408 protein-coding genes, 4 tRNA genes and 1 other RNA gene (1 of these 413 running past the window's edge) are annotated in these 461,373 nt (G+C 32.7%); 188 read left to right on the top strand and 225 right to left on the bottom strand.

All coding sequences use genetic code 11. The features are described 5' to 3' along the window. Nucleotides 1-869: the 5' portion of a proline dehydrogenase family protein gene (locus tag FUA24_RS20260; protein ID WP_148544871.1), read on the bottom strand. 310 nt of this gene lie to the left of the window's left edge; only the first 869 of its 1,179 coding nucleotides appear in the window; the start codon lies at nt 867-869; its stop codon lies beyond the left edge, outside the window. Nucleotides 870-965: 96 nt separating this feature from the next. On the opposite strand from FUA24_RS20260, the gene aroB reads away from it, so the two are divergent. Next, a complete protein-coding gene (gene aroB / locus FUA24_RS20255) occupies nt 966-2,033 on the top strand; it encodes a 3-dehydroquinate synthase (RefSeq protein WP_148544870.1) in 1,068 nt (355 codons plus the stop codon). 29 nt (nt 2,034-2,062) lie between these two features. Beyond that, a complete protein-coding gene (locus FUA24_RS20250) occupies nt 2,063-2,815 on the top strand; it encodes a tyrosine-protein phosphatase (protein ID WP_148544869.1) in 753 nt (250 codons plus the stop codon). A 10-nt stretch (nt 2,816-2,825) separates the two neighbouring features. Here FUA24_RS20250 and FUA24_RS20245 read toward each other — a convergent pair whose 3' ends face one another. The 6 genes from FUA24_RS20245 to FUA24_RS20220 form a co-directional block, all read right to left on the bottom strand. Further along, a complete protein-coding gene (locus FUA24_RS20245; protein ID WP_148544868.1) occupies nt 2,826-5,195 on the bottom strand; it encodes a GumC family protein in 2,370 nt (789 codons plus the stop codon). A gap of 12 nt (nt 5,196-5,207) precedes the next feature. Continuing rightward, a complete protein-coding gene (locus FUA24_RS20240; protein ID WP_394344234.1) occupies nt 5,208-5,855 on the bottom strand; it encodes a polysaccharide biosynthesis/export family protein in 648 nt (215 codons plus the stop codon). A 194-nt stretch (nt 5,856-6,049) separates the two neighbouring features. Continuing rightward, nucleotides 6,050-8,005, bottom strand: coding sequence for a polysaccharide biosynthesis protein (locus FUA24_RS20235; RefSeq protein WP_148544866.1), 1,956 nt, complete (start codon nt 8,003-8,005; stop codon nt 6,050-6,052). 2 nt (nt 8,006-8,007) lie between these two features. Beyond that, complete coding sequence (locus FUA24_RS20230; protein WP_148544865.1) at nt 8,008-9,138, bottom strand: DegT/DnrJ/EryC1/StrS family aminotransferase; 1,131 nt, start codon at nt 9,136-9,138, stop codon at nt 8,008-8,010. A gap of 427 nt (nt 9,139-9,565) precedes the next feature. Continuing rightward, nucleotides 9,566-10,360, bottom strand: coding sequence for a hypothetical protein (locus tag FUA24_RS20225; protein ID WP_187388339.1), 795 nt, complete (start codon nt 10,358-10,360; stop codon nt 9,566-9,568). Nucleotides 10,361-10,501: 141 nt separating this feature from the next. Next, complete coding sequence (locus FUA24_RS20220) at nt 10,502-11,503, bottom strand: MBOAT family O-acyltransferase (RefSeq protein WP_394344233.1); 1,002 nt, start codon at nt 11,501-11,503, stop codon at nt 10,502-10,504. A 587-nt stretch (nt 11,504-12,090) separates the two neighbouring features. On the opposite strand from FUA24_RS20220, the gene FUA24_RS20215 reads away from it, so the two are divergent. The 4 genes from FUA24_RS20215 (at nt 12,091) to FUA24_RS20200 (ending at nt 16,906) form a co-directional block, all read left to right on the top strand. After that, a complete protein-coding gene (locus FUA24_RS20215) occupies nt 12,091-13,119 on the top strand; it encodes an NAD-dependent epimerase (protein ID WP_148544862.1) in 1,029 nt (342 codons plus the stop codon). Nucleotides 13,120-13,224: 105 nt separating this feature from the next. Then, nucleotides 13,225-14,208, top strand: coding sequence for an SDR family oxidoreductase (locus FUA24_RS20210; RefSeq protein ID WP_148544861.1), 984 nt, complete (start codon nt 13,225-13,227; stop codon nt 14,206-14,208). Between the two features lie 23 nt (nt 14,209-14,231). After that, a complete protein-coding gene (locus FUA24_RS20205) occupies nt 14,232-15,611 on the top strand; it encodes a nucleotide sugar dehydrogenase (RefSeq protein ID WP_148544860.1) in 1,380 nt (459 codons plus the stop codon). An 8-nt stretch (nt 15,612-15,619) separates the two neighbouring features. After that, a complete protein-coding gene (locus tag FUA24_RS20200) occupies nt 15,620-16,906 on the top strand; it encodes a nucleotide sugar dehydrogenase (protein ID WP_148544859.1) in 1,287 nt (428 codons plus the stop codon). A gap of 57 nt (nt 16,907-16,963) precedes the next feature. Here FUA24_RS20200 and FUA24_RS20195 read toward each other — a convergent pair whose 3' ends face one another. Further along, nucleotides 16,964-18,022: a hypothetical protein gene (locus tag FUA24_RS20195; RefSeq protein ID WP_148544858.1), complete on the bottom strand. Its 1,059-nt coding sequence runs from the start codon at nt 18,020-18,022 to the stop codon at nt 16,964-16,966. A 74-nt stretch (nt 18,023-18,096) separates the two neighbouring features. Then, nucleotides 18,097-19,668: a hypothetical protein gene (locus tag FUA24_RS20190; protein ID WP_148544857.1), complete on the bottom strand. Its 1,572-nt coding sequence runs from the start codon at nt 19,666-19,668 to the stop codon at nt 18,097-18,099. A 595-nt stretch (nt 19,669-20,263) separates the two neighbouring features. Here FUA24_RS20190 and FUA24_RS20185 point away from each other — a divergent pair. From FUA24_RS20185 to FUA24_RS20125, 13 genes are all read left to right on the top strand, one after another. Then, nucleotides 20,264-21,796 (top strand): lipopolysaccharide biosynthesis protein, encoded by a 1,533-nt coding sequence (locus FUA24_RS20185; RefSeq protein WP_187388338.1) that lies wholly within the window; start codon nt 20,264-20,266, stop codon nt 21,794-21,796. Then, nucleotides 21,784-22,734, top strand: a complete 951-nt coding sequence (locus FUA24_RS20180) for a glycosyltransferase (RefSeq protein WP_148544855.1) — start codon at nt 21,784-21,786, stop codon at nt 22,732-22,734. The genes FUA24_RS20185 and FUA24_RS20180 overlap by 13 nt, the downstream gene beginning before the upstream one ends. Beyond that, nucleotides 22,727-23,827 carry a glycosyltransferase family 4 protein gene (locus FUA24_RS20175; RefSeq protein WP_148544854.1) on the top strand — a complete coding sequence of 367 codons (1,101 nt, stop codon included), beginning with the start codon at nt 22,727-22,729 and terminating at the stop codon, nt 23,825-23,827. Before FUA24_RS20180 ends, FUA24_RS20175 begins: the two co-directional genes overlap by 8 nt. Nucleotides 23,828-23,832: 5 nt before the next feature. Next, nucleotides 23,833-24,963, top strand: a complete 1,131-nt coding sequence (locus FUA24_RS20170; protein WP_148544853.1) for an O-antigen ligase family protein — start codon at nt 23,833-23,835, stop codon at nt 24,961-24,963. Between the two features lie 12 nt (nt 24,964-24,975). Then, a complete protein-coding gene (gene asnB, locus FUA24_RS20165) occupies nt 24,976-26,811 on the top strand; it encodes an asparagine synthase (glutamine-hydrolyzing) (RefSeq protein WP_148544852.1) in 1,836 nt (611 codons plus the stop codon). Further along, entirely contained in the window at nt 26,804-27,868 is a 1,065-nt protein-coding gene (locus FUA24_RS20160) for a glycosyltransferase (RefSeq protein WP_148544851.1), read from the top strand. The genes asnB (FUA24_RS20165) and FUA24_RS20160 overlap by 8 nt, the downstream gene beginning before the upstream one ends. Nucleotides 27,869-27,875: 7 nt before the next feature. Next, entirely contained in the window at nt 27,876-29,027 is a 1,152-nt protein-coding gene (locus tag FUA24_RS20155; protein ID WP_187388337.1) for a glycosyltransferase family 1 protein, read from the top strand. Next, on the top strand, nt 29,027-30,934 hold the full coding sequence (gene asnB, locus FUA24_RS20150; protein WP_148544850.1) for an asparagine synthase (glutamine-hydrolyzing): 1,908 nt from the start codon (nt 29,027-29,029) through the stop codon (nt 30,932-30,934). Before FUA24_RS20155 ends, asnB (FUA24_RS20150) begins: the two co-directional genes overlap by 1 nt. Before the next feature lies 1 nt (nt 30,935). Next, a complete protein-coding gene (locus FUA24_RS20145; RefSeq protein ID WP_148544849.1) occupies nt 30,936-32,090 on the top strand; it encodes a glycosyltransferase family 4 protein in 1,155 nt (384 codons plus the stop codon). 47 nt (nt 32,091-32,137) lie between these two features. Next, nucleotides 32,138-32,752: a sugar transferase gene (locus FUA24_RS20140; protein ID WP_148544848.1), complete on the top strand. Its 615-nt coding sequence runs from the start codon at nt 32,138-32,140 to the stop codon at nt 32,750-32,752. After that, a complete protein-coding gene (locus FUA24_RS20135) occupies nt 32,730-33,332 on the top strand; it encodes a formyltransferase family protein (protein ID WP_148544847.1) in 603 nt (200 codons plus the stop codon). Before FUA24_RS20140 ends, FUA24_RS20135 begins: the two co-directional genes overlap by 23 nt. A gap of 98 nt (nt 33,333-33,430) precedes the next feature. Next, nucleotides 33,431-34,036, top strand: a complete 606-nt coding sequence (locus FUA24_RS20130; protein WP_148545034.1) for a sugar transferase — start codon at nt 33,431-33,433, stop codon at nt 34,034-34,036. A 70-nt stretch (nt 34,037-34,106) separates the two neighbouring features. After that, nucleotides 34,107-36,260 (top strand): GNAT family N-acetyltransferase, encoded by a 2,154-nt coding sequence (locus FUA24_RS20125; protein WP_148544846.1) that lies wholly within the window; start codon nt 34,107-34,109, stop codon nt 36,258-36,260. An 18-nt stretch (nt 36,261-36,278) separates the two neighbouring features. On the opposite strand, the gene FUA24_RS20120 is transcribed toward FUA24_RS20125, so the two are convergent. The 7 genes from FUA24_RS20120 to FUA24_RS20090 form a co-directional block, all read right to left on the bottom strand. Continuing rightward, on the bottom strand, nt 36,279-37,226 hold the full coding sequence (locus FUA24_RS20120; protein ID WP_148544845.1) for a hypothetical protein: 948 nt from the start codon (nt 37,224-37,226) through the stop codon (nt 36,279-36,281). 12 nt (nt 37,227-37,238) lie between these two features. Then, nucleotides 37,239-38,930, bottom strand: coding sequence for a carbamoyltransferase family protein (locus FUA24_RS20115; RefSeq protein ID WP_148544844.1), 1,692 nt, complete (start codon nt 38,928-38,930; stop codon nt 37,239-37,241). A gap of 29 nt (nt 38,931-38,959) precedes the next feature. Continuing rightward, nucleotides 38,960-40,411 carry an MBOAT family O-acyltransferase gene (locus FUA24_RS20110; RefSeq protein WP_148544843.1) on the bottom strand — a complete coding sequence of 484 codons (1,452 nt, stop codon included), beginning with the start codon at nt 40,409-40,411 and terminating at the stop codon, nt 38,960-38,962. Nucleotides 40,412-40,423: 12 nt separating this feature from the next. Beyond that, complete coding sequence (locus FUA24_RS20105) at nt 40,424-41,362, bottom strand: P-loop NTPase family protein (RefSeq protein ID WP_148544842.1); 939 nt, start codon at nt 41,360-41,362, stop codon at nt 40,424-40,426. 3 nt (nt 41,363-41,365) lie between these two features. Continuing rightward, on the bottom strand, nt 41,366-42,799 hold the full coding sequence (locus FUA24_RS20100) for an MBOAT family O-acyltransferase (protein WP_148544841.1): 1,434 nt from the start codon (nt 42,797-42,799) through the stop codon (nt 41,366-41,368). Between the two features lie 203 nt (nt 42,800-43,002). Continuing rightward, nucleotides 43,003-43,488 (bottom strand): Lrp/AsnC family transcriptional regulator, encoded by a 486-nt coding sequence (locus FUA24_RS20095; protein ID WP_148544840.1) that lies wholly within the window; start codon nt 43,486-43,488, stop codon nt 43,003-43,005. Nucleotides 43,489-43,558: 70 nt separating this feature from the next. After that, the gene (locus tag FUA24_RS20090) at nt 43,559-44,704 is read right to left on the bottom strand and encodes a M14 family zinc carboxypeptidase (protein ID WP_148544839.1); all 1,146 of its coding nucleotides are present in this window, start codon (nt 44,702-44,704) and stop codon (nt 43,559-43,561) included. Between the two features lie 293 nt (nt 44,705-44,997). Between FUA24_RS20090 and FUA24_RS20085 the strand changes: the two genes are divergently transcribed. Both FUA24_RS20085 and FUA24_RS20080 read left to right on the top strand, forming a co-directional pair. Further along, nucleotides 44,998-45,402, top strand: a complete 405-nt coding sequence (locus FUA24_RS20085; RefSeq protein ID WP_148544838.1) for a helix-turn-helix domain-containing protein — start codon at nt 44,998-45,000, stop codon at nt 45,400-45,402. A gap of 37 nt (nt 45,403-45,439) precedes the next feature. Continuing rightward, entirely contained in the window at nt 45,440-45,811 is a 372-nt protein-coding gene (locus FUA24_RS20080) for a DNA topoisomerase IV (RefSeq protein ID WP_148544837.1), read from the top strand. Here the strand turns inward: FUA24_RS20080 and FUA24_RS20075 are convergent. Together FUA24_RS20075 and FUA24_RS20070 are read right to left on the bottom strand one after the other, a co-directional pair. Further along, nucleotides 45,808-46,308 carry a hydrolase gene (locus tag FUA24_RS20075; protein ID WP_148544836.1) on the bottom strand — a complete coding sequence of 167 codons (501 nt, stop codon included), beginning with the start codon at nt 46,306-46,308 and terminating at the stop codon, nt 45,808-45,810. The two genes, FUA24_RS20080 and FUA24_RS20075, sit on opposite strands and share 4 nt — an antisense overlap. A 6-nt stretch (nt 46,309-46,314) precedes the next feature. Continuing rightward, entirely contained in the window at nt 46,315-47,076 is a 762-nt protein-coding gene (locus FUA24_RS20070) for an MBL fold metallo-hydrolase (RefSeq protein WP_148544835.1), read from the bottom strand. A 93-nt stretch (nt 47,077-47,169) separates the two neighbouring features. Here FUA24_RS20070 and FUA24_RS20065 point away from each other — a divergent pair, with 93 nt between their 5' ends. Then, complete coding sequence (locus FUA24_RS20065; protein ID WP_148544834.1) at nt 47,170-48,648, top strand: TonB-dependent receptor; 1,479 nt, start codon at nt 47,170-47,172, stop codon at nt 48,646-48,648. A 35-nt stretch (nt 48,649-48,683) separates the two neighbouring features. Here the strand turns inward: FUA24_RS20065 and bcp are convergent, their stop codons facing one another. Beyond that, nucleotides 48,684-49,136, bottom strand: a complete 453-nt coding sequence (gene bcp / locus FUA24_RS20060) for a thioredoxin-dependent thiol peroxidase (protein WP_148544833.1) — start codon at nt 49,134-49,136, stop codon at nt 48,684-48,686. A gap of 54 nt (nt 49,137-49,190) precedes the next feature. Here bcp and FUA24_RS20055 point away from each other — a divergent pair, with 54 nt between their 5' ends. Next, nucleotides 49,191-49,850, top strand: coding sequence for an endonuclease III domain-containing protein (locus FUA24_RS20055; protein ID WP_148544832.1), 660 nt, complete (start codon nt 49,191-49,193; stop codon nt 49,848-49,850). Between the two features lie 18 nt (nt 49,851-49,868). Here the strand turns inward: FUA24_RS20055 and FUA24_RS25280 are convergent, their stop codons facing one another. Further along, nucleotides 49,869-50,012: a hypothetical protein gene (locus FUA24_RS25280; RefSeq protein ID WP_187388335.1), complete on the bottom strand. Its 144-nt coding sequence runs from the start codon at nt 50,010-50,012 to the stop codon at nt 49,869-49,871. Nucleotides 50,013-50,070: 58 nt separating this feature from the next. Continuing rightward, nucleotides 50,071-50,655, bottom strand: coding sequence for an RNA polymerase sigma factor (locus FUA24_RS20050; protein WP_148544831.1), 585 nt, complete (start codon nt 50,653-50,655; stop codon nt 50,071-50,073). A gap of 240 nt (nt 50,656-50,895) precedes the next feature. Here FUA24_RS20050 and uvrA point away from each other — a divergent pair, with 240 nt between their 5' ends. Next, nucleotides 50,896-53,679: an excinuclease ABC subunit UvrA gene (gene uvrA, locus FUA24_RS20045; RefSeq protein WP_148544830.1), complete on the top strand. Its 2,784-nt coding sequence runs from the start codon at nt 50,896-50,898 to the stop codon at nt 53,677-53,679. A gap of 60 nt (nt 53,680-53,739) precedes the next feature. Here uvrA and FUA24_RS20040 read toward each other — a convergent pair whose 3' ends face one another. Together FUA24_RS20040 and FUA24_RS20035 are read right to left on the bottom strand one after the other, a co-directional pair. Next, nucleotides 53,740-54,318, bottom strand: a complete 579-nt coding sequence (locus tag FUA24_RS20040) for an outer membrane beta-barrel protein (RefSeq protein ID WP_148544829.1) — start codon at nt 54,316-54,318, stop codon at nt 53,740-53,742. 81 nt (nt 54,319-54,399) lie between these two features. Next, nucleotides 54,400-55,479 (bottom strand): DUF3667 domain-containing protein, encoded by a 1,080-nt coding sequence (locus FUA24_RS20035; RefSeq protein WP_148544828.1) that lies wholly within the window; start codon nt 55,477-55,479, stop codon nt 54,400-54,402. A gap of 166 nt (nt 55,480-55,645) precedes the next feature. On the opposite strand from FUA24_RS20035, the gene FUA24_RS20030 reads away from it, so the two are divergent. Then, the gene (locus FUA24_RS20030; protein ID WP_148544827.1) at nt 55,646-56,269 is read left to right on the top strand and encodes a hypothetical protein; all 624 of its coding nucleotides are present in this window, start codon (nt 55,646-55,648) and stop codon (nt 56,267-56,269) included. Between the two features lie 55 nt (nt 56,270-56,324). Here the strand turns inward: FUA24_RS20030 and FUA24_RS20025 are convergent, their stop codons facing one another. Next, complete coding sequence (locus FUA24_RS20025; protein ID WP_148544826.1) at nt 56,325-57,017, bottom strand: T9SS type A sorting domain-containing protein; 693 nt, start codon at nt 57,015-57,017, stop codon at nt 56,325-56,327. Between the two features lie 258 nt (nt 57,018-57,275). Beyond that, nucleotides 57,276-58,097, bottom strand: coding sequence for a T9SS type A sorting domain-containing protein (locus FUA24_RS20020; RefSeq protein WP_148544825.1), 822 nt, complete (start codon nt 58,095-58,097; stop codon nt 57,276-57,278). Nucleotides 58,098-58,348: 251 nt separating this feature from the next. On the opposite strand from FUA24_RS20020, the gene FUA24_RS20015 reads away from it, so the two are divergent. After that, entirely contained in the window at nt 58,349-59,572 is a 1,224-nt protein-coding gene (locus FUA24_RS20015; RefSeq protein WP_148544824.1) for a hypothetical protein, read from the top strand. 71 nt (nt 59,573-59,643) lie between these two features. Here the strand turns inward: FUA24_RS20015 and FUA24_RS20010 are convergent, their stop codons facing one another. Genes FUA24_RS20010 through FUA24_RS19995 form a run of 4 tightly spaced genes read right to left on the bottom strand, consistent with a single transcriptional unit; the run spans nt 59,644 to nt 65,113 of the window. Beyond that, nucleotides 59,644-61,107 (bottom strand): lipopolysaccharide biosynthesis protein, encoded by a 1,464-nt coding sequence (locus FUA24_RS20010; protein WP_148544823.1) that lies wholly within the window; start codon nt 61,105-61,107, stop codon nt 59,644-59,646. Beyond that, on the bottom strand, nt 61,108-62,385 hold the full coding sequence (locus tag FUA24_RS20005) for a glycosyltransferase family 4 protein (RefSeq protein WP_246147118.1): 1,278 nt from the start codon (nt 62,383-62,385) through the stop codon (nt 61,108-61,110). Continuing rightward, nucleotides 62,378-64,801, bottom strand: a complete 2,424-nt coding sequence (locus FUA24_RS20000) for a YfhO family protein (protein ID WP_148544821.1) — start codon at nt 64,799-64,801, stop codon at nt 62,378-62,380. Before FUA24_RS20000 ends, FUA24_RS20005 begins: the two co-directional genes overlap by 8 nt. A gap of 30 nt (nt 64,802-64,831) precedes the next feature. Next, nucleotides 64,832-65,113, bottom strand: a complete 282-nt coding sequence (locus tag FUA24_RS19995; RefSeq protein WP_148544820.1) for a DUF4834 family protein — start codon at nt 65,111-65,113, stop codon at nt 64,832-64,834. Between the two features lie 159 nt (nt 65,114-65,272). Here FUA24_RS19995 and FUA24_RS19990 point away from each other — a divergent pair, with 159 nt between their 5' ends. Beyond that, on the top strand, nt 65,273-66,310 hold the full coding sequence (locus FUA24_RS19990) for a transporter (RefSeq protein WP_148544819.1): 1,038 nt from the start codon (nt 65,273-65,275) through the stop codon (nt 66,308-66,310). A gap of 36 nt (nt 66,311-66,346) precedes the next feature. Then, the gene (locus FUA24_RS19985; protein ID WP_148544818.1) at nt 66,347-67,465 is read left to right on the top strand and encodes a GTP cyclohydrolase; all 1,119 of its coding nucleotides are present in this window, start codon (nt 66,347-66,349) and stop codon (nt 67,463-67,465) included. Between the two features lie 52 nt (nt 67,466-67,517). Here the strand turns inward: FUA24_RS19985 and FUA24_RS19980 are convergent, their stop codons facing one another. From FUA24_RS19980 to FUA24_RS19970, 3 genes are all read right to left on the bottom strand, one after another. Further along, nucleotides 67,518-68,777 (bottom strand): aminotransferase class I/II-fold pyridoxal phosphate-dependent enzyme, encoded by a 1,260-nt coding sequence (locus FUA24_RS19980; RefSeq protein WP_148544817.1) that lies wholly within the window; start codon nt 68,775-68,777, stop codon nt 67,518-67,520. 243 nt (nt 68,778-69,020) lie between these two features. After that, complete coding sequence (locus tag FUA24_RS19975) at nt 69,021-70,061, bottom strand: PLP-dependent cysteine synthase family protein (RefSeq protein ID WP_148544816.1); 1,041 nt, start codon at nt 70,059-70,061, stop codon at nt 69,021-69,023. Nucleotides 70,062-70,136: 75 nt separating this feature from the next. Further along, the gene (locus FUA24_RS19970) at nt 70,137-72,197 is read right to left on the bottom strand and encodes a S9 family peptidase (protein ID WP_246147117.1); all 2,061 of its coding nucleotides are present in this window, start codon (nt 72,195-72,197) and stop codon (nt 70,137-70,139) included. An 84-nt stretch (nt 72,198-72,281) separates the two neighbouring features. Between FUA24_RS19970 and FUA24_RS19965 the strand changes: the two genes are divergently transcribed. Continuing rightward, on the top strand, nt 72,282-72,605 hold the full coding sequence (locus tag FUA24_RS19965; protein ID WP_148544815.1) for a YbaB/EbfC family nucleoid-associated protein: 324 nt from the start codon (nt 72,282-72,284) through the stop codon (nt 72,603-72,605). An 8-nt stretch (nt 72,606-72,613) separates the two neighbouring features. Here the strand turns inward: FUA24_RS19965 and FUA24_RS19960 are convergent, their stop codons facing one another. Beyond that, nucleotides 72,614-73,630, bottom strand: a complete 1,017-nt coding sequence (locus FUA24_RS19960; protein ID WP_148544814.1) for a threonine aldolase family protein — start codon at nt 73,628-73,630, stop codon at nt 72,614-72,616. 129 nt (nt 73,631-73,759) lie between these two features. On the opposite strand from FUA24_RS19960, the gene FUA24_RS19955 reads away from it, so the two are divergent. Next, the gene (locus FUA24_RS19955) at nt 73,760-74,875 is read left to right on the top strand and encodes a hypothetical protein (RefSeq protein WP_148544813.1); all 1,116 of its coding nucleotides are present in this window, start codon (nt 73,760-73,762) and stop codon (nt 74,873-74,875) included. A gap of 246 nt (nt 74,876-75,121) precedes the next feature. Further along, nucleotides 75,122-76,348, top strand: a complete 1,227-nt coding sequence (locus tag FUA24_RS19950) for a hypothetical protein (RefSeq protein WP_148544812.1) — start codon at nt 75,122-75,124, stop codon at nt 76,346-76,348. Between the two features lie 75 nt (nt 76,349-76,423). Here FUA24_RS19950 and FUA24_RS19945 read toward each other — a convergent pair whose 3' ends face one another. From FUA24_RS19945 to FUA24_RS19930, 4 genes are read right to left on the bottom strand one after another with little or no spacing between them, the layout of a single operon-like run. Continuing rightward, entirely contained in the window at nt 76,424-77,551 is a 1,128-nt protein-coding gene (locus tag FUA24_RS19945) for an ATP-grasp domain-containing protein (protein ID WP_148544811.1), read from the bottom strand. A gap of 1 nt (nt 77,552) precedes the next feature. Next, nucleotides 77,553-78,878 carry a phenylacetate--CoA ligase family protein gene (locus FUA24_RS19940; protein WP_148544810.1) on the bottom strand — a complete coding sequence of 442 codons (1,326 nt, stop codon included), beginning with the start codon at nt 78,876-78,878 and terminating at the stop codon, nt 77,553-77,555. A 33-nt stretch (nt 78,879-78,911) separates the two neighbouring features. Further along, entirely contained in the window at nt 78,912-79,946 is a 1,035-nt protein-coding gene (locus FUA24_RS19935; RefSeq protein WP_148544809.1) for an ATP-grasp domain-containing protein, read from the bottom strand. Between the two features lie 14 nt (nt 79,947-79,960). Next, nucleotides 79,961-80,581 carry a sugar transferase gene (locus tag FUA24_RS19930; RefSeq protein ID WP_148544808.1) on the bottom strand — a complete coding sequence of 207 codons (621 nt, stop codon included), beginning with the start codon at nt 80,579-80,581 and terminating at the stop codon, nt 79,961-79,963. A gap of 287 nt (nt 80,582-80,868) precedes the next feature. Between FUA24_RS19930 and prfB the strand changes: the two genes are divergently transcribed. The 4 genes from prfB to FUA24_RS19910 all read left to right on the top strand — a co-directional run bounded on the left by prfB (nt 80,869) and on the right by FUA24_RS19910 (nt 85,482). Continuing rightward, a protein-coding gene (gene prfB, locus FUA24_RS19925; protein WP_148544807.1) for a peptide chain release factor 2 occupies nt 80,869-81,979 on the top strand; the annotation gives its coding sequence in 2 pieces (ribosomal slippage) (nt 80,869-80,931 and nt 80,933-81,979; 1,110 coding nt in all). 2 nt (nt 81,980-81,981) lie between these two features. Continuing rightward, nucleotides 81,982-82,599, top strand: a complete 618-nt coding sequence (locus FUA24_RS19920; protein WP_148544806.1) for an HAD family hydrolase — start codon at nt 81,982-81,984, stop codon at nt 82,597-82,599. Beyond that, a complete protein-coding gene (gene arsC / locus FUA24_RS19915; protein WP_148544805.1) occupies nt 82,599-82,940 on the top strand; it encodes an arsenate reductase (glutaredoxin) in 342 nt (113 codons plus the stop codon). Before FUA24_RS19920 ends, arsC begins: the two co-directional genes overlap by 1 nt. Nucleotides 82,941-83,025: 85 nt before the next feature. Next, a complete protein-coding gene (locus FUA24_RS19910) occupies nt 83,026-85,482 on the top strand; it encodes an outer membrane beta-barrel family protein (RefSeq protein WP_148544804.1) in 2,457 nt (818 codons plus the stop codon). A 56-nt stretch (nt 85,483-85,538) separates the two neighbouring features. Here FUA24_RS19910 and FUA24_RS25275 read toward each other — a convergent pair whose 3' ends face one another. Next, entirely contained in the window at nt 85,539-85,715 is a 177-nt protein-coding gene (locus FUA24_RS25275; RefSeq protein ID WP_187388334.1) for a hypothetical protein, read from the bottom strand. A gap of 196 nt (nt 85,716-85,911) precedes the next feature. On the opposite strand from FUA24_RS25275, the gene fumC reads away from it, so the two are divergent. Then, entirely contained in the window at nt 85,912-87,309 is a 1,398-nt protein-coding gene (fumC, locus tag FUA24_RS19905) for a class II fumarate hydratase (RefSeq protein ID WP_148544803.1), read from the top strand. A 152-nt stretch (nt 87,310-87,461) separates the two neighbouring features. Here the strand turns inward: fumC and FUA24_RS19900 are convergent, their stop codons facing one another. Then, on the bottom strand, nt 87,462-88,037 hold the full coding sequence (locus FUA24_RS19900; protein WP_148544802.1) for a Crp/Fnr family transcriptional regulator: 576 nt from the start codon (nt 88,035-88,037) through the stop codon (nt 87,462-87,464). 174 nt (nt 88,038-88,211) lie between these two features. Then, nucleotides 88,212-89,096, bottom strand: a complete 885-nt coding sequence (locus tag FUA24_RS19895; RefSeq protein WP_148544801.1) for a chromosome partitioning protein ParA — start codon at nt 89,094-89,096, stop codon at nt 88,212-88,214. A gap of 108 nt (nt 89,097-89,204) precedes the next feature. Between FUA24_RS19895 and FUA24_RS19890 the strand changes: the two genes are divergently transcribed. Further along, nucleotides 89,205-90,215 carry a formimidoylglutamase gene (locus FUA24_RS19890; protein WP_148544800.1) on the top strand — a complete coding sequence of 337 codons (1,011 nt, stop codon included), beginning with the start codon at nt 89,205-89,207 and terminating at the stop codon, nt 90,213-90,215. 70 nt (nt 90,216-90,285) lie between these two features. Next, the gene (locus tag FUA24_RS19885; protein WP_148544799.1) at nt 90,286-91,245 is read left to right on the top strand and encodes a bifunctional helix-turn-helix transcriptional regulator/GNAT family N-acetyltransferase; all 960 of its coding nucleotides are present in this window, start codon (nt 90,286-90,288) and stop codon (nt 91,243-91,245) included. Here the strand turns inward: FUA24_RS19885 and FUA24_RS19880 are convergent. From FUA24_RS19880 to FUA24_RS19835, 10 genes are all read right to left on the bottom strand, one after another. Continuing rightward, nucleotides 91,242-91,736, bottom strand: coding sequence for a hypothetical protein (locus FUA24_RS19880; RefSeq protein WP_148544798.1), 495 nt, complete (start codon nt 91,734-91,736; stop codon nt 91,242-91,244). The two genes, FUA24_RS19885 and FUA24_RS19880, sit on opposite strands and share 4 nt — an antisense overlap. A 110-nt stretch (nt 91,737-91,846) precedes the next feature. Then, the gene (locus FUA24_RS25270) at nt 91,847-93,139 is read right to left on the bottom strand and encodes an Ig-like domain-containing protein (RefSeq protein ID WP_187388333.1); all 1,293 of its coding nucleotides are present in this window, start codon (nt 93,137-93,139) and stop codon (nt 91,847-91,849) included. Between the two features lie 137 nt (nt 93,140-93,276). Then, nucleotides 93,277-94,962 carry a prefoldin domain-containing protein gene (locus tag FUA24_RS19870; RefSeq protein ID WP_148544797.1) on the bottom strand — a complete coding sequence of 562 codons (1,686 nt, stop codon included), beginning with the start codon at nt 94,960-94,962 and terminating at the stop codon, nt 93,277-93,279. 10 nt (nt 94,963-94,972) lie between these two features. Further along, on the bottom strand, nt 94,973-95,518 hold the full coding sequence (locus FUA24_RS19865) for a hypothetical protein (RefSeq protein ID WP_148544796.1): 546 nt from the start codon (nt 95,516-95,518) through the stop codon (nt 94,973-94,975). A gap of 44 nt (nt 95,519-95,562) precedes the next feature. Further along, the gene (locus FUA24_RS19860; RefSeq protein ID WP_148544795.1) at nt 95,563-95,919 is read right to left on the bottom strand and encodes a four helix bundle protein; all 357 of its coding nucleotides are present in this window, start codon (nt 95,917-95,919) and stop codon (nt 95,563-95,565) included. Nucleotides 95,920-95,986: 67 nt separating this feature from the next. Beyond that, nucleotides 95,987-97,222: a DUF6638 family protein gene (locus FUA24_RS19855; RefSeq protein WP_148544794.1), complete on the bottom strand. Its 1,236-nt coding sequence runs from the start codon at nt 97,220-97,222 to the stop codon at nt 95,987-95,989. A gap of 135 nt (nt 97,223-97,357) precedes the next feature. Then, nucleotides 97,358-97,939 carry an NUDIX domain-containing protein gene (locus tag FUA24_RS19850; RefSeq protein ID WP_148544793.1) on the bottom strand — a complete coding sequence of 194 codons (582 nt, stop codon included), beginning with the start codon at nt 97,937-97,939 and terminating at the stop codon, nt 97,358-97,360. Next, the gene (locus FUA24_RS19845) at nt 97,932-99,890 is read right to left on the bottom strand and encodes an AAA family ATPase (RefSeq protein WP_148544792.1); all 1,959 of its coding nucleotides are present in this window, start codon (nt 99,888-99,890) and stop codon (nt 97,932-97,934) included. Before FUA24_RS19845 ends, FUA24_RS19850 begins: the two co-directional genes overlap by 8 nt. A gap of 68 nt (nt 99,891-99,958) precedes the next feature. Further along, nucleotides 99,959-101,026 carry a hypothetical protein gene (locus tag FUA24_RS19840; protein ID WP_148544791.1) on the bottom strand — a complete coding sequence of 356 codons (1,068 nt, stop codon included), beginning with the start codon at nt 101,024-101,026 and terminating at the stop codon, nt 99,959-99,961. 179 nt (nt 101,027-101,205) lie between these two features. Further along, the gene (locus FUA24_RS19835; protein ID WP_148544790.1) at nt 101,206-102,546 is read right to left on the bottom strand and encodes a microtubule-binding protein; all 1,341 of its coding nucleotides are present in this window, start codon (nt 102,544-102,546) and stop codon (nt 101,206-101,208) included. A 325-nt stretch (nt 102,547-102,871) separates the two neighbouring features. Between FUA24_RS19835 and FUA24_RS19830 the strand changes: the two genes are divergently transcribed. Both FUA24_RS19830 and FUA24_RS25265 read left to right on the top strand, forming a co-directional pair. Beyond that, on the top strand, nt 102,872-103,108 hold the full coding sequence (locus FUA24_RS19830) for a hypothetical protein (RefSeq protein ID WP_148544789.1): 237 nt from the start codon (nt 102,872-102,874) through the stop codon (nt 103,106-103,108). 11 nt (nt 103,109-103,119) lie between these two features. After that, complete coding sequence (locus FUA24_RS25265) at nt 103,120-103,290, top strand: hypothetical protein (RefSeq protein ID WP_187388332.1); 171 nt, start codon at nt 103,120-103,122, stop codon at nt 103,288-103,290. A gap of 60 nt (nt 103,291-103,350) precedes the next feature. Here the strand turns inward: FUA24_RS25265 and ettA are convergent, their stop codons facing one another. The 7 genes from ettA to FUA24_RS19795 form a co-directional block, all read right to left on the bottom strand. Continuing rightward, a complete protein-coding gene (gene ettA, locus FUA24_RS19825; protein WP_148544788.1) occupies nt 103,351-105,042 on the bottom strand; it encodes an energy-dependent translational throttle protein EttA in 1,692 nt (563 codons plus the stop codon). A 42-nt stretch (nt 105,043-105,084) separates the two neighbouring features. Next, nucleotides 105,085-105,267 carry a CAL67264 family membrane protein gene (locus FUA24_RS19820; protein ID WP_148544787.1) on the bottom strand — a complete coding sequence of 61 codons (183 nt, stop codon included), beginning with the start codon at nt 105,265-105,267 and terminating at the stop codon, nt 105,085-105,087. 102 nt (nt 105,268-105,369) lie between these two features. After that, nucleotides 105,370-106,092: a pirin family protein gene (locus FUA24_RS19815; RefSeq protein WP_148544786.1), complete on the bottom strand. Its 723-nt coding sequence runs from the start codon at nt 106,090-106,092 to the stop codon at nt 105,370-105,372. A 75-nt stretch (nt 106,093-106,167) separates the two neighbouring features. Beyond that, on the bottom strand, nt 106,168-107,040 hold the full coding sequence (locus FUA24_RS19810; protein ID WP_148544785.1) for a pirin family protein: 873 nt from the start codon (nt 107,038-107,040) through the stop codon (nt 106,168-106,170). A gap of 64 nt (nt 107,041-107,104) precedes the next feature. Continuing rightward, nucleotides 107,105-107,542: a MarR family winged helix-turn-helix transcriptional regulator gene (locus FUA24_RS19805; RefSeq protein ID WP_148544784.1), complete on the bottom strand. Its 438-nt coding sequence runs from the start codon at nt 107,540-107,542 to the stop codon at nt 107,105-107,107. A 23-nt stretch (nt 107,543-107,565) separates the two neighbouring features. Further along, on the bottom strand, nt 107,566-108,096 hold the full coding sequence (locus FUA24_RS19800) for an NADPH-dependent FMN reductase (protein WP_148544783.1): 531 nt from the start codon (nt 108,094-108,096) through the stop codon (nt 107,566-107,568). A 4-nt stretch (nt 108,097-108,100) separates the two neighbouring features. After that, a complete protein-coding gene (locus FUA24_RS19795) occupies nt 108,101-108,457 on the bottom strand; it encodes a DoxX family protein (protein WP_148544782.1) in 357 nt (118 codons plus the stop codon). Nucleotides 108,458-108,599: 142 nt separating this feature from the next. Between FUA24_RS19795 and FUA24_RS19790 the strand changes: the two genes are divergently transcribed. From FUA24_RS19790 to FUA24_RS19770, 5 genes are all read left to right on the top strand, one after another. Then, the gene (locus tag FUA24_RS19790; RefSeq protein WP_148544781.1) at nt 108,600-110,228 is read left to right on the top strand and encodes an acyl-CoA carboxylase subunit beta; all 1,629 of its coding nucleotides are present in this window, start codon (nt 108,600-108,602) and stop codon (nt 110,226-110,228) included. 3 nt (nt 110,229-110,231) lie between these two features. Then, a complete protein-coding gene (locus FUA24_RS19785; RefSeq protein ID WP_148544780.1) occupies nt 110,232-112,235 on the top strand; it encodes a DUF3352 domain-containing protein in 2,004 nt (667 codons plus the stop codon). A 67-nt stretch (nt 112,236-112,302) separates the two neighbouring features. Continuing rightward, nucleotides 112,303-112,725, top strand: a complete 423-nt coding sequence (locus FUA24_RS19780; protein ID WP_148544779.1) for a DoxX family protein — start codon at nt 112,303-112,305, stop codon at nt 112,723-112,725. Nucleotides 112,726-112,805: 80 nt separating this feature from the next. Then, nucleotides 112,806-114,113 carry a cytochrome ubiquinol oxidase subunit I gene (locus tag FUA24_RS19775; RefSeq protein WP_148544778.1) on the top strand — a complete coding sequence of 436 codons (1,308 nt, stop codon included), beginning with the start codon at nt 112,806-112,808 and terminating at the stop codon, nt 114,111-114,113. A gap of 1 nt (nt 114,114) precedes the next feature. Next, the gene (locus FUA24_RS19770) at nt 114,115-115,134 is read left to right on the top strand and encodes a cytochrome d ubiquinol oxidase subunit II (RefSeq protein WP_148544777.1); all 1,020 of its coding nucleotides are present in this window, start codon (nt 114,115-114,117) and stop codon (nt 115,132-115,134) included. Nucleotides 115,135-115,197: 63 nt separating this feature from the next. On the opposite strand, the gene FUA24_RS19765 is transcribed toward FUA24_RS19770, so the two are convergent. Beyond that, entirely contained in the window at nt 115,198-115,728 is a 531-nt protein-coding gene (locus FUA24_RS19765) for a hypothetical protein (protein ID WP_148544776.1), read from the bottom strand. 150 nt (nt 115,729-115,878) lie between these two features. Then, nucleotides 115,879-117,786, bottom strand: coding sequence for a molecular chaperone DnaK (gene dnaK, locus FUA24_RS19760; RefSeq protein ID WP_148544775.1), 1,908 nt, complete (start codon nt 117,784-117,786; stop codon nt 115,879-115,881). A 287-nt stretch (nt 117,787-118,073) separates the two neighbouring features. On the opposite strand from dnaK, the gene FUA24_RS19755 reads away from it, so the two are divergent. Then, the gene (locus tag FUA24_RS19755) at nt 118,074-119,495 is read left to right on the top strand and encodes an L-serine ammonia-lyase (protein WP_148544774.1); all 1,422 of its coding nucleotides are present in this window, start codon (nt 118,074-118,076) and stop codon (nt 119,493-119,495) included. A 39-nt stretch (nt 119,496-119,534) separates the two neighbouring features. Continuing rightward, the gene (locus FUA24_RS19750) at nt 119,535-120,068 is read left to right on the top strand and encodes a hypothetical protein (RefSeq protein WP_148544773.1); all 534 of its coding nucleotides are present in this window, start codon (nt 119,535-119,537) and stop codon (nt 120,066-120,068) included. Nucleotides 120,069-120,077: 9 nt separating this feature from the next. Here the strand turns inward: FUA24_RS19750 and FUA24_RS19745 are convergent, their stop codons facing one another. Then, the gene (locus FUA24_RS19745; RefSeq protein WP_148544772.1) at nt 120,078-120,539 is read right to left on the bottom strand and encodes a nuclear transport factor 2 family protein; all 462 of its coding nucleotides are present in this window, start codon (nt 120,537-120,539) and stop codon (nt 120,078-120,080) included. Nucleotides 120,540-120,653: 114 nt separating this feature from the next. On the opposite strand from FUA24_RS19745, the gene panB reads away from it, so the two are divergent. Genes panB through FUA24_RS19730 form a run of 3 tightly spaced genes read left to right on the top strand, consistent with a single transcriptional unit; the run spans nt 120,654 to nt 123,616 of the window. Next, complete coding sequence (panB, locus tag FUA24_RS19740) at nt 120,654-121,472, top strand: 3-methyl-2-oxobutanoate hydroxymethyltransferase (RefSeq protein ID WP_148544771.1); 819 nt, start codon at nt 120,654-120,656, stop codon at nt 121,470-121,472. Nucleotides 121,473-121,509: 37 nt separating this feature from the next. Next, on the top strand, nt 121,510-122,211 hold the full coding sequence (locus FUA24_RS19735) for an RluA family pseudouridine synthase (RefSeq protein ID WP_148544770.1): 702 nt from the start codon (nt 121,510-121,512) through the stop codon (nt 122,209-122,211). A gap of 22 nt (nt 122,212-122,233) precedes the next feature. Beyond that, nucleotides 122,234-123,616: an aldehyde dehydrogenase gene (locus FUA24_RS19730; RefSeq protein WP_394344232.1), complete on the top strand. Its 1,383-nt coding sequence runs from the start codon at nt 122,234-122,236 to the stop codon at nt 123,614-123,616. Here FUA24_RS19730 and FUA24_RS19725 read toward each other — a convergent pair. The 6 genes from FUA24_RS19725 to FUA24_RS19700 form a co-directional block, all read right to left on the bottom strand. Beyond that, the gene (locus tag FUA24_RS19725; protein WP_148544768.1) at nt 123,600-124,409 is read right to left on the bottom strand and encodes a sensor histidine kinase; all 810 of its coding nucleotides are present in this window, start codon (nt 124,407-124,409) and stop codon (nt 123,600-123,602) included. The two genes, FUA24_RS19730 and FUA24_RS19725, sit on opposite strands and share 17 nt — an antisense overlap. Further along, nucleotides 124,385-125,128: a hypothetical protein gene (locus tag FUA24_RS19720; protein ID WP_148544767.1), complete on the bottom strand. Its 744-nt coding sequence runs from the start codon at nt 125,126-125,128 to the stop codon at nt 124,385-124,387. Before FUA24_RS19720 ends, FUA24_RS19725 begins: the two co-directional genes overlap by 25 nt. A 14-nt stretch (nt 125,129-125,142) precedes the next feature. Continuing rightward, nucleotides 125,143-125,871, bottom strand: coding sequence for a hypothetical protein (locus FUA24_RS19715; RefSeq protein ID WP_246147115.1), 729 nt, complete (start codon nt 125,869-125,871; stop codon nt 125,143-125,145). A 5-nt stretch (nt 125,872-125,876) separates the two neighbouring features. Next, a complete protein-coding gene (locus FUA24_RS19710) occupies nt 125,877-126,404 on the bottom strand; it encodes a hypothetical protein (protein WP_148544766.1) in 528 nt (175 codons plus the stop codon). Between the two features lie 107 nt (nt 126,405-126,511). Continuing rightward, complete coding sequence (locus FUA24_RS19705; protein WP_148544765.1) at nt 126,512-127,138, bottom strand: CPBP family intramembrane glutamic endopeptidase; 627 nt, start codon at nt 127,136-127,138, stop codon at nt 126,512-126,514. Next, on the bottom strand, nt 127,128-127,598 hold the full coding sequence (locus FUA24_RS19700; protein ID WP_148544764.1) for an Lrp/AsnC family transcriptional regulator: 471 nt from the start codon (nt 127,596-127,598) through the stop codon (nt 127,128-127,130). The genes FUA24_RS19705 and FUA24_RS19700 overlap by 11 nt, the downstream gene beginning before the upstream one ends. Nucleotides 127,599-127,756: 158 nt before the next feature. Here FUA24_RS19700 and FUA24_RS19695 point away from each other — a divergent pair, with 158 nt between their 5' ends. Next, nucleotides 127,757-128,983, top strand: coding sequence for an aminotransferase class I/II-fold pyridoxal phosphate-dependent enzyme (locus FUA24_RS19695; protein ID WP_148544763.1), 1,227 nt, complete (start codon nt 127,757-127,759; stop codon nt 128,981-128,983). Here the strand turns inward: FUA24_RS19695 and FUA24_RS19690 are convergent. Further along, nucleotides 128,980-130,002, bottom strand: coding sequence for a metal-dependent hydrolase (locus FUA24_RS19690; RefSeq protein ID WP_148544762.1), 1,023 nt, complete (start codon nt 130,000-130,002; stop codon nt 128,980-128,982). The two genes, FUA24_RS19695 and FUA24_RS19690, sit on opposite strands and share 4 nt — an antisense overlap. A gap of 581 nt (nt 130,003-130,583) precedes the next feature. On the opposite strand from FUA24_RS19690, the gene nhaC reads away from it, so the two are divergent. From nhaC to ribB, 12 genes are all read left to right on the top strand, one after another. Next, on the top strand, nt 130,584-132,068 hold the full coding sequence (nhaC, locus tag FUA24_RS19680; RefSeq protein WP_148544760.1) for a Na+/H+ antiporter NhaC: 1,485 nt from the start codon (nt 130,584-130,586) through the stop codon (nt 132,066-132,068). Nucleotides 132,069-132,210: 142 nt separating this feature from the next. After that, a complete protein-coding gene (locus FUA24_RS19675; protein WP_148544759.1) occupies nt 132,211-132,849 on the top strand; it encodes a peroxiredoxin in 639 nt (212 codons plus the stop codon). Nucleotides 132,850-132,861: 12 nt separating this feature from the next. After that, a complete protein-coding gene (locus FUA24_RS19670; RefSeq protein ID WP_148544758.1) occupies nt 132,862-133,176 on the top strand; it encodes a thioredoxin family protein in 315 nt (104 codons plus the stop codon). Further along, nucleotides 133,157-133,414, top strand: coding sequence for a DUF6952 family protein (locus FUA24_RS19665; RefSeq protein ID WP_148544757.1), 258 nt, complete (start codon nt 133,157-133,159; stop codon nt 133,412-133,414). Before FUA24_RS19670 ends, FUA24_RS19665 begins: the two co-directional genes overlap by 20 nt. A 172-nt stretch (nt 133,415-133,586) precedes the next feature. Continuing rightward, nucleotides 133,587-134,681 carry a helix-turn-helix domain-containing protein gene (locus FUA24_RS19660; protein ID WP_148544756.1) on the top strand — a complete coding sequence of 365 codons (1,095 nt, stop codon included), beginning with the start codon at nt 133,587-133,589 and terminating at the stop codon, nt 134,679-134,681. A 119-nt stretch (nt 134,682-134,800) separates the two neighbouring features. Beyond that, the gene (locus tag FUA24_RS19655) at nt 134,801-136,288 is read left to right on the top strand and encodes a serine hydrolase (protein WP_148544755.1); all 1,488 of its coding nucleotides are present in this window, start codon (nt 134,801-134,803) and stop codon (nt 136,286-136,288) included. A 132-nt stretch (nt 136,289-136,420) separates the two neighbouring features. Then, nucleotides 136,421-136,924, top strand: coding sequence for a thiol peroxidase (tpx, locus tag FUA24_RS19650; RefSeq protein WP_148544754.1), 504 nt, complete (start codon nt 136,421-136,423; stop codon nt 136,922-136,924). A gap of 5 nt (nt 136,925-136,929) precedes the next feature. Then, nucleotides 136,930-137,298: a diacylglycerol kinase gene (locus tag FUA24_RS19645; protein ID WP_148544753.1), complete on the top strand. Its 369-nt coding sequence runs from the start codon at nt 136,930-136,932 to the stop codon at nt 137,296-137,298. 233 nt (nt 137,299-137,531) lie between these two features. Further along, a complete protein-coding gene (locus tag FUA24_RS19640; protein WP_148544752.1) occupies nt 137,532-139,925 on the top strand; it encodes a DNA translocase FtsK in 2,394 nt (797 codons plus the stop codon). A gap of 41 nt (nt 139,926-139,966) precedes the next feature. Next, nucleotides 139,967-140,602: a LolA family protein gene (locus FUA24_RS19635; RefSeq protein ID WP_394344235.1), complete on the top strand. Its 636-nt coding sequence runs from the start codon at nt 139,967-139,969 to the stop codon at nt 140,600-140,602. Between the two features lie 9 nt (nt 140,603-140,611). Beyond that, entirely contained in the window at nt 140,612-142,981 is a 2,370-nt protein-coding gene (locus FUA24_RS19630; RefSeq protein WP_148544750.1) for an LptF/LptG family permease, read from the top strand. Between the two features lie 53 nt (nt 142,982-143,034). Beyond that, nucleotides 143,035-144,177: a 3,4-dihydroxy-2-butanone-4-phosphate synthase gene (gene ribB, locus FUA24_RS19625; protein WP_148544749.1), complete on the top strand. Its 1,143-nt coding sequence runs from the start codon at nt 143,035-143,037 to the stop codon at nt 144,175-144,177. Nucleotides 144,178-144,203: 26 nt separating this feature from the next. Here ribB and FUA24_RS19620 read toward each other — a convergent pair whose 3' ends face one another. Both FUA24_RS19620 and FUA24_RS19615 read right to left on the bottom strand, forming a co-directional pair. Next, entirely contained in the window at nt 144,204-145,397 is a 1,194-nt protein-coding gene (locus FUA24_RS19620) for a DegT/DnrJ/EryC1/StrS family aminotransferase (RefSeq protein WP_148544748.1), read from the bottom strand. 108 nt (nt 145,398-145,505) lie between these two features. Next, entirely contained in the window at nt 145,506-146,135 is a 630-nt protein-coding gene (locus FUA24_RS19615) for an NAD(P)H-dependent oxidoreductase (protein ID WP_148544747.1), read from the bottom strand. A gap of 187 nt (nt 146,136-146,322) precedes the next feature. On the opposite strand from FUA24_RS19615, the gene FUA24_RS19610 reads away from it, so the two are divergent. Continuing rightward, nucleotides 146,323-146,407 (top strand) — tRNA-Ser (locus FUA24_RS19610). Nucleotides 146,408-146,494: 87 nt separating this feature from the next. Here FUA24_RS19610 and FUA24_RS19605 read toward each other — a convergent pair. From FUA24_RS19605 to FUA24_RS19590, 4 genes are all read right to left on the bottom strand, one after another. Beyond that, nucleotides 146,495-147,508, bottom strand: a complete 1,014-nt coding sequence (locus FUA24_RS19605) for an esterase-like activity of phytase family protein (RefSeq protein ID WP_148544746.1) — start codon at nt 147,506-147,508, stop codon at nt 146,495-146,497. 19 nt (nt 147,509-147,527) lie between these two features. After that, entirely contained in the window at nt 147,528-149,153 is a 1,626-nt protein-coding gene (locus FUA24_RS19600) for a hypothetical protein (RefSeq protein ID WP_148544745.1), read from the bottom strand. 23 nt (nt 149,154-149,176) lie between these two features. Then, the gene (locus tag FUA24_RS19595; RefSeq protein ID WP_148544744.1) at nt 149,177-150,901 is read right to left on the bottom strand and encodes a hypothetical protein; all 1,725 of its coding nucleotides are present in this window, start codon (nt 150,899-150,901) and stop codon (nt 149,177-149,179) included. A 234-nt stretch (nt 150,902-151,135) separates the two neighbouring features. Then, a complete protein-coding gene (locus tag FUA24_RS19590) occupies nt 151,136-152,689 on the bottom strand; it encodes a sulfatase family protein (protein ID WP_148544743.1) in 1,554 nt (517 codons plus the stop codon). A gap of 395 nt (nt 152,690-153,084) precedes the next feature. Between FUA24_RS19590 and FUA24_RS19585 the strand changes: the two genes are divergently transcribed. After that, the gene (locus FUA24_RS19585; protein ID WP_148544742.1) at nt 153,085-154,647 is read left to right on the top strand and encodes a carboxypeptidase-like regulatory domain-containing protein; all 1,563 of its coding nucleotides are present in this window, start codon (nt 153,085-153,087) and stop codon (nt 154,645-154,647) included. A 51-nt stretch (nt 154,648-154,698) separates the two neighbouring features. After that, nucleotides 154,699-155,814, top strand: a complete 1,116-nt coding sequence (locus FUA24_RS19580; protein WP_317131965.1) for an outer membrane beta-barrel protein — start codon at nt 154,699-154,701, stop codon at nt 155,812-155,814. On the opposite strand, the gene FUA24_RS19575 is transcribed toward FUA24_RS19580, so the two are convergent. The 21 genes from FUA24_RS19575 to FUA24_RS19475 form a co-directional block, all read right to left on the bottom strand. Further along, nucleotides 155,815-157,638: an arylsulfatase gene (locus FUA24_RS19575; RefSeq protein ID WP_246147112.1), complete on the bottom strand. Its 1,824-nt coding sequence runs from the start codon at nt 157,636-157,638 to the stop codon at nt 155,815-155,817. A gap of 5 nt (nt 157,639-157,643) precedes the next feature. Beyond that, entirely contained in the window at nt 157,644-158,795 is a 1,152-nt protein-coding gene (locus FUA24_RS19570) for a glycoside hydrolase family protein (RefSeq protein ID WP_148544740.1), read from the bottom strand. A 10-nt stretch (nt 158,796-158,805) separates the two neighbouring features. Beyond that, nucleotides 158,806-160,437, bottom strand: coding sequence for a glycoside hydrolase family 43 protein (locus FUA24_RS19565; protein WP_148544739.1), 1,632 nt, complete (start codon nt 160,435-160,437; stop codon nt 158,806-158,808). Nucleotides 160,438-160,448: 11 nt separating this feature from the next. Beyond that, nucleotides 160,449-162,086, bottom strand: coding sequence for a glycoside hydrolase family 43 protein (locus FUA24_RS19560; protein WP_148544738.1), 1,638 nt, complete (start codon nt 162,084-162,086; stop codon nt 160,449-160,451). A 3-nt stretch (nt 162,087-162,089) separates the two neighbouring features. Continuing rightward, entirely contained in the window at nt 162,090-163,322 is a 1,233-nt protein-coding gene (locus tag FUA24_RS19555; RefSeq protein WP_148544737.1) for a glycoside hydrolase family 117 protein, read from the bottom strand. Nucleotides 163,323-163,423: 101 nt separating this feature from the next. After that, the gene (locus FUA24_RS19550; RefSeq protein ID WP_148544736.1) at nt 163,424-165,019 is read right to left on the bottom strand and encodes a sulfatase family protein; all 1,596 of its coding nucleotides are present in this window, start codon (nt 165,017-165,019) and stop codon (nt 163,424-163,426) included. A 57-nt stretch (nt 165,020-165,076) separates the two neighbouring features. Continuing rightward, nucleotides 165,077-168,271 carry a glycoside hydrolase family 2 TIM barrel-domain containing protein gene (locus FUA24_RS19545; RefSeq protein WP_148544735.1) on the bottom strand — a complete coding sequence of 1,065 codons (3,195 nt, stop codon included), beginning with the start codon at nt 168,269-168,271 and terminating at the stop codon, nt 165,077-165,079. A gap of 4 nt (nt 168,272-168,275) precedes the next feature. Further along, nucleotides 168,276-169,388: a glycoside hydrolase family protein gene (locus FUA24_RS19540; RefSeq protein WP_246147110.1), complete on the bottom strand. Its 1,113-nt coding sequence runs from the start codon at nt 169,386-169,388 to the stop codon at nt 168,276-168,278. Between the two features lie 27 nt (nt 169,389-169,415). Beyond that, a complete protein-coding gene (locus FUA24_RS19535) occupies nt 169,416-171,020 on the bottom strand; it encodes a sulfatase family protein (protein WP_148544734.1) in 1,605 nt (534 codons plus the stop codon). Nucleotides 171,021-171,036: 16 nt separating this feature from the next. Beyond that, complete coding sequence (locus FUA24_RS19530) at nt 171,037-171,918, bottom strand: LamG domain-containing protein (protein ID WP_148544733.1); 882 nt, start codon at nt 171,916-171,918, stop codon at nt 171,037-171,039. Between the two features lie 11 nt (nt 171,919-171,929). Further along, entirely contained in the window at nt 171,930-174,461 is a 2,532-nt protein-coding gene (locus tag FUA24_RS19525; protein WP_148544732.1) for a glycoside hydrolase family 2 TIM barrel-domain containing protein, read from the bottom strand. 3 nt (nt 174,462-174,464) lie between these two features. Continuing rightward, on the bottom strand, nt 174,465-175,988 hold the full coding sequence (locus tag FUA24_RS19520; RefSeq protein WP_148544731.1) for an alpha-L-fucosidase: 1,524 nt from the start codon (nt 175,986-175,988) through the stop codon (nt 174,465-174,467). A gap of 22 nt (nt 175,989-176,010) precedes the next feature. Next, nucleotides 176,011-176,514 carry a MaoC family dehydratase gene (locus FUA24_RS19515; RefSeq protein ID WP_148544730.1) on the bottom strand — a complete coding sequence of 168 codons (504 nt, stop codon included), beginning with the start codon at nt 176,512-176,514 and terminating at the stop codon, nt 176,011-176,013. An 11-nt stretch (nt 176,515-176,525) separates the two neighbouring features. After that, complete coding sequence (locus FUA24_RS19510; protein WP_148544729.1) at nt 176,526-178,037, bottom strand: alpha-L-fucosidase; 1,512 nt, start codon at nt 178,035-178,037, stop codon at nt 176,526-176,528. A gap of 33 nt (nt 178,038-178,070) precedes the next feature. Further along, on the bottom strand, nt 178,071-179,609 hold the full coding sequence (locus FUA24_RS19505; protein ID WP_148544728.1) for an alpha-L-fucosidase: 1,539 nt from the start codon (nt 179,607-179,609) through the stop codon (nt 178,071-178,073). Between the two features lie 25 nt (nt 179,610-179,634). Continuing rightward, on the bottom strand, nt 179,635-180,279 hold the full coding sequence (locus FUA24_RS19500) for an L-rhamnose mutarotase (protein ID WP_148544727.1): 645 nt from the start codon (nt 180,277-180,279) through the stop codon (nt 179,635-179,637). Between the two features lie 4 nt (nt 180,280-180,283). Further along, on the bottom strand, nt 180,284-181,543 hold the full coding sequence (gene fucP / locus FUA24_RS19495; RefSeq protein WP_148544726.1) for an L-fucose:H+ symporter permease: 1,260 nt from the start codon (nt 181,541-181,543) through the stop codon (nt 180,284-180,286). A 123-nt stretch (nt 181,544-181,666) separates the two neighbouring features. Continuing rightward, on the bottom strand, nt 181,667-182,683 hold the full coding sequence (locus FUA24_RS19490; RefSeq protein WP_148544725.1) for a zinc-binding alcohol dehydrogenase family protein: 1,017 nt from the start codon (nt 182,681-182,683) through the stop codon (nt 181,667-181,669). A gap of 1 nt (nt 182,684) precedes the next feature. Beyond that, nucleotides 182,685-183,623 carry an aldo/keto reductase gene (locus tag FUA24_RS19485; RefSeq protein ID WP_148544724.1) on the bottom strand — a complete coding sequence of 313 codons (939 nt, stop codon included), beginning with the start codon at nt 183,621-183,623 and terminating at the stop codon, nt 182,685-182,687. A gap of 96 nt (nt 183,624-183,719) precedes the next feature. Next, on the bottom strand, nt 183,720-184,481 hold the full coding sequence (locus FUA24_RS19480; RefSeq protein WP_148544723.1) for an SDR family NAD(P)-dependent oxidoreductase: 762 nt from the start codon (nt 184,479-184,481) through the stop codon (nt 183,720-183,722). Further along, the gene (locus FUA24_RS19475) at nt 184,481-185,569 is read right to left on the bottom strand and encodes a mandelate racemase/muconate lactonizing enzyme family protein (protein WP_148544722.1); all 1,089 of its coding nucleotides are present in this window, start codon (nt 185,567-185,569) and stop codon (nt 184,481-184,483) included. Before FUA24_RS19475 ends, FUA24_RS19480 begins: the two co-directional genes overlap by 1 nt. A 175-nt stretch (nt 185,570-185,744) precedes the next feature. On the opposite strand from FUA24_RS19475, the gene FUA24_RS19470 reads away from it, so the two are divergent. After that, complete coding sequence (locus FUA24_RS19470) at nt 185,745-186,602, top strand: AraC family transcriptional regulator (RefSeq protein ID WP_148544721.1); 858 nt, start codon at nt 185,745-185,747, stop codon at nt 186,600-186,602. An 18-nt stretch (nt 186,603-186,620) separates the two neighbouring features. Here the strand turns inward: FUA24_RS19470 and FUA24_RS19465 are convergent, their stop codons facing one another. From FUA24_RS19465 to FUA24_RS19405, 13 genes are all read right to left on the bottom strand, one after another. Further along, nucleotides 186,621-188,126: a sulfatase family protein gene (locus FUA24_RS19465; RefSeq protein WP_148544720.1), complete on the bottom strand. Its 1,506-nt coding sequence runs from the start codon at nt 188,124-188,126 to the stop codon at nt 186,621-186,623. Nucleotides 188,127-188,132: 6 nt separating this feature from the next. Continuing rightward, nucleotides 188,133-189,092 carry a ThuA domain-containing protein gene (locus tag FUA24_RS19460; protein WP_148544719.1) on the bottom strand — a complete coding sequence of 320 codons (960 nt, stop codon included), beginning with the start codon at nt 189,090-189,092 and terminating at the stop codon, nt 188,133-188,135. Nucleotides 189,093-189,272: 180 nt separating this feature from the next. Further along, the gene (locus FUA24_RS19455) at nt 189,273-189,740 is read right to left on the bottom strand and encodes a hypothetical protein (RefSeq protein WP_148544718.1); all 468 of its coding nucleotides are present in this window, start codon (nt 189,738-189,740) and stop codon (nt 189,273-189,275) included. A 12-nt stretch (nt 189,741-189,752) separates the two neighbouring features. Beyond that, nucleotides 189,753-191,483 carry a RagB/SusD family nutrient uptake outer membrane protein gene (locus tag FUA24_RS19450; protein ID WP_148544717.1) on the bottom strand — a complete coding sequence of 577 codons (1,731 nt, stop codon included), beginning with the start codon at nt 191,481-191,483 and terminating at the stop codon, nt 189,753-189,755. Between the two features lie 13 nt (nt 191,484-191,496). Further along, nucleotides 191,497-194,610, bottom strand: a complete 3,114-nt coding sequence (locus FUA24_RS19445; protein WP_148544716.1) for a SusC/RagA family TonB-linked outer membrane protein — start codon at nt 194,608-194,610, stop codon at nt 191,497-191,499. Nucleotides 194,611-194,726: 116 nt separating this feature from the next. Beyond that, nucleotides 194,727-196,634, bottom strand: a complete 1,908-nt coding sequence (locus FUA24_RS19440) for a right-handed parallel beta-helix repeat-containing protein (RefSeq protein ID WP_246147109.1) — start codon at nt 196,632-196,634, stop codon at nt 194,727-194,729. A 148-nt stretch (nt 196,635-196,782) separates the two neighbouring features. Next, nucleotides 196,783-199,137 carry a glycoside hydrolase family 2 TIM barrel-domain containing protein gene (locus FUA24_RS19435; RefSeq protein ID WP_148544715.1) on the bottom strand — a complete coding sequence of 785 codons (2,355 nt, stop codon included), beginning with the start codon at nt 199,135-199,137 and terminating at the stop codon, nt 196,783-196,785. Nucleotides 199,138-199,151: 14 nt separating this feature from the next. After that, nucleotides 199,152-201,575, bottom strand: a complete 2,424-nt coding sequence (locus FUA24_RS19430) for a glycoside hydrolase family 2 TIM barrel-domain containing protein (protein ID WP_148544714.1) — start codon at nt 201,573-201,575, stop codon at nt 199,152-199,154. 2 nt (nt 201,576-201,577) lie between these two features. Beyond that, nucleotides 201,578-203,086: a sulfatase family protein gene (locus FUA24_RS19425; RefSeq protein ID WP_148544713.1), complete on the bottom strand. Its 1,509-nt coding sequence runs from the start codon at nt 203,084-203,086 to the stop codon at nt 201,578-201,580. 6 nt (nt 203,087-203,092) lie between these two features. Beyond that, nucleotides 203,093-204,532, bottom strand: coding sequence for an arylsulfatase (locus FUA24_RS19420; protein ID WP_148544712.1), 1,440 nt, complete (start codon nt 204,530-204,532; stop codon nt 203,093-203,095). An 11-nt stretch (nt 204,533-204,543) separates the two neighbouring features. Beyond that, nucleotides 204,544-205,926, bottom strand: a complete 1,383-nt coding sequence (locus tag FUA24_RS19415; RefSeq protein ID WP_246147108.1) for a sulfatase — start codon at nt 205,924-205,926, stop codon at nt 204,544-204,546. Between the two features lie 92 nt (nt 205,927-206,018). Next, nucleotides 206,019-208,838 (bottom strand): hypothetical protein, encoded by a 2,820-nt coding sequence (locus FUA24_RS19410; RefSeq protein WP_148544711.1) that lies wholly within the window; start codon nt 208,836-208,838, stop codon nt 206,019-206,021. A 2-nt stretch (nt 208,839-208,840) separates the two neighbouring features. Next, nucleotides 208,841-210,241 carry a sulfatase gene (locus FUA24_RS19405; RefSeq protein WP_148544710.1) on the bottom strand — a complete coding sequence of 467 codons (1,401 nt, stop codon included), beginning with the start codon at nt 210,239-210,241 and terminating at the stop codon, nt 208,841-208,843. A 183-nt stretch (nt 210,242-210,424) separates the two neighbouring features. On the opposite strand from FUA24_RS19405, the gene FUA24_RS19400 reads away from it, so the two are divergent. Next, a complete protein-coding gene (locus FUA24_RS19400) occupies nt 210,425-210,709 on the top strand; it encodes an EF-hand domain-containing protein (protein ID WP_148544709.1) in 285 nt (94 codons plus the stop codon). Between the two features lie 65 nt (nt 210,710-210,774). On the opposite strand, the gene FUA24_RS19395 is transcribed toward FUA24_RS19400, so the two are convergent. The 29 genes from FUA24_RS19395 to FUA24_RS19250 form a co-directional block, all read right to left on the bottom strand. Then, complete coding sequence (locus FUA24_RS19395) at nt 210,775-213,441, bottom strand: hypothetical protein (protein WP_148544708.1); 2,667 nt, start codon at nt 213,439-213,441, stop codon at nt 210,775-210,777. Nucleotides 213,442-213,457: 16 nt separating this feature from the next. Next, nucleotides 213,458-214,357: a sialate O-acetylesterase gene (locus FUA24_RS19390; protein WP_187388331.1), complete on the bottom strand. Its 900-nt coding sequence runs from the start codon at nt 214,355-214,357 to the stop codon at nt 213,458-213,460. Further along, nucleotides 214,344-215,897 (bottom strand): sulfatase family protein, encoded by a 1,554-nt coding sequence (locus FUA24_RS19385; RefSeq protein WP_222861377.1) that lies wholly within the window; start codon nt 215,895-215,897, stop codon nt 214,344-214,346. The genes FUA24_RS19390 and FUA24_RS19385 overlap by 14 nt, the downstream gene beginning before the upstream one ends. A 7-nt stretch (nt 215,898-215,904) precedes the next feature. Next, nucleotides 215,905-217,398 (bottom strand): sulfatase family protein, encoded by a 1,494-nt coding sequence (locus FUA24_RS19380; RefSeq protein ID WP_148544706.1) that lies wholly within the window; start codon nt 217,396-217,398, stop codon nt 215,905-215,907. 23 nt (nt 217,399-217,421) lie between these two features. Continuing rightward, entirely contained in the window at nt 217,422-219,347 is a 1,926-nt protein-coding gene (locus FUA24_RS19375) for an FAD-dependent oxidoreductase (protein ID WP_148544705.1), read from the bottom strand. 25 nt (nt 219,348-219,372) lie between these two features. Then, on the bottom strand, nt 219,373-220,866 hold the full coding sequence (locus FUA24_RS19370) for an arylsulfatase (protein WP_222861376.1): 1,494 nt from the start codon (nt 220,864-220,866) through the stop codon (nt 219,373-219,375). Between the two features lie 177 nt (nt 220,867-221,043). Beyond that, complete coding sequence (locus FUA24_RS19365) at nt 221,044-222,516, bottom strand: sulfatase family protein (protein ID WP_246147106.1); 1,473 nt, start codon at nt 222,514-222,516, stop codon at nt 221,044-221,046. Between the two features lie 12 nt (nt 222,517-222,528). Next, entirely contained in the window at nt 222,529-223,779 is a 1,251-nt protein-coding gene (locus tag FUA24_RS19360; RefSeq protein WP_148544704.1) for a glycoside hydrolase family 27 protein, read from the bottom strand. A gap of 20 nt (nt 223,780-223,799) precedes the next feature. Next, complete coding sequence (locus FUA24_RS19355; protein ID WP_262713611.1) at nt 223,800-224,021, bottom strand: T9SS type A sorting domain-containing protein; 222 nt, start codon at nt 224,019-224,021, stop codon at nt 223,800-223,802. Nucleotides 224,022-224,026: 5 nt separating this feature from the next. Next, nucleotides 224,027-225,325, bottom strand: coding sequence for an Iota-carrageenase A2 (locus FUA24_RS19350; RefSeq protein ID WP_148544702.1), 1,299 nt, complete (start codon nt 225,323-225,325; stop codon nt 224,027-224,029). Nucleotides 225,326-225,480: 155 nt separating this feature from the next. Next, on the bottom strand, nt 225,481-226,776 hold the full coding sequence (locus FUA24_RS19345; RefSeq protein WP_148544701.1) for a T9SS type A sorting domain-containing protein: 1,296 nt from the start codon (nt 226,774-226,776) through the stop codon (nt 225,481-225,483). A 306-nt stretch (nt 226,777-227,082) separates the two neighbouring features. After that, nucleotides 227,083-231,225 carry a hybrid sensor histidine kinase/response regulator transcription factor gene (locus FUA24_RS19340; RefSeq protein ID WP_148544700.1) on the bottom strand — a complete coding sequence of 1,381 codons (4,143 nt, stop codon included), beginning with the start codon at nt 231,223-231,225 and terminating at the stop codon, nt 227,083-227,085. A 140-nt stretch (nt 231,226-231,365) separates the two neighbouring features. Beyond that, nucleotides 231,366-234,869, bottom strand: a complete 3,504-nt coding sequence (locus FUA24_RS19335) for an ABC transporter permease/M1 family aminopeptidase (RefSeq protein ID WP_148544699.1) — start codon at nt 234,867-234,869, stop codon at nt 231,366-231,368. Continuing rightward, entirely contained in the window at nt 234,869-235,732 is an 864-nt protein-coding gene (locus FUA24_RS19330) for an ABC transporter ATP-binding protein (protein WP_148544698.1), read from the bottom strand. The genes FUA24_RS19335 and FUA24_RS19330 overlap by 1 nt, the downstream gene beginning before the upstream one ends. Before the next feature lie 16 nt (nt 235,733-235,748). After that, the gene (locus FUA24_RS19325) at nt 235,749-235,955 is read right to left on the bottom strand and encodes a helix-turn-helix domain-containing protein (RefSeq protein WP_148544697.1); all 207 of its coding nucleotides are present in this window, start codon (nt 235,953-235,955) and stop codon (nt 235,749-235,751) included. A 12-nt stretch (nt 235,956-235,967) separates the two neighbouring features. Further along, on the bottom strand, nt 235,968-236,603 hold the full coding sequence (locus FUA24_RS19320) for a DUF2975 domain-containing protein (protein WP_148544696.1): 636 nt from the start codon (nt 236,601-236,603) through the stop codon (nt 235,968-235,970). Between the two features lie 212 nt (nt 236,604-236,815). After that, nucleotides 236,816-237,388, bottom strand: coding sequence for a carboxymuconolactone decarboxylase family protein (locus tag FUA24_RS19315; RefSeq protein ID WP_148544695.1), 573 nt, complete (start codon nt 237,386-237,388; stop codon nt 236,816-236,818). 23 nt (nt 237,389-237,411) lie between these two features. Beyond that, nucleotides 237,412-238,143, bottom strand: a complete 732-nt coding sequence (locus FUA24_RS19310) for an SDR family oxidoreductase (protein WP_148544694.1) — start codon at nt 238,141-238,143, stop codon at nt 237,412-237,414. A 26-nt stretch (nt 238,144-238,169) separates the two neighbouring features. Next, a complete protein-coding gene (locus tag FUA24_RS19305) occupies nt 238,170-239,141 on the bottom strand; it encodes an alpha/beta fold hydrolase (RefSeq protein ID WP_148544693.1) in 972 nt (323 codons plus the stop codon). Nucleotides 239,142-239,147: 6 nt separating this feature from the next. Then, entirely contained in the window at nt 239,148-239,933 is a 786-nt protein-coding gene (locus FUA24_RS19300) for a DUF6503 family protein (RefSeq protein ID WP_148544692.1), read from the bottom strand. Nucleotides 239,934-239,955: 22 nt separating this feature from the next. Beyond that, complete coding sequence (locus tag FUA24_RS19295; RefSeq protein WP_148544691.1) at nt 239,956-240,618, bottom strand: peroxiredoxin-like family protein; 663 nt, start codon at nt 240,616-240,618, stop codon at nt 239,956-239,958. Between the two features lie 276 nt (nt 240,619-240,894). After that, nucleotides 240,895-241,488 (bottom strand): Crp/Fnr family transcriptional regulator, encoded by a 594-nt coding sequence (locus tag FUA24_RS19290; protein WP_148544690.1) that lies wholly within the window; start codon nt 241,486-241,488, stop codon nt 240,895-240,897. A 161-nt stretch (nt 241,489-241,649) separates the two neighbouring features. Continuing rightward, entirely contained in the window at nt 241,650-242,201 is a 552-nt protein-coding gene (locus FUA24_RS19285; RefSeq protein ID WP_148544689.1) for a carboxymuconolactone decarboxylase family protein, read from the bottom strand. Between the two features lie 452 nt (nt 242,202-242,653). Then, nucleotides 242,654-243,832, bottom strand: coding sequence for a DUF5050 domain-containing protein (locus FUA24_RS19275; RefSeq protein WP_148544687.1), 1,179 nt, complete (start codon nt 243,830-243,832; stop codon nt 242,654-242,656). A gap of 125 nt (nt 243,833-243,957) precedes the next feature. Beyond that, nucleotides 243,958-244,647 (bottom strand): LytR/AlgR family response regulator transcription factor, encoded by a 690-nt coding sequence (locus tag FUA24_RS19270; RefSeq protein ID WP_148544686.1) that lies wholly within the window; start codon nt 244,645-244,647, stop codon nt 243,958-243,960. A gap of 32 nt (nt 244,648-244,679) precedes the next feature. Continuing rightward, nucleotides 244,680-246,359: a sensor histidine kinase gene (locus FUA24_RS19265; RefSeq protein ID WP_148544685.1), complete on the bottom strand. Its 1,680-nt coding sequence runs from the start codon at nt 246,357-246,359 to the stop codon at nt 244,680-244,682. A 209-nt stretch (nt 246,360-246,568) separates the two neighbouring features. Beyond that, a tRNA-Pro gene (locus FUA24_RS19260) sits at nt 246,569-246,643 on the bottom strand. 20 nt (nt 246,644-246,663) lie between these two features. Next, a tRNA-Ser gene (locus FUA24_RS19255) sits at nt 246,664-246,747 on the bottom strand. 96 nt (nt 246,748-246,843) lie between these two features. Beyond that, nucleotides 246,844-248,892, bottom strand: coding sequence for an HD family phosphohydrolase (locus FUA24_RS19250; RefSeq protein WP_148544684.1), 2,049 nt, complete (start codon nt 248,890-248,892; stop codon nt 246,844-246,846). A gap of 217 nt (nt 248,893-249,109) precedes the next feature. Here FUA24_RS19250 and FUA24_RS19245 point away from each other — a divergent pair, with 217 nt between their 5' ends. Beyond that, a complete protein-coding gene (locus FUA24_RS19245; protein ID WP_148544683.1) occupies nt 249,110-250,288 on the top strand; it encodes an acetyl-CoA C-acyltransferase in 1,179 nt (392 codons plus the stop codon). A 9-nt stretch (nt 250,289-250,297) separates the two neighbouring features. Next, on the top strand, nt 250,298-251,047 hold the full coding sequence (locus FUA24_RS19240) for a C40 family peptidase (RefSeq protein ID WP_148544682.1): 750 nt from the start codon (nt 250,298-250,300) through the stop codon (nt 251,045-251,047). A 51-nt stretch (nt 251,048-251,098) separates the two neighbouring features. Here FUA24_RS19240 and FUA24_RS19235 read toward each other — a convergent pair whose 3' ends face one another. Together FUA24_RS19235 and gyrA are read right to left on the bottom strand one after the other, a co-directional pair. Continuing rightward, nucleotides 251,099-252,352, bottom strand: a complete 1,254-nt coding sequence (locus tag FUA24_RS19235) for a tetratricopeptide repeat protein (RefSeq protein ID WP_148544681.1) — start codon at nt 252,350-252,352, stop codon at nt 251,099-251,101. A gap of 16 nt (nt 252,353-252,368) precedes the next feature. Continuing rightward, nucleotides 252,369-254,939: a DNA gyrase subunit A gene (gene gyrA, locus FUA24_RS19230; protein ID WP_148544680.1), complete on the bottom strand. Its 2,571-nt coding sequence runs from the start codon at nt 254,937-254,939 to the stop codon at nt 252,369-252,371. 260 nt (nt 254,940-255,199) lie between these two features. Between gyrA and FUA24_RS19225 the strand changes: the two genes are divergently transcribed. The 5 genes from FUA24_RS19225 (at nt 255,200) to FUA24_RS19205 (ending at nt 260,833) form a co-directional block, all read left to right on the top strand. Beyond that, a complete protein-coding gene (locus tag FUA24_RS19225; RefSeq protein WP_148544679.1) occupies nt 255,200-257,746 on the top strand; it encodes an ATP-dependent Clp protease ATP-binding subunit in 2,547 nt (848 codons plus the stop codon). A gap of 117 nt (nt 257,747-257,863) precedes the next feature. Beyond that, nucleotides 257,864-258,427: an RNA polymerase sigma factor gene (locus FUA24_RS19220; protein WP_148544678.1), complete on the top strand. Its 564-nt coding sequence runs from the start codon at nt 257,864-257,866 to the stop codon at nt 258,425-258,427. Between the two features lie 10 nt (nt 258,428-258,437). Beyond that, complete coding sequence (locus FUA24_RS19215) at nt 258,438-259,004, top strand: hypothetical protein (RefSeq protein WP_148544677.1); 567 nt, start codon at nt 258,438-258,440, stop codon at nt 259,002-259,004. Beyond that, the gene (locus tag FUA24_RS19210; RefSeq protein ID WP_187388329.1) at nt 258,982-260,067 is read left to right on the top strand and encodes a hypothetical protein; all 1,086 of its coding nucleotides are present in this window, start codon (nt 258,982-258,984) and stop codon (nt 260,065-260,067) included. Before FUA24_RS19215 ends, FUA24_RS19210 begins: the two co-directional genes overlap by 23 nt. 31 nt (nt 260,068-260,098) lie before the next feature. Continuing rightward, nucleotides 260,099-260,833 (top strand): head GIN domain-containing protein, encoded by a 735-nt coding sequence (locus FUA24_RS19205; RefSeq protein WP_148544676.1) that lies wholly within the window; start codon nt 260,099-260,101, stop codon nt 260,831-260,833. A 48-nt stretch (nt 260,834-260,881) separates the two neighbouring features. Here FUA24_RS19205 and FUA24_RS19200 read toward each other — a convergent pair whose 3' ends face one another. Then, nucleotides 260,882-262,210, bottom strand: a complete 1,329-nt coding sequence (locus FUA24_RS19200) for an MFS transporter (protein ID WP_148544675.1) — start codon at nt 262,208-262,210, stop codon at nt 260,882-260,884. Between the two features lie 155 nt (nt 262,211-262,365). Further along, nucleotides 262,366-263,184 carry a M48 family metallopeptidase gene (locus FUA24_RS19195; RefSeq protein WP_148544674.1) on the bottom strand — a complete coding sequence of 273 codons (819 nt, stop codon included), beginning with the start codon at nt 263,182-263,184 and terminating at the stop codon, nt 262,366-262,368. 146 nt (nt 263,185-263,330) lie between these two features. Between FUA24_RS19195 and msrB the strand changes: the two genes are divergently transcribed. Continuing rightward, nucleotides 263,331-263,810, top strand: a complete 480-nt coding sequence (msrB, locus tag FUA24_RS19190) for a peptide-methionine (R)-S-oxide reductase MsrB (protein WP_148544673.1) — start codon at nt 263,331-263,333, stop codon at nt 263,808-263,810. A 13-nt stretch (nt 263,811-263,823) separates the two neighbouring features. Next, nucleotides 263,824-264,375, top strand: a complete 552-nt coding sequence (locus tag FUA24_RS19185) for a DUF1572 family protein (protein ID WP_148544672.1) — start codon at nt 263,824-263,826, stop codon at nt 264,373-264,375. A 1-nt stretch (nt 264,376) separates the two neighbouring features. Here FUA24_RS19185 and FUA24_RS19180 read toward each other — a convergent pair whose 3' ends face one another. Further along, entirely contained in the window at nt 264,377-265,660 is a 1,284-nt protein-coding gene (locus tag FUA24_RS19180; RefSeq protein ID WP_148544671.1) for an NAD(P)/FAD-dependent oxidoreductase, read from the bottom strand. 105 nt (nt 265,661-265,765) lie between these two features. On the opposite strand from FUA24_RS19180, the gene lpdA (FUA24_RS19175) reads away from it, so the two are divergent. Next, on the top strand, nt 265,766-267,142 hold the full coding sequence (gene lpdA, locus FUA24_RS19175) for a dihydrolipoyl dehydrogenase (protein ID WP_148544670.1): 1,377 nt from the start codon (nt 265,766-265,768) through the stop codon (nt 267,140-267,142). Between the two features lie 173 nt (nt 267,143-267,315). Here lpdA (FUA24_RS19175) and aroQ read toward each other — a convergent pair whose 3' ends face one another. Continuing rightward, complete coding sequence (gene aroQ / locus FUA24_RS19170) at nt 267,316-267,732, bottom strand: type II 3-dehydroquinate dehydratase (RefSeq protein WP_148544669.1); 417 nt, start codon at nt 267,730-267,732, stop codon at nt 267,316-267,318. A 46-nt stretch (nt 267,733-267,778) separates the two neighbouring features. Here aroQ and xerD point away from each other — a divergent pair, with 46 nt between their 5' ends. Next, the gene (xerD, locus tag FUA24_RS19165) at nt 267,779-268,675 is read left to right on the top strand and encodes a site-specific tyrosine recombinase XerD (protein ID WP_148544668.1); all 897 of its coding nucleotides are present in this window, start codon (nt 267,779-267,781) and stop codon (nt 268,673-268,675) included. Nucleotides 268,676-268,722: 47 nt separating this feature from the next. Here xerD and rny read toward each other — a convergent pair whose 3' ends face one another. The 4 genes from rny to FUA24_RS19145 form a co-directional block, all read right to left on the bottom strand. Beyond that, complete coding sequence (rny, locus tag FUA24_RS19160; RefSeq protein WP_148544667.1) at nt 268,723-270,297, bottom strand: ribonuclease Y; 1,575 nt, start codon at nt 270,295-270,297, stop codon at nt 268,723-268,725. Between the two features lie 57 nt (nt 270,298-270,354). Continuing rightward, nucleotides 270,355-270,463: non-coding RNA, 6S RNA (gene ssrS, locus FUA24_RS19155), on the bottom strand. Nucleotides 270,464-270,519: 56 nt separating this feature from the next. Continuing rightward, nucleotides 270,520-270,813, bottom strand: coding sequence for a cell division protein ZapA (locus FUA24_RS19150; protein ID WP_148544666.1), 294 nt, complete (start codon nt 270,811-270,813; stop codon nt 270,520-270,522). A 15-nt stretch (nt 270,814-270,828) separates the two neighbouring features. Beyond that, nucleotides 270,829-271,119 (bottom strand): hypothetical protein, encoded by a 291-nt coding sequence (locus FUA24_RS19145; RefSeq protein ID WP_148544665.1) that lies wholly within the window; start codon nt 271,117-271,119, stop codon nt 270,829-270,831. A 179-nt stretch (nt 271,120-271,298) separates the two neighbouring features. On the opposite strand from FUA24_RS19145, the gene FUA24_RS19140 reads away from it, so the two are divergent. Together FUA24_RS19140 and FUA24_RS19135 are read left to right on the top strand one after the other, a co-directional pair. After that, a complete protein-coding gene (locus FUA24_RS19140) occupies nt 271,299-272,981 on the top strand; it encodes a M23 family metallopeptidase (RefSeq protein ID WP_148544664.1) in 1,683 nt (560 codons plus the stop codon). 13 nt (nt 272,982-272,994) lie between these two features. Beyond that, nucleotides 272,995-275,457 (top strand): TonB-dependent receptor, encoded by a 2,463-nt coding sequence (locus FUA24_RS19135; protein ID WP_246147103.1) that lies wholly within the window; start codon nt 272,995-272,997, stop codon nt 275,455-275,457. Between the two features lie 2 nt (nt 275,458-275,459). Here FUA24_RS19135 and FUA24_RS19130 read toward each other — a convergent pair whose 3' ends face one another. Together FUA24_RS19130 and FUA24_RS19125 are read right to left on the bottom strand one after the other, a co-directional pair. Next, nucleotides 275,460-276,080 (bottom strand): CHAP domain-containing protein, encoded by a 621-nt coding sequence (locus FUA24_RS19130; protein ID WP_246147101.1) that lies wholly within the window; start codon nt 276,078-276,080, stop codon nt 275,460-275,462. Beyond that, complete coding sequence (locus FUA24_RS19125) at nt 276,077-277,216, bottom strand: cysteine desulfurase family protein (RefSeq protein ID WP_148544663.1); 1,140 nt, start codon at nt 277,214-277,216, stop codon at nt 276,077-276,079. The genes FUA24_RS19130 and FUA24_RS19125 overlap by 4 nt, the downstream gene beginning before the upstream one ends. Before the next feature lie 120 nt (nt 277,217-277,336). Here FUA24_RS19125 and FUA24_RS19120 point away from each other — a divergent pair, with 120 nt between their 5' ends. Then, a complete protein-coding gene (locus FUA24_RS19120) occupies nt 277,337-278,260 on the top strand; it encodes a hypothetical protein (RefSeq protein ID WP_148544662.1) in 924 nt (307 codons plus the stop codon). On the opposite strand, the gene FUA24_RS19115 is transcribed toward FUA24_RS19120, so the two are convergent. Both FUA24_RS19115 and FUA24_RS19110 read right to left on the bottom strand, forming a co-directional pair. Further along, the gene (locus FUA24_RS19115; protein ID WP_148544661.1) at nt 278,253-278,810 is read right to left on the bottom strand and encodes a Smr/MutS family protein; all 558 of its coding nucleotides are present in this window, start codon (nt 278,808-278,810) and stop codon (nt 278,253-278,255) included. The two genes, FUA24_RS19120 and FUA24_RS19115, sit on opposite strands and share 8 nt — an antisense overlap. After that, nucleotides 278,800-279,003, bottom strand: a complete 204-nt coding sequence (locus FUA24_RS19110) for a hypothetical protein (protein WP_148544660.1) — start codon at nt 279,001-279,003, stop codon at nt 278,800-278,802. The genes FUA24_RS19115 and FUA24_RS19110 overlap by 11 nt, the downstream gene beginning before the upstream one ends. A gap of 86 nt (nt 279,004-279,089) precedes the next feature. Between FUA24_RS19110 and FUA24_RS19105 the strand changes: the two genes are divergently transcribed. Both FUA24_RS19105 and FUA24_RS19100 read left to right on the top strand, forming a co-directional pair. Then, complete coding sequence (locus FUA24_RS19105; protein ID WP_148544659.1) at nt 279,090-279,374, top strand: DUF2752 domain-containing protein; 285 nt, start codon at nt 279,090-279,092, stop codon at nt 279,372-279,374. Nucleotides 279,375-279,383: 9 nt separating this feature from the next. Beyond that, nucleotides 279,384-279,716, top strand: coding sequence for a CCC motif membrane protein (locus FUA24_RS19100; protein ID WP_148544658.1), 333 nt, complete (start codon nt 279,384-279,386; stop codon nt 279,714-279,716). Between the two features lie 58 nt (nt 279,717-279,774). Here the strand turns inward: FUA24_RS19100 and FUA24_RS19095 are convergent, their stop codons facing one another. The 4 genes from FUA24_RS19095 to FUA24_RS19080 all read right to left on the bottom strand — a co-directional run bounded on the left by FUA24_RS19095 (nt 279,775) and on the right by FUA24_RS19080 (nt 282,552). Next, a complete protein-coding gene (locus FUA24_RS19095) occupies nt 279,775-280,224 on the bottom strand; it encodes a DUF5362 family protein (RefSeq protein ID WP_148544657.1) in 450 nt (149 codons plus the stop codon). A gap of 3 nt (nt 280,225-280,227) precedes the next feature. Further along, entirely contained in the window at nt 280,228-281,472 is a 1,245-nt protein-coding gene (gene rocD, locus FUA24_RS19090) for an ornithine--oxo-acid transaminase (protein WP_148544656.1), read from the bottom strand. Nucleotides 281,473-281,618: 146 nt separating this feature from the next. Then, nucleotides 281,619-282,005, bottom strand: a complete 387-nt coding sequence (locus FUA24_RS19085) for a DUF6768 family protein (RefSeq protein WP_148544655.1) — start codon at nt 282,003-282,005, stop codon at nt 281,619-281,621. Next, nucleotides 281,995-282,552 (bottom strand): RNA polymerase sigma factor, encoded by a 558-nt coding sequence (locus FUA24_RS19080; protein WP_148544654.1) that lies wholly within the window; start codon nt 282,550-282,552, stop codon nt 281,995-281,997. Before FUA24_RS19080 ends, FUA24_RS19085 begins: the two co-directional genes overlap by 11 nt. A 136-nt stretch (nt 282,553-282,688) precedes the next feature. Between FUA24_RS19080 and rlmD the strand changes: the two genes are divergently transcribed. The 5 genes from rlmD (at nt 282,689) to FUA24_RS19055 (ending at nt 286,346) form a co-directional block, all read left to right on the top strand. Beyond that, entirely contained in the window at nt 282,689-284,143 is a 1,455-nt protein-coding gene (rlmD, locus tag FUA24_RS19075; protein WP_148544653.1) for a 23S rRNA (uracil(1939)-C(5))-methyltransferase RlmD, read from the top strand. Between the two features lie 26 nt (nt 284,144-284,169). Beyond that, on the top strand, nt 284,170-284,712 hold the full coding sequence (locus FUA24_RS19070) for a DUF6452 family protein (RefSeq protein WP_148544652.1): 543 nt from the start codon (nt 284,170-284,172) through the stop codon (nt 284,710-284,712). Beyond that, nucleotides 284,678-285,403, top strand: coding sequence for a DUF6048 family protein (locus FUA24_RS19065; RefSeq protein WP_148544651.1), 726 nt, complete (start codon nt 284,678-284,680; stop codon nt 285,401-285,403). Before FUA24_RS19070 ends, FUA24_RS19065 begins: the two co-directional genes overlap by 35 nt. A 143-nt stretch (nt 285,404-285,546) precedes the next feature. Beyond that, nucleotides 285,547-285,996: a hypothetical protein gene (locus FUA24_RS19060; protein WP_148544650.1), complete on the top strand. Its 450-nt coding sequence runs from the start codon at nt 285,547-285,549 to the stop codon at nt 285,994-285,996. Nucleotides 285,997-286,115: 119 nt separating this feature from the next. Further along, a complete protein-coding gene (locus tag FUA24_RS19055; protein ID WP_148544649.1) occupies nt 286,116-286,346 on the top strand; it encodes a hypothetical protein in 231 nt (76 codons plus the stop codon). Nucleotides 286,347-286,348: 2 nt separating this feature from the next. On the opposite strand, the gene FUA24_RS19050 is transcribed toward FUA24_RS19055, so the two are convergent. Next, nucleotides 286,349-287,506, bottom strand: a complete 1,158-nt coding sequence (locus FUA24_RS19050) for a THUMP domain-containing class I SAM-dependent RNA methyltransferase (protein ID WP_148544648.1) — start codon at nt 287,504-287,506, stop codon at nt 286,349-286,351. Between the two features lie 244 nt (nt 287,507-287,750). Between FUA24_RS19050 and FUA24_RS19045 the strand changes: the two genes are divergently transcribed. From FUA24_RS19045 to FUA24_RS19035, 3 genes are read left to right on the top strand one after another with little or no spacing between them, the layout of a single operon-like run. Further along, entirely contained in the window at nt 287,751-288,482 is a 732-nt protein-coding gene (locus FUA24_RS19045) for a class I SAM-dependent methyltransferase (protein ID WP_148544647.1), read from the top strand. A 53-nt stretch (nt 288,483-288,535) separates the two neighbouring features. Next, nucleotides 288,536-289,213 (top strand): ZIP family metal transporter, encoded by a 678-nt coding sequence (locus tag FUA24_RS19040; protein ID WP_148544646.1) that lies wholly within the window; start codon nt 288,536-288,538, stop codon nt 289,211-289,213. A gap of 28 nt (nt 289,214-289,241) precedes the next feature. Continuing rightward, complete coding sequence (locus FUA24_RS19035; protein ID WP_148544645.1) at nt 289,242-289,670, top strand: DUF4268 domain-containing protein; 429 nt, start codon at nt 289,242-289,244, stop codon at nt 289,668-289,670. 6 nt (nt 289,671-289,676) lie between these two features. Here FUA24_RS19035 and FUA24_RS19030 read toward each other — a convergent pair whose 3' ends face one another. Continuing rightward, nucleotides 289,677-290,693: an SMP-30/gluconolactonase/LRE family protein gene (locus FUA24_RS19030; RefSeq protein ID WP_246147100.1), complete on the bottom strand. Its 1,017-nt coding sequence runs from the start codon at nt 290,691-290,693 to the stop codon at nt 289,677-289,679. A 362-nt stretch (nt 290,694-291,055) separates the two neighbouring features. Here FUA24_RS19030 and FUA24_RS19025 point away from each other — a divergent pair, with 362 nt between their 5' ends. From FUA24_RS19025 to FUA24_RS18980, 9 genes are all read left to right on the top strand, one after another. Further along, nucleotides 291,056-291,769, top strand: a complete 714-nt coding sequence (locus FUA24_RS19025) for a hypothetical protein (protein ID WP_148544644.1) — start codon at nt 291,056-291,058, stop codon at nt 291,767-291,769. 76 nt (nt 291,770-291,845) lie between these two features. Next, on the top strand, nt 291,846-292,346 hold the full coding sequence (locus tag FUA24_RS19020; protein WP_148544643.1) for a hypothetical protein: 501 nt from the start codon (nt 291,846-291,848) through the stop codon (nt 292,344-292,346). 136 nt (nt 292,347-292,482) lie between these two features. Further along, a complete protein-coding gene (locus FUA24_RS19015; RefSeq protein WP_148544642.1) occupies nt 292,483-294,159 on the top strand; it encodes a PhoX family protein in 1,677 nt (558 codons plus the stop codon). Nucleotides 294,160-294,182: 23 nt separating this feature from the next. Continuing rightward, complete coding sequence (locus FUA24_RS19010) at nt 294,183-295,382, top strand: GTP-binding protein (RefSeq protein ID WP_148544641.1); 1,200 nt, start codon at nt 294,183-294,185, stop codon at nt 295,380-295,382. Nucleotides 295,383-295,416: 34 nt separating this feature from the next. Further along, the gene (gene mog, locus FUA24_RS19005; protein WP_148544640.1) at nt 295,417-295,950 is read left to right on the top strand and encodes a molybdopterin adenylyltransferase; all 534 of its coding nucleotides are present in this window, start codon (nt 295,417-295,419) and stop codon (nt 295,948-295,950) included. Between the two features lie 25 nt (nt 295,951-295,975). Further along, complete coding sequence (locus FUA24_RS19000) at nt 295,976-296,908, top strand: GTP-binding protein (protein ID WP_148544639.1); 933 nt, start codon at nt 295,976-295,978, stop codon at nt 296,906-296,908. 1 nt (nt 296,909) lies between these two features. Continuing rightward, nucleotides 296,910-297,539: an ABC transporter ATP-binding protein gene (locus FUA24_RS18995; protein ID WP_148544638.1), complete on the top strand. Its 630-nt coding sequence runs from the start codon at nt 296,910-296,912 to the stop codon at nt 297,537-297,539. Next, nucleotides 297,536-299,020 carry an FtsX-like permease family protein gene (locus FUA24_RS25890; protein ID WP_246147099.1) on the top strand — a complete coding sequence of 495 codons (1,485 nt, stop codon included), beginning with the start codon at nt 297,536-297,538 and terminating at the stop codon, nt 299,018-299,020. The genes FUA24_RS18995 and FUA24_RS25890 overlap by 4 nt, the downstream gene beginning before the upstream one ends. Beyond that, complete coding sequence (locus tag FUA24_RS18980) at nt 299,010-299,447, top strand: hypothetical protein (RefSeq protein WP_148544637.1); 438 nt, start codon at nt 299,010-299,012, stop codon at nt 299,445-299,447. Before FUA24_RS25890 ends, FUA24_RS18980 begins: the two co-directional genes overlap by 11 nt. Here FUA24_RS18980 and FUA24_RS18975 read toward each other — a convergent pair. From FUA24_RS18975 to FUA24_RS18965, 3 genes are read right to left on the bottom strand one after another with little or no spacing between them, the layout of a single operon-like run. Then, on the bottom strand, nt 299,436-299,942 hold the full coding sequence (locus FUA24_RS18975; RefSeq protein ID WP_148544636.1) for a GNAT family N-acetyltransferase: 507 nt from the start codon (nt 299,940-299,942) through the stop codon (nt 299,436-299,438). The genes FUA24_RS18980 and FUA24_RS18975 overlap by 12 nt on opposite strands. A 4-nt stretch (nt 299,943-299,946) precedes the next feature. Next, nucleotides 299,947-300,573 carry a PAQR family membrane homeostasis protein TrhA gene (gene trhA / locus FUA24_RS18970; protein ID WP_148544635.1) on the bottom strand — a complete coding sequence of 209 codons (627 nt, stop codon included), beginning with the start codon at nt 300,571-300,573 and terminating at the stop codon, nt 299,947-299,949. 2 nt (nt 300,574-300,575) lie between these two features. Further along, a complete protein-coding gene (locus tag FUA24_RS18965) occupies nt 300,576-301,262 on the bottom strand; it encodes a DUF4294 domain-containing protein (protein WP_148544634.1) in 687 nt (228 codons plus the stop codon). A gap of 134 nt (nt 301,263-301,396) precedes the next feature. Here FUA24_RS18965 and FUA24_RS18960 point away from each other — a divergent pair, with 134 nt between their 5' ends. From FUA24_RS18960 to FUA24_RS18950, 3 genes are all read left to right on the top strand, one after another. Continuing rightward, entirely contained in the window at nt 301,397-302,485 is a 1,089-nt protein-coding gene (locus FUA24_RS18960; protein ID WP_148544633.1) for a M42 family metallopeptidase, read from the top strand. 101 nt (nt 302,486-302,586) lie between these two features. Beyond that, the gene (locus FUA24_RS18955) at nt 302,587-303,141 is read left to right on the top strand and encodes an NUDIX hydrolase (protein ID WP_148544632.1); all 555 of its coding nucleotides are present in this window, start codon (nt 302,587-302,589) and stop codon (nt 303,139-303,141) included. After that, the gene (locus FUA24_RS18950; RefSeq protein WP_148544631.1) at nt 303,141-303,812 is read left to right on the top strand and encodes a PrsW family intramembrane metalloprotease; all 672 of its coding nucleotides are present in this window, start codon (nt 303,141-303,143) and stop codon (nt 303,810-303,812) included. Before FUA24_RS18955 ends, FUA24_RS18950 begins: the two co-directional genes overlap by 1 nt. Before the next feature lie 101 nt (nt 303,813-303,913). On the opposite strand, the gene FUA24_RS18945 is transcribed toward FUA24_RS18950, so the two are convergent. Then, complete coding sequence (locus FUA24_RS18945; protein WP_148544630.1) at nt 303,914-304,510, bottom strand: YceI family protein; 597 nt, start codon at nt 304,508-304,510, stop codon at nt 303,914-303,916. A 370-nt stretch (nt 304,511-304,880) separates the two neighbouring features. On the opposite strand from FUA24_RS18945, the gene FUA24_RS18940 reads away from it, so the two are divergent. The 3 genes from FUA24_RS18940 to FUA24_RS18930 are packed head-to-tail and all read left to right on the top strand — an operon-like array spanning nt 304,881 to nt 308,387. Continuing rightward, complete coding sequence (locus tag FUA24_RS18940; RefSeq protein WP_148544629.1) at nt 304,881-305,369, top strand: acetyl-CoA carboxylase biotin carboxyl carrier protein subunit; 489 nt, start codon at nt 304,881-304,883, stop codon at nt 305,367-305,369. A gap of 31 nt (nt 305,370-305,400) precedes the next feature. Then, nucleotides 305,401-306,840: an acetyl-CoA carboxylase biotin carboxylase subunit gene (accC, locus tag FUA24_RS18935; RefSeq protein ID WP_148544628.1), complete on the top strand. Its 1,440-nt coding sequence runs from the start codon at nt 305,401-305,403 to the stop codon at nt 306,838-306,840. 5 nt (nt 306,841-306,845) lie between these two features. Next, nucleotides 306,846-308,387 carry an acyl-CoA carboxylase subunit beta gene (locus FUA24_RS18930; RefSeq protein ID WP_148544627.1) on the top strand — a complete coding sequence of 514 codons (1,542 nt, stop codon included), beginning with the start codon at nt 306,846-306,848 and terminating at the stop codon, nt 308,385-308,387. 370 nt (nt 308,388-308,757) lie between these two features. Here the strand turns inward: FUA24_RS18930 and FUA24_RS18925 are convergent, their stop codons facing one another. From FUA24_RS18925 to FUA24_RS18905, 5 genes are all read right to left on the bottom strand, one after another. Continuing rightward, entirely contained in the window at nt 308,758-310,344 is a 1,587-nt protein-coding gene (locus tag FUA24_RS18925; protein WP_148544626.1) for a hypothetical protein, read from the bottom strand. A 91-nt stretch (nt 310,345-310,435) separates the two neighbouring features. Continuing rightward, on the bottom strand, nt 310,436-311,083 hold the full coding sequence (locus FUA24_RS18920; RefSeq protein ID WP_187388328.1) for an acyloxyacyl hydrolase: 648 nt from the start codon (nt 311,081-311,083) through the stop codon (nt 310,436-310,438). 88 nt (nt 311,084-311,171) lie between these two features. Continuing rightward, a complete protein-coding gene (locus tag FUA24_RS18915) occupies nt 311,172-311,750 on the bottom strand; it encodes a YceI family protein (protein ID WP_148544624.1) in 579 nt (192 codons plus the stop codon). Between the two features lie 103 nt (nt 311,751-311,853). Then, nucleotides 311,854-312,444: a Crp/Fnr family transcriptional regulator gene (locus tag FUA24_RS18910; protein ID WP_148544623.1), complete on the bottom strand. Its 591-nt coding sequence runs from the start codon at nt 312,442-312,444 to the stop codon at nt 311,854-311,856. Continuing rightward, nucleotides 312,445-312,891 carry a DUF1572 family protein gene (locus FUA24_RS18905; RefSeq protein ID WP_148544622.1) on the bottom strand — a complete coding sequence of 149 codons (447 nt, stop codon included), beginning with the start codon at nt 312,889-312,891 and terminating at the stop codon, nt 312,445-312,447. A gap of 119 nt (nt 312,892-313,010) precedes the next feature. Here FUA24_RS18905 and FUA24_RS18900 point away from each other — a divergent pair, with 119 nt between their 5' ends. Next, nucleotides 313,011-314,225, top strand: a complete 1,215-nt coding sequence (locus FUA24_RS18900; RefSeq protein WP_187388352.1) for a multidrug effflux MFS transporter — start codon at nt 313,011-313,013, stop codon at nt 314,223-314,225. Here the strand turns inward: FUA24_RS18900 and FUA24_RS18895 are convergent. The 4 genes from FUA24_RS18895 to FUA24_RS18880 form a co-directional block, all read right to left on the bottom strand. After that, nucleotides 314,206-314,724 (bottom strand): DinB family protein, encoded by a 519-nt coding sequence (locus tag FUA24_RS18895; protein ID WP_148544621.1) that lies wholly within the window; start codon nt 314,722-314,724, stop codon nt 314,206-314,208. The two genes, FUA24_RS18900 and FUA24_RS18895, sit on opposite strands and share 20 nt — an antisense overlap. Before the next feature lie 145 nt (nt 314,725-314,869). Further along, complete coding sequence (locus FUA24_RS18890) at nt 314,870-316,144, bottom strand: TRAP transporter large permease (RefSeq protein ID WP_148544620.1); 1,275 nt, start codon at nt 316,142-316,144, stop codon at nt 314,870-314,872. A gap of 2 nt (nt 316,145-316,146) precedes the next feature. After that, nucleotides 316,147-316,614: a TRAP transporter small permease gene (locus FUA24_RS18885; RefSeq protein WP_148544619.1), complete on the bottom strand. Its 468-nt coding sequence runs from the start codon at nt 316,612-316,614 to the stop codon at nt 316,147-316,149. Beyond that, nucleotides 316,611-317,627 carry a TRAP transporter substrate-binding protein gene (locus FUA24_RS18880; RefSeq protein WP_222861375.1) on the bottom strand — a complete coding sequence of 339 codons (1,017 nt, stop codon included), beginning with the start codon at nt 317,625-317,627 and terminating at the stop codon, nt 316,611-316,613. Before FUA24_RS18880 ends, FUA24_RS18885 begins: the two co-directional genes overlap by 4 nt. A 141-nt stretch (nt 317,628-317,768) precedes the next feature. On the opposite strand from FUA24_RS18880, the gene FUA24_RS18875 reads away from it, so the two are divergent. From FUA24_RS18875 to FUA24_RS18865, 3 genes are read left to right on the top strand one after another with little or no spacing between them, the layout of a single operon-like run. Continuing rightward, nucleotides 317,769-318,386: a fumarylacetoacetate hydrolase family protein gene (locus FUA24_RS18875; RefSeq protein WP_148544618.1), complete on the top strand. Its 618-nt coding sequence runs from the start codon at nt 317,769-317,771 to the stop codon at nt 318,384-318,386. A gap of 12 nt (nt 318,387-318,398) precedes the next feature. Further along, the gene (locus tag FUA24_RS18870; protein ID WP_148544617.1) at nt 318,399-320,315 is read left to right on the top strand and encodes a DUF294 nucleotidyltransferase-like domain-containing protein; all 1,917 of its coding nucleotides are present in this window, start codon (nt 318,399-318,401) and stop codon (nt 320,313-320,315) included. 2 nt (nt 320,316-320,317) lie between these two features. After that, a complete protein-coding gene (locus tag FUA24_RS18865; protein WP_148544616.1) occupies nt 320,318-320,980 on the top strand; it encodes a 3'-5' exonuclease in 663 nt (220 codons plus the stop codon). 24 nt (nt 320,981-321,004) lie between these two features. Here the strand turns inward: FUA24_RS18865 and FUA24_RS18860 are convergent, their stop codons facing one another. The 7 genes from FUA24_RS18860 to FUA24_RS18830 all read right to left on the bottom strand — a co-directional run bounded on the left by FUA24_RS18860 (nt 321,005) and on the right by FUA24_RS18830 (nt 328,603). Further along, the gene (locus tag FUA24_RS18860; protein WP_246147098.1) at nt 321,005-322,129 is read right to left on the bottom strand and encodes an MBL fold metallo-hydrolase; all 1,125 of its coding nucleotides are present in this window, start codon (nt 322,127-322,129) and stop codon (nt 321,005-321,007) included. Between the two features lie 8 nt (nt 322,130-322,137). Beyond that, nucleotides 322,138-322,917, bottom strand: a complete 780-nt coding sequence (locus FUA24_RS18855; RefSeq protein WP_148544615.1) for an SDR family NAD(P)-dependent oxidoreductase — start codon at nt 322,915-322,917, stop codon at nt 322,138-322,140. Between the two features lie 57 nt (nt 322,918-322,974). Beyond that, on the bottom strand, nt 322,975-323,538 hold the full coding sequence (locus FUA24_RS18850; RefSeq protein WP_148544614.1) for a TetR/AcrR family transcriptional regulator: 564 nt from the start codon (nt 323,536-323,538) through the stop codon (nt 322,975-322,977). A 70-nt stretch (nt 323,539-323,608) separates the two neighbouring features. Continuing rightward, entirely contained in the window at nt 323,609-324,535 is a 927-nt protein-coding gene (locus FUA24_RS18845) for a TIGR01212 family radical SAM protein (RefSeq protein ID WP_222861374.1), read from the bottom strand. A gap of 76 nt (nt 324,536-324,611) precedes the next feature. Continuing rightward, nucleotides 324,612-326,519 (bottom strand): acetate--CoA ligase, encoded by a 1,908-nt coding sequence (gene acs / locus FUA24_RS18840; RefSeq protein ID WP_148544613.1) that lies wholly within the window; start codon nt 326,517-326,519, stop codon nt 324,612-324,614. A gap of 112 nt (nt 326,520-326,631) precedes the next feature. Next, entirely contained in the window at nt 326,632-328,329 is a 1,698-nt protein-coding gene (locus FUA24_RS18835) for a sodium:solute symporter family protein (protein ID WP_148545014.1), read from the bottom strand. A 16-nt stretch (nt 328,330-328,345) separates the two neighbouring features. Continuing rightward, entirely contained in the window at nt 328,346-328,603 is a 258-nt protein-coding gene (locus FUA24_RS18830) for a DUF4212 domain-containing protein (protein WP_187388327.1), read from the bottom strand. 147 nt (nt 328,604-328,750) lie between these two features. On the opposite strand from FUA24_RS18830, the gene FUA24_RS18825 reads away from it, so the two are divergent. The 10 genes from FUA24_RS18825 to FUA24_RS18780 all read left to right on the top strand — a co-directional run bounded on the left by FUA24_RS18825 (nt 328,751) and on the right by FUA24_RS18780 (nt 339,988). Next, entirely contained in the window at nt 328,751-329,122 is a 372-nt protein-coding gene (locus FUA24_RS18825; RefSeq protein WP_148544611.1) for a TfoX/Sxy family protein, read from the top strand. A gap of 2 nt (nt 329,123-329,124) precedes the next feature. After that, entirely contained in the window at nt 329,125-329,703 is a 579-nt protein-coding gene (locus FUA24_RS18820; protein ID WP_148544610.1) for a Crp/Fnr family transcriptional regulator, read from the top strand. A gap of 74 nt (nt 329,704-329,777) precedes the next feature. Continuing rightward, entirely contained in the window at nt 329,778-330,143 is a 366-nt protein-coding gene (locus tag FUA24_RS18815; RefSeq protein ID WP_148544609.1) for a hypothetical protein, read from the top strand. 239 nt (nt 330,144-330,382) lie between these two features. After that, on the top strand, nt 330,383-330,991 hold the full coding sequence (gene nrfH / locus FUA24_RS18810) for a cytochrome c nitrite reductase small subunit (protein WP_148544608.1): 609 nt from the start codon (nt 330,383-330,385) through the stop codon (nt 330,989-330,991). A gap of 24 nt (nt 330,992-331,015) precedes the next feature. Beyond that, nucleotides 331,016-332,512, top strand: a complete 1,497-nt coding sequence (gene nrfA / locus FUA24_RS18805; RefSeq protein ID WP_148544607.1) for an ammonia-forming cytochrome c nitrite reductase — start codon at nt 331,016-331,018, stop codon at nt 332,510-332,512. Nucleotides 332,513-332,624: 112 nt separating this feature from the next. Beyond that, the gene (gene ccsA / locus FUA24_RS18800) at nt 332,625-335,783 is read left to right on the top strand and encodes a cytochrome c biogenesis protein CcsA (RefSeq protein WP_246147097.1); all 3,159 of its coding nucleotides are present in this window, start codon (nt 332,625-332,627) and stop codon (nt 335,781-335,783) included. Further along, on the top strand, nt 335,780-337,009 hold the full coding sequence (locus FUA24_RS18795) for a hypothetical protein (protein WP_148544606.1): 1,230 nt from the start codon (nt 335,780-335,782) through the stop codon (nt 337,007-337,009). The genes ccsA and FUA24_RS18795 overlap by 4 nt, the downstream gene beginning before the upstream one ends. A gap of 98 nt (nt 337,010-337,107) precedes the next feature. Beyond that, a complete protein-coding gene (locus FUA24_RS18790; RefSeq protein WP_148544605.1) occupies nt 337,108-337,890 on the top strand; it encodes a carbonic anhydrase in 783 nt (260 codons plus the stop codon). A 235-nt stretch (nt 337,891-338,125) separates the two neighbouring features. Then, a complete protein-coding gene (locus FUA24_RS18785; RefSeq protein ID WP_148544604.1) occupies nt 338,126-339,259 on the top strand; it encodes a LamG domain-containing protein in 1,134 nt (377 codons plus the stop codon). A gap of 93 nt (nt 339,260-339,352) precedes the next feature. Next, entirely contained in the window at nt 339,353-339,988 is a 636-nt protein-coding gene (locus FUA24_RS18780) for a hypothetical protein (RefSeq protein WP_148544603.1), read from the top strand. Between the two features lie 119 nt (nt 339,989-340,107). On the opposite strand, the gene FUA24_RS18775 is transcribed toward FUA24_RS18780, so the two are convergent. Further along, nucleotides 340,108-340,563, bottom strand: a complete 456-nt coding sequence (locus tag FUA24_RS18775; RefSeq protein ID WP_246147096.1) for a cupin domain-containing protein — start codon at nt 340,561-340,563, stop codon at nt 340,108-340,110. A 51-nt stretch (nt 340,564-340,614) separates the two neighbouring features. Here FUA24_RS18775 and FUA24_RS18770 point away from each other — a divergent pair, with 51 nt between their 5' ends. Continuing rightward, on the top strand, nt 340,615-341,205 hold the full coding sequence (locus tag FUA24_RS18770; RefSeq protein ID WP_148544602.1) for a TetR/AcrR family transcriptional regulator: 591 nt from the start codon (nt 340,615-340,617) through the stop codon (nt 341,203-341,205). 93 nt (nt 341,206-341,298) lie between these two features. Next, nucleotides 341,299-342,285 carry an aldo/keto reductase gene (locus tag FUA24_RS18765; protein ID WP_148544601.1) on the top strand — a complete coding sequence of 329 codons (987 nt, stop codon included), beginning with the start codon at nt 341,299-341,301 and terminating at the stop codon, nt 342,283-342,285. 279 nt (nt 342,286-342,564) lie between these two features. On the opposite strand, the gene ppgK is transcribed toward FUA24_RS18765, so the two are convergent. Then, nucleotides 342,565-343,299, bottom strand: a complete 735-nt coding sequence (ppgK, locus tag FUA24_RS18760; RefSeq protein WP_148544600.1) for a polyphosphate--glucose phosphotransferase — start codon at nt 343,297-343,299, stop codon at nt 342,565-342,567. A gap of 199 nt (nt 343,300-343,498) precedes the next feature. Here ppgK and FUA24_RS18755 point away from each other — a divergent pair, with 199 nt between their 5' ends. Further along, a complete protein-coding gene (locus FUA24_RS18755; RefSeq protein WP_148544599.1) occupies nt 343,499-343,759 on the top strand; it encodes a hypothetical protein in 261 nt (86 codons plus the stop codon). A gap of 560 nt (nt 343,760-344,319) precedes the next feature. Beyond that, nucleotides 344,320-345,345, top strand: coding sequence for a serine hydrolase domain-containing protein (locus FUA24_RS18750; RefSeq protein ID WP_148544598.1), 1,026 nt, complete (start codon nt 344,320-344,322; stop codon nt 345,343-345,345). A gap of 289 nt (nt 345,346-345,634) precedes the next feature. Here the strand turns inward: FUA24_RS18750 and FUA24_RS18745 are convergent, their stop codons facing one another. Together FUA24_RS18745 and FUA24_RS18740 are read right to left on the bottom strand one after the other, a co-directional pair. Then, nucleotides 345,635-346,582 (bottom strand): phosphoribosylaminoimidazolesuccinocarboxamide synthase, encoded by a 948-nt coding sequence (locus FUA24_RS18745; RefSeq protein ID WP_148544597.1) that lies wholly within the window; start codon nt 346,580-346,582, stop codon nt 345,635-345,637. A 495-nt stretch (nt 346,583-347,077) separates the two neighbouring features. After that, on the bottom strand, nt 347,078-348,031 hold the full coding sequence (locus FUA24_RS18740) for a PhoH family protein (protein WP_148544596.1): 954 nt from the start codon (nt 348,029-348,031) through the stop codon (nt 347,078-347,080). A gap of 134 nt (nt 348,032-348,165) precedes the next feature. Here FUA24_RS18740 and FUA24_RS18735 point away from each other — a divergent pair, with 134 nt between their 5' ends. The 8 genes from FUA24_RS18735 (at nt 348,166) to rsgA (ending at nt 356,232) form a co-directional block, all read left to right on the top strand. Further along, nucleotides 348,166-349,002 (top strand): SAM hydrolase/SAM-dependent halogenase family protein, encoded by an 837-nt coding sequence (locus FUA24_RS18735; RefSeq protein WP_148544595.1) that lies wholly within the window; start codon nt 348,166-348,168, stop codon nt 349,000-349,002. 2 nt (nt 349,003-349,004) lie between these two features. Beyond that, on the top strand, nt 349,005-349,301 hold the full coding sequence (locus tag FUA24_RS18730; protein ID WP_148544594.1) for a putative quinol monooxygenase: 297 nt from the start codon (nt 349,005-349,007) through the stop codon (nt 349,299-349,301). Nucleotides 349,302-349,464: 163 nt separating this feature from the next. Next, complete coding sequence (gene gldF / locus FUA24_RS18725; RefSeq protein WP_148544593.1) at nt 349,465-350,178, top strand: gliding motility-associated ABC transporter permease subunit GldF; 714 nt, start codon at nt 349,465-349,467, stop codon at nt 350,176-350,178. Continuing rightward, nucleotides 350,178-350,672, top strand: a complete 495-nt coding sequence (locus FUA24_RS18720; RefSeq protein ID WP_148544592.1) for a hypothetical protein — start codon at nt 350,178-350,180, stop codon at nt 350,670-350,672. The genes gldF and FUA24_RS18720 overlap by 1 nt, the downstream gene beginning before the upstream one ends. Continuing rightward, nucleotides 350,656-352,323, top strand: coding sequence for a gliding motility-associated ABC transporter substrate-binding protein GldG (gene gldG, locus FUA24_RS18715; RefSeq protein ID WP_148544591.1), 1,668 nt, complete (start codon nt 350,656-350,658; stop codon nt 352,321-352,323). Before FUA24_RS18720 ends, gldG begins: the two co-directional genes overlap by 17 nt. 87 nt (nt 352,324-352,410) lie before the next feature. Continuing rightward, nucleotides 352,411-353,529 carry a DNA polymerase III subunit beta gene (dnaN, locus tag FUA24_RS18710; protein ID WP_148544590.1) on the top strand — a complete coding sequence of 373 codons (1,119 nt, stop codon included), beginning with the start codon at nt 352,411-352,413 and terminating at the stop codon, nt 353,527-353,529. Between the two features lie 176 nt (nt 353,530-353,705). After that, complete coding sequence (locus FUA24_RS18705; RefSeq protein ID WP_148544589.1) at nt 353,706-354,809, top strand: glycoside hydrolase family protein; 1,104 nt, start codon at nt 353,706-353,708, stop codon at nt 354,807-354,809. A 367-nt stretch (nt 354,810-355,176) separates the two neighbouring features. Then, complete coding sequence (gene rsgA, locus FUA24_RS18700; RefSeq protein ID WP_148544588.1) at nt 355,177-356,232, top strand: ribosome small subunit-dependent GTPase A; 1,056 nt, start codon at nt 355,177-355,179, stop codon at nt 356,230-356,232. A gap of 104 nt (nt 356,233-356,336) precedes the next feature. Here the strand turns inward: rsgA and FUA24_RS18695 are convergent, their stop codons facing one another. The 3 genes from FUA24_RS18695 to FUA24_RS18685 all read right to left on the bottom strand — a co-directional run bounded on the left by FUA24_RS18695 (nt 356,337) and on the right by FUA24_RS18685 (nt 358,040). Beyond that, entirely contained in the window at nt 356,337-356,537 is a 201-nt protein-coding gene (locus FUA24_RS18695) for a hypothetical protein (RefSeq protein ID WP_148544587.1), read from the bottom strand. A gap of 1 nt (nt 356,538) precedes the next feature. Continuing rightward, on the bottom strand, nt 356,539-356,877 hold the full coding sequence (locus tag FUA24_RS18690) for a DUF4870 domain-containing protein (protein WP_148545011.1): 339 nt from the start codon (nt 356,875-356,877) through the stop codon (nt 356,539-356,541). 320 nt (nt 356,878-357,197) lie between these two features. After that, complete coding sequence (locus FUA24_RS18685) at nt 357,198-358,040, bottom strand: universal stress protein (protein ID WP_148544586.1); 843 nt, start codon at nt 358,038-358,040, stop codon at nt 357,198-357,200. A gap of 179 nt (nt 358,041-358,219) precedes the next feature. Between FUA24_RS18685 and FUA24_RS18680 the strand changes: the two genes are divergently transcribed. From FUA24_RS18680 to FUA24_RS18665, 4 genes are all read left to right on the top strand, one after another. Continuing rightward, nucleotides 358,220-358,987 carry a DUF3108 domain-containing protein gene (locus FUA24_RS18680; RefSeq protein WP_148544585.1) on the top strand — a complete coding sequence of 256 codons (768 nt, stop codon included), beginning with the start codon at nt 358,220-358,222 and terminating at the stop codon, nt 358,985-358,987. Nucleotides 358,988-358,992: 5 nt separating this feature from the next. After that, nucleotides 358,993-359,346, top strand: coding sequence for an FUSC family protein (locus FUA24_RS18675; protein ID WP_148544584.1), 354 nt, complete (start codon nt 358,993-358,995; stop codon nt 359,344-359,346). A 126-nt stretch (nt 359,347-359,472) separates the two neighbouring features. Continuing rightward, nucleotides 359,473-360,525 carry a M28 family peptidase gene (locus FUA24_RS18670; RefSeq protein WP_148544583.1) on the top strand — a complete coding sequence of 351 codons (1,053 nt, stop codon included), beginning with the start codon at nt 359,473-359,475 and terminating at the stop codon, nt 360,523-360,525. Between the two features lie 62 nt (nt 360,526-360,587). Further along, on the top strand, nt 360,588-361,595 hold the full coding sequence (locus FUA24_RS18665) for a M28 family metallopeptidase (RefSeq protein ID WP_148544582.1): 1,008 nt from the start codon (nt 360,588-360,590) through the stop codon (nt 361,593-361,595). A 76-nt stretch (nt 361,596-361,671) separates the two neighbouring features. Here the strand turns inward: FUA24_RS18665 and FUA24_RS18660 are convergent, their stop codons facing one another. Together FUA24_RS18660 and FUA24_RS18655 are read right to left on the bottom strand one after the other, a co-directional pair. Then, nucleotides 361,672-362,385, bottom strand: a complete 714-nt coding sequence (locus tag FUA24_RS18660) for a LytR/AlgR family response regulator transcription factor (protein ID WP_148544581.1) — start codon at nt 362,383-362,385, stop codon at nt 361,672-361,674. An 18-nt stretch (nt 362,386-362,403) separates the two neighbouring features. Next, the gene (locus FUA24_RS18655; RefSeq protein ID WP_187388326.1) at nt 362,404-363,447 is read right to left on the bottom strand and encodes a sensor histidine kinase; all 1,044 of its coding nucleotides are present in this window, start codon (nt 363,445-363,447) and stop codon (nt 362,404-362,406) included. A 259-nt stretch (nt 363,448-363,706) separates the two neighbouring features. Here FUA24_RS18655 and FUA24_RS18650 point away from each other — a divergent pair, with 259 nt between their 5' ends. Continuing rightward, nucleotides 363,707-364,669: a hypothetical protein gene (locus FUA24_RS18650; RefSeq protein ID WP_246147095.1), complete on the top strand. Its 963-nt coding sequence runs from the start codon at nt 363,707-363,709 to the stop codon at nt 364,667-364,669. Nucleotides 364,670-364,730: 61 nt separating this feature from the next. Here the strand turns inward: FUA24_RS18650 and FUA24_RS18645 are convergent. Together FUA24_RS18645 and bshB1 are read right to left on the bottom strand one after the other, a co-directional pair. After that, a tRNA-His gene (locus tag FUA24_RS18645) sits at nt 364,731-364,806 on the bottom strand. A 95-nt stretch (nt 364,807-364,901) separates the two neighbouring features. Beyond that, nucleotides 364,902-365,618 (bottom strand): bacillithiol biosynthesis deacetylase BshB1, encoded by a 717-nt coding sequence (gene bshB1, locus FUA24_RS18640; protein ID WP_148544579.1) that lies wholly within the window; start codon nt 365,616-365,618, stop codon nt 364,902-364,904. 200 nt (nt 365,619-365,818) lie between these two features. On the opposite strand from bshB1, the gene FUA24_RS18635 reads away from it, so the two are divergent. Both FUA24_RS18635 and FUA24_RS18630 read left to right on the top strand, forming a co-directional pair. Continuing rightward, a complete protein-coding gene (locus tag FUA24_RS18635; RefSeq protein WP_246147093.1) occupies nt 365,819-367,756 on the top strand; it encodes an SLC13 family permease in 1,938 nt (645 codons plus the stop codon). Between the two features lie 13 nt (nt 367,757-367,769). After that, nucleotides 367,770-368,495, top strand: a complete 726-nt coding sequence (locus FUA24_RS18630; protein WP_148544578.1) for a DUF2490 domain-containing protein — start codon at nt 367,770-367,772, stop codon at nt 368,493-368,495. On the opposite strand, the gene rlmF is transcribed toward FUA24_RS18630, so the two are convergent. Both rlmF and FUA24_RS18620 read right to left on the bottom strand, forming a co-directional pair. Beyond that, nucleotides 368,473-369,345, bottom strand: a complete 873-nt coding sequence (rlmF, locus tag FUA24_RS18625; RefSeq protein WP_148544577.1) for a 23S rRNA (adenine(1618)-N(6))-methyltransferase RlmF — start codon at nt 369,343-369,345, stop codon at nt 368,473-368,475. The two genes, FUA24_RS18630 and rlmF, sit on opposite strands and share 23 nt — an antisense overlap. Before the next feature lies 1 nt (nt 369,346). Beyond that, on the bottom strand, nt 369,347-370,753 hold the full coding sequence (locus FUA24_RS18620; protein WP_148544576.1) for an MATE family efflux transporter: 1,407 nt from the start codon (nt 370,751-370,753) through the stop codon (nt 369,347-369,349). A 191-nt stretch (nt 370,754-370,944) separates the two neighbouring features. On the opposite strand from FUA24_RS18620, the gene FUA24_RS18615 reads away from it, so the two are divergent. Further along, nucleotides 370,945-371,619, top strand: a complete 675-nt coding sequence (locus tag FUA24_RS18615; RefSeq protein WP_148544575.1) for an HAD family hydrolase — start codon at nt 370,945-370,947, stop codon at nt 371,617-371,619. A gap of 88 nt (nt 371,620-371,707) precedes the next feature. Here FUA24_RS18615 and lpdA (FUA24_RS18610) read toward each other — a convergent pair whose 3' ends face one another. The 3 genes from lpdA (FUA24_RS18610) to FUA24_RS18600 form a co-directional block, all read right to left on the bottom strand. After that, complete coding sequence (gene lpdA, locus FUA24_RS18610) at nt 371,708-373,108, bottom strand: dihydrolipoyl dehydrogenase (RefSeq protein ID WP_148544574.1); 1,401 nt, start codon at nt 373,106-373,108, stop codon at nt 371,708-371,710. A gap of 134 nt (nt 373,109-373,242) precedes the next feature. Then, nucleotides 373,243-373,746: an ankyrin repeat domain-containing protein gene (locus FUA24_RS18605; RefSeq protein ID WP_187388325.1), complete on the bottom strand. Its 504-nt coding sequence runs from the start codon at nt 373,744-373,746 to the stop codon at nt 373,243-373,245. Between the two features lie 82 nt (nt 373,747-373,828). Continuing rightward, the gene (locus tag FUA24_RS18600; protein WP_148544573.1) at nt 373,829-375,415 is read right to left on the bottom strand and encodes a S41 family peptidase; all 1,587 of its coding nucleotides are present in this window, start codon (nt 375,413-375,415) and stop codon (nt 373,829-373,831) included. Nucleotides 375,416-375,543: 128 nt separating this feature from the next. On the opposite strand from FUA24_RS18600, the gene smpB reads away from it, so the two are divergent. From smpB to FUA24_RS18580, 4 genes are all read left to right on the top strand, one after another. After that, nucleotides 375,544-376,002, top strand: a complete 459-nt coding sequence (gene smpB, locus FUA24_RS18595; RefSeq protein ID WP_148544572.1) for an SsrA-binding protein SmpB — start codon at nt 375,544-375,546, stop codon at nt 376,000-376,002. Between the two features lie 116 nt (nt 376,003-376,118). Then, nucleotides 376,119-376,685 carry a hypothetical protein gene (locus FUA24_RS18590; protein ID WP_148544571.1) on the top strand — a complete coding sequence of 189 codons (567 nt, stop codon included), beginning with the start codon at nt 376,119-376,121 and terminating at the stop codon, nt 376,683-376,685. Next, on the top strand, nt 376,678-377,103 hold the full coding sequence (locus tag FUA24_RS18585; protein ID WP_148544570.1) for a DUF1330 domain-containing protein: 426 nt from the start codon (nt 376,678-376,680) through the stop codon (nt 377,101-377,103). Before FUA24_RS18590 ends, FUA24_RS18585 begins: the two co-directional genes overlap by 8 nt. A gap of 5 nt (nt 377,104-377,108) precedes the next feature. Continuing rightward, nucleotides 377,109-377,648 carry a pyridoxamine 5'-phosphate oxidase family protein gene (locus tag FUA24_RS18580; RefSeq protein WP_148544569.1) on the top strand — a complete coding sequence of 180 codons (540 nt, stop codon included), beginning with the start codon at nt 377,109-377,111 and terminating at the stop codon, nt 377,646-377,648. Here the strand turns inward: FUA24_RS18580 and FUA24_RS18575 are convergent. From FUA24_RS18575 to FUA24_RS18560, 4 genes are all read right to left on the bottom strand, one after another. Then, nucleotides 377,641-378,147 carry a DUF2391 family protein gene (locus FUA24_RS18575; protein WP_148544568.1) on the bottom strand — a complete coding sequence of 169 codons (507 nt, stop codon included), beginning with the start codon at nt 378,145-378,147 and terminating at the stop codon, nt 377,641-377,643. The two genes, FUA24_RS18580 and FUA24_RS18575, sit on opposite strands and share 8 nt — an antisense overlap. 12 nt (nt 378,148-378,159) lie before the next feature. Beyond that, entirely contained in the window at nt 378,160-378,768 is a 609-nt protein-coding gene (locus FUA24_RS18570) for a MarC family protein (RefSeq protein ID WP_148544567.1), read from the bottom strand. A 1-nt stretch (nt 378,769) separates the two neighbouring features. Then, nucleotides 378,770-379,270, bottom strand: a complete 501-nt coding sequence (locus FUA24_RS18565; RefSeq protein ID WP_148544566.1) for a DUF3124 domain-containing protein — start codon at nt 379,268-379,270, stop codon at nt 378,770-378,772. Nucleotides 379,271-379,343: 73 nt separating this feature from the next. Next, nucleotides 379,344-379,985, bottom strand: coding sequence for a protein-L-isoaspartate(D-aspartate) O-methyltransferase (locus tag FUA24_RS18560; protein ID WP_148544565.1), 642 nt, complete (start codon nt 379,983-379,985; stop codon nt 379,344-379,346). 169 nt (nt 379,986-380,154) lie between these two features. Between FUA24_RS18560 and FUA24_RS18555 the strand changes: the two genes are divergently transcribed. From FUA24_RS18555 to FUA24_RS18510, 10 genes are all read left to right on the top strand, one after another. Further along, nucleotides 380,155-381,114 carry a Gfo/Idh/MocA family protein gene (locus FUA24_RS18555; RefSeq protein ID WP_148544564.1) on the top strand — a complete coding sequence of 320 codons (960 nt, stop codon included), beginning with the start codon at nt 380,155-380,157 and terminating at the stop codon, nt 381,112-381,114. A gap of 96 nt (nt 381,115-381,210) precedes the next feature. Then, nucleotides 381,211-382,098: a 3-hydroxybutyryl-CoA dehydrogenase gene (locus FUA24_RS18550; RefSeq protein ID WP_148544563.1), complete on the top strand. Its 888-nt coding sequence runs from the start codon at nt 381,211-381,213 to the stop codon at nt 382,096-382,098. A gap of 5 nt (nt 382,099-382,103) precedes the next feature. Next, nucleotides 382,104-382,574: a DinB family protein gene (locus FUA24_RS18545; RefSeq protein WP_148544562.1), complete on the top strand. Its 471-nt coding sequence runs from the start codon at nt 382,104-382,106 to the stop codon at nt 382,572-382,574. 10 nt (nt 382,575-382,584) lie between these two features. Continuing rightward, on the top strand, nt 382,585-383,253 hold the full coding sequence (locus FUA24_RS18540) for a YggS family pyridoxal phosphate-dependent enzyme (protein WP_148544561.1): 669 nt from the start codon (nt 382,585-382,587) through the stop codon (nt 383,251-383,253). 31 nt (nt 383,254-383,284) lie between these two features. Beyond that, the gene (locus FUA24_RS18535) at nt 383,285-384,655 is read left to right on the top strand and encodes an exonuclease domain-containing protein (protein ID WP_148544560.1); all 1,371 of its coding nucleotides are present in this window, start codon (nt 383,285-383,287) and stop codon (nt 384,653-384,655) included. Beyond that, on the top strand, nt 384,652-386,622 hold the full coding sequence (locus tag FUA24_RS18530; protein WP_148544559.1) for a DUF3857 domain-containing protein: 1,971 nt from the start codon (nt 384,652-384,654) through the stop codon (nt 386,620-386,622). The genes FUA24_RS18535 and FUA24_RS18530 overlap by 4 nt, the downstream gene beginning before the upstream one ends. A 22-nt stretch (nt 386,623-386,644) precedes the next feature. Further along, nucleotides 386,645-387,469, top strand: coding sequence for an ion transporter (locus FUA24_RS18525; protein WP_148544558.1), 825 nt, complete (start codon nt 386,645-386,647; stop codon nt 387,467-387,469). Further along, entirely contained in the window at nt 387,469-388,380 is a 912-nt protein-coding gene (miaA, locus tag FUA24_RS18520; protein WP_148544557.1) for a tRNA (adenosine(37)-N6)-dimethylallyltransferase MiaA, read from the top strand. The genes FUA24_RS18525 and miaA overlap by 1 nt, the downstream gene beginning before the upstream one ends. Next, complete coding sequence (locus FUA24_RS18515) at nt 388,373-388,651, top strand: pyrimidine/purine nucleoside phosphorylase (protein ID WP_148544556.1); 279 nt, start codon at nt 388,373-388,375, stop codon at nt 388,649-388,651. The genes miaA and FUA24_RS18515 overlap by 8 nt, the downstream gene beginning before the upstream one ends. A 179-nt stretch (nt 388,652-388,830) precedes the next feature. After that, a complete protein-coding gene (locus tag FUA24_RS18510) occupies nt 388,831-389,511 on the top strand; it encodes a GNAT family N-acetyltransferase (protein WP_148544555.1) in 681 nt (226 codons plus the stop codon). Nucleotides 389,512-389,522: 11 nt separating this feature from the next. Here FUA24_RS18510 and FUA24_RS18505 read toward each other — a convergent pair whose 3' ends face one another. Genes FUA24_RS18505 through FUA24_RS18495 form a run of 3 tightly spaced genes read right to left on the bottom strand, consistent with a single transcriptional unit; the run spans nt 389,523 to nt 392,202 of the window. Next, a complete protein-coding gene (locus tag FUA24_RS18505) occupies nt 389,523-391,061 on the bottom strand; it encodes a hypothetical protein (RefSeq protein ID WP_148544554.1) in 1,539 nt (512 codons plus the stop codon). Between the two features lie 15 nt (nt 391,062-391,076). Beyond that, nucleotides 391,077-391,667 carry a hypothetical protein gene (locus FUA24_RS18500; protein ID WP_148544553.1) on the bottom strand — a complete coding sequence of 197 codons (591 nt, stop codon included), beginning with the start codon at nt 391,665-391,667 and terminating at the stop codon, nt 391,077-391,079. Beyond that, nucleotides 391,651-392,202 carry an RNA polymerase sigma factor gene (locus FUA24_RS18495; RefSeq protein ID WP_148544552.1) on the bottom strand — a complete coding sequence of 184 codons (552 nt, stop codon included), beginning with the start codon at nt 392,200-392,202 and terminating at the stop codon, nt 391,651-391,653. Before FUA24_RS18495 ends, FUA24_RS18500 begins: the two co-directional genes overlap by 17 nt. Nucleotides 392,203-392,473: 271 nt before the next feature. On the opposite strand from FUA24_RS18495, the gene FUA24_RS18490 reads away from it, so the two are divergent. After that, nucleotides 392,474-393,031 carry a DUF2911 domain-containing protein gene (locus FUA24_RS18490; protein ID WP_148544551.1) on the top strand — a complete coding sequence of 186 codons (558 nt, stop codon included), beginning with the start codon at nt 392,474-392,476 and terminating at the stop codon, nt 393,029-393,031. A 96-nt stretch (nt 393,032-393,127) separates the two neighbouring features. Beyond that, nucleotides 393,128-394,150, top strand: coding sequence for a methylmalonyl Co-A mutase-associated GTPase MeaB (meaB, locus tag FUA24_RS18485; protein WP_148545008.1), 1,023 nt, complete (start codon nt 393,128-393,130; stop codon nt 394,148-394,150). Here meaB and FUA24_RS18480 read toward each other — a convergent pair. Genes FUA24_RS18480 through FUA24_RS18465 form a run of 4 tightly spaced genes read right to left on the bottom strand, consistent with a single transcriptional unit; the run spans nt 394,140 to nt 396,795 of the window. Further along, nucleotides 394,140-394,712: a phosphatase PAP2 family protein gene (locus FUA24_RS18480; protein WP_148544550.1), complete on the bottom strand. Its 573-nt coding sequence runs from the start codon at nt 394,710-394,712 to the stop codon at nt 394,140-394,142. The two genes, meaB and FUA24_RS18480, sit on opposite strands and share 11 nt — an antisense overlap. 19 nt (nt 394,713-394,731) lie before the next feature. Next, the gene (locus FUA24_RS18475; RefSeq protein ID WP_148544549.1) at nt 394,732-394,959 is read right to left on the bottom strand and encodes a hypothetical protein; all 228 of its coding nucleotides are present in this window, start codon (nt 394,957-394,959) and stop codon (nt 394,732-394,734) included. A 14-nt stretch (nt 394,960-394,973) separates the two neighbouring features. After that, complete coding sequence (locus FUA24_RS18470; RefSeq protein WP_148544548.1) at nt 394,974-395,423, bottom strand: hypothetical protein; 450 nt, start codon at nt 395,421-395,423, stop codon at nt 394,974-394,976. 1 nt (nt 395,424) lies between these two features. After that, nucleotides 395,425-396,795, bottom strand: coding sequence for an MATE family efflux transporter (locus FUA24_RS18465; RefSeq protein WP_148544547.1), 1,371 nt, complete (start codon nt 396,793-396,795; stop codon nt 395,425-395,427). A gap of 345 nt (nt 396,796-397,140) precedes the next feature. Here FUA24_RS18465 and FUA24_RS18460 point away from each other — a divergent pair, with 345 nt between their 5' ends. Further along, the gene (locus tag FUA24_RS18460) at nt 397,141-398,067 is read left to right on the top strand and encodes a TolB-like translocation protein (protein ID WP_148544546.1); all 927 of its coding nucleotides are present in this window, start codon (nt 397,141-397,143) and stop codon (nt 398,065-398,067) included. Here FUA24_RS18460 and FUA24_RS18455 read toward each other — a convergent pair. From FUA24_RS18455 to mnmA, 4 genes are read right to left on the bottom strand one after another with little or no spacing between them, the layout of a single operon-like run. Further along, nucleotides 398,064-399,743, bottom strand: coding sequence for a sulfatase family protein (locus FUA24_RS18455; protein ID WP_148544545.1), 1,680 nt, complete (start codon nt 399,741-399,743; stop codon nt 398,064-398,066). The genes FUA24_RS18460 and FUA24_RS18455 overlap by 4 nt on opposite strands. 18 nt (nt 399,744-399,761) lie before the next feature. Then, nucleotides 399,762-400,703 carry an NAD(P)H-dependent flavin oxidoreductase gene (locus FUA24_RS18450; RefSeq protein WP_148544544.1) on the bottom strand — a complete coding sequence of 314 codons (942 nt, stop codon included), beginning with the start codon at nt 400,701-400,703 and terminating at the stop codon, nt 399,762-399,764. Further along, nucleotides 400,700-401,521, bottom strand: coding sequence for a hypothetical protein (locus FUA24_RS18445; RefSeq protein ID WP_148544543.1), 822 nt, complete (start codon nt 401,519-401,521; stop codon nt 400,700-400,702). The genes FUA24_RS18450 and FUA24_RS18445 overlap by 4 nt, the downstream gene beginning before the upstream one ends. A 23-nt stretch (nt 401,522-401,544) precedes the next feature. Continuing rightward, a complete protein-coding gene (gene mnmA / locus FUA24_RS18440) occupies nt 401,545-402,732 on the bottom strand; it encodes a tRNA 2-thiouridine(34) synthase MnmA (protein ID WP_148544542.1) in 1,188 nt (395 codons plus the stop codon). Between the two features lie 175 nt (nt 402,733-402,907). On the opposite strand from mnmA, the gene FUA24_RS18435 reads away from it, so the two are divergent. Beyond that, nucleotides 402,908-405,202 carry a fasciclin domain-containing protein gene (locus FUA24_RS18435; protein WP_148544541.1) on the top strand — a complete coding sequence of 765 codons (2,295 nt, stop codon included), beginning with the start codon at nt 402,908-402,910 and terminating at the stop codon, nt 405,200-405,202. A 119-nt stretch (nt 405,203-405,321) separates the two neighbouring features. Here the strand turns inward: FUA24_RS18435 and FUA24_RS18430 are convergent, their stop codons facing one another. The 3 genes from FUA24_RS18430 to FUA24_RS18420 all read right to left on the bottom strand — a co-directional run bounded on the left by FUA24_RS18430 (nt 405,322) and on the right by FUA24_RS18420 (nt 409,744). Further along, nucleotides 405,322-406,026, bottom strand: coding sequence for a toxin-antitoxin system YwqK family antitoxin (locus FUA24_RS18430; RefSeq protein ID WP_148544540.1), 705 nt, complete (start codon nt 406,024-406,026; stop codon nt 405,322-405,324). A gap of 98 nt (nt 406,027-406,124) precedes the next feature. Next, complete coding sequence (yidC, locus tag FUA24_RS18425) at nt 406,125-408,017, bottom strand: membrane protein insertase YidC (protein ID WP_148544539.1); 1,893 nt, start codon at nt 408,015-408,017, stop codon at nt 406,125-406,127. 89 nt (nt 408,018-408,106) lie between these two features. After that, nucleotides 408,107-409,744 (bottom strand): CTP synthase, encoded by a 1,638-nt coding sequence (locus tag FUA24_RS18420; RefSeq protein ID WP_148544538.1) that lies wholly within the window; start codon nt 409,742-409,744, stop codon nt 408,107-408,109. Nucleotides 409,745-409,929: 185 nt separating this feature from the next. Here FUA24_RS18420 and FUA24_RS18415 point away from each other — a divergent pair, with 185 nt between their 5' ends. The 5 genes from FUA24_RS18415 to FUA24_RS18395 all read left to right on the top strand — a co-directional run bounded on the left by FUA24_RS18415 (nt 409,930) and on the right by FUA24_RS18395 (nt 413,598). Further along, nucleotides 409,930-411,042, top strand: coding sequence for a DNA alkylation repair protein (locus FUA24_RS18415; RefSeq protein ID WP_148544537.1), 1,113 nt, complete (start codon nt 409,930-409,932; stop codon nt 411,040-411,042). Nucleotides 411,043-411,180: 138 nt separating this feature from the next. After that, complete coding sequence (locus FUA24_RS18410; protein ID WP_148544536.1) at nt 411,181-411,726, top strand: RNA polymerase sigma factor; 546 nt, start codon at nt 411,181-411,183, stop codon at nt 411,724-411,726. A gap of 12 nt (nt 411,727-411,738) precedes the next feature. Beyond that, nucleotides 411,739-412,137: a hypothetical protein gene (locus tag FUA24_RS18405; RefSeq protein WP_148544535.1), complete on the top strand. Its 399-nt coding sequence runs from the start codon at nt 411,739-411,741 to the stop codon at nt 412,135-412,137. Then, nucleotides 412,130-412,381 (top strand): hypothetical protein, encoded by a 252-nt coding sequence (locus tag FUA24_RS18400; protein ID WP_148544534.1) that lies wholly within the window; start codon nt 412,130-412,132, stop codon nt 412,379-412,381. The genes FUA24_RS18405 and FUA24_RS18400 overlap by 8 nt, the downstream gene beginning before the upstream one ends. Before the next feature lie 20 nt (nt 412,382-412,401). Continuing rightward, on the top strand, nt 412,402-413,598 hold the full coding sequence (locus FUA24_RS18395; RefSeq protein WP_187388324.1) for an acyltransferase family protein: 1,197 nt from the start codon (nt 412,402-412,404) through the stop codon (nt 413,596-413,598). A gap of 36 nt (nt 413,599-413,634) precedes the next feature. Here the strand turns inward: FUA24_RS18395 and FUA24_RS18390 are convergent, their stop codons facing one another. From FUA24_RS18390 to bshC, 6 genes are all read right to left on the bottom strand, one after another. Further along, a complete protein-coding gene (locus tag FUA24_RS18390) occupies nt 413,635-413,859 on the bottom strand; it encodes a DUF3820 family protein (protein WP_148544532.1) in 225 nt (74 codons plus the stop codon). Between the two features lie 152 nt (nt 413,860-414,011). Next, complete coding sequence (locus FUA24_RS18385) at nt 414,012-414,545, bottom strand: DUF922 domain-containing protein (protein ID WP_148544531.1); 534 nt, start codon at nt 414,543-414,545, stop codon at nt 414,012-414,014. A 26-nt stretch (nt 414,546-414,571) separates the two neighbouring features. After that, nucleotides 414,572-416,497, bottom strand: coding sequence for a PBP1 and LysM peptidoglycan-binding domain-containing protein (locus tag FUA24_RS18380; RefSeq protein ID WP_148544530.1), 1,926 nt, complete (start codon nt 416,495-416,497; stop codon nt 414,572-414,574). Between the two features lie 252 nt (nt 416,498-416,749). Continuing rightward, the gene (gene guaA, locus FUA24_RS18375) at nt 416,750-418,285 is read right to left on the bottom strand and encodes a glutamine-hydrolyzing GMP synthase (protein WP_148544529.1); all 1,536 of its coding nucleotides are present in this window, start codon (nt 418,283-418,285) and stop codon (nt 416,750-416,752) included. A 71-nt stretch (nt 418,286-418,356) separates the two neighbouring features. Next, nucleotides 418,357-419,727: a pyridoxal phosphate-dependent decarboxylase family protein gene (locus FUA24_RS18370; RefSeq protein WP_148544528.1), complete on the bottom strand. Its 1,371-nt coding sequence runs from the start codon at nt 419,725-419,727 to the stop codon at nt 418,357-418,359. Between the two features lie 71 nt (nt 419,728-419,798). Next, complete coding sequence (gene bshC / locus FUA24_RS18365) at nt 419,799-421,394, bottom strand: bacillithiol biosynthesis cysteine-adding enzyme BshC (RefSeq protein ID WP_262713610.1); 1,596 nt, start codon at nt 421,392-421,394, stop codon at nt 419,799-419,801. A 304-nt stretch (nt 421,395-421,698) separates the two neighbouring features. On the opposite strand from bshC, the gene FUA24_RS18360 reads away from it, so the two are divergent. The 3 genes from FUA24_RS18360 (at nt 421,699) to FUA24_RS18350 (ending at nt 426,506) form a co-directional block, all read left to right on the top strand. Beyond that, on the top strand, nt 421,699-423,261 hold the full coding sequence (locus FUA24_RS18360) for a PhoX family protein (RefSeq protein ID WP_148544527.1): 1,563 nt from the start codon (nt 421,699-421,701) through the stop codon (nt 423,259-423,261). A gap of 12 nt (nt 423,262-423,273) precedes the next feature. After that, entirely contained in the window at nt 423,274-425,094 is a 1,821-nt protein-coding gene (locus FUA24_RS18355) for a cytochrome-c peroxidase (RefSeq protein ID WP_148544526.1), read from the top strand. A gap of 230 nt (nt 425,095-425,324) precedes the next feature. After that, a complete protein-coding gene (locus tag FUA24_RS18350) occupies nt 425,325-426,506 on the top strand; it encodes a carboxypeptidase-like regulatory domain-containing protein (RefSeq protein WP_246147091.1) in 1,182 nt (393 codons plus the stop codon). A 42-nt stretch (nt 426,507-426,548) separates the two neighbouring features. Here FUA24_RS18350 and FUA24_RS18345 read toward each other — a convergent pair whose 3' ends face one another. From FUA24_RS18345 to ychF, 6 genes are all read right to left on the bottom strand, one after another. Then, a complete protein-coding gene (locus FUA24_RS18345) occupies nt 426,549-427,547 on the bottom strand; it encodes an endonuclease/exonuclease/phosphatase family protein (RefSeq protein WP_148544524.1) in 999 nt (332 codons plus the stop codon). Between the two features lie 29 nt (nt 427,548-427,576). Beyond that, on the bottom strand, nt 427,577-430,201 hold the full coding sequence (locus tag FUA24_RS18340; protein WP_148544523.1) for a DNA gyrase/topoisomerase IV subunit A: 2,625 nt from the start codon (nt 430,199-430,201) through the stop codon (nt 427,577-427,579). A 93-nt stretch (nt 430,202-430,294) separates the two neighbouring features. Continuing rightward, entirely contained in the window at nt 430,295-432,151 is a 1,857-nt protein-coding gene (locus FUA24_RS18335; RefSeq protein WP_148544522.1) for a DNA topoisomerase IV subunit B, read from the bottom strand. A 116-nt stretch (nt 432,152-432,267) separates the two neighbouring features. Continuing rightward, nucleotides 432,268-433,176, bottom strand: a complete 909-nt coding sequence (locus tag FUA24_RS18330) for a DMT family transporter (protein ID WP_148544521.1) — start codon at nt 433,174-433,176, stop codon at nt 432,268-432,270. A gap of 80 nt (nt 433,177-433,256) precedes the next feature. Continuing rightward, nucleotides 433,257-434,654 (bottom strand): hypothetical protein, encoded by a 1,398-nt coding sequence (locus FUA24_RS18325; protein WP_148544520.1) that lies wholly within the window; start codon nt 434,652-434,654, stop codon nt 433,257-433,259. Next, a complete protein-coding gene (gene ychF / locus FUA24_RS18320) occupies nt 434,647-435,741 on the bottom strand; it encodes a redox-regulated ATPase YchF (protein WP_148544519.1) in 1,095 nt (364 codons plus the stop codon). Before ychF ends, FUA24_RS18325 begins: the two co-directional genes overlap by 8 nt. 193 nt (nt 435,742-435,934) lie before the next feature. Here ychF and FUA24_RS18315 point away from each other — a divergent pair, with 193 nt between their 5' ends. Next, nucleotides 435,935-436,510 (top strand): TetR/AcrR family transcriptional regulator, encoded by a 576-nt coding sequence (locus tag FUA24_RS18315; RefSeq protein ID WP_148544518.1) that lies wholly within the window; start codon nt 435,935-435,937, stop codon nt 436,508-436,510. Between the two features lie 55 nt (nt 436,511-436,565). Next, complete coding sequence (locus FUA24_RS18310; RefSeq protein ID WP_148544517.1) at nt 436,566-437,318, top strand: DUF1330 domain-containing protein; 753 nt, start codon at nt 436,566-436,568, stop codon at nt 437,316-437,318. Between the two features lie 67 nt (nt 437,319-437,385). On the opposite strand, the gene FUA24_RS18305 is transcribed toward FUA24_RS18310, so the two are convergent. After that, nucleotides 437,386-437,739, bottom strand: a complete 354-nt coding sequence (locus FUA24_RS18305) for a 4Fe-4S dicluster domain-containing protein (protein ID WP_148544516.1) — start codon at nt 437,737-437,739, stop codon at nt 437,386-437,388. Between the two features lie 76 nt (nt 437,740-437,815). On the opposite strand from FUA24_RS18305, the gene FUA24_RS18300 reads away from it, so the two are divergent. From FUA24_RS18300 to FUA24_RS18250, 11 genes are all read left to right on the top strand, one after another. After that, complete coding sequence (locus tag FUA24_RS18300) at nt 437,816-438,874, top strand: acyl-CoA reductase (protein WP_148544515.1); 1,059 nt, start codon at nt 437,816-437,818, stop codon at nt 438,872-438,874. A 77-nt stretch (nt 438,875-438,951) separates the two neighbouring features. Continuing rightward, nucleotides 438,952-440,016: a 3-phosphoserine/phosphohydroxythreonine transaminase gene (gene serC, locus FUA24_RS18295; RefSeq protein ID WP_148544514.1), complete on the top strand. Its 1,065-nt coding sequence runs from the start codon at nt 438,952-438,954 to the stop codon at nt 440,014-440,016. 106 nt (nt 440,017-440,122) lie between these two features. Further along, a complete protein-coding gene (locus tag FUA24_RS18290) occupies nt 440,123-441,073 on the top strand; it encodes a D-2-hydroxyacid dehydrogenase (RefSeq protein WP_148544513.1) in 951 nt (316 codons plus the stop codon). 115 nt (nt 441,074-441,188) lie between these two features. After that, entirely contained in the window at nt 441,189-441,824 is a 636-nt protein-coding gene (locus FUA24_RS18285) for a DUF937 domain-containing protein (protein ID WP_148544512.1), read from the top strand. 213 nt (nt 441,825-442,037) lie between these two features. After that, nucleotides 442,038-442,490, top strand: coding sequence for a DUF6146 family protein (locus tag FUA24_RS18280; protein ID WP_148544511.1), 453 nt, complete (start codon nt 442,038-442,040; stop codon nt 442,488-442,490). A 74-nt stretch (nt 442,491-442,564) separates the two neighbouring features. Next, on the top strand, nt 442,565-442,867 hold the full coding sequence (locus tag FUA24_RS18275; RefSeq protein WP_148544510.1) for a DUF6787 family protein: 303 nt from the start codon (nt 442,565-442,567) through the stop codon (nt 442,865-442,867). A 52-nt stretch (nt 442,868-442,919) separates the two neighbouring features. Beyond that, the gene (locus FUA24_RS18270; RefSeq protein WP_148544509.1) at nt 442,920-443,267 is read left to right on the top strand and encodes a hypothetical protein; all 348 of its coding nucleotides are present in this window, start codon (nt 442,920-442,922) and stop codon (nt 443,265-443,267) included. 52 nt (nt 443,268-443,319) lie between these two features. Beyond that, nucleotides 443,320-445,725, top strand: a complete 2,406-nt coding sequence (locus FUA24_RS18265) for a TonB-dependent receptor (protein ID WP_148544508.1) — start codon at nt 443,320-443,322, stop codon at nt 445,723-445,725. A 31-nt stretch (nt 445,726-445,756) separates the two neighbouring features. After that, nucleotides 445,757-446,377, top strand: coding sequence for a hypothetical protein (locus tag FUA24_RS18260; RefSeq protein WP_148544507.1), 621 nt, complete (start codon nt 445,757-445,759; stop codon nt 446,375-446,377). A gap of 127 nt (nt 446,378-446,504) precedes the next feature. Further along, nucleotides 446,505-448,571 (top strand): tetratricopeptide repeat-containing sensor histidine kinase, encoded by a 2,067-nt coding sequence (locus FUA24_RS18255; RefSeq protein ID WP_148544506.1) that lies wholly within the window; start codon nt 446,505-446,507, stop codon nt 448,569-448,571. Between the two features lie 10 nt (nt 448,572-448,581). After that, nucleotides 448,582-450,660 (top strand): sensor histidine kinase, encoded by a 2,079-nt coding sequence (locus FUA24_RS18250; protein WP_148544505.1) that lies wholly within the window; start codon nt 448,582-448,584, stop codon nt 450,658-450,660. Here FUA24_RS18250 and FUA24_RS18245 read toward each other — a convergent pair. Then, nucleotides 450,657-450,932 carry a hypothetical protein gene (locus FUA24_RS18245; RefSeq protein ID WP_148544504.1) on the bottom strand — a complete coding sequence of 92 codons (276 nt, stop codon included), beginning with the start codon at nt 450,930-450,932 and terminating at the stop codon, nt 450,657-450,659. The genes FUA24_RS18250 and FUA24_RS18245 overlap by 4 nt on opposite strands. 125 nt (nt 450,933-451,057) lie before the next feature. Between FUA24_RS18245 and FUA24_RS18240 the strand changes: the two genes are divergently transcribed. Continuing rightward, on the top strand, nt 451,058-451,720 hold the full coding sequence (locus FUA24_RS18240; RefSeq protein ID WP_148544503.1) for an ABC transporter ATP-binding protein: 663 nt from the start codon (nt 451,058-451,060) through the stop codon (nt 451,718-451,720). Here FUA24_RS18240 and FUA24_RS18235 read toward each other — a convergent pair. Beyond that, complete coding sequence (locus FUA24_RS18235; protein WP_148544502.1) at nt 451,710-452,885, bottom strand: MFS transporter; 1,176 nt, start codon at nt 452,883-452,885, stop codon at nt 451,710-451,712. The genes FUA24_RS18240 and FUA24_RS18235 overlap by 11 nt on opposite strands. A 78-nt stretch (nt 452,886-452,963) precedes the next feature. Here FUA24_RS18235 and FUA24_RS18230 point away from each other — a divergent pair, with 78 nt between their 5' ends. The 7 genes from FUA24_RS18230 (at nt 452,964) to FUA24_RS18200 (ending at nt 461,089) form a co-directional block, all read left to right on the top strand. Continuing rightward, complete coding sequence (locus FUA24_RS18230) at nt 452,964-453,749, top strand: TIGR02757 family protein (RefSeq protein ID WP_148544501.1); 786 nt, start codon at nt 452,964-452,966, stop codon at nt 453,747-453,749. Nucleotides 453,750-453,838: 89 nt separating this feature from the next. Continuing rightward, nucleotides 453,839-455,326 (top strand): S10 family peptidase, encoded by a 1,488-nt coding sequence (locus FUA24_RS18225; protein WP_148544500.1) that lies wholly within the window; start codon nt 453,839-453,841, stop codon nt 455,324-455,326. Nucleotides 455,327-455,869: 543 nt separating this feature from the next. Beyond that, complete coding sequence (locus FUA24_RS18220; protein ID WP_148544499.1) at nt 455,870-456,877, top strand: glycosyltransferase family 2 protein; 1,008 nt, start codon at nt 455,870-455,872, stop codon at nt 456,875-456,877. Between the two features lie 35 nt (nt 456,878-456,912). Then, a complete protein-coding gene (locus FUA24_RS18215) occupies nt 456,913-458,838 on the top strand; it encodes a vWA domain-containing protein (protein ID WP_148544498.1) in 1,926 nt (641 codons plus the stop codon). Next, the gene (locus FUA24_RS18210; protein ID WP_148544497.1) at nt 458,835-460,091 is read left to right on the top strand and encodes a dihydroorotase; all 1,257 of its coding nucleotides are present in this window, start codon (nt 458,835-458,837) and stop codon (nt 460,089-460,091) included. Before FUA24_RS18215 ends, FUA24_RS18210 begins: the two co-directional genes overlap by 4 nt. Nucleotide 460,092: 1 nt before the next feature. Next, complete coding sequence (locus tag FUA24_RS18205) at nt 460,093-460,431, top strand: hypothetical protein (protein ID WP_148544496.1); 339 nt, start codon at nt 460,093-460,095, stop codon at nt 460,429-460,431. Between the two features lie 4 nt (nt 460,432-460,435). Beyond that, on the top strand, nt 460,436-461,089 hold the full coding sequence (locus FUA24_RS18200; RefSeq protein WP_148544495.1) for an alpha/beta hydrolase: 654 nt from the start codon (nt 460,436-460,438) through the stop codon (nt 461,087-461,089). Nucleotides 461,090-461,373 lie beyond the last annotated feature (284 nt).

The raw sequence follows: 461,373 nt of genomic DNA, 5'->3' as shown, positions 1-461,373 counted from the left end.
CTCTTTAGATTATCTATAATGTATCTTAGACCTGCATCAAAGTTTTCATCTGTCGCCTCCTTGCTAACACAGATTGGAGAAATGTATCCTTGTTCTTCTGCTCTTTCGTTTTCTTTCTCCATGTATGCGCCTCTTACCAATTTATAGCCTAAATAATACCCTTCTTCTTCAGCCTTTTTATGTTCTCTTTTTAAGAATTCTAGTCTATCATGCCTGTACATTTGCAAAGTATTAAACACAATAGTTTTATCCTTATTATATTTTTTCATCATTTGCGTTACTAATGCATCTGCTGCATCTTGCATCCAGCTTTCTTCAGCATCAATTAGCACTTCAACATCATAGCTTTTTGCTTGTTCACAAACTACATCAAAACGTTTAATAACCCTACTCCATTCCTTCTGCTCTTCTTCAGACAGCTTTTCTTTATTTCCAATCTTCTCGTATAACCCTAGTCTACCAAACGCAGTTGGCTTAAAGACAGCAATAGGAATGGCATCTATATTTTTAGCAAATTCTATGATATTTAATATTGTTTTTAAAGCACCGTCAAATTCATTTTCATCTTCCTTACCCTCTACAGAATAGTCTAACACAGAACTCACACCTTTATCAAACATTCTATTTATTACAGGCAAACAATCTTCTTCGGTAACACCTCCACAAAAATGATCAAAAACCGTAGAGCGTATTAACCCTTCTATCGGTAAACTAGCCTTCAAGGCAAAATTTGTGGCTGCGGTACCTATTCTAACCAAAGGTTCTATGGATATCATTTTAAACAAAAAATACGCTCTTTCAAGCTCAGAATCATTCTTTAGAGAAAAAGCAATTTCAGTATTATCAAAAATTCGATTGTTTTTTTGCATTATCTTTAAAATTATACGCAAATATAATTAACCTATTGTTATAATTTTATATAAAATCTCCTTAATTTCACTGCCTTAAAAAGCATTAATAAATTCATGGAATCTATTACTTATAAAGACTGCAAAATTCATTTTAACGACGTGTGTTACACCGCAATTAACGAGCATTTGCGTGATAATAATTTCTCAAAGATTTTTATTCTAGTAGATGAAAATACACATGAAAACTGTCTTCCAATTTTCTTAGCTAAATTACAAACAGATATAGCCATAGAAATAATTGAAATAGAGTCTGGCGAGGAAAATAAAAATATAGAAACATGCGTTGGCGTATGGAATGCACTTTCGGAACTAGATGCGGATAGAAAGAGTTTGATGATTAACATTGGTGGAGGTGTTGTTACAGATCTTGGTGGATTTGTAGCATGTACTTTTAAAAGAGGAATTGCTTATGTAAATGTACCTACCACTTTATTATCAATGGTTGATGCTTCCGTTGGAGGAAAAACAGGAGTGGATTTAGGTAGTTTAAAAAACCAAATAGGTGTTATAAGTGATCCTGATTTAGTTTTAATAGACCCTTTTTACTTAAACACTTTGCCTTCAAATCAGATGAGATCTGGTTTAGCTGAAATGTTAAAACATGGATTGATAAGTGGTGAAGGTTATTGGAATAAATTTCTTGATTTATCTAAATTGGATTTAAATGATTTAGATGAATTAATTTATGAATCGGTAATTATTAAGAAAAAGGTAGTTGAAGAGGACCCGTTTGAAGATGGTTTACGTAAAACACTTAACTATGGTCATACATTAGGTCATGCCATAGAGTCCTATTTTTTAAGCAATCCAGACAAAGAAACACTTTTACATGGTGAAGCCATTGTAATTGGGATGATTTTAGCAAATTATATTTCTTCGCAACTAACAGGGTTTCCAATGGAGGTTACAGATGCCATTAAATCTTTGTTTATTAGCCATTATGGGCAAGTTGTTATTGACGAAAAAGAATACCAGCCAATAATGGAATTGTTAAAATATGACAAGAAAAACAACCATGGTAACATTAACTTTGTTCTTTTGAAATCTATTGGTAATCCAGTAATTGATTGTAAAGTGGATAATGATATCATTGTTGATGCCTTTAAATACTATGCCAGCTAAATACATCTTTCTTACTTAGGTAATAGTATATGCTTAATTTTTTCTCTAAAAAGTTATATTTAAGAGATCTACTAGAAGGTTTTGTAGATATTCACAATCATATCCTACCAGGAATTGATGATGGCGCTAAAAACACAGAAGAATCTATTGCATTAATTAAAAGGCTTAAAGACTTAGGTATTAGGCAATTTATACCTACGCCCCATGTAATGAAAGACTATTACCCTAATACCGATGAAAGTATTGGTGATGCATATCAAATTTTACTAGAAGCTTTAACGTCTACTGATCTACTTTCTGAAATTACTATTAATCCTGCTGCTGAATATATGCTTGATGATAGTTTTGAAGATTTATTAAGAAAGGAGGATTTATTTACTTTAAAGAAAAAGTATGTACTTGTTGAACTATCGTATTTTCAACCTCCAATTAATTTAGAAAGCATAATTTTTGATATAAAAGTTAAAGGATACATTCCTGTTTTAGCCCACCCGGAAAGATATAAATACTACCATAATAACTACAACTACTATCAAAGATTAAAACAATTAGGTTGCCTATTCCAACTAAATTTATTATCGCTAAGCGGACATTATGGTAAGGAAGAAAAAAATATAGCTTATAAACTTCTTAGTAATGAGTTAATAGATTTTACAGGAACTGACACTCATCATTTAAAACACATAGATAAACTATCAAAGACTATTTTACCTAATAAGGATTCAAGAAACATTCTACTCCGCTCTATTAAAAACACTAACAGTACTTTTTCAGTTACTTAATATTTTAATTTTAAGATTTAGACTTTTTAAACCAACCTCTTTTTTGAGGTTTGCCATAATAACCGTATTTAGCGCCATAACCAAAGTTGGAATCTTTTACATCATTAACTACTAACATCATGCCATTTAACTTATTTTGATCATGTATCTCCTTGGCAAAATTAAGAATACGTTTTTCAGTATAACCAGCCCTTACAACATATATAGTATGACCTGCATATTCGCTAATAAGTAAAGTATCTGTCACTAGCATCGCAGGTGCTGTATCTACAATTACGTAGTCATATTGTTCCGAAACAGAATCGAAAAGTTCTTTCATTCTATTACCCATTAATAATTCGGCAGGGTTTGGCGGTACTTTACCCGAGGCAAGAACATCTATCGTGTTTCCATTTACATCATAACTATTTACAGCTTCACCTAGTAAAATAGAGTCTTCAACTAAATACTCTGTCAACCCAATTTCAGTTACTACATTCTTCTTCTTTGTACTCAATAAAGCATCAGTCTGCGGATTTCTAATATCTGCACCTATTAACAAAACACGTTTATTTGTATTTGCAAAAGTCAAAGCCATATTCAAACTAAAGAAAGATTTTCCCTCACCATTAATTGTAGAGGTAACAAATATTACATTATTGTAATTTTTAACATTTCTTCCTTTCTTTATGTAATCTACATTTGTTCTAATTATTCTGAATGACTCAGATAAGACAGACCTATCATTTTTCTTCACTATTTTATCACTCTTACGTCCAGACGAATGAGGTACTTCTCCTAAAACTGTAATGTTCGTAATTTCTTTTTCAAGGTCTTCTTTATTATGTATTTTATTATCCAGTAAATCTGACACATATATAATACCAAAAGGTACGGAAAAGCCTAATATGATTGAAGCTAAATAAACAATAACTTTCTTAGGAGATACTGGTATGTTACTAGCAAATGCTTTATCAATAATTTTCAACTTAGGTGATGTTGAAGTCAAAGTTATAGCAGACTCTTCTCTTTTCTCTAATAAATATAAATAAAGCGACTCTTTAGTTTTTTGCTCTCGTTCTATATCCCTAGATTTACGCACTTGTCCTGGTACAGCATAAATTTTAGAATTTAACTTACTTGAAGTATTTTGTAAACTTTTAATTTCTAAATCAACAGACTTCAAAGAAGTGTTAACACTTTGTTCTAAATTATTTCTTAGATTAGCAATCTTTTGGTCTAAGTTAACTATTATAGGATTTTTTTCATTAGAACTTTTTAATAACCGATCCCTATCATCTAACAACTCATTAAACTTCTTTGCGGTGAGATTAGTAGCATTATTTGAAAAGCCAATATTCTCAGGAATTCTACTAAAACTATCCCCTTGGTTTCCTAAAATATCTTTAATGTAAGCTAGTTTGTTTTGTTCAATTCTTTTCCCGTCTATATCTCTCTCAACCTGAGCACTAGATTTTATAAAAAGATCAGCTTCGGAAACAATATTTGTAAGCTTATTTCCTCTTTTAAATTGTTCAATTTCTCTATCTGTATCGGACAAATCTTTTGCTATAAGATCAATTCTTTCATCGATAAATTTAGCTGTATTAGTAGCCTTTCTATTTTTTTCCATAATAGAAACTTGATCATAAACATTAATTAAAGTATCTATAACCATTTTGGCTTTAGTTGGAGATACATCATTTAATGATATGTTTACTATTTTTGAAAATTCAGCGGCTTGAGTTACTAAAACTTTTCTTTTGTAATATTCTGCTACCTTATTCAAGGGAGTTACGGATACAACTTGCATAACCCCTTTAAAACCTAGTAAATCAGTAGTGTTTGGAGTTATAACCAGTTCTCCTAATGGACTTTTTATAGCTTTTCCAAAATCTGAAGATTTCATCAAACTATCTTTATGAAAACTATATCTAAATTTTGAATTAGAATCAACTATCAAATTCAAGTTTAATTTTGAGTTCTCAATAACCGAATCTGATTCAATAAAGTTTATTTTTATTGGAGCCTTTTTATTAGGGAAAAACTGAGAAAAATGAAACCTTCCTTCTTGTTTGTATTGAATATTAAGTTCTAATTTTTTTACAACAAGCTCCATTAATTTTCTTGAAGTTATAACTTCAATCTCATCTTCAACATTGGTGTTATCACTTTTAGAGAAATTTTTTAAATCTTCTAAAACTAATTCTGCAGGTGTTGCCGATTGATCATCTAATATCATTAATTTCGCATAAGCATTGTACTCGGGAGTCGTATAACGCAAACGAAAAAAAGCTATTGTAAAAGCAACTACACAACTCAAAACAAACCATTTCCAATGTTTAGTATAAACACCTAACGCTTTAGCAAAATTTAATTCTTTATGTGTATTATTAATCATTACTTAACTAACTTAATTTCTAGTTAATAATATTATAGTAGAGGTAATTAGAATAGATGCTATTGATATAGCTGTGGTTGTTCTACTATCTAAAGACGATGAACTAATTGCAGATTTATTTGGTTCAACATATATAATATCATTTTGTGTTAAATAATATACTGGAGAACTAAAAATCTCTTTACTGGTTAAATCAATTCTGGTTATAGTTTTACTACCATTAAAGTCCCTAATAATCATCACATTATCTCTCTTTCCTTTAATAGTTAAATCTCCAGCTAAACCTAAAGCCTCTAATATTGTAATTCTTTCTCCAGAAACAGAATAAACTCCAGGGTTTCTAACTTCGCCTGATACAGTAATTCTAAAATTTTTAATTCTAATATTAACAATTGGATCTTTTAAGTAATCTGCAGAAAGCTTCTCTTTAAACAACTCTTTAGATTCTTCAATGGTTAATCCTTTTAATTTAACTTTTCCTAAAACAGGAAAATCAATATTTCCTTCTGCATCTATTAAATAATCAATTGATTCAGATCTTCCTATCCCGTCTCCTTTAAATAAGTTAAAAGGCTTTACAGCTTCTAAATCATAAGTAGAAACATATATACTAATTAAGTCATTTGTTTTCAATCTAGGCACAAAAGTGTCGGTATCCACTATAGTTTCAAAATTTTTAGCCTTTTGAAAGTATGCGATATCTTTCCTAGAAGCGCAGGAATTGAGTAAAACAAAAATAAAAAAGACGACTGCTGAATTGAAATAAAATTTTCTGATAGAACCGATCATATTTAAAATTTGGAGCAAAATAAGATATTAAAAAACAATTGTATACAATTTAAACAAAAATAATTTTAGTTTAAGAGAGTTTTGTCTTGAGCTGGTTTGTCTTGAGAAATACCTTTGGCCTTTTTATAAATCTGTACTCTTTTATCAAAACGCTCATAATCGGAGTTATTGGACTTATATTCAGGGATTAATTGTTTCATTTTTAAAACAATATTATTATTCTGAAAACGATTGGTTATACAAAGTTCTTCTATTTTGGCTTTTACTCTTTTAGAATCTAACTCTCTTGTCTTACTAATCATAATTTTCTTATGGTAAGTAGACAATGTGTTTTCACCATTAGCTAATAACTCTTCATAAAGTTTCTCTCCAGGCCTTAGTCCAGTAATTTTAATATCAATATCCTCAGGGTATCTTAATCCAGATAATTTAATCATATTTTTAGCCAAATCATAGATTTTCACAGATTCTCCCATGTCAAATATAAAAATCTCACCACCTTTACCCATGGTTCCAGCTTCAAGAACTAATTGAGAAGCTTCTGGAATAGTCATGAAATACCTAGTGATTTCTTTATCTGTAAGAGTTAGTGGACCACCTCTTTCTATTTGTTTTTTGAATAGTGGGATTACAGATCCATTTGAACCTAATACGTTACCAAATCTGGTAGTAATATATTTAGTTTTACTTTCTTTCTGCAAGCAGCTAATATACATTTCCGCCATGCGCTTAGTAGCCCCCATAACACTAGTTGGGTTTACAGCCTTATCTGTAGAAACAAACACAAACTTCTTAACATTATATCGAGACGCCGTATCCGCTAAAAGTTTTGTTCCGTTAACATTAATTTTAATAGCTTCATATGGAGACTTTTCCATTAAAGGCACATGCTTATACGCAGCAGCATGGAATACCATAGTAGGGTTGTGATATTGAAATATAGAATCAATTCTTAAACCATCTCTAATATCTGCTACAATAGCGGTGAAATTATGTTTTCCGTTTCGCTTTAAATCTTGTTGCACATCGTATAATGCAGATTCTGCCTGATCAACCAAAATTAAATGCTTAACATCAAAGTTTGAAATTTGATTTACTAACTCACTTCCAATAGAACCTGCAGCACCAGTAACAATGACAGTTTCCCCCTTAAATTCATTAATGAGATTAGGATTATCTATTTGAATTTGAGGCCTTCCTAATAAATCTTCAATTTGAAATTGTTTAATTTGATTAGCACTAAGTTCACCATCAATCCATTTTTCTATAGGTGGTACTTTTTTAACTATTACTTCTAAATCAGTTAAACTATCCACTAGATTAATTAATCTCTTTGGCTCAATAGTTTGAGAAGCAACTATAATTTCATCGATACTGTTATTAGATATAAACTTTTCATTCAAATCATTTCCTGAAACTATACTAATTCCATTAATTAACTTTCCTCTTTTCTTAACATCATCATCTATAAAATTAATAACATTAAAATTCTTATTAGTACCATTAAGTAAAGCATTATAAGTAATTATTCCTGAATCGCCTGCACCATAAATTAAAATATTTTTGGAGGTTTTAAATTTACACTTTAAACGATTGTATCCTATTTTAAAAAGTAGCCTACTACCTGCCATTGCTACAAAACTTAAAAGTGAGTGAATCACTATAATTGAGAATGGGATTGTAAAACTGGGAGCAAAAGAAGATGTTCTATTCACAAATACACCAGCAGAACAAATTGCAGCTATTAAAACAACAGATTTAAAAACATTAACAACATCTGTAAACCCTGTATGTCTTATAACGCTTTTGTAAGATCCAACTATTAGAAAACTTACAGTAGCTACTAAAGCTAAAAACGGAAGTTGAACTAAAAATTGTTTCGTATCGAAATTCAACGTAAAATTAAAACGCACTAAATAAGCACTAAATAAAGTAGCCAAAACTATGGCTAAATCAATAAATAATACCAACCATTTGGAAGCGTATTTTTGCGATAAATTAAAAAAGTAGTTTCGTATCATATTTATAGGTGTGGGGATTTTAATATTATATTTAGAATTCTATCTAAATCTTCTTGTGATAAATTTGAACCACTTGGTAAACAAAGACCTTTTTCAAATAAGTCTTCAGAAACACCATTAGTAAAGTGTAAACAATCTTTAAACACAGGCTGCATGTGCATAGGCTTCCATAATGGCCTTGATTCTATATCTTCTTCTAAGAGAGCTAAACGAATTTGTTCTCTCATTTCAAAAGAGCTTGTTTTAATACATGTTAACCAACGGTTTGAAAAGTAACCATCTGGTTCCTCTAAGAAACTAATAGAACTAAACTTCGACAAGTTAGCTTCATAGAATTCATGATTTTTTCTTCTAGCATTTACTCTTTCATCAAGCACTTCCATTTGTCCTCTGCCAATACCCGCTAGTACATTACTCATTCTATAATTAAAACCAATTGTAGAATGTTGATAGTGCGGGGCATTATCTCTAGCTTGTGTAGAAAGAAAAACTGCTTTATCTTTTAATTCTTGATTAGAAACTATTAAAGCACCTCCTCCAGAAGTAGTAATTATTTTGTTACCGTTAAATGATAGAATTGCAATGTCCGATAACGTTCCGCAAGCTTTTCCATTATAATAACTTCCTAGAGCTTCGGCACTGTCTTCAATAACAGGGATTTCATATTTCTTTGAGATAGCGTTAATTTCATCAGCTTTATATGGCATCCCGTACAAATGTACTGCTACAATTGCCTTTGGTTTTTTGTTTTTCTCTATTCTATCTTTAATTGCTATCTCCAGTAACTCTGGAGACATATTCCAGGTATCTGGTTCACTATCAATAAAAATCGGTGTAGCACCTTGATACATGATTGGATTTGCTGAAGCAGAAAAGGTAAAGCTTTGACATAGAACTTCGTCACCCTCACCAACATTTAAAAGCTGTAAAGCAATATGAATAGAAGCGGTTCCAGAACTTAACGCTGCAACGTACTTATCATTTTTTAAGTATTTTGATATATCATCTTCAAAACCATTTACATTAGGGCCCAATGGAGCAATCCAATTGGTATCAAAAGCTTGGTTGACAAACTTTTGCTCAGAACCTCCCATATGGGGCGATGACAGGTATATTTTGGTTTTAGTTAACATTTAATTAATAGGTTAATAGTTCATTTATAAGGGCACGCAAATTTAAGGTAAGTAAATTACCTAATCCTAATTTCATTGCTAAAAAATTTGTGATCTGCTCCCTCTCTATCATAAAACAAAATTAATTTCTACTTTAATAGCTTCTTTAAAATGTATTTCTTAAACAATTAAAAGTCCCCAAAGTTTTATGGATTAATTAGAGAGTCTTTAAGAAAGAACTTTTAATTTTTAGTAATACAATCAAATCAACTTGCTATTAATCAATTCAATTTTGTATTTTCTTGTGACAAATTTAACAATTGTTTCCTTTGTAAAACTTGTGTTATAGGTTATTTCGCTAAACGAATGATAAAATTCGGCCAAATACATTTTTAGGTTTTTTTTATGGATAAACTTTGCATATTACCGATTCTGGAAGAGTTTAAAATTAGTAATTAAAGAAAGAATTTGATATATCTTCCAATAATTTTTTAGAAAACATTGACGCTCCTTTATGAGACATATGGGTTAGGTCTTTCCAATACTCTAAATTACCAGTATCAATATAAGTTGAATAATCTTTATAATTTATATCATTTAATTTAAAATACTTTTCAGCCTTAACCTTTAAATCATTACTTAAGATTTTACATGTTGGAGATGTAAAAAACAATAATCTTGATTTATTATTGTAACATTTTTTTTTAATATTCCTTATGAATTTATCCATAAGTGGGTTTACTTCTTCAGATTTTAAATCTAATGTTAAAGCCTCCTTATTTGTTTTACTCAAAATTTTTTCAAAGATCTGTCTCTGTTCATCGGTAGGATGAATTGGATCATAACCATAATATTTTGTTACATCATATCCTGGCTTAAAATAATTTTTAATGATCCCCAAAACTTTACCATTATAAAGATAACTTTTTAAGAAATATGAAATATTGATATCTTGGGGATACAATTCATAAATATTATTTTCAATAGACTCAATTCTGGGCGCCCAATTCTTAAGACTTAAGATATCTTTAGCTTCATAATTCTCGCTAAATAAAATATTTGGATCTACATGAACCAATATTGTTTGATTTTTCTTTTTCAAAGTAGAGATTAGTACCGATGAATATCCCAACCTAGTCCCATTAACCCCCATATTAAACGACAACGAATCTATTAATTCGGTGTTTATATGATGATTTGCTCTAGAACTTCCAAAAACCAAAAGATTTACAGAGTCTTTCATTGATAAAAATTGGTTTACTTTACCAACACTTTGTCCTGAGTAGACTTTTTTTTCTAAAGATTTTATAACTGAGTAAACAACTCTATCAGTTAGAAATAAGCTAACCATTATAGTTATAAGCAAGTAAAAGGACTTTTTCATTTAGAATTGAAAATATATAAAGTTAGAAGCGCTAGAGTAAAACAAAATAATATTTGTTAAAAAAAAGACACATAAGAATACAAAACGGAAGTCTACTATTTTAGATCCAATTTCTTCCAATGCTCTTCCTCTAACAAATATAACTAGATCAAAAACAATAGCTATTACTAAACCATAGACAAGTACTATAAAATGATTAATATCTCCAATATATGGCGCATTATATGGACCAGTAAACAGCTTTTCAAAAATCAATATAGAATCAGTTAGGCTAAGTGATCTAAAGAAAATCCATATCAGACTAACTAAAATAAATATTAAAGCATTTCTTAAAAAAATATAATTCTGAGGTATAAGATTAAATCTTTTTTCCACCCCAAGTAAAATTCCATGAGCAGCCCCCCAAATAACAAAGTTCCAAGAACTACCGTGCCATAGACCACCTAATAACATAGTTAAAAAAAGGTTGCGATACTGTTTTATTCTACCATTTCTATTACCTCCTAAAGGAATATACAAATAATCTCTTAACCAAGTAGATAAAGACATATGCCAACGTCTCCAAAATTCTGTAATTGAAGAAGAAAAATATGGTAAATTAAAATTCCTTTTAAACTCAAATCCTAACAATTTAGCCGTACCAATCGCTATATCTGAATATCCACTGAAATCAAAGTAAATCTGAAAAGAGTACAGAACAACGGCCATTAATATACTTGAAGCATTATGGATATCTGGTGCATTATAGATTCCATCAATCATACTACCTATTGAATCTGCAACAACTACCTTTCTAAAAAAGCCAACAATAATTTGAAACAGGCCTTCTTTAAACTTTTTGTGACTCCAAACTCTTTGGTTTGCTATTTGAGGCAACAAATTGGAAGCTCTTTCTATAGGACCTGCTACTAATTGAGGAAAAAAAGAGACGAAGGTTGCAAAGTTTATAAAGTTCTTTGTAGGTTTTAAATCTCCTCTATAAATATCAATAGAGTAAGACATGGTTTGAAATGTAAAAAATGATATACCTACAGGAAGAATAATATTTAATGTACTAATCCCAACATCGTAACCAAGTAAAGCACAAAAATCAACCCATGAACTAATAAAAAAATTAAAATACTTAAATGTAGCTAAGAGCCCTAGATTAGAAATCAAACTCAAAATAAGATAAAACTTTTTCCTCTTAATAGACGCATCAATTATAATTCCGAGTATGTAATCAATTACAGTAGAAAAAATTATTAAAGATAAAAACCTCCAGTCCCACCAGCCATAAAAAAAATAACTAGCTATTAAAAGTAATACGTTTTGAATTTTGAGATGCTTTTTACCTAGAAACCAATAAAGTACGAAAACAATAACAAAAAAAACAAGAAAAGCTACAGAGTTAAAAATCATGCAAATAAATATTTAAAAGTCTAAATATTATCGACGAATATATCAATAAAAATCTCAATATAAATTAGGCAGATGTTTTTTTTCTAAAAAAGCAAAATATCTGGTAGTTAATCGTAAAAAGATGAAATTTCAACAACTTTTTTTATAATAGTTTATATCAATTTTACATCTTTACAAAAATTTTTTTGATGAAAATACTTGTTACTGGTGCCGCTGGATTTATTGGCTTCCATGTATCCCAAATACTTTTAAAAAAAGGGTATGATGTTATCGGACTTGACAACATTAATAATTATTATGATGTTGAACTCAAGTTCTCTAGACTTAATGAATTAGGTATATCTAAAGAACACGCTAATTCCTTCAATAGATTATGTGAAAGTCAAAGTCTTAAGAGATTCAAATTTGTAAGAATGAATTTAGAAAATCGCGAAGAGCTTCCTAAATTATTCGAAACTGAAAATATTGATATTGTTTGTAACCTTGCGGCCCAAGCTGGCGTTAGATATAGTCTCGAGAATCCAGAATCTTATGTCGATTCTAATCTGGTAGGTTTTTTAAATATTCTTGAGTGCTGCAGAAATTTCAATATAAAACATTTAGTTTACGCAAGTAGCTCTAGTGTTTATGGTTTAAACAAAAAAATACCATTTTCAACCACAGATAATGTTGACAACCCAATAAGTCTCTATGCTGCTACTAAAAAGAGTAATGAGTTAATGGCTCACACTTATAGCCACTTATTCAAATTCCCTACTACAGGACTAAGATTCTTTACAGTTTATGGCCCTTGGGGAAGACCTGATATGGCAATGTTTCTGTTTACCGATGCTATAACTAAAAATAAGCCCATTAAGGTTTTTAATTATGGTAAAATGGAACGAGATTTCACTTATATTGACGATATAGTTGAAGGTATTGTTAGAATTATTGAAAAGGATACAACTAAAAGAGTCGAAAACAAGGAATTATATAAAATATATAATATAGGAAATAATAATTCAGTTAAACTTTTAGACTTTATTACTGAAATTGAGAAAAACTTAGGAAAAGAAGCCCAAAAAGATATGCTTCCTATTCAACCAGGAGATGTAGAACGTACTTGGGCAAATGTAGACGATTTAATAAAAGATTATGATTACAGTCCAAACACCTCTATTGAAGATGGAGTAAGTCAGTTTATTGACTGGTTTAAAATGTATTACAACGTAAATTAATTATAAATAAGTAAATTTAATCGTAAAAAAATGCGTAATTAACATAATAAGTATTTTAATTAGATATTTTTTTACATATTTGCTCGGCAAAAACCCGAATCTAAAATGATTGAACAATTAAAAAACAAAACTGTCCTTGTTACTGGTGGAGCTGGATTTATTGGTTCCAACCTATGTGAAGAACTTTTATCACATGACATTAAAACTATTTGCTTAGATAATTTTTCAACAGGCAAAAGACATAATATAGAACCTTTTTTAAATGACTCTAACTTTACTTTAATAGAAGGAGATATCCGTAGTATTGAAGACTGTCGCAAAGCTTGTAGTAATGTAGATTTTATTCTACATCAAGCAGCACTTGGTTCTGTACCAAGATCCATAAAAGACCCCGCTACTTCTAACGATGTAAATGTTTCAGGTTTTTTAAATATGTTAATAGCTGCTAAAGATGCAAGTGTTGAAAGATTTGTATATGCAGCAAGCTCTTCAACTTATGGAGATCATGAAGCCTTACCTAAAGTAGAGGAAACTATAGGTAAACCATTATCACCTTATGCCATAACTAAGTACGTGAATGAATTGTATGCCGATATTTTTAACAAAACATATGGACTTAATACTATTGGCCTGAGATATTTTAATGTATTTGGAAGACGCCAAGACCCTAATGGTGCTTATGCCGCGGTAATTCCTAAATTCGTTCAACAATTTGTAAAACATGAATCTCCATTTATTAACGGTGACGGTAGTTACTCAAGAGATTTTACATACATAGATAATGTTGTTCAAATGAATCTTAAAGCCATAACATCTCAAAACGAAGACTGCTTAAACGAAGTTTACAATGTAGCCTTTGGTGAAAGAACAACCCTTTTAGAACTAACCACATTATTAAAAGAATACCTTTCTGAATTTGATCCTGAGATTAAAAATGTAGAAGTTAAACATAGAGAGAACAGAACAGGAGACATACCTCACTCACTAGCTTCTATTGATAAAGCAAAAAAACTTCTAAATTACAATCCAGAATATAGCGTGAGTGAGGGCTTAAAAGAAGCTGTAAGCTGGTATTGGAATAATTTATAAAGCTCAATTACTTAAATAACATTATGAAAGTAAAAAATATTTGTTGTATAGGCGCTGGTTATGTTGGCGGACCTACTATGGCAGTTATCGCTCAAAAAAATCCTGAAATAAAGGTTACTATTGTCGATATAAATGAAGAGAGAATTAATGCTTGGAATGATTCTGATTTATCTAAACTTCCTATTTACGAGCCAGGTTTAGCTGAGATCATTAAAGACACCAGAGGAAAAAATTTATTTTTTTCAACTGAAATAGATGAGGCTATTGATAGGTCTGAAATGATCTTTATCTCTGTAAACACCCCTACAAAGACTTACGGAAAAGGTAAAGGACAAGCTGCAGATTTGAAATATATTGAACTTTGTGCTAGAAATATAGCTAAGGTAGCTACTACGGATAAAATAGTGGTAGAAAAATCAACACTTCCTGTTAGAACAGCCGAAGCTGTAAAAAGTATCTTAGACAATACTGGTAATGGAATTAACTTCCACATTTTATCTAACCCAGAGTTTTTAGCTGAAGGAACAGCTATAGAAGATCTATTAAACCCTGATAGAGTTTTAATTGGTGGTGAATCTGAGGAAGCTATAGATAGTTTAGCTATGGTTTATAATAGTTGGGTGCCAGAAGATCAAATTCTTAGAACAAATATATGGTCTTCAGAATTGTCTAAACTTACCGCAAATGCTTTTTTAGCTCAAAGAGTATCTTCTATTAATGCAATTTCAGAACTTTGTGAGCACACAGAAGCGAATGTTGATGAAGTTGCTAGGGCAATAGGAATGGACTCGAGAATTGGACCTAAGTTTTTAAAAGCTTCTGTTGGTTTTGGAGGTTCTTGTTTCCAAAAAGACATTTTAAGCCTCGTTTATATAGCTAGAAATTACAATCTAAATGAAGTTGCTGATTATTGGGAGCAGGTTATAATAATGAATGATCACCAAAAAAGAAGATTTTCAGACAACCTAATAAAAACTCTGTATAATACAGTTTCAGGCAAAAAGATAGCATTGCTAGGTTGGGCCTTTAAAAAGGACACTAATGACACAAGAGAATCTGCTGCGATTTACGTTGCAGACCATTTACTTAATGAACAAGCTCAAATCTCAGTTTATGATCCAAAAGTACCTAAACAAAAAGTTTACGCGGACTTAAATTACCTAAACACAAGATCTGAAAAAGAAAACGAGACAAATGTGGCTGTTGAAAATTCTCCGTATGATGCTATAGACGGTGCTCATGCCATTGCCATAATGACTGAGTGGGATGAATTCAGGAACTATGACTGGGAGGAAATTTATAACAAAATGAAAAAACCTGCTTTCGTATTTGATGGTAGAAACATACTTGATAAAAATAAAATAAACAAAATAGGGTTTAAATACTATTCAATTGGTCAATAATAAATATTATGAATGAACAAAAAATAGCAGTAATCGGTTTAGGTTACGTAGGACTTCCTTTAGCAAGATTATTTGCTACTAAATATAACGTTGTTGGTTTTGATATAAACCAAGAAAGAGTTAATGAACTTATGAGTGGTGTAGACTCAACTTTAGAAGTTGACAATGACATTCTTAAAGAAGTTATTAAAGAAGATAACAATGAATCAAACGGTTTATTTTGTAGTACATCACTAGATTCTATTAAAGATTGTAATTACTACATTATAACTGTCCCTACTCCCATTGACAAAAACAACAGACCCGATTTAACCCCTTTATATAAGTCAAGTCAAACCGTTGGTAAAGTTCTAAAAAAAGGAGATATTGTTATTTATGAATCTACTGTTTACCCTGGTGTTACTGAGGATGAATGCATTCCTGTTTTAGAAAAAGAAAGTGGCCTAGTTTATAACAGAGACTTTTTTGCTGGTTATTCTCCAGAAAGAATTAACCCAGGTGATAAAGAACACACAGTAGAAAAAATATTAAAAGTTACTGCTGGATCCACCCCTGAAATAGGGAAAAAGGTAGATGAATTGTATGCAGGAGTTATTAAAGCCGGCACGCATTTAGCTCCAACAATTAAAGTTGCTGAAGCGGCTAAGGTGATTGAAAACTCGCAAAGAGATATTAATATTGCTTTTGTTAATGAATTGGCTAAAATATTTAATTTAATGAATATTGATACTCATGATGTTCTTGAAGCTGCTGGTACAAAATGGAACTTCTTACCATTTAAACCAGGTTTAGTCGGTGGACACTGTATTGGTGTTGATCCTTACTACTTAGCTCAAAAAGCGCAAGAGGTAGGCTACCATCCAGAAATCATCTTAGCTGGACGCAGAGTTAATGATGGTATGGGTAATTATGTAGCTTCTGAAATAATAAAACTAATGTTGAAAAAAGACATTAAAATTAAAGGAGCCAATATTCTAGTTCTAGGGATTACTTTTAAAGAGAATTGCCCAGACGTTAGAAACACCAAGGCTGTTGATGTAGTAAATGAATTAAATACTTACGGAACTAATGTTACTATATACGATCCATGGGCTAACCCTGAAGAGGTAATGCATGAATATGGATTAAACACTACTAACAAACTGCCAAACGAAACTTATGACGCTATAGTTTTAACAGTAGCTCACAAGGAATATTTGAATCTAAACCTAAATGATCTTTTAAACTCAAATGATGGAGTGATTTATGATGTAAAAGGAGTTTTAGATAATAGCGAAGTATCCGGAAGATTATAATAAAAATAAAAACTTGCAAAAAAGTTAAATAGAGACCAAAACTCTATTTAACTTTTTTTATACGTTGCTTAAAACTAAATTTAAAGTATTATAGACAAGTGCATCTGGTTTCAAATAGGAGTGATAATAGTCTCTATTATTTTCCATAATAGATTTTAACACCTCAGGACTTTTAGTTAAATAATCTATGTTCCTAATTAAATCATTGACTTCTACAAATTCTAAATAATTTTCATTTTTATTAAAATCACCTGGCACTTCATAATATAGAGGCTCAGAAATAATAGCACGAGCGGCACAAACGTATTCGGTAAGCTTCCCTCCTATTGAACTGTGAATTCCGGTTGTGGCAATACAAATTGAAGCGGATTTCATAAGCTTTAAATAATTCTTTCTATTCGTAAATTCAAAAGGTAACAAAAACTCCTTTTCTAAAACAGAACTCGAATAAGAATCTGTTGATATACCGCCAATAAAACGTTCGCCATATTCCTTTTTTAGCGTCTTTACTATTGTAATTCTAAAATTGTTTATTGCTTCTCTTTGCAGTTTACTTTCTTCATTTTTTGCACCATCTGGTGGCCACAGCCTAGCGGAAAACAAAATTCTAATCTCCTTATCATCGATTAATAAATCTGGGTAATGCTCAAAATCTTTCACGAAAAAATTAGCATTAACTTTCATCAAACGTCTAAAAAGAGAATTATTCTTAAGCTTCTTTTTTACAGACTCAATTGAATTTAGTTTTTCAATATCAAAATAAGGTGTAATATTATAGTACAGACCTAATGGTAACAGCTTTACCAAAGATTGACTTTCAAGAGTTTTACTAAAACTACGTTTAAAATAATAATCGCACTTAAAGGTGTTTCTAAAATACTCTATATTCTCATTGGTTTCAGCATCTATCCAATTATACCCATCTAAAGTATCGTAATAAATAATAATAGATTCATTTATTACAACTCTAATAACAGATTTATCTTTTAATTCTTTATGAACTAATCTATTTGAAAACTCTAAATTAATGACTTGAGCATCATGTAATAACTTAAACCCAGTGTATAACTGATTTAAATGAGGTATGTTTTTATACTCAACAACACAGTTGATCATCTCAGTGCTTTTTAATAAAAAAGAGCAATCAACAAGAAATTGTGATTGCTCCTTATCCTATATATTTAATTTATTTATTGTACATCTACCAGATTTATAAACTCTTCAATATTTGTATAACCATCATTATCTAAATCTAAAAAGCTATCGTCTTCATTAGGGTTTAATCCCATGGCAATTTCCCACAAATCGGGCATACCATCTCTATCCGTATCAAAGTCAATTCCTCTAGTATTAGTAGGTAACTCAGGATAAATCATTTTAGATCTATCTGTTTTAGGTCTATATCTAAACCACTCAGGCTCCTCAATAGGCTTAGGTTGATAGCAACCATCACAACTATTTTCTCTAACATCAGCCACAAATTGCTCATCAACTATATCCAAATATTTAGATTCAACTCCTTTTTCATCAATAGAAGCATTGGCTCCAGAATCTTCAAGTATATTATCATAAGCATAATCGGGTTGATAGGTTTCAATAGGCACTCCAAGATTTGGAAATGGAGAATAAGCCCTGTAAGTTGATTGATCTGCAGGATCGCCATTCCAAACTACTACATTACGCTCCCAGTTATCTTCTCCTGGTTCCAAAGGATTCCATTTATCAATAATTTTATTATTATCTACGAATAACTTCGGTATCAGATATCTAGTTGAAGTAAGATAATCTCCTATTTTATGTCTTGCTCCATAACTTGCACCAGATACAGGACCCGCTTTATAATAGTTACCAATTACATTGCTTTCACTATTATTAAAGAATGAACATAATCTATTTCTAAAATTAAAAACTACATTATTTACAATTTCTGCTTGAGCATTACCAGATACATTAGGAAAACGGTGATCAACATGCACAAACAAGTTCTTATGTACACTATTACTACCTGCCAAAACAACTCTACTATCATCCACAGCTACTGCTCCAACTAAAATACCCGTATAACAATCTCCAATAATGTTTCTTTGAATTGAAATTTCTCCTTGACCACCATCTTGGTTATTATTATCTTGAAAACCAATAGCAGGTGAAGTTGCAGTGTATCTAAATGAACAGTGATCCATTACAACATCGTGCAAGCCTCCACCTCCAAAAGCTGAATGCGAGGTGTCGAAAAAATAATTAGTATTAACAAATCTTATATATCTAATAATAATATTAGATGTATTGTAAGCACCAACTCTTGGACCTTCAATAGTAATACCTCCCTTAGGAGCTGTTTGCCCGGCAATAGTCAAGTTACCATGACGGATTTCAATATAGTCATTAGTTTTTATTGTACCCGAAACATCGAATACTACAATTCTAGGATATTTTCTTGTAACGGCCCATCTAAATGTACCTTCAAAATCACCATCTTCTAAAGTGGTTACATGGAGTACTTTACCTCCTCTACCTCCAGAGGCATAACCACCAGCACCTTCGGCGGTAGGGAATGCCTTTAACTCAGACGATACTATTTCATCTAAAAAAACATCTTCAGTACTAGTAGGTGTTTCTTCATTACTATCTTCGGGGACTTCTTCTTCTTCTTCTTCTTCTTCTTCAATAATTTCGTTATCAATCAATAATTCTTCAGTAAAATACTCTTCATTATTGCAAGAGACAAAAAATACAAAAAACGAAAATAATATACTAATCATTATAAAAGTCTTTTTTTGTGTAGGCATGATTCTTTTTCTCATTGGGAATTTCTATTATTTAGGGAAAAACTTCTATAACAATGATAAAATTATTAACTTAAAACAAACGATAAAAAGCGAATGTTTTCGATGAATTACCTCAAAAAGAAATTCAACAATCGATTAAAAACAAATTTAATCGATGAAATCACATTTCAGCATATATCCTTCAAAATAAACATAAATAGTTAGCCCTGTTTAGAACCTATATTATGTTCCATAAAAAAATAATTCCACAAAAGTAACTAAACCACAGGGTATTAGAAATTACACACAATAAATTTATGAACACTTTATGAACAAAAAATAAGAAAAGACCATCCTTTCAACATTAAGCGTGCAATTTTAATAAACAATATTGAATTTCATCGAAAAAATGAGACAGATGAATAATTTTTAAACAATATTCCTATTTTTTTTTAATATTTGTTCCAAACAATTGTATTACTATAATATGCCTACCAAATCTTTTTTAAAATCTAGTCTTTTCACTCCCTTCCCTCTTAGCTATTCATGTAATTGTAATGATTAGGTAATGTCTAGAGTTAAGAAAACTTTGAAAAATGCAAAAATTGGATTGCTTTTTTATTCAATCATAGTTTTTGTTCATTTTTTTTCAAGAAAATACTTCTTACAGTACTTAGGTGATGAGTTTATTGGTGTAACAACAACCCTAAGAAGCATATTAAGCTTTTTAAACTTAGCCGAACTTGGTGTTGGAACAGCTGTTGGGTTTGCCCTTTACAAACCCTTGTTCAATGACAATAGAGATGAGTTAAATAAGATAATCTCTTTGGTTGGCTTTATTTATAAAAAAATAGGGTATTTTATTTTAATTACGGGTGCATTAGTTTCCTTGTTTTTTCCAATAATATTTGACAATACCGAAATAAATTTATCTATTATCTATTTTGGTTTTTATAGTTTTTTAATTGCAGCTCTTCTTACATACTTTTATAACTATCATTTAATTCTACTTGAAGCAGACCAAAAAGCTTATGTTGTTACCTCCTATTTTCAATCAGCTAACATTGTAAGACTGCTGCTTCAAACAATTTTAGCAATTTATACGCAAAGCTTTTTTGTTTGGATATTTCTCGAACTTATTTTCTCTTTTATATTTTCTATAATTATTAGAAAAAAAGTAAAGCAAACTTACCCTTGGTTAATACTTAACTCAAAAAGCACGAAAGACATCCTTAATGAGTTTAAAACGTTAACTAAAAAAATTAAGCAAACTTTTATTCATAAAATAAGTGCATTTGTGCTTACTAGTACAGACCAACTATTAATTTTCTCTCTAATAAGCGTAAAAAGTGTTGCTTTTTTTGGTAATTATCAATTAATTTTCAACCAGATAAATAGTCTACTAAATAGCTTTTTTAAAGGCAGTGGTGCTAGTATAGGTAATCTTGTTGCAGAAAACAATAGAGATAATATTGATAAAATATTTTGGGAATTAATGGCCATAAGGTATTTTATTGGCGGTATAGTATCAATTGGTATTTTTTATTTACTAGAACCATTTATAAGTGTATGGCTGGGCGAAAAATACGTTTTAAACAGGTTTGTACTAATCTTAATGGTTATTAATTTTTTAATATCCCAAATTAGAGTTCCAGTTGAAAACTTTAAAAATGCTTATGGCCTATTTTCTGATACTTGGGCTCCAGCAGTTGAAATAATTGTAAATCTCGGTATTTCATTGGTTTTTGGAAGATTATGGGGTATTGCTGGTATTATGTTAGGAACTTTAGTCAGCTTAAGCATAATTGTGATTCTATGGAAACCGTTTTTTTTATACAGAGCAGGTTTTAAGAGAAATTTTCTAGATTATTGGAAACATAACCTTAAACTCCTTTTAAGTTTATTTTTGAGCTTTTACATAATAGATTTTTGTACAAAAACATTTATGCCAAAAATTAGTATCAGTAATTTTTATGAATTAGTAATTTTTGCCATAAAGATTTCTATATGTGTAATTGTAATTTATACTCCGATCCTATATTTATTTAACAAGGGATTTAGAGATGCTACACAAAGATTTTTAGTTATCATTAAAAACTTAAACAAATCATGGAAAAAATAAAGATATCCATAATTATACCTGTTTATAATGTTGAAGCCTATATAGATAGGTGTTTAGAATCTGTCATTAATCAAACACATAAAAATTTAGAGATTCTTCTAATTAATGATGGAGCTACTGATAATTCAGGAAAATTGTGCGATGATTATGCCTTAAAAGATTCAAGAATAAAAGTAATTCATCAAAAAAATAAAGGGTTAAGTGGAGCCAGAAATACTGGGCTAAAATTGGCTACTGGTGATTACATTAGCTTTATTGATAGTGATGATTGGGTTGAAGCCAATATGCTAGAACTTATGTTAGAAATCTCTTTAAAGCAAAACGTAGACCTAGTAGAATGCAACCTTCAAAAACTAACAGAGATAGATAACTCCATAAGTAGATCAGGAACTACTAGAATCGAAAGCAAAATTGAAGCACTTAAACGCATAGTTAGCAACCAAAGTTTTTCTGTATGGAGAAGATTATATAAAGCACATTTGGTAAATAACATAAAATTTGTTGAAGGTAAAAACTCTGAAGATGTTTATTTTACAATTTCTGTTTTTAAAAGTATTGAAAAAATTGCTTATTCAACAATGCCATTGTATAATTATTTCATAGGAGGTACTAGTATTACAAGAGGAGGATATAGATTAAAAACATTAGACACTGTGGATGCAGCCATTTATTTGGAAAAGGAAATCAGTAAAAATTACACCAATAAAGATTTATTAAAGACCTCTATAGACTTTTTAGTAACAATATTATTATACAATTACAAACAACTCAATACACATACAAAATTAGACCCTCAATACACTCATCGTAAAAAATTAAAAAAGCTAATAAAAGAATACTATAAATCTTGTACTAAAAATTCGCAAATAATACTGGCTAACTACGCCCCTATTAGCCTATTTAGCTCTGTTATAAACCTTTATAGAAACAATGACTAGTGTTAATAAAAATATAGCTTTTGTTATTCCTAGCTTAGGACCAGGAGGTGCAGAACGTGTAGTAGTTACTCTTGCTAATAGATTATGTGCAAAATACAACATCCTTTTAATCTTGTTATACAAAGAGCACAATATCCTTTATGACATAGATTCAAGAATTAAAATTTCTTATTGTGCTGAGTATTTAAAAGAAAGTACCAATTTTATAAATGCTTTCAAAAACAACAAAAGAAATATTTCTATAATTTCCAATTTTATAAAAGACTACAAAATAAATCTATTAATTGGATTTACTACCACTAGTAATATATTAAGTGTTTTATCAGCTAAAAGATGTAGAATACCTTGTATTATCAGTGATAGATCTAATCCCTATGCAACTCAGTTAAGCTCATTTTGGCGTTTAATAAGATACTTAACCTATCCAAGGTGCAATTATTTAGTTGTACAATCAAAACTGAGTCTAGAATTTTACAAAAATGTAAAACTTAAAAAACTAAAAGTATTACCTAACCCTTTATCTGAGAACTTAACTCTTAAAAGGAAAAGTTCTACAAAAGAAAATATAATTTTATATGTTGGTCGCTTAGATTCTAATAAGGCTCAAGATGTTTTATTAAAAGCCTTTTCTAATTTAAAAGAAACACGTAAAAACTGGAAATTAGTGTTAGTTGGTGATGGCAATAAAAGAAAGACATATGAAACCTTAACAAAAGACTTAGGAATTGAAGATTCTGTAGTTTTTACTGGCAGAATTAATAATCCAGAAATATACTACAATAAAGCAAAAATATTTGCTTTTACATCAAAGTCTGAAGGTTTTCCAAATGCCTTAATTGAAGCAATGTATTTTGGGCTTCCTTGTGTATCGACTGATTGTCCATCTGGACCATCAGAACTTATCGAAGACAATACCAACGGGTTTCTCATCCCTGTTGGAGATGTCTTACTTTTGGAGCAAAAATTAAAAACTCTAATTGAAAACGAACAATTGCGAAATGAAATGTTACAAAAAGCTAAATCTAAGGGAGAGGAGTTTCATGTTAATAACGTTAGTGATAAATGGGAAAAACTTATAATCAAACTATTATAAAATAGATGTTTTACTTAAAATATATTATACTTGCTTTTATAGTACTAAATATTCCCGAAATTGCAGTACGCAACTTGGGAACCACAATAGGAACTATTTCAAGTTATTCCTTATTTATATTTTTATTACTTTATTTTTTGTTTAAAAAGGATAGAGGAAAAGTAAATGTCCCTCTTGTGGTAGTTGGCTTCTTATATTATATTATTTCTAGTTTTCAAAGTCAATGGGCCCTTGGAACTTTTGCTTTTCACGCAATAAAATTTTTTATTGTAATAATATGTGCTAACGAGGTTGCCCGGGATACAACCCCCAAAGAGCTTTCCTTTCTATTTGTAATAGGAGCTATAAGTATTATACTTCACCCATTCTTGTTCGAAGATAATTATTATGGTAGATACAGCGGATTTTACTTTAACCCTAATTCTGGAGCGTATGCCGCCATAACTGCATTTGCGCTAACGTTTAGTTATAAAAAAGGACTTCTTAAACTTGGTAAAACTCTCTTATCTAGTTTTGGGGGGTTAATGACTTTTTCTAGGACATTTGTTATTTTATGGGTATTAATGAACCTATTATCAATTAGACTGAATATTAAAAACTTGAGAATTATTGGTTATGGTATTATAGCGTTAATAGTAATTGTTTCATTAAAGGACACCCTAGGGCTAAATACCAAAAGAATTGACGAATTTACCGCTTTAGCAAATAACGACCAAAGAGGGGCAAAAGGATTAACAGAAGATTCTAGAACAGCAACTTGGAGTCATTATTATAATCTTATTTATAAAAAACCCCTATTTGGTAATGGCTTTCATTATTTTCAAGGAGGTCATATTAGCTCAATTAAGGTTGGAGTACATAACTCATTTCTCTTAATTTTAGGAGAGGCAGGAGTACTCCCTTTTATATTTTTTGTGCTATATATAGTCTATCTTTTAACTCAGTCATATAAACGTTTTATGAAAGCACCTTATCTATTTATGATGACAATGGCTTTAACAGCAACCCTATTAGCAGATCATGGTTTTTTTTACTTACCAATATTTCCCTTTGTGACAATGTGGATTCATAACCAAATCAATATTGAAAAAGAAAAAGAATCTGATATTAATCTAAAACCTATGTTAACTACTTAAATGTAAACCTATATGTGCGGTATTTATATAACAAATATTGATTACAGCCAAGATAAAGTACACAAAAAACTAGAAGGTATAAAATTTCGAGGCCCTGATAATATAGGCATTGAAAAAAATAATGCTATTACTATTGGCCACTTACGATTATCTATATTAGATCTTAATAATAGATCTCATCAACCAATGCATTATAAACACTTATCCATTACTTATAATGGTGAAGTATATAACTATGATGATGTAAAAAAAGAATTAATAAGCTTAGGTTATGAGTTTGAAACTGAAAGTGATACTGAAGTTTTATTAATAGGTTATTATGAATGGAAAGAAAAGGTATTAGATAAGATTAATGGTATGTTTGCCTTTTCTATATATAACTCTCAAGCAAATACAATATTTTCTGCTAGAGACCGATTAGGTGTAAAACCATTTTATTACTATTGGAAGGACGGGAAATTTGAAATTTGTAGTCAATTAAGGCCTTTAATCACCTCCAATAGCAAAATAAATAATGAAGCGATTAGTATATATTTGGACTGTGGTTATATACCTAGCCCACACTCAGCTATAGAGCATATTTACAAATTGCCTCCAGGCCATTTTTTAAAAATAGATTTAAATTCTAATACTATCAATTCTGGTATATATTGGGATTTAAACAAAACGGAATTAACTACTAAGTCCTACAGAGAAGCCAAAGAAGAAATTCATGATTTACTTTTGGATGCCGTTAAAATAAGATTAAGATCAGATGTACCTATTGGGTCTTTCTTATCTGGAGGTATAGATTCCGCTCTTGTATCTGCACTAGCAACTAAAATATCCGATAAGCCAATCAACACCTTTTCTATTGGTTTTGAAAACAAAAAATTTGATGAAAGTCAGGTTGCTGAACAATACGCTGAAATTTTAGGAACCAATCATAAAACTATACTTTGTAAAATTGAAGATGTATTAGATCTAATACCTAAATACACTGAAGTTTATGATGAACCCTTTGCAGATAGTTCTGGTCTCCCCTCTTTATTATTAAACAAAACAACTAAACAATATGTTACTGTTGCTTTATCTGGAGATGGTGGTGATGAAAGTTTTATTGGCTATGATTATTTTTCTTTTTTAAAAAAGAACAAAATAATATTTTTAATTCCTTTAGCCATAAGAAAAGTGCTTGTTAAATTAAAAGTATTAGACCTTTTAAGAGGCATCTCGCGAAAAAGCATTCCTGAAAAACTGTTCTTAACAAAAAATATAAATCAATATATAATAGGCCACTTTACTGGTTATGATAGTTTCCAAAAAAGGCGTTCTACATCCTGGTTAACTAATTATAATAATTTCAAAAGAACTGCTAAACATTATTTACAGAGAGCAGCAGATTTAAATATTAAGCTTTGGTTAGAAAACGACAGTAATGTAAAGGTAGATAGAGCAAGTATGGCTTATTCTGTAGAAGTAAGAAGTCCTTTTTTAGATTATAGAGTTGTAGAAAAAGCGAGAACATTTCCCATTAAATATAGATATAGAGATAATGTTAGAAAAAAAATACTACGAGATATACTAAAAGATTATATTCCTGAAAGTGTTTTTGATCAACCAAAAAAAGGTTTTAGTGTACCTCTTGGTGAGTGGATGAGAAATGAACTAAAAGATGAGATTACTTCTAATTTAAATGATGATTTTTTAAATTTTGTACCTAATTTAAATATAGAAAAGTTTAAAGAACGTTTAAACAAACACATGAATAATGAAGCAGATTACAAAACTAATGTTTGGAAGCTTTATGTGCTAAGAAAGTGGTACGAAGAGTTTGGATTTTACCCTAAAAATAAAAAAAATGGGTAAGAAAAAAGTTTTATTCGTCCTACCTACTTTAACAGCAGGTGGAGCTGAACGTGTTTTTTCATTTGTAGCTCAAAATATCAATAGCGATAGTTTTGATGCAAGTCTACTTATAACAGGTTTGTCTAAAGATGCTGCTTATAAAATAGAAAATGTTCCAACTTATTTTTTGGAAAAACAAAGAGTTTTATTTGCTGCCTTTGGACTTTTTAAACATTTACTAAAACATAAACCCAAAATAGTTTTAAGCTCTATAGGACATTTAAATACTGTTATGGGGTTAATATCCGTATTTTTCCCAAAAACTACATTTATTATTCGTGAAGCCAGTGTAGTTTCTGTTATGAATAACGTACATAAAGGAAAAAAAAGCTTTAGTTTATCATCCAAATTAAGAAGTGTTCTTGCCGGTATTAGCTATAAAATGGTAGATAAAGTAATTTGTCAATCCAAAGACATGTCAATAGACTTTATTACAAGCTTTAAAATGAACCCAAAAAAAGTTACTGTTATTAATAACCCAATAACAAATATTTATCCTGTTAAAAAAGAACATTTTAACACCCCTGTAAAGTTTATCACAATTGGCAGGTTAAGTAAAGAAAAAGGTCACTTAAGAATCTTAAAAGCCCTAAAAGAACTAGATTTCGATTTTAATTATACCATAATAGGAAGCGGTCCTTATAAAGATATTATTTTTAACACAATTAGCGATTATAAATTAAATGAAAAAGTAACCTATATACCATACACCAATGAAGTTTCTAGACACTTGTGTGAACATGATATGTTTTTACAAGGGTCTTATGTTGAAGGGTTTCCCAATACTGTTTTAGAAAGCTGTTTTGTTGGAACTCCTGTTTTAGCTTTTAATGTACCAGGTGGAACCAAAGAAATTATTCAACATGAAAAAAACGGCTATTTGGTAAATAATGAGAAAGATTATCTAAAATACCTGAAATACACTAATAAATTAACCCCTGAATCAATAAGAGCTTCTGTTGAATCTAAATTTAGCTCTAAAGTTATTTTAGATCAATACGAAGAGTTATTTAAATAAAGTAGTAATGGAAAATCAACCCTTTAGAATACTACAAGTTTTAACAATTATGAATCTTGGCGGAGCAGAAACCATGATCATGAACTATTATCGAAATATAGATAGAACTAAATTACAGTTCGATTTTTTATTGCATAGAGAGGAAAAAGGTCATTTTGATGATGAAATAATAGCACTTGGTGGAAAAATATATAGAATGCCAGCCATCTCTCCTAAAAACTATTTTAACTATAAAAAGGCCCTTAATGATTTTTTTGATGAGCATCCAGAATATAAAATTGTTCACTCTCACTTGAATGCTTTAAGCAGTATTATTCTCGGTATAGCCAAAAAGAAGTACGTACCTGTTAGAATTGCTCATAGTCATTTGGCGGTAGAACCTTTTGCTCTAAAGAAGATTTTTAAAAAGAATACAGACATAAAAGCTACCATAAAAGACAGTATACAGTCTCTTATAAAAGGTGGAGTTCCAAAATCTGCTTCTCATTATTTTTCATGTGGAATAAAAGCTGGAGATTGGCTTTTTGGAAAGAAAAACAGAGATAAAGTGTTGGTAATAAACAACGCTATAGATTCATCTAAATTTACCTTCTCTTCTTTTCTAAGTAAAAAAAAGAAAGAAGAATTGGGTATTACAGGAAAAAAGGTAATTGGACATGTTGGAAGATTTAATGAACAAAAAAACCACTTCTTTCTAGTAAATATATTTAATGAGATTTTAAAAAAAGACAAAAACTGTATTCTTGTTCTTGTAGGTTCCGGAAACTTGCAACCTAGTATAGAAGAAGAAGCCAAAAGACTAAAAATATATGAAAGCATCAAATTTTTAGGATTGAGAACCGATATCCCTGAGATATTACAGAGTTTTGACCTTTTCTTATTCCCATCTCTATACGAAGGATTACCTGTTACTTTAATAGAAGCTCAAGCATGCGGCTTAAGAATTGTAACAACCAATACAGTAACATCCGAAGTGGATATTACTAACTTAATTACTTTTAAGTCCTTAGAAGATAGTTATGAAGATTGGGCTTATACTGTTCTAGAAAGAATAAATTATACAAGAGAAAATACTAACCATCTTATAGAAAAAGGTGGTTATGATATTTTTGAAAACGCAAGAAATCTACAAACCTTTTACTTAAACTATTACATATAATGTGCGGAATTAATGGATATATCAGTTTTAAGAGTGAACCTGAAGAAAAATTAAAGGCAAACATGACTCAAATGAATGATTTAATCATTCATAGAGGCCCTGATGAAGATGGAGTTTTTATAAATAGCACTCCTGAATTTGGATTAGGCATGGCAATGAGAAGACTTTCTATTATTGATTTAAGTTCTGGGAAACAGCCTATTTATTCAGAAGATAACAGCATTGTAATTGTTTTTAATGGCGAAATATATAATTACCTTGAACTTAAATCTAAACTAGAACTAAAAGGAGTTAAGTTTAAAACTACTAGTGATACCGAGGTAATTTTAAAACTTTATGAACAATATGGTACGAGTTCTTTTAAAGAACTAGATGGCATGTTTGGGTTCAGTATCTATGACAAAAACAAAGAAAAGATATTTATTGCTAGAGACTTTTTTGGAGAAAAGCCTCTATACTACAGTCAAGATGGAGATAAATTAATATGGGCTTCAGAATTAAAGTCTTTGGTAAATCAACTAAGCCAAAAACCTAGTATCAATAGTACTGGCTTAAATCTATATTTTAGACTCACTTATATTCCTGCACCGTACAGTATATATGAAAATGTTCATAAACTTAGCACAAATAGTTATATTGAAGTTGATATCAATAAAAAATCTTTCGAAATACGTCCAATTGAAGATGAAATAAAGGGCGGTATAGAAAAAGTAGATGTATCTTTAAATGAAGCTAAAGAGAAAGTAAAGGATTTAGTTAGTGAAAGTGTAAAAAGCAGGTCAATTTCAGATGTTCCATTAGGAACTTTTCTTTCGGGTGGTGTTGATTCTTCAATTGTTTCATTATGTCTTGCTCAAAACTCTTCACAACCAATAGACACCTTTTCTATTGGTTTTGAAAAAAAATCTTATGACGAAACCGATAAATCTAGAGTTGTAGCCAAACTAATAAATAGTAAACACCACGAATTCGTAATTAATGAAAAAGATCTAGAAGAAGATATAGACAAAATACTATTAAATTTTGACGAGCCATTTTCAGACTCTTCTTCACTACCAACATATCTTGTTTCTAATAGAACAAAAAAACATGTAACAGTAGCTTTAACCGGAGATGGAGGTGATGAAGTTTTTGGCGGTTACAACAAATACTATATGGGAAAACTTAACAGTAGATATACCAAAGTTATTCCTAAAGGTTTACATAACCTAATAAACAATGTTACCTCGCCTTTATTAAAAACATCAAATGACAACAGAGGTAAACGCTTTAAAATAAAAAGGTTACTAAACTCAGTAGATTATAATGGAGAATTTTATTGGGATATACTTTCTTTAGGTTACACTAAAAATACGTTAAGTAAATATTTGCAAGGCAAATATATTAACGACAATTTATTCTCTGTTTATAAAGATATTACAGGTATTTCTAATCCTAAAACATTAACGGATTTTAGACTTATTGATAAGGTAACCAGTTTAGAAGGAGATATGCTTGTTAAGGTGGATAGAACCAGTATGCTAAATTCTTTAGAATGTAGAGCTCCATTTTTGAATAAAAAATTATGGAACTATACAAATACACTCCCCGAAAACTATTTGATGAGAGGTTGGGACAAAAAGTTTATTTTAAAAGAAGCTTTTCGAGATCAATTTCCTAAAGATTTTTTAGACAAAAGTAAAAGTGGTTTCGGCGCTCCTGTTGGGGATTGGCTCAAATTATCTTTAAGGCAAGAATTAGAAAAATATATAGAAAAAAGTGCTCTAGTAAAACAAGATATTTTTAATGTTGATAGTATTATTAAATTAGTTCAAAATCACATATCTGGAAAAGAAGACAATACTTTTAAAGTTTGGACTTTTTATTGTTTCCAAAAATGGTATTTCAACACCTACAATAATATTTAAAATGAAAAAGAAAATTATTAGAGTAACTACTGTTCCTATATCATTGGGAGGGTTGCTACAAGGACAATTAAAATTTATGTCGTCTTTTTATGAAATACTTGGAGTATCATCTGTTGGCGTTGACAACAAATTAAAAAAAGTTGGACAACAAGAAAAAGTCAGAGTCTTACCCATTGAAATGACCAGAAAAATAACTCCTTTCCAAGATATTAAAGCTCTTATTAAACTTTATAAGCTTTTTAAAAAAGAAAAGCCTTTGATTGTGCATTCTCATACTCCTAAAGCAGGGACGTTATCAATGATAGCTGCAAAGTTCGCCGGAGTACCTCATAGATTACATACTATTGCTGGACTTCCTTTATTAGAAGCTAATGGACTTAAAAGAACCATCCTTAATACAGTTGAAAAAATCACTTATTCCTGTGCTACTAAAATTTATCCAAACTCATTTGGTTTAAAAGAAATAATTCTTAAAAACAAATTCACTACTAAAAAGAAAATCAAAGTAATAGCTAATGGTAGCTCTAATGGTATAGATACTGAAGTTTTTGATAACTCTTTGTATTCTCAAATAGAAAAAGATAATTTAAGGAAAACTTTGAATATTAGTAAAGATGATTTAGTTTATATTTTTATAGGTAGAATAGTTACAGACAAAGGAATTAATGAATTAATAGAAGCCTTCAGCAAAATTAATAAAACATCTAATAATGTTAAACTCTTATTAGTTGGAGGTTATGAGTCTGAATTAGACCCTTTAAGTTCTAAAACACTAAATATTATAGAAACCAACAAAAACATTATCTCAACTGGTTGGGTAAATGATGTAAGATCTTATCTTTCAATATCAAATGTTTTAACCTTTCCAAGTTATAGAGAAGGATTTCCAAACGTGGTAATGCAGGCTGGAGCCATGGGGCTACCTTGTATTGTTTCAAATATTAATGGTTGTAATGAAATAATTATTGAAGGGGAAAATGGCACAATAATACCTGTAAAAGATTCTGATGCTCTATACAATTCTATGCTAAAATTCTATAACAACAAACAACACTTTGACTCTAAAAAATGTAGAGATTTGATAGTAAAAAGATATAAGCGGCAAGTTGTATGGGATGCTCTATTAAATGAGTACCAGCAAATTGATAATAGCTAACCTTTTCTTTTACATACTTTTTAAATAGAGTAATAAATTATTATCATATGTATAGAAATTTTTTAAAGCGAGTTCTTGATTTCTTTTTAGCTTTAATTTCTCTCTTGATTTTCTCGCCTATTTTTATAGTAATAACGTTAGTTCTAATATTTGTGAATGAAGGTAAGCCTTTTTTCACACAGAAAAGACCAGGGAAAAATGAAAAAATATTCCGTATCATTAAGTTCAAATCAATGACCGATAAAAAAGATATTAATGGTAATTTACTACCAGATAGTTACAGACTAACATTTTTTGGTAAAATACTAAGAAAAACATCTTTAGATGAAATTCCTCAATTACTTAATGTGATTAAAGGTGACATGAGTTTTATTGGTCCTCGCCCACTTTTAATTAGGTATTTACCATATTACACTGAGAAAGAGAAATTAAGACATTCTGTTAGACCAGGCATCACAGGGTTAGCACAAATTTCTGGTCGTAATTTTTTAAATTGGGATGAACGTTTACAAAAAGACGTAGAGTATGTTCAAAACTTATCTTTGTTTTTTGATATTAGTATTCTATTTAAAACACTAAAAAAAGTAATTTTAAGAAAAGATGTTGCAGAAAATGCCACAGCTATAATGATAGATTTAGATGAACTCAGAAGAAAAAATTAATTGGGCTATTTTAGTAACGGGATGGGGTCGCAGCGCTAAAGACTTAATAAAGGCATATTCAAAAAACAAACTTGAAAGATCCAACATAAAGCTTTTGGTATATGAAGAAACACCCTGTGGAGCTAAAGACTTAGCAGAACAATACAACATTGAGACCCTTCGGTTAATAAAAAAAGACTATTCAGATTCAAAGTCCTACCAAACCGCTTTAACTAATGAGTTAAAGAAAAGAAAAATTGATTATATTTTTCTGTTAGCATTTAAACATATTATAAAAGAGGAAATGCTAGATGCTTTTCCTAACAGAATACTAAATATACACCCTTCACTTTTTCCTAGTTTTTTAGGAACTCAAACCGCTATTCAAGATGCTATAGACTATGGTGTAAAAGTATCAGGAATTACGACGCATATTATTGACGAAAAAGTAGACTATGGCACTATTATCTGTCAAAAAGCAATAGATTTTCCTGAAGGAAGCACTTTAGAATCTTTGTATCCAAAATTTTCTAAAAAAGGAAAGAAAATAGTTTTGGAAACTATTAACGAAATAGAACAGCTTCACTTTGTTCAAAAGTAAATTTCTCATTATCAAAAAAAACAACATTTTAACGTATAAAATTATATATTAAAAATGTAGTTTTTAACTTTGATTAACCCTTTTTATTAGAAATGAAGATCTATAGATTATTTAAAAGAATTTTTGACTTATTTTCTGCAATAATTGCCTTTTTATTATTGTCCCCATTGTTCATTGTTGCATGTATTTCTTTATTTATTACTAATAAAGGAAAAATATTCTTTTTACAAGAACGCCCTGGTAAAAATGGTGGTATATTTAAAATTATCAAATTTAAAACTATGAGAGATTTAAAGGCTACAGATTCCAGTGCTCATAGTTTAAATAGAGTAACTAAAATTGGAAGTGTTATAAGGAAGTATTCTATTGATGAAATTCCGCAACTAATTAATGTCATTAAAGGGGATATGAGCATTGTAGGACCTCGTCCGCTTTTAGTTCAATATCTGCCTCTTTATAATGAGCATCAAAAAAAGAGACATAATGTTTTACCAGGTATCACTGGGTGGGCTCAAATAAAGGGAAGAAACTCATTGTCTTGGGATGAAAAATTTAATTTCGATGTTTGGTATGTAGAAAACCAATCACTTTTATTAGATTTAAAAATAATTCTCCTAACCATAAAAAAAGTTCTTAAACCTGACGGTATAAACAATGATGATAGTTCTGATATTGTTATGCCCGAATTTACTGGTTCAAACTAAAATTATTTCTTAATATAATATTCTAAACAAACAAGCAAAAAAAAAAAAACAACTACAACATCTAGAGCTAATGAGTTTAAGAAGTGTTAAACTAGAATTTAAGACCATAAAAAATAATTCAGATAGGGAATTATATAATTCTTATGTAGAATTAATAGGAAATAACAGTGTTTTTTATTCACTTGATTATTGTAATTCTTCGAATGAAACAGAAAACATTAGTTATTTTTTGTTGAAAGAGGATGATGAACCAAAGGTTTTAATGCCAATTCATATTAATGAGATTAAATCTAAAGGAGTTCAAAACCTTAAGGAAAAGTATTATGATGCCATCTCCCCTTATGGATACAATGGCCCATTATTTAATAGTACTACAGAATGTCTTTTAAAAAAATTCTGGGAAGAGATTGATACTTGGTATAAAGACAACAATGTGGTTACGGAGTTCATACGTTTTAACTTAAACGGGAATCAAGAAAATTATACTGGTTTTCTAATAGAATCATTAAGAAATGTTAAAGGCAAATTAACAAACTTTGAATCTATATGGACTAATTTTAAACAAAAAGCTAGAAATAATTACAGAAGAGCATTAAAGCATAATTTAAAAATTGAATTTTTGCACAAAAATATTGAAGATACTCATATTGAAAATTTCTACCATATTTACATGAGTACCATGAAAAGAACAGGGGCTACTGTTAATTATTTCTACCCAAAAAGTTATTTTTTAAACCTTATTAAAAATAATATAGAAAATATTGTTCTAGTATTTGTTTATTTTGAATCCAAACCTATTTCTACAGAACTTATAATTATTGATAACCATACACTTAACTCTTATTTAGGAGGGACTTTATCTGATTATTTTAACTACAGACCAAACGACTTCTTAAAAGTAGAAACCATTAAATGGGGTTTAGAAAATAATATGAAATACTACTCTTTAGGAGGTGGAAGAAAAGATAACGATAACTTATATTCTTACAAAAAAACATTTTTCCCTAAAGACAACGATGCTATATTTTATACAGGAAGAAAAATTATTAATAATGAGGTATACAATATCCTTTTAAGAAACATTGATGTTGACTATACTGAAATGAGTCATCCAATCGATGATTCCAACAATTATTTTCCTCTATACAGGAACAAAAAAAACACTATGAAAGAAAAAGATTTAGAAGTTATGACCTCTAAATTGGAAGTGATTACAACCAAGGAAAATTGGGATGCTTTTCTAGCGGAAACCGATTTTTTTGACTTCTATCACACCTATGATTATCATCAACTATCCAAAGATGAGAAAGATAAAGCTATTCTATTAAAATATACAGAAGGAGATTACCTAATTGGCATTCCCTTGCTTATTAGAAATATTGAAAATACTGCATATTATGATGCAACCTCTGTTTACGGTTATTGCGGCCCTATAAGAGTTGGTGTCCCTGAAAACTTTAATAATATTCATTTCAAAAAAGCATTATCAGAGTTTTTATCTCAAGAAAAAATAGTATCTGTTTTTTCTAGGTTAAATCCTTTTATTAGTGTGCAGAAAGAAATTTTACAAGATATAGGAGAAATTATTGAATTGGGAAACGTTGTTAATATAGATTTAACCAAAGACGTTGCAGAACAACGTACTCTTTTCTCTAAAACAACCAAACGATACATAAACAAATGCAGAAAGGCATTCGATGTTAGAAAAGGGGTATCTGAGGAAGATTTAATGACTTTTATGGATTTATATTATGAAAATATGGATCGTGTAAATGCTAAAAAACATTATTACTTCTCTAAAGAATATTTTCTGGACTTTATAAAAAGTACTGATTATGAAACGGATGTGTTAATGGCAATTGATAAAGAAACTCAAGAAATCGTATCTGCTGCTATGATGGTAAAAACTAATACTATCATTCAATATCATATTTCTGGAACAAGAAACGCCTATCTAAACCTATCTCCTATTAGACTGCTAATAGATGAAATGAGAATTAATGCATCTGGTGACGGGAAATATAAATATTTTAACTTAGGTGGTGGCTTAGGCAATAATGAAGATGAATTATTTAGATTCAAATCTTCATTTTCAAAAGATTTCAAAAAGTTTAAAATCTGGAAACATATTGTCAACCAAGAAGTGTATGATAATTTGGTAGAAGAAAAAAATGTTACTGATAAAACTTCAAATTTTTTCCCTCTTTACAGAAGTGGTGAATAACATTATCAAATTATTTATTCATTGGTTTTGTTTATGGTAGCTTGCTATTTCTTGTGCTACTATATCCCTTCCATGATTATTCCAATGCTTATCGTAAATAAGAGTCACTGGGAATTTAGATTTTTCAAATGCTTGGGATAAGTTTATATATTTAAACTTATTTTCATTTAAAAATGATAAAAACTCATTTGGCACTTCATCTCCTCCTTCAAAGAACAGCACAAATTTATCTTTATTGTAATTATATTTTTCAACTAAGTTATTGAAATTTGATATGTATAGTTCATTTTTATTTTGCTTTTCTTCTTTCCCCTTCTTGGATTTCTTAAGCTTACCAAACGATAACACCTTTCCCATTAGACTTTTTGCAGAATCCAAAAAGCCGATGTTTTGAGTATAAACCAAAAGTTTCACTTCTCTTAGCGCTTTATTTAAGGGAGTCTCTAATTGCATTCTGGCATAACTCACTTTATACTCATCTCTTTTTAAATCATCTTTAAACTTTAAATAAATATAGACTTTATCGATTAAATTGAAATCCTCTTTATACGCCTCTATTAAATGTAATTGATCTGCAAAATCATATCCAGCATAACCATATTCATATACCTCCACAGCATCATTTAATTCGGTTTCGATTTTTTTTCCAATGGAGTTATTATAGTCTTGATGAAATCCTTCAACAAAAGAATCTCCAACTAAAGCAATTTCAATTTTGTCTTTAGCTGGAGCAAATTCTCTATATGAATTAAAACCAGATTTATTGATATGATATTTAGCTACATTTTGCTTTCTATTTCCTGTTACTGAATATCCTTCTTGGTTTGGTTTCCATTTCTCAACATTATGAGCATCAATAAATCTTATTGGGTTGTCTTTAGCTAAATGAAATATACGCACAATGATCTCTAATACTAATAATAGTAATACAAAATAAACTAGAGATTTAATTATGAGCTTTTTCATTTGCCCCCGATATTAATTTTTAGAAATTAAAAAATTCCCTATTACCAAACTATCTAAACCTGTTGAAAAGAAACACCTAACTGCATCTTGCGGGGATTCTACAACAGGTTCCCCTTGTATATTAAAACTAGTATTTAGAACTACCGGCACCCCGGTTTTGTCCCCTAACTTCTTTATAAGATCATAGTATCTTGGGTGTAGCTCTTTCTTAACGGTCTGTAATCTAGCACTACCATCTACATGGGTTACTGCAGGAATTATACTTTGTTTTTCTTCCAATACATTACATACTTTTAGCATAAAAGGAGCTTCAACTTCTAAGTCAAAGAAATCATTTTTGGCTTCTTCAATGGCAGATGGTGCAAATGGTCTGTAAGCTTCTCTAAATTTAACCTCTGAATTAATCTTATCTTTCATATCAGGAAATGCAGGATTAGCCAAAATACTTCTACTTCCAAGTGCTCTTGGACCAATTTCCATGGTTCCCTGAAACCATCCTAATATCTTTCCTTTTTCAAGTAATAAAGAAGCCTGTTCACAAATATCTTCATGATAAGTATACTCTAATTTTGCACCTTTGAGTACCTTCTCTATGTCTTCATTTGTGTATGATGTACCAACATACGGGTTATCATGAACAAAATTTCTTGGTTGTTGTAAAATACCATTGTACAAATAAAATGCTGCACCAAGTGCTGTTCCATTATCACCAGCAGCAGGCATAACGTAGACATCTTTAAATTTACTTTCTCTTACAATTCTACCATTCATTACGCTGTTCAAAGATACTCCACCCGAAATAACTAAATAATCTGCTTTAGTTTTTTCATGAAGAATATCACATATTTCTAAAACCTTATCTTCCAAAACTCTTTGAAAAGCAGCAGCAACATCCATATGATGTTTCTGGAAGTCTTCTCCATGTTTTCTTGGTTCTCCAAAAATCTTAAAAAACTTTGGAGAACATCTTTTCCAGCTAAAATTTTGATAGTTAAAATAACTTAAATCAAACTTTAATTGTCCGTTTTTATTAACCGAAACAATCTTTGCAACTTCATCTTTAAACACTTCTGGATCCCCCATTGGAGCTAATCCCATTGTTTTTCCTTCATCATAGCTTGTTCTAAATCCACAAAATTGAGTAACAGCTTCATAAAAAGAACCTAAAGAATGAGGAAAGAAGCTCTCTCCTAAACTCTTAACTTCATTTCCTTTACCATGACCTAACCAAGTAGTAGCCCATTCCCCAGAGCCATCCACACCTAAAAGCGCAGCTTCTTCATAAGGAGAAACATAAAAAGATCCAGGCGCATGACTAAAATGATGCGGGATAAAATGCACTTTAGGACCTTTTTTCTTTGAATCCCAATGGTATTTGAACCAATTCCAGAAACTCTTTTGCTTATTGTAAGCATGAACGAACTCATGGTTGATAAATGTTTTTAATCCGCTTATGTTTTTTGCACAATGCACCATCTTTTTTCCTAAATTATGAGAAGGCTTTATAGAAACCGCAATGTGATCTATATCATCATAATTAAGTTTAGCTATTTTTAAACATCTATCTATAGCTTTTTGAGGAAATACACGCGTATGTTTGTCCCTATTTAATCTTTCCTCTTCAATGGCTGCAATTAATTTTCCATCAACTACTATACATGCTGTAGAGTCGTGAAAGTAATAGTTTAATCCTAATATAACCATGATTGTTTTTCTTTTTTATTTTATAAATGTTAAAATTGAAAATATATAAATGATCTGTCTATACCATTGTCATAAAACAATAACATTAATAGAATTAGTAATGTATATGTTATGAACCTTAGTACTTTAGATTTAAATCTAATTGGGTTACGTTCATCTTTCCTTATGATATATTCGAAAATAACAAACAACGAAATAAGCATGTAATAGTCTATCATTCTATATCCCCTTGGATGATCATAAACACTAAATGACTTATTAATAAAAATGTTATGAATATATTCTAATGCCTGATAAATAGTTTCAGACCTAAAAAAGATCCATGAAAATGTTACTAATGAGAATACAAAAATCACTTTTAATATTTCTTTGAGAGAAATTATGAGTTCGCCTTCTCCTAATGCTAGATTTTTATATTTTTTGTTCTTTTTTATTACAAAAACAGGTACGAATGCAAGTGCATGAAAAGCGCCCCAAACAACATAAGTCCAATTAGCGCCATGCCATAAACCACTTACTAAAAATACTATCAATACATTTCTTATAGATTTTACTTGACTTCCATAAGAACCCCCTAAAGGAAAATATACATAATGTTTAAACCAACTTGATAAAGAAATATGCCACCTATTCCAAAACTCAGTAATATTTCTTGAAAAATAGGGAAACTTAAAATTAGAAGACAATTCTATACCAAACATTTTTGCCGTACCAATAGCAATATCTGAATACCCTGAGAAATCTCCATAAATTTGAAAACTAAAAAAAATAACACCTAAAATTAGTGTTGAAGAAGAGTAATTTGAATAATTAGTAAAAATATCATCTACTATTGGCGCTAAGGCATCTGCTATCGCTACTTTTTTAAATAAACCCCATAAAATAAGTTTTAAACCACTTACTATTTGATTGTAATCAAATACACGTTTGGTAGAAATTTGTGGTAACAAATTTGAAGCTCTTTCTATTGGTCCAGCAACCAACTGCGGAAAGAAACTAACAAATGTAGCAAAGGCTACAATGTCTTTTGTAGGCTTAATATGCTTGTTATAAACATCAAAAGAATATGACATAGTCTGAAACGTATAAAACGAAATACCTACAGGAAGAATTACTCTAAGAGTCCATGTATTTTCTATACTAATTCCAAAAGCGTCAAACATTTCTACCCAAGAATTAACAAAGAAATTATAATATTTAAAAAAGCCCAGAATACCTATATTAATCAGGATACTTAGCCACAACCAATACTTTTTAGAAATCTTTCTATTATTCTGAAATATTTTTTGGGCTACATAAAAATCTACAAGAGTACTCAGAATTATTAAGGAAAGAAACCTCCAATCCCAAAAGCCATAAAAAAAATAGCTTGCTAATAAGAGCAAAACATTTTGAATTCTTAAGTTCTTTTTAAATACTAACCAATAAAGACAAAACACTATTGGTAGAAAAATTAAAAACTCAAGAGAATTAAAAACCATGACTATTAAGGTTTAATTTTTTGCTTTTAAATAATTACTTACTTGCAAGGCCACTCTCTCATGTCCATAACATGTCCAATGATGATCATAACTAAAAGACCAATCTTTATCATCTACAGTAGAATCTAAATGAATAACATTAAACCCAGCCTCTATACATTGGCTTACTAGTTTTTTGTTAGATTTTGTTCTAAAGACTAACACTTTATCATTTATGTTATAATATTCCTTTATGTACTCCAAAAGAGCATTGACTTTAGTCTTATTTAACTGCCATTTACTCTTTTTAGGCTTTTTACCCTCAGACTTTTTATGCTCTTCTTTCTTTTTGAATGAAAAAGAAAGATTTAAAGGAAATCTATTATAAAAATAATAAGCTAATTTAAAATTGTAAAGAATTTTCTTAAACCCAGGTGATTTCATTTCACCATAAACTATACTTTTATTTTCTACATCTAATTGTGTAACATCTTTCATTCTATTAACAGTGGTAATACTCTCATAAAAATCACTATCATGAACATAGATTAAATGTTTTAATGGCTTTAAAGAATCTAATTGTTTGGATATCTCAAATGCTTCAATTAAAGATACTCCAGATCTTGACGCTTCTATAAAGTTATTATTTGGAAGGTTTTGTTTTAAATAAATAGCCTGATGACACTCGTTTGGATTCATAAAATTCTCAATGAAAGAATCTCCAATTACACTAACAAGGTTATCATAACTTTCTGGCAATTCTCCTGGCCACCCTAATTCATTAATCACCCATTTATGATTACCCCCTTTCCAATATCCCTCCTGATTTGGAAAATATTTTTGAATACCGGTCTTCTCATCAATTTTTCTTTGAGGAATATCAGAAACAGCATAAGTTAATCTTACAGCTATTTCTCCTGCTAATATTAGGAAACCTAGAAAGAAAAGTATGTTTTTAAAGAAATTTGACATATCCTAAAATTGAAAGTAAATAAATTCCTGCTGTTCTCCTGTATAGCTAAACATCAAAATTATTAATAATATATATGCTGCCCACCTAAAAGGTTTATTAAGTCTATCTATGTTTTCAATAGCAAATTCCCCAGATCTACCTATCCACTCTACCACGATAAAAAACGCAACGAGTAGTAAAACTGTAGAAGGCCAAACTTCTGGCATAGAGAAAAAGGATTCTAAAAACATGTTTTTTACATACGAAAATGCTTGAGCAACATTATCTGCCCTAAAGAAAACCCAAGCTATTAACGTTATAAAAAATGTCATTAGCATTTGAAAAACTTCCTTTACGTTTGGAAATAATTTCCCTTGGGCTACTAAATCAGTATTAACTCTATTCTTATTTGTCAACATTAATGGTAAGAAATAAAGAGCATTTAATCCTCCCCAAACTATAAAAGTCCAGTTTGCTCCATGCCAAAATCCACTTACTAGAAATATTGCAAATGTATTTCTAATTTTCATTTTAAGTCCTCCTCTACTTCCGCCTAATGGAATATATAAATAATCTCTAAACCACGTAGATAAAGACATATGCCAACGTCTCCAAAACTCAGCAATATCTCTGGAAAAATATGGAAAAGCAAAATTTCTTTTCAGGTTAAAACCAAATAACCTTGAGATGCCAATAGCTATATCTGAATACCCAGAAAAATCACCATATATTTGAAAAGCAAAGAAAAAAGCTCCTAACAATAAAGTACTGCCCGAATAATCTTCATAGTTATTAAAAATTATGTTGGCATATTTTGCACAGTTATCCGCTATGACTACTTTTTTGAATAATCCCCAAAGCACTTGTCGCATTCCATCTACAGCTAAAGCATATGAAAATGTTCTTTTCTTATAAAACTGAGGAAGTAAATTAGTAGCTCTCTCTATAGGCCCAGCAACCAATTGAGGAAAGAAGCTAACAAAGGCAGTAAAGGCAATAAAATCTTTTGTTGGCTCTAATTTTTTCTTATACACATCAATCGTATAGCTTAACGTCTGAAAAGTATAAAAACTAATACCTACTGGAAGTATAATATTTAATGTGTTTATGCTTAAAGGCCTTCCTAACAAAGTAAATGAGTCCACTAAACTTTCTACAAAAAAGTTATAATATTTAAAGAAGCCTAAAAAACCTAAATTTACACATATACTAATCCATAAAAGAATTTTTCTCTTAGACTCTTTTTCTGTTTTTTCTAACAAAACACCAGTTGTGTAATCAACTATTGAGCTAAATGCAATTAAAGATAGGAACCTCCAATCCCACCAACCATAAAAAACATAACTTGCAATGGCAATTAGTAAATTTTGGATTTTTAAATTTCTTGCGGTAACAAACCAATATAGTACAAAAACTATTGGTAAAAAGACAAAAAACTCTAAAGAATTAAATAACATTAGTTGTTATAAATTTGGGGGTTATACTTAATTTGTAATACAACATGGTAAATATCTTTTATCTAAATATAGTTATCAAAATTATTCTTTAAACTGATAAATTATCACTGCTATCTGCAACAATTTAGTTTTAAATTAGTCAAATACCTGTAAATTAAAAAAGTCCCCCAAAGAGGACTCTTAAATTATATATGTATATTTCTTTAATGTTCTAAATCGTTAAAAATAGAATGCATTAAACGTTTTTTATCATTTATGCTTTCTTCTAGAGAAATCATTGTTTCTGTTCTATATACACCTTCAATATCATCTAATAAGAAAATAACTTCTTTAGCATGTTCTGTACTTCTAGCACGGATTTTACAGAATATATTAAACTTCCCTGTGGTAATGTGCGCAACAGTAACATATGGTATTTCATTTATACGTTCTAAAACAAATTTAGTTTGAGAAGTATTATTTAAATACACTCCCACATAAGCAATAAAAGAATACCCTAGTTTCTTATAATCCAACATTAACGAAGAACCTTTTATAATTCCAGATTCTTCCATTTTTTTAACACGTACATGAACCGTACCTGCAGAAATTAATAATTTTTTTGCTATGTCTGTAAAAGGAATTCTTGTGTTGTCTATTAACATGTCAAGAATTTGATGATCGATTTCGTCTAATTTTATTTTCCCCATGATTAAGTATTCTTAGATAAAAATCAAAATTAACACATTTTTATTAATAATTACGCATAATAAATACGTTTTATTTTAGGTTTAATGCGATTTCTTCATTATTCAATATTACGATAACGTTTTCGTTACCTTCAGATAACTTTACACCATTCACATCTAACACCTTACCCCTATTAGCATCTAGCTCCTTATGACCATAAAAACCATTTAATTTTTCTATTTTCTCTACAATTGGAACAAAATTTAAACTACCTTCAGTTAACACTTCCTTAAATTGAATAGCTATATCTAGCACATCTTCACCGTAACCTGAGACGTTTCTAATTATTATGTCAAAAAATTGTTTTTCATTTTCAGGTATTAAAGCATACCCTTTAAACTTTTTACCATCAACATTGTTTTGTGATATATAATCCAAAGATGTCAAATAAGACATAAAAATTAACGCTCTTGTTTGCTCCCTATCATAATCATTAGGATAATGACCGGCCTCAAATAGTATAGTTGGCACATTTTCAGTTTGGAAAGTGTCTCCAACACAATTAATATTAAAGGCATCATCATAAACTCCAACTTGCTCAGGAATAATATTCTGAAGCATTTCGTTCATTTTAGCAATAATCTCCATGGACACCTTTCGGTTCTCTGTAATTGTGCAGCTTTCATCTTGTGCTGGTGATAAAAATGACACTATAGCAGATTTGTTAGCTTTTCCTGCACTAAAAATGGTTCGTTGACCATGTAAATTATAGCAATAATGTGGTTTAAAAGACTCATAAATAGCCCTAAGAACTTTACTTTCTGGTTGAGACCTATTTTGAGCATCCCGGTTCAAGTCTATTTCGTTAGCATTAATACGAGTATAAGCCTCGGCGCCATCTGGATTAAGAATAGGAATAAAATAAAGTGTACAAGCCTCTAAAACATAATCCAAATCATTTTCAGTACTTAAAGCATTAAAAAGATCGAATAACGCTTTTGTAGTCGTTGATTCATTTCCGTGCATTTGGGACCACATTAATATTCTCTTTTCTCCAGTTCCAACTTTAACACCATAAATAGGTTTATTTAAAACCGACTTTCCTATTACATCAACCTCAAATTTAGAGGTTAAATTATCTAAAAGAGGTTTAATGTTATTATTAGTAATATAACGTCCATTAAGCGCATTTTCTTTGCTTTTTAAATATAGAGATTTTAATTGTTCAATTTCCATGTGAAAAAATTTGAATACAAATGTAAACATTTACAATTTTACAAATGTAAACAAGCAAATTACTTAAGATTGATTACAATTGTATACAAAACTAGCGTGATATTTATTGCAAAAATTATACTTTTCTAGATGTAATCTGATTCATTTAAATAAATTACTTAAAATCAAGACATTAAACGCTTTTATATAAACTTAAAGTTTACGTGTTTTTAGAGTTTATTATACTGTATTTTCATATCTCAACAATATTGTTTACATTTGTAACAAGGAATTTTATCTAAACTTAGTTTACAATGGTAAACAATAATAAATTTGCCCAAAGACTTAAAAAAGTGATAGAATATTATGGTGAATCCGCATCGTCTTTTGCTGAAAAAATTAATGTTCAACGCTCTAGTATTTCTCATGTTTTATCTGGTAGAAATAAGCCAAGTTTAGACTTTATTCTTAAAATTCTTTCCTCCTACCCAGATGTAGATTTATATTGGCTCGTTAATGGAAAAGGAAATTTTCCACCAAGCCAGAAAAAAATTGAATTTGAAACACCTCAAGTAACTTCCGCGAAAAAAAATTCCGCAACAGAAAACCCAAATTCCCCTATTGAGGAATTGAAAAACGAAATCCAAACAAAAGGAAAGCGTATTGAACAAATAGTTATTTTTTACTCTGATGGCAGTTTTAAAAATTTTCAGAATTAGATATTATCTTTTTAATTTTGCCTTAAATTCATTTTTTATGCGTTACCTATTATATTTAGCCTTCTTAACGATATGTGTAAGTTGTTACAATACGGAAAGAAACTGTACTAATTTTAAAACTGGGAAGTTCTACAGTAAAGTTACTATCAATGGAGAAGTATTTAAATCTACTTTTACTAGAACTGAAGATTTACAGATAGAATCCTATGATAATAAAACAGATTCATCTCAGCTACGCTGGATTAATGATTGCGAAGTAATATTCAAAACTATAAACCCCAAGAACATGGCAGAGAAGAAAGATATACATTTAAAAATACTGACTACTACTGACAGTTCTTATACTTTTGAATATTCTTATGTTGGAGAAACTATAAAACAAAAAGGGATAGCTTTTAAAGCAAATTAATCAAAGGGATACAAAAAGGATTCTAAAAGACTAAATTTTAGTTGTCTATCTTCTGTTATTTCATAGGTTAAAAAGATTTCTCCCCAAAATTCTCCATCTGAAAAATCAGCAATAATCCATTTATGATTTAACATTTTTACGGTGTTAATCATTATTTTTCTTCCTTCGCTAGATGCATATGGTACAATTGGATGCTCCCCTTTTATTTCATTTAACTTATAGAGCTCATCTTTAATAAAAGGAATTAATTCATCAATTTTATATCCATCTTTTTCAAAATAACTTATAGCATCTTCGTTTCTATCTAAATTAAAATGAGAAACTTCTAAATACGCATTTTCTAATACCTCTATAGAATCTTTTAGCTTGGTAATTGTTGATTCGCGCTTATCTAATTTAGTATTAAGGTCTTCAAAAATACGTTTAGAATTAACGTATTGAAATAATATTAAGAGTACCGAAAAAACAAACAGGTACATAAAAATTCTCTGCTTCATAATAATTTAAATAGTTATTTGTAATTCATCATATGCTAAAAACACATTCTCCGGTAAGCGCTTTTCAACCTCGTCATGAAACCCTAATAAGTGACTAATATGGGTAAGATAAGCTTTTACAGGGTTTACGATTTTTATAAACTCCAAAGCCTCTTCCAGGTTAAAATGAGAATAATGCGGCTTAATCCTTAAAGCGTCAACAACTAAAACCTTAACATTCTTAAGCTTTTCAAACTCCTTGGTCTTAACCGTTTTTACATCGGTTAAATACACAAAATCATCAAATCTAAAACCAAATACTTGTAGCTTTCCATGCTTCACATTAATAGGAATTACTTTTTTGTTACCTATGCTAAACGGTTGGTTCTTAATTTTATTAACTACAACCGATGGCGCTCCAGGGTACTTGTTTTTTGTTTCGAAAACGTAATCAAACTTTTTCTTAAGAGATTTTATAACGCGTTTGTGTCCGTATATCGGTATATCACCTTGCTTAAAATAAAAAGGTCTTATATCATCAAACCCCATAACATGATCCGAATGCTCATGCGTAAATAATATTCCGTCGATTTTTGTACATCGCGCTCTAAGCATTTGATATCTAAAATCTGGGCCGCAATCTACAACAAGCGCCAAGCTATTCCATTCAACTAAAATGGAAACCCGCAATCTTTTGTCTTTTGGGTTACTACTTAAGCAAACGGGATGATCGCTTCCAATTATAGGAATACCTTGAGATGTGCCTGTACCTAAAAAGGTTACTTTCAATTGTAATGTGTTTTGCACAAAAATAGCGTTATTTTTTTGTTTGCTTTACATATTTAATAACTTTGCAAGTAACGTACATAACCTATAATTGATATGGAAATTAGCATAAAAGGAGATAGAGAGTTTGATGATATTCCCTCCATAAAATCTAAAGCTCTTCGCATAAATTTAAATCAGAATATTTACGGAACATTTGCAGAAATTGGCGCGGGTCAGGAAACTTGTCGTCATTTTTTTAGAGCTGGTGGCGCTTCTGGAACTATTGCAAAAGCAATGTCAGCTTATGACAAGGCGTTTAGTGATGCTATTTACGGTGTTGAAGATGATGGGCGTTATGTTACAGAATCTAGATTGCGAAAAATGCTATCTCATGAGATGGATCTCATGGAAAAGCGTATTACACGTGATAAGAACCCTGATAAGATTTTCTTTACCTATGCCAATACTGTTGCCACGATAGATTTTGCAAAACAATTTAAAGGACATGGCTGGGTAGGAATTAAATACCAAGTTGAAGCCGGACAAGACTACAATGAAATCATTTTACATGTTAGGTTTAAAGAAACTGATGCTAGGTTACAACAAGAAACACTAGGAACTCTTGGAACTAATCTTGTTTACGGTGCTTTTTATCATTACCATCAACCAAAAAAGTTATTACGTTATTTATATGATCATTTAGATAAGGATCAAATTGAAATTGATACAATTAATTTTTCTGGCCCTGTGTTCAAAAATGTTGACAATCGTTTAATGAGTTTGCAACTCGTAAAAAATGACATGACCGATGCGGTTGTTTTTGGCCCTGATGGAACAAACGTCCTTCCTGCTAGAATTTTTTACAAAAAGAACATTCTTGCCCTAAGAGGTAGTTTTAGACCAGTAACAAAGGTAAATATGGCCATGTATGAGAAGTCATATGAAATGTTTGTAAATGAAAAGAAGGTAGAGGCAGAAAATACGGTTACTGTTTTTGAAATTACACTATCAAACTTAAGAGCCGAAGGCGAAATTGATGAGCAAGACTTTATCGATAGAGCAGATTTACTATGTGCCTTGGGACATTCTGTAATGATATCAAACTTTAAGGAATATTATAAAGTAGTTGAATATTTCTCTAATTACACTAAAGCTAGAATGGGATTAGCTATGGGCGTTAGCAATCTTGTTGATATTTTTGATGAAAAATATTACCGACATATAAGCGGTGGTATTTTAGAAGCCTTTGGAAAGCTTTTCTTCAAGGACTTAAAAGTTTACTTGTATCCTATGTTCGACGCCAAAACTGGGGAATTAATTACTAGTGAAAATCTAAAGGTCTATCCACGAATGAAAGAGTTGTACAAATTCTTTAAATACAATGGTAAGGTTGTAGACATAAAAGATTACGATGAAAGTATCATGGATATTTTCTCTAGAAAGGCTTTAGATATGATTGACAAAGGAGAGCCTGGTTGGGAAGATATGCTTCCTGAAGGAACTGCAGACTTAATAAAAGATTATCGCTTATTTGGATATACCAGAAAACCTTTAAAACCTCTTGCCATTAAAAGGAGAGCAATTAAAAAGTAAATTAAAAAGCCCTTCCTTTGGAAGGGTCTTTTTTTTTATTTCAATATCTGATCTGTATGAATCTTTGTTTTTACTTTTGCAATCACGTCTTCAATAAGTCCATTTTCATCAATAACAAAAGTAGTTCTATGAATACCATCAAATTCACGACCCATAAACTTTTTAGGTCCCCAAACTCCATAAGCGTTAATCACCTCTTTATCTTCATCAGCCAATAAAGGGTACTGAAACTCGTATTTATTCTTAAAATTTGTTTGTCTTTTTGCACTATCCGCGCTTACTCCTAGTATTTCATATCCCAAAGATTTAAATCTATCATAATTATCTCTTAGGTTACATGCTTCAACCGTGCAGCCAGGTGTACTAGCTTTGGGATAGAAAAATAAAACTAATTTTTTCCCTTTATAATCCTCTAAAGAAACTAGGTTTCCATCTTGATCCTTGGACGTAAAACTTGGTGCCTTATCTCCTATTTTTAATGTAGTCATAATCAATTTTTTGTTTAATTTTTTTTTAACTTCGTTTCACAAAAATACAATCTAATGACCAAACAAGAAAGCGTAAATTTTGTAATCAACAAATTATATGAGCTTTACCCCGAAATACCTATTCCTTTAGACCATAAAGATCCTTACACCTTATTAATAGCCGTATTAATGTCTGCTCAAAGTACGGATGTAAGAGTTAATCAAATTACGCCTTTATTGTTTGAGCAAGCCGATAACCCCTATGACATGGTAAAACTTACCGTAGATGACATTAGAGAAATTATAAAACCTGTAGGTTTATCTCCAATGAAAAGTAAAGGTATACATGGTTTATCTCAAATACTTATAGATGAACACAACGGTGAGGTTCCACAAAGCTTTGAAGCTTTAGAAGCATTACCTGCTGTTGGCCATAAAACAGCAAGTGTGGTAATGTCTCAGGCTTTCGGCATTCCGGCATTCCCTGTAGACACACACATTCACAGATTAATGTATAGATGGAATCTTAGTAGTGGCAAAAATGTAACGCAAACGGAGAAAGATGCCAAAAGATTATTTCCAAAAGAACTTTGGAATGATTTACACTTACAAATTATATGGTACGGTCGTGAATATTCTCCTGCTAGAGGATGGAATTTAGACAAAGATATAATTACTAAAACAATAGGTAGAAAATCTGTAATTCAAGACTATTATAAATCAAAAAAGTCCTGATTTACAGGACTTTTTAATCTAATTCTGAAGTATTTCAAACTTCTGCTTATTACTATTTATAACACTTAAAGCCTTAGAATAATCTAGAAGAAATTTAACCGTTTCTTCCTTCGGTTGTAGTTCATTTTCAGTAAAATTTTTCTCAGTGTAAAGTTTTGCCATGTTATCAATTTAAGAATTTATCTAAAACTAATAACGCAACAAAGTTTAACTTATTGTATTAGTTTGTTAAAACTATATTATGCTTCTCAATAATCTTACGCAAATTAATTAATGCGTAACGCATTCTACCCAATGCCGTATTAATACTAACCCCTGTTCTTTCTGATATTTCTTTGAAACTCATGTCATTATACATACGCATTAAAAGCACCTCCTTTTGATCATTTGGTAGCTCTTCAACTAAACGCCTTACATCACTTTCAACCTGTTCTTTAATAATAGCTTTCTCAGCGTTTAAAGAAGAATCACTTAATACAGAAAAAATACTAAATTCACCAGCATTATCAAATTTTGGCATTCTATTACTTTTCCTAAAGAAATCAATTACCAAGTTATGAGCAATACGCATAACCCAAGGTAAAAACTTACCTTCCTCATTATAAGATCCTTGTTTAAGAGTTCTAATTACCTTTATGAAAGTGTCCTGAAAAATATCTTCAGCTAAATCTTTATCAAAAACTTTAGAATAAATAAAGCTGTAAATTTTTTGTTTGTGCCTGTAAATAAGTACTTCTAAAGCACATTCGTCTCCTTTAATGTAATTGCTAACAAGGTTAGCATCTGAAATTAATTCGTTTTGCATAATCATTACTTTTAATGCAAGAAGATGAGGGCTTCTTTGCTTGGGGTTAACTATTTAAAAGTAATTTTTTGCTATAGGCGAAAGTTGATTTTAAGATTGATTGATGTCTCAAATATAACAACAATCATTCCTAAAAAACAAAAATTAGCACTTTTTTTTCATATTTAATTACCATTCACCGATACTTTCTAAGTTAAAATACTTGTAGTATCTTTGTTAGATTATTCCTTGAAAACACCTATGAGCACTAACATTTCTCAAGTAAACCCTAAAGAAAATATTATAATAAAAGGGGCTAAACTGCATAATCTTAAAAATATTGATGTTGTTATTCCAAGAAATAAATTAGTGGTAATAACTGGTCTTTCCGGTTCCGGAAAATCAAGCTTAGCCTTTGATACACTTTATGCAGAAGGCCAAAGACGTTATGTTGAAAGTTTATCCAGTTATGCTCGCCAATTCTTAGGTAGATTAAATAAACCAAAAGTAGATTATATAAAAGGTATCGCTCCTGCCATTGCTATTGAGCAAAAGGTAAACTCTACAAATCCGAGATCTACAGTTGGCACAACTACTGAAATTTATGATTACCTAAAGTTGTTGTTTGCCAGAATTGGCAAAACCTACTCTCCTATTTCAGGTGAATTGGTTAAAAAAGAAACGGTTACTGATGTCTTAAATTATACTAAATTTTTTGAAGAAAGAGCGAAACTACTATTACTGGCTCCAATTCATTTAGAAGAAGGTAGGTCTATTGAAAATAAACTTAAAGCCCTGAGTCAACAAGGGTATGCCAGAATAAAGGTTAACAATGAAGTGATTAGGATTGATGAAGCTTCCCCTTCATCTAAAGATAACATATTACTAGTGGTAGACCGTGTAATAGTTAAAACTGAAGAAGACTTTTACAACAGATTAGCAGATGCTATTCAAACCGCTTTTTACGAAGGAAAAGGCGAATGTGCCATTGAATCTCTTGAAGATCATAAAATACGAGTGTTTTCTAATAAATTTGAACTTGACGGCATAACCTTCTTAGAACCAAATGTACATCTGTTTAGTTTTAACAACCCTTACGGTGCATGCCCAAAATGTGAAGGGTATGGTGATATTATTGGAATTGACGAAGATTTGGTCATACCTAATACGGGATTATCTGTTTATGAAAATGCTATTTTCCCATGGAGAGGTGAAAGCATGAGTTGGTACAAAGATCAACTAGTGAATAATTCGCATAAATTTAATTTCCCTATCCACAAACCTTATTTTGAATTATCACCAGAACAAAAACAACTCATTTGGGATGGTAATCAACACTTTGAAGGCCTAAATTCCTTTTTCGCAGAATTAGAATCTAAAGCTTATAAAATTCAGAATAGAGTAATGCTTTCCCGTTACCGCGGAAAAACTAAATGTAAAGCTTGCAATGGAAAACGCTTAAGAAAAGAGGCCAACTATGTAAAAGTTGGAGGAGCAACAATTACCGATCTTGTAGAAATGCCTTTAAGCGAACTATCTAATTTTTTTAAGCAATTAGAATTAAATGATTATGATAATCAAATTGCCGAAAGACTACTTAAAGAAATTAACAATAGATTATCTTTTTTATCAAATGTAGGGCTAGATTATCTTACTTTAAATCGCAAATCTAACACGTTATCAGGTGGAGAAAGTCAGAGGATAAATTTAGCTACTTCCCTAGGAAGCAGTTTAGTAGGCTCAATGTATATTTTAGATGAACCAAGTATAGGCCTTCACCCAAAAGATACTGAGAAACTCATTTCGGTTTTAAAATCATTAAGAAACCTTGGTAATACGGTCATTGTAGTGGAACATGATGAAGATATCATGAAAGCCGCAGATACGATTATAGATATTGGACCAGAAGCTGGAACTTTTGGCGGTAATGTTGTTGCAGAAGGCCCATTTGAAAACATTATGAACTCTTCTTCTTTAACCGCTCAATATCTTAATGAAAATCTCAAGATTGAAATTCCTAAAAAAAGAAGAGTATCAAAATATCATGTTGATGTAATTGGGGCTAGAGAAAATAACTTAAAAAATATAGATGTAAGCTTTCCTTTAGGTATGTTAACGGTAGTAACAGGTGTTTCAGGAAGCGGAAAGAGTACTTTAGTAAAAAAGATCCTGTTTCCTGCGCTTCAAAAACAACTAACAGATTTCAGTGATAGACCGGGGCAATTTTCTTCTTTAAATGGTAATTATTCTAATATAAAAGCTATTGAATTTGTAGACCAAAACCCTATTGGGAGATCATCCAGATCGAACCCCGTAACTTACATAAAGGCCTATGACGATATTCGTGCACTATTTTCAAAACAAAAACTAAGCAAAATAAGAAACTATCAGCCTAAACATTTTTCGTTTAACGTAGATGGAGGAAGATGTGAAACCTGTAAAGGCGAAGGTGTTGTAACTATTGAAATGCAGTTTATGGCGGATGTACATTTAGAGTGTGAAACCTGCAAAGGAAAACGCTTTAAAAAAGAAATATTAGAAGTTACTTTTGAAGGAAAAAATATTGATGACATTCTTAACCTTACCATTGATGATGCTATTGAATTTTTTGATTCAACAAAACAAACCAAAATAAAAGACAAACTCCAACCCCTGCAGGATGTTGGATTAGGCTATGTTACATTAGGACAAAGCTCCTCTACCCTTTCTGGTGGTGAAGCTCAACGAATTAAACTAGCTACATTTCTAGGCAAAGGAAACAAAAAGGAAAAAGCACTTTTTATATTTGATGAACCGACTACCGGTCTGCATTTTCATGATATTCAAAAATTATTAAAATCATTTAATTCTTTAATTGAAAATGGGCACTCAATTATTGTTGTTGAGCATAATATTGAACTTATAAAATGTGCAGATTACATAATTGACCTAGGACCAGAAGGAGGTGAAAATGGCGGTAACATTGTAGCAAATGGGACTCCTGAAGAGATTTTGGCAAATAAAAATTCAATAACCGCGGCTTTTCTAGCAGATAAATTAAAATAATAAATTTATATTCAAAAAAAAGGAAGATTTGCCACCTTCCTTTTTAAATTTAATATATAATTAAAACTGATACCCTAATCCTACTTGAAAACCACTTAGTCTTGATGTTGCATTACCACCAGGATTATCTAAAAGATTAGAAATACCAAAATTATACCTAGCGTTAACATTAAGGTTTTCTGTGAGTTCGTAAGCAGCACCAACATCTCCACTAAAGTTAATAGATTTTACTCCTGTAGGTGCATCTATTAAATATCCAATATTTGGTCCTGCTAAAACATTTATTTTATCAATAACCTCATACTTAGCTAAAATAGGTACTTGAATTTGCTCTAAGTCTTTAACAGATACAAAATTAATCTCAGGTTGCAACTCGAGCTTGCTACCTAATTCAATATCTGTAAAATAGTACCCAATAAAAAAACCTGACTTGGAAGTGTTATTGGAAAATTCATTTAAAACACTAGCATTTGATGCATTTGATGTCTTGGAAGCAACTACCGTCTTTCCCGCCAAAGCACTTTCACTTATTGAATAACTGTAGCTTTCACAGCCACCAAAATACCCAGCTCTAGCTCCGCCACAAGAGGTTAAGAGCAAAACAAAGCCAAGCGCAATGAATACGTTAATTTTTTTCATAATTTAAAATTTGTTGGTTATAATTTTAAAAATACAAAATAATTAACTAAAAATCAATTAGTTACAAATCAAAACAAGCAACTAATAAAACAAAAAGCCTACAATAAAAAGAATAATAAGTGCTATCGGAACAACAAAACTTAGATATAGAAAAGTTATAACACTAGTTTTAATAAAACTTGTAATCCAACTACGTCCATAGAACTTTTTAATAGCAATAAACAAATAAATAAATGTAGATAGAACAATCAAAAACTCTAAAGCCCCAGGAAGATCAATAAAATAATCAACTATTAAGATTAAACTAAAAACAGTAAATAAAAACGAAAAGTAATAAAAGCTAAACACCAAATGATGTGCATAGGTTCCCCTTTTGCGGTAAAATAATTTTAATATTAATGCAAAAATGGGTAAAAGAATGAATAAAGAAATCGGTATGGTATCGTAAACTGCCTGAAATATTTGCCCTCCATTTCTATGTTTTTGAAATTTTAAAGTTTGAGCATAAAACTTTCTCGTTAATGCACTGGCATCTTCGCTCATGCCCATTGCTTTATAAATTTCATCTTCTGGAGCTTCAATAGCTACCAAGGAATCTATAATTTTTGTGTTATACCCAAAATCTAACTGAGCATTAGAATCTTCTTTAGCTCTATTTTTTATTAAGGAATCAATAGCCTGAATATGTTGGTCGTTTAAACCAGGGATTCTCTGGTCTATAATAGGCTTTAAAACACTATCAAATTTAATTGAATCAATTACTTTTTCGGCTTCCGCTTTTAAAGTATCATTAATAATTAAAGGTTTTATTTTAGCGTTCTTAAGCGCTTTATCTATATTCTGAACGTTATCTCTAACGACCATTGTAGACATTAGAAAGAAAAACACAACTGAGACAAATAAATATAATTGCGCTGGATGTAAATATAACAAGCGCTTACCCTCAATGAATTTCTTGGCCAAATAACCAGGTTTAAGCATTAAAGGCAAAAAGCTTTTAAAAAACCTAGCATCAAAGGAAAAATAATTACTTATAGTATTATAAAAAAGAACTCCAACCGTAAGTTTTTCTCTTGCCTGTTGTCCACAGTGCGGGCAAAACCTAAAATCTTTATCGAATAATTTTTCACAATTTTTACAGACTTGTTGCGGGTTTTGCATTTGATTAAAATGGTTTTCATAAAATTATAAAAAAGGTTTTTAAAAACACAAAACTCAAATTATTGATATACAATTAATTATGTTTTTGGCACGCAAATTGAAAACCTAAACACAACAGCGAAAGCCGAAACGCTAAAGAGTAGGCATAATCTTAAAATTAGATATTATGAAAAGATTAGTACTATTATTAATTGGTATGTTAATGGGATTAACAACTGCATCAGCATCAGAGTTTCACCATGACAAAAAGAAAAAACGTATAAATAAAGTTAGAAACTATAGAAATGCACAGCCTATAACCTTTTTAGAACGTGGTATAGAGTTTTATGTTTTTCCCGATGGAAGTTTTGACTTTAACACCCATTTTAATGAAAGCAATAACTATTACAGGTTTCATTCTAAAAGAAGAACTGTAAATACAACTTTTGGAGCTCCAAATAGAAATGGGAGATACAATAGATATGGTGATAGAGGCATTTCTATTTCTCATGACAGAGATGGAAAAATTAGACGTATTGGCAACGTATTTTTAAACTACGATAGGTACGGAAAAATTAAACGCATAGGAAATGTATACATGAGCTATAACAGAGGTTACGGAAGATTAAATCAAGTTGGAGGTTTGTTTGTTGACTATAATAAATGGGGAGAAATTATTAACACTAATGGTGTTGTAAATTGGGATAATAGAAATTTCAGAAGAAACAACAACACCTGCAATAATAATTGGGAAGATGGTGATGATATTTACGATGATGAAGATACATATCACTATTACAGAAATAGATAAAAAAAAGACGCCTAAAAGGCGTCTTTTTTGCTAAAAACCAGATTAGTCTAAATTGTTATTTAACAAATTTTAAACTTCCATATTCTGTTGAAAGGATATAGATTCCTCTTTTTAAATTTTCTACACTAATTTCATTAGACAGCTTTCCGCTTAAAGCTGTTTGTCCCAATAAATTATAAATAGAAAAATCTCCTTTAAATTCTTCTTTCATTATCAATGCATTTTTTTCTGAGTTATAAAAAGCATTTAATTTACTTTTATTAAACTTATTTGCAGATAGTGTACCTGTAGCAAATAGTTCCACATCTTCCCATGCACTGGTATACCACGTTCCACCAACATTTGTATTAACTCGCACGCGATAAGCTTGGCCAGAAGGTAATTCAGAAGAAGCAGGCCTTGAAGCATTTGCTGGATTAATATTCATCCCTAATGCTGTACTCCAAGTATGAGTTCCGGTAACTCCATTGGCATCTATTGTATTTTTGTAATTAGTTAATTCCCATCCTGCGCCAAACTGAATTGCAGGAGCTACCGCATTTCCCGTCGAAGTATCATAAACTTGAAAAAACAAGTTACACCCAGTAACATCAGCTGAAGTATGCCCTGTTACATCATAAGTGAAAGTAAAGCCATATGTTGAACCGTCCTCTAATTGACTTGGAATTGAACCCGCTGTATCTGGATTTGCTTGCCCAGAAACATAGGCGCTAAAACATAGAGCTAGTAATAATGTAATTTTTTTCATTTGTAATAATTTTTGGATTAATTAGTTAATACCCCAAAATTCTACAAATCAAACTCATACCTATTGTTTATTTGTTCAAAACAAGAGAACATATGTTCAATTAAGAAACCTGTTTTAAATATGAAACTTAAAAATAATTGCTAAATCATAGAACTTTCAACAAAGGCAAAGGCACCATTATTGGTGCCTTTTAGTTTTATCATTTAATTAAATCACTAATCCCTACATATTCACCATTAAGGTGATGTTTTAGCCAAACTATTCCTTAACAATCTTTTTGCCTAAGCCTGTATTGGTTTTTATCACATATACTCCCGAAACTAAATCTGAAACATCTAAATTATCTTGAGATTTAAAACTTTTCACCTCTTTTCCTAGCAAATCATATATTTGGATTCTTTCAAAACGGCTTGGTTTAAATATGTTTATAATGCCATTGGTTGGGTTAGGATAAAAATCTATAGGCTGCGCCAATATAACATTATCACTTGTTGATAGGGAACTAACTTGCATTACATCATCAATCCAAGTAACTTCTCCCATATCGCTCCCTCTTGTTCCAAACTCAAATCCAAACTCAAGTCTTGTAACACCAGCGGCAAAACCAGTAATATCTACACCAACAGTAATCCATTCTGTCGTACTTGTAGGGTTGTAAGCTACATCATAATTTACTGTATCATTTCCTCCTACCTTTAAACCAAGTCTAAAGGTTGTTGCCCCAGTTGAGGCAGGTAAAATTTTTAATGTTATAAAATTACCATTTGTATCCACTAAAGCTGTACCCAAAATATGAACTAGAGGAATGTGCCAATTAGCTGTATTGGCAGCGTTTTCAATCCGCATTGCGCGAGTTGAGGAATTTCCCGTTGTTCCTCCCGGAATTGCCTGAACAGTTGTTGTTAAGGTTTCTCCTCCCGTATCTTGATCCGAAAAATAAGTGTATTCCGTTACATCAGTGGTTGGACCAGCAGTTTGCTCGCTTAAAACTGCTGCACCTTCTTCAAAGGTAATACTTAATTGGGCGTTACCCATAATATAAGTAAACGCAAAAACCGTTAATAGAGTAATTTTTTTCATGTGTAAAATGTTTTAGTTTAATTAGTTATTCCTTCAAATTTCAATAAATTAATGCGTTACACGTTGTTGTTTTGTTCAAAATCACAAAACAAATGTTCACTTATTAAACTAATTTCACATTTGAAAAAATATTATATAAAAACTCTACAAATTATATACACGCTTAATTTTACACCTCCTTAAAGACTATTTGTTTTTTTGGCACGCTGTTTGTAAATATCAAATTGTAATCACATTTAAACTTTACAATTATGAAGAAATTAATATTTATGATAACAGCGATAATCCTAACTGGGTTTACTGTTAATGCGGAAACAAATAAAAATAACACGATTACTTCTACATATTTTGGAGGTTATGGCAATTCTTTCATTTTTGTAGAAAATGGTATTGAATTTTCTATTTTCCCTGATGGTCAATTCGATTTTAACCTATTAAGAGGCAATGCGCGATTAAACGTTTCAATAGGATCTCCTAATGTTAATGTTAGTTTTAACTCAGGATACAACTATAATGCTTACGTACAATATGACGAGTATGGAGCTATTATACAAATTGAAAACACACCTATTTATTATGATTATTATGGTAGAGTTTCTCAAGTTGGAAATGTAAATATACATTACAACAACTTTGGACGTGTATCAAGAGTTGGAGGGCTATATGTGCATTATAATAGATTTAACGTATTTTCTCATTGCTCTGGGTTTATTAATGTATTTAACAGAGCTTATGTTTACAGGCCTTGGCACAGATATTATGTTATCCCTCCAGTAAACTACTGTGTGGTATACAACAGACCTTACAGAAGATATTATAATCCAGTAAGATACGTTTACTCAAGACCTTTCTATAACAATTACAGACCTGTAACTTCGGTTGCTAGCAGGAGAGGTAATACCATTACACGAAGTAGAAATTATGCAACTGTAAATAGAAGCTCAAGAAACGTAACAAGAATTAACAGAAACGTTACTCCTAGAAGAGATTTAGCTAAAGTTTCACGTTCCAGAAATAATGTGTCTTATAATAGAAATAGTGTAAATAGATCATCTAGAAGCAATAATGAGGCTATAAGAAGAAGCAACGCTTCAAATAGAGGTAACAACACTGTTAACAGAACAAAAAGTTCAACAGAAAGATCTTACAGAAGTCAAAGACCTGCAAATAATTCAAATAGCAGATCTACAACAGTAAGAAGAGATAGAAATTACAGTTCTAACACTGTGAAGAAACCAAATAACAATAATTCTCGTAATTATAATAGTAATAACTATAAAAAAAGAACACCTCAGACAATAAATAGATCATCAAGATCTACTCAAAAATATAGTTCTAGACCTAATAATACGCAAAGAAAGTCTAGCACACAAAGATCTGTTTCTAGATCTACAAAAACGAATAATTCTAGAGCTACTCAAAACAGAAACAGCACTAGTAAAAATACAAGATCTACTTCAAGAAGAAGATTGTAAACTTTTTTGGTTGGTTAGTTGGAAATCCCTGTGACAAGTTTGCCTCAAAGCAAATTCACAGGGTTTTCCCTTTAAAATAACTTTCTTAAAACCCTGCTTAATAATACCGAAATATCATCTGACAAGTTTAATTTGTAAATAAAAAGAACAAAACTCACACAAACCAACATAGATTTCAAGGCTATATTAACTAATGGATGAAATGAGAAATCCCAAAAATAAAAGGAAATTGACCACACTATAACCACCCCTGCTATCTTTAAACTCTTCTTCGTAAAAGGCCATAGTTTAAAATATTTCCAAACAAAATACAACTTCACTGTATCATAAAGAAAAATAGCGATTAAGGTTGCAAAGGCAGCCCCGTTAATTCCATAGGTAGGTATTAATAAAATATTTAGCAAAAGCATGATAATAACAACTAATACACCCGAAACTAATACAAACCGATAATAATCACTATTAAATAATATAGCATTATTGCTACCGAGAATGCCATCGTAAAGCTTTGCTACACTAATCAATAATACCACATAGAGCCCTACACTATATTCTTTGTCAATTAGGCTATAAAGCTCATTAATATTTAAAATTATTAATAGAAAAATTAATCCGCTAACAATAAAAAGGTTAAGCGAACTTTTAATATATAAATCTTTTAAGGCCTCCTTATCACCAGTGTTTAAAAACTTCGCCGTTATTGGCATTAATATTTGATGCATTGATCTTTGCGGAACAGCTATTACGGTTGCAATAAAAACCCCAACATTGTAATATGCTATATTATCTAAATTAGCCAAAAGCTTACCAAGCATCACTTTATCAATATCCAATAAATTCGATGTTACAAGACCTGCAATCACAATGAGGGACGAATATTTTAAAATATTTGATAAGTTAGGAATACGTTTCATGTTAAAAACAGGAAGCTTAATACTAAAAGAATAGGTCATCATCATAAGCATCCTCAATACATATACTAAAGCCAAACCATTTAGAAACTGCTCTATATTCAGAATTTTAAAATACAACAATACCAAAAGCAATGTGGCTCCTACCCTATGAAAAACTTCTTTCATTAGGTTGCCGAAAACCGTTTTCATATGAACTTTAGCCAAGGCAAAAAAGACCTCAAAATATGCTAGCGCCGTAGCAATTAAGAACGTATGCCATATGTAACCAGAAATCAAGGTGTTTTCAGAAGATAAAAACGCCTGAATGGACTCTTGAGCTATTAATCCAATAAATCCTAAAGGAATTATAACAACTAGTGGTAATAAGACCATTAACGTTAGAAAACTATTAATTCCGTCTCTTGTTTTAAAGGAGGAATAAAATTTTATAAGTGTATTGTGAATACCAAAGGACATTAAAGGCATCATTACATAGGCAGCTGATAACATATAACCCACAAGGCCATAATACTCATCCGTCATGAATTCAGTGTAAAGAAACAACGTATTTATCGCCCCTACCAAAAATCCGATATAGGTGGATATCATATTTTTTAATGATTGCGTTGCTACAATACCCATTTATATTAATTTAGATAATGATTCGGTTAGCTTTTCCCTACTATACTTTTGCAATCCTATGGGATAAGATTGAAGTGATTTATTTTTATAAGCCTCATAGTGATTTAAAATGATACGTGTTATCTGTTCATAGCTATCATAATAGGAATAACTACCAGTATTAGTATCTTTTAGAATTTGCTCCACATCTGAACCTTTTGGTCCAATAGCCAAAATGGGTCTCCCAGAAACCATATATTCAAATAATTTTCCAGGAATAATACATCTAGTTTCTTCAGAATCTATTTCTACCAATAATAGAACTTGAGATTTTTTTTGAAACTTAATAGATTCTATATGAGACACATACCCTAATTTATTTACATAATCACTTAAATTGTAATTTCTAATAAATTGGATAACTTCATTACTTACAGCTCCAACGAAATTTAACTGTAAATCTTCTTTAAATCCATCTACTTTATTAATTAGTTCACGTAACACTTTCCATAAAACCTCTGGATTACGTTTAGATAATAATGACCCAATGTGGGCTATAGAGAATTTCGAATCTAGAGAGTTTACAGTAACATTCTCATAATCATACCCGTTGGTAATAACTTCAATCGGCTGAGCAGTTAGTCTAGAAAACTCATCTTTAGTCACAGAACTAGTAACAATAACCTGATCGGCTTTGTTTAAAACAGTTTTTTCTAGAAACAAATGCTTGTTTTTTGCTCGTTTCATAAGCTTTAATTTCTTATGATAACCAATAGTAGTCCATGGATCCCTAAAATCTGCAATCCATTTTACTTGTAATTTTTCTTTAAGTTGTAAACCAATTAAATGTAGACTATGCGGTGGACCTGTGGTGATTACAGTCTCAATTTGTTCCTTTTTTATATATTCAGTAAGAAATCTAACCGAAGGTTTTACCCAATTTTTCCTAGCATCTGGTATAAAAAAATTACCTCTTACATAGAGCATAATTTTTTCCACAGCACTCTGGTTTTTATGGTCAGAAATAATCCCTTTACTAATGGTATTGGAATTCTTTTTAGAAAAGAATCTAGCCAATTTATAAGGTTCCTTAATCGGAAGTTTTAAAATGGTTATATCTTTTGAAATCTCTTCATTTAAACTTTCATCAATTAGAGCGTAATTTGGATTTTCTGGAATAAAAACTATAGGTTCAACATTAAATTTAGGTAAATACTTTACAAACTTTAACCAACGTTGAACGCCTGGACCTCCAGCTGGAGGCCAATAATAAGTTATTATGAGCGCCTTTTTACGCACCTTGGGCTTTGTTTTTCTTAAACTCAAAGAATAATCCCCCAAAAACAAGCAATACAAGCAATATTGAGCTTCCTAAGGATATACTGCTTCCAGTTTTTACAACATCAGGATCAAATTTAAACTCGATTGTATGTTTACCCTTTGGGATTTCCATTCCTCGCAGCGTATAATTAACTCTCATGTGGGATGATTGTTCTCCATCTACAAAAGTTTTCCAACCATTCCCATAGTATATTTCAGAAAAGACAGCAAATCCATCATTGGCACTATCCGATTCGTATTTTAAATAATTAGGTTGTACTTCTTTTAACGTAATTGAAGCCAAAGAATCAATTTTATATGTTCTTAATGAAGCTTCCGGGGTTTTCTTAAAAATTAAACCATTTCCTTTATTGAAAGTATAAACAGCCTTTTTCTTCGTATCTAAACTATCTAGAGCTAATATTTCATCATTAGCTGACTCTAACCTTTCTAACTTTTCAACAAACCAAGCATTGCCATTTGCTTCTTCATTGATTAAAGGCGCTGCTCCATTTTCCCCATCAACTATTATGTATTTGGTATTAAGCATATTTAATACGCTTAAATTATTTTTAGCTATGTAAAAGTCAAAAACTTCTCTATATCGCTTTAATTCTGCAGCATTATAACCATTTAAAGAATTGTGAAAATAAGACGCCTTAGTTCTATTTTGCAGCCCTTCATTTGTTATGTCAAAAACCCTAAAGTGACTCTTATCTGTTAGTATCTGTTTATCGGCTTCATTAGCCTTAAAGGGCTTATTCACCTTAATTGCAGTGACAAAATCATCATTGTTTACATAACGCCTATCAACGCCAACTAAATCAAATAGAATAAGAGCTCCAAACACAACAATCACCCATTTTTCCTTTAGTTTTCCTTTTAAAAACATATAAATAGCCCCTGCTGACAATAATACCAATACCAAGGTTCTTAATGTATCCGCAGTAAACATAGATTTTCTATCTTCCTTTACAGCATCTACAAAATCTTGGCCATAACTCTGAATATAATACCCATCATTTACTCCAGAAAAACTAAACTGACTTTTAATTAACAAAAACAATACTGCCAAGCCTCCAGAAATAGCGGTGGCATATTTTAAAGCTTTTAGTTTTTCCTCTTTCTTCTCAAAATCATTAAGTAATCTAACCAAGGCAAAAATTCCTAAAACAGGAATACAAAGTTCCAAAATAACTTGTATTGAACTTACAGCTCTAAACTTATTATATAGCGGTACATAATCTATGAAAAAGTCCGTTAAAAAACCTAAATTCTTACCATAAGAGAGTAGCAATGACATAACAGTTCCGCCAACAAGCCAATATTTAAGCCTACCTTTTACCAAAAACACGCCTAATACAAACAAAAACAATATAACAGCTCCAACATATGCTGGTGCTTCAACTATAGGCTGCTGCCCCCAATATGTAGGCGCTTCTTCTGAGCGGAATTTTTTATAAATCGCAGAATCTTTACCAACATGTTCAAAATTACCCCCTCCCATAAATCGAGGTATGTAAAGATTAAACGTTTCTAAAATACCATAACTAAACTGAGTAATATAATCTCTATCAAGTCCAGAAGTAGGTTCTTTTGGAGAACCATCTGCATTAATTGTTAATTCGCTCTTACCTCTTGTACTTTCCTTAACATACTCTTGTGTTGCCATAAAACCAGTCGCATTAAGCCCAATGGAAAGTGCTACGGCCAAAATTAAAATACCAACAGATTTAAAGTAGTGAGGCAAGACCTGTTTTTTAAAAGCATCTATGAAATAAACTACCCCTAAAACAAGAACTAATAACAACAAATAATAGGTCATCTGAAAATGATTAGACACTATCTCTAAGCCCATAGCTACTGTAGTTAGTAAAAACCCCAGGACATACTTTCTTTGAAAAGTTAAGATAATACCACTTAAAACTAGCGGCATATAGGCAATCGCATGCGCTTTACTATTATGACCTACGCCTAAAATTATTATTAAATAAGTAGAAAAACCAAAAGCTAAAGCTCCCACTGCAGCCAAACGAAAATCTACTTTTAGAACCAGTAACAAAACATAAAAACTTAAAAGATACAGAAAAAGATAATCCGCTGGTCTAGGTAAAAATCTAAGAGCTAAATCTAATTTCTTAATGTAATTGTGAGGATATTTAGCCCCTAATTGATAAGTTGGCATTCCGCCAAAAGCACTATTGGTCCAATAGGTTTCTTCACCGGTTTGTTTTTTAAAGTCTTTTTGCTGTTTTGACATCCCGATGTATTGTTTGATGTCATTTTGAAAAATAGCCTTTCCCTGTAGAACCGGACTAAAGTAAGCAACAGAAATTATTATAAACCCCAGTAAAACCAATACATGAGGTAAAATCTTTTTGAATGAAAATTGCATGAAAGTACTTTAAAATAGGTGAATGTGAAATTAATCAATTTCTTCGAAATCTACATAATCTCCTACATCTTTATTTGAAGCCTTTCTATTTGGCATCTTATCTATAGTGACTTCTCCTTCTTTTCGAGATTTTTGTTGTTGTCTGTTTTGATGCTGACCAAATTGTTGACCAAAACGTTGTTCTGCTTTTTTAATTACAAATCGTGCCAGAAAGGGTGAAAACAAACGAGCCAATATCTTTACTCCAAAATAGATGAGTAAAATGATAAGAATCATATTAATTAAACCCGTAACAGAAGCAAACTGATGCATAAATGTTCTTTTAAATACAAAAATACAATTCTGAAAACTTAAAAAACATCTAAAAATGATAAAAAAAGTATAAAATATCTATATTTGAATGCACGTTAACACATATAAAAGCAATGTGTGAAACTATTTTTTATGCTCTTACAACATAAAAGCTTAAATATGAAGCCTTTCAAATCTACCCTTACATTTATTATTTGTTTTATTACTACTACTGCATTTTGTCAATATACAGATGTGATTAATTCTAATAGACCAGGAGTATCAAGAAGTGCTTTTTCGGTTGGAAAGAATGTTGTTCAGTTTGAAATTGGCCCCTATTACGTAAAAGAAAAGAGAACTCCTGCTACGGCTTTTGAAGTTTCTGGGATTGGAGCAGATTTTGCCGTTAGATACGGCTTCTTATTTGAGCAATTAGAACTCAATTTAGAAGGTGCTTTTCAGAACGACAAAAAGACATATACTTTTAACGCAAATGCGGAAGACTCTCGATCAAATTTTAGATACCTAACTATTGGTGCTAAATATTTAGTCTTTGATCCTTATAAAAATGAAGAAGCAAATAAACCTAATCTTTATAGCTGGAAGGCTAACCATAGCTTTAAATGGCGTCATTTAATCCCTGCCGTTTCTGTTTATCTAGGAGGGAATTATGACACAAAAAACAACCCATACACAGCTCCTGGAATAGAAGGCTTTAGTCCCAAAATAATGGTAGCAACACAGCATAACTTTGCTGGTGGTTGGGTATTTGTAATGAACTTGATTAAAGACAGAATTGGTACCGATCAATCGGATTTTCAATACGTATTAACATTAACACACTCTTTCAATCCTAAATGGGTTGTTTTTGGAGAGGCTCAAGGTATAAAAAGTGATTTTTACGCCGATAACTTGTTTAGAGTAGGTGGTGCTAGACTTTTTGGCAAAGATTTCCAGCTAGACGCGTCTGTTACTTTTAACACTAAAGATACTCCAGGAGTCTTTAATGCTGGTATTGGAGCGTCTTATAGATTAGATTTTCATAAAGATGTCATTCCAAAAGATGCAGCAGATCTTAAAGAAAATGGAGTTACAGCCGATGAAGAAGGTAAACGAAGGGAACGAAAGAAAAAGACCAAGAAAAAGAAAAAAGATAAAGATGTTGATGAGGAGAATAAAGTGAAAAAACGAAAAAAGAAAGACGTTGATTTCGATTAATATAACTAACCAACCACAATAAGACGTTAACTGAATATGATTACAATTAAAGAAGTTAGCAACAAAAAAGACCTAAAAGCTTTTGTTAAATTTCCATTTAAACTTTATAAAAATTCGAAATACTGGACACCTCCTATAATTAGTGAAGAATTAAAGACATTTGACACTAATGAAAACCCTGTTTTTAAAGATGCTGAAGCCAAATTATTCCTAGCATATAAAAACAATGAACTGGTAGGAAGGGTTGCTGCCATAATTAATTGGCTTGAAGTTAAAGATCAGGAACAGCAAAAAATGCGATTTGGCTGGTTTGATTTTATTGATGATTTAGATGTATCTCAAGCTTTATTAAATAAAGTCGAAGAGATTGGAAAATCTCATAACTTGAAGTTTACAGAAGGGCCAGTAGGGTTTTCTAACTTAGATAAAGTAGGCGTAATAACTGAAGGGTTTGAATGCATAACCACCATGGTTACCTGGTATAATCACCCATATTATATTAAACACTACGAAGCTGCCGGTTACACCATTGAAAAAGGTTATGCGGAGAGTAGATTTGACTTTAGCAATGTAAATCCAGAATCATTTATTAAGGCGCAAGCCCTAATTAAAAGACGCTATCAAATAGAAGCGCTAACATTTACCAAAACAGAGGAAGTAATGCCCTATGTAGATAAAATGTTTGATTTGTTTAATAAGACCTATGCCGCTTTAGCTTCTTTTGTTGAAATTACAGATATTCAAAAGGAGTACTTTAAAAAGAAATTTATAAGCTTTGTAAATCCAGAATATATAAACTTTGTGCTAGATAAGGATAAAGAACTTATTGGTTTTGCTATAGTAATGCCGTCCTTTGCCCAGGCATTAAAAAAAGCTAATGGCAAGTTGTTTCCTTTTGGTTTTACGCACCTATTAAAAGCAAAAAAACAGAGTAAAGACGTAATTTTCTATTTAATTGGTATTCATCCAGATTATCAAAATAAAGGCGTGCATGCTGTAATTTTCAATGAGTATTATAAAGTCTTTAAAGCAAAAGGGATTGAGACTTGTTATAGAACACCCGAACTGGATGATAATATTGCCATTCAACAAATATGGAAGCATTTCAAGCCAGAAGTTTACAGGAGAAGAAAAACATTGAGAAAGAATTTATAAAAAAAAGTCCGATTTTGAATCGGACTTTTTTTTATATAATATGTTATTTAAACTACTCTCCCATTGCTGCCATCACAGCTGCAGAAAGTCTTTTATAAGTACCATTTTCTAGTCTATCTCTAATACCTTCAAAAGCGGCTAAAGTTTCATTTACATCTTCTAATGTATGAGAAGCCGTTGGTATTAATCTTAATAAAATAAGTCCTTTTGGAATTACAGGATATACAACTATGGAACAAAAAATCCCATAATTTTCACGTAAATCCTTAACCAGTGCCATCGCCTCAGGAATACTTCCTTTTAAATAAACAGGTGTAACACAGCTTTGTGTGGTTCCAATATCAAATCCTCTTTCTTTTAATCCAGATTGTAAAGCATTTACATTTTCCCAAAGTTTAGCTTTTAGCTCTGGCATAGTTCTTAACATTTCTAAACGTTTTAATGCACCAACAACTAATTGCATTTGTAACGATTTAGCGAACATCTGCGAACGTAAATTATACTTTAGATAATCTATTATCTCTTTATCTCCTGCAATAAAAGCTCCCGTACTTGCTAAAGATTTAGCAAAGGTGGCAAAATAAACGTCAATATCATCCTGAACGCCTTGCTCTTCCCCTGCACCTGCTCCAGTAGCACCTAAAGTACCAAAACCGTGAGCATCATCAACAAACAACCGAAAATTAAATTTCTTTTTAAGCGCTACGATTTCCTTAAGACGCCCTTGCTCACCGCGCATACCAAATACACCTTCTGATATTACTAGTATGCCTCCACCTGTTTGTTCTGCCATTTTCGCAGCACGTTCTAAGTTTTTCTCTAAACTTTCTACATCGTTGTGTTTGTATGTAAAACGTTTACCCATATGTAAGCGTACACCATCAATTATACAAGCATGAGCATCAACATCATAAACAATAATATCGTCTTTAGAAACCAAAGCATCTATGGTAGATACCATTCCTTGATAACCAAAATTTAAAAGATAAGCTGCTTCTTTACTTACAAATGAGGCTAACTCATCTTGAAGTTTTTCATGTAAATCTGTATGACCAGACATCATTCTAGCCCCCATAGGATACGCAGAACCGTATTGAGCAGCGGCTTCAGCATCAACTTTTCTAACTTCAGGGTGATTAGCTAAACCTAAATAATCATTTATACTCCATGTGATAACATCCTTTCCCTGAAACTTCATTCTATTTGAAATCTCTCCTTCTAATTTAGGAAACACAAAATATCCCTCAGCCTGTGATGCCCATTTTCCTAATGGCCCTTTATCTTTATAAATTTTTTCAAATAAATCCTTCATTTATTATAAGTCTTATTGCTATTAAATTTAAGATGCCCTAACAACGTAAAAATTTCTACAAAATGTCCTTAATTCTAACGTTAGTTAAATAAAAAACAAAATATTTTAGGGTTTAGTCAGTTAGCAAAATTAAATATTTTAAAGTTTTGAACATAATTTTTAGTGTTCAAATATTTATAAAATAAAAAGAGATTAAATTCTGTAAAAACAAAATGAAATCTCCTTTTAAAAACGAAATGTTTTTTATTTTATGTACTGTACTTTTTCAGTTGATTCTTCGTGAACACTATCAAAAAATCCTTGATCATTCATCCATTTATCTGAATATACTTTACTCATATATCTAGAACCATGATCTGGGAATATTACAACAACTTTATCTCCTTTTTTGAATTCTCCTGCTTCTCCTAGTTGCTTAATCCCTTGAATTACAGCTCCTGAAGTATAACCTACAAACATTCCCTCAGTCTTAGCTATCTCTCTTGCTGTATGCGCACTATCCTCATCCGTTACCTTTACAAATTCATCAATAACGTCAAAATTCGTTGCTGCAGGAATTAAATTCTTACCTAAACCTTCAATTCTATAAGGATAGATTTCTTTTTCATCAAACTCTTTAGTTTCATGATATTTTTTTATCACAGAGCCGTAAGCATCTATTCCTATAACTTTTATCTTAGGATTTTGTTCTTTTAAATACTTAGCTGTACCTGATATTGTACCTCCAGTTCCACTACATGCCACCAAATGCGTAATTTCACCATTCGTTTGATTCCATATTTCAGGACCTGTTGAATGATAATGCGCATCTATATTAAGCTCATTAAAGTACTGGTTAATATAAACAGAACCTTTTCTTTCTTGATGCAGTCGTTTAGCAACCTCATAATAAGATCTTGGATCATCTGCACTAACATGAGCTGGACACACATAAACTTTTGCTCCCATAGTTTTAAGCATGTCAATCTTATCTGGTGAAGATTTTGAACTTACTGCTAATACACACTCATAACCTTTTATTATACTAACCATTGCTATACTGAATCCAGTATTACCTGAAGTAGTTTCAATAATTGTATCACCAGGTTTTAAAATGCCTTTTTTCTCAGCTTGCTCAATGATATATAGTGCTATTCTATCTTTGGAAGATTGTCCAGGGTTAAAGGATTCTATTTTAGCGAAAAAATCACCTTCAATGTTAGAGGTTATTTTATTAAGCTTAACAAGCGGTGTATCGCCTATTAAGTCTAACAAATTATTATAAACCTTTTTGTCTTGTTTCATTAATAGAATTTTATGGATCGCAAAGTATTATTATTTTACGATTCAAAACCTGACAAAAGTAAGCTTTTTTTTTAACTATACATAAATACCTTCTAAATCTAATAAAAATGCATATTCCAAAGCTATTTCTTTTAGGCTCTCAAATCTACCAGATGCACCTCCATGACCAGAGTCCATATCTGTGTGTAATAATAAGGTATTGGTATCTGTTTTTAATTCTCTTAATTTAGCTACCCATTTTGCTGGTTCCCAATATTGCACCTGCGAATCGTGTAAACCTGTAGTAACAAGCATATTGGGATAGTTTTTCTTTTCAACATTATCATAGGGTGAATAGGATTTCATATAATTATAGTACTCCATATCGTTAGGATTGCCCCATTCGTCATATTCTCCTGTTGTTAATGGGATACTATCATCTAGCATAGTAGTTACTACATCTACAAATGGTACCGCTGCCAAAATACCTCTATATAGTTCAGGATTAAGATTAATTACCGCTCCCATTAATAAGCCTCCAGCAGAACCTCCATAGGCATACAAATGCTGTTTTGAGGTGTATTTTTGCTCAATTAAGAATTTAGAACAATCTATAAAGTCATGGAAAGTATTCTTTTTGAAAAATAGTTTTCCATTTTCATACCAATCACGCCCTAAGTATTCTCCTCCTCTTATGTGTGCAATGGCGTAAATAAATCCTCTATCCAATAAACTTAAACGAATAGTTGAAAATGAAGGGTCTATAGTAGAACCATAAGAACCGTAAGCATATTGCAATAAAGGATTAGTTCCGTCTAAAGCAATTCCCTTTTTGTATACTAAAGAAATTGGTACTTTAACCCCATCTCTGGCTGTTGCCCAAATACGTTCTGAAGTATAATTTTCCTTTTTAAATTTTCCTCCCAGAACTTCTTGTTCTTTTTTTACTTCGCTTTCCTTTGTCTTTAAATTGTAGTCAATTATTGAACTGGGAGTAGTTAGCGAATTAAATCCATATCGTAATATATGACTATTAAAATCAGGGTTATTGCCAATATAGCTAGTATATGTTTCGGAATTAAATGGTAAATAATAATCTTCTTCACCATTCCATGCTAAAATTCTAAGTTTATTTAATCCATTTTCACGTTCATTGACTACCAAATAATCTTTAAAAATCTCAATATCCTCTAATAACACTTCTTTCCTATGAGGTATAACATCTTCCCAATTTTCAATGCTAGTAGCGCTTTCTGGAGCTTTTGACAATTTAAAATTAGTAGCCTTATGGGCATTAGAAATTATATAAAAACAACCATTGTAATGTGCAATACTATATTCTAAGTCTCTTTGGCGCTCTTGAAATAGTCTAAATTCCCCATCCGGATTATCAGCATTCAGAATTCTATATTCCGTAGAAAGTGTGCTTGATGAACTAATTACTAAATACTTTTTGGACTTAGACTTGTATATAAAAGTATTAAAGGTATCATCTATTTCATGATACACCTCCTGTATCTCATTAACGTCTTTACCTAATTTATGTTTGAATATTTTGTATGAACGCAAAGTAACATCATTCTTTTTAGTGAAAAACAATGTTTCATTATCGTTTGCCCAAGTAATACTTCCTGTTGTATTATTTATTTTATCCTTTAATATTTCGCCTGTTCTTAAATCTTTAATTTGAATAGAGTATTGTCTTCTGCTTACCACATCGGTTGAAAACGCAGCTAAAGTGTTATCAGGACTTATAGCTATTCCTCCTAACTTAAAGTAGCTATGAGGTTTTGCCATTTCGTTACAATCAAACAACAACTCCTCCTCTGCCTGTAAAGTTTCCTTCTTTCTTACATAAATGGGGTAATCTTTGCCTTTTTCAAATTTAGTAATGTACCAATAGCCATTTAATTTATAGGGCACCGATGTATCATCTTCCTTAATTCTACTCTTCATCTCTTCAAAAAGGTTTTTTTGAAAAGTTTCCGTATGTTTTAAGACCTCTTTAGTGTAGTTATTTTCAGAATTTAAATACGCTATAACATCCTGATTTTCTCTTTCATTCAACCAATAGTAATTATCAACTCTGGTATCACCATGTATTTCTAGTTCTTTTTTCTTTTTCTTTGCTTTTGGCGCCTCAATATACGTTTTCAATGTAAAGATGAATTTATTCTTATTTTTTAGCGTTCAAAAATATAAAATTTAAATAGTTTTGTAATCAAATAAAATAATACGATTATGTTTGGAGATATGATGAATATGATGGGGAAATTAAAGGATGCCCAAAAGAAAGTTGAAGAGACAAAAAAAAGATTAGATACTGTTTTAATTGATGAACAAAGTTCTGATAACAAAATAAAAGTAACCATTACTGCCAATAGAGAAATAAAAAGCATTGAGGTTGCTGATGAATTACTTGAAGATAAAGAACAACTTGAAGATTATTTAGTTTTAACACTAAACAAAGCTATTGCTAAAGCTTCAAGAATTAATGAAACAGAACTAGCAGCTGCTGCTAAAGATGGATTACCAAATATTCCAGGAATGGATATGTTCAAATAGATTGTATTTTACAAGTTATTTAATACTTGCAAAAGGTTTTCATGCATGCTAGATGTGTAATTTAAATGGGTTACCATTCGTAATTTATTACTACCCATGCTAATAATATGAATGTTGTTTTCTTTCAACCTATTTAGAAATGTGGTTTCATCTACATCCTTATTCAATTCAAAAATAACAATATTGGTTTCAATAGGCTCTACAATTTTAATTAACGAACATTTTGATAAGGCTTCACCAATGTCTTTCGCCCTTTTATGATCCTCTACCAATCTTTCAACATTATTCTCTAATGCGTATAGTGCCGCCGCGGCCAAATATCCTGATTGACGCATGTTTCCACCAAAAACTTTTCGTAATCTTAATGCGTTGCGCATAACCCCCTCATCTCCTACCAAGACAGATCCTACAGGACAACCTAAACCTTTACTTAAACACACAGAAATCGTATCAAAAAGTTTCCCATATTGCACTGTAGTTTCATTTTTTGCAACTAAGGCATTCCATAATCTAGCGCCATCTAAATGATAACCAAGCTTTTTATCATTACATATTTTTTTTATGCGTTTTAACTCTTTAAAATCCCAACAAGCCCCTCCTCCTTTATTCGCTGTATTTTCAACTGCAACTAAACTTGTTTTGGCATACCAGTAATCTTTTGGGTTTATGGCCTCTAACACTTGGTTAGCTGTAAACATACCTCTATTACCATCGATTAATTTACAAGACACACCGCTATTAAAAGATAATCCACCTGACTCATAATTATAAATGTGAGCATATTTATCACAGATTAACTGTTCTCCGGGGTTAGTATGAAGTTTTACCGCTACTTGATTAGCCATTGTACCGCTTGGAAAAAAAAGAGCCTTAGGTTTATTAAACATCTCTGCCACTTGCTTTTCTAGAGTGTTTACAGTTTCATCTTCTCTAAAGACATCATCTCCAACATTTGCCTGCAACATCCTTTCAAGCATTTTATTATTAGGCGTTGTAACCGTATCACTTCTTAGGTCTATTTTCATATTTCCTTTCTTATGTATCAATACTATTGAACTAATAATTAAACATTTAAACTAAAAAATTTAAAATCGAACCAATTATTCTATATTTTATTGTAAAGTATCTACTAATAATCAATAAAACCAAAAAAAATGAAAACAAAATTACTCTCAATAATATGTATTCTAGTTGTTACTTTTTCTTGTCAACAAGAAAACCTTAATGAAGATATTTCTGGAAGTACAATATCCGATCTAATAAATGATAAAAAAAACAAAGAAAATACCATAGTCGAATGTGACTTTGATTTAGAAAACTTTGCTTTAAGTTTACCAGATTCTGTTAGCGCAACAACTACTTCAAAACTAGGTGAAGCTGCCTATTTTTTACTAGATATACATGATTCAAATTTAAAAGGAAATGATATTGAAGCTTGGTGTATTGATTTATATTTAAGTCTGGATATTGAAGGTCCCCTAGATTTTGGTGTTTATTCTAGTTATGAAACTCTACCTCAAGGAGCTTTTGATAAACCGGAAAATTTCGATTTGATAAATTGGATTTTAAATCAAGATTACGTTGGTAGTGTAAGTCCTAGCGGAGGTACGTACACTTATGGTCACGTACAATGGGCAATATGGGAACTTTTAGACAATAATAATTGTCAGATTTGCAGTAATTTAACTAATCCAACAGGTAACTGGACCAGTGACAGTAGTAATTTAACAAAGGGACAAGAAATTTTGAATGCTGCGATTGCCAATGGTGAAGATTTCATCCCTAGTTGTGGTGATTTAATAGGAATTGTTTTAATACCAGATGGCAAACAACCATTAATAATTACAAAAGAAATACCTAGAAAATTAAAAGGATGTGAAACAGCTTTTGCTATTGGAAATACAACTGATGGTGAAGGCGATGACTCTACTTGTTTTATAGAAGATGGTTTTAGTAGATGGGGTTGGACTATTGGACCTATTGCCGAAGGTGAGTATACATATAATGTTTATGCTGGAGCAGGACAATGTGATACTGATAAAGGTGCTCTTGTAGGAACTGTTTCGGTGAACTATAATAATGGAGATGTAATTGTTACTTATAACATTGATGAATCATATAATCTTTTAGAAACCCATACATATGCAGGTACTAATCCATACCCTATAAAGGGAAAAAAGGAAACAGTAGCTCCAGGTCAATTTAAAATTGAACCCAACCTTTCTGGAGATATTTATGTTATAGCGCATTCTGTAGTATGCGGTGAATAAGGTATAACCTGACGAATTAATAAGCCATCTTTTTTTAGATGGCTTTTTTTACAAAAAAAAATTGAATACAAACGACTGAAAATCAATTTGTTAAAAACAAAAAACTACAGTTATCGAAATATTTTGATCGTTTATCTATTAATCGAGAGAAGCCTGTTTTACAACTATTTTTTTACCAATTACTACACATTCATAATACTTTTGGACTCAAATAGCTATTAATCAATAAAATTTATTTTAAAAATTATGAAACACTTATCGAGATTATTAATGTTGGCGGCACTTGTTATATTTGTGTCTTGTCAAAATGAAAATTTGACCGAAGACCAGTCTATTGAAGAAGTTCAAGCTGATCTTTCTCCTGATGAAGATTTTGAAGCAGCAGAATCTACAGAAGGTTCTCTTCAATTAAACGAGGAAAGTGAAAAGTTAGTTGTTCCATCTAAGTCTTCTCTTTTTGCAAAATATGGTTCTTCTTGTACGCCAGACCTAGATGGTTTTAGAGAAAGTTTACCTGAAGTTGTTAGCATAACTACAACAACTAAAAGAGGTCCTGAAGCATATTTTACTTTAGACATTTTAGATACTAATTTAGCTGGGACGGATTTATTAGCATGGTGTGCTGATATTGATCTAAATTTAGAGGTTGAAGGGCCGTTAGATTTTGATGTTTACTCTAGCTACGGAGATAACATTCCTGATAGCGTTTTTGCTCAGCCAGATAACTTAGATGTTGTAAATTGGATTTTAAATCAAGACTATGTAGGTTCTGAAAGTCCTAATGGAGGAACATACGAATATGGACACGTACAATGGGCTATTTGGGAATTGTTAAACAGCTATAACTGTAACATTTGTGACAATTTAACAAACCCAACTGGTACTTGGAGAGATGACTCGAGAAATCTTGAAAAAGCTAAGGAAATTCTAAATGCAGCCGTAGAAAATGGACAAGATTTTGTTCCAGCTTGTGGTCAAAAAATTGGAGTTGTTTTAGTTCCAGATGGAAAACAACCTTTAATAGTTATGAAAGAAGTTCCTTCTATTGAAGAGTGTAGTGATTGTGAAGGAAAAGTAACTGAGTTAACTTTAGAATTTGACTGGAAATATGCTAAAAGAATAAAAATATACCAAAAGAAAGAAAACACTTGTTGGGGTGCTAAAATCTTTGATAAAGTAGTTCAACCTGGAGAAGAGTTTACAATAAACGGGGTAAACCATGATGGTTCATTTGGTAGATATATTTACATATATGTTGGTAATAAATGCTACTACTATACTAAAATCAAAACTAACTGTGATTTAAAAATAGGTCCTGGATACGAAAGAGGCGTATTTAATGTAGTTTCTGGTAGAAGTTCTAAAGGCGGTGAATTATGCGAATATGTTAAGCCAGAATATAACTGCTGGAGATACAGACATTGGAGCAGTTACTATTACTATAAGTATAGATATCAAAATCACGGATATTAATAATAAAAAAAAGAGGCTTTATAAGCCTCTTTTTTTTATCTCTATTTATTTAAAATTGAATTAGTCCTGTAATAATTAATTAAATCGTTTTACCAGTATATTTTTTGTTCTCCAAATAAACTTATACACTATAGGAGCGAAGTCTTTTACAGCTCCAAAAAAGGGCGTGTGGTTTTTTAAAAAACCTATATTAAACAATACAAGTGGGTTGCTTTTTACTTTTTTTATTAATCCTTTAAAATTAAGATAATATATTAAATTGGCTCTAGGCGTATCAAAACCAACGTTTAAGAACAATAAACAATTTAAATAAGGGAAACATACTCCAACAAAAGCAGAGGCATCAGTATTATACCAATACCTAGGATTAATTTCTATTACTTTAAACTCCTTTTCTTTTTCATCATATCGGAAATCTATATTCGCTACACCTTGCCAATTTAAACTCTTCATTAATTGTTTGGTTAAATTGAGTAAATTAATGTCTTCAACAAAATTAAACCCTACTTGATATGTTAATTTACCATTTTCAAATTCAACTCCTTTCTGAATAGTATTAGCTACTACGTTACCATTTTCGCATAATACATTCACAGTAATATCATAGCCCTCAATAAACTCTTGAAATATAACATTACACTTAAAAGCATTTTCTTCTAGGTATTGTTTAATATTACTTATGGAGTTAAAAACTTTTATACCTCTACCTCCTCCATACCCCTCTACAGGTTTAGCAATAACAGGAAACTTAAGCTCTTTAACCCCTTCGTAACCATCGTTATTTGAAAAAACGAAACTTTTAGGACAAGGTATATTTTCTTTTTCTAAATGGTTTTGAAGTAATTCCTTATTCGTGGCTGCATTAAAGTTTTGTAAACTTGGTAAAGTTATTAACTTATTAGAAGTTTTTAAATGATGTCTATTTTCTATTAAAAATCTAATTCCTTTTTCTAAAATAGGTAAGATGACATCTATTTCATTTTCTTGAACATAAGTGTCTAAAACTTCTAACCACTTTTCATTATAAGACTCTTCATGAAAGAAACATTTCTTAACGTATTTAGAAAATTTCATAAAATTATACCTGTCAAAAGTAATTATATGAATTTCTACGTTCTTAATTTTTCTAAAAGAATTAAGAACATACTCCAGAATATAACTTTCGGCATCTGGTATTAATATTTTAATTTTCTTATTATTCAATTTAACTTTTTTTTATTGAAGTATCATTATTTAAATAAGATATAGTTAATTTTCTTTTACCTGAAGCAAGTACAGGAATTTCATTAACATACTCAAAATTAATTTCGGCATTTTCTCCTAACGACTTTTGGAAAAGTGATCTTACTTCCTCCTCCTTTTCAAAGATTTTATCAATACTAAGCTTTATTAAATATGTCTTATGATTTTCTTGAATTAATTGAAATTGCTTTACTTCAGGAAAATATTCTAAATCATATACCGCATAAGTTACTGGCTTTCCACTGGTGTTATATATGGTATCCATTCTTCTTCCCTCAACTTTATAAAACACAGGAACGGAATTAAAGTTATTCTTATCCACATCTATAATAGCTAAATCTCCAGTATCGTATCTAATTATAGGCATATGATAATTAAATAAATCAGTAACAACAACCCTTCCAATTTCACCATAATTAACAGGAACATCTTTATCTAAGTCTAATATTTCAATATAAAAACTTGCCCAATTAATTAAAAAATTACTTCCCTTGTTAAGAATTTGTTGAGACAGAATTCCATTTTCCATATTAGAATACCTTGATATGGGCTCTACACCAAAATACTTTTTTAATGAAAGTCTGGTGGATTGACCTAAAGCCTCCGAATTGGCAATTATGGACTTCATGTTTACATTTAATACCTCGGAATTTTTAGAATTTAAATAGAAACAAACGTCTCTTAAAGAAGATGCGTATCCAATAATAGCTTTATTAGATGATCCTTTCTCTATTTCACAAACTAAATTATCAATTACTTCATCTGCAAGTGCATTAGATTTGACCGTTTTAATATTTTGTAAAAAGGAAACCAGTTTACTTTTTTTTAATGTACCTCCCCAAAGCCTTATGTAGAATAACTTATAACCTAGTTTATAACCTGCTTTTTCCCCAAAATATATGGTATCTGCGGTATTTCTAGCTTTTTTATTCTTGTCCTGTAAAACAGTGAATGGTGTTCCTGTAGAACCACTTGTGCTTATATCAAAGCTTCTTCTATTTATGTATTCATTAGAAATAAAATTTTCTTTATTTCTAATCATTGTTTTGCTAACAACAGGGAAATCTGCTATCGATGAAAAATTAGAGATTTTCATGTAAAATGGCACCGTTTTAGTAGCGTGGCTCAAGATGTTTACTAAATATGAATCTCTTTTTGCTTTTGATTTAGGGCTATTGTAATTCTCCAAAACAAACTTAACATCATTGTAGTGCTTTTTTACATCGCTCCCGTTTAAAAAATCAAAAAACCAAAAAAAAGAATATCTAATTTTTTCTGCAATCCTCATTTTAAAAAAGGTATTATTACTTTTGGTTTAGTTTTACAAGTTATGTTTTATCAATCTATCGCATTTAGAATAGATTACGCCAGGTTTATAATTTATATGTTCAAAAGGTAAAGCATCTTCACCATCAATTATCCAATTAACGTAAACAGCTGAAATATTGGCACCAGCATGGTGTGAAAAAGGATAACCACCTCCAAATCTTGGGTTTAATTCTAAAACATAAATCTGTCCGTTACAAACAAATGCATCGCCATCGACCGTTCCAATATGTTTTAAACTTTTTGAAATTAATTTTCCAACTTCATCAAAAGAATCATCAATAACAGAAACGGCTTTATCGGTCTCACCATTACGCATAGAAAGTTTTTCTCTTACGAACATACCAAAATACTCACCATTAAAATCATTAACAACATCAAAACCGAATTCTTTCCCTTGTAATTTTTCTTGTATCAAAATAAATTCTGTTTCATTTACAATGGTGTTCTTCTGTACATCTTGTAATACGGATTTTTTAAGCTTTAAACTTAGTAATTGATAAGTAAGTTTTAATTCTTCAATATCTTCAACATGCTCTATGCTTAGAGAACCACTGCCAAAACGAGGCTTAAGTACTATTGGAAATGTTAAATTACCTTTTTCTATATCTGAAAGTGCCTGATCTAAGTTTATGTATGTTTTGGGAGAGTTTAAACCAATTCTCTTAATGAAATTATGTGTTTCCCATTTATCAAACGCTACATTAATAACATCGGTATTTGATACAATTACCTTTGCTCCTATCTTTTCAAAAATCTCTTTATTCTTTGATAGTATAGGTAGTTCGAAATCATTTAAAGATATGACTGCTTTAACCGAATAAGTTTCTACTATTTCTACCAAACTTTTTAAGTAGTTTTTATCATTCACATTAGGCACGCATATCGAAACATCCGCATCTATTAAGGCTGTTGCTAGCTCTTGACTGTCTACGGCAATTATTTTTCCTCTACCCTTTAAAGCTTCCTTAAAATAATTAATTAGATAATTACGCCTTCCTGCGCAAGTAAAAAGAATATTATAATTCATAAAATTACCATTAATTAAGTCGATTGATCTTTTCTAAGTTCGTCTAAATCTAAAACATCCGAACCAATCTCTATCTCATCACCACCCCAAGTAAAGACTTTTTTTATTGTCCTAAATATAATTATTAAATCGTTGGTAAATGAAAGAGAATTTACATAGGTAATATCAAAAGACAGTTTATCATCCCAACTTAAATTGTTCCTGCCTGAAACTTGTGCTAAACCTGTAACACCAGGCTTAACGGTATGTCTAATTGCTTCTTCAGCTGTATAATAAGGCAAATACCTTACCCTTAGAGGTCGTGGTCCAACAAGACTCATGTCCCCTTTTATTATATTTAGTAATTGGGGGATTTCATCCAAAGAGCTTTTCCTTAAAAAAGTACCAAAAGATGTTCTTCTTAGTTCATCAGGTAACAATTTACCTTGCGCATCTTTCTCATCGGTCATTGTTTTGAATTTTATAATTTTAAACACCTTTTCATTTTTACCTGGTCTAGGTTGTAAAAAGAAAGGTTTTCCATTATTAATAAACAACAAGCAAACAAAAACAATACTAAATATTGGAAACAAAATGATTAGTCCAATTAATGCCAGTATAACATCTAAAAAATCTTTTATCCATACTTTATACATAGTATATCTATTAATCTTAAAGCAATCAAAAAAACAAATTTAAAACCTAATAAAACTTATTTTAAAGACAAAACTCGATATAAAACACACTATTAAACAGGAAATCAACATGTTAAGTCTTTAGGTAAATGAATTGGGTATAACAAACATAATATTAAATTGTTAGTATCTTAAAAAAAATCGATGATTTAATTCAATTATCCGCATAAATCATCCAGTAAAATAATACTTCTATTTATTTCAATCTTAAACATTAAAACATATTTTTGTTTCAAACAAAACGAATTATGATTACATCAGATCAAATTAAAGATCTAAATACCCGCCTTGACAAACTTAGGCACTATCTTTGACGTAGATAGAAAACTTATAGAAATACAAAACGAAGAGGAAAAAACCTTCGATCCTAATTTTTGGGATGACCCAAAAGCTGCAGAAGTTGTAATGAAATCGCTCAGAGTAAAAAAGAAATGGGTAGAAGATTACAATAGTATTAAATCGCAAATAGAAGATTTAGAGGTACTTTACGAATTTTATAAAGAAGGAGAAACGCCTTTGGAGGAAGTTGAAGAGAACTTCAATAAAGTATCTACTTATTTAGAAGATACGGAGTTCCGAAATATGCTTTCGGATGAAGGAGATAGCTTAAGTGCCGTTTTACAAATCACTGCAGGCGCCGGAGGTACAGAAAGTTGTGATTGGGCAAGTATGCTTATGCGTATGTACTTAATGTATGCTGAAAAAGAAGGTTTTAAAGTTAAAGAACTTAACTATCAAGAAGGAGATGTTGCTGGAATAAAGACTGTTACTCTTGAGATTAATGGTGATTTTGCGTTTGGCTGGTTAAAAGGTGAAAATGGTGTTCATAGACTGGTAAGAATTTCTCCTTTTGATAGCAATGCTAAACGCCATACTAGTTTTGCCTCTGTCTATGTATATCCTTTAGTAGATGATACTATTGAAATTGCAATAAATCCTGCTGATATTGAAATTACAACAGCCAGATCTAGTGGTGCGGGTGGACAAAATGTAAATAAAGTTGAAACAAAAGTTCAACTATTACATAAACCAACGGGAATTCAAATTCAATGTTCAGAAACACGTTCGCAACATGATAATAGAGACCGTGCTATGCAAATGTTACGATCGCAATTATATGAAATAGAACTAGAAAAGCAACGAGCGCAAAGAGATGACATTGAAGCTAGTAAAATGAAAATTGAATGGGGAAGTCAAATTCGAAACTACGTTATGCACCCTTATAAATTGGTTAAAGACGTTAGAACAACTCATGAGACTGGTAACGTAGATGCTGTAATGAATGGAGACATTAACCCGTTTTTAAAAGCCTATTTAATGATGATGGGGCAAAAAGAGGAACAAACTGACCAATTATAACAATGAAAAAAATTGACACTTTTATTTTCGATTTAGGTGGTGTTCTAATAGATTGGAATCCTGAATATGTTTACCTCAATGAGTTTAATGGAGACCGTGAAAAAATGCAATGGTTCTTTGATAATATTTGTACCATGGATTGGAATGAGAACCAAGATGCAGGTTACCCTATTGCAAAAGCTACAGAAGAAAGAGTTGCTATGTTTCCCGAATACGAAGATTTGATTAGAATCTATTACGGACGCTGGGTAGAAATGTTAGGAGGTGCTATTTCTGGAACAGTTGATATTCTGAAAAAAGTGATTGCTTCAAAAAAATATAAAGTGGTCGCTTTAACTAATTGGAGCAATGAAACCTTTCCGATTGCACTAGAAAGATTTGAATTTTTGCATTGGTTTGAAGGTATTGTTGTTTCTGGTGATGAAAAAACCAGAAAACCCTATAATGATATCTTCAACATAACCCTAAATAGATATGACATATTAGCTGAAAACTCAATATTTATTGATGACAATGCTAGAAATATAGAAGCAGCAAACAATTTGGGGATTAATGGAATTCAGTTTAAATCGCCCGAAACGTTAATTAAAGATTTGAAAAAATTCAATATAAACATATAATGATTAAAATATATCATAATAATCGTTGCAGCAAGTCAAGACTAGGCTTAGGTATTCTTGAAGAATCGGGCAAAGCATTTGAAATAGTAAAATACTTAGAGCAAGTTCCGTCAATTGAAGAGCTTACAGCAATAATAGAAGTATTGGGAATACCTCCTATTGAACTTGTAAGAAAGAATGAAGCCATTTGGAAACAAGAATTCAAAGGAAAAGAATTAAGTAACGAGGATATCATAAAAGCTATGGTAAATAATCCAAAACTCATTGAAAGGCCAATAGTTATTAACGGAAAAAAAGCAGTGATAGGTAGGCCTGCAGAAAAAATATTGGACATAATTTAACATTATAAAATTCTATTAACAGAATTTTAACCAAAAGCCTCTAAACCTTAGGTTAATTTAGCAGTCTAAACCATTAAACTTTTTGATGAAAAACCTGCTAACAAACTGGCTACTCCTATGTTTTTATGTATCTATAAATTACGCACAACCAAATCCGAATAAAGACAGTTCTAAACCTGACTTTTCCTCTGGCAAAGACCTTATCGTTAAAGGTAAAGTTATAGATAAAGAAACCAATGCTCCTTTGGAATATGCCACAATATCCTTTTTTAGTAAAAAAGAAAACAAAATAACTACTGGCGGAATTTCTGATATCAATGGAAATTTTAACATACCTGTGCCCAAGGGTGTCTATGATATTTCTATTGAATATATCTCTTTTAAAACTCAAAAAATTTACAACCGGCAGATCTTTAAGGATCTAAATCTGGGAGTTATAGCATTAGAACTAGATGTTGAGTCTTTAGGAGAAGTAGAAATAATTGCAGAAAAAACGACTGTTGAAATTAAATTGGATAAAAAGATTTACAATGTTGGTAAAGATTTAACCGTTAGTGGTGGCAACGTTAGTGATGTTCTTGATAATGTGCCTTCCGTTTCGGTAGATGCAGACGGAAGTATTGCGCTAAGGGGTAATGACAATGTACGTATTTTGATTAATGGTAAACCCTCTGGACTTGTGGGGCTCGATTCTACCGATGCTCTAAGACAATTACCAGCAGAAGCTATTGAAAAAGTTGAAGTTATTACTTCGCCTTCTGCTAGATACGAAGCAGAGGGTACTGCAGGTATTTTGAATATTATTCTAAGACGCAGTAAATTGCAAGGTTTAAACGGATCTATAACCACGAATGTAGGACACCCAGAATCCTATGGTATTTCTGGTAATATTAATTATAGGACTGGAAACGTTAATATTTTTAATACTACTGCCTATAATAATACTGAACGATTGGGTAGATGGTATAATGATGTAAAATATTTTGATATTAATACACCCGATTTAGACGAAAGAAGAAATTGGATAGATAATCGCCAAGGTATTACAACGAATACCGGTATTGAATGGTATATTAATGACTCAGCCTCGTTAACCTCTTCCATTGTTTACAGAAATAACTCTAATGAAAACAACTCGACAAATAAGTTAAATCAATTTGATAAAATAAATAATACGACGTCTCAAAGTATAAGAACAGATCCAGAACAACAGGATTCTAAAACTATTCAATATGCAGTAAACTTTACCAAGAATTTTAAGAAAACAGACCATAAGTTATCATTTGATTTTCAGTATGAAAACAGTGACTCTGATGAGAACTCAATCATTGGAATTGATGGTATTGACTCCGAAATAGTTACAACATTAAACGACCAAAGCAACATATTACTTCAATCGGATTATGTGTTGCCTTTGGGTGAAAAAAGTAGATTTGAATTAGGTTTTCGAGGCGATTTTAATACAAGAGATACTGATTTTGAAGTATCTATTCTAGATAGTGATACAGGAGTATTTGAAATTAATAATGATGTTACTAATATATTTAAATTCAAACAATACATTACGGCTGTTTATTCCCAATTTGGCAGTAAAATTGGAAAATTTTCTTATTTATTTGGGTTAAGATTAGAAAATACTAGGCTAACTCTAGATCAACCAACAACAGGTGATTTGAGTAAACAAAACTTACTTGGTTTGTTCCCTACAGTTAATTTAAACTATGAGTTTAATGAAAAACAAAGTGTAAGTATAGGATATAATAGGCGTATAAGAAGACCAAGAGGTTTTATGCTAAACCCTTTTCCCTCTCGTTCTAGTGTTACTAATGTTTTTCAAGGGAACCCTGGTTTAATACCTTCTTACGCAAGTACATTTGAGATTGGTTACCTAAATAGGGTTGACAAGTTCACTATATCTTCATCCATTTATTATTCACATGCAGATGACGTTATTACTTTTGTAAGTAGAAGAACTGGAGAATCTGTTGAGGTAGATGGTGAAGAATTCCCTGTTATTGAAAGAGGACCAGTTAATATTGCAACAGATAAACGCCTAGGTTTTGAATTTAACTTAAATTATAGTCCATCCAGAAAATGGCGTATTAATACAGACTTTAATATTTACAATTTTAAACGAGATGGAAATTTTAACGGAGTAGATTTGTCTGCTGATAACCTTACTTGGAGAGCCAGGATAAGTAATAAGCTAACACTTCCTTACGATATAGATTGGCAAACAAATTTAAATTATAGGGCACCAAGTCAAGATGCTCAAAATGATAGAAAAGGTATCTTCTCGACTAATTTGGCATTTAGTAAGGATTTATTTAACGAAAAAGCTTCCTTAGCACTTAGCGTAAGAGATATATTTAATAGTGCATTCTTTAGTAATGACATAACAGCTGAGACTTTTACCGCTTATCAAGAAATTCAATTTAGAGGAGGAAGAATATTTAATTTAGCTTTCACTTATAGATTTAATCAAAAGAAAAAGAGAGAACGTCAGAATAGAGGATTTGACGGTGGAGGAATGGATATGTAAGAGCATAAAAAAAGGAAGCTAAAATTAGCTTCCTTTTTATTTATCTATTAATTATGTTAAGCTTGTTGACGCTTAGCTTTTCTCTCTTCTTTAATTTCTTTTAATCTTTCAATTAAAGAACCTCCAATCCAATAAGGGATTACAAACGTTAATAAAAATATCATTAACCAGAATCCGATAGTTAAAATGGTTAAGAAAGCTAAAAATCCTAAATATTGATCAAATTCAAACATAATTGTAAGTTATCTTTTTAAAACTGTTGCAAAGATAATACAAGACTACGGGTTATACAATATGTAACCAAATTTTATTAACAGAGTTTTTAACCATGAAAAATTCTCAAAAAAACACCCTAAAAACTAACAAAAATCATGTCCATAAACCCTTGAAAAAAAGTAAATTTGTCACTCATTATAATTAAATAAGACTATGAGTTTCAGAATAGAAAAAGACACCATGGGCGAGGTAAAAGTACCTGCCGATAAACTTTGGGGTGCGCAAACAGAAAGATCTAGAAACAACTTTAAAATTGGTCCAGCAGCATCAATGCCTTTAGAAATTGTTTATGGATTTGCTTATTTGAAAAAAGCAGCGGCATATACAAATTGTGAATTAGGTGTTTTACCTATTGAAAAGCGCGATTTAATTGCTCAGGTTTGTGATGAAATACTAGAAGGTAAACATGATGATCAATTCCCTTTAGTGGTTTGGCAAACTGGTTCTGGTACACAAAGTAATATGAACGTTAATGAAGTTATTGCTAATAGAGCGCACCAAATAGCAGGAAAAGTTATTGGTGAAGGAGATAAAACCATTCAACCCAATGATGATGTAAATAAATCGCAATCATCTAATGACACCTTCCCTACTGGAATGCATATTGCTGCCTATAAAAAAATTGTGGAAACAACAATTCCTGGTGTAAAACAACTTAGAGATACTTTAGAATCTAAATCTAAGGCATTTAAAGATGTTGTAAAAATTGGTAGAACACATTTAATGGATGCTACTCCAATTACGCTTGGCCAAGAGCTTTCGGGTTACGTGGCGCAATTAAACCACGGGTTAAAAGCTTTAGAAAACACATTACCTCATTTAAGTGAATTGGCATTAGGCGGAACTGCAGTTGGAACAGGCTTAAATACGCCTAAAGGATATGATAAACGTGTGGCTGAATATATTGCTGAGTTTACAGACCTACCTTTTGTTACAGCTCCAAATAAATTTGAAGCCTTAGCAGCTCATGATGCTTTGGTGGAATCTCACGGCGCATTAAAGCAGCTAGCTGTTTCATTAAACAAAATTGCTAATGACATTAGATTGATGGCATCGGGACCAAGAAGTGGTATTGGTGAGATTATCATTCCTGCTAATGAACCAGGGAGTTCTATTATGCCTGGAAAAGTAAATCCTACACAATGTGAAGCTATGACTATGGTTTGTGCTCAGGTTATAGGTAATGACGTAGCCGTTTCTGTTGGAGGAACTCAAGGACATTATGAGTTAAACGTATTTAAACCAGTAATGGCTTATAACGTATTACAATCTGCTCAATTAATTGGAGATGCCTGTGTAAGCTTTGATGTTAATTGCGCAGTAGGTATTGAGCCTAACCACGCAACTATTGAAAGGCTACTTAATAATTCTTTAATGCTTGTTACGGCACTTAATACGAAAATAGGTTATTATAAAGCTGCCGAAATAGCTAATACTGCTCATAAAAATGGTACAACTTTAAAGGAAGAAGCTATTAATTTAGGATATGTAACCGCAGAGGAATACGATGAGTGGGTAAAACCAGAAGATATGGTAGGAAGTTTAAAATAAGTAACTTCAACAATATATTAGAATAAAAAAAACAGGTAATAAATTACCTGTTTTTTTTGGTTGGTTAGCTATCAATCCTTTGTACTTTTACACTTGTGAAAGGAAATCGGGTCAAATATATCATTTACCAAAGTCTTAGTTGTTAACAAATGTTAATTGCTGTCAATTTTTTTTCTTATTCTACTTAATTGAACGGCTGTAATTCCTAAATAAGATGCTATTTGGTATTGTGGAATTTTTTCGTCCACATCTGGAATTTCTTTCTTTAATGCTAAATACCTTTCTGTGGCATCTAGAGACATTAATTCTATCAATCTTTTTTCATATTTTACATAAACATATTCCAATACTTTAGAATGTAAAGTGTTTAGTTTTATATTTCGTTCGCAAATGCCTTTAAACTTTTTATAATCTATTTCATAAAGTTTACAGTCCGATAACGCTTCAAAAACAAGCATTGATGGTTTATTTGATAATAAAGCAGTTAAGGATCCTATAAAACTTATGGGTAGATAAAAGGATTTGTTATATTCTTTACCAGATTCTGTTGTTAAATAACATCTCATGAATCCGGAAACCAACATATAAATTTTGGTAGGTACTTCTCCTAATTTAACTATTTGGGTACCAGCTTCAATTCTTTTAAATTCGGTAATTTCAGCAATTTCGTTAAAAGTCTCCTCAGATATATCTGCGAATTTCTTTAAGTACTCATAGTTCTGATGCATTAAGTAAAAATATTAAGTTAGGGTATTTTGGATTCCTAATATAATACCTTTATTAGCCGTCATTAAAATTTTTCTACTAGAGGTAAATATAATTGATTAGTTGTGAAATTAAGGTAATAAAAAAGCCTCAAGATGTAAAAATCTTAAGGCTTTTATTTAATTGCTATTATCGTTCTACTTCAAAGTAAACTCAGATGAAGAAACTAAATCTTTATGATTAAATACATTTACCACGTATCTTCCTTTCTCAAATTTCTCTTTGCCTTTAGAAGCTACAAACTCACAAATGTTAAGGTTTGAATTTTCATAATTAAACTTACTAATAATACTGTAGTTTAATGTCTTTTCATCAAATTGTACTTGCTTGTTTAAACCTAAAGTGTTATTCTTTGGATCTATTACTTGTACATATAATTCTTGATCTCCTGATTGTACTAAACTATTTTTAGCTACCGTAAAACATACTCTAATTTTATCGGTTCTACTAGCTCTTTCCGTTGGAATTAATTTTCCTGAAGTTCTCTCAATTACACCAAAACCTTTTAAACCAACAGTACTTAAAATAGCGGCATTTTCAACAACTTCTGCTAAAGCTGTGTTTTGTACCAATAAAGAATCTGTAAACATGGTATTCTCTTCAAGCTTAACTCTTGTAGAATCTAAAGAAGTAGCTAAATAAGAATTCTCCAGTCTTAGTGAATCATTTAAAGCTAAAAGCGCATCCATTTCTTTTTGAAGCGATAAATACTTCTTTTTATATCTCCATAAACTCTTTACATTATTTTCAGATAACTTTAAAGAATCTATTAATCCTTGAATACGTTCTCTTGCCTGAACTAAATCTTGTTTACTGGCAGTATTTTCTGCAATAGCTTCATCATATTGTTTAGCCATTACATCTAAATCGTTCATTACCAATTTCTTTTCATCAATTAGTTCTTTTTCTACTTTTTTACTGTCACTATATAAATTCATAGTGTAGAATCCTACTCCTAAAAATAAAGCTAAGGCAACTCCTAACGCTATCTTAAGACCTGTGTTACTTTTGTTTTCTCCCATAATACTTGTTTTTAAATGTTAGATTAAGTTAAATCTTTTTTGTTCTCTCTTGTTTTATTTTATGCAATTATAACAATTTCACTTATTTTTATTCTATAATTTTCCCAAATGGATAAACTCATTTTATTAGATAATTCTACTAGAAATAAGCTCATTAGTAAACGCTCTGGCGAATCAAAATTTGGTCAACATGTCAAATTATTATCTGGCATTTCTAACATATACGAGCAACTTTTAAATTTAGATGTTGAATATGTAATTTTTGGAATTCAAGAGGATATAGGCGTGTTTGCTAATTATGGTAATCCCGGGACTTCAAAGGCTTGGGACGCTACTTTAAAAATTTTATTAAATATTCAAAGCAACCAATATACCAAGGCCAAAAAAGTTTTAGTTCTTGGACATTTAGATTTTGGTGAAGAATTAGAGGAGGTCTCTAAATTCAATTCTAAGGATAGAAACCATATTAAAAGAGCTAGACAACTTGTTAAAAGCATTGACAAACATGTTGCGTTTTTAGTTAACATAATTGTTTCAGCTGGTAAAAAGCCAATAATTGTAGGTGGTGGACATAATAATGCCTATGGTAATATAAAAGGGACAGCTTTGGCTTTAAATGAAACCGTAAGTGCCATAAATCTTGATGCCCATTCTGATTTTAGACCAGAAGAAGGCCGACATAGTGGTAATGGGTTTAGTTACGCATATGCGGAAGGTTTCTTAAATAAGTACTTTGTTTTCGGTTTACATGAAAACTACACCTCCGAAAAAACCATTTCAACTTTAAATTTAGTCAAAGCAGTTAAATTCAACACATTTGAAAGTATAGAAATTAGAAGAGAAAAAAAGTTTAGAAAGGAGATGGAAACGGCATTAAGTCATATTTCTAAGGGTGCATTTGGGATCGAAATTGATTGTGATGCTATTACAAATGTACCTTCTAGCGCAATGACCCCTAGCGGTTTTAGCGTAAAAAAAGCAAGAAAGTTTGTAAATTTCTTTGGAGCTCATGATAATGCAAAATATCTTCATATATGCGAAGCCTCACCCAAAAAGAAATCAAAAAAACAGATTGGTAAACTCATTACTTATTTGATTATCGATTTTATTAAGGCCTAATTAAACTTGGAGTTTGAATAATTTTATTATATTTACATAAGTACTTATATAAATAATGATATAATTAAAAATGGATGCATTAAGAGGTTTCGGTGAGCTAGGAATAGGCTCTAGATTAAAAAGGCTAAGTGAGCAATTAATGAAAGACACGCAAATAGTATACGATTATTATAACGTTGATTTTGATCCCTACCTCTTCCCCATTTTTAGAATAATAAGTACCAAAAATGGTGTAACCAATACAGAAATACAAAATTCTCTGAGTTACACTCAACCTGCTATTACGCAAGCCATAAATAAATTAGATGCTAAAGGTTACATATTATTTAAATCAGATGAAGTTGATAAACGAAAAAAAATAATCTTCTTATCCGATAAGGGCGAAAAAACACTAAACAAGCTAAAACCTCTTTGGAAGAGCATAGACTTTGTAATTAAAGATATAACTACACATAATTCTAACTCCTTAATAGACACCATTAATAAAATTGAAAATAAACTAATGGATAAAGGCTTTAGCGAAACTATAATTAATCATATTAAAATGAATACCACTGAAAATCAAATCATTGAATTCGAATTCTACAAAAACGAATATGCAAAAAACTTTTATGAATTAAATATTGAGTGGCTAAAAGCTTTTTTTGTTGTTGAGCCTTATGATGAAGACGTTTTAAGTAAGCCTGACACATACATCATTGGGAAAGGTGGGCACATCTTTTTTGCTAAAATTAATGATGAAATTGTTGGTACTGTAGCCCTAATGCCAATTGGAAATGAAGGCCTATTTGAGCTAACTAAAATGGCCGTCTCACCTAAACATAGAGGAAAAAAAATTGGTCAACAATTATTAGATTACTGTATTAACTATGCAAAGGACGAAATGGGGTTACCAAAACTAGTGTTGTATTCTAATAGAGTTCTAGAAAATGCCATTTACATATATAGAAAATACGGATTTGTTGAAATTGATTTAGAAACAAATTCTCCTTATGTTAGGAGTGATATCAAAATGGAACTGGTTTTCTAGGGCTGTTGTAACATAGCGTCTAGTTCTTCACAAAACTTATTATTGTTTTCACAAAGGATGGTTAAAGTCTGTAATATTAAATCATTAAGCGCTTTATCTTTGCTATTAATTGCATAGGCTAATTTAAATTCACTATACGCTCCTATAACTCTATTCTGAGATAATCTAGTCTTCCCAGAGCTTACTAAAAAATTAAAGTCTTTTTCATTCCTAATTTGCTGGTGTTTATAAACTGCCTTAGCGTGATTATTAGAATATTGAGTAAACATTTTAGTAATAGGAACAAGAATAACTATTAAGGATAAAATAAAAAAAAGCGTGATAGCACCTCTAACCACTTTATTCTCTCCAATACTAGGTTTTAAAGCAAACGTTCTTGAATAGCTATCTAATGCTGTGAACGCTGGAATTCTATCTCTCTTATAGAGTTTTCTTCGTGGGTTTCTTGAATAAATCCACTTTTGCATCCCAAATCCCATATAACCTGCCATAATAGACCTTTGTTTATTAGTCTATTTTAAAGCTTCAATGTTACAGGAATAAAAAGGCCGAGAAACAATGTATGTCCCTCGGCCTATGTTATTAAACTATTTATTAAAGTTTATTCATCTTCTAGTTTCCAAGTCCTTACCCAGTCAATACGCATTGTATTAATACTATCATCTCCTAAGTCTGATTTTGGAGGTAATCCTCCAAGCCAACCTGCCTCATTGGTCCATAAATCGAATATTATTTCTAAATCTCGCGTAAACTCTCTGTTGTAAGTTTGTCCGTCATTATGTTGTCCAACCACAACGCTTCCCGCAGGTTCTCCATCTAAGTAAAACTGAATATTCTTAGAGTCTTTCCACCAAACGCCATATGTATGATAATCTTCATTCCATCCTTTATTTTTAAGAGGATTAGCATCTACTAACCCAGATCTAAGAAAAGTACCTTTATTTCTAACCGTTTGAGGGGTTTCGTTTTCATCCGCTTGAAAATATTGAGAGTTCATTCGTTCAGGGAATATCTCTGCTTCACAATTAGTACAAGAAGGTTTAGAGTTGTTTTCAATAATATCGATTTCATCTCTATTGTTTATATCGCCATTGTTCAACCAATACGTATTGTAAGCCGAAATATGAGCTGTTTTAATTCTAGCTTCTGTATACATAGGATACTTGGTTTCGGCTTTAGAATGTATTCTAGCTGTTTGGAACCATCTACCGTCTGCATTAGCTTCATTTAATGTAGCTTTAATCCATAATTTCCCGTCTGTAACACCAGAATTGGTATTGGATGATGACATGAATACAGGCACACCATAATTCCATGTAGATTTAAACCATTTGCTGGAGTTCCAAGTATCAAACTCATCAGACATAGATTCATGTTTAACCCATTTTTTTCCATCAGGAGTTGTATCATCTATAGAAACAAAAGATGGGAAGTTAGGGTCAATGTTATTGAAATCTTCCGCCGTTGGTCCCTCAGGTATGTCATTTACAGTAATATTTACGGTACCATCGGCCGTATCGCCATCTTTATCTGTAATAGTATAAACAAAACTATCGCTTCCATTAAAATTAGCATTTGGAATGTATTCAAATACACCATCACTTACTTCTGTTACATTTCCATTAGAAGCATTGGTTTTTAATGCATAATTATCGGAATCTCCTCCATCATTTCCAATATCATCATTTTGGGAAACATCAATTTGATTCGAAGTACCCGCTCCACTGTCTTCATTTACTGTAAGGTTATCATTTGTAGTTGTTGGCATATCATCTACAACTACTGGGTCATCATCAGACTTTGGTTCACTAGAACCACTACTACAACTAATAAAAGCCAGTAGAAAGACAAATAAGACTATTAAATACGTTTTTTGTTTAGTGAATATTTTCATTTTGCTTAACTGTTTTTAGCAAAATTAAGTGTCACATTAGCGCAGGACTAAAACGTATGGTTATTCAAGGAAAACAAATGTTCTGGCCAGTAGTTAAAACTACTAGATAAAAACTAGACAAAAAATAAATTACTCTATTAGTCTGCAGATTTAATAGAATCTATCTTCTTCTGTAAATTTTCTATTTGAATTTCTTTTTCAGTTTTAATTGAAAGTGAATCACCGATTGTTTTTATTACATCAGTATCATCTGTTTTCTCTTCGGCGAAGTAATAGCCAATACCTTCACTTGACCTCCAAGCTTCACCAAGTTGGTCATAAACAGATTTATCCCATCTACTTGGGTGTTTTACATCAATCCATACTACATCTCTGTATTCACTATCAACCAATGCTAAATCTGGTGTAGCAGAACCATCAAACTTTTCGGCTTCATTATCTCTTATGGCCGAAATAGTTCCTAAAAAGAACATACGCTTTCTTCCCGCAATATCTTTTATATAGGGTCTAAATTCAACCGGTTTATTCACAGACCAATCGAATTCTTTTCTAGATTCAATAACTTTTAAAGGCATGGCAGAAACACCTGCATACCCCTGTTTTTTAGCGGCATGATCGTAATAATACAATTTATCTGTTCCGTCGGCAGGAATGAACACGCTAAATGTTAAACTTGTGCGTTCATCTCCCACGGGCTCTAATCCAAACCAGTGATATAATCCACTATAAGCATCAGAATCTGTATCACTAAAATCAAAATCCGTTACAAAGGGTTGTTGATTTTGGTCATTTGGTAAATCTGGAATTTTAACTGCTGTCTTCATATTCCATGGTAACGGATCACTAAATCCCCCTAAAAATTTTAAAGATTCCGCTTGCAGGCGCGATACTTTTTCAGCCAAAGTGTTTTGTCTTGTTAAATAAGGGTAATTCTTCATATTCTCCGGACTCACATAAGTTCCTTTGCCAATAGCAATACGTTCTAAATAATCCTTAAAATCGTGTTCACCATTATCAATAATCATTACACCACCAAAAGATGGGTAGGGAAATAAAAATCCCTTCCATTTTATGAGGCTTACCACTTGTACCCATTGCCCATCATCATTTTTCATGTAATACGTATCACTGGGTTCTAAAGTAAATAGTTGCAAAACATTAAAACGCTGAACAACCGCGTTATACGTATTTCTGCTAAACTTTAAAGATTCTCCTATAGAGAAGGTCACAGGAATTCTGTTTTCACTGGAAAACCTTGGAAAGGGTGTTGTACTAGATACTGAAAATACTTCTTCGGTATTATCCGTAATACCCTGCCATACATATTTCTCTGTAGGTTGTATGGCCATTGTCCATTTATTTTCATCACCAATTCTCACTAAATGCGGCAAAGACACATCTTTAGTTTCTCCCACACTCTCATTTGCCATAGAAAAGATATTTCTTAAAGGTTGAATACGTTCATTTTGAGTAAGGGGTAATTCATTAATTTCTACTCTATTCAAATTATTGAAAACATTATATGTTCTCATATAATCGTACATCTTGTAATGCCAACCTATAACGTATAGTATTCCGAAAAAAACTACTAATACACCAAGTATACCTAGTCTACCACCAGTACTTGCTGTCTTTCTAAACCTTCTTAAACCGAAGAATAACACTAAAACACTTAAAAGAATTACAAAAATGAATTTTCTAATAAATAAAAGTGCAGGTTGGTAATAATCTCTTAATACAAAAAGTAAAATGAGTAAAACAAGTGCCCAAATAATAGTATTTCTCTTTTGTTTAGCGCCTTTATTCCAATAAGATTTTATCATGATGATTTATCTATTTTAAGTATCCTTTATCTTTTAAACGCTCTCTAGCGCTCTTTTTCTCTCCTTTATCTTCTTCCTCTTGAGACACCTGCTCTTCACTCTGTGTCACATTATCATTATCTCTAGTTTTTATATCTTCTATAATATCTTTTCCTTTTTCTACCGCATCATTAACCATATCTTCTATAGAATCAGTTTTTTCTTCAATTACTTTACCCGACTTTAAAACAAAGTTTGCCACATAGGTTCCTAACAGAATACCTACTACCACAGATGAAAAAGCTGAAATACCATTATACGAAGTAAAAAGTTGAAATGGTGTTAAAAACTGCAATACTAAACCAATTAATAAAAGTATCCCAACAACATAAACCAACCTAGGCAAGAATGCTTGCTTATAAATGAAGCCTTTTTTATCCTCTGGTTTCATTTGCAATTCTTTGCTATTAAAGATTTTATTAAAAAATCTATACACTTTATTGCCTTGAGATTCTCTCCAATATAAAAGAATTCCTAATAAAATTGCTCCGATAAAAATTACTAATTCTAGTCCCATATTTTATAAGTTAGAAGCGACGAAGTACGAAGCTTGAAGTTTGTTTAATTTTTTATCTTGTTTCTAAATGCTATAGTCATATTCATCAAATCAAAACAGTCTTTATAATAACTTAAAAAAGTTTCTTCATTAATGTACTTTCTTCTTCTAGACTTATGAAGACAGGTTACTACCTCAGCTATTGAACGTATGGAATACCCTAAGAACCTTCTAAATTCAGGACCTGATTGTAAAATAGAACCTTCAGAAATATTCAAAGCAACAGAATCAGCAGCTCTTCTCAATTGGGATGATAAATTATACATCTCCTCTTTAGGTAACTTGGCAGCTATATCATTCATATTTTCTCCTAAGTCCATACTTTTTTGCCAAATAATTAAATCTTCAAACTTAAATTTCATTTAATAATTATAATAATACCTAATTTACCTTCTATCTTCCAGCTTCTGTCTTATTAGTCTATCTATTCTAAATATTGTTACTAATAGTCTCTATTACCCACTCTTTTAAGGAATCATCCCAATTTTTATAACTACTATAAAAATCTTCTTTATCATACCAATACCAATATAGCACGTCTTTAGGAGCTACATTTACGAGCAATTTCCAAATTAAATCTTGATGTTTAGCTTCTAACGACGAATGCGGTTTATGCAATGCCTCAAATAGCTTAGGATCTACTATATCGGCAATTTTATATTGATTGCTTGTTTCTAACTTTTCCAAGTAGCGTTCTACACTCATTACCTTTTTTCGAGACTCAATATCTAACTTGTTTAAATAGCTTTTATACAAAATTGGGTTGTTTAAAATATCTTTTATAGGATGTTCTGGTTTTTGAACACTTAAGGCCATTTCGTATTTTTTTATACGCTCATATCTATCTGTTTTAACTTCTCTTTCCAGATTATACTCAATAATCATATGATCGCGAAGTTTTATCATTAATTCATTTTGCTCAATATGAAAAATAAATACGTCATGGTTCGTATCCTTAATAGCTTCTTTATGCCATTTTTCATTTTCAAATACCACTATAGGCGATATAAAATCTCTTAAAACATAAACACCACCAAACGCTCTAGTATAAAATGAACTAACTGAAAAATCTATTCCTGGAAGTTCAAGGTCTCTATCTCGTAAATCGCCATAAGCTTTAACAGAATCCAATATTTCTGCATGAATGGTTTCATCAATAAAATTTTGATTTCTTTTAAACTTCTCTATTAATTGAAATTGTTCTTTTTGTTGATGATACAAATTATTCATTAAATGAAAGTTAATATGTATCGTTCCGTATTTTAAGATATCTAAAGGTTCATAAAAGGCATCTATCTTCTGATCGAAATCAATACAAATAGCCGAATCTCTAGTGATGTCCTTTATTTTATCCTCATATACCTTAAATATATACTGCATCATATCCCTATCAAATGTATGGAAGGGTAAGTACACCGGTTTTCCTTTTTGCAGAGGAGAAATTATAATACCATGAGGGTTGGCTTCGCCATTATTTAAATAGTTTACGTTATTCTTTTCTTCAGCAATTTCGGGGCTCCAACCAATACCATCAATTAAAAAGTTCTTTAATTTTGTTGGTGTAAAACCAAGTTTTATTAGGCATTTATTATAACGCTCCACCAGTTTACCGCTAACTGGAATTAATTCGCTTTTATATAAATTGGCTTCTATTAGTTTTTTCATTTCTACTTCCTGCGAAAGCAGTAATCTCTTTATTTATAATATTTTTGTGGATTCCTTACCTGTGTTCATAGGGATTCATAGGAATTACAAAACTCTATTAGATTATTAAATTCCGGTTCTACCGGGAATACAAAATTATTCTATTAACTTATGAATAATAGCATATTGTATCAAAACTATAGTTCTGGTATCTACAATTTCACCATTGTGTAGTTTATCAACGACTTCATTAAAAGGCATTTCTAATACCTCAATATCCTCTTGTTCGTTATCTAAACCTCCTCCTTCATGTACTTTCATATTATCTGTATACTCACCAACAAAGAAGTGCATTTTTTCTGTTAGTACGCCAGGTGAAGAATAGCTCTCATAAACCTTTTTAACTTTTTTTAGTCTATACCCTGTTTCTTCTTCCGTTTCCCTAATAATACACTCTTCAGGATTGTCCTTATCTAGCATACCAGCAGCTACCTCAACTAGAAAACCATCTTCATTGTCATTCATAAAAGTTGGCATTCTAAACTGTTTAGTGAGTATTACAGTTTTCTTTTCTTTATTGTAAAGTAAAATACCTGCACCATCTCCTCTATCGTATACTTCGCGCATTGTATTAACCCAACGACCGTCTTTCATTAAATAATCAAAACTCACTTTATTAAGAATGTAATAATTATCCGAAAGTAATGCCTTTTGTATATTTTTAATCTTATTACTCATTCTCAAAAGTTTTTCTTGCTTCCATTTCAATATTTAATTGATTTACTCTAGCATCTACTTTTCGTTTAAAATCTGTATCTGCAATAGTGGCAACGTTATCTAAATAGCGAACAACCTCTTGCCTCCTAATTTCAGAAAAATCCAAACCTTTCATATTTCCTCGCATTAATTCCTGCAGCATATTAAATTTGGTATCATAGTCTTGTTTGAAATAGATTTCCGGATTTTCAAACCAATCATCTTCTAAGTCAAAATCTGTTAATCGTAAAGAAATGGCACTTTGAATGTTACGAACATCACGAGAAGAAAAGAACGGAAACTCCTTTTGCATTGCTTTATACAAATTGGCATAAAACAAATGCTCATTAGATTTAAATTGTTTTTCAATAGTATCGTAAATCTCATGTACACGCTCTTCCGTTGGTTTTTCAATTGCGCTTAATATTTCTCCCATATTTTTTGCCAATCCTTGATTTTGAAGATAGGTATAATCTCTTGGGCCTTGCATGTTAACAAAATCTGGTAAAGTCGCATCCAATTTATGCCACCATAGATAATCTTGGTCTAAGAAATCATGTTCGGTACGAGCACCATCAATTTTAAAACGTCCTTGCACACGTGAAATCACTGCTTTGTCTAACATTTCCGGTAAGTTGGTGAATAGGCCTATGGAACTATTTCCATAATTAACTGCATAAGCGCCCTCTGTGTACCTTAAAAATACGCCTATAACTTCTTTAACTCCTGCTGAGACTCCCTGGGCTGTTCTCTCTTGTAAATTATTCTCTGCATCGTCTATAGGTGCAAAAATTAATTTTGAAGGATCTTGCAATGGCTTCATCCATTCTACCATTTTTTCTGCAGAACCTCCTTGAAATGTACTAATCAAAGTATCTGGCATCGGATGAAATAAAAATGGAATATCTAATTCATCACAATATTCTTTAAGTCTTGTAGCAATAGCCGCAATTAACATACTTTTACCTGTACCAGGAATACCATATCCCATAAATACAGGCATAAAGCCTCCTAACTCTTGAAAAGGATTCTTTTTAGCAGTAAAATCGTAACTCAATAAACGTTCAGTTAAACGTCTGGCAAAGTGTTTTGCATCTCGATTACCTACTATTTGCTCAAACTTTATTTTATTAAACTCTACGCTTTTTGCAGTTCCTGCAAATACATTATTCCATCCCGAAATTGCAAACTCAGAGTTTTCTAGCTTATAAGTTCTGTCTACAATAGTCTCAGTATACTCTAAGCTGCTTTTACGTAATTGAATTTCATCTATTAAAGCTTCAAAATAAACTACTGTAAAATCGATAACATCCTTGTCTGATTTAATTATATCTGGATGTCCCAAGTATTTATCATAATAAAACAAACTACACGAAGTTCCTTTTATAGGAGACAATAAGGATACCTCCGGAATCCCCGCAAACTTTTGTTTCATTACGCTTAAATCATCCGAAGCATGTGGTTTTAAATCATGCAAAATTTTATAGGCAGTTGAGAACAACATAAATGCAGTTGCCGTATGCATTTTACTTTCAAACTCCCGTTTTCCACTAGTATCTAAAGCCGATTTATTTTCACTTAAACTAGACAAACCCGAAGCATCCGAATAACTATCTTTAACCCAAATGCCTAAAGTAAGACCTTCTTGTACCGCGTATAGTGTTTGATTTAGTAAGACTGGAATAGCCACTGAATCTGGTAATAAGCGTTTTTTAAGTGCAAGAATTGTTTTTGAAACTGATGTTACATCTACATTGCTGCCATTATTAGCTCTGGATAGGTATAGTAAAATGGAATCATCTTTAGCATCTTTTTCTCTACTTTTGGCCCGTGAACCTTGTTCCCACTGAATACTTTTTAAATATGATGTTGCCTCATCTCGAAGCATATCTAATTCCGATTGTTTTATAGGGAAAGTTGAGTTGTGTTCCATTTTTTAGTTCTCAGTTTTGCAGTCTTAGTTCATAGTTAGCAGTCCTATTTTATTGAGACCATTACTATTTACTTTTTTAATTCTTTTATCTTTAAATCGGCCATTTCAATAGGAGGAATAGCCAATTTATTCATTAATTCTGGAGTTTTATTATATAGTAACTGAATAATTCTGTGAGGCGCAAACACATATTTTTTTCTAAAAACATCATCCCATCTTTGTAATAGTTGTTTGCTAAAGAAACTCCCCTCTTTGAATTCACTTTTAGAAGCCACTTCATCAATTTTTAGAGACAAAGCGTAAGATTCCAATGGAATTTCTTTCTTACTAATTCCCTCTAAGATGATATGCGTAAGTTCATTTTCATCTTTGGCAAACATATTATGTAATGGTCCTAAATCTACTCGCTTAATTAGTTTTGGTGATACTTTGGCTAATTTTCTATCTATACCATAAGCCATGGTATCTAACTTCATTTTTCTATCCGCTGTATTTTTTAATACGTCATAAATGTCTCCTTTTACATCATTTACATCAGAGCCCGAATAATTAAAGTACATAAAGCAAACAAAGGGCCTGTTACTGGCTACATCATAGAAACTCCAGCTAGTCATATAATCTGTTGTTGCACCCTCTGGAGATTTAACAATTTTACCTTGCACAAACCGATTAAAAATATAGCGTTTATCTACTGAGGAATAATATACTATTGAAGCTGCTTGAAACAACTTACTACGCTTTATAGGTTCTTTTTTACGCATTAAGGTATCCAAAAACTCCTCTTGCAAAACTTCAACAGGGGTAAGTTTTTGTAAATAATCATTACGTAACTCTAAATCGTTAAATAAATATCTAAATTCTAAATAATTTGGAAATCCTGATTCTGTTAAATCCACCTTCATATTATCTTCTTCATCATACATATATTTAATACGCATGGCTTCTACAGAATACAAAAGCAAATCACAGTATTGTTTAAACATATTGACTTCATGCGTATTTAATAGCTTATGTCTTTGTACCGACACAATAAGCTCTTTAAACACATAGTCTACCATTTTATGATAAAAGATATAGTGTTCCTTGGAATCTAAAATTGCGGAATCTAAAGGTGTAGTTATATGGTTAATTGTCATTGCTCAGTATTCAGTAAACATTCAAATTCTATTAAGCAGAATGTAATACATTTTAGTTTTGCTCTTATATTAGCAAGTAAGTGCGTTAAGGATTGTAGAGGAAAGCCCACAGCGTAGCGCGGACTTGCAACGGAAAGCCTGACCACGCTTAGAAAAGCGTGGTAACGCCCTCATTAATATTAAGATAATAAATCGTCTTCTCCTGCATCTGGTTTAGGGTCTCCTTCTGGAGCATCATCACCAGATGGTTTATTTGCATCAGCTTTATAGTACTCTTCAAAAATTTCTTTCATATCAATTCCATAACGCTCTGCAAAATTCTTTTGAATATCTACATCTTTTTCGCGAATTTCTTGCAAGGCTTCAGCGTAACTACTATACACCCCTTGCATTACTTTTTCATGTACAGGGATATTGTCCATCATATCCTGTCTCGCTTTAGCACTAGCGGTATGCATTGCAGCTAAAGTTTCTCCAATATGCTCATCTGTTTTAACTCCTAAATGCTCTAAAATAGCAGCAAACTCTTGGTCGGTACGCGCTTTTAATGCAACTACATAGCCATCGTAATACTTTAACCGTTCTTCTGTATCCGATTTAAGTTTGGCTCTATGTGTTTGCAAATTGCTGCGTAAAGAGGTTAATACTTTAATAGTTAAATTATGTTTATGAACAAAGCTATCTTTACTTGCGGCTAATGTTGTATAGGCATTTTTAAGCCCTTCTAATTCCTCAACTTTCTGTTCTAGGCTAGTAACTTTACCAATAGCTTCTGCGTATTCGGTAGACTGCTTATCTGCAATATCTTCTAACTCTTGTCTAGCTTGTTTTAATAAAGCATATTGCTCCTCAAGTTTAGCTTCTACTTCCTTCTTTTTCTCTAAGGCTTTAGTATGATTTTTAGTAGCTTCTACAATTGCATCTTGCAACCTGTCTTCTACTTCCTTTATTTCTAACTCACGATTTTTTAAACGACCAACAGCAGCCTGACTTTTATAAGACAACTCACTTAATAGTGTCTGTACATCTGCACTTTCTATACGGGCTTGAAACATTGCTTTCGCTTTATTATCGGCCGCAGCTCTTGTTTTCTCAGCAATTTTTAACTCATCTTGTGCTTTTTTTATTTTGCTTTTACGCCCCCAAAGGTTATTCCACCAAGTATCTGGTTTGCTCTCGGCATCTTCAAGTTCAACTCTTGCTCTTTCTAAAGCTTTTTGAGCATCATCTATTACTTTCTGTTCTGTGGCATTTAGTGATGAAAACTTTTCAAAAAGAATACCTACTTCGTCCTGATAATCTGTTAAATCCTTAATAGCATCTAAAAGAGAGGTTCTGTCTTTCTCTGCCATATCAACAACATCATCTAAAGTAGCATTCAATATCTTTTGACGTACTTCTGGGTCGTCCTCTTGTGCTAATTTAGATTTCATAGTGTCAATGGCTTTCCCCCAATTAACATCTACTTTCTCTGTTTTTTCATTTGAATTGGTTTCTAATAAATCAAAATCATCAGACATAGTATAGTTTCTGTTTAAGTTGTACAATAATAATAGACTAGCAATTTCGTTAAAAAAGATGACTTTTAAAATAGTAAATGCTCAAATAATTGGTATTAATTATTATTAAATTGTTACAGATATATTATGTTTTCGATGAAATGCACAATTATTATGTAAGATTTTTTACTCACATAATCCTTTCAAAACCCTTGAATCTAAAGAAATTACACACAGGCTTGTAAAAAAACATCAACAATTAATGTTCATATTCTTTTCATTTTTAATTGTTTAGTGATTAATTTTATCGTTATCTTTGAAAAGCTATTAACCCAATATTCCATTTATGTTACTTAACCTAACACTAACATATCTCTCAACCATACCCTTAATTAGCCAAAAAGCCATTTTAACAGTATTAATTATTGTCGTTGTTTTCTTTAGTGTATTACTACTTCTTGGAGTTAGAAAATCTCGTCTTTTAAAAAAAGAGAATGAGCGCTTAGATAAAATAAGCGAAGAAATAGCCAAGAAAGAAAACGAAGAATACAAGGATTTTACCGGTGGGCATATGTACCAATAAAGGCTTATTTTATGGAAACTACTATTCTAGTACTATTTTTTGTAATTTTTGGAGTGTTTTGTCTATATGCAAAAAAGCATTTGTATGCTCATGAGCATGAGGAATCAATTGGAGACAATCTGAAAACTTTTGACAATAATATTAAGGAAATGGACAATTTGGAAAAAGAATCAAATTATTAACCATCTGGTCATTTATACTAAAGCATAAAAAAAGCTCACTGAAAAGTGAGCTTTTTTATTTTATCGTACTAGTTTTTTGTACTTAATTCGTTTTGGCATTAGGTCTCCTCCAAGACGTTTCTTTTTGTTTTCTTCATAATCCGAAAAGCTTCCTTCAAAGAAATATACTTGAGAATCTCCTTCAAAAGCTAAAATATGAGTACATATTCTATCTAAGAACCATCTATCGTGACTAATAACTACGGCACAACCCGCAAAATTTTCTAAACCTTCCTCCAGAGCACGAAGTGTATTTACATCTAAATCATTAGTTGGCTCATCTAAAAGCAAAACGTTACCTTCTTCTTTTAAGGTCATTGCCAAATGCAAACGGTTTCTTTCTCCTCCAGAAAGTAAACTAACTTTCTTATTTTGTTCACTCCCCGAGAAATTAAATCTGCTTAAATACGCTCTAGAATTTACTTGACGTCCTCCCATCATAACTAACTCTTGCTCATCACTAAAGTTTTGCCAAATCGTCTTTTCTGGATCTATGTTAGCGTGACTTTGGTCTACATAGGCGATTTTAGCGGTATCTCCAACAACAAACTCTCCTTTATCTGGAGTCTCCTCACCCATTATCATTCTAAAAATTGTTGTTTTACCAGCACCATTTGGACCTATTATTCCAACAATACCTGCTTGCGGTAAGTTAAAATTTAAATCTTCGTATAATAATTTGTCGTCATAACCTTTACTAACGCCTTTGGCCTCAATAACATTAGTTCCTAAACGTGGGCCGTTTGGTATGTAGATTTCGAGCTTTTCATCTAATTGTTTTTGATCTTGACTCATTAATCTGTCATAATTCTTTAAACGCGCTTTTTGTTTAGTTTGACGTCCTTTCGCGCCTTGGCGTACCCACTCTAGCTCTCTTTCTAATGTTTTTTGACGCTTAGAAGCCGCTTTACCTTCTTGTGCCATACGTTTAGACTTTTGGTCTAACCATGACGAATAATTTCCTTTCCACGGAATACCTTCTCCTCTATCTAATTCTAAAATCCAACCTGCAATATTATCTAAGAAATAACGGTCGTGCGTTACAGCAATCACGGTGCCTTTATACTGAGCTAAATGATGTTCTAACCAATGTACAGATTCTGCGTCTAAATGGTTGGTGGGCTCATCTAAAAGTAATACATCTGGTTCTTGAAGTAATAATCTACATAATGCCACTCTACGTCTTTCTCCACCAGATAACACGCCTATTTTCTTATCGCCGTCAGGTGTTCTTAAAGCGTCCATAGCTATTTCTAACTTGGTATCTAATTCCCAAGCATTGGCTGCATCTATTTGATCTTGCAATTCCGCTTGTCTGTTCATTAGTTTTTCCATTTTATCAGGATCACTATAAACTTCCTCTAAACCAAATTGATCATTAATACTGTTGTACTCATCCAATATAGCGACAGTTTCAGCAGCACCTTCTTTTACAACTTCTAAAACTGTCTTTCCTTCATCTAGTTTAGGTTCTTGTTCCAGATAGCCTACACTGTAGTCTGATGAAAATACCACATCGCCCTGATAATTTTTATCTACTCCTGCTATGATTTTTAAAAGGGTGGATTTACCAGAACCGTTTAAACCAAGAATCCCAATCTTAGCCCCATAGAAAAAACTTAGATAAATGTTTTTTAAAACTGGTGTATTAGCGCTTTGAAATGTCTTGGTAACCCCAGACATTGAAAAGATTATCTTTTTATCGTCACTCACTTTTTAGACTTTTTTAGATTATTAGAAAATTAGACGGTGAGACTAAACTCTCCCCTTTAATGCATTAAACACCCAAGCTACCGCAAAAAAACCAATACCAACAGCAGCAAATCCCCATCCAGCTACATCATCATATCTAAACGCTCCTAATGCAATTAATCCTACACCTACAAAAATCATTATCCAAGTTGCCCATGCCAAAACCGCATTTTTATTCATCGCCATAATTTGAGTTATTTAAGTTAGTTAGAATCGCAAATATCGGATTTTTGAATAAAAAAAGCATCCAAAATTTGAATGCTTTACTGTTTTATTGGTTTAAATTGCTTATAATGAAACCATTGGAACCTCTATAATTATAATATCTGAGTTGCTTTTGGCTCTTATTTTAAAATCATCGGCTTCATAAATCCCCATTGCATCTCTTTTTAGTAAATTCGTTTCTGCTACATCTATATCTCCTTCTACAACAAACACATAGGCTCCATTATTTTTGTCTTTTAAATTAAATTCAATTGTATTCCACGCTTCTAAAAAAGACTTATAGATATACGCTTGTTGACTAATTGGTAAAGCGTCTCCTTCTATTTTATTTTTTGGAGCTACTACTGTTTGGAGCTGATTTAATTTTAATTCAACTGGAAATTTTCTTTGATCATAATGTGGTTCTACATTCATTTCTTCTGGAATAATCCAAAGTTGAAGAAAATTAGTTTCATCTGTTTTGCTATCATTAAATTCTGAGTGAGTTAAACCGGTACCAGCACTCATAACTTGCACTTCATTTTCTTCTATTGCCCTCTTATTTCCCATACTATCCTTATGTGATAATGCACCTTTTAGTGGTATAGAAATAATTTCCATATTTTGATGCGGATGCGTACCAAACCCCATTTTTGGTTGTACAACATCATCATTTAAAACTCTTAAAGCTCCAAAATTTACGCGCTCTGGATCTTGATAACTTGCAAAGCTAAATGTATGATGAGATTTTAACCATCCGTGATTTGCAAAACCTCTTGTATCTCCTCTGTGAAGTATTGTTTTCATAGTATATTCTTTTTTAATCTTAATTTTTAATATATCACACTACTGCGCGATCCTCTTTTTGTTTTTATTCAACTACTAGTTTGGAGGTAGAAATCCCATTTTACCCATTTGGTAATCCCTCATAGCTTCTAATAATTCAGTTTGATTATTCATAACATAAGGCCCATAAGTTGCCACGGTTTCATTTAGTGGTTCTCCAGATAGGAATAATAATTTAGAATCGGCTTCGGCTTTAATCTTTATACCATCGCCATCTTGCATGAACTCCATCAACTGGTTTTTATCAAATTCTAAAGCTTCAACAGCATTTACAATTACTTTTCCATTAAGCAGGTATAACATACTTTGGTGAGAGCTGTTATATGGTATTGTAACTTCTCCCCCAACTTTGGCATCAATCATAAAAGCGTTTACCGCGGTTTGGGTTAAAATCTTACCATATGAATTTCCCAATGTTCCCGCAATGATTCGTGTTTCTACCTTATTATCTTCAGAAGTTACCACATTAAAATCATCATGTTTAGCATGTTGATAATTAGGCTGCATCATTTTCTTTTCTGCTGGTAAATTAAGCCATAGTTGAATGCCCTCTATATTGCCTCCTCTTTCTACAAAGGATTTTGAAGGCCCCTCAGAATGAATTATTCCCCTACCTGCCGTTGTCCATTGCACATCGCCTGCTTTTACTATACTTTCATTACCCAAAGAATCTCTATGCAACTGTTCTCCCTGCACCAAAAAGGTAATAGGTTCGAAACCACGATGTGGATGTGGCCCCAAATCAAAAGGGTTACTTTCTGGACTAATGTGATATGGCCCGTAATGGTGTAACAAAATGAAAGGATCTATCATTTCGATAGCTTGCGTTGGAAACGGTTGACGCAAACGAATTGGTCCCATATTTACAAAATGGCTCTTTCCTGCTCTTTTTATTGTATTTAGTTTCATTTTATTGTTTTATTTACAATAGTTTCCATGGAAACTATTTGATTAAAAAAATAGCTTGCATTGGCTATCTTATTTTATCTAATAATGTACTTAGCTGGTCGGCCTCCTCATTCGTTAGGTTCTCCAAAAGGTCGTCTCTGTAATCTTTATCAATATCTTTTAATAGACCAAGTCCTTTATTAGTAATTTCAATATGAACAACACGTCTATCATCTGGACAAGGTAACCTCCTAATTAATTCTTTATCACATAACTTATCCATTAAACGTGTGGCATTGGGAGCGCGTTCAATCATTCTTTCTTTTATGGTTTGAACTTTTATAGGCTCACCAGCTCCTCTTAAAATGCGTAATATATTGAATTGTTGAGGAGAAATTCCAAAAGCTTTAAAATACTCATTTTGGTGACTACTTATCCAATTAGCCGTGTAAATAATATTAATTAACGCTTTAACCTTATTATTTAAAAATTTAGATTTTATGTCCTTTGAAATATCTCCCATTGCTAAAGTTTTAAAATAGACTTTTATAGCGCTTCCTCTAATTTCTTGGCTTTTGACACTAGTTCAGCGTTTAGCTCCACATTACTAATTTTTCCTTCTGAAAAGTTATCACCAAAAGATGGTAAACTAAAATCTGTAACAATATTTCCGCCCATATATGGAAAACGACCTTTTGCAATTTCAAGAACAGTTGCTCCTCCTCTACCTCCGGGAGACGTTGCCATTAATAACATTGGTTTTTCTCCCCACAACTTTCCATCTATTCTAGACATCCAATCAAAAATATTTTTGAAAACCGTAGCATAAGCCCCATTATGTTCTGCCAAAGATAATACAATACCATCTGCGTCTTTAATTTGATTTAAAAAGCTATGAGCATTATCTGGAATACCATGTTCTACTTCATAATCTATACCATATAATGGTAGTTCATAATCGTTTAAATCTAAAACGGAAACTTCGGCATTTTCAATTAAACTTGCAGCATAAACTGCTAATTGTTTATTTATAGATGTTTTACTATTAGTTCCTGCAAAGGCAATTACTTTTTTCATGATTTTATTTGTATAATCGTTTGTTAAATATATAAGATATTACTAGAGCTGCAAAAGCTACTATTACTGTACCTTGTTGTCCATCGCCAATCATAACATGTGCAAAGAAAGCTAAGGTAAAAGCATATAAGTATCCAGCATAAGCCCACTCTTTTAGTATTTTAAATTTGGCTCCCCAGATAGGTATTAAACCTACTAACTTCACTATTGCATAAGGATAAATGATGTATGTTGGATAACCAAAACTTTTAAAAGCGCCCTCTATCATGTCATGCTTAAAAAAATACATGCCAGATGAGAATAACATAATCGCCGTAAGAACGCCAGTTGAAACGTAAAAAATAATTTTATCTAATTTCATTTTCTTTTTATTTATGGTACAAATATATATCAAAATAATTTATATTCCAAGGAATATATTTCCATATAATATATTTTATGAATTTATTAACATCCTTTTACAAGAAATGCAACTTTTGTAATTTAGCAACAAAGAAAACTTCATGGATATAAACTTCAACAAAAACGAAGATCACAATAAACTATTAGTATCAGAACTTAAGAGACGCCTAACAAAAGTAAAGCTTGGTGGCGGTAAAAAACGTATAGAGAAACTCCATTCTAAAGGTAAACTAACCGCTAGAGAACGTATTGAGTATCTATTAGATGATGATTCTAAAAGTATTGAGATTGGAGCTTTTGCTGGTGAAGATATGTATCCAGAACATGGTGGCTGTCCATCTGGAGGTGTCGTAGTTAAAATTGGACATATTAAGGGTAAACAATGCATTGTAGTGGCCAATGATGCTACCGTTAAAGCTGGAGCTTGGTTTCCTATTACTGGTAAAAAGAACTTAAGAGCTCAAGAAATAGCCATAGAAAATAGATTACCAATAATTTACTTAGTGGATTCTGCAGGGGTGTATTTACCTATGCAAGATGAGATTTTCCCCGATAAAGAACATTTTGGTCGTATTTTTAGAAACAATGCCATTATGAGTAGTATGGGTATTACTCAAATTGCTGCCGTTATGGGTAGTTGTGTTGCGGGTGGTGCTTATTTACCGATAATGAGTGATGAAGCCCTAATTGTAGATAAAACGGGGAGTATCTTTTTAGCAGGAAGTTATTTGGTAAAAGCAGCTATTGGAGAGAGTATTGACAACGAAACTTTAGGAGGCGCAACAACCCATTGTGAAATATCTGGAGTTACGGATTACAAAGCTAAAGATGATAAAGATGCCCTCAATACTATAAAAAATATTGTAGCTAAAATTGGTGATTTTGATAAAGCGGGATACAACCGAATTGAACCTAAAAAACCTGTAGAAAACCAAGAAGAGATTTATGGTATTTTACCTAAGTCGAGAGCAGATCAATATGATATGTTTGACATTATAAAGCGCTTGGTAGACAATTCGGAATTTGACGAATATAAAGCGGGTTATGGTCAATCTATAATTACCGCTTATGCCAGAATTAATGGATGGGCGGTTGGTATCGTTGCCAACCAACGCAAATTAGTAAAAACCAAAAAAGGCGAAATGCAATTTGGAGGTGTTATTTATAATGATAGTGCCGATAAGGCTACCCGATTTATTGCCAATTGCAACCAAAAGAAAATCCCATTGGTGTTTTTGCAAGATGTTACAGGCTTTATGGTAGGTAGTAAAAGTGAACATAGTGGTATCATTAAAGATGGTGCCAAAATGGTAAATGCCGTAAGTAATTCTGTTGTACCAAAATTTACTATAGTTATTGGCAATAGCTATGGGGCTGGAAACTATGCCATGTGTGGCAAAGCTTATGACCCAAGATTAATTGTAGCATGGCCTAGTGCGGAACTCGCAGTTATGAGCGGTAATAGTGCTGCTAAGGTTTTATTGCAAATAGAAAAAGCGTCTTTAGAAAAACAAGGTGAAACATTTACTAAAGAAAAAGAAGAGGCTTTATACAATAAAATAAAGGCTAGATACGATAACCAAGTGTCTCCTTACTATGCCGCAGCAAGAATTTGGACGGATGCCATTATCGATCCGTTGGATACTAGAAAGTGGATTAGTATGGGGATAGAAGCTGCAAACCATGCGCCTATTGAAAAACCATTTAATTTAGGCGTATTACAAGTATAGCATATGAAAAAAAAGCCCCTTCTCCTACTTCTTACAGCACTCTTAATATTCATTTGTTATCAAGTTTATAACTTTTATTTAGATAACAATGACAATATTCAATCCATATATTTAGTACCAAAAGATGCTGTTTACGTTATTGAAACCCAGGAACCAATTGATAATTGGGAGTCTATTACCAAAAGTAAAATTTGGAAACACCTTCAAAAAAACACCTATTTTAGAAATTTAACCGAACACCTAAGTGCTGTAGATACCATTTTTAATAATCAGAAAGGATTATTAGAAAGAATTGGTAATAGAGAGTTACTCATCTCTGCGCACGTGTTTTCACCTAAAAAATACGATTTCTTTTATGTTGTAGACTTACAAAAATTATCCAAGCTCAATATAATTAAGAACCACCTAAACACCTTTGTTAGCAGTAATTACAAGGTTAATAAACGAAAATATCATAACCATGAAATTATAGAAGTTTATGATTTCACGGAAAGAGAAACACTCTATATAAGTTTTATTAAAAACCAATTAATTGCTTCATATACGCATATATTGGTTGAAGCATCTATAGACCAATATTTAGAGCCCGAAATTGGCAGAAATCTAAATTATATTGAAGTAAAAAAGGAAATTGGGTATAGTGATATGTTCCGTTTATATTTTCAATATGATTACTTGGAAGACTATCTTAAGGTTTTTTCTAGCAAACCTAATGATATAGTGTCAGCGTTAAATACAAGCTTAAACTGGTCTGGGTTTCATTTTGATTTAGATGAAAATCGCATAGTTGCTAATGGCGTAACAAATACTAATGAGCAAGCTTCTGCCTACTTAAAAGCACTTCAAAATTCTGGTGAAGGGAAACGGGATATTCCCGAAATAGCACCAAATGAAACCGCTTTTTACTTAAGTTTTTCTTTTGATAGCTTTTCAAAGTTTTATGAGAATTTTGAAACTATTCTAAAAGAAGACCCAGAACAATTTAAAAGTTATTTAGACGGTACCGAAAAAGTTGAAAACCTTTTAGATATTGATTTAAAAGAACATTTTATGAGTTGGATAGATGACGAAATCGCATTATTACAACTTCCCTCTTCTGTTTCTAACTCAAAAAAGAACATTGCACTTGTTCTAAAGACTAATGATGTTGAAGATGCCAAAGACAACTTAAGTTTCATTTTAAAGCAGATAAAGAAAAAAAGCCCCGTAAAATTTAAGGAGGTAAACTATAAGGGCTATGAAATTAATTTCATGTCTATAAAAGGTTTTTTCAAAATTCTTCTAGGTAAATTATTTAACGATATTGAGAAGCCTTATTTTTCAATAATCGAAGATTATGTGGTCTTTAGTAACGATCCCAATACTATAAAAACAATTATAGATAAATACAAAGCCGAAGAGACCTTAGAAAAGTTTAAACCGTATACTGATTTTAATTCTCAATTTGATAAGCGCTCAAGCATTTTTGCTTTTGTAAATACCCCTACCCTCTACAATGCTATTTATGATTATGTGGATTATAAAAAGAAGTTGGATTTAAAAGCGAACAAAGACTATTTCATTTGTTTTCCTCAAATAGGGTTTCAGTTTAGTCCAGATGGTGAGTTTTTTGACAGTAAACTGATTATGAATTTTGAAGATCCAGAAGCTGTAAAAGAGGTGTATACCTTTAAAAACCTTGAACAAAGTCTGAAGGAGAACATAAGTGCCCATGCGCCTGTTCAACCTATAATATCGAAAACAGATATTGTAAACGAGGATACTATATTTAATGTTTCTGAAATTTACCCAAGTGACCTATCGGCTAAAGAATACATTAAAACCTATAAAAACGGTACCACTAAGGTTAGTGTTCAGCTAAAAGATGGCGTAAAGCACGGCAGATATAAAGAATATCATGAAAATGGAGCTTTGAAAATCTCTGGTAAATACAAAGACAATAAGCAAAAGGGTACTTGGAGAGCATATGATAAAGACGAAAAGCTCATTTTTAAGAAGAGCTTTTAAAAAGTTGGATTTCCGTTTCTTTTCATTTTTTCGTAACTTATAACTATAAATCAACAACTTATAAGTCATGGAAACCATTAAAGTATTAAACAAATGGGCAAATAGACATACTTATTTGCCCATTGATATTTTACGTATTGTACTTGGAGTTTTCCTTTTTTTAAAAGGAATTGACTTTATGGCGCATAGCGAGATGTTAGCACAACTTTTTAGTCCTTTTCAAAATATGGCAGGTGGAATGATAGTTATTCATTACGTAGCCCCAGCGCATTTTATTGGAGGAATATTAATTGCCTTTGGACTTTTAACACGCTGGGCGGTTATAGCTCAATTACCAATTCTAATTGGTGCGGTTGCAATTAATTTTGTTGGAGAAATGAATTCACCAAATCTTTTTCTTGCTATTGCAACACTATTAATATGTGCATTTTTCTTGATATACGGATCTGGAAAAAACTCTTTGGATTACTACTTTAAAATGCAGAAATAATTAGTACAAATTAACGTTTTTAGCTGGTTAATTTAGCGGTTTAGAAGTATCTTTGTAGTACTTCAAAAACCATGTTATTTATGGATAATTTAGATGCAGCAAGACTGCAAATGGCATTTACCCTCATTTTCCACATTGTATTTGCCTGTATTGGTATGGTCATGCCTTTTTTTATGGTCGTAGCACACAAAAAATGGCTTAATACTAAAAACCCAATTTATTTAACGCTTACTAAATCCTGGCAAAAAGGTGTTGCCATATTTTTTGTTACTGGAGCAGTGTCCGGAACTGCCTTGTCTTTTGAATTAGGCTTACTCTGGCCAGAATTTATGAAGCATGCTGGTCCTATAATTGGTATGCCATTTTCTTTAGAAGGTGCTGCTTTTTTCGTTGAAGCTATTGCTTTAGGATTTTATCTTTATGGATGGAAAAAACTACCGGAAAAATTCCATTGGTTTACAGGTGTTATTGTGGGTATTGCCGGTGTGGCCTCAGGTATCTTAGTTGTTTCTGCTAATGGCTGGATGAACGCCCCATCTGGTTTTGATTTCATTAATGGCGAATTCTCTAATATAGATCCTATCAAAGCTTTATTAAACCCTGCATGGTTTACACAGGCCTTACATATGACTCTTGCAGCTTTTACAGCAACGGGATTTGCCGTAGCTGGTATTCATGCCTATCAGATATATAAGAAACGACATGTAGAATTGCATACTAAGGCTTTTAAAATAGCCATAACATTTGGAGCTATTGCTGCCATTTTACAACCCTTAAGTGGCGATTTATCTGCTAAGGATATAGCAAAGCGTCAACCAGTAAAACTAGCAGCTATGGAAGCGCATTACCACACTACTAAGGGTGCTCCTTTATATATTGGAGGTATTGTTGACAATGAAAAGAAAGAGGTAACTCATAAAATTGAAATCCCTAAAGCGCTATCCTTTTTAGCTTTTGGCGATTTTGATGCTGAAGTAAAAGGGTTAAATGATTTTCCCGATGATGTAAAACCTAAAAACATTGCTTTAGTGCATTATGCTTTCCAAACTATGGTAGGTCTCGGAACGTTGTTAATGTTAGCGGGCTTTATATTTTTTATAAGTAAGAGAAAGACATCTTGGTTTCAAAAAAAATGGTACTGGCTATTTTTCTTTTTACTGGCTCCCTTAGGTTTTATTGCTCTTGAAGCTGGTTGGATTGTTACTGAGGTTGGTAGACAACCGTGGATTATTCACAACGTCATGAAAACTAAAGATGCCGTTACGCCCATGCCTGGTATTGTTTACAGTTTTTACATGTATGTTGTTCTATATAGCATTTTAACAGTTGCAGTAACTTGGCTTATGTTTAGACAGATTAAATTTTTAAATAACTCCAATATCAACTAATATGCTTTATGTTGTTTTATTTTTTCTAGCTGTTTCCTTATTACTATATGTACTACTAGCGGGAGCTGATTTTGGTGCGGGTATAGTTGAGTTGTTTTCTTCTAAAACCAGTAGAGACCTAACTAAAAAGACCGTTTATAGAGTTATTGGACCTGTTTGGGAAGCTAACCATATTTGGATAATTATTGTCGTAGTGGTGCTTTGGGTAGGATTTCCGGGATTTTATAATATTTTAATGGTGTATCTCCATATTCCCCTTACGCTTATTTTGCTAGGAATTACGTTAAGAGGTGTTGCGTTTGTTTTTAGGCATTACGATGCTTACAAAGACAAAACACAGCTGCTCTATGACTGGATGTTTAGGATTTCTAGCTTACTAACGCCAATATTCCTTGGGGTTACTTTTAGTGGATTAATATCAGGAAATTTAGTTCTTACAGAAGATTTAGCTACAACAACCTTTTATACAGCCTATATAAGCTCTTGGTTTAATTTGTTTTCCTTTTTTGTTGGCTTGTTTTTTGCAGGTATTTGTGCCTTTCTTGCTAGTATTTTGTTAATAGGTGAAACTGATACAACCGAAAGGCCATTATATGTTGCTAAAGCTAGAATAAGTACAATTTCTGTGATTGTTCTTGGTTTTATTGTTTTATGCATTGGATATTTCCAAAACAAAGTATTTGTAATGAACTTTGTTGAGAGCCCTTATAGTATTTTCTTAATAGCACTATCTGCAGTAATCATACTACCTCTTTTAAAAAGTATTAAAAACCAAAGTAGGATAAAAACAAGAGCTTTAGCGGGTATTCAAGTACTTCTAATTTTATCAGCAGCCTTTAGTTCCTTGTTCCCTGAATTGGTAATTACAAAAGACGGCAGTGTAAATATTATGAATACCGTAGCAACAAATGAAGTCATTAAAGTACTGGGAATTGCCCTTATTATTGGAGGGGCAATTATTCTACCCGGCGTATTTCACTTAATGAAATCTTTTAAAATGATAAAACTTCTTGAACGTTAAAAAACTAAAAGAGCAACTCATACTAGAGTTGCTCTTTTTATTTTAAAAATAAAGTTTCTTGTTTTAATCTGTTACTCTTTCTAAAGTAACGATGGCATCAATATTAGAAATAATTCTAAAACCAGCTTGCGATAGGTCTTCCTCCTGACTCACAGATAACACTAAAATACTTTCAGTTAACTTATCAATATTCATTACTCCTTCTCCCATATCAGTAAATGTAAATAATTCATCACCATCTCTCTCCCAATTACCATCATTAATAGCCTCTAAGCCTGTAATTGTTTGAGTTGAAGTTTGCCCTAATGTATTTGATGTTAACCTAAGACTGAAAGATCCTTCAGAAGTGATAACATTGGGATCTTCAGAAAAGGTAATCGTATTGGTCATATCAAAAGCTTCACCAACAAAACTGGTACTAAGTTCTTGCCCTTGCGCAGATGTAATTGTCTCTCCGGTATATGTGTAATCGATCATTCTCCATTTTCCAACAATACTATTAGATGAAGAACCAATATCATCATCTAGACTTTCAATATTACAAGATGTAAATACAAGCATAAAAACACCAAGTAAAATGCTAATTTTTTTCATAAATTATGTTTAGGTTAAGTGCGAAAATTAGTAAGAAATAGGCAATAAAAAAACGCAACTCGATGAGTTGCGTTTTTAATCTATAATAAGTATAATACTACTTTTATTTCACTTCTTCGAAGTCTATACTTCGACTCCGCTCAGCACAGGCTACTTGACTTCTTCGAAGTCTACGTCTTCAACGTCGTTTCCTTCGTTAGCATCACCTGCAGCCGCATCTGGTCCTGGTTGAGCACCACCTGCTTGTTGAGCTTCAGCTTGCGCTTTGTACATTTCTTCACTAGCAACTTTCCAAGCTTCATTTATTTTTTCTAAAGCTGGTTCAATAGTAGCTAAATCTTTAGTCTCATAAGCTTTCTTTAACTCTTCTAAAGCTTCTTGAATTGGTTGTTTTTTATCATCAGATAATTTATCACCAAATTCTTCTAACTGCTTTTCGGTTTGGAAAATCATAGAATCCGCTTCGTTTAATTTTGTAGCAGTTTCAGCAGCTTTAGCATCAGCTTCGGCATTTGCCTCAGCATCAGCTTTCATTTTTTGGATTTCTTCTTCAGTTAATCCAGAAGATGCTTCAATTCTAATATCTTGTTTCTTACCAGTAGCTTTATCTTCAGCAGATACTTTAATAATACCGTTGGCATCAATATCAAATGTTACTTCAATTTGAGGAGTACCTCTTCTTGCTGGTGGAATACCATCTAAGTGGAAACGTCCAATAGTTTTATTATCGGCCGCCATTGGTCTTTCTCCTTGTAACACATGAATTTCAACAGATGGCTGATTATCTGCAGCTGTAGAGAATACTTGCGATTTCTTTGTTGGGATCGTTGTATTTGCTTCAATTAATTTAGTAAATACATTACCCATAGTTTCAATACCTAAAGATAATGGTGTAACATCTAAAAGTAATACATCTTTAACATCTCCAGTTAATACACCTCCTTGAATACCAGCTCCTAATGATACAACTTCATCTGGATTTACACCTTTACTTGGTGCTTTTCCGAAGAATTTCTCAACAGCTTCTTGTACAGCAGGAATACGTGTAGAACCACCTACTAAAATGACTTCATCAATATCGCTTTTACTTAAACCAGCAGCTTTTAAAGCAGACTCACATGGCTCAATAGTACGTTTTACTAAATCGTCAATTAATTGTTCAAATTTAGAACGTGTTAATGTACGTACTAAGTGCTTTGGTCCACTAGCTGTAGCAGTAATATAAGGTAAGTTAATTTCTGTTTGCGCAGAAGAAGATAACTCAATCTTAGCTTTTTCAGCAGCTTCTTTTAAACGTTGTAAAGACATTGGATCTTGTCTTAAATCCATGTTCTCATCAGCTTTAAACTCTTCTGCTAACCAGTTAATGATTTTTTCATCTACATCATCACCTCCTAAGTGTGTATCACCATCTGTAGATAGTACTTCAAATACACCGTCTCCTAATTCTAAGATAGAAACATCATGTGTACCACCACCAAAATCAAAAACAACTATTTTTTGGTCTTGTCCTTTTTTATCTAAACCATAAGCCAAAGCTGCAGCTGTTGGCTCATTAATAATACGTCTTACTTTTAAACCAGCAATTTCTCCAGCTTCCTTAGTAGCCTGACGTTGAGAATCGTTAAAGTAAGCAGGTACTGTAATTACAGCTTCACTTACATCTTGCCCTAAGTAATCTTCTGCAGTTTTCTTCATTTTTTGAAGAATCATTGCACTTAGTTCTTGAGGCGTATATAATCTACCATCAATATCTACTCTTGGTGTATCATTATCACCTTTTACTACTTTATATGGTACACGTTCTGCTTCGTTTTTAGACTCAGAATATTTATTACCCATAAAACGTTTAATAGAATAAACTGTTTTGGTAGGGTTAGTTACAGCTTGTCTTTTTGCTGGATCACCAACTTTAATTTCTCCTCCTTCAACAAATGCAATTACAGATGGCGTAGTACGCTTACCTTCTGCATTTGGGATAACAACAGGATCATTACCCTCCATTACCGAAACACAAGAGTTGGTTGTTCCTAAATCTATTCCAATAATTTTACTCATAATATGTTTTTACTATTTATTGTGTTGAATGTTCTTTTTTTAACTCGTTTTGTTTTAGTCAATCTTTATGCCAACACAAAAAGTATGACACTGTGTCATATTTTAGATCTGTTCACATTCTTATAACTAGATAATTTGACATTTTTAGGAATTAGCAAATTTGAAATGTCACTTTATATGGCTTCATAGTCAATCACTTCTAACAAATTCTTATAAAATATCAATTTATGATAATAATTCATTAACACAAACAGATTATATTTGCTAAAACTATAACGTTGTAGTAAATGGAATGTATCTCTGTTTTTGATATGCTTAAAATAGGTGTAGGACCATCTAGTTCTCACACTTTAGGACCATGGCGAGCGGCTGAACAATGGATTAATAAACTTAAAAAGACTAATAAATTCTATGGTGTTGAAAAAGTAACTGTTAACCTTTATGGGTCCCTGTCGTTAACAGGAAAAGGACATGCCACGGATTATGCAGTTATGCTAGGATTATGTGGTAAAGATCCGGAACGCGTTCCTACAGCAGACATTCAAAATATTATAGATCATATTAATGCCTCAAAAACAATACAATTTGGAGGAGAAAGAGACATTTCTTTTAATCCTGAAGTAGATATCATCTTCAATCGCGAATTTTTACCTTTTCACGCCAATGGTATGAGTTTTACTGCTCATATTAATGGTGAAACATTTACAAAAAAGTACTATTCCATTGGAGGCGGTTTTGTTGTAAAAAAGAAACTAAAGAGTTCCAAAAAGAAGTTCGAAATTAAATGTTCTTTTCCCTACCCAATTGAAAAAGGCACTGAACTCCTAGAATTTTGCAAAGTTTTAAACAAATCGATTTCTGAAGTGGTATTAGAAAATGAAACATCTATTAACACAGAAGAAAAGATAAACTATGAACTAAAGCGTATTTGGGATACCATGTTAGAATGCATGTATATTGGGTGTCATACCGAAGGCATTTTACCTGGTGGATTAAATGTAAGACGTCGCGCCTTTGACATGCATCAAAAACTCATACTAGATAAGTCTTATTCAAATCCAGTAGAATGGGTATATGCCATTAGAGATACTGAAGTTAAGTTTAGACAAATTATTAAATGGGTTAGCTGTTTTGCATTGGCAGTTAATGAAGTCAATGCTTCTCTTGGGCGTGTAGTTACGGCACCTACCAATGGAAGCGCTGGGGTAATTCCTGCTGTTTTAATGTATTATTTAGTTATTGAAAATCACGATGGTAATTTTGAGGATATTAAAAAGTTCTTACTTGTAGCAGGTGAAATAGGTAGCATCTTTAAAAAAGGGGCAACCATTAGCGCTGCAATGGGTGGTTGTCAAGCCGAAATTGGCGTGTCCTCTGCTATGGCAGCTGGTGCACTTTGTGAATTATTGGGAGGCACTCCTGAACAAGTATTAATAGCAGCTGAAATTGCTATGGAACATCATTTAGGTTTAACCTGCGATCCAATTGGTGGCTTGGTTCAAATACCATGTATAGAACGGAATGCCATGGGAGCAATTAAAGCTATTAATGCGGCCGAATTAGCTTTAGATACAAATCCTGAAAACACTATTGTTCCTTTAGATAAAGTGGTTTCTACCATGTGGGAAACCGCAAAAGACATGAATACCAAATACAAAGAAACTAGCGAAGGTGGTTTAGCCGTTGGGGTACATTTAAGTGATTGTTAACTATTTCTACTATATTGTAACAAAACCTCTATTTCCAAATTGTTTAAATATAAAATCCCATTTAATAAAAACCTTTATGTTGAACAAACAATATTGTCTCTACCCTATATTTATCACTTTCAAAGGAAACAAATTAAAGAGACAACAATTGCGATAATTATACTAATTTCATTAGGTATTATTATTCTTTTCTTTGGTAGTGATGTAAGCATACTTTTCTTTTGTGTTGCTATATTTTTAATTTTTGATCTTTACACTAAAAGTGAAAATCTCAGAAGCTCTAAAGATCAATATATAAGAATGCTTAGGGATTATTTAAACGATAGTGAAAGTCAAAATATATCATCCTCCTACGGCATTTTTGAATTTTGCCACGATTCCTTAAGGTTATCAGATGAATTTAGTTGTACTTGGTACTATTGGAGTGATTTTAGGAAGTATAAAGTTTCTAAATCAAATTTACTCCTTATCCTAAAAGAATGTCCTGAAAATGTCCTGGTCATTGGAGAATCAGAAGTTTCAAAAATAGAATTTCAAAAAATACTGAAATTTATTGAGACAAAAATTAAGTAGTTGTTCAACCTACTCCTTCCCACAAGCAGCCCGCTTTCTGGTATCAATCAAATAAATAATTTTCCAAGTATCGCCATCCTTAAACAACTGAAAAGAGTTGACACCACAATGGCTAAACTTGTCATTAAACCAGAACTCATATGGCGTCCAAACATTAGCCATATTAGCATCAATCTGAATATTATAACTTAGTATGCGTTCGTCCCATTTTTGGTCTGCAGGGCGTGTGGCAATAGCTTTTAAAATTTTATCTGGGGAATCACTTACAAGAACATCTTTACCTTCTTTGTTTCTAAAAGCAGTTTGTAAAATTAATTTATCACTCATCACTGATTTCATTAATATAGTATCCCCTTTGTGGAATCCTTCAAAGAATGTTTCAATAGTTGCTCTTGCCGCCTGTTCCTCTTCACTTTGCGAAAAAATTGTAGAAGTAATTAATAATACCAGATAAAATATAATTCGTTGCATAAGTGTTTAATTTTAAACTAAAATAACTTTTCAACATCAAAAAGTGTAATCATTAAACAAAAGTTTAACTTTTTATTTTATTACTTTTACGTGCTATTTCTAAACTAAAAACATATGTCTACGGCAAAAAAAGAATATAAGAGAGTTACAGTAAAGTCATTAGTTGATATGAAAGCTTCTGGCGAGAAAATTTCAATGCTTACGGCATATGATTATACTATGGCTAAAATAGTTGATGGTGCTGGCGTAGATGTTATTTTGGTGGGTGATTCTGCAAGTAATGTAATGGCAGGTCATGAAACGACACTTCCTATTACTTTAGACCAAATGATTTATCATGCATCTTCGGTGATTAGAGCTATAGACAGATGCTTAGTTGTGGTAGATTTGCCTTTCGGAAGTTATCAAAGTGATCCTAAAGAGGCCTTACGTTCTGCCATTAGAATTATGAAAGAAAGTGGTGCGCACTCTGTAAAGTTAGAAGGTGGTAAAGAAGTAAAAGATTCTATTAAACGAATTCTTCATGCTGGTATTCCTGTAATGGGACATTTAGGTTTAACACCTCAATCTATCTACAAATTTGGCACCTATACTGTTCGTGCCAAGGAAGAACAAGAAGCTGAAAGACTACTAGAAGATGCCAAAATGCTAGAGCGTATTGGTTGTTTTGCTATCGTTCTTGAAAAAATTCCAGCTGCTCTAGCTAAAAAAGTTGCAGAGAGTGTAAGCATACCTATTATTGGTATTGGTGCAGGACCTGATGTTGACGGACAAGTTCTTGTGCTTCATGATATGTTAGGAATGACTCATGAGTTTAATCCGCGTTTCTTAAGACGTTATTTAAATTTGTATGAGGATATGACTAACGCCATGAAACAGTATGTCACTGACGTTAAAAGTGTTGATTTTCCTAATGAAAGTGAACAATATTAAGGTTGTTGTTGAACATTAGTGATAATCTGTATAATTAGTGTCCAGTAAAGTTTTATCAAATAAAGACAACCTTCAAGTAATTTATGAAGACAACCATATCATCATAATCAACAAACGGGCGGGTGATATCGTTCAAGGTGATAAAACAGGAGACAAACCCTTAAGTGACGTTGTTAAGGAATACATTAAGGATAAATATAATAAACCAGGTAATGTTTATTTGGGCACAGTTCATAGATTAGATAGACCAACTACTGGTATTGTTGTATTTGCTAAAACTAGTAAGGCGTTACCCAGATTAAATAAGTTATTTGCTTCAAAAGATATTAGTAAAACCTATTGGGCCATAGTTAATAATAAACCACCCAAAGCTAATGACACCTTAATAAACTGGCTTAAAAAAAATCCTAAGAATAATAAATCTTACGCTCATACAAAAGAAATAAAGGATAGTAAAAAGGCTATTTTACATTATAAACTCATAAAGACCTTGCAACGGTATTTTTTACTTGAAGTAAATTTAGAAACTGGGAGGCATCACCAGATACGTTGTCAGTTATCCAATATAGGGTGCATTATTAAAGGCGATTTAAAATATGGTGCACAACGCAGTAATAAAGATGCCAGTATCCATTTGCATGCCAGACAAATTCAATTCACACATCCGGTTTCAAAAGAAGCTATAAACGTAATTGCTCCTCTTCCCAAAGATGCGATTTGGGAGGCTTGTTCAAACTAATTTTTTATATTTAAAGAAAAAGTTGAGCGACATTTCTAAAATAATAGAATCACAAAACGCATTTTTTAGAACTCAGAAAACTAAAGATGTTAACTTTAGATTACAACTATTAAAGTCCTTAAAAGCTGAAATAATAGCCAATGAGGAAGCTATCTACACTGCACTACATAAAGATTTTAAAAAGTCGGAATTTGAAAGTTTTATAAGTGAATTCGGTTTAGTAATCTCAGAATTAAACCTTGCCATAAATAATCTGAGAAAGTGGGCAAAACCAAAACGTGTAAAAGCCTCAATACTTACATTTCCTTCTTCAGATTACATTTATAAGGAACCTTACGGAACGGTACTTGTAATTGGGCCTTGGAATTATCCTTTTCTACTAACAATGGAACCTTTAATCATGGCTATTGCTGCTGGAAATACAGTAGTTTTAAAGCCAAGTGAATTAACGGAACACACGTCTTTATTAGTCTCAAAAATTATAGACAAAGTGTTTTCATCTGAAATAGCAACAACAGTACTTGGTGGTATTGATGTAGCTACAGAATTGCTTGCTCAGAGGTGGGATTATATCTTTTTTACTGGAAGTGTGCCTGTTGGTAAAATTGTTGCTAAAGCCGCCGCTAAACATTTAACTCCCGTAACACTTGAACTTGGCGGGAAATCACCATGTATAATTGATGACACAGCGAATTTAAAATTAGCTGCCACACGAATTGTTTGGGGTAAATTCTTAAACGGAGGGCAAACCTGTATAGCAGCAGATTATCTTTTAGTTCATAAAAGTATTAAAGCAGATTTTATTGAAATTCTAAAAACAGAAATTACTCGATTTTATGGCAATAACCCTAAAGCTTCTAGAGACTTTCCTAGAATTATAAATAAAAGAAACACAGAACGTTTAGCCAAGATTTTGAAGGATACTAATGTAGTTTTTGGAGGCGAAATTGATATTAATGACAGCTACATTTCACCAACCATTGTAGACTCTCCTCGATTAGATAGCCCTATTATGTCTGACGAAATTTTCGGACCAATTCTTCCTATTCTATCTTATGAAACCGATAAAGACCTAGAAGAGATTATTTGGAATTTTGAAAAACCTCTGGCATTCTATATTTTTTCAAAAAATAAAAGATTTGTAGAAAACACAATAAACAAATTTGAATTTGGTGGTGGCGTAATAAACGATTTGCTTATTCATTTTGGGAATCACCGACTACCTTTTGGAGGTGTTGGCCATAGTGGTATGGGAGCGTACCACGGAAAATTAGGGTTTGATACCTTTTCTCATGAAAAGGCTATTATTAAACGGGGGAATTGGATTGATCCGCCTATACGTTATGCGCCATACAGCAACAAAAAGTTTACAATACTAAAGAAAATGTTTAAGTGGTTTGGCTAAACGGATAATTCACAATAAGCTCTACCCCTTCCCCAACCTTGGAGTTTAGTTGCAAATCTGCTCCTATTAGTTTAGCTCTACTCTGCATGTTTAATAAACCAGAACCTTTTTGAACCGTTTCCACATCAAAACCTTTACCATCATCTTTAGCTGTAATAACAAGATTTTCAGGTTGATAATCTAATGTAATACTTAGGTTTTCAGCTTCTGAGTATTTTACTGAATTAGAAAGAAACTCTTGTATTATTCTAAATAAAATAATTTCGTGTTTTCTGTTTATGAAAGGGCGTTTTTCTCCCTTGGTAAACTTCTTAGCGGTAGCAAATTTCATTTTCTTTAATCGATCCAATTCATTTGCCACAGATTTTTCAAAACCAATATTTAGAACTACTTCATTATTTAAGGTTCTAGACAACGCTCTTACCTCCCTTAAACTTTCACTTAAGGCATCTGAGGTATCTTTAAATTTGTCCTTTATTTCACCAGAAGCTTGCATTTTTAAAATACTCAATTGCATGCTGGCAAAAGACAATAGTTGCCCTACATTATCATGCAATTCCCAACCGATATTTTTAAGAGTTTGCTCCTGGGTTTCTGTTTGCGCCTGAACTATTTCTTCTTCAAAGGCTTGTTGCTGTTTAATTTTATCAAGTATAAGTTTGTTTTTTCGTTTTAAAAACACCACAAAAAACACAATAACCAAGGATGTTACGATTACTAAAACCGCAACCATGTAAATTAATAAATAACGCTCAGACGCTGTACTAGCTAATCGTTCTGTGGTCTGCACCATAATAAAGCAAAAGTATAAGTTAGATACATAAAGATATTAGAAAATAGATAAATTTTCCTCCTTAAAAACACATAGTTTATATCACCAAAAAATTCGGGATGTCTAAAAGGCTTGGTTAAATCAAATTTATCGTAAAAAAGATCATAAAAAGTTAAGGGAGTAATAATTAGCCACCATATAAATATTACAGCAGCAATATAAAAGCTTAAATATTTATAAAAGAACAAAATACGTTCGCTTTGCATTAATTCAACGAAATAAAAGGTACTGCACATAAATACTATTAACGCTCCAAGAATACTAAGCACTGGAAAAAACATATGAAAAAAGGCTTTCCAATTAAATATAACGTAAACAACAGAGAATATAAGATAAGAAGAAGCTGTATACCTAACAATGGATTTTAGCTTGTAACTCTTTAAAACTTTATAGAAATAGAAACTAAAGAAGAGAATTGCTATAATTTTCCAACATATGGTATACAACCAGTAGTTTTTTTCAATTAAAGTACCTTGTAAAAAGTATAAAAACCTATCTGGTCTTACATACACCACATAACTGCCAATAATTTCTAAAATGGCAATATAAACTAAAAAGAAAATGAAATATTTACCAGCAGTTTCTTTGTATTTTTTGTAGCAGAATACTCCCGTGATTGCCGCAATAATTTCGACAAGCCTTATAACAGTGGTAGTATATTCTAACAAAAAATGTTTCATTTACAACCTTCATTTCATTCATTAAGTTCCTCAGGTTTACAAAAAATTAAAGCAAATGTAAATGTAGAATACATGAATATATTCGCAGAAATATAAATAAGTCGTCTAAGTTCTATATAATTCCAGTCTCTATCATAGACCCCTACCTCGTAAAAAGTATAATTATCATAAAACACTATTGGAGTGATAATTAACCACCAAATAAATATAGCAGAGCTAATGTAAAAATTTAATATTCTATAAAAAACTAAGATTTTTTCACTGTTAAGTAGTTCAATAAAATAAAACAATACGCATAAAAATATTACTACTGCTCCGATCATATCTATTACAGGGAAATAACTATTAAAAAACGCAGTCCAATTAAACAGGATGTAAATTATTGAAAAGCAAACAAAACAGTAACTATAAAATTTGATAATTTTTAAAAAAACAGGCGTTTTTAAAACTTTACTAAAATAAAAAGCAAAAAACACTATTGCTCCAATTTTCCAGAAGAGTGTAGACCACCAATAATTTTTTGCAATCAAAGTACCTATTAAAAACTCTAATATCCTTCCAGGTCTAACAAATATAGTATACCAATTAAGTATATCACATATGGTTAAAAAAATAAGGAAGTAGATAAAATACCCTACTTCCTTTCGTTTAAATTTACGAAATAGAATGACTCCTGTTAATGCTGGAATAGCCTCAACAACATGTCCTAGCCAAACATAATTATTAAATAGAAATTCTTTCACTTAAACTATTGAGGATACCCGTCTCCACTACCTCCACTATTATTTAAAGGAGGGTCATTTCTATCTCCATTGCCCTGAACAGTCATGTTAAATAAACTTCCCTTATTTACATTAGAACCTCCTGTCGGCACAATAAACATTGTTGTCATCCCATTTTTCCCATTGGTTGAATTCTCATCATATACGCCTAGATAAACTCTTAACCCGGTAAAAGTCTCACCTTGAGGTGTTTCGCTTCTTATATAAGCAATGTAATTCTCAATGTCCTCTAAAGACCACCAAGCCCATCTGTAATCTTCTTTTTTAACTCTTCTTTCTGTAACAGAATCTAAAACAGGTTTTCTGAATTTGGTCCAATTATCATTTAAAGCCTTAGCTTGTTCTACTGTAATAACACCTTCAGGCTTAACAATAGCTTTTTGCTGCATAGAAGAAGATAAATCTTCAGCTTCCACAGCTTGTCTTGGACAGAAAAAATAAGTAAGTAATGCACCAATAATCGCTCCTAAAAGGAGAGGTCTTAAATTTTTCATAAATTAATGTTTGTTTTGTTAATAGCTCCTCTAATGTAATAAAAAAAAATTTTGATAATCCTTTTCATATAGCGTAAACTATAAAAGTCCTTCTGATAATGTACCATTTAAGACGGAAAGCCTAACATATTTCCCATACCAACAGTAAATAACCAACAACCATAAAGCGCATGTTCTATAGAAACCAATAAAGTAGACTTGGTTCTTTTAAAAGTAAGCGCAAACAACAAGCCTCCTAAAAATGTGAGTATCATGACTAAAGTGTTTTTAAACAGTATATGCGCTAATGAAAATAAAATAGCGTTAATAAATATAAAAAGCATTTTATTAGTAATTAAACCCTCATATCGGCTAAAAAAGAATGTTCTATAAATTAACTCTTGAGGATAAACAGATAAAAAGGTATACACAAACAGTATAAACACATACAGTTTTGGTTTGTTAAGTAATACGTAAAATAAAAACGCTTTGTCTGTAATCCATACAAAAACTGTGGTTATGATCGCAATAACCATAAATTTAAAAAGTGTTTTTTGCCAAAACTGTTTCCAATTAAGGTCTCTAGCTATTTTAAATTTTAATCCTTCAATTTTTAGCAATACATAAACGATATATATAAATCCTAATAGACCAATTGCGCCCTTTATTCGTGGGTCATAATCTAAAGCAAAACTTATAGGAACTAGTATAAAGATTAGAAATAGTTCTATGCCCTTGTAAATATTACTTTTCATTTTCAAAATTAATTGCCGTAGTATGTTTAACCTCGTTTATTACAAACATACTATGTGTACTGCCAATATGACTAATAGTGGTTAATTTTTTAACCATGAATTCCCTAAACTCTGCCATGTCGTTAACCAATACTTTTAGCAAGTAGTCGTAATCGCCACTTAGGTGATAACATTCTAAAACCTCATTTAACTTATTAACCTCTTTTTCAAAGCTAACCACATATTCCTGAATGTGTTGTGCCAATTTAATATGACAAAACACGGTAAAGTTTTTTTCTACTTTTTCTTTATTTACTAAGGCCACATAACCATTAATAAAGCCAGCTTTCTCGAGTTTCTTTATACGCTCATAAACTGCAGTTACAGATAGCCCTAATTTGTTTGAAAGTTCTTTATTGGTTTGCTTACAATCTTGCTGTAAGTACTCCAAAAGTTCTTTATCCGTAGTATCAAAAACCATAACTGAAATATTTTCATTAAATATACAAATTACAGATCATTTTTAAACAAATAAAACTACCAAACAACCATAACATAGTTTTATTTTCATTAAAAACACAACACTATTGACTTTTAATCATTAAAATTAGAATTTTACAGAATATAACATCCAACATCATGAGTTTTAAACCCGCTAATAATATACAAGATTTACAATACTTTGGAGAATTTGGAGGTGTAAACCCTTCAATTTCAGATGCATCTACATATACTTTCCTTTCTGCGAAAACCATGTTTGATACTTTTGAAGGAAATGCAGATGGCTGTTATTTATACTCAAGACATACATCTCCTTCAAATTTATATCTAGGAGAAGCCCTAGCTGCAATGGAAGGTACAGAAACTGCTAATGTTTCAGCGTCTGGTATGGGCGCCATTACAGCAGTATTAATGCAACTTTGCAATTCTGGAGATCATGTTGTGTCTAGCAGAACTATTTATGGTGGCACCTATGCTTTTCTTAAAAACTTTGCTCCAAAATTTAACATAGAAACAAGCTTTATTGATATTACTAAACCTAAGGTTGTTGAAGCCTCTATAACTAAAAACACCAAAGTTATTTTCTGCGAATGTGTTAGCAACCCTCTTCTTGAAATTGCCGATTTAAAAGGGCTATCTGAGATAGCTAAAAAACATAATGTAAAACTTGTTGTTGATAATACATTTTCACCGTTATCCATTTCTCCAATTAAATTAGGTGCTGATGTGGTAATTCATAGCCTAACAAAATTTATTAATGGAGCAAGCGATACTGTTGGCGGTGTTATCTGCGGAACTCAGGAATTTATAGATGATTTACGAAATGTAAATGATGGTGCTTCAATGCTTCTTGGCTCAACTATGGATAGTTTAAGAGCTGCTTCTGTTCTTAAAAACCTAAGAACCTTGCATATTAGAATGCAACAACATAGTAAAAATGCACTGTATTTAGCCGAAAAGTTTGAAAAGGACGGATTAAAAACAGTTTATCCAGGGTTAAAATCTCATCCAGCTCATGAGTTATTCAAATCTCAAATGAATACCGAGTATGGTTTTGGAGGTATGCTTACTATTGATGTTGGTTCATTAGATAAAGCCAATGATCTCATGGAAATGATGCAGGAAAACAACTTAGGCTATTTAGCCGTTAGTTTAGGCTTTTATAAAACGCTTTTTAGTGCTCCAGGTACGTCAACGTCTTCTGAAATACCCGAAGATGAACAAAAGGAAATGGGCTTAACTGATGGTTTAATTAGATTTTCAATTGGTTTAGATGCAGAAATAGATAGAACTTACAATATGATGCGCGACTGTATGGTGGCATTAAAGATTCTTACCCAAGATTCGGTAAGTGTTAGTGTTTAGATACCTTTTGTTCGAGTGAAGATTGATTTTAGAATTTCTTTAAAATCAACTTCACTTCGTTCAAAGGGTTTCATGTTTAAGCGTTCCCCTTCCTTAAAAAGCTCAAAACTAAAGACTGCAGAATTAGGATTACCTTCTTCAGCTAGTGGATAGCGCAAATCGTTATACTGATAATTACCATTCTTAAGCATATAAACACTGAAGTAATTATTACTAAACCAAGCCAAATCATTTATTTGAGCATACATATTTGGACTCAAATCTCTTTGTTTTGGTAGTTCTTTTAAACTTATAAACTCTCTTTTTTTGTCAAAAATTGAATAATAACCATAAATGTAATTCTCTGGAGTTTCGGCTACACCGTACCACAAAAAATTGCTGAATAAAGATGGCTGTACAAAATAGCGGGAATAGTTAATATTATTATTATCTAAAGAGGTTTCAAAAATAGAATCAACATAAAATCTATTAACAAGTGTTAAACACATATAAATAGAACTAAGCCCAAGCCCTAATCTTATCCATTGCTGTCTTTTTTTACTTTTTCTGCTGAAAAACATTAATATTATTAAGCATATTAGGAATGGCAACGTATAAAAAACATCTACAACAGCTATATTGTTAAATGCTACCCTGTAGTTACTAAACGGAACAAATAACTGTGTACCGTATGGAGTGAAACTATCTAAAATTGAATGTGTTAAAAGAGCCAGAAAAAACATCCAGATCCAAGCTCTTACCGTTGTTGTTCCTAAACGCTTTTGGGTATTGTACAATTTATAGGTAGTCCAACCAAAAATAAAGGCTCCTAAAACAGCAAAAGTAAGGGAATGCATAAAACCTCTATGAAATAATGTAACATCAATTTGGTTGTCAAATATTAAATTACCGACAAATACATCTAAATCCGGAATGGTACCACCAATAGCTCCAAACAACAAAGCCTTGTTTCCTATTTTTCTACCTAATACAGCCTCTCCGCAGGCTGCTCCTAAAACTATTTGTGTTAATGAATCCATAGCTATAACTCTGTAAAGATAAAATTATACCCATTTCAACCATCAGGTAGCACTATTATTTTTGTTCTTTAAGTCTTTACAATAATCAATTGTATTATTCCTTAGAAGGAATTTAGCCTTTTTGTACATTTCAAAATAGCTATCAGATAATTTAGATTTTTTATAATCCTTTTCTAGAGTATTTATATACTTAAGAGTTTGAAGGTTTCTCTTAAGTTTCCATTTACTTAGTTTCAGTTCCAGATTTTTAACCCTTTCATAGTCTGCTTTTTTTCGGCTGTCCGATTCCTGCAGTTGTTGTAAACTTTTCTTTTTTCTCAGACTTGAAAAATAGCCATCAACAAAGACCAACAGGATGATAAACAACAAGAAAGATAGGCTAAGTATTAAAAAAATCATACTACATGGTACTTGAGAGAATTACTACTATTATGACACTCAATTTTTTAAAAGTCACATGCATCTAATTATTAATTAATAATCTTTAATCAAATAAGGTTACATTATTTAATTAACCAGCTCATTTATTGTATAAAATTCAATAAAATTGTAACATTACGTTAAAATTTTTAAAACATTTTATGGAGAGTCAGGATATAAAACCAAAAGAACCACAGGATGAAGCAATAATAACCAATAAAGAGCTGAGCATTTGGGAAGCCTTAATCCCCGTTGTTGCCTTAGTTATTATGCTATTTTTTAACGTATTCTTTGTTTATGGTGATGATGCATTAAGCGGAAGCAATCAATTCATTCTACTTCTAGGGGCGGCAGTTGCAGCAATTGTTGGCTTTTATAATAAGGTATCCTACAAACAAATGCTGGATGAAGTTGCTGAAAATATAAAATCGACTTCTGGAGCTATTTTGATACTTCTTATGGTTGGCTCTTTAGCAGGGACATGGCTTATAAGTGGCATAATCCCCTCTATGATTTATTATGGGCTACAAATACTTAGTCCCTCTATATTTTTGGCAGCATGTGTTATAATTTGTGCCATAATATCTATTGCTACTGGGAGTTCTTGGACAACATCTGCTACTGTTGGTATCGCCTTAATTGGTATAGCAAAAACTTTAGACGTTTCGGTTGGTATGACCGCTGGGGCAGTCCTTTCCGGGGCCTATTTTGGAGATAAAATGTCTCCTTTAAGTGATACTACTAACTTAGCTCCAGCTATGGCAGGAGGAGAATTATTCTCGCATATTAAATACATGACACTTACCACTGTACCAACTATAGTGGTTACCCTCATTGTGTTTATTATTATTGGCTTAAATATTAATACCACAGGTACTCCAGACATTTCAGATAAATTAACAGCCATTGACGAAGCATTTAATATTTCACCTTGGTTATTTGTGGTTCCAATAGTGGTTATAGGAATGATTGTAAAGAAAACTCCGCCTTTAGTTGCATTATTAGTTGGTACTCTTTTAGGAGCAGTTGCAGCAATAATTGCCCAACCTAATATAGTTATGGCAGTTGCCGAGGCCGACGCATTAACTTTTACTTCTGCTTATAAAGGTATTATGAATGCTATTACTGTTGACGCTTCTGTAGAAACTACAAGTTCAGAACTTAATGATTTATTTTCTTCTGGAGGCATGAGTGGTATGCTTGGTACAATTTGGTTAATAATCTGTGCTATGGTTTTTGGCGGTGTTATGGACGCTATAGGAGCACTCGCAAGGATTAGCAAATCTGTACTAAACTTATTTGATTCAGTTTTTGGTCTTTTTGCAAGCACCGTTATAAGCTGTTTAGGTTTAAATGCCTTAGCAAGTGACCAGTACTTAGCTATTGTTGTTCCTGGAAAAATGTATCAAAAAGCTTATAAAGAAAAAGGACTAGCACCAGAAAACTTAAGTAGAACTTTAGAAGACTCTGGAACCGTAACCTCTGTACTAATCCCATGGAATACCTGTGGTGCATATCAATCTGGTGTTTTAGGTGTTCCTGTAATAGATTATCTTGGGTTTGCTATTTTCAATTGGTTAAGTCCGTTTATGACACTAATATTCGCTGCGTTTAGAATTAAAATTAAGCAGCTTACTTCAAAATAACATTAATTTATAGCTTATTAAAAAAACTATAATTATAATCTATGGATTGATAAAAAATTAAAATTTCATTTTTCAAAAGATTCCTTGCTTGTGTTCTATCTTTGTGCTGCAGAAAATTAATAACTATTAAAATAATAAACACATGTCATTAGTAGGAAAAAAATTCCCAGATTTAAATGTAGACGCCATGAACGAAATGGGCGATACTTTTAAAGTTAACGTTCTTGAAGAAGCTGTAAACAACAAAAAGAAAGTTGTTTTATTCTGGTACCCAAAAGACTTTACTTTTGTTTGTCCAACAGAATTACATGCATTTCAAGACGCTTTACCAGAATTTGAAAAAAGAAATACTATTGTAATTGGCGCTTCATGTGACACTCCAGAAGTTCACTTTGCATGGCTAAGTACTGCAAAAGATAACGGAGGTATAGAAGGCGTTACATACCCAATATTAGCAGATAGCAACAGAAACTTATCTAGCATTTTAGGAATTTTAGATATTACTAATGAAAAGTATGATGAAGAAACTGGTACTGTGCAAGTAGAAGGTGATAATGTTACGTATAGAGCTACTTACATCATTGATGAAGAAGGAACAGTACAACATGAGAGTATTAACAACATGCCTTTAGGTAGAAATGTTGGAGAATACATAAGATTAGTTGATGCTTTAACACATGTACAAGAAAACGGAGAAGTATGTCCTGCTAACTGGGAAGAAGGTAAAGATGCCATGAACCCAAATGCTAAAGCTACTGCAGAATATTTAGCTTCTCACTAAAAAATTAATGCTATGGTAAAAGAACTAGAACAAGATAATTTAAATGAAGTTGTTGCTAATAACAACACTGTTGTTGTACAATTTTCGGCTACATGGTGTGGTAACTGCCGTATTATGAAACCAAAATTTAAAAAATTAGCAACAGAGAATGAAGATACGTCTTTTGTTATTGTTGACGCGGAAAAATTCCCAGAGTCAAGAAAATTGGCCACAGTAGATAATTTACCAACTTTCGCAACATTTAAAGATGGTGAATTTGTAAACCAAGTGCAAACTAATAAGTTTGACGTTTTAAAAGATTTAGTAAATGAAGTTACCAGTAATTAAACACTTAACACAGTTTATTGAAGAAAATGATGAGGATTTTGTGGTTGAAACCATAGAAACACTTGAAGCATTAACTGAAGTGCCTTCACTTAAAGATGAAGAATTAGATGTTATTGGTGAACTTATTTCTAATATGTATGGTGCTATTGAGGTTAATAAAATGATAAAAGAGGGTACTCCTAAAAAGGAAGCTCTTAATAGCTTTATGAAACGTGTTCTAGGATCCATAGATTCATAACTTATAGAAAAAGAAAAATTCAAATGGAAAAAAGCCACTTCAAAACGAAGTGGTTTTTTTATTTTTATAGCTTCAAACTTTTAGGATTTTGAGTTATTAGTAAAAACCAAAGTGTTAATTGTTAATACGAATTATGCACAACTTCTTTTTTTTAATCACGGTCTAAAAACAATTGGAATATAAAATAGAAATCATAGAAAGCATTGGAAAGATTGTTGTTTTTATAATGATAGTACTTTCTTTTTTTCTCTTTACAGCCAAAAGTAAAAACCAGCTACCTAATAGGCTTTTTGGTATTTATTTGCTTGTTATAGCCTTTGATCTCATTGGACTTTTCACCAATAAAACCTTAGAGTATCCCTTTATTCAAAATTTAAAAACGGCATCTAGTTTATTGCAATTACCACTCTTTTATTTGTATGTTTTATCGGTTTGTTACAATAATTTCAGAATTCGGCCTAAACACCTAGTTCATGGCCTTCCATTTTTAGCATTCTTTATTGTTTTTAGTTTATCTGGAGTCTCAGAAAAAATCATCTTCTTTTACCAGGTTATTGGAGAATTTCAATTTTTCTCATATATCATTGCTGTATTTGCAATATTAAGGAAGTATAGAGCAGTTTATCTAGAAAACTACTCCAATGCCAGTTATGCTATCTATAGGTGGTTATTTCAAATAAACGTACTTTCTTGTTTAGCACATACCTTAGTCCTTTTAAGATGGATTTTCTCTAGTTCTTCTTTGCAGAGTTATGTCTTAAATCTAAACATTCTAATTAGTCTATCGGTTTTATGTATAATTACTTTTTTTGTTTTAAAGGCACTATATCAACCCCAATTGTTTACGGGTATTAATAAAAATATATATCCACTAGATACTCCTCCAAAAAAGAAAGTAAATAAAAAAGGAACCACTACCAATGAAGCCCAAAATCAAAGCCTAGAGACTCTTAATACATTTATGATTACTAATAAACCATATTTAGACTTTGATTTGACCTTACAAAAATTGGCTGAATTAACAGATATCCCAGAAAAAGAGCTTTCAGAATTAATTAACCGTTATTTAGGGAAACATTTTTTTGATTTCATAAACGAATACAGAATAAATGATGCAAAAATTCTTTTGGCCGATGCTACCAAAAATGATCTAACAGTTCAAGAAATATTATACACTGTTGGTTTCAACTCTAAATCTTCATTTTACACAGCATTTAAAAAGGTTACCAACCTAACTCCTTCAGAATTCAGAAAATCAATCCTTTAGGCATAGTTCGACTTAAAGTCGAACATGTTCCTAGTATTTAAATTAGTTCGACTTTCTTTATTCGAACTAGTTAATTACTATAATCCTTCAAATTTGTATCAAATAAAAAATGGTACAAAATGAATTATACTCAAAAAGTTATAAGCTTAATTTCAATATTAATTTTAGCAACACAATTAAGCCATAGTCAACAAATACCAAGCGAATTAGAAGGTATTGATACTGAAATATCGAAATGGATGAAATCATACAATACCATTGGATTATCTGTTGCAGTGGTTAGAGATGGAAAAATTATTTATTCAAAAGGGTTTGGTTATCGAAATTTAAAAGAAAGATTACCAGTTACCGAAAATACAATTTTCCACATTGCTTCTATGTCTAAGGCATTTACAGGTGCTTTATTAGGAATTTTAGAATCGGAAAACAAATTATCGCTTAAGGATAAACCAGCAATGCATATCCCAAATTTTCAGTTTTATAATAATAAAATGAATGATCTTATTACTATAGAAGATTTGTTAAGCCATAGAAGTGGTATTGGTACACAAGGCGTTTGTTTGGAACTTTTCCCTACTACCAATAAATTAAAAACAGTACAAAGATTACGTTATTTAAAACCTGAATCTGAAGTTAAAAATAGTTGGAACTACAGTAATATGGGCTATACCCTTGCAGGAACTATTGTAGAACAAATAACAAAAAAAAGTTGGGATCAAAACATTATGGATAGAATTTTCACCCCTTTAAAAATGAACAATTCTTGTACTACTATTGAAGCCATGAAACAATCTAAAAATTATGCTATTGGTTATGGCGTGTACAAAGGAAAAACTGAGCCACTTCCCTATCAAAATTATTATGCCTTTGCGCCAGCTGGATCAATAAAGAGTTCTGTAAAAGATTTATCTAATTGGATACGCGTTTGGTTAAACAAAGGTATTTTTAACAACACTCAAATAATACCGAAAAGCTATATTCATGAAGCTTCAAGACCACAAAACATAAAGTTTAATGAAACGTATTCTAAAGACTCTTTTTTGCTAAGCGAAGGCTTTGGATGGCGCTTACGGTCTTGGAATGGTTATTATAGATTAAGACATGGAGGCAATACTAATGGCTTTAGTTGTGTTACCGAATTATTCCCATTTAATAACACTGGCATTGTTGTTTTAACTAACCAAAGCAACTCTGTAATTCCTTATATAATTTCCGATATCATATCGAGAAAATTATTTAAGCTACCTCCTTCAGAAAATTATCCTGTACTTGTTTCAGACATATACAAACCAGAAGAAGATAAGCCTTTTAACAAAACAAAAATGCCGGTATTACCCTTAGATAAATTTACAGGTACGTACTATGCTGATGGTTTTGGAAACATTCAAATTATAGAAGAAAAAGGGAAACTGCTTGCTCTATTTCCTACTTTTAGATTTAAAATGGAACATCTAAATTACAACACATTCTATTTGAAAGGTATGAAAGATTTTAAGGAATCCTTCAACCCAGAATTCACTGTGAAATTTTTAGATAATCAAAAAGGTGAAATTTCAATGCTAAAAATGTTTGCTCAAAAAGCGCCAATTATATTTAAGAAAAAATAGACTAAAAAAAGGAAATCCTTGAAAACGCTTTATCAAATATGATAATTCATTTTTTTATAAATCAATGTTAAATTATTTCAAGTAACACATTAAATATTCCTATTTTTAAATTCTAATAAAAAACTATAAAAAATGGCAACAGTTACATTAAAAGGAAACGCAATAAATACATCAGGGAGCTTACCAAAAGTGGGCGATAAAGCTCCAGATTTTTCATTAACAGCAACAGATTTATCAACTAAGACTTTAGCTGATTTTTCTGGAAGTAGAGTTGTTTTAAACATATTTCCTAGTGTAGATACAGGAACATGTGCTGCTTCAGTAAGACAATTTAATACAGAAGCCAGTGAATTAGAAAACACTAAGGTACTTTGTATTTCTAAAGATTTACCATTTGCTCATGCTCGTTTTTGCGGTGCTGAAGGCTTAGAAAATGTAGTTAGTTTATCTGACTTTAAAACTGGGGATTTTGGTAAAGCTTATGGCTTAAACTTTATAGATGGCCCTTTAGACGGGTTACTTTCTAGAAGTGTTGTTGTATTAGATGAAAATGGCACAGTATTATATACGGAACAAGTACCAGAAACTGTTGATGAACCTAATTATAAAGCCGCGTTAGAAGCTTTATATAATTAAGAATAATGACAAAAAAGGAATCCTTCTTAGTAAACAGGCTTAAAAGTGTAGGGTATGCTTTTAAAGGAGCAATATACCTAATTAAAACAGAAGCCAGTATTAAAATACAGGTATTCATAATGGTTATGGTTACTATAGCAGGATTCTTTTTTAATATTTCTAACACAGAATGGATTTTACAATGTTTTGCAATAGCACTTGTAATGTCTATTGAAGGGGTAAACACAGCAATAGAAGCCGTTGCGGATTTTATTCATCCAGAGCATCATAAGAAAATTGGCATTATTAAAGATATTGCAGCTGGTGCCGTTTTTATTGCGGCTTTCTTCGCAGTTATTATTGGTTGCATTATTTATCTTCCTAAAATCTTTTAATAGAAAAGATATACTTTTTAGAGATTATTCATCTTAATTTCAGCACTGCTCTGTACAGTGGTAAAAAGACCTCAATCTTGTTTATGTATAATGCAACTAAACATTTTGAATTCATCGCAATGCAATTTTTCAAAATAAAGTTTCGTTAACGTTAGTAATTTGTATTTTTGTTGCATCGTGCTAGGCACAATTTAATCCTGTATTTTTGAATTAGGACCTCAATAAACCCTTTAATGGCCAAGAAAAGAACCAAATCTAAAAAAACAACAAACAAAAAACTTAAGTCTCCAAGTTTTAAATTATCAGATCAGCAAAAGCTTGTATTTGGCAGCCTTTTGGTTATTTTGGGCGTTACTTTGTGTATAGCATTTGTTTCTTTTTTCATTCACGGAGATGTAGATCAAAGTGCTTTGTCTAGTGTTGGTAATAGAGATGTAAAAACGGAAAATTGGATAAGCAAGTTTGGAGCAGAAATAAGTCATTTTTTCATTCATAAGGGCTTTGGCGTCTCATCATTTATATTCGCCGGATTGCTATTCCTTTCTGGAGTATATGTACTTATGAATTTGCCAAAGATAAGACTCAGAAAACATTGGTTTTGGGGAATTTTTATAATAATATGGTTATCCATACTACTAGGATTCTTTGCTCATAAAAATGATTTGTTAGGAGGGGCTATTGGTTTTGAAGTTAATGCATATTTACAAGATTATATAGGTAAAATAGGTACAGCCCTACTTCTGCTTTTTGGACTAATAACGTATTTAGCCTCTAGATTTAAAGTTACTTTTGAAAGTATTACCAACCTATTTAAATCTGCCAAAAAAGATATTAAAGAAGAGTTTTCTAATTTAAAAGAAGAACCGCTAATTGCTGTAGACAACAATTTGTCTGAAGAAGCTGAAGCTATTAAGTCTGCCTACGAGGTCTCGTTAGAGAATGCCGTAAAGGAAGAACCTCAAATAGAAATTAAAAAGGCTGAAGCACCTAAGATAAAAGTTGAAGTTGCTACACAAGAACCTGAACAAGTAGACGAAGAACTAGAAATTAAAGTTGAAACCGTAGCTGAAGAACTATCGGAAACCGATAATTTAGCTAATAAATTGGTTGAAGACTTTGGGCAATTTGACCCAACTCTAGAATTAAGCAATTATCAATTTCCTCCTTTAGAACTTCTTAAAAAATACGATACAGAGGGTATTACCATTAATAAAGAAGAGTTAGAAGAAAACAAGAATAAAATTGTAGAAACGCTCAACAATTATAAAATTGGTATTGCCAGTATTAAAGCCACAATAGGGCCTACAGTTACACTTTATGAAATTGTACCAGAAGCTGGTATTAGAATTTCTAAGATTAAAAATTTAGAAGATGACATTGCCTTATCATTAGCCGCGCTTGGTATTAGAATTATTGCACCAATTCCTGGTAAGGGTACTATTGGTATTGAGGTTCCTAATAAAAATGCTACGATAGTTTCAATGCATTCTGTGATTGCTTCTAAGAAATTTCAAAGTTCAGAAATGCAACTTCCAATTGCTCTTGGAAAAACTATTAGCAATGAAACTTTTGTTGTAGACTTGGCTAAAATGCCCCACTTACTAATGGCAGGTGCTACTGGCCAAGGTAAATCGGTTGGATTAAACGCTGTGTTATCATCCCTATTATACAAAAAACATCCTGCTGAAGTTAAGTTCATTTTGGTCGACCCGAAAAAAGTAGAACTTACGTTATACAACAAAATTGAGCGCCATTATTTAGCAAAACTTCCGGATAGTGAAGAAGCAATAATAACGGACAACACTAAAGTTATCAATACTTTAAACTCGCTTTGTATTGAAATGGACAACCGTTACGAGTTGTTAAAAAATGCCATGTGTAGAAATATAGCAGAATACAATGCAAAGTTTAAGGCGAGAAAACTAAATCCAAATGACGGCCACCAATTTTTACCATATATTGTATTAGTTGTTGATGAGTTTGCAGATTTAATAATGACTGCAGGGAAAGAAGTAGAAACACCTATTGCTCGTTTAGCTCAGTTGGCACGTGCCATAGGGATTCATTTAATTATTGCAACCCAACGTCCATCCGTAAACGTTATAACGGGTATCATAAAAGCCAACTTCCCTGCCAGAATAGCGTTTAGAGTAACCTCTAAAATTGATTCTAGGACTATTTTAGACGGCTCAGGAGCGGATCAACTTATTGGTCGCGGAGACATGCTTTACACACAGGGTAATGATTTAATTAGAATTCAGTGTGCTTTTGTAGATACTCCAGAAGTTGAAAAAATTACCGATTACATTGGTGCCCAAAAAGCTTATCCAGATGCCTATTTACTTCCTGAATATGTTGGCGAAGAAAGTGGCACAGGTATTGATATAGATATTTCAGATAGAGATAAACTGTTTAAAGATGCGGCCATTGTAATTGTAACAGCGCAGCAAGGATCGGCTTCTTTATTACAACGAAAACTGAAATTAGGATATAACAGAGCTGGTAGATTAATAGATCAATTAGAAGCTGCTGGTATTGTAGGACCTTTTGAAGGTAGTAAGGCCAGACAAGTTCTTATTCCAGATTTAACCGCTCTAGATCAACATTTAGAAAACGAAGGCCAATAAATTGGCACCATAAATTGAATATGAAACAGACAACATTATATATGAAATTCATTTTAGCCTTATTAGTAACTACTATGACTATAAATGCTTCTTCCCAAAACAAAGGAAAAGCGTTATTAGACGAAGTTTCCAAGAAGGTAAAGAGTTATGAGACTATTTCTATAGACTTTAAATATACCTTAGAAAACACTTCTGAAAATATTAAACAAGAAACAAGAGGTGATGTTGTTTTACAAGGCGAAAAATACAAATTGAATATACTTGGAATAACACGTTTATTTGATGGACAAAAGACCTATAGCATTAGTCCAGAAGATGAAGAAGTAACTATTTCTAGTGAAAGTGATGACGAAGAAGATGCCATTACTCCAAGTAAAATGCTATCATTTTACGAAGATGGGTATACCTATGCTTTGGATATACAGCAGAATATTAAAGGAAGAAAAATTCAGTATGTAAAATTAATTCCTATAGATTCTAATTCAGAATTAAAAAGCCTATTATTGGGAGTTGATACACAAACTAAGCACATTTATAACTTAATCCAAATTGGAAAAAATGGTTCTAAAACCACTTTAACCGTAAATTCCTTTAAAACAAATCAGCCTATTTCAAAAACCTTATTTACCTTTGATTCCAATAAATATCAGGATTATTACATCAATAAATTAGATTAGGTTAGTAAGTTGAAGATACTAGACAGATACATACTCACAACGTATTTGAGGACTTTTATCAGCGTGTTTTTAATACTCATGCTGATATTTATTTTACAGACTATTTGGCTTTACATAAGAGAATTATCAGGTAAGGACTTAGATTTACTTATTGTTGGTAAGTTCTTAATTTATTTTATGCCAAAATTAATACCTCTGGTTTTACCATTAACAATTCTTTTGGCCTCAATTATGGTTTTTGGGAATTTTGCCGAGAATTATGAGTTTGCCGCAATGAAATCTACAGGTATTTCATTACAACGCGCCATGTCTGGACTAAGCATTTTTATTGTTGGTTTGGCAATTACAACATTTTTCTTCTCTAATAACGTAATTCCTTGGGCTGAGCTGAATTCATATAACCTAAGAAAAAACATTGCTAAATTAAAACCTGCTGCAGCAATTGCGGAAGGTCAGTTTAATAAAATTGAATCCACACCATATACAATTAAAGTTGAAAAAAAATATGGTGAAAACGATAAATTTCTTGAAGATGTAACCATTCATATGAAAGGTTCAGACGGCAGAAAAAATACTACCATAATACGATCTAAAACTGGAGAACTAGCTAGTTCTGAAGATTCTGATGTTTTAAAACTTATTCTGTATGATGGAAATTATTACAGTGAAATGTCTCCATCTAAAACAAAAGATAAGAAAAAGAAGCCTTTTGCCAAAAGTAAGTTTGAGAAGTACATTATAAACATTGATTTATCTAAGATGAATAATGTAGACTTAGATGAACAAACTCAAACGGATAAATATAACATGCTACCAATAAGTGGTCTTAGAAAAGCTATTGACTCTCTTGAGCAAAGAAAAAAAGAAGATTATGAAACGCTTGCCAAGGTAATGTTCTCAAAATCTTCTGTTGTTGAAAGACCAAAAAAGAATAAAAAAAATATCACTAAAATTCCTGAAGACTCAATTTATACAGGGGAAATCCTTGACGTTTTCAATACTAGGAAAAAACTGGAAATGGTTGATGCAGCTGGAAGACAACTTACTACTTCTAAACAAGTCTTAGTATCAAAAAAAGAAATGCGAAAACGTGCAAAATCATTACTAAACAGACATTATATGTCTTTTTATGACAAATTTGCTTTAGGTTTTGCATGTATCATACTTTTCTTTGTTGGTGCCCCGCTAGGAGCGTTAATTAGAAAAGGTGGTATTGGATTACCAATGGTAATTGCTATTCTTTTGTTTTTAACTTATCACTTCATTGGTATTTTTGCTACTAATAGTTCTAAAAATGGTAGCTTTAATCCTATTCTAGCTAGTTGGACGTCTACCTTAATTATGTTGCCTTTAAGTGTCTTCTTAACAAGAAAGGCTACTGCCGATAAAAATCTTTTTGAAGGTGATGGTTTATTTGAATTTTTAAAGAAAATATTCAGACTAAAAAAGAAAGATGAACCAATAGATACATCTGTATTTGATGTTACAGATTCAGAGTATGGGTCCTTAGACGCCTATCACAATGATAAGCTTATCAATATTCTAAAAAATCATAAAGAATTTGGTTATAAAGCTATTTATAGAAACACTGCACTGGCCATCTTAAACAAGAGAGGCATTACTAGCCAACAGCTTAAATTTTCAGGTAACTACAATAACAGAGAATATGAGCAAACTATTAACCTAAAGAATAAGTTTGAGGAGGATCTTAATTTAACTTTTGTTCTTTATATTATTTCTTTAGTTGCCTCTATAGTTGGTGCCATTTTAGACAATAACAATTTTCCAGGAACTGGAACAACATTACTTGTTCTTGGTACAATAGCAACGGTGCTTTTTATTATTTCGTTTGTTAAATTATGCTTTAGTGAACATAATTTAAGAAAGCAAATAGGCAAAGGATTTAACTCGTCTTTTATACTCGTTTATGTAATTGGTATTCCTCTATTTTTTATTGGTTATTACTTACTTGAAAAGGATGTGAAAAATAGCTTTAACCTAGACCTATTGGATGACAAAAATGGGAATAAAATTGAATTAAGCGACATTGCAAATAAGGCTAAACAAGATTATAAAGCCCATTCCATCTACAGTTTGGTATTATACAGTTTAGGCGTTATTTTGCTAATAGGTTTTTTTATATTCAGGAATAACAAATTACCTCATTTAGCTTCTGCCGCTATACAATTGAGCATTGTATCCTTAGTTTTATTTGCAGTTTATTATTTTAAATCTCTGTTTAACCTTAACAGATTGTATTCAGACGAAAGTTTAAAAACTAAAAAAACACCAATATTACTTTTAATAATTGGTTTCCCTTTATATTGGATAGCACATATAATCTTCAAAACTAAAATTAAAGAAGACTTAAATGCTTAATAGTTTATAATCTTTAAAATAAGCAATATCTTTGCAGCCTTATTGCTTAAACTATGACTAAAGAGAATACACAATTTAAGTTAAATACCATTCATGAAGCTATTGATGACATTAGAAATGGCAAAGTTATTATTGTTGTAGATGATGAAAATAGAGAGAATGAAGGTGATTTTCTTGCTGCTGCAGATAAGGTAACTCCAGAAATGATCAATTTTATGGCTACTCATGGTAGGGGTTTAATCTGTGCTCCTTTAACAGAGAATCGTTGTAGAGAATTAGATTTAGGAATGATGGTTCGTAACAATACGGATCCTATGGAAACAGCCTTTACTGTTTCGGTAGATCTTAGAGGTGGTGGTGTTACAACAGGAATTTCTGCAAGCGACAGGGCTAAAACGGTAAAAGCGCTTATTGATCATGATACCAAACCCTTTGAGTTAGCACGACCAGGGCATATTTTTCCTCTAATAGCTAAAGAAGGAGGCGTTCTAAGAAGAACTGGGCATACCGAGGCAGCTATAGATTTTGCAAGATTAGCAGGTTTAAAACCGGCGGGGGTTATTGTTGAAATTATGAATGAAGATGGTACCATGGCTAGGTTACCACAACTAATAGATGTTGCTAAGAAATTCGATTTAAAAATTGTTTCTATTGAAGATTTAGTGGCCTATAGAATGCAGCACGATTCTTTAATTGATAAAAAAGAAGATTTTCAAATTGAAACACGTTTTGGTAGTTATAGAATAAGAGCATATAAACAAACTACGAATAAACAAGTTCACATTGCTTTAACAAAAGGTACTTGGAAAGATGATGAACCCGTAGCTACAAGAATTAATTCTACTTTGATAAATAATGATATTCTAGGTACTCTTACCAATAATGTTGATAAGCAGCTTGACGATATGTTTAAGGCGGTGAACAGTGAAGGAAAAGGTGCTATCATATTTATTAATCAGGAATCGCAATCCATGAACATCTTAAAACGATTGGCCTTTTTAAAAGAAAATCAGTCAGAGCAAGAAGTAACGAAAGCGCCTAGAATTAATATGGATACCAGAGATTTTGGTATTGGAGCACAAATATTACATGATTTAAATATTCATAAACTTAGACTAATTTCTAACTCCACACAAACCAAACGTGTAGGTTTAATTGGCTATGGTTTAGAAATTGTTGAATATATAAACTATTAAAAAAGGGAGCCTGTTGGCTCCCTTTTTTATAACTTTTGCGTAATTATTTCGGCCATTTTTTTAGCTCTCTCCTGCACTTCTTCTTCCGTCCAAGAAAGTTTAATTAAACATGAAATATTTCGACCAATAAAGTGATCGGACATTTCAAAAGTTTTGTTCTCAAGATATTTTAAACCGTCTTTAACTTCTTTTGATATTGGAAATAGGGATTTTAACGCTTTTAAGTGTTCCCACTTCCGTATATAGTGCCAGTTATTATCATAATAATTCCAGCAAACATCAATTCCGCCTTCTTTGAATCCTTGCATTACCTTTCTAGCACTTTCTAAATCTGGTAAAAAGAAATTGAAAAATGCCCCACTCTCTTCTCCTCCTTCTGGCACAGTTCTTAAAGTAACTCCTGCGACCTGAGATAACGTTTCTTTAAAAATGTTTAAATACCTTCTTTGAATCTCCAAAAATTCTGGTAGGCGTTTTACCTGTGCTAAGCCTACTGCGGCATGCAATTCAGAAATCCTAAAATTATACCCTAAAAATGGATGCGTTTCTGCACCTCTGTCATTTCCAACATGATCATGACCATGATCACTGTAATGATCGGCATTTAAGTAGTAATCTTTATTATTAGTTATTACAGCTCCACCTTCTCCACAGGTAATGGTTTTTACAAAATCAAATGAGAAACATCCCAAGTCGGCAATACTACCCAAAGGTTTTCCATTATATGTTCCTCCTATGGCTTGACAGGCATCTTCTAACAAAAGCAACTTATGTTTTGTACTAATTTCTTGTAAAGCCTCCATATCCGCCATACTACCACACATTTGCACCACCATTATAGCTTTAGTTTTTGAGGTTATAGCTGCTTCTACTGCTTTTGGGTTTAAGCCCAAAGTATCGTCTACATCTACCAAAACAGGAATGGCACCTAAAGCCATTATAGCTTCAAAACTTGCAACAAAAGTAAAGGTTGGCATTATGACCTCATCTCCTGCTCCAACACCTGCAGATGCCAAAGCAACGGTTACTGCAGCAGTTCCGCTAGATACTAATTGTACATGGTTTGTTTGAAAGGTTTTTGTGAGTTCGCTTTCTAATTCCTTGGCTTTCCAATGGCCATTACGCATTCCGTCAAATCCGTAACGCATTAAAACTCCATTATCTAATACATCTTGTAATTCTTTACGTTCTAAGTCTCCAAATAACTCGAATCCTGGCATAGTTTTGTTCTTTGTTGTGCGTTAGGGATTGAGGCATTTGTTGAAGCTCCTCGACGCAGGAGAGAGCGACTGCTGAAAGCCCGACCCTTGTGGTAACGCCCAAATATTTTATAATTCTATTATTGTTTCTTTTAAAGTCATTCTTACTTTTTCTAAACCTGCAAACATATCGTCTTCGGCTCTAAAACCAACTGGCAATAATAATGCCGATTTTAGTCCTTTTTCCTTAAGATTTAAGGCTTCATCATATGCTTGGGGGTTAAAGCCTTCCATTGGGCAGGCATCTATACCTTCTACAGCACATACGGTCATTAAATTACCAATGGCAATATAGGCTTGATTTTTAGACCATTGCTGTTGTTGCTCTAGTGTCATATTACTCAACATTTTTGTTAAGTTCTCTCGGTAAGGTGCTAAAATTTCTTCTGGCGTATTTCTAACAGCTTTTATGATATCGAAAAAGGCATTCACATCTTCTTCTAGTACATGTTCCTGAATACAAATAACTAATAGATGCGAAGCTTCGGCCACTTGCGTTTGATTATAAGAATGCTCTACTAAAGATGCTTTTAAGGCTTCATTTTCTATTACCAATAATTTGGTTGGTTGCAACCCATATGAAGTAGCTGTGAGATTAAAGGCTTCTTTTAAAGTATCTATTTGTTTGGCTGATAGTTTTTTATCTTGATTGAATTTTTTAGTGGCATAACGCCACTTCAATTGCTCTATAATATCCATGAGTGAATTTTGATTTCTACAAATGTACTATTTGATATTTCAATATTAAACGTTTATGAAATAAATTGATTTAATACGATTATAGGATAAAATTATTTCTAAAAAAAGTTGAAATTTTATTTGACAGAAACGAAAAAGGATTCTATATTTGCACCCGCATTCAGCGAATAGCTGATGAGGCACTCAAGGAGAAATGGCAGAGTGGTCGAATGCGGCAGTCTTGAAAACTGTTGAGGGTCACACCTCCGGGGGTTCGAATCCCTCTTTCTCCGCTTAGAATTTGCTAAATTCTATTAAAAGCCCGTAAACATTATGTTTATGGGCTTTTTTAATTTTAATAACTAAGTTACATTAAAAAACTAAAGATTGAGTTCAAAGTGTAATAATAGAGTTCTTTGCCCGTTATTATCTTTCCAATCACCGTTGTCATCAGATATAATTAGAATATATTCTTTACCGTTACTGCAATAAGATGTAATTCCCTCAAAATTATCGAGAATTTTAGTGTAATCTACATTGAGTATAGGTTTTGATACTAATATTTTTTTTGTTAGCTTTCGTTCTTTTACTAAAGACAATCCTAGTGCTGTTCCTTTTACGCTATCATAAGATTTTTCTAAAACTATTATGTCCCCATTTTTCAGTGTTGTGGCTCCTTTAACTTCTTTATATTTGCTTTTGTACTTTTTACTTTCAAAAGACTGTTTTATCGGATTTATAACCCAAACCTTTCTTTCTCCTGGAGTCGTACCTTGCTCAATTGCTAAAAGGTTACCATCTGACGTATTAGTTAGAGCTTCGATATCTACATTTGACTTATTAAACTGAATGGTCTTAATAGCTTTATCTAAACTTCTATTAAATACAAACAATTCTTTACTGTTATCTCTACTAAAATAAAACGCATTATTTACGGTAGCCACAGATTCTATGCCTCCATTGATAATGACACCTAAACTGTCTTTTAAATTACTTACCGCTTTGAGTTCGGCCTTCTCAATAAAATTAGAGTCGTCATAAGTTATATTAAATTTAAATAACCTTGATCTATATTTATTAAAATCTGAGGGTTTGTAAACAGAACTATAGTCTGAGATTGTTGTTAAATATTTCCCATTTTCAGACACTTTAATAGCAGATAATCCTCCAAACAGATTACTACCAGTTTTATTATTGGCATCTCTAATAATAATTCCTCCTTTAAACTTTATTTCTTCTTTCGTTAATTTATTAAAGTCATAAGTCGTCTTAATACGTATATCATTCTTTTTATTCCAAATAACAGAGGTAACTTCTGGCAATTCGTAATCGTTTTGTGCAAAACAAATTCCATAAAAAAATAAGAGTACAATAGAATATAGAATCTTTATCATGAATTCGGAATTGGTTTAATTAATCTTTATCATCTTTTTTGAAAACATATCTAATACCAAAACTAATATACCAGCTAGAATCCCATACTTTTTCTACTAAATTTTCATTAGTTAAATTGCTAAATGAGGACAAATCTCGATCAATATATTGCTCTGATATTGCATTAACTTTTCCATATGCAAGACCCGCTGCAAACCTTATCTTTACTTTTTCACCTGTTAAACTAACTCCAGGGCCTAAAGCTAAATACGGAGAAATATCTTCTTCAAAAGGAACAAAGGCTCCTATATTTAATGTTGGTCTTATTAATGAACCAGTTCTAAATGAAACCTCTCCACTTAACCCGTATCCTAAAGATGTTTGATTCTTATTACCTATTCTAGCTCTAAGCTCTTTTGAATCACCAACCGTAATACTATCTGTAAATACTTTATTATTTCTCAAGCCAGTTATAAAGAAATTTCCTCCTCCATCATAACTTAAACCACCAATAGTTAAATATGATCCTACTAAAATTTTATCTTCAGTTTTATTTGCTCTATCAATTACAACACTTATTTCAACCTTGTCACTATTTTTAATTGCATCAGGAATTGGGTTTAATACAATCCAATCTGGAGAAGTTTTGATTATTTTTTCATAAAGAGCCTTACTTTCTAGATCTAAATCTTGTTTCAGCTTTTCCTTAATTGCTTTTAGATTACTTTGATAATTCTTTAAAACAACATAGTCCTCTTTATTTAATATATCTATATTCTTGATTTTATCGTAATCTTCCTTTAAGCGCTTGGTTACAGCTGTAATATCACCTGAAGTACTTTTTACTTCTTCTGGTTTAGAATCTGTCTGTTCCTCCTTTTCTTCTTTTTCCGGTTTATCACCAGAGTCTTTGGGATTAGAAATATCAAAAGACATATTATAAACAAAATCTTTTTCATTCATAGATACAGTTATCTTTTCGATATCTTTTATATTGTAATTCCTTAAAAGCACTATAACATTTCCTTTGGTACTAACTGCTTTCGCTTCCTTTTCAAGTACTCCTTCATCTCCCTTACGTTGCTTAAGTAATCGAACACTAGACTTATTTGCACTAATTTTAAGAATTCTATTTTGCTTGTCGAAAGATTCGTCGTTAGCATAAACCTTCAAATTAAGTGGTTTCATTTTTACAATATCAGTATAATCTGTTTTTTTTTCGTCTTCAGTACTTTCAGATTCATTAGTAGATTTCAAACAATTAGTATACTCTTCCTCTTTTCTTGTGAATTTCCAATTACTATTGTTCTCGCAATACCAAAACTTTAACTTGGTCTTTTCTTCATTCCCATTAAGAAACACCTCAAATATTCCTTTTTTACAATCTGCTTTAATAACCAAATTATCATCTTTATATTCAGCGCATTTGTTAAAAATAAATATTGCATTTTCAATGTTATCTAAGTCATTTTCATTTTTAAATATTCTTAAATCTGTAGCATATTCAAATTTTGAGGCGTCGACAGGAGCTCCATTATCTAAATTTTTCATAATTTTTAATTCATTATCCTTAGGATAAATGTAAATTTCACCGGGTTTTGTTTGTGACAACAGTCTAAGTGACGTTGTAAATAGTATTAAACCGATTAAGACTTTAATTTTCATAATTTAAATTTTTGGTTATTTGATTAGTTATTAATATCGAACATGTATGCATAAGTATCACTTTTAGCTACAACCATTCCCTTTTTCAATCGGTTTTCATCATCATAGTAATAAAGTATTGAGCCGCTATCTCCAAAATCTATATGATCAGCTCTTGTTTTAATTTTGTACAACCAAAATTCCTTTTTGAAAGAGCTGTATTCAACTGAACAATGTGTTAATAGTTTTTCCTCCCAAAAAAAGATACCTTTAGTTGTTGCTCCAAACATTTTCATTTTGTCTTTTTCGTTTTTTAATAACCAATCTCTATCCACATGTTCGTTATATTTCTTCAAAATACTGTCATCATTTGAAGATAATTTAGCTTTGCAATAATCTTTAAGTGTCCCATTCCCCTCTCCAAAACTAAATTCAGTAATTATTGCATCTTCTTCGTCATTATCTCCTATCTTAAGTTTAACAAATTTATCCTTAACGTTATATGATTGACCATATTTATTCGCTTGCTCTAAGTCATTTTTACTTGCAAATACATGGAAATTACTTTCGGCATATAAGCTACCATCACCCTCCTTAAAAATTCTAAATGATCCTAAGTTACTTTTATTCTTTACATTATATGCGTAACACACAGGTTCTTCATGTTTAATATCTTCTATCCAATTAGAAGTAGCAGCTACATTATTTTCCTCAATAAGAGCAACAAGTTTAGAGGTGTATAATGGTCTTAAATAATCTTTTAAATAAAAAGTGTTATAATCAATAGTTATACTACCTGTATTCGTTAACTTATATAATTCTTCCTGTGCAGTCTGAATAGTAAACTCTACCTCTATAATCTTCCTAAACAAACCAGTATTTTCATCTAAATACGTATTCTTTCCTACGGAAACAACCCCTTTAATCCGTCTGATTTTTTCATAGTATTTATCCATTAGTCTATCAACTACTTCATATTCAGAAGTAGTGGCTAAGGATAATATTTTCTTAGGTGAATCGTAATCAGTATAAGTACTTTTCTGATTTAAACGTTGTTGTACATTCTTAAACTTAAACAAAAGATCCAGCAAATCATGCCAAAATTTTGATCCCAAACTCAAAAATAATCCTGTAATTATAAAGCCAACAGTGTGCTCAAAAATTGCAGAAGCTATTGCTTCTTGTTTTGTAGTCATACAATCACAAGAAATTATATATAAATATTCAAAAATGCTTATTAGAGATATATAAATTAGAGGCCACTTTAAGGTTTTATTATCTAACTTGTCTCTCGTCTCAACAAGTTGATTAAAGAGAATTAAACTAATTGACCATAATAAAAACATTAAATAAATTCCACCAATTAGCAACCCATATTTTAAATCAGAGTCAAACTGATTAATTTTCCAACCTAGAATAATATCTAAATTTTCTTTTTGTTTTCCTTTAAATGAGGAAATACTCTTAACCAATTGAAAAAAATTGGCATTTGAAAAAACAGCTATTATAATACCAACTAAAATATTAATGACGAGGACTCTATACTCCCTTTGCTTTTCTGATTGTATAGTAGGCTGTTTGTTTGCTAAAATTCTCAATTTAGCTTTTAAACCACATTTCCATTGGTTATCCTTGGTTTTATGTGGGTAGGGTATAAATATTGTTTTGTCTTGGTAATACAGCTTAATTAAATTGGAAAGCCTTTCTGAAACAAAACTTAGCATCATCATAATGATACTAAACGATATTAATAATTCTGTAATACTCATAATCAAAAAGTTATACTCGTGTAACCTATTAATTTTGAATAAAAACATGAAAGTCTATTAAAAGAATGTATATATACATTCTTTTAACAAGCGTAAGCTTTTACCTGATCTTAAAGAGAATTTAAATATAACTAAAAAAAGTAAAAAGCCCTACAATTAAACTGTAAAATCTTATAAAAAAGAAAGACCTCAGAACTTTTGTTCTGAGGTCTTTCTTTTTAAACGCGATTAAACCTATTTAAGCTCTAACTTCTGCGTCTTTTTAAAGCCATCACCTCTAAGTTTAACAAACTTCTCATGTAGTTCCTTTAACTTCTCAGGATTAGCCTCAGCTAAGTTATTTTTCTGGCTTAAATCGTCTTTTAGATTATAAAGCATAGGCACATCACTGTTACCAACTTCTATATTTACTTGCGTATTTAATGGTTTACCTCCATAGGCTGGAATATAAATCCAATCTCCGCTACGTAATGCTGTTCTTGATGTGGCTTCTATAACTAGGTTTTCTCTCCCCTTATCACTCTTTCCTAAGAACGCATCTAATAGTTCCTTACTATCTGTTGAGCTTTCTTCTGTTCCCACTAATTTGGCAAGAGAAGCCAATAAATCCATTTGACACACTAATGCATCAGATACACCTGGTTGAATTTGTCCTTTCCAATAGGTAATAAAAGGCATTCTTGTACCTGCTTCAAATAGGCTGTACTTACCTCCTCTTAACACACCAGCAGGTGTATGTTTACCAATTTTAGTATCAGCATCATCATAATACCCATCATTTAATACTGGGCCATTATCACTTGAGAAAACTATTAAAGTATTATCTAAAATACCTTCTTCTTCTAATGTTTTAACAAACTCTCCAATACACCAGTCCGCTTCTAAAATCACATCTCCTCTTGGCCCCATTCCTGATTTACCAGCAAATCTTGGGTGTGGTGTACGCGGTACATGCGGTTGTTGCATGGCATAGTATAGGAAAAATGGCTTTTCTTTATGACTTTTAACATAAGCTTGCGCTTTTGCCAAGAAATGGTCAGCCATATCAATATCAACCCATTTAGCGGCATCACCACCTTTCATATAGCCAATCCTTGGAATACCGTTTACAATACTACTGTTATGTCCATGGTGCCACTTCATTGTGGTTAATTCCGGATTATCTTTTCCTGTTGGTTGCCCTTCAAAGTTATTTTTATAATCAATCTCTATAGGATCATTAGGATCTAAATTTACTACATGTCCGTCTTTAATATATACGGTAGGTACACGGTCTTGTGTAGCTGCTAAAATATACGACTCGTCAAAACCAACTTCATTAGGACCTGGTGTTACTTTTTCATTCCAATTTACCATTCCAGAACCTAAACCTAAATGCCATTTACCAACAATGGCTGTGTCATACCCTTCTTTCTTTAACATTTTAGGTAAGGTTTGCTGTTCTGTACTTATAATTAATGGTGCTGTACCAGGTAAAATTTTTGCTCTCTTGTTCTTCCATGGGTACATTCCTGTTAATAAAGCGTATCTACTTGGTGTACATGTTGCTGAAGAGGCATAACCATTAGTAAATTTTACTCCACCGTTAGCCAAAGCGTCAATGTTTGGAGTTTGTAATTCTGTAGCTCCATAAGCGCTTAAATCTCCGTAACCCAAATCATCTAGATAAATTACAACAATATTGGGCTTTTTTGTAGATTCTTCCTTGGCTACAGGGGTTTCCTTTTTAGTTTTGGCGCAACTCACAATAAACAGCGCACTTAAAAGAATTAAAAGTAGTTTCTTCATTTTTAAATTAATTGTTATCCTATTTAGTGTTTACTCTTGTTATACAAATATTACTTTTTTTAATCATACATTTTACTCAAATACCAAAAAAACTATCATAAATGGTTAGGGATACCCTAAATCTGACCTTAAATTCTAACAAAACAAAAAAAACAGCGTCAAAATGTTGTAGCTCTCTGTTTAAGAATTGTAGTTATTAGTAATTTAACAATGGATACATTTTTAAAATATTCATACGGTGAAAGTATAGTTTTCCTTCCCAAAAAAAGACAACATATGGTTTTATGTTTTTTTTGCCCAAGTAATGCCTAGTATTTGTATAACATAATTAAAATCTAAAGGTTTCTTTTGTTTAGCATCTACTTTTAGTTTTGCTAGAACACTTAAATTATATTATGATTCATCGTCTCCTTATTCTACTTTTCTTTTTATGTTTATTTGCAGTTTCTAATGGGCAATCTAAAGCTCCAATTAGAGGGAATGTGGTAGATGAATCTAATACGCCTATTGAATTTGTTTCTATTGCGCTTTTAAAGCATAAAGATTCTTCATTAGTAAATTATACCATCTCAGATATAAAAGGAGACTTTTCTTTTTCTGAAGCTCCAAAAGATTCTCTTATTATTCAGTTATCATATATGGGCTTTGAAACCTATTCAAAGCACATTTTATATACTAATGCTCCGATTGATTTAAAAACAATTACTTTAAAAGAAAGTCCGAATGTCTTAGATGCCGTAACTATTTCTGCCGTAGTTCCTGTACAAGTAAAAAAAGATACGGTTGCCTATAATGCCAGTTCATTTAAAGTTAACCCAAGTGATAATCTGGAATCCCTGTTAAAAAAGTTACCTGGTTTAGAAATTGAATCTGATGGAAAAGTCGTTGCTCAAGGAAATCAGGTTACAAAAATTTATGTAGATGGTAAGGAGTTTTTTGGAGGAGATCCTGCCATAGTTCTAAAGAATTTATCTGCTGATGATATAGCCAAAATTGAAGTTATAGATAAAAAAAGTGAGGAGTCTGAACTTACTGGTGTAGATGATGGTAATAAGCAAATGGTCATAAATTTTTCCCTAAAAAAGACAAAAAAGAATAGAGGTTTCGGTAAGCTATCTGCGGGAATGGGACTTGATAGTAGGTATTTCGGAAATTTAAATTATAATAGATTTAATAAAAAAACACAAATATCGGTTATTGGTAAATTCAATAATATAAATATTACCGGTTCTAATATTAAAAGCTTTCTTGAAAACTCTAATGGTATTGCCGATGAAGAGGATGATGAACAGGACTTAAACAAAACCAAAACCAGAAGCTTAAGCGGTTATTTAAAAACCGAAGTAGCCGGAGTACATTTGGGGCATGAGTTTAAAGATAAAGTAGCTTTTAATGCAGATTACTTTTATAACTTATCAGATAATAGAGGTAACTCCAATTCTAAAAGAATTTCTTTTGCCAACACTAATAACTTTAATTATACTTCCGAAAATACGTTTGATAGAGTTTCGAAAAACCATAATTTTAACTTTGATTATAAAGATCGGGCTAGTAAAAACAATAGACTTTTAATTAAGGGTACGTTTAACTCGGCTAATACAATGTCTAATAATGAGAAACGTGGCCAGTTTAGAAATATAGATGATGTACTAACCACGTCTAATAATCAGGAACTTTATAATAAGTCCAATAGAAATTCTGCAAATTTGAGTGCTAACTTTTATCAAAGACTTCAAAAAAAAGGCAGGAGTTTTGGTCTTGGATTTTTCACTAATGTTAGTGAACAGGATAGAGAAAATGAGCAGTATACCTTTACTCTAAGAAATATTCATAGAGACAACCCCACAGAAAGAGAACTTTCAACCTCAAGAGATGAGACTTTTAATAATCATCTCTTTAACTTTAATTTTAATTATACTGAACCGTTTTTAAAAAATCAGTATTTAAAGTTGCAATAGTTTTTTAAATCTAGAACCGATAAAGAAGATACAAATCAACTAAAAACTACTATTAGTAATAATAACGAGGAGGAGCTATTTGCTTTTAGATACAAACACCTCGAAAACAGCTATCAAACCCGGTTTGCTCACAGCTTTGTAAATTCTAAATTAAACATTTATAATGCCATAGAATTACAAAACCTTAGTAGGGATTTTGGTATTATTAATGATGATCAAATTTCAAAAAGTCTCATGTTTTTAAATCCAATAAGCAACATTCAATATAAACCCAAAAAGGGGCATAAATATAGGTTGTCTTATAAAAAAACGATTAGAAACCCCCGTTGGCAAGAAAGTTCTACAGTAATTAATGACTTAAATCCGTTTTACATAAGACAGGGAAACCCCGATTTAAAACCTGAAAAAATGAACGAGATTTTGCTTACCGCTAACCTATTTAATTTTAAATCTTCAACTACATTTTCTGGTAGAGTCTTGTATAGACATTCAAATGGTGCTATTGTGCAGAGCATTGTTATTGATGATGATTTTGTTAGAACACGTAGTTTTCAAAATAGTGGTAGCAGAGAACAACTTAGTACTAACCTTAGCTTTAGCAAAAAATTAAAAGGTTTAGGTATTAGATATACTCTAAAAAACAGAAACAGTTACAGAACGTCTAATTCTATTATTAATCTTCAACTTAATGATGTAACGTCAAAGGACTTTTTTGCAAGCGTTTTAGTAGAGAATTCTAACAAAAATATAGTGGACTTTAAAATAGGGGCAGATTATAGTATTAATAAAACGTCGTTTTCATTAGAGGAGGATTTAAACAGAACCTACAAAAAACAGACCTATTTTACGATGCTTGATTATGATGTAAACAAAAAGCTGAATTTCAATACTCAATTTGATTATATTCTATTTTCAGATAATCAATTTGAATCTAACATAACATTACCTATTTGGAGTGCTGCTTTTTCATATAACTTTTCTAAAAATAAGAATCACATTGGAAAATTATTACTTATTGATTTACTTAATAAAAACGTTGATATATACCGACGAAGTACGACCAATTATTTTGAAGAAACAACTTCCGAAAGTTTGGGACGTTACATTATTTTAAGTTATACCTACAGGTTAAACAAAGCGAAAAAGAAGAAGCGAAAAAAGGCGTAATTATAATTTGGTTATATACATATAGTAGGCTCCTGAAATAATACTTTGATCTGCATCTAATAAAAGCCCTTTTACCGAGGTAGCTCCCTTTTCTAGCTTAATGTTGAAAACAATAGTTTTATCAGTTTCTTTAACGGTTTTTACTTCGGAATATGCTCCTACTTCTATCTTAATAGCACTAACTGGTAATGCAGACATTTCATCTCCATAAACGAGCTTTTCTATACCTCCTTTTGGAACCCAAGCATCAACAACTTTTCCTTTAAAAGACGGTATGCCTTTAATTGGTGCATCTGCTTCCCTTGGCCATCTACTAACCTCAAACCTATAAAAACCTCCAGATTGTACATTTATGTGCCATTCACCAGCACTTGCATCTCCCTTTGCTACTTGCGCATGATTCCAAGGCACTTTTGGTAAATACCAATCTGATGGTGTTAAAAACGTTTCTATATCTAAATCATTACCAACAATAAAACTTGGTCGTTCTCTATCATTAGGTGTAACAAGCTCCCAGTATTTTTTCTGTTCATTCCTTAATTTTTCAATCAACTCCGGATGTTCTTCTATAACATTACTTGTTTGAGCAAAGTCATTTTCCATATCATACAGTTCCTTATTATCTATTAACCTCCAGCGATTGGTCATAGCTGCCATTTTTACCCAAGGTTCCGATTTAAAAGTTCTTTGATTTTCGACAAAAAGTGTACGCTCCTCTAGTTTCTTATGGGGTTCATAAAGTTGCTCCTTAAAACTGCGTCCGTCAAAATTAACATCTTGTTCTGTATTTAAACCACATAAATCAATGAGTGTTGGTAATATATCTATATGAGCAGATAAATCTTTAACATCTTTTCCATGTTTTAAAGCTCCATCTTTCCAGTGAATAAAGAAAGGTACTCTATGTCCGCCTTCATAAACCTGTGCTTTTCTACCTCTCATTCCAGCATTGAACAGACGTACCCCTTGGGTTCCTCCATTATCGCTCATAAAAATGAGTATCGTATTATCTGCTAATTCTAACGCTTCTAAAGTCTTCCTGAGCCTTCCTATATTAGCATCTATACGATTAATGCCAGCAAAAAAATGGGCGACAGATTTTGGTACTTTGGCATTATAGTTACTTGCCCAAGTAGGATCTGGAATTGTATGTGGGTGATGTGGTAAATACGTTGGTAAATAAACAAAAAACGGCTTTTGAGCCTTTTTATTTTCCTTAATGAAATCTATAGCTGCATTATAAAATACATCTGGGGCATAACCCTCAATTTTTTTTCGTTCACCATTATGCCAATAGTAGTCATTAACTCTATCATTATCAAACCAATCATCAGTAGTTCCAGTACCACCATCACCTTGTCCCAGCCATTCATTAAACCCTCTATCCATTGGTCTGTAGGGATAGTTAGATCCTAAATGCCATTTTCCAAAAATTCCAGTTTCATAACCAGACGCTTTAAAAACATCAGCCATAGTAACCTCCGAAGTTCTCAAATGGTTTCCTCCTGCAATGGTATGCCAAACGCCAGCATGATGCGCATATTTACCAGTCATAATTGCAGCTCTAGTTGGAGCGCATGTAGGATCTACATGAAAATCTGTAAAACGAACAGACTCCTCATGTAATTTATCCATATTTGGGGTATTTATATATTGGTTTCCATGACAACTTAAATCACCATAACCTTGATCGTCTGTTAATATGAGAATTACATTTGGCGGTTGTGTGTTTTTTGCGCTGCATGAAAGAAGTATACAACACATGATGCCACCTAATAACACATCTTTAAACACCTTAAAATTGTTCTTAAACTTAACAAACATAGTTTTTACTTCTTCTTGTCTACCAAAGCAATTCTTAAATTACAAGCATGCCCTCTATGTACCCCATTAACTGTTATTCCTAAAGCGCCGAATATGTAGGTTGGTTTTCCGTCTTCGATTAAGAGCTGAGGGCGCTCTATTTTATAATCGGTTGTAGATCCATCTTCTTTTAGAATTTTACTCGGTACAACTAAGGCATGTTTGGACTTTTTCCAATCTAAACCATTCGTAGATTCCATTAGAGCAATTGCTCCATTATCTCCTGTAAAAAGCCCTTTTATATCTGTAACAAGTGCATAATACAATCCATTTTGACTCCATACATAAGGGTCCTCAGCAATCATATGTGAATTTTCATGAGACTTTAATTCAAATATGGTACCTTCTCTTTTTTTAAAAGGTCCTAGAGGATGTTCCGCAAAGGCCTGCATATACCTTACTCTGTCTCCTTTTGACACTTTATAGCTATCATCGGTTTTCATATCAACAGGTTGCCAACCTTCTTGCTTTCCAACAGCTTTATAAATGGCAAAAATATTGCCGTCGGGGCCAATATTTATTGCTGGGTTAGATGTTATTAAAGCATCGGAAGCCTTTAAATCTTCACTTGTATCTATAATGGGCTTATCTAATCTACTCCAAGGCCCTTCTGGACTAACAGACCAAGCCACACCTATTCTTTGGTTGTTTCTGTATTTCCACCAATCTTTTTGTTGCATTGAAGTTGGTTGTTTGGCCTTTACAGAAGATGTTGTCCCCATATAATACAAATAATACAGACCTTCTTTTTTAATTATTGTTGGGTTGTGTGTAGTTGTTCCATCCCAATATCGATTTCCCCTAGCGGGTAGTGCTACATTTTTATGTCTGTATGGTCCATCTGGTGTTTCTGAAATTGCATAAGCTATTTCAGAATCTGTAACCCATGCCATATGTCCTAGCTCATATTTCCAACGCGAATAATACATATGATATTTACCATCATACCCTTTTACTACGGAAGCTCCCCAAATATGATAATTTGGATCAATAAACTTTGATTGTTCATTAACTGGTTGCACTTTTTCTCCCAAGTTTAAATCATTATTCTGAGCAAGGATAGCTACTGAAAAACAATAAAAAACAACACATGAGAAATATGATCTTAACTTTTTCATACTATACAAATCAATTGCCCACTAGATCAAACCAATCAAACACTGCTTTATTCTTGCTTTCTTTTCCTGCTGAAGTAGCGTACATACCCACATAAACTCCATTAAATTTTTGGGCAACATCATCCGATACTAAAGAATAGTCTTGTATACCACCAATAGGTTTAAGATTAGCTTCATCTTTTCCATAATAGAATTGTGCTTTTATCCCTTTAACCTTAACTTTAAAGACCACTTCTTTTTCTTTGTAGGGAATTAAGGCAATAAATTCTGGTTTAAATTCGCCTTTGTTGTCTTTTTGCAAGGTTTTTAATAGAATTATCTCATTTTTAGTTTTTAATAACTGAAAATGATTACCATGCCTCCTGTAAATTGCTAAACCTGCTTTTTCATTATCTTTTTTGGCTTTAAAGGATAGTTTTGTTGAAGCCACATAATCATGATGTTTTGTACGTTTTGCTAAAAAAGAAGGGTTTACTAATTCTGATAGCACTTCTGGTCTAAGTGCTATTTCTATCTTTCCGTCCTTCTGCTTGTACCATTGGTATTTAGGGGATCTTAAAAAGTTCCATTCCAAATTCAGTGTTTCTGTGTCAAAATTGTCTCTTTTTACAACCTTAGGCACTGGGGTCCAGGGTAAATCTGGTCTTTCCATTGAACTTACAATTAGTCCTATTCCTGGGTTAAAAATTGGAGTTACGCCACTTTCCTGATTCGTCATAATTACTTTAACCAAAAACGTTTCTCTAGCTAGCGTAATAAATCCGTCAACTTGTCTTTTAGCTAACATTACACTCCACCAATCGCCATTTTGCGTTTGTACTAAATCGGCATGTCCTGTTTGACCAATAGGGTACGTTTTTCCTAAATGACGATGTGTCATTACCGGATTAGCATGATTAGGAATGTATGGTCCCCATAAATTTTTGCTATTAAATATGGTTACAGCATGATACTCTCCGGTGCCTCCTTCGCCGATAAGCAATACGTACTCTCCATTAATCTTATACAGATGTGGCCCTTCAGCCCAACGCGCATTTGAAGCATGACCGTATGTTAACTGCTTTTTTTCTCCCAAAAGTATGCCCTTGTCAGGATCAATTTCTTGCATCCAAATGCCGTTCTTTCCTGGCCATTCATTTTTTGTACCGTCTACAACACCCGCACCTGTGTAATAACATCTCCCATCATCATCCCAAAACAAAGAGGGGTCTATACCAGGAGCATCCTTTATCCACATAGGATCACTCCATGGACCTTCTGGATTTTTAGCTGTTATTATAAAATTGCCCTTTTGCCCCACCATTGTAGTGATTATATAAAAGGTACCATTGTTATATCGTATTGTTGGTGCAAATATGCCATTGGAATCTCTAAGGCCATCTTCATAAACTATTTGATCTGGCCTATGTAGACCATGACCAATTTTTTCCCAGTTTACCAAGTCCTTACTCTTATGTATTGGTAAACCTGGGTACCACTCAAATGAAGAATTAACCATATAGTATGTGTCTCCAACTCTACAAATTGAGGGATCTGGATAGAAACCAGATAGAATAGGGTTGTTGAATGTTTTAGGAGCTTCCTGAGCCATTAGTACCCCTGCAAAAATTGTTAGTATAAAAGTTACTATTAGTTTTTTCATATCTATTAAATTTATTCCTTTAAGTTCTTGTTTTCGAACCAATCAAAATATGCCCAATTATTACTTTTTAAATGTTTAGATGTTGCGTATACTCCTGCAACAGTACCATTAAACCGTCCTGCGATTTCATCACTTACAATAGAAAAATCTTGAATTTCACCTATTGTATTTAGAGAATTTTCATTTTCTCCATAATAAAACTGAAGGTCAAGATCATTTCCTTTTACTTTTAATACTACATCGTCTTTTTCATAAGGTATTGAAGTAACCAATATTTTTGTTGAAGCTGTTCCTGTTTCTTCTAAAGCTACTGTTTTTATTAAATCAATAGTACTTTTCCCTTTTAACAACTGATAATGGGTACTCGATTTCCTGTAAACTACAAGCCCTGCCTTCTCATTAGGTAAATTCGTCTTAAAGCTAAGTTTGGTACTGATCTCAAAATGATGTGAACGAATACGTTGTGCCCAAAATGACGGGTTAACCAAACTATCTAGTACTTTTGCTCTTAGTTTTAGTTTAAGTTGATTTTTTTCTAGCTTAAACCAATTTTCTTTGGGCGACCTTAAGCATATCCATTCCAAATTTAATTTATCGTCACTAAAATTGTCCCTCTCTGATAATTGTGGAACTGGTGTCCATGGCAAATTAGGCCGCTCTTGTTCTAACTGTAGTAAACCTATACCCGGATTATAAATTGGTGTAACTCCTGATTCTTGATTGCTCATTTCTACCTTTGCTAAAAAGGTTTCTCTACATAATACAGATTGCCCTTTAATTGGTCTTTTAGCATGTAAAACTCCCCACCAACTCCCATTTTGAGTTTGTACTAAATCCCCATGTCCTGTTTTTATTATAGGATAAGTGTATCCCAAGTGCCTATGGGACATAACTGGATTGGCATGATTTGGTATATAAGGACCCCATAAGTTTTTACTATTAAAAACGGTTATAGCGTGATTTTCATTAGTACCGCCTTCTGCAACCATTAACAAGTATTCCCCATTAATCTTAAATAACCTGGGCCCTTCTGTCCATCTAGCATTGGAGGCATGTCCGTGAGTAAGTTGTTTAGGGTTTCCTAATAAATCTCCCGTCTTTAAATTTATTTCTTGCATAAAAATGCCGTTAATACCTGGCCATTTTCCTCTATTGCCATTCACAATTCCAGCTGCTAAGAAGTATGCGCTACCATCATCATCCCAAAACAAAGTTGGATCTATACTCCATGGACCTTTAATCCAGATTGGGTCTGACCAAGGTCCAGAAGGGTCTTTTGCTGTTACATAAAAATTACCCCCACAATTAACGCAGGTACATATAACATAAAATATACCCTCATGATATCTTATACTTGGAGCAAACATTCCAAGTGAATTATCTAATCCATCTTGAAAATTTACTTGTGCTACTCTATCAATAGCATGTCCTATTTTTTCCCAATTCACCAAGTCTTTACTTCTCATGATAGGCAACGCTGGGTACCACTCTAATGTGGGATGTGTCATGTAATAAGTATCTCCTACCCTACAAATAGAAGGATCCGAATGAAAACCTGAAACAATAGGGTTTTTAAATTTATTCGGAACTGTTTGAGCAAATACTGAAACACTTATTACCAAAGTAATTATGTGGACAGCTAAACGCATTTGTTAGTCTTTGTTACTTTCTGCAAATTCAGCTTTAGTGTTTCTGTTTCTTGAGAAACTAAACCTTGCTAAATATTGATCTCCAGCCCACCAAGGTTTACCTGGGTAATTTCTAGACATATGATGAAGCCCCCAATTTAATGCTTCTGTTGGATTTTTATCATTATCTAAAGTAGTTACAAGCCCCATAGCAGAAGGTACCCAGTTGATATAAGACATAATTTCAAAATTAATTCCATCTGGCGAATATTGAATTGTTTGTCTTTCTGGTCCATCGGCCGAAGAAACCATTGCAATACCATCTTTATACTTCCAGACACAAAGCTCATGTCCGCTATGAGTTATTGGGTTGTATTCAGATTTAATGTATGGTCCTGTTATATTATCGGCAATAGCAACTCCCCAGCGTATTTCTCGTCCACCGGCTGTATTTCTTTCTCCCATTCTTTCACCTTTATAATACAAATAGAATTTGTCTTTGTAATATAACAATGTAGGATCATGTACCTTTTGGCTATCAAAGCTGCCTTGAGATTTTACGGCAAACCTACTATCTTCTTCTCCTAACCATTCTCCGTCTTTTGCGGCTTCTAATATTGGCTCCTCAAGACGCTTCCATGGTCCGTTTGGATTATCGGCAACGGACATGCCTACTGTATTAAATGAGCGGTTTACATACGGAGCTTTTATACATTGGTATACTAAATAGTACTTGCCTTCATGCGCTAAAATTTCTGGTGTAAAAACAGATCTATCATCATATGCTCCTTTCGGGCCATAGGTAACAGCTACTCCCTGTTCTTTCCAGTCCCAACCATCTTTTGAAGTGGCATACCATACTTCGGTTTTGTCCCAAGGAAACACCTTTTTTTCGGGATCTCCGGTTCCGAATCCGTATGTTTTACCAACAGACTTAGAATACCATGTATAATACAATCCGTCTACTTGAATAACCATTGTAGGATCTCTGCGTATTACACCTTTTTCATACCCAACATCTCCTTTTAATTCGTGATTACGAAATGTACCAAACCACTCATCATTTTTATGATAATTATTTCTTAAAGCTCGTTTTGAAGCAGCGCTCATTTTATCTGGGTTTCCAATAGCAAGAAAATCGTAATCCGCCTCCGTATATTGAGGTTCAGCTTCACTTTGTTCAATAGTAACTTGTTTTTCTTCCTTGCAAGAAAATACAAGGAGGATGAGACATAATGTTGTGATAAATGGTTTCATTTTATTTAGTTTAGTTTATATATTTCTAGATGCAATTCTTCATGCTTCGGAACCACTCTAAATGACAAATTTTTAATGGCATATATAGTTCTTGGTTAAAACTAATCATTCCAATGCTTATCTACAATAGCTTGAAGCTCAGGAAAATTCTTATCGGTCTCATTGAGCTCGATACGCTGTTGTTTTAATTCCGCTTTCATTTGTGCAATTATAGCTTTATACTTAGGATCATTATAGCGATTATTTAGTTCTTCTGGATCGTTCTTTAAATCGTAAAATTCCCAAGTATGCGGCGTCTCTCTATCTATTCCGTAATATTGTTTTGCCCAGTAATGTTTATCGAATTCAGATTTTGGAAGGTAATGTTTTCCGTAGTAAAAAATAAGCTTATAATCTTTAGATCTTACTCCAAAATGTGCAGGGACATAATGATGGATAATGTGCATCCAATACCTGTAATACGTTGTAGTTCTCCAGTCTTTTTCTTCCTTGCCTTTTAAAGTTTTTATAAAACTTTTCCCTTGCATATAGTCTGGGGTTTTACCTCCGGCTAACTCTATCATTGTTGGCGCAAAATCTGTGTTGTTAATTAAAAGATCTGTAACTGTTTCTGGTTTAATCATTTTTGGATAATGCATTATGTAAGGCATACGCATTGCTTCTTCGTACATCCAACGTTTATCTTGCAAATCATGCTCTCCCAACATCATACCTTGATCTCCGGTATAAATAATAACAGTATTATCCCATAAGCCTTCTTTTTTCAAGTAGTCAAAAAGCCTTCCAAGGTTATCATCTACGCCTTTTACGCAACGTAGGTATCTTTTCATATAGGTTTGGTATCCTTGGTGAGCAGATGCTTTACCTCTATATTTTCCGTCGTTTAACATCCAATTGTAATTGCGATACATGTGACGATCTGAAACAGAAGTGCCTATGTAAGTAACTAATGAATCATTTTTTCCCCTTACGCCTTCAGATCCCCAATTGGGTTGGTAATATAAACTAGATGGTTCTGGAATTTCTGTATCTGCCAGAAAGTCTTCATATCTAGGAGCATACTCAAAAAAGTCATGAGGCGCTTTATAATGATGCATTAAAAAGAACGGTTTAGACTTGTCTCTGTTCTCAATATAATCGATTGTAATATCAGTAATCACATCTGAAGAATGTCCTGTAGTTTTTACCTTGTTTTTCTTCCACTCACCTTTTCCCTTTTCATAAAATGTTGGATTAAAATACTTTCCTTGCCCTGGTAGAACTTTATAATAATCAAAAGCAGAGGGCTCTATATGAAGGTGCCACTTCCCAATAATAGCAGTAGAATAGCCAAGTTTCTTTAATTCCTTTGGTAAATATTGCTTTTCCGGATCTAGCGCTAAATCTAGGTCTAAAACCCCGTTGGTCTGAGGATACTGCCCTGATATGATTGAAGCTCTACTTGGCGTACAAATGGAATTGTTGCAAAAAGCATTAGTGAAACGAATGCCATCATCAGCTAATTTATCGAGGTTTGGTGTTAAATTTAATTCCGATAACCTACCTCCATAAGCTCCAATTGCTTGCGCTGCATGATCATCGGACATGATAAAGATAATATTAGGTTTCTTCTTTTGGGCAAACAGGTTTGTGCTTATAAACAGCACTACAAGTACAAATAGAACTTTAGGCGTTGCACTTCTTCTAATGGTATACATATCTTTTTATTTTATATTTTTTTTACTGATTTATTTTGTTTTTAATGAAATTCTAATCTAAAACAAACTTAAAGTGAAACTAAATTCATATGGTTTTAACGGAATTAAGTATTGTTTTAAGGGTACAGGTCCACAGCTTGCATTTCCTAAGCCTAACATTTTGGAATCTATACATACGATAGTTTCTTTTCTATAGTTAAGAAACGCTGGTCTACTCGCTTTATCTAAATCACTAGCATCATAGTTTAATGCCGAAAAAATGAATGGCTCGTCAGATTCAATATGAATAGCCGGCTTCTTTTTATTTTTAAATGAAAATTCTAAAGAACGTATATCCGAGCGTGCTCCATTTTCTTGTGGCACCAAATAAGGCACATATAAATCTGAAACATTGGAGTTATATGTTCCTAAAAATGCAGACTCCCTTCTGTCTGGGTAATTTTCATGAGGGCCTCTACCGTACCAATTCACTTCTTCTAATTCTTTAACCAATCCTAGTTTTAGACCAACTCTTGGAAGGGTTTCTAAATTCTCAAAACCTGTTGGAGTAACTGTATTCTCTAATGTTATGTTGCCTGTACCATCAATTTTATAAATACATTGATGCTTAATGTTACCACTATCGGAGCTAAATTCTTTAACAACGTTTATAGTCACTAAAGAATTACTTGTTTGTTCTGCCTTAATAGCTACTACCTTCTCAGATAGTGTATTAAGCTTGGCATCTTTCCAGTCTTTAATATATGGTCTATCATTTTCAATTGGAGCACGATATACATTAAGTTTAGGGCCTTGAATACCGCCATTCTGTGCTATCAATTCTATAGTATTTGAGCGTATTGATGTTATTGTTCCTGTTGACTTATTTAAGCCTAATTTAAACCGCTTCCCTGCTATAGTGATTTGATTTTCATCTTCCGAAAATGTTACCTCTCCTTTTGGTACTATTGATGATGGTAACCATTGCTTTAAAACTATCTCCTCTTTTGCAACTTCATGACCAATTTTAGCCCATTTCGTTGTTTCTTTTAACTTAAAGCTAAAATTAACAACGTACTCTGCGCCTTCTTTTAATTTAGGAAGGTTAATTTCAAAGGATTTCGTTTCATCTGGTTTTATATCTAAACTTGGTATAATACCTTTTTTTATGTTTTCTCCATTTCTAAGAAGCACCCAGCTTCCTTCAAAACTCTTTAAATTGGTGAAGTTATACTTGTTTCGTACATGAAATTTATTTGGTTGTAAAGTATCTGCTTTAATACCAATGTATTGCTGCGCCTTTTTCACTTCTAATAATGAAGGTTTAATTGATCTATCAGCAAATACAACGCCTTTAGCACACTCATTTTTCAGTTCTATAACCTCAGTAAAATCTCCATCAACTTTTAAACTATCAACCGGATGATAATCCAATCTATGACTTTGCCTTATATTTCCATCTGGCATTTTGGTGTTATAGGTTTGGTTTACCCAATCCCAAATATAACCACCAACAAATGAAGGATTTTTTTCAACTACGCTCCAGTAATCAGCAAAATTTCCCAATGAGTTTCCTTGAGCATGAGCATACTCTATCATGATGTATGGTTTGTCATATTTTGGTTCTGCCCAAAAACTTAGGAGTTTCCAATGTTTTTGTTTCTCATCATCCTCAATAAAAGGATACATTGAACTGTTTAAATCGAAATAATCTTTAACTTCCCAACAATCTGTTTCTCTTCCATCATAAGAAATTAAGCGTGTAGGGTCATATCTTTTTATATAATCGCTTATTAACGCAAAATTTTGTCCCCAGCCAGATTCATTTCCTAATGACCAGAAAATTATAGATGGGTGGTTTTTAGATCTTTCTACCATAGCCACGCCTCTATCTAAAGCCGCTGCCATCCAGCTAATATCGCTACCAGGTAAACCATTACCTCTAATGAAGTAATCTGGTGATTCTAATGCTTCATCCATTACATAAAGCCCATATTTATCACATAATGCATACCAGCGTGGATCGTTTGGATGGTGACTAGAGCGTACTGCGTTTACGTTATGCTGCTTCATTAATAAAATATCCTGAATCATCGAAGCTTCGGTTAATGTCTTACCTAATTCTGGATGCGATTCTCCTCTATTTACGCCTTTTATTTTAATGGCTTTTCCGTTAACATGCACCTGTAAATCCTTCATCTCAATCTCTCTAAAGCCAAAAGGACATCTGGTTACTTCTACAACCTCTCCGTCTGAATTAACCAATGTTAATACAATGGTGTATAAGTTTGGATATTCTGCAGACCATAGTTTTGGTGATTTAATAGTTGTAGCATATTCCAAAATGCTTTCAGCACCAAGATTGCCCATTCTCCAACCTAATTTGGGGCTTTTATCTCCAGATTCTGAGATTAAATTGCCCAAATCGTCATAGACATCAATATTAACTTGGTAACCTTTTGCTACTTCATTGGCATTATTAAAAATCTTAATTTTTCCTTTTAACTCTGCGTCTTTATAAGCTTCATCTAAATCGGATGAAAAGAAAAAGTCTCTAATATGAACATTAGGGCGACTTTGTAAATAAACATCTCTAAAAATCCCACTAAAAGTCCATGTATCACCAGACTCAAAGTAACTTCCTGTAGTCCATTTATAAACTTGAACTGCAATTGTATTGGTTCCTTCTTTTAAGTATTTAGAAATATCAAAAACAGAACTTGTCATGGCATCTTCATCGTACCCCACAAAGGCTCCATTAATCCATAGATAAAATGCACTAGATACACCATTAAAATGTAGCAATGTTTGTCTGTTCTCCCAATTTTCAGGGACATTAAAAGTGGTTCTATAACTTCCTACTGGGTTATCTTCTGGAACATTAGGAATTTTAATATTTTCAGCTCTTACTAACATCCCTAAGCCTCTATGAGAAGGGTTTCCATACCCTTGTCTCTCCCAACAAGAGGGAACTGGTATTTGCTTCCATGACGCATCATTAAATGATGGTAGGTGAAAATCTTTTGGCTTTTTTTCTGGTTTTTCAACCCAATTAAACTTCCAATTTCCTGCTAAACTTTTATAATATGGCGATTCAGTATAATTACCCTCTATTGCCGCTGCTTTATTTTCAAAAATGTAGTGCGTGGCTGCATGAGGTTCCGTTCCTACAGTATAAACTTGTTTGTCCTTCCAAAATTCTTGAGCGTTTATTTGAAATACTAGCAAGAGTATTACGATTTGAGTGGCAGTTTTACTGAATTTTTGAATCATTATTTTATTTAATATTTATTGGTATCTGAACATTCCATGAATGTAAAACGCCTTTAGTATCTAAGGTATCTGCTGCACAATACAATGCTACAGGTTTTCCGTTTTCCATATATATCTGTGGGCGTTCTAAATGTTTTACTTTTTGAGTTTTACCAGTATCCCATTTTATTTCCAACTTTGAAACTAAAGGATTTTTAGACAGTTTCCAATCAAACCCATCAATTGACTCAAATAATACCAAAGCTTGACCAGCATTTGTGAATGCGCCATGCATATCCTTTACAATTGCCCTATATTTTCCGTTCTGATACCAGATGTATGGATCTTCTGCAGGAAAATCGGTTCCTTTAGCTTCAAAAACAGGTATATCGTATTTTGTAAATGGCCCTAAAGGACTCTCTGAAGTGGCAACGCAATGCACAACAGGACCTCCAGATATCTTTTTAATCTTTTTACCTACAGCTTTATATACCATTAAGTAACCACCTTCTGGTCGCTTTGCTATTGACGGATTATTAGCTAATAAAGCATCTAGAGCGTTTTCATTTGAACTGGCATCAATTAATGGTTTATCAAATCGTTTCCAAGGTCCGTTAGGACTATCTGCAACTGCAACCCCTATCCGCTGATTATTTCTGTGCGTCCAATTGTATTTTATTTTTCCTGGTTCACAAGGGTTAACACCATCTCCTGTATTTCCCATATAGTACAAATAATACTTGTCTTCGAATTTATGAACGGTGGGGTTGTGCGTGCATAGTCCATCCCAGAATTGCGCCCCCCGGGCAGGAAAAACGACTTCTTTAAACTCAAATGGTCCAAAAGGTGAATCTGAAACTGCATGTGCAATTTCTGAATGTGTTACCCAGGCCCATCCCAAAGCCTTCTTCCATCTAGAATAAAACATGTGATATAGACCATCTTCTCCTTTTACGGCAGAAGCACCCCAAACCGTCATATCTTCTTTATCTATATAGACTGATTTTTTGGAGACAACACCTAATTCTATTTTAAAATTTTCAGAGGCTTTAACATCTACATTTTTATTTTGGTCAATTCTCTTTCCACAAGAGGTCAACTGAACTAAACAAATTAAAATACATAAGTTTCTTTTCATTAGTTTTCTAAACGGTTTTACTTAATATTAATCATTCCAATGTTTCTGAATTATCTCTTGAATATGGGGGTAGTTATGATCCTCTTCATTTAGAGTTTTTCGTTTTGTTTTTAATTCTCTTTTAAGTTTGGCTATTAAATTTTCATATTTTGAATTATTGTATTCATTTTGCATTTCATTGGGGTCTTTTTTTAAGTCATAAAACTCCCAAGAAACTGGTGTATCATAATCATAACGTCCCCAACCATCTTGAACTATTTTGTCTTTAGTTTTATAATATCTTCCATAGTAAAATATAAGTTTAGAATCCTTTGTTCTAATACCGAAATGGGCAGGATTGGCATGCCGACTTCCCATATGCATCCAATACCTATAATAAGTAGAGGTTCTCCAATTGTTTGGTTCTATACCCGAGAATAAAATACTTTTAAAACTTTTACCTTGCATGTAGCTGGGAACTGATCCACCAGCAATATCAATTAAAGTTGGGGCAAAATCTGTATTATTTATAATAGTTGAATTTTCAATACCCTTTTTAAAATCCTTTGGGTAGTGCACAATAAATGGCATTCTCAAACTTTCCTCATACATCCAACGCTTGTCTATATAATCATGCTCACCTAACATCATACCTTGATCTGATGTATAAACTATTATTGTGTTTTCATATAACCCTTCCGCTTTTAAGTAATCAACTAATCGCTTAATATTATCATCAACACCTTTAACACATCTTAAATAGCGTTTTAGATATTCCTGATAAGTCTTGTGTTTATACTCAGGATCATTAGTTTCAGTTTTAAATCCTTTTAAGTTTCTACCAACACCTCTTATTGAGTTTCGCATACCAACAGAAGAACCTATATCGTGAATTAAGGAATCGTTTATTCCTCTCGTTCCAACAGAACCATGGTTACCTTTTTGATAAAGGCTAGCTGGTTCGGGAATATAGGTATCCTCTAGATAGTTGGAATATCTCGGTGCAAACTCAAACATACCATGAGGTGCTTTAAAATGATGCATTAAAAAGAAAGGTTTCGATTTATCACGTTTATTTTTGAGCCATTCTATTGAGCGTGAAGTAATAACATCAGATGAATGTCCTTTATATTCATCAACCAAAACCTCCTTTTTCCCATATCTACCAAAACTGAGTTCCTTCTTTATCCTTCCTTCTCTAGAAACTAATTCTGGATTATGGTATTTTCCCTGTAATGGTAAAACTTCATAATAATCGAAACTTTCGGGTGCTTCTTTCAAATGCCATTTCCCTATAACTGCAGTTTCATACCCCAAACTCTTTAATTCCTTAGCAAGGAATTGCTTTTCTTTTGGAAGATAATGATGTAGATCTAATACTCCATTTGTTTGCGAATACTGTCCAGTTAAGATACTTGCTCTACTAGGTGTACAAATAGAATTATTACAAAAAGCATTTTTGAATACAATGCCTTCTGACGCAAGTTTATCTATATTTGGTGTTGGGTTTAATACCGATAATCTACCTCCGTAAACCCCAATTGCGTTAGCAGCATGATCATCAGACATTATAAATATAATATTCGGCCTTTCTTGAGCATAAAAAATGGAGCTCAGGAACAGCGTTATTATAAAATGGATCTCCCTTGTCATGAACCGGTAGATTTTACTAGTTATCCTTTAGTTTATAAACTCTTATGTAGTCAATTAACGTAGTTCTATCTTCTTTACTAGCTGTTGCTACCATACTACCTACTTCGGGAATAGGATTCCAGTCATAGGCTTCAATAGAAAACTGTAATACTAATTCTTGATTAAAAGGCACTGGAGGATTTAACGTATAAACGTATTCCCCATCTAAATAAAACAATAACTCTGTTGGACTCTTCCAATAGAAGCCATAGGTGTAAAACCGTTCAGAATTTTTAGTTGGAGGTGCCATTTTCTTTTGGTCTCTGACTTGTTTTACACAAGTCGATCCTCTGTGAATGGCATTAGAATGCATTATTTGATCCCAATCATAAGCCCATTTATGTGTTTTTTCAGTTAGTTTTCCAACGGACTCGGTTATATCAATTTCGTTTTTATTTTCACAAGTCCCTCTATGGCATAACCAAAACCCTCCTCCCATTTCGGTTTTGTTCATTTTCATTCTGCATTCATAATAATGACCAACGGATGTCTTTTTATAAGATCTTAAAATACCTCCATGATACTTATAGATCATTGGTTTGTCGTATTTTTTATTCTCAACATATGGTTTTTTAAGCTTACCCACTTCTATACTCAAGTAACCATTACCAATATCAAAACTTTCTTTTTGGAACAAAGCGGGTGCTCTACCAATCCAATTTAATTCGTAATGCCCTTCTGGATCTATATTCCACTTTGATTTATCAATCTTTTTTCCATTGAATTCATCACTTAGTTTTTCTACTTTTTCCCAAGTTTTACCAATAACTTTTGGAGGCTGCGCATAACCAAATGCACCTAATAGACCTATGGCCAAGATTATTATTTTGTTTTTTAATGCTGCAGGATACATCTTCATAAATTTTTAGGTTATTCTATGCTTAAAGACAATACATTACTTTTAATATCTCCCATTTTGGCGGTAACTGTAACTGTTCCTGGGTTACCTTTTGAACGTATTATAGCTAATGCTCTCCCCTTATGTGTTTGTACTTTATTAGTATTATGAGGATTTACATTCATTTCCCAGCCATTATCTACTGCTACTAAGTCCGCACCCTCTGATACATGAAACGTTATGTCTTCATTGGCGTTTGTTACCTTGTTTCCCGTTTCATCATATAACGTTACGTATACATGCGCTATATCGTAATTATTTGCTTTAAGCGAAGGTTTATCTATATCTAACTTTATACTAGTAGGTTTACTGGTTGTTAAAAGGGTGTATTCATCTGCCTTCTTACCGTTATTATATCCAATTACCTTTAGTTCCCCTTTCTGATGTGGCACTAACCATTTTATGATGTTATCTTCTTCTTTGAAATCGGCTAAGGCTTGTTTACCAAGGCTTTTTCCGTTAAGAAACAACTCGGCTTCTTCACAGTTTGTATATGTTTGAACAACTATAGGCTCATTATCATCATAATTCCAATGTTCATTTACTTTATACCATTCCCACAACCTTAGTTTATTCCAAACGGGAGGTGGTGTGTATTGTATATCAAATTTCCATCCTTCCTTTTCTGTAAAAGAAAATTCCGAATCTGAAGCAGGTGTTGTTACCATATAGACTTTTGGGTCTTCTTTCCAAAGGCACTCAAAGAAGTGGCCTCTTGGATTCTTAAATCCTGCAAAATCGAATAATGAAATGTTTAGTCCTTTTCTTGGCCATGGGCCTGCTTCTCCTAAATAGGCAAAACCAGTCCATACGAAAATACCAGGTATAAAATCACGCTCCAAGGCAGCTTTCCATTCAGAATAGGCTACCCAGTTTTCTGAACCTAATAAACATTTCTCCGGAAAGGCTTTATGGGCCACATCATAGTCAATGGCTCTATAATTTAGTCCAAGTACGTCTACTGCATCGGCATAACCGCTTGCAAAAGCGATTGTTGGTCGCACACTCCCACAAACAACAGGTCTTGTTGTATCTTCTTCCTTAACCCACTTAGATAATTTGTGAGCCACAATTGACAACGAATCTACGCCTCCTGTTAATCTATCAAATACAGGTTTTATTTTTGACAAATCATAAGTTGGTGGGTCTTTATATTCTTTAATTTCACCTTCTACTTCACTATAGGTTTTAGAGTAATGAGGGAAAGTCCATTCTATTTCATTTCCTATACTCCACATAATTACCGAAGGGTGATTAAAATCTCTTTGTATTAAGGTTTTTAAATCCTTTTCCGCCCATTCAAAGAAAATGTCGCTGTAGCCTTTAGAAATAGCATCTCCTGCAGCATTATCGCCTAAATGATTAACGCTTTTAGCTTTAGGGTTGTGCCACTCATCAAAAAACTCGTTCATTACTAGAATTCCCATTTCGTCACAAACTTCCATTAATAGAGGTGAATGTGGATTATGAGCCATACGTACCGCGTTAACTCCAATTGACTTTAATTTTGAAATTCTGTATTCCCAAGTGGCTTTATTCGCTGCGGCACCAACGGCTCCAGCATCATGGTGAAGATTAACCCCTTTAATCTTTACGTTTTCGCCATTAAGGAAGAAGCCTTTATTTGAATCAAAACGAAATTTTCTAATTCCGAATTCTTGTGTTACTTTATCAACTAATGCGCCATTGTGTTTAATCGAAATAATGGCAGTATATAAATTTGGTGTTTGTATTCCCCATAAACTTGGGTTCTCTACGTTTAGAGTTAGAATCCCTTTGTTACCTTCTGCTAAAACATCTGTTTTTCCATAGGCTACTTGCGTACCGTTTCCGTCTAAAATTTGAGTTTCAATTTCAACATTGTCATTGGCTCCAACAACTTTTGATTCAAAATGTACTGAAGCTCTGCTTTTATCAACATTAGGGGTAGTTACTCTTACTCCCCATTGTGGAATATGAACTTTTGAAGTTTTTACAAGTCTTACATCTCTATAAATTCCTGACCCTGTATACCACCTAGAATCTACATAAGCTGTATGATCTACTCTAACAGCTACCACATTATTTTCGCCATAGTTTAAATGCTCGGTTAAATCATAAGAAAAACTGGCATAACCATTGGGTCTAAAGCCAAGTTTTGTACCGTTTATCCAAACTGCAGCGTTATTATAGATACCATCAAACTCAATCCAAATGGCTTTTCCTTCATCAGTTTTTGGTACCTGAAATTCTTTTCTATACCAACCAATACCTCCTTCGGAAAAACCAGTGCTTGCAGCAGTATTTTCTTTTTGGTATCCTGCTAGAATACTCCAGTCATGTGGAAGTCTAACATCTTCCCAAGACGTATCATTATAACTTAGTGTTTCGGCACTTGAATGCTCTCCTTTTATAAATTTCCAATTAAAATTGAAATCTTCTATACTTCGGGGTTGCGTTTCTGAATTTGAACATGAAGAAATTATGAATGCTAACAAGAGCATCATATACATTTGGACTTTCATTTTTTAATGTTTTATTTTAAATACCCACGCATTTTTTAGGTTGGTGTTTTCTGGAAGTGAAATAGCTAGTCCATTTTCATCTTGCTTAAAGGCAACTTCACCGTTGTAACCTAATAGCTCAACACCTTTCACATCTAGTTTTGTAGATGAAAGGTACTTAATATTGATATCTTTTGTTGGTGGAATTAAAATTGTTGCATAAATAAAACCATTACTTGTAGTAAAACGTATATCCTCCTCTGTAAAGCCTTTATTTTTGCCTTCGGACAGGTGTCCTGTTTCAGTTTTTGTTGGACCTTCTCCGTATACTTCATAATACTTTGATCCGTAAACGGCTTCTCCATTAATCTTTAACCAATCTCCTATTTCTAATAATGTTTGTTTTTGATCGTCTGGAATAATTCCATCTTTTCTTGGACCAATGTTTAATAATAAACAACCATTTTTACTAACAATATCCATAAGATCTGCAATTAAACTACCCGAAGTTTTTGGAATCCAGTTTTCTGCATAATACCAAGAATTCTTTCCAATAGATGTATCTGTTTGCCAATATGCCTTTCTTAATGAATCCATTTTACTGCGCTCTAAATCTAACATATGTGTTCCTGGTTTAAAGGACTCATATCTTAAGTTTTTGGTTTGAAGCACCACTGTCTTATCTCTTTTTAAACCAGAATTGTAATAATAGGCCGCTAACTTTTTATGATACGGCGCAAATTCGGGTCTATCTAGATAGAAATCGAACCATAAAATATCTGGTTGGTACTTATCGATAATTTCTTTAGTTCTCGGCCACCAAGTATCTGCCAGCCATTCTGCACTTGCTGGGGAGTAAGGCTCATGCTGTGGAGCATATAAAGCCGCGTATTCTGGATTTCCTGTATCAAATCTATCGCTTTGCGTATAAAAGTTCCAATTAAAAGCTAGATGAGAGCTTACGCCACATATGAGTCCTTGGTTTTTAATTTCGTCTGTTAACTCTTTTAAAACATCCTTTTTTGGCCCCATATCAACAGCGTTATATGGTGTTATACTAGATTCGTATAAAGCAAAACCATCATGATGTTCTGCAACGGGTACTACATATTGAGCGCCAGCATCCTTAAATAGATCAACCCATGCCTTTGCATCAAAGTTTTCCATAGTCCACATTGGAATTAAGTCTTTATATCCAAAAGTCTTAGGGTCTCCAAATTTTTCTTTGTGATATACTGAGGCTTTATGAGGTATATCGTTTAATTTCTCTCCGGTAACATGATCTACATGCCCAGAATCTAAATACATCCAACGTGGATACCAATCGGTGTGTAATTCTGCAACAGAATTAGGTCCCCAATGAATAAAAATCCCAAATTTGGCATCTTTCATCCATTGCGGGATGTTATAATTACTTAAACTTTCCCAATTTTCTTCAAACTTAAAAGCTACCTCTTTTTCCTCTTCCTTCTTTTTCGTATTACACGATATAAACGCGCAAACTGCTATAATGCAAAATGCAGTTCTAATTAATTTAATGTTGCTCATGACTCATTCTTTTATGCTTTAATTATTTTTTGAAATTTTCAGGATTTCTATACTTCACTGTCTGGAGATGCTCACAATACAATACTAATTCTCCTGGTTGTTTATACACCTCATAACTTACGGTTATAAGCCCCATTTCATCATACTTAGGTGTTTTATTAAGATGTGTTCTAACCGTATAAATTGTGTCTCCAATAAAGACAGGTTTTATAAACCGTAACTTATCATAACCATAACTAAACGTATTCACATTGTTATTGGCCATTAAACCTAAACCTAAGCTGAATACCATTGCTCCTGCAACTAAGCGTTTTCCAAAAAGTCCTTCCTCTTCAGCAAATACTTGGTCTCCTACATACGGGTGCATATCTAATACCAAACCATTAAACATCATGGCTTCGCCTTCTGAGATGGTTCTACGTATAGAGCGGTCTTTTTGCCCAATTTGAAAATCTTCATACAACCATGTTTCCGTGTTGTATAATGGGATGTCTTTATGTTGTTCTAGTGGCGTGTTTTCTGGCATAACTATAATTTTTAATTGATTTTAAATACAAATGCGTGCTCACATGGTTTGGTATCTGGTAATTGAATACTAAGTGCGTCAATGGTCTGCTTATGCTCTAATTTACCTTTATGACCTATTAATTCTACGGTTTTAATGTTTCCGTTATACTTGCTAGTACTTAGGGATTTTATCGGTAAAACTCCAGATTCTGGCCAACCTAAGGCAATGGCATATAATTGTCCATTACGCGTAGTAAATCGAATATCTTCATCACCGAAACCATCAAACTGCATATCGGCTAAATGGCCTGTTTTTGTTTCGGTTGGACCTTCTCCATAGATCAACCATGGACGGCTTTCGTAAATGGCTTCTCCATTTAGTTTTAACCATTTACCCATATCTCTTAAACGCTGCTTCTGCTCGTTTGGGATGGTGCCATTAGGATGTGGTGCCACATTTAATAATAGATTACCATTTTTGCTTACAATGTCAACCAAATCGTCTATCAAATTATTGGTTGGATAGCATTTTAAGTCTTTATGCCAAATCCATTTTTGTTTGGAAATAGAATTGTCTGTCAACCACGGTTCTGGATAGATCTTCGGCATTCTATTTCGCTCTAAATCTACTGTTCCTGTTCCCAACGGAAAATCTGGTCGCTTAAATGTTAGAACAAATTCTTGTTCTTTTTTTGCAGCCTCATTGTACGCATAGGCCATCATCTGTTTACGTATATCTTCTGAAAGTATTTGAATACGATTATCGAACCATAGTAAATCTGGTGAATACCCATCTACCACCTCTTTTACCTTTTCTAGCCATACACGTTCAAATGCTTCACTTGGCATTGGATTTACGGTGTACCAGGTATTTCCTTTCTCTAGTTGCCAAGCCGTTTTGGGTACCTTTTCGCCATATAGTGAAGCGTTTGCTGGGTCTGCACAATCTGTGGTTTCATCCCAAGTTGGGAACCAGCCCCATAACCAGGAATGGTGTAAGCTTACCACATATTTTAATCCTCGTTTGCGAATGGCCTTTTCTAATTCGGCCGTTATATCGCGTTTAGGTCCCATATCAACAGAGTTCCAAGGGTTCACCTTAGAATCCCACATAGAGAAACCATCGGCATGTTCACCAGCAGGACCAGCGAATCGTGCACCTGATTCTACAAACAAATCTGCCCATTCCTCTGCATTAAACTTTTCTGCTTTGAAAAGTGGCACTAAATCCTTGTATCCAAATTCTTTTTGGTCACCATAAGTTTCCTTATGATACTTGTAGTTTGGATGTGTTTGGTTATACATGTGTGTACCATACCAGTCGGATGCTGTTTCTGGAACGGAGTAAACGCCCCAATGGGTATAGATACCAAATTTGGCATCTCTGAACCACTCTGGGCATTCATATTGCTGCAAGGATTCCCAAGTGGGTTCAAAATGTTTTACCGCCTTAGCGGGTGTCGCTTCTTCATCTTTTTTTTGATTATTACATGAAATAAAAATCAAAGTTCCAATGACTATCCATACTATTTTACGTTTCATATCGCTTATAATTTGAATGAACTTATCTATATCTTATTTTGTTTTTAAAATATCTGATGGTTTCTCCGCTAACTCAATTTTAAAACACGCCGCTTTATCAGCATGGAAACCCTCTGGTAATTGTATGACCAATTCGTCTGTTTTCTGAATCCAATTTAGTTTTGCATTACTACCCAATACGCTTACTTTTAAAATGGCATCGTTAACGATTCTATCTTCGGCACCTAGGGCATCTAAAGTGATTACCGCTCTACCATCTGGTTTTAACCAAAAGGCATAGACATTTTGGTCTTTTTTTGTATAACGAAAATCATGCGAGGTGAAACCTTTCTCATGAGCATTGCCGTGTAATTTCATGGAAGCATTAGATGGTCCTTGCCCAAAAACTTCAAAAGGTCTTGTTGCGTAAATAGCTTCTCCATTTACCTTTAACCAAGCCCCAATGGTTTTTAATATTGCTTGTTGATCTTGTGGAATTTCGCCATGCTTGTTAGGCGCTACATTTAATAGCAAACAACCGTTCTTACTTACTATGTCTATTAAATCGTTGATATAAGCACCAGCTCCTCGCAATTTATAATCCTTTGTATAGCCCCATTTCCATCCACCAAGAGACATATCTGTCTGCCATGGTTCTTCTCTTATACGGTCTAATTTTCCACTTTCAATATCAAGTACTGCCGCTCCATCTGGTACAGGTTTGTATTTAATATTTTTATAATTAAGTACTACTTCTTGATTGTTCTTTAACCCTTGATTATAATAATTCGCAAGAATCTTTTTTCTTACTTCCTTGTATTCTGGTTCGCTAAAACCTAAATCAAACCATAATAGGTCAGGCTTTAATTGTGTCATCATGTCCGTAGTACGCTTGTAAAAATGCTTAATGTAAGCCTGTGTTGCGGGCTCCCATCTATCATGCTTATCCCAATAAAAATCTCGTAGTTCTGGATTTACAGTTTCAAATTTATCCTTGTATGTCCACCAATGCCAGCCATATGCAAAGTGAGATGACACGCCTACTTTAATGTTTCTAGAACGCGCTTCCTTAAAAATATCGGCAACGATATTCTTCTTTGGTCCCATTGTGGTGGATTTCCAACGCGTAACTTTTGAGTCGTACATGGCAAAACCATCACAATGTTCTCCAACAGGAACAATATATTTGGCCCCAGCTTTCTCAAACAAATCTACCCATTCCTTAGCATTAAAGTTTTCGGCTGTAAACAAGGGAATGAATTTCGTGTAACCAAAATCTTCTGGCTTACCAAAGTTTTCTACATGATATTTATACGCACTTGATGGTTTTTTACTTGGATTACCTAAAGCATCTACAGTGCCTTCATTCCACATATGAAATCCATACCATTCAGCACCACCATAAGCAGGAACTGTTGTTGGCCCCCAGTGAATAAAGATTCCAAATTTCACATCTCTAAACCATTCTGGTGTTTTGTAGTTTAGTAGTGATTCCCAATTGGGTTGGTATTTTTTTTGAGACTTTTGGCAATACCCATTTTGACCGAAGTTTAAAACCATCAGTCCTACCAGGATTAGTAAACGTTTTTTCATTGTTTTAGTTTAAGTTTTTTAAATTTTATAGTTGTCTCATATCCTGCCATTTTTCTTGAATTGAACTGTTGGGATCAGTTCTTTGAAATTTTGCCACATAAGCCTGCCACTCCTCCTCACGCGGTAATTTTTGCCATTTCGGGCCTACCTCATCTAAATTGAAATCTGGTTTGGTATCCATTATCAAAATAGCCTGTGTTCCAGAAAGGTATATTTCCATATCCTTTACCCCAACTAGTCTCATATTGTTGGTTATTTCTGGCCACGCCTTTCCCATACTGTGGACTTCTTTATACTCTTCTATAAGTGTTTCATCTTCTTGTAATAACAATGTCCAGACAAAGCGCTTTATTTTCCCATTGGCATTTTTTAATTGCCCATCATAGGCATTATAAACTGCGGCTTGTTCAAATTCATAAATACGTTCTAGTGGAAATAATTCAGCAAAGTCGGTTGAAAACACTTCTTCTACTTTGCTATTATTTAAATAAGGCTCACCATCAACTAAGAAAAAATAGTTAGGTGATTTTTCATAGATTTCTAGGGATTGTATTCCCGAGTTCTTTAGTTCCTTTTGAAAACGTTCTGAAGTTAATTTTTCTAATGTTTTAGATGTTATGTTTTCTTGAGCAACCAGATACGCAAATCTTCTGAATTCCTTAGCCATCATAATTTTATGCTTTTACCTTAACCTTATAGCCCTTTATTCCGAAGAATAGTAAATACACATAACAAATTAGTGGAATTATAAACGAATACTTAATTCCTGCTACATCTGAAATATACCCCATTAAAGGAGGTACAATTGCACCACCTACAATTCCTAATAAGAATACTGAAGATCCAGTCTTGGTATACTCTTTAAGGTCTTGCATACTTAAACTAAAAATAATTGGGTAGATAATTGAAGTAAAGAACCCAACAATAGATAAACATACTAAAGAGAAGTAGCCGTTTGTTACAATAGCCATAGTTACCATTACGAATGCACCTATACTACAAAAGACTAATACATTTTGAGGTTTGAAACGCTTTAAAATATAAACACCAAGGAGTCTACCAATTAAAACTAATGCCATAAATGCGGTAATAAACTGAGCAGCTCTCTGCTCCGTTAATTCAGGTAAATTGAACCATTTTGCATATCTTATGATAAAGCTAACAATACCAACTTCTGCTCCTACATAGAAGAATTCGGCTCCAACACCATAAAGTGTATGTTTAAATTTTAGAATGTCTTTAAGCGGTTTCTTATCGCCGCCTTCTTCATCTTTAATAGTTGGGAGTTTGGTAAAAACAACAACTAAGGCTATTATAACTAAAATAGCTCCTAGGACTATATAAGGTGGTTTTACCAAATCTGCTTCACTTGATAAAAATGTCTCTAACTGGCTTGGAGTGAAAGCATCTATTGTGGCTTGGGCTACATCTTCTTCATGCAGAAGTAATAAAGCCGCTAAAGAAGGGGCTATAGTTGCACCAACAGAACCTATAGCTGCTGCCATACTTAAACGACTAGATGCGCCTTCTGGGCTTCCAAGCTTTGTAATATAAGGCGATGCAGTTACTTCCAAAATTGCAAAACCAGCTGCCATAACAAATAGCGCTAATAAGAAAAAAGAATATACTCTTGTTTCAGCTGCTGGATAAAACAGAAAAGCACCTATTGCTGCAATTGCCAAACCTGTAATCATTCCCATTTTATATCCTTTTTTCTGAATATACCATCCTGCCGGAAGAGCTACAACGAAGTATGCTCCAAAGAAAGCTGACTGTACCAAAGATGACTGAAAATCTGTGAGCTGGCATGCTCTTTTTAAATGTGGAATTAAAACATCATTTATATTTCTACTTAAATTCCAAAAAAACATTAATGCCATTACTATAATTAGTGGCACCAGAAATTGTGAATAGTTGACTTTCTTATCTTGCATTTAGTTTAGTTTTAGTTGGTCTTTATGACATTATTACTCTAAACTTGTTTTAGAGTCTGTTTAATTAAATATTGCATTTTTTTTAGATGCTGAAACAAGTTCAGCTTAACAATGCTTTCAATCTTATAATTCTATAATGGCTTTTATTAAATCGGTTTGATTATATAATTTTTCAAATTCTGTAGGTACCTCATCAAAATTCATCCTATGTGTAATAAATGAAGTTGCATCTATCTTACCAGCCTCAATTAACCGTATAATTCTACTAAAGTCTTCACCCAAAGCCGCTCTACTGGCTTTAAGCGTTAATTCCTTTTTATGGAACGAAGGGTCATGAAAAACAACATCTCCCATAAACAATCCTATAAATACTATTGTTCCTCCTGCCGCTGCGTACTTAAAAGTATTCATCATTGAGGTTTTATTGCCGGTTGCATCTAAAATTACAGTTGGCAAGTCTCCATTAAGTAATATCTCCAATTCCTCTTCAACATTTCCTAAAGCATTTATAGTATCTTTTACTTTTGTGATCTCCTTACACTTCTGCAACTTGGTATCATCAATATCCATGGCAATGACTCTTGCGCCTGTTAATTGAGCAAATTGAATGGTTCCCAAACCAATTGGTCCTACACCAATTACCAAAACAATATCGTCTTCTTTAATTTCTGCTCTATCTACGGCATGACACCCTATTGCTAAAGGTTCTATCATAGCCAATTGATCGTCTGACAAGGTATTGGTAGCATGTAAAAATTTAGCTGGATACACAAAATACTCTTGCATTCCACCATCTACATGAACGCCTAAAACTTGTAAATGCTCTCCGCAATTGGTTTTACCTCTGCGAACTGCCTGACCAATTACATCATTATAATAGGGCTCTACTGAACATTTATCCCCTACCGAAACATTAGTTACATCATCTGCAATAGCTACGACCTCAACCGCTAACTCATGCCCCAAAATTCTTGGATAACTAAAAAAAGGTTGTTGCCCTTTAAAGGCATGTAGGTCTGTACCACATACTCCTATTTTTTTTACGCTTACCAAGGCATCACCTTCCGATAAGTTTTCACTTGGCTTATCCCCCTCTAAACGCTTCCAAATTCCTGGTTCTTCTAGTCTAATTATCTTCATATTATGTATTAAGAATACAGGCTGTCACCTCATTAAAAAGTTCTTCGGAAAGCTTACCAGCATTCCAATCATCTACAGTAGCTTTTATTTGCTCAGGTGTTCTTGCTCCCATTACAACTCTGTCTGCTTCTTTAATTGAAAACAAGTAACGTTGTGCTAACGTTGCTAATGGCATATCATGTTTATCTGCTACTGCTTTAACTCTTATAGCATTTTCTAAATCCAATTGCGTTATCCATTCACCATCCACACCTTCTTGTTTGTATTTTTCAAAACGGTTTCCTAAAAGTGAGAAATGTAGTGCCGAGGCAGCATAATACGCAATACCTTCATTATGATACGATTGAATTTCTCCATTAAAAGCTGAAAGATTACAAGCATCCATATGCAAAAACCCAGATACAACATCAAAATTTTCTTTAATTATATAAGGTTTAAATGCTTCAGACGGATTTCCGCCTACACCTAAAGAACTTACTAATCCCGCTTCCTTAAACCCCTTTAAAGTGTCTATAACTCCGTTAATCTTTTCTATTGGAACTAACTGAGGTTCATGTAAAAACAGTAAATCTATTTTTTCTAACCCCAAAGTTTCTAAACTATTATTTAGACTACGCTTCATTCCTTCCGGACTATAATCTAGTTTTGTTTCAAAAGCATCTTTACCTTTTAATCTTCCTATTTTAGTACTCACAAAAGGTTTAGTTCCTTTCCATTCTCTAAGCGCCATACCCACATAATACTCTGCATTGGCATAAGATGGCGCTGTATCTAGTGCGGAAATTCCATTTTCAAAAGCATATAATAAGGCATCTATAGAATCACGCTGATCTACTTTTCCCCAGACGCCACCCAAACCAGAAGTTCCATAAACTAATCGGGTTTGATTATTAAATGCTGGACTTATTGAATGCTCTCCTGTTATATATGTTGGTTTCATTTGTTAATTTTTACTGTTTCATTTGATTCGAATCAAGTAAGAATCATTTTAACCATTAAATAGATTCCTGCCTTCGCAGGAATGACAAAAATTTATTTAAAAGTTTACTGTTGCTCCTCCATCAACTGGTAAAATAACACCTGTGATATATTTAGCGCCTTCTGAACTTAAAAATACCGCTGCGTTACCAATATCTTCTGTGGTTCCAAAATGATCCATGGCAATTCTATTGGTTATTTGCTGTTTTCGTGCTTGATCTTTGTTAACTGCATTTAAAAACATATTAGAAGTTATCCATCCTGGTGCTATAGCATTAACTCTAACATTATCTTTAGCATATTCCGTTGTTAAGCTATTAACTAAACCTGTTAAAGCGGTCTTAGATGCACTGTAGGCAATAACTCTGTCAATACCAAACAAACCAGCCATAGAGCCGATCATGATTATAGATCCGCTTTTACGTTCAATCATCTTTTTAGCACATTCTCTGGTTAGTGCAAACACACTGATTAAGTTTGTTTGTATAACCCGTTCAAAATCTTCATCTGTTGTATCTTGTGCCCAAGCTTTATGATGAATCCCTGCATTATTTACTAAAATATCAATACCACCAATATTGCTTTCAATATCTTTAACCAATTCGGGTATAGCGGACTTATCGGTAATATCATTTACTCTATAATAAGCATTACTTCCTAGCTCATTAATGGCTTCTTTTAGAATAGCTTCTCTTCTACCCGTTACAACAACTTTTGCACCGGCTTCTACAAGGGCTTTAGCTATTCCTAAACCAATACCAGTGCCGCCTCCGGTAACTAATGCTAGCTTATTTTTTAATGAAAAAACGTCTAAACTCATTACAGCTTAATTTCTGTTAATTTATCATCAATAAAATTGAATCCCCAGCCAGGTAAGTCATGAGGCTTAGCATAACCGTCTTGGAGTACCATAGGGTTATCAATTAAGGGATCTACCCAATCAAAAGATTCTGCTCCTACACCGTTAGAAATGGTGCATAATAATGGCACATCATAATCTTTATAATAGTGTGGTAATACTGGTAAGTTAAAACTTTGTGCTAATGCAGCACTTTCACGCCATTTTTCCACTCCTCCTATCCTTAAAATATCTGGTTGCCAAATATCTAATGCGTTTCTACTAGCTAATTCTCTTAAAGGTAAGGTATCATATTCGCGCTCTCCCATAGCTAATGAGATTCCGGCTTGATTTTTTAATATTTCAAAGGCTTGGAAATTCTGATGATTAACAGGTTCTTCAAACCAATTAATATTTAATTCTTTTGCTTGACGTGATAATTTCATGGCTGCAGGTAAATCCATACCTTGATTAGCATCCATCATAATATCAACTTTATCACCAACAGCTTCACGAACTAAACGCAAACGCTCCACATCTGTGCTTACTTTTGGAGAACCTACTTTTATCTTAACTGCTTTAAAACCTCTATTAGCATAGTCGGTTACTTCTTCTATTAGTTCATCAATTGTATAAGATATCCATCCGCCACTGCCATAAATGGACACTTTTTCTTTACACACTCCTAATATCTCGTGCACTGGTTGCCCTAAAGTTTTTCCCCAAGCATCCCACATTGCAATGTTTACGGCTGCTTGTGCCCAACGGTTAATGCCTTGGTTTCCGAAATACTCTCCTAAATGATCTAGTTTGTCATATACCACGCCCATTTCATTGGTTTTATGACCTATTATATGTGGTATAGCATCTTTTAGTGCGCCTACGATTGCATTTGGGGAATATTGAAATGATAATAAATAAGATTCTCCAATAACGCCATTTTCTAACTGAATTCGAAGTACTAAAAAGGAAATTTCAGTAAGTGTATGTGTGGCGTCAGATATTGGTTTCTTTAAGGTTGTTGCCGCTTTATATATTTTGGCATCTCTAATAGTAATGTCTTTAGACATAGTTCATTTTAAATTTAATTATAAAATATTATTTTATATATAAACACAAAGTTATTAAATATTTTGCTTTGATATTTCCACAATAACGTTAATTTTATACACTATTTAGGGAAATTAACATTATACAACTATAAATATATCCAAAAAGATATACTTTTGAATTCAAATATTCTTAATGAAAGCAAGATATCATGACATAAGAAACTCTCCTGGAAGCTCGTTTAGAGTGTCCTTATTTGAGGACAAAGAGTTTCCAGCTGCATGGCATTTCCACAAAGAATATGAGCTTACCTATATCATAAAAAGCACTGGTATTAGGTATGTGGGCAACAGTATGGGGTCTTTTGAAAGTGATGACTTGGTCATGGTTGGTGCCAATTTACCTCATTGTTGGAAGACTATAGGGGAACAGACTGAAGATGTAAAATGCATTATTATTCAGTGGGATGAAAGTCTCTTAAAAAATTGGTTAGACAAAGAAGAGGTAAAACATATAAACGAATTATTAAAACGCTCTCAGCGTGGTATAAAGTTTAATCTTGTTTTTGCTAAGGAATTAAAATATAACCTAATTAGATTAGTAAAGGCGCAGTCGTTTGAAAGACTAATTATCTTTTTACAAATATTGCAGAAGCTTGCTTTAACAAATGACTTTGAGCTATTGGCGGGATCTAATTTTTCAAATAGTTTATCCTCAAAAGAAAGTGAGCGTATTAACGTAATATATACCTATTTAAAAGAAAATCATTTGAACAAAATTACGTTGAGTGCCATGGCTAACGAAGTTGCAATGACTAATGATACCTTCTGTCGCTTTTTTAAGAAGACCTTTAACACGTCATTCTTTTCCTTTTTGAACGAATACAAAGTAAGTATTGCAAGTAAAATGCTAATTGACACTGATCTTTCTGTTTCCGAAATTGGATATAATACGGGATATAATAATTTAACTTTTTTCCATAGACAGTTTCAAAAGCATATGGGTATGTCTCCGTCTAAGTATAGAAAAGCATATAGGCGTATTCCTCAATAAACCTTTAATCTTTAAAATTTAGTTTTTGGCTTCAAGGTCAAATAAGACCTTAGATTTTTCTTCCCAACTAGTTTGTCTATCAAATAAGGTTGAATAACGCTTATAATTATTGTAATTAACGGCTTTTTCCTTCCATGTGCTTACATGATTATCATAAGTATTTTGAAGCTCCAATAGCTTCCTTTCATGCTCGGAGTTGGCCGCTATATTTCTCAATTCTAATGGGTCTTCTCTTAAAAAATATAGTTCTTCAGTCTCTTTAAAACCTTCTCCAGCAAAGCCCCAATAAATGTATTTATAATCTTTTGAAACTATAGATAGCGCATGTGTTTCTGAAGGTCCCCAGACGTTAATTAAAGCCATACTTTCATGAATTTTACTTTCTGGGTTGTTATAGAGGGGCATCATATTTTTACCATCTACAGTTTTTGTGGCTTCTATACCAGCCAAATTTAATATAGTTGGGGCTATATCAATATTTCCGGTTAAAGCCTTAGAACGCTTTCCTTTATTACTATTTGAGTTTCTTGGATCATAGATTATCATCGGCACTTTTGATGATTCCTCATAGGGTAATACTTTAGAGCCATATCCATGCGAACCACAGAAAAAACCATTATCAGAAGTGTAGATGATCACTGTATTTTTATCGGCACCTGTTTTCTTTAATGTTTCTAAAATCATTCCAACGGCATAATCAATTCCATATACCTGTTGATGATATGTTGCCATGACTTCATCATATTTATCATTATAATGCCATTCTATAAATCTTGGGTATTGGCGCCCTTGTTTACTTTGATTGGAAAAATGCGCACCAAATTCTCTGCCATAATTATCTGGTTTTTTAAAGGTTTTGTTTGCATAAATACTATCAAACCTTTTATCTGGTGTGGTTGGTCTATGGGGTGCTTTAAAACTAATTGATAAACAGAAGGGTGTATTTTGTTGGGTTGAACTCTCTATAAAATCGCTTCCAAAAGCGCCATAAGCTAATGTTGAATGCGGATAAGCCTTAGCATACTTTAATAAGGCCTCATTTTTCTTTGTACTATATGAGGTTTGTCCGTCTCCTCCTGCCCATTTATCAAAATCGTTAACAGGCATATAGGTCTCCTTCTGATTTTGAACTTCAAAACCAAACTTTCCTGCAAAAGCTGTTGTATATCCTGCTTTTCTTAATAATACTGGATAAGAAGACTGCCAAACTTCATCGTTCATTGGGCCATGTAAAAAATTAGTTCCTGTTCTATATTCTAACAGGCCAGTCATTACCGTAGCCCTACTTGCCATACATATGGCTGTGGTTGCGTAGTGATGATCAAAAGTTACACCTAAATCTGAAAGTTTGTCAATATTAGGTGTTTTAACATCCTTATTCCCGTAACATCCTAATGTATAAGACGCTTGGTCATCGGCCATTAAAAAAATAATGTTAGGTCTTTCGTCTTTTATTTTTTCTGTTGTATTAGCACAGGAAAGAAAACAAATGACGACGGGAATAAGAAATGTTAGGTATTTCATTTTTAATTATTTCAATTTAAATGCTCTTGTGGAAATTTTATCCTTTCCAGGAAAATCACTTGGAATATCTATAGTTACTTTACCGGTAGCAGCCCATTCTGTACCTCTTAATAGTGTAGTTATAAAACCAACACATTCAAATGCTTTGGTATCATGTCCTAAAGTGGTATGAAACACACGTCCTTTATGGTAATCAATAGTCATAAGCATAGGTTCCGCTCTTTTAGATTTTGTACTTATAGCTGTTCCTAAGATGGTAACATTCTCGGCAGGACCTCTTAGTAAAGCATAACACTCATCATCTGCATGTAACCACTCACTTGGAATTCCTTTACTTATTGGGTGCTCTTGGTTATACATTGATACGATAAAATCTGCTCTAGGGCCATGTGCTCCGCCTGGACCTTTAGATACAGTATCTCTTACTACTTTACCGTCTTTATCGACATATAAGTATGGTCCATGTTTTTCGTTTCTACTCCACCCGCCTATTCCAATAGCTTGATTATACGCTTTCCAGTTAGGAAAACAATTATCCGCGGCATGTACAGTAACAAATCCTCCACCTTTTCTTAAATATTTTTCAAAAGCTTTCTTTGTGTCTTCAGCCCAAGGCGCTGCTCTCCATCCAAAATTTGAAATTATAACATCATATTTTGAGAACTTTGGTTTAAAATCTGGATCTGTTTTTGATTTTTTAGTTTCAACGCCTTCACCAACGTTTGCTAATGGTAGATATTTAGCCTCTCTGGTACTTTTCCATAAATACTTGGTTCTTGCAATATCCACCTTAAACAGTCCTGTTTCCTCCAAATACTGTTTCATCATTATGGTAGACTTTGGCCAGACTGCATGGTTGTTCTGTCCGTCAATTATTAAAACTTTAATTTTCTTCTTATGATTAGCATTACAAGCAGAGGTTATAATGATAAGTAATGCTAAAGATAATAGCTGTTTAATTTTCATGTGTTTAGTTTAGATGTTTTTTAGAAGGACCAAATTACCGCAAGTTTTAATAAAAAAACAATCTTTTGTTCTGAAATGCGTAACATATGAGTTCTGTATATGTGATTTTTATACAACTTCTAATAAAAAAAAGGTTGCCCTAACTAAAGGACAACCTTTTCAATAAACATAAAACACAAATTAATCTGCTACCGTAATTGTAAATACTTTGTTTACTTTCCAAAGACTACCTTCTTTAAAGGCATCTGTCACGGAGTCTTTGAATGTATTAGACAGGGTTACTTCTTTTACTCCGGCTTCTGTAAAAAGTACATAAGCCAAACGTTCTGATGTTGAAAGGCCTGCATTGGGTTTTATAAAATTGGTATATCTTAAGGAATCTGCTTCTGTAAAACCTCCATTCATGAAATGGCTGCCTTCTTGAATTTTCCACTCATGGGTTACTACACCTCTAGATAAGTCTTTAAACGCTATATAATTTCCAACACCTATTGTTTTTTCGGTTTCTTGAGATGTAGAAGCTGGTGAAGACCAGTATACCAAACTTGATACTTCATTATATGGTGGTACATAATCATCTTCATTCTCACAACTATTAAATAATCCTACACAAACAACTAGTGCAAATAGTTTAACTACAAATTTCATTTTCATAAGGTTTTAATTTACGTTTTGATTATTTAATGTTTCGCTTTGCGGAAGTGGAAAATACCCTAAATCATTGGCCGCCCAAGCAGCCGCCGCTTCTAAGTATTCTGTGAACTCATTTGGACCACTTCCCTCTTGAACCAAGCTTCTGTTTCTATTAGCTGTATTTCCGTTAGTTCTTGTATAGGTATAATTAGCAAGGCTAAAAACTCTAGTACTTAACTCTTGAAATCTTTGTTGCGTAATACCCCATCTTCTTAAATTAATAAACCGCGTTGAAAAGCCTTCCATTGCCAATTCTAATGGGTATTCTTTGTACATAAGGTGATCCATTAATGACGTCTCGTCATATGCCACACCATCAAAATCATGAGCAGAACCATCAGACATTCCCAATAACTGTAGCCCCCATCTTTTTCTTAATTCATTAAGGGTAGCAATAGCTCCAGAAACATCACCCGTTTTTGTAAGACATTCGGCATACATTAAGTAAACTCCTCCAAGTCTATTAACTACCACGTTTCTACCAGATTCCCAAGGCGTTGTATTGGTATCAAACTCCCTAGTAACAACAGTATGATTGGTGTACTTTTTAAATAATGAAAAACGGGTACCAGCAAAACCAAAAACTTGTGGAGCGGTATAGCCGTAATATGGTGAAATTTCATCATTTACAACTGCAATACTCTGAGCTGCTCTTAAAGAAATAGGTCTTAATTCTCCGTCTACTGTGTTTCTTGGATCTTGTGTATCTATAGGTTCAGTAGAATATTCATATGTTAACCACGCTGAAGGTGTTATCCATCCTTGGCCTCCAAAAGTTTGTCTAATTTCCAAATTTCTTCCATTAGGACCAGTTCTTCTAGCCAATCTATTCTGGAAAGAATCTTCATCGAAGGAGCCATCTTCTGGCTGTTTATCATCAGCGTAGTTAATTTCAAAAATGTTCTCTACACTAAATTCACCTGCATTGGTAAATATCTTAGATACGTCTTGCTCTAACTGTAAACCATATTCTCCATTATTAATTAAATCATCAAAGTATACTTGAGCCTGAGCATATTCACCTTCGTATAAATGGCTAGTTCCTAAAATTGTAGCTGCAAAGGCCTTATCAACTCTTGTAACAGGAATACCTTGAGCAGGTAAGTTGTTAAAAGCATACATTAAATCTTCTCTAAAAAATGCTAACACTTCTTCTGAAGATGACAATGGTTTCGAAAAGTCTTGAACTGTTACCGGTACGGCATCTCTAATAATGATGCTTCCATTGTTAAATGTAGAATGTAAATAAAAATGCATTAAACCTCTAAAAAATCTAGCTTCGGCCATTTGCCTAGTCCAACGTTCATCACTTTTTAATTCTTCACTCATTCCATTCAACCCTTCAATTACCTGATTCGCTCTAAAGATCACTTGATATTTAGCATCCCATCTATCACTTAATGCTCTTAAATCTGAAGTCACTCTTTGCTGGTACCAAGGCAAATATATACCTGTTGGCCTTGTTCTTTGTCCTGGAAAGGCAATATCTGTACGTAAAAATTCTTCTTCTATTCCCAGAACATACTGGTGTAACATTGCCGAATAAACCGATGTTAAATTAGATTCCGATTCATTTAAATCAGTCCAATAGGTATCTGATGACAAAAAATTTGGATTTGTCTCTTCTAAATAGTCATTACATGATTGTGCCACTATTAGCAGCCCAAACGCCATTAAACTATAAATATATTTTTTCATGATTTTTTTAGTTTTAAAATTCAAAATTCACACCTACGGAATACAAAGAAGAAAGCGGGAATCTTGCCGTATCTAATCCTCTTCTTGCTACATTACCTCCTACCTCTGGATCATAACCATCATAACCTGTAATTGTAATTGGGTTTTGAGCCGAGAAATATAGTCTTGCTCTAGAAAGTCCTACTTTCTCAGTTATATCTTTAGGTAGTGTATATCCTAATGATATTAGTTTTAATCTTAAATAATCACCATTTTCTACCCATAAATCGGAATCTCCGTTATAGTTAGGGTGCCTTCCATCTCTATCTACATAAAAAGGTGTATTTGAAGTTGGATTGTTAGGTGTCCACATATTGAATAAATCTCTATGTCTTCCTCTTGCCATTGCATCTGCCTTAGTTCCGTTTATAAGTTCGGCACCAACTGAAGCGTACCAGTTCATTGTAAGGTCAAAATTCTTGTAGGACCAGTTCATATTAAAACCTAATTCAAATTCAGGTAAACCGCTGCCCGAGTATACTCTATCATTAGCATCAATGACATTATCTCCTGCGTCTGGAATACCATCTCCATCGGTATCTTCTGTTAATTGATCTATATATTTTAAATCTCCTAACTGTGCGTTACTATCTATTAATCTATATTCATCTAATTCTTCTTGAGTTTGAATAGTACCGTCTGTTTCTTTTAACCAATATGCAGCGGCTTCTCTACCAACGGTAAATACCGTAACAGGTGTTCCTAAAATATTGGAATTAGGATTAAATATTAACTCATTACCATCTGCCATTTTGGTGATTTCATTCTCATTTTTTGTATAGGTAAATCCTAATCTAAGTTTACTTGCTCCTATGTTAGCTCTATAATTTGCAGCTACTTCTAAACCTTTATTAGTCATATCTCCAACATTAAGTGTAACATCTTGAGGACCTCCTCTAACAACACCAGCAGATCCTGGTAACCTTACAGGAAAGAGCATATCCTTTTTATCGGTATTATAATAATCTACAGATAAGGTGAATTTGTTCTTTAAGAATCCTAAATCAACTCCAATATTACTAGAAACTGAAGTCTCCCATTTTACATTAGGATTGGCATATTCTATAACACCAGATCCAAGGGTAATGATACCATCTGTTGGATCGAAAATATAATCTAATTCTTGAGCTATTGAAGATGAGAACACGTAATCGTCAAAACTATCATTACCTGCTGTACCCCTACTTGCTCTTATTTTAAAATTGTTTACTGTTCTTTTTATAGAACTCCAAAACGGTTCACTAGAAACATTCCATGCTGCCGAAATTGAAGGGAAGGTTCCCCATCGGAAATCCTGACCAAACTTACTAGAACCATCTCTTCTTACAAAACCAGATAGCATGTACCTTCCTTTGTAGTTATATTGTAATCTACCTAAGAATCCAACATTTTTTCTAATGTAATTTATACCAGATTCTGCTAAGGGGTCTTGAGAAGCTCCGTTAATAACCTCAATTTCATTTGAAACTACGCCATTTCTTGAAGCAGTGAAAGATTGAAATGTTCTTTCATCAAAAGAAGCACTTGCAACAGCATTAATGTTATGATCTCCAAAGTCTTTCTTATAGGTAAAGAATCCATCCCAACTAAATACATTTAATCGAGAAGAAAACGCGGAAACACCACTTTTTACAGGGTCTACCTCTGATGCGCCAGTTTCTATATCTAATAATTCAAATCTTGGTCTAAAAATATTTCTTATGGTACTTGTTACGTTTGTACCTAGTCTTGTTGTAAAGTCCAAGTTTTTAGTTACTTTTCTGGTAACACTTAAACTAAAGTTGATTTTATCTATTCTCTGGTTATCTCTCCTCTTAAGGTTCTGTGCTAAAGTATTAAGCGGTGTGGTAACGCCCCCGTTCCCTTCTTCAGAAAGAAACACATCAGAATCTAAATCAATTAGTGGGAAATACGGCTTATAACGTATAGCATTAGTAATTAAGCCCGAAGTTGAACGGTCTCTATTTTCTAATATAAAACCAATACTAGTGTCTATTTTCCAATTCTCTGTGTTATAAGTTGTGGTAGCTCTACCATTGTATCTTTTAAAACCAGAGCCAATTAAAACACCATCTATATCTAGCAAACCTCCAGAAACACTATATGTAAAACCTTTGTTACCACCGGATACGCGTAAATTGTAACTTTCACTTTGTGCATCATCAATAAGGACTAAATCTGTAAACACATTGTCATTACTTAACCATTCTGCTCTATTTGGTCCTGGATTAAAAGCGCTTAAACCTAAACTTGTTAAATAGTCAAAATGCTCAGTTTCAAAATACAACTGTTGTTCTGTATTCATTAATGGAATGTCTCGTTGTAAACGTTGAATACCATAAGAATGATCAAAACCTACAACCATTTTTCCTTCTTTACCTCTTTTAGTTGTTATTAATATTACACCGGCAGAACCACGCGTACCGTATACTGCTGCAGAAGCAGCATCTTTTAAAACGTCTATGGTTTCAATTTCATTACTACTTAATCTTGGATCTCCTTCTTGAGGAATACCATCTACCACAAATAATGGGGTATTAGAACCAGATAACGATGTAATACCACGAATTTGAATGCTAGATTGTTCTCCAGGTTCACCAGAATTCGCTGTAATGTTTACACCTGCAATTTGTCCTTGCATAGCAGAAGCTACGTCTGGCGTAACAAACTGCTCAATAGCTTCAGACTTTACTTGTGCTACAGCTCCTGTAATTTCCTTTTTCTTCTGTGTACCATAACCTATAACTACTACTTCTTCTAAATCCTCAAGGTCTGATTCTAACGCTACATTCATAACGTTTTTAGTAACCTTAACTTTCTGTTCAACCATTCCTAAGTAGCTAAATACAAGTACATCTCCCATATTTGCTTGAATGGAATAATTTCCATCAAAATCTGTAACTGCTCCTACAGAAGTCCCTTGTAACACAACGGCTACCCCAGGAATAGCAAGACCATCATCAGCTCCTGTTACTACACCTTTTACAGTAATATTTTGCGCCTGTAGTGACATACTAAAAATGACGGCAAAAAGAAACGGCAGTATAAAACCGTAAGGTGACTTATTCTTTTTATTTAGTTTATTCATATTGTCTTAATAATTAGTTTGTTGTTATTTTTTTGTTGTTGTAATAGCGCTATACAATCATCCTGAGTCTATTCTCATTTTCATTTTTTGCTGTTTTTTATTCATATTATTTAGTTTTAGTTAAATTCTATTTTTGGCATTTTCCCAGAGGTTTCTAGAATAGATTTTGCCTTTCCTTTATAAGTATTATTAGTGAATTTTAAATTCTTGGAGCTTCTAACTTTTATTGCGGGATTCTTTGCATGCAACATTGGGAAAGTACCTGAGTTGGTTATGGTATTTCCAGTAAAGCTTAAACCATCTGTATTTGTAATTTGAAGAATTAAATTATCAAACTGATTAAAGGTATTGTTAACTATATCAACATTCTTAAATGCTATAAACTCATTATCATCATCGGTTGCAAAACGAATAACGCCTCTATTTTTTCCTCCATGCTGGCAATCTTGAAAAACATTATTTCTAATAGTCACATTTGCTGCATTGCCCGATTCAAACCAATGGCCACTTTCCACAGGAATTAAAATGGCTTCCATTTCCGTATTGAAAACATTATCTTCTATTACGGTCTTTACGGGATTGGATATTAGAAGTCCGCGTGCTCTATTACTTCCAATTTTGCAGTTTTTAACCAATAAATCCGGATAAGCATCAAGGTTTTCTAAAAGGTCTCCAACTTTTAAGGTTTTTGGTAAGCTTTCATTGAAGGTTATTATCTGGTATCTACTATTTAAGTATTCAATGTTTTTTATGGAAACCTCGGCGTATGGAAAGAAGGAATCTTCTAGCCTTACTAAACCTATTTTGTCGTTTTTACTCCCAATTTCAAATCCTTGTTGTTGGTGGTGCATCATTCTTATACCAAGTTTATTATCATCAAGTATATCCACTATCTTTTGGTAAGTGCCATGAACATTGGTAGCATCATCTAACTGATTGTTAAACGTACTGTTTTTTAAAACCACTTTTCCTCTGCACCCCACAAAATGAGTGGCGTCTGCGGTTGTAGATACCATGCGTCCATTGGATGGTGTAATATTGAAGTTATCTAAAATTAAATCTGAAGAGTTTTCGGCTATGATTCCCATGCCACCAGCATGGTGAATGTTTACATTTGTGCCATTAAATCCGTTGGTATGTGTTACTCTAAAAGCCGGTGCAATTCTATTAAATCCTTGGTCTCCTTTCATAGTTAATATGGTTCCAATTGGGGGCATCTTTTTGTTATGCCCATGAACTCTAACTACCCCTGGTTTTAATTGCTCTACAGTTAATTTACCTTCATTACCTAAATATTTGTATTCTGGCGCTCTTTTATCATTAATATATTTATAGGATATAGCATCTACGTTGTTTCTAACTGAAGCTTTTCTTCTGGTTGAAATAGAGGTATAAGCATCAGTATTATAAGCAATAGCGCTTCTTTCTGGATCATATAAAATAGTTTGTCCAACGCCATGTTCATAATACGCTTTTACAAAATGAAGTTGGCCATTCCTAATTTCATAAGGGTACTCTTTTGATATTTTCATATCAAATGTTTTTTCCTTTTCGTCATTAGCAACAATAAGGCCTTCGCTATGAAAAGGTTCGCTCCAATCTATCGTAATATTCTTAACCGTAATGTTCGTACTTCTTTCTATTAAAAACGGAATCATAACACCATGAAATATGAAGGTAGATCCTTGACCATCAATAGTAATATTTTTTAAATCTTCAATAGGAAATGGTGTTTTAACCATTAAGTCACAATGGTTAGAAATGTATTCATAAGATTCCTTTCCTTTATCTGGATAAAAATGATATGTCCCCTTTTCAAACTTAATTTCTGAAATTGGATGGTCTTTAGCTTTAAGAATTCTAGAGACTACAGCTGGTGTAGCATCTTCTTTTATAGTTTGAGAAAATAAAATTGATTCTGGAGTAGATTCCTCAGTTGTTTTATTTGTACAACTCATAACGGAACATAAAACTCCAAATACTATACTTACTTTAAATATGTTGTAAATTTTACTAAAAGTCATTTGTTTAGTCAGTCTTTATTTATTGTAAATTTCAAGATTAGACCACCAAAGGGTGTACGCCCAAGTACAAAAAATGTATTTAATAGTAAATCATTTGAATAGCAATAATATCAAGGCGTTTCAAATGTATACATTGCTAGTCTTGTGGTTATTGAACTTCAAATTTTAAGAATCCAGACAATTTTCCAGAGGTAGTTTTGATATTTATAGTGCCTTCTGAATCGCCAACTTTTATGAGTGCCGTTGCAATTCCTGCTTCTGCTTTAATTTCATCTGGATTTAGGATACTTACATCTCCAGAAATATCAAAATTTACTGTTTCCGAATAGTCTGGAATTATAGTTCCATTTTCATCTACTGCAGCTGCATATAAGAATAAGACATCGTTTTGATTGGTTTCTGGTGCTTTACCACTTTCGTCTAACCAAAGTTTTATGGCTGTAGCTTTTTTAGGAGTTATGACGATATCTTCTGCAACCTTCTTTCCATCAACAAAACCAACAGCTTTTAAAGTGCCAGGTTTAAATTCTTTAATTTTAAAGGTAAAAGGCGGATGCTTAATTTTATCTGTGTTTTTACCCGAATCTGGTTTTTGAGAGGCTACCAAAGTATTGTTTAAATACAGTTTTACCTCATCTGCATTAGAAAACACTCTAATGTCTTTTGGAGACTTCTCATTCCAATAGGTGGCGAGCTTTAACATATACCCCTTACTTACATCTTGTTGACTCTTATAAAAATAATATGCAAATTTTGGTAAACGGAAAAGATCCATTAATCCTGAATATTCAATATCATCGTGATAACCCCTATTATAATCATACATTACCCAATAGCTATCTGAATAGGCTACAGTATTTAAGTTATCATTATGAGCTTCTTGTACATTGTATGCCTGATTGAGCAAACGTTCTTCACCATAAGCTCTGGCTTGTCTACTGCTTAATTCTGCTCTTAAATCATTAGGTAATTTATCTTGGTTTAATCCCGCATTTTTAGAATGGTACTCCCAATCTCCGTATTCTGAAACTGAATACGGTTTATCTTTTAATTCATGTGGATGAAGAATTCTATGTTGGCGCGCTTGCAAGTAAATATTATACACATCGTCTTTCCAACCGCATGAGTACACATTGTCTCCAGGGTATTCGGCATGCACAATTCTATCTAATTCTTCCATAAAGAAAATGGGCATTTGGGTTTCGTTTAAAGACACTTCCCAAGCCAAAACGGATGGTCTGTTTCTATCTCTTCTAATTAATTCTGTTGCAGAACGATAGCAATAATCTCTAAATGAGTCAGTATCATTATAAAACTGCCACCCCATAATGGCATCAATAACCACTAACCCTAATTCGTCACAGGCATCCATAAAAGCAGGTGATTGCGGATAATGTGATAAACGGATGTAATTAAAACCAGCGTCTTTAATTTTCTTTGCATCTCTATATTGCGCATTATCGGAAAGTGCATAACCTATAAAAGGGTACTCTTGATGGCGGTTAACACCTCTTAAAAACGTCTTTTCTCCGTTTATGTATAATTCATTATCCTGAAATGTAAATTCTCTTATTCCAAAACGGGTAGTATCTTCATCAATTACCTCTCCATTCAGTACTAATTGTGTTTTTAACGTATATAGATTAGGATCTCTTGGAGACCATAAACTGGCATTTTGAATTGAAAACTCTTCTGTTAGTTCTATATCTTTTTCACCATGTATTGTAATATTTGAGGAGGAATGTTCTTCCACTAAAGTGCCATTTTTATATATTTTCTGAACTAACTCAATTGCCTTTTCCTCTTTAAAATCGTTGGTTAGATGTGTTTTAACTTTTACTATAGATTCGTCTTTAGACACCTTTGGATAAGTGATAAAAATACCACCACCTGCTACTTTGTTGGCCAACACAGGATGGGATATATACACTTTTTCTTTAACAGTAAACCAGGCATTTCTATACAAGCCACCGTACATGTTAAAGTCCAAACGTTTTAATGGTTTTGGTCCTGTTATTTTATTATCTGTATTATCTAAGCGAATAGCAATAACATTTTCATCCCCCGATGTCACATATTTTGTAACATCTACAACTACAGGTAAATAACCACCATGGTGTTTTGACACCTCTTCTCCATTAATCCATATTTTGGAATAATTCATGGCAGCTTCTAACTCCAAAAACATCTTTTTGTCTATATTTCCTTTAGGAATATGAAACGTTTTACGATACCAACAGATGCCTTGCCATTGATTATTAACTGTTTGAGGTTCTATGTTTGCGGTATGTGGCAGGCTTACTGCTTCCCAACCAGAATCATTAAATGTTGTTAAATGCCAATTAGCCTCAGAATCTATTGAGGTTTCAATCTTCTTGAATTTCCAATCTGCGTTTATTTTTAGAGTTTGTAATGTTTCTTCTTTACATGATTGAAAGCAAATTAGGCATATTACTATTAAACCTAGAACATTCTTAAACCTCTCATTTAAAACTACTATCATGCTATATATTTTTCTTAATTTACCTTTAATGTTAAAACCTGTGTTTTCAATGTATTTGAGCTAACAGTTAGATGTAAATCCTCTGTTTTATTACCTACTTTTAAATACACTAAACATTTCCCTTTATTTGTTTTTTTTGAAGTCTTGTCCATAAAACTAGAAGTGTTATAAACGTTACCATTAGACAGTCCAATAATTTTTCCATTACCTTTAATTTGAAAGCTTAAATCTGATTCTAAGTGTTTAACCAAATTCCCTTTATTGTCTAAGACATTAACCTCAACTAAAGCAACTTCATTTTTAATCACATTAGTTTTATTAGCTTTTAAATGAATTTTCCTTGGTTTGCCAGATGTCTTTAGTTCAAACTCACAGACTTCTTTTCCGTTAATAATTCCAACAGCTTTTAATAGTCCCGGTTCATAATCTATTTCTTTCCATTTCATTATCCAATTCGAAAAATCCGAAAGCTTCTTATTACCAATTTTCTTTCCATTTAAGTACAGATTAACAGATTCACAATTAGTATATGTAACTAAATCATAAGCTTTACCTTTTTCTAAATTCCATGATTCATGCATTGGGGGCCAACCCCATTTTCCTGAAGTAGAAAAATCGTCTGCATCACCTTCATAAACTGCAATTCTCACTACTGGTTTATCTGTCCATAGGGCTTGGTATAGGTAAGAACGTTCTTTTCTAAATCCTGCAAAATCTACCAAACCACAATCTGTCCCTAATTTGGGAAACTTTTTAGATTCGCCTAAGTAGTCTATTCCAGACCAAAGAAATAGGCCCATATTAAAATTGTTATCTAAAACATCAAACCAAGGCAATCGTTCAATATTAGCAAATCGTTTTGTTGGTGAGCTATTAAAATAAATATAACTTTCTGTACTTAAGTATGGCTTATCTGGATTCCTGCTTCCGATTTCATTTACCCATTGTTCTCCGTAATTCATGGCAATAATATCCATGTAACTAGTTGTTTCTAAAATCTTGTTTACTTTTTTTGATGGGTTTTCATCTTTGTACCGTTCTAAACCTGAAATAACAGGACGTGTTGGATCTAGTGTTCTTACAAAACTTGCATATGTTTTCAATCCTGCATTTTGTCTTACATTACCAGGGCTATGGTTTTCATTTCCAACACTCCATATTATTATACTTGGATGATTTCTATCTCTTAGAATTGTCTGCTTATAGTTTTTTTGCCATTCTAAATAGAATTTTGGGTCTCCAAAGCCACTTGGATTAAAGAAGTTGTTTTTTAAATTACTATTGGCATAAGGCACATTATCATACCATTTATCTACAAATTCATCCATTACTAAAAACCCCATTTGGTCACACAAATCCATAAACTCAGGAGAAGCTGGATTATGTGCAGTTCTAATAGCATTACATCCAAATTCTTTTAAGGTTTTTAATCTATACTCCCAAACTTCTATAGGTACTGCCGCTCCTAGAACTCCTGCTTCATGATGTAAACAAACTCCATTTATTTTCATGTTTTTTCCATTTAAAAAGAAGCCCTTTTTTGCATCAAACTCTATGGCTCTAATTCCGAATGTAGACTGATAATCATCAATCACCTCTCCATCTACTTTAATCTTAGTTAGAGCTGTATACAATTTAGGCGATTTATCACTCCATAACTCTGGATTTTCAATAAAAATATTTTGAGACACCGTGTATTGTCTCATTAATTTTGCGTTTATTTTCGAAGTTGCAAAACCTACTCTGTTTCCTTTGGAATTGTATAAAGTTGTTGTTAGTTCAAATTTTACTTTTCCTCTAAAATTCTCAACAGTAGTTTCTATGTTTACCAATGCTTTTTCTTGTGAAACTTCAGGTGTGGTTATATATGTTCCCCAATTATTTACATGTAAATTATCTGAAATAGTTAACCAAGTGTTTCTGTAAATTCCGGAACCTGAATACCACCTGCAATTAGGTTGAATAGAATTATCTACTTTAACAGCAATAACATTAGTTTTACCGTATTTTAGATAAGGCGAAATATCAAAATAAAAACTTGTATAACCGTCATATTGGTTTCCAACATGTTCTCCATTCACATATACCTGCGCATGTCTATAAACACCATCAAATTGAATCTCAATGTGTTTATTTTTATAGGTTTCTGGAATAGTAAAATGTTTTCTATACCACCCAATACCACCAGGCAACCAAGCGTTTCTTCCGGAGTTAGTTTTATCAAATTTATGTTCTACACTCCAATCGTGTGGCACTTCTAATTCCCTCCAATCGGAATCATCAAATTCAGCAGCACTAAAAATTATACTATCCGCTAAGTTGAACTTCCATTCTTTATTAAAGTTTTCTTTTATTCTAACTGGCGAATTATTAAAATACTGAGAGAATGTTTTGTTTAATGAAAATAGAAATAGAATAATGATGAGTCCTTTTTTCATATCTATTGTTTCTTAAGGTATTTTTTAAATTTTGCAGTCCATTTTTTAAAACCAACCTCAACTCCGCTTTCCATTTCTTTTCTTACTTCGGGATAATCCTCTTTTATCCATTGCACAAGGTCCACTGTAGTTTGTACTGACTTTGGTTGGTATGTGTCGCTCACGGGTTTTAACTGCTCATCATAGGTTTTGGTTTTAGCCCTAAGTCTTTCTAAAACTGAAGTATACTTTGGGTTAGCCGCAAGATTATTTAGTTCCTGTGGGTCACTTTTTAAATGGTATAGCTCTTCTAAGGGTTTAGTTTTTTCAAAAAAGAATTTTTGGTTTTCATTTAATTGTCCTTCTTTGTTCAATGTTCTCATAACATGTACTGCGGGACGATAGAATTCTAGATAGCCTTGATGCGCATCGAAAGGAATTTGTGGTTTATCATTTCTTATGTACTTCCATTCATTGGAAGTTATAGCTCTAGATTTCTCTTCGATTTCATCCCACAAATCTCTGGTGGCATAGACATAATCTCTTTTAAACTTATTTGAAAATAGTGGTTTTCCCGTCATATACTCTGGAGTAATAACCCCAGCAAAATCAAGTATTGTAGCTGTTATATCTGTAGCGCTTACCACATCTTTTCTAACGTCTCCTCCTTTAAATTGCTTCGGATAATGTATGATATGTGGAATTCTTAACCCTGGGTCGTGTAAATAGCCTTTACCTTTAATATTACAACGTCCGTTATCGCCTATAAAAATGACAATAGTGTTATCTGCCATTCCTTTTTCCTTTAACTCCTTAAAGATCATACCTACCTCATTATCCATAAACTCTACTTGATCTAAATATTTAGCCCAATCTAATCTAATGGCCGGATGATCTGCATAATATTCTGGTAACTCTACTTTGTTAGGATCCACTGGGTGATTAGATTGCGCTCTAACCTCATCCCACCAATCACCCCTATGTGTAGCTTTTAATTGAATTTGTGCAAAAAACGGCTGATCTTCTTTTGTAAAATTGTCATACTTATCAAATAACCCAAACGTTGTTTTACCGTCCCAATCTCCCAAAGGCTCATGTTTAAAATTCACATCTATTTTGCGTCCTTTTTGCATTACCCCATGATGTCCAAGAATGGTTGTATAGCCAACTTCTCTTAACTTTTGAGTAAAAGGTGTAAACTGCTGGTCTAATGGCACATTTCTATTACTTCTGTGATTATGCGTATTCGTTTTAAGTTGGTGCGTACCAATCATCATTGCAGATCTACTTGGAGAACAAATAGGGTTGGTAACAAAAGTATTGTCAAATCTAACCCCTTCTTTTGCCATTTTATCTAGATATGGTGTTTTTACATTTGGCATGCCATAACAAGCTAAATCTAAACTCATATCTTCTGCCATTATCCAGATAATGTTTGGCTTTTCTGAAGTCCTTTTATCTTGAGATGTACAACTTAAAACAAAGAGACAAAGTATTGAGCATAAAGCAAACGAGCGTCTTGTGTTTTTCATAACTCTTTATTTAAAAATGCCTCCAGAATATGGGTAATGTTCTATAACTACACTTTCCGTTTTAAGAATGCTGTTCATTTCTTTAACAATATCTGGATGTTGCTCCGAAATGTCTTTAGTTTCATATACATCTTCTTCTAAGTTGTATAATTCGGTCTTATAAGAATCTCCAATACGTACTGCTTTCCATTTTCCTTTTCTAGCTGCCTGTTTAAATGCTTTAATGGACTTTCCTTCTTGAATTTCCCAATACATGTGCTTATGCTCTTTTTGGGTGTTTTTTCCTAAAATTGTGGGCAAAAAGGAAATACCATCTATGTTATCAGGTGCTTTTACTCCTGCCACCTCGGCAAATGTTGGCATTACATCCTGAAACCCTGATATATGATGCGATACTTGTCCTGGTTTTACTTTACCTTTCCAATATACAATCATAGGTTCGCGAATACCACCTTCATATAAATCTCTTTTGTACCCTTTTAAACCTGCGGAAGATTTAAAGAATTCATGACTGTGTTTTAAGTGTTTTTTATATCTATGAGATCCTGTCCAAGGTCCATTATCACTACTAAAAACAACTAAAGTGTTATCTAATTCTCCGCGTTTTTCAAGTGTATCTAAAAGGCGTTTTATTTGTTCATCTAACATGGTTACGCGAGAAGCATACTCCCTGTCATACTCTGGAAAACCATAGTCTTTGTATAAATCGTTTTTTCGCACATTATACTCGTTTGCATGAGGTGTTCTGTACGACATGTAAAGAAAGAAGGGTTTATCATTGTCTTTCTTTTCAAGGAATTCTAGAGCAAAATTTGTTCTGAATTCATCTAAGCATTTGTATTTATTGTATTCGTATAGGATGGAATCTTGATTGTTATTTACCCAATGAATACGTTCATCAATTTCATTTCCTTTGATATCTTTTCCCCATTGCTCTTGTACAGCATAATCAAAGCCTCTTCCTTTTGCCCATGTAGATTGATCTTGTGGAAGTCCCAAGTGCCATTTACCAATCATTGCGGTTTGATATCCAGCCTTTTTAAGAACTTCTGGAATAATTATTTCTGTTTTTCTTAAAGGTACTCTATCGTATCTATTTTCATATTCACCTTTATTACCTCTAATACTTACATGACCTGTATGTAACCCAGTCATTAATACCGCTCTTGAGGGAGAACATACAGCAGTTCCTGCGTAGAAATCTGTAAAACGCATACCTTTTGATGCTAGCTCATCTAAAAAGGGTGTTTTTAGTATTTCTTGTCCGTAACTACCTAACTCTCCATACCCCATATCATCTGCAAGTAGAAAAATGATATTCGGTTTTTTACTTGTAATTGTAGGTTCTGTTTCCTTTAATTCTGCTTTATTACTTGTCGTATTTTTGCATGTGTATACTGCACAAATAGCTATTAGCGCTATTGTGAAACGTTTTAGAACTTTCATATGTGATTTTTTTAATATTCAGGAACAGCTTCCTTTTCCCAAGCAGCTAATTCTGTTTTTAGTCTAGTTTCTATCTCTAAGTTGGTTCCGATGAGATTATTTTTTTCGCTTATATCATTAGTTATGTTAAACAACTGAAGTTTCCCTGAATGATACTTAATAAGTTTCCAGTCTCCAGAAATTACGGCAGCGTACTGATCTTCATAACTTCTAAAGAAATACAAGTTCCTTGGCGCAATTTGTCCACCTTTAAGAAGTGGCATTAAACTAATACCTTGTATATCCTTGTTATTATAGGTGTTACCAGATGCAATTTCAACCAATGTTGGAAATACATCAATGGATTGTACTGGTGTATCTGTAACTGTATTTGCTTTAGTAACTCCAGGGTAATACACCATAAAGGGCACCCTCGCTCCTCCTTCACCTAAAGTATTACCGCCTTTTTTACCGCCCGATAAAGGGGCGTTAGTGTAAGCTCCTCCTTGATCGGATAATACAATGAACACAGTGTTATCCGAAATACCTTTATCGTTTAAAGCTTTACGAATTCTACCAACAGACTCGTCCATTGCTTCAACCATAGCAGCGTGATGCGCATATTTTCCTTTTAATCCTGCTTCCTGATACTTTTTCAATAGATCCTTTCTTCCCACCGAAGGTCCATGGACTGAATAATACCAAAAAGACAACATAAATGGTTGTGCTTTGTTATAGGTAGAAATAAAATCTACTGCATTATCTGTAAGAACATCTGTTAGATAATCTCCTTTCTTATTCTTTTCAAAATAACGCTTTGGGTCTCCGCCATCTTTAAAAAATGGAAAGTAATAACTCTTTGGATGTCCGAAATCCGTGGCACCAAAAACACTATCAAATCCCTGATTATGCGGATAATATTCACCATTTCCCAAATGCCATTTTCCTATAAAATGGTTGTAATATCCATATTCCTTTAGTTTCTCGGCATAGGTTACCTCATTGAGGGGCAAATAATTCCTTGATGGTCTTTTTACTGGGTCTGTAGGCCAAACATTGTAATCTGCATTTATAAAATCTTTTTCCGTGGGTATATGTCTAGACATTTCAAGCCTTACCGCTTCTTTTCCAGTGAGTAGCGATAATCTACTTGGGCTGCATGTTGGTGTTGGAATATAGGCTCTATTAAAATCTAAACCATCTTTTTTTAGTTGGTCTAAATTTGGAGTAGAGAATACATCATTTCTATAGCCAATGTCTGCCCAACCATAATCGTCTACAAATAACATAACGATATTTGGCTTGTTTGGTGTTTCTGATTTTGAAACGTCTGTAGATTCTTTTTCTGGTTTAGTTTTACAAGCAAACAAACCTAACATGAGCGTTGCTGTTATAAATATGTGTTTAAGTTGCATAAAAGTTGATTAGATTTTAAGTAAAATTATCATTTATATGAATCTGAATTGTGTCTATACGTTTAGAAAGTGTCCCTATGCGTAAAAAAGATTTATAATGAACTTTTTAGTTCAATATCAATAAATCTAAAACCTCCCAAGGGTATTTCTATTTCTAAAGTATCATCGTTTTTTATCATAAATTGTTCTCCATTCAATATATCTTTAATACTCAATGGATTAATTGAATTAAACCTCACCTTAGCAGTGGCTTTTTTTGGATTTATATATCCATTTTCAACTAAAGTAAGTCGCAATTGCTTAGGTCCTATTTGAGCTACTACCCAAGCCACATCTCCAGAAACTGTTATTGGTAACTTTTTACTACTTTCCTTTAAATCATCTTGTATGGTCTTATAGTATATGTCTGCTTTATAGGTTGTACTACCATCATTTGAGTAATAGTTATGACCATCTGTAATATACTCTTTCATAATGCTCTTATACAAGGGGTGTAAATGCTCTGTTAGTTTACCTCTTGGAGCATTCTTTTCGGCATAAACACCACTTTGAGGTGGTGTTATGAGTACCATTCCGTATTCATATGGTGCTAAAAAGTTTAATCTGCGTTCATTAACCCCTGCTGCATATTTAGAAAAATCCCAATCCGTAATTGGAGCTCCAGGCCATGTACCGTTTAGCCTACTAAATACATATTTGTGTTTACTTTCAAACGCTTCATCATAAAACGTAGTCCACTTTACATTTGCGCCATCGTTTAAAAAATGATGGTCTGGTTTTTTCATACTGATGTGTACTGGCGAAATACTCAAAATCTCATTTCGTTTTGGCACATATAATGCGCCTTTAGCTATGAGTTCCCAATAGATACTTAAATACTCTTGATCTACAGCAAAATTATTAATGTACTGTGCTCCATTTGCCGTATGAAAGATTAGCATTCTTAAAAAGTGGTTAGGTAGTCTTTGATATCCTAATTGGCGAGATCTATCAAAAGAAACGTTATCTGGTACTGCTCTTGTACCCCAGCCATTAACCGCTCCACTTGTCCACATTCCCATACGTCCTGCCAGACTAAGTTCCATGGATTTATCTGTTGTCTCTTCCATTGATGGTACAAAAACATCAGCGTACTTACCAGACATTAATTCTGACCATGAACTTAAATAGTTTGAACCTAACCAAAATATATTTTTCGATCTCAAAAAGATATTGGCGTTTCTATTTTGTGCATATTCTGCTAAAGGATAAAGTAATTCACCAACTAGAAAATCAAGGTTTTCTTTATTATGATCTTCAACTTCTGGATAAATTAAAACGGTCTTTTTTCCGTTAGCTTTATCTAGTATCTTTTTTGTTGTATTTATATTAAACATAAAAGGATCATTCCCATGTCCTGCCCAATAAGCCACTCCTGGTTCTCCTTCATATTGATTTGTTATTTGATTTACAGCCTCTTTTTGACTTAAGGTGTATTTCTTTCTTCTATCTCTAGTTTTTCTGTATTTGTCATTTGATAAAACCGATCTATCAAAATCTTCAACATTTTTCATGTGAAGTGAATTTAAAAATATAGGATTGCCATATGTTTTATCGATTTTATGCTTTAAGCTTAACTGACTTTCTGGTACTTTTTCAGTCATAAAAAACACGGGTTGAGAATTATTTTGATATGTTGGTTTCTTATACTTCTTAAGGTTATATCTGGTTATTTTAGTGTTTTCTATAATTTCTTGAATTTTTCCCTTAGGACGAAGTGCTTTAAATGCCGGTTTCCAATTAGAGTTTTGAAGGTTAATGATGTGTATACAGCTTCCTCCACTTTGTGCACTACCTAAAATTAGCATATCTCTTTTGGTATCTTTTACCATGTCATTGTAAGCATACTTGCTAACAATACGCTCAGTATCATTAACTTTTTTAGGATTATATATATGAATTTGACTTCCTACTCTAGTTAAGTATTTAATTCCTTTTTCTGTTTTTAAGGTTGCATTATGGGCTATATCATAACCAAATTTAACTTTGGTTATTCTATTAAAATCAAAGCGATCTGTTTTTAGATTATAAGTGGTAACTAAAATATCATTTACATGAGAGGATGATCCTAAAATTATATCTTCATTTCCGTCATTATCAATATCGGCAGTTTTAAAATCACCTAAAGGCCTTATTCTTATTTTCTTTTTAATATCGGAACTTGCCTGAATCTTTACGGTTTTAAAAGGCTTATCTTCTAGAGGTTTAAAAAAATACAGCGTACCTGGGACATTCATATGATTATTTGTACCTAATACCACCAAGTTCTGTGAACCATCTTTCATTTTAATTGTTCTAATAAAATTGGCTGTACATTCATTAGGCTTGGGAATGTCTTTTCTGTACTTACTTCGTGGTTTTTCTATTGAAAAGCTATTGGAGTGTATTCTTTTTATAAGTTTCCCGTCTTTGGATAAGTAGTAAATGTTTTTGTCAAATCCACCAGCAACAACGTAACATTCATTACTATGTTTAATGATGCTCACAGCATACATTGGTGCTGCATTTTCTTTAAACTTCCACAGTAATTCCCCTTTAAAGTTTAGACAATAAATAGTCCCGTCTGCATTTGCCGTGACAATCTCATCTTTTCCATCGTTATCTATATCGCCACACCAAACATCATGATTCATATAACCAGATAACTTGTTTTCCCAAAGTAACTCTCCTTTATAGCTATAAGCTACAATGGTGCCCTCGTAACTAGAGCCAACTAAATATGCTGAGGTCTTTTCTTTATCGGCTATCCTCACTTTAAGGATAGTATACCCAGTATTAATGCTTTTTATAGGATTTGGATCTTGTATTCCCCAAACAGTACTATTAAAAATTAATAGAAAAGATAGAACCGTGATGTAATTTAGCTTATTCATACTCAATTCAAAATAGTATTTAATTTTTTTCTAAACATGATTAACACTTCCTTAGATGATGGATCATTGGCAATATTCTCCCATTCATTTGGATCTTTACCATGATTGTATAATTCCTCAAATCCGTCTTCATACACAGTGTATCTATAGGTTTTATTTCGTAATGAATGTGTTCCTTTAGATTTTGAGGTTAATGCCAGATCATTCCATTTAGATGCCTTATTTTTTAGAATAGGCACTAAACTTTTACCTTCATTAGCTTTATTTTTAGGTAAACCACTTAATTCTACCAAAGTTGGATAAACATCTAAAAGAGATACCACCTTAGAGCTTACTTTTCCTTTAGTATCTTTTGGATTGTAAATGAGTAAAGGTGTTTTAGCAGAACGTTCCCAAAGTACGTTTTTACCCCAATGCTCTTTTTCTCCTAAATGCCAGCCATGATCTCCCATTAAAACAATAATGGTGTTATTAGCGTACGGACTATTGTTTAGTTTTTCTAGCAAATGCCCAATACAGGCATCTGCAAACGACAAATTAGCAAGATAAGCACGCACTGCTTCTTTCCATTTATTCTCCTCAATAATGGCTTTATGAACCGTGGTCTTGGACATGTTATTTCCCATTTTGCCCACATCTTTTAAATCATTTTTAAGTGTTTCTGGAATTTGTATTTCCTTTAAATCATATAAATCAAAATATGCCTTAGGTGCGTACCAGGGTAAATGAGGTCTAAATATGCCGCAGGCAGCGAAAAAAGGTTTATTATGCTTTTTATTAATAAACTCTCCAATGTATTCTGCAGATTTCCAATCGTTATTATCTTGATCTTTAGTGGCCGTTCCAAACCAATCAAAAGATCTTGTAAACGACCCTTTAATGCCTCTTTTCTTTAAGTTTAAATTATGAAGATACCGATCTTCCTTTTCTGGGTATTTTGTACCGGCACCTCCGATTCTTTCCGTTTGAAATGAGCCCGGGTCACTGCCTTCCTTTGGTTCTTTTCCTCCTCCCCTTGCATTATGAAATATTTTTCCAGCTGCTATTGTGGTATAGCCATTTTTCTCGAAATACTGAGGTAAGGTTAAAATATGCTCAAAGCCATTTATATCTCTAAATTTTTCATTATTCCCATATACACCTGTTGTAGAAGGGTTGTAACCTGTTAACATACTAGTTCTTGAAGGATTACATAAAGGCGCAGAGCAATATGCCTTGTCAAAAATTGTGCTTTTTTGAGCTAATGCATCAATGTTTGGGGTTTGGGCTTGAGGATTACCACCAAAAGCTCCCACCCAATCATTCATGTCATCTACCATAATTAAAAGTACGTTAGGTTTCTCTTGGGTTCTTCCTAAAACTGTAAATAGGAACAAACCGTAAAGTATGATATGTCTTTTCATGTATTACTTGTATTTAATTCCAAAATTCTCACTAATCGTACTTAAAACTGTACCTAGTAGTTTAATAAATGTTTCTATGGGTAAATACATCTTTATTATTCTTAAACACATTCTTTTAACGTTCATGTACATATAGGAAATCTGCAAACCGGATCTTTGAGCATAACAAAAACAAACAAGATTATGAGACTTTTAAAAACCACATGTTTACTTCTAGGAGTCTTTGCTTTTTCAACCTCTTACGGTCAACAAGATTTGGAAGCGAAAAAGAAGAAACAATTTGCTAAAGCGGACATAGATGCTAACGGGTTCACTGATTTTGAAGAAATGAAAGCCAAGTTCGGCAATAAAAAAACTAAAGATGGTAAACCTTTTAATATTGAAACCATGTTTAAGAAGAAAGACTTAAATGCTGATGGAAAATTAGATTTTAAAGAGTTTTTCGCAAAAGGGAAAAAGAAAAAATAAGCCCTGTTGATAATTAATACAAAAAAAAGAAAAGCCAAGAAACTAATTCTTGGCTTTCTATTTTTTTAATAAGCAACATCTATAAATCGCATAGAACCTGCTGGTACTTTTAGTTGTATACTTTCTTTAGAAATTGGTAATTCTTCTTTCTTTAGAATATCTGTTACTTGTTTTGGTTTCCTATTTTGAAATTTAACAACTACATTTCTTTCCTGCGGATCTAAATAACCAGGGTCAATAAGAATTAGCCTCGTATGGTTATCATCTAATCGTATGGCGCTCCATGATGCACCTTCTACTAATATCTGCAATTTTTCAGCCCCTTGATTAACAACTGACTTCATTTCTTTTCCAAAAACTTTTGCCTCTACTTTTTTGTTATCTATGATGCCGTGTTTACCATCACTTATGGTATATCCAACATGTTTAGAATCTAACGCTTTTGATAATTCTACAGGAGCTATTGGCGTCATTCCATTGGGTATTTTTGGCATGTAATTGGTCCATCTGTAATCTACTCCCAGAGCAATCTTAGAATAATCATGTTCTGGCACACTTGCCCCTGCCCAATGCATCTGCGCAACCGAAAACACAGCATTATCATCATCTGCTTTGTACTGGTTCATATTATGATGTGTATCTACCGAATGAATTAAGTGTTCATCTGCATTTTGAATTAAATGCCATGAACCAATAGATTGAATATCTTCTTTTTCTACTAGGGGTAAAACACCAGATTTCATAAGGGCATAAAGTACTTCCATACCAGGTTCTTCTAGAAAAATACCATCGAAATTAATAGCCACTCTTGCTCCATATGAAGCCATTAAGGTTCCTTGTCTTAAATATGGCGAAATAGTTCGCTGTCCCCCTGGTGATAATGGACGCCATCCTGTTGGGTTATCATCTATAAGTCTCATAGCAAAATCATCTATATACCCTCCAGAGAGCATTCCAACTCTCCCTGCTAGATTTACATCTTGAGTTCTGGAGCTTGTATCTTCAGATGCAGGAACCAATATATCATTAAACTCACCAGAGAAGAACAGCTCTTTCCAAGGTGATAATTTATTGGTTAGAGCCCAAAACATATTTTTATATCTAAAATATAGTTTTGCCTTGTTATTTACTCTAATGGCTTTTGCTAAACGTGGTACATATTCTTCAACAAAATGTACGACTCTGGGATCTTTAACATTATCCATTTCTGCATAAATAAATCCATAACAAGTGTTTGGAGCTACTTTTAATATAGCCTCTAGGGTTTCTATTCTTGTGTAAAAAGGATCATTACCATGACCCGCCCAAATAACAAATGGTTCATTTTTATCTTCGAAAGATTTGGCCTTGGCTACAATTTCTTCTCGAGTTAAGTTATACTTTTTTCTTCTATCTTTTTTTAAAGCCACTTTACCCATTTTAGCAACCAAATCGTCTCTATTTGTATTCTCTGACCAGGTGCCTTTATTATCTATAAATACAATAGCATTACCATTAAGCCTTTTTACGTCTTTTGGTAACGTATGTTTGGTAATCATCATCCATGGTTTATCAGATTTCTTTTGGTAATCTGGCATTTTAAACCTTAGTGCATCGGCATATAAGTCCTTTAAATTATCTTGTACTTCTTTATACCTCCCTATTTTTTCATGAGTAGTATTAAACCATTTCTCATTATTTAAATTGTATGGATAAACTGCATTTCCACCTCCTAGGTCTCCTGCTGCAAAAAGTGTTTTGTTCCTTTTATCAAACGCTAGTTCAGAATACGTATCGTCCTTATATTTTGTTCCTACCTTTTCTATTAAATTCCCATTTAAATCACACAGATACAAAAGACTTCCCGTTCTCATTACAATTTGGTCTTTTACTGGTAATAAAGAGGCTCCTTGAGAATGTGCATAGCGCTGAATATCCTTTTTACTACCAGAATGACTAGCCACTACGCCAAAATCTCCATCTAAAACTATAAACATAGGTTTCCAAGAAACATCTCCAAAAATGAGTATATCATCTTTTCCATTTTTATCGATATCTGAAACATCAAAATCAGTCATCATAATTTTACTCATTTCTTTTAATGGAGCATCTTTAGTTGACAACTTTTTAATCTTTTCCTTGGAGTCTGGGTCTACAAACCCAAAAAACTCCCATCTAAATTTATCATGAACATAGGTCATTAAAAACAAAGATTGTTTGTCTTTATCTATAAAATTACCAGCTTCAATTTTTCTAACTACCCCTTTAATTTTGGTCGTTGAAGCAAGTTCTCCTTGGGCATTTAATTCGTATAATTTGTAATCATTACCTCCAGCAAAAACCTGGATTTTACCAGAGTTCTTTACAACAGCTACTTCCGAAAATCGGACTTTATGCTCTGGACTGTACTTCCAGAGTAATTTTCCTTTATGGTTCCAACAGTAAATAGTTCCGTTTGCACTTGCTGCTAATAATTCATCATTTCCATCGTTTGTGATATCTGCTGCTTCAATCTCATACATTACCGCAGGATTATCCGAAGGGTTACGCCATAATTCTTGCCCTTTGGTTGTATAGGCAGATACAGCACCATCTAATTCAGAAATATACATTACAGATTTGCCTTTAACCGTTGCTATAACGCTCTGTCTTATTCCGTTTCCTGAAGTTGTAAAACTTTGTCCAGAAACTTTGCAATTCCATAGACCTAATACACAGCCTAAAAGAATACCTGTTCTTTTTATTAATTTCATTTATAAGTACTATTATTTAGTTTAGTTTAATCTTTTCTATTAAGCTTTTTGCAAAAGCTTCTCCTAGTCTCTTTTGACCAATGGTATTGTAATGTGTATTATCTAGATGTTTCGGAAAGTCGTTCCAAGGACTTTCCTTTGAAGTTTTAATCATCGTGTTTCGCTCATCTAAACTACCAACCTCTATTTGGGCATTTCTTATGAAGTCTACCCCTGGTTTATACTTTCTGGGTAGTACATTTACTTGACCAATTATAAATGGTAATTTAGATGTATTAAGGTCTTTACGGTAATGATTAATTAGGTTTTCTAAGTTCTCTCTATAGTTTTTAGCAGCTAATTCTGAGTTGGTATCTTTTTCTCCTTGCATCCATGTTAAACCAATAATTTTAAAGGATTTACCTTGGGATTTAAGTTGTTCTAGAGTCTTATGGATATCCTTTAAATGAAGCTCATACAATTTTATTTTTTTTCTTTGGGCATCCATTTCAACGGCATTAGATTTTTCTGCTGACCACTCAGGACTCCATGCGCCATACAATGATGTTCCTCCAAGAGCTCTTTTAACAAGCACATATTTCTGGTTTGGATTTGCTTCTGCTAAAGTTAATCCTATAAATAATTCGGGACCAAACCGTTTGGTAAAATTGTACTTTTTGGAAGGTTTATTATTGAAATACGATAGCGGTTTTAGTGCTTTTCCGTTATAACTTAAAAAAACTCTATCTGATATATTCTCAATCCTTTTTTTGTCGACTGAAGAAAGCTCATCATAATTCCCAGCCCCAACCATATTGGATTGTCCTGCTAGCAACACCAAATGTACGTCAGCTTTATAATCTGTTTGAGCTTGCGTAGTTAGTATAGTAACTATAAAAACAATACATAGTATTTTATTTGCTTTAGTTCCTATCATTTTCTTTAACGATAAACTGATTGTATTCTGGATTAACACGCGCTGCATTTTTGAATTGCTTTTTCTCTTTCCAAAGATTATAGGTTGCTTCTAATTGAACTGAAGATTCTGGATATTGCCCCTTGTCATTTGTTTCTTTTATCCAGGTATCTAAAACTTGTCTGTGTTCTTTTAAAACTGAAGCAAGCTTAGGCTCATTTGCCAAATTGTTTATTTGGTGAGGATCGTTCTCTAAATCATACAACTCTTCATGAGGTCTTTTTCCAAACCAAAACTGCTCCTGATATGGTGTTAAACTACCTGCATTAAATTGCTTTTTCATATCTCTAACATTGGCATGGGTATCACGGTAGCTTGCTTGTAACATAGGACGCTCTGGGTGATAATTTTTTATGTACCTATATTTTTCTGAAACAACTGTTCTAATCCTATCTATTGTAAAATCGCATCGGTCTCTAGCTCCAATAACATAATTTCGATTCCTATAATTTTTGCCAAATAGGTCTTGACCATCCAAATATTTTGGTAATTCAACACCTCCAATTGCCAGCGTAGTAGCAGATACATCTAACAAAGACACCAAATCATCTCTAACTGCTCCTTTTTGTAAAGAAGGGTGATTGCCTTTTATAATTAAAGGAACCTTCATTCCGCCTTCATAACAAAATTGCTTATGTCTTAGTGATGTGTTACTTCCATGATCTGAAAAGAAAAATATAATCGTATTTTCTAGCGCTCCATCAGCCTCCAATTGGTTTAAAATATTTTCAACTGCCACATCGGAACCTCTATTAGCGTTATAATGGATGGTCCATGACTTTCTTTGTACTGGCGTATCAGGATAATAAGGCGGTAGAGGCACTTCATTATCTTCTAATTGCTCCCCTTCTCTCACGTACTTGTAATCTCTCTTACCTCCCATAATTTGTATTTGTCCAAACCATGGTTGATCTTTACTTGGTCTTGAACTCCATACATTTTCGGTGAAGGACATATAATTCTTAGCTCTATTTCCTTGCCAGCCATTCATCCCTTCAGCGTAATTATCTTCGGTTCCAACAGTATAAAGCCCTCTTCTATCATAATGAAAATTATAATCGTCCTTACCACTATTAAACGTAAAATACCCTGCTTCTCTCATTAATTCGGGGATAGTTTTAATAGAATCTGGTAGATTTATCCTAAGTTCATCAGGAACTATTTCTCCATCAGTTGTTCTGCTAGACCTATGTTGATGCGTACCAATTGTGGTTTGCATTTTCCCCGTTATAAAAGCTGATCTACTTGCAGAACACACAGGTGCTGAGGCATAAGCTCTTCTAAACAAAACACCGTCTGAAGCAAGCTTGTCTATAATTGGGGTATATCCTTGGTTTATTGTGTCTCCATAACAGCCCATAAAAGGCGATAGATCTTCTGCAACAATCCATAGAATATTAGGCCTTTTGGGCTCTTTATTCTTGTTTTGGGCACATGAAAAAGCACATACCACAATTAGCATCCAGCCAAATATTCTATAAGATCTAAACGTTAAATTCATTGCCTAACTATTTTAAAACATAGGGTTTAGATTGTGTTAATCCTGGTTCTTCAAACTCCTTCATTTGCTTTAGTAACTCAGCCTGCATTTTAGTTGCTATAGTTTTGTATGCCGGATCGTTATAAAAATTATTAAGTTCAAATGGATCTTTTTCTAAATCGAATAGATAAGGCGACTCTTCTTTATCTAATACCAATTTGTAGCGATTGTTAACCGCTGAAACCCACCAACCACCAGTTTTGGCGAAATAAGTAATCCTATCACTATCTAATTCTTTTTGATTATTTGTAAAATCCTCAGAAGTATCTAAACCATGAAATTTAGCATTGGTTTCAACCCCCATTAAACTTAGAATTGTAGGTGCAAAATCTACGTTGGTATATGCAGTATGTATGACCTTACCTGATGGAATTTTATCTGGATACCTTATTACAAATGGAATTCTAGATGATGCTTCATAAGGCACACCTTTATTGCGTCTATTGTGCTCAAAAAACATATCGCCGTGATCTGCTGTGAAAATAATAATGGTATTATCTGTTAACCCATTCTTATCTAAGAACTCTAAAATTCGGCCTACACTATCATCAATATGACTAACCATACCAAAATATTGTTTTAAAGCATTTTTCTGGTTCTTAAAAGATGCTTTACCTATGGCTTCATTTTTACCTTTATCCTTACCCCAAGATGGTTTGTTTTTAACATGCTCGGGAGCCATAGTTATTGGCGATTTTAACTTTAAATCTTTATACATTGTATTGTAAGGCGGTTTGGCATAATCTGGTGTATGCGGATCTGGAATTGAAAGCATTAAGGCAAAAGGCTTATCCTTATCTCTGTCTAGAATTTCTAATGTTTTATCCGTGAAGTAGTCCGTTAAATGAATGACCTCTTCTTTAGGAAGTTTAGCCGCTTGTTTCTCATTAATACCTTTAATTTGATCATCTTTTATATGAAAATAAGGCGCATGTCCTCCACGCATCATAAATCTATTATCTTCGAAACCACCATTATATTTTATACCAAAAGAATACTTATCATGACCAGCTAAATGCCATTTACCAACATATGATGTGGCATACCCATTATCTCTTAAAATCGTGGCAAAAGTTGGGATATCCTCTCTTAAATGAAGACCATTTTTTGGAGCACCAGTAGCTTGAGGATACAATCCTGTTACCAAAGATGCCCTTGAGGGTGTACAAACAGGCGAAGAACAATAATAACTTGTAGTAATCGCTCCTTCATGAGCTATTTTATCTATAAAAGGCGTTTTAGAATTGTTTCCTTTTCCCCATACAAAAGCTTGTTCTTCTGGTAGTAATTCTTGATAACAACTTAAGGTTCTAAAATTGTGCTCATCGGTGTGTATTACGATTAAATTTGGTTTCTTTTTATCTACTTCTGCGCCTTTCTCTTGTGTTTTCTTTTGTGAATTACATCCAAAAACTAAAAGACTAGTGAGCAGTAATCCTAAAATTCTTTTACTTATATTCATATATCTTCTTTTTATATAATTGGTTAATAACAACGTATTTCAAACATTTTTACATTAGGTTCTCCATAGGTTTCTTTTAACCTAACACGAACTGCTGTGGTTTCTACAGCATCAAATTTCACCTTTACTAATCGGGTTAAATTATTTTTAACGTCTCCTACTACAATCCATTTGCCTTTTACTCTAGCTTCAACGCTAAAATGTTTTATCAACTCTTTTGGAATTTCCATAGGCTGATCTTCATGTTTGGTAGGGTTTTTATGCATGTTTATTTTGCGCTGAAGATTGGTATCAAACTTCATTTCAACGCTGGTAAGTGTCTGACTATCTTCCCATTCCAATTGTATTTCTGCATTCAATCCGTCTGACTGCCAATGATGAATCTTATCTACTTCATCTCTAGAGACCCCATCTAATAAATTTTTCACGTCTCCAGAAGTAGTGGATGACGCAAAAATTAAATTGGCTTTACTTGCTTTATTCTTAGGGTCATTAGCAGGTCTATTCGGGAAAAAAGAGTCATCACGCAACAATTGTTCTTGTAATTCATTTATGTGCTTTTTGTACAAACCTCTTGGTTTAATTCCTTTTTTAGAGCACATTGCTGCTGCTGTACCAATGGCTTGCCCCATCATGGAACATGTTCCAATAATTCTTGTAGAGGATAGCGCTATATGCGATACGCTCACATTTCTTCCTGCAAATAAGAGGTTTTCAATGTTTTTAGAATACAAACAACGAAACGGCACTTCATAAATATTACTAAAACGAGAATGGAAAAAACTTGCTGGTTGACTTAAATCCTCAATACCGCCAGGATTATGTTCGTCTAAACTCCAACCTCCAAAAGCAACCGCATCTTCAAAATGGCGTAAACTCAGCATATCGTTTTGCGTAAGAATAAAATCGCCAATAAAACGGCGCGATTCTCTTCTTCCCGGAATAGAACCAATCCAATCTAAAACCACATTGTCTGCTTCTGGATGTTTCCCTGAGTTTTTCACATAATCCCAAACACCATAAAAATATGCCATGAGCTTATGGCGTATCTCATCACGCTCTCCAATAATATCAACATCACTACCAACTTCTACCCACCAAAACCCTTCTTTTACTTGTTTAATCTTTCTGTGTCCTGTAGTTTCTGCCTTTTCTCCATCGAAAGGAATGGCATAATCGGGCGCATAAAACGGTACTGGCTTGCCCATATCTTTGGTAATCATCATGATACAGTCTCCCATTACCCAACCGTCTGGTTTATCTGGTGCATAAGACTCATTGAACTCATCTTTCCCTTCTCGTCCCATTCTAAATTCAGCACCAGAACTGGCAGCTACTAATCCATCACCTGAACAATCACAAATCATGTTAGCATTTATGGTAAATATTGTTTCTGTAGTAGTTTGCCAACATATAACGGATTTAATAGTGTTACCATTCATTACTACATCCATGGCAGACGTATTCATTAATAGGGTTATGTTTTTTTCCCTAACTACATAGTTATATAAAACATGATCCCAAACATGGTATGACGCTTGTGGGTTATAATGCCAATTTTCTAATAGTAATTCTTCTACAATCCCTGTTTCTCTTTCAACTTTATGTTTATTCTTTAAACCTTGTACACCATTAACGGTAACACGCATTTCACTCGATGCATTACCTCCCAATACGGGTCTATCTTGTACAAGTACCACACGTGCTCCATTTCTAGCAGCAGATACTGCAGCTGAAATTCCTGCCATACCAGCACCAATTACTGCCACATCAAATTCTAACGTTTTTCTTCTTTTAGGATCCGTTTTACTAGCTTTAGATGCATTAAAATGGATTAACTTGGTTTCACCAGTTTCTAAATTTTGCGCTGCAACACTACCCGTAATTGGTAATAAACCAGCTGCCAACGCTCCTTGTGCTCCTTTTTTAAAAAAACTTCTTCGTTTCATTTTCCTGTATCTAAACCTCTTTTAATTATATATTTTTGTTTTTTGCTTCCTCCAAATAAGGAATGAACCTTTCTACCAATTCAGGATGTTTTTCAGCCAAATTTGAAGTTTCAGAAACATCTTTATCTAAATCATACAATTCGTAATGTGGTTTCGTGCTATTCTGAGGTGTTACTCTAAAAAATTTCCAATTATCAACTCTAACTGTTTCATAAAGTGGTCGCTTTCCATGTTTCCATTCCCAGTATAAATACTTATGTTTTTCTTGACTATTAGATTCTCCCAAAATGGTTGGTAGCATACTAATGCCATCAATATTTTTTGGTGTTTCAATATTGGCTAAATCACATGCAGTTGGAAGAAAATCCCAAAATGCGCTTGGTAAGTTTGACACTTGACCGCCTTTAACTGTTCCCTTCCAATTAACAACAAATGGAATTCTAATACCTCCTTCGTACAAATCGCGTTTCTTACCTCTTAAACCTTTTGAGCTATCGAAAAATTTAATGCTTTGGCCGCCTTCATTTGAAGGTCCGTTATCACTTGAAAACATAATTATGGTGTTTTCGTCAATACCCAATTCATTTAACAAATCAACTATTCTACCTATATTTTTATCCATACGTGTAATCATAGCTGCATATGTAGTATTAGGTTCATCTTGTGCACAATACCCATTAACATACTGACTTCCATAACCATAATCTTTTCCGCCACCACCACCGATTCTTTTTGGGGTTTCAGGCCAATTTAGAGCTCTATATTCTTCCATAGCTTCCTCTTGAATAGTTAATTCGGCATGTGGTATCGCAAATGGTAAATACAAGAAGAAAGGTTCATCTTTGTTTTCTTTTATAAACTGCAAAGCTTCTTTGGCAAACTCATCATGAGAATATGTTCCTTTTCCTTTTATATAACGCCCTTGTTCATCTCTTATATTTAAGTTTTCGGGATATTCCACCTTTGTATGATTACGCCATAAGTATTCTGGATAGTAAAAATGTGCAAACCCTTGATTATCAAACCCAAAATAATGATCAAACCCTTGTTGATTAGGGCAATTATCATCTGTAACACCTTGTGAAAGCCCCCATTTCCCTATTAGTCCTGTCTTATATCCGGCTGTTTTTAATAATTCCGCAATTGTAACATCATTAGGGTCTAAAAGCTGACCGTTTATTGTAACCGAGGCATTTCCCATATGCATCCCTGTCATTAAAGAACATCTAGAAGGAGAACAAACGGTTTGGCCGGAGTAGTGATCGGTAAACCTTATACCCTCGTTAGCTAGTTTATCAATATTGGGGGTTTTTATTTTAGTTTGACCGTAGACGCCAACGTCTCCGTAACCCATGTCATCTGCCAAAATGTAAATTATGTTTGGCTTTGTTTGAGATTCTTCTTTTAGCTTCGTCTTGGAAGATTTCTTTTGAGCACAGCTAATTGCTATACACGATAGAAAGAACACTCCTAAAAAGGATAATCTATGCATTGTCATTATTGAGTTTCTTGTTAGCATGTTCAAATTTTTTAAAATTCTGTTTATGTTGAATAGTTATAAGTAAATTATATGTATCTGAGCGTACATTTAGAGCATATATCTCCCGTAAATAGTACAAACAGCAGTGTTTTACACTAAATTAAATTATAACAGAAAACTGTTAGTTCAAAAAGACTAAGTTTGTTTTATATGTGCTTAAAGGTTCACACCTGTACCTTGTAATGAATTATCATGATCCCACATGATTAACCATGGATCTTTTGTCTTAAGCTGAAACGATTTCATTTGCGATTTTAAAGATTGAAGAGTCTCTGCGTAATTTTCATCTTCGGCCAGATTATTAGACTCGTTCGGATCTTTGGAAAGGTTAAAAAGTTCAAACTCTGGTCTAAACATGTAGTCCTTAACCTTTTTATGTCCGAAGTACTCTTCCTTGTTTCTATAAATAGCTTGCCATGTTGAAGCCGCCCACAAATCTGAAGCAAAAGGATACTCCAATCTGTTAGCTATATTCCAAATTAGTTTATAATCACCGTCAATAACAACCCGCATTGGATAATACATGGTTATCTCATGAAAAGTATGTGAGGCATAGATTTGATTCCAATCTTTTGAACCTTCAGAATCTATAACACTGTTAAAGGATTTTCCGTGAAAATCTTCTTTATCATAGCTTACCGCCGCCATGTCTAAAATAGTAGGTGTTAAATCTACCCAAGATACTCTTGCTGTATTCGTAATTCCTTTTTTAGACTTGGTTGGATCTTTAATAATACATGGCAATTTTATACCTGGTTCGTAAACCGTTGTTTTAGCTCCTGGAAAAGCCATACCATTATCTGAAATGTAAATTACAATAGTAGTATCTAATTTTCCTGCATCTTTAAGATGGCTCATTAGTTTCCCAAAGCCCTGATCTATTCTAGATATACTTTGATAGTATTGGGCAATTTCTTCTCTACTTTGTTTATTATCTGGTAAAAACTCCGGTACTAAAACGTCTTCTGGTTTATAAGTTACTTGGGCAACATCTTTATACCCTTCCTTTTTATTTCCGAAGGTATTAGGAGCATACCAGGGTTCTGGTTTAAATGGGTGCCCTCTATGTGGATCATCTGTACAAAAATATAAAAAGAACGGCTTTTTTGAATTAATTACATCTACGCATTTATCCGCCATTTCAACCGTATTTCTTGGATCTGCATTTAAAACTTCGTCAAATAAATACACATGTTCTGGCGCTACATGATACTTCCCTATTCTTGCGGTTAAATACCCTGCATCGGTTAATCTATTTGATAAGGATTTTACATTATCAAATGTACTAAAGTGGTGGTAATCATGAACATGACCGTACGATCCTGTAGCATGACCAAATTTACCCGATAATATTACCGATCTGCTGGCAGCGCAACTAGCACTTGTACAGTAAGCATTGGTAAAGCGCACACCTTCTTTAGCTAATTTATCTAAATTAGGTGTTTTTATTATAGGATTGCCATAACATCCTAAAGCATCCGTACCATGATCATCTGCAACAAAAAGAATAACGTTTGGTCTATTATCTTCTTCTTTTACGACCTCTTGTTTTTGATTAGAACAACTAAAATTTAAAAGAGAGGTCATTAATATTAATACAATGTAATTGACCGTTTTGCTTGGGTTCATACGCCTTAAAAGTTAAATATTGCTAATGACAACCATTTTACATTCATGCGTTTTTGCTGTCATGGAAATCGTGTTTTTAAAGATACCCAAATCTTTATGATCCACAATATTTCTAGCCTTTACTTTAGAGGTAATATTTAAATCTTTTAAATTAATACTAATATCTCTTTGCTTAGTATCATCGAGGTTTAAGAACAACAACGCAACATCACCATTTTTTAGTTTTTTAGCCCAAACTTGTGTTTTGTCTTCTCTTTTTATGATTTTTCCTTGCTCTGTTGGATCCTGATTCACAGCAATCATTTCCTTATTAAGTATTAAGTTCTTTTCAAACTTATCCATATGTCCAAGGTTATTGCCCAACATTAATGGCGCGCTCATAATGCACCAAAGCCCAAAATGAGATGTTTGCTCTTTTCTAGATAAGCCTTGAATACCTGTAATTAGCATATCTGGATCATTCCAGTATCCGTTTCCTGCAAATTTTGCCACTTTATTATTTTCTTCAGCAATCTCCATAACGCTTAAATGCGCCTTTTTAAATTTTGTTGGTTTCACAAAATCTGCTCCACCGCTATGTATTTTTGCTCTTATATCAAATGTTGTTCTTGCCATATTACATACTTCGGGATACCAGTCTCGGTATTCGTATGCAGAAATGCTAAACACTATATCTCTTCCGCATTCTTTTAATAACCTACTCCATTTCTTATACGAAGCCTCAACTACGGCTTCATCCCATCCACCGTTTTTAGCCTTAGGGCATTCATTACAATCTTTATCTACAAACCTACATTTATCTAGTTTTATAAAGTCTAATCCCCAGTCTACAAATTGTTTTACATGGACTTCTTCATGACCGTAGCCCCCAACTAAATCGCCTCCACAGTCGTGCGTACCCGGAACAACATGAACACCTAACTTCATGCCTTTAGCATGGGCATAATCTGCCAATGGTTTAATACCATTTGGAAATTTAACAGGGTGTGTTAGTAACTCTCCATTATTTCCTAACTTTGTATCTCTCCAGCCTCCATCTATTATCACGTAGTTGTAGCCAGCATCTTTAAGCCCATTTTCAACCATAAAATCAATTACTTTTTTCACTTCTTTTTCATTGATATTATGTTTACCATACCAGTTCCAGCTATTCCAACCCATTGGTGGCGTTTTAGAAATATTTGCTTTTTTTTGGGCATTAACAAATGTTAAAAAACAAATACTTAGTAATAACAACAATAGTTTTTGATTGTTAATTTTCATACGAATACTTTCTATCTTATTTAATTAATAATTACTTTTTTAATAATCTCTTTACCATTTACCAGAACTTTTAAGAAGTACATTCCTGAAGATACATCTTTAAAATTCAGGTAACCTAACTCTCCTTTACGTATTGATAAAATTGATTTTATCAATATACCAGAAGCGCTATAAACCTTAATATTTTCCACATCTTCTGTACTCTTAATTGATATCTCATTTGATGTTGGGTTCGGATAAATGCTAATTATTCTTTTTTTTTAAAATCATCGGTAGATAATGATGCGCAATTAAGACTTACAAATTCTGAAGGAATTACATCTTCTTGATATAAAAATCCATTACCAACCACAGGCTCTTCAACAATTACAGTTTGTGTATTACCGGTACAACTATAATTAGCATCTGCTAAAACAGGTGCTATAGATGGTCCTATATAAATTTTATCGCTATATGAACTTTTTGCTGTAGGATCTGAAATCTCAGTGGGGTAATATTTAAAGTGTTTTGATTTTACCTCGGCTGTATCGCCATAAGTAGCTGTTACATTTTTAACCTTTACAAACTCAAATGTACCTTCATTTAAATTAATGGTTTGATCATATTTACTTGAAACAAAACCGCCTTCAATTCTAACAGCAAAGCCACTGTTTACAGATGTTATTCCTTCCGCATCCACAGTACCATTATGTACAGCATGTGGTGATACCATTAGTGCACAGTTACCATTTGTGGATGAAATGTTTCTGGCTACAATTTTATCTAATCCACCAACCCTAGTTTTACCAACAGGAAGATTATCTCCTTGTAAATTATTTAATCCGGTATACCCAGTCTCCAATCTTAATGTAGCACCTCCTGTACCAGACAGGTCCTTAAATAAAATATTTTCGGCAGATTGTGTTTGCACCATACCATAGCCATAATGGGCGTTGTTAGTATTCATATCTTTAACTATACCATTTGTTGGTATAACATAATTACCGCCAAAATCATCTCCTCCCATTGTAACCACACTAAATTTAGTATAGGTATCTTCTATATTACAATTGGCAAGTAAAAAGTTATTTACTTTAACACATTTGAATATTGATAAATTAGGGTTGTTATTATGAGTTAAATCTACAGTAAATCTATTCCCACTGGAACTCGAAATACTAATATTTTCAATAGGATTAGTATTATCCCCTAAACTAAACATATGATAGTTTTTTGTATCTGTTCTGGAAGTGGGCCTAATTGTTACGGCATTACTTATATCTAAATGCACATTAGATTTTAAATTAATTTCTTCGAAGGTATAATTACCTGCTGATATAGTTAATATACCTCCACCATTAGCTGAAATATCATCTATAGCATTTTGTAAGTCTCCACTATCATCGGTTGTAAAACTGTTATCTACACCATAATCTGCTACTAAATCTTTATTGTAATTAGCATGTGCTATTGGCGTATAAAAATTTGATTCATTGTCTATTTGCGCTGATATTAAATTAAGTCCAGCTAAAAGTAAAAATGACATCAAAAGGTTCTCTTTTTTCATAATCTATGTATTTCTGTCTACAAAGCTATATTCAAAGCCTTTGTAGATTGTCTTTTTGAATAAACAACTTGTAGTCTCTGGTAATTTTATGGTTATAGGACATAAAAAACCTTCAATGTTGCCAAAGAAGGTTATAAGTGTGTTTTTGCTAAATATTATTTAATAACAACTTTTTGCGTAAACGATTTGTTTTCTGAAGCCACTTTCAACAAATACAACCCAGATTTTAAATTAGATACGTTTAATTGAAAGTCTTTAGAAATTTCTTCTACATGTTTAACACGTAAACCAATCATATTATACATTTCAACATTGCCTCCATTAATGGTTTTTAAGTGTATAAAGCTATGAGCAGGGTTCGGATAAATTGAAACGCCTTCTAAGGTATTCGTACTGTTTGATAAGGTTGTGGCATAAACTAATTCTCCTGTTGCTCTTTGAGCTAAAGCCCCTCCTGTGCCATCATGAGAAATTTTGTTTAAGTCATCTGTAGTTAAGGTACTGGTAAATTTAATGACATCTTCTTTAAAGCCAATTATATTTAAGAGACTTGTAGCTTCTACTAATGAAATTGAATTTACGGTTACTTCTGTAACACCATTATCAATGTCTAGATTCAATGTATTGTTGGCTAACCCCACCTTTACACTTCCTATATTGCTTTGATTTGCATTAATGGCTAAAGTAGTAGTCCCTCCTGCTGAGATGGCACCATTTACAGTCCCTTCAAAAGTATTAGCGCCATTTATTGAAACAACTGCAGATGGCTGAGATAGCTTTAAAACGCCTGCAGAAGCTCTAAATAGATTAGGTGCTTCGATATTGGATTGCACATTTACAATGGTTCCTTCATTATCATTGTATATAATTTGCCCTGTGTGATTTGCAAAATTTGCTGTTGCACCAAAAACAAAATCTGAATTACTCTTTTTATGAATTTGGAAATTACCATCACCAGCTACATTACCATTAAAATTAAAGGTATTGTCTGAGTAGTTTCTTGCATTACAGGTTGTTCCTGTGAGTGTTAGTGTTTTACCAGACGCAAAAATCAATTTATTATTTGCTTTCCCTGTACTTGTATCTACATTAACATTGCCTCCTGTAGTCATTTCGATATCGCAATCTATTGTTAATGCAGCATCTTTTAAGTTCTTAATTATTGGTGAAGCACCAGATAGTGTTAGTTTTGTACCTGCATTTCCCGTAATGGAAAAATCGCCTCCATTACCTAGTTCTAATTTGGCTGCAACTCCGGCAACATCAAGAGTTATGTTAGCCGTTATTACAACAACATCTGTTGCTGTTGGTAAGGCTCCTCCACTCCAGTTAGCGGTATTGCTCCATAAATTATCGCCTCCTGCATTATTAAATGTAACCTGAGCTTTTAAGTTACTAAACCCAAAAAAGGTTAATGTGATAAGTGCAATTTTTAGTAATTGTTTTTGCATGATAAGTCAATTTTAAAGTTAGTACCATAAAATTATGCTGCACTTTAAACTCATATGTCTTTGCAAATAAATAAGATGTCTTTAAACGTATTTAACTGTAAAACAGCAAAAAGCATCTCCATTTGAACAGAGATGCTTTTCTAACGTTACTAAACTTCTAAAAACATTCTAATGATTTAAAAGTAAGGCTTCAAAAAGTTACCAAAAAGCCAAAACTCTAAAACACAAAACTAATTATGGCTAAATTATTTATAAGCCATAATTACTATGTCGTTGCAAGTAAAAACTATGTATGAACTGGTAAAACTATGTATTAAATTCCTCTAACTTGGTTGCAGCATATTTACCTGGTGTAATATCGTACTTCTCTTTAAAGAGCTTACTAAAATGCGTTCTACTTTTAAAACCTGTCATAGCATACACCTCATTAACCGAAACTTTCTTATGTACCAGAAAATCAGCAGCTTTTTTTAATCTATAATCCTTTAAAACCTCAAATGGTGTTAAATTGGTTAGCGCTTTAACCTTTTGATAAAAATGTGTCCTATTTAAATATAATTCCTTAGCAAACGTATTTAAATCTAAATTTTGGTTGTCTAAATTCTCCTCTATCAGATTATATAATTTTTCTAAAAAGGCATTATCATTTCTATTATTAAGATTATTCTCTTTTGTAAGCGGAATACCTATTTGAAAACGTTCTCTTAACTGCTTTCTATTCCCTAAAAGCGCTTCTGTTCTGGTAATTAAATGCTGTATATTGAATGGCTTTGTAATGTAAGCATCTGCCCCATCTTTTATGCCTTGAATTTTATCATCAATATTTGTAAGTGCCGTAAGTAGGATAACAGGTATATGACTAGTCTTTATGTCTGACTTAATGGTTCTACATAAATCAATGCCATTTAGCTCCGGCATTTGAATATCACTTATTACAATGTCTGGCCACTCATCTTCCATGGCGTCTAAACATTGCTGACCGTTATGAAATGTTTTAAGCTTAAAGAATTTAGAAAGTGCTTTAGATACATAAGCCCTCATATCTGAATTATCTTCAACATAAAAAATAACAGCTTCCGAAAACGCCTCATTAACCATTAGATGTGTTGGATTATGCTTTTCTAATAGCTGAGATTTAAACTCAAAATCTTTTTCTGCTGTCAATATTTCTTTTTCAACAAGAGGTTGGTCTTCCGCGGTTTCTTTTTTAACCACAGGTATACGCACATTTATAGTTGTTCCTTTTCCTAATTCGCTATCCACACTAATATAACCATAGTGCATTTCTACTAAGAGTTTGGCAAAAGACAGACCAATACCAGAGCCACTTGCATGCACATTTTCAAAGCTCTTAGATTGATAAAAACGTTCAAAAATATGTTCTAAATCTTCTTTATCAATTCCTTTTCCAGTATCTGAAATTGCAACAATTAAATCTTTATCTTCACTATTAAAGGTTATTGAAATTGAGTCTTTTGCTTTTGTATATTTAAAAGCATTACTAAGAACATTATTAAATATCTTCTCTAATTTGTCTTTATCGGCCGAAACAATAATGTTATTTCCTGACCCCTTTACTTCAAAATTCTTATTATCATTTTGAGCCATAAATTCAAAGTCTTTGGCAAACTCTTGAATAAACTGATTAAAAGAAAATCTAGAATAACTCATTTTTAAAGCCTGAGCTTCTGCCTTCTGAAAATCATGAACTTGATTTATAAGTTGCGAAATCCTATTAGATTGACGTTCTACAATTTGTAATTTTTCCTTTATGTCTACCCTATGAATAAATTCTCCTAAAAGATTATTAACAGGCCCCTTAATAAGTGTTAGCGGCGTTTTTAACTCGTGGGATATATTAGAAAAGAATTTCAATTTGGCAGCATTAATTTCCTTGACTTGATCTTTTTCTAATTGTTCAATCTCCACTTCATGGTTTAATGCTTGAATTTTTAGAACCACTTTAGAAATAATATACACTAATAAGACCGATAGAACGAAATACAGTATATAAGCCCATGTTGTTTGCCAATATGGAGGTGTTATTATTATTTTCAATTTCTTCGGAACAGTCCATTCTTTAGTGGCATTAGAAGCCATAACACTTAATTCATACTCCCCATGTTGAAGACCATTATAATTTATTGTATTTTGATCTGAAGGCACTTCAATCCATTCCGTATTTATAGGTTCTAATTTATACTTTAGGAAATGGTTATTAGGGTTAGAAAAGTGCAAACTTGTTAAGTCTAATGAAAACACATTTTCGTTATATTTTAAAGTAATTTCTTCTAGATTGTTTATTCTATTCTTAAGTAAGACCCTATTATTTATAGTATCATTAGGGTTGATGTTTTGGTTAAATATTTTGAAGTTTTCAAGTTCAAGCTTTGGAAGAGATTCCTCTCTAAAAGTATCGTTAGGATTAAAGTAGCAAAAGCCATCTAACCCAGATAATATGATATAACCGTTATCTAACCTATGAGAGGCAAACCAAAAATCTTCAAAAGGTAAACCGTCATAAGTATTAAACTTCTTTATAGTAAAATCTTTAGTATCAAGCTTGTTCAAACCTATGTTAGTAGCAACCCATAAATTATGCTCATTATCGAACAAAATATTTTTCACCACATTATTTGAAAGGCCATTTTTTTCAGTAAAGGGTATAAATTTTAAGCTATCACCATCTTCTATGGTTTTACATACACCACCACCTTCAGTACCAATCCATAACTCATTATTAGGTAACCTAAGGATTGAAGTGACGAAATTTCCAGAAATAGAAGCCTTATCATTTTCATTTCTTGTAAACTGTTCAATTTTTAGCGCTTTTAATTCCGTTTCTTTTTCATTTTTCACTCTATACAACCCGTCGGAATCTGCACCAATCCATATGTAACTTTTTAACGGATCTGCATAAATTCGCCTAACTAAAGAAAGTGGTCTATTTTTAAAAAAAGCGTTAGCATTTAAGGATTCAAGTCCTGAAATTTCATTCTCATCATTAATTGAAACTTTGTAAACATCATTATTGGTTCCAATCCAGATATTACCATATTCATCTTCTGTAAACGATCTTAAAGAAGCCAGAGTTTCATTGGAAGGAAACTTCTTTAGCCTAATTTTATCCATTTTAGAACTTCCTTCTTTAAGTCTATTAAGTATGTTTTCTCCTAAAAATCTAAACCAAATGTTCTTTCTGGAATCCACATAGATTGTAGACACTCTTTTAGCGACTTCTTGTAAACGCTTATTCTTAATTGGTTCAAACTTTTGAGATATAACATTAAACGAAGTAAGCCCACCATATGCCGACGTCATGAACACCCTATCTTTATCTATAGGAACAATATGATTTGCAATGTTTGATGCCAATCCATAAGGGGCATTCATTGAAATATCATAGGACTTAAACGGACTATCATAGCTATTAAATTCATAAGCCCCTTCATTAAAAGAAGCTACCCAAATATTCTTCTTTGAAGTACTTATAATGTTACCAATTCTTAATACTGAAAGTCCATCGTTAAAGGTTTCCTGACGCAACGATGCTAGGTTGCCGTTATCCAGAGGTACATTAATGTGTATCTTAATGAGCCCTTTAGTTAAAGTTCCAATCCATAAGTTCTGCGCTTCATCAATAAGCATAGTTTTAACCTTATGTTCTTTTAAAGTAATTTCTTTGAGGTTGAAGTCATACTTGTTGTTACGCAACTCAAAACCTACAATAGCAACTCCTCCGCCATTAAGAGAAACAAGAACTGTATTGTCATTAAAACGTTCTAAATAAATAGTATCCTTTATGTCTTTACCTAATATTTTCTTTAGTTTCTTACTAGAACTATTTAAAAGATAAAGTCCGGCCGAAGTACTAAATAGGTAGTTAGAATTATCAATGGCCTCACCTTTATAAATGATAAACTCTTCTTTGAGCTTTTTGGGCAAAAAAGAGTCTACTAACTCGTAGTTTTCATTAAACAGAAGAATCCCATGGCCTTCAGTAGCACAAAAAATATCCTTGCCATCATCTGATATTAAGATATCTCTAATTATTGGCCCTCCCAATAACTTGTGATTTAATTCATTACTATAAAGTTTAGAATAAAACTGCGTATTGTAATGATATATCGTGATACCATCATCAGTACCAATCCAAATATTTCCATTGGAATCTTCTGCTAGACTTCTAACACGATTACTTGTTAAAACATCTCTATCAATAGTATTTTTTATGGTCCTTAACTCATAACCATCATAAAGATTAATACCATCATAGGTAGCAAACCATACATAGCCTCTTGAATCTTCGAGTATTGATGTTACTCCATTATGAGCTAAACCATTAGAAATAGTTAGTTTTTGCTGATATTCCAACTGTGCTTTCTGTGCGAATAAAAAAGAGGTTGCAAAGACTAGCAAATAAAATATGGAGTTAACCTTTTTATACATTTGGCGTGAATTAAGACTGTAAACGTGCAAGAAATTGCATTGAAATTTACAATATTAATATTTATTGAATAAAAAAGAAAAAGCCCGATAATAAATTAATGAATTGTATGTCTTATTACTCCCTAATACTTACTTAAATGTTATTCACCCTCTACAGTTACAACTAAAGTGTTATCATCCAGATTTTTATCCAAAAAAACAAAATTAGGATCTAAAAATATTTTCAAGGGTTCGTCTTTTAGAGGCATAACAAGACTATTTATTCCATTTGAAACTAAAACTTTAAACATTTCAACTCCTCCTTTTGTCTCAACTTCAATAGTTATGCCTTCTGTAAATTCTAATTCAATTCCAGATTTGTTCCTATCGTATTTGTGCGCATCAAGATCAAGAGTTAATTCGTACTTATTTGTATTCTTAAATTTAGCTTTTGCTTTTTTTATTGAATTATCATAAACAACTACTTTTTCAAAAAGTTCGGTGATTTTTTGTTTTATAGCTTCTGGAGCCTCAGCTTTAAAACTACTAATTAGGTGCATGGAATTAGTATAGTGGCCTAAGTTCTTTTGTATACATTCGGATACTGCTTTATTGACTTTTTCTTCTCCTATATATTCTTGAAGCGCAAACATGGCTAGAGCTCCTTTATCGTAATAAATGTAATTTTCATTTTCAACTTGCTTTAGAGGCACTTCTTTTAAATTGTTTACATGTCCCTTTGCATACGATTTCATACTAAATTTTAGCCATTTTCGGACTTCTTCCATTCCATATTTCTGTTTTAACACCATTAATGCAGCATACTGAGCCAAGGTTTCGTTTACCATATTGGCACCTTTTACTGGCTGCCTTACCAACCCCTGTGAACCAAACCATTGGTGCGCCGTTTCATGAGCCACTATAAAAAAAGGAAGGTTTTTGTTTTCTCTTGTATTGCTGTAGGTAAAACCAGGTTTCTCAAAAAGGGCTATAGTTTGAGGAAACGAACGGGCACCTGGTCTAAAGCCGGGGACTTCAACAAGCTTTAAACTTTCAGAATGATAATTGCCAAAATTTTTATGACAGTAGGCTAACGTTTCCTTTACAGCCCGCATCATTTCATCTACATTGGCTTTATGATTGCCATTATACAGAATTTCTAAATTCACCGTTTGTGTACTATCTAATTTGAATATAGATTTTTCAACCTGATACTCACCAGAAAATAGAGCATATTCTTTTGATGTTGTTTTTTTTGTTTTATAGTGAAAATAGTTTCTATTATCTTTTTTCCAAGTATTTATCAATTGTCCTTTAGTTAATGCTGTCTGCCTTTCGGAAGTACTTATAATAGCTTCGAATACAATATCAGAACTACTTAATGGAATCAAATCAGCTGTTCTATCTAATGTTGGATATGTTCCATTTTTTGGAGACAAACCAAATTCATGTCTTATTTTATTATCTCTTAACTCTGGTAAAAAAGAATATCCTAGAATAGATGGCATAAAGCTGCCTCTATCTATAAATGTACCATTGCCAACAACATCAAAATGATTTGTCCCAAACCCTTTTCTCTGTTTTTCTATTTGAAATTGAAAGCAAATTGAATCTTTAGGTTCTAGTGCTGGTTTAATGGCAAACATGTATCTATGGCAAGGTTTATCCACTAAAATGGGCGTCAATATTTTTTTGTTTATCCTAACTTGTGATAAATTGACGTCTGAATCCAATGTAACATGTAAAGTATCTATGGCTGCTACTGCTTTATTTTTAAGGATATATTTTCCTTCTGCTTTTATCTTTTGTTTTTCAGGAAATATATCAGCCTCCAGATAAATACTTGTAATTTCTGGTTGAGTTATGTTTTCATATTTTTTATATCTTTTTTCATAATTGGATTTGATGATATTGGATTTTTCTTCAGATGGAAATTCTTCCCAAATAGCAATATTCAAATAAACGTATCCTCCAATAAAGAAGGCCAAAGTACTTATGATAGCCAGGATTATCTTTGAGTATTTACCGTTATTCTTCAATATAGATAGTTTTCTTCCTCGATTCCAAAACAAACTTCCTAGAACCAAAAACATTCCAGCTATTGTTACCCAAAACATTAAAAACCAAAAATACCCTTGCCAAAAATGCCCAAAACCATTTATATCTGAATAATGCAGATTTGGAAAATACTTATAGTGATAAAGAGAGAAATTAAAACCACTGTTTTTTAAAAGTTTCATCCCAACCCAATAAATAATTACAGCAAAAATACCTACATATTTATTTCTAATAATTACTTGTATAAAAAGGCACAGAATTGCAAACAATAGATAATCGGCAAAAACAGTAAAGCTTAATAATTTTGTATACAAGCCAATTTGATAATCATAATACCCATTTATACTCTGTATTGTAATCCCAACAAGGAAAAATAATATCGTAAAGAGTAGGCATAAGAGTGTTACATTTACCAAAACAGCATTTAGAAAAACCCAATTGGGAATAGGGTAGCTATCAAATACATCAGAAATATTTAACCTTTTGCGTTTCCAAAGCTCCTCACCTATTAAAAAAGTTAAAAGCATATACATGAAAAACTTAAAAACCTGATTAGTTTTGGTAATGAGATTGTATGTGGTAGGCAATTGCTCTTTTGGTAAAAAAGATACCGTGAGCACGATTAAAAAAGCAGTCCCAATTAGTATAAATACAAACCCAATTTTACTTATTATAAAAGCTCTAAACTGAAACCAACCAAGTTTTAAAGACGTCCTAAAATGGGATTTAATATTGAACCCAATGATAATTGAGGGGGCTTCAAATAGTAAAAGGGGATTACTTCTTTTCTCTTTTTTAGAGTTTTGTTTGTTATAATATTCTAAATTGAATCTTGTGATGGCAATAATAAGCCCCCCCAACCCTAAAACTATCCAGAGTATGCGATTGGTAATCAATAATTTCGATATAGGAATTACAGAGCTATTCTGCTCAATACTATCCCATAGGTAGGTGGTTTTATGCAGGTATATTGTTCCAAATGGGTCTAATAATTGAGGGATAACACTATTCGTATTGAGATAGGTTGAACTGAGTAAAAAGCCCAAAAAGGAAATTACGGAAACAATATAAGCAGGAATAATGTTTCGAGTAAGTGTTACTAGAGCGAATGAAAAACAACTAAAGATAAAAAGGTTGGGAAATATCATAATTGCATAGCCTTTTATATAGGTCTCTAAGTGCCATGAACCTGTTAATAGTCCTTCAGAAAACAAATACCCATTAGAAATAATTGCCCCCAAACCAATTGCTAAACTAAGAAAGAACAAAACGCATAGCGCTCCTAAAAAACGACCTAGCATATAGGGGGCTTTTAATATAGGTAATGCATAAAGGAATTTAGTAAGTCTCAGTTCATAATCTCTATTTACAACATTAGAGGTAATAGTGATTACTAAAAAAGTAAGCCATAATGAATAACGGTTTAACAAGCTATAAATAACTAGTGGAGAATTTCTGTAAATTTCTCCTGAAACGCCTCCTTTTCCTGTTGGTGTATATATATCTTGAATGGCAAGAGCCACTAATATTACAAAATATAGATACGTAATTGGTTTTCTAAACCAATACACCAATTCTTGTTTGAATATTTGAACAAATGTTTGCATCACTTCCTTTTTATAAAAAATAAATCCTCTAATACCGGAACTACATGTTCAAAGCCATCACCAGGAATATCATTACTATATATATAGGCTAGTATTTCACCAGAAATTAATTCATACCTAATTACATTTTGTGTTTCCTTTAAATTTTCAAACTCCTTTTTTGTTACTTTTTTTCTCCAGATTTTATCATTTAAGGGCGTTAATAATTGAGATGGGTTTCCTTGTTCCACTACCTTACCGCCACTTATTATAGCCATGTCGTTGCACAAGCGATGAATATCTTCAACTATATGTGTAGATAGTATTACAATGGCCTTCTCACTAGCTTCTGAAAGAATGTTATAAAAGTTTGTTTTTTCTTCAGGATCAAGACCAGCTGTTGGTTCGTCTACAATAATCAATTTAGGATTACCTATTAAGGCTTGAGCAATGCCAAAACGTCTTGTCATTCCTCCTGAAAAACCACCTAGTTTTTGGTTTCTTACTTTATAAAGGTTTACCTTATCAAGGTAATATGAAACCAAAGCTTTCCTTTCCTTTTTTCCTTTAATGCCTTTTAGGTAAGCTATCTGCTTTAGCAAATTTTCGGGAGTTTCTTGTGGATATAGTCCAAAATCTTGAGGTAAATATCCTAGTAACTTTCTTGCCTCATGTTTGTTTTTAACTACATCAATATTGTCTAATCTAATTTCTCCTTTATCAGCTTCTTGAAGCGTGGCTATGGTTCTCATAAGTGTAGATTTGCCTGCGCCATTGGCTCCCAACAGTCCAAACATGCCTTTTGATATAGATAAGTTTACGTTACTTAAAGCGCATACCTCTCCTGAGTATCTCTTTGAGAGATTCTTAATTTCCAGTTTCATAATGTGTTACGTTATTTTATTCCTCTATGTATTCTAGTAAATCGCCAGGTTGACAGTCTAGTGCTTTACAAATGGCAGCAAGTGTACTAAAACGGACTCCTTTTGCTTTTCCAGTTTTTAACAAGGATAAATTTGCCATAGTTACCCCCACTTTTTCGGCTAATTCGGTCAAACTTATCTTACGTTTTGCCATCATAATATCAAGATTTACCACTATGGTCATAATGCATGTTTTTTAAACGAAAAGACGTTGTTCTTTTTGAATTTTCACCCCTATTCTAAATACTTCTGATATAACAAGTATCAATAGTCCAAATAGCAACACCGAATAATCTATATGTGTATTGACATTGGGGGTTAAAACTTCTATATTGATTTTTCCCTTCAAATATTTTCCCAATTGAAATATAAATACGGTATTGAATAAAGAAATACCCAAAGTCAAGAAGCCAATTACTCTAAGTCGCTTGGCATTTACTTCTTTAAAAGGGTCATTGTTCAAAAGAGATTTGCATAAGCGAATTACAAGAAGAACAATATATATACCCGTTAATTGAAATAAAATTTTTCTCAAGGCAATTAACCTTAATAAACCAACATCATTATCTAAAAACTTCATATTCCCCAAAGCACTTGAAATTGAGAATTGATGCTTCGTGCCATTATCCAACTCTATCCAGCCTTTCTGGTCTAAATAAAAAGGAACTTCACTAATCTCCAAGGTGTAATTTTCAGAAAAAAAAGTATTCAAGTTTAATCCAAACAAAGAATACAAAATAGTTAATAGAAGTACTATCCACTGAAGTATCCATATGATTTTAAGAAGTTTGTAAATAGACACCACAGATTTTTTATGTACAATAGTTTTCATTGTTTTATTGTTTTTACCTAAAACAAAAGTAGTTAAAATATTAAGTAAAACAATAAAAATTTAAGTAAAACAATAATTTTTTATTAAAACAGATAGATTTATAAAGGCCTGAAAGCTTTAAATTAAACTGAAAAAATAAAAATAGAACATTATACAGTAAGTATTAGCGATACCATAATATCGCTAATACTTTTACATTTTGTTATAATATGCTATGGTGTTTCTAAGGCCATTTCTTGATTCCAGGCAACTGGTAAAAATGCCTTATCAAGTTCTGGTTCAACAATATGGGTACTATAATTTGAGAGGACTTTTAGGCTTGTACCAACAATAACTTCAAGAACCGTCTCTTTTGTGTAGCCAGCAGCTATAAAGTCGGCTACCTGTTCATCTGTTGCCCAACCTCGAGATTCGTTAATGATTATTGCAAATTGTCTTAAAGCTTCCAATTTAGGGTCATTTAATTCAGAGCCTGATCTCAAGGCTTCTATAACATCATCGTCAACCTTAGCCATCTTAGAAACCGCAGTATGCGCTGCCATACAGTAAGTACAACCATTTAAACGATTATTGGTCATTAAGATTATTTGACGTTCTGTTTCACTAAGACGAGATTTATCAAACAGACTCATTAAAGTCAAGTAACTTTCAACCATTACTGGCGATTCGGACATTGTAGCCATTAAATTTGGCACAAAACCCATTTTCTTCTTAGCTGCTTCTAAAATTGGCTTTGAAGCTTCTGGTGCGCTTTGGATTGTATGTATTTTGAAATTATTTTTCATTGTTTTATTTTTTATAATGAAACTTAAAAGGCGCTAAAATTTTGTTCAAGTGTCTTAGGTGAACTTAAGTATACTGGACCAACTTGTTCGGAAAGTGCATCAGGAAAAATATCTTCAACACCCTTTTCAAGGCCTTTAAAAATGTTTTCTGCGACAACCGATGCTGGTGTAGTTTCCATATCATAACCTTCGGTTAAACGTGTGGCAACGGGACCAGGATACACGCCATGTACTGAAATACCATCAGCTTTTAATTTTCCTCTTAATGATTGAGTTAAAGAGTGAACTCCTGCCTTTGAAATTGAATATCCTCCAAAACTCGGCATAGAAGCCAAACCTGCAATACTTGATAAGTTGATTATTGCTGCTGAATCTTGTTTCTTTAAAGTTGGTACTAGAGCCTTGGTTACTGCAAGTGTACCAAATACGTTAGTCTCTAAATCGTTGCGAAGTTGTTCTTCTGAATCTTCTAAAACATCTATACCAGTAAAAAGACCTGCGTTATTAATAAGCACGTCTAATGACGAAACTAGTTTTGAAAGATTTGTTATAGTAGAAGCATCTGCAAGGTCCAGATGAATTGGAACTACACGCTTTCCTAAGTTATCAAGTATTGAACGATTATTCTCTGAACGATAGGTCGCATATACTTTGTGCGCTCCTTTTTCTAAGGCTTTTTTAACTAATGCTAATCCTATTCCGCGGTTAGCACCTGTAATTAAGACTGATTTATTTTTTAATTCTATTGTATTCATAATTTTATGTTTTTAAATATTAATAATTAGATTTTGTCTATAAATTTTGTAATGAGTTTTGCAGCTTTATCAGAGTGAAGCTCTAATAAAAAGTGACTTCCATCTATTAAATGGGTTTCAACATTTTTAAGGTCTTTAGAGTAGGCTTTAGCGCCTTCAACACTAAAGAATTTGTCATGTATTCCCCAGATAACAATTGTAGGTGGTTGGTGGTCTTTCAAATATTTTTGCCACTCTGCATACTTCTCGAAATTGCTTCCGTAATTGTTTAAAAATGTAATTTGTATTTCATTAATACCTTCTCTTCGTAAAAGCGCTTCATCGGTTAGATAGGATATAGGATCTACTTTAGAAGGTTCTTTAACACCATTTAGATACATTGCCTTTATTCCTTCTAAAGACATCCACCAATTTTGCATCTTAAGTACACCTTCTTTATCACCAGCTTTTAATAGAGCACTGTACTTTTGCGCCCATTCTCCGCTTAATCCTTCAAAATATGCATTAGCATTTTGGATGATAAATCCTTTTATTTTTTTGGGATTGCGTACTGCCATTCTAAAACCAATTGGACCACCATAATCCTGCATCATTATGTAATAAGTGTCTATATTTAACTTCTCTACAAAAGCGTCCATTAATAAGGATACATTATGAAAAGTATAGTTGAACTCACTTACTGTTGGTGCATCACTAAACCCAAATCCTGGATAATCCGGTGCTACGATATGAAAATCTTTAGCTAGTTTTTTTATCAAGTCTCTATACATAAGAGAAGAACTTGGAAAACCGTGTAACATTAAGATGGTTTCTTTAGAAGTGTCCCCAGCTTCTCTATAGAAAATATTTACACCATTGATAGCTACACTTCTATGAGCAGTTTCCAAATTTGAAGCAACATTATGTGCTATTTCTCTTTTGGATATTACTGGGTCTTCTTGACTTTGAGCTATTTGGAATAGGCTTATGAAAAATAAACCTAGAATTAAATTTTTCATTGCTGTTTACTTTAAGGATTGAATGTTTTCTAAATCAAAACCATTATTGAATTTTATGTTCCTCGTAAACTGTTCTGTCCAATTGTCTTTTATCACATTTCCATCCCAATCTGCAGGGGCATATTTGCGATATGTAGACACAAACACACCATCTATTTTCTCATACTTTACCTTCATTAAGCTTGGATCTGTAACTCCAAATCCTTTTGCAGTATATAAGAATTGGTCTATTAGATAAGTTTGCGGATTGATGTAAAGCATATATTTATCATCACTTTCTCCTACATTTTCGCCAAAAGTCATTTCTACAACTTTATAAGTTATACCATTTACTTTTCTAGGTGGTACTACTTTGTGGTTAACACCGGGATCTAGTAATTTGAACATCATCGCAAACCAATAATAATTCGTCTTTCTTAGTGCGTGTCCGATATAAGCAGGCTGCTTATCGGTAATAACTTTACCATTTATCTTAGAAACTGTGTTTGTTCCATTAAAAAACTGCGTATGAGTTCCTTTTAGTTGAGGTAATGCATATACTTGCCTTTTTGTATAATGCGCAAATGATACTTCACCATTAAAGATGTAACGTTCTTTGGAAACATCTACAACATTATTGTTTCTTACCTTAAAAGTATAATCGAAAGAGACATCTTTTAACTTATGTAAAGCGTTAATGCCTCCATTTGCTTCTACTACTTTCGTAATTAATTTTCTGGCACCTTGTGCCTGTAAAGAGGTTGTAATTAATATTAGTACAACTGATACGATTTTAATTATTTGTGTTTTCATTGTATTATGTATTTAAGTTTTATTATTTATTTAATGCCTTAATAATTTCTGAAGGTTCTACACGATTTCTGTAATCCGCACCTTCTGATTTTGCAAAAGATATTGTGGTATCTTTTTCTATAATGAATGTTGCAGGAACTGGTAATTCACTATTTATATCAGAATTATAACTATCATAATCATAGCCTAATTCTCCCATTGCTTTCAATGACTTCTCAGGATTGGGATGTACTGTAGTATATTCTTTTGCAATAAGGTTTCCATTATCACTTAAGACCTCAAATTGCAAGTCATTTTTCTCTTTCATACTTAAAGAAGCATCTGGATTTTGTGGCGAAATAGCTATTAATGTTGCTCCGGCTTCTTTAATTTCTGGAAGGATAGCTTGATATTGATTGAGTATTAAATTGCAGTAAGGGCACCAAACTCCTCTATAAAATGTTAGCACAACTCTATTGGTCTTTAGTATTTCATATAAGTTGATGCTTTTATCCACTGCATTGGATAGCGTGAAATCATAAGCTTTATCTCCAGCCTGAAGCTTTAAAATTGATGTATGCTCTTTATTTAGTGCATTTGCATCGTTATCAAACACCTGTAGTACTTCACCAGGAAGCTTATCTAACATACTTCCTCTAAGTGCTTTTAATCCTTCTTTGTATGAAGGTGTTGTAGTATCTTTCATTTTCTAAAAATTTTATATTGTTAAGAAATAATTACACTACAAATTTCCTCTGAATGAAGCTGAATAAAAATGAACCAAGACAGGAAATATGCTTGAAATAAGACAAGACAAAATCTTGAACTAGTTCAAGATCTTTTTAATATTATTGGAGATAAGAATAGAAGTCTACGCAAATAAAAAGCCAAAGCAATTAAATGCTTTGGCTATATATTGTTTAGTAAACCGCTAGATAAAAATGGCCCTAATGAATTAGAACTGAAAAGGTACCTAAGCGGATTAAGATTTCTTTATTGGGCGCGCGCGAATCTTACTTAAAAATTCGGCCGACATTCCTAAATAAGAAGCAATAACATATTGTGGAACACGATTGATAATCTCCGGATATCTATTGGCATATTCCCAATAACGTTCTTCTGAGGTTTTACCCATATTAGAAACTATCCTATTTCTGGAATTAGCATATGATTTTTCTAAAATCATCCTCCAATATTGACTTATGGCGTGACTTTGCTGGCATAATTTTTCAACATCCTCATAACTCATTTGAAAAATAATTGAATCTTCAAGTGCCTCAGCAAAAAATTTGGAGGGCTTTTTGTAAACATGACTGTAAATATCTGTAAAAAACCAGTCTTCTATTCCAATACTTATAGTTTGTTCTTTACCATTATCATCTAAATGAAACATCCTGAAAGCGCCTTTAACAATATAATTACGGTAATTACAAGGGTAACCTGGTTGAATTACAAACTGACGTTTCTTTACGCGAGACGTTTTAATAATAGAAGTGAATAATACTTTTTCTTCATCAGTTAATTCTACGTTACGTGCAACGTGTTTTAATATGGGTTCGTATTTTTCTAAATCCATTTTATATCATACACAGATAGAATCACCTATGATTTTTTAAGATTGATAGTCTTGTAAATTTAATATTTTATAACGATTTGTTATAATATCTTTTGCGTTAAATGAATTAGTGCAATTAAACAATAAAGCCTCATCTTAAGTGAGGCTTTATTAAATAAAAATTAGACTCTTGGAACCTCTGGCCAATCCACAGGGATTTTTGTAAAATTGTGCAGATAGTTACTTATTATCTTGTCTCCGATTACCATTATGATATCAACCACATTGGCTTTAGTATATCCTGCATTGAATAAATCATCAGCTAAGTCATCAGAAGGACGGCCTCTATTGATTGCAGTAGCTTTAACAAACTTTGCTAAAGCATCATACTTATCGTTAAATGAAATTTCTGCTCTTCTAATTTCTAAGATTTCCTCATCACTAAATCCGTACATTTTTTTACTTATAAATGTATGTGCAGGCAAACAGTAATCGCACTCATTTACTTGACTTACTACTAAATTAATGATTTCTCTTTCTTTTCCGCTTAAAGTGCTTTTACGATTTTGTAAAGCTAAGTAATCTGAAAGTGCTGTATCATTTAATGCAAAAGTTGCATACAAATTAGGTACTGTGCCAAATGACTTTTGCATTTGGTCAAAAATTGCTTGATTGTTTTCTGAAACCTGATCTCTTGTTGGTACTTCAAATGTTACTTTTTTTAATGTTTGCATCTTATGTTATATTTAAAATTTATTTGTCAATATCGACACTACAAAGATGCAATCACCTCTTAAGTGTAAAAATGAACCAAGACAGGAAATACACTTGAAATACAACAAGACAAAATCTTGAACTAGTTCAAGATCTCTTAATTTGCGCTTTTAAGTATTATTGTAATCGAATAATGTTGGTAATCAATATTCCTATTTTTCTTCATCAAAAAAAAGCTTTCATATAACTTGGGGAAAAAAATAAACTCCAAATATGTTGAGTTTTCACCATCTATTTCCCCTGATGGTAAATATCTGTTTTTTTCCAGAAGGTCGTGGATTGATAAAAACATGAAAGAACAGGAAAGTGACATTTATTGGGTAAGCACCGAAATTTTTAATATTATAAAGGACTCTTTATCACTTTAATAATTAATTCAAATAGAACTTACCCAACGTATATCTAAATATTTTTACTTACTCCGAAATGCTTTAATCTTTTTACCAATATTAATGGTAACACTATCAAAGACTCCTTTTTCATTTTGATGAAATATAATTTCCCCTGGAAATTGTTTTGGAAAAAAGGACACATTTGAACTTGGTAGCAGTTCTATACTTTTTTTACATGCGCCATCACCAAAAAAACGATTCTTTTCTCTTCTGAATGAAAATTTCATATTGGGACGACCACGTACTACATAGGTTCCCGAGTATTTGTCAAATGCTTCAGGCTTAAATTCGGAATACACTGTCTTTTCCGGAGTCTTTTTTTTAATGGTAATTTTTTGCGCTACTATTTTTTGTCCATCTGGAGACCAATTTCCTCTAATAATGGAATGATTCTTAGGAGAAATCATTTTTAAGTCATCTCCCCTTTTATCAATACTTAAAAGCGCATATTTCATAGTCCGTTGATTCCCTCGTGTAAATAAAATACGCTTACCATCTGGTGACCAACATGGGCGTTCGTCATAAAATTCACTAGTTGTTAGTTTTCTAATTTTAGAGCCATTGGCTTTCATTATAAATATGCAGCTATTCCCTTTAATTTCTGCATTAAAGGCTATCCATTTGCCGTTGGGAGAAAAAGACGGATCTGTACTGCCATAGTCATTATTAGTAAGTCTACGTTGGTTTGTTCCATCCGAATTCATAATATATATTTCTCGGTGTCCGTCGCGCTCCGAAGAAAATACAATTTCACGTCCATTGGGAGACCAATCGGGCCAGCCATCACGAGCTGCGTGTGTTGTGAGCCTTTTTTGGTTGGTCCCGTCGGCATTCATAACATAAACATCTGTATTACCTTTACCTTGGTGCTGATAAGCAATTTTACTGCCATCAGGAGACCAACTACCGTGGTCTTCTTTTGCAGGGTTGCTTGTCAATCGTCTAATATTTAGCCCATTGCCATCCATAACATACAAATCACGATTTCCTTTCAATTTTGAATCAAACAAAATGTGCGTACCATCGGGAGACCATTCGGGCTCTTCATCACTACCCGAATTTTTAGTATGTAGGTCAATCTTTTCTTCAGAAGGTGTCAATATTGCTATTTGGGATTTGTTACTTTGACCATTAAGCTGAAAAAAAACTACACATAAAATAATTGTAATTACTTCACTAAATGAATTTTGTACTCGCATAATTATACTTTTTTTTAAATAGTTATTTCAAACGAAAGTATTTATGTTTGAAACTATCTATAAAAAAAAGTGATGCGTATCCCTTAAAATGTGATGTTTACGGCTAACCTTAGTATTAAATAGTATTATTTTATATTGAGTGTCTCAAAAACCAACTCTTTATACCGAATACCAATAGGGATATTAATTTTATTAAGAACAATCTGATTATTTTCTATCTTTTGAATGTATTTAGGGTTGACCATAAAAGAATTATGTACCCTCAAGAGCAAATTCGCTGGAACTATTTCGACGAGTTGAGAGAAGGTCATTCGAGCCATGGTTTTCTTGTTCTCATCAAAATAAATATCTAAATAATTCCCATTACTTTTTGCATATTCCATTTGTTTAAAAACAACTTTTACTTGCTTATAGCCATCTTTCACAAAAAAATAATCCTTTTTATCGACTCTGATACTAGAATTTATTAGTGTAATAGCCTTAGTTACTCCTCTGTAAAACCTATCAAATTCTATGGGTTTCATAAGATAATCTACAGCGTCATAATCATAACTCTCAAGAGCAAATTCTGAATAAGCAGTTGTGAAAATAACAAGTGGTTTGTTTTTTAGTTTTCTTATTAACTCTAACCCTGATAATTCTGGCATATTTATATCTAAGAAAACCAAATCTATTGAGTTGTTCTTTATATACTCAAATCCGTGTTTCGGATTAGAATAACAGGCAACCAACTCTAATTGAGGTAGCTTATTGGAATGTATTTTAATAACATCTAATGCACTAGGTTCATCATCTATGGCAATTGCTCTTATCATGAAATTAAAAGTATAAATCTAGTTGTATTTATCTATAAATAAAGTTTTAATTCAACATTAAATCTTTGTTCGGTTTTAGTAATTAACAAATTATGCCTTTCCGGATAAATTAATTCCAATCGTTTGCGTATATTTTTTATTCCTATCCCATATCCTTCATCTTTATAAAATGGTTTGAAACTGTCTTCAATGGAGTTTTCAATAATAAAATCTATTTGCCTATTCTTTGCTTTAATTTCAAGTTTTAACTCAGATGGTTTGTTAGGATTTACCCCATGTTTAAAGGCATTTTCTACAAATGGAACTAATAGCATTGGAGTAATTTCATATTCAAAATCTTTATGAATAGATATTTGGATATTGATATCATGCTTTTCAGCACTTCTAGTGGATTGTAACTCAATAAAATCTTGAATATAATTTACCTCTGTTTCAATAGGGATAGTATCTTTATTCACATCATCAATTAAAAAACGCATTAAATTAGATAGCTTAGCAATATATTCTGCAGTACGATTACCTCCTTCTTTGAGTGCAAAAGCATAAACTGTATTTAAAGAATTAAATAGAAAATGTGGATTTAATTGCGACTTTAATTGATTTAATTCTGCTTCTTTTTTCCTGAATAGACCATATCCAAGTTTAATATCGCTAATTATTTTTTTCCTAGAAACAGCATAAATTCCAGCAGGTATTATTAACCAAAGAGAGGTTAGCGCTAAAGCAATATTCATTGATTTTTGTACACCAAACACACTTGAAGTTGCTATTACCAAATTAATGTTTTTTGAGTTAAAATTTGATTGTATCCCCTCAAACAGAAACAATACTATTAGAACAACTGTAACTATTATCAAATTGTACAACAAATAAATGGGTATCTTCTTTTTCAGCGCATATCTAGGGAATAATACAAACGTTTGAAAGTAAAAAATAGCAGTGGCCATTATAAATAAGATGAAAAAGAAAATGCCTGTACGCTGCCCAATATTCATTACAAAAGGAACACTAATTGAAGTCACAACTATAACATTGACCAAAACTTCACCATTGACAAGCTTACTTTTAAATAAATATAAAATTCCTTTCCTCTTTTTGGAAAGTAGATTTGTATAATGAAATAATAATGAGAATAAAACTAAGAAAATGGATACTCCAACTATAAACACAATAACATCACTGTCAATATTTCCTTCGCTGTCTCCATAAAAATGAGAAGATAGTTTGATTTTAGCTCTAACAACTTTTATTTGAGAAACTATACAAACAATTAATAAAGCGAATAAATTAATACCATATATAGTCCATCTTTTTTTCTGAATAAATTTAGGAATAAGAAAATAGGTGTGTATTGAAAATAAAGCTAACATTAGTAACACAAACCAAACAGACAAAAATTCATATGCTTTAAAAGTTTTTAAAACGTAAATAATTGGTGTTACTGTTAAACAGAATACAAAAATGTACTTTACCCATAAGAGATAATTAAGTTTTGCTTCCCGCTTGTAACGTTTGGTAATAAGCTTTGTAATAAGAAAAACAAGCAATAAAAAAAATGTGAGCACAATTGCTATAGCTGCACCTGTATTAATTAAGCTAGAAGAAAAAAGTACTTCTTCAGGTTGTTGAAAACCAATTCTAGTATTGGTCTTTATTATCTTCAATTCTCTTGTGAAACCTAAAGAAATAATTTTGGCTAGGTAATTTTGCAAAAAAGAAAGCAATTCTAATAGAAAGTTTTATTTACAAAATACAAGGTATGCTTTTATTGATAATCACGTTGCAAAAAGTGATAGATTGGTAACAATTTGTGATGGATTTAGATAGAATAAAATTGTGTTTTGGAACAATTACATTCAATTAAATGAAACGCATAAAAACAAAAAACCTTGTAAATTTTATAATTTACAAGGTTTTTAAGTCGGGGTGGCAGGATTCGAACCTGCGACCTCCGCGTCCCAAACGCGGCGCGATAACCGGGCTACGCTACACCCCGATAATGGTTATCTAATAATGCGGAGAGACCGGGACTCGAACCCGGGCAGCACTTGCGCGCTGACAGATTAGCAATCTGCTCCATTACCACTCTGGCACCTCTCCTATTTTTCTTTAAGAACGTTGCAATTAAAATTGCGGTTGCAAATGTAACTGAAACAACATAAGAACGCAACTATTTTCTTTAATTTTTTATAAAATTTATTCAGGATATTCAATCCGTAAATGGTAAATGTTTGCTAGCTTATGCTTTAGCACTTTTTTTATGGCTTGAATTTCTTTAAAAGTTATGTTAGCATTTAAGAATTGTCCTTCTTCAACTTGCTTAGATATAATATTTTCAACAAATTTATCGATTTTAGTTGATGTCGGCTCTTTTAAACTTTTCGAAGCAGCCTCTACACTATCGCACATCATTAAAATTGCAGTTTCTTTACTAAATGGCTTCGGCCCAGGATAACAGAAGTCTTTTTTATCTACTTCTTCAAATTCCTGTTTTTCCTTCATGTAAAAATAATAGACCACACTAGTACCATGATGTGTTCTAATAAAATCTATTACTCTATCTGGTAACTTATTCTTTCGCGCTATTTCAATACCATCTATTACATGATTCACAATAATTTTTGCACTTTCCTTTGCAGATAATTCATTGTGCGGATTTATCCCTGTAGATTGATTTTCTGTAAAAAACGTCGGGTTTTTCATTTTGCCAATATCATGGTACAATGCTCCTACTCTAACTAACATAGCGTTAGCTCCTATTTCATTAGCTGAAGCTTCAGCTAAATTGGCTACATTTAAAGAATGATGAAATGTGCCAGGTGCTTTGTTAGACATTTCTTTTAATAACTTAGAATTAGTATCAGATAATTCTAATAAAGAAACATCAGATACCAAACCAAATAACTTCTCATAAGCATATATTAAAGGCTGAACAAAAAGCGTAGCTAAACCACATAAAATAAACCAAATAAAAGTTTCCCACTTAATCGTTTCTACACTACCTTCATGTATCACAAAAAAGGCAAAATACGCGATTATATAAATGAGGGTAATTTGACCTACTGAAATAAACAAATTGGCTCTTTTGTATAACTCAGAAACCGTTAAAATGGTTACAATACCCGTAATTATTTGTAAAAACATGTACTCATAACTATTTGGTACAATAAACCCTAAAAGAAGTACTGTAAGTACATGTGTAAACAGTCCTAAACGTGCATCGAAAAAGGCCTTTAGTACTAAAGGTAAAACACAAATTGGAACAACATATATGTACTTAGAGTTATAATTAACCACCAAAGTGGTTATAAAAATTAGTAAAAGCACATTAAAGAAAATAAACGTAACCTTGGTATTATTTTCATAAACTTCGATTCTATACTTTCTCAAAAATAAAAGCAACATAAGCATAACTAAAGCAACCAATAAAGCATATGCAAAGAGTACCCAATTATAGTTAGACTCGTTCCAAACCTGAGACTCATATTCGGATTGTAAGGATTTTAGTTTTTGAAACTTATCCCCTTCCACAACTTCCCCTTTGGAAATAATCAATGTACCTTTTACAACGCTTCCTCTTGTTAAAGAAATGGCCTCCAGCTCTTCTGTAGTTGCCTTTTCAGTAAATGATTTATTAAAAACCAAGTTTGGTTTTACCAAATCGAAAAATAAAGATGTAAAATGTGGTTTATATTCTGATAAATTGCTTTTTTCTAGTGCTTTTTCAATAATTGATGACACTTCATTTTGTCTAACCAAATTTGAAAAAAAAGCATCTTGTTTCTTAGTCCTATCTTCAAGTATAGCTACCCCCCTTTTATTATCAAAACCATAATTCTCATTAAGAATACCAAAAGCATACAATTCTTTGAGAATTGCTTCTCCGGTAACTTTAAGCGCTCTTCTCTTTCCTCTATTGAGCGTATCATTAAATGTTTTGTTAAATTCTTGATTGTAATTAGCCGTAATTTTGGACTCAACAGAAATATCTCTATCAAAATAAAGTATGGCGTTTTCTTCTACTTTTTTCCTTTCCTTGGCTACTTCTTCATCCGTTTTCTTAATTGCAAAATCAAAAGGAGCCTGTAAATCTTCAGATTGCCATGGCTTTCCTTTTTCAAAATCATATTTAAATTTTCCACTCTTTGGAAAAAAGTAGACAATTAAAAATGTGGTTGTTATAAATAACAGACATTTATAAATTAGGGAGTGGTTTCTATATAGTTTATTTATAAAGTCTTTCATTTAAAATAGTAATGTTTTTATCTCCTTAAATTTAGTGGTTTTTTATTTGCAAGATGTAATTAACTAAGAATCCTTGTTTAACGATTAAGGGTTGTATTTAAGCCTTATTTCAAATGTAGTAAATTCCTAGGTTTTTACTTTTTTATAATAACGCAAACCTTCCAAAATGTATTAAAAATTGATTATTTTCGTTGCAATAATTTCAAATGTTTAAAAAATGAGTAAAGAAGTAGTTATAGTTTCAGCTGCAAGAACTCCTATTGGAAGTTTCTTAGGTGCTTTATCGACTATCTCAGCTCCAAAATTAGGGGCATTTGCTATAGCGGGCGCCCTAAAAAAAATAAACTTAAAACCAGAAATGGTGGAAGAAGTTATAATGGGAAATGTTGTTCAGGCTGGTACTGGTCAAGCTCCAGCTAGACAAGCTGCCATTTATGCAGGAATTCCTAATACAGTGCCTTGCACAACTGTTAATAAGGTTTGCGCTTCAGGTATGAAAACTGTAATGCAAGCAGCTCAATCTATTGCGCTTGGGGATAATGATATTATTGTTGCTGGAGGAATGGAAAATATGAGTTTAATTCCTCATTATTTATACGCAAGAACTGGATCAAAATTTGGTCCTTCTACTCTAATAGATGGTATGCAAAAAGACGGTTTGGTTGATGCATATGATGAAAACGCCATGGGTGTTTGTGCTGATGCATGCGCTACGGAGTATAATTTTTCTAGAGAAGATCAAGATAAATTTGCAATTCAATCTTACCAAAGATCCGCAAAAGCCTGGGATACTGGAAAATTTGATAATGAAGTTGTTCCTGTAGAAGTTCCACAAAGACGTGGAGAGCCTATTTTGGTAGCTAAAGATCAGGAGTATACCAATGTAAAAATTGAAAAAATCCCTGCCTTACGTCCAGCTTTCACCAAAGATGGAACAGTGACAGCTGCTAATGCATCAACTATTAATGATGGTGCTGCTGCTCTAGTTTTAATGAGTAAAGCCAAAGCTGAAGAATTAGGTTTAAAGCCTTTAGGCACTATTAAAAGTTATTCCGATGCTGCCCATGAACCTGAATGGTTTACAACTGCTCCGGCAAAAGCGCTTCCAAAAGCTTTAGCTAAAGCTAATATTGAACTTAAAGATGTTGACTTTTTTGAGTTTAATGAAGCTTTTTCTGTTGTTGGTTTAGCCAATATGAAAATACTAGGTTTAGATGATTCTAATGTTAACGTTAATGGTGGAGCAGTGTCACTTGGACATCCTTTAGGATGCTCTGGCGCAAGAATTATTGTAACCTTGTTAAATATCCTAGAACAAAATAATGCTAAGATAGGTGCTGCAGCCATTTGTAACGGTGGTGGTGGTGCTTCGGCAATTGTTTTAGAGCGTAATTAAATTGATTTAATGCAGTACGGAATTTGTAGTTTAAGTGTTGTTCCCCTTAGAATTGAACCTGCCGATACAAGTGAGCTTGTAACACAGGTACTGTATGGTGACTATTTTAAGGTTCTAGAGCAACGCAAAAAATGGAGTAAAATACGACTGGCTTTCGATTCTTATGAAGGATGGATTGACAATAAACAGTACCTTGAAATATCTGAGGATAACTACAAATCATTAAACAATGAAACGCCTAAACTTTCTTTAGATTTAGTAGAGTTTATTGAAGATTCAGATCACCAATTGCACCCTATTTTATTAGGAGCTAATCTAAATGGTTTATCTCTTTTAAATCATACGTACGAAGGTAATTTAGTAGAAGGAAAAACAGATAAGAGCAACCTTATTAAAACCGCTTTCTTATATTTAAACGCACCTTACTTATGGGGAGGAAAAACTCCTTTTGGTATAGACTGTTCCGGTTTTACTCAAATGGTTTACAAACTAAACGGTTATAAACTATTAAGAGATGCGTCTCAACAAGCCACACAGGGAGAAGCGCTTAGTTTTATTGAAGAAAGTGAACCTGGTGATTTAGCTTTTTTTGACAATAATGAAGGTATTATTACGCATGTTGGTATTATAATGAAAGACAACTACATTATCCATGCTCATGGTAAAGTAAGAGTAGATCGATTGGATCATTCTGGGATATACAATGTGGATAAAAGAACGCACACCCATAAACTTAGAGTTATTAAAAAAATAATATAAAAAAAGCCACTTAAAAAAGTGGCTTTTTAATTTTTTAGAACATGTAAGATCTTAGTTTGCCGATGCTTCTATAGCTGCTACTAATTCTTTCATTTCTTTATGCTTATCTGTTTCACCAATGATACTGTAAATATTCATAAGTGTTTTAGCTGCACTAATATTTTCACCATCAATTTCTAAAGCCTTAGTTAAAAATGGAACAGCTTCACGATATAAATTTTGTCTTTGCTCTCTTAACTCATCATAACGTTTGTCATCAGCAGCAGAAGTTCCTAAACCATTCATTTCTTCAATAATAGCCTCTTCTTTCCCTAAAATTAAAGCTGACAGGTTAATATAAGCGTTAATGTAATTAGGATCTAATTCTATTGCTTTTTCATAATAGCCTTTAGCTTTATCATTTTCACCTGCATCCGAAGATATTACACCAAGGTTATATTGTAACTCAGGATTCTTAGGATCCATAGTAGTCGCTTCTTGTAACAACTTCTTAAATTCATCTGTATTTCCTAACTTGAAGTGAATATTAGCAGCATTAACCACTAAGTTAACATCATCTGGCATTTCTTTTCTTGCATCATCAATTGCAGCAAGAGCTTCTTCACTCTTACCTTGGCTAATTAAAATTAAAGCCACGTTTTTTACAATCTCTGGTCTCTTAGATTTAGTGTACTTTTCAGTAGGTTTAATGTGCGTTTTCGTTTTAACCGAAATATCTCTCATTTCTTTATTTGGAAACGACTCTTCTTGCTGTGTCTGTTTATTAATTGCAAAGAACTGAGGTGTAGCACCATCATAGTTAAGAGTTTTTAACTCTTCATATAATTTTAATGCTCTATCATATTCTTTTTCGTTTACAGAATAAGCTGCGGCAGCATAAAGATAAATAGTGTCTTTTGAACTAATTCTATAAGACTTTTCAAAATACTTTGATGCTGTAGAGAAATCTTTGTTTTGAACAAATTTATTTCCTTTGTCTATAAGACTAGTTAAAATATCTTGCTTTAATTTTGCTATTTCTGCAGGATAAGCCGATTTTACGTTTCCTAAACTTTCTAGAGACTTGTCAAAATCTGCCATAGACCCACCGCCATTAGCATAAAACGCCTGACCTTGAAGATAATAGAACTTATCTTTAAGTTTAGCATCCATAGTAGACATAAAAGATTCTGCTTGAGTTAAAGCCGCTTTAGCTTCAGCAAAATTTGTCCCTTTAATAGCTTTTTCTGCTGCTTTCAATTCTTTTTTTTGCGCGAATGAAAAGCTACATGCTAATGATAAAGCTATAATAAATTGTTTTTTCATTTTAAATACTATTAAATTAATTTTCAGTGTTATCGTTATTTACATTATTATCAAGAGTTGTGCCATCCTCGGTAGCCCCAGTGTTTTCAACAGTTTCACCACCTTCTTCTTCATCTACATTATCTTCATCATGCATTACTTTAGCAACTGCCGCAATAGAATCATTTCCTTTAAGGTTTATCAATTTAACTCCTTGAGTAGCTCTACCCATAGTTCTTAAATTCTCAACCTCTAACCTAATGGCTATACCGGATTTATTGATAATCATTAAATCATCATTATCTGTAACTGTTTTAATTGCTACTAGACTTCCTGTTTTCTCAGTAACGGAAATAGTTTTAACACCTTTACCACCTCTATTTGTAATTCTGTACACAGCTTCTCCATCTTCTGGATCATCTATAAATGTACGTTTACCATAGCCATTTTCGGAAACAACAAGTACTGTCTCTTCCTGCGGGTTGTTTATAGTCACCATTCCAATTACTTCATCATTAGGACCAGCAAGCGTAATACCTCTTACTCCAGAAGCTCCTCTACCCATAGGTCTTGTTTTTGCCTCTTCGAATCTAATTGCTTTACCAGACTTAAGCGCTAACATTACCTGACTATCTCCAGTTGTTAATTTAGCCTCTAATAACTCATCCTCTTCTTTAATAGTAATTGCATTAATACCATTAGTTCTTGGTCTTGAATACTGCTCTAATGACGTCTTTTTAACCTGTCCGTTCTTAGTAGCCATTATTACATAGTGACTATTTATATAGTCTTCATCTTTTAAATCTTGAGTACAGATAAAGGCTTTTACCTTATCATCTTGCTCAATATTTATAAGATTTTGAATTGCTCTACCTTTAGAGGTCTTACTTCCTTCTGGGATTTCGTAAACACGCATCCAGAAACATTTTCCTTTTTGCGTAAAGAACAGCATGTACTGATGATTCGTACCAACAAATAAATGCTCTAAGAAATCTTCATTCCTAGTTGTTGATGCTTTTTGCCCAACACCACCTCTATTTTGCGTCTTGTATTCCGTTAAAGAAGTACGTTTAATATATCCTGCATGAGAAATAGTAATTACCACTTTCTCATTAGGAATCATATCCTCAATACTTAAATCTCCACCTGCATATTCAATGTTAGATCTACGCTCATCTCCGTACTTATCTTTAACTGCTACTAACTCTTCCTTAATGATATCCATTCGTCTTTCTTTCTTGTCAAGGATATCTTTTAAGTCTTCAATAGTTTTTAACAGCTCATCATATTCTGCGCGTAACTTATCTTGCTCTAAACCAGTAAGCTGACGTAATCGCATTTCAACAATTGCTTTAGCTTGAATTTCAGTTAGTTCAAAGCGCTTCATTAGCTTCTCTCTAGCTTCATCTGCATTAGATGATGCTCTAATTAAAGCAATGACTTCATCAATATTATCTGATGCAATAATTAAACCTTCAAGTATATGCGCTCTTTCCTCAGCTTTTCTTAATTCATATTGCGTTCGTCTTACAACAACCTCATGTCTATGCTCAACAAAGTAATGAATAAGGTCCTTTAAGTTTAATAATTGAGGACGTCCATTAACCAATGCAATATTATTAACGCTAAAAGACGATTGAAGTGCAGTATACTTATATAATTTATTTAATACAATGTTAGGAATGGCATCACGCTTTAAAACGTAAACGATACGCATACCTTTTCTATCAGACTCATCTCTTATGGTAGAAATTCCATCTAATTTTTTGTCATTAATCAAGTCGGCAGTTTTCTTAATCATATCTGCCTTATTGACTTGATAAGGAATTTCATCAACAATAATACATTCTCTACCGTTAACCTCTTCAATATTAGCTTTAGCACGCATAACAATGCGACCTCTACCAGTATGAAAAGCTTCTTTTACGCCATCATACCCATAAATTGTTCCTCCGGTTGGAAAATCTGGTGCTTTAATGAATTGAATTAACTCATCTATCTCAATCTCATTATTATCAATGTATGCTATGGTACCATCTACAACTTCAGAAAGGTTATGAGGTGGCATATTAGTTGCCATACCAACGGCAATACCAGAAGCTCCGTTAACTAATAAATTTGGAATTCTTGTGGGTAAAACGGTTGGTTCTTGAAGGGTATCATCAAAGTTTAATTTGTGATCTACAGTTTCCTTTTCTATATCTGCCAACATGTCTTCAGAAATTTTCTGCATACGCGCTTCTGTATAACGCATTGCTGCAGGACTATCTCCATCAATAGATCCAAAGTTACCTTGACCATCTACTAGTAAATAACGTAAACTCCATTCTTGAGCCATACGCACCATAGTATCATAAACTGAAGTATCACCATGCGGGTGATATTTACCTAAAACTTCCCCTACTATTCTTGCAGATTTTTTATGCGCACTATTTGCTCTAACACCTAGTTCATGCATACCGTAAAGTACACGTCTGTGAACTGGTTTTAAACCATCTCTAACATCTGGTAAAGCACGTGACACAATGACTGACATTGAATAATCAATGTAAGCCGATTTCATTTCATCTTCAATATTAATAGGAATCAATTTTTCTCCTTCTGCCATATATTTCTTTTAATATTTTATGATTTTTTCAAAACATGCTAATATAGTTATTTCATTATTGCGAATACCTGATTTAAGTTAGTTTTTTAAGACTATTTATTAACAATTTAACACCCTTTTTTGGTTAATAAGTATGAGATTGAAAACTTTGATTTATTAAACTTTTTTTCGTCAATTAGCAACTGACAGTTAATTTAGGGTATAGTTTTTGCCTATAGTTAACTATTATTAGTATTTTTAATGCAGAAAGGAACTTAATTATGGATGATAATTTTTCACCAAGAGTAAAAGATGTAATTGCTTATAGCAAAGAAGAAGCATTGCGTTTGGGGCATGATTTTATTGGCACTGAACACCTTATGCTTGGTCTTTTACGTGATGGTAACGGGAAAGCAATTAATATATTAAATGCCTTAGATATAGATTTAAATCATTTAAGACGAAAAGTTGAAATATTAAGTCCAGCCAACCCCAACATTACTATTGCTTCAAACCAAAAAAAGAATTTACATCTTACAAGACAAGCAGAACGCGCTTTAAAAACTACGTTTTTAGAGGCAAAGTTATTTCAAAGTACATCAATTAATACAGCGCACTTATTATTGTGTATTTTGAGAAATGAAAACGACCCAACTACTAAACTTTTAAATAAATTAAAAGTGGACTATGACAATGTTAAAGAACAATTTAAGCTTATGATTACAAACGATAATGAATATATAGAACCAAAAGCTGAATCTTTTCCGGATGACACTCCAAACCAAGAAGATGATGCTTCAAAAGATATTTTTAATACACCCTCGGGCAAAACAAACAAGAAGTCTAAAACACCCGTTCTGGATAATTTTGGACGTGATTTAACGGCTTTAGCTGAAGAAGGTAAGCTAGACCCTGTTGTTGGTAGAGAAAAAGAAATACAACGCGTTTCACAGATTTTAAGTAGAAGAAAGAAGAATAATCCGCTTTTAATTGGTGAACCTGGTGTTGGTAAGTCTGCTATTGCTGAAGGTTTAGCCCTTAGAATTGTTAAAAGAAAAGTATCTAGAATACTGTTTAACAAACGTGTTGTAACACTTGATTTGGCAAGTTTAGTTGCTGGCACAAAATACAGAGGCCAATTTGAAGAGCGCATGAAAGCCGTTATGAACGAGCTTGAAAAGAATGATGATGTTATTTTATTTATTGATGAAATACACACCATTGTTGGCGCTGGTGGTGCAACAGGAAGTTTAGATGCTTCAAACATGTTTAAGCCAGCATTAGCAAGAGGAGAAATTCAATGTATTGGAGCTACTACTTTAGATGAATATAGACAGTATATTGAAAAAGATGGTGCCCTTGAACGTCGTTTCCAAAAGGTAATAGTAGAACCTACTAGTGTTGAAGAAACTATCGAAATCCTTAACAATATTAAAGGAAAGTACGAAGAACATCACAATGTTGATTATACACCAGAAGCTATTGAAGCTTGTGTAAAATTAACTAACAGATATATGACGGAACGATTTTTACCAGACAAAGCTATTGATGCTTTAGATGAGGCAGGATCACGTGTACATATCACAAACATTGATGTTCCGAAACAAATCATTGAGTTAGAAAAGAAACTTGAAGAAATTAAGGAAACCAAGAATGCTGTAGTAAGAAAGCAGAAGTATGAGGAGGCTGCAAAACTAAGAGATGATGAAAAACGCCTTGAAAAAGAGTTATCTATAGCTCAAGAGAAATGGGAAGAAGACACCAAACAACATAGAGAAATTGTAACAGAAGAGAATGTTGCAGATGTTATCTCTATGATGACAGGTGTTCCTGTGAATAGAATTGCACAAAAAGAAATTAATAAACTGGCAGAATTACCAAACCTAATTAAAGGTAAAGTAATTGGTCAAGATGAGGCCGTTTCTAAAGTTGTGAAAGCAATTCAAAGAAACCGTGCTGGTCTTAAAGACCCTAACAAGCCTATTGGTTCATTTATTTTCTTAGGTCAGACTGGTGTTGGTAAGACGCAATTGGCTAAGATTTTGTCTAGAGAGTTATTTGATAGTGAGGATTCTTTAGTACGAATCGATATGAGTGAGTACATGGAGAAGTTTGCTATTTCTAGATTAATTGGTGCACCTCCAGGATACGTTGGTTATGAAGAAGGTGGTCAATTAACAGAAAAAGTTAGACGCAAGCCTTATGCTGTTATTTTACTAGATGAAATTGAAAAAGCACATCCAGATGTATTCAATATGCTGCTACAGGTTCTTGATGATGGATACTTAACTGATAGTTTAGGTAGAAAAATTGACTTTAGAAATACAATCATCATAATGACCTCCAATATTGGAGCACGTAAACTCAAAGACTTTGGTACAGGTGTTGGTTTTGGTACAGCAGCTCAAAAAGCACAAGAAGATGCCAATGCTAGAAGTGTTATAGAAAATGCTTTAAAGAAGTCTTTTGCACCAGAATTCCTAAATAGAATTGATGATGTTATTGTATTTAATGCACTTGAGAAAGAGGACATTAATAAAATTATTGATATTGAACTAGAAAAGCTTTTAGCGCGTATTAAAGGCCTTGGTTACATTTTAGAATTAACTGATGGTGCTAAGGATTATATTGCCGAAAAAGGTTTTGATAAACAATATGGCGCAAGACCATTAAAGCGAGCCATACAGAAGTATATTGAAGATGCCTTAGCCGAAGAAATTGTTGGTTCTAATATACAAGAAGGTGATAAAATAAAAATAGATTTGGATAAAGATTCTAATGAATTAAATATCACTATTGATAAAGCGGAAAAGCCTGCTGAATCTTAGAAAAAATAGTTTTTAATTATAAAAAAATCCTACTCTCTAATTGATGGTAGGATTTTTTTTTGACAAAACTGTAACAAATTAAAAACCAACGTATCTTTAATGTAAACATTGTTTTTTTTGACGCCAACCAATTTCAATATTGAACAATTAATAGCTTTATGCATATCGGGCAACCAATCTGCGCAATTGGAAGTTTACAACAGATATTATAAGGCTATGTATAATACAGCTTTCAGAATTGTAAAAAACAGTTATGAGGCTGAAGATATTATGCAAGAATCGTTTTTAATGGCATTTACAAAGTTAAATACGCTTAAAGACACATCAATTTTTGGTTCATGGCTAAAAAGAATAGTTGTAAACAATAGTATTCAACTCTATAGAAAACAAATAAAACAAAATGAAGTACCTATAGATGACATGCTATATAAAGTTGAAGGTGATTCTAATGGTCTAAATAGTGATTATGAGTTTACAAGCCTAAAAGCAAAACAGGTATTAGAAACTCTTAAAACATTAAAAGATAATTATAGAATTGCACTTACGCTTAACTTAATTGAAGGTTATGACTACGAAGAAATTGGAGATATATTAAACATCTCTCAATCTAATTGTAGAACAACCATATCACGAGCCAAAGAAAGTTTAAGAAAAAAGTTACTGGCAACGGTACACGTTTAAAAAAAAGCTTATGAGTAAAGATAACATTGATAACCTATTTGACAGATTACAAAATGAATTTGACATAGAACAGCCTGCTCTTAATCATAAAGAACGCTTTTTAAATAAACTAAATAACCAAAGCGAGCTAGCACTGATTAAAGAAGAAGATAAACTATGGCGTCGTTTATGGAAACCTTTGGTTGGTGTTGCCGCTGCGGTAATTTTAATGATAACATTTGTGTTTAAAAGTCCAAATGAAAATGGACGAGATTTAGCAAGTGTATCTCCAAAAATGGCCCAGACACAAGATTTTTTCTTAACATCAATAAACGAAGAATTATTTAAACTTCAGGCAGAAAAAAGTCCAGAAGCACAGGTAATTGTTCAAGATGCCATGAAACGATTAAAAGTTTTAGAAGATAAATACGAAAATCTAAAAACAGACCTATCAGAAAGTGGAGATGATACAAGAGTTATTTATGCAATGATTTCAAACTTTCAAAATAGGATAGACATTTTAAAAAGTACTATTGAAAAAATTAATCACATTAAAGAATTAAAAAATCAATCAAATGAAACGAACATTACTATATAGAATTTCTTTAACCCTAGTTATGCTTCCGTTACTTGCTATGGCATCTCCAAAGCTAGATGGCAAGTACACTAAAAAGAAAACCATAAATAAGGAATTTACCGTAAACAAAAATGCTACTCTTAAAGTTAACAGTAGCTATGGTAATATTGATGTTATTACTTGGGATAAAAACAAAACAGTTTTTGAAATCACAATTACAACATCAGGAAATGATGAAGAAAAAGTCGAAGAACGCCTTAGGGACATAACTGTAGATTTTAGTGCATCTCCTAACCTAGTTTCTGCCGAAACCGAATTTAACAAGAAATCTAGTTCTTGGTGGAGTTGGGGCAAAAAATCAAAAGTAAATGTAAACATCCATTACATTGTAAAAATACCTATTAGCAATAATGTTGACATTAACAATGATTACGGAAGTATTAATTTAGACAAACTTGAAGGCTCCGCAGAGATTAGATGCGATTATGGTAAAATTACAACCAAAGAATTAATGAACGATAACAATAGGTTGTACTTTGATTATTCTCAAAACTGTTATTTTGAATACATTAAAAACGGAAATATTAATGCGGATTACAGTGGGTTTACTGTTTCTAAAACTAAATCACTCAATATAAATGCGGATTATTCTAGCTCTAAGGTCGAAGTTGCAGAAACAATTAATTACAATTGCGATTATGGTAGCTTAAAAGTAGAAAACGCTAATTACATAAAAGGTAATGGCGATTATTTAACTGCCGTATTTGGAGACATTTATAAAGAAGCTTATTTAAAGGCAGACTATGGCGCCATTAAAATAGGACAACTTAATGAGAATACTAAAAATGTAACTATTAACGGAAGTTATACTGGCATTAAAATTGGATTCGCTCCAAATTATAATTTTGATTTTGACCTTAAACTAGATTATGCCTCATTAAGGGAAAGTGCAGGGTTAGAATTCACGAAAAAAATTAAAGAATCTACTTCAAGCTATTACACGGGGTACCATGGTAATAGTTCATCAGGTAATTTAGTTAAAGTAACTTCTGATTATGGCAGTATTTCACTTACTAAAAATTAATTCATCAAATAAACTATAAAAATTAAAAAACATGACATCATCAATCAAAAAACAAACAGTCTTATTTATATTAAGTGTATTTACGGCTTTTACAGCTTTTGCCCAGTGGGGAGGTATTAAAGGTAATGGCAATGTAACTACAATTTCAAGAACAACTGGTTCTTATGATGGCGTAAAATGCGCTGGAAGTATGGATTTTATTCTTGTAAGCGGCAATGAAGGTAAGATAACAATTGAAGGTGAAGAAAACTTACTAGAACATATTATTACAGAAGTTAAAGGAGACAACTTAATTGTTAAGGTGAGAAATGGAAAAAATTTAAAATCCAGTAGAGGAAAAACCATTAAAATTACAATACCTGTAAAAGACATTAGTAATGTGTCATTATCTGGTTCTGGAGACCTATGGAATGAAGACAAGATTAACACTTCGAAATTAGATGTAGCACTTTCTGGTTCTGGAGATGTTGTCTTAAACATTGATACTACATCTGCTAAAGGGGCAGTTGCAGGTTCTGGCGATTTAACTTTAAAAGGAAATACCAATAATTTAGTTGTAAAAGTGGCTGGTTCAGGTGATTTTCACGGATTTGATTTAAACGCAAACAATACTGAAGTTGCTATTGCAGGTTCTGGAGGAGCCAAAGTTGTAAGTAACGAATCTATAAAAGCTAGAATTTCTGGTTCTGGAGATATTGTTTATGCTGGAAATCCTAAAAAGGAAGACACTAAAGTGGCAGGCTCTGGTTCCATTAGATCTAATTAAAATAAAGTAATAAATATACCTTTTAAAGTCGCTCTTTTGAGCGACTTTTTACTTACTAATTTTTAATACTCTGGTTAACAAAAACACACCCGCTAAAAAGAATACTATTAAGAATAAAATAGCATTTCGCATACTTCCGGTTATTTGTGCAATAAACCCATATATAAAAGTCCCGATTACAATCCCCACTTTTTCTGCAACGTCATAAAAACTAAAGAAGGATGTGGTATCTTTAGTTTCTGGTAAAAACTTAGAATACGTAGATCTAGAAAGTGCTTGAATACCTCCCATTACTATACCAACACACGCCGCAGCTATATAGAAATCTGTTGGTGTAATTAAGAAATAGGCATAAACACATATACTCACCCAAAGTATATTAATAACGATTAAAGTGTTTACATTTCCGTATTTTTTTGAGGCTCTAGCTGTAACCAAAGCGCCAAATATAGCGATAACTTGAATTAATAAAATGCTTATTATTAACCCCATGGTACGCTCATCATCTGTTCCCCAATTAATTTCTTCTTCACCAAAATATGTAGCAATTAACATCACAGTTTGTACTGCCATACTATACACAAAAAAGGCAACTAAATAACGTTTTAACTTAGGCTGGTCTAATAACTGATTCCAAACCAATTTTAATTCTTTAAAACCATTAAAAATAACATTATTTTTTCCTGAAGCGTTCTCTTTTTTGTTCCCTTTTGGAAGATGAAAAAATGTATACTGACTAAAAATCATCCACCAAATCCCCACTGTAACAAAAGAGATTTTCATAGCTCTTATCTCCGCAGGATTATTCGGATCATCTGAGGTAATTCCGAATAAGTCTGGTTTCATTACCATCACTAAATTTATTAAAAGCAATAGCACACTACCAGCATACCCCAAAGAAAATCCTTTAGCACTTATTTTATCTTGTTGATGCTCAAATGCTACATCTGGCAAATACGAATTGTTAATGGCAAAACTCACCCAAAAACCAACAAGACCAAAAAAATAGCACAAAAGGCTGAAATAAATATTATCCAAAGAAAACCAATAAAGTCCTATACATGAAACTCCTCCTAAATAGCAAAAGAATTTCATAAATACCCTTTTATTACCAATATAATCTGCAATACCAGAAACCAACGGGGTAACTAAAGCAATAAAAACAAAAGCTAAGGATGTTGTATAACTAATTAAAGGAGCTCTTTCTATTTCACCTCCAAAAACAGAAACAGTATCTATTCCCGCTTTACGAAATAGTGCTCCGTAAAAAATAGGAAATACTGCCGAAGCAATTACCAAACTATACACCGAGTTAGCCCAATCATAAAACGCCCAGGCATTTAATAACTTTTTACTTCCTTTTTCTAATACTGCCATAATAAAAAAGCTGCCCTTTTATGAGCAGCTTCTAAAGTAAACAAATATTTTTATTGAAACCCAATTTCGAGAAGCTTTTGGGCAAACTCAAAATTGTTGGTTGAAACACCCCTGCGGTATAGCTGGGTCTCATCCCCTGTTATAACATCTTAAAACTATTTTCTGAAAGTAGTAACACCAAACTTAGCTGCTTCCGCTCTAGCTTTAGGAGCCCAATGTGTTAAGTGATTAATACGTGTGTCATTTGATGGATGCGTACTCAAAAATTCAGGTGGTGATTGTCCCCCACTTCTAGCTTTCATTCGTTTCCATAATTCAGCAGCTTCAGTAGGTTCATATCCAGCAATAGCCATTAAATATATACCTATATTATCCGATTCAGTCTCATGACTTCTACTAAAAGGTAAGATACCCAGAACCTGAGAGCCAACACCGTAATACTGATTAAAAGCATTTCTTGACTGTTCATCCTTAATAGCTACATTACCAGCTATTGCAATCCCAGCTTGTAAATAACCCGCACTCATTCTTTGTTGACCATGATTTGCCAAAGCATGTGCAACTTCGTGTCCCATTATAGCAGCTACCCCTGCTTCATTCTCAGCTATTGGTAAAATACCTGTATAGAACACAATCTTTCCTCCAGGCATACACCAAGCATTAACAGTTTTATCTTCAACTAAATTATATTCCCATTTATAATCCTTTAAATAGCCTTGATGACCATTAGCATTTAACCAACGTTCTGCTGCTACGGCAATCTTTTGGCCAACACGTTTAATCATTTCAGCATCTTTAGTACCAGTGATTACTTTATTTTCAGTTAAAAATTGGTCATACTGAGCAAAAGCCATTGGAAACAGCTGAGAATTAGGCACTAATGCCATAGTTTTTTTCCCAGTGAAAGGGTTCGTGGCACATGCAATACAAATAGCAGCAATACCAAATAATATGAAAGTACTTTTTAGTTTCATTTTAGTAAGTTTATTTAATATAAAAATACAAAAATTGTATTTCGATATATTTTAGACACTGTTTTTTTTTAATAGTCACTTGAATTTATAAATTTAAATGTGTTAAGAAATAATATTAATCCCGACATAAAAAGAAATAGAATAAAATGAAAAATCTCCTCCTATTAATTTTTGTAATTTGTCTTTTCAATTGTAATTCCTCTGCACAGAAAAAAACTAAGAAAAAAGAAGTTTTTGAAGTTGTTAAAACAGATGAAGAATGGAAAAGTCAATTATCTCCTCAAGAATATTACGTACTTAGACAAGCAGGAACAGAACGTGCCTTTACAAGTTCTTTAAATAAAAATTACAAAGATGGTATTTATGTTTGTAGGGGTTGTGATACGCCTTTATTTAAAAGTGAACACAAATACGATTCTGGTAGCGGTTGGCCTAGTTTTGATAGAGAAATTAAAGGTAATGTGGCTTTTTCGACCGATTATAATATTGGTTATGCAAGAACGGAAGAGCATTGTGCTACCTGCGGAGGACATTTGGGACATGTTTTTAATGATGGCCCCAGAAATACTACAGGCAAAAGGCATTGCATAAATGGTGTAGCACTTAAATTTATCCCAAATAAATAAGTACTTTTATGTAATGGAAAGTTACTTATCGAGCATAATCAAACAATTTGAATATTACCAAAGTTTAGGCGACAAAACATTTAGTCAATTAAGCTTTAAGGAGATGCAAAATGAATTTACAGAAGATTCTAATTCCGTTGCAATTATAGTAAAACATCTCGTTGGTAATATGCTAAGTAGATGGACCAACTTTTTAACGGAAGATGGCGAAAAAGAATGGCGCTTTCGAGACAAGGAATTTGAGGATACCTATACCTCTAAAGAAGAATTAGTTGGTGAATGGAACAAAGGGTGGGACTGTTTATTTTCTGCAATAAAACCTTTAAAAAAAGAGGATTTAGAACGCATTATTTACATTAGAAACCAAGGACATACAGTAACTGAAGCCATTAACAGACAATTAGCTCATTATGCGTATCATGTTGGCCAAATTGTTTTTTTAGGCAAACTCATTAAGGGCAATGGCTGGACGTCTTTATCCATTCCAAAAGGTACTTCTTCGAAATACAATAGCGAAAAATTCAGTAAAGAGAAAACTAGAAAACATTTTACAGACGACCTGTAAATTATTCTAGATTTTTATTCTTAAACGGACGTATTATTAATCGTGCTTCCCTATCAAAGCGTATATAATTATATACCCAATTTATAAATACTACCATCCTATTTCTAAATCCAATTAGAAAAAATAGATGCACGAACATCCAAAGATACCAGGCAAAAACACCCTGGAATTTCCATTTTTTTAGGTCAACGACAGCCTTATTCCTTCCAATTGTAGCCATAGAACCTTTGTCTTTATAGGTAAAGGCTTTCATAGGCTGGTTTTCTATGAGTTTCAATAAGTTATTACCTAATTGTTCCCCTTGTTGTATGGCAGGTTGCGCCATCATTGGTAGACCATCAGGAAAATCAGGAGTCTTCATACAAGCAATATCACCTACCGCAAAAATATGATCAAACCCTTTTACTTGATTAAATTCGTTTACAATAATTCTATTTCCACGGGTAATAAAATCGTCACCATCAATACCATTTATTGTAGCTCCTTTTACGCCAGCAGCCCATACTAAAGTTGCTGTTTCAAAAGTTAAATCTGTATTGGTAGAAACTGTTTTTCCATCGTAATTGGTAACCCTAACATTTTTCCAAATATTTACCCCTAGTTTTTCTAAAAAATCCTCTGCTTTCGCCGAAGCTTTTTTACTCATACCTTTTAAAATCCTATCACCAGATTGTATAATATGTATCTGCGCCAAACGTGTATCTAAATCGGGATAATCTTTAGGCAAAATACCTTTTTTTATCTCAGCTAATGCTCCAGCAAGTTCCACTCCCGTTGGTCCACCGCCAACAATAACAAAATTCATTAAAGCATTACGCTCATTTAAATCTGAGGTTAGCAAAGCATCTTCAAAATTTTCAAGAATAAGACTTCGTAAGTTAAGAGATTGAGGTATGGTTTTCATGGCCATACTATACTTTTCAATAGCAGAATTTCCAAAGTAATTGGTAGTAGAACCAGAGGCCACCACTAAATAATCAAAGTCTATCTCTCCAATATTTGTTTTTAAAGTATTGCATGATGTATCAATACGTTCAACATTGGCCAATCTAAAATAAAAGTTAGGAAAGTTCTGTAAAACCTTGCGAATAGGATATCCAATTGAATCAGGTTCTAAACCTCCTGTAGAAACTTGATATAAAAGCGGTTGAAAAGTGTGGTAATTATGTTTATCCAATAAAACAACCTGAACTTCTTGTTTTGACAACTTTTTGGCTAAAGCTACTCCCGCAAATCCTCCTCCAATAATAACAATTCTAGGGTAACTTTTTTTTGGAATATTCATATAATTACGTTTGGTCTGCAAATGTAGTAAAAGATAGAAATTTAAAGCATTCTAAATTCTTTATTAAAAAACCATTTTGTAAATTCGTAGCCTAAAATTTAACACATGAGTAAATACGATATTATAGTTCTTGGAAGTGGTCCTGGAGGATATGTTGCTGCCATTAGAGCTTCTCAATTAGGTTTTAAAACTGCAATTGTTGAAAAGAGCGAACTTGGAGGTATATGTTTAAACTGGGGATGTATTCCAACAAAAGCCTTATTAAAGTCGGCTCAAGTATTTGAATATCTTAAACATGCAGAAGACTACGGTTTAAAAGTAAAAGATGCAGAGCACGATTTTAATGCTGTGGTAAAACGTAGTAGAGATGTAGCTGGTGGTATGAGTAAAGGTGTTCAATTCTTAATGAAAAAGAACAAAATTGACATAATAAACGGGTATGGAACGCTAAAACCTGGTAAAAAGATTGATGTTGATGGAACAGTTTACAGTGCAGACAATATTATAATTGCTACAGGAGCTCGTTCTAGAGAATTACCAAGTTTACCACAGGATGGTGAAAAGGTGATTGGTTACAGAGAGGCTATGAGCTTAAAGAAACAACCTAAGAAAATGATTATTGTTGGTTCTGGAGCCATTGGTGTTGAGTTTGCTTATGTATATAACTCTTTAGGTACAGAAGTTACGGTTGTTGAATATTTACCAAATATTGTTCCTGTTGAAGACGAGGATGTTTCTAAGCAATTAGAACGTTCTTTCAAAAAGAATGGAATCAAAGTTATGACTTCTTCTGAGGTTACTAGCGTAGATACTTCTGGTAAAGGAGTAAAAGCTACGGTAAAAACTAAAAAAGGTGAAGAAGTTTTAGAAGCTGATATCATTTTATCTGCCGTAGGTATTAAGAGTAATATTGAAAATATTGGTTTAGAAGATGTTGGTATCGTTGTAGATAGAGATAAAATCTTAGTTAACGATTACTACCAAACTAATATCCCTGGTTATTATGCTATTGGAGATGTAACTCCCGGACAAGCTTTAGCTCACGTAGCTTCTGCCGAGGGTATTTTATGTGTAGAGAAATTAGCTGGAATGCACGTAGAACCAATTGATTACGGTAACATTCCTGGATGTACGTACTGTACTCCTGAAATTGCTAGCGTTGGATTAACAGAAAAAGCTGCAAAAGAAAAAGGTTTAGATATTAAAGTTGGTAAATTCCCATTCTCTGCTTCTGGTAAAGCAAGTGCCGGAGGAAACAAAGAAGGTTTTGTTAAAGTGATTTTTGATGCTAAGTACGGTGAGTGGTTAGGATGTCATATGATTGGAGCTGGTGTTACAGATATGATTGCTGAAACTGTAGTAGCAAGAAAATTGGAAACAACAGGACATGAAATTTTAAAAGCTGTTCACCCTCATCCAACTATGAGTGAAGCAGTTATGGAAGCTGTTGCTGACGCTTATGATGAGTGTATACACATCTAGTAGGAAGCCCTAAACTCCCAAAAGAGGAGGAATTCCACTCAATATAGAAAATTAAAAATGCGGTTCATAAAATTTTATGGACCGCATTTTTTTATTTAAATACTTTGCTTTATACCTTTAGCTTACACAGCAGTGAGGGTTCCTACCCTTTCGAGAGATTCGGAGTGGCTTCTTTATAAAAAACTATCTAAAGCCAATTCGTAACTTTGTAAACCAAAACCAAGAATTACGCCCTTAGCATTTGGTGAAATATAAGATTGATGTCTAAATTCTTCTCTACCAAAAGTATTCGAAATATGAACTTCAACCACCGGTGTTTCTATACCTTTTATGGCGTCTCCCAATCCAATTGATGTATGTGTATAAGCACCTGCATTTAGAACTATACCATCATAGCTAAACCCTACTTCATGTAATTTATTAATTAATTCGCCTTCTACATTAGATTGATAGTACTCTAAACTTACATTTGGATATTTCGGTTTTATCTCTTCAAAATAGTCCTCAAAAGTAAGACTCCCATATATTTCCGGCTCTCTTTTCCCTAATAAATTGAGATTTGGTCCGTTTATAATTATTAGTTTTTTCATAAAAGTAAAGATATTTAAAATTTAGAATTATACTACTTTTACAAGTATGAAATGGGAACATGCAATAAAAGATTATCAATTATATTTAAAAATTGAACGTGGACTTTCGGATAATTCAATAGAGAATTATACAAGAGACGTAAAAAAGCTTTTAGTTTATTTGAATGACAATGATATAACCATATCTCCTATTGTAATTTCTTCGGAAACTATAAAGCAATTTGTATACGAAATAGCAAAAGAGCTTAACGCAAGATCCCAATCTAGAATAATTTCTGGCTTGCGAAGTTTTTTTAGCTATTTAGTTTTTGAAGATTATAGAAAAGACAACCCTTTGGAGCTTATTGAAGCCCCTAAAATTGGTAGAAAATTACCAGACACGCTTTCCGAAGAAGAGATTGACACTCTTATTTCTGCCATTGATTTAAGTAAGCCCGAAGGTGAACGCAATAGAGCAATGCTAGAAACACTATATGGTTGTGGGTTACGTGTAAGTGAACTCATTAACTTAAAAATTTCGGACTTATTCTTCGAAGAGGGCTTTATTAAAGTTACTGGTAAAGGCGATAAGCAGCGCTTTGTTCCCATTGTAGATAGCACCCAAAAATACATTACTATTTATAGGAATCAGATTAGAAATCACATGGCTATTCAAAATGGTTTTGAAGACACTTTGTTTCTAAACCGAAGAGGCAAACAACTTACCAGAGCAATGATTTTCACCATTGTAAAACAGTTAGCTGAACATGTTGGACTTAAAAAGAAAATATCGCCGCATATCTTTAGACATTCATTTGCTACACACCTTTTACAAAACGACGCGGACTTAAGGTCTATTCAACTTATGCTTGGTCATGAAAGCATCACAACCACTGAAGTGTATGTACATGTTGATAAAAGCCATTTAACCAAGGTTGTTGAAAAATATCATCCTAGAAAATAAAAAAGCCAGCAAATGTGCTGGCTTTTTTTAGTTTTATTTAAGACTATCTATTTCGCAATATTTACAGCCCTAGTTTCTCTAATTACTGTAACCTTAACCTGACCTGGATAAGTCATATCGGTTTGAATTTTTTGCGAAATATTAAATGATAAATCCGCTGCTTTATCATCATTCACTTTTTCACTTTCAACTATTACACGTAATTCTCTACCAGCTTGAATTGCGTAAGCTTTCTTAACACCGTTAAATCCAAAAGCAATATCTTCTAAATCCTTTAAACGCTGAATATAACTATCTAGCACCTGTCTTCTTGCTCCTGGCCTAGCACCAGAAATAGCATCACATACCTGAACAATTGGTGCTAATAAAGACTTCATTTCTATTTCATCATGGTGCGCACCAATGGCATTACAAACATCTTTCTTTTCCCCAAATTTCTCTGCCCATTGCATCCCCAAGATAGCATGTGGTGTTTCCATATCAGCTTCGGCATCTGGAACTTTACCTATATCATGTAGTAATCCTGCTCGTTTTGCTAGCTTAGGGTTTAAACCAAGCTCTGCTGCCATTACACCACAAAGTTTTGCAACTTCTCTAGAGTGCTGTAATAAGTTCTGACCATATGAAGAGCGGTACTTCATTCTACCAACCATCTTAATTAATTCTGGGTTTAAATTATGTATCCCCAAATCAATTACGGTACGTTTACCTACTTCGATAATTTCTTGTTCTATCTGCTTCTTGGTTTTCTTAACAACTTCCTCAATTCTAGCAGGATGAATTCTTCCATCTGTAACTAATTTATGAAGAGATAAACGAGCGACCTCTCTTCTAACAGAGTCAAAACAAGATAAAATAATAGCCTCAGGTGTATCATCAACTATAATTTCTACACCAGTGGCAGCTTCTATAGCACGAATATTTCGACCTTCACGACCAATAATTCGTCCTTTAACATCATCAGATTCTATATTAAATACAGACACACAATTATCAACCGCCTCCTCTGTTCCAATACGTTGAATGGTATTAATAATGATTTTCTTGGCATCCTGTTCTGCCGTAAGTTTAGCTTCTTCTAAAGAACTTTGAATAAATGCCAAAGCATCATTTTTAGCTTCACCCTTTAAAGACTCTACTAATTGTTCTTTAGCTTCATCGGCAGACAAACTAGAAATAACTTCTAACTGTTGCACTTGGCTTTTATGAAGTCTGTCTAATTCACCCTGTTTTTTATCTAGTACATCAAGTCTATGATTATAATCTTTAATCTTATCATCTAGACTTTGATTTAATTTTTTACTCTTAGACAGCTCATTAGATACTTGAGATTCTTTATCTCTTGTACGCTTTTCGGCTTCTGCCATTTTTTTATCTCTAGACAAAATTACCTTTTCATGCTCAGCCTTAAGTTCTATGAACTTTTCTTTAGCCTGAAGAATTTTGTCCTTTTTAATTGTCTCTCCCTCGCTTTTTGCCTCTTTTAATATTATAGAAGCATCTTTCTTTGCTTCTTTAATAAGCTTTGATGCCTTATTTTTCTCTAAAGTTTTAGCAATAATAAAACCAATTACTATACCTAAAACTGCTGCCCCTACTCCAATTATTATTGAATTATCCATCTTTTATTTTAGTTGTTTGTATATAAAAAAAGCCTACATCAGCTGAAAGTTTTGTATAAACTCCTTAAAAACAAGTTTAGGGCTAACAAGCTGATCAAGGATCCTCTAACTAGGAGGCCTGCTTTTACAACTTAAACTCACCCTTTTTAAAGAATTAACGTTGAGTTTATCAAAAAATAATAACTAATGTAGGCAGTAACTTTTAGTTTATTTTAAAGAACGTTAAGAGTTTAGATATGAATGTAATAGTTCATCTAGTGCATTTAGTTTTTCTTCTACATGTTCACTAACATTCTTATTATCAATAGATTTCTGTTCTACTTGAGAAGCAAATTGCAAAGCGCACATTGCTAAAACATCTTGCTTATCTCTAACAGAATAACTTTGCTCAAACTGTTTAATCATATATTCAATGTTTTTAGCGGCTTTACGTAATCCCTCTTCTTGACTCGGTTCAATTGTTAAAGGATAAAGTCTATTTGCTATAGATAGCCTTATTTTAAGCTTTTCTGACATTGAATTTATTTTGCTTTAATCGGAGAGTTGCGATATACAATAATCTATATCTCTTATTAACGCATTTATTTTAAGCTTAGTTTCTCTTTTATTATCGTCACTACCAAGTATTGAGTTTGCCATTTTTAAAGATTCATATTTCTCTTCCCAATCTGCAATAAGCATTTTTTGGCTATGAATTTCTTTTTTAGAAGCGTTTAACTCTTCGCTTAATTTTGAATTAGCTTGCTTTAAAAGCTCTAGTTTGTGTAATACTTTACTAATTTTGTTTTCTAACGAATCTACAATATCTTCAATATTACCCATTTACAAAATTCAATACTTATCTCACAAAGTTAACATACCTGCTTAAAAATTACAATTGTTTTTCAATAAAATTTCAAATTCTATAACAATACTAATATAACTAAAAACGTTGGCTTGATTTTTGTTTCTTGCTTTTGCATATTCGCTTCAAATTAATATTTTAGCCTCAATACATACCTATGAGATTTATCTTAGCACTACTCTTTTCTGTTCCATTTCTATTAAGCGGACAAAATAATTACCCTAAAGACTATTTTAGTAATCCGTTAGAAATACCGCTTATACTTTCTGGAACATTTGCCGAATTACGTTCAAATCATTTCCATTCTGGAATAGATATAAAGACACAACAGCGTGTTGGCTTAAAGGTAAAAGCCTGTGCAAATGGATATGTTAGTAGAATTAAGGTATCACATTACGGCTATGGTAAGGCACTTTATATAACGCATCCAAACGGTTATACTACCGTTTATGCGCATTTACAAAAATTCGCTCCAGAAATAGAAGCCTACATTAAAAAACAGCAGTACAAAAAAGAATCTTATGAAATTGAATTGTTTCCTAGTGCTGAAACTTTACCAATAACTAAAGACAATTTAATTGCTTATAGTGGCAATTCTGGCGGGTCTGGAGGACCACATTTACATTTTGAAATTAGAGATAAAAATGAGCATCCCATAAACCCTATGCTTTTCGGAATAGAGATTTTGGATACAACAGAGCCTTATGTTAAATCCATTTATGCTTACCCTCTTGATAATAATGCCTTTGTAAATAATTCCAATAAAAAACAAAAGCTAAGGTTAATTCCTTTAAAAAACGGAGATTATACCGTTGAAAATATAAAAGCAATTGGCAATATAGGATTTGGAATAGAAACTAATGATAGGCAAAATCTTGCTGTAAACTCTAATGGCGTTTATAATATTAGGACCTTTGTAAATGGAAGCAAGAATTTTGAATTAGACTTTAGAAAATTTTCATTTAGCGAAACAAAGCATATCAATCAATTGATAGACTACGAACACTTTGCCACTAAAAAACAACGTATTCAAAAATTATTTCGAGTTAATAATCCATTAAGTATTTATAAATCGGTTTTAAACAATGGTATTGTTAAAATTGAAGATAGCACTTATACGGTATACAAAATACGAGTAGCAGACTACGAGAATAATGAAACCTGGGTAACCCTAAATATTAAAGGTATTAGGAGCAACGCATCTCCTGAAAAGGTTAAAACAACACCTTACCATGTAAAATCTAATCAAACCATCAATCTAAAAGAGGAAAATGTATCGGTTAATTTCTATAAAGACACGTTCTATGAAGATTTCTATCTAAATTTTGAAGTTAACAATGACACCATTATACTCCATAAAAATACCAAAGCAGCTAAAAAGAACTTCAACTTAAATTATGACATCAGCAAATACAAGGATGAAGATAAGAGTAAATTATACATAGCCCGTATAATGGGTTATAAAAAGCATCCTGCATATACATCAACGAAACGAAAAGGTAATACACTAACCGCCACTACTAAAAGTCTGGGAACTTTTGCACTTGCAAGCGATACCATTCCGCCAACAATTAAGCCTGTAAACTTTAAAACTAAACAATGGTTAAGTAAGTACAGGTATTTAAAGGTAAAAATAGATGATGAACTATCTGGCATTTCTAGATATAGAGCTACTGTTAACGGAAAATGGATACTCATGGAGTACGATTACAAAACAAAAACTTTAACTCACGATTTTAAAGATGGTGTCATAACAGACACTAAAAACAATTTAAAAGTAATTGTTACAGATAATGTTGGAAATAATTCTACTTTTGAAGCGTTGTTTTACAGGAAATAAACTTTAATTACCGTTGAGACCAAAATTTTTACTTTCATTAGCGCTTTTTTTTATTATTACCATTTCTGGGTTTTCGCAAACCGCAATCGTAAGAGGTATTATTTTAGATGAAACTCAAAAGCCTATTGAAAATGTAAATATTAAGGCAGGTGATATAGGCACTCAAACCAACATAAACGGTTTCTACGAAATTGTGATTCCGGCTAATGCCGATATTTCAATTGAATTTACACATGTTTCATTTAAAAAAGTAGTAAGTACTTTTAATTTAAAAAACGGTGAGGAATTTGAGTTTAACCCTATAATGAAAACCTCTGTTGAGCAAATTGCCACTGTAGTTGTAAATTCAAGAAAACGAAAAGATGTAGAGGGTATACTTACCCTAGAACCCGAAGCCATCAGGAAAATTCCGGGTGCGCAACCCGGTGTTGAAAATCTACTAATGACCCTCCCTGGAGTAAACAACACCAACGAATTAAGTACGCAATACGCCGTTAGAGGTGGTAATTTTGACGAAAATCTAGTTTATGTAAATGATATTCAAGTTTACAGACCATTTTTAATACGTTCTGGTCAACAAGAGGGACTTAGCTTTGTAAACTCTAATATGGTGCAGAATGTGGATTTTTCTGCAGGTGGTTTTCAAGCTAAATATGGAGATAAATTATCCTCAGTATTGGATATAACTTATAAAACACCTTATCAGTTTGAAATTAATGCCGATTTAAGTTTATTAGGCGGTAGTTTGTCTTATGAAGATGTTAGTAAAGACTCAAAATTCACAAGTATTATTGGTGCTAGATATCGCGATAACAGCCTTCTGGTTAATGCTAAGGAAACTGAGACCAATTTTAATCCTACCTTTGCAGATCTTCAAGCGTATTTCACATACAAGTTTACAGACAAATTTCATTTAAGCTTTTTGGGTAACGCTTCAATTAATAAATACGATTACGAACCGCAAACAAGGCAGACTAATTTTGGAACCTTAAGTGATCCTGTAGCGTTGTTGGTATTTTATGAAGGACAGGAAAAAGATCAATACCAAACCTATTTTGGCGCATTTAAGGGAACATATTTTGCTAATGATAATCTAACGCTTAAACTAATAGGTTCTACATATCATACTACTGAAGAAGAATACTTTGATATTTTAGCGCAATATAGACTAGGTGAAGTAAATACCAATATTGGAGATGAAGATATCGGAGAAGTTGAATTTAGCGAAGGTATTGGGAGCCAATTAAATCATGGAAGAAATGATTTAGATGCCTTAATTACGACCATTGAACATAAAGGTGATTTAAAAATTGAGGATAACTTTATTGAATGGTCTCTAAAATACACCAATGAGGATATTAGAGATAGATTAGTGGAATGGGAAGTCATTGATTCCGCTGGCTTCTCAATAAGACCTCCTAAAACGATTCCTTCAAACGAACAGCCTTATATTCCTTACAGCGGACCTTTAGAACCATTTCAAAATATAAGAGCTACCAATAAAACTCAAATAAACAGATTTCAAGCTTATGCCCAGTGGAGTAAACGTTCAACGCTTGGCAATAGTGATGTTTGGTATAATGCTGGCGTAAGAGTTCATAATTGGTCTGTTAATGGTGATGGGATTTCGTCTTCTAACCAAACCGTATTTAGTCCTAGAGCTCAATTTGCAATAAAGCCTGACTGGGAAAAGGACATGCTTTTTAGAGTTGCCGGTGGATTGTATTATCAGCCCCCTTTTTATAGAGAACTACGTGATGCCACCGGAACCGTACAACCTAATGTAAAGGCGCAAAAATCATTGCATATAGTATTAGGTAACGATTATAGTTTTAAAATGTGGGATAGACCTTTTAAGCTAACATCTGAAGTGTATTATAAAAACCTAACAGATGTAAACCCATATACTATAGAAAATGTTCGTATTCGCTACAGAGCAAACAATAGTGCTAAAGCCTATGCATACGGTTTAGATATGCGATTAAATGGTGAATTTGTTCCTGGCACCGAATCTTGGTTTAGCTTCGGATACTTAAAAACCGAAGAAAACATAGAAAATCAAGGCTATATTGCCAGACCTACAGATCAGCGTTTAAAGTTTGCCGCCTTATTTCAAGATTACGTACCCAACATGCCTAATTTTAAAATGTACCTTAACTTAGTTTATAATACAGGTGTTCCTGGAGGTTCGCCTAGTTATGCAGATCCTTATATCTATCAAACCAGACTACCAGATTATAAAAGAGCAGATTTGGGGATTCAATTGGTTTTAGCCGATGATAATAAACAGTTTAAAAGCGGATGGAAAAAACCTTTTAAGCAATTATCTATTGGCTTTGAAATTTTCAACATTTTTGATGTTCAAAATTCAATTACAAATACCTGGGTAAGAGATGTATATAGTAAGCGCCAATTCGCCATACCTAATTATTTAACACCTAGGGTTTTTAATGTTAGGACTACCATGAAGTTTTAAATTTAGCGTTTTCTTAACCACCCCAAAATAGCGTTATCATCTATAAACCAGAGATCGTTTTTTTGTTCTAAGTCAATGAGGTCTCTTGATGTCTTACCTACATTTTGTTGCACAATTTCTATTTCTAAATCAGATACTTTAGAAACGATTGCCACATGACCATAAGGATTAAACAAATTACCTTTAAAAACTATTAAATCATTAACCTTAGGTTTTTGCTTACTTCCATTGGTATATTGCAATAAGTTTCTATCTATGTTTAATCTACCATCATTAAGTTTAACATTGAAAAAGTCTTTGGCATGCCCATAACTATTTGGCATTTTATGGTTTAAATGTTCAAAATAATAACGCTTAACAAACTCAACACATTGCCATTTTAATCCTAGATTATAACCATCTTTAGTCAAATTTCTTCCCGATGTATTATTCATATTTTCATTATAAAAAATATAAACACCATTAAATACATCTAGGGTGTCACCAATTTTCGAAACTTTATACCCAGGGTTTTGCTTCTTTATTTTATCATTTTGACTATTATGTACAGTGATCTTTTCGTCCTTTTTACAAGAATTGAAAACTATAACGGAAATTAAGAGGATTAAAAATCTGTATTTCACTGCATGTCTTTTAAGACACTTACAACGTAATCTACATCGTCTTTAGTATTATAAATACTGAAAGAAAATCTTAAAGAAGGTTTCTGTAAATCCTCTTCGTTTAAAATTTCGGCTAAAACATGGGATACTTGTGTACTTCCACTCTGGCAGGCACTACCTCTTGAACAAGCAATTCCCTTTAAATCTAATTGAAATAAAATCATAGAAACCGCTTCAGGTGGCATTGGCAGGCACACATTTATAAGTGTATAAGAACTTTTACTTAAGTTTTCCGAAAGCCCATTGAATTTCACATTTGGAATCTGGGATCTAATACTGTCAATAAAATACTGTTTCAGCTCTTCCAGGTATTTGGACTCCTTTTCCAAATTGTCATAAGCCATTTTCAGGGCTGTTTCCGTACCTACAATGTTATGCACGCTTTCGGTTCCTGCTCTTAGTCCACGTTCTTGTTCACCTCCTAAAATTAATGGCTTTAATCCGCTATCTTTTCTAACAAAAGCAAAACCAACACCTTTTGGTCCATGGAATTTGTGAGCAGACGCTGCAAAAAAGTCTATATTTAGATTTTGTAAATCTATATTATAATGCCCAATAGCTTGAACAGCATCGGTATGGAATAGCGCATTATGCTCCTTGCATAAATCCCCAACCTGTTTTACATCTAAAATATTACCGATTTCGTTATTAATGTACATTAAACTAACGAGTGTCTTTTCATTGGCTTTTAGGAGTTCTTCGAGCTGTTTATAATCAATTACACCTTCAGAAGAAACGTTAACATAATTTACTATAATACCATATTCAGTTTGCAACTGATTAATGGTATGTAATACCGCATGATGCTCAATCTTAGACGAAATTATATGTGTAATTCCTAAATCTCTAACGGCACTTTTAAGCACTAAATTATCGGCTTCTGTACCTCCAGAAGTAAAAATAATTTCGCTAGCAGAAACCTTAAAAAGACCTGCAATAGTCTTTCTAGCTTTTTCCACTAAAGTTTTGGAAGACCGACCAAAACTATGAGATGATGAAGGGTTTCCATAACTATCTTGCATAACCTTGGCCATAGAAGCTATAACTTCTTCTCTTATTCGTGTGGTGGCAGCGTTATCAAAATATACGGTTTTCATAAAGTTGAGTTTAAACTTAAAATCTCAATTATAGGGTCAAAAATACTTGAAATAAAATTATTTTCAATAACCTACGTTATAAATATCAATTCTATTATTTTTGCTCTAAAATTGATTCCAATGCGTAAGTTTCTACTAGTTCTAATGTCCATAAGTTTAATAACGATTAACGCTTGTGATGATGGCGATATTATAGATGTTAATCTTGATTTTGATGGCGATTATGAGGCTTGTAATGGTGTAGATGGTTTAACTTTATTCAAAATAAAGGAAGATCCCTCTGAGTCATTATCGGCATTTATATCTGGACTTACAATTAATGAATTATTCGAGGTAGGAGATAATGATACTCTCAAGATAGATGATAGAGCAATTCAGTTTAGATATAGGACATATAACGAAGCATCTTTAGGTAATATATTCTGCCAAGATATCCCCCCTAATGTTGATATTACTTCGGACGAACAAAGTGATGGCAGTAAAATTGATATTTTAACTTCTGTCATTTATGATGATAATGATGGTATTGCATCAATTGATGAAGATCGAAATAATGATGGTAATTTAGAAAATGATGATACTGACGGAGATGGCGTTCCTGATTACAAAGACTTTGATGATGATGGTGATAATGTTGCCACCAAAGATGAAAATCCCGATCCTAACGGAGACGGCAATTTAGACGATGCCCAAGATACAGATGGCGATGGTACACCTGATTATTTAGATAACGATGATGACGGAGATGGTGTCCTTACAAGAGATGAGGAAAAAGGTACTCCTAAAAACAATAATCCTGCTGATGATGAAGAAACAATTGTAGGAGGAGGACTTGATTATCTAAATCCGAATGTTACCGATGTAGAGGCTGTAGCTACACAGTATAGAACTCACACAGTATCAAAAACCTTTTTTGTTAGAGCTACCATTAAGGATATTGATATTTCTACGATTAATCAGGAGGTTCTTAATTTTGGGGTCTTGGATAGTGGGTTTGTTCCAGCTAATCTCAAGTCTGAAGAATTAGCTACTACATTTAATTAGCCTTCACATTCTGATATATATAAACCTCCGTAGCACCTAAACCATATTTTTGGTAATTGGCGTCATAGAATTTCACATTATATCTTCCAAAAAGGTATTCTAGCTCTAGTTTTAGGACACCTTCGCCTACGCCATGAATAAACACTATTTTCTGAATACGTTTTTTAATGGCATATTCTAACTGTCTTTTAGCCGTGTCTAACTGAAGCGTTAACATATCATGATTGCTCATACCCTTGCTAGATTTTACTAGCTGATTAATATGCAAATCTACCTCTAAGGTAGGTTGAAAGCGTTCTTTTGCCTTTACTTTAGGTTGCTTTCTTTTTTTTGACGCTTCTTTTTCAGAAACTACTTTATTTAAACTAGAATGAGAAAAGATTTCTTTTTTAAAAGAGGAAGGTTTACTCAGCACAAGTGCATTTTCATTAAATTCTAGGTCAAAGCCATCTTCTGTCTCAATAAAGACGCTTTTACCAGATACCTTTTTAACAACACCTGATAAATCTTCATCTAAAACAGATACCTTATCCCCTATCTTAAAGCTCATCTTTATCTTTTTCAGTCTTTATAAAATTCTCTTCTTCTTTTTTACTAGGTATTGTTCTGGCTATTCTAGATACCCCGAGCATAAGCATTATAATACCAACAATTAATATGTAGATATTTTGCTCCTCACTACTATTGGCATACATGGCAACAATTGCTCCTAAAAGAATTAATATATAATTTAAATACTTCATAGTAAATAATAAGATATTTGAAAACAAATTTCGGTAAAAACAATTACTTTACTTAATGCTATTGAAAATAATAATTACATTTGGGTATGCAGAATCCAGAAGAATATATGCTTCCATGTCTAAACAAAAAACTTTTTGGAGTGGAGTGTTTTGGATGTGGTCTACAACGTTCGGTTGTTTTAATCTTTAAAGGAGAATTTGTTGAAGCTTTCTATATGTATCCTGCTATATATACGCTGCTTCCTTTATTTTTTATAGTTGTCTTTAATATTTTCTTTAAATTTAAAAACGCAAATAGAATTAAGGCAGTATTAGCTATTGTATCTATTGTAATTATTATTGTTAGCTACTTAATTAAAATAATCAAATAAAATTAACTTATGGAACAACAAAAACTTAATCCCACACTCGTATACGTTTTAGCAATTATTGGTTTTTTATGCTGCTGTTTTGCTGGTTTAGGGTTTATCCTTGCAGGTATTGCTTTTTTTATTGCACAATCTAAATTAAAGGAAGCCAAATTAAACCCAGAAAACTTTGAGCCAAATAGTGTTAAAGCAATGAATACAGCTAAAACTGTTGCTTTAGTGAGTTTAATTATCAATGTATTATATTTCTGCTATGCAATTTTTCAAATCTACAGTATGGGAGGATGGGATGCTTACATGGAAAATGTTCAACAAATAATGGAACAATACCAACAAGCTCAGTAAAAATATTTACATATAAAAAAAGCGACCAGATAGGTCGCTTTTTTTATCTATTAAAATACTATAGCATTGCAGCAGCTAAACCACCACCAATAAATGCTAGTATATAAATGGAAATAATAACTATTGTAAAAATCCCCATAAACTTATAATGCGATTTTAGGTTTAAAAATGCTGCCTTAAAATCATTGTTATTAGTTTGCTTAAGGGCGCTTTTCATGTTTTTTCCAAACTTGAATAAATACAATACAGGAAAGAAATATATTAAGGCCAATACAATATATACCATAGCTACTCCTACAGTAGATCCAATTCCATAAGCGCTTTCAAAGGCGTTACCCATTGCTCCACCAGCAACAGCAACAATAATACCTCCAAAAACCATTAACCCAATACCTATAAATCCAATAATAGACATAAAATAGGCCCATTTTGCTGTTTCGGCTAAATACCCTTTAATTTCCTTGTTTACATCAAGTTCAAAACTTTCAAAAGCTGATTTTTCTTCCATAAATTATTTCTCAAATTGTTTAAACGTTCTTGTTATTATATCTACACAGTCTAACAACTGCTCTTTATTCATAACTAACGGTGGTGCAAACCTAATAATATTACCATGCGTAGGTTTAGCAATTAATCCGTTGTCGCGTAAAGCTAAGCACATGTTCCATGCTGTTTTACTGTCTTCCGTATCATTAACAACTACGGCATTAAGTAAACCTTTACCGCGTACTAAGGTAATAATATTACTTGTTTCGATATATTTATTTATTTCCTTTCTAAAAAGTTCTCCAAGAACCCTTGCATTTTCAGCTAAATTTTCTTCTTGAACCACTTCTAAAGCAGCAATTGCAATTACGGCTGCTAGAGGGTTACCTCCAAATGTACTCCCATGAGTTCCAGGAGTCATTACCCCCATTATATCGTTATTAGCCAAAACGGCACTAATAGGATAAGCGCCACCACTAATGGCTTTACCTAAAATTAGAATATCTGGAGTAACATTTTCGTGATTTACGGCTAACAATTCACCTGTTCTGGCAATTCCTGTTTGAATTTCATCAGCTATAAACAATACGTTATGTGCTTCGCACAGTGCTTTCGCTTTAGCTAAATACCCTTCTGAAGGCACATAAACTCCAGCTTCACCTTGTATAGGCTCAACTAAGAAACCAGCAACGTTAGCATTGTTTTTTAAAGCTAATTCCAACTGCTCTAAATTATCGTATTCAATATTGATAAAAGCATCAGCATACGGACCAAAATTTGAGTTTGAGGTACTATCACTAGAAAACGATACAATAGTAGTTGTTCTTCCGTGGAAGTTATTATTACAAACAATAATCTTAGCCTGATTTTCAGCAATTCCCTTTACGTCGTAAGCCCACTTTCTACATACCTTAATAGCAGCTTCAACAGCCTCTGCTCCAGAATTCATTGGTAATAACTTGTCAAAACCAAAATACTCGCAAACAAACTTTTCGTAAAGCCCTAATTTATCATTGTAAAACGCTCTAGATGTTAACGTTATGGTTTGGGCTTGCTCAATCATAGCGTTAATAATTTTTGGGTGACAATGCCCTTGATTTACAGCAGAATAAGCCGAAAGAAAATCGTAATAACGTTTTCCTTCTACGTCCCAAACGTAAACGCCTTCGCCTCTACTTAATACAACTGGTAAGGGTTTATACGTGTTAGACCCATACGTTTTTTCTAATGCAATAGCTTCTTGTGATGTTAATTTTTGTAAAACAGCCATTTTAATAAAGTTTAAATTGTTAAAAAAATAACCATTCCTGCTCTACCTTTATCCCCTCGGAGGACTCCGAAAATTCAGCGTGGGAGAGAAATCATCCCTAGATAAGGCTTGCAAAATAAAAAATTTTAGGAAGTTTTTACAATAAATTATTCAGTGATTTTACTAGAAAGTGAAGAAATCTGCAATTCTAAGCGCTTAATCTCTCTTGTTAATGCATTTCTATGAATTTGCATCCAAACGTATATTTTAATCATACTCATAGTAATAAAACAAAATATACATGCGCCCACCCATATAATTAAATCGTTAGTATCTTCAACATCAAACGTTTGGATTATACAATAAATAAGCAATCCAAAAACGGCCGTATTTACAATATGAAGTAAAAAAGCTAACCAAGAGTTCTTACCCTTAAAAACGCCTCCAAGCATTTGGAAAAAGTTCTGCTCATCTAACTCATCATAAAACTTAGCTTCTTCTGTAGTTAATGTTTCCTTAATTAATTCATCAATGTCGTTCATTTTACTTTTCATGTGTTCTATTTTTTAATATTGTTTTTAATTTTTCTCTAGCATGGTATAGTCTAGATTTTGCGGTGCCCTCAGAAATATGCAGTGTTCTACTAATGTCCTTTAAAGAATAGGCTTCTGTATAAAACAACTTAACGACCATTTGCTGGTGGTTTGGAAGTGCATTAATAGCTTCCAATAAATGAGAAAGTAATTGTTCACGTTCATCTTTCTCTAGCAATTCTTCAGTTTCATTGTTAACCTGTATAGTTTCTAATCTTTCTTTGGTTCTTTTGTTTTTCTTAATCCAGTCAAAAGATTTATTACAAACAATACGCAATGACCAACTAGCAAAGGTCTTGGGATTATTTAAATCGTTTACCTTTTCAATAATAGTTTTCCAAGAATCTTGAGCAATATCTTTTGCAACATGTTTATCTTTAACAATCCAGTAGGCCTTATTACAAAATGTTTTGTGCCAACGCTTTACTAATTGCGCCATGGCCATTTTGTTTCCAGATTGATAATCAATTACAAGTTTAGCATCAATACTATAATCGTCTCCGCTCATTTAAATTATACCCGCTTTTAACCATATGACGGTTAAGTTTAAAAAAGGTTCATTTTTTTTAGAAGAAATTTCCAAATCGTTTAAAGTTAAGTTAAATAAATCTACATTTATTTGTTGCTATTATTATTTTTGCAGCATGCCAAGAAGAGAAAGAAACAAGTTTGTAAAACGAGGAGAAATAATTGAAATTCTAATAGAAGACTACGCCTTTGGTGGCAAAGGAATTGGACGTATTAGAAATGAGCATGGAGAGTTTGTGGTTTTTGTTCCGAATACCATTCCAGGACAAAAGGTAAAAGCACAAATAAAAAAATCGAGTAAAAAATACGCCGAAGGTAAGTTACTCGACGTCATTTCTAGATCTGAAGACGAATTAGAAATACCATACCAAGATATTCCCGGAGCACCATATATTTATTTACCTATAGAAAAGCAACATGACTATAAAACTGCCAGTACTTTAGAACTTTTTAAACGTATCGGTAAAGTTGCTAATATTGAAGATTTGTTAGATGAATTTGTTAGCTCTCCAAACACATTTCATTACAGAAATAAAATGGAATATGGCTTTTCAGCCATTGGTTATGACAGAACTAAAAAGACCGATATTGATGCCTTTACTTTAGGTTTTAAAAGACGTGGACTTTGGTGGTGCGGTGAAAACCTAAACAATGATTCTGGTTTGTTTGATGCTGATGTAGAAAATAAGCTTAAAGAAATTAGAAATTATTGCGAAGCAACAGGTTTAGAGCCTTGGCATGCGCCTAAAAAGGAAGGTTTCTTTAGGTATTTTATTGTTAGAAAATCATATAAAACCAATCAATTACTCTTTAACTTAGTGACTACATCTTACGATTTACCAAAATTTAACCTAAATACCTTTGCTGATTATTTAGTTGAATTGTTTGGTAACAGAGTTGCTGGCTTTTTGCATACAATAAATGATGAAATTGGAGATAGAACTATTGCCACAACAGGAAGCATAAAGCTCATTTACGGTGAAGACAAAATTGTAGAAGAACTCCTTGATCTAAATTTTGAAATTAGTATTAAGAGCTTCTTTCAAACCAATCCTAAATGTGCTGAGAAGTTGTATTCTAAAGTGATTGACTATGCCTTAGAAAACAAAGAAGCTGTAGATAATTCTGTAGTGTTAGATTTATTCTGCGGTACAGGAACCATTGGTCAAATACTAGCTTCTAAGGCCAATAATACTAAAATAGTAGGTGTTGATATTGTAGCTTCTGCCATTAAAGATGCCAAAGAAAATGCTAAACGAAATAATATTGCAGGTTTAGAGTTTTATGCTGCAGATGTTGGAAAGTTTTTAACCGAGCATCCGCAATACAAAAACAAAATAAGAACCATTATTTTAGACCCGGCTAGAGCAGGAATTGCACCAAAAACCCTAAAAAAAATCATAAACTTAAATGCTGAACGTTTAGTTTATGTATCTTGTAATCCTGCTACTCAAGCAAGAGACGTAGAGCAGCTTACACAAGAAGGGTACAACATAAAGAAAGTGAGTTTAGTGGATCAATTTCCGCATACAGCGCATATTGAAACTGTTATGCTACTTGAAAAAAAATAAAAAACAAATACACAAAAAACCCCATAATGAAATACCTAAGATTAATTATTATTCCAATTGTGGCTATCTTAATTGGATTAAATATTAGTTGTGAGCGCGATGATATCTGCGCAGAAAGTACCCCCACAACACCACGGTTGCTTATAGATTTATATGACTCCGAGAACCGCGAAAACCAAAAAAATGCACCAAGATTATTGGCTTTTGCAAATGTAAATGGAAGTGATATAGCGGTTGCAGGTTATGAGGGGTTGAATACCCAAAGTTCACTTGTACTACCTCTTAGAACAGATGACAACACATCTACTTTTTTCCTAGTAAAAGATGCAACATTTGATGATGAAAATAATCTCATTCTTGCAGAAAATAATATTGATACTCTAGAGGTAACTTACGAGCGTGAAGAAGTATATGTATCTAGAGCTTGTGGTTATAAAACCATTTTTAAAAATATTAATCTAGAAATTGTAGCCGATAGTGATAATTGGCTTATTGGAACTCCTGAAAACTTAACCGAAAACGACACTGTAGAAAATGAAAATGCAACACACTTTAATTTCTTTCATTAGTATTTCTTTTTGCTTACTGTTTAGTGCAACTGCATTTTCTCAAAATGACAGTATTCCTACCGTAGCAGATTCTTTAAAAGTAAAACGTAAATACGGACTTAGGGTTTCGGGAGACGTTGGGAAACTATTGCGTTCTTTTCTGGATGACGACTATACGGGTTTTGAATTAGCCGCAGATTTTAGACTTAAAAAGAACTTTTACATTGCTGGAGAAATTGGCTTTGAGGAAAAAAATACAATCAATGAATATTTAGATGTTACTACCAATGGCTCTTATATAAAAGCTGGTATAGATTTAAATATGTATGAGAATTGGTTAGATATGGATAACATGATTTACGCAGGTTTTAGAGTCGGCGCCAGCACCTTTAGTCATGATAGAAATAGTTTTACCGTGTATAATACCAGTCAATTTTGGGGGTCTCAAGGTTCTTCAAATGAATTGCAAGAATTTAGTGGTTTAACCGCATTTTGGGGAGAAGCTATTTTAGGTATGAAGGTTGAATTATTTAACAACATTTATATGGGTTTAAATGTGCAGTTAAAAGTTCTTGCCAGTGAATCCGAACCTGATAATTTTGAAAATTTGTATGTTCCTGGTTATGGTAGAACCTATGACAGTACAGGTATTGGTACCAGTTATAGTTATACTTTGGGGTATAGACTTCCGCTTTATAAAAAATCTAAATAGGTACTGCATTGAGTTTTCCTTCTAAGTTAACATACTTTTACATGTTTTCCTTTGGAAAACAATATATTTGACTAACATATTTTCCTTTTTTGTTTTTGCGCGCAGCTTAAGCAACAATACCCTAACAAATTATCATACCAACCATGGAAAATAAGAAGTTTGGAACTTTTAAAATATTAGAAAGACATAAGCTTATTGTGGAGTACTACAAAGGCCACTTTGAATTAAGTGATTCTTTCTATGTAAAAAAAATAGAGACCTCCGATTCGGCATATAGCCCCGATTACAATTTAATTGTTGACTTTAGAGAAGCCAAAATAGCATTAACATCTAAGGATGTCTTAACCTATGTTGATTTTGTTAAAAGTCAACCTCAAATGCAAGGAAATCGTAAAACAGCTTTCTTAATAAACACGCCTAAAGAAGCTGCTATTACAACTTTATATTCTAATTATGTTTCAGCGCTTACATATATTGGCGAAGTTTTTTCTACTGAAGAAGCGGCATTAAAATGGTTAAAACTTAAGGATGTTGACCTAGACATGTTGCATAATACTTTTAAAGTGTTAAAAGCCCAAAAGAATATTTTCTAATTCTTAGTCTCCCTGACTATTATCCGCAAATTACAAATTGTAAAATACGCATATATACTTATTTTATTTCCTGTTAATGAAGTTTAAATTGAAAACTCTAAATATTAAACTTTAACAAAATGATTATCAACATTAAAGAGTACAGAATTGTTTGGTCTGATAAAAACACAAAATATGGAGCTATCGATATTAGAGATCACCAAGGTAATACGGCCAGATTACGAAGTGACGACCCCAATTTATTGTCTTTCTGGACTAATCTATTGAGATACGAAAAGCCGCTTTATTTTAATACCGTAAGCGAAGTTTTATATACAGGTACCGAACCTTTAGGAGAAGAAGAAAGTTAATTTTACTTCATATACTTCCCTTTCTTACTCCCTTCATACATCACGTACTTCACTAACCTAGATTCTAGTTTAGCGTTAAACAATTGTATTTTTCTAGAAGGGCGCAATCCTACATGCTTTAACGCCTCAAGATTAGACGTTATAAACCATGCATCTGTACCAGGATAATTCTGTTTTAGTGTATCTCCTATATTTTTATAAAATGCCTCTAAATCAATATTTAAACGTTCACCATACGGAGGATTAAAAACCATGTGTAACTTCTCGTTACCACCTTTCTGGGTTTTAAAGAAATCTTCGTGCTTAACAGTTATAAAATCATCTAACTGGGCATTTTTAACATTATCCTTTGCCTTATAAACTGCACTTGGGGCTTTATCATACCCCATAATCTTATGATGAAAATCTCTGGTCTTTTTAAGAAGTGATTCTTCAATTTTTTCAAATAAATCTACATCCCAATCCGCCCAACGCTCAAAAGCAAACTCTTTACGCATTAGATTTGGTGGTATATTGCATGCAATCATAGCCGCTTCTATAAGCATTGTACCAGAACCACACATAGGATCCATAAAATCTGACTGTCCATCCCATCCAGATAACATTATCATTCCAGCAGCTAAAACCTCATTAATTGGCGCAATATTAGTAGCAGTCTTATACCCACGTTTATGCAAGGAATCACCAGATGTATCCAGAGAAATAGTACATTGATTTCTATCTACGTGAACATTAATTTTAAGATCAGGAAATTTTAGGTCTACATTTGGCCTTTGCCCTGTATTATCTCTAAACCTATCCACAATAGCATCCTTAGTTTTTAAAGCAATGTATAAGGAGTGTTTAAACAAATGTGAATGTATCGTAGCATCTACAGCTAAAGAACCAGTTGGTTTTAAATAATCTTCCCAAGGCATTTTATAGATGTTGTTATACAAATCTTGCTCATTATTTACCCTGAAAGTATGTATAGGCTTTAAAATTTTTATGGCAGTTCGCAATCCTAAATTTGCTTTATACATAAACCCCTTATCCCCTACAAAACTCACATTCCTAACACCTTTCTTAACATTTTGGGCGCCCATTTGCGTAAGTTCATTTTCCAACAAATCTTCAAAACCAAACAAGGTTTTTGCTACCATTTTGAAATTATCTTCCATATTTTACTACTAATTACCTACTTTGATTAGTTAGAATGCAAAAATAGGGTAATTTTCTTCATTAAAAATTGATAATCGGAATGAAAAAAACCTGTATTTTTGTGTTAAATTTATGTTAACGGAATTTGGGTCAGGTAAATAGTTAGTTCACTTTCGTTAGTTCAATCATAACAAAAGCCAAGGCAAAATGTATTTTGAACAAATGAAACCACTAAACCAATGACATCGCCCTCTCAAAATGCAAATGGATACAGATACAACTACATGGTTTACCTCTTGGTTTGATACACCATACTACCATATTTTATATAAAGATAGAGACGATACTGAGGCACATGCCTTTATGGATAAACTCACCAATTATTTAAACATTCCCGAACAAGGCACTATACTTGATTTGGCCTGTGGACGCGGTAGACATGCCCGCTTTTTAAATAAAATTGGATACGATGTTACGGGTGTAGATCTTAGTGAAAATAGCATTGCCTTTGCTAAACAATACGAAAATCATCGTTTAAAATTTGATGTTCATAATATGTGTGAACCTTATGGAAAACAATTTGATGCAGTATTTAATTTATTTACAAGCTTTGGCTATTTTGATAATGATGAGGATAATTTAAGCACTATAAAAGCTATAAAAGCAAACTTAAATGAATCTGGATTTGGAGTGATTGATTTTATGAATTCGGAATTCGTTATAAATAATTTAGTACCCGAAGAAGTCAAAACAGTTAACGGAATTACCTTTAACTTAAAGCGTTTTGTTGAAAATGGATACATTGTAAAAGATATCTCTTTTAACGTAGATGAAAGGTTATATAATTTTCAAGAGCGCGTTAAGGCTTTTAATTTAGATGATTTTGAAGACTTATTTAAAAAAGCTGATGTACATTTGCTTGATGTTTTTGGGGATTATAATTTGAGAAAGTTTCAAAATTCGTCTTCCGAACGCTTAGTAATGATTTTCAAATAGATTAATAATCAGCTTTAAAATCAAATTTCAGTTTTTGAGCTTCAATTTTTTAAATGAATAATTACCTTTTTCCTTTTTTAGCCGTTGTTATTGGCGTTATTATTGCTCGTTTTACAAAAGACAGTAAATCATGGAATAATAAACTTTTACTTTCTTTTAGTGGCGCCTTCTTATTAGCACTCACGCTTTTTGAACTCCTACCAGAAGTGTATCATCATTTAGATGCTAAAATTTCAGGGCTTTTTATAATGTGCGGTATATTATTGCAAATTATACTGGAGCTGTTTTCAAAAGGCGCAGAACATGGACATGTACATACTAATGGAAACAGCAAGTCTTTCCCTTGGTTATTGTTTGTGAGCTTATGTATTCATAGTTTTTTAGAAGGATTTTCCATTCACGAACATAACGATATGGTTTATGGTGTTTTAGTTCACAAAATCCCTATAGCCACTATTATTAGTATGTTTTTATTTAAATCTAATTATGATAAGTTTCAGATAGGAGCCTTCTTAGTTGTTTTTGCCATTATGACGCCTATTGGAACGTCCATTTCGCACTTATGGCATGATACAATTGGCAATTTTATTCATGTTATTAACGCTTTAGTAATTGGTATATTTTTTCATATTTCAACCACAATACTTTTTGAAAGTGGAGATGGTCATAAATTTAACCTTTCAAAGTTTGTTGCAATTATTTCGGGAGTAGGAATTGCCTATTTAATCTAATAAAATCTAAAACTATTACTCTAAATTTATGTTTAGCAAAGAAGAATCTAGATTGTTACGCCAAGAATTTTGGACTAGTTTTGGAAAGTCTTTCCCAAGAAAGTGGATATTATACAATACTAAATTAAAGGGTTTTAGTTTTAAATTTCATTTTGATAATAAAAAAGCCCTAGTGGCCTTAGATCTTGAAGACGATCTTGAGTACCGTATTAAATATTGGGAAAAACTAGTGGCACTAAAATCAATTTTACTGCAGGATTACTTACCGGAAGCCATATATGATGAGGAGTTTATACTAGATAATTACAAGGAAATCTCTAGAGTTTATGTGCCATTAGAACAAAAGGTATCTATTCATAATAAAAACTCATGGCAGGATGTTATGGTATTTTTTAATGAAAAAATGACACTTTTCGAAGCGTTTTTTGAAGAATATAAAGATGTAATAGAAAGCTAACTAAAGCTATTCTAATGCTATGTAAGACAAAGTATAAGGCTTGTCGTGTTTAGTATTAACCATACCCTTCGCTGCCATTAAATCGAAATTAGAAATCACTAATTTTCCATTATAAATAATTAAATCGGCTGGCTGATCTATGGCTCCATTAGCCCCATCATTATCTGGGTATTGGGCTAATAGACTTACCTCTTTATCTGTATCTATTTTAAAAATTTGGTTTTGAGCAAAACCCGCAACATATAAGTTACCCTTATTATCTATGTTAATACCATCGGGTGCCGAGGTTATTGGTAATTGCGCATAAAGTTCTGTCTTGTAAATTTCCCCTTCTGGATTAATGAATAATTTCGTTACTCTCGCATCACCTAAATTTCCAACGTATAAATTCCCGTGACTATCAAAAACTAACCCATCTAACCCAACTTGCCTATCCGCGTTTTGCGTAACTTCACTGTAAAATAAATTGGCATCTTTAGGAGTGTTATTAACTTTAATAAGCCTATCTGTAGTCTTAAATTTATAAACACCACTACTCACTTTTTTTGTGTTGAATAGAGGTAATTTGGTTTGTGTTACGTAAACGGTATTGTTATGGTATCTAATGCCATTAATAGATTGAAAACCGTAAGCTATAACCTCGGTTGTTTTAAGTCCATTTTTATCGAAGGTCATCCTTAATAGTCGCCCTTTTTTTCCTTGATTGTCGCAAACATATAATGTCCCTTTTTCGTCATAGGCAATTCCCATAGGTTGTGCATTACCTGTTTCCTTTAGTACAGGAACATCCGCCATTTTTGAAACAACACCTCCTTTTGAAATCCTTAAAATATTGCCAGTTAATTGCTTACTTGCAAAGTTTGGACATGATAAAATTAAACTCCCATCCGGAGCAATATCGAAAGCATCTGGTGTTGGACAATACTCAGGCAACTCAACAAATTGTTTAGCTGGTTGTAAATCTTGTGCTGATAGGTTTAATGTAAATACGATAAGCGCTGTGCAAACTAAAAAAAATCTCATAATCTCAATTTGCTGTCAAATATATGTTCACTTAACAGCGCTTTGAAGTAATTAATTACCTAAAAGTAATTCTATTTTACCTTTTACAATTACTTGTTAATACATGATGTTATCCGAATTAAGTGTAGAGAAAATAACAAAAATCATTTAAAGCAACTCAGTTGCATTAATTTTATATATTTGTAAGACAGGTGCAAAAATCAAATGAGTATTTACTCATTTGGGCAATTCAAAACACGTTCAATTAATATTGAAATAGTCTTGTTCAAGAAATTAATAACAAACACAACTAAGTACAAATAATCCAAGAATTTACATAGACCACTAAATAAAATAAACGTTAATCAAATAAATTTAATACCATGCAACAAAGAAAATTTGACGAGATTGTAAAGAGTCAATATCCAAATGCGAAGGATGCTAAGGATGTATCTATTCATTACCTAGGAAAAATGCAATTAGAACACAATATTGATATATCTAAAGTTCTTATGGCAACATCGGTTTGTTCGGATGATATCAATATTCCATCTACTACATTCTTCAATGTATTATTTGGGCCTTTTGTAATGGGAGGCTTAGGAGGCATTCCTTATGTTGGACAAACAGGTATGACTGCATTTGCTCATCATATTCCAGATGAAGGAAGTGCCTTTATTTTCTATGGTCCACATATCGGTATTACTTTAGAAGGTGAACTTGGTAAAATGTATAGACCAAGAATGGAACAAAAAGGAAACTCATGCGGTGCCTTAATGTTAGCCTTAAGCAGACTAAAAGAGGATGGATATACGCCTGTAATGAATGATGACGACTATCAACAAATGAAACTAGAAGAAAGCTTATTACCTTACAGAGAGGATATTCTTAATAGTGATAACCCTCAGAGAGCTATTACAGATGCCACTTACAAAATTATTGACGAAAAGATTCATAAGCATCTTAAAACGTGTAAAGATGAATTTCCAGTGGACAAAGTAACTCTTTTGGGTGGTGTAATTATTAATACAGGGCATGGAATGGATGATTACTTTGATGCAAGAAATTTTGAAGTAATTGATCTTAAAACGTTATAACAATTAGTTTAAAACAATTTCTTATTAAACATGGCATGAATAGTTCATTCATGCCATTGTAATTTTTCAACATTTTATGTCTAATTCTCTTTTTCTTTTGTGCCCAACAGACTGTTTAGAACCAATAGTTAATAGACAGTTTAATACAGAAAATTATTTCTTGACCTCTTTAGGTAACACGTTTATATATAATAGTGAAACAATAAAACACATTAAAGAAACGATTAAAACAAATGATATAAAAGATGTTTATTTCGTACTTTCTTTAGATAATCAAATTATACTTGATGCACTAGGAAGTCAAGATTTTTCAGATATAAAGCGATTAAATTCTATTTACAAAGAATTTAATACACAAAAGGAAACAATAACCCTGTCATTGCGCAAAGGCAATCTTCAATTCTCGGTACTTTCGTACCATTTAAACAAAAAGATAAAAGAATTAAATATAGCCTTAGGAAAGATCAAAGTGCGGCAAGCACTTAAGATTAGTGGCAAAATATATGACCGTAGTAATAATACCTTTTTAAATATTTATTCAGATTTAATTTATCTAGAGAAGTTTCAATTAAATTAAAGTCTTTTCTATTTAACGAAAAATTAATATCAAAAACTTTATTACCTAAGTGATTTGGAGTAAGATTGAGTTGAATGAAATGTTAATTAAAAGACATAACGTACAATCCAATCTTTATATCTAAATCAACAACATAATGGAATACAATAGAAGAAATTTTATAAGTTTTTTAGGAAAAGCCAGTATGGCCGTTATAATTGCCCCACCTTTTTTAACAAGTTGTGGTAACAATACAACGCCTGCTAATTCTTCAGAACTATCGGAAGAGCAATTAAAAAAATTAAAAGGTGTAGTTTTAGAAGGGCTTGTGCCATCATCAGAAGATGATTTATTATTAGCCAACGGTTTAAATTATAATGTTGTTCTAAAATGGGGAGACCAATTAACTAATAAAGATACCTTTGGATTTAATAACGATTTTACTTGTTTCATCCCTTTTGATGAAAAAAAACCAAATGATGGCCTTTTATGGGTAAATCATGAATATGCCAACCCTCTTTTTGTTGCTGGTTTTAATTTCAATGCTATTGAAAATCCTTTAGAACAAAGAACTAAGGAACAGGTTGATAAAGAAATGTATAATGTTGGAGGCAGTATCGCTAGAGTAAAAGAAGAAAATGGGGTTTGGAAGTTAGTACAAAATGATCCGCATAACAGGCGTATTACGGCACAAACACCAATTAAACTGAATTGGGATACCCCTATAAAAGGAAAAACAGAGGTTATTGGTACGCATAGCAACTGTTCAGGAGGCATTACACCTTGGAACACCTTTTTAACCTGTGAAGAAAACTATCAAGATGTTTTTGGCGACACCCTCTATGATGATGATAATAATCCTATTAATGCACCAAGTATTTTAGGTTGGGAGAAGTTCTACGACTACCCACCTGAACATTATGGTTGGGTTGTTGAAGTAAACCCAAAAGATGGAAGTGCCCAAAAGCATGTAGCCTTAGGACGTTTTGCTCATGAATGTTGTACCTTATATGAGCTCGAAGACAAGCGTATAGTAGCTTACTCGGGAGATGACAAGAAAGATGAACATTTGTATAAGTTTATTTCGTCTAAACCAAGATCTCTAAAAGAAGGTACGCTTTATGTTGCCGACACTGTTAATGGCAAATGGCTTGCTTTAGACTGGGAAAATGAACCAATTCTTAAAAATAAATTTAAAGACCAAACCGAAGTTTTAGTAAGAGCTAGAGAGGCGGCAAAATTAATGGGAGCTACGCCACTTAACAGACCCGAGGACATTGAAATTGATCCTATTACAGGTAACATCTTTGTATCTTTAACAAATAACAAGAATAGAAACGATTATCACGGTTCTATAATGAAAGTTGAGGAAACTAATGGTAAATTTGATGCGTTAACTTTTAAAGCCTCTACATATAAAGCTGGTGGTGAAGAAAATGGCTTCTCTTGTCCTGACAATTTAGCTTTCGATTTATCTGGAAATCTTTGGATGACATCAGATATGTCTGGTGATGCCATGAATAAAAAAGATAAACCGTATATGCCTTTTAAGAATAATAGCTTATTTGTTATTCCTAGATACGGAAAAGATGCTGGAAAAGTTATAAGAGTTGCCTCTGCGCCTCGTGATGCTGAATTAACAGGACCTTGGTTTTCTCCAGATGGAAAAACACTTTTCTTAAGTGTACAACATCCTGGAGAACAAACAAAAGACCTTAACAACCCAACAAGTAAATGGCCTTTTGATCAGGATGGCATTCCAAAACCAGCAGTAGTAGCCATAAAAGGAGATTTAATAGAAAAGATGAACTTGTTAAACAAAATTGAACTATAAACTAAGTTAAACTATTTTCGAAGATGAAAAAACTACCAGTTACTGTATTGAGTGGTTTTCTTGGTGCAGGAAAAACTACCTTACTTAATCATATATTACACAACAAAGAAGGCTTAAAAGTTGCTGTAATAGTAAACGATATGAGTGAAGTAAATATTGATGCTCAATTTATTGAGAATGAAAACACACTCTCTAGAACCGAAGAGAAATTGGTTGAAATGAGCAATGGCTGTATTTGCTGCACACTGCGAGAAGATCTTATGGTTGAAGTAGAAAAACTGGCAGCTCAAAATAAATTTGATTATTTGTTAATTGAAAGTACAGGAATAAGTGAACCCATTCCAGTAGCGCAGACTTTTACATTTGAAAGTGAAGATGGCAATATTGATTTAAGTCGTTTCAGTTATATTGATACCATGGTCACTGTAGTCGATGCGTTTAACTTTTTAAACGATTTTACTAGTTCAGACTATTTGGTTTCAAGAGAACTTACCAATATTGATGGTGATGACAGAACTATAGTTAATTTGCTTACAGATCAAATAGAATTTGCTAATGTAATTCTTCTGAATAAAATAGACCTCGTAACTAAAGAAGACCTGGAGGAACTTAAAGCTATAATTAAGTCTTTAAATCCCGAAGCCAAAATTATATGTACTAAGCAATCTGAAGTTCAGCTTAATGATGTAATCAACACAGGACTATTCGATTATGAAAAAGCCGAAGCCTCTGCAGGATGGATAAAGGAATTAGAAAATGAACATGTTCCAGAAACCGAAGAATACGGTATTGGTTCGTTCGTTTTTAGAAGTAAAAAACCCTTTCACCCAGAGCGCTTTTTAAATTATCTTAATCAAGACTTCCCTCAGAATATTATTAGAAGTAAAGGATTGTTTTGGTTGGCATCAAGATCGGACCAAGCATTGCTTTGGAGTTCCGCAGGAAGCTCTTGTAAAGCAGATAGTGCTGGAGTTTGGTGGGATTCTATGCCTTTGCAAGAGCGTAATAGTTATGCTGCTTTTGTTGAGAACCAACCTGAAATAGAATCCAACTGGGATGCTTTATTCGGAGACAGAAAAACAGAACTGGTCTTTATTGGTCAATATTTAGAAAAGGAAGACATGATTAAACATTTAAACAAATGTCTACTCACAGATACCGAAATTCAGCTTTGGGAAAACAAGCTTTTTCCTCAAGGAGATCAATGGCCCATTACAAACTAAAAAGAACAGAAACTCTTAACATTAAAAGTTAAAAATGTCAGACATTAAAATAGGAATTATCACAGTAAGTGATAGAGCAAGTGCAGGAATTTATGAAGATATAAGCGGTAAGGCCATTATAGATACTTTAAATGATTATTTAATATCGCAATGGGAAGACGTTTATAAGGTAATTCCAGATGAACAAGATGTTATTGAAAAGACCATTATAGAAATGGTTGATACTAATAAGTGTTGTTTAGTAGTTACAACAGGAGGAACTGGTCCTGCTAAAAGAGATGTTACACCAGAAGCTACAGAGGCTGTTTGTGATAGAATGATGCCTGGTTTTGGCGAACTTATGAGAGCCGAATCTTTAAAATATGTACCTACCGCTATTCTATCTAGACAAACAGCAGGTCTAAGAGGTAGTAGTCTAATAGTCAATTTACCAGGAAAACCAAAGTCTATACGTGAATGTTTAGATGCTGTTTTTCCTGCCATTCCTTATTGCATAGACCTAATGGAAGGACCTTTTTTAGAGTGCAATGAAGACATCATAAAACCATTTAGACCAAAGAAAAAATAAAACGCTTTTAAAGCGCACTTTAAATATGGAAGCTATTATAACCGTTGTAGGCTTTTTGGGCTCTGGAAAAACTACACTATTAAAACATCTTACTACTAATTTTATAAACAAAGGTTTCTCTCCTTTTGTTGTTTTAAATGATTATGAAAATGCCTTAATAGATGCGCAACAATTTACAGAGCAAATAGAATTGCAATCAATTAAAGCTCTAAATGGTAGTTGTATATGTTGTAGTGGTATTGTAGAACTAAGAAATATAGTTAATAGGATTCCCAAAAGAACAAACGGCATTACATTAATTGAAGCCAACGGTACTTCAGACGCTTGTTCTTTAATGGAGTTTTTAGGAGTGGGCATTGATGAAAGGTTTCTTCCTCCTGTTCAAATTTCTGTTGTTGATGTAAAAAATTGGCAGAAAAGAGGGGAACATAACGAATTAGAAAAAAATCAAATACAGGTATCTTCTCTTTTAGTATTAACACACCTTGAAAATACAACACAAAGTAGGCAAAACGAAGTCATAAACGATCTTAAATCCGTTAACCCTGAGGCAAACATAATTACATTAAGCGATTTAGACGTTACCCTTTTACCCAATTTATCGCCTTCTGAAAATACAGCTCAAAAGTTAGATCATTTCAAGGCTCATTGGGCTTCTTGTTCCGTAGATTTACCAAATTTGCCAAATGTAGACTGTATTTATGCTATATGTAACGATATACCTAATTCGATTTTACGCGTAAAAGGTTGTGTTCAGATAGCAGATGAAGATAATTACACCTACTTTGAGAGGCTCCCTGATGGTGAGATAAAAATTAGACCGTTTAAAGGTATACCTTCTACAGGAACCAAACTATTAACAATTGGTCCGGGAAGCGACCCTACTATGTTAAAAAATGTTATAAAAAATATAAAACAACAACAACTTCACCAGGTAATACGTACTTTCAAATTTTAAGATGATACAAACCGATAATCTTACATTCCAATACACTAATAAATCGCAAACGTTTAGCTTTCCAAAAATAGATTTGAAGGAAAGTGAAAGTCTGCTAATATTGGGTAAATCAGGCATTGGCAAAACGACTTTATTGCATCTTTTGGCTGGCTTATTAAGGCCAAAAACAGGAGCTCTATTAATTAATAATACAGATATTAGTAATTTATCAAATAGTAAACTTGATGCGTTTAGAGGAAAACATATTGGGCTAGTATTTCAAAAAAAACATGCCATTCCTTCTTTAAGTGTTTTCGAAAATTTAAAAGCCAGAGTTTATTTTTGTAATACCAAAGTTTCCGATAACACTATTGATGAGCTACTCAAAGAATTGGACCTTATGGATTGTAAACAAAGTAAGGTGAACGAAATTAGTGAAGGACAATTACAACGCTTGGGAATTGCATTATCAGTCATACACAATCCGCAAGTTATTTTGGCAGATGAGCCTACCTCTAGTTTAGATGATGAAAATTGTAAAACCGTTATTTCACTGCTTAAAAAACAAGCAAAAAAAAATAACGCTAACTTAATTGTAATTACTCACGATCAAAGAATTAAATCGTTCTTTCAAAACACTATTACATTATGAACATTTGGAAGATTAGTATAAAAAACCTCAAGTCTAAACCGTTTTATACCTTTCTGAGTATTATAACACTTGCCTTAAGTATCACTCTTCTATTGGGTATTAAACAATTAAAAAGTTCGTTTAAATATCAAATGGACAATAATTTGGGGAATATAGATTTAGTAATTGGAGCTAAAGGAAGTCCACTACAACTTGTTCTTGCATCTATTTTGCATTTAGATAATCCAACAGGAAATATATCGTACAATGAGGCAAATAAATTAGCTAAAAACCCATTAATTAAATCTGCAGTGCCTATTTCCTATGGAGATAATTATAAAGGTTATAGAATAGTGGGTACAACACCTGAATTCTATTCCTTTTACGATGCGGAACTAGAAAAAGGAAATTTTCCGAAAGTATCTATGGACGTTGTTGTTGGTAGTAAAGTGGCTGAACAATTACATTTAAATATCGGTGACACTTTCTTAAGTTCGCATGGGTTAGTAGAAAATACAATTGATGTACATGAAGATGTACTAACTGTAGTTGGTATTTTAAAGCCTACACAAAAAGTTATTGACCGACTTATTGTTACTAATTTACAGAGTGTATGGGATGTTCATGATCATGGAGATCATGAAGGGCATACGGAAGAGCATAAAAACGAAGATGTTGGCTCTAATGACCATGAGGCGCACAAAGACGAACACGAACACCATGATGGTGAAGCTCATGACCATGAGGCGCACAAGGACGAACACGAACATCATGACGCCGAAGCGCATGACCATGAGGCGCACAAGGACGAACACGAACATCATGACGCCGAAGCGCATGACCATGAGGCACACAAAGATGAACACGAACATCATGACGGTGAAGCTCATGACCATGAGGCGCACAAAGATGAACACGAACACCATGACGATGAAGCTCATGACCATGATGAAGAAAAAGAAATTACTTCATTATTAATAACATTTAGGAGTCCTGCAGCACTTTTAACCTTTCCAAGAAAGGTTAATGAGGATAGCAATTTTCAAGCAGCAATACCTCGTTATGAATTAGACAGGTTGTATGAGTTTACGAGTGTTGGTTTTAAAACCATTACATGGATTGCTTATTTAATTTTAATAATATCTGGCTTTACAATATTTATTAACCTTTATAAAATGGTTAAAGAAAGAGCCTTTGACCTTGCCCTATTGCGTACCTATGGTGCTAGTAATTTTCAAATTATTAAAATGGTAGCGTATGAAGCATTTAGCATTGCCTTAGTCGCTTTTCTTTTAGGTTTCTTATTGGTTAAAGCGGCATTATTTTTGATTCTTAATTTCTCGAACTTAGGTAATAAACAAAACATGATTCAAGAATTAGGCATACAAGATATTTTATATACGGGTGTATTAGTTTTAATTATGGTAACTTTGTCTTTAATATTGGCTATTTATCCAATATTAAGAATGAATATTTCAACAATATTAAGTAATGAAAAATAGTGTTATAATTATCTTTTTTCTTTTAAGCACTTCCTTTTGTTTTAGCCAAAAAAGCATAACTTGGGATGATTTAGCAGGTGTTGAATTCAAGAAAAAATATTTTCCTGAATACGATGATTATTTTATGTATCCTGTATTTGGAGAAACTGTAATTAAATTAGATGGAGCAAGAATTTCTATAACAGGTTACTTTTTGCATATATCTCCAAAAGATAAATTATACATGTTGTCTAAAGCGCCAATGGCGTCGTGCTTCTTTTGCGGTGTTGGAGGCCCCGAAACTGCAATTGAGCTTCAGTTTGAGGCAAGACAAGAATTAAAAACAGATGATATCGTTTCAGTTACGGGTAGACTAAAACTTAATGCTGATGATGTAGATCACTTTAATTACATCCTAACAGACTGTGAAGTTAAATTAGTTAAATAACTTAATTTTTTTTACCATTTCGTAATCATCCATTACATATCCATTTCCAATATCGGCAACAAGAGCCCCTAAACTCTTAAAACCCAATTTCTGATAGGTGGCAATGGCATTAGAATTGTGAATATTTACTGTTAGTCTTATCTTATTAAGGTTATACGTCTTAGCTTTAGCCTCAACAAAACGCATAGCTTCTTTACCAATTTTTTTACCTCTGTACGCACTTTTCACATAAATCTTACTTAAGAATAGCGTACTTGCATCCTCCTGCTTAAAAGATACGTAGCCAACTGGTTCAGTAAAAAAATAAAGAATGAAGTATTCATAGCCATTGATAACCTGTTGCTCAATAGCAGATTTCGATTGAAATTTTGCCAACATATAATCAACCTGAGCTTTTCCAATTATTGGAGTATAATGCTCCGTCCAAATAGAATAAGCTAAAGTTTCTACAAGCGAAAAGCTTTCAAAAGATTCGGCTTTAATAATATTAACCATAGTGCTAAATAATATAAAAGAAGATCATAAAAAAATGGCAAATAGCTCCTATTAATACAAAGAAATGCCAAATAACATGGTTATAAGGTATCCTTTCTATAGCATAAAAAATAATTCCACCAGTATAAGCTATGCCTCCCGCAAAGAGTAATATCAGCGCATTTTTATCTACCAATTGCGATAAGTTCGAAAAATCAATTACTATCAAATACCCCATTACAATATAGAGTATAACCGAAAAAACTTCAAATCGACCAGTAAAAAAGAGCTTAAGAACAACTCCAAAAAAAGCAATTCCCCAAACAACCCAGAAAAGTATCCACCCCGAACTACCTATTAAGGTTATTAATGAAGGTGGCGTATATGTCCCAGCAATTAGCAGGTAAATACTTATATGATCTAAAACCCTAAAAACGTGTTTCTTTTTTTCATCTTTTATGGCATGGTATAAAGTAGAAGCCGTAAACAAAATAATTATTGATAGGCCATAAATAATAACACTAAAAAGACTCCAGTCTGTTTTCTTTGTGTCAAAAATAATTAGTAGAACTAATGCAACTACCCCCAGAACTGCTCCTACTCCATGAGAAATAGCGTTAAGTTTTTCTTCAAAAGATGTTTGCTTACGCATGTTTAATCTTTTGGTTCTTCTTTAGTATTCATCCACTTTTCTGTGAGATCATAAAAATCAAAACCTAAAGCAGATTCTTGGGCTTCTAACCTGCCATTTTGAAAGTTGCGTTGTAGAATGTCTTCAATTAGATAGTCTTCTTTCTCATTAACTGGATCAAACTCTCTTTTTAGAGAAATATCAAACATTTTTGCTGTAGTATTATACCAAAAGGCACGCCAACCGTTTCTTAACTCTTTAACCAACTCAAAAGCGGTTGTACCTGTTTGTCTATGAATTAGTTTAACTAGAATTTGCCCTTCAGTACGCGTCATTTTCTTTAGTTCCTCAGAAAACTCCCCTTCAATATATTTCTGTACTCTTTTTGTATAACGTTTCTTTTCTCTTTTACGCGTTAAATTAGCTAAACGCTTATTCATTGAGTCTAACCTAACAGCAGCCATTTTAGCATAAGGATAAACCTTGATGGTTTTACGCTTAAGAATTAAATACCTTATACGTTCTTCCCGGCTATCAAACTTCAATTTATGAAGTAACTTTACCTCCTCTAAACCTATGGTTGTTCTAGGCACAGAATCCCCTTCAATAATTATATACTCAACAGTCTTTGTAGAATCTTGCTCTATTTCATTAACTTGACAAAAAGAGACTAAAGGAAAAACTAATAGTATATACTTTAAAAATTTCATTAACTAAAATTGAGGCTTTTATATTTCAAAATTAATAATTTACGTTTATTAAACGTTTAAATAGGCCTGTTATTTTTAAGAAATGAAATGTGGCTTTCTATTTATATTCTTATTTTAGTGCAAAACTTTTATATATGGCAAAGAAGAGTATTCTTAATAAAAAATCTATTGAATTTTTAGAAAAATATTTAAACAATGCAGCTCCTACTGGATATGAATGGGATGGACAAAAAATCTGGATGGATTATCTTAAACCTTATGTTGATGAGTTCATTACAGATACTTACGGCACAGCAGTAGGTGTTATAAACCCAAAAGCAAAATATAAAGTAGTTATAGAAGGTCATGCAGATGAGATTTCTTGGTACGTAAATTATATTAGTGATAACGGATTAATCTATGTAATTAGAAATGGTGGAAGTGACCATCAAATTGCACCAAGTAAAGTTGTAAATATTCACACGAAAAAAGGTATTGTTAAAGGTGTATTTGGCTGGCCAGCCATTCATACCAGAAGTAGAGTTAAAGAAGAACCACCAAAACCAGACAACATATTTATAGATTGTGGATGCTCTAATAAAGAAGAAGTAGAAAAATTAGGAGTTCATGTTGGCTGCGTAATAACCTACCCAGACGAGTTTCACATCTTAAATGATAATAAATTTGTTTGTAGAGCAATAGATAACCGTATGGGAGGCTTTATGATTGCTGAAGTTGCTCGTTTATTAAAAGAAAACAAAAAAGAACTACCATTTGGTTTATACATAACTAATGCCGTACAGGAAGAAATTGGTTTACGTGGCGCTGAAATGATTACACAAACCATTAAACCAAATGTAGCCATTGTTACCGATGTAACTCATGATACCACTACTCCAATGATTGATAAGAAAAAAGAAGGTCATTTGGAGATTGGTAAGGGGCCTGTTGTTGCCTATGCACCAGCAGTTCAACAAAAATTACGTGATTTAATTATAGATACTGCAGAAGATAAAGACATTCCTTTTCAACGCTCGGCGCTTTCAAGAGCCACTGGAACAGATACAGATGCTTTTGCATATAGTAATGGTGGTGTAGCTTCGGCATTAATATCTCTACCTCTGCGTTATATGCATACCACCGTAGAAATGGTACACAAAGAAGATGTAGAAAACGTTATTAAGTTAATTTACGAATCGCTTTTAAATATAAAAGACGGCGAAACGTTTAGCTATTTTGAATAATTTTTTGTCATTCTGAATGAAGTAAAACGAAATGAAGAATCTCAGCAAATTAAAGGAAGAGATTCTTCATTTTGCTCAGAATGACAATTCAATTCTCTCCTATGGACGAACTCATTGACATAGTTGACGCTCAAGGTAAACCAACTGGGCAATCTGAACTAAAATCAGTAATCCATCAAAAAGGATTGTACCATAACACTGCTCATATTTGGTTTTACACTAAAGCCGGAGAAATTTTGTTATCACAGCGTTCTACTCAAAAGGTAATTTGCCCATTAATGTGGGATGTTTCAGTAGCTGGACATATTGATGCTGGAGAAACAATAGAACAAGGTGCTATAAGAGAAACCTTAGAGGAAATTAGCTTGTTAATTTCTGAAACTGACTTGAAAAAAATAGGTGTATTTGAGTGTTTCCAAGATTACTCAAGTGGTATTAAAGATTATGAATTTCATAACACTTATGTAGCCGAATTACATGAACCAGTTTCTGAACTAATTCCTCAAAAAGGTGAAGTTGAAGCTCTTAAATTAGTAACATTGAGTGAATTCCATCACTTAATTGAAACTATAGGAAATAATGGTAATCACTTTGTTCCAAGTAATAAAGCATATTACAAGTATGTACTTAGCGAAATTAAAAAAATGATTAATTAATGAACTTACTCTTATTTGCTGTTGCTCCTGTTTTTATCATTATACTTTACATTTACTATAAAGATAAATATGAAAAGGAACCTAAACGATTACTTTTTTATAATTTTTTATTAGGGGCTGTAGTAAGTATTATAATTACAACACTACTCTATTATATCTTTGATATAATTCTCCCTCTGCAAAATGAAACTAGTGTGTTTCAGCAGTTTGTTAAAGCCTTTTTTGTTGTTGGTCTTTGCGAGGAATTCAGTAAATATGTTATTGTTAGGTACTATGCGCAAAAGAACGCAGAATTCAATGAGCCTTTTGATGGTATAGTATATGCTGTTATGGTTTCTATGGGATTTGCTGCAACCGAAAATATTTTTTATGTTCTGGAGGGAGGTATTCAGACTGCCATTTTAAGAGCCTTTACTGCTGTACCTGCTCATGCAACATTTGGCATTTTAATGGGGTATTATATGGGAAAGGCTAAATTTTCGAAGAATAAAACAATCTTAAACTTATCGGGTTTGTTTTTGGCTATAATTTTCCACGGGGCTTATGACTTCTTCTTATTTATAGACTTTATCCCTGGTATTTGGATTGGTGCTTTTGTGTCCTTAATTATCGGTATAGTCCTTTCCAAAAAAGCAATAAAGCGCCACCAAGAAAGATCAAGTTTTAAGTAAAAATTCTAAAAAGCACCTGTAAGATCTGCTCTATTATTTTCAATAAGAAAGCCTCCATACTTTTTGCAAAAGCTAGAGGCCTAAAATTATGACTGGCACTACTATAACAGTGTAGTTTCAGTAAATCTTACGTCAAACTTTAACATAATATCATCTTTTGCCTTAATAGTCCCCATTAAAGCCTCTGGAGGAGTTAAGTTAAAATCTGTCATTTTTAATATCGTCTTACCTTTTAGGTTTACTTTATTATTGGTTGTAGTAACATCAAAACTAACAGGTACAGATTTTTTTGTCCCTGCAATTACTAAATCTCCATTAGCCTTTAATTCAAACACTCCGTTGCTCTTCTTAGTCACACTTTTAACTTCGGTAAGTGTAAACAAAATGTATTTATATTGGTCAGATTTTAGAGTTTCAGAAGCGGTTAAAGCCATACCCGGTTTTACCCCTTTTAAGCTTTCTGTAAGCACTGTAAGCGATAAATGCGCAATATCGCAAGCCTCTAAACTATTAAACCTTATTGCACCCTGCTGTGTAGCCGCATCCACTTTCCAGCCGTGTACATTAGAAGTCCCAAAAACAGTTAAAGAAGATTCACTGTTTTCAAGCTTTAACATTTGTCCATGTGAGTAGTTAATTGAAAAACCAATTGCCATTAGGCAAATAACTAGCCTGTTAAAAAATTTACTTGTATTCATGAGGTTAATATTATATGATTAAAATTATAATACAAATATCTCTTTGTTTCAATTATCAAAAAATGATTAAAATCATGTATTTAATAAAAATATCGTAATTTACCACTCTTAAAAAAGGACAAAATTATCATATTATCAAATCGTAAATAAATAATGATATCCGTCATATAGCGTTTATCATAACTATTAATTGGATCGAAAAGTATAAAACAAAATGAAATCTAAAAAATAAACTACCAGTAATATGATGTTAATCATGACTTTACGTTAGCATGTGAAATACATTTGTATATTCTTTCCATACTTAAAACTTGATTAAAAGTTCTGGTGCATTATAATTATATTTACCTAAACCAATTTTTATAATCTTATGAATAAGACTTTTAAAACTAAAGTTAATGCTACTTTTGATTTTGAAATTTCTTCGGAACACGTATCAAAACTTGATACTTTGCAAATTTCAGAATCAAAGTTTCATATTCTTGAAGAGCATAAATCCTTCCAAGCGGACATTCAGTCGTCTAATTTTAATAGTAAAAACTACAACGTTATAGTTAATGGTAATACTTATAATGTTCAAATTTCAGATCAATTGGATGTTCTTATTAATGAAATGGGATTTGCTCTTGGTTCAACCAAACACGTTAATTCAATAAAGGCTCCAATGCCTGGTTTAATACTAGATATAAACGTAAAAGAAGGTCAAGAGGTAGAAGAAGATACGCCTTTATTAATTCTGGAAGCAATGAAGATGGAAAATGTTATAACCTCTCCGAGAAATGGTGTTATTAAATCTATAACGGCAAAAAAAGGAGATGCCGTTGAAAAAAATGAATTATTAATAGAATTTGATAGCTAAGTCTTATTAGTTTCAAAATTAGTTACTACATATGAAGAAAATATTAGTTGCAAACAGAGGGGAAATTGCCATTAGAGTAATGAAGACTGCAAAAAAAATGGGCATAAAAACAGTTGCAGTATTCTCTAAAGTTGATAGAAATGCTCCGCATGTAAAATATGCCGATGAAGCCGTTTGTATAGGTGAAGCACCGTCAAATGAATCTTACCTAAGAGGAGACAAAATTATAGATGTCGCAAAATCGCTTCATGTAGATGGTATTCACCCCGGTTATGGTTTTTTAAGTGAAAACGCTGACTTTGCTGAATTAGTAGAAAAGAACAATATTACATTTATTGGACCTAAATCTAAGGCCATAAAAGTTATGGGAAGCAAGTTAGCTGCCAAAGAAACTGTTAAAGCATATGATATTCCTATGGTACCTGGAATAGATGAGGCCATAACCGATGTTGAAGAAGCCAAAAAAATAGCACGAAACATAGGGTTTCCCATTTTAATCAAAGCTTCAGCCGGCGGTGGTGGCAAAGGTATGCGTATTGTAGAAAAAGAGGATGACTTAGAATCGCAAATGACGCGTGCTATAAGTGAAGCCACTTCTGCCTTTGGTGACGGTTCTGTGTTTATAGAAAAATATGTTACATCACCAAGACATATCGAAATTCAAATAATGGCCGATAGTCATGGTAATATTGTTCATCTCTTTGAACGAGAGTGTAGTATACAGAGAAGACATCAAAAAGTAGTTGAAGAAGCCCCTTCTTCTGTATTGTCTCCAGAGTTAAGAGTAAAAATGGGGGAAGCCGCGGTAAAAGTTGCTAAATCCTGTGATTATTTAGGAGCAGGTACCGTTGAATTTTTGCTTGATGGCGACCATAATTTCTACTTTCTTGAAATGAATACAAGACTACAGGTGGAACATCCTGTTACTGAACTAATTACTGGAATTGATTTGGTTGAGCTTCAAATTAAAGTAGCAAGAGGAGAAGAACTCCCAATTAAGCAAGATGATTTAAACATTAGCGGTCATGCGCTTGAACTTAGAGTTTATGCCGAAGACCCTCTAAACGACTTTCTACCAAGCGTTGGTAATCTTGAAGTGTATAAGTTACCAACGGGTAACGGCATTAGAGTAGACAATGGTTTTGAAGAAGGCATGGATATTCCAATCTATTATGACCCCATGCTCTCTAAATTAATCACCTATGGAAAAACTAGAGAAGAAGCCATCCTGCTGATGATAAATGCGATAAAAAATTATAGTGTTAAAGGCGTTTCCACCACCCTAGCCTTTGGAAAATTTGTTTGCGAACATGAAGCTTTTCGTTCTGGTAATTTTGACACGCATTTTGTGAAAAAATACTATTCCCCTGAAAAATTAAAAGAACAAACTAAGGAAGAGGCCAAAATTGCGGCTTTAATTGCAGTGAAACAATATTTAACAGATCAGAAGCTTTTAAGATTACCAAATTAAAATATATGAACTCAAAAATAAATAAGTTAAACGAACGTATTGAACTTGCCCATTTAGGAGGCGGTCAAAAGCGAATAGATAAACAGCATGCTAAGAAAAAATTAACAGCAAGAGAACGTATTAACTACTTATTAGATGAAGGTTCTTTTGAAGAAATTGGAATTCTGGTAACACACCGAACCACAGATTTTGGTATGGATAAAGAAATCTATTATGGTGATGGCGTGGTAACTGGATATGGTACAGTTGATGGTAGATTGGTTTATGTTTATGCCCAAGATTTTACTGTTTTTGGTGGTGCTTTATCTGAAACTCATGCTGAAAAAATATGCAAAATCATGGATCTTGCTGTAAAAGTGGGAGCTCCTATAATTGGTTTAAACGATTCTGGCGGTGCACGTATTCAAGAGGGAGTTAAATCTTTAGGTGGCTATGCAGATATCTTTTACAGAAATGTACAAGCTTCTGGAGTAATTCCTCAAATTTCGGCTATAATGGGACCATGTGCTGGTGGCGCTGTCTATTCACCGGCGATGACTGACTTTACAATTATGGTAGAAAATACGAGCTATATGTTTGTAACTGGCCCTAATGTTGTTAAAACAGTAACAAACGAAGAAGTTAGTAGTGAAGAACTTGGTGGAGCGCAAACTCATGCTTCTAAATCTGGCGTAGCCCATAAAACATCTCTTAATGATATTGAGTGTTTAGAAGATGTAAAAAAATTACTTAGTTATTTGCCGCAAAATAATACAGAGACTGCGCATAGATTAGACTTCTCACCTTCCGAGGAGATTAGAGAGGTACTAGCTACTATAGTTCCAGATAATCCTAACAAACCTTATGATATGCATGAGGTTATAGACGGCATAATAGACGATGAGTCCTTTTACGAAATTCATAAAGACTACGCGGAAAATATTATAGTAGGTTTTGCAAGGCTTGGTGGAAGAAGTATAGGGATAATAGCTAATCAGCCAATGTTTCTAGCAGGTGTCTTAGATGTAGACAGCTCAAAAAAGGCGGCAAGATTTACGCGCTTTTGTGATTGCTTTAATATTCCCTTATTGGTTCTCGTTGACGTACCTGGTTTCTTGCCTGGAACAGATCAGGAATGGAATGGTATTATTGTTCATGGTGCCAAATTGTTGTATGCTCTAAGTGAAGCAACGGTACCTAGAGTTACTGTAATTACAAGAAAAGCCTATGGCGGAGCTTATGATGTTATGAACTCCAAACATATTGGAGCCGATTTTAACTATGCATGGCCAGGAGCCGAAATTGCGGTTATGGGCGCTAAAGGAGCAAGTGAGATAATCTTTAGACGCGAAATAGCTGAAGCTAAAGATCCAACAGAAAAACTGGCAGAAAAGGAAGCTGAGTATGCCGATAAATTTGCCAATCCTTACAGAGCGGCAAGAAGAGGTTTTATTGATGAAGTCATCTTACCAGAAAATACCAGAAGAAAACTTATCAAAACATTTTCAATGTTAGAAAATAAAGTAGTTGATGCGCCGAAAAGAAAACACGGCAATATTCCTTTATAAAAAATATACTTTGGAAATATTATAAAAGAAAAAAGGAGGCTCCCTAACTTGCCTCCTTTTTAAATTTTCTACTAACCAAAAAAAATAAACAACACGATTATTATTTATTTCAGTTAGATTAACCCGCAATTTGTCCTAAACAAAAAATTAAAAAGATTATATCTTAATAAAATTTCATCCAACCAAAAAAACAAATACGTAGGTTGTTTGAGAGATATAACTGTTGATTAATAGCGACGCAAATATCATTAATTTACTCTAAAAAAAGAAGAAAAAACACTACGCATTTAGTACGCAACTCCCTGTTTTGTTAACTTTTTTATGATATTATGTTAAAATTGTCTTAAAGCTTTTAATGAATTATACTACGTTATTCATCGATAAAAGTGTTCTTTAAAAAATCAACAAGAGTCATTTCCTGTTTATCAAAATCTATTTTTTTTGTTATTCTGTAGCGTTTACTTTCAATTGCCCTAACCGATGTATTTAAAAACAATGCTATCTCCTTATTCTTAAATCCTATATAAATATAATAGCAAATTATAATTTCGGAATCGTTCAATTTTGGATATAAGTTTTTAAGCTTATTAAAGAAACTTATATTAAAATCGTTAACCAAATCGAAATGACTATTACTTTCTTCTAAAATTGTAGAGGATCCTAAATGCAAATTCTTGTAAAAATCCTTTATCATATCTTTTTGGGTGTCCACATCATTAATGGAAGATATATATTTAACCTTTCCTTTTAACGTAGTTATGTAATCTTCGAGTCCTTGAACTTTAGCTGTAAGCTTTTCGTGATTCGTTTTTAAATGTGTTAAATTTTTATTTTGAATATCTAGTTTTGACAGTTTTACTCTTTGTTTATAATAGAAAATAAAGTAGATGAGACTTACTGCCAATAATGTAGATAAAAGAATAATACCAAAATATCCAAAAAACGTTCTTTCTTTTGTTACTTCTCCGAGTTCGTGTTCCGTATTTAAAAGTTCTACATTAATATCATTTCCTGTGTCTATGACACTGTTTAATAATTTCCTTTGAAATATTTTTAAAGAATCCAGGTATAATCTGGCGCTTTCTATTTCTTTTTCTTCGAGTAATACATCAACATTAAGTGTATAGTAGTCCTTTAATGTTTCACTTTCCATAAATTTCCGCCTTTTCTTGGCTTCCTTTAAATAGTATTTAGAAGAATCTAATTGTTTTTTCTTAAAATGAACTTCAGCAAAGTTGGCTTTTAATGTGGCTTCAAAGGAGTAGTAATTAAATGCGGCAACGGTATTATTCGCTTTAAGAATTTTAAATTTAGAAAAATACTTATGCGCATTCTCTAAATCCTCTATATATAAATAATTAGATGTAATTAAATGAAGGGCAAACATATAATAATAGGCATCCTTATCAACAACCTTTTTGTAATCCTCTAATCTTTTAAAAATTAAGCCATTACTTCTTTTATGATAGCCTTTTACAACTGCGTCATAAGCTTTAGACAATTCAATTTCAAAATCGCCGTACTCAAAACCATCTAGCTCATAGTATTTTTTGGCTTTTTCCAGATAAATATTTGCAATAGAATCCTTTTTTGAATGACTTAAAATTGAAAACAAGTTAACACAGGTTTCTCCTGCTATAAAGTAACTTTCCTCTTTATCGGCATACTTTAACGCTAAAATATAGCTTTGATAAATTTTGGAATATTCATTAAAATCGTCATAAATAAGCGCTTTATTTGAATAATATTCACCTAACTTTCCTTCTATATGTTTTTCAACAGGCTCAGGAATAGAATCCAAAAACTGTAAAGCTTTTAACGAGCTTTCATCTATATGATTATTTGCAGAGTCTACAAAACGTCTATAATCAACTTGACCATTACCTTTAAAAACAAGTAAAAGACAAATTACAAATAGCGCTTTTAATAAAGTGTTGTTATTGAGAGAATTAACCAAAAGCCTACATTTAAAATTGAAAAACAATTTACCGTCCATATGTAGGCATAAATGTACATGAAAATGTTGTTTCTAAAAAATAAACTAGACTTTATAGTTGAAACATGGCTCCAAATTCAATATTTGAAGTATTGTGCCCATTGTTCGGTGTTTTGAATTGCAAATTAGAAGTATGGCGTATGGAACATCTAAAATCCAACAAAATCTTATTAAACTCATAAGAAAACCCTAAGCCTAATATATCGGAGAAGGCATAACCTTTTGCCAGTCGCTCAGTGGGTTTGTTTGAAGTCATAGGCCCTATACTTCCTATAACATAAGTACTCAAATCTTTGTAAAACTTGTATCTAACTAAAAGTCCTAAATTGAGTACATATTCTGTTATCTCACGATTTTGCGTGTATAGCTCTCTTAATGCTTCATAATTTTCGCTATCCGTTGGTTTAATAAACCACTTATTCAATAATTGATGTTGCACTATATTAATACTGGGTTCAATATGAAATTCATATGACCAATTTCCCTTTTCCTTTAACGTATAGTTTACTAGAAGCTTATAAAAGTCCACTTCATGTTTATAATCCTTTGAGTTAAAAGGAAATTTATTTTGTGAACCAACGCCATATGAAAATCCCAATTTTAGATGTTCCTTTTTTATTTGTGCATTTAAGTTAAATACCGAACTTAAAAAGAAAGAAAGTGTAACTAAAAAATATAAGATTCTTATTTTGAAAATCATTGAGGCCATTTTTACGAGCCAAATATATAAATTAAAGACATAAAAAAAGCGTCTTAATTAAGACGCTTTTTACTGTGTTGATGTGCTATTAAAATTCTAATTCCGAAATTAAATCAAATTCGTCATTAATGGCTTTATCTTTTAAGTTATCAAAGAAACTTGCAGAGCCATATCTAATATCATACTTTGTTCTATCCACCTTTAAAGACACTGTTGCTTTATTACCTTTAACATTAATAGTAAAAGCAACAGGGTTAGTTTTCCCTTTTATAGTTAAATCGGCCTTAACGTTATAAGTATTGGCACCAGAGCTTTCAACATCTGTAAACACCAAACCTGCAGTAGGGTAAGTAGCTACACCAAAAAAATCTTTAGATTTTAAATGCCCATCTAATTTACCTTTATACTCTCCTTCTAAATCTGTTGTATTTATAGAAGTCATATCCATAACGAACTCACCTCCTACTAAGGTTTTCCCTTTAAAAGTTAAAAAACCAGATTTTAAATCTATAGTTCCTTCATGAGATCCAGTTACTTTATATCCTTTCCAAGTAACTTTACTTTTTTTGGTTTTAACTTCTTTCTTATTTCCATCAATTGTAGTGAATGACAATGTTAAAAAAGCTAAAGAAATACCTAATGCAATTGTTTTTACTATGTTTTTCATGATTTTGTTTTTTTTCAAATTTAATTACAGTACAAATATCAAGAAAGGTGGGTAGTCTTAAAATAATGTAGTTTACAAAAACATGTTAAACTAGTTTAACTTTTTACTCTGTAGCTAACTGACTCTTTATTTTACTTAAAAATTCTTTAGTAATACCCAAGTAAGATGCTACCATATATTGTGGTATGCGCTGTTCTATTTTAGGGTATTGCTTTTTAAAATGAATGTATTGTTCTTTAGCAGTTAAACTAAAACTCCTTACTATTCGTTTCTGAGATGCTACAAAGGCTCTTTCTAACATCTTTCTAAAGAGACGTTCTAATTTTGGTATTTTTAAATAAAGAGCTTCCTGAATATCATATGGGAATTGAATTACCTCGGTATCCTCAATGCATTGAACATTATAATCGGCTGGAGATTGAGTTATTAAACTTCCAATGTCTGAGGTCCACCAATCTTCAATGGCAAACATAATAGTATGTTCCTGTCCTTTATCATCTACAAAAAAGGTTCTTGCACATCCCGAAATTATGAAGCTGCTGTGTTTGCAGATGTCTCCTTGTTGCACTAAATACTGCCCTTTTAAATATTTTCTATAATTAATAATTGCAATTAATTCATCTTCTTCACTATCAGATAAATTAACATGATTAGAAATGTAATTTAGTAATGGTTTTGCTTGATCTCTGGTCATTTATTTATCTAATAATCTTCTGTGATAATTTATTTGCCCAAGGTGGTACCTTAAATGTGTTGTTAAATGAATTAAGAAAAACTCTGTGGTCATGGGGTCTTTAAACACCTCAATAGGATAATTTTTCTCAAAAATATCCTCAGTCAAACTTTCAAGTGTGCTAACAACAATCATTTCGGTTTCTGCAATTTGTGCAATAAGAGTATCTCGAGGAACATCCTTTAAAGAGAACTCTAACTCACGTTGTCTTATATAACCAGTATTTCCTAAAACGCCACCAATAAAATGATTGAGATTACCAATAAGATGTAAACACAAGTTACCAGAGGAATTGGACATATTATTGTCCACAATCCATAGGTTAGTTTCGGTTTTATATGATTCTATTTCCACTTTTAATGCAGAAAGGTCTCTTTTAAAAATTTTAATTAAGGATTCTGTAAGCATTACCCTGTTTTTACGGTTAATAAATTGCTAATTATTTAAGACTAAAAATTGTGAATTCTTTAACTTATAATAGCACCTCATAGATACAAAAATAAATAATATTGAAGTACTTTTGCCCAATGCAAAATCAAAACACTTTTAAAATAGAATTTGTGGCTTTAATGGCATCCTTAATGTCTATTGTTGCCTTGTCTATTGATGCTGTATTACCAGGGTTACCAGCCATTGGAAATGATTTAGGCGTAACAAACTCTAATGACAACCAATGGTTAATTACCATGATATTTTTGGGTATTGGTGTAGGGCAATTAATCTTTGGGCCTTTATCGGATAGTTTTGGACGAAAACCAGTGGTTTATGTTGGATTTGTGGTGTTTGTTATTGCCTCTTACATATGCCTTAGCACGAAGAGTTTTGAAATGATGATTTTTGGTAGAGTTCTTCAGGGGATTGGATTATCTGCACAAAGAACCCTAAGTCTTGCAATAATAAGAGACTCTTATAGTGGAGATTATATGGCCAAAATAATGTCTATTGTGGTCATGGTATTTATTTTGGTTCCGGTGATTGCTCCTGCTATGGGGCAATTAATTCTCAATTATTCTACATGGCATACCATTTTTTATGTGAACCTTATTTATGGTTTGCTTGTTATAATTTGGTTTTGGAAACGCCAACCAGAAACTTTGGCCGAAGAACACCGAATTAAGTTCACTTCAAGTATTTTTATAGATGGTACCAAAGAATTTTTTAAATATAAAGATGCCGTGGCTTATACCATCGCATCCGGATTTATAACTGGATCTTTTATGGTGTATTTAAGCACCTCGCAACAAATATTTGAACAGCAATATAACTTAGCTGACCTATTCCCATACATTTTTGCAAGTTTGGCCATTTCTATTGGTTTGGCTACCTATCTAAATAGTGTTTGGGTAGTTAAATTTGGAATGTGGAAAATAGCATACATTTCAACTATTGCTTATGCGGCAATTTCCCTATTATATGTTGTTTTATTCTGGTCTGGTATTAACCCAAGTATAGAGGTATTAATTGGTTTTTTTGTTGCTCAGTTCTTTTCGGTAGGCTTCTTATTTGGAAACCTAAGAGCTTTAGCAATGCAACCATTAGGACACATTGCTGGTATTGGCGCTGCTATAAACGGATTTATCTCTACAGTTATGGCTGTGCCCATAGCCAACTATATAGGGAGCCATGTAGAAACTTCTGTACTCCCTCTTTTTATTGGCTTTTCGTTATTTGGTGTGCTTACGCTATTTACGTTTTTATACCTTAAGAAAACGAATAAAACAGTTACAAATAGCGCTCTTTAGTAATATTAATATGGTGCAAGTAATGTCCTAAATTTATAAATGCAATTGCTCTAGCAGATGTATTTCCTCCATTTGCAATTCCAACCTGATTAAGATCTTCATTGGTTAACCCGTTTAACAAATCAATAAAGCTTTGTCTTACAGTTTTAAACTCCGTTATTAAGGTTTCAATAGACTTAGCATCTGCCTTTGAAGGTGCTATATAATCATTTTGTTCAAAACCTGGTAATGGTGTTTTATCATGTCTACCAATATGAAAACATCTAAATTGAAATACACGCTCTGTATCTATTAAATGTTGAAATACCTCTTTTATACTCCATTTACCTTCGTCATATCGGTATTCTAATTTTTCGTGTGGAATGGATTGAAAAAAATCTAATACTGTTTTTGAATTTGCTTCAAAACCTGATACTAACTCTGTATCATCTGAAAGTTGGCTTAAATAACCACTATAAAATTCGTTATACTCCGAAGTTTGTAATTCTCGTTTTGTCATTTTTTGTTTTTTAATTGATGTTCTAAATATAGTATTTCTTGCATTAGGGATTGCAGTGGCATCCTTTTTATTTTTTCTTCTGACGCAGGAAGAAAACAAAATAAAAAGATATAACGGAAAGCCCGACGCCTAAAGGCGGAATGCCCTAATCCATAAACAATTTAGGAAGGTATAGTGATATCTCAGGAATGAGTGTTACCAATGCCAGAACTACTAAACTTGTAATTAAAAAAGGTAACCCCGCTTTACTCACTTTACCAATTGACACTTTACCAATACTGGATGATACGAAAAGACAAACCCCTAAAGGAGGTGTGGTGAGTCCTATCATAAGGTTGAGCAACGCAATTACGGCAAAATGAATTGGATCTACATCTACAGCCAATGCTACTTTTAATAAAATTGGAAAGAGGATTAATAACGCTGCTATGGTTTCCATAAAGGTACCTACAAAAATGAGGAGTAAATTAATTAACAGTAATACAACATACTTATTATTAGAAAAATCTAAAATTTCTGAAGACACCAATTGCGGCAACTGTTCTGTAATTAAAATCCAGCCAAAAAGATTGGCAAATCCTATAAGCACCATAAGAGACGCCGAAGTTTTCATAGAATCTAAGACAATTACCTGAATATTTTTAAAATTGAGTTTTTTATAAATAAAGACGCCAATAATTAAAGCATAAACTACTGCTATAATAGAGGCCTCTGTTGGTGTAAACACCCCTCCTATAATTCCGAAAAGAATTATAAACGTCATTAATAAAGACCAAAACGTGTCTTTGAAACTGTATAAAATTTGTTTTAAAGTACTCTTTGGGTGTTTTGGATATTTCTTTCGTTTGGCAATAAAGTACGTAACTCCCATAAGACCAAAGCCTAATAAAAACCCAGGTATAGCACCAGCTAGAAACAATCTTCCAACTGATAAACCGCTTAAGGTTGCCGCAATAATCATTGGTACACTTGGTGGGATTATGGGGCCAACTGTAGAAGAAGAAGCTGTAATAGCACAAGAAAAATCGGCATCATAACCTTCTTTTTTCATAGCGGGAATCATTACCGAACCAATACTTGCAGTGTCGGAAATAGCCGTTCCTGAAATACCTGCAAACAACATGGAAGCACCAATATTAGCTAAGGCTAAACCGCCACGAATATGACCTGTTAAATGATTACAAAATGTAATGATTTTAGCAGTTAACCCACCCTGATTCATTAAGTTTCCTGCCAATATAAACCCTGGAACACTTAACAGGACAAATACATCTATGCCAGAGTACATTTTCATTGGTACTACAATTAGCGGAATACCTTTAAATAGCAAATAGGTTAAACAACTTAAACCTAATGAGAATGCAATTGGAAACCTAAACAGTAAACAGATTATAAAAACAAGTATTAATATCCAGATCATAATTACTGTTTTAGTTTTTTAAAGGCTTTTATGACATCCCAAATGGCATAAATAGAAATAAATAATCCCATAACAACAATAGATCCAAAGGCAATAGACATTGAAAACCCAACACTTGGAGAGCGTTCTGTAATTCCAACATTTACAAAACTAATGGCATAACATGTTAGAATTAAAAACAATAGAATAGTGAAAAAAGACACCAAAGCATCTAAAATTTGTTTCTGTTTGTTATTTAGCTTATTATAGACCACATCGAACTTAACATAGTAGTTGCCTTTCATTGCTAAGCCCGCAGCAAAACTCATGGCGTAAATAAAGAAGAAACGAGCGGCTTCTTCTGTCCATGATGGTGCACTTTCCATAAAAAATCGCGCATACACTTGTGCCATAGTTACCGCTATAAAACAAAAACTACTAACAAGTGTACCATATTTTAAAAACTTACCTATGCCCTTTTTTATGGTCATTTTTCTCTTAATTTTAAAATATCATTATATACGTTTTGCATTTCAGGAGAAAGACTATTAAAAATAGATGCTCTTGCAGCCTCGCCAAATGCATCTTTATCTACTTCTACTATGGTCATACCTGCTGCCTCAAGTTCTGCAACTATTTTTTTCTGACTTTCTAAAAACAGTTTATGCTCATATTTAACCATATCCTCTACTGCTTTTAAAAAGATGGTTTTTAAATCCTCCGGAAATGATTGAAACTGTTTTTCTCCAATTACAGGATACGTCCAGCTAACAACATGTGCTGTTTTATTTACATATTTTTGTACCTCATAAAACCCAGCTGCCTTAATAATAGCAAAACCATTTTCTTGCGCTTCTACTGTTCCCTGTTGCAACGACGTAAACACTTCAGAAAAGGCCATAGGTGTAGGTTTAGCTCCTAAAGCTTCCCAAGCCGTGACAAAAGATGGCACATTGGGCACTCTAACAATTAGTCCCTGTAAATCATCTGGGTGTTTTATAGGTTTATTTGAAGTTAAATGTCTTGGCCCTCCGGGGAATTGTCCTAACGGTCTAAGTCCTATTTGGTCAATCATTTCTTGCTCCATGCGCTTACCTATATCACTATTAATAAGTACACGCATATCTGTAGAATCTCTTAAAAGAAAAGGCAATTCACAAAAGGTCAAGATTTCCACCCAATTACTCAAAGGAGACCCCGTAGTGGTCATATCTATTACACCGGCTCTAATTAAGCGTATAGCTTCTATTTCTTTTGCCAATTGCTCAGAGTGGTAATTATCAAGAATGATACGACCATCTGTGCGTTCTTCTAAGATCTCTGAAAAATACTCAAAAGCTTGAAACCAGGTGTGACTTTCATTAACTAACAAACTTGCTCTTAAATGAAATTCAGGTTCCTTCTTATTATCACATTGTAAAAACAATGTTGCCATAACAGTTAGCAATACTACTGCTTTGGCTTTTACCAAATATTTTGAAAATTGGTATAAAACGTTTGACAAAATTCTAAATAATTATTTTTTGAAGTCTGGTTTCGAATATATTAAAAAATGGTTAGTTTCTACCATATTTTTATGATAAAAAGCAGGATGTACTCTTCTGCATTTTACTATTTTTAGTGCTTCAAATTAAACAAGATAAAAATGAAAATTATTGGTATAGGTAAAAACTACGTATCAGACAAAAGTGAAATTGCAGATTTAAAAGACGGACATCAACTAATCTTTCTAAAAGCTGACAGTACTTTAGTTACAGATAATAAAGATGTTGTTTATCCTTCGCAGATTACAAGTCAAATTGTCTATGAAGTTGAGTTAGTTGCTAAAATTGGAAAAGTTGGAAAGAATATTTCTGAGGCCGATGCACCTTCTCACATTAGCGAAATTGCGGTTGGAATGGATTTTACAGCAAAAGACATTTTAACAGATAATAGAGATAAAAAATGGCCTTGGGCTTTGGGTAAAGGGTTTGATGGTGCCTCTCCTATTTCTGGCTTTAAACCCATTTCTGATTTTCCTAAATTAAACGACATCAACTTCGATTTAAAAATTAATGGAAAACAAATTCAAGTAGGAAATACAGATTTCATGATATACAATATGTCTGAAATTATTGCTTATGTTTCTAAATTCATGACTTTAAATCCCGGAGATTTAATCTTTACTGGAACGCCTGCAGATGGCATTGGATTGATTGAAAAAGGAGATCACTTACAGGCATCAATTGAAGGTGAGCTATTGTTAGATTTTAAAATGATCTAAAACTTTTTAAAAGTGAAAAACTCAATTGCAGACCGTGTTGTTCATTTTTTAAGTGGCTTTCCTCCTTTTAATTTACTTGATAAGCATAGCTTACTTGATATTGCTATTCAAACAAGTATCACCTATTTAGAAAAGGGAGATACACTTTTTAAAAAAGACGATAACTACCATGAGCATTTTTACGTAGTTAGAAACGGCTCTGTAAGTTTATATCATAGTTATGACAATGAAAAACTCATCGCTGGTATTAATGATACTGGCGATGTTTTTGGTTTACGGGCGCTAATAACAAAGGAAAACTATAAACTTAGTGCAGTAGCCAATGAAGAATCTATTGTATATGCTATTCCCATTGAAACTTTTGAATCTGTCACCAAAAACCATGTAAAGATTCATAAATACCTAATTACTGCTTTTGCTAGTAACTCTCATGATCCATATACTGCCGAAGAAAACAGCAAAATATTTGTAGATTACCTACCTAGTTCTACTCAAGATTTGGCCAACTTTCAAACGGCTAATTATACTGAAAAGCCAATTACATGTAATGAAAAAGCAACCTTGCAAGAAGCTGCTTTAGAGATGTGCAAGCATAAGATTAGTTGTATTGTGGTGGTCAATGATAAAAAACACCCTTTAGGAATCATAACCAATAGTGACATCAAAAACAAAATTGCTACTGGAAAATTCCCCATTAGCACCAATGTTACTAACATTATGACTACTCCTGTTATTACTGATACTCCAGGAATAATAGTTGCCAATGCTCAGCTACAAATGATTCAGCATAATATTAGTCATATTTGTATCACTAAAGATGGAACACCAAACTCTAAATTAGTTGGTATACTAACACATCATGATATTTTAGTAACACTTGGTAATAGTCCTTCTGTTATTTTAAAGGATATCAAACGCGCTAAAAAAATTAAGCATATTCGTAAGGCAAGACTAAAAGCAAACACCCTACTAAAGAGTTATTTAGAACAAAATATTCCTTTATCGCACATACTTAAAATAATTGCTAAAATAAATGATGTGCTTACTGAAAGAATCATTGTTTTATCAATTAGAAAAATGAAAGAAGCGCCTCCTGTAGCCTTTTCTTGGTTATCTATAGGCAGTCAGGGTAGAAAGGAGCAATTACTTTTTACAGATCAGGATAACGCTTTAATTTTTGAAGATGTTCCAGAAGAAAAATACGAGGAAACACAAGCGTATTTTATTGACTTAGCAAAACATGTTACCTCTGCTTTAAATGCTGTAGGTTTTGAATTTTGTGAAGCGGATATGATGGCTAGTAATGCTGCATGGTGTAAATCTGAATCTGAGTGGAAAAATCAGTTCAATGAATGGATCATAAAGCCAGATGAAAAGGCTATTTTGCTATCATCTATTTTCTTTGATTATAACCATATCTACGGAAGTAAGGAATTGGTTGATAAACTTACCAATAGTATTTTCTCCTCTTTAAAAAACGCTAATATGTTTTCAAGAATATTAGCCAAAGACGCCCTTAGAAACCCTCCTCCATTAGGTTTTTTCAAACAATTTCTAGTAGAACATAATGGTGATCAAAAAGACTTATTTAACATTAAAAGTAGAGCTTTAATGCCGCTTATTGATGCGGCTAGAGTGTTAACCTTAAAAAATCAACTTAAAGGTATCAACAATACTTCGGAGCGTTTCGAAAAATTGGCAGAAATAGAACCCAATAATGCTGAACTATTTAATTCTTGCGCTTATGCTTTTAAGGCGCTTTTAAAATTTAGAACCAAACAAGGGCTTCAAAATGATAATTCTGGTAAGTTTATAGCGCTTGAAACCTTATCCAAGGAAGAAAAACTAAAATTAAAACGTTGTTTTAAACCAATTCATGATGTTCAAGACATCTTGAAAATAAGATTCGATTTAAAGAACATTTTGTAGCAATGATTAAATGGTTTAAAAAGAAAGAACACAACTATCCAGATTTTTGGAAAAACTATTTAGCATCATTTAAAGATGTTAAACAAAACCCTATTGGAGAAACACGATTTGTAGCTTTTGACACTGAAACAACAGGGTTTGATCGCTATAAAGATAGAATACTATCCATTGGAGCTGTTACTATAGAAAACAAAACAGTAAAGGTAAATGAGAGTTTAGAGCTTTATTTAGAACAAGACGTTTTTAATCCGGAAACAGTAAAAATTCATGGGCTTATGAAAAAAGGAAACCTAGAAAAAATTTCCGAATTACAAGCCATAGAAATGTTTATAAACTATATAGGAAATGCTGTTTTAGTAGCGCACCATGCGCGCTTTGATTATAATATGGTAAATACCATGCTTTCAAGACATAATTTAGGTGAGTTGAAAAACAAATTTATAGACACTGCTATTCTTTTTAAAAAATCTAAACATATCATTTATCAAGAAGAATTAGACAATTATTCTCTAGACGAATTAGCCAACTTGCTAAACGTTCCTATTACCGATAGGCATACGGCATCTGGAGATGCCCTTATTACCAGCATGGTATTTTTAAAAACCTTATCAAGGCTTAATAAAAAGAAAACCGATTTACAATGGGACTATTTACTTAGAACCTAAGTTACTCCCGTTGCCTGTCTATATTTATTTCCACCAATCTAAAGAAGGGTAGTCTTTATTTACAACCACAGCTTCTCCAATAATTGGCGTGGCCATTTTTACATTTAGCTCTTTTGCTTTTTTTATAGATCGCTCTATTGGATCTGTCCATTCATGTAAGGCCAATTTAAATGCTCCCCAGTGTATTGGCATTATAACTTCTGCTTGAACATCAATACTGGCTTGAACTGTTTCCTCTGGCATCATATGTATATGTGCCCATTGTTCGTCGTACTGCCCACACTCCATCATAGCAAAATCAAACGGACCATACTTTTCTCCAATGTCCTTAAAATGTTTACCATAACCGCTATCTCCACTAAAATAAATAGAATTATTTTCAGATTTTATTACCCAAGAACACCAGAGCGTATTGTTTCTTTTAAATCCTCTTCCAGAAAAATGACGAGCTGGCGTTGAAACAAACTCTACTCCTTTAATTTTTGCGCTTTCCCACCAATCAAACTCTTTAATTTTTTCTGATGAAATACCCCATTCGGTTAAATGCGCTTTGATTCCTAAAGGCACATAAAATAGTTTTACCTTGTCTTTTAGCTGTTGAATTGAACCGTAATCTAAATGATCGTAATGATCATGAGAGATGAGTACCAAATCTATTTCAGGTAAATTTTCTATTGAAATTGGTAATTCCTTATTAAATCTTGATCCTCCTAATAAAGGATGTGGTGCGGGAACATTACCCAACATAGGATCTATAAAAATATTTAACTGATCCATTTCCAGGAACAAAGCAGAATGTCCGAACCATGTAATTCTTGGTTCCTTAGGTTCGTTTTCAAAATATTCTGTAGTCAGCTTATTTTGAGGCAATACTCCAGAAGGGACTTTATTATTGCCATTCGTGAAAAATTTTGGAATACTGCTCCATTTAAAACCTGTACTTGCCAAAGTAAGTTCTTGATTTTTAAAAGCTCCATCGCCGTTATAATTGGGAGAGTTTTTAATTTTAATTAAACTTTCCTCAGATTGGTTTCCTCCAAATTGAGGACTTGTGTTTACAAAAATGACTCCTATAATTGTAATTAAAAGAACCATTACTAAAATTCCTATCAACATTTTCTTTATTAGTTTTAAAAGTTTTTTAATCATTAGTTTTCTTATTTAACTTCTTGCATCTTACGAATCTGCTTCAAAAGCATTCTTTTTGGCATAAAGGGCAACATTTTCATCATAATCTTTTGGGAAAATGTTAATCCTGAGATCACATCTATTTTTCCATTCAACATACCATTATAACCATCTAATGCAACAGAATTCGCAGTGGCTGTTTTTTGGAACATTTCTGTTTTATCCATTCCGGAAGTAGAACCGAATTCACTTTCTGTAGCACCTGGCATTAGATTGGTAACCGTTACATTGGTATCATGCAACTCCTCCGATAGGGCGTTACTAAAAAATGTAACATAGGCCTTGGTGGCATAATAAACAGCTTGTAATGGCCCAGGCATAAAACTTGCCGTAGATGATGTATTTAAGATTTTGCCTTTGTTTTGATTAATAAATTCAGGTAAAAACAAACGCGTAAGTGATGTAAGGGCTGTAACATTAAGATTAATCATGGCTATTTGACGCTCTATGGAAAGCTCATGAAATTTACCCAAAGCACCAAAACCTGCATTATTTATTAAAACTTCTAGTTGAATTCCTTGTTGTTTTACCTCATCATAAATGTCTTGCGGTGCATTTATATCACTTAAATCTTTTGCAATAACGACTACACTTACATTATGCTTTTGTTCTATTTCAGCTTTAAGTTGTTTTAGCTTATCCTCTCTTCTTGCTACTAGTACTAAATCACCTCCTTTTTCGGCGTGAATAAAAGCTAGTTCTTTCCCTATTCCACTAGAGGCTCCTGTAATTAATGCTACTTTTTTCATTTTATTAGATTTTAATAATATTGACTGACTATTCACTCAATATGTAATTTAAATTTTTTAAGGTTTTATATAACTATAATACATTTCCCATGCCTGTTCAATAAATACATGATCCTGTCTTTTATCAGGAAACTGATTTAAATAGGTTACCATTGATGTAATTAAGCCCATCATAGATCCCATTAAAAATGCCAAATCTGCGTTTCTAATTAGTGCTTTATCAATATACTCCTGTATAAATGTTCCAAACATCTCATACTTTGCTATTATTTCTGGGTGACTCTTAACTCTTTCGGAAGCACTAGTCGTATCTAACTGCATTAAAAACCTAAATTTCAATGAGTTATCTAATGCCCAATTCCAAGAATTAGACCATATTAAGCGTAACCGACCTAAATCAGACTTCACCCTATCAATATCCTGTAAAATATATCCCGTGTACTCTTTCTTTAAAGAAACATAGAGTTCATCTATTAAATCATCTTTAGTTTTAAAGTAATGGAATAGAATACCAGCACTTACTCCTGCTTCTTTAGAAATAGCAGAAGTTGGTGTGCCATGTAAGCCTCTCTCAACAAATAATTTTGTTGCTGCTTCTAATAATAGGTGTCTTTTATCCATTTACAAATTGAGTAATCACTCAACAAAAGTATGATAAATATTTGAATTGCCAATAAAAAGCGTAAAAATTTTAGAAATTTTGTCCTTGAAACATATTATTATCTGCCAAATACTTATCAATTTTGGCAACAACTTCGAAGTTTTTGAAACCTCCCCAATCTGGAGCAATCAATAAATCTCTTGGGGCTTCACTTATAAAGCGTTCAATTACAATATCTGGTCTAAGGTAAGTAATGAACTCTGAAACAAACTTAATATACGCCTTCATTTCGAACAGTTTGAAATGCTCTGGAGATCTTTTGTATTTCACCCCTAGTATAGAGTTTTCCACAATTTGTAAATGATGTATCTTCAATGTATCTAAAGGTAATTGAGATAATCTAAATGCATGGTCTAAAGCATCCTGTTTAGTTTCATTTGGTAAACCTAAAATTATATGGCCTCCTAAGTGTATACCTTTGTTCCTTGAAAGGTTAAATGCCTCTATAGTCTCTTGAAAAGTATGACACCTATTTACTTGTTTTAGAGTTGCATTGTTAGTGCTCTCTATACCATATTCTAACGAAACAAAGTGTTTTTTTGAAAGTTCTGAAAGGTAATCAATCAATTCTTCAGAAATACAATCTGGTCTAGTTCCTAATACTAAACCAATTACTCCAGAAACAGCTAGCGCTTCTTCGTATAAAGCTTTAAGATTTTCTATATCATCATATGTATTTGTATATGCTTGAAAATAGGCAAGATATTTCTGGGTCTTATACTTTTTTGAAAAAAAAGCTATGCCTTCCTGCAATTGTTCTGTTATGGTCTTTTGAGGACTGCAATATTCGGGATTAAACGTAGAGTTATTACAATAGGTACAACCTCCATAACCTTTTGTTCCATCTTTATTGGGGCATGTGAAGCCAATATTTAAAGAAACTTTCTGTACCCTTTCACCAAACGTGTATTTAATGAAAGAGCTATAGTCTATATAACGCTTACCTGTTATTTTCACACTTCAAAATTGAAGCACAAATGTATACAGGTAAGACATCTTATTAACTGATATAAATCAGGCCTACATTAATTACCTAAAGTGCATTATCCATAATATCTTGAACAACCTCAGGATTTAGTAAAGTACTCGTATCTCCTAAATTGCTTGTGTCTTTATGAGCAATCTTTCTTAAAATACGTCTCATGATTTTACCCGATCTAGTTTTAGGTAAGCCGCTCGTAAATTGAATTTTATCTAGCTTAGCAATAGGGCCAATGTGTTCTGTAATAATTTGGTTAATCTCCTTTCTTACATTGTTATGATCTCTTCCTTCTCCCGTATCTTTTAATATCACATAACCATAAAGTGCGTTTCCTTTAACGTCGTGAGGAAAACCTACAATAGCAGACTCTGCAACTGCTGGATGTTCATTTACCGCATCTTCTATTGGTGCTGTGCCAAGGTTATGTCCAGAAACGATAATAACATCATCTACCCTACCCGTAATTCTGTAGTAACCTACCTCATCTCGTAAAGCTCCATCTCCGGTAAAATATTTATTCTCAAATGCTGAAAAATAGGTATCCTTATAGCGTTGATGATTTCCCCATATTGTTCTTGCCATACTTGGCCAAGGGAACTTAACGCATAACCTACCATCAACTTGATTCCCCTTAATTTCTTCTCCATGCTCATCCATTAAAGCGGGTTGAATTCCAATAAATGGTAACGTTGCATATGTTGGTTTTGTTGGTGTAACAAATGGTATTGGTGTTATCATGATGCCGCCCGTTTCTGTTTGCCACCAAGTATCAACAATAGGACTTTTCTTTTTACCAATATTATCGTTGTACCAGTGCCAAGCTTCTTCATTTATAGGTTCCCCAACAGACCCTAGCGTTTTTAGAGATGATAAATCATATTTTTCAACCAATTCAGTTCCTTGTTTTGCCAAAGCTCTTATCGCCGTTGGCGCTGTATAAAACTGATTAACTTTATGTTTTTCTACAATCTCCCAAAAACGTCCAAAATCAGGATAACTCGGTACACCTTCAAACATTACCGTAGTTGCCCCATTGGCTAAAGGTCCGTAAACAATATAACTATGCCCTGTAATCCATCCAATATCGGCAGTACACCAATACACATCATTTTCTCTATACTGAAATACATTTTTAAAGGTGTAAGCTGTATATACCATGTATCCTGCGGTAGTATGCACCATACCTTTAGGCATTCCTGTTGAACCCGAAGTATATAAAATAAAAAGAGGGTCTTCTGCTTTCATTACTTCTGCTTCGCATTCCGAAGAGGCTTCGTCTAATAATGGTTGTAACCATTTATCTCTACCCGCTTCCATAGTAATTTCAGAATTTATGCGTTTTGCTACCAAAACGGTATCCACACATGGGCAATCCTTTAAAGCTTCATCTACAATGCCTTTTAAATCTATGGTTTTTGCACCGCGATAAGATCCATCGCTAGTAATGACCATTTTACATTCAGAATCGTTTATTCTGGTGGATAAAGCTGTAGACGAAAAGCCTGCAAAAACAACAGAATGAATAGCGCCAATTCTTGCACAGGCTAAAACTGAAATGGCCAATTCTGGTATCATTGGCAAATAAATACAAACACGATCTCCTTTAGAAACACCTTGTGCCTTTAAAACATTGGCAAACTTATTAACGCGCTCATACAATTGATTATACGTTATCTTCTCAGAAGCTTCATTTGTATCATTAGGCTCAAACAAAATGGCAGTTTTGTCTCCTCGTGTGGCTAAATGTCTGTCAATACAATTTTCAGTAATATTCAATTGTGCTCCCTCAAACCATTTTACCTCAGGTTTTGAGAAATCCCAACTTAAAACTTTATCCCACTTTTTTCGCCACATAAAATGTTCTTCAGCTATTTCTTCCCAAAAATTTTCTGGTTCTCTAACCGATTTTCTATATACTTGATAGTATTCTTCTAAATGCTTTATGTGGTAATTACTCATGTGTTTTTTTAATTAAATTTAGTGGTGTTCTAAAATAAATAAATTAATGAATTCCTACTAAGATTTTCTACAAATAACATTCTACTGTAGCTATATACAATACTACGAAACACTAATGCTCTATGGCCTCTCCTACACCACTAGGTATTCTAATATTTTCTACAATGTCTTGAACTTCTTCTGGCGGTGCTTTTGTAAACTTCATAATTACAATAGAAACTATAAAATTCAAAACCATTGCTACTGTGCCGAAACCTTCAGGAGAAATGCCGAACCACCATTCACTTTTATCTGGTAAAGTTTCATCGAACCAACCTAACTTGTATTTAATCATGTAAAGTAACATGGAAACAATGCCCACTACCATTCCTGCAATGGCACCTTCTTTATTCATACGCTTATAAAAAATTCCCAAAATAATAGCTGGAAAAAATGAGGCAGCCGCCAAACCAAAGGCCAAAGCAACTACTGCCGCTACAAACCCAGGAGGGTGTATTCCAAAATATCCCGCTACAACGACCGCTCCTACTGCTGATAACCTCGCTGCAATGAGCTCACCCTTTTCCGAAATAGAAGGTTTTATGACTTTTTTAATTAAGTCGTGTGATACGGAAGCTGATATTACGAGAAGTAAACCAGCTGCCGTTGATAATGCTGCTGCCAAACCGCCGGCTGCAACAAGAGCAATAACCCAATTAGGGAGTTTGGCAATCTCAGGGTTAGCCAACACCATAATATCTCTATCAACTGTTAATTCATTTTTAGAAGAATCTGCTAGGTATTGTATTGAACCATCATTATTCTTGTCTTCAAAACTAATTAACCCTGTTGTTTCCCATTTTTTAAACCAATCGGGCATTTCCGAATATGGTTTATTTGAAACAGTTTCTATCATATTAGTTCTTGCAAACACAGCTACAGCAGGAGCTGTAGTATATAATAAGACAATAAGTAATAATGCTATACCAGCAGATTTACGTGCATCTTTTACCTTCTTGACTGTAAAAAATCTAACAATTACATGTGGTAGTCCAGCCGTACCAACCATTAAGGCTAATGTTATGGCAAAAACATCAATAGTAGATTTTGAACCTTCTGTGTACTCTGCAAATCCGAGTTCTGTACTTAATCCATCTAATTTATCTAATAGATAACCCGATCCATCTACCAATTCACCACCAAAACCTAATTGTGGAATAGGGTTTCCAGTCATTTGAATTGAAATAAATATTGCAGGAACCATAAATGCAAAGATGAGCACACAGTACTGCGCTACCTGCGTATAGGTGATACCTTTCATTCCTCCTAGTACAGCATAAAATAACACGATAAGCATTCCGATAATTACACCTGTATTAATATCAACCTCTAAAAATCTAGAAAACACAATACCTACACCTCGCATTTGACCTGCTACATAGGTAAAAGACACGATTAGAGCACAAAACACGGCTACAATTCTGGCCGTTTTGGAGTAATACCGATCTCCAATAAAATCTGGCACTGTAAACTTTCCAAATTTTCTTAAATAAGGCGCTAAGAGTAATGCCAATAATACGTAACCTCCAGTCCATCCCATTAAATAAACGGCACCATCATAACCGGCAAAAGAAATAATACCAGCCATTGAAATAAAAGATGCAGCACTCATCCAATCTGCAGCTGTGGCCATACCATTTGCCCATGGAGATACACCGCCTCCTGCAACATAAAAATCTTTGGTAGAGTTAGCACGAGACCAAATGGCAATACCTATATAAAGCGCAAAAGTTAAGCCGACTAATATATAAGTCCAATCCTGAACACCTATGGCAGTAAAAATTAAACTAATCTTCATAACCATATTTTTTATCAAGCTTATTCATAAGACGTACATACACAAAAATTAAAATTACAAAGACGTACATTGCTCCCTGTTGTGCAAACCAAAACCCTAGTTTAAAACCGCCTACCTTAATACCATTAAGTTCATCTTTAAATATAACTCCAGCACCAAACGACACTAAAAACCAAATGGTGAGTAAAATTAAAACGTATCTAATATTCTCCTTCCAATAGGCTTTGGCCTTATTTTTTTGTCCCATAATTTATGTTTTATAAATGTGTAAATTAATATAAATTAGTACCCAACAACTCATACAATTATCTTTATTATTGATATTATTTTGAATTGAGAAGTTTCAGTTTCATAATTTTTTAACAAAAACATCTAAATATACTAAATTCATGTTATGGCTTACGACGAATATTTAGCAGACCGAATTAAGAATCAGTTAAAGGAAAAAAAAGCAAATTTTACTGATCAAAAGATGATGGGTGGTCTATTGTTTAAAATGGACAATAAAATGCTCTGTGGAATTCATATTGATAAAAAATATGGAGATAGTCTATTAATGGCTAGAATTGGTGAAGATGCCTACTTAAAAGAACTAGAAAAACCGCATTGCCTGCCAATGGATTTTACTGGAAGACCTATGAAAGGTTATATTTTTGTTACTCCAGAGGGTTTTGATTCTGAAGAAGATTTAAGTTATTGGTTAGATTTATGTATTGCCTTTAATCCTTTAGCTAAGGCGAGTAAACCAAGAAAAAAGACATCTTAAACATGCAGCCTTTTTCAGATTTAAGTGCCTTTTTACTGAGTATCTACCCTATTGAAGAAAACGTTCTAAAAGATTATTTAAGCTATTGGCAACCTTTTTCGGCCTCAAAAAAATCAATCATAACTGAATCTGGAAAAACTGAACGCTATCTTTATTTTGTTGTAAACGGTGTGCAAAAATCCTATTATCGTAATGATAATAAAGAGCATGTTATGTTCTTTGCCTATAATCCATCTTTTAGCGGCATTGTAGAGTCTTTTTTAACACAAACGCCATCAAAATATAATCTAGAATGTATTACTGATTGCGAATTTTTAAGAATTCCGTTTTCAAAACATGAAGCCCAACTTTCTAAACATAGACCATTAGAAACCTTATTCAGAAAGGCTACAGAACAGTTCTTACTAGGAATGATTGAAAGACATCATCAATTATTGGCATTTAATACTGAAACCCGATTTAGACTTTTTCTAGAAAGAAGTAAACACCTTCTTAATATGGTACCTCAAAAGGATATGGCATCATACTTAAGAATAGATGCTACAAACTTTAGTAAACTTATAAATACTCATGTTATATAATCTTGGTAAATACCAAGATTTTAGAGGTTTCTCATAAATAGTTTTGTGATGTGTGTAATTCAAAACTAAAAAAAATGACACCTCAAGACATTGTTATCAAATTTCTAAATGGATTTAACAATCCAGAACACATTCAAGAATCAATTGATTTATTGACTGATGATTATTCCTTTAAAAACCCATTCGTAAATCTAAACTCCAAAGAAGCATTTTTAGAATTGGCTAAAAGTATTTCTCAAGTCATCACGGAAGTTAATATACTAGCAACTAATACTAACGGTACTAGCGTAGCTGTAATTTATGAATTTAAATCTGCGCTTCCCGGGGTTGAAAACAATATAGCTTCAGAATGGTTTGAAACTGAAAATAACATGATTAAGTCATCCATCTTAATTTATGACGCTACCAATTGGCACAAAGTATACGCAAATATGAATTAACCAGAACGTATTGCGATATACCTATTCGCTATTATTCTAAGGACCATCTATTGAAAAATTGATGGTCTTTTTTTTTTGAGTAAAACAGCTAAAAAGGACATCGACATCTTATTATTTAGAACAATTACAAATAACAATAAATTTCCAAAACATGACATTTGTAAGCTTTTTAACTTTTTCTTAAGCATAATTTTGGGTCAGCTTAATTAGGATAAAAAACTCTTTTAAATCGTAATAACTTGAACCTAAAGAAAAAAGAAATTCTACCAAGTAAAAAGTCTAGATGGCGTCCTGTAGCTGTAATTTCTATCGGAATTATAGTGGGATTGGGCTTTTTTATGGCAAAAGAGGCCTCTTTGGTTTCCTATATGTCTAATGATCCACAGGCCTGTGTTAATTGCCACGTTATGACACCAATGTATAACAGTTGGATGCACAGTTCTCACCGTGAATATGCTAACTGTAATGATTGTCATGTGCCTCATGATAATGTGGCTAACAAGTACTTTTTTAAAGCAAAAGACGGACTTTTCCATGCTTCTGTTTTTACAGCTAGAATGGAACCCGAAGTTATGTTTATGCGAGAAGCATCACAAGAAGTTGTTCAGGATAACTGTATAAGATGTCATGTGCAACAGGTAACTCAGGTTAAATATGACGGGTGGTTAGATGGGCATGCAGAAAGTAGAACAGAAAGAAAATGTTGGGAATGCCATCAGGAAATACCACATGGAACTGTTCATGGTATTTCAACAATAAGAAACAACATTGCGCCAATACCAACAGATACTTTAACAACGGTAATTCCGTCATGGTTGGATAAAGAAATAAATGATAAAACTGATTAACATACACTTGCAAATTAAAAACAAATGAAAAACAAAGTATTATTTATAGTAACTGTAATTGTAGTGTTCCTTTTGGGACTGCTGGCTTCAAGTATTGTGAATAGAAAAAATGAGGCTAAATACAAATATGTTCCTCAGGTAGAGATTAGCGAAAACGAACCTAGAAATGAGGAATGGGGTAAAAACTTCCCTGCTGAATACCAATCCTTTTTACAAACAGAACAAAGTGATTTTGCTTCTTTTCAAGGCGGAAACGCTATGCGAGATATGTTAGAGGAAGATACACGTTTAGCGGTACTTTGGGCAGGTTATGGTTTCTCTAAAGATTATAATCAAGGTAGAGGTCACCAATACGCTGTTGAGGATATTCATAATTCTTTAAGAACTGGTGGGCCTAAAGGTAAAGGCGACGGACCAATGCCTGCTACATGTTGGACATGTAAGTCTCCTGATGTTCCTAGATTAATGAATGAAATTGGCGTTGCAGAATTTTATAGTGGTAAATGGGCAGATAAAGGTGAAGAAGTTGTAAACCCAATTGGTTGTGCAGACTGTCATGATTCTAAAACAATGAAACTTACAATTACCCGTCCAGCATTAGTTGAAGCCTTTGAAAGTATGGGCAAAGACATTAATAAAGCAACACATCAGGAAATGCGTTCTTTAGTATGTGCACAATGTCACGTAGAATACTACTTTGATAAAAAATCTCCTGGTAACGAAGGTGTTCCTTACTTAACCTTCCCTTGGAAAAATGGTATGTCTGTTGAAGCTATGGAAAAATACTATGACGACATGGAATTTAAAGATTGGACGCATAAGCTAAGTAGAGCGCCAATGTTAAAGGCACAACACCCAGGATATGAAACGTATTTAACTGGAGTTCATGCTGATAGAGGTGTGTCTTGTGCCGATTGTCATATGCCATATAAGAGTGAAGGTGGACAAAAATTTACAGATCACCACATTCAATCTCCTTTAAACAATGTTGCTAATTCTTGTCAAGTTTGTCACCGCGAAGATGCTGAAAAATTAAGAGCAAATGTATACGACAGACAGCAAAAGGCTGCTGAAAGTAGACTAAAATTAGAAGATGCTTTAGTAAAAATGCATGTTGAAGCTAAGAAATGTTGGGATTTAGGAGCAACTGAAGAACAAATGAAAGCTATATTAATGGATATCCGCCATGCACAATGGCGTTGGGATTATGCTGCTGCTGCTCATGGCGCATCTTTCCACTCTCCTGTAGAAACGGCAAGAGTATTAAGTAGCGGATTAGACAAAGCTACAGAAGGACGTGTAAAATTAGCACGTTTATTAGCTGAATTAGGACATAATAAACCTGTTGAAATGCCAGACCTTTCTAGTAAAGAGAAAGCGCAAGAATACATTGGCTTAGACATGGAAAAACTAAACAAAGAGAAAGAAGACTTTAAAGAAAATTTACTACCTAAATGGTTGGAAGCTGCGGAAAAACGTGAGGCAAATTATGGCAGCAAACAAGCATCTGTAGTGAATTAATTTTGGTTAATTAATTAGTTTAAGTAATAAACTAAGAACAAGAAAAAGATAACCTACTAAGTGTAATTACTCTGTTGGTTATCTTTTTTAAATTTTATTAAAGGGTATGAGCATGAAAAAATTATATAAATTCTTTTCATCATCGGGTGTGGCCTTAATTTTACTTCTTGTATTTGGAGTAGCAATGGCAATTGCAACCTTTGTTGAAAACGATTATGGTACAGCTGTAGCTTGGGCAAGTATATATGACGCCTGGTGGTTTGAAGTTGTAATGGTTGGATTAGCCATTAGCTTCGTCTTCAATATTTTTAAATACAAACTTTTAAGAAAACAAAAATGGGCCGTCCTATTGTTCCATTTAGCCTTCATAATTATTGTTTTAGGAGCAGGTATTACGAGATACACTTCTTATGGTGGCATTATTCGTATACGCGAAGGTGCTTCTTCAAATGTTATTATTTCGGATACTAAACTATTAACGGCTACCATTTCAGATGGCACCAATAGTAAAACAATTCATAAGAAACTAAGTTTTTCTCCATTACAAAATAATGAGTTTAGGGTAGAAACAGACTTTAATGGTAAACCCATTAGTATAGCATACCATGATTACATTGCTGATGCTTCACCAGAAGTAGTTCCCGATAGTATTAATGGGAAACCCTTGTTAGAAATGGTAGTAACATCTGGAGAAGGTAGAAATACTATTTACTTAGAAAAGGGTGAAATTGAACGTATTGGCACTCATCAGCATGAAGTAGGTTTTGAATCGAACAAAGAGGGTATTATCAATATTATTGAAGAAGAAGGCACTTTTAAAATTAAAGCACCTCATCCTGTAGATTTTTTCATAATGTCTAGTCAGCAAGCAGGCAAAATTCAGCAAGACACGCTTGTTAATATAAATTTAAAGACGCTCTTTAGGTCGGGAGATTTTTCATTTGTTCCAACCGCGTTTTATGAGAACGGCACTTTTAAACTTAAAAGCTCGGCAAAAACTGAAACTGATAATGACAAGACCCTTGATGATGCTTTAATAGTAGATGTAAAAGTAGGTGAAGAACCATTACAAGAGACCAATCTACTCTACCGCGAAGGTTTTTTGCCAATTAAGCATGTAAGTCACTTTAAGGACAATTTACAAATCATTTTATCTTATGGTTCTGGAGCTATTGAAATGCCATTTGCATTAAAACTAAACGATTTTCAATTGGAACGCTACCCTGGGTCTTCAAGCCCTTCGGCCTACGCTAGTGAAGTCATGATACTCGATGGAGACACTCAAATTCCTTATAGAATTTTTATGAATAATGTATTAGACCATAAAGGTTTTAGATTCTTTCAGGCCAGTTATGATACCGATGAACAAGGTACTGTACTTTCAGTAAATCACGATAGTGTTGGTACTTGGGTTACCTACATTGGTTACTTTTTAATGAGTTTGGGTATGTTTTTTACATTCTTTGGAAAGACGTCTCGTTTTCAAATTATCAATAAAAAACTAAGAAAATTGAAAACAAAGGTTGTAGCAAGTCTTGTGCTTTTATTGGGACTGGGGCTAAGTACTGTATCACATGCTTCAACAAACGATACTATACCTAAGGTATCTATAGAAAAATTAGTGTTATCGCAACAAATAGATAAACAACAAGCCGATTTGTTTGGCAGATTATTAGTGCAAGATCTTGATGGCCGCATAAAACCAATTAACACCCTAGCATCAGAGTGTATTAGAAAAGTATCTAGAAAGGCCTATTTTAAATACCCTATTGATGGAAAAACTATAAAGTTAGATGTTAATCAGGTATTCTTAGGTATGCATAAAGAATCTGGCATATGGCAACGTATTCCTGTAATTAAAGCGGATAAGAAAAAAACTGGAGAGCTTTTAAACACCATTCCTATTGGCAAAAACGGTTTATATGCTTTTGTGAGTTTTTTAAATACCGATGGCCAATATTTACTCTCTGAAGCGGTTGAACAAGCCAATAAAAAGAAACCCTCGGAACGTAACGAGTTTGATAAAGAGGTTTTAAAAATTGACGAACGTTTTAATATTCTTTACAATCTATTCACAGGTAATTACCTTAAAATATTTCCTAATAAAGAGGATGCCAACAATACTTGGTTTAGTTATACCCATACGTTTGAAGATTTTACAGAAGAAGACGGCCGTTTTGCAAAAAGCATCTTACCTGCCTATTTTAAAGACTTAAATCTTGGAAACTATCAAGAGGCTTTTAACAAAGTAAATTACATTCAAAAATATCAAAACGTAATTGCCTTAGATATTATACCGAACCCCCAACGTATTGAAGCGGAGCTTTGGTATAACAAAGCCAATATAAATTTTTGGTTATTTCAGGTGTTTTTCACTGTTGGTTTTGTGCTTTTAATTATGGCTATTATTAAAATGTTTGCTAGTAATAAACTAATAGACATAGTATGGAATGGATTGGTTTTACTCACTTTAATAGCCTTTTTACTATTCACCTTTAATATTATTTTACGCTGGTACGTTTCGCAGCACGCCCCTTGGAGTAATGGCTATGAGATGCTCATTTTTGTGGCCTGGTGTTTACTTTTATGCGGCATCTTAATTTTTAGAAAATCTGATTTTGCCTTGCCTTTAGCTACTTTATTTAGCGGTGCATTACTGTTTGTAAGCTACCTAGATTGGTTAAATCCAGAGATTACTAATCTAATGCCAGTATTAAAGTCCTATTGGTTAAAAATTCACGTGGCCACCATTGTTAGTAGCTATGCACCTTTAGCACTTTCTGCGGTATTAGGCATAATGGCATTACTATTAATGCTATTTAAAACCGCTAAAACAAAAGCTATCATTGAGCTTAAAATAAAGGAACTTACTTATATCAATGAACTATCTATGACTATTGGTTTGTTTACACTATCTATTGGTACATTTTTAGGTGGTGTTTGGGCAAACGAAAGTTGGGGACGCTATTGGGCTTGGGATCCTAAGGAAACCTGGGCTCTCATTAGCATTATTGTTTATGCCATTGTCTTACATTTAAGATTTGTACCCAAGTTAAATAACTTTTACACACTTAACGTAGCAAGCATGTTTGCGTTTTGGTCTATTATAATGACATCGTTTGGTGTTAATTATTATTTGTCTGGCCTACATAGTTACGCCTCAGGAGATCCTGTTCCCGTACCTAAGTTTGTTTATGTGGTTTTCTTTAGTATGATATTAATTTCAATTTTAGTAGCTTTCAAAAGGAAAAAGTCAGTTCTTAAAACATGATTTTCAATGTATTAAAACAACAAAGCCTTTTAGCTTTGTTTTACTTTTTTATCATTGCCTTCTTAGGTGTTGTATTGCGCGCATTTCCTGTTTTTGATATAAATATTGACTACAGGTATATTGTGCACACCCATTCTCATATTGCGCTATTAGGATGGGTATATACAGCTTTAATGGTACTCTTGTATAAGATTTTCTTAAAAGACACCAATGTAAAAAAGACGTACAGCATTGTTTTCTGGTTTACCCAAATTACAATTGTAGGTATGTTATGTACATTTCCATTTACAGGGTATGCGCTGTTTTCAATACTGTTTTCTTCATTGTTTTTAATAGCATCATATATATTTGCAAGATTAATTTTTAAACATACACCAAAGCATCTAAAAACTTCACATGGCTATAAATGCGTTCGCATAGCATTATGGTATATGATTATATCTAGTATTGGACCTTGGGCCTTAGGTTATATAATGACTACCTTCGGTAATACCTCTAGTTGGTATAGAAATGCCATCTATTTTTATTTGCACTTTCAATATAATGGCTGGTTTATTTTAGCCTTATTTGGAATCCTTTTTTACATCTTAGAACAAAACTATGTTAAGATACCTCAACAAACTTTCTCATGGTTTTACAGATTATTTAATACTGGTGTTGTATTGACCTTCGGTATTTCCATCTTATGGATGGCAATAGATTATAGCGTTAATTTACTTTCTGGTTTAGGTGCTATAATGCAGATTTTGGCGTTTTATTTACTTATTAAAACAATTTTTAAGAAGAAAACCGTATTACTATCTAATTTTTCTAAGTGCTTCTTATTCATTTTAAAAGTGCTATTTGTTTGTTTTACTCTTAAACTAGTCATGCAATTGGTAGGCGTAATACCAAGTATTTCAAAACTAATCTCCTATAATTTAGATTTCATAATAGGCTATATTCACTGGATATTTTTGGGCGTTGTAAGTTTGGCTTTATTAGGGTTTCTTTACTACTTTAAATTAGTTAAACTATCTAAAGGCAGTGTAGTTTTTTATGTTATTGGGTTTGTTGCCACTGAAATCTTTATTTTCTATAAAGGGTTAGCCGTTTGGTCTGGGTTATATCTACCTGAAAACAATTTAATGTTTATTTTCATTGTAAGCTTCTTTTTTTTTGCTGCCATTCTTCTAATTTTTGTTCAACAAAGCCATTTTTTGAGTGTAAGAAAACGTAATAGTTAATAAAATTGGTTGGAAATTAACAAAACCTGATATAAGTTAGGTTTTAAAAAATTATCCACTACTAATTTTGGGGTATTAACCACAATAAAATATCCCAAATGCAAACAACTTTAAAGCTATTTCTATGCTTAGTCTTGCTAATTACGGTTTCCTGTAATAAAGCAAAACACCAAACTTTAGCAGAGCATACCAACGAACAACATTGGAGTTACGAAGGCGAAACAGCACCAATCCATTGGGCTGAAATAGAAAAAAACTCAGATTGCAATGGTCATCACCAGTCTCCAATAAACATTATTCACAAAGATGTGGATTCGGTTAGAATTAATAACGATTTAAAAGTACTTTACAATCCGTCAACATTAATTAAAGAAGTTGAGAACAACGGGCACTCTATTCAATTCGATTTTGAACAAGGTGACTCAATAAATTACAAAGGAAAAACCTTCTACTTAAAACAAATTCATTTCCATGAGCCTTCAGAACATAGAATAAACGGTATGATTTATCCAATTGAAATGCATCTTGTTCACGCCAGTAAGAAAGGAGAACTAGCTGTTTTAGCCGTTTTAGGTGAAGAAGGTGAGGAAAGCCAGTTATTCGAATTCTTTGAAAGCTTTTTACCCTTAGAAAATGGGGCAGTTAAAGATATTCATCAAAAGATAGATCTATCTAGTTTATTCTTAGAAGACAAACATTATTACTCGTATGGAGGTTCATTAACTACTCCGCCTTGTTCTGAAAATGTAAACTGGATTGTATTCAAAGAACCCATTGTTTTATCTGTTGAAGAAGTCCTAAAACTAAAAAACAACATGCCTATAAATAACTACAGAAACGAGCAGGCTTTAAATGGTAGAATTGTAAACTATCATTACTAGCAAAACATATTTACAAATTGACTAATTCTAAAAAGGCAATTGTTCCATTCGTTAACTAATGGAATGATTGCCTTATGTATTTAAAAACCGCCCTAAAACAAGCTAATAACATTTTGTTCTACATATTTAAACATTAGTTTTCCTATTGGCCTATTTGTATAGTTAATTTCAAGTCTTGTAACGAGCAGGCTTTTAACACCTTAATTTAAGTTTGTTACAAACAAAACTTAAACATATGAAATTCTACAAAATCGCGCTTTTAGTAATGCTAATTGCATTTAAAACCACTACAGCGCAAAATGAAAACATTGAAACCTTACCGCTTCCTGAACATTTGCAAGACGGAACAAAATGGGAGTTTCAAGACAAACTTTCAGACGACTTTAATTATACCTATACACCTAAAAACAAAAAAACAAATTTTGGAAACGGGAAATGGTATAACTTTTACCAAAGTAGATGGGACGGACCAGGAACTACCTATTGGAAATACAATCATGTAGCTGTTGATGGGAATGACCTAATCCTAAAAGCATCTCGATGGAAAGGTAAAGATGAAGCGGCTCCTAAAGCTTTTAAATTTAATAAAATGAATAAGCCAAATGGTGGTGTTAGCGCTGGTTGTATTACTTCTAACAAACAAGTTATCTATCCAATATTTATAGAATCTAAGAGTAGTGTTGCCAATATTACCTTGGCTTCAGATGTATGGTTATTAAGTCCGGATGCTACACAAGAAATTGACATTATGGAGTGTTATGGTGGTGCTGGACAGGGTAATGCCTATTTTGCAAAGTCAATTCATATAAGTCACCATTCATTCATTAGAAAACCGTTTACAGATTACCAACCAAGAGATAAAGGTGCCTGGTACAAACAGAACGATGTTGAAGCTTGGGGAGATTACTGTTGGAATAACGGCAATAGAAAATATGTTAGAACAGCAGTGTACTGGAAAAGCCCTGTACATTTTGAATATTTTATTGATGGTGAATTAGTTCGTGTATTATACGACAAAGCATTAGCCACTAAAGTAAATGGGAAATGGGAATACGGTTACCCAACTATGACCAATGGTAAATTAGATGTGCAATATGGGAAACAAAAAATAACCTCATTTAGTACCAAAGACACCTATTCTTTTGAAGAGTTGCAAAAAGCCAATAAGGTTTCTAAAGTAAGCATTATAGACCCTTATGAATATCAAGGAGGTAAAGGGTTTACAAAGCCTTTAAATGTAATTATTAATATTGAATCTCAAGATTGGCATGTAAAGGCTGGAAGAACACCAAGTGATGAAGATTTAAATAATCCTAAAAAGAACGTTATGAAAGTAGATTGGTTTAGAGTATTTAAACCAAAGGGCTAAATCTCCTTTCGGCTAATAAAAAATTAAATATAACCTGTTGTTATTCTGATGATTAAACTCTATATTTAAGCATCTAAACAACAGGTTTTTATTTTGAAAAGACTAACAACTATTCTCATAAGTATTTTCTTTGTAGCATGTAATACCCCAGATGCTAAACAAGAAGAAGATGATATCTTACAGGCATTATGTCTAAATAGTGCGGAATTTCATTTTTCGGGGTATATTAATGATGAAGTCAAATGTTTCAGCGATGGTCTTGGGAATTATCAAAGGTATTCTGGCGGAGCAATTGAGGGGCATGAAGATCCTATTGGCGTTTTTACCATGGGTATAAACACTTGGCCTTTAAATAATGGAGATGAAGCTATCTTTATTAATACCCCTAAAGTCGACACCAAAAATGCCAATGATGTAATTGCCAAATTACCTATTGGTGAACTCCCTCTACAACAAAGACAAGAATTTCACCTTTGGTATAGGGTAATTGATCAAATTAGAGATGTTAGCAACATGATTACTACTGAACTTGAGGCTAAATTTGATGAAAACTCAGCCATTACCATTACTGAGGTTGAAAAAGAGAATAATGACTTATATGATGGTACAACACTAAAAGTAAGTATGACCATTTCATGTAGACTATATGACCAGGATGATAAAATGTCTGGAAGTATAGAATCCGCTAGTTTTACGGGTAGAATTTATGTAAATGATATTGACGATTAATCTTTATACGCCTCATTTAAAGCCATAGTGCCATTGGTGATGCTCGAATAATTAGAGTTAGTAGGTATAGATTTGGGCGAATTATTAAAAACACCACATAAGTAGGCTGTTTTAGGTATTTATCCTGAAATCAACATATCATAATCACCTGCAGTTTTAACAACTTCTTCAATTATCTCTGGTGCTACAGAACGCTCTTGAGAATTAGCTGCGTCTTCAGAAATTCCCAATTTTTCGAAAAACATTCTAAAGCCTTTCGGACTATGAATATTAACCCATTTACAGGGCTTATCCGTTTTATTACTAAAGGTATGTAATGTTTTCTTTGGCACATCTAGAGACTCTCCTGCCCTAACAATTTTTACCTCTCCATTGATAAAAAACTCCATTTCGCCTTCAACAATCAAAAAAGACTCATCATAAGAATTATGAGAATGTGGCGGTGGACCTGGAATGTGAGGTGGTGTTTCGGCAAACATCATATCGTAGTTTCCCGCGGTGTCATAAGGCGTTACTTTATGCCCTAAGACCCATTTTGTGGTTGGTTTTTCCATTTTATGAGATTTTTGTCTCATAAATATATAATTGAATTTTGAAATACCCAAATTTTATAAGACATTTGTCTCATGAATAAAAATTATACAGAAACTGGCAGAACACTTCAGAAGCAAAAAACACGCAATAATATTCTAACTTCAGCTAAAAAATTACTTCAAAAAGGAAAGGATTTTACTTTAGAAGATATCGCTGAGGATGCCAATATTTCAAGAGCTACGATTTATAGGTATTACTCCAGTGTAGATGTGCTTTCTCTTGAAGCGGGTTTGGACTGGCAAACTAAAAGTCCTGAAGAGGTTTTAGAGCCTTTAAACGGTTTAAATACGCAACAAACTATTTTAGGTATTCAAGACTATTTTAACAACCTTGCCTACAACAATGAAAAAGCCTTTAGAAAATACCTCAGTCATGCCATTACAACAAACTCAGAAGAAGGTAAAAGAGGTGCCAGACGTGTTAAAACCCTTTCCCTAGCGCTGCAAAACAATAATTTAAACTTGAGCGAAGAAGATTCTCAAAAACTAATTGTTGCCGCCACAACGCTTATGGGCGTTGAAGCCTTAATTGTTACTAAAGACGTCTGTGGTTTAAACAATGAGACCTCAAAAAGCGTTTTGAATTGGGCTCTAGAACAAATGCTTAAGGGCATACTTTCTTAAGATAGTAGTGTTGAGTTCCTTTATTAAAAAACATTAACCTTCCTCTAACTTTTAGGGTTACTTTTACTACCTTGTTCGCTTCAAATATTACTTATGAAACAGCGCACATTAGGAGCTTCAGGATTTGAGGTAAGTGAAATTGGTTTAGGTTGTTGGCAAATTGGAGCCGATTGGGGAAAAGCCTTAAATGACGAACAAAGTATAGCCATTCTAGAAGAAGCCGTAAAAAATGGCATTAACTTTTTTGATACTGCCGATGTATATGGAAACGGAAGAAGCGAAACCCTTATTGGTAAATTTCTAAAACAAACCGATAAAACGGTTAGAATTGCCACCAAATTTGGAAGAAATGCCAATGTCTTTCCAGATAAATATTCAAAAGATCTATTACGAGCTTCCGTAGAAAACGCACTTAAGCGTTTGGGGGTTCCAGCCATTGATCTTTTACAACTGCATTGTGTGCCATTTAATGTGTTAAAACAAGGTGCCATTTTTGATTGGCTTCGTGATTTAAAAAGCGAAGGGCTAATTACACACTTCGGAGCTAGTGTGGAAACGGTTGAAGAAGGTTTGTTTTGTATAGAACAGGAAGGATTACAATCACTTCAAGTTATATTCAATATTTTTAGACAAAAGTTAGTTAAAGAATTATTACCCCAAGCAGAGGAAAATGGTGTTGGTATTATAGTAAGACTACCCTTAGCAAGTGGCTTGTTAACAGGAAAATTCACAAAAGACACCACCTTTGCCAAGGACGATCATAGAAACTACAATAAAGACGGGGCCATGTTCAATGTAGGCGAAACCTTTGCGGGTTTACCTTTTGAAAAAGGTATTGACCTTGTAGACACCATTAAGAACGATGTACTTCCCGATAATTTGAACATGGTGCAACTGGCCCTAAGATGGATTTTAGACCATAAGGCAGTAAGCTCTATAATTCCTGGAGCCAGTTCTCCGAATCAGGTGATTTCTAATGCGTCGGTATCTCAATTAGAACCATTGTCTAAGGAAGTTCATAACACATTAACGCAATTGTATGTAGATGAAATTCATGAGAACATTCGTGGGGTTTATTAATCGAAGATAATTCCTTAGCAAGATTCTTAAACAACTTCTCGATACAATTCCTCATCCTTCGGAATCACTCGAAGTGACAGGAAGGAACTTTTAACACCTCCTATTGGTTCTAGTAAAGCAACGTTTTAAACTCGCACCGCCTAATGTCAGTTCGAGTAAAGCGACTTTAGGAGCTTTGTATCGAGAACCATTTAATAGGACGTTACATAACAAATAGATTGAAACAACTTCTCGATACTATTCCTCATACTTCGGAATCACTCGAAGTGACAGTTTATACTATTTCGAAGCCGCGGCAGCGGCACCAATAATACCAGCATGATTACCCAATTCCGCAGGAATAACAGGTGTTTGTATTTTTATCTGACTCTTGTATTTATCAAAATCCTTAGAGCTTCCGCCTCCTAGAATAATTAAATCCGGACAGGTAATAATCTCAACCAATTCTAAAAACTTATTGAATCGTTTGCCCCACTCTTTATAATTTAAGCCGTCTCGTTCTTTGGCAAAATTAGAAGCGTACTCCTCTATTTTCTTATATTTCTTATACGGTATTTGTCCGAGTTCAAAATTCGGTAAGAGTTCACCATTCAAAAAAGCACCACTTCCTAGACCTGTTCCAATAGTAATCATCATTACCAAACCTTGTTTTCCCTTACCAATACCATAATTCATAACAGCATACCCCGCAGCATCAGCATCATTAACAACGGTAACAGGTAATCCAGTAGCTTCGGAAAACAACTTTTCGGCATTTACACCTAACCAACTTTTGTGCATATTCCCAGTAGCCATACAAACACCTTTTTTTATAATGGTTGGAAACCCTACACCAACGGGTCCGTCATACTCAAAATGGTCTACAATGTCCTTAAATACTTTAGCCATATCGTTAGGCTTCTTAGATTTTGGTGTAGGTATTCTAAAGCGTTCTGTAACCATCTCACCTGTTTCAGCATTTACCAAAGCTCCTTTCATTCCAGAGCCACCTATATCTATTCCAAGAACATTCATTTGTAGAATTTTAAAATTTTTCAAAAATAAGAAAAGTAAATTTTAGGCCCCTTTAGGGATAAAAAAAGTTTATAAGATCACTAAAACATAAAAAAAACAGAGTATTTAAGTACATTTTAAGATATATTTTCTTTCTTTTGAGCTAAAACCATTAACTTGTTGTAATTAAAAATCAATTCAAAATTTCAAACAGAGAAAAATGAAAAAATTCTATTTTTATGTAATTGTTAGTATTGTTTTTATCATTCATCTTAACTCTTGTGGAAGAGAAGTTTGTAGAGAATGTATTAAATGTATTTCTTTTGATGACCAAGATAAAATTATAAATGAAGTCCGAGAATGTAATCCTGATACGACTTATTTAAATGGATTTAAAACAGGTTTTATTGATGGCGCAAATGAACAAGGCTGGAACGCCACCTGTGTTAATCTAGGTGTTATTTGTGAATGTGAAAAGTAATTAAAATACTCAACACCCTAAAAAAGTACACCATACGTAAATATAATTCCATCAACCGTTGCTTTTATTACACCAAATGATAATTGCCATAATGGTAAATCTTCGTTTTTTACTAAAAACCATCATTTTATTACCCTCGCTAGAACTAGTCGCCGACTAATTAACCAAATTCTATAATAAAAAGCCCCGACCTTTCACATGTTTCTAATTTGTAATTATTTTCAAATTTTGACAAAATGAATATTAATCAACTTATTCAAAGAAGATCCTTTCTTGAACAAATAGATAAACTTCCTAGGATTCCTTTACTTCCTTTGATTCTCATTACCCTATTATTTATAGGCCTATTGTATCTCTTTCATGAAAAGTATAAAAGAAAATAGAGTTTTTATCTAAGTTAATTATATTCTAATCCAAAACTAGTCTATGACGAGTGCATCCTTAAAATTACAGTTATACCACCCAACCCATCCCTAAAAAACAACATTTCAGTATCTTAGATTTCAAAAAACCGTATGTAATTGAGACCTTTGAGGTGTTAATCAATTAAGCTAAGTGGTATGAAATTATCTAAACTCCTAATATTTAGAATTGCCTTATTTACGGCAACGGGCATTTCTTTATTTTATGTACCATGGATATTGGTTTGGGCTTGGATATTACCATTACCAAATACGGTGCAAGAACAGGTAGACCAAACTATAGGTCATGGGTTTCATGGTATGATAGTTTATGTAGACCAAGAAGGTAAAGCACCTGCTTTTTATACCGGTGGTTATGATAACAGAGACACTAAAACAGCTGTAAACCCAAATGCCTTATTTAAAATTGCTAGTATTAGTAAGTTATATACTTCTGTAGCAGCGACTAAATTGGTTAATGAAAAACGTTTGTCTTTTGATAAAGCGCTTACGCATTATCTTCCAGAACTTAAAGGAAGGATTGAAAATGCTGAAGAAATTACCCTAAAGATGATGATTCAGCACCGTTCTGGTATTCCAAATTTCACAAACAATCCTGCTTATTGGGAAAACGAACAGGAAAATGGCAAAAATGCTTTAGATTTTGCTCTAGACTTACCAGCTAGTTTTAAACCTAATGAAGGGTATGAATATTCGAACACAAATTATTTATTACTGCGTAAGATAATGGATGGTGTTTTAGGGTATAATCACAATGAATATATCAAAGAGAAGATTTTGACTCCCTTAGAATTAAATAACACATTTTTTTCAATTACTGACGTAAATCTAGATGATGTTATGAGTGGATATCATGTGGGACATGAGGAAGATTTTAAAGCTCGTGAATATGGTATGTTGGCCACTGCAAAAGATGTAGCTATATTTTTGCGCGCCTTAAACAATGGTTCGGTATTTGACGCGGGAGAAAATGAAATCTACCCGTATGAATATAATCACGGGGGCTTGGTAGTTGGTTATCAAAGTCTTGCGGAATACCACAAAGATATAGACACGGTTGTTGTTCAGTTCTTAAATACCACAGATTTTGAAGGCTATGAGTGGAATTTATCAGAGATATCAATTAATAGAATTGTGAAAATCTTGCGTAAAAATAAGAACTAAAAAAGACCTAATTGTCATTTCGACAGAACGAGGTACGAGTGACGAGAAATCTCATAATACCTAGATGTTTCCAAACACTTAGCATGAATGACAAACACCTAAGATAACGAGAGCCAAAAAGGACTTTCTAAAGTTTCACTTTTGTCAATCTGAACTTGTTTCAGATTCTGAAATAAATTCAGAATGACAGGTATCTTAATTTTTTTAGATTACCAGTATGGTTTTATAACGTAGTTCTTGATACATCCCCGATAAAATCGGGACACTCGAACTGACATAACGTTAATTACTATTTCAAATATTCCAAAACATTAGCTTCAATACGCTCTTGTATATTGGAAACATCTGCCTTTACAAAGGTTTCACCAGTAATGTTTTCATACAATTCAATATAACGTTCTGAAACCGATTCTATGTATGCATCACTCATATGCGGTACAGTTTGTCCTTCTAAACCTTGAAAGTTATTAGAAATTAACCATTGGCGTACAAACTCTTTGGAGAGTTGTTTTTGTGCTTCGCCATTAGCTTGTCTTTCTTTATAACCTTCTGCATAAAAATAACGCGACGAATCTGGTGTATGTATTTCGTCAATTAAAACGATTTTTCCGTCTTTGGTTTTACCAAATTCATATTTGGTATCTACCAAAATTAATCCACGTTCTGCAGCTATTTCAGTACCTCTCTGGAATAATTTACGCGTGTAATCCTCAAGAATGACATAATCGTCTTCACTTACAATACCTTTAGCTAAAATATCCTCACGAGAAATGTCTTCATCATGATCACCCATTTCGGCTTTAGTGGCAGGTGTAATTATTGGTTCTGGAAAGGCATCATTTTCTTTCATACCTTCTGGCATTGGTATACCACATAGCATGCGTTTACCAGCTTTATACTCACGTGCAGCATGACCAGACATGTACCCACGAATTACCATTTCAACTTTAAATGGTTCACATAAATGCCCTACGGCTACGTTTGGGTCTGGTGTAGCAACCAACCAGTTTGGTACCAAATCTTCTGTAGCAGCCATCATTTTGGTAGCAATCTGGTTTAAGATTTGTCCTTTGTACGGAATTCCTTTTGGCATTACCACGTCAAAGGCAGAAAGTCTGTCTGTAGCAATCATTACCAACTGGTCATCGTTTATGTTATACACTTCTCTTACTTTTCCTTTGTAGACACTTTTTTGCTCTGGAAAATTAAAGTTTGTATCTATTATTGTGTTACTCATTTTGTTAGTATTCTTTTTCTATTTCCACTAAACTGGAAATTTATTTATTCTTATGAGTTCGTTTTTTATTGTTTAAATACTTTTAATATTCCATTTCGACTGTGTTCAATGTAATCTAGAACTTCAAAACAGAAAAGCAAAAGTATTACTTAATTTCTTTATTTCTTAATTTTCTTTGTCATTACGAGGAGTGAGGCGCGAGCGACGTAGTAATCTCTTCCTTTTGCTACTCAAAATATATTATTGTAAATAAGTGAAATGATTTTAAAACTCTTGTCAGTTCGAGTGTTTTGTGAAGCATGAACAAAATGTATCGAGAACTCTAGCCCTGATTGATGCGGCATCCTTTTTTGTTTTTCTCAAAAAAGATATAGCGGAAAGCGGGAAAAAGCTTCTAAAAAAACAATGAGATGCTGAAACGAGTTCAGCATGACAAGGCTTTTAATTATACCGCACATCTCAACTGAAAACTATTAAATCTGACTGCTAACTGAATTACCCTCTATTCTCAATGCTTTTATAAGCGTCTATAATCTTCTTAACCAGCTTATGGCGAATCACGTCTTTTTCATCTAAAAATATCATTCCCACACCTTCTACATTCTTTAAAATAAGCATAGCTTCTTTGAGTCCCGAAATGGTTCTGCGCGGTAAATCTATCTGTCCAGGATCTCCTGTTAATAAGAACTTGGCATTTTTCCCCATACGCGTTAAGAACATTTTCATTTGTGCATGCGTGGTGTTTTGTCCTTCGTCCAGAATCACAAAGGCGTTATCTAGTGTACGTCCGCGCATAAATGCTAATGGCGCTATTTGTATGGTGCCATTTTCTATGTAATGTGCTAATTTTTCTGGAGCAATCATATCGCGCAGCGCATCGTATAAAGGCTGCATATATGGGTCCAACTTCTCTTTTAAATCACCTGGTAAAAACCCAAGGTTCTCCCCTGCTTCAACAGCTGGTCTAGTTAAAATTATACGCTTTACTTCTTTATTCTTTAATGCCTGAACCGCTAAGGCAACACCTGTATAGGTTTTCCCCGTTCCAGCAGGCCCAATAGCAAACACCATATCATTTTTGCGCATGCTTTCTACCAATTTACGTTGGTTAGCTGTTTGCGCTTTTATAATTTTTCCTCCAACACCATGCACTATGGTCTCTCCACTTTGTTTTGATGTGTTATAATCTTCACTACTAACACTTGTTAATACACGTTCTATAGAGTTTTCATCTAACTTATTGTATTTACCATAGTGTTTTAGCAGCATAGTTAATCGGCGATCAAATTCTTCAAGTAATTCTTCGTCACCAAAGGCTTTAATTTTATTACCTCTTGCTACAATTTTTAGTTTTGGGAAGTACTTTTTTAGAAGTTCAATATTGGCATTTTGAGCTCCAAAAAATTCTTTTGGAGTAATTTCTTCAAGTTCAAAGATTAATTCGTTCAAAGGCGTATTCTAATTTTAAATTTCTTCTGATGATTCTATACCATCAGATTAAATGATTTGTTTAATTTTGCTTTAACTCAAATGTAATGAAATTTGAGGGCACTAACCACAAAAACATATCAACAATTTTGCCAATGGCAATCATAACTTTAACTACTGATTTTGGGGAGAAAGATCACTTTGCTGGCGCAACTAAGGGTGCTATTTACAGTGAATTACCAGATGTTAGAATTGTTGATATCTCACATTCCGTATCGCCATTTAATATTCCGGAAGCGGCATATATTATTCAAAATGCCTACAGTAGTTTCCCAAAAGGTACCATTCATATTATTGGTATTGATTCAGAAATAAATCAGGAAAACAAGCATATCGCGGTTAAACTAGACGATCATTACTTTATTTGTGCTAACAACGGAATTATGAGCATGATTTGCTCTGAAATTGCTCCAGAAAAAATTGTGGAAATTAATATCCATGATAAGATACAAACGAGTTTCCCTGTACTAGATGTGTTCGTAAAAGTGGCTTGCCATATTGCTCGCGGCGGTACTTTAGAGGTTATTGGCAAAACCATTACCCAAATTAAGCCTATTAAAAATATTGTGCCTTATGTAAATGACGACAAAACCCAAATTATTGGTAGTGTTATTTACATTGATAATTACGGTAATGTGATTACAAATATTAAACGTGGCTTTTTTGAAACCATACAGAAAGGGCGTGCTTTTGAGATTTCGGCTCGTAACCATAAATTCAGAACTATATTTGAGAAGTATAGCGATATTGTAAACTTTGAAATCCCTGAAGACAAACGTTTTGACGAAGGTAGAGGCCTGGTAGTCTTTAATTCTGGAAACTTCTTAGAAATTGCCGTGTATAAAAGTAATTCCGCCACTATTGGTAGTGCTAGCAGCTTGATGGGCTTGGGTATTATGGATACTGTGAGCATTAATTTTATAAAAGATTAACTATGTTTGTGCGTATTGTTAAGTTAGGATTTCATGAAGAACATGTTGCAACCTTTCTTGGTAATTTTGAAGAGAATAAGCATAAAATAAGAGATTTTGAAGGTTGTAAGTTCTTAGAGCTGTATCAAGACAAAACAGATCCTACCGTATTTTTCACCTATAGTTATTGGGAATCGGAAACACATTTGGAAGCTTATAGACAATCTGATTTCTTTAAAAGCATTTGGAATAAAACCAAAGTGTTATTTAATATAAAACCCGAAGCTTGGAGTGTGGATAAGCTGGATAGTTTGAAATAGACTGATAACTGATGAGTGACTTATGAAAAAACAATTAGCGTCATTGCGAGACAAATTATTAGATTTGTTGTGGCAATGTTTCTTGAAAGAGATTACCACGTCGCTCGTGCCTCACTCCTCGTAATGACAGGCAATTAATTTAATAAACGAATAAATAAAGCTAATGCTCGCTATACTTAAAAAAGAAATTAATTCATTTTTCGCATCACCCATAGGCTATTTAGTTATTGCTATATTTTTAGTTTTAAACGGACTCTTTTTATGGCTATTTAAAGGAGAATTTAACGTGTTAGACTATGGTTTTGCAGATTTGTCTTCATTCTTCTTATTAGCACCTTGGATTCTTATTTTTCTCATTCCAGCAGTAACCATGCGTAGTTTTTCAGATGAAAAAAAACAAGGTACTTTAGAGCTGTTATTAACAAAACCTATTAGTCATTTAAACATAGTCTTAGGTAAATATTTTGGTGCTTTAATTCTTATTTTGATAGCACTTGTTCCAACATTGTTATACGTTTATACCGTTTACCAATTAGGAAAACCTATTGGTAATTTAGATATGGGAAGCACATGGGGCTCTTATTTTGGTTTACTATTCTTAGTAGCTGCATATACCGCCATAGGTATATTTGCTTCTACTCTTTCAGAAAATCAAATTGTTGCTTTTATTGTTGCTGTATTTTTATGTTTTCTATTCTATATAGGCTTTGAAGGTATTGCAGATTTTACTTCTAGTAATCTTATAGAACAATTGGGAATGAGTTATCATTTTAAAAGTATGAGTAGAGGGGTTCTGGATACGCGAGATATCATCTATTTTTTAAGTGTAACGGTATTGTTTATTATGTTAACTAAATTCAATTTAACCAAAGACTAATGATACTTAAACCTATATTTATCATATTAGTCCTTGTTGTTTTTGTCTTAGTTTGGTGGTTTGCCAATACCATAGATAAGCGCAAATGGGTATCCTTTTTAATTGCATTAGTGTTAACGCCTTTTGTGTATTACTACGTATTATATCCAGTAATGAATATTTTTAGTGCTTACCATCATGAAAAGTATTTTGATGCCGCTATTTGGAATGAAAAGCCAGCTTATAGATATGAAATGGCAGGTAACTTACTAGCAGATAGCCTACTAACAAACAAAAGTAAAAAAGAGGTAAAAGCGCTACTAGGGCAAAGTGAATGGTACGGGTGGAATGATGCTATAAAAGCCAATTCTAAAGAGCAATGGAATTATAATCTTGGTGTAAAACCAGGAGCCTTTAATAATATGCAAGAGTGCTTAGAAATTATTTTTAAAGATAATGTGGTAAGCGAAATACGTGAATATCAAATAGAACAAACTTTTGAAAAAGAAGATTAAACATATAGCTATTGTTGTAATTGTTTTAATTGCAATAAACCTAATTAGTAATGCGGTTTTTAAACGTTTCGATTTAACTGAAGACCAACGCTATACTTTAAGTGAATCTACTATCACTATACTTGAAGAAGTTGAGTCTCCCATTACAATTGATGTGTTTTTAGAAGGTAGCGAATTTCCATCGGAATTTAGAAGACTACAATCTGAAACTAAGCAACTGCTTGAGGAGTTTTCTAATGTAAATGATAACATAGCATTTAGTTTTATAAACCCGTTAGAAGATGACGCAAGTAGAGATGCTAATATTCAATCCTTAAGTGCTCGTGGTATGCAACCTATGCAATTAAGCGTTAACGAAAGTGGCAAATCATCTAAAGCCATTATCTTCCCTTGGGCTTTAGCAAGTTTTAATGAGCAAACTGTTATTATTCCGCTTATTAAAAATAAAATTGGTTCCACACAGCAGGAATTAGTCTCTAATTCTGTGCAGCATTTAGAATATGCCTTTGCTGACGGATTTAGTAAACTTACTAAACCTAAACGAAGAAAAATTGCCGTTTTAAAAGGTAATAATCAGTTAGATGATATTAACATTGCAGACTTTATCAAAAAACTTCAGGAGTACTATTATATAGCACCTTTTACCCTAGATAGCGTTGCTAGTAATCCGCAGAAAACGTCTAAAGATTTAAATACGTATGATTTAATTATTTCTGCAAAACCTACTGTACCTTTCACTGAAGAAGAAAAACTGGTTTTAGATCAGTTTACCATGAATGGTGGAAAAAGTTTATGGCTTATTGATGCTGTAGCCATGGAAAAAGATAGTCTGTATAATGCAGCAGGTAAAAACTTTGCTGTGGCACGAGATTTAAATCTTACTGACTTCTTTTTTAAATACGGTGTTAGAATTAACCCTGGGATTGTGGCCGATATGTATTCTGCGCCTATTATGGTGGCCACAGGCAATGATAACGATACGCGTTTTATGCCTTTAAGATGGTCTTATTCACCATTAGCTTCTGGGAATCCGCATCACCCAATAACAAACAATCTTAATTTGGTAAAGTTTGATTTTGCAACTCAAATTGATACCTTAAAAAATAGTATCACTAAAACAGTACTTTTAAGAAGTTCTGCACTAACTAAACTAGAAGGTGTTCCAAGAGAAATTAATCTGGAAGAAGCTACTAAAGAACCAGATGCCAACCTTTATAACAAAGGTAACCAAACCCTTGCTGTATTGCTTGAGGGCAAATTTACTTCGGCTTATAAAAACCTTATAAAACCAACAAAACTAAACGGTGTAAAAGACCAGAGTCCACCAACAAAAATGATTGTAGTAGCCGATGGTGATGTTATCAAAAATAATGTAGATAGAAACGGTCCTACTGATCTTGGTTTTGATCGTTCCAGTAATCAGGCCGTTGGAAATAAAGAGTTTTTACTAAATGCCGTAAATTACTTACTAGACGATAACGGACTTATAAACATTCGCTCTAAAGAAGTAGCTGTTGCCTTCTTAGATCAACAAAAAATAGCACAAGAAAAAACTAAGTGGCAACTCTTAAACATAGCATTACCACTAGCCTTGTTGGCTTTATTTGGTTTTGTGTTTAATTATATTAGAAAGAAAAAATACGGGGCTTAAATGTTAATAAGTTCTTTTCGGTTATTTAGTTGTATCGAATATATTTGTAAGAAGCATTATTTCGAAAATTAAATTCACGGTAAATTCATGAAATTTATAGTATCAAGCACATATTTATTAAAACAATTGCAGGTTTTAGGAGGCGTTATTAACAACTCTAATACCCTACCTATTCTAGATAATTTTTTATTTGAATTAGATAATAGTACGCTTACTGTTTCTGCTAGTGATTTAGAAACCACAATGGCCTCTACATTAGAAGTAGAAAGTGATAGTACAGGTAGTGTTGCAATTCCTGCTCGTTTGTTACTTGATACCTTGAAAACATTTCCAGAGCAACCTTTAACTTTCGTTATTGAAGACAATAACACAGTTGAAATTAGCTCTAACCATGGTAAATACGCTTTAGCATATGCCGATGGTAATGAATTTCCAAAAGCGGTTGAATTAGAGGACCCTAGTAAAACCGTTGTTACAGGAGATATTTTGGCAACTGCTATTAGCAAAACAATTTTTGCTGCTGGAAATGATGATTTAAGACCTGTAATGAGTGGTGTATTCTTTCAGTTTTCTACTGAAGGCTTAACTTTTGTTGCTACAGACGCTCATAAATTGGTAAAGTATACACGCGAAGATGTAAAAGCAAATCAAGTTGCAGAATTCATTATGCCTAAAAAACCTTTAAACCTTTTAAAAGGGATTTTAGCTGCTAGTGAGGATGAAGTCACTATTGAGTATAACGATTCTAATGCGAAATTTACTTTTGAAAACTCTGTATTAATTTGTCGTCTAATTGATGGTAAGTATCCTAATTACGAAGCCGTAATTCCTAAGGAAAATCCTAACAAATTGACTATTGCAAGAAATCAGTTTTTAAGTTCTGTAAAACGTGTTAGTATTTTCTCTAACAAAACAACACACCAAATTAGACTTAAGATTGCTGGTGCTGAATTAAATATATCTGCCGAAGATATTGATTACAGTAACAAGGCTGAAGAACGTTTAACTTGTGATTATCAAGGTGATGATATGCAAATTGGTTTTAACTCTCGTTTCTTAACAGAGATGTTAAACAATTTGGGATCGGATGACGTTCAACTTGAAATGAGTATGCCTAACAGAGCTGGTATCTTAACACCAATTGATGGGTTAGATGAAGGTGAGCAAGTAACAATGCTTGTAATGCCTGTAATGTTGAATTCTTAACAAGTTTCTTTTGTGATTGCTATTAAAGTCTAAGCAATTCAAAACAAAGAGGAAGTTTTAAAATATGTAAACGGTAATCTTTTTAGATTACCGTTTTTTTTTACGCCTAATTGAACTTGTTCAACAGTATTATCATTTTTATTTAAGTAATTTATTTTCTACTAAACTAAATAAACATGATAAAAAATATTTTACTTCCTTCTAAATGTGCCTTTCTTCTGTTTTATTTGAATTCATTAGGGCTGCCTTTTACTTTACAAGCTCAAAGTAATACCGATGATTATAATTTAACAGCAGCAATGCAGCCTGTATCTGAAGAAAATAAGTTTTACGATAACGACTATTTTAATTGGGGATCAACCATTATAAAAGGAGACGATGGAAAGTATCATCTTTTTTATGATCAGATGCCCAGAAAACATGGATTTTTTTCTTGGTTAACAGATGGCATAGTATCAAGAGCAGTATCAGACAGTCCAACCGGACCATGGAAAAAAGTCCAAGAGGTATTAAAGGCCAGAGGCGGTAATTTCTGGGATCAGTACACTGTACATTGTACAAAAGCCTACAAATTTAACGGCAAATATTATTTGTATTATATGTCTACTAATTCTGGTAACATGGATTTAACTCCAGAACAACTTGAAGAAATTAGACATAAACCCTGGAAACACGACAATTTAAGAGGTATGCTTCGACTAAACCAGCGTATTGGAGTTGCCGTAGCAGATCATATAGAAGGGCCTTGGAAACGCTTTCATAGACCGATATTTGAACCCCAGCTTCCTATTGCAAATCAATCTAACAATGTTAGTGTTACTAAACGTCCAGATGGCGGTTATTTAATGATTATTAGAGGTGATCAGCCAGATCAACCATTTAATAAAATTGTTAGAATGCAAGCAGTCTTATTAGCCGATAACCCAATTGGTCCATGGAAAATGCAACCTAAACCTGTAGTTATAAATTATAACTCAGAAGATCCGGAGGTTTGGTACGATACGAAACGTAAACGCTACTACAATTTATATCATGCCTTTGGTTACATGGGAATGATTACTTCTGTAGACGGATTAAACTGGGAACGTGCTGAGAATTATAAAGTAGCTGACAAAGCCTATAAAACAACCGATGGTAAAATAGTTCCCGTGCATCGGTATGAAAGAATGGGCATTTATATGGAAAACGGAAAACCTTTGGTTATGACTGCGGGTATTCTAACAAAAGAAAATGGTGTAATTGATACACATTCCCTGTTTATTCCTTTAAAGCAGGATTAATATTTCGACTTAGCTAGTTTGTTATCCTAACTAAATGCAACCAGCAAAAGAGTTAAGTATTTCAACAAAGTAAGCCATAAAACCCAAAATGTGACTTTTGTTTCATATTGCCTTTTACAGATTTTGTATCTTTGAAATCTAATTATACTTTATGTCTTTTTCATCTGTAATTTCATATTCAGATATTGTAAAATAAGGTAGTCTAGAACTTAGACTATCACTTTTGAGACTTCGGAAACTCTTCCGAAGTGTATGACTATACACATATAATTTATCAAAACTATTTATTTTAAACACTAGCTTAAGCTACACTGTTTTTTCGGTTGGTTGCTTTCCTATGTTTTCAATAAATTTCAATACTAAGAAAATGAAATTACAACAATTAGGATATAATAAAGAAGTAGAACATCATTGGAATAAATCAGATCACGAAGAATTTATCTTGGGAAGGGTACTTTTGGTACATAAGGACAGGTATATCGTTGGAACCGAGAAAGGTGACTTGAGTGCTGAAATAACCGGAAATATGCGATATACAGCCACTTCTTCACTAGATTTTCCAGCGGTTGGAGATTGGGTAGCACTTATCGCTTATGATGCCTACACTTCTATAATACATAAAATATTACCACGACATTCTCTAATAACAAGAAAAGCTGCTGGTAACGCAAAACAGTCTCAAGTTATTGGCGCCAATATAGATTACGCCTTAATAGTACAAGAAGTTGGCAGAGACTTTAATATAAATAGAATAGAACGATACCTTGCTATTTGCAATACCTCTAACATACAACCAATAGTAATACTTAATAAAATTGACTTAATAGAAAACGATGCCCTTCTTTTACTTATAGAAAAAGTAAAACAAAGGTTAGGAGACATACCTATTTTAACTATTTCAGCATACAAAGAAAGCGCTTTGGTAGAACTCGAAAAGATTGTTTTAAAAGGAAAAACCTATTGCCTTTTAGGATCTTCGGGTGTTGGAAAATCAACATTAGTAAATGTATTAGCTAAAAAGGAGCGTATGAGCACAAAAAATATTAGTTCTCAATCTAAAAGGGGGCAACATACTACAACACATAGAGAACTTATTACTCTAAATGCTGGAGGAATTTTAATAGATACTCCTGGAATGCGTGAAATTGGTATGGATAGCTCTAACGGTATGCAAAAAACGTTTGAAAAAATCATCCATTATTCCCAATTCTGCAAGTTTAATGATTGTAGTCATACAGTAGAATTAGGATGTGCTGTTAAAGAGGCCATTCAAAAAGGAGAATTACATATAGAAACTCTTGAAAACTATCTGAGGTTGGAAAGAGAAAAAGAACATTTTGAAGAGAGTATTGCTCAAAAGCGCAAAAAGGATAAAGATTTCGGAAAAATGGTAAAAAGAATGAAGAATATAAAAAAACGGTAATATTTAAAACTCTATAAAAAAAGGGCTCACCTTACGGTGAGCCCAAAACTTATCTCATACTAACTAAACTAACTAATAAAAATTAAGAGATAAAGATCTATATTTTACGTATTCTTTTTAAAACTTGGTATCAGGATTCCAATAACTAAACCTAAGGAGGCTCCAAAACTAGACCCCATTGTTAATCCAACAGCTATATTATCTGTTAAAGTTCCTACAATAAGTCCAATAGAACTTCCTAGTGAAGAGCCTATTACAAGTCCCCAAACCATATAATTTGAGCTATTCTTCTTTTTTTCACTCATTTTAATTCAAAAAATTAATGGTTAACGGATAACTAGGCGATTCGCCATTACTAGCTTTAATAGCGTTTATAATTGGAAATATAAATGAAAAGATACCTAGAACAATAAACCCTAATATGCCTAAACCAAATAGTAATATTAAAGGCACACAAATAATGCAGTAAATTATTAAACTTAATTGAAAATTTACAATACTCTTGCCGTGTGCATCCATTTGATAAACCTTCTCTTTTTGGGTAATCCAAAGAATTAAAGGAACAATTAAGCTACCAAACCCTGTAATAAACAGCAGTAATTGGCTTAAATGTGTAATTACTATTAATTGATTGTCTTGTCGCATCATTGTATGGTTAATTTTTGATTGATTACCTATATGACGCAACATAATAGAAAATGTTACAAAACTTTTTACAACTACTATTCTAAGAAGATAAAATAGGGAGAACAGGAACCACCAATCCCTCTTTTGAACTAACAAAAACGCTAAACTACATCTAAAACTACACCAAGAAAGGTATAATCTAAATTTCATTTAACAGTGGCTCCTACCATTAACTACTCTAATTTAATGATTCTAATAGAGAATTTAATTAACATAGGTTAATTAAATTTAAAATCTACCACTTAAAAACCACATTATCAGCAAATTGAAAAAAAGCCTTACAAAGTTTCTTTGTTTAAAATTAGTAATGGTAATTGGCAGGAATACGCTATTTCTTCTTCTGTAAAATTCTTAAGAAGATATTCTAAAAAGGAGTGGTGTTTTTTTACTATGGATAACATACCAATATTATCATATTCTTCTTTGGTTTTAATAGAATTTAAGATGCCTTCACGTTCTGTTTCAATACTTCTATGAGATACTTTGTTAAAGTATAAATCAAAAAAAGTATGGTTATGGATATACTCTTCAGAATTTGTATCATTTGTTAAGTGTAAAATTGTTAAATCGGCTGTAGAAATTGTAACAAGATCTTTTAAAGCCTTTAAAGTTTCTTTATCATATAAGGTGATGTGGTTAGTTACAAAACCTATTTCTTTAAGTGCATTAAACTCGCATTCACTTGGTATTGCCAGTAAGGGCGTATCACAATTACGCATAACTCGTACTGTATTACTTCCAAATAAAATTCTACTTAATCCAGAAGCTCCTTTTGTACCCATTACTATTAAATCTATGTTGTATTTCTTAACCATTTGGTTTATAGAATCCATAAAATTGTCATAATCAACAATAGAGTGAAATGAATGCTTCTTATTGTTATGTTTAGTTTTTATGTTAGAAATAACATTGGCTATAGATTTTTTAGCTGCATCTATAAGTGTATTATAAATTGTAGTGGTAGACGATACTACCATCATATCATCAGAAATAAATGCGGAGGCTTTTTGCACATTCAAAACATAGAACTGGCAATCTACTTCTTTAAATAATTCAACAGCATAATTGATAGCATTTAAAGAATTTTTAGAAAAGTCTGTAGGTAATAAAATTGCTCTCATCTTAATACAGGTTTGGTTGTAAGTAAATTTACCCCGTAAACCAGGCTAAAACAATGATAATTATCAGTTGAACAACTTGTTATACGATCTTATTAAGAAAAATTAGCAAATTCATACAAAGCATTGTATTTTCGGCACAATAAATGTTTAACCAAACGTTATAACCATAAACTATTTTTATGAAGCGTTTCTTGCCTCTTTTTGCTTTATTACTGTCTTTTACAATAACCTCACAAAATAATGCCGTTGCTGCCGGAGAAAAACTTGTTTATAAGGCTACTTACAATATGTCTGGTATTTTAAATGATATTGCCCAAGTTACTATGGAAACAAGTAACGTAAAAACATCAAAAGCGACTTTACTTAAATTAAAATGTACAGCAGCAACTTATAGCAATTGGGATAGCTTCTTTAAGATTAGAGACCTATACGAAAGCTATGTTAGCCCCAAAACACTAACGCCATTTTTATACAAACGTAATATAAACGAAGGGAGTTATTTTAAGGCAATGAAATACACGTATAGCCATAAAACAAAAACTATAAAGTCTGTACAAACGAAGAAAAAAAATAATATCCAAAACAAATCTTTTAGCTTTAAACCAGGCTCTAGAGATATTGTTGCTTCCTTATATAAACTTAGACTACTAGATTTTGAATCTATGTCTATAGGCTCTAAAAAGGTATTTACAGTAATTTTTGATAGAAAAGAAACTCAAGGGCAGGTTACCTATTTAGGAAAAGAAACTATAAATACAGCTATTGGTAGAAAAGAATGCTATAAAATAGCTATTGGTTCTTCCCAAACAGACGTTTTAAAAGGTACCAAAAGTAATTTGTTATGGCTGACTGCCGATGGTAATAAAATTCCTGTTTATGGAAAATTTAAAATCCCTGTTGGAAATGGCGAATTAAAAATTAAATCCGCTTCAGGCTTAAAACATTAAGAAATATGAAAAAGACCTTCACAATATTAGCAGTAATTGCATCTGTTTTTGCAATTATACTTGCTGTTTTACCTGCATCAAATCTTGCTATTATTCCCTCTGTCTTAGCCTTAGTTTTTGGCTTAGTTGCCTTTTACTTATCTAAAAAGACTGGACAGGTAAAAAAAATAATCCAATTTTCTTTCCTTTTAACAATTATGGCTTTGGCTTTAACCACCTATAAAGCCGTATTTACTGAAACAAAACTTGAAAACACAAAAGAACTAGAAGCTACAGAAACTAAATCTGAAGAAGAAGCTATTGAAGAATTGGAAGAAATTGATTTTGAGGAATCTGAGCTAGAAGATGTAGAGATTTAATGTAAGTTTTTTTGTTCTTATTTGTATCTTTGGTGCGTAAATTAGCTATTATTTAGTTTTTACCAAACAAAATTAAATGTTTCAGACTCCCTAACTCTGAACTAAAAACTTGAGAGATTCTTAAACATGAAAAGCTTCCTAACGCTATCTGTATTAACTTTGGTAGGTACTTGCTCAACACCTAAATTCACTCAAAAAATTCAAAATATTAAAGATAGTATTACTCTAGTTGATAGTGTAGAGGTAATTAAATATGCTAATAAAATTACAGTAGAAGAGCTAAAAACACAGCTTTATCGAATCTCTTCTGATGAATTTGAAGGTAGATCTCCTGGTACAATTGGACATAAAAAAGCTGAAAAGTATGTTATAGACTTTTATTTAAATGAAAATATTGAAGGGGCCTATGGTAAAAGACAATACATTCAAACCGTCCCCGCAGAATTCTTTAGTGATAATACACCTAAAACAAATAACGTACTAGGTTTTATAAAAGGATCTGAAAAGCCTGAAGAAGTGGTAGTTTTATCTGCGCATATTGATCATATAGGTTTTGATAAACATGGTAATGTAAATAACGGAGCAGATGATAACGGCTCTGGTACCGTTGCTATTCTACAAATGGCACAAGCATTTAATTTAGCCAAAAAGAATGGTTTAGGCCCCAAGCGAAGTATACTTTTTGCGCATTTTACAGCGGAAGAAATAGGGAAAAAAGGTTCAGAATATTATGCGCTACATCCAGCATTTCCAATTGAAAATACGGTTACAGATTTAAATATGGATATGATTGGAAGAATTGATGATTACCATAAAACTAATAGTAACTATATCTACGTTATTGGCTCTGATAGACTCAGCAAAGACTTGCATTATATTTCTGAAAAAGTTAATAATGCTTATTTTAATATTGATTTAGATTATAGGTATAATGCCTTAGATGATAATAATCACTATTTCCAAAGATCAGATCATTATAACTTCGCAAATAAAGATGTTCCTGTTATTTTCTATTTTAATGGTGTACATGATGATTATCATAGACACACCGATACAGCAGAAAAAATAGATTATAAACTACTACAACGACGTGCTCAGTTAGTGTTTGCTACTGCATGGCAAATTGCCAACCAGGACAGACGAATTGTTCTAGACCAAGACAACACTCTGTTAAATTAACCTCAACAAAACCTTTAAATAAGGGCTTTTTTTGTATTATAGCATGAAATTGAGGATTACCAATGCAAAGAATACTAGTGTTTATATGTGCTACTTTTTTAGTAACTGCTTGTAGTACATCAAAAAATAAGAAAAAAGATAAAGAAAATAGTCCTGCTAAATACGCTAAAACAATTACGGCTGAGGAGCTAAAAGAAATGCTTTATACCTATGCTTCTGATGAATATGAAGGCAGAAAAACAGGTGAAGCAGGACAAAAAAAAGCAATAGAGTTTATTAAAAATGCCTATGTTGAAAATAAGATTCCATCTCCTTTAGGCGATGGTGATTATTTTCAAGAAATACCAGAATCTTACTTTCATGGTGGCATCAAAGCTTCTGAAAATGTGTTGGCATATATAAAGGGCAGTGAAAAACCTGAAGAGCTTATAATCATTTCTGCTCATTTAGATCATATAGGAATTTCAAAAAGTGGCGAGATTAATAATGGAGCTGATGATGATGGTTCTGGTACTGTTGCCGTTTTAGAGATAGCAGAAGCATTTAAAGCTGCTGTAAATAAAGGGTATGGACCTAAACGCTCTATCCTGTTTTTACATGTAACTGGCGAAGAAATTGGTCTTTTTGGTTCTAGATATTACGCAGATGTAGACCCCATTTTTCCTTTAGAAAACACTGTGGCAAACTTAAATATAGATATGATTGGACGTATAGATCCTAAACATCGAGGTAATCCAAATTATCTATACCTTATAGGTTCCGACAGATTAAGCAAGGAGTTACATGAACTTTCTGAGCAGGTAAATAAAGAATATGTGAATTTAACGTTTGATTATAAGTATAATAAAAAGAATGATCCTAATCGTTTTTATTACCGCTCAGATCACTACAATTTTGCAAAACACAACATACCTGTAATATTCTACTTTAATGGCACACATGCAGATTATCATAGACCAACAGATACACCAGATAAAATTGAATATGAGTTATTGGCTAAAAGAACTAAGTTAATCTTTCATACCGCTTGGGAATTAGCCAATAGAGAAGAGCGTATAAAAGTAGACTAATAGAAACGTAAGTTCAGGGTATAAAAATTTTGGTTTTCAGAAAGTTGCTTAAGCTTAATAATTAGTTTTTAATATTCTAAAACTCTATTTTAAGTTTTTCCACTACCTGTTTCTTGTAACTAATTCCTATTGGAATTTCAATAGTATCAATCTCAATATCATGAGCGGTAAAAGCGGTAATCTTATCTATGTTAACAATATAAGATCTATGTATTCTTAAAAAGTTATTTGGCAATTTTTTTTCAAAATCACTAATCTTAAACTTGGTGCTTATGCTTTTATCTTTAGTATGTACTTGAACATAATCTTTTAAACTCTCAGCATAGAGAATTTCAGAAAATAAAACTTTATGCAATTTTTTATTCACATTTATCACTATAAAGTTCTTATTGTTAGACTCTGGTGTTTCTGTTTTTTTACTATTTTCTTTAAGTTCAATAGTCTTAAAAAACTTATTGATAGCCTTAAAAAACCTATCAAACGCAATTGGTTTGAGTAAATAGTCTACAACATCAAATTCGTAACTTTCAATGGCATATTCTCTATAAGCTGTGGTTAAAATTACCTTAGGTGAATTGTTTAATGATTTCAGAAACTCCATTCCTGTTAATAAAGGCATTTGTATATCTAAAAACATTAAATCAACCTGTTGAGATTTTAAAACACTAAAGGCTTCAATAGCATTATTACATTTAGCAATGACTTCCATATTAGGAATTTTAGCTAAATGTGTTTCAATTAGTGAAATTGCAAGTGGTTCGTCATCAATAATTATACATTTTATTATCACAAATTCTATATTTAGCTTTTACAAACTTATTCTGAGTTCTATTTTATAACTATTGTTATCTTCAATAATATGTAATACATGTTCCATAGGATAAATTAGATGTAGCTGATTTTTAGTATTATTAAGTCCAATTCCATCTTTGTATTTAGTATGGTCATTTTTAGTGATACCTGGTTTTGTGTTTTTAACTGAAAAATGCAACTGATTTTCTTTAACCATTAACTCAATTTCTATTTTAGGCTTTGTTACCGTGCCACTAGCACCATGTTTAAATGCATTTTCAATAAACGAAATTAAAATTAAAGGTGCTAGCTGAGTTTTTAAATCGTCTACTTTTGTTTCAAACATAATCTCTAACCTATTTCCGTAACGGAGTCTTTCTAAATTAATATAATTTTTAATTAGTTTAATTTCATCTTCAATTGACACCGTTTTTTCTTTGCATTTGTATAAAATATAATCTAACATTTCTGATAATTTAAGTACGGTCTCAGACGCCTTATCAGATTTTTGCAGTGTTAGCGTGTAAAGATTATTTAAAGTGTTGAACAAAAAATGGGGGTGAATTTGAGCTTTTAGAAAATTTAATTCTGCAGTTATCTTCTCTTTTTCTAATAATTCTCTTCTATTCTTCTCTTCAAACCGTTCTTTTAAAAGCTTTATACTAACAAATAAGAATACTGGTAAAAAAACCCTATGGAAAAATTCTTTGTATAGCCTCTCTAAATCTGTAGCTATTTCTAATATAGATTCCTGTTTAAATGGTTGTTCCCTATATATACCTTCAACAACATGTACAACCAAAATACGGGCCAGCCCAGAAAAAATATAAGTACATAGCAAAAAGAACGCCCCAAATAAAATGTATTGTTTTTTGTATAAGAACTTTGGAATTAGAAAATAACTTATAATGTAAGCTGCAAAAACTTGTGGAAGTAAAAGAATTACATTACGATTAAAAAGACTACTTATTGGGGCAAACTCGTTACTCATTGCCAGTGTATAAAAGACTAACAAGCTTATCCAGAATACAAAATGGTTTATCCATCTTTTTTGCTTCATAACACTCAATTGCGCCTTCATATACTTACTCTTAACCTTTATTACAGATTCATAAAACTAAGGATAAATATGATTTATTATGCGTTAAATGATGAATTACTATTAACTACACCTAAATACTATAAAACTAGTCCTGAGTTTAAATCATCTATAGATATACCTTATTTGTACTCAGTAATAAAACATACTTAGGTATAACAACAATGAAGTGTTTTCAACTCTGATATTTGCTCTAAACTAATTTTTAAAATATTAAATTATGAATACATTAAGTCTTGTCAATAGCATTATAACCCTAGCTTTACTAATAAGCCAATCCTTTAATTTTAATAAAACTACTGAGAATATTAAAATTAAAGAGGGCACGGGTGTCTTTCAAATTATGGGAGGTATGGGGCATGAAAATGATACCATTAACATTCATTATTATAAACCAAAAAATTTTAATTCTAATTCCAAAATTTTAATGGTTATTCCAGGTTCAGGGAGAAATGCTGATAGTTACAGGGACTCATGGATTACAGCTTCTGAAAAACATAACGTATTAATCATTTCTCCATCATATAAAGAAAAGAATTATTCTTATGAAGATTATCATTTAGGAGGAATGGTAAAAGATATTAGTAGAGCAGGTTTTTCTTTTGTAAAAAACTCAAACCATGTTATTATGAATGAAGATTTAGTAAGATTTAGTATAAATCTAGATTCAAAATTATGGATTTACAATGACTTCGATCGTATATTTAAAATTGTAAAAAAGGCTGTAAATTCTAATCAAACAAATTATGATATGTTCGGCCATTCTGCTGGTGGGCAAATTTTACATCGCTTTGTTTTAATGCACCCAAAATCTAAAGCTCGCACTATACTTGCTTCAAATGCTGGATCTTACACTATACCCGATTTAAAAACTGAATTTCCGTTTGGAATAAAAGGTATGAATTTAAACCTAAAGAAATCTCTAAAGAAAGACCTCGTGCTTTTTTTGGGAGAATTAGATAATGCCAATGAAACAGGGGGACTACTTTTAAGATCTAAAACTATTGACAAACAAGGACTTCATAGACTTTCAAGAGGGACTAATTTTTATAATAAAGGAATAAAAATTTCAGAACGGTTAAATCTTAAATGTAATTGGAAAATAGAAATTGTACCTAATATAGGACATAACCAAAGACTAATGGCTAAAGCAGCTGCAAAATATCTTTATGAACACAAATAGTTATATTGATATTTAATTCCCACAAAAAAAGCCTTTCGAAATCGAAAGGCTTTGTCTTTTTGGGTGGAAGATCGGTCTCGAACCGACGACCTCCTGAACCACAATCAGGCGCTCTAACCAACTGAGCTACAACCACCATGTAAATACGTTTTTATAACGCGAGTGCAAATGTAACAGATTTAGGTTTTTCTACAAAACCTTTTTCAATATTTTAAACAAAAAATATGCCTTTTTACTTTAAATCAAATAGACTATCAACCGCAGCATAACGTTCTACATTAAACCCTTCGGCATACTCCACTCCTATTAATCTGCCTAAGTCTCTGGCTCTATATTCCACACTATCAGTAAAGTTCTTACTAGAAATTGGAGTTTCTGGCTCCTTACTATTGGCATCAAAAAATTGGGTTTTATAAGCTAAAACCGCTTCAACTTTTTTATCAATAAAACCTGTAACATCAACAACAAAATCTGGTTCTAAATGTTTCCATTGTATGTAATGGTATACATGTTTAGGCCTCCATTGCTTTTGAACAACACCATTAATATCTGTTTCAATTTTAACTAAACCGCTTAAAAAACAAGCATCACTAACCAATTTACTTCCTTTACCATGATCAATGTGTCTATCGTCAATGGCATTACACAATACGATATCGGGTTGATACTTTCTTATGTATTTAATGATTTCTAATTGATGCTGTTTGTCATTTATAAAAAAGCCATCTGAAAATCTAAGATTTTCCCTCACTGCAACACCTAAAATTTTTCTTGCCTCTTCTGCTTCAATATCTCTTGTTTCCGCGGTACCTCGTGTTCCAAGTTCGCCTCTAGTTAAATCTATAATTCCAACGTTCTTTCCTTTAGAAATTTCTTTAGCTATGGTGGCTCCACAACCTAATTCTACATCATCAGGATGCGCTCCTATGGCTAAAATATCAAGTTTCATTTGTTTATTTTTTGACTAAAAAAGTAAAATTAGACTAAACCCTAAGCTAGTTTATCAAAATTTTAAGAATTAAATGGGATAATAAAAAAACATTCTTTTAAAGAAATTACATTACCCTTAAAACTTACCATTACGAAAACGTCTTCGTTAATACTTTCCTCAGTTTTTATAGGATAAATATAACAATTATTAAAAAATCAATGCATTCTTCAAAGTATGACTTTAGTCATGATTGGTCGTTCTATTGGGTAGTAATTTTACACCATAAACAATACACAAACACTCAAAAAATTTCAGGTATGTATTTAATGTTATTCATATTAGTTGTAACCATAGGACTCTTTGTTTGGGGTAAGTTTACACCAGATATTGTTGCTCTTATATCTATGATAAGTTTATTCCTTACAGGAATATTAACAGCAAAAGAGACACTTAGCGGTTTTAGCAACCCAACGGTTATTATGATTGCGGCGCTCTTTATTATAGGAGAAGGTATTGCCCAAACTGGTTGGACAGCACTAGCTGGTAAAAAGTTTGTAGAATGGGCAGGTAAGAGTGTTCCCAAATTGTTAGTTATTGTAAGTTTAGGAGCTGGGGTTTTATCTGGTTTTGTAAGTAATACTGGTACCGTGGCTACCTTAATGCCATTAACTATATCTTCTGCTTGGAGTATAGGTACATTACCCTCTAAGATGTTAATGCCTGTAGCCTTTGGCTCAAATACAGGTGGGCTTTTAACCCTTACTGGTACACCTCCAAATATTATTGCAAGTAATGCATTAGTTGAAAACGGATTTGAAGGCTTCTCTTTCTTTGAATTTGCCCTTATTGGTGTGCCTCTTTTAATTATTGCTCTTATCTACTTTAGGTATGTAGCATATAAATTATTACCTAATAACAAAACCAATAACAAACCGGTAAACATAGAATCTACATTACACAACTGGATTGAAGCCTATAAAATAGATGACGATTACTACAGACTACGTATTAGATCTTTATCTCCAATGATTGATACTAAATTAAAGAAGTGGGACTTAGAGAAAACATATAATGTTACTGTAATTAGATTGAAAAGAAGACACCCTAATGTATTAAAAGGTATTCATCAGTTTGAAGAGTTCCCAGATTTAAATACGGAGCTGAGATATCATGATATAATTACTGTTAAAGGGGATACGGAATCTATTAACAAATTGATGATTAGATTTAGATTGGGGCTATTACCTCTAGAGCCTGTAACCGATGAGTTAAAACACAACCTTATTAACCAAGAGGTTGGTATGACAGAAGTTATCGTAAACCCAAATTCAATCTTTGTTGGAAGAAAATATAAGTTAGGCGATTATTTTAAAAGATTTGGTATTCAGTTATTAGCTGCTTCTAGAAATAACAAACCTTTATTAGATAAAGAATTTAAGGTAAAAGCAGGTGATGCATTCCTTTTAAGAGGAAGTTGGGATAGCATTGATGAACTGAAAAAGCAGCATGAGAACTTAGTTATTTGTGGTAGTCCAGAAGGCATGGCTAAGAACGTTGAAAATCTAAATCACAAGTCTTATATAGCTCTGGGTTCGCTTATTTTAATGATTATTTTCATGGTATTTAAAATAGTGCCTGGTTCTATAGCTGCCTTAATTTCTGCTGGAATTATTCTTCTTACAGGATGTATTCCTATGGCAAAAGCTTATAAAGGCATCAGTTGGATAAGTGTGGTAATGATCGCAGCTATGATTCCAATGGGTATAGCACTACAAAAAACAGGAACAGCACAGGTGATTGCAAATGCATTGGTAGATTATTTAGGTGCTATTCACCCTGTATTACTATTGGGCGGTGTATTCTTATTAACCACAACTTTTAGTCAAGTAATTAACAATTCTGCCACAGCCGTATTAATGGCTCCAATAGCAATTTTGGCAGCAAATTCTTTAAACCTGTCTCCAGAACCATTTATGATAGTTGTTGCTATAAGTGCATCTACAGCATTCTTAACGCCTATTGGTACAACAACAAATGCAATGGTTATGACTGCTGGTGGTTATAAGTTTATGAACTACCTAAAGGTTGGAGCACCTTTATTACTATTATTCTTAATCGTGTCAATGGTACTTGTACCTATGATTTGGCCATTTTAAAAATACAGATAAAATGAAAAAGCTAGTAATTCCATTAATTATTATTTTGAGTTTTAATACTAATATTTCAGCTCAAACACCAGTTGAAGATCAATTAGGCTCATGGTTTACTTATGGCGGTACTTATAAAATTTCAGATAAGTTTAGCGTTAGTAATGTTGTACAGTCATGGCATTATGAAGTGGCACAAAACTTCAACTTTTTATTTACAAATATCGCAGTGAATTATCATGTTAGTCCTAAGTTAACGACATCTTTCTCTTATGGTTGGATGGACATTGACAATGGTTTTAACAAAGTTGGTGATCATACTTATGAGAATAGACTTTATGAACAAATAGGCTATAAGCATAAGATTGCTAAACTTCCAATAGATCATAGATTTAGATTAGAACAACGTTTTTTGGATAGACCTGTACCGAGAGAAGATGTTATGCATAACCGTTTTCGATATAGACTAGGTACCAAGGTTACTCTTAATAAAACATTCTTTTTAAGATTTAATAATGAGTACATCTGGACCATTCAAACCAAAAAGAACGACGGTTTTGATGAAAATAGAGCATATGGAGCATTAGGTATCAATATTTTCAAATCTGCCAATATTCAGGTTGGTTACTTAAATAGAAAAATTAAAGGCATGAACTTACATAGACTTCAGTTTAGTCTATTTTATAAAGCAGATTTAAGAAGTAAGCCTCAAAAAATAGCATCTCTTAATAAAAAGACCAAGCAATAATTCGAGATTGCTTATTGCTTGTTCCCATATTTATAACCTTAATCGAAGTGGCATTTAATTTCTTTAATGCCACTTTTATTGGTCTTATATGATCCTTTTTAGACACCAATGAGCTATACCAAAGACATTGTTCTTTAAACAAAGAACTTTCATAGGTGTAATTTTTAAGAAAACTCAATTCTCCTCCTCTACACCAAAGTTCGTTATGTTTACCCGCAAAATTTCTTGTTAATCTATCTGAAGTTTGCCCTAGTCCTTTCAATTTTCTGGTAGTAGCATTAATGGCTTCCTGTTCTGACTTATAAAACGGAGGATTGCAAATTGCTACTGAGAATCTATCTGTTTCGGTTAAAAGACCTTTTAATATATACCTGCTTTCCTTTTGGAATCTTAAGGAAATATGTTCGTTTAAGTTATTTTTATTGATAATTTCTTGGGCATATCTTAAAGAAACCTCATCAATATCCGAACCAGCAAATTTCCAGTTATAAACTGCATGCCCCAAAATGGGATAAATACAGCTGGCACCAGTTCCGATATCTAAAACCTTTACATCCTTAGATATTTCAGAATCATGCAATACATCATTAACATAATGTAAATAATCTACCCTTCCAGGTATTGGCGGACACAAGTTTTCATCAGGAAATTCCCAAAACCTAACATTATAATACTTAAATAATAATGCCGTATTTAAAGCTTTAACAGCTTTAGGGTTTCCAAAATCTATAGTTTTCGTCTTATATTGATTTTCAAACACAAACGAAGACAATTCAGGATAGGATTGACATAAAGTATCAATGTTATATCCTGAATTGTGTTTGTTGTTTGGATGGAGTTTGTTAGTCATCTTACACCTTCACAGTTTTCCAGTTTCCTTTTTTAAACCAAATAATAGCTACAATAGCTATTAAGATTTCAGCTAGGGTAATTGCCCAAAACACACCCTTAGGTCCAAAGTCTAGCGTAATGGCCATACCATATGCAAAGGGTAATTGGAACAACCAGAAACAAACAAAGTTAATTTTAGTTGGTGTTTTTGTATCGCCAGCACCATTAAAAGCATTAATAACCACCATAGCATAACCATAGAAAATATAACCAGCAGCCATTACGCGTAAGCATAAACTACCCGCTTCTACAACACTGGGCGTCTTATTAAATAAGGTTATTATTTGAGGAGCAAATACTAAATATATTAGAGACACAAGCCCCATAAACAGCGCACTATACTTTCCGGTTTTCCAAACGGATTGTTCAGCTCTATCTGGTTTTTGAGCACCTAAATTCTGCCCAACTAAAGTTGCTGCGGCATTACTCATACCCCAAGCAGGCATTAAGGTAAACATCACTACTCTAATTGCAATAGTATATCCCGCAAGAACCTCGCTACCAAATTCGCTCATGATGCGCATTAAAAACACCCAAGAAGAGGTACCTATTAAAAATTGACCAATCCCCCCTAGAGACACCTTAATTAAATTAAACAAGATACCAACCCTAAGTACCAGATCTTTTAGACCTATCTTAATTTTACTATAACCATAAAATAGAATGGCTAATTGAAATATCACAGCAACACCTCTACCAATAGTAGTAGCAATGGCAGCTCCCTCAACTCCAAATGCAGGAATTGGCCCTAAACCAAAAATAAAAATAGGGTCTAAAACTATGTTTAATCCATTTGAAAGAATAAGCACTTTCATAGCTACAGAAGCATCACCTGCACCTCTAAAAATGGCATTAATTAAAAACAACAGCATAATGGTTACGTTACCACCTAAGAGGACTTTGGTATAGCCATAACCTTCCTCAATTAAATCGGGTTCACCACCCATTAATTGAAGTATTTCTTTTGGATATAAAATACCTATTACACTTATTATTGCGGCTATTAGTATACCAACAAAAATTACCTGAACTGCTGCATCTGAAGCACCCTTATAATCAGTTTCACCAACACGTCTTGCAACTACAGCAGTTGCTGCCATACTTAAACCTATGGCCACGGCATAAATTAATGTAATAACCGATTCTGTTAGACCTATTGTAGCAACAGCATTAACACTTACTTTTGAGACATACATAATGTCTACAATTGCAAATATGGATTCCATGAGCATTTCTAAAATCATGGGAATAGAAAGCATAAAAACAGCTCTCCTAATACTGCCCGAAGTAAATTCCTGTTCCTTACCTGTTACAGCAATTTTAAAATAATGTATAAATTGTTTGAATGAAATTTTATTTGATTGCATCTTGAGTTTATTATAAATAGACATGGTTAAAGACAATAGCTTTAACACTTTTATTTGCTGAAGAGTATCAGCTAAAACCTGAAGTTAATTTACACAATCATGTTACAAAGGTGTTTAAATTAATTGAAAATACAAAATGAAATTTTAGGTAGCATTTCTGATTTGATTTATATTCGCCAAAAAAGATTAAGATGCTAAAAGCAGTTATTTTTGATATGGATGGGGTAATCATTGATAGTGAACCCTTACATAATAAAGCCTACAACGATATGTTTAATGAAGTAGGTATTGAAGTTACAAGAGAACTTTATGAGTCTTTCACTGGGCAATCTACCATTAATATCTGCAAACGCTTATGTGATCATTTTAATTTAAAACAAACTCCTGAAGCGTTAGTAGCTTTAAAAAGAAAATATTATAAGCAGTTTTTTGAAAGTGATTCTGATTTAACTTTAATTGATGGTGTTTTAGATTTAATTAAGGATTACCACAACAATGGGCTCACTTTAGTTTTAGGATCATCGGCTTCAATGGGAGGAATTAATCAAATTTTTGAACGTTTCGATTTAAACCAATACTTTAAAGCCAAATTAAGTGGTGCCGACTTAAAGGAGTCTAAACCTAACCCAGAAATATTTATTAAAGCTGCCGAAGCTGCTGGCGTTAAAAGAGAGGAATGTATTGTTATTGAAGATTCTACTAATGGTGTAAAAGCTGCACATGCTGCTGGAATTTATTGTGTGGGTTATGATAGCTTTCACTCTAAAAACCAAGACTATTCTAAAGCCAATAAAGTTATTAATGATTTTACCGAAATTAGCTTTGATAAGATTAGTAATGAATTGGTGTTTGCTAATTCAAATTAAGTTATTATTCCGAATTAACTTTATTTAGCACATAAAACAAAAAAGCAACCTAAATAGGTTGCTTTTTAAATATATACGAGTTTGTTTTTTAAACATGTAATGGTCTATTATCCGTAGCCGCTAACGCTGCTTCTTTAATAGCCTCGGTAAATGTTGGGTGCGCATGAGACATTCTCGAAATATCTTCGGCACTAGCTCTATATTCCATAGCTACAACGGCTTCAGCAATCATATCTGCAGCTCTAGCTCCTACCATATGAACACCTAAAATTTCATCAGTAGTTTTATCTGCTAATACTTTAACAAAACCATCAATATCCATACTAGCTCTACTTCTACCTAAAGCACGCATAGGGAATTGACCTGCTTTATATGCTATACCAGCTTCTTTTAATTGCTCTTCAGTTTTACCAACAGCTGCAACTTCCGGCCATGTATAAACTACACCTGGAATTAAATTATAGTCAATATGTGGTTTTTGTCCAGCTAAAGTTTCAGCAACAAACACACCTTCTTCCTCAGCTTTATGTGCTAACATTGCACCCTTTACAACATCACCAATAGCGTAAATATTAGAAGCGCTTGTTTGTAAATGATCGTTAACCTCAACTCTACCTCTCTCATCTAATTTAACACCAGCAGCTTCGGCATTTAATCCATCTGTATAAGGACGACGTCCAACACACACTAAACAGTAATCACCTTTAAATTCTACTTCTTCACCTTTCTTATTATCTGCTTTTACTACAACCTCATCACCAACACGCTCTACAGATTTCACTTTATGTGATGCATTAATTTTGAATTTTTGTTTCTTAAGAACTTTGTTTAACTCCTTAGAAACTCCTGCATCCATAGTCGGTAAAATTCTATCAGCATACTCAACGACGGAAACTTCAGCTCCTAAACGTTTGTATACTTGACCAAGCTCTAAACCAATAACACCACCTCCAATAACAATTAAATGCTTTGGAATCTCTTTAAGTTTTAAAGCTTCGGTTGATGTTATGATTCTCTCTTTATCTATATTGATGAAAGGTAAGCTAGAAGGCTTACTTCCTGTTGCAATAATGGTATTTTTTGCTTCAATTTCAGTAGTTTCTTCGCCAGCAACAGTGATATGCGTGGCATCTTTAAAACTACCAATACCTTGATAAACGTCAATCTTATTCTTCTTCATTAAGAAATCTATACCACTAGTTGTTTGGTCTACCACAGACTGCTTGCGCGCAATCATTTTTTCAAGGTTAACCTTTATATCACCAGGAATATCAATTCCATGCTCTTCAAAGTGTTTTATAGCATCTTCGTAATGGTGTGAAGAATCTAATAACGCCTTACTAGGAATACATCCTACATTTAAACATGTACCTCCTAAAGTTGCATATTTTTCAATTATGGCGGTTTTCATTCCTAATTGCGCACATCTAATTGCTGCAACATATCCACCAGGACCTGAACCAATAACGGCTACATCGTATGAATTCATATATAGTTTTTGGTATTTAAAAATTGGAAAACCAAAAATACAAATGTTTTATGGTAAGGCAATAAAAAAAAGAATTTATCAAATAGAATTATGTATACTGTAAATAAGCTTATTAAAAATAAAATAAAAAACAGTTAGTACAGTTTAAATTGTGTTTCTTTTAAGCCAAGTGATTGTAAATAAGATGTAACTTCTAAAGCTTCATCTCCTCCCTTATTAGCATGATGTAACAATGTAAGTCCGTGAGGTCCTTTAGCATTTAAGAGTGCCGGATTAAAATCTAACATAGGTTTTAGAATATCTAATCTCCCAAAAAGGGCCGCAGTAAAAATATTTGCCTGAGCACCATTATCCAGTAGGTATTTTGCAATTTCCTTATTTCCCATGTGGCTGGCAGCACCTAGGCCTGTTTCAAAATCGCCCCTTCTCCAGTCATGAGCGGCGTTTAATAAAGTTGGATGTTCTTTAAGTAATTCTTTAATCATATCGAATTTGCCATGACATCCTCCAACAAATTTTTTAACTAGAGCCTTATCTAGTTTTGGCTCTTCTTGATTTTGAGAAAAAGCAAAAACCGAAGTTGCCGGAATTACTAATGACGTAATTCCAAGTGTTTTAATAAACTGTTTGCGTTCCATTGTCTTTTTTTTTTGATTGAAGTTAAATTTAAAAAGAAGGAACGCTGATCTGTATTAGTTTAACAAAGTATTATGTTAAACTTTATGTTTTGCCTAGTTTATTCAGTACCCAATCAAGTTCAGGGTCTTTACCTTCTTGCCTATCCTTTATAGTTGGTAATATTTCAACATCTGGTTTTATACCATATCCATCTGGTTCCTGTCTGTAAGGTGCTTCAATTTGCATTAAGCCCATTCTTACCCTTAATCTTGTTTCTGGCAACCTATATATTTTATAAATACCTGCAACACAACCGTTATAAGCCCCACCAGTTTCTTCTCCAACAAATGTAGCTCTATTAGTTGCTTTTAAATGTGTTGAGATAAGGGATGACGCAGAAAACGAATTACCATTAATTAACACATACATATTCCCTTTGTAATTTAAAGGATTTGGCTTCTGCACTTTAGACTCTCCAAAACTATAGTAATACTTTCCGTTTCTCTTTTTAGTATGCAATACATTATGCATGTAAATTAAAGGCGATACTACGCCTCCCAAAACCTTTAAACTATTTGGAGTTGTATTACTCATTATCATCTTAAAAAATGGTGCTCTACTATTCACTTCACTTTCTAAAATAAACCGATACTCTTTATCTGTTAAATAGGAATAAAGTTTGTCTATTTCCGCAATACGTCCTCCGCCATTATCTCTTAAGTCTAGTATAAAGTTTTCGGTTTTAAGCGAGTCCATTAGTGCAAAACTTTCTTTATAAAATCGTTTATAATTACCGTTGCTAAAACCTCTAATTTTCATGTAAGCCACACTACTGTCTTTACCAATAAGGCTAAACTTTCTTGTGTATTGCTTTTTAGAAGCTATATAACCATATTTTCTATTGTCTTTCCTTCTTTTTCTTTTAGCCAATCGTCTTTGTTGCTTTTCAGACTTGGTCAATTTTTTAGGTTTTATCTTCTTTAAAGAATCTTTTGGGATTTTCAACTTACGTGTATCCTTTTTAGCAATACGCCTTAAGGTTTTAGTAAATAAAGAATCGTTTTTTCTGAATTCTATTTTTAAACTATCAACAAAGCCTTTATCCTTATAATAAAATGTGGTAAACCCTTTGCTCACATATCTATTGTGTAAAGTAGTGTTATAACCATCTGAAGCAAAACGCGTTTTAAATCGTTCTGTTAAATCTTGAGCGGTTTCACCATCAATACTCACAACTTCACACCCCACCAAAGTAGAATCTTTACCTCTGTTTGCCTTTATCCAAAGCTTATTATTTAAATATTCAAAGTCTAGTTTATAAAACTCAAATTTCCTTTTTATAAGTTCTTTTCTCTCTTTCTTTTTAAATCGTTTACCAGCAGATCCTACAGATACATGCCCTTGCCTAACACTTGCAACAACTGGAGCTAGCTTTTTATAAAAAGCCCTAGAATTCATCGGTGTTTTAATGGCATTTTTTAAGCTGTCGAACTTAAATTTTAAATCTTGCTCGGGAGTATATTGATATAATTTAGGGTGGTGCTTTTGTAACTGCTTAAACAACTTATCAATATCGCTTTGTAATGCTTCAACAGAATGCTGTTTAGATATTTGCGCATTGTACGTTTTAACACTGGTGCAAGAAGCTAGTTGAATTAAGATAAAGGAGATAAGAAGGCATTTTTTCATAAACTTGAATAAAGAACTTTAGCTAAAATAGTTGTAATTCTATGTTTTAGCTAAACATTACACAATCTTTAACTTTTAAATGAATGAAACGAAATTCAAAATCATAAAATTATGTACTTTTGCTCCCCATGCAAAATAAGGTCAACATACTTAACAAAAAAGCGCGCTTTCAATATGAAATATTAGATAAGTACACCGCTGGTATTGTATTATCGGGTACCGAGATAAAATCTATTAGAAAGAGTAAGGCTTCAATTGCCGAAAGTTTTTGTGAATTTAATGACCGTGGTGAACTTTTTGTTGTTAATATGACAGTAGAAGAATACAGTCATGGCACCTATTACAACCACAAACCGAAAGCTACTAGAAAACTGCTTTTAAATAAAAGAGAGTTAAAAAAACTTCAAAAAGAAGTCCAAAATACTGGACTTACTATTATTCCTTTAAAATTATTTATTACCGATAAAGGCTTTGCGAAACTAGATATAGCTCTAGCTAGAGGTAAAAAACTATATGATAAACGCGAAACAATTAAGGACAGAGATAATAAGCGTAATCTAGATCGTATTAAAAAGAACTTTAAATAATTTCCAATGTTCTTGGGAATGCCGTAGTCTGCCTAAATCCTTAAAAATTTAAGACGCGCTTAACCTTATAACTGGGGTAAATTCATTAATTTCATTTTTTATTATTTTATAGAACAATGAAAAACACCTTTATTTTAGCATTCGCTTTACTTGCCTCCTCTTTTATTCTTGGACAGGAGAAATCTAAAGAAAAACCACAAAACACGCCAAAACTAGATACTACAAAAGTCTATACTATAGATAATATGATTAAAACGCTTTATGGCAGTATCTCTGGTGAAAAAGGAAAAGCAAGGAATTGGAAACAATTTAAATATTTATTTCATAAAGATGCAAAACTCATTCCTTCGGGTGAGAATAGAGAAGGCGATTTTAAAATTCGCTATATGTCGCCAGATGATTACATTAAGAGCTCTGGGAAATGGTTAGTTCAAAATGGGTTTATTGAAAAGGAAATACACAGAGAAATACAGCAATTTGGTAACTTAGTTCATGTGTTTAGTACTTATGAATCATACAAAAGTGCAGCTGACGAAAAACCCTTTATGAGAGGCATCAATAGTATTCAATTGTTATTTGATAACAACCGTTGGTGGATTGTTAATATTTATTGGACTAACGAATCTCGTTATAATCCAATACCAAAAGCTTATTTACCAAAACTTGGTGTTAAAAATGAGTAAAACCAATTACTTGAATGCTACTGAAGAAGCTGGAAAAACGTTTTATTTAAGTGATATATCTGGCTCTTTTATTATGCTTAACCTTTTAAGCTTTAAAGAGGTTGCAGATTATTCCAATTTTAAAACCATAGCGCCTAAAGAAGACATAACTGGAGCAGAGGCTTATCAACTTTACATTGAGAATACACTACCTTTTTTAAAGGAAGCTGGTAGTGAAGTAATTTTTAAAGGAAAAGGAGGCCAATTTTTAATCGGTCCGGAATCTCAAAAATGGGATCTAGTGCTTCTAGTAAAGCATAAGAATAAAGAAACGTTTTTAAAATTTGCAACTAATAAAGAGTACTTAAAAATTGCTGGTCACAGAACGGCAGCTTTAAAGGACTCTAGGCTTTTACCAATAACCCAAGACACCTATTAAATAAAATGGCAAAATTTTTCACAGAAATATCACCAGAATTAAAATCCTTTATTGAAAACCAGAAGGTGTTTTTTGTTGCTACTGCAGCCAATGAAGGTAGAATCAATTTATCTCCAAAAGGATTAGATACATTTAGAGTTGTAGATGAAAAGACTATAGCTTGGTTAAACCTTACAGGTAGTGGAAATGAAACCGCAGCGCATTTGTTAAAAAACAATCGTATGACTATTATGTTCTGTGCTTTTGATGGTAAACCACTTATTCTAAGGCTTTATGGTCATGCCAAAATGTATCACGACAGAGACGAAGAATTTCAAAATTATATCAATTCTTTTCCTACTATAGCCGGTACCAGACAAATTGTTGAAATGCACATAGATTCTGTTCAAACATCTTGCGGATACGCGGTACCTTTTATGGATTTTAAAGAGGAACGTTTACAATTAAATTCTTGGGCAGAAAAACAGGGAGAAGAAAGGATAAAAAATTACTGGAAAGAGAAAAACACAAAAAGTATTGATGGATTGGAGACTGGGATTATTTAATTGTATCACTTAAAGTACCACTTAAAGATGCCGGAAAAGCAACAATTACTATACGTTTAAAGGCTAATAGATTGTTGTTTCCCCATGGACATTTGTCTATAATGGTAAGAACTAAAGCAACTATTAATAACGAAATTAGATAAGTGCCAATAACTCTTTTAAAAAACTCAAATTTATTTCCTTTAAAATTAAATCTATAGAAATTAAAATACACAAACATTCCAATCATTATTAGCGAAAGTAGTATTATAAGTAAAATATTCTTAAAAGGTAGTGTTATGCCCAAATTCCATGCTTCTTCTGTCAACGATACTGGAATAGCTAATAAAGCGGAACCAATAATAACCTGAATAATATCACGAGGTTTAAATTCAACCATTAATGGCTTGAGCGCATAACTAATTATCTCGCCAGATTTATCAGCTATGGGAATCACTCTATGGAGATATCCACCTATTCGTTTTATTGTTCCTTGCTTAATATCAATTTTTTCCTCCATAATACATTCCGGTTATAATGAAAAATAACTTTTAATACCAGTCATAATACTCTGTACTGCATACGAAGCAAGTATTAACCCCATTATCTTGCTTATAACAGTGATACCATAGTCTCCAATTATTTTTTGAACCTTATTCGCTGCTAATAAAACGATAGAAGTCAAAACAATTACCAAAAAAACTAAAAGTGTTGTTATTGCTTGCTGTTCCAAAGAATAAAGATTGTTATCGGTTAAAATTACCACCGCCATAATAGCCCCCGGAGAAGCTATTGAAGGAATAGACAAAGGAAATACGATAACATGCCTATAATCTGTTATTCTGTTTTTTTCTCTTTCAGGCTTGCCCTCACCAAATACCATTGTTAAAGCAAATAAAAATAATATTACCCCTCCAGATACTTGAAATGCATCTAAAGAAACATCCATCCCTTCGAATATTAGCTGTCCTACGATAATAAAAAAAAGTAGAATTAAAAAAGCTAAAAAAGCCGCTCTAATAGCTATTTTTCTCTTTTCACTACCATCAAAATCTCTAGTAGCTTCAAGATATACTGGTACAGAACCAATTGGATCAATTACAGCGAATAAAAAGAAAAAAGTAGTTATTAATTCTGTCATCTTATTTTATTCGCTTGGCATGTGTAGTAAACGATATACCTTGAGTTCCTTGCATAGAATTCATAACACCTTCAAATAATGGCTCTGGACAACCTTTTGGTATTTTCCAATCAAATAAAAAATTTGATCCCGTTCCTCCTTCTACATCAGCCTGTGCAATTACAATTTCTAGAGTTTCCATTGGATCAATAAAAACGGGATAATCAAAATATGTTCTTATTTTTTTTCCTTTAGTGTTAAAATAGTCTGCTCTCAATAGATAAATAGTATCTTCTTCACTTACATTTCTTAAACTAATCATTCCGGTCAAGTTATATTTTTGCTTTTGTGAAAAACTGTATATCTGGGAATAAACTGAAAGGTAAGATTTGCCATAATCAAGTGAATCCAATTTAGTAATATTAGCTTTCCTTTTTGACCAATCTTCTTTATGAATTTGTACATTCGGCTCTTCATTACAACTTACTGTAAGAAGTAATAATAAAAGTATACAGTATCTCATTTTCTTAATTTATTTCTTAATGCTTATTTATAAATATAAGTCATAATAAAAACATATTGCGAGCTTTAGCAATTTAATTCTTATCCTCCAACAATGGTACAAATCTAAACTCACCTAACTCATGTTGTTCAAATTCCTTTTGACCTTTTCTAATGAATAAATTCATAACTTGAACATCATCTCCCACAGGAATTACTAACCTACCTCCTATTTTTAATTGACTGAGTAGAGGTTTTGGTACAAATGGTGCGCCAGCAGTTACAATAATACCATCAAACGGTGCTTCATCTGGTAAGCCTTTATAACCATCTCCAAAAATTAGCTTTTTAGGCCTATATCCCAACTTTGGTAAAAACTTACTGGTTTTTTTAAACAATTCTTGTTGGCGCTCAATACTATAAACTTTAGCACCTACCTCGCATAAAACCGCACATTGATAGCCACTACCTGTACCTATTTCTAGTATCTTATCTCCTGTTTTAACTTTTAATAATTCGGTTTGATAAGCCACTGTATACGGTTGGGAAATAGTTTGATCTGCAGCAATAGGAAAAGCCTTGTCTTGATATGCATGATCTAAAAAGCTAGAATCCATAAACAAATGTCTAGGTATGCTTCCTATAGCATTTAAAACCTTTTCATCTACTATTCCTTTGGCTTTTATGGTCTTAACTAGTTGCTGCCTTAGACCTTGGTGTTTAAAAGTATCTTTCAATTTTTGGTATGGTTTACAAGGCTAAAATTAGTTAAACATTTTTAAGCTAAAAACTATTTGCAAAAATTTTATTCTGGCTAAATTATTCACTGTTTTTACGTATAAAATTTAAGGGAAAATCATGAAATACCTTCATTAAAAATCTTATTTTTGTTTAAAACCTATAATTATGCTAAACGCTGGTGTACTGGGTGCTGGCCACCTTGGAAAAATCCACTTAAGACTTCTAAACCAATCCAATAAATACAATCTAGTAGGCTTCTATGACGCCGATGCAGATAATGCAAAAAAAGTAGCCGAAGAATTTGGTTATACTTATTTTGACTCTATTGATGCCTTAATCGATGCTGTTGATATGGTGGATATTGTTACACCAACGCTTTCGCATTATGAATGTGCTAAAAAGGCCATTGAAAAAGGCAAACATATTTTTATTGAAAAACCTATTACCAATACAGTTGAAGAAGCTGAAAATATTAGAAAACTTTTGGCAGAACACAACCTTAGAGGGCAAGTAGGGCATGTAGAACGTTTTAACCCAGCATTTTTAGCTGTTAAAGATGACATTAACACACCAATGTTTATCGAAACACATCGGTTGGCAGAGTTTAATCCAAGAGGAACGGATGTTCCTGTGGTCTTAGATTTAATGATTCACGATATAGATATTGTTCTAAGTTTAGTTAAGTCTAAAGTAAAACATGTATCTGCTAGTGGTGTTTCTGTTATTAGTGATACACCTGATATTGCAAACGCCAGATTAGAATTTGAAAATGGTTGTGTAGCTAATTTAACTGCCAGTAGAATATCATTAAAAAATATGCGCAAAGCACGATTCTTTCAAAAAGACGCCTACATCTCTGTTGACTTTTTAGAGAAGAAATGCGAAGTGGTAAAAATGAAAGATGCTCCAGAAACCCCTGGTGATTTTGATATGATATTGCAGAATGCCGAGGGTGTTAAGAAACAAATCTATTTTGATAATCCAGATATAACGCAAAATAATGCCATTTTAGATGAGCTAGAAACTTTTGCAGATGCCATAAACAATAACACTACACCAATTGTAACACTGCATGACGGAACTGAAGCATTACGTGTTGCTAACCAAATTATAGATAATTTTTAATTAAATGAGACATCCGTTAATATGTTTTAACCGTACATGGTTAAATGATAATTTGGATGTTACACGTGACCATTGAAAAACAATAAGTATTAACACATGAAAAACATTGTAGTCATTGGTGCAGGTACCATGGGAAATGGTATTGCACATACGTTTGCACAATGCGGATTTAAAGTGCAATTGGTTGATATTAATGAAACCTCTTTACAAAAAGGGTTAGCTACTATATCTAAAAATTTAGATAGAATGGTAGCCAAAGAAAAAATAACTGAAGACGATAAAAATAAAACTCTAGCCAATATTAATGGCTTAACAAATCTTGAAACAGGAGTCAAGGATGCTGACTTAGTTGTAGAAGCTGCAACTGAAAATGTGGACTTAAAACTCAAAATATTTAAGCAGTTAGATGAGATTTGTAACGCTAAAACTGTTTTAGCAACAAATACATCATCAATATCCATAACAGAAATTGCTGCCGTTACTAACCGACCTGATAAGGTTATTGGTATGCACTTTATGAATCCTGTACCAATTATGAAATTGGTAGAGGTTATTAGAGGTTACAGTACATCAGATGAGATTACTAACACTATTATGGAGTTATCCAAAACTCTAGGTAAAGTGCCAGTAGAGGTTAATGATTATCCAGGGTTTGTAGCTAATAGAATTTTAATGCCAATGCTCAATGAATCTATTGAAACGCTGTATAATGGTGTTGCTGGTGTTCAGGAAATTGATACAGTCATGAAACTTGGTATGGCACACCCAATGGGACCACTTCAATTAGCTGATTTCATTGGTTTAGATGTCTGTTTGTCTATACTTAATGTCATGTACGATGGTTTTAAAAACCCAAAATATGCACCTTGTCCGTTGTTAGTAAATATGGTAAGAGCTGGTAAACTGGGGGTGAAATCTGGCGAAGGGTTTTATGATTATTCCGAAAGTAGAAAAGCTGAAAAGGTTTCAAAACAATTCTTGTAAAATTAATGAGCGTAACTAATCAAATTATATTAAATTTTTCTGAAATTAGAAGACGAAGTATAAAACTTTGGACGAATATTCCTGAAGAATTTTTGCATTGGAAACCTGATAATGACGCTTTTTCTATAATAGAAATGATTAGACATGTACTTGAAGGTGAGCATCTTTTTCATAAAATAATTGAAAATAAAGGCAATTTAGGCAACTATGAATCTCCATGGAACGATTTACCCTATAAAAGTATAAGTGCAGAACTAGAGTTTTCGAAAAATTATAGAAAAGCATTCATATCTATGATTGAACAATTTACGTCAGAAGAATTGAAAAATGTTAGAATAGAAAGAAGTGAGGTTGGACAAAGCAAAACTTTAGGTGATTATTTAAATAGAATTGCCTATCACGAATCTGTTCATACAGGTCAATTACTAGGTTATTTAAGAACGCTTGGAGTAGATAGACCTAAAATATGGGATTAATTTCTTTTAAATGACTATTAAAGACAACCTAGAAAATATAAAATCAACCCTACCAGATCATGTTACTCTGGTGGCTGTTTCTAAAACAAAACCTGTTAGCGATATTCTTGAAGCTTATGAGGCTGGCCAACGTGTTTTTGGTGAAAACAAAATTCAGGAAATGGCTAGTAAATATGAAGAATTGCCCAAAGATATTGAATGGCATATGATTGGTCATGTGCAACGAAATAAGGTAAAATACATGGGTAGTTTTGTACATTTAATTCACGGAGTTGATAGTTTAAAATTACTTGAAGAAATAAATAAACAAGCTTTAAAACATAGTAGAATTATTAACTGTTTGCTTCAAATAAAAATAGCTTCAGAAGATTCTAAATTTGGAATGACTCCTAACGACGCAAAAGCATTGCTTCAATCAATAGATTTTTCAGAATTAAAAAACATTAAAGTAACTGGTGTTATGGGAATGGCAACATTTACCAATGATCATGAACAGATAGAAAATGAATTCAAATTGCTAAAATCTACATTTGATAATTTAAGTAGCTTAACATCTGAAAACTGTGAACTACAAACAATTTCAATGGGAATGAGCGGTGACTATAAATTGGCCATAGATTGCGGCAGCACAATGGTTCGTGTTGGAAGTAGCATTTTCGGAGCAAGAAATTACAGTTAAACAAAAAACCAAATAAACCCATAAATAGTTTTTGTACGCAATACTAGACATAGAGACCACGGGAGGAAAGTATAACGAAGAAGGCATTACAGAAATAGCTATCTATAAATACGATGGTCATGAAGTAGTAGATCAGTTTATTAGTTTAGTTAATCCTGAGAGGGAGATTCAACCCTTTGTTGTTAACCTAACAGGTATAAACAATAATATGCTACGTAATGCGCCTAAGTTTTATGAGGTTGCTAAACGTATCGTAGAAATAACTACAGACTGCATTGTTGTTGCTCACAATGCCCAATTTGATTATAGGATTCTACGAACAGAATTTGGTCGTTTAGGTTTCGAATACGAAAGACAATCACTTTGTACGGTAGAGTTATCTAAAAATCTTATTCCAGGGCTCCCCTCCTATAGTTTAGGCAAGCTTGTGAGATCATTAGGTATTCCTGTTTCCGACAGACATAGAGCCTCGGGAGATGCCCAAGCCACTGTAAAGCTTTTTAAAATGCTCCTGGCCAAAGACACTGAAAAAAGTATAATTCAAAATTCAGTAAGAGCAAATCCAAAATTGCAGCTAGAACCAAAGCACATTGATATTATTGCAGACTTACCAACTGTTACTGGTGTTTATTACATTCATAATGCCGATGGCGACATTATTTACATTGGTAAAAGCAACAATATTAAAAAGCGTATTAATCAACACTTTACTGGTACCAATCCTAAATCAAAAAAAATACAGGCCTTAGTACATTCGGTAACTTATGAAGCTACAGGAAGCGAACTTGTTGCTCTTTTAAAAGAAAGTGAGGAAATAAAACGCGTTAAACCCATTTTTAATAGAGCTTTACGAAGAACAATTTTCACACATGCCTTGTATAGTTTTGTTGATGATAATAATTATATCAACTTAAAAATTGATAAAGCAGATGGTAGAAAAAAACCTATCACAACGTTTAGTACTAGACAAAGCGGTAAAAGCTTTTTAACTAAAGCCGTTGAAGAATACAATCTATGCCAAAAACTTACGGGATTATATAAAACAAAAACAAGTTGTTTTAATTATGAAGTTAAAGCCTGTGAAGGTGCCTGTGTAGAAAAAGAATCACCAGAAGATTATAACCAACGGGTTAACGCCTTAATTCATAAAAACAGCTACGCCAATAAAAACATGGTAATTATAGACCGTGGTAGAGATGTTGATGAACGCAGCGCTATTTTAATAGAAAATGGTGTTTTTGTTGGCCTTGGTTTCTATAATCTTAATTATCAATTAAACAATCTTGAGGTTTTAAGGTCTATTATAACCCCTATGAATAACAATAGGGATACTCAACATATTATACAAAGTTATTTAAGAAAACATAAAAAAGTAAAGCAAATTATATTCGAAGATCCATGAAAAAAACCACACTAATCTTAGTATTGCATATTCTCGTTTTTTTTCATTCTCACTCTCAAACAACATCTCAATTTAACTCAGAATCATATCGTGTAACATTACCCGATATAAAAGCTACTTCATTTGACAAAGATTCTACGGCAAATGCTTTAATAATTTACCAACATGGTAAAAGTTGGGTAAATCCAGCAGATTATAAATTAAAGACAAAAGAGCAGCATAAATTAAAAATTCTTAAAAAGGAAGGTTTTGAAAATGCTACAGTTAAAATATATACCTACAAAAAAGATAACAACACTTATGAAAAGGTGCAAGACATCATTGCTACAACCTATAATTTTGAAAATGGCAATGTTGTTAAATCGGAACTACGTAAAAAGGATATTTTCAAAGAAGAATACAACGAAAATTTTGATGTCGTAAAATTCACCTTACCTAATGTTAAAGAAGGTTCGGTAATTACATATAGTTATACCATAACATCTCCTTTTATGTTTAAATATAAAGGTTGGGAATTTCAACATGATATACCCACGCTTTATAGTGAATATCAAACAAGTATACCAGGCAATTGGATTTATAATATAAAACTTGTAGGAGGTAAAAAACTCTCAACTAATACTGCCGATTTAAAACGAAACTGTTTAGAAGGACCTCGAGGTGGTTCGGCAAGCTGTTTGGAATCTATTTATGCCATGAAAGACATTCCCGCATTTATAGAGGAAGATTACATGACAACAGAGGATAATTATTTAGCAAGAGTTGAATATGAACTAAAAACATTTACAGACTTTGAAGGAAACGCAACGAATTATACCAAAGAATGGAAAGACGTAGACAAGGAATTAAAAACGGATCAAAATATTGGTAAACAACTGTTTAAATCTATAAAATTAGAGGATTTGCTTGATGCCGAATTAATAAATAGTCCAACAACTTTAGAGAAGGCACAAGCTATATATAAATTCGTTCAGGATAACTATACCTGGAATGAAAAGTTTCGAATATTTAAAGATGTCTCTGTAAAAGATCTTATAAAGAAAAAAACAGGCAACGTTTCTTCCATTAATATTTTACTTCATAATATATTGAAAGAAAGTGGTTATGATGTAAAGCCTTTGATGATTTCTACAAGACAAAATGGACATCCAACCAAGATATATCCAGTTATTTCAGATTTTAACTATTTAATAGTACATGTTAAAATAGATGATAAAGACTACCTATTAGACGCTACAGATAAATATTTAAGTTTCGGAGAACTTCCGTTTAGATGTTTAAATCAATACGGAAGATTATTAAACTTCAATGATGGAAGTGAATGGTATGATATTATTCCAAAAAAATCAGATATTTTTTATTCGGCAGACCTAAAAATTGATGATAACCTAAATGTTGTAGGCACCATTAAATCTAGAATTACAGGGCAACATGCTTATGATTATCGTAAATCGTATTTTACAAATGAAACGACATACGTTGAAAAGCTAGAAAATAAATCTGACGATATCATAATATCAGATTTCGAAACTTTAGAAAGCTCTAAAACCAATCCTGTGTTTAAAGAAAAGTACACTATAGAATATGCTGCCGAAGACACTGGAGATAACATATATCTTAATCCCTTTTTTGTTACTTTTTTTACTGAAAACCCGTTTAAACTTCAGGAAAGATCATATCCCATAGATTTTGGTTACAAGGATTCCTATTATTACAATGTAAAGTTAGATTTTGGGGATAAATATGAACTTGTTGAAAAACCCAAACCCATTATTGTGAATTTACCAAACAAAGAAGGTAAAGTCTTTTTCTTTTCAACCCTTAAGGAAAATAGTATCATACTTTCTTTACGTATAGATTTTAAACAGGCTGTTTATCCTCCAGAGTATTACCCCTATTTAAAGGATTTTATGAAGAAAGTAGTAGATATTCAAACAAACACCGTCGTACTCTTAAAGAAAAAGTAAATTCTTTATTACTTTTGAATTTATGAGTAATGAACCTAAAAAGCATTGGAAAGCAAAACTTCATGAAATTATTTATGAAGCCGATACCCGAGAAGGTAAGCTTTTTGATGTTATTCTACTTTTTGTAATCATTGCAAGCATAGTTATCGTAATGCTTGAGAGTGTTGATAGTTTTGCCAGTAAATATCATGGCTTACTTAACATTGCGGAATGGGTAATTACAATATTGTTTACTCTGGAATATATTTTCAGAATCATTACTGTAAAAAACCCTATAAAGTATATTTTTAGTTTTTACGGTATTGTAGATTTACTATCTACTATTCCAAAATATTTGTCTTTTTTCTTAACAGGGTCTTCTTCTTTAGTTGCATTAAGAGCCTTAAGGCTTATGCGAGTTTTCAGAATATTAAAACTAACTAGATACATTGGCGAGTATACCAATTTTGTGAGAGCATTAAAGCGTAGTAAAGCTAAAATATCGGTTTTCTTGTCGTTTGTTTTAATTCTGTGTATTATTCTTGGCACCATTATGTACCTAGTAGAAAGTGATCAAGACAGTGGTTTTACAAGCATACCAAGAAGTGTCTATTGGGCTATTGTAACATTAACAACTGTGGGTTATGGAGATATAGCGCCTGCCACAGCCCTTGGCCAATTTATTGCCTCTTTAATAATGGTAATGGGTTATGGTATTATTGCCATTCCGACGGGAATTGTTAGTTCAGAAATGACTAAAAAAGAGAAAAAGAAAATACCCAAGAATACTAAAGTATGCGCTAATTGTAATGAAGACCATCATGCAGATAATGCTACTTTTTGTCACAAATGCGGACATAAATTATAATGACTAAGTACTTAATTTCAATTATTGGTCCAACAGCAATTGGTAAAACAGCCTTAAGTATTAAATTGGCGCAACATTTTAATACCGAAATTATTTCGGCAGATTCACGTCAGTTTTTCAAAGAAATGCAAATTGGAACCGCTGCTCCTACTGCAAATGAACTTGCAGGAGCAAAACATCACTTTATTCACCATAAATCCATACATGATAATTACAGTGTTGGTTCTTTTGAAAAAGAAGCGATTGTAAAATTAGAACAACTCTTTAAAAAATATGATGTTGTAATAATGGTAGGTGGTTCTGGTTTGTATGTAGATGCCGTAACTAAAGGACTAGATGATTTCCCATCTGTTAATCCAAATATTAGAGAACAACTTAATAAACAATTAGAAACTGACGGTTTAGAAGCACTGCAGAACCAATTAAAAGAATTGGATGAAGTCTCATATCACACCATTGCAATAGACAATCCGCATAGGATTATTAGAGCATTAGAAATTTGTATCGGTACAGGTAAACCTTATTCTTCTTTTTTAAACAAACCAAAACAACAAAGAGACTTTAAAACCATTTCCATAGGACTTACGGCTGATAGGGAATTGATTTATAACAGAATTAATAAACGTGTGGATATAATGGTTGAAGAAGGCTTGTTGCAAGAAGTTGAAAAATTAATTCCATTTAAAGACTTAAACGCATTAAACACGGTAGGTTATAAAGAAATATTTAATTTTTATAATGGTGAATGGACTTTAGACTTTGCTATTTCTGAAATTAAAAAGAATACCCGTAGGTTTGCAAAACGTCAGTTAACATGGTTTAGAAAAAGCAAAGATGCCATGTGGTTTGATTATAAAACCGAAACTACAGAAATAATAAACGCTATTAGTAAAAATTTAAGCAATGATTAAAGTAAACGAATATTTTGATGGTAAAGTAAAGTCTTTAGGTTTAAGCAACTCTCAAGGAAATTTCACTGCAGGTGTTCTTTTAAAAGGTGAATATGAATTTAGCACCTCCTCTAAAGAATGGATGACTTTAACCTCTGGAAAATGGGAAATTGAATTACCTAATGCCGACAAAAAACCATTCGATATTTTTGAATCTTGCGAAATTCCTTCTGGTATTACCTTTAAAGTATATGCCTTAGAAGACTCTTCATATTTATGTAAATACGTGTAATTTTTAGTTCGCATTTTGCAATCTAGCATGAGTACTTAACAAGAACTTTTAAGTGCTCAGTAGAAAAATCAAACGATATTAGACCTCTTACTCTTTGCGTCCTAGCGCCTGTTCGAGTGAAGTCTTTCGGTCTTTAAAATAATCTTGTCATATTTAAAGAAACCTTCTATCTTTAATTTATGAACAAATTTCCTGAAGATCCTTTAGACAATCCTGTTTGGTATGCGTTAACAGATGAACATTCGGACTACCACATAAGTTACGGCAAGGTAAAGTTTTATCATCCGGATTTTACTCCTTTTGGTGCGTTCATAGACATTGAGGATACAGTTAAAGCTATTAAAACACATTCGAATCTATTGGATAGCTTTTTTATTGTAGGAGAAGAACCAAAGCTTCCGCCTTCATTTAGCATAACTAAGTATGTGGGACTTCAGATGATAATTTACAATGAGATTGAACACCCTATTTCTGAAGATATTATAGAGCTAAATGACCAAAACCATGAAGATTTAATGGAACTAATGGCCTTAGTTTATCCTCATTTTTTTAAGGAAAAGACTAGGTTATTAGGAAGATACTTTGGTATTTATAAAAACGAGCAATTGGTTGCTGTTACCGGAGAGCGCATGCAAACCAAAAATTTCACTGAGATTAGTGCTGTAGTAACGCATCCAGACCATACCGGAAATGGTTTTGCAAAACAATTAGTTGCTTACACAGCAAAAAAGATTTTGGAAAAGGGGAAAACGCCTTTTTTACATGTAGACCAAAATAATACTGGTCCTATTAAACTATATAAAAAACTAGGCTTTAAAGTAAGGAGAGAAATGCAATATTGGTTGATTAGTAGGGCTTAAAAGTGTAAAAATTACTTCATAGTTACAGTACTATACTTTGCATTAACAACTATACTTTTTCCACTGCTTAAATTACCTGTAGAAAATGTAGTTACATTACCACTTTCTTTCTTAGGGTGACTTATTCTAGATCTGGTACCTTTATAGCGTACATTACAATCTGTATTTGGTAAGGCTATTACCGCATCACAATTTTGAAGTATCGTATTTAAATTTGTAAAAGCATCATCTATTTTTAGAATCTTAATATCTCCGATATTACAATCTATAACCGCATTACCCGTTAAGTTATCAATAACCACATTAGATGAATTAGAATTTAAAACAACATGTTTTACATTGTTTAATTCGACATCCTTAGCATAATTAAGATTTAACTCCCCTAAATTCCAATTAGAAATATAAACTGGTGTATAAGAAGCACTAATGGAAGTAGAACCTCCATTAATGCTTTGTGCTATAAGTTTTGAATGTGATAAATCTGCTTCTAAATTATCAATATTATTGGCAAATTCAACTTCACCATGCCTTACATTAACTTTTAATTTGGCATCTTTTGGTAATTTGATTTTAATCGTTTTTTTAACTTTAGAATTACCTTCTTGATTCACTAATTTTTCTACTAACACCCTTCTCTCCTTAACTAGCTTATCTCGCCTCTCTCTTTGCTCTCTGCGTTCTTTGATTAGTTTTTCACGCAATTCTTCTCGCTTTTCCTGAGCTTTCTCCCTTGCTTTTTCAGCCTTTTCCAATGCCTTTTGTCTTTCTTCATTTCTTTTTTCTCGCTGCTCCATTTGTTTTTCAAAACGTTCTCCCCAAGCTTCCATTCTTTTTTCAAAATCCTCGCTATTCCATTTTTCTTCAAATTCCTTAGCCCATTCTTCTATTCGCTTTCCATATTTCTTTTCCCACTCTTTACCAAACTTCTCTCCCCAGGCTTCCATTTTCTTAGCATAGTCTTCTCCATAAACGGACTCAAATTTTTTAGTGTATTCTTCTAAATACTTTTCGCCATCCTTTTTATAAGCTTTATAATCAAATTCTACATCTGCAACACCTTTAGGCAACTCTGGTAGTTCTGGTATTTCCGGCATTTCTGGAAACTCGGGTACATCTATACCATCCATAATTATATGTGGTATATCTGCCAATTCATGTTGCAATTCCATAACAATGGTATTTACTAAGCCATTTTCGTCTATGAAAGTACTATGAGGCGCGCGCTCTACCCATACATTTGGTCCTCCAGAACCACTAGTACTTATAGTGATTTCGCTACTAGAAGCATCTACATCTACATTCCACCCTTTTAAAATGGCTTGCAATTCTTCATTAGTAAGATCTTCGCCTTCCGCATAGGCTTCAATTTCTACCGTATTCTTATTCCAAGTATCAAAAATAATATTGCAATGACTTGTATTTAGGTGTATTGCAACATCCTTATTTACTTTAATTGACTGTGATACTTTTGTCTGTTTTTGAGCAACTAAACTTCCAACGGTAAACAATGTTACCATTAAGAGTTGTAGTTTTAATATTGATCTGTTCATTTTTTGATTGTTTTTTTAAGCTGCTTTTTCAACAACTTCTGTTCCTGCTTCTTCAGGAGTTAATTCTTTTAATTGAGATTTTAACCTATACAATAAGTTTAAACGTAATTTTAAGTTATCAATTAAGGCATTTACCGTTAACTCAGATGGTCCCGATTCTGTTAGTTCTAAAGAAAGTCTTTTGTATTCCTTGTCTAACTCACTTAGCTGTTCTATATAACCATCAAATAAATCTTTTGTTTCAGCTGTATATTTAATTTTAGATAATTCTAAATTTATACTTGCCAGATAATAATCTTCAACCTTTTTTAAGCCTGGAGATAGGTCTCCCAAAGATTTAGTTTCAACAGTATTATTCTTTACAATTTTAACTGGTTTTTCTCCTTCCTTTACATTAGGTTGAAACATTTTATACGCACCAAAACTCAGACCTATAAGCAATACAATACTTGCGGCAATGCGCATCCATCCAAAACTTGATTTGTTGGAAGTCTCCTGAGGTAATGCTTTATCTAACTTTTCTAAAAAGCGCGCCTCATGATTCTTCGGCATTTGTTCATTGGCTATTTTATCATCTTTAAATAACTCTCTAATATCTTGCGCCATGACTTAAAGGTGTTAACAGTTCTTGTAATTTTACTTTTCCTCTTGATAATTGTGTTCTTGATGCAACTTCAGAAATATTTAAAATTTCAGATATTTCTTGATGATCATACCCTTCAATTAAATACAACATAACTACATATTGGTATTTATCCGGTAGCTTCCCTATGGCCGATTTAACATCATTCAGCGTAATAGCATCATCTACTAACCATTTGTCATCTTCAGTAGTATCAACAACTTTTAAGTGTACATCTTCCAAATCAACTAAGTGTTGTTTTCTAGACTTTAAAAAATCGATACTTTTATTTACAACAATACGTTTTAACCATGCACCAAAAGTAACTTCTGCCTTGTATTGATCTAGTTTAGAAAAAGCTTTAATAAAAGCTTCTTGCACCACATCTTCGGCATCATCAGCATCCTTTAAAAATCGTTTAGCAACAATATACATACCATTGCAGTACTGGTTGTACAACTGCAGTTGTGCTTTACGATTGTTCTGTTTACATTGTTCAATAATGTCAACTTGAAACATGCTGTTTTCTACTTTTGGTTTAAGTTAGTTCGTTTAAAAGACGATACAAAAATTGAAGTGTTGCAAAAATTTTCATTTTTTTTATTGTCTCCACCAAAAAAGTACGATTCCACAAGACTTATTTAGATATTAAAATCTGTTTCAAACCCGAGCCTCATGAGCTTCTCTAAGATAGTTTATTTGTAGAATAACAAAACTTTACATTTTAGCGTTTCCTTTACTAGCATTTAATACATTTTAAATTATATTTATAACCTAAAAACACCCTCACATGAACGCCTTTTTAAAACGTGTATTAATCCTACTCTCTATAGTGGCTCTTGGCCTTTTATTATATTCTGTTTTTGTTGAAAATATATTTGAAAAACGCCTTAGTCCTAAAGATACTGTAAAATTTGAATTGAACGATTTAAGGTTAAAAGTGTTTTATAATAGACCATTTAAAAAGGACAGGGAAATTTTTGGGGCTTTAGTACCTTTTAATAAAGTTTGGCGCACGGGTGCTAATGAGGCCACTACATTTGAAACTAATAAAACATTGGATATTAACGGAATGACCTTACCCGTTGGAAAATATACCTTATGGACTGTTCCTAAAGACTCTACATGGACAGTAATGTTTAATTCCAAACAGTACGAATGGGGTGTTGATTCTGAGATGAACCCGCTTTGGGATCCTAATTTTGATGTTATTAATGTAGATGTTCCTGTTCAAATAATAGATGGAGACGTAGAACAGTTTACCATTGCTTTTGATAATTCTACAGACAAATTATTCTTAACTATGGCTTGGGACGATACTAAAATTGCTGTTCCGTTAAAAAATTAAGGGGTATTATTCCGTATCTTAGAGTAAACATTTCAGCTTGTGAGTAAACCAAAGAAATCGGCATTACAAGAAAAAGAAGGTGTTTCAATTTCTGAAATGACTAGCGAAAATGCTATTGCCAAGTTAAAAGCAAAACGAAATAACGCTTTAAATGCAGAAAGGTTGGTTGCTTCAATATTAAAAAGAGACATCACTGCATTAAGTAAGGCCATTACGCTTGTTGAAAGTAAAAACCCTAACCATTTAGAAAAGGCACGTACCATTATTAACTCATGTCTACCTCATGCCAACAATTCAATTAGAATTGGTATTACTGGCGTACCTGGAGTTGGAAAAAGCACCTTTATTGAGACTTTTGGTAAACATCTAACAAACCTTGGTAAACGCGTTGCCGTGTTAGCAGTTGATCCTAGTAGTGCAATTACAAAAGGAAGTATTTTAGGTGATAAAACAAGAATGGAAGCCTTGGTAAAGGATGAAAATGCCTTTATACGGCCGTCTGCTTCAGGGGGATCTTTAGGTGGCGTAGCAAGAAAAACAAGGGAAACTATAACACTCTGTGAAGCCGCTGGTTTTGATGTAATTATTATTGAAACAGTTGGTGTTGGGCAAAGTGAAACCACAGTTCACAGTATGGTAGATTTCTTTTTACTACTAAAGTTAGCCGGAGCTGGTGATGAGTTGCAAGGTATAAAACGTGGCATTATAGAAATGGCCGATACTATTGCTATAAATAAAGCGGATGGCGCAAACATGCAAGCTGCAAAACTTGCCAAAGTTGAGTTTACGAGGGCGCTTCATTTTTATCCAGCAAAAGATTCTGGTTGGCAACCTAAAGTAACTTCTTGTAGTGCGCTTGAAAATAAAGGTATCGATACTATTTGGACTATTATAGCCGAATATGTTGAATCTACTAAAGCTAACAACTTCTTTAGTGATAAGAGAAATAATCAAAACAAATACTGGCTAATTCAAACAATTGAGGCACAATTAAAATCCGATTTTTTCAATAAATCGCACATACAAGAAGCACTAACCCAACAGCTTGCACTTATTGATTCTAATAAAACAACACCGTTTGCAGCGGCAGACTATTTGTTAAGCCTATCTAAGCAGTAATATATTTTTTTAATAAGAACTGTGCTAACTTGTAAAACATAAATCCTGAGATGGCTCCAAAAGTTAACCCGCAAACAATATCAACAGGGTAATGTACACCAACATAGATTCTACTGTAAGCCACAACAGCACTCCAAAATAACATTATAAAAATTAAATTTTTATAGTATGGTTTTAGAGTTAAACCTGCAAAAACTGCAGCTGCCATTGAATTTGAAGAGTGCCCAGAGAAAAAACCATATTTACCGCAACGTACAGCAATATAGCGCATTTGATCAAAAATACCCGCTTCGTCTCTACAAGGTCTCGGTCTTTCAAAACCACGTTTAAACACGTTTGTAATTTGGTCTGTAAATGTTATCATTAAAGCCACTACAACAATAAAAATTATTAAGGCCTTCCATCCAAATTTTTTGTAAAGTAAAAATAGTAAGATGGCGTACATTGGTATAAATGTTAGCTTATTGGTAATAGCTAACCATAACCAATCCCAAGTTTCGGACCCCAAGTTGTTAAGGTATAAAAATAACTCAGTATCGTACTTCAAAATTTTTTCTATCATGATGTGAACTTCTTAAATACTATTCTTCGTATTTGGCTATTTCATTATCGTACCACTCCGTTGCCAATTTAATAGCATTTTCAGTTTCTACCTCTAGTTCTTTTTGATCTTCTGCATCAAAATCTTCAAACCATTCAACTTCATCATCTTCAAGATTAATAATAAACCTTGGAAATTCAGTGTGAACAACATAAATAGCGTTTGGAAATTCTGAGTTATCGCCTAATATAAATTTTGGAAGTGACATATTCTAGTTTTTAGTTAATCACATTTAGTCAAAGGTAAAGTCTTCTTCTTGAATTTTAAAAATACCTTGTCAAAATTTTTATCTATTACAAACTTCTTTTCATGAGCTTCAATTACAAAACTAATTTTTGTTAACCATCTATTTGAAACATTAGAATAATCAGATTCTATCTCTTTTGTGTCGGAAATCATAACCATAGTTTCACCGCTTTCAGTTAGGAATGTAAGTGAGCATCCTTTATATGTTTTAATATCCGTAGCGCTAAGAATAGAAACGTTCATAAATTCATAATCAGCTAAAGTTTGAAAAGAAACAAAAAGCTGTCCATATAAGGACTCCGCAATCTTAACACCACTGATATTGGTTATTAAATTTTCAGTAAAAGAATCAACATGTAACCTCTCCATTGCCCTTATATTTCCAAAAGCAGCCAAAACTTTATCTATCGATTTTAAAACCCCCATATTAGTTAGAAATCAATTTTTTAGTTAAATAATTAAATCGAATATATAATAAAATTGCAGCTGAAGATAAACCAGCTAATAAGCCTAACCATATACCAAAACTTCCATATGCATCTTCTTTACCTAAAAACCAACTTACTGGAAATCCAACTAACCAATACGAAATAAAAGTAATTATGGTAGGGATTTTAACATCTTGAAGTCCCCTTAAAGCTCCTAAAACAATGACTTGTATGCTATCACTTATTTGAAAAATTGCAGCAGCAATTAAGAGACTTGAAGCCAATTTCACTACTTCTGTATTGTCCGCAAGGTTTTTTGTATCGTCAAAATCTACATAAATCTTTGGTAAATACTCATGAAAAGCAAAAAATACTATAGCGAAGAAAAAGGCCAACAAGGTGCCCATTAAAAATAAAGAGAATGCAATTCTGCGCAACTCGTAATACTTCTTAAGCCCCTTTTGATTTCCTACTCTTATCATAGATGCAACACTTAATCCCATGGCTACCATAAAAGTCATAGAAGACAAATTAAGTGCAATTTGATTAGCTGCTTGTGGATTTTTCCCCAATAAGCCACTTAACCAAATGGCCGCAGTAAAAATGGCAACTTCAAAAAACATTTGCATAGCACTGGGTGCTCCTAGGTTAATTATTTTAGATAACATCGTTTTATCTAAAACGAATAATTTAATATTAGTTACAAAATGTTTAGATTTTTCTTTGCCAGCTAATAAATACCATAAATACAATACCATTATTATTCTTGACACTAATGTTCCGTAAGCCGCTCCAATAATTCCAAATTCGGGGAAACCAAATTTTCCAAATATTAAAAGGTAGTTAAGTATAATATTTACAACATTAGCCAAAAGTGTAGCATACATAGGGTATTTGGTCATAGAAAGCCCATCTCCAAACTGTTTAAATGCCTGAAATATTATTAACGGTATTAATGAAACTGCAACCAAATCTAAGTAAGGCATTGCTAATTCAACTACCTCTGGAGGTTGCTTCATATAATACATTAAAGGTTTTGCAAAGTACACTAATAAAAAAAGCAAAATTCCTAAAACCATACATAAAAAAAGTCCATGCTTAAAGGAGGATTTCCCATTAACAAAATTCTTTGCTGCATCAGCCTCAGCAATCAGTGGAGTAATTGCAGTTGAAAAACCAATACCTAAAGACATGGCTATAAACATAAAACTATTTCCAAGAGAAACAGCTGCTAATTCTGCGGTTCCTAATTGCCCTACCATGATATTATCTACAAAACTTACAAAGGTATGTCCTAGCATACCAAGCATAACTGGAGCCGCTAATTGCCAATTGTATTTAAACTCTTTAGTATAGTCTGTAAATTGCATTTTGTAAATGTACGTTATACCTTTTTCTTTAACGAATTTTATTAATTACTTAAAAAAAGTATTCTATTAACAGCTGTTAATAACTTAGCGTAACTTTCAGATTATTAAGTAGTTATTTTTTATACATTTGACAACCATTAATCTGCTTAAATAGACAATTGTAGAACATTTCTTTTACAATTTACAGAGACATTAGACTTTCATTTTATTAGGGATTTAATTAAAGTTTTAAAGTTTCGACATTACAAAAGGAGGAAGCTTTCCTCCTTTTTGTATTTTAGAAATTAACATTGTTTTTAGAATACTATTCCTCTCAAATTTTTACTTTAGAAAAAACCATTTTTCATGAGACGGCTATACTTTGTAATACTAACCCTTTTTACATTTACTTCATTTTCTCAGGAAAGTAAACCTTTTATTCAAGAGATTGTCAAACAATTTCCTAATGTAAGAGATATTGCTATTTCTCCGAATGGCGAAGAAATTATGTTCTCTGCCCAAAATATAAACGGTACCATTTCAACAATAATCTCAATTAAAAAAAACAAAGACACATTGGGAAAACCTAAAATTGTCTCATTTTCTGGTCAATTTTTTGATTTAGAACCGTTCTTCTCTAGTGACGGTTTAAAAGTTTATTACGCCTCTAAAAGGCCTTTAAACGCTAATACCAAAGAACAAAAGGATTTTGATATATGGTACGTAGAACGTGAGACCTTAGATTCTGAATGGTCTGAACCTAAAAACTTGGGAGCTCCTGTAAATACGAAGTATGGCGAATTTTATCCTTCAATTTCTGATAATGGCAACTTGTATTTTACAAGAGATAATCCAGAACTTAAAAGAAAGGATGATATTTATTTTAGCTCATTTGAAAATGGTTCGTACAGCAACCCTATTTTACTTCCTGATACCATAAACTCTCTTGGCTATGAGTATAATGCTTTTATTGCTCCAGATGAGTCTTTTCTTATTTATGGATGCTATAATAGAAAAGATGGCCTAGGTAGTGGCGATTTATACATTAGCTTTAAAAAAGACAATATCTGGACAAAACCGATAAACCTTGGCCCAAAAATAAACAGCAACAAAATGGATTATTGTCCTTTTGTTGATAGGAATAATGTTCTTTATTTTACAAGCAAAAAAGATGCAAGCCCAATAGAACTGCCAGATGAACTGACTATTAATGAACTAAATAACATATTCAACCAGTATAGTAATGGCTCCAGCCGACTTTACAAAATACCTTTAAATCTTGGTGAATTCTAAACCTTCTCCCCTGCTAATTCTTCCCATTTAGGTAGCTTCCAATCTACTGGCTTCGGAAATGATTTAAATTCATTATAGAATAAGGCCTTCATTTCTTCAACCAATTCAGGATGTTTATCTGAAATATCATTGTTCTCTGCTGGATCATTTTTGATATTAAACAGTTCAAAAATTGGTGCTCTTCCTTCTAAAAAATCGTAGTAAATTCCTTTTTCAAGAGTCCCCACAAAGCGAAGCATATAATCACCTTTTATAACAACCCAAGAAGATGGAGCAAACCCCGATTCGTCCATATGAGTTTTTGTAGATTTATTTATTAAATATCCCCATTTATAGGCATGAAGTCCAGACCATACCAAATGATCATGCAAAACGTCTTTAGTTTCTCCTTTTAAAAGGGGCACTAGACTTTTTCCTTGAATGTTTTTCGGTAAATCTCCTCCTATAGCATCTATGGCTGTTGGCAGAATATCCATTGTGGATACCATTTGACTCTCTACTTTAGATTCTTTAATCCCTTCGGGCCAACTTATAAACATTGGAACTCTAAAGCCTCCCTGATGGTAATTTCCTTTGTGACCAGAAAACGGCGTATTTCCAGGTAATGGAGAACCTGTCTTCATACCATCATAAGATCCTCCTGCCATTGCCCCATTATCCGAGGTAAAGACAATAATCGTGTTTTTATATTGTTCCTGTGATTTTAGAAAATCTACCACGCGTTTTACATTCTCATCTACACCATTAACATGCGCATAGAAATTATCTAAATCGTAGTTTCCAGATGTAAACTTGCTAAAGTACTTCTCTGGCGCCTTAGGTTCTAATGAATCATGAACCGCATGATAATGTAATTGAACATAAAAAGGCTTCTTATCTTTAATAGCAGTTTCCATTACCTCTAGCGCCTTATCTGTAAAAACATCTGTATTATACTCCTTTTGATTTTCTACATGCTTAAAGTTTTCCCAAACGTTTTTTGCTTTGTAAAAATCACAGGCCCAATGATTGTAACCATAATAATAATCGAAACCATTATTTAACGGATGCTGTTCTTTTACAACAGATCCAATATAACCACTATTTACAGCGCTTTTAAAAACATCTGGATTGGAATTTCCTAATACATAATAATTTGTGTTTTCATCTAAATTATTCACCTTTAAAATAGAGTCATACATCTTTTGATTTCGCTTCCCAATATGCCACTTCCCAATGTGCGCGGTTAAATAACCTTGGGCATCAATTTTTTCGGCTAAATGAGTTCCTTTTTGCAAACCACTTTGTTCACAATCATCATTGGTATAAATACCAAATCTGTTATTATTCATTCCAGTAGCAATTCCCAACCTTGAAGGTGCACAAATATTACTGGTAGTATAAGCTTTGTTAAAAATAACCCCTTCTTTTGCTAAAGACGATAACGTTGGAATGGCAGTTTTAGAAAATTCTAAAGATTTCTCTAAAGAATAGCCTTGTAAACTATCCACTAATTTGACAAAATAGGGATCATAATCGGATGTAGTTACGGTATCGTTATACACTCCAAATTGACCATAACCTAAATCATCCATCATAATGAATAATACATTAGGTTTTAAAGGTTGCTGTTCTACTTGGTTTTGGCAATTGCACAATAAAAAGGACAGGGTAAGTCCTAAAATTACTCTTTTCATATATAGTTTGTTGTTGTTTTAAAGCTTAACGGCCTCGGTCTTTGCTAATTCAAATTCAGAAATGACATCTCCTATAATATCTTTCACTGGTTTTATATCATGAATTAAGCCTGAGATTTGCCCTATTTCTAGTTCGCCATTATCCAAATCGCCTTCAAACATCCCCTTTTTAGCACGCGCTCTACCAAGTAAGTTCTTCAGTTCCTCTATAGTTGGTCCTGTTTTGTATAGTTCCTGAACCTCATTGAAGAACTTATTTTTAAGTAATCTCACAGGAGCCAATTCTTTTAAAGTTAGATGTGTAGCTCCTTCTTTAGCATCAACAACAGATTGTTTAAAATCTCGGTGAGCAGAACTTTCTTCACTAGCCACAAATCTGCTTCCCATTTGCACGCCATCGGCACCTAAAATCATGGTGGCTAACATTGCTCTTCCCGTTGCAATACCGCCAGCCGCAATTAAAGGAATTTTAATATGTTCCCTAACCATTGGAATTAATGCCAATGTGGTAGTTTCGTCTCTTCCATTGTGACCACCAGCCTCAAAACCTTCAGCCACAATAGCTTGGACACCAGCATCTTGAGCTTTTAAAGCAAATTTTAGACTACTAACCACATGAACAACAATAATGCCTTTGTCTTGTAACCAAGATGTCCATGTTTTTGGGTTCCCTGCTGAAGTAAACACAATTTGAACACCTTCTTCTACAATGATATTCATAATCTCTTCAAGATTAGGGTATAGCATAGGAACGTTTACTCCAAAAGGTTTAATGGTAGCTTTTTTACATTTTTGGATGTGTTCTCTAAGAACTTCAGGATACATTGAACCCGCACCTAAAAGGCCAAGACCTCCTGAATTACTTACCGCTGAAGCTAGTCGCCATCCACTGTTCCAAATCATTCCTCCTTGAATGATTGGATATTTTATTTTGAAAAGTTCGGATACTTTGTTTTTCATTTTAGAGAACGAAATTTTAAAGGGATAGAGAAATCATATGGTAATTTTCGGTTCAAGTGCAGTGCTGGTTGCCAGCCCTTGATACCCTCAAAATGTGCAGTTAAATTATTTATGACAGAGGAAGGTAATTCTTTATTTTCAACCTCAACATTTATAATATTTCCGCTAATATCTACAGTAAAATTCACATGAACAGTTCCATCTAAATTATAATCAATCTTATCTAAAACTTTGCCTACAATTCTATTAAATTTATTTTTACCTCCCTTAAATTTAGGTTTAAAAAACTTATCTGTACCTCTATAATTTATTATATCTCCTTCCTCGTTATAAAAAGTTCTCATTAACAAAGAATCATTTTTGAATACTGACTTAACAGCGACGCTACCATCGTAATGGTAATGCTTCCAAACACCTTCCTTTTTATTCTCTAAATAAATGCCTTCTGATTTCCTATTTCTATTGCTAAACCATGTTTTAGTTTTACCATGTTTTAGTCCTTTTGAATTATAATACAAAATACCAGAAATACTATCTTTTCTGTTATACGAAATGAATTCTCCAACAGGTACTTTTTTATTTTTGCTCTTGAAATGACCATATCTAATTAGTTTGCCGTTTCTACGATAAATTCTAACCATCCATAAGGAATCGTCTTCTTTAGTTAGAATCTCAATTTTTCTGGCTTCATTTTTAACTAATTCGTTGTCATTTATAATTTTATTATTTATATCATAATATTTTATAATTGAGTCTTTCTGAGCAGCAACGAAATTCGATAAAATAGAGAAAGAAACCAACAACAAAAAATGTCTCATGTAAGTAAATTTATTCCACTAATTTAAGAAATAACCCCTGAACCTAAAAGTTCTTCGTTAATATACCATGCTACAAATTGTCCTTCTGTAATTGCCGATTGATAATTTTCAAATTCTATGTAAAGCCCAGAATCAACTTTATATAGGGTAGCCTTTTCAAGAGGTTGTCTATACCTTATTCTTGCAGCAACTTGTAAAGTATCGTCAACTTTTAGAGCTAAGTCTTCTCGTATCCAATGTAATTCATCATTGCTAACAAAAAGTGCTTTTTTTAATAATCCAGGATGTGATTTCCCCTGGCCAGTATAGATTATATTTTCATTAACATCTGTATCGATAACAAATAAGGGCTCTACGGTACCTCCTACCGCTAATCCTTTTCTTTGTCCCTTTGTGAAGTAATGAGCTCCATCGTGCTTACCAACTACTTTTCCTTGCTCTATATTGTAATTTATCTTTCTAGATAGGAAACGTAATTTATCTTCTTCTGTCTCAAACTCAGGTACTGCTTCCTTGTAAATATCCTGCTCTTTGGGTATTTCTACAATTACCCCTTCTTTTGGTTTTAACTGTTGCTGTAAAAAATCTGGTAATTTTACCTTTCCAATAAAGCAAAGTCCTTGAGAGTCTTTTTTATCTGCAGTTACTAAGCCAATTTCATTCGCTATTTCTCTTACCTCGGGTTTAGTTAATTCTCCGATGGGGAATAAAGCTTTAGCTAGTTGTTCTTGGGATAATTGACATAAAAAATAAGATTGATCTTTATTATTATCAACACCTGCTAATAACTGATAAGTTTCTTTTCCGCCTTCTGATATAATGCCTTTTCTACAATAATGACCAGTAGCAACATAATCGGCACCAAGATCTAATGCTATCTTCATGAACACATCAAACTTAATCTCTCTATTACAAAGTACATCAGGATTAGGTGTTCTTCCCTTTTCATATTCATTAAACATATAATCTACAATACGCTCTTTATATTGTTCGCTTAAATCTACTGTTTGAAAAGGAATACCTAACTTTTCTGCCACGAGCATTGCGTCGTTACTATCATCTAACCAAGGACATTCATTAGAAATGGTCACAGAATCATCATGCCAATTTTTCATGAACAAGCCTATAACTTCATACCCCTGCTCCTTAAGCAAATAAGCTGCAACACTAGAATCAACTCCTCCCGAAAGCCCTACTATAACTCGTTTCATTTATATAAAATTAGGGTGCAAAGATACACATATTTGCTTGATTATTGGACTACGTGCAACTCGATAAAACGCATCTTTGTTTAACTTATTTTAATTTTTTTTGAACAAAATTTGTTTTTTTTGTTTAATTATTTTATAAATTTGTTAAACAAAATTAAACTTTAATATTAACATCATGAAAACATTAACAGCATTTACACGTTTGATTGTAGTTCTTATGATTACAGTCTTCATTTCATCATGTAGCGATGATGACGATAACAATGTAGTTCAGAAAACACCTGAAACCATAACAGAGTTAGCAGTGGCTACTCCAGACCTAAGCATTTTAGTGCAGGCTTTACTAGCAGCAGATGGCAACCTTCCTGCTGTTTTAGATGATCCTTCAGCTTCGTTTACGGTTTTTGCCCCAACAAATGCGGCTTTTAGTCAATTTTTAACAGATAACAACTTTGCAAGTTTAGCAGATGTTCCTAAAGACGTTTTAACGCAAGTTTTATTAAACCATGTTGTTTCAGGAGAAGCAATGTCTTCAGGATTATCAACAGGGTATATTAAAACCTTAGCAACCGAAGCAACTTCTGGTGCTAACCTTAGTATGTATGTGAATACATCTGCTGGTGTTACATTAAATGGTGTATCTAGTGTAAGCACACCAGACATTTCGGCTACTAACGGTGTAATTCACATTGTAGACGCCGTTATTGGACTTCCATCTGTTGTTGATTTTGCAACAACTAATGACGATTTTTCAATATTAGTTCAAGCTTTAACAAGAAGTGATTTAACTTTTGATTATGTAGGCACTCTTTCTACCGCAAATGGTACAGACCCGGCACCTTTTACCGTATTTGCTCCAACTAACGATGCTTTTGGTAACTTATTAACAGAGCTAGGAGCAAACTCTCTTGCAGATATTGATGAACCAACTTTAAAAGCAACATTAGACTTACATGCAGTGGCTGGTGCTAATGTACAATCATCAGACTTAATGGATAATATGACTGTTGGAACATTAGGAGGAGATATTACGGCTAATGTAACTGGGGGCGCCACCTTAACAGACGCTAACGGTAGGGTAAGTGATATCGTTGTTGTAGACGTGCAAGCTGCAAATGGTGTAATTCATGTTATTGACAAGGTGGTTCTACCTAATCTTCCAAATACAATTGCTGGAAAAGTAGCTACCAACGAGAGCTTAAGTAGTTTATTAGCGGCTTTACAAGCAGCAGACGGCGACTTGGTATCTATTTTAAACGGAACAACAGAATTCACAGTATTAGCGCCAAGCAACGAAGCTTTCGCTCAATTCTTAGCTGACAATAATTTTGCAACATTAGGAGATGTACCAACAGATATTTTAGCTCAGGTACTATTAAATCATGTTATAACAGGTTCTGTTATGTCTGGAGATTTAGTTAATGCTGGTTCGGGATATGCAAAAACTAACGCCACAGGTGCTGGAGATATGAATATGAGTATCTATTATGATACCTCTGATGGTGTTAAATTTAATGGAACTTCAATGGTAACTTCAGCAGATATAGATGCTACCAATGGTGTAATTCATATTGTAGATAAAGTAATTGGGTTACCAAGCGTGGTTGATCATGCTTTAGCTAATCCTTCATTCAGTAATTTAGTAGCTGCTTTAAGTGCTGCTGATGGCGACTTAGTAAACGTATTAAGTGGAGATGGACCATTTACAGTGTTAGCTCCAGTTAATGATGGGTTTACATCCTTCTTAGCTGATAACAATTTTGCTGCTCTTGGAGATGTTCCTACAGATGTATTAGCTCAAGTTCTATTAAATCATGTTCTTGGTAGTACAACTTTTTCAACAGATTTAGTAAACGCAGGAGCAGGATACACAACGACAAGTGCAACAGCACCTGGAGATAATGCAATGAGCCTTTATTTTAATACCTCTGATGGTGTTAAGTTCAACGGTATTTCTACAGTAGCTCTGCCAGATGTAGTAGCAAGTAATGGTGTAATTCACGCAGTGGATAAAGTTATTGGCTTACCAACTGTGGTTGATTTTGCCTTAGCTGATCCAACATTTAGCATACTTGTTCAAGCCCTAACCAGAGATGATTTAACAACTGATTATGTTGGTTTATTATCAGGAACGGACTCTTCTCCTTTTACAGTATTTGCTCCAACAGATGCAGCTTTTGTAAGTTTATTAGGAGAACTTAACGTGGCAGGACTTGCAGATATAGACGAACCAACATTAAATGCAACACTAAGCTATCATGCTGTAGCTGGTGCAAATGTGAGATCTTCGGATTTAACAGATAATATGACCGTAACAACTCAAGGTGGAAATATAACAGCAAATATTACAGGTGGTGCAACCTTAACAGATGCAAACAATAGGGTGAGCAATATAGTTGCTGTTGATGTGCAAGCCTCTAATGGTGTTATTCATGCAATAGATAAGGTTGTTTTACCACCTCTACCTTAAGAGTTTTAAAGTTTTGTAATTTGATTTTTTATTGATTGCGTAGTTTGGTTAGCTACAAAATCATAGACACTACTATTTCTTAATTTGAAATTGTCTATGAAAAAGGAGCTCCCTGTTCTTCAGGGAGCTTTTTTTATTTTATATTTTGATTTTGGCGTAAAATCCTTTTCGTTAATTAATTTGCCATTTTCATAATATTTCCAAACACCATGTTTTTTATCGCGCTTATATCTTCCTTCAGCTTTTAAATCACCTCGAGGGGTATAATATCTTGAAATACCATGCAATTCCCCATTCTCATATTGAAAGTGCTTTAAAACTCCATTTTTAACCGAATACCAAAAGGATTCACCATTTAGTTTACCATTAATGTAATTTTGTTTTTCAGCCATTTGTCCGTTATCATAATAGACCAATCGCTCTCCTTCTAAATTACCGTTATTATTATAATGCTCAATAGTCATTAACTTATCCGAATTACTATGATAATACTTCCAAGTTCCAATGTATGTTTTACCATCCATTTTACCTTCACTAATTACTTTTCCTTTTGAAGTATAAAAAGTGACATTGGCAGTTGTACTGGATTCATTAAAAACCTTTGAAGCAGTTAAAACCGCTTTGTTTCTTATATTTTTATAAAAGTTGAAGGTTCCAATCTCCTTACCATGATTAAATTGACCTTCATACCTAAGAACTTTTGTACCATCAAAATTCTTTTTCCATATACCGTGACGTTTTCCATTATCGTCAAATTGATTAATTGTTTGAGCTGAAAATGATATGGAAACCAATAAAAAAAGAGCGAAAAACCAATACTTCATAAGACCAATAAATTTGATTTATATTTTACAAAACTTAAAACGAAAAATAAATTTTCAAATTGTGTAGAACAAAAAAGCTGCCAAAAGGCAGCTTTATATTATTTTTTTCTATTCTGAGCTTGCTTTTGTTTTTCCGCTTGCTCCATCATTTCTTGCATTTTTGCCTGAAACTTACTTTGCTTTTTTGGTTTCTTCTTATTTTCTTGAATCTGGGCATGAATCTTATCTTCATCAAGAATATAATTTTTTATAACTAAAATAATTCCAATACTAATTAAGTTAGAAATAAAGTAGTATAAACTTAAACCAGAAGCATAGTTATTAAAGAAGAACAACATCATAATTGGTGAGAAATACATCATGTATTTCATCATTTTCCCCATATCTGGCATACCTTCTTGCTGAGGCTGTTGCATCTGTACATTTTGCCCAGTTGTTAATCTCATATAGAAGAAAATAGCAATAGAAGCTAATAAAGGAAATAAACTCACATGATCTCCGTAAAAAGGAATTCTAAAAGGCAAGTTAGCCACAACATCATAAGACGATAGATCATCTACCCAAAGGAAACTTTTTTGACGTAAATCGAATGCCGAAGGGAAAAATTGGAATAAAGCATAAAACACAGGTAACTGTATTAAAGCTGGTAAACATCCAGCCATTGGGCTTGCCCCAGCTTTATTCTGTAGCGCCATTGTTTCTTGCTGCGCCTTCATTTTATTGTTCTTAAACTTTTCTCTAATAGCATCTAACTCAGGCTTCAATATTTTCATTTTTGCCTGAGACAAGAATTGCTTGTACTGCACAAAAGACAAACATATTTTAACTAAAATGGTCATTACAACAATCGCAATTCCATAAGGCATAAATCCACCAAGGAAACCAAATAATGGCATAAAAATAAAGCGGTTAATCCAACCGAATATTCCCCAACCAAATGGTACTAATTCATCCAGGTTTCTTTCATAGGTATTTAGAACTTTAAAATCACTTGGCCCATAGTACCAATCCATAGATTCATTAAGTTCTCCTCCCTTTAACTCTAAAGGCACTTTAGATGTAAACATCTTAGTATAAACCGTATCAACGGCTTCGTCTTCAACTAAATTTTCAGCTTCTATTTTTACTGTTTTGAACCTGTTATCGGTTAATAAAACAGAAGAAAAGAAGTGTTGTTTATACCCTATCCATGCAACATCCTCTAAGTCCTCATCCCCGTTTCTTATAAAATCGTCTTTTCCTCCTTCATAATCATAATACAAGTTTGTATACCTATTTTCATAAGAAATACTCTTAGCATGGCGGTATCCTTTCAGTTTCCAATCTAAATTGATAGCTTGAGAACTGTTAATGATATCACTCATTCCTTGGGAGCGCACACTAAAATCAATCATGTAATCATCAGGTTTCAGCTCATATCTGTATTCTAAAAATTTAGCTTCAGATATTTTAAATTTCATAGAAACAACAGTGTTATCACCATTCTTGGTAACTGAAGGCTGAAAGTATCTGTCTTTAGTATTTATAATTCTGCTATCGGTAGTACCAAAATCTAAGTTAAAAAGCGCGTTGTTATCTTTGATTAGATATATGGGAATGGAATCATAGTCTACGAACTTCTTAAGTTTAACCTCAGATAAATAACCACCTCTATGGTTAAATTTCAAAGCAAATAAATCTGTTTCAACTAAAGTTTCATCCGAACCGGTTGATAACATCTCGGAATACGCTAGTATACCTAATTTATTTTGAAGTTCAACTTTTTGAACAGAATCCAACTGATTTCCAGGTGTATAATCTTGTGCTGAAGAGACAAAAGTCTGACTTTCCTCTTTGGCTTTTTTCTCAGCTTCAACCTGTTCTTGTTTAGCTTTTTCTTGAGCTTCTAATTCCTCTGGTGATGGCTGATTCTGCCATAACATGTAAGCCAAAATTCCAAAAATAAGAACAAAACCTATTATTGAATTTATATCTAACTTTTTTTCTTCCATTTACTTATTTACTTTTAGACCTGCTAGGTTTTAAAAACCTGGCAGGTCTTTTCTATATTTTCGAATCTAGAACAAAAAACTGTCCAAATTTAATTTTGTGCCATACTGACACCTTTTTGTTTGCTTTTGTATTTTACGGCAGCCTTAACAAATGCCACAAATAACGGATGTGGATTCGCTACGGTACTCTTATATTCTGGATGATACTGTACACCGACAAACCAAGGGTGGTTTGGTATTTCAACAATTTCTACAAGTCCTGTTTTCGGGTTCAAGCCTGTAGCTAACATACCAGCTTCTTCCATTTGATCTTTATAATCGCCATTAAATTCATAACGATGTCTATGGCGCTCCATTATAGATTCCGCCTTGTAAATATCTCTAACACGACTTCCTAATTTTAGATCACAAGCCCATGCACCTAAACGCATTGTTCCTCCCTTATCAGTAATAGACTTTTGTTCTTCCATTAAGTCAATAACAGCATTAGTACTCTCAGGATCCATCTCAGTAGAACCCGCATCTTTTATTTTAAGAACGTTTCTCGCAAATTCAATAACTGCCATTTGCATACCTAAACATATTCCTAAGAAAGGGATATTATTTTCACGAACAAACTTAACAGCATCAATCTTTCCTTCTATACCACGTTCTCCAAAACCAGGTGCCACTAAAACACCATCTAAATGTGATAGTTTTAGTTTAATATTATCGCTATTTAAATATTCCGAGTGAATTGACTCTATATTAACTTTTACTTCATTAGTTGCTCCAGCATGAATAAACGCCTCTAAAATAGATTTATAAGAATCTTGAAGTTCTACATATTTACCAATTAGACCTATAGTAACCTCAGATTTCGGATTTTTATGACGTGTTAAAAAGGCATTCCATCTTGTAATATCAGGATTAGAACATTCTAAATCAAGCTTATCTAAAACAACCTTGTCTAGCCCCTCTTTCAACATTAAGTTTGGTACATCATAAATGGTAGAGGCATCAATAGATTGAATTACTGACTCTTCTGTAACGTTACAGAATTTGGCCAGTTTTCTCCTAATATCTTTTGGTAAATCATGCTCCGTTCTACAAACAAGAATATCGGCTTGAATTCCACTTTCCATTAACGTTTTTACACTATGTTGTGTTGGCTTTGTTTTTAATTCACCCGCAGCAGACAAAAACGGAATTAACGTTAAATGAATTACTATACCATTATTATCTCCTAAATCCCATCGTAACTGACGAACAGCTTCAATATAAGGAAGAGACTCAATATCACCAACGGTACCTCCTATTTCGGTAATAACGATATCGTAATCTCCAGACTGTCCAAGTAACTGAACACGTCTCTTTATTTCATCTGTAATATGTGGAACAACTTGAACAGTTTTCCCTAAAAATTCACCCCTGCGTTCTTTTTGAATTACACTCTGGTAAATACGCCCTGTAGTAACATTATTGGCCTGACTTGTAGGCACATTTAAAAAACGCTCATAATGACCTAAATCTAAATCGGTCTCAGCACCATCTTCCGTAACATAACACTCACCATGTTCATAAGGATTTAACGTTCCGGGATCTACATTAATATAGGGATCTAATTTCTGAATGGTAACTCTGTAACCTTGAGCCTGTAAAAGTTTAGCAAGAGATGCTGCTATAATACCTTTTCCTAAAGAAGATGTAACACCTCCGGTTACAAATATGTATTTTGTGTTTGTCATTGTGCGCTTATAAACGCAGGCAAATTTACAAAATAAAAACAGTTATTAAGAAATAGTTTTAGGGTTATTTATTTGTTCTTATTAACAGTTTAGTACTTAAACTATTTAATAAAATATTTTTTAAAACCACTGACATAATCTGTCACACACCCTTGCTAGTTTTGTCATAGATTAAAAAAACGACTATGCCTGAACCACTAAAATACATTTACAGTAAACCACTTTTTGAGTCTTTTACAGCAACAATAAAAACAGTTGTTCCTGAATTTGATAGTGAAGGTTATATTAAAGATATATTCTATAAGGATTGGGAAAACTTAGAATTGAAAGAGCGTATGCGTCATTCAACCCATACTTTAAACAAATACTTTAGTAAAGACTATAAAGTTAATGTTGATCACATATTGAAGTGTGTTGATTTACTTAAAAACAAACCAAAAACCTCAGAATATGATACGTTAGCCTACATGTTCTTTCCAGACTATATTGAACAATATGGTATAGATGATTATGAAACTTCTATTAACGCCATGGAAACTATAACGCAATTTGCCAGTTGTGAGTTTGCCATTAGACCGTTCATTATTAAATATGAAACACAAGCCATTGCGCAAATGCTAAAATGGTCTAAACACAAAAATCTTCATGTAAGGCGATTAGCTTCTGAAGGATGCAGACCTAGATTGCCATGGGCAATGGCATTACCATCATTAAAAAAGGACCCAAGCCCTATATTACCAATTCTTGAAAATTTAAAAGACGATACATCCGAATATGTTAGGCGTAGTGTAGCTAACAACTTAAACGATATTGCAAAAGACAACCCCAACATAGTTGTGTCTATTGTAAAACAGTGGATAGGAAAAACTGAAGTCACCGATAAATTAGTAAAGCATGCATCAAGAACCTTATTAAAACAAGGGCATCAAGAACTTATGCAATTATTCGGTTTTGGTTCTATTAAAAACATTAAGCTTAAAAATTTTAAAATCTTAACACCAAAAGTTAAAATTGGTGAAGACCTTGAATTTGAATTCATAGTTAAAAACCTAAGTAAATCAAGCTCCAAAATAAGGCTAGAATACACCATTTATTATCAAAAAGCCAATGGAAGCTTAACTCCTAAAGTATTTAAAATTAGTGAAAAAGAGTATGCTGGAAATAGCAGTACAACAATACACAAAAAGCAATCTTTTAAATTAATTACAACACGCAAGTTTCATTTAGGATTGCATAAAGTGGCAATTGTAGTTAACGGCAATGAATTCAAAACGTTAGACTTTAATTTAATTCCTTAGTTTCGAAAAAAAACATGTTAAAATTTAGTAACCTTTTAGGTGTTTAATCGTCTTCCTAAAAAAATAATTTAAAAAAAATGCAATGGATTAAAAACCTTGCGTCTTTATAATTGAAGGGCCTTAAAAAAGCGTCTTTACATGAGTCATCAATCAGAAAACAACAAAAAACTAAACAACTTCTTTAACGAAGAATATAACTCTTTAAAAGGTTATGTTAACTCTAAATTAAAGTCTAGTGTTAATAATGATCCTGAAGATATTATTCAAGATGTTGCTTTAAAATTATTTACAGGAGCAGACCGGTATTCTCCTATAAATAATGTTGCTGGTTTTGTGTACAGAGCTCTAAAAAATAAGATCATAGATGTATTGCGTAGCTCTAAAAAGGAACGTATTGATTACGAAACACAAAACGAAAACAAACTCTTGGAGTTTGCTTCAATACTAAGTGATTCTGCAGATAATGTGTATCCCGAACAAATGAAAGACGCTCTAAAAAGTGCTATTATTAGTTTAAAACCAGATTACAGAAACATAATTATAGCCATAGATTTTGAAGGTTACACCTATAAGGAAATAGAAGAAGAAACGGGCATACCTGTGGGCACGCTAATGTCTAGACGGCACAGAGCCATGTCTCTTCTGCACAAAAATTTGAAACATAAAAAGGAATTAAATATTTAAAAAAAAAGAATTATGTCGAACTATTTTAAACATAAAATGAGAGGTAAGTCTCCTGGGGAGATTGTTGGAATGATAATTTTCGGAGGCATTTTTATAATCGGTCTTGCCATATTATTTGGCTTTATAATAATGTGGCTCTGGAACTGGTTAATGCCCATGATATTTGGGTTAACAACACTTACCTTTTGGCAAGCAGTTGGTGTATTTATTCTTGCCAAAATACTATTAGGAGGCTGCAATTTTGGAGACTCTAGCAGTAAAAAATCAAAATCGTCTAGAAAAGATAAAGACTGTAAAGGCGAATTCTATAAGTGGAAACACTATGATGACTTCTGGAAAGAAGAAGGTAACCAAGCTTATGAAGCTTATATAGAACGAAAAAACAATAAAGAAGAAAATAATTATGATTAGTCCATTTTACCAAGCCAGAAAAAAAGATGTGTTAATTCATGTTCTAAAAACCGATATTGACACTAAATTAGGAGTAAACACCCTTAAATTACTCTTTAATGCCCATCCCCAAATTGTTAGATGGTCTATAGACCAAGAGGATATTGACAAAGTTTTAAGAATTGAAACTACTAAAACAATAAGTACAGAAGATATTATTGAACAGGTACAAGCGCGTGGATTTTATTGTGAGGAGTTGGAGTAGTCGTTCGATATAGTTTTGATTTGGTAGAAAATTTCAACTATTTTCGCTATCCAAAAGAAGACAATTTAGAAAAATCGATGCTTAAAAACCTTAGATTAAGACAACTTGATTTCCTTAGAGGAATTGCGATAATTTTGGTATTAATAAGACATTCCCACATAAATCGATTTTTAGTAAATATGGGATGGATCGGAGTCGATTTGTTCTTCGTCTTAAGTGGCTTTTTAGTTTCTGGGCTTCTTTTTAAGGAATATAAAAAACATGAAAAACTAAATATTAAAAGATTTTTAATTAGAAGAGGGTTTAAAATATATCCTTTGTTTTATATCACATCTATACCATATGTCTTTTTAAAAATTTTTGACAATAATTTTTCTATTATTCATCTATTAGGTGATTTGTTTTTTCTACAAAACTATGTTTCAAATTGGGGGTACTTATATGCTGCCGGCTGGTCTTTGGCCGTAGAAGAACATTTTTATTTTGGTATAGCAATAGTTTTATTTATCACTTCTAAATCTTTTTGGTTCAAACAATCTTTAAAGAAAAAAAGCTGTTTTTTTGACGCCATTGTTATATCCATTTTAATAACAATTGCTCTTATCTTTAGTATTAGATTGTTAAGTAACCTATATCTATACAGCGATACAAAAAACTTCACGCTTACACATTTAAGAATCGATTCTCTCTTGACTGGTGTATTATTATCCTATCTTTATAATTTCAAATTTGAAATTATAAAAGAGTTTTATTTGAAAAATTATAGACTTCTTTTGACCATATCTTTTTTATGTCTTATTTGGACTCCATTCATTAACCCTGTATCTTCTTTTTTTGTAAAAACACTAGGGTTTTCAATGCTCTATTTATCATTTTTTATTATCCTTTTAAGTTTTGTAATAGATAGCGAAATTAATCAAAAATTAGACTCTGCTTTCTCCTCAGTAGTAGTGTCGGCTATTAGTAAAATTGGCATAAGCTCTTATTCTATATACATTATTCACAGTTTAACAAACACCCTTGCACGAAGAATTCAGAGTTCTTATGAATTATACTATCATCCTTATTTATACTTTCTATTAACTAGTATTATAAGTATTTACTCTGGATTTTTGTTAACAAAATATTTAGAGGGTTATTTTTTGAATATTAGAGACAAATACTTTCCTAGAATAGTGTATGCCATAAATCTTAGTGAGAAGAAAAAATCAAAATAATTTAAAAAGCGAAACCTTAAAATAAATCTAAATACTTCATTCGCTAATCTTCTGAATATTCCTCACCAAATACTCCAAACCATTAACCTTTAATTCATAAACTGTAGTAAGCATATCACCCAGTTTTCCTTTGGGAAAGCCTTTTCTATGATACCATACTATATAATGTTCTGGTAAATCTATAAGATAGCGGTCTTTGAATTTACCATATGGCATTTTGGTATTTGCTAATTTTATGAGGAAGTCTTTATCTGGGAGCATTACTTTAGGTTTTATTTTTTAATTCAGAAGGTATTTTCATTCTGAACTTGTTTTCAGAATCTCATTAATTAACATGAGTGTATTGCATTAGAACCTGAAACAAGTTCAGGTTGACAAAACTTGACTTGAAAAGTCCCTTATCTCAGTTAACCTTATTTGGATTTAAATCTAGAATAGGTTTTTAATTCTTTGGCAATATAAGCATTCCATTGGGCTTGCGCCTCAAAATTCCTTGAATGATCGGTCTCGGAATCGTATTTGTTTTGTAGTGCTCTTAATTCCGTGTTAATGTCTTTTTGCAGTTGCCTTAATTTATTCTTTATAGTATTAGAAATTCCTAATTGACTTATTCTGTATCTTAACTTTCTAGCATGTAATTCTGTAATATCAAAATGTAATTGCTCATGAGCCAAAACATGGGCATCGGCACGCTCTGGTTTATACCAAGACTGTTCTGGATAAAAATGTGCATATACCTCTGTTGAAAAACCTACCACTTGTGTATCTGTTTGTTTTATAGAATATCCAAAAGAAATTCCCGAGGCTGTAATGGCCACGGCGCTTGTATTCGGATTCGGACTATCTTTAAAATCTGCCCAAGTTAATTTATAAGAATCGTTCCAAGATATAACCGGTTCATCTTGAACACAGAGAAAACAGCATAAGACAATAATAATTCTAATCACAAAACTAAAACGTTAAGTGTTAAAGCTTATTGTTGTTTTACTTCTACAATTTGTAAATCTTGGTGTTTTACAAGGTATACGGTATCATTAAAATAACCCCCAAATAGCTTCTTTTTATAAGCAAATTTGTTTTCTACATATTCTGTTACAGGAGCCTCGTTAACCGACATAAATAAGTCTTCCGAAGTTACTAAACGAAGCACAACGTCCATAGTTAAATCAAAGCCTTTTACAGCTCTTTTATTAGGAGTAATATGATATTTTTCCTTATAACGTTTTACAAAAGCATTATCTAACTCATAGCTTTTAGATGTAGTTGCATAGCAAAATTGAAGTTTAGATAAATGCTCATTGGAAATATCATTATCCTCAAAGGCCTTATTAAAGTTTGTAGTAACTAGAGTGATGTTGCGCTCTTCTGTTTCAGTCTCTTTGTCTTCCTTTTGAATTAATGAAGCCAATACACTGGTTACATTAGAAACAAACCCTGTATCTTTTGTCTCCAAGAAGACAACATTATTTCCTGGTGTTAAAACGTCTTCTATATCAGTTTTAACAATAAAGTATTGATCTTCTCCAGTTTTTTTATCCTTTCTAGAAAACACTTGTTTTGATGCGGCAAATTCCTGCTTAATACTATTAGACACAGTAACATGTTTGGAATCTGAAATAATAATGATATTCTCTACAAGCGTATCTGCCTTAACAAAATTGATAAGCTTAGAATTTAATAATTCTGAAGATGCTCTCGACTGAAAAACATTATCGTATAACTTGAGTTTTGAACCTATAGGCGATACAATCGGTACTTGCAAACTTCTTAATTCTGAAGATGCCTTTTCAAAGGTTTTAGACATTAAAGGACCAATAACAGCATCTACAGTTTCAAAGTCATTATTTTCTAGTATTTGAAGAACTTCACTCTCTTGATTTTTCGTATCATATACATCCACTTTAAGCGAAATACCAAGGCGCTGTAAAGAATCAACCGCCATTAGAACTCCTGAATGAAAGTCTAAAGATACATTTAAATATGGATCTTTTTTTATACTCTTTTTGGTTCCAGAAATTGAATCGAAATCTACCCTATTTAACCTAAAAGGTAACATTACCGCAATATGTTTTGTGTTATAATCTGAAATACTGTCAGATAGGTTAATCTTCATTTCTTCACCATCTAAAGTGGCCTCATTGAAAGGAATCTTTAAGATCATCCCAACTTTTAATCCACTTTCGGCTAACCCTGGATTTAATTCCTCTAATTCTTCTTTTTCTAAACCTAATTTTACTTTAAGACGATAAAACCCTTCTTTTGGTAATACTTTATAGTAACTAAACTGTTCGTCTATTTCTTTCTCATGTTCTTTTTCTAGGTTAGGCACCTTGATTTCTTGTCCTTCTTGAAGCACTTCTCCCATTTCCGGGTTCATAGCTTCTAATTCTGCTACTGTAATTCCAAACTTATACGCAACACGCCATTTTCCTTCTTTAGGCTGAACAATGTAGGGCTTATATAACTCAACTTCCTCAACAACTTCGGTAGTTTTAAATACAGGAATTTGCAGCTTATCTCCTTTTCTTAATGGGTTGGCATATAAAAAAGTATTATGTTTTTTTATGTCGTTTTCTTCGACATTATACTTTTTAGCTAAACTGTAAAGTGTTTCTTTTCGTTTTGTCTTATGCGTTTTAAAACCTTCTAATTCCTTAACTATTGTTACCTTCTTTTCAACCTCAGATTTAGGAATTATTAATATAGTATTTGGCTTTAGTTCCTTTTTTGCCTCAGGATTTAATCTATAAATGTCAAAAGGTGTCACAAAATAACGTTTAGCAATACCTTCAACAGTTTCACCTTCTTTAACTCTATGTATACTGTGTTTATCTTGAGCACTCACAAGATTAAAACTAAAAAGACATAGGAAACAAAAAATGGTAAAGAATTTAGTCATATAACTAGTTTTATTTACGTTAACACGGAAATCATTAGACTCCCTAAGGGTATACATCACCCTCTTCAATTTTTAATCATATAACATGCCAAAAAAAGAAAAGTTACGACCTAAAGCCCAATAATATTTATTTACTTACTTAGATATATACGTGACATTGTACTATTAAGATGACCTAAATATCTTAAAAATAATTGAGTCACAACTATATATATCTACGCGTAAGACACTCAAATAATTACAAAGTCACTTTTACTCCCATTCTATGGTAGCAGGTGGCTTTGAACTAATGTCATAAACTACTCTATTAACGCCTTTTACTTTGTTTATTATATCGTTAGATGTTTTTTGAAGGAATTCATAAGGTAAGTTTACCCAATCTGCAGTCATGCCATCTGTACTCTCTACAGCTCTTAGTGCTACACATTTTTCATAAGTACGCTCATCGCCCATTACACCTACACTGTTTACAGGTAATAGCATTGCTCCAGCTTGCCAAACACTATCGTATAATCCCCATTCTTTTAATCCGTTTATAAAAATATGATCAACTTCCTGAAGGATTCGAACTTTTTCAGCTGTAATATCTCCCAAAATTCTAATTCCTAATCCTGGACCTGGGAAAGGGTGACGACCTAAAAGTTCAGGATCAATACCCAAGGAAGCTCCTACTCTTCTAACCTCATCTTTAAAAATAGCACGTAATGGTTCCACTATTTTTAGTTTCATAAAATCTGGTAAACCTCCAACATTATGGTGACTCTTAATAGTTGCTGAGGGACCTCCTGTAGCCGATACACTTTCAATAACATCTGGATAAATAGTACCTTGAGCTAACCAAGTAACGTCTTCAATTTTATGTGCTTCATCATCAAAAACCTCAATAAACGCATTACCAATAGCTTTACGTTTTTTCTCAGGATCTTCAATACCTTTTAAGGCTGCTAAAAAACGATCTGAAGCATCAACGCCTTTTACATTAAGCCCCATACCTTCGTACTGATTTAGTACGTTTTCAAATTCATTTTTACGAAGTAATCCGTTGTTAACAAAAATACAGTACAAGTTCTTACCAATGGCCTTGTTTAATAATACTGCTGCCACTGTAGAATCTACACCACCAGATAAACCAAGAACAACTTTATCATCTCCTACTTTTTCTTTTAATGCCGAAACCGTTTCTTCAACAAAAGAATCTGGTGTCCAATCTTGCTGCAAACCAGCAATATTCACCAAAAAGTTCTCTAATAATTGTTTACCATCGGTAGAATGGTATACTTCAGGGTGAAACTGAATAGCATAGGTTTCTTCACCATCAATTCTATAAGCCGCATTTTCCACATCATGTGTACTTGCTATTAAAACACCGTTTTCAGGTAACTTTTTAATGGTATCTGAATGACTCATCCAAACTTGACTTCCTGTATGAATATGAGCAAAAAATGGCTCATTTCCTTTAATGAAAGATAGATTTGCTCTTCCGTACTCTCTTGTGTTTGAAGGCGCTACTTCTCCACCAGAGAAATGAGCTAAATATTGAGCCCCATAGCAAACTGCTAAAAGTGGCTTTTTACCTCTAATTTCTGTTAAATCTGGATGTAAAGCATCCTCTCCTCTAACGGAGTTTGGACTACCAGAAAGTATAACTGCTTTATACTCTTGTAAATTAGATGGAATTTTATTGAATGGATGTATTTCGGAGTAAATGTTGAGTTCCCTAACTCTACGTGCAATAAGCTGTGTGTATTGCGATCCGAAGTCTAAAATTAGTACCTTATCATGTTGCATGCGCAAAAATAAAAAGGTTTTTATAATTACGTTTTACTATTTTACTTTTTTTTAAAAAGGTTATTAACGTGTTATTTCATAGAATCTAAAATAGCTTCAATGTCTGCTTCGGTTGTATCGGGATTAATAAAACAAAAGCGAGAAACCGTTTCGAAACCATCAGAAGTTCTCCACTTTGTGGGTGTTACTAGAGCAAACCCTCTCCTATGGTTCTCATACGTCCATTCCCTATAGTCTTCTGGTTGCCATCCTATTCTTCTATACAATACACAAGACAAACTAGGATCTCTAACCAATTCTACATGAGGTTTTTCATCAATCATTCGTCCAGCAATTTGAGCGAGCTCCAAACCACGTTCTACAGCCTCCTTGTATCTATCAGTACCATGAGTTGCTAAAGAAAACCACAAAGGTAGCCCCCTTACTCTTCGAGTTAGTTGAATTTGATAGTCGGTAGGATTAAACCCATTGGCACCTTCATCTTTAAAAATCTCTAAATAAGAGCCTTCTTGAGCGTGTGCCTTTTTTGCCAATTCAGGTTCCCTATAAATTACTGCTCCGCAATCATATGGTGAGAACATCCACTTATGCGGATCTACAGTGATACTATCGGCTTTTTCAATACCATTAAATAAATGCCTAACAGAATCTGCTACAAGAGCGCCACCACCATAAGCTGCATCTACATGAAACCATAGCTTTTCTCTTCTACAAATAGTTCCAATACCATCTAAATCATCAATAATTCCAGCGTTGGTTGTACCTCCAGTGGCTACTACTGCGAATAAACGTTTACGTTGATTTTCAGATAAACTATCTAAACACTTTTGAAGTTCCTCGCCACTCAAAACATCTTCACTATCTACAAGAAGAATATCAACATCCGCAACCTTTGCCATAGCTTTTATTGAAGAATGGGCTCCAATAGATGTAATGATTAGACCTTTCTCATTTTTAAATTCGTCATTTTCTCTCCAATGTTCTCTTGCGGTTACGATAGCGGATAAATTGGCTGCTGTTCCACCACTAGTAAAAACACCAAAGGCTCCTTCTGGTAATCCGGTTAAGGAAACAATCCAAGTCATAGCCTCATTTTCGCAAAAGATACCACCTGCACCTTCCATCCAATACGCGCCATGAATACTTGATGCAGAAGTCACCAAATCAAACATTACTGCTGCCCTTGTAGGTGAAGCAGGTACGAAGGCCAAATGTCTTGGGTGATCTATTGGTACAATAGCTTTCACTAAGTGCTTGCGCCACATCTTAAATGCATACTCTCCTCCAACGCCTTCTGGGGTAACCGTTTCTCCTACTAAAGCCTTTAAATCTTCAGCCTTTTGGGGTTTTCCTATTTTACTTTTTGTGGCAGAAACACGATCTATGGTGTATTTCATAACATCCATAGTCATTTCAATAAGGTCAAAATCAATCTTATGCATTACTATATTTTAAATAATAGAATGCAAATTTAAGATTATAACAACAAAAAGGCTTGTTTTTTGAGAATCTTTTATAGCGTAAGAATTAAGAATTCTCCATTAAGCGGTTTTAAATTTTCAATTAAACTCGGCACCAATTTAGTTCCGTATTCTATGTAGAATTCAGAAAAGTTTGCATTACGCTCCTGTAAGCTTCCATTTGGAAAGAGCTCGTTTTTAATATCTGTCATGCGTAAAACATGATCAGATAGTTTTATTTTCTGAGCTTTTAAGAGGCGTTTTTCTAGATTTTGGATACCTTTTAATTGCTTTTTCTGTTGGGCTTCCACAGCACCTAAAAACGATTTATCGGTTTGTTCAGCCAAAACTAAAAGCTCCTTAAATTGCTGTTTTAAATGTTCTTTTTGCTCAGAAAAATCAATATTGATATTCGATATCTCCCTAACCTTCTTATTAATAAATGTATCTCGTTTTAGAAAAATATCTTTTTTGGAAATATTTAAATTATGAAGCTTTTTAGCCTGACTTTCCGTTTGAATTAAAACAGAATTTCTTAGAAGTAGTATAGGGAAAGGTACATTAAACGTATTAAACATAGCCTTTAACTGGAACCAATATGCCAACTCTCCACCACCGCCTATGTAGCAAAGGTTTGGTAAAATAACTTCTTGATACAACGGACGTAAAATAACATTCGGCGAAAATTTTTCAGGCACCTCATTGAGATGGTCTAATATTTCGCTCTTGCTAAATACAATATTTGTATTTTTTACTTTATAAGCGTCATCTTCAAAAACAATACGTTCTCTTAAGTCTTTATCTAAATAAAATAAATTTATTTCCCTTGGATTAACCTGAATTTTATAACCTTGAGATAGAACTGCATTAGTTTCCGAAACATTTTTGAATGAGGGTTGATTAAGAAGTTCTTTTTCAACATAAGGCGTAAAAAGGTGTTTTAAATCTTTATCATTACCATCAACAATAACCAATCCGTAATCTTTAAATAGCTCATTAGCCAGATATCTTGTGGCATCGGTTAAATTACCATTATTTATGTAAGCCCTTTTGAACAGATCTTTTAAAGCTTCAGCATTCTTTGTATTGCCAAATTCACCATTCAAAACTTCTAAAACCACATCTAAACCTTCAGTAGACAGCTCTCCTACTGCGCCACTAGCATTTCTATTCCATTGTATTTTTTTACCTTTAAAATTGAAATAATTTATTTCATCAAAATCATGGTCTTCCGTGGCCATCCAATATATAGGTACAAAATTATATTTAGGATACTGCGTTTTTAGTTCTTTTGAAAGATTTATGGCAGAAACTATTTTATACAAGAAGTATAACGGTCCGGTAAACAAATTTAATTGATGCCCTGTGGTTATAGTAAAGGTGCTGTCCTCGCGTAATGCATCTATATTATTTAGCGTGAGTTCTGATATCTCAAAACCTTCATATTGAGATTTAAGAGTACTGGATAATACTAATCGCGTTTCTTTTTTAAATGAACTTTGCTTTTCTTCTATCTGAGGTTTAAAGTTATTTAATCTTGGGAATTTATTGTAAAACTCATTTAATTCAGGCTTTTCATTTAAATAGTCATTCATCAATGAGGAGAAAAAACCTGTATCAGAAAATTTTAGTGTAGATGATTTTGTCACAAAAAAAGTATTTAAACAAATGTAATTGATTAGTAAGAACCTCTCCTAAATCCTAACAGATTTTTAACGTATTAATGTTCTTAACATTGAACAATTTTAATTAAAAGCTTTAACAATAAGCTCTTATACTTATGATTACCTATTATATTTATTTAGATTCATTATAAACATTAAACATTGCATAAAATACCTAACACTACTGAAACAAAAAATTAATACAACAACCTTACTTAATTAACAAACATTGGATACTCGTTAAATAGTTTTGAGGAATAAACAAATAACTAAAATTTTAACAAAAAAAATGAAAAAATTACTTAATCCAATTTATGTATTAATGTTATTAGCTTCTGTAGCTTTTACTAGCTGTGACATTGAAGATGGTACAGATGGTAGAGATGGCGTTGACGGTATTGATGGTGTGGACGGGACAGATGGAGAAGATTTTATGCCTCCAACTTTAGAACCTTTAACAAGCTCTGTGGTTTCTGCCGATAAAGTTTTTATTAAAGGTACGGATTTCTCTAGTGTAAATGTAGAAATGCTTATGACTTCTCAAGACATTTTACCTAGCGACCCATCTTTTGTTTACGGTTCTTATATGGATGGTGCTGCTTTATATCCTTATGGAGATGGTACTTATGCATTTATTAACAACTTAGAAAGAGATTTTTCTATTGCTAGAATTAGGTTAAACGCAAACTTACAACCTTTAGAAGGTGATTATATTGTTAATGCTTTTGCTACTGGTTTTACAGCACAGTGTTCTGCTTCTTCAATTACTGAAGAAGAACATGGATTTGGTCCTCTATACCTTTCTGGAGGTGAATGGGGAGGTGATAACAAAGGTGTATACATTGTTGACCCATTTAAACCTGTTTCCTCAGCTTCAATAGCAAGTAGATTAAAAGAATTTGGTGAATGGTCTACTGAGAATGCCGTAGTTATTGGTAAAAACGCTTATACAGATAAGACTGTGGCCTTTATAGGTGATGACGATGGAGGTTCAGAACCAGATGGTCATTTAGGTATGTATGTTGGTAACCGCGGTGACTTATACGCTGGAAACTTATACGTTTTAAGAGGAAAAACTAATAGTGATGTGGCGCCAGTTACTGTTGGTGATGGTAATATGAAGTTCGAAATGGGTATGGAAGAAGGAACAACTTATGATGCCGAATGGGTTATGATGGATGAAAGAACTAAAGATGAGCTAAATACAGAAGCTATTGATTCTAGTGCTATTGGTTTCCAAAGAATAGAAGACATTGATTGGAGAAGAGGCTCTGCTTCTAATGAAAGAACACTATTTTTTAACGTAACTGGAAATAGTGCAGCTCCTACCTATGGTACTGTTTACGGTAGAGTTTATATGGTAGAACTAAATGAAAATGATCCTACTGGCGATTGTAAAATCACTTGTATTTTAGATGGTGATAAAGTTGGTGGAATCGCTGCAGGTTTCAATTCTCCTGATAACATTGTAGTAACCGAAAACTATGTATACATCCAAGAAGACCCAAATGGGTACAAACCTGGGCAATGGGCTAAAATTTACCAATACGATATTGCAAACGGTACTTTAAAAACAGTACTAGAATGTAACGAAGATGACACTGATGTAAAAACACTTTACGGTGGAGGCGGAAAATGGGAATTCACTGGTATGATAGATGTTACTGATATTATTGGCTCTTCTACTCCAACATTCCTATGTGGTGTTCAAGTTCACGGTTGGGAAGTTGATAAAATTTCAACAGCTGTGAGAGCTGATGGTCATCCATTTTATGACCCAACTGCTATTCCTGCCGAAAACTCAGATTACGAAGGGTCATTCCTATTCAAAATTGAAGGTTTGGCTAGATAATTCATATTCAGAATGCATAAAATAATTTCACATTTAAAAGTGGCTTTCCTTTTGGGAAGCCTCTTTTGTTCTTGTTCTGGTAATAAAAGAGAAACTAAAGTTAAACTTTCGGACAAAGAGAAGTCAGTATTTATTGATGACTTAAGCCAAATATATTTTACAGCTCTGGATAGCTGCAGCTTTTATCTAAAAAAGATGGATACATCTAGAACATTAGCTGATAATAAAATAGCTTTTTTAAAATCCAGAGAATGGTATAAAAAAGCCGAACCTTTCATTATTGCCTTCGACTATCAAAATTACAAAACACTTAATGGACCAAATCTTCTTAAAATCGAAGAAGAGGCTCCAAACGACATTAGGATACAGAAACCAGCAAGTTTTCAGGTCATAGAAGAAGCATTACTTGGAGATGAACCGGATACCAAAAGTCTGCACAGAACTTTAACCTTTATGAATGCAAGATTACCTTTTATAAAGGTTAACAATATGATTTCTAGACAGAGTGATAGGCACTTTTTAAAGATGATTAGAGATCAAATTATTACAATTGCAACAAAAGGTATAACTGGCTTTGATTCTCCCGTTTTATTAAACTCTTTAAAAGAAGCTTCATATAATTATCAATCCATTTTAGAAATATTAATTGTATACAAACAAGCTTTCGCAGATTCTAATTTGTATAATGAATGGATAAATGAGTTGAAATCTACCCTTACTATTTTAGAGGAAAATAATTTTGACGATTTTAACAGGTATGACTTTATTAAAAATCACATTAACAAACAACTAAATTTAGTAAATGAAACTGCCAAGGATTGGCAAATAGAGCTTAAAGCGAGATATCATTTAAACCCTAAATCTGTTAACTTGTTTGGGCAAGACTTCTTCAATTTAGCTGGGTTCTCTTCTAAAGGTGTTTATAAAAATAGTGATAGTATAATTACTTTAGGTAAAAGAATATTTAACGATAAAAGTTTATCAAAAGATAACCTAATGAGTTGTGCAAGTTGTCATGTTTCGGATAAAGCTTTTACTGATGGCCTAAAAGTGCCCAATTCCAATTCTGGCAAACCACTATTAAGAAATACGCCTACCCTAATGTATACTGCTTATCAAAAAGCATTCTTTTATGATGGCATTGCATTTACTTTAGAAGGTCAAATAAAACATGTAGTTGAAAACACTCAAGAATTTCACACTGATTTATTCACCATTGAGAAGAATATAGCTTCAGATTCCTCATATGTAAAAGTATTTAACAAGCTTTATTCTAATGGAGTTACCAATCAAAATATTACTAATGCCATAGCTAATTATGAAAGAAGCTTAGGCAGTTTTAACTCCAAATTTGATTTAAACATGAGAGGTGAAGCTTCCGATTTAAATGATGAAGAAACGCTTGGTTTTAATCTATTTATGGGTAAAGCAGCCTGTGCCACATGTCATTTTCCTCCAACATTTAATGGAACAGTACCTCCAAAATTTGATGAAACCGAGCTAGAAAACCTGGGTATGACAAAAACTTCTGATTTTAACAACCCAGAATTAGACGATGATTTAGGAAGGTATAACTTATATAATATTGAGGAACGTAAAGGCTTCTTTAAAACCTCTACAGTTAGAAACATAGAACTAACTGCACCATACATGCACAATGGAGCCTTGGAAACTTTGGAGCAAGTTCTAGACTTTTACAATAAAGGTGGTGGTCAAGGGATGGGATTGGATGTTCCACATCAGACCTTACCTCCTGATGCGTTGGATTTAAAGGCTCATGAAATAAAAGCTATAATAGCATTTATGAAGACCTTAACAGACCAATCTTATTAAGTATAGAAGTTTTAGAGCAATTTAATCTTCTTAAAACCTAACCAAACATTTACTAATAAAATGTTAAACCCTAGTAAAACTCTGGGGTTTTTTCTTTTTTTTAAGTATCTTATTGGTTACTAATCCCTTAAACACTACAAATCATGAGAAATATTCGTAATTTCAATCAATGCTTACTGGTCATTTGCATCATTTTTATGGGTGGAATAAGTACTACGTTTGCGCAAAACTTGTCGAAATTTTTAGAAATTAAAGGAACCGTTATTGATCAAAATACTAAAGACCGTTTAGTCTTTACAGACCTTATTATCAAAGGCACTAATATTAGTACAGTATCTAATATTGATGGAGAATTTCTTTTAAAAGTGCCTGCAAAACATGTTGAAGGGGTTGTTGTTATAAATCATTTGGGATACGAAAAAAAAGAAGTTGATATTAGTTCATTAAAAGGTAAAATAAAAATTGCCTTGGTTCCGGCTGTAACGGCCTTAGATGAAGTCAATTTAGTATCTAGACCTGGTGATGCCAAAAAATTGGTCTTAGAAACGTTAAGCAAAAAATCATCGCTTTATAATAATAGTAACACATTAATGACCGCCTTTTATAGAGAAACTATAAAGAAAAGAAGAAAAAATGCCTCATTATCTGAAGCTGTGGTTAAAATTCATAAGCAACCATATGCTAACTACAGAAAAGATAATATTGAACTTGTTAAAGCAAGAAAAAACACAGACTATTCAAGGTTAGATACTTTGGCACTGAAACTTCAAGGTGGCCCATTTAGCAACTTGTATACAGATTTGGTAAAATACCCTGAATTCATTTTTACCGAAGATGATATTGATGATTATGAATTTAGCTTTGGTGAGTCTACAAATATTAACAAAAAGATGGTATATGTTGTTAATTTTAAACAGACTGCCTTCATTAAAGAACCGCTTTATTATGGTAAACTTTATATAGATGCTGAAACTTTAGCTCTAACAAATGCCGTTTATAGTCTAAATGTTGAGAACAAGCATTTAGCAAGTCAAATGTTCGTGCGTAAAAAGCCAAGAAAAGTGGCAGTGCACCCAACTAAAGCAACATATAGAGTAAATTACAGAACTCAAAATGGAAAATGGCACTATGCTTACAGCAACATTTTACTATCGTTTAAGGTAAATTGGAAAGGAAAATTATTTAATAGTGTTTATACGTTAAATAGCGAAATGGCTGTTACAGATTGGGAAATTCAAGACAGTAAATTTGCAAAACTTAAAAACCAAATGTTACGTCCATCTACTATTTTAACAGACCAAGCTTCTGGTTTTTCTGATCCTGAATTTTGGGGAGAATACAACATAATTGAACCCGAAAAGTCTATAGAAAACGCCATTGCGAAAATAAAAAGACAACTCAAGAAGTCTTAAAGATTAACAAAAATCCCGATAAATATTTATCGGGATTTTTATTTAGTTCAATTTTAACTCCGTAAAAACTGGTTCATGATCGGAGTAGTTAAGGTCATAGTTTTTATGAGACAAAACTTCAATATCCTCATCTACCAAAATATAATCTAATCTTAAGGGATATCTATTTAAGCTATATGTGGTTCCTAAACCATTTCCTTTCTCAATAAAAGTATCTTTTTTACCCTCTTTTAACTTTAAATACGCAGAAGAGTATTGGGTACTATTAAAGTCTCCACAAACTAAAATTTTACCATCAAAATCATTCATATGATCTTTAACTAACTTTACCTGTTCTTCCTTTATCTTTTGCGAGTGAGAAATTTTTTTTAATACTTTAAACATTCCATATTTAGTATAAGTTGTGCGAGAATTGATTCTAACATGAAAAGATTCTAAATGTAGATTATAAATCCTTATCGTATCGTTTTTATAATTAACATCGGCAAACATACCATTGTTTTTACTATTTAAAAAATCCAGAACACCACTATTAATAATTGGATATTTTGAAAAAAAAGCTAAAACCGATTTATGCGGAGCCAATTGATTTGTTTTAATCCAGTAAGGATATTCCTTTTTAAAAAGGTGATACTTAATAGCCGAAAATTCTTGAAATAGCACGATATCAGATTTCTTAGTTTTAACGAAATCAACTAATTTTTCTTCTTTATTTCCTAATTGAAAATTGCGCGTATTATAAGTTAAAATGGACAAACTATCCTGCGCTCCTAAATCACTTGAATTCTTTTGAAAAAAAAGATTAAAATTAAATAAAAAGACAGCTGCGGCAATAGCGGGTAAAATCACCTTCTTATTTCTTTTAATAAGAAGATAAGCTAGCAATATTACATTTATTAGAAACAATAATGGAAATAATATTGAGAATACAAATGACAAAAAGTTAGTAGTATAATGAACCACAAACACCCCTAAAACTGTTGCAATAGGCACAAGTACAGTAAAAAAACTACTTCCTAAAGTTTTTAAAAGTCGAATCATTATTAGCTTAAGTGATAATTAAGCACTTTTTAAAATAACTCCGTTTGATTTTGATCTCCTTTGTTTGAATTAGTAGTATCTCCAGAAACTTCAGTTTCGTCTACAACTTCTAAATCATCGGCATGTACTTCTTCTGGAGCCTCATAAGGCAATGGCTCCAATAAATTCACCTGATTCACTTTGTCTCTTGTTAACTGATTTCCTAAGGCATTAATACCTTTTATAGAAATGAATTCCTCTAGATTAATTTCTAAATTATCTTTTCTGTCTTTACCACGTTCTTTTGCAAAAACAACTTCTGCAATTGGCCTCCAGTCTGTAGATACAATTTCTAACTGGGAATTGGCATCTTCAGAAATGAAACTTTCCTCTTTATTTTCATTTTCTATTAAGAAGCGCTTAACATAATACATTTCTTTTCCTCCATGGTAATAAATAGCAGAAATAGGTTTTTTTGGCACCCATTTTTCCATGACAATCATGTCTTTATCAAAATGCATTGTTACTTCTGGAGTAACTGTTTTTGCTATGCCTTTTTGATTTATAATCAATAATTTATCTTCGCCTCTAAACTCACCTATAAGCTCTCCTCTTCCATCAACATTTATACGTTGTACAACATCATCAAACCAAATTTTACGAGGCTTTAATGTGGATACTCCTTTTTCCTTTAACTCTATTCGTTTTACAGAATATTTAGTAACTACGTTTCCTTTAGAAGCCCTTCCCTTTATTAAAATATCAGCAAAATCAATATCCCATTTAAGCTTCTTAATACTTCCTGCTTGCCTTAAATTAACAGTGATAATTTCGGCTTCTCCGTTAGGGTTTGCTGTAAAGTACAATACCTTAGAACTTTTATTCCCGTTTGTTAAATCGTACTCTCTATCCCTAGTAATAGAAGTTACCGCAAAACGTTTAATATAAGAAGGTCCTTTAGCGCCATCTTTATAAATCATATTATAAATAGTACGCTTATCTTTCTTTTTAAACACCGCAACATGAATAATATCTTTACCAACAAAAGTCTTTGTATCAACTTTGGTTACCATCATTTTTCCTGCTGCCGTAAACACAATAATATCATCTATATCGCTACAATCACCAACATATTCATCACGTCGTAATGAAGTGCCTATAAAACCTTCTTCTCTATTAACATAGAGTTTTGTGTTTCGTATAACCACTTTAGTTGCATCTACATCATCAAAAACACTTATTTCGGTCTTTCTTTCGCGTCCTTCGCCATAATCTTTCTTCAATCTTGTAAAATAAGAAATAGCGTATTCGATTAAGTGTTCTAAATGATGTTTAACTTCGGCTATTTGCTCTTCTAAAGCATCAATTTTCTGCTGCGCCTTATCAATATCGAATTTAGAAATACGCTTAATTCTTATTTCAGTCAAACGTACAATATCATCTTCAGTTATTGCCCGTTTTAAGTGTTTTATATGAGGTTGAAGTCCTTTATCGATAGCTTTAATTACCCCCTCCCATGTTTCTTCTTCTTCTATATCTCGGTAAATTCTGTTTTCGATAAAAATACGTTCTAAAGAAGCAAAGTGCCACTGCTCCTCTAGCTCGCCAAGTTTTATTTCTAATTCTTGTTTGAGTAACTGAACAGTGTTATCTGTTGAACGACGTAACATTTCGGAAACTCCTATAAACAATGGTTTGTTATCTTCAATAACGCAACCTAAAGGAGAAATTGAGGACTCACAACTTGTAAAAGCATAAAGGGCATCAATGGTTTTATCTGGTGATAATCCAGAAGGTAAATGCACTAATATTTCAACTTCAGCAGCAGTATTATCTTCAATCTTTTTAACCTTGATTTTTCCTTTATCATTAGCTTTTAAAATAGAATCAATTAAAGACGAAGTTGTTGTGCCATACGGTAGCTCTGTAATAACTAAAGTGTTTTTATCTAACTGTGAAATTTTAGCTCTTACTCTTACCTTTCCTCCTCTATTACCATCATTATAATTCGTAAAATCAGCTATTCCAGCTGTTGGAAAATCGGGTACTAACGTAAACTTTTTTCCTTTGAGATGTTTGATGGAAGCATCTATAAGTTCAAGAAAATTGTGTGGTAATATTTTAGTTGATAACCCTACCGCAATTCCCTCTCCTCCTTGTGCCAATAACAAAGGGAACATTACAGGTAAATTTACAGGTTCTTTCCTTCTACCATCGTAACTGGCCTGCCATTCCGTAATCTTTGGGTTATAAACTACATCTAGTGCGAACTTAGACAAACGCGCTTCTATGTAACGAGACGCCGCTGCCCTATCTCCTGTTAAAATATTCCCCCAGTTTCCTTGGGTATCAATTAATAGATCTTTCTGACCAATTTGAACCATAGCATCCGCTATACTTGCGTCACCATGCGGGTGATACTGCATAGTATGCCCTACTATGTTAGCTACTTTATTGTAACGCCCATCATCAAGGTCCTTCATAGAATGCATAATACGACGTTGCACAGGCTTAAAACCATCTTCTATAGCTGGTACTGCACGTTCTAAAATTACATAAGAGGCATAATCCAAGAACCAATCTTTATACATACCCGTTACACGAGTTATAGTTTCGGTTTCCTGAGATTCTTCGCTTTGTTGGTTTGTTAAGTCGTCGTTTTCTTCTTCTATCATACTTTCTTATTCCTGCGAACGCAGGAATCTGTTTAATTTACGGGTTCCATTCCACATCTAGTGCGAAATGATAGTTATATAAATTCCGTTATCTTATTTCTCTTCAATTAAATCCATTTCCACCTTCAAGTTATCTATAATAAATTCTTGTCTAGATGGTGTGTTTTTACCCATGTAAAATGCTAATAACTCTTCAATAGACATATTATCATCCAACATAACAGGGTCTAATCGAATATCTTCACCAATAAAATGTTTAAACTCATCTGGCGAGATTTCTCCAAGTCCTTTAAATCGTGTTATCTCTGGCTTTGGTTTTAATTTTTCAATGGCGTTAACCCGTTCTTCTTCGGTATAACAATAAATCGTTTCTTTCTTATTCCTAACTCTAAAAAGCGGTGTTTGTAAAATATACAAATGACCTTCTTTAATTACTTCTGGAAAGAATTGAAGAAAGAAGGTTATTAATAACAAGCGAATATGCATACCATCTACATCGGCATCGGTAGCAATTACTACATTGTTATAACGTAAATCTTCTAAAGATTCTTCAATATTTAAAGCCGCTTGAAGCAGGTTAAACTCTTCATTTTCGTAGACTATCTTTTTGGTAAGTCCGTAACAGTTTAATGGTTTCCCTTTTAAACTAAACACTGCTTGTGTATTAACATCACGAGATTTTGTAATACTTCCAGATGCAGAATCTCCCTCAGTAATAAACAAGGTTGTTTCTAAGTTTCTTTCATTTTTAGTATCGCCAAAATGTACACGGCAATCCCGTAATTTTTTATTATGAAGACTTGCTTTTTTTGCTCTATCCTTTGCCAACTTTCTAATACCAGACAGTTCTTTACGTTCGCGTTCTGCCTGTAGAATTTTCCTTTGAATTTTTTCAGCAGAATCTGGATTTTTATGTAAAAAATTATCAAGTTTAGTTTTTACAAAGTCGTTTATATAAGTTCTTACTGTTGGGTAATCTCCTCCCATTTCTGTAGAACCTAATTTCGTTTTAGTTTGACTTTCAAAAACAGGTTCCATAACCTTAATAGCAATGGCTGCTATAATAGATTTTCTAATATCTGAGGCATCATAACTTTTGCCATAAAACTCTCTAATGGTTTTTACAACCGCCTCTCTAAAAGCATTTAAGTGTGTACCTCCTTGGGTAGTATTCTGTCCATTAACAAACGAATGATACTCTTCGCTATATTGTGTCTTACTGTGGGTAATAGCAACTTCAATATCATCCCCTCTTAAATGAATAATTGGGTATAATAAATCGGTTTCATTTGTGCTTTCCGTTAAAAGATCTTTTAATCCGTTTTCACTGAAATATTTTTCTCCATTAAAAACAATGGTTAATCCAGGATTCAGGTACACATAGTTTTTAAGCATTTTTACTATATACTCATTTCTGAATTTATAGTTCTTAAAAATGGTTTCATCTGGAATAAAAGATACTTTAGTTCCTTTTCTTCGAGAGGTGTCATCTAACATTTCTTTTGCCGTCAACTCTCCTTTTTCAAACTCTGCGGAGGCCGATTTTCCATCACGTGTAGATTCAACTCTAAAATAATTAGAAAGCGCATTTACCGCCTTTGTACCAACACCATTTAACCCTACGGATTTTTTAAAGGCTTTTGAGTCGTACTTCCCACCTGTATTCATTTTAGATACTACATCAACCACTTTCCCTAATGGAATACCTCGTCCGTAGTCTCTAACAATCACTTTATTACCCTGAATCGAAATTTCTATGGTCTTCCCAGCTCCCATTACAAACTCATCAATAGAGTTATCCAGAACCTCTTTTAAGAGAATGTAAATACCATCATCAGGAGATGAGCCATCACCCAACTTACCAATATACATTCCCGGACGCATTCTAATATGCTCTTTCCAGTCTAATGAACGTATATTATCTTCGGTATAATTGGATTGTACTGCCATAAAAACAAGAGAGATTTAGTGATTGCTCGCTAATATAACACAACGCCTTAAAAAATAAAATAGCCAGCACACAAAGTAATTAACAATAGCCCATGTATATTGTTGAGAACCCCTTCTTATTTACTTTTATTGCTTTTAATCGATACAATTAAGATACCTATTATCACTACTAAGGCTCCTAGCAATTGTAAATAGGTTAATTTTTCATTTAGAAAAATAGCCGCCAAAATAATGGTAGAAATTGGTCCCAAACCAGCAAGTACTGCGAAATTTGATGAATTAATCATTTTTATTGAAGCTGATACTAAATACGATGGAATTACCGTTGCAAAAATGGCAATTAAAAAGCCCAATGCGTACACCTGCCAAGGAAGGCTAAAAATATCTCCGCTATAGGTTAAGCCGTAATGAACAAATACGGCCAAACATGAGACTAACATGGCATAAGAAGTAAACTTAACAACCCCAAACTTTGGTATTAACCAACCACTACCTACTAAATACGAAGCGTAAGTTATGGCACTTAAAACAATAAAAAAACCTCCTAAATACGTATCACTACCCGAAATAGAAACTTCTGTTCCAAATGCTATTACAATGCCTAAATAGGTTAGGATAATGGCTCCAGCTTGAATTTTACTTATTGGTTTCTTTAAAAATATTTTATTTAACAGTAATACGACTGTAGGATAAATAAATAGAATAATACGCTCTAAACTAGCCTTTAAATAATTAAGCCCTTCAAAATCAAAATAACTAGCCAAATAATAGCCAACTATCCCAAATATAACAACCCAATAATAGTCTTTTCGACTTATAGATGCTATACTCCCTTTATTACGATATAAGAGCGCAATAACTACATAAAACGGGAATGAAAACACCATTCGTAGCAAGAGAATACTAATCGTATCAACCTGATAATTATAGGCTAATTTTACCATAACGGCTTTTGAGGAAAATAGTACTATACCTAATACTCCAAGAAGTACGCCGTAAACAAATTTTTTGGTTGATTTTTGCATAAATCAAAGGTAGTTTATGCCATTTTATACTGTTTTTAAGATTCAGTCCTTTTTACGATGTTCAAGAGGCTATAATCTGGTTATTTAGGATTCTTATACAATGAAATAAAAACTCCTAACTGGGAAAACGTTTTTACATGTTCCCAATTTTGGGTAACAATATAAATATCATCATCTTTTGTTTTATTATCGACGTTTGAAATAAAAATGTAGTCATTTTTTCTTAAACTGAAACTAGCATAATTGTCTTTTTTTTCGGAAGATAAATATGCATTTTTCTCATAGGACATTGGCAACCTTGTTCCTATGTTTTTTGTCTCTATATGTTCCTCTTCTAAATAATTTTCCATTTTCTCTTTAACCGGAAAATAATTTAAATGAGCCAAGGAACTATCCCATGCCTGAGAAATTGTTACCGGATATATCCATAAATGACCTGTTAAGAGTACCGCAATAGCTGTAACTATTGTTATTTTTTTGTATTTAGAAATAGACCTTTCAATGATGTTTACAAAAATTACAAGTAAAAGAATATATCCGAGAATATAATATCTATCACCTATTGGGTTTGACATTAACACTGTTCCAAAAAACAATACAAGAGAAACAACTATAAATGAAACCATTAATTTAAAAAACTTATCATTCTCTCTACATAAACTTACTACCGACTTTAACTTTAAAATTAAAACCCCAACAATAAATACCCTCCCGTAATCTAAATAACACTTTATATAAGCTAATATGTTCTTAATGATATTAGCATTTCCATTTACAGCTTTTCTATGGCTATTATCTTTTAAAATAGCCCATCCTAGGGCACTATACTGGAAATAGGCAAATACACCAAAAATAGTTAATGGTATTAAATAACTTAAGACAAGTTTCCGATTTAATTGAACAAAACCTTTATAAATAAAAAAGAGGTGAATAATAGAAAAAGCACCGAGCATGTATATGCCTCTCAGATTAGTTAAAAGTAATCCGGAATATGCCAAAATTAGGAGATAATAACTCGAAGATAAAATTGAATTTAGAGCAAATAAAGAGAAGAAAAGTAGCAACATATCATTGTTAAGACTCGTACTTTGTGCTATTAAAGTAGGATCTAAACAAACAATTAAAACTAGTATTATTGGAACGTTTTTAAGTGCTAATTTTTCAAACAATTTTAGTAATTGATAATAAACACAAAGATTAACTAAGAGTAATAAAACTCTAGATACTAAAACTGTCTTTCCAAAAAGCTTCCAGAACAAGGCCAATAAAAATATCCACAAAGGCGGATGCCCTGAATTGATTTCGTTAGGAACAATTAATGATTTAAAATTATTTTCAAAAATCCAATCTGCTCTTTGAGATTTTGTTAAACCATCCCAAAAGAAGGGTATATCCTTAGTAACAAAGAAAAGAAATACTAGAAATATAGAAATACCTATATATAGATACCAAAAACTATATTTTTTAAGTCTAGACATTAAAAAGGAAATGCATCACATCACCATCTGCTACAACATAGTTTTTACCTTCTACACGCATTTTACCAGCTTCTTTAACTTTAGCTTCGCTACCTAACGACACATAATCATTGTAGGCAATAACTTCAGCCCTAATAAAGCCTTTTTCAAAATCTGTATGGATAACACCCGCAGCTTGAGGTGCAGTAGCGCCAATATCTACAGTCCAAGCTCTAACTTCTTTTTGACCCGCAGTAAAATATGTTTGCTGATTTAAAAGTTTATAAGCAGCTCTAATAAGCTTAGAAGAACCAGGTTCTTCTAAACCAACATCTTCTAAAAACATTTGACGCTCCTCATAATCATCTAACTCATTGATATCTGCTTCTGTTCCTACAGCTAACACCAATACTTCTGCATTTTCGTCTTTAACAGCTTCTTTAACCTGTTCAACATAATCATTACCAGAAACTGCTGCTCCTTCATCTACATTACAAACATACATAACAGGTTTATCCGTTATAAACTGTAATTGCTTTACATACTCCTCATAATCTTCATCACTAAACTCTAAAGCCCTAACCGAAGTTCCAGACTCTAAACCTTCTTTTATTTTTAATAAAATAGCTTCTTCTGCTTGGGCTTCTTTATTTCCTGTTTTAGCTGCTCTTTTAACCTTATCGAGCTTCTTCTCGGCTGTCTCCAAATCCTTTAATTGAAGCTCCATATCGATAGTTTCTTTATCTCTAATAGGATCAACACTTCCATCAACATGTACAATATTATCATTATTAAAGCAACGTAAAACGTGTAAAATAGCATCAGTTTCTCTAATATTTGCCAAGAATTGGTTACCTAAACCTTCCCCCTTACTAGCACCTTTAACTAACCCAGCAATATCTACTATTTCTACTGTTGCAGGTATTACCTTTTCTGGATTTACTAGACTTTCTAATTTTTCTAATCTAGGATCTGGAACATTCACTACACCTATATTAGGTTCTATGGTACAAAACGGAAAGTTTGCACTTTGCGCCTTTGCATTAGATAAACAATTAAATAAAGTTGATTTGCCTACGTTTGGTAATCCTACTATGCCTGCTTTCATGAAAATACTCTTTTGTCATTCCCGCACTTGTGATGAATTTGTTTCAGTAAAGGCGGGAATCTTTTTGCGAGTGCAAATGTAGGTAATTAGTAGGAGTTAAATTATTAGAATTTTGCATTATTTAAGGCTGTATTTCAAAATGACTTGGAAATTTTAAATATTTTAATAAATTTGTACGACCGTACATATTATTATGAATACAACAAAAGAAAATCTACTTCAAAAAGGCGCAGAACTATTCCTACTACAAGGCTATCATGCTACGGGTATTGGTGAAATAACCAATGCCATTGATGTATCAAAAGGTTCGTTTTATAATCATTTTAAAAAAAAGGAAAAGTTTGTTGTACAAATTTTAGATGATTTTGGAACAGTATTAGCAAAAGAGCACACCGATGCTCTATCAGATATAAAATACACGCCATTTAATAGAATTGTTGTTTTTTACGAAGAGAAAATAAATAAGGTTATTCATAGTGAACAGTTCTTAAAAGGCTGTTTAATATCCAATATGTGCCAAGAAATAGCTGATAAATCTGATATGATTGCTCAAAGTATAGATAAGGCCTATGTAGGTATGCATAAGGCATTGAAAAATTGTTTAGAAGAAGCTAAAAAATCTAATCAAATAACCGATAATGTAGATACTGATCTGATGGCTGAATTTATTATAAACAGCTGGAATGGCGCACTTATGCGAGTAAAAGCGTCTAGAAACTCAAAAGCTTTAGACGCTTTTTTAGAATTCTTAAAAAGTATTAGAACATAATTTTTTTTATCATTAAAATGTACGACTGGTCATACTAACTTAAATTTAATATAAAATGTCAAAATCAAAATTAATTTTACCGTTTATTTTTTTAATCACTTTAGGCTCTACAAAACATGTAATTGCTCAAAATTCAACAAAAAAATCTATCAATGTATTATTTAAAAAAAACAAAATTATTGAAGTGGCTTTTTTGAGTATAAACCCACAAAAAAAACAACAGTTAGCAGAAGAGTATTTTAAAAAAGTAATGCCAATAGCAAAAGAATATGGCATGAAACCTTTAGCAAAAATTAAAATAGACTACGCATATTCCGAATTTGTAAAACCGCAGATACTGGGATTCTTTGAATGGGAAAGTGAACAACAACATCAAGCTTTTTTAAAAGACCCTCGTTTTCAAAAAATAAAACCTATTCGTGATGATGCTCTGGACTTTCTAAGACTAGGATACTTTAAGATAGAAAAGAATACAACCGTGAAATTTGATTCTGGAAAACTAATTGAAATTTTCGCATTATGGTTAAATCCTGAAGAAGCGCACAGAATGCAAACTTATTTTAAAAATGTAAAACCTTTAATTGCCGGGGCAAATACTAAATACGATGTTCAATTTCCCATAAAATTAAAGCCTTTAGATTACGGATATGATACCTATAAACCACAAAGTTTTGGAATAGCCATTTGGAAAAGTAAAGATAGTAATTCCCAATTCTTTGAATCTTCAGAATATAAAAAAATAAAACACGATAAGGAGGCTGCCTTGGGTCGTTTAGATGTATGGCAAGGCCATATTATTATTAACTAGCTAATTTTACATAAATAAAAATCCCAAGCTTTCACTTGGGATTTTTTTATCTAATAACGCTTAGCGTTTAATCTTCAGGGTGCATAAAGCGCTGTTTAGCCAATAATTCTTCTTCAGTTTCAACAACATCTTCATCGGGAACACAACAATCTACAGGACACACTGCAGCACATTGTGGCTCTTCATGAAACCCTTTACACTCTGTACACTTATCTGGTACAATATAATAGAATTCATCACTAACTGGCTCCTGAGCTTCATCTGCATCTACCTCGTTTCCGTTAGTTAAAACCACAGTACCTTCTAAGCTAGTACCATCTTTATAGCGCCAATCATCGGCACCTTCATAAATTGCTGTATTTGGGCATTCTGGTTCACATGCCCCACAGTTTATACATTCGTCTGTTATTATAATAGCCATACCGTATTTTCTCTTGAGTTTGCTTAAATTTGCAAACGCAAAAATAAAGCCAAAACCATTCATAACCAAATTAAGAATGCATTTACAACAAAGAATTACCGCTTTTGTAAAATTAGGATATTTTTTAGAGCAATTTTCTAACAAAGTCCCAACTAAACAGGATAATGTTGAATATAACGACCTGTTTTTTGATGGCTTTAAACATCAATTAAAACTGGCAGAAGAACACAACGGTTGGTTTACTAAAGAAAACATTCAGTTTGCAATAAATAGTTGGACCGAAGCCCTAACTAAAGACAATTTAGAAAAATGGTTAAGTGTTTATAATTTTGATACCGTAACTCCAAAACTGGTAGCCATAGTTATGGCTGGAAATATACCTCTAGTAGGGTTTCATGATTTTTTATCGGTTTTAATTTCAGGTCATAGCGTTCTTGTAAAGCAGTCATCAAACGACAAACATTTACTGCCTTTTTTAGCCAAATATTTAGAATATGTTGAACCTAATTTTAAAGGAAAGATTTCTTTTACTGAAGAAAAACTAGAGAACTTCGATGCAGTTATAGCCACTGGCAGTAACAATACAGCACGTTATTTTGAATATTATTTTAAGGGAAAACCTTCAATAATTAGAAATAATAGAAATTCTGTGGCTGTATTAACCGGAAATGAAACAGAAGAAGATCTGCAAAACCTATCAGAGGATATTTTCAGATATTATGGTTTGGGTTGCAGAAGTGTATCTAAAGTATTCGTTCCTAAGAACTACAATTTTGACGCTTTTTTTCAAGCAATGTATCATTGGCACCCAATTATTAATGAAGCTAAATATGCCAATAATTACGACTATAATAAAGCCGTTTATTTAATGAGTGAATTTGACATGCTAGAGAATGGGTTTTTAATGATTAAAGAAGATAAAAGTTACGCCTCGCCCATAGCTACAGTTTTCTATGAATTTTATGACGATTTAAACAGTTTAAAAGACAAAATAAACGCTGAAAAGCAACAAATTCAGTGTATAGTCTCAAATGGTTTTATTGAAAACGAAGTGGGCTTTGGACATACACAGAAGCCACATCTTTGGGATTATGCGGATAGTATCGATTCTGTTGAATTTTTATTAGCAATTTGACGAAAAAATTATTGAATTTTCACTAAGTATTAAGCAATTAATTGCAAACTTTGCATCTTTAAATTTTACCACACACAATGAGAAAACATAACTTTAGTGCAGGACCATGTACTTTACCTCAAGAAGTATTATTAAAAGCATCACAGGCTGTTGTAGATTTAGATAATAGCGGCTTGTCTTTAATTGAAATCTCTCACAGAAGTAAAGCTTTTGTAGATATAATGGAAAATGCTAGAGCATTAGCGTTAGAGTTACTAGGTTTAGAAGGCAAAGGATATAAAGCCTTATTTTTACAAGGTGGCGCAAGTACACAGTTTTTAATGGTAGCTCTAAACTTATTAGAGAAAAGAGCAGGATACTTAGATTCTGGGTCTTGGGCAGCAAAAGCCATTAAGGAAGCTGAAATTTTTGACGATGTTTATAAAGTTGCTACTTCTAAAGATGCCAACTACAACTATATTCCGAAGGGATATGATATTCCTGAAGATTACGATTATTTCCACTGTACATCTAACAATACCATTTTTGGAACACAAATGAAAGAGTTCCCTAACGCTCCAATTCCAATGGTATGTGATATGAGTAGTGATATCTTTTCAAGAACTTTAGATTTCACTCAATTTGACATTATTTACGCAGGAGCTCAAAAAAATATGGGACCAGCTGGAACTACTCTAGTTGTTATCAAAGAAGATGTTTTAGGAAGAGTTTCTCGTAAAATTCCTTCTATGATGGATTATAAAGTGCATTTAGACAAAGGAAGTATGTTTAACACTCCTCCAGTATTTGCTGTTTATACCTCAATGCTAACATTACAGTGGTTAAAAGACCTTGGAGGTATTGCTGCCATTGAAAAAGAAAATGAGAAAAAGGCGCGCTTAATGTATTCTGAGATAGATTTAAACCCATTATTTAAAGGATTCGCAAATAAAGCTGATAGATCTTTAATGAATGCCACGTTTACGTTAGAAAACGAAAACTTAAAAGAAACTTTTGACACTATGTTAAAAGAAGCTGACGTTAATGGTTTAAATGGTCATAGAAGTGTTGGTGGTTATAGAGCATCAATGTACAACGCTTTATCTTTAGACAGTGTTAAAGCCGTTGTAGAGGTTATGAGCGAATTAGAAAGAAAAGCTTAAAAAATTGCTTTTTCATTTCCACGAAAGTGGAAATCCCAAAAAGCTAACTAAATAATTATAAATATCAAGATTTCCACTTTCGTGGAAATAAAAAAATAAAATCAAAATGAACGTATTAGCAAACGATGGTATTTCACAAAGTGGAATTGATGCTTTAGAAAAAGCAGGTTACAATGTAAGTACCACTACAGTAGCACAAGAACAATTGATTAACTATATCAATGAAAAGGAAATTAGTGTTTTATTAGTTCGTAGTGCAACAACTGTACGTAAAGATTTAATAGATGCTTGTCCTAACCTAAAAATCATTGGTCGTGGTGGTGTTGGTATGGATAACATTGATGTTGAATATGCTAGAGAGCAAGGTAAACATGTTATTAACACTCCAGCTGCTTCTTCTCATTCTGTAGCAGAATTAGTATTTGGTCATTTATATGGTTTAGCACGTTTTTTACATAACGCTAATAGAGATATGCCTTTAGAAGGTGATAAGAACTTTAAAGCATTAAAGAAAGCCTACGCAAAAGGAACTGAGCTTAAAGGAAAAACATTAGGTGTTTTAGGATTTGGTAGAATTGGTCAAGCTACAGCTAAAGTTGCATTAGGAGCAGGTATGAAAGTTGTTGCTTTTGATCCATTTTTAGAAAAAGCAGACCTAGAATTAGAATTCTTTGATGGGCAGAAAGTAAACTTTGAAATTGAAACTATTTCTAAAGAAGAGGTTTTAAAACAATCTGATTTCTTAACATTACATGTTCCAGCTCAAAAAGACTATGTAATTGATGAGGCAGAATTTAACCAAATGAAAGACGGTGTTATTTTAGCCAATGCTGCAAGAGGTGGTGTTGTAAACGAAGTAGCTCTTGTTAAAGCTATAGAAAGTGGTAAAGTGGCAAGAGCAGCTCTTGATGTTTTTGAAAAAGAGCCACAACCAGAAATTCAATTATTAATGAATTCTTCATTATCACTAACACCTCACACAGGTGCTGCTACTAATGAAGCTCAAGATAGAATTGGTACTGAATTAGCATCACAAATTATCAGTATTCTTGGGTAAGAAATTTTTAATGTGACCTAAACGTTATATTTGAGTCCTAACTATACAAGTTGGGACTTTTTTTGTACCTTACTTACCCTGATATTAACCTCTTTAAAAAAATAAACAAATTATTATGTCTGGAATTTTAGATTTATTAAGCAGTGATCTTGGAAAAACAATTATTAGCGGTGTTGCTGGATCAACTGGAAATGATGCAAACAAAACAGGAAGTGTTTTAACTATGGCCTTACCTGTATTAATGAAAGCAATGCAACGTAATGCTGCAACTCCTGAAGGAGCTGAAGGACTAATGGGTGCCTTAAACGGAAAGCATGATGGCAGTATTTTAGATAACCTTGGAGGCTTATTTAATGGTGGTGTAGATGAAGATGTAAAAGTAGATGGAGCTAAAATATTAGGCCATGTATTAGGAGCTAAACAAAATGGTGTTGAACAAGTTATTGGTCAGAAATCTGGTTTAGACGCTGGATCTGTTGGTAACATTTTAAAAGTTGCCGCTCCAATTTTAATGGGCGTTTTAGGAAAACAAACAAGACAACAAAATGTAAGCTCTTCTAACGGCATTGGCGATTTATTAGGAGGTTTACTTGGTGGAAGTTCTGCGCAGAAAGAACAAAGCTTTTTAGAGTCTATTTTGGATGCCGATGGAGATGGTAGCGTTGTTGATGACGTAGCTGGAATGGTTTTAGGAGGAAGCAAAAGTAAAGGTGGCCTAGGAGGTTTACTTGGCGGCCTATTTGGTAAATAAATCTATATTCTTCAAAAATAACAAAGAGCCAATTGGAATGCCAATTGGCTCTTTTTGTTAAAATCACTTAAAAACAAAGTGTTAAGGAATGATTTTTGTAAATTTATTACTAAGGTATTATGTTTACTCATTCAAAACGATAGTTCCCTAAATTATACTTTATAAACCTGTGTTTAGTAATTAATTTTATGGTATAATTTAAAACCCTTTGCTATGAAAAATGTTAATTATATAATGTTCACTTTAATTTTTGCTGTAATAGCTTTTAGTTGTAACACATCAAAAGCCCCTTCAAAAAAAACAGCAAACTCAGAACAGGTAAAAGATATTAAGGTTAATGATACTGTTAGAATTGCCAATGATGATTTAGAATATGAGATCATAATAATAGATCCAGGTTATGCAACCTGGTTAGCTACGCAAGCTAGACCTGAAGGTTTCTTTTCTCAACAATATATGGAAAACAGAAACAATATTTATGTCATAGAATGGAACCAAAGAGTCTTACAACCACTGCGGTTTGATCCTGACTTATATGAGCTTCAAATAAACTATAATTCGAGAATTGACTATGGTTATGAAGTTAATTATAAACTTTACAATTACTTCATTTACTTTCAAATGAGATACAATCAAAGGTTAGGCCCTTTTGTTGTTCGAATTTAGCGGATGCTTTTCTTAATTTTTTCAAAATCCATAATTTTCAAAAAATCATGTATTTTTGCAGCTAAACAATTGCTGTGAATAAACTAAAAGAACGTTGGGGTATAGAATCTAACTGGCAAATAGCTATAATTTTTATTGTTTTTGCTGTTACAGGTTCTACTGCTTCGTATATAGGAAAACCTATACTAAGCTTTTTAAACATTACTAAAGAAGGTTTAGGAGCATGGGGGTATTGGACAATTCGTATTCTTTTACTCTTTATTGTCTACCAATTTTTACTTGTTTTATTTGGTTGGCTGTTTGGTCAGTATAAATTCTTCTGGAATTTCGAAAAGAAAATGTTAAGAAGATTTGGGCTATTCAAAGAAAAAAATTAGGGTTTTATTGGCATTGTTTAAGTAGAGAAACTCTATCTTCGCAAAAATTGTGATGAAAAGCTATTTAGCAAAAATATCGTCTATCTTTTTTTTAACAATTTTACTTGCTAGTAATATTGTAAATCTCCATGTTTATTTTCACCATGATTCACATGAATATGATCATCATCAAAATGACGATTCCAATCATGATAGTGAGGACAATAAACAATGTGATATATGTCTTGTTGCATTCAATCTTAACAATTTAGAATATAGCACGACACCTCAGTTTTCTTTTGAAAACAATAACAGTATTCCACATTTACAGGAACAGAATGAAATAGTCTATGTTGACTCATTCTATCAAAAGTTCTATTTAAATCAAAATAGAAATAAAGCTCCCCCTTACCTAGCCTAATACTTCATAGGAAATAACAATAAATAAATTAGTAACCAAGATATTTAATACTATGAAAAATATCTTTCTAATCTTATTTATACCATTCTCATGTTTTATTTTTAGTCAAAACTGTAACAGCATACTCATTGGAGAAATAACAGATTTCCACAATGCTGAGGCTTTAGAAAATGCTACTATAAAACTTGCTGGTACAAATAAGGCTACCATTTCAGATCAAAAAGGAAAATTTACCTTTAAAGATTTATGTGACGGCTCATATACATTAGAAGTGTCTCATATTGGATGTAAGACAAAATTTTTAACCATTAATATTAATGGTAATACTTATCAGCCAATTCGTTTAGAGCATCATTTAGAAGAATTAAATGAAGTAACTGTAGCTGGAAGCACAAAAATAAAAGCTACAGCTACTAGTGTTCAGCAGTCTCTTTCTAAGCAAAACATTATCACTTATACAGATAAATCATTAGGTGATGCCCTAAATACCATTAGTGGTGTGTCTTCATTAAACACGGGTAACACCATTGTGAAACCAATTATTCATGGATTACACTCTAGTAGAGTCATCATTTTAAACAATGGTACCAGACAAGAAGATCAGGAATGGGGTGTAGAACATGGTCCTAGTATGGATATCAATTCTTTTGGTAACATAAAAGTCATAAAGGGTGCAGGTGCATTACGTTATGGCAGTGATGCCATTGGAGGTGTTGTTGTAGCAGAATTTCCTAAAATGTACAAAAAGGATACGCTAACAGGAAATGCCGTATTATCGCTAAACTCCAATGGCAGAGGCGGACTAGCTTCAGCAAGAGTTAACAAAGGCTTTAATGAACATTGGCAAATGCAATTTCACGGTAGTTTTAGAAAGCTAGGTGATTTTGAAGCACCAGATTACGTGTTATCTAATACTGGGACACAAACCGAAGCATTTTCGATTCAAACGGCTTACCAATCTTTTAAATTTAAGTCTAAGCTTAGCTATAGCTATTTTCAAAACGAAATAGGTATCATGCGATCAGCACATATTGGAAGTTTAAGAGATTTGGCTGCAGCCATTAATTCTGATCAACCCTTTAGAATTAATCCGTTTACCTATGATATTACAGAGCCAAGGCAAGAAATAACCCATCATTTGGCTAACTGGGAAAACATTTTGCGTATTAGCAATTTGGGGACATTGCATGCTTTATATAGCTTTCAATACAATCAAAGGTATGAATATGACATTCGCAGAGGAGGCAGAAGCGATGAACCTGCAATGAATTTAAAATTGACAACCCAAAATATTGATACCTATTTAGATATTAATAAATGGGATAAAATTAATTGGGAAATAGGGTTAAACGGACAATACCAAATTAATGCAGTACCTGTAACTGGTGTTAAACGATTAATACCCGATTATGAGTATTGGAAAGCGGGTCTATATTCTTCGCTTCAATACGACATTAATGACCAATGGACAACAGAAGGTGGCTTTAGATATGATTATTCTTATATCTTTGCTAAAAAATGGTACGAAACAGACGATTGGGATGATGCCAATTATAGCAATGATTTCCCAAATGCAATAATAGAAGAATCTAGAGGTGATTATCTAACACATATTAAATTAGAGTATCATGCTTTAGCAGCAATGCTTGGGGTTAAGTTTAAACCATCTCAACATCAAGAAATCAACTTTAATTTCAGTTTAGCCAATAGAGCGCCAAATCCATCAGAACTATTTAGTGATGGTTTACATCATTCTGCTGCCGCCATTGAAATTGGGGATTTAAGATTAGATGTAGAGTCTTCAAAAAAGTTTTTAGTTAATCATAGAGCTAATATTGATCTATTAGCAGGATTAGAATTAGAAACAACGGCATACTGGAATCATATTGTCAATTTTATTAATCAGGTTCCAACAGGTGCTGACTTTACCATTAGAGGTGCTTTCCCTGTATGGTCGTATTTACAAGTAGATGCCAATTTATGGGGAATAGATTTTGATTTGAATCAGAATTTAACCGATAAGTTCGCTTGGTCATCGAGCTTCTCGTACATACATGCTCAGGATACCACCAATGATATTCCTTTAATAAATATGCCAAGTGCAAACTGGAAAAACGGATTAAAATGGCAGGATAAATCCAGAAGTTATTACATAAAGCTAAATACAGATTGGGTATTTGAACAAAAACGATTCTCTGATTTCAATTTCCCTATTTCCTATTTGGAAGGTGGAGAAATTATAACTGAGACCGTAGATATTAGTACGCCTCCAAAAGGCTACTTTTTGGTAAATGCTTTAGCAGGAAAACAACTTAAGATGCAACAAAACCAATTGGAAATTCAATTTGGTATCGAAAATGTTTTTAACACAAGTTATAGAAATTACTTGAACAGGCTAAGATATTTTGCTGATGAATTAGGACGAAACTTTCAATTGAAAGTCATTTATACATTTTAATGAAACTTATTAATTATTAACAATTTAAATTATGAAAAACGTAAAAATTGCCTTAACAAGCCTACTAGTAGGTGCTTTATTATTAACAACATCATGTTCTGATGATGATAGCCCAGAGCAAGGACATCATCATGATGAAGTAACTTTGGTACAAGTAATAGTAACTGACGGAGATGGTAACACAGAAACCTACGATATACATGCCGAACATGAAGATCACGATGATAAAAATGGAAATAAAGAAGAAGATGATGAAGTTGAAATAGAGTTATATGCTAATAGTACATATTCTGTTGAAATTAAATTCTTAAATGATGAAGATCCTAATGATATTGAGGATGCAACTCTAGAAATTCTTGAAGAAAAAGACGAGCACTTTATTGTTTTCTCTAAAGAGGCAGGTGTAAATTTGTCTATAACTAGAACAGATGACGCTTCATCTACACGTGCTGATGGTAACAAAATTGGGCTTAGTACTGATTGGACGACTGGAGCTGCAAGTCCAGAGGGGCATGTAGAAGTTAAATTATATCATGAACCAACTGAAGTTAGCGAAGCAAGCAATGGTAATGATTTCGGATCTGTTGGAGCTGGAAGTGAAACAGACGTTGATGTACATTTTGCTGTTGTTGTAATAGAACAACCAGTGTAATTATCTTTTTAGATATCATAAAAAAATCGCCCGAACTAGTTTTGGGCGATTTTTTTTATACATAATTGTGGAATTCACGCATAGGTTATAAGAAAAGAAATGTAATTTTACCTTCATAAAAATTGCATTGCTTATTAAACCTTATTTACTTTTTATACTTCCTTTTTTCTGTATTTGTTTATCTGCTCAAAATGATGATTTTAAGCAGACTTTAGATAGTATTCAATATTTAAGGAAATTATCCGATAATGAGAATTCAAGCTTGGAAAAAAGGCTTGGATATGCTAAACGAGCTAGTGCATTGTCCTATAAGACCAAGGTTGATAGTATTATTTATAAATCTAATATTAAAATTTTCACTATTTATTCTTCAATGAGCAACCTTGAAATGATGGGCAAATACAGTTACAAAATTCTTAAATTAGCGGAAAAATTAAACGATAGTTTAAGAATAGGAACCTCAAGCCATAACTTAGGTTGGTACAGTAGTAATATTAAAAATGAAAACGATAGTGCATATTACTATTACTATAAGGCATTAAAAACTTTCAAGAAATTAAAGAACTCGTATTTAGAATCCGATGTCTTAAACTCATTAGCTACTCTTCAAGCAATCGAAAAAAATTATTTAGAAAGTGATGCCAATATAGTTAGAGCTCTAAAAACATTAGAAAACCTAAATGAAAAAACCAAAGATGTTTTGGTATCTACTGTTGACTGTTACATTTTGTTGGGTAATAACTCCGCTTATTTAAAATTATACGACAAAGCCCTTAATAACTACAAAAAGGCCCTTAGTATTAGCTATCTATTACCGTCTGACTTCCCGAATAATTATTCATATAGGAATACTGCTAGACTTTACATAAATATTAATATTGCGGAAATTTTTAAATATAAAAAAGAGCACAAAAAAGCTCTATCTGTATACAAAGACTTATTACAAAATTCTCCAACATTTTCAAGAGACAGCCTGTTAAAGAAAGATCCTTTAAGCTATGCGGCAATATTAAACAATATTGCTTATAATTCGTTTAGAGATGGTAGTTTAAATTATGATAAGATTAAACGGGAGTTTATTGAAGCCTTTACTATTTTTATTTCAAAAAACTCATCACAAAATATAGCAGCTTCCGCAAATGATATGGCTGAATTCTATGAGGCAATTAATCAAAAGGACTCGGCATTCATAATTTCTAAAATGGGCTATAAACATGCTCTTACGATCAAAAACTACGAAGAAGTATCTCGTTCTTTACTTATGCTTTCTAAACTAGAAAAAGGAGAAAAGGGTAAGAAATATTTATATGAACACATTAAACTAAATGATAGTCTTCTGGATGCTGAACGAAACGCCAGAAATAAATTTGCCAGAATTAAATTTGAAACAGATAATTATATAGCGGAAGCCAAACGGTTAAAAACCAGAAATGGTCTTCTATTATTTATTGGGGGGGGCGTTGTACTCTCATTAATATTATTGCTTGTTCTTAGACATCAAAAATTAAGATTGCATAACCTCCAACATGTAAACGACCAACAAAAGTCTAATGAAAGAATTTATTCCTTATTAATTAAAGAGCAATCTGAACTTGAAAGTACAAAACTCACAGAACGCCATGAAATTGGTGAGGAACTTCATGATGGTATCCTAAACAGACTAACAGGAACAAGATTAGGTCTAGAATTTTCTATTATGGATAATGAGTTTAAAAATGACTTGAATTCTTATTTAAACGAAATTAAAACCATTGAAAAAGATGTCTTATCCCTAGCACATAACCTCAAAAATACGAGAGTTTTAAACACCAATTTTGACACCCATATTAAAGGCTATATTAAAAAACAATGTGAAATAAATAAGCTACAATTTCAAATTGATTATAGAAGTAAAATTGCCTGGAAAGATATTAATGATATTATTAGAGTTAATCTCTTTAGAATAATACAGGAATCTTTGCAGAATATCATAAAACATGCCCAAGCGAGTTTAGTTACATTTTACTTTAGCTTAGACGGTAATACTTTAAAAGCTAACATTACAGATAATGGTGTTGGATTCAATACACAGCAAAACTTTAAAGGTATAGGTGTAAAAAATATAAAATCCAGAGTATCAAAGCTAAGCGGCACTATTTATTTTAACTCAGCTAATAATAAAGGCACTACAATAACCATTCAACTACCTATTTAACTATACAATTTTGAAATCTTGGCATTACATATTTTTAATTAGTTTTTTCTCTTACTTCACTAATAGTCAAGACGTAAACTTTCAAAAAACTTTAGATACCGTCCAAAAACTAAGGAAACTATCTACTCTTGAAACTCTAGATTTAGGTACTAGGCTTAAATATGCTCAAGAAGCCAGTCAGCTTTCCTATAAAACCAAAGTTGACTCTACAATTTTATTGTCTGATAGAAACAGACTAACAGTTCACTTAAAAAAATTAGATCATAAAATGATTTATGACTTATCAAAAAAGAACTTAAAACTAGCAACAAAGTTAAATGACTCAATCGCCATTCTTAGGTCCTACATCGCCTTAGGTTATTCATTTATGAAAAATTCAATTAATATCGATAGTTCTTATCACTATTATTTGAAAGCCTTAAACATTTCAAAAAAGCTAAATAATAAATTAGAAACAGTATTCATTTTAAATAATATTTCGATTTTAACGCGGAATAAAGAGGATTACGCAAACAGCGAAAAAGCATGTATTGAAGGAATTAATATACTTAAGACTTTACCTAAAAATGATCAAAACTTAGATTACCTTGTTTCTTTCCTTTTACATTCTGGACTTAATGCTAAATACTTAAAACAATTTGATAAAGCATTAAATATCTATAACGAAGCATTATTAGTAAATAAAGACTTAAAGAATATTAATTCTTGCAAAAGTTGTTATACTTATAATGAAGAAAACTATTTATTCTTAAACGTTAACATCGCTGAAGTTTATAGAAAGAAAAAAAAATTTAAAAAAGCAATATCAATATATAAAGAGCTTTTAAACAAGAATCGCAATTTTAGCAAGGATAGCATGCTAATTAAAGATCCTTTAACCTACAGCGCTATTGCCAATAATATGGCCTATTGCTTATTTTTATCTAAAAATAAAGATACTACCCAAATTAAGTTACTTTTTAATGAAGCTTATAAAATTAGCGACTCATTAAATGCTCTTTACGAAATAGTTGCTGGAGGAAATGATATGGCAGAGTTCTACCAAAGTATCAATAAAAAAGACTCTGCTCTAATCTTATCTAAACGGTCTTTTAAAATTGGGCGAAAAATTAAAGAGTTTCAAGAGGTTTCTAGATCACTAATGTTGCTATCAAAATTAGAAGAAGGCGAAAAAGGCAAACAGTATTTATACGAACATATTAAACTTAATGATAGTTTACTTCAAGTGGAGCGTGCATCAAGAAACAAATTCGCAAGAATTAAATTCGAAACCGATAATTATATTGCCGAAACCAAGAAGTTAACATCTCAAAACGCCTTTACTTTTCTTATAATCCTTATGTCGCTTTTTGTTCTAGTGTTGTTTTATATCATTAGAGTGCAAATTTCCAAAAACCAAGAACTTGCATTTATTGGTAAACAGCAAAAAGCTAATAAAAGAATTTATGATTTGTTATTGAATCAGCAATCAAAAATTGAGGAAACCCGACTTGCTGAACGTCATAATATTGGAGAAGCCCTTAATGATGGTATTTTAAATAAACTATCTGGTTCAAGATTAGGGCTAGAGTTTTTAGCTCTCGAAGATAATGCTGTAATTCAAGACAGATACCATACGTACATAACAGAATTACAGAACGTTGAAAAGGAAATTAGAGACATATCTCACAACCTTAAAAATGAAGGGCTGTATGACGACTCCAACTATATTAAACTTATCGAAGATTACTTAAACAAGCACAAAAAGGATCATCTACTTCAGTACACCATTAAATCTACAACATTAATTAATTGGCAAAACATTAATGACGATTTAAAAGTGAATATTTTTAGGATTATACAAGAGGTGGCTAATGGTATTAAAAAACATAAAACATCTGATACCCTTACAGTTAATATATCACTTACTCCTGAAGAATGTCTCATTCTTAATATTCACACCAATCTGGGTTGGTCTACAAAACAAATAAACCAAAGCAGGCGAGTAAAAAATATCAAAACGATTGTAAAAAATAGTAATGGCACTATCCATATGGAGTCTACGTATAAAAAAGAAACGGTATTGTCTATTAATTTACAGCTAAACTAAACCTCAATAATAGTTTCTTCCTTTTTAGGATTTAATACATAAGAGTAAATCCACATTAACGTAAATGTTGGTATCACGTCTAAAAATGGTAAGGCCTCTTCAATAAAAGTAATAATACCAGCTATTTTACCTTCTTTACCTTTGTACATTTTCGTCATTAAGTACCCCGATAAAGGCGCCCAAACGATATCTATAAAAGGGATAAAGCCTATAGCATCAAATACGATACTTACTAAGAGTTTTTTGTTTTTTGATAAGTGTTCTAAATTCATATAACAATTTTATATTAATCTGATAACAAGAAACATACCAAAAATATTGTTTATTATCCTTCTCTTTTACATTAATTTTGTGGTTTAAACCTTAAAGTAGTATTTTCATTGCTTCAATTTCTTATATGATTCAAGCCAAAAACATACATAAATATTACGACGATTTACACGTTCTAAAGGGTGTAGACATTTCTATTGAAAAAGGAGAAGTTGTCTCCATTGTAGGAGCCTCTGGTGCAGGTAAAACCACCCTTTTACAAATTTTAGGCACCTTAGATTCTGCTGAAAAAACTGATGGTTTAAACTTTTCAATAAACAATACCAATTTAAACACTTTGTCCGATAAAGATTTGGCAAAATTTAGAAATGAACATATTGGATTTATTTTTCAGTTTCACCAGCTATTACCAGAATTTACCGCAGTAGAAAATGTATGTTTGCCAGCGTTTATAAAAGGGACTTCTAAAAATGAGGCAGAAACCAGAGCCAAAGAACTATTAGATTTTTTAGGTCTATCGCACCGTTATGATCATAAGCCAAGTGAGTTATCGGGTGGAGAACAACAGCGAGTGGCGGTAGCAAGAGCCTTAATTAACAAACCAGATTTAATCTTTGCGGATGAGCCATCGGGTAATTTGGATAGTGAATCTGCCGAAAACCTTCATAATCTGTTTTTTAAACTTCGTGACGAATTTGGTCAAACCTTTGTAATTGTAACTCACAATGACGAGTTGGCCAATATGGCGGACAGGAAACTAACCATGGTTGATGGTAAAATTATGCTTTAACCTTTCCCTTAAAAAGAAATACTAACCCTAACACTGGACCAATTGCTAAAACCAAAAACAAATATTGGATAGCAATTTCAACTTTAAGTAAATTGATGAGTTGGATGCTTAAAACGGTAATTGCAAACCCGATACAATTAACTATTGTTAAAGCCGTTCCTTTATAACTCTGATTTACGTTTTGGGCAACTAATGTGGAAAACATAGGAGAATCTGCAATAACCACTATACCCCAAAATAATAAGTAAATCATAAACATTACAGGAGAAGCATATATAAAAAAGAAAGGCGACAGGAAACAGCAAAGGCATGAAAGGCCTAAGGATAAAGTCGCTATTTGTTTAGTAGAGAATATATTAGACAAGTACCCAGAGAGCACACAAGCCACCCCTCCAATTCCAATTATTCCAAAAGACAAAAGCGCCACATTAAAACTTGCAGCTTCATGTGTCTTATTATAAGCCATTAGAAAAAAGGGAACGAAAGCCCAAAATGAATAAAGCTCCCACATATGGCCAAAATACCCAAAGGCAGCCGATCTAAATTCCCCAGTTTTAAAAACTTTATAGAAAACAGAAACATCAAAGCTACTTAGTTTTGTTTTATAAGGACCATCTGGCACAAAGGCCAACATTAAAACACCTCCCAAAACAGAAAAAGTAGACGTAACATACACTATATATTGCCATGAAAAATTAAAACTAACAGCTTTTAATAAATGGGGCAATGCTGTACCTAACACCAAAGCACCAACCAGAAACCCTAAAGATTTTCCTAAACCACCTTTGTAATAATCTGAAGCTATTTTCATTCCCACAGGATAAATACCTGCCAAGAAAAAACCAGTAAAAAAACGCAACATCGTCAATGAAAACATGTTCTGATTTTCGTAATTCATCAAAACATTACACACGGCGGCAATTACAGCACTTACAAAAAATACTTTTGATGGTGAAAACCTGTCCGTTATGGTGAATATTGCAAAAAGTAAAGTCCCTAAAATAAACCCCAATTGTACGGCTGTAGTAAGATGCCCTAAAGCGCCATCGGTTAAATTAAAAGTGATCACCAGATCTTTAATTATTGCATTACCAGCAAACCATAAGGACGTACATAAAAATTGTGCAATTACAATTATTGGTAAAATTCTCTTTTTAACAACCATAGCTTAGGTTAAGACATTTTGTAATTAAAGCATAAGTCTTCTTAATGTTAGACTAATTACATTTATTTTAGCGAAATAATGAAAAGAAATACAAAAAATCTCAATACATCTGAACTCAAAGACTTTTTAAATGAAAAAGTTGTTGCCTATAACAATCCAAAGTTTATAGAAAGTGATCCTATTCAGATACCGCATACATTTTCCTTAAAAGAAGACATTGAAATAGCAGGGTTTCTAACGGCTACAATTGCTTGGGGAAATCGGAAAAGTATTATCAATAATGCGAAACGCTTAATGAATTTACTTGATAATTCACCTTATGATTTTATAATAAATCACAAAGCATCAGATTTAGAACAACTCAAACCCTTTGTGCATCGAACATTTAATGGTGATGACTGCACGCAGTTTATAAAAAGCTTAAAAAATATCTACATAAAGCACAATGGCCTTGAAGTATTGTTCTCTAAACATGCCGAAAATAACAATTTACAAACAGCCATTTCAAAATTTAAAACTGTATTCTTTGAAATAGAACATTTGGAACGAACAAAAAAACATGTTAGCGATCCTCTAAAGAATTCAGCCGCCAAAAGGATTAACATGTACCTACGTTGGATGGTTAGACAAGATAATGCTGGTGTAGATTTTGGTATTTGGAAAAGTATATCTCCTAGCCTATTATCTTGTCCGCTAGATGTGCATTCAGGCAATGTGGCTAGAAAACTTGGACTATTAACCCGAAAGCAAAATGACGCTAAAGCGCTACAAGAATTAGACCTAAACCTGAGACAACTGGATAATGAAGATCCTGTAAAATATGATTTTGCCTTATTCGGCCTTGGGGTTTTTGAAGGATTCTAAACCAGAAATTATGTGATTACATATTTTTAACTATTTTAAACATATTAGTTTCATTATATTTAAAAAATATTTATTTCTCTAAAAAATACATGAAAAAACTATCATTATTATTACTATTATCAATATCTACTTTTTCTTATTCTCAAAAGAGAACTATTCCAAGTGATACAGCTGTAGTAACAACACATAGTACAACAATTAAAGGGGTTAGCTTTTCTTATACTGCCGAAACAGGCATGCAACCTGTTTGGAATAAAGAAGGTAACGCCATAGCCTCTCTTTATTATACCTACTATACTAGAAATAGTATTAAAAATAGAGCAGAAAGACCTTTACTCATTTCGTTTAACGGTGGGCCTGGATCTGCTTCAGTATGGATGCATGTAGCCTATACAGGACCAAAAGTTTTAAAAATTGATGATGAAGGCTACCCTGTTCAACCCTATGGTGTTAAAGACAATCCAAACTCTATTTTAGATGTAGCCGATATAGTTTATGTAAACCCAGTAAACACAGGATACTCAAGAATGATTACGAATAAAGAAGGAAAAATGCCTAAACGCGAGACCTTCTTTGGTATAAATGCAGATATAACTTATTTAGCAGAGTGGATTAACACCTTTGTAACCCGAAAAAACAGATGGGAATCCCCTAAATACATAATAGGAGAAAGTTACGGAGGCACTCGCGTTATGGGGCTTGCGAAAGAATTACAAACCAAACAATGGATGTATTTAAACGGAGTTATTCTTGTATCTCCAGCAGATTATAAACTATACAGTACATCACAACCCGTATATTCTGCTTTAAATCTACCTTATTATACAGCTGCTGCTTGGTATCAAAAGGCACTATCAAGTGAATTACAACAAAAAGATCTTTTAGATGTTTTACCGGAAGCCGAGAATTTTGCTGTTAATGACCTTATGCCGGCCCTAGCTAAAGGTGGATTTATTTCGGAAAGCGAAAAGAAAACCATAGCTAAGAACATGGCGAAGTTTTCTGGTTTAAGTGAAAAGGTAATACTGCAGCATAATTTAGATGTTCCAACTTCCTTTTTCTGGAAAGAATTATTGAGAGATAAAACTGGACAAACTCTTGGCAGATTAGATTCTCGATATCTAGGAATTGACAAAATTGAAGCAGGAACCAGACCCGATTATAGTGCCGAATTAACATCCTGGTTACATTCGTTTACCCCAGCAATTAATTATTATTTAAGAACGCATTTAAACTTTAAAACCGATGTTAAATACAATATGTTTGGCGATGTTCACCCTTGGGATAGAAGAAATAATAATGTCCGTGAAGGTTTAAGAGAAGCCATGGCTCAGAATCCGTATTTAAAAGTATTAATACAATCGGGATATTATGATGGAGCTACAACATATTTTGCAGCTAAATATACCATGTGGCAAGTAGATCCTAGCGGAAAAATGAAAGATAGGTTTACCTTTAAAGGCTATAGAAGTGGGCATATGATGTATTTAAGAAATGAAGATCTAATCAAAGCTAATGAAGATGTTAGAACCTTTATTAAAAGTTCTTTAAGCAACGGAAAGTCCGCGAAGTACTAATTCACATAGAAGTTTAAATAACCTTTAAAAGACTTTAAGCTCGAAGTCTTAAAAACAACGTTTTTAAGTAACGTCCCTGTAAACTTACTTGGTACATGCTCACAAAACCTTACAGATTTCAATTTAAATTTCATTCAGAAAATGATAGTAAAAACACTGTAAAACAGTGATTTGTCATATCGACTGAGGGAAGTATGAGCAACGAGATATCTCATTAAAGTGAGATTCCTCCTCAAATGCGACACAATATGCGTTCAATCAAAATATATTTTGATTTCAGTAGCGTTTAGAATGACATTATTAATTTGATTATGATATGTAAAACACTGATTATCAAACTACAATGCACTAAATACAATTTAATTATAAAGTAATTTTAAATTCTAGAAAAGCCTTGAAGTATTTAAATCAAGATTATTGACTAAAAAGGGCTAGTATAACCATATCTAGTCGTTTTTGTTTTCAGAATTAATTAAATCCATTAAACCCTTTACGTTAAATCAACTATTCCTAAATTAATATTAAAGATATTATATTCGCACAATGCGAGCACCCTTAATTAGTATTCTAACACCTTTTAAAAATACAGAAGTTTATTTAAGCGATTGTATCAAATCAATTCTAAATCAAACTTATACCCATTGGGAGTTAATAATTATTGACGATCATTCATCTGACAATAGTTATGAGATCGTTGAACAATTTGCAAAATCGGATAGTAGAATTAAGCTTTCCAAAAACAAGGGAAAAGGGATTATTTCAGCACTACAACAAGCCTTTGCTAAAAGCTCTGGGGAATTTGTTACTCGAATGGATAGTGATGATATCATGACCTCGAACAAACTTGAAGTTCTAGCAGAAAACCTAATAAATCATGGTAAAAAACATGTGGCTGTTGGTTTAGTAGAATATTTCAGTGCGCATGGTGTTGGACCTGGTTACAAAAGCTATGAAACATGGTTAAACCAACTAACACTTAAAGGAAATAACTATGATGAGATTTATAAAGAATGTGTAATACCATCACCCTGTTGGCTCATTCATAGAGAAGATTTAATTGCTTGCGATGCCTTTAACCCTAATATATATCCCGAAGATTATGATTTAACCTTTAGGTTCTATAAACATAATTTTAAATGTATTCCATGTGATAAAGTGATTCATAAATGGCGAGATTACAGCACTAGAACATCCAGAACACATATGCATTACGCCCAAAACCATTTTACAAGCTTAAAAACGCTTCACTTTTTAGACATTGACCATAATATTGAGAAAACACCTGTAATTTGGGGTGCTGGTACAAAAGGAAAACTAATGGCTAAACTATTCATTGAACGCAATATTGACTTTCACTGGATTTGCGACAATCCAAAAAAAATAGGAAAACATATTTACGGAAAAGAACTTCTTGAATTTAGGGCTTTAGCAGAAATTGAAAATCCGCAAAGTTTAGTTACAGTAGCAAATAAAGAAGCTCAAAAGGAAATTAGAGCGTATTTAAAAAAGTTAAATTTAGAACCAATTAAGGATTATATATTTTTTTGTTGAAAAAAATACTTAATTTTGGTTAATCAAAAAAAGGAATGCAGTTTAAACACCCAGAACTTCTTTACGCTTTATTTTTACTGCTTATCCCTATTATTATTCACCTTTTTCAACTTCGTAAGTTTAAAAAAGAAGCCTTTACTAATGTAGCATTTTTAAAGGAAATTAAACAAAACTCCCGCAAAAGTTCTCAGATAAAAAAGTGGTTAATTCTTTGTACCAGACTCTTACTTTTGGCAGCATTAGTAATCGCTTTTGCACAACCCTTTTTATCCAAAACACAAACATTTAAATCAGAAAAAGAAACGGTTATATACATTGATAATTCGTTTAGTATGCAAGCTAAGGGTAGCCAAGGTGAACTTTTAAAGCGTGCTTTACAAGATGTGGTTACTAGTATTCCTGAAAACGAGAAAGTATCAATTCTTACAAATAACAAAACCTACAGGCAAACAGAATTAAAAGCTATAAAAAATGACATTTTACATTTGGAATACACCTCAAATCAGTTGCCCTTACAATCTGCTTATTTAAAATGCAAAACACTTTTAAACAAGAATACCAATAGCCTTAAAAATATTGTACTTATTTCTGACTTTCAAGACCATGCGGGAGAATTCAAACCAGAGACCGACAGTCTAACAACAATACATTTGGTAAAATTAGAACCTGTTAACACCAATAATATTACCATTGATAGTGTTTACATTTCTGAAAACACACCTGCCAATCTTCAGTTGAGTGTTGTTTTAAAGAATTCCGGAAGACCAATTGAAAACCTACCAATTTCTCTGTTTAACGCCGATAACTTAATCGCTAAAACATCAGTTAACATAACGCAATCTGCAGAAACTAGTTTTTCTTTACCTACAAACGAGTCTATTAATGGCAAAATTACCATTAATGATGCCGATTTAAGATTTGACAATAGCTTGTTTTTCAATATTGATACTAAAGAAAAAGTGAAGGTTATGGTTGTTAATCAGGATGATGATGACTTTTTAAAACGAATTTTCACTGAAGGTGAATTTAAGTACACATCAAGTACTATAGATGCGCTGGCTTATAACCTAATAGATCAACAAAATTTAATTGTTCTAAACGAATTACGTAGTATTCCTAATCCGTTAATTTCAGCCCTAAATCATTTTACAACGCAAGGTGGTTCTATAATTATCATTCCCTCAGAAAACTGTAATATAGCATCTTATAATCAGCTCTTAACCAATTACAACACAAAATTTGAAACCTTAGTTACTTCCGAAAAACGGGTAACTAACATAAACTATTCGCATCCGCTATATAAGAAAGGGGTTTTTGAGAAACAAGTGTCCAATTTTCAATACCCAAAAATGCAGAGTTATTATGATGTTAATTCCAACAATGCTTATGCAATCTTAAATTTTGAAGATGGGAAACCCTGCTTACTAAATAGTAGTAATGCCTATATTTTTACATCTGCTTTAAATCAAAAAAATTCTAATTTCAAAAACTGGAATGTAATTGTGCCGACATTTTACAATATTGCAAAACAAAGTTTTAAATCACCTCAGCTATATTACACCATAGGTAAAAACAATAGTTTTGAAATAGAAACGCAACTGCAACAGGATGACATTGTATCCTTAGTAAGTCATAGCGCCAATGTAATTCCAAGACAAAAATATTTTAATAACAAGGTTGTTATAAATACTCTAGAAACGCCTGCTATATCTAATATTTATAGCATAAAAAACAAAGATTTTACGGTTACGAATGTTAGTTATAACTACGATAGAAGTGAGAGCAATTTAATATACCGAGACCTTTCCAACATCGAAAACGTAAGTATTAGTAATTCTATTATCAATGTTTTTGACAGTATAAAAAGTGATGCAAAAGTTAATGCCTTATGGAAATGGTTTGTTATTTTTGCACTAGTATTCCTTGTTATTGAAATGCTCATCTTAAAATATTTTAAATGAACATACTTATAAAGTCTGCCACAATTATTGATCCGAAAAGCGAATTTCATAATGCTACTCAAGATATTTTAATTGAAAACGGCACGATTTTAAAAATTGCTAAAACCATAAAAAACACCAACGACTATCAAGAAATTAGACTTGATAATTTACACGTATCTCAAGGTTGGTTTGACAGTAGTGTATGCTTTGGTGAACCTGGTTTTGAAGAACGCGAAACTATAAGTAACGGACTAAAAGTAGCTGCTTCATCTGGTTTTACAACCATTGGCTTAAATCCTAAAACTAATCCGGTATTAGATACCAATTCCGACATTACATTTGTTAATGCCAAATCAACTGGCAACGCAGTAACCGTTTTACCAATTGGAGCACTTACAGTTGGAAGTAAAGGTGTGGATTTAGCAGAGCTATATGATATGAGTTCAGCTGGGGCCGTTTCCTTTTACGATTACAAAAAGCCTGTATCTAATCCTAACCTTATGAAAATTGCTTTGCAATATGCTGCCAATTTTGATGGATTAGTTCAATCTTTCCCTCAGGAGACTAAAGTGGTTGGAAAAGGTGTAATGAATGAGAACGTAACCAGTACAAAATTAGGTCTTAAAGGTATTCCAGCTTTAGCAGAAGAGTTACAAGTTGCAAGAGACTTGTTCTTATTAGAATATACAGGTGGTAAACTGCATATCCCTACCATTTCTACAGCTAAGTCGGTTGCGTTAATCAGAGAGGCGAAAAAGAAGAAATTAGACATTACCTGTAGCGTTGCAATCCATAACCTATATTTTACAGATGAGGTCTTAACAAGCTTTGACTCTAACTATAAAGTACTACCTCCTCTAAGAACACAAACCGATGTTGATGCCCTAATTGAAGGGATTAAAGATGGTACTATAGATATGGTAACTACAGACCATACGCCAATAGATATTGAAGATAAAAAAGTGGAATTTGATCATGCGGCCTATGGTTCTATTGGTTTAGAAAGTGCATTCGGAGCATTGCAAACCGTATTTACTACAAAAAAGACCATTGATATTTTAACCAAAGGAAAAGATCGTTTTGGTGCCAAAACATTTTCCATTAACATTGGAGAAAAAGCCACCTTATCACTTTTTAACCCTGATGGTAAATATACTTACGATAGAAAAACTAGTATATCTAAATCTAAAAATAGCATTTTTGAAGGTGCTCAGTTAAAAGGGAAGGTTTACGGCATTATTTCTAATAATAAAGTTTCATTAAACAGTTAAAATGACACAACAAGATATTGAGCGCGGAAAAAGAAACGCTATAATTAGTTATCTCACAATTTTTGGAGTAATTATAGCTTATTTCATGAATAATGAAGCTGATCAAAAAAGCCCTTTTGCTGGATTTCATATAAGACAATCTTTAGGCTTATGGCTAACTTTTTGGGCTTTAGGTTACATTGTTGGAAGTTTTGACAGCTGGTTTGTCTCATCTGGCTTTTATTTATTTTTTGCTGTACTTTTTATTTATGGTTTTATAGGGGCAACATCAGGAAAATTAAATGAAGTGCCGCTTCTAGGAAAGTTCTATCAAAAAATATTTGCTAATTTCGCTAATTAACCCAATGAGTAATTCTCTTTCTTTATATCATCTTACGAGACCATCAAGTTTAAATGAAAACGCACCTTTATTAATCATGATGCATGGTTATGGTAGTGATGAAAACGACTTGTTTTCATTTGCTAGTGAATTACCCAAAGAGCTTTTTATTATTTCGGTAAGAGCACCCTACCCTATGCAACCTTATGGTAATGCTTGGTATGCTATTAATTTTGATGAGGATAAAGGTAAATGGAATGATAAACACCAAGCTACCGAATCTAGGGATTTAATTGCTCAATTTATAGACGAAGCTACTTCTCATTATCCTGTTAATAAAGATAATGTTACACTGTTAGGATTTAGCCAAGGGTGCATATTAAGTTGTGCAGTGGCCTTAAATTATCCAGATAAAATAAAAAACATAGTAGGTCTTAGCGGCTATATTTATCATGATATCTTACCTGAAAATCTGGAAAATAGAGATTATTCTAATTTAGATTTTTATTGCTCTCATGGTACCGTAGATCAAGTTATCCCCGTAGATTGGGCTAGACAAACACCTGTGTTTCTTAAAAGTCTAAATATTAAACATAAATACTCTGAGTTCCCCGTAGGCCATGGTGTAGCACCTCAAAACTTTTACGAGTTCAAAACTTGGTTGTCTGAACGTATCTAAAACGGCAACGTAAATTTCTTTAATTCTCAGCTTTCCGAACATTTGTTATAGTAAAACGCATATAAACAAAGGTGTGTTCAGGTATTGTCAAGTGCTTTTTCATTAAAAACGATTAAACTGATTTTAATTTTATAGGCCAGAAATGAAATTAAAATTTAAAAATGAAAAAGACCACTAAACTTATTATTACATTATTTACAATTTCCCTTTTTATAGCTTGCGGCTGTTCTAGTAGCAACGGAGACCCTGTAGATGAAGACCAACAGGAAGAAACTCCTAAAGAT

This window comes from Seonamhaeicola marinus (assembly GCF_008085455.1).
Note: the sequence above shows the minus strand (reverse complement) of the source record. Positions and strands in the feature narration are given on the sequence as shown.

Bases quoted from the DNA above. Each gene is read 5' to 3' on its own strand.
- aroB (WP_148544870.1), top strand. From the start codon at position 966: ATGGAATCTATTACTTATAAAGACTGCAAAATTCATTTTAACGACGTG.
- FUA24_RS20250 (WP_148544869.1), top strand. From the start codon at position 2,063: ATGCTTAATTTTTTCTCTAAAAAGTTATATTTAAGAGATCTACTAGAA.
- FUA24_RS20245 (WP_148544868.1), bottom strand. From the start codon at position 5,195: ATGATTAATAATACACATAAAGAATTAAATTTTGCTAAAGCGTTAGGT.
- FUA24_RS20235 (WP_148544866.1), bottom strand. From the start codon at position 8,005: ATGATACGAAACTACTTTTTTAATTTATCGCAAAAATACGCTTCCAAA.
- FUA24_RS20230 (WP_148544865.1), bottom strand. From the start codon at position 9,138: ATGTTAACTAAAACCAAAATATACCTGTCATCGCCCCATATGGGAGGT.
- FUA24_RS20225 (WP_187388339.1), bottom strand. From the start codon at position 10,360: ATGAAAGACTCTGTAAATCTTTTGGTTTTTGGAAGTTCTAGAGCAAAT.
- FUA24_RS20220 (WP_394344233.1), bottom strand. From the start codon at position 11,503: ATGTCTTACTCTATTGATATTTATAGAGGAGATTTAAAACCTACAAAG.
- FUA24_RS20215 (WP_148544862.1), top strand. From the start codon at position 12,091: ATGAAAATACTTGTTACTGGTGCCGCTGGATTTATTGGCTTCCATGTA.
- FUA24_RS20210 (WP_148544861.1), top strand. From the start codon at position 13,225: ATGATTGAACAATTAAAAAACAAAACTGTCCTTGTTACTGGTGGAGCT.
- FUA24_RS20205 (WP_148544860.1), top strand. From the start codon at position 14,232: ATGAAAGTAAAAAATATTTGTTGTATAGGCGCTGGTTATGTTGGCGGA.
- FUA24_RS20200 (WP_148544859.1), top strand. From the start codon at position 15,620: ATGAATGAACAAAAAATAGCAGTAATCGGTTTAGGTTACGTAGGACTT.
- FUA24_RS20195 (WP_148544858.1), bottom strand. From the start codon at position 18,022: ATGATCAACTGTGTTGTTGAGTATAAAAACATACCTCATTTAAATCAG.
- FUA24_RS20190 (WP_148544857.1), bottom strand. From the start codon at position 19,668: ATGATTAGTATATTATTTTCGTTTTTTGTATTTTTTGTCTCTTGCAAT.
- FUA24_RS20180 (WP_148544855.1), top strand. From the start codon at position 21,784: ATGGAAAAAATAAAGATATCCATAATTATACCTGTTTATAATGTTGAA.
- FUA24_RS20175 (WP_148544854.1), top strand. From the start codon at position 22,727: ATGACTAGTGTTAATAAAAATATAGCTTTTGTTATTCCTAGCTTAGGA.
- FUA24_RS20170 (WP_148544853.1), top strand. From the start codon at position 23,833: ATGTTTTACTTAAAATATATTATACTTGCTTTTATAGTACTAAATATT.
- asnB (WP_148544852.1), top strand. From the start codon at position 24,976: ATGTGCGGTATTTATATAACAAATATTGATTACAGCCAAGATAAAGTA.
- FUA24_RS20160 (WP_148544851.1), top strand. From the start codon at position 26,804: ATGGGTAAGAAAAAAGTTTTATTCGTCCTACCTACTTTAACAGCAGGT.
- FUA24_RS20155 (WP_187388337.1), top strand. From the start codon at position 27,876: ATGGAAAATCAACCCTTTAGAATACTACAAGTTTTAACAATTATGAAT.
- asnB (WP_148544850.1), top strand. From the start codon at position 29,027: ATGTGCGGAATTAATGGATATATCAGTTTTAAGAGTGAACCTGAAGAA.
- FUA24_RS20145 (WP_148544849.1), top strand. From the start codon at position 30,936: ATGAAAAAGAAAATTATTAGAGTAACTACTGTTCCTATATCATTGGGA.
- FUA24_RS20140 (WP_148544848.1), top strand. From the start codon at position 32,138: ATGTATAGAAATTTTTTAAAGCGAGTTCTTGATTTCTTTTTAGCTTTA.
- FUA24_RS20135 (WP_148544847.1), top strand. From the start codon at position 32,730: ATGAACTCAGAAGAAAAAATTAATTGGGCTATTTTAGTAACGGGATGG.
- FUA24_RS20125 (WP_148544846.1), top strand. From the start codon at position 34,107: ATGAGTTTAAGAAGTGTTAAACTAGAATTTAAGACCATAAAAAATAAT.
- FUA24_RS20120 (WP_148544845.1), bottom strand. From the start codon at position 37,226: ATGAAAAAGCTCATAATTAAATCTCTAGTTTATTTTGTATTACTATTA.
- FUA24_RS20115 (WP_148544844.1), bottom strand. From the start codon at position 38,930: ATGGTTATATTAGGATTAAACTATTACTTTCACGACTCTACAGCATGT.
- FUA24_RS20110 (WP_148544843.1), bottom strand. From the start codon at position 40,411: ATGGTTTTTAATTCTCTTGAGTTTTTAATTTTTCTACCAATAGTGTTT.
- FUA24_RS20105 (WP_148544842.1), bottom strand. From the start codon at position 41,362: ATGTCAAATTTCTTTAAAAACATACTTTTCTTTCTAGGTTTCCTAATA.
- FUA24_RS20100 (WP_148544841.1), bottom strand. From the start codon at position 42,799: ATGTTATTTAATTCTTTAGAGTTTTTTGTCTTTTTACCAATAGTTTTT.
- FUA24_RS20095 (WP_148544840.1), bottom strand. From the start codon at position 43,488: ATGGGGAAAATAAAATTAGACGAAATCGATCATCAAATTCTTGACATG.
- FUA24_RS20090 (WP_148544839.1), bottom strand. From the start codon at position 44,704: ATGGAAATTGAACAATTAAAATCTCTATATTTAAAAAGCAAAGAAAAT.
- FUA24_RS20085 (WP_148544838.1), top strand. From the start codon at position 44,998: ATGGTAAACAATAATAAATTTGCCCAAAGACTTAAAAAAGTGATAGAA.
- FUA24_RS20080 (WP_148544837.1), top strand. From the start codon at position 45,440: ATGCGTTACCTATTATATTTAGCCTTCTTAACGATATGTGTAAGTTGT.
- FUA24_RS20075 (WP_148544836.1), bottom strand. From the start codon at position 46,308: ATGAAGCAGAGAATTTTTATGTACCTGTTTGTTTTTTCGGTACTCTTA.
- FUA24_RS20065 (WP_148544834.1), top strand. From the start codon at position 47,170: ATGGAAATTAGCATAAAAGGAGATAGAGAGTTTGATGATATTCCCTCC.
- bcp (WP_148544833.1), bottom strand. From the start codon at position 49,136: ATGACTACATTAAAAATAGGAGATAAGGCACCAAGTTTTACGTCCAAG.
- FUA24_RS20055 (WP_148544832.1), top strand. From the start codon at position 49,191: ATGACCAAACAAGAAAGCGTAAATTTTGTAATCAACAAATTATATGAG.
- FUA24_RS25280 (WP_187388335.1), bottom strand. From the start codon at position 50,012: ATGGCAAAACTTTACACTGAGAAAAATTTTACTGAAAATGAACTACAA.
- FUA24_RS20050 (WP_148544831.1), bottom strand. From the start codon at position 50,655: ATGCAAAACGAATTAATTTCAGATGCTAACCTTGTTAGCAATTACATT.
- uvrA (WP_148544830.1), top strand. From the start codon at position 50,896: ATGAGCACTAACATTTCTCAAGTAAACCCTAAAGAAAATATTATAATA.
- FUA24_RS20040 (WP_148544829.1), bottom strand. From the start codon at position 54,318: ATGAAAAAAATTAACGTATTCATTGCGCTTGGCTTTGTTTTGCTCTTA.
- FUA24_RS20035 (WP_148544828.1), bottom strand. From the start codon at position 55,479: ATGCAAAACCCGCAACAAGTCTGTAAAAATTGTGAAAAATTATTCGAT.
- FUA24_RS20030 (WP_148544827.1), top strand. From the start codon at position 55,646: ATGAAAAGATTAGTACTATTATTAATTGGTATGTTAATGGGATTAACA.
- FUA24_RS20025 (WP_148544826.1), bottom strand. From the start codon at position 57,017: ATGAAAAAAATTACATTATTACTAGCTCTATGTTTTAGCGCCTATGTT.
- FUA24_RS20020 (WP_148544825.1), bottom strand. From the start codon at position 58,097: ATGAAAAAAATTACTCTATTAACGGTTTTTGCGTTTACTTATATTATG.
- FUA24_RS20015 (WP_148544824.1), top strand. From the start codon at position 58,349: ATGAAGAAATTAATATTTATGATAACAGCGATAATCCTAACTGGGTTT.
- FUA24_RS20010 (WP_148544823.1), bottom strand. From the start codon at position 61,107: ATGGGTATTGTAGCAACGCAATCATTAAAAAATATGATATCCACCTAT.
- FUA24_RS20000 (WP_148544821.1), bottom strand. From the start codon at position 64,801: ATGCAATTTTCATTCAAAAAGATTTTACCTCATGTATTGGTTTTACTG.
- FUA24_RS19995 (WP_148544820.1), bottom strand. From the start codon at position 65,113: ATGCATCAGTTTGCTTCTGTTACGGGTTTAATTAATATGATTCTTATC.
- FUA24_RS19990 (WP_148544819.1), top strand. From the start codon at position 65,273: ATGAAGCCTTTCAAATCTACCCTTACATTTATTATTTGTTTTATTACT.
- FUA24_RS19985 (WP_148544818.1), top strand. From the start codon at position 66,347: ATGATTACAATTAAAGAAGTTAGCAACAAAAAAGACCTAAAAGCTTTT.
- FUA24_RS19980 (WP_148544817.1), bottom strand. From the start codon at position 68,777: ATGAAGGATTTATTTGAAAAAATTTATAAAGATAAAGGGCCATTAGGA.
- FUA24_RS19975 (WP_148544816.1), bottom strand. From the start codon at position 70,061: ATGAAACAAGACAAAAAGGTTTATAATAATTTGTTAGACTTAATAGGC.
- FUA24_RS19965 (WP_148544815.1), top strand. From the start codon at position 72,282: ATGTTTGGAGATATGATGAATATGATGGGGAAATTAAAGGATGCCCAA.
- FUA24_RS19960 (WP_148544814.1), bottom strand. From the start codon at position 73,630: ATGAAAATAGACCTAAGAAGTGATACGGTTACAACGCCTAATAATAAA.
- FUA24_RS19955 (WP_148544813.1), top strand. From the start codon at position 73,760: ATGAAAACAAAATTACTCTCAATAATATGTATTCTAGTTGTTACTTTT.
- FUA24_RS19950 (WP_148544812.1), top strand. From the start codon at position 75,122: ATGAAACACTTATCGAGATTATTAATGTTGGCGGCACTTGTTATATTT.
- FUA24_RS19940 (WP_148544810.1), bottom strand. From the start codon at position 78,878: ATGAGGATTGCAGAAAAAATTAGATATTCTTTTTTTTGGTTTTTTGAT.
- FUA24_RS19935 (WP_148544809.1), bottom strand. From the start codon at position 79,946: ATGAATTATAATATTCTTTTTACTTGCGCAGGAAGGCGTAATTATCTA.
- FUA24_RS19930 (WP_148544808.1), bottom strand. From the start codon at position 80,581: ATGTATAAAGTATGGATAAAAGATTTTTTAGATGTTATACTGGCATTA.
- FUA24_RS19920 (WP_148544806.1), top strand. From the start codon at position 81,982: ATGAAAAAAATTGACACTTTTATTTTCGATTTAGGTGGTGTTCTAATA.
- arsC (WP_148544805.1), top strand. From the start codon at position 82,599: ATGATTAAAATATATCATAATAATCGTTGCAGCAAGTCAAGACTAGGC.
- FUA24_RS19910 (WP_148544804.1), top strand. From the start codon at position 83,026: ATGAAAAACCTGCTAACAAACTGGCTACTCCTATGTTTTTATGTATCT.
- FUA24_RS25275 (WP_187388334.1), bottom strand. From the start codon at position 85,715: ATGTTTGAATTTGATCAATATTTAGGATTTTTAGCTTTCTTAACCATT.
- fumC (WP_148544803.1), top strand. From the start codon at position 85,912: ATGAGTTTCAGAATAGAAAAAGACACCATGGGCGAGGTAAAAGTACCT.
- FUA24_RS19900 (WP_148544802.1), bottom strand. From the start codon at position 88,037: ATGCATCAGAACTATGAGTACTTAAAGAAATTCGCAGATATATCTGAG.
- FUA24_RS19895 (WP_148544801.1), bottom strand. From the start codon at position 89,096: ATGGGAGAAAACAAAAGTAACACAGGTCTTAAGATAGCGTTAGGAGTT.
- FUA24_RS19890 (WP_148544800.1), top strand. From the start codon at position 89,205: ATGGATAAACTCATTTTATTAGATAATTCTACTAGAAATAAGCTCATT.
- FUA24_RS19885 (WP_148544799.1), top strand. From the start codon at position 90,286: ATGGATGCATTAAGAGGTTTCGGTGAGCTAGGAATAGGCTCTAGATTA.
- FUA24_RS19880 (WP_148544798.1), bottom strand. From the start codon at position 91,736: ATGGCAGGTTATATGGGATTTGGGATGCAAAAGTGGATTTATTCAAGA.
- FUA24_RS25270 (WP_187388333.1), bottom strand. From the start codon at position 93,139: ATGAAAATATTCACTAAACAAAAAACGTATTTAATAGTCTTATTTGTC.
- FUA24_RS19870 (WP_148544797.1), bottom strand. From the start codon at position 94,962: ATGATAAAATCTTATTGGAATAAAGGCGCTAAACAAAAGAGAAATACT.
- FUA24_RS19865 (WP_148544796.1), bottom strand. From the start codon at position 95,518: ATGGGACTAGAATTAGTAATTTTTATCGGAGCAATTTTATTAGGAATT.
- FUA24_RS19860 (WP_148544795.1), bottom strand. From the start codon at position 95,919: ATGAAATTTAAGTTTGAAGATTTAATTATTTGGCAAAAAAGTATGGAC.
- FUA24_RS19855 (WP_148544794.1), bottom strand. From the start codon at position 97,222: ATGAAAAAACTAATAGAAGCCAATTTATATAAAAGCGAATTAATTCCA.
- FUA24_RS19850 (WP_148544793.1), bottom strand. From the start codon at position 97,939: ATGAGTAATAAGATTAAAAATATACAAAAGGCATTACTTTCGGATAAT.
- FUA24_RS19845 (WP_148544792.1), bottom strand. From the start codon at position 99,890: ATGGAACACAACTCAACTTTCCCTATAAAACAATCGGAATTAGATATG.
- FUA24_RS19840 (WP_148544791.1), bottom strand. From the start codon at position 101,026: ATGACAATTAACCATATAACTACACCTTTAGATTCCGCAATTTTAGAT.
- FUA24_RS19835 (WP_148544790.1), bottom strand. From the start codon at position 102,546: ATGTCTGATGATTTTGATTTATTAGAAACCAATTCAAATGAAAAAACA.
- FUA24_RS19830 (WP_148544789.1), top strand. From the start codon at position 102,872: ATGTTACTTAACCTAACACTAACATATCTCTCAACCATACCCTTAATT.
- FUA24_RS25265 (WP_187388332.1), top strand. From the start codon at position 103,120: ATGGAAACTACTATTCTAGTACTATTTTTTGTAATTTTTGGAGTGTTT.
- FUA24_RS19820 (WP_148544787.1), bottom strand. From the start codon at position 105,267: ATGGCGATGAATAAAAATGCGGTTTTGGCATGGGCAACTTGGATAATG.
- FUA24_RS19815 (WP_148544786.1), bottom strand. From the start codon at position 106,092: ATGAAAACAATACTTCACAGAGGAGATACAAGAGGTTTTGCAAATCAC.
- FUA24_RS19810 (WP_148544785.1), bottom strand. From the start codon at position 107,040: ATGAAACTAAATACAATAAAAAGAGCAGGAAAGAGCCATTTTGTAAAT.
- FUA24_RS19805 (WP_148544784.1), bottom strand. From the start codon at position 107,542: ATGGGAGATATTTCAAAGGACATAAAATCTAAATTTTTAAATAATAAG.
- FUA24_RS19800 (WP_148544783.1), bottom strand. From the start codon at position 108,096: ATGAAAAAAGTAATTGCCTTTGCAGGAACTAATAGTAAAACATCTATA.
- FUA24_RS19795 (WP_148544782.1), bottom strand. From the start codon at position 108,457: ATGAAATTAGATAAAATTATTTTTTACGTTTCAACTGGCGTTCTTACG.
- FUA24_RS19790 (WP_148544781.1), top strand. From the start codon at position 108,600: ATGGATATAAACTTCAACAAAAACGAAGATCACAATAAACTATTAGTA.
- FUA24_RS19785 (WP_148544780.1), top strand. From the start codon at position 110,232: ATGAAAAAAAAGCCCCTTCTCCTACTTCTTACAGCACTCTTAATATTC.
- FUA24_RS19780 (WP_148544779.1), top strand. From the start codon at position 112,303: ATGGAAACCATTAAAGTATTAAACAAATGGGCAAATAGACATACTTAT.
- FUA24_RS19775 (WP_148544778.1), top strand. From the start codon at position 112,806: ATGGATAATTTAGATGCAGCAAGACTGCAAATGGCATTTACCCTCATT.
- FUA24_RS19770 (WP_148544777.1), top strand. From the start codon at position 114,115: ATGCTTTATGTTGTTTTATTTTTTCTAGCTGTTTCCTTATTACTATAT.
- FUA24_RS19765 (WP_148544776.1), bottom strand. From the start codon at position 115,728: ATGAAAAAAATTAGCATTTTACTTGGTGTTTTTATGCTTGTATTTACA.
- dnaK (WP_148544775.1), bottom strand. From the start codon at position 117,786: ATGAGTAAAATTATTGGAATAGATTTAGGAACAACCAACTCTTGTGTT.
- FUA24_RS19755 (WP_148544774.1), top strand. From the start codon at position 118,074: ATGGAATGTATCTCTGTTTTTGATATGCTTAAAATAGGTGTAGGACCA.
- FUA24_RS19745 (WP_148544772.1), bottom strand. From the start codon at position 120,539: ATGCAACGAATTATATTTTATCTGGTATTATTAATTACTTCTACAATT.
- panB (WP_148544771.1), top strand. From the start codon at position 120,654: ATGTCTACGGCAAAAAAAGAATATAAGAGAGTTACAGTAAAGTCATTA.
- FUA24_RS19725 (WP_148544768.1), bottom strand. From the start codon at position 124,409: ATGGTGCAGACCACAGAACGATTAGCTAGTACAGCGTCTGAGCGTTAT.
- FUA24_RS19720 (WP_148544767.1), bottom strand. From the start codon at position 125,128: ATGAAACATTTTTTGTTAGAATATACTACCACTGTTATAAGGCTTGTC.
- FUA24_RS19710 (WP_148544766.1), bottom strand. From the start codon at position 126,404: ATGAAAAATTTAAGACCTCTCCTTTTAGGAGCGATTATTGGTGCATTA.
- FUA24_RS19705 (WP_148544765.1), bottom strand. From the start codon at position 127,138: ATGAAAAGTAATATTTACAAGGGCATAGAACTATTTCTAATCTTTATA.
- FUA24_RS19700 (WP_148544764.1), bottom strand. From the start codon at position 127,598: ATGGTTTTTGATACTACGGATAAAGAACTTTTGGAGTACTTACAGCAA.
- FUA24_RS19695 (WP_148544763.1), top strand. From the start codon at position 127,757: ATGAGTTTTAAACCCGCTAATAATATACAAGATTTACAATACTTTGGA.
- FUA24_RS19690 (WP_148544762.1), bottom strand. From the start codon at position 130,002: ATGGATTCATTAACACAAATAGTTTTAGGAGCAGCCTGCGGAGAGGCT.
- nhaC (WP_148544760.1), top strand. From the start codon at position 130,584: ATGGAGAGTCAGGATATAAAACCAAAAGAACCACAGGATGAAGCAATA.
- FUA24_RS19675 (WP_148544759.1), top strand. From the start codon at position 132,211: ATGTCATTAGTAGGAAAAAAATTCCCAGATTTAAATGTAGACGCCATG.
- FUA24_RS19670 (WP_148544758.1), top strand. From the start codon at position 132,862: ATGGTAAAAGAACTAGAACAAGATAATTTAAATGAAGTTGTTGCTAAT.
- FUA24_RS19665 (WP_148544757.1), top strand. From the start codon at position 133,157: ATGAAGTTACCAGTAATTAAACACTTAACACAGTTTATTGAAGAAAAT.
- FUA24_RS19655 (WP_148544755.1), top strand. From the start codon at position 134,801: ATGAATTATACTCAAAAAGTTATAAGCTTAATTTCAATATTAATTTTA.
- tpx (WP_148544754.1), top strand. From the start codon at position 136,421: ATGGCAACAGTTACATTAAAAGGAAACGCAATAAATACATCAGGGAGC.
- FUA24_RS19645 (WP_148544753.1), top strand. From the start codon at position 136,930: ATGACAAAAAAGGAATCCTTCTTAGTAAACAGGCTTAAAAGTGTAGGG.
- FUA24_RS19640 (WP_148544752.1), top strand. From the start codon at position 137,532: ATGGCCAAGAAAAGAACCAAATCTAAAAAAACAACAAACAAAAAACTT.
- FUA24_RS19635 (WP_394344235.1), top strand. From the start codon at position 139,967: ATGAAATTCATTTTAGCCTTATTAGTAACTACTATGACTATAAATGCT.
- ribB (WP_148544749.1), top strand. From the start codon at position 143,035: ATGACTAAAGAGAATACACAATTTAAGTTAAATACCATTCATGAAGCT.
- FUA24_RS19620 (WP_148544748.1), bottom strand. From the start codon at position 145,397: ATGCCAGGATTCGAGTTATTTGGAGACTTAGAACGTAAAGAATTACAA.
- FUA24_RS19615 (WP_148544747.1), bottom strand. From the start codon at position 146,135: ATGGATATTATAGAGCAATTGAAGTGGCGTTATGCCACTAAAAAATTC.
- FUA24_RS19605 (WP_148544746.1), bottom strand. From the start codon at position 147,508: ATGATAAAGATTCTATATTCTATTGTACTCTTATTTTTTTATGGAATT.
- FUA24_RS19600 (WP_148544745.1), bottom strand. From the start codon at position 149,153: ATGAAAATTAAAGTCTTAATCGGTTTAATACTATTTACAACGTCACTT.
- FUA24_RS19595 (WP_148544744.1), bottom strand. From the start codon at position 150,901: ATGAGTATTACAGAATTATTAATATCGTTTAGTATCATTATGATGATG.
- FUA24_RS19590 (WP_148544743.1), bottom strand. From the start codon at position 152,689: ATGAAGAAACTACTTTTAATTCTTTTAAGTGCGCTGTTTATTGTGAGT.
- FUA24_RS19585 (WP_148544742.1), top strand. From the start codon at position 153,085: ATGATTCATCGTCTCCTTATTCTACTTTTCTTTTTATGTTTATTTGCA.
- FUA24_RS19575 (WP_246147112.1), bottom strand. From the start codon at position 157,638: ATGTTTGTTAAGTTTAAGAACAATTTTAAGGTGTTTAAAGATGTGTTA.
- FUA24_RS19570 (WP_148544740.1), bottom strand. From the start codon at position 158,795: ATGAAAAAGTTAAGATCATATTTCTCATGTGTTGTTTTTTATTGTTTT.
- FUA24_RS19565 (WP_148544739.1), bottom strand. From the start codon at position 160,437: ATGAAAAAACTAATAGTAACTTTTATACTAACAATTTTTGCAGGGGTA.
- FUA24_RS19560 (WP_148544738.1), bottom strand. From the start codon at position 162,086: ATGCGTTTAGCTGTCCACATAATTACTTTGGTAATAAGTGTTTCAGTA.
- FUA24_RS19555 (WP_148544737.1), bottom strand. From the start codon at position 163,322: ATGAAACCATTTATCACAACATTATGTCTCATCCTCCTTGTATTTTCT.
- FUA24_RS19550 (WP_148544736.1), bottom strand. From the start codon at position 165,019: ATGTATACCATTAGAAGAAGTGCAACGCCTAAAGTTCTATTTGTACTT.
- FUA24_RS19545 (WP_148544735.1), bottom strand. From the start codon at position 168,271: ATGATTCAAAAATTCAGTAAAACTGCCACTCAAATCGTAATACTCTTG.
- FUA24_RS19540 (WP_246147110.1), bottom strand. From the start codon at position 169,388: ATGAAAAGAAACTTATGTATTTTAATTTGTTTAGTTCAGTTGACCTCT.
- FUA24_RS19535 (WP_148544734.1), bottom strand. From the start codon at position 171,020: ATGACAAGGGAGATCCATTTTATAATAACGCTGTTCCTGAGCTCCATT.
- FUA24_RS19530 (WP_148544733.1), bottom strand. From the start codon at position 171,918: ATGAAGATGTATCCTGCAGCATTAAAAAACAAAATAATAATCTTGGCC.
- FUA24_RS19525 (WP_148544732.1), bottom strand. From the start codon at position 174,461: ATGAAAGTCCAAATGTATATGATGCTCTTGTTAGCATTCATAATTTCT.
- FUA24_RS19520 (WP_148544731.1), bottom strand. From the start codon at position 175,988: ATGAGCAACATTAAATTAATTAGAACTGCATTTTGCATTATAGCAGTT.
- FUA24_RS19515 (WP_148544730.1), bottom strand. From the start codon at position 176,514: ATGCCAGAAAACACGCCACTAGAACAACATAAAGACATCCCATTATAC.
- FUA24_RS19510 (WP_148544729.1), bottom strand. From the start codon at position 178,037: ATGAAACGTAAAATAGTATGGATAGTCATTGGAACTTTGATTTTTATT.
- FUA24_RS19505 (WP_148544728.1), bottom strand. From the start codon at position 179,609: ATGAAAAAACGTTTACTAATCCTGGTAGGACTGATGGTTTTAAACTTC.
- FUA24_RS19500 (WP_148544727.1), bottom strand. From the start codon at position 180,279: ATGATGGCTAAGGAATTCAGAAGATTTGCGTATCTGGTTGCTCAAGAA.
- fucP (WP_148544726.1), bottom strand. From the start codon at position 181,543: ATGCAAGATAAGAAAGTCAACTATTCACAATTTCTGGTGCCACTAATT.
- FUA24_RS19490 (WP_148544725.1), bottom strand. From the start codon at position 182,683: ATGAAGATAATTAGACTAGAAGAACCAGGAATTTGGAAGCGTTTAGAG.
- FUA24_RS19485 (WP_148544724.1), bottom strand. From the start codon at position 183,623: ATGAAACCAACATATATAACAGGAGAGCATTCAATAAGTCCAGCATTT.
- FUA24_RS19480 (WP_148544723.1), bottom strand. From the start codon at position 184,481: ATGAGTTTAGACGTTTTTTCATTAAAAAATAAGCTAGCATTAGTTACC.
- FUA24_RS19475 (WP_148544722.1), bottom strand. From the start codon at position 185,569: ATGTCTAAAGACATTACTATTAGAGATGCCAAAATATATAAAGCGGCA.
- FUA24_RS19470 (WP_148544721.1), top strand. From the start codon at position 185,745: ATGAAAGCAAGATATCATGACATAAGAAACTCTCCTGGAAGCTCGTTT.
- FUA24_RS19465 (WP_148544720.1), bottom strand. From the start codon at position 188,126: ATGAAATACCTAACATTTCTTATTCCCGTCGTCATTTGTTTTCTTTCC.
- FUA24_RS19460 (WP_148544719.1), bottom strand. From the start codon at position 189,092: ATGAAAATTAAACAGCTATTATCTTTAGCATTACTTATCATTATAACC.
- FUA24_RS19455 (WP_148544718.1), bottom strand. From the start codon at position 189,740: ATGAAATTTGTAGTTAAACTATTTGCACTAGTTGTTTGTGTAGGATTA.
- FUA24_RS19450 (WP_148544717.1), bottom strand. From the start codon at position 191,483: ATGAAAAAATATATTTATAGTTTAATGGCGTTTGGGCTGCTAATAGTG.
- FUA24_RS19445 (WP_148544716.1), bottom strand. From the start codon at position 194,610: ATGAATAAACTAAATAAAAAGAATAAGTCACCTTACGGTTTTATACTG.
- FUA24_RS19440 (WP_246147109.1), bottom strand. From the start codon at position 196,634: ATGACTTTTAGTAAAATTTACAACATATTTAAAGTAAGTATAGTATTT.
- FUA24_RS19435 (WP_148544715.1), bottom strand. From the start codon at position 199,137: ATGATAGTAGTTTTAAATGAGAGGTTTAAGAATGTTCTAGGTTTAATA.
- FUA24_RS19430 (WP_148544714.1), bottom strand. From the start codon at position 201,575: ATGAAAAAAGGACTCATCATTATTCTATTTCTATTTTCATTAAACAAA.
- FUA24_RS19425 (WP_148544713.1), bottom strand. From the start codon at position 203,086: ATGAAAAACACAAGACGCTCGTTTGCTTTATGCTCAATACTTTGTCTC.
- FUA24_RS19420 (WP_148544712.1), bottom strand. From the start codon at position 204,532: ATGAAAGTTCTAAAACGTTTCACAATAGCGCTAATAGCTATTTGTGCA.
- FUA24_RS19415 (WP_246147108.1), bottom strand. From the start codon at position 205,926: ATGCAACTTAAACACATATTTATAACAGCAACGCTCATGTTAGGTTTG.
- FUA24_RS19410 (WP_148544711.1), bottom strand. From the start codon at position 208,838: ATGAATAAGCTAAATTACATCACGGTTCTATCTTTTCTATTAATTTTT.
- FUA24_RS19405 (WP_148544710.1), bottom strand. From the start codon at position 210,241: ATGAAAAGACATATCATACTTTACGGTTTGTTCCTATTTACAGTTTTA.
- FUA24_RS19400 (WP_148544709.1), top strand. From the start codon at position 210,425: ATGAGACTTTTAAAAACCACATGTTTACTTCTAGGAGTCTTTGCTTTT.
- FUA24_RS19395 (WP_148544708.1), bottom strand. From the start codon at position 213,441: ATGAAATTAATAAAAAGAACAGGTATTCTTTTAGGCTGTGTATTAGGT.
- FUA24_RS19390 (WP_187388331.1), bottom strand. From the start codon at position 214,357: ATGATAGGAACTAAAGCAAATAAAATACTATGTATTGTTTTTATAGTT.
- FUA24_RS19385 (WP_222861377.1), bottom strand. From the start codon at position 215,897: ATGAATTTAACGTTTAGATCTTATAGAATATTTGGCTGGATGCTAATT.
- FUA24_RS19380 (WP_148544706.1), bottom strand. From the start codon at position 217,398: ATGAATATAAGTAAAAGAATTTTAGGATTACTGCTCACTAGTCTTTTA.
- FUA24_RS19375 (WP_148544705.1), bottom strand. From the start codon at position 219,347: ATGAAACGAAGAAGTTTTTTTAAAAAAGGAGCACAAGGAGCGTTGGCA.
- FUA24_RS19370 (WP_222861376.1), bottom strand. From the start codon at position 220,866: ATGCTAACAAGAAACTCAATAATGACAATGCATAGATTATCCTTTTTA.
- FUA24_RS19365 (WP_246147106.1), bottom strand. From the start codon at position 222,516: ATGAACCCAAGCAAAACGGTCAATTACATTGTATTAATATTAATGACC.
- FUA24_RS19360 (WP_148544704.1), bottom strand. From the start codon at position 223,779: ATGAAAATTAACAATCAAAAACTATTGTTGTTATTACTAAGTATTTGT.
- FUA24_RS19350 (WP_148544702.1), bottom strand. From the start codon at position 225,325: ATGAAAAAAGAGAACCTTTTGATGTCATTTTTACTTTTAGCTGGACTT.
- FUA24_RS19345 (WP_148544701.1), bottom strand. From the start codon at position 226,776: ATGCAAAAACAATTACTAAAAATTGCACTTATCACATTAACCTTTTTT.
- FUA24_RS19340 (WP_148544700.1), bottom strand. From the start codon at position 231,225: ATGTATAAAAAGGTTAACTCCATATTTTATTTGCTAGTCTTTGCAACC.
- FUA24_RS19335 (WP_148544699.1), bottom strand. From the start codon at position 234,869: ATGCAAACATTTGTTCAAATATTCAAACAAGAATTGGTGTATTGGTTT.
- FUA24_RS19330 (WP_148544698.1), bottom strand. From the start codon at position 235,732: ATGAAACTGGAAATTAAGAATCTCTCAAAGAGATACTCAGGAGAGGTA.
- FUA24_RS19325 (WP_148544697.1), bottom strand. From the start codon at position 235,955: ATGACCATAGTGGTAAATCTTGATATTATGATGGCAAAACGTAAGATA.
- FUA24_RS19320 (WP_148544696.1), bottom strand. From the start codon at position 236,603: ATGAAAACTATTGTACATAAAAAATCTGTGGTGTCTATTTACAAACTT.
- FUA24_RS19315 (WP_148544695.1), bottom strand. From the start codon at position 237,388: ATGAAAAATAATTTCAAAATACATACAATCCAAAGCGCACCAGAAGCT.
- FUA24_RS19310 (WP_148544694.1), bottom strand. From the start codon at position 238,143: ATGAATACAATAGAATTAAAAAATAAATCAGTCTTAATTACAGGTGCT.
- FUA24_RS19305 (WP_148544693.1), bottom strand. From the start codon at position 239,141: ATGAAAAATTTAATTCTAGGTTTATTTTTCATAAGCCTATTCCAAATA.
- FUA24_RS19300 (WP_148544692.1), bottom strand. From the start codon at position 239,933: ATGAAAACACAAATAATTAAAATCGTATCAGTTGTACTAATATTAATT.
- FUA24_RS19295 (WP_148544691.1), bottom strand. From the start codon at position 240,618: ATGAAAGATACTACAACACCTTCATACAAAGAAGGATTAAAAGCACTT.
- FUA24_RS19290 (WP_148544690.1), bottom strand. From the start codon at position 241,488: ATGGATTTAGAAAAATACGAACCCATATTAAAACACGTTGCACGTAAC.
- FUA24_RS19285 (WP_148544689.1), bottom strand. From the start codon at position 242,201: ATGCAAACATTAAAAAAAGTAACATTTGAAGTACCAACAAGAGATCAG.
- FUA24_RS19275 (WP_148544687.1), bottom strand. From the start codon at position 243,832: ATGCGAGTACAAAATTCATTTAGTGAAGTAATTACAATTATTTTATGT.
- FUA24_RS19270 (WP_148544686.1), bottom strand. From the start codon at position 244,647: ATGATAAGAGCAATTGCCATAGATGATGAACCTAGTGCATTAGATGTT.
- FUA24_RS19250 (WP_148544684.1), bottom strand. From the start codon at position 248,892: ATGAAAGACTTTATAAATAAACTATATAGAAACCACTCCCTAATTTAT.
- FUA24_RS19245 (WP_148544683.1), top strand. From the start codon at position 249,110: ATGAGTAAAGAAGTAGTTATAGTTTCAGCTGCAAGAACTCCTATTGGA.
- FUA24_RS19240 (WP_148544682.1), top strand. From the start codon at position 250,298: ATGCAGTACGGAATTTGTAGTTTAAGTGTTGTTCCCCTTAGAATTGAA.
- FUA24_RS19235 (WP_148544681.1), bottom strand. From the start codon at position 252,352: ATGAAAAAACAATTTATTATAGCTTTATCATTAGCATGTAGCTTTTCA.
- gyrA (WP_148544680.1), bottom strand. From the start codon at position 254,939: ATGGCAGAAGGAGAAAAATTGATTCCTATTAATATTGAAGATGAAATG.
- FUA24_RS19225 (WP_148544679.1), top strand. From the start codon at position 255,200: ATGGATGATAATTTTTCACCAAGAGTAAAAGATGTAATTGCTTATAGC.
- FUA24_RS19215 (WP_148544677.1), top strand. From the start codon at position 258,438: ATGAGTAAAGATAACATTGATAACCTATTTGACAGATTACAAAATGAA.
- FUA24_RS19210 (WP_187388329.1), top strand. From the start codon at position 258,982: ATGAAACGAACATTACTATATAGAATTTCTTTAACCCTAGTTATGCTT.
- FUA24_RS19205 (WP_148544676.1), top strand. From the start codon at position 260,099: ATGACATCATCAATCAAAAAACAAACAGTCTTATTTATATTAAGTGTA.
- FUA24_RS19200 (WP_148544675.1), bottom strand. From the start codon at position 262,210: ATGGCAGTATTAGAAAAAGGAAGTAAAAAGTTATTAAATGCCTGGGCG.
- FUA24_RS19195 (WP_148544674.1), bottom strand. From the start codon at position 263,184: ATGAAACTAAAAAGTACTTTCATATTATTTGGTATTGCTGCTATTTGT.
- msrB (WP_148544673.1), top strand. From the start codon at position 263,331: ATGAAAAATCTCCTCCTATTAATTTTTGTAATTTGTCTTTTCAATTGT.
- FUA24_RS19185 (WP_148544672.1), top strand. From the start codon at position 263,824: ATGGAAAGTTACTTATCGAGCATAATCAAACAATTTGAATATTACCAA.
- FUA24_RS19180 (WP_148544671.1), bottom strand. From the start codon at position 265,660: ATGAATATTCCAAAAAAAAGTTACCCTAGAATTGTTATTATTGGAGGA.
- lpdA (WP_148544670.1), top strand. From the start codon at position 265,766: ATGAGTAAATACGATATTATAGTTCTTGGAAGTGGTCCTGGAGGATAT.
- aroQ (WP_148544669.1), bottom strand. From the start codon at position 267,732: ATGAAAAAACTAATAATTATAAACGGACCAAATCTCAATTTATTAGGG.
- xerD (WP_148544668.1), top strand. From the start codon at position 267,779: ATGAAATGGGAACATGCAATAAAAGATTATCAATTATATTTAAAAATT.
- rny (WP_148544667.1), bottom strand. From the start codon at position 270,297: ATGGATAATTCAATAATAATTGGAGTAGGGGCAGCAGTTTTAGGTATA.
- FUA24_RS19150 (WP_148544666.1), bottom strand. From the start codon at position 270,813: ATGTCAGAAAAGCTTAAAATAAGGCTATCTATAGCAAATAGACTTTAT.
- FUA24_RS19145 (WP_148544665.1), bottom strand. From the start codon at position 271,119: ATGGGTAATATTGAAGATATTGTAGATTCGTTAGAAAACAAAATTAGT.
- FUA24_RS19140 (WP_148544664.1), top strand. From the start codon at position 271,299: ATGAGATTTATCTTAGCACTACTCTTTTCTGTTCCATTTCTATTAAGC.
- FUA24_RS19125 (WP_148544663.1), bottom strand. From the start codon at position 277,216: ATGAAAACCGTATATTTTGATAACGCTGCCACCACACGAATAAGAGAA.
- FUA24_RS19120 (WP_148544662.1), top strand. From the start codon at position 277,337: ATGCGTAAGTTTCTACTAGTTCTAATGTCCATAAGTTTAATAACGATT.
- FUA24_RS19115 (WP_148544661.1), bottom strand. From the start codon at position 278,810: ATGAGCTTTAAGATAGGGGATAAGGTATCTGTTTTAGATGAAGATTTA.
- FUA24_RS19110 (WP_148544660.1), bottom strand. From the start codon at position 279,003: ATGAAGTATTTAAATTATATATTAATTCTTTTAGGAGCAATTGTTGCC.
- FUA24_RS19105 (WP_148544659.1), top strand. From the start codon at position 279,090: ATGCAGAATCCAGAAGAATATATGCTTCCATGTCTAAACAAAAAACTT.
- FUA24_RS19100 (WP_148544658.1), top strand. From the start codon at position 279,384: ATGGAACAACAAAAACTTAATCCCACACTCGTATACGTTTTAGCAATT.
- FUA24_RS19095 (WP_148544657.1), bottom strand. From the start codon at position 280,224: ATGGAAGAAAAATCAGCTTTTGAAAGTTTTGAACTTGATGTAAACAAG.
- rocD (WP_148544656.1), bottom strand. From the start codon at position 281,472: ATGGCTGTTTTACAAAAATTAACATCACAAGAAGCTATTGCATTAGAA.
- FUA24_RS19085 (WP_148544655.1), bottom strand. From the start codon at position 282,005: ATGAAAAGTAAAATGAACGACATTGATGAATTAATTAAGGAAACATTA.
- FUA24_RS19080 (WP_148544654.1), bottom strand. From the start codon at position 282,552: ATGAGCGGAGACGATTATAGTATTGATGCTAAACTTGTAATTGATTAT.
- rlmD (WP_148544653.1), top strand. From the start codon at position 282,689: ATGCCAAGAAGAGAAAGAAACAAGTTTGTAAAACGAGGAGAAATAATT.
- FUA24_RS19070 (WP_148544652.1), top strand. From the start codon at position 284,170: ATGAAATACCTAAGATTAATTATTATTCCAATTGTGGCTATCTTAATT.
- FUA24_RS19065 (WP_148544651.1), top strand. From the start codon at position 284,678: ATGAAAATGCAACACACTTTAATTTCTTTCATTAGTATTTCTTTTTGC.
- FUA24_RS19060 (WP_148544650.1), top strand. From the start codon at position 285,547: ATGGAAAATAAGAAGTTTGGAACTTTTAAAATATTAGAAAGACATAAG.
- FUA24_RS19055 (WP_148544649.1), top strand. From the start codon at position 286,116: ATGATTATCAACATTAAAGAGTACAGAATTGTTTGGTCTGATAAAAAC.
- FUA24_RS19050 (WP_148544648.1), bottom strand. From the start codon at position 287,506: ATGGAAGATAATTTCAAAATGGTAGCAAAAACCTTGTTTGGTTTTGAA.
- FUA24_RS19045 (WP_148544647.1), top strand. From the start codon at position 287,751: ATGGATACAGATACAACTACATGGTTTACCTCTTGGTTTGATACACCA.
- FUA24_RS19040 (WP_148544646.1), top strand. From the start codon at position 288,536: ATGAATAATTACCTTTTTCCTTTTTTAGCCGTTGTTATTGGCGTTATT.
- FUA24_RS19035 (WP_148544645.1), top strand. From the start codon at position 289,242: ATGTTTAGCAAAGAAGAATCTAGATTGTTACGCCAAGAATTTTGGACT.
- FUA24_RS19030 (WP_246147100.1), bottom strand. From the start codon at position 290,693: ATGAGATTTTTTTTAGTTTGCACAGCGCTTATCGTATTTACATTAAAC.
- FUA24_RS19025 (WP_148544644.1), top strand. From the start codon at position 291,056: ATGCAACAAAGAAAATTTGACGAGATTGTAAAGAGTCAATATCCAAAT.
- FUA24_RS19020 (WP_148544643.1), top strand. From the start codon at position 291,846: ATGTCTAATTCTCTTTTTCTTTTGTGCCCAACAGACTGTTTAGAACCA.
- FUA24_RS19015 (WP_148544642.1), top strand. From the start codon at position 292,483: ATGGAATACAATAGAAGAAATTTTATAAGTTTTTTAGGAAAAGCCAGT.
- FUA24_RS19010 (WP_148544641.1), top strand. From the start codon at position 294,183: ATGAAAAAACTACCAGTTACTGTATTGAGTGGTTTTCTTGGTGCAGGA.
- mog (WP_148544640.1), top strand. From the start codon at position 295,417: ATGTCAGACATTAAAATAGGAATTATCACAGTAAGTGATAGAGCAAGT.
- FUA24_RS19000 (WP_148544639.1), top strand. From the start codon at position 295,976: ATGGAAGCTATTATAACCGTTGTAGGCTTTTTGGGCTCTGGAAAAACT.
- FUA24_RS18995 (WP_148544638.1), top strand. From the start codon at position 296,910: ATGATACAAACCGATAATCTTACATTCCAATACACTAATAAATCGCAA.
- FUA24_RS25890 (WP_246147099.1), top strand. From the start codon at position 297,536: ATGAACATTTGGAAGATTAGTATAAAAAACCTCAAGTCTAAACCGTTT.
- FUA24_RS18980 (WP_148544637.1), top strand. From the start codon at position 299,010: ATGAAAAATAGTGTTATAATTATCTTTTTTCTTTTAAGCACTTCCTTT.
- FUA24_RS18975 (WP_148544636.1), bottom strand. From the start codon at position 299,942: ATGGTTAATATTATTAAAGCCGAATCTTTTGAAAGCTTTTCGCTTGTA.
- trhA (WP_148544635.1), bottom strand. From the start codon at position 300,573: ATGCGTAAGCAAACATCTTTTGAAGAAAAACTTAACGCTATTTCTCAT.
- FUA24_RS18965 (WP_148544634.1), bottom strand. From the start codon at position 301,262: ATGAAATTTTTAAAGTATATACTATTAGTTTTTCCTTTAGTCTCTTTT.
- FUA24_RS18960 (WP_148544633.1), top strand. From the start codon at position 301,397: ATGGCAAAGAAGAGTATTCTTAATAAAAAATCTATTGAATTTTTAGAA.
- FUA24_RS18955 (WP_148544632.1), top strand. From the start codon at position 302,587: ATGGACGAACTCATTGACATAGTTGACGCTCAAGGTAAACCAACTGGG.
- FUA24_RS18950 (WP_148544631.1), top strand. From the start codon at position 303,141: ATGAACTTACTCTTATTTGCTGTTGCTCCTGTTTTTATCATTATACTT.
- FUA24_RS18945 (WP_148544630.1), bottom strand. From the start codon at position 304,510: ATGAATACAAGTAAATTTTTTAACAGGCTAGTTATTTGCCTAATGGCA.
- FUA24_RS18940 (WP_148544629.1), top strand. From the start codon at position 304,881: ATGAATAAGACTTTTAAAACTAAAGTTAATGCTACTTTTGATTTTGAA.
- accC (WP_148544628.1), top strand. From the start codon at position 305,401: ATGAAGAAAATATTAGTTGCAAACAGAGGGGAAATTGCCATTAGAGTA.
- FUA24_RS18930 (WP_148544627.1), top strand. From the start codon at position 306,846: ATGAACTCAAAAATAAATAAGTTAAACGAACGTATTGAACTTGCCCAT.
- FUA24_RS18920 (WP_187388328.1), bottom strand. From the start codon at position 311,083: ATGATTTTCAAAATAAGAATCTTATATTTTTTAGTTACACTTTCTTTC.
- FUA24_RS18915 (WP_148544624.1), bottom strand. From the start codon at position 311,750: ATGAAAAACATAGTAAAAACAATTGCATTAGGTATTTCTTTAGCTTTT.
- FUA24_RS18910 (WP_148544623.1), bottom strand. From the start codon at position 312,444: ATGACCAGAGATCAAGCAAAACCATTACTAAATTACATTTCTAATCAT.
- FUA24_RS18905 (WP_148544622.1), bottom strand. From the start codon at position 312,891: ATGCTTACAGAATCCTTAATTAAAATTTTTAAAAGAGACCTTTCTGCA.
- FUA24_RS18900 (WP_187388352.1), top strand. From the start codon at position 313,011: ATGCAAAATCAAAACACTTTTAAAATAGAATTTGTGGCTTTAATGGCA.
- FUA24_RS18895 (WP_148544621.1), bottom strand. From the start codon at position 314,724: ATGACAAAACGAGAATTACAAACTTCGGAGTATAACGAATTTTATAGT.
- FUA24_RS18890 (WP_148544620.1), bottom strand. From the start codon at position 316,144: ATGATCTGGATATTAATACTTGTTTTTATAATCTGTTTACTGTTTAGG.
- FUA24_RS18885 (WP_148544619.1), bottom strand. From the start codon at position 316,614: ATGACCATAAAAAAGGGCATAGGTAAGTTTTTAAAATATGGTACACTT.
- FUA24_RS18875 (WP_148544618.1), top strand. From the start codon at position 317,769: ATGAAAATTATTGGTATAGGTAAAAACTACGTATCAGACAAAAGTGAA.
- FUA24_RS18865 (WP_148544616.1), top strand. From the start codon at position 320,318: ATGATTAAATGGTTTAAAAAGAAAGAACACAACTATCCAGATTTTTGG.
- FUA24_RS18860 (WP_246147098.1), bottom strand. From the start codon at position 322,129: ATGATTAAAAAACTTTTAAAACTAATAAAGAAAATGTTGATAGGAATT.
- FUA24_RS18855 (WP_148544615.1), bottom strand. From the start codon at position 322,917: ATGAAAAAAGTAGCATTAATTACAGGAGCCTCTAGTGGAATAGGGAAA.
- FUA24_RS18850 (WP_148544614.1), bottom strand. From the start codon at position 323,538: ATGGATAAAAGACACCTATTATTAGAAGCAGCAACAAAATTATTTGTT.
- acs (WP_148544613.1), bottom strand. From the start codon at position 326,519: ATGAGTAATTACCACATAAAGCATTTAGAAGAATACTATCAAGTATAT.
- FUA24_RS18830 (WP_187388327.1), bottom strand. From the start codon at position 328,603: ATGGGACAAAAAAATAAGGCCAAAGCCTATTGGAAGGAGAATATTAGA.
- FUA24_RS18825 (WP_148544611.1), top strand. From the start codon at position 328,751: ATGGCTTACGACGAATATTTAGCAGACCGAATTAAGAATCAGTTAAAG.
- FUA24_RS18820 (WP_148544610.1), top strand. From the start codon at position 329,125: ATGCAGCCTTTTTCAGATTTAAGTGCCTTTTTACTGAGTATCTACCCT.
- FUA24_RS18815 (WP_148544609.1), top strand. From the start codon at position 329,778: ATGACACCTCAAGACATTGTTATCAAATTTCTAAATGGATTTAACAAT.
- nrfA (WP_148544607.1), top strand. From the start codon at position 331,016: ATGAAAAACAAAGTATTATTTATAGTAACTGTAATTGTAGTGTTCCTT.
- ccsA (WP_246147097.1), top strand. From the start codon at position 332,625: ATGAAAAAATTATATAAATTCTTTTCATCATCGGGTGTGGCCTTAATT.
- FUA24_RS18795 (WP_148544606.1), top strand. From the start codon at position 335,780: ATGATTTTCAATGTATTAAAACAACAAAGCCTTTTAGCTTTGTTTTAC.
- FUA24_RS18790 (WP_148544605.1), top strand. From the start codon at position 337,108: ATGCAAACAACTTTAAAGCTATTTCTATGCTTAGTCTTGCTAATTACG.
- FUA24_RS18785 (WP_148544604.1), top strand. From the start codon at position 338,126: ATGAAATTCTACAAAATCGCGCTTTTAGTAATGCTAATTGCATTTAAA.
- FUA24_RS18775 (WP_246147096.1), bottom strand. From the start codon at position 340,563: ATGAGACAAAAATCTCATAAAATGGAAAAACCAACCACAAAATGGGTC.
- FUA24_RS18770 (WP_148544602.1), top strand. From the start codon at position 340,615: ATGAATAAAAATTATACAGAAACTGGCAGAACACTTCAGAAGCAAAAA.
- FUA24_RS18765 (WP_148544601.1), top strand. From the start codon at position 341,299: ATGAAACAGCGCACATTAGGAGCTTCAGGATTTGAGGTAAGTGAAATT.
- ppgK (WP_148544600.1), bottom strand. From the start codon at position 343,299: ATGAATGTTCTTGGAATAGATATAGGTGGCTCTGGAATGAAAGGAGCT.
- FUA24_RS18755 (WP_148544599.1), top strand. From the start codon at position 343,499: ATGAAAAAATTCTATTTTTATGTAATTGTTAGTATTGTTTTTATCATT.
- FUA24_RS18750 (WP_148544598.1), top strand. From the start codon at position 344,320: ATGAAATTATCTAAACTCCTAATATTTAGAATTGCCTTATTTACGGCA.
- FUA24_RS18745 (WP_148544597.1), bottom strand. From the start codon at position 346,582: ATGAGTAACACAATAATAGATACAAACTTTAATTTTCCAGAGCAAAAA.
- FUA24_RS18735 (WP_148544595.1), top strand. From the start codon at position 348,166: ATGGCAATCATAACTTTAACTACTGATTTTGGGGAGAAAGATCACTTT.
- FUA24_RS18730 (WP_148544594.1), top strand. From the start codon at position 349,005: ATGTTTGTGCGTATTGTTAAGTTAGGATTTCATGAAGAACATGTTGCA.
- gldF (WP_148544593.1), top strand. From the start codon at position 349,465: ATGCTCGCTATACTTAAAAAAGAAATTAATTCATTTTTCGCATCACCC.
- FUA24_RS18720 (WP_148544592.1), top strand. From the start codon at position 350,178: ATGATACTTAAACCTATATTTATCATATTAGTCCTTGTTGTTTTTGTC.
- dnaN (WP_148544590.1), top strand. From the start codon at position 352,411: ATGAAATTTATAGTATCAAGCACATATTTATTAAAACAATTGCAGGTT.
- FUA24_RS18705 (WP_148544589.1), top strand. From the start codon at position 353,706: ATGATAAAAAATATTTTACTTCCTTCTAAATGTGCCTTTCTTCTGTTT.
- rsgA (WP_148544588.1), top strand. From the start codon at position 355,177: ATGAAATTACAACAATTAGGATATAATAAAGAAGTAGAACATCATTGG.
- FUA24_RS18695 (WP_148544587.1), bottom strand. From the start codon at position 356,537: ATGAGTGAAAAAAAGAAGAATAGCTCAAATTATATGGTTTGGGGACTT.
- FUA24_RS18690 (WP_148545011.1), bottom strand. From the start codon at position 356,877: ATGCGACAAGACAATCAATTAATAGTAATTACACATTTAAGCCAATTA.
- FUA24_RS18685 (WP_148544586.1), bottom strand. From the start codon at position 358,040: ATGAGAGCAATTTTATTACCTACAGACTTTTCTAAAAATTCTTTAAAT.
- FUA24_RS18680 (WP_148544585.1), top strand. From the start codon at position 358,220: ATGAAGCGTTTCTTGCCTCTTTTTGCTTTATTACTGTCTTTTACAATA.
- FUA24_RS18675 (WP_148544584.1), top strand. From the start codon at position 358,993: ATGAAAAAGACCTTCACAATATTAGCAGTAATTGCATCTGTTTTTGCA.
- FUA24_RS18670 (WP_148544583.1), top strand. From the start codon at position 359,473: ATGAAAAGCTTCCTAACGCTATCTGTATTAACTTTGGTAGGTACTTGC.
- FUA24_RS18665 (WP_148544582.1), top strand. From the start codon at position 360,588: ATGCAAAGAATACTAGTGTTTATATGTGCTACTTTTTTAGTAACTGCT.
- FUA24_RS18655 (WP_187388326.1), bottom strand. From the start codon at position 363,447: ATGAAGCAAAAAAGATGGATAAACCATTTTGTATTCTGGATAAGCTTG.
- FUA24_RS18650 (WP_246147095.1), top strand. From the start codon at position 363,707: ATGAATACATTAAGTCTTGTCAATAGCATTATAACCCTAGCTTTACTA.
- bshB1 (WP_148544579.1), bottom strand. From the start codon at position 365,618: ATGAAACTTGATATTTTAGCCATAGGAGCGCATCCTGATGATGTAGAA.
- FUA24_RS18635 (WP_246147093.1), top strand. From the start codon at position 365,819: ATGCATTCTTCAAAGTATGACTTTAGTCATGATTGGTCGTTCTATTGG.
- FUA24_RS18630 (WP_148544578.1), top strand. From the start codon at position 367,770: ATGAAAAAGCTAGTAATTCCATTAATTATTATTTTGAGTTTTAATACT.
- rlmF (WP_148544577.1), bottom strand. From the start codon at position 369,345: ATGACTAACAAACTCCATCCAAACAACAAACACAATTCAGGATATAAC.
- FUA24_RS18620 (WP_148544576.1), bottom strand. From the start codon at position 370,753: ATGCAATCAAATAAAATTTCATTCAAACAATTTATACATTATTTTAAA.
- FUA24_RS18615 (WP_148544575.1), top strand. From the start codon at position 370,945: ATGCTAAAAGCAGTTATTTTTGATATGGATGGGGTAATCATTGATAGT.
- lpdA (WP_148544574.1), bottom strand. From the start codon at position 373,108: ATGAATTCATACGATGTAGCCGTTATTGGTTCAGGTCCTGGTGGATAT.
- FUA24_RS18605 (WP_187388325.1), bottom strand. From the start codon at position 373,746: ATGGAACGCAAACAGTTTATTAAAACACTTGGAATTACGTCATTAGTA.
- FUA24_RS18600 (WP_148544573.1), bottom strand. From the start codon at position 375,415: ATGAAAAAATGCCTTCTTATCTCCTTTATCTTAATTCAACTAGCTTCT.
- smpB (WP_148544572.1), top strand. From the start codon at position 375,544: ATGCAAAATAAGGTCAACATACTTAACAAAAAAGCGCGCTTTCAATAT.
- FUA24_RS18590 (WP_148544571.1), top strand. From the start codon at position 376,119: ATGAAAAACACCTTTATTTTAGCATTCGCTTTACTTGCCTCCTCTTTT.
- FUA24_RS18585 (WP_148544570.1), top strand. From the start codon at position 376,678: ATGAGTAAAACCAATTACTTGAATGCTACTGAAGAAGCTGGAAAAACG.
- FUA24_RS18580 (WP_148544569.1), top strand. From the start codon at position 377,109: ATGGCAAAATTTTTCACAGAAATATCACCAGAATTAAAATCCTTTATT.
- FUA24_RS18575 (WP_148544568.1), bottom strand. From the start codon at position 378,147: ATGGAGGAAAAAATTGATATTAAGCAAGGAACAATAAAACGAATAGGT.
- FUA24_RS18570 (WP_148544567.1), bottom strand. From the start codon at position 378,768: ATGACAGAATTAATAACTACTTTTTTCTTTTTATTCGCTGTAATTGAT.
- FUA24_RS18565 (WP_148544566.1), bottom strand. From the start codon at position 379,270: ATGAGATACTGTATACTTTTATTATTACTTCTTACAGTAAGTTGTAAT.
- FUA24_RS18555 (WP_148544564.1), top strand. From the start codon at position 380,155: ATGCTAAACGCTGGTGTACTGGGTGCTGGCCACCTTGGAAAAATCCAC.
- FUA24_RS18550 (WP_148544563.1), top strand. From the start codon at position 381,211: ATGAAAAACATTGTAGTCATTGGTGCAGGTACCATGGGAAATGGTATT.
- FUA24_RS18545 (WP_148544562.1), top strand. From the start codon at position 382,104: ATGAGCGTAACTAATCAAATTATATTAAATTTTTCTGAAATTAGAAGA.
- FUA24_RS18540 (WP_148544561.1), top strand. From the start codon at position 382,585: ATGACTATTAAAGACAACCTAGAAAATATAAAATCAACCCTACCAGAT.
- FUA24_RS18530 (WP_148544559.1), top strand. From the start codon at position 384,652: ATGAAAAAAACCACACTAATCTTAGTATTGCATATTCTCGTTTTTTTT.
- FUA24_RS18525 (WP_148544558.1), top strand. From the start codon at position 386,645: ATGAGTAATGAACCTAAAAAGCATTGGAAAGCAAAACTTCATGAAATT.
- miaA (WP_148544557.1), top strand. From the start codon at position 387,469: ATGACTAAGTACTTAATTTCAATTATTGGTCCAACAGCAATTGGTAAA.
- FUA24_RS18515 (WP_148544556.1), top strand. From the start codon at position 388,373: ATGATTAAAGTAAACGAATATTTTGATGGTAAAGTAAAGTCTTTAGGT.
- FUA24_RS18510 (WP_148544555.1), top strand. From the start codon at position 388,831: ATGAACAAATTTCCTGAAGATCCTTTAGACAATCCTGTTTGGTATGCG.
- FUA24_RS18505 (WP_148544554.1), bottom strand. From the start codon at position 391,061: ATGAACAGATCAATATTAAAACTACAACTCTTAATGGTAACATTGTTT.
- FUA24_RS18500 (WP_148544553.1), bottom strand. From the start codon at position 391,667: ATGGCGCAAGATATTAGAGAGTTATTTAAAGATGATAAAATAGCCAAT.
- FUA24_RS18495 (WP_148544552.1), bottom strand. From the start codon at position 392,202: ATGTTTCAAGTTGACATTATTGAACAATGTAAACAGAACAATCGTAAA.
- FUA24_RS18490 (WP_148544551.1), top strand. From the start codon at position 392,474: ATGAACGCCTTTTTAAAACGTGTATTAATCCTACTCTCTATAGTGGCT.
- meaB (WP_148545008.1), top strand. From the start codon at position 393,128: ATGACTAGCGAAAATGCTATTGCCAAGTTAAAAGCAAAACGAAATAAC.
- FUA24_RS18480 (WP_148544550.1), bottom strand. From the start codon at position 394,712: ATGATAGAAAAAATTTTGAAGTACGATACTGAGTTATTTTTATACCTT.
- FUA24_RS18475 (WP_148544549.1), bottom strand. From the start codon at position 394,959: ATGTCACTTCCAAAATTTATATTAGGCGATAACTCAGAATTTCCAAAC.
- FUA24_RS18470 (WP_148544548.1), bottom strand. From the start codon at position 395,423: ATGGGGGTTTTAAAATCGATAGATAAAGTTTTGGCTGCTTTTGGAAAT.
- FUA24_RS18465 (WP_148544547.1), bottom strand. From the start codon at position 396,795: ATGCAATTTACAGACTATACTAAAGAGTTTAAATACAATTGGCAATTA.
- FUA24_RS18460 (WP_148544546.1), top strand. From the start codon at position 397,141: ATGAGACGGCTATACTTTGTAATACTAACCCTTTTTACATTTACTTCA.
- FUA24_RS18455 (WP_148544545.1), bottom strand. From the start codon at position 399,743: ATGAAAAGAGTAATTTTAGGACTTACCCTGTCCTTTTTATTGTGCAAT.
- FUA24_RS18450 (WP_148544544.1), bottom strand. From the start codon at position 400,703: ATGAAAAACAAAGTATCCGAACTTTTCAAAATAAAATATCCAATCATT.
- FUA24_RS18445 (WP_148544543.1), bottom strand. From the start codon at position 401,521: ATGAGACATTTTTTGTTGTTGGTTTCTTTCTCTATTTTATCGAATTTC.
- mnmA (WP_148544542.1), bottom strand. From the start codon at position 402,732: ATGAAACGAGTTATAGTAGGGCTTTCGGGAGGAGTTGATTCTAGTGTT.
- FUA24_RS18435 (WP_148544541.1), top strand. From the start codon at position 402,908: ATGAAAACATTAACAGCATTTACACGTTTGATTGTAGTTCTTATGATT.
- FUA24_RS18430 (WP_148544540.1), bottom strand. From the start codon at position 406,026: ATGAAGTATTGGTTTTTCGCTCTTTTTTTATTGGTTTCCATATCATTT.
- yidC (WP_148544539.1), bottom strand. From the start codon at position 408,017: ATGGAAGAAAAAAAGTTAGATATAAATTCAATAATAGGTTTTGTTCTT.
- FUA24_RS18420 (WP_148544538.1), bottom strand. From the start codon at position 409,744: ATGACAAACACAAAATACATATTTGTAACCGGAGGTGTTACATCTTCT.
- FUA24_RS18415 (WP_148544537.1), top strand. From the start codon at position 409,930: ATGCCTGAACCACTAAAATACATTTACAGTAAACCACTTTTTGAGTCT.
- FUA24_RS18410 (WP_148544536.1), top strand. From the start codon at position 411,181: ATGAGTCATCAATCAGAAAACAACAAAAAACTAAACAACTTCTTTAAC.
- FUA24_RS18405 (WP_148544535.1), top strand. From the start codon at position 411,739: ATGTCGAACTATTTTAAACATAAAATGAGAGGTAAGTCTCCTGGGGAG.
- FUA24_RS18400 (WP_148544534.1), top strand. From the start codon at position 412,130: ATGATTAGTCCATTTTACCAAGCCAGAAAAAAAGATGTGTTAATTCAT.
- FUA24_RS18390 (WP_148544532.1), bottom strand. From the start codon at position 413,859: ATGCTCCCAGATAAAGACTTCCTCATAAAATTAGCAAATACCAAAATG.
- FUA24_RS18380 (WP_148544530.1), bottom strand. From the start codon at position 416,497: ATGACTAAATTCTTTACCATTTTTTGTTTCCTATGTCTTTTTAGTTTT.
- guaA (WP_148544529.1), bottom strand. From the start codon at position 418,285: ATGCAACATGATAAGGTACTAATTTTAGACTTCGGATCGCAATACACA.
- FUA24_RS18370 (WP_148544528.1), bottom strand. From the start codon at position 419,727: ATGCATAAGATTGATTTTGACCTTATTGAAATGACTATGGATGTTATG.
- FUA24_RS18360 (WP_148544527.1), top strand. From the start codon at position 421,699: ATGAAAAAATTACTTAATCCAATTTATGTATTAATGTTATTAGCTTCT.
- FUA24_RS18355 (WP_148544526.1), top strand. From the start codon at position 423,274: ATGCATAAAATAATTTCACATTTAAAAGTGGCTTTCCTTTTGGGAAGC.
- FUA24_RS18345 (WP_148544524.1), bottom strand. From the start codon at position 427,547: ATGATTCGACTTTTAAAAACTTTAGGAAGTAGTTTTTTTACTGTACTT.
- FUA24_RS18340 (WP_148544523.1), bottom strand. From the start codon at position 430,201: ATGATAGAAGAAGAAAACGACGACTTAACAAACCAACAAAGCGAAGAA.
- FUA24_RS18335 (WP_148544522.1), bottom strand. From the start codon at position 432,151: ATGGCAGTACAATCCAATTATACCGAAGATAATATACGTTCATTAGAC.
- FUA24_RS18330 (WP_148544521.1), bottom strand. From the start codon at position 433,176: ATGCAAAAATCAACCAAAAAATTTGTTTACGGCGTACTTCTTGGAGTA.
- FUA24_RS18325 (WP_148544520.1), bottom strand. From the start codon at position 434,654: ATGTCTAGACTTAAAAAATATAGTTTTTGGTATCTATATATAGGTATT.
- ychF (WP_148544519.1), bottom strand. From the start codon at position 435,741: ATGAAAGCAGGCATAGTAGGATTACCAAACGTAGGCAAATCAACTTTA.
- FUA24_RS18315 (WP_148544518.1), top strand. From the start codon at position 435,935: ATGAATACAACAAAAGAAAATCTACTTCAAAAAGGCGCAGAACTATTC.
- FUA24_RS18310 (WP_148544517.1), top strand. From the start codon at position 436,566: ATGTCAAAATCAAAATTAATTTTACCGTTTATTTTTTTAATCACTTTA.
- FUA24_RS18305 (WP_148544516.1), bottom strand. From the start codon at position 437,739: ATGGCTATTATAATAACAGACGAATGTATAAACTGTGGGGCATGTGAA.
- FUA24_RS18300 (WP_148544515.1), top strand. From the start codon at position 437,816: ATGCATTTACAACAAAGAATTACCGCTTTTGTAAAATTAGGATATTTT.
- serC (WP_148544514.1), top strand. From the start codon at position 438,952: ATGAGAAAACATAACTTTAGTGCAGGACCATGTACTTTACCTCAAGAA.
- FUA24_RS18290 (WP_148544513.1), top strand. From the start codon at position 440,123: ATGAACGTATTAGCAAACGATGGTATTTCACAAAGTGGAATTGATGCT.
- FUA24_RS18285 (WP_148544512.1), top strand. From the start codon at position 441,189: ATGTCTGGAATTTTAGATTTATTAAGCAGTGATCTTGGAAAAACAATT.
- FUA24_RS18280 (WP_148544511.1), top strand. From the start codon at position 442,038: ATGAAAAATGTTAATTATATAATGTTCACTTTAATTTTTGCTGTAATA.
- FUA24_RS18270 (WP_148544509.1), top strand. From the start codon at position 442,920: ATGAAAAGCTATTTAGCAAAAATATCGTCTATCTTTTTTTTAACAATT.
- FUA24_RS18265 (WP_148544508.1), top strand. From the start codon at position 443,320: ATGAAAAATATCTTTCTAATCTTATTTATACCATTCTCATGTTTTATT.
- FUA24_RS18260 (WP_148544507.1), top strand. From the start codon at position 445,757: ATGAAAAACGTAAAAATTGCCTTAACAAGCCTACTAGTAGGTGCTTTA.
- FUA24_RS18245 (WP_148544504.1), bottom strand. From the start codon at position 450,932: ATGAATTTAGAACACTTATCAAAAAACAAAAAACTCTTAGTAAGTATC.
- FUA24_RS18240 (WP_148544503.1), top strand. From the start codon at position 451,058: ATGATTCAAGCCAAAAACATACATAAATATTACGACGATTTACACGTT.
- FUA24_RS18235 (WP_148544502.1), bottom strand. From the start codon at position 452,885: ATGGTTGTTAAAAAGAGAATTTTACCAATAATTGTAATTGCACAATTT.
- FUA24_RS18230 (WP_148544501.1), top strand. From the start codon at position 452,964: ATGAAAAGAAATACAAAAAATCTCAATACATCTGAACTCAAAGACTTT.
- FUA24_RS18225 (WP_148544500.1), top strand. From the start codon at position 453,839: ATGAAAAAACTATCATTATTATTACTATTATCAATATCTACTTTTTCT.
- FUA24_RS18220 (WP_148544499.1), top strand. From the start codon at position 455,870: ATGCGAGCACCCTTAATTAGTATTCTAACACCTTTTAAAAATACAGAA.
- FUA24_RS18215 (WP_148544498.1), top strand. From the start codon at position 456,913: ATGCAGTTTAAACACCCAGAACTTCTTTACGCTTTATTTTTACTGCTT.
- FUA24_RS18210 (WP_148544497.1), top strand. From the start codon at position 458,835: ATGAACATACTTATAAAGTCTGCCACAATTATTGATCCGAAAAGCGAA.
- FUA24_RS18205 (WP_148544496.1), top strand. From the start codon at position 460,093: ATGACACAACAAGATATTGAGCGCGGAAAAAGAAACGCTATAATTAGT.
- FUA24_RS18200 (WP_148544495.1), top strand. From the start codon at position 460,436: ATGAGTAATTCTCTTTCTTTATATCATCTTACGAGACCATCAAGTTTA.